429 protein-coding genes and 11 pseudogenes (2 of these 440 cut by a window edge) are annotated in these 453,092 nt (G+C 63.6%); 177 read left to right on the top strand and 263 right to left on the bottom strand.

All coding sequences use genetic code 11. The annotated features are described in order from the left end of the window. Positions 1–561: the 3' end of an MFS transporter gene (locus tag G5S42_RS17420; protein ID WP_217709908.1), read on the top strand. 648 nt of this gene lie to the left of the window's left edge; only the last 561 of its 1,209 coding nucleotides appear in the window; the start codon falls outside the window, past its left edge; the stop codon is at positions 559–561. A 39-nt stretch (positions 562–600) separates the two neighbouring features. Here G5S42_RS17420 and G5S42_RS17415 read toward each other — a convergent pair whose 3' ends face one another. Further along, positions 601–1,857 carry a sensor histidine kinase gene (locus G5S42_RS17415; protein ID WP_176107893.1) on the bottom strand — a complete coding sequence of 419 codons (1,257 nt, stop codon included), beginning with the start codon at positions 1,855–1,857 and terminating at the stop codon, positions 601–603. Between the two features lie 202 nt (positions 1,858–2,059). Here G5S42_RS17415 and G5S42_RS17410 point away from each other — a divergent pair, with 202 nt between their 5' ends. The 7 genes from G5S42_RS17410 (at position 2,060) to G5S42_RS17380 (ending at position 8,195) form a co-directional block, all read left to right on the top strand. Next, complete coding sequence (locus G5S42_RS17410; protein ID WP_176107892.1) at positions 2,060–2,440, top strand: response regulator transcription factor; 381 nt, start codon at positions 2,060–2,062, stop codon at positions 2,438–2,440. Between the two features lie 177 nt (positions 2,441–2,617). Then, entirely contained in the window at positions 2,618–3,640 is a 1,023-nt protein-coding gene (locus tag G5S42_RS17405; protein ID WP_176107891.1) for a LysR family transcriptional regulator, read from the top strand. Positions 3,641–3,679: 39 nt separating this feature from the next. Further along, positions 3,680–4,105 carry a DUF3331 domain-containing protein gene (locus tag G5S42_RS45755; protein WP_176107890.1) on the top strand — a complete coding sequence of 142 codons (426 nt, stop codon included), beginning with the start codon at positions 3,680–3,682 and terminating at the stop codon, positions 4,103–4,105. A 113-nt stretch (positions 4,106–4,218) separates the two neighbouring features. Further along, entirely contained in the window at positions 4,219–5,190 is a 972-nt protein-coding gene (locus G5S42_RS17395) for an alpha/beta hydrolase (protein ID WP_176110553.1), read from the top strand. Between the two features lie 94 nt (positions 5,191–5,284). Further along, positions 5,285–5,821 carry a carboxymuconolactone decarboxylase family protein gene (locus tag G5S42_RS17390; RefSeq protein ID WP_176107889.1) on the top strand — a complete coding sequence of 179 codons (537 nt, stop codon included), beginning with the start codon at positions 5,285–5,287 and terminating at the stop codon, positions 5,819–5,821. Between the two features lie 247 nt (positions 5,822–6,068). Continuing rightward, the gene (locus G5S42_RS17385; RefSeq protein WP_176107888.1) at positions 6,069–6,719 is read left to right on the top strand and encodes a response regulator transcription factor; all 651 of its coding nucleotides are present in this window, start codon (positions 6,069–6,071) and stop codon (positions 6,717–6,719) included. Between the two features lie 150 nt (positions 6,720–6,869). Further along, on the top strand, positions 6,870–8,195 hold the full coding sequence (locus G5S42_RS17380; RefSeq protein WP_176107887.1) for an MFS transporter: 1,326 nt from the start codon (positions 6,870–6,872) through the stop codon (positions 8,193–8,195). Here G5S42_RS17380 and G5S42_RS17375 read toward each other — a convergent pair. From G5S42_RS17375 to G5S42_RS17330, 12 genes are all read right to left on the bottom strand, one after another. Continuing rightward, the gene (locus tag G5S42_RS17375; RefSeq protein ID WP_176107886.1) at positions 8,185–8,931 is read right to left on the bottom strand and encodes a response regulator transcription factor; all 747 of its coding nucleotides are present in this window, start codon (positions 8,929–8,931) and stop codon (positions 8,185–8,187) included. The two genes, G5S42_RS17380 and G5S42_RS17375, sit on opposite strands and share 11 nt — an antisense overlap. Then, on the bottom strand, positions 8,928–10,805 hold the full coding sequence (locus tag G5S42_RS17370) for a PAS domain-containing sensor histidine kinase (RefSeq protein WP_176110552.1): 1,878 nt from the start codon (positions 10,803–10,805) through the stop codon (positions 8,928–8,930). The genes G5S42_RS17375 and G5S42_RS17370 overlap by 4 nt, the downstream gene beginning before the upstream one ends. A 38-nt stretch (positions 10,806–10,843) precedes the next feature. After that, positions 10,844–11,218: a response regulator transcription factor gene (locus tag G5S42_RS17365; protein WP_176107885.1), complete on the bottom strand. Its 375-nt coding sequence runs from the start codon at positions 11,216–11,218 to the stop codon at positions 10,844–10,846. A gap of 162 nt (positions 11,219–11,380) precedes the next feature. Continuing rightward, a complete protein-coding gene (locus G5S42_RS17360; protein ID WP_176107884.1) occupies positions 11,381–12,415 on the bottom strand; it encodes a LysR family transcriptional regulator in 1,035 nt (344 codons plus the stop codon). A 590-nt stretch (positions 12,416–13,005) separates the two neighbouring features. Then, positions 13,006–13,770, bottom strand: coding sequence for an SDR family NAD(P)-dependent oxidoreductase (locus G5S42_RS17355; protein WP_246392020.1), 765 nt, complete (start codon positions 13,768–13,770; stop codon positions 13,006–13,008). Positions 13,771–13,863: 93 nt separating this feature from the next. Continuing rightward, positions 13,864–14,064 (bottom strand): hypothetical protein, encoded by a 201-nt coding sequence (locus tag G5S42_RS43825; protein ID WP_217709905.1) that lies wholly within the window; start codon positions 14,062–14,064, stop codon positions 13,864–13,866. Positions 14,065–14,080: 16 nt separating this feature from the next. Further along, complete coding sequence (locus G5S42_RS17350; RefSeq protein WP_176107883.1) at positions 14,081–14,296, bottom strand: hypothetical protein; 216 nt, start codon at positions 14,294–14,296, stop codon at positions 14,081–14,083. 18 nt (positions 14,297–14,314) lie between these two features. Further along, on the bottom strand, positions 14,315–14,461 hold the full coding sequence (locus G5S42_RS43820) for a hypothetical protein (RefSeq protein WP_217709904.1): 147 nt from the start codon (positions 14,459–14,461) through the stop codon (positions 14,315–14,317). Positions 14,462–14,954: 493 nt separating this feature from the next. After that, positions 14,955–15,314 (bottom strand): hypothetical protein, encoded by a 360-nt coding sequence (locus G5S42_RS17345; protein ID WP_176107882.1) that lies wholly within the window; start codon positions 15,312–15,314, stop codon positions 14,955–14,957. A gap of 132 nt (positions 15,315–15,446) precedes the next feature. Beyond that, on the bottom strand, positions 15,447–15,887 hold the full coding sequence (locus tag G5S42_RS17340) for a hypothetical protein (protein ID WP_176107881.1): 441 nt from the start codon (positions 15,885–15,887) through the stop codon (positions 15,447–15,449). Positions 15,888–16,187: 300 nt separating this feature from the next. After that, positions 16,188–16,973, bottom strand: a complete 786-nt coding sequence (locus tag G5S42_RS17335) for a DUF1828 domain-containing protein (RefSeq protein ID WP_176107880.1) — start codon at positions 16,971–16,973, stop codon at positions 16,188–16,190. Positions 16,974–16,975: 2 nt separating this feature from the next. Further along, on the bottom strand, positions 16,976–17,467 hold the full coding sequence (locus G5S42_RS17330; RefSeq protein WP_176107879.1) for a hypothetical protein: 492 nt from the start codon (positions 17,465–17,467) through the stop codon (positions 16,976–16,978). Between the two features lie 824 nt (positions 17,468–18,291). On the opposite strand from G5S42_RS17330, the gene G5S42_RS17325 reads away from it, so the two are divergent. Next, complete coding sequence (locus G5S42_RS17325) at positions 18,292–19,245, top strand: DNA-binding protein (RefSeq protein WP_176107878.1); 954 nt, start codon at positions 18,292–18,294, stop codon at positions 19,243–19,245. Further along, positions 19,242–20,720 (top strand): tyrosine-type recombinase/integrase, encoded by a 1,479-nt coding sequence (locus tag G5S42_RS17320; protein WP_176107877.1) that lies wholly within the window; start codon positions 19,242–19,244, stop codon positions 20,718–20,720. Before G5S42_RS17325 ends, G5S42_RS17320 begins: the two co-directional genes overlap by 4 nt. Positions 20,721–20,907: 187 nt before the next feature. On the opposite strand, the gene G5S42_RS17315 is transcribed toward G5S42_RS17320, so the two are convergent. Both G5S42_RS17315 and G5S42_RS17310 read right to left on the bottom strand, forming a co-directional pair. After that, on the bottom strand, positions 20,908–21,618 hold the full coding sequence (locus G5S42_RS17315) for a hypothetical protein (RefSeq protein ID WP_176107876.1): 711 nt from the start codon (positions 21,616–21,618) through the stop codon (positions 20,908–20,910). 141 nt (positions 21,619–21,759) lie between these two features. Continuing rightward, positions 21,760–22,245, bottom strand: a pseudogene (locus tag G5S42_RS17310) (ATP-binding protein); the annotation flags it as partial. A 30-nt stretch (positions 22,246–22,275) separates the two neighbouring features. Here G5S42_RS17310 and G5S42_RS17305 point away from each other — a divergent pair. After that, a pseudogene (locus G5S42_RS17305) lies at positions 22,276–22,710 on the top strand (aldehyde dehydrogenase family protein); the annotation flags it as partial. A gap of 395 nt (positions 22,711–23,105) precedes the next feature. On the opposite strand, the gene phoU reads toward G5S42_RS17305, so the two are convergent. Continuing rightward, complete coding sequence (gene phoU / locus G5S42_RS17300) at positions 23,106–23,813, bottom strand: phosphate signaling complex protein PhoU (RefSeq protein WP_176107875.1); 708 nt, start codon at positions 23,811–23,813, stop codon at positions 23,106–23,108. A 281-nt stretch (positions 23,814–24,094) separates the two neighbouring features. On the opposite strand from phoU, the gene G5S42_RS44345 reads away from it, so the two are divergent. After that, the gene (locus G5S42_RS44345) at positions 24,095–24,304 is read left to right on the top strand and encodes a hypothetical protein (RefSeq protein WP_246392019.1); all 210 of its coding nucleotides are present in this window, start codon (positions 24,095–24,097) and stop codon (positions 24,302–24,304) included. A 543-nt stretch (positions 24,305–24,847) separates the two neighbouring features. Here G5S42_RS44345 and G5S42_RS17290 read toward each other — a convergent pair. The 7 genes from G5S42_RS17290 to G5S42_RS17260 all read right to left on the bottom strand — a co-directional run bounded on the left by G5S42_RS17290 (position 24,848) and on the right by G5S42_RS17260 (position 30,899). After that, a complete protein-coding gene (locus G5S42_RS17290; protein WP_176110550.1) occupies positions 24,848–25,165 on the bottom strand; it encodes a BON domain-containing protein in 318 nt (105 codons plus the stop codon). A 272-nt stretch (positions 25,166–25,437) separates the two neighbouring features. Next, on the bottom strand, positions 25,438–26,199 hold the full coding sequence (locus G5S42_RS17285; RefSeq protein WP_176107873.1) for an alpha/beta hydrolase family protein: 762 nt from the start codon (positions 26,197–26,199) through the stop codon (positions 25,438–25,440). Between the two features lie 112 nt (positions 26,200–26,311). Further along, positions 26,312–27,169 carry an enoyl-CoA hydratase/isomerase family protein gene (locus tag G5S42_RS17280; protein WP_176107872.1) on the bottom strand — a complete coding sequence of 286 codons (858 nt, stop codon included), beginning with the start codon at positions 27,167–27,169 and terminating at the stop codon, positions 26,312–26,314. 102 nt (positions 27,170–27,271) lie between these two features. After that, positions 27,272–28,651: an FAD-containing oxidoreductase gene (locus tag G5S42_RS17275; RefSeq protein WP_176107871.1), complete on the bottom strand. Its 1,380-nt coding sequence runs from the start codon at positions 28,649–28,651 to the stop codon at positions 27,272–27,274. 119 nt (positions 28,652–28,770) lie between these two features. Further along, positions 28,771–29,448 carry a VOC family protein gene (locus tag G5S42_RS17270; RefSeq protein WP_176107870.1) on the bottom strand — a complete coding sequence of 226 codons (678 nt, stop codon included), beginning with the start codon at positions 29,446–29,448 and terminating at the stop codon, positions 28,771–28,773. Between the two features lie 486 nt (positions 29,449–29,934). Next, entirely contained in the window at positions 29,935–30,381 is a 447-nt protein-coding gene (locus tag G5S42_RS17265; RefSeq protein ID WP_176107869.1) for an OsmC family protein, read from the bottom strand. Positions 30,382–30,452: 71 nt separating this feature from the next. Further along, entirely contained in the window at positions 30,453–30,899 is a 447-nt protein-coding gene (locus tag G5S42_RS17260) for an Ohr family peroxiredoxin (RefSeq protein ID WP_176107868.1), read from the bottom strand. Between the two features lie 490 nt (positions 30,900–31,389). Here G5S42_RS17260 and G5S42_RS17255 point away from each other — a divergent pair, with 490 nt between their 5' ends. The 4 genes from G5S42_RS17255 (at position 31,390) to G5S42_RS17240 (ending at position 35,441) form a co-directional block, all read left to right on the top strand. Continuing rightward, the gene (locus G5S42_RS17255) at positions 31,390–32,013 is read left to right on the top strand and encodes a cysteine hydrolase family protein (protein WP_176107867.1); all 624 of its coding nucleotides are present in this window, start codon (positions 31,390–31,392) and stop codon (positions 32,011–32,013) included. A gap of 15 nt (positions 32,014–32,028) precedes the next feature. Next, positions 32,029–33,606 (top strand): aldehyde dehydrogenase (NADP(+)), encoded by a 1,578-nt coding sequence (locus tag G5S42_RS17250; protein WP_176107866.1) that lies wholly within the window; start codon positions 32,029–32,031, stop codon positions 33,604–33,606. Positions 33,607–33,751: 145 nt separating this feature from the next. Further along, complete coding sequence (locus tag G5S42_RS17245; protein ID WP_176107865.1) at positions 33,752–34,258, top strand: winged helix-turn-helix transcriptional regulator; 507 nt, start codon at positions 33,752–33,754, stop codon at positions 34,256–34,258. 673 nt (positions 34,259–34,931) lie between these two features. After that, complete coding sequence (locus tag G5S42_RS17240) at positions 34,932–35,441, top strand: hypothetical protein (protein ID WP_176107864.1); 510 nt, start codon at positions 34,932–34,934, stop codon at positions 35,439–35,441. Between the two features lie 261 nt (positions 35,442–35,702). Here the strand turns inward: G5S42_RS17240 and G5S42_RS17235 are convergent, their stop codons facing one another. The 5 genes from G5S42_RS17235 to G5S42_RS17215 form a co-directional block, all read right to left on the bottom strand. Then, positions 35,703–36,161, bottom strand: a complete 459-nt coding sequence (locus G5S42_RS17235) for a MarR family winged helix-turn-helix transcriptional regulator (RefSeq protein ID WP_176107863.1) — start codon at positions 36,159–36,161, stop codon at positions 35,703–35,705. Positions 36,162–36,358: 197 nt separating this feature from the next. After that, positions 36,359–36,751 carry a VOC family protein gene (locus G5S42_RS17230; protein WP_176107862.1) on the bottom strand — a complete coding sequence of 131 codons (393 nt, stop codon included), beginning with the start codon at positions 36,749–36,751 and terminating at the stop codon, positions 36,359–36,361. 104 nt (positions 36,752–36,855) lie between these two features. Continuing rightward, positions 36,856–37,128 (bottom strand): hypothetical protein, encoded by a 273-nt coding sequence (locus G5S42_RS17225; protein ID WP_176107861.1) that lies wholly within the window; start codon positions 37,126–37,128, stop codon positions 36,856–36,858. Positions 37,129–37,193: 65 nt separating this feature from the next. After that, entirely contained in the window at positions 37,194–37,640 is a 447-nt protein-coding gene (locus tag G5S42_RS17220; protein ID WP_176107860.1) for an Ohr family peroxiredoxin, read from the bottom strand. 74 nt (positions 37,641–37,714) lie between these two features. Then, the gene (locus tag G5S42_RS17215; protein WP_176107859.1) at positions 37,715–38,161 is read right to left on the bottom strand and encodes an Ohr family peroxiredoxin; all 447 of its coding nucleotides are present in this window, start codon (positions 38,159–38,161) and stop codon (positions 37,715–37,717) included. Positions 38,162–38,840: 679 nt separating this feature from the next. On the opposite strand from G5S42_RS17215, the gene G5S42_RS17210 reads away from it, so the two are divergent. From G5S42_RS17210 to G5S42_RS17180, 6 genes and pseudogenes are all read left to right on the top strand, one after another. After that, positions 38,841–39,545 (top strand): SDR family oxidoreductase, encoded by a 705-nt coding sequence (locus tag G5S42_RS17210; RefSeq protein ID WP_176107858.1) that lies wholly within the window; start codon positions 38,841–38,843, stop codon positions 39,543–39,545. A gap of 173 nt (positions 39,546–39,718) precedes the next feature. Continuing rightward, positions 39,719–40,657 (top strand): annotated as a pseudogene (locus G5S42_RS17205) (oxidoreductase); the annotation flags it as partial. Between the two features lie 423 nt (positions 40,658–41,080). After that, entirely contained in the window at positions 41,081–41,464 is a 384-nt protein-coding gene (locus G5S42_RS17195; protein ID WP_176110549.1) for a BON domain-containing protein, read from the top strand. Between the two features lie 113 nt (positions 41,465–41,577). Further along, positions 41,578–42,078, top strand: a complete 501-nt coding sequence (gene msrA / locus G5S42_RS17190) for a peptide-methionine (S)-S-oxide reductase MsrA (protein WP_176107856.1) — start codon at positions 41,578–41,580, stop codon at positions 42,076–42,078. 377 nt (positions 42,079–42,455) lie between these two features. Beyond that, the gene (locus G5S42_RS17185) at positions 42,456–42,938 is read left to right on the top strand and encodes a MarR family winged helix-turn-helix transcriptional regulator (RefSeq protein ID WP_246392018.1); all 483 of its coding nucleotides are present in this window, start codon (positions 42,456–42,458) and stop codon (positions 42,936–42,938) included. A 134-nt stretch (positions 42,939–43,072) separates the two neighbouring features. Beyond that, positions 43,073–43,465: a VOC family protein gene (locus G5S42_RS17180; protein WP_176107855.1), complete on the top strand. Its 393-nt coding sequence runs from the start codon at positions 43,073–43,075 to the stop codon at positions 43,463–43,465. A gap of 269 nt (positions 43,466–43,734) precedes the next feature. On the opposite strand, the gene G5S42_RS17175 is transcribed toward G5S42_RS17180, so the two are convergent. Further along, positions 43,735–44,187, bottom strand: coding sequence for a MarR family winged helix-turn-helix transcriptional regulator (locus G5S42_RS17175; RefSeq protein ID WP_176107854.1), 453 nt, complete (start codon positions 44,185–44,187; stop codon positions 43,735–43,737). Between the two features lie 1,372 nt (positions 44,188–45,559). Between G5S42_RS17175 and G5S42_RS17170 the strand changes: the two genes are divergently transcribed. Further along, entirely contained in the window at positions 45,560–45,862 is a 303-nt protein-coding gene (locus G5S42_RS17170; RefSeq protein WP_176107853.1) for an ArsR/SmtB family transcription factor, read from the top strand. A gap of 83 nt (positions 45,863–45,945) precedes the next feature. Beyond that, positions 45,946–47,004: an alkene reductase gene (locus G5S42_RS17165; RefSeq protein WP_176107852.1), complete on the top strand. Its 1,059-nt coding sequence runs from the start codon at positions 45,946–45,948 to the stop codon at positions 47,002–47,004. 93 nt (positions 47,005–47,097) lie between these two features. Here G5S42_RS17165 and G5S42_RS17160 read toward each other — a convergent pair whose 3' ends face one another. Further along, on the bottom strand, positions 47,098–47,625 hold the full coding sequence (locus G5S42_RS17160; RefSeq protein WP_176107851.1) for a GNAT family N-acetyltransferase: 528 nt from the start codon (positions 47,623–47,625) through the stop codon (positions 47,098–47,100). 151 nt (positions 47,626–47,776) lie between these two features. Between G5S42_RS17160 and G5S42_RS17155 the strand changes: the two genes are divergently transcribed. The 4 genes from G5S42_RS17155 to G5S42_RS17140 all read left to right on the top strand — a co-directional run bounded on the left by G5S42_RS17155 (position 47,777) and on the right by G5S42_RS17140 (position 51,023). After that, a complete protein-coding gene (locus tag G5S42_RS17155) occupies positions 47,777–48,424 on the top strand; it encodes a VTT domain-containing protein (protein ID WP_176107850.1) in 648 nt (215 codons plus the stop codon). 121 nt (positions 48,425–48,545) lie between these two features. Further along, the gene (locus tag G5S42_RS17150; RefSeq protein WP_176107849.1) at positions 48,546–48,998 is read left to right on the top strand and encodes a MarR family winged helix-turn-helix transcriptional regulator; all 453 of its coding nucleotides are present in this window, start codon (positions 48,546–48,548) and stop codon (positions 48,996–48,998) included. Between the two features lie 45 nt (positions 48,999–49,043). Next, positions 49,044–49,610, top strand: coding sequence for an isochorismatase family protein (locus G5S42_RS17145; protein ID WP_176107848.1), 567 nt, complete (start codon positions 49,044–49,046; stop codon positions 49,608–49,610). Between the two features lie 63 nt (positions 49,611–49,673). Then, positions 49,674–51,023 carry an MFS transporter gene (locus tag G5S42_RS17140; RefSeq protein WP_176107847.1) on the top strand — a complete coding sequence of 450 codons (1,350 nt, stop codon included), beginning with the start codon at positions 49,674–49,676 and terminating at the stop codon, positions 51,021–51,023. A gap of 39 nt (positions 51,024–51,062) precedes the next feature. Here the strand turns inward: G5S42_RS17140 and G5S42_RS17135 are convergent, their stop codons facing one another. Next, positions 51,063–52,019: a LysR family transcriptional regulator gene (locus tag G5S42_RS17135; protein WP_176107846.1), complete on the bottom strand. Its 957-nt coding sequence runs from the start codon at positions 52,017–52,019 to the stop codon at positions 51,063–51,065. Between the two features lie 283 nt (positions 52,020–52,302). Here G5S42_RS17135 and G5S42_RS17130 point away from each other — a divergent pair, with 283 nt between their 5' ends. The 3 genes from G5S42_RS17130 to aroQ are packed head-to-tail and all read left to right on the top strand — an operon-like array spanning position 52,303 to position 55,317. After that, positions 52,303–53,706 carry an MFS transporter gene (locus G5S42_RS17130; RefSeq protein ID WP_176107845.1) on the top strand — a complete coding sequence of 468 codons (1,404 nt, stop codon included), beginning with the start codon at positions 52,303–52,305 and terminating at the stop codon, positions 53,704–53,706. A 50-nt stretch (positions 53,707–53,756) separates the two neighbouring features. Beyond that, a complete protein-coding gene (locus tag G5S42_RS17125) occupies positions 53,757–54,827 on the top strand; it encodes a Gfo/Idh/MocA family protein (protein WP_176107844.1) in 1,071 nt (356 codons plus the stop codon). Positions 54,828–54,879: 52 nt separating this feature from the next. Continuing rightward, positions 54,880–55,317, top strand: coding sequence for a type II 3-dehydroquinate dehydratase (gene aroQ, locus G5S42_RS17120; RefSeq protein WP_013091411.1), 438 nt, complete (start codon positions 54,880–54,882; stop codon positions 55,315–55,317). On the opposite strand, the gene G5S42_RS17115 is transcribed toward aroQ, so the two are convergent. Then, positions 55,314–56,393: a hypothetical protein gene (locus G5S42_RS17115; RefSeq protein WP_176107843.1), complete on the bottom strand. Its 1,080-nt coding sequence runs from the start codon at positions 56,391–56,393 to the stop codon at positions 55,314–55,316. The two genes, aroQ and G5S42_RS17115, sit on opposite strands and share 4 nt — an antisense overlap. A 117-nt stretch (positions 56,394–56,510) precedes the next feature. Between G5S42_RS17115 and G5S42_RS17110 the strand changes: the two genes are divergently transcribed. The 3 genes from G5S42_RS17110 (at position 56,511) to G5S42_RS17100 (ending at position 59,374) form a co-directional block, all read left to right on the top strand. Then, positions 56,511–57,416: a LysR family transcriptional regulator gene (locus G5S42_RS17110; protein ID WP_176107842.1), complete on the top strand. Its 906-nt coding sequence runs from the start codon at positions 56,511–56,513 to the stop codon at positions 57,414–57,416. 100 nt (positions 57,417–57,516) lie between these two features. Further along, the gene (locus G5S42_RS17105; protein WP_176107841.1) at positions 57,517–58,191 is read left to right on the top strand and encodes an HAD-IA family hydrolase; all 675 of its coding nucleotides are present in this window, start codon (positions 57,517–57,519) and stop codon (positions 58,189–58,191) included. A 34-nt stretch (positions 58,192–58,225) separates the two neighbouring features. Continuing rightward, positions 58,226–59,374, top strand: a complete 1,149-nt coding sequence (locus G5S42_RS17100; RefSeq protein WP_176107840.1) for a DSD1 family PLP-dependent enzyme — start codon at positions 58,226–58,228, stop codon at positions 59,372–59,374. A gap of 9 nt (positions 59,375–59,383) precedes the next feature. On the opposite strand, the gene hpaR is transcribed toward G5S42_RS17100, so the two are convergent. Next, positions 59,384–59,791: a homoprotocatechuate degradation operon regulator HpaR gene (gene hpaR, locus G5S42_RS17095; protein WP_176107839.1), complete on the bottom strand. Its 408-nt coding sequence runs from the start codon at positions 59,789–59,791 to the stop codon at positions 59,384–59,386. 201 nt (positions 59,792–59,992) lie between these two features. Here hpaR and G5S42_RS17090 point away from each other — a divergent pair, with 201 nt between their 5' ends. Genes G5S42_RS17090 through hpaI form a run of 7 tightly spaced genes read left to right on the top strand, consistent with a single transcriptional unit; the run spans position 59,993 to position 65,956 of the window. Beyond that, positions 59,993–60,766 (top strand): fumarylacetoacetate hydrolase family protein, encoded by a 774-nt coding sequence (locus G5S42_RS17090; RefSeq protein ID WP_176107838.1) that lies wholly within the window; start codon positions 59,993–59,995, stop codon positions 60,764–60,766. Continuing rightward, entirely contained in the window at positions 60,763–61,521 is a 759-nt protein-coding gene (locus G5S42_RS17085; RefSeq protein ID WP_176107837.1) for a fumarylacetoacetate hydrolase family protein, read from the top strand. The genes G5S42_RS17090 and G5S42_RS17085 overlap by 4 nt, the downstream gene beginning before the upstream one ends. Before the next feature lie 40 nt (positions 61,522–61,561). Beyond that, positions 61,562–63,019 (top strand): 5-carboxymethyl-2-hydroxymuconate semialdehyde dehydrogenase, encoded by a 1,458-nt coding sequence (gene hpaE, locus G5S42_RS17080; RefSeq protein WP_176107836.1) that lies wholly within the window; start codon positions 61,562–61,564, stop codon positions 63,017–63,019. A gap of 31 nt (positions 63,020–63,050) precedes the next feature. Then, positions 63,051–63,914: a 3,4-dihydroxyphenylacetate 2,3-dioxygenase gene (gene hpaD, locus G5S42_RS17075; RefSeq protein ID WP_176107835.1), complete on the top strand. Its 864-nt coding sequence runs from the start codon at positions 63,051–63,053 to the stop codon at positions 63,912–63,914. A 19-nt stretch (positions 63,915–63,933) separates the two neighbouring features. After that, entirely contained in the window at positions 63,934–64,332 is a 399-nt protein-coding gene (locus G5S42_RS17070; protein WP_176107834.1) for a 5-carboxymethyl-2-hydroxymuconate Delta-isomerase, read from the top strand. 6 nt (positions 64,333–64,338) lie between these two features. Continuing rightward, positions 64,339–65,142 carry a 2-oxo-hept-4-ene-1,7-dioate hydratase gene (gene hpaH, locus G5S42_RS17065; protein WP_176107833.1) on the top strand — a complete coding sequence of 268 codons (804 nt, stop codon included), beginning with the start codon at positions 64,339–64,341 and terminating at the stop codon, positions 65,140–65,142. A gap of 10 nt (positions 65,143–65,152) precedes the next feature. Then, positions 65,153–65,956: a 4-hydroxy-2-oxoheptanedioate aldolase gene (hpaI, locus tag G5S42_RS17060; RefSeq protein ID WP_176107832.1), complete on the top strand. Its 804-nt coding sequence runs from the start codon at positions 65,153–65,155 to the stop codon at positions 65,954–65,956. Positions 65,957–66,013: 57 nt separating this feature from the next. On the opposite strand, the gene G5S42_RS17055 is transcribed toward hpaI, so the two are convergent. Beyond that, on the bottom strand, positions 66,014–68,329 hold the full coding sequence (locus tag G5S42_RS17055; protein ID WP_176107831.1) for a bifunctional diguanylate cyclase/phosphodiesterase: 2,316 nt from the start codon (positions 68,327–68,329) through the stop codon (positions 66,014–66,016). A 495-nt stretch (positions 68,330–68,824) separates the two neighbouring features. Between G5S42_RS17055 and bcsD the strand changes: the two genes are divergently transcribed. The 8 genes from bcsD (at position 68,825) to G5S42_RS17015 (ending at position 84,652) form a co-directional block, all read left to right on the top strand. Further along, the gene (bcsD, locus tag G5S42_RS17050; protein ID WP_176107830.1) at positions 68,825–69,280 is read left to right on the top strand and encodes a cellulose biosynthesis protein BcsD; all 456 of its coding nucleotides are present in this window, start codon (positions 68,825–68,827) and stop codon (positions 69,278–69,280) included. A 174-nt stretch (positions 69,281–69,454) separates the two neighbouring features. Beyond that, positions 69,455–70,312 carry a cellulose biosynthesis protein BcsP gene (bcsP, locus tag G5S42_RS17045; RefSeq protein WP_176107829.1) on the top strand — a complete coding sequence of 286 codons (858 nt, stop codon included), beginning with the start codon at positions 69,455–69,457 and terminating at the stop codon, positions 70,310–70,312. Next, complete coding sequence (bcsQ, locus tag G5S42_RS17040; protein WP_176107828.1) at positions 70,309–71,097, top strand: cellulose biosynthesis protein BcsQ; 789 nt, start codon at positions 70,309–70,311, stop codon at positions 71,095–71,097. The genes bcsP and bcsQ overlap by 4 nt, the downstream gene beginning before the upstream one ends. Continuing rightward, complete coding sequence (bcsA, locus tag G5S42_RS17035; protein ID WP_176107827.1) at positions 71,094–73,301, top strand: UDP-forming cellulose synthase catalytic subunit; 2,208 nt, start codon at positions 71,094–71,096, stop codon at positions 73,299–73,301. Before bcsQ ends, bcsA begins: the two co-directional genes overlap by 4 nt. Positions 73,302–73,304: 3 nt before the next feature. Then, positions 73,305–75,833 carry a cellulose biosynthesis cyclic di-GMP-binding regulatory protein BcsB gene (bcsB, locus tag G5S42_RS17030; RefSeq protein WP_176107826.1) on the top strand — a complete coding sequence of 843 codons (2,529 nt, stop codon included), beginning with the start codon at positions 73,305–73,307 and terminating at the stop codon, positions 75,831–75,833. Between the two features lie 20 nt (positions 75,834–75,853). After that, the gene (gene bcsZ, locus G5S42_RS17025; protein WP_176107825.1) at positions 75,854–77,041 is read left to right on the top strand and encodes a cellulose synthase complex periplasmic endoglucanase BcsZ; all 1,188 of its coding nucleotides are present in this window, start codon (positions 75,854–75,856) and stop codon (positions 77,039–77,041) included. Further along, the gene (locus G5S42_RS17020) at positions 77,032–81,687 is read left to right on the top strand and encodes a cellulose synthase subunit BcsC-related outer membrane protein (protein WP_176107824.1); all 4,656 of its coding nucleotides are present in this window, start codon (positions 77,032–77,034) and stop codon (positions 81,685–81,687) included. Before bcsZ ends, G5S42_RS17020 begins: the two co-directional genes overlap by 10 nt. A 319-nt stretch (positions 81,688–82,006) precedes the next feature. Then, positions 82,007–84,652 carry a hybrid sensor histidine kinase/response regulator gene (locus tag G5S42_RS17015; RefSeq protein WP_176107823.1) on the top strand — a complete coding sequence of 882 codons (2,646 nt, stop codon included), beginning with the start codon at positions 82,007–82,009 and terminating at the stop codon, positions 84,650–84,652. 63 nt (positions 84,653–84,715) lie between these two features. On the opposite strand, the gene G5S42_RS17010 is transcribed toward G5S42_RS17015, so the two are convergent. Next, positions 84,716–84,919 carry a hypothetical protein gene (locus tag G5S42_RS17010; protein WP_176107822.1) on the bottom strand — a complete coding sequence of 68 codons (204 nt, stop codon included), beginning with the start codon at positions 84,917–84,919 and terminating at the stop codon, positions 84,716–84,718. Between G5S42_RS17010 and G5S42_RS17005 the strand changes: the two genes are divergently transcribed. Further along, the gene (locus G5S42_RS17005) at positions 84,918–85,184 is read left to right on the top strand and encodes a hypothetical protein (RefSeq protein ID WP_176107821.1); all 267 of its coding nucleotides are present in this window, start codon (positions 84,918–84,920) and stop codon (positions 85,182–85,184) included. The genes G5S42_RS17010 and G5S42_RS17005 overlap by 2 nt on opposite strands. A gap of 36 nt (positions 85,185–85,220) precedes the next feature. Here G5S42_RS17005 and G5S42_RS17000 read toward each other — a convergent pair whose 3' ends face one another. The 3 genes from G5S42_RS17000 to G5S42_RS16990 are packed head-to-tail and all read right to left on the bottom strand — an operon-like array spanning position 85,221 to position 87,622. Continuing rightward, the gene (locus tag G5S42_RS17000; RefSeq protein ID WP_176107820.1) at positions 85,221–86,591 is read right to left on the bottom strand and encodes an ATP-binding protein; all 1,371 of its coding nucleotides are present in this window, start codon (positions 86,589–86,591) and stop codon (positions 85,221–85,223) included. Next, on the bottom strand, positions 86,588–87,301 hold the full coding sequence (locus G5S42_RS16995) for a response regulator (RefSeq protein WP_176107819.1): 714 nt from the start codon (positions 87,299–87,301) through the stop codon (positions 86,588–86,590). The genes G5S42_RS17000 and G5S42_RS16995 overlap by 4 nt, the downstream gene beginning before the upstream one ends. A 27-nt stretch (positions 87,302–87,328) precedes the next feature. Continuing rightward, the gene (locus G5S42_RS16990; RefSeq protein ID WP_176107818.1) at positions 87,329–87,622 is read right to left on the bottom strand and encodes an EF-hand domain-containing protein; all 294 of its coding nucleotides are present in this window, start codon (positions 87,620–87,622) and stop codon (positions 87,329–87,331) included. 247 nt (positions 87,623–87,869) lie between these two features. Between G5S42_RS16990 and G5S42_RS16985 the strand changes: the two genes are divergently transcribed. Beyond that, positions 87,870–88,208: a hypothetical protein gene (locus G5S42_RS16985; protein WP_176107817.1), complete on the top strand. Its 339-nt coding sequence runs from the start codon at positions 87,870–87,872 to the stop codon at positions 88,206–88,208. Between the two features lie 316 nt (positions 88,209–88,524). Next, on the top strand, positions 88,525–88,803 hold the full coding sequence (locus G5S42_RS16980; RefSeq protein WP_176107816.1) for a hypothetical protein: 279 nt from the start codon (positions 88,525–88,527) through the stop codon (positions 88,801–88,803). Here G5S42_RS16980 and G5S42_RS16975 read toward each other — a convergent pair. Beyond that, the gene (locus G5S42_RS16975; protein ID WP_176107815.1) at positions 88,792–90,042 is read right to left on the bottom strand and encodes an arsenic transporter; all 1,251 of its coding nucleotides are present in this window, start codon (positions 90,040–90,042) and stop codon (positions 88,792–88,794) included. The genes G5S42_RS16980 and G5S42_RS16975 overlap by 12 nt on opposite strands. A 262-nt stretch (positions 90,043–90,304) precedes the next feature. On the opposite strand from G5S42_RS16975, the gene G5S42_RS16970 reads away from it, so the two are divergent. The 3 genes from G5S42_RS16970 to G5S42_RS16960 all read left to right on the top strand — a co-directional run bounded on the left by G5S42_RS16970 (position 90,305) and on the right by G5S42_RS16960 (position 92,190). Beyond that, positions 90,305–90,868, top strand: coding sequence for a cytochrome b (locus tag G5S42_RS16970; protein WP_176107814.1), 564 nt, complete (start codon positions 90,305–90,307; stop codon positions 90,866–90,868). A 116-nt stretch (positions 90,869–90,984) separates the two neighbouring features. Further along, a complete protein-coding gene (locus G5S42_RS16965) occupies positions 90,985–91,560 on the top strand; it encodes a YceI family protein (RefSeq protein ID WP_176107813.1) in 576 nt (191 codons plus the stop codon). Between the two features lie 48 nt (positions 91,561–91,608). Continuing rightward, positions 91,609–92,190, top strand: a complete 582-nt coding sequence (locus G5S42_RS16960; RefSeq protein WP_176107812.1) for a YceI family protein — start codon at positions 91,609–91,611, stop codon at positions 92,188–92,190. Between the two features lie 32 nt (positions 92,191–92,222). Here G5S42_RS16960 and G5S42_RS16955 read toward each other — a convergent pair whose 3' ends face one another. After that, entirely contained in the window at positions 92,223–93,803 is a 1,581-nt protein-coding gene (locus tag G5S42_RS16955; protein WP_246392017.1) for an EAL domain-containing protein, read from the bottom strand. A 277-nt stretch (positions 93,804–94,080) separates the two neighbouring features. Between G5S42_RS16955 and dinB the strand changes: the two genes are divergently transcribed. Beyond that, complete coding sequence (dinB, locus tag G5S42_RS16950; RefSeq protein WP_176107810.1) at positions 94,081–95,247, top strand: DNA polymerase IV; 1,167 nt, start codon at positions 94,081–94,083, stop codon at positions 95,245–95,247. Here dinB and G5S42_RS16945 read toward each other — a convergent pair. The 6 genes from G5S42_RS16945 to G5S42_RS16920 all read right to left on the bottom strand — a co-directional run bounded on the left by G5S42_RS16945 (position 95,214) and on the right by G5S42_RS16920 (position 104,431). Further along, positions 95,214–96,704, bottom strand: a complete 1,491-nt coding sequence (locus G5S42_RS16945) for a heavy metal sensor histidine kinase (protein ID WP_176107809.1) — start codon at positions 96,702–96,704, stop codon at positions 95,214–95,216. The genes dinB and G5S42_RS16945 overlap by 34 nt on opposite strands. Further along, positions 96,701–97,387: a heavy metal response regulator transcription factor gene (locus G5S42_RS16940; RefSeq protein WP_013091374.1), complete on the bottom strand. Its 687-nt coding sequence runs from the start codon at positions 97,385–97,387 to the stop codon at positions 96,701–96,703. The genes G5S42_RS16945 and G5S42_RS16940 overlap by 4 nt, the downstream gene beginning before the upstream one ends. Before the next feature lie 103 nt (positions 97,388–97,490). Continuing rightward, on the bottom strand, positions 97,491–99,056 hold the full coding sequence (locus tag G5S42_RS16935) for an efflux transporter outer membrane subunit (RefSeq protein ID WP_176107808.1): 1,566 nt from the start codon (positions 99,054–99,056) through the stop codon (positions 97,491–97,493). Next, positions 99,056–100,282, bottom strand: a complete 1,227-nt coding sequence (locus G5S42_RS16930; RefSeq protein WP_176107807.1) for an efflux RND transporter periplasmic adaptor subunit — start codon at positions 100,280–100,282, stop codon at positions 99,056–99,058. The genes G5S42_RS16935 and G5S42_RS16930 overlap by 1 nt, the downstream gene beginning before the upstream one ends. Before the next feature lie 23 nt (positions 100,283–100,305). After that, complete coding sequence (locus G5S42_RS16925) at positions 100,306–103,584, bottom strand: efflux RND transporter permease subunit (RefSeq protein WP_176107806.1); 3,279 nt, start codon at positions 103,582–103,584, stop codon at positions 100,306–100,308. A 412-nt stretch (positions 103,585–103,996) separates the two neighbouring features. Continuing rightward, entirely contained in the window at positions 103,997–104,431 is a 435-nt protein-coding gene (locus G5S42_RS16920) for a VOC family protein (RefSeq protein WP_176107805.1), read from the bottom strand. Between the two features lie 160 nt (positions 104,432–104,591). On the opposite strand from G5S42_RS16920, the gene G5S42_RS16915 reads away from it, so the two are divergent. From G5S42_RS16915 to G5S42_RS16885, 7 genes are all read left to right on the top strand, one after another. Beyond that, positions 104,592–105,467: a LysR family transcriptional regulator gene (locus G5S42_RS16915; RefSeq protein ID WP_176107804.1), complete on the top strand. Its 876-nt coding sequence runs from the start codon at positions 104,592–104,594 to the stop codon at positions 105,465–105,467. Between the two features lie 187 nt (positions 105,468–105,654). Continuing rightward, positions 105,655–106,293, top strand: coding sequence for a LysE family translocator (locus tag G5S42_RS16910; protein ID WP_176107803.1), 639 nt, complete (start codon positions 105,655–105,657; stop codon positions 106,291–106,293). Between the two features lie 98 nt (positions 106,294–106,391). Beyond that, complete coding sequence (locus tag G5S42_RS16905; RefSeq protein ID WP_176107802.1) at positions 106,392–106,742, top strand: hypothetical protein; 351 nt, start codon at positions 106,392–106,394, stop codon at positions 106,740–106,742. 306 nt (positions 106,743–107,048) lie between these two features. Beyond that, on the top strand, positions 107,049–108,683 hold the full coding sequence (locus G5S42_RS16900) for an L-lactate permease (RefSeq protein ID WP_176107801.1): 1,635 nt from the start codon (positions 107,049–107,051) through the stop codon (positions 108,681–108,683). A 10-nt stretch (positions 108,684–108,693) separates the two neighbouring features. Continuing rightward, on the top strand, positions 108,694–108,912 hold the full coding sequence (locus G5S42_RS16895; protein ID WP_013091366.1) for a hypothetical protein: 219 nt from the start codon (positions 108,694–108,696) through the stop codon (positions 108,910–108,912). 112 nt (positions 108,913–109,024) lie between these two features. Further along, positions 109,025–110,686, top strand: coding sequence for a gamma-glutamyltransferase (gene ggt / locus G5S42_RS16890; RefSeq protein WP_176107800.1), 1,662 nt, complete (start codon positions 109,025–109,027; stop codon positions 110,684–110,686). Positions 110,687–110,795: 109 nt separating this feature from the next. Then, positions 110,796–112,604: an SLC13 family permease gene (locus G5S42_RS16885; RefSeq protein WP_176107799.1), complete on the top strand. Its 1,809-nt coding sequence runs from the start codon at positions 110,796–110,798 to the stop codon at positions 112,602–112,604. Between the two features lie 23 nt (positions 112,605–112,627). On the opposite strand, the gene G5S42_RS16880 is transcribed toward G5S42_RS16885, so the two are convergent. The 6 genes from G5S42_RS16880 to G5S42_RS16855 all read right to left on the bottom strand — a co-directional run bounded on the left by G5S42_RS16880 (position 112,628) and on the right by G5S42_RS16855 (position 119,200). Continuing rightward, positions 112,628–113,872 (bottom strand): complex I 51 kDa subunit family protein, encoded by a 1,245-nt coding sequence (locus G5S42_RS16880; protein ID WP_176107798.1) that lies wholly within the window; start codon positions 113,870–113,872, stop codon positions 112,628–112,630. Between the two features lie 20 nt (positions 113,873–113,892). Further along, complete coding sequence (locus G5S42_RS16875) at positions 113,893–115,542, bottom strand: FAD-binding protein (RefSeq protein ID WP_176107797.1); 1,650 nt, start codon at positions 115,540–115,542, stop codon at positions 113,893–113,895. A 15-nt stretch (positions 115,543–115,557) separates the two neighbouring features. After that, entirely contained in the window at positions 115,558–116,196 is a 639-nt protein-coding gene (locus G5S42_RS16870) for a 4Fe-4S dicluster domain-containing protein (RefSeq protein ID WP_176107796.1), read from the bottom strand. A 92-nt stretch (positions 116,197–116,288) separates the two neighbouring features. Next, positions 116,289–117,794 (bottom strand): type I glutamate--ammonia ligase, encoded by a 1,506-nt coding sequence (gene glnA, locus G5S42_RS16865; RefSeq protein WP_176107795.1) that lies wholly within the window; start codon positions 117,792–117,794, stop codon positions 116,289–116,291. Between the two features lie 94 nt (positions 117,795–117,888). Then, positions 117,889–118,092, bottom strand: coding sequence for a hypothetical protein (locus G5S42_RS16860; protein ID WP_013091358.1), 204 nt, complete (start codon positions 118,090–118,092; stop codon positions 117,889–117,891). A gap of 196 nt (positions 118,093–118,288) precedes the next feature. Next, a complete protein-coding gene (locus G5S42_RS16855) occupies positions 118,289–119,200 on the bottom strand; it encodes an alpha/beta fold hydrolase (protein WP_176107794.1) in 912 nt (303 codons plus the stop codon). Positions 119,201–119,301: 101 nt separating this feature from the next. Between G5S42_RS16855 and G5S42_RS16850 the strand changes: the two are divergent. Beyond that, positions 119,302–119,424: pseudogene (locus tag G5S42_RS16850) on the top strand (MerR family transcriptional regulator); the annotation flags it as partial. Between the two features lie 28 nt (positions 119,425–119,452). Here the strand turns inward: G5S42_RS16850 and G5S42_RS16845 are convergent. The 13 genes from G5S42_RS16845 to G5S42_RS16785 form a co-directional block, all read right to left on the bottom strand. Then, positions 119,453–120,619 (bottom strand): radical SAM protein, encoded by a 1,167-nt coding sequence (locus G5S42_RS16845; RefSeq protein ID WP_176107793.1) that lies wholly within the window; start codon positions 120,617–120,619, stop codon positions 119,453–119,455. A 77-nt stretch (positions 120,620–120,696) separates the two neighbouring features. Next, positions 120,697–121,944, bottom strand: coding sequence for an MFS transporter (locus G5S42_RS16840; RefSeq protein WP_176107792.1), 1,248 nt, complete (start codon positions 121,942–121,944; stop codon positions 120,697–120,699). 240 nt (positions 121,945–122,184) lie between these two features. Further along, the gene (locus tag G5S42_RS16835; RefSeq protein ID WP_217709903.1) at positions 122,185–122,805 is read right to left on the bottom strand and encodes a hypothetical protein; all 621 of its coding nucleotides are present in this window, start codon (positions 122,803–122,805) and stop codon (positions 122,185–122,187) included. Positions 122,806–123,281: 476 nt separating this feature from the next. Next, the gene (locus G5S42_RS16830) at positions 123,282–123,446 is read right to left on the bottom strand and encodes an FmdB family zinc ribbon protein (RefSeq protein ID WP_018433560.1); all 165 of its coding nucleotides are present in this window, start codon (positions 123,444–123,446) and stop codon (positions 123,282–123,284) included. Between the two features lie 117 nt (positions 123,447–123,563). Then, positions 123,564–125,165, bottom strand: a complete 1,602-nt coding sequence (locus G5S42_RS16825) for a methyl-accepting chemotaxis protein (RefSeq protein WP_176107790.1) — start codon at positions 125,163–125,165, stop codon at positions 123,564–123,566. A 141-nt stretch (positions 125,166–125,306) separates the two neighbouring features. Then, positions 125,307–125,999: a phosphatase PAP2 family protein gene (locus G5S42_RS16820; protein ID WP_176107789.1), complete on the bottom strand. Its 693-nt coding sequence runs from the start codon at positions 125,997–125,999 to the stop codon at positions 125,307–125,309. Positions 126,000–126,129: 130 nt separating this feature from the next. Beyond that, positions 126,130–127,842, bottom strand: a complete 1,713-nt coding sequence (locus G5S42_RS16815) for a SulP family inorganic anion transporter (protein WP_176107788.1) — start codon at positions 127,840–127,842, stop codon at positions 126,130–126,132. 661 nt (positions 127,843–128,503) lie between these two features. Then, entirely contained in the window at positions 128,504–129,556 is a 1,053-nt protein-coding gene (locus G5S42_RS16810) for a LacI family DNA-binding transcriptional regulator (protein WP_176107787.1), read from the bottom strand. 45 nt (positions 129,557–129,601) lie between these two features. Further along, on the bottom strand, positions 129,602–130,762 hold the full coding sequence (locus G5S42_RS16805) for an ABC transporter ATP-binding protein (protein WP_176107786.1): 1,161 nt from the start codon (positions 130,760–130,762) through the stop codon (positions 129,602–129,604). Positions 130,763–130,765: 3 nt separating this feature from the next. Then, positions 130,766–131,683 carry a carbohydrate ABC transporter permease gene (locus G5S42_RS16800; RefSeq protein WP_176107785.1) on the bottom strand — a complete coding sequence of 306 codons (918 nt, stop codon included), beginning with the start codon at positions 131,681–131,683 and terminating at the stop codon, positions 130,766–130,768. Then, the gene (locus G5S42_RS16795; RefSeq protein ID WP_176107784.1) at positions 131,680–132,636 is read right to left on the bottom strand and encodes a carbohydrate ABC transporter permease; all 957 of its coding nucleotides are present in this window, start codon (positions 132,634–132,636) and stop codon (positions 131,680–131,682) included. The genes G5S42_RS16800 and G5S42_RS16795 overlap by 4 nt, the downstream gene beginning before the upstream one ends. Positions 132,637–132,644: 8 nt before the next feature. Beyond that, the gene (locus tag G5S42_RS16790; protein WP_176107783.1) at positions 132,645–133,883 is read right to left on the bottom strand and encodes an ABC transporter substrate-binding protein; all 1,239 of its coding nucleotides are present in this window, start codon (positions 133,881–133,883) and stop codon (positions 132,645–132,647) included. Positions 133,884–133,977: 94 nt separating this feature from the next. Further along, positions 133,978–135,396 (bottom strand): GH1 family beta-glucosidase, encoded by a 1,419-nt coding sequence (locus G5S42_RS16785; protein ID WP_176107782.1) that lies wholly within the window; start codon positions 135,394–135,396, stop codon positions 133,978–133,980. A gap of 320 nt (positions 135,397–135,716) precedes the next feature. Between G5S42_RS16785 and G5S42_RS16780 the strand changes: the two genes are divergently transcribed. Beyond that, positions 135,717–136,103, top strand: a complete 387-nt coding sequence (locus tag G5S42_RS16780) for an ester cyclase (RefSeq protein ID WP_176107781.1) — start codon at positions 135,717–135,719, stop codon at positions 136,101–136,103. A 120-nt stretch (positions 136,104–136,223) separates the two neighbouring features. Here the strand turns inward: G5S42_RS16780 and G5S42_RS16775 are convergent, their stop codons facing one another. Both G5S42_RS16775 and G5S42_RS16770 read right to left on the bottom strand, forming a co-directional pair. Beyond that, the gene (locus tag G5S42_RS16775; protein WP_176107780.1) at positions 136,224–136,379 is read right to left on the bottom strand and encodes a hypothetical protein; all 156 of its coding nucleotides are present in this window, start codon (positions 136,377–136,379) and stop codon (positions 136,224–136,226) included. An 82-nt stretch (positions 136,380–136,461) separates the two neighbouring features. Next, positions 136,462–137,706 carry a DUF1479 domain-containing protein gene (locus G5S42_RS16770; RefSeq protein ID WP_176107779.1) on the bottom strand — a complete coding sequence of 415 codons (1,245 nt, stop codon included), beginning with the start codon at positions 137,704–137,706 and terminating at the stop codon, positions 136,462–136,464. Between the two features lie 95 nt (positions 137,707–137,801). Between G5S42_RS16770 and G5S42_RS16765 the strand changes: the two genes are divergently transcribed. From G5S42_RS16765 to G5S42_RS16755, 3 genes are all read left to right on the top strand, one after another. Next, positions 137,802–138,767 (top strand): helix-turn-helix domain-containing protein, encoded by a 966-nt coding sequence (locus G5S42_RS16765; RefSeq protein ID WP_176107778.1) that lies wholly within the window; start codon positions 137,802–137,804, stop codon positions 138,765–138,767. 65 nt (positions 138,768–138,832) lie between these two features. Continuing rightward, entirely contained in the window at positions 138,833–139,780 is a 948-nt protein-coding gene (locus G5S42_RS16760) for a lactate/malate family dehydrogenase (protein ID WP_176107777.1), read from the top strand. Between the two features lie 52 nt (positions 139,781–139,832). Then, on the top strand, positions 139,833–141,311 hold the full coding sequence (locus G5S42_RS16755) for a DASS family sodium-coupled anion symporter (protein WP_176107776.1): 1,479 nt from the start codon (positions 139,833–139,835) through the stop codon (positions 141,309–141,311). Between the two features lie 188 nt (positions 141,312–141,499). Here G5S42_RS16755 and G5S42_RS16750 read toward each other — a convergent pair whose 3' ends face one another. The 3 genes from G5S42_RS16750 to ftrA all read right to left on the bottom strand — a co-directional run bounded on the left by G5S42_RS16750 (position 141,500) and on the right by ftrA (position 143,925). Continuing rightward, positions 141,500–142,717 carry a DUF2252 domain-containing protein gene (locus G5S42_RS16750; RefSeq protein ID WP_176107775.1) on the bottom strand — a complete coding sequence of 406 codons (1,218 nt, stop codon included), beginning with the start codon at positions 142,715–142,717 and terminating at the stop codon, positions 141,500–141,502. Between the two features lie 75 nt (positions 142,718–142,792). Continuing rightward, positions 142,793–142,969, bottom strand: a complete 177-nt coding sequence (locus G5S42_RS16745) for a hypothetical protein (RefSeq protein ID WP_176107774.1) — start codon at positions 142,967–142,969, stop codon at positions 142,793–142,795. Beyond that, positions 142,966–143,925 (bottom strand): transcriptional regulator FtrA, encoded by a 960-nt coding sequence (gene ftrA, locus G5S42_RS16740; protein WP_176107773.1) that lies wholly within the window; start codon positions 143,923–143,925, stop codon positions 142,966–142,968. The genes G5S42_RS16745 and ftrA overlap by 4 nt, the downstream gene beginning before the upstream one ends. Before the next feature lie 108 nt (positions 143,926–144,033). Between ftrA and G5S42_RS16735 the strand changes: the two genes are divergently transcribed. Together G5S42_RS16735 and G5S42_RS16730 are read left to right on the top strand one after the other, a co-directional pair. Then, positions 144,034–144,489, top strand: coding sequence for a rhodanese-like domain-containing protein (locus G5S42_RS16735; protein ID WP_176107772.1), 456 nt, complete (start codon positions 144,034–144,036; stop codon positions 144,487–144,489). Positions 144,490–144,641: 152 nt separating this feature from the next. Further along, positions 144,642–146,726 (top strand): putative bifunctional diguanylate cyclase/phosphodiesterase, encoded by a 2,085-nt coding sequence (locus tag G5S42_RS16730; protein WP_176107771.1) that lies wholly within the window; start codon positions 144,642–144,644, stop codon positions 146,724–146,726. Here the strand turns inward: G5S42_RS16730 and dapA are convergent. After that, on the bottom strand, positions 146,719–147,627 hold the full coding sequence (dapA, locus tag G5S42_RS16725) for a 4-hydroxy-tetrahydrodipicolinate synthase (RefSeq protein WP_176107770.1): 909 nt from the start codon (positions 147,625–147,627) through the stop codon (positions 146,719–146,721). The two genes, G5S42_RS16730 and dapA, sit on opposite strands and share 8 nt — an antisense overlap. Before the next feature lie 438 nt (positions 147,628–148,065). Here dapA and G5S42_RS16720 point away from each other — a divergent pair, with 438 nt between their 5' ends. Then, entirely contained in the window at positions 148,066–149,358 is a 1,293-nt protein-coding gene (locus tag G5S42_RS16720; RefSeq protein ID WP_176107769.1) for an aspartate carbamoyltransferase, read from the top strand. 22 nt (positions 149,359–149,380) lie between these two features. Here the strand turns inward: G5S42_RS16720 and G5S42_RS16715 are convergent, their stop codons facing one another. Both G5S42_RS16715 and G5S42_RS16710 read right to left on the bottom strand, forming a co-directional pair. Next, positions 149,381–150,241, bottom strand: a complete 861-nt coding sequence (locus G5S42_RS16715) for an alpha/beta hydrolase (RefSeq protein WP_176107768.1) — start codon at positions 150,239–150,241, stop codon at positions 149,381–149,383. A 156-nt stretch (positions 150,242–150,397) separates the two neighbouring features. Continuing rightward, positions 150,398–151,222, bottom strand: a complete 825-nt coding sequence (locus G5S42_RS16710; protein WP_176107767.1) for an NAD(P)H-dependent oxidoreductase — start codon at positions 151,220–151,222, stop codon at positions 150,398–150,400. 70 nt (positions 151,223–151,292) lie between these two features. On the opposite strand from G5S42_RS16710, the gene G5S42_RS16705 reads away from it, so the two are divergent. After that, positions 151,293–152,201, top strand: a complete 909-nt coding sequence (locus G5S42_RS16705; RefSeq protein WP_176107766.1) for a LysR family transcriptional regulator — start codon at positions 151,293–151,295, stop codon at positions 152,199–152,201. Between the two features lie 37 nt (positions 152,202–152,238). Here G5S42_RS16705 and G5S42_RS16700 read toward each other — a convergent pair whose 3' ends face one another. Then, positions 152,239–153,243, bottom strand: coding sequence for an aldo/keto reductase (locus G5S42_RS16700; RefSeq protein ID WP_176107765.1), 1,005 nt, complete (start codon positions 153,241–153,243; stop codon positions 152,239–152,241). A gap of 3 nt (positions 153,244–153,246) precedes the next feature. Further along, positions 153,247–153,621: a carboxymuconolactone decarboxylase family protein gene (locus G5S42_RS16695; protein WP_176107764.1), complete on the bottom strand. Its 375-nt coding sequence runs from the start codon at positions 153,619–153,621 to the stop codon at positions 153,247–153,249. Positions 153,622–153,728: 107 nt separating this feature from the next. Here G5S42_RS16695 and G5S42_RS16690 point away from each other — a divergent pair, with 107 nt between their 5' ends. Next, positions 153,729–154,622 carry a LysR family transcriptional regulator gene (locus G5S42_RS16690; protein WP_176107763.1) on the top strand — a complete coding sequence of 298 codons (894 nt, stop codon included), beginning with the start codon at positions 153,729–153,731 and terminating at the stop codon, positions 154,620–154,622. Positions 154,623–154,716: 94 nt separating this feature from the next. Here the strand turns inward: G5S42_RS16690 and G5S42_RS16685 are convergent, their stop codons facing one another. Next, positions 154,717–155,592, bottom strand: a complete 876-nt coding sequence (locus G5S42_RS16685; protein ID WP_176107762.1) for an aldo/keto reductase family oxidoreductase — start codon at positions 155,590–155,592, stop codon at positions 154,717–154,719. Positions 155,593–155,699: 107 nt separating this feature from the next. Between G5S42_RS16685 and G5S42_RS16680 the strand changes: the two genes are divergently transcribed. Beyond that, positions 155,700–156,626, top strand: a complete 927-nt coding sequence (locus G5S42_RS16680) for a LysR family transcriptional regulator (RefSeq protein ID WP_176107761.1) — start codon at positions 155,700–155,702, stop codon at positions 156,624–156,626. Between the two features lie 39 nt (positions 156,627–156,665). Here the strand turns inward: G5S42_RS16680 and G5S42_RS44340 are convergent, their stop codons facing one another. Next, positions 156,666–157,397, bottom strand: coding sequence for a response regulator (locus tag G5S42_RS44340; protein WP_246392016.1), 732 nt, complete (start codon positions 157,395–157,397; stop codon positions 156,666–156,668). Between G5S42_RS44340 and G5S42_RS16670 the strand changes: the two genes are divergently transcribed. Together G5S42_RS16670 and G5S42_RS16665 are read left to right on the top strand one after the other, a co-directional pair. After that, on the top strand, positions 157,326–158,453 hold the full coding sequence (locus tag G5S42_RS16670) for a sensor histidine kinase (protein WP_246392015.1): 1,128 nt from the start codon (positions 157,326–157,328) through the stop codon (positions 158,451–158,453). The genes G5S42_RS44340 and G5S42_RS16670 overlap by 72 nt on opposite strands. 13 nt (positions 158,454–158,466) lie before the next feature. After that, positions 158,467–158,964: a GNAT family N-acetyltransferase gene (locus tag G5S42_RS16665; protein ID WP_176107758.1), complete on the top strand. Its 498-nt coding sequence runs from the start codon at positions 158,467–158,469 to the stop codon at positions 158,962–158,964. On the opposite strand, the gene G5S42_RS16660 is transcribed toward G5S42_RS16665, so the two are convergent. The 10 genes from G5S42_RS16660 to G5S42_RS16615 all read right to left on the bottom strand — a co-directional run bounded on the left by G5S42_RS16660 (position 158,956) and on the right by G5S42_RS16615 (position 168,433). Then, positions 158,956–159,195 (bottom strand): hypothetical protein, encoded by a 240-nt coding sequence (locus G5S42_RS16660; RefSeq protein WP_246392014.1) that lies wholly within the window; start codon positions 159,193–159,195, stop codon positions 158,956–158,958. The two genes, G5S42_RS16665 and G5S42_RS16660, sit on opposite strands and share 9 nt — an antisense overlap. A gap of 56 nt (positions 159,196–159,251) precedes the next feature. Next, the gene (locus G5S42_RS16655) at positions 159,252–160,199 is read right to left on the bottom strand and encodes a hypothetical protein (protein ID WP_176110547.1); all 948 of its coding nucleotides are present in this window, start codon (positions 160,197–160,199) and stop codon (positions 159,252–159,254) included. Positions 160,200–160,471: 272 nt separating this feature from the next. Continuing rightward, complete coding sequence (locus G5S42_RS16650; protein ID WP_176107756.1) at positions 160,472–161,050, bottom strand: hypothetical protein; 579 nt, start codon at positions 161,048–161,050, stop codon at positions 160,472–160,474. A gap of 255 nt (positions 161,051–161,305) precedes the next feature. Then, on the bottom strand, positions 161,306–162,508 hold the full coding sequence (gene pcaF, locus G5S42_RS16645; RefSeq protein WP_176107755.1) for a 3-oxoadipyl-CoA thiolase: 1,203 nt from the start codon (positions 162,506–162,508) through the stop codon (positions 161,306–161,308). Between the two features lie 363 nt (positions 162,509–162,871). Further along, a complete protein-coding gene (denD, locus tag G5S42_RS16640) occupies positions 162,872–163,852 on the bottom strand; it encodes a D-erythronate dehydrogenase (RefSeq protein WP_176107754.1) in 981 nt (326 codons plus the stop codon). A gap of 33 nt (positions 163,853–163,885) precedes the next feature. Continuing rightward, positions 163,886–164,686, bottom strand: coding sequence for a 2-oxo-tetronate isomerase (gene otnI / locus G5S42_RS16635; protein WP_176107753.1), 801 nt, complete (start codon positions 164,684–164,686; stop codon positions 163,886–163,888). A gap of 61 nt (positions 164,687–164,747) precedes the next feature. Further along, a complete protein-coding gene (gene otnC, locus G5S42_RS16630) occupies positions 164,748–165,410 on the bottom strand; it encodes a 3-oxo-tetronate 4-phosphate decarboxylase (RefSeq protein WP_176107752.1) in 663 nt (220 codons plus the stop codon). After that, positions 165,407–166,750 (bottom strand): 3-oxo-tetronate kinase, encoded by a 1,344-nt coding sequence (otnK, locus tag G5S42_RS16625; RefSeq protein WP_176107751.1) that lies wholly within the window; start codon positions 166,748–166,750, stop codon positions 165,407–165,409. Before otnK ends, otnC begins: the two co-directional genes overlap by 4 nt. Before the next feature lie 15 nt (positions 166,751–166,765). Then, positions 166,766–167,656: an L-threonate dehydrogenase gene (gene ltnD, locus G5S42_RS16620; RefSeq protein WP_176107750.1), complete on the bottom strand. Its 891-nt coding sequence runs from the start codon at positions 167,654–167,656 to the stop codon at positions 166,766–166,768. 72 nt (positions 167,657–167,728) lie between these two features. After that, positions 167,729–168,433, bottom strand: coding sequence for a FadR/GntR family transcriptional regulator (locus G5S42_RS16615; protein ID WP_176107749.1), 705 nt, complete (start codon positions 168,431–168,433; stop codon positions 167,729–167,731). A gap of 249 nt (positions 168,434–168,682) precedes the next feature. Here G5S42_RS16615 and G5S42_RS16610 point away from each other — a divergent pair, with 249 nt between their 5' ends. Continuing rightward, on the top strand, positions 168,683–169,507 hold the full coding sequence (locus G5S42_RS16610) for an IclR family transcriptional regulator (RefSeq protein ID WP_176107748.1): 825 nt from the start codon (positions 168,683–168,685) through the stop codon (positions 169,505–169,507). Between the two features lie 59 nt (positions 169,508–169,566). On the opposite strand, the gene G5S42_RS16605 is transcribed toward G5S42_RS16610, so the two are convergent. Further along, complete coding sequence (locus tag G5S42_RS16605; protein ID WP_176107747.1) at positions 169,567–170,757, bottom strand: M20 aminoacylase family protein; 1,191 nt, start codon at positions 170,755–170,757, stop codon at positions 169,567–169,569. Between the two features lie 111 nt (positions 170,758–170,868). Between G5S42_RS16605 and G5S42_RS16600 the strand changes: the two genes are divergently transcribed. Further along, on the top strand, positions 170,869–171,777 hold the full coding sequence (locus G5S42_RS16600; RefSeq protein ID WP_176107746.1) for a LysR family transcriptional regulator: 909 nt from the start codon (positions 170,869–170,871) through the stop codon (positions 171,775–171,777). A 15-nt stretch (positions 171,778–171,792) separates the two neighbouring features. Here the strand turns inward: G5S42_RS16600 and phnN are convergent, their stop codons facing one another. Genes phnN through phnF form a run of 3 tightly spaced genes read right to left on the bottom strand, consistent with a single transcriptional unit; the run spans position 171,793 to position 173,860 of the window. Then, positions 171,793–172,344 carry a phosphonate metabolism protein/1,5-bisphosphokinase (PRPP-forming) PhnN gene (gene phnN, locus G5S42_RS16595; RefSeq protein WP_176107745.1) on the bottom strand — a complete coding sequence of 184 codons (552 nt, stop codon included), beginning with the start codon at positions 172,342–172,344 and terminating at the stop codon, positions 171,793–171,795. Next, complete coding sequence (locus G5S42_RS16590; protein ID WP_176107744.1) at positions 172,341–173,105, bottom strand: DUF1045 domain-containing protein; 765 nt, start codon at positions 173,103–173,105, stop codon at positions 172,341–172,343. Before G5S42_RS16590 ends, phnN begins: the two co-directional genes overlap by 4 nt. Then, a complete protein-coding gene (gene phnF / locus G5S42_RS16585) occupies positions 173,102–173,860 on the bottom strand; it encodes a phosphonate metabolism transcriptional regulator PhnF (RefSeq protein WP_176107743.1) in 759 nt (252 codons plus the stop codon). Before phnF ends, G5S42_RS16590 begins: the two co-directional genes overlap by 4 nt. A 180-nt stretch (positions 173,861–174,040) precedes the next feature. On the opposite strand from phnF, the gene phnG reads away from it, so the two are divergent. From phnG to G5S42_RS16550, 7 genes are read left to right on the top strand one after another with little or no spacing between them, the layout of a single operon-like run. Further along, complete coding sequence (gene phnG, locus G5S42_RS16580; protein ID WP_176107742.1) at positions 174,041–174,547, top strand: phosphonate C-P lyase system protein PhnG; 507 nt, start codon at positions 174,041–174,043, stop codon at positions 174,545–174,547. Continuing rightward, positions 174,547–175,158 (top strand): phosphonate C-P lyase system protein PhnH, encoded by a 612-nt coding sequence (gene phnH, locus G5S42_RS16575; RefSeq protein WP_176107741.1) that lies wholly within the window; start codon positions 174,547–174,549, stop codon positions 175,156–175,158. The genes phnG and phnH overlap by 1 nt, the downstream gene beginning before the upstream one ends. After that, positions 175,158–176,294 carry a carbon-phosphorus lyase complex subunit gene (locus tag G5S42_RS16570; protein ID WP_176107740.1) on the top strand — a complete coding sequence of 379 codons (1,137 nt, stop codon included), beginning with the start codon at positions 175,158–175,160 and terminating at the stop codon, positions 176,292–176,294. The genes phnH and G5S42_RS16570 overlap by 1 nt, the downstream gene beginning before the upstream one ends. Further along, a complete protein-coding gene (locus G5S42_RS16565) occupies positions 176,291–177,223 on the top strand; it encodes an alpha-D-ribose 1-methylphosphonate 5-phosphate C-P-lyase PhnJ (RefSeq protein ID WP_176107739.1) in 933 nt (310 codons plus the stop codon). Before G5S42_RS16570 ends, G5S42_RS16565 begins: the two co-directional genes overlap by 4 nt. Continuing rightward, the gene (phnK, locus tag G5S42_RS16560) at positions 177,220–177,990 is read left to right on the top strand and encodes a phosphonate C-P lyase system protein PhnK (protein ID WP_176107738.1); all 771 of its coding nucleotides are present in this window, start codon (positions 177,220–177,222) and stop codon (positions 177,988–177,990) included. Before G5S42_RS16565 ends, phnK begins: the two co-directional genes overlap by 4 nt. Positions 177,991–177,998: 8 nt before the next feature. Further along, positions 177,999–178,775 carry a phosphonate C-P lyase system protein PhnL gene (gene phnL, locus G5S42_RS16555; protein ID WP_176107737.1) on the top strand — a complete coding sequence of 259 codons (777 nt, stop codon included), beginning with the start codon at positions 177,999–178,001 and terminating at the stop codon, positions 178,773–178,775. A gap of 36 nt (positions 178,776–178,811) precedes the next feature. Further along, a complete protein-coding gene (locus G5S42_RS16550) occupies positions 178,812–179,945 on the top strand; it encodes an alpha-D-ribose 1-methylphosphonate 5-triphosphate diphosphatase (RefSeq protein ID WP_176107736.1) in 1,134 nt (377 codons plus the stop codon). Positions 179,946–179,971: 26 nt separating this feature from the next. On the opposite strand, the gene G5S42_RS16545 is transcribed toward G5S42_RS16550, so the two are convergent. From G5S42_RS16545 to manD, 5 genes are all read right to left on the bottom strand, one after another. Continuing rightward, positions 179,972–180,802, bottom strand: coding sequence for a GntR family transcriptional regulator (locus G5S42_RS16545; RefSeq protein ID WP_217709902.1), 831 nt, complete (start codon positions 180,800–180,802; stop codon positions 179,972–179,974). Positions 180,803–180,856: 54 nt separating this feature from the next. Continuing rightward, positions 180,857–182,155 carry an MFS transporter gene (locus G5S42_RS16540; protein ID WP_176107735.1) on the bottom strand — a complete coding sequence of 433 codons (1,299 nt, stop codon included), beginning with the start codon at positions 182,153–182,155 and terminating at the stop codon, positions 180,857–180,859. An 87-nt stretch (positions 182,156–182,242) separates the two neighbouring features. Then, the gene (locus tag G5S42_RS16535; RefSeq protein ID WP_176107734.1) at positions 182,243–183,289 is read right to left on the bottom strand and encodes an L-idonate 5-dehydrogenase; all 1,047 of its coding nucleotides are present in this window, start codon (positions 183,287–183,289) and stop codon (positions 182,243–182,245) included. A gap of 32 nt (positions 183,290–183,321) precedes the next feature. Further along, on the bottom strand, positions 183,322–184,731 hold the full coding sequence (locus G5S42_RS16530) for an MFS transporter (RefSeq protein ID WP_246392012.1): 1,410 nt from the start codon (positions 184,729–184,731) through the stop codon (positions 183,322–183,324). 53 nt (positions 184,732–184,784) lie between these two features. Continuing rightward, positions 184,785–185,993, bottom strand: a complete 1,209-nt coding sequence (gene manD / locus G5S42_RS16525) for a D-mannonate dehydratase ManD (protein ID WP_176107733.1) — start codon at positions 185,991–185,993, stop codon at positions 184,785–184,787. 163 nt (positions 185,994–186,156) lie between these two features. Between manD and G5S42_RS16520 the strand changes: the two genes are divergently transcribed. Further along, positions 186,157–187,656: a mannitol dehydrogenase family protein gene (locus G5S42_RS16520; RefSeq protein WP_176107732.1), complete on the top strand. Its 1,500-nt coding sequence runs from the start codon at positions 186,157–186,159 to the stop codon at positions 187,654–187,656. 30 nt (positions 187,657–187,686) lie between these two features. Here the strand turns inward: G5S42_RS16520 and G5S42_RS16515 are convergent, their stop codons facing one another. Continuing rightward, on the bottom strand, positions 187,687–189,525 hold the full coding sequence (locus tag G5S42_RS16515) for a diguanylate cyclase domain-containing protein (protein ID WP_176107731.1): 1,839 nt from the start codon (positions 189,523–189,525) through the stop codon (positions 187,687–187,689). Continuing rightward, complete coding sequence (locus G5S42_RS16510) at positions 189,525–190,754, bottom strand: extracellular solute-binding protein (RefSeq protein ID WP_376776880.1); 1,230 nt, start codon at positions 190,752–190,754, stop codon at positions 189,525–189,527. Before G5S42_RS16510 ends, G5S42_RS16515 begins: the two co-directional genes overlap by 1 nt. Before the next feature lie 652 nt (positions 190,755–191,406). Here G5S42_RS16510 and G5S42_RS16505 point away from each other — a divergent pair. The 5 genes from G5S42_RS16505 (at position 191,407) to G5S42_RS16485 (ending at position 197,774) form a co-directional block, all read left to right on the top strand. After that, complete coding sequence (locus G5S42_RS16505; protein WP_176107730.1) at positions 191,407–192,189, top strand: ABC transporter substrate-binding protein; 783 nt, start codon at positions 191,407–191,409, stop codon at positions 192,187–192,189. Positions 192,190–192,455: 266 nt separating this feature from the next. Next, positions 192,456–193,571 (top strand): succinylglutamate desuccinylase/aspartoacylase family protein, encoded by a 1,116-nt coding sequence (locus tag G5S42_RS16500; RefSeq protein ID WP_176107729.1) that lies wholly within the window; start codon positions 192,456–192,458, stop codon positions 193,569–193,571. Between the two features lie 329 nt (positions 193,572–193,900). After that, on the top strand, positions 193,901–195,082 hold the full coding sequence (locus G5S42_RS16495) for a porin (protein WP_176110543.1): 1,182 nt from the start codon (positions 193,901–193,903) through the stop codon (positions 195,080–195,082). Positions 195,083–195,386: 304 nt separating this feature from the next. Further along, on the top strand, positions 195,387–196,679 hold the full coding sequence (locus G5S42_RS16490; RefSeq protein WP_176107728.1) for an MFS transporter: 1,293 nt from the start codon (positions 195,387–195,389) through the stop codon (positions 196,677–196,679). 42 nt (positions 196,680–196,721) lie between these two features. Continuing rightward, the gene (locus G5S42_RS16485; protein ID WP_176107727.1) at positions 196,722–197,774 is read left to right on the top strand and encodes a serine hydrolase domain-containing protein; all 1,053 of its coding nucleotides are present in this window, start codon (positions 196,722–196,724) and stop codon (positions 197,772–197,774) included. A gap of 95 nt (positions 197,775–197,869) precedes the next feature. On the opposite strand, the gene G5S42_RS16480 is transcribed toward G5S42_RS16485, so the two are convergent. The 4 genes from G5S42_RS16480 to G5S42_RS16465 form a co-directional block, all read right to left on the bottom strand. After that, positions 197,870–199,603: an IlvD/Edd family dehydratase gene (locus G5S42_RS16480; RefSeq protein WP_176107726.1), complete on the bottom strand. Its 1,734-nt coding sequence runs from the start codon at positions 199,601–199,603 to the stop codon at positions 197,870–197,872. A 221-nt stretch (positions 199,604–199,824) separates the two neighbouring features. Beyond that, entirely contained in the window at positions 199,825–200,250 is a 426-nt protein-coding gene (locus G5S42_RS16475) for a DUF1801 domain-containing protein (protein WP_176107725.1), read from the bottom strand. A gap of 121 nt (positions 200,251–200,371) precedes the next feature. Further along, entirely contained in the window at positions 200,372–201,226 is an 855-nt protein-coding gene (locus G5S42_RS16470; RefSeq protein ID WP_176107724.1) for a CPBP family intramembrane glutamic endopeptidase, read from the bottom strand. Between the two features lie 142 nt (positions 201,227–201,368). After that, the gene (locus G5S42_RS16465) at positions 201,369–202,160 is read right to left on the bottom strand and encodes a DUF899 domain-containing protein (protein ID WP_176107723.1); all 792 of its coding nucleotides are present in this window, start codon (positions 202,158–202,160) and stop codon (positions 201,369–201,371) included. Positions 202,161–202,397: 237 nt separating this feature from the next. Here G5S42_RS16465 and G5S42_RS16460 point away from each other — a divergent pair, with 237 nt between their 5' ends. Then, complete coding sequence (locus G5S42_RS16460) at positions 202,398–202,841, top strand: VOC family protein (protein ID WP_176107722.1); 444 nt, start codon at positions 202,398–202,400, stop codon at positions 202,839–202,841. Positions 202,842–202,896: 55 nt separating this feature from the next. Here G5S42_RS16460 and G5S42_RS16455 read toward each other — a convergent pair whose 3' ends face one another. From G5S42_RS16455 to G5S42_RS16415, 9 genes are all read right to left on the bottom strand, one after another. After that, positions 202,897–203,274, bottom strand: coding sequence for a BON domain-containing protein (locus tag G5S42_RS16455; protein ID WP_176107721.1), 378 nt, complete (start codon positions 203,272–203,274; stop codon positions 202,897–202,899). Between the two features lie 30 nt (positions 203,275–203,304). Further along, on the bottom strand, positions 203,305–204,444 hold the full coding sequence (locus tag G5S42_RS16450) for a porin (RefSeq protein ID WP_176107720.1): 1,140 nt from the start codon (positions 204,442–204,444) through the stop codon (positions 203,305–203,307). Positions 204,445–204,583: 139 nt separating this feature from the next. Further along, on the bottom strand, positions 204,584–206,209 hold the full coding sequence (locus tag G5S42_RS16445) for a 3-(methylthio)propionyl-CoA ligase (protein WP_176107719.1): 1,626 nt from the start codon (positions 206,207–206,209) through the stop codon (positions 204,584–204,586). Then, positions 206,197–206,574, bottom strand: a complete 378-nt coding sequence (locus G5S42_RS16440; protein ID WP_176110542.1) for a Rieske (2Fe-2S) protein — start codon at positions 206,572–206,574, stop codon at positions 206,197–206,199. Before G5S42_RS16440 ends, G5S42_RS16445 begins: the two co-directional genes overlap by 13 nt. A gap of 32 nt (positions 206,575–206,606) precedes the next feature. Continuing rightward, positions 206,607–207,173, bottom strand: a complete 567-nt coding sequence (locus G5S42_RS16435) for an RBBP9/YdeN family alpha/beta hydrolase (protein ID WP_176107718.1) — start codon at positions 207,171–207,173, stop codon at positions 206,607–206,609. An 18-nt stretch (positions 207,174–207,191) separates the two neighbouring features. Beyond that, entirely contained in the window at positions 207,192–208,040 is an 849-nt protein-coding gene (locus G5S42_RS16430; RefSeq protein WP_176107717.1) for a TauD/TfdA dioxygenase family protein, read from the bottom strand. A 10-nt stretch (positions 208,041–208,050) separates the two neighbouring features. Next, complete coding sequence (locus tag G5S42_RS16425; protein WP_176107716.1) at positions 208,051–209,031, bottom strand: quinone oxidoreductase family protein; 981 nt, start codon at positions 209,029–209,031, stop codon at positions 208,051–208,053. A 106-nt stretch (positions 209,032–209,137) separates the two neighbouring features. Beyond that, entirely contained in the window at positions 209,138–210,460 is a 1,323-nt protein-coding gene (locus G5S42_RS16420; protein WP_176107715.1) for an MFS transporter, read from the bottom strand. Between the two features lie 154 nt (positions 210,461–210,614). After that, positions 210,615–211,670, bottom strand: a complete 1,056-nt coding sequence (locus G5S42_RS16415) for a beta-keto acid cleavage family enzyme (protein ID WP_176107714.1) — start codon at positions 211,668–211,670, stop codon at positions 210,615–210,617. 241 nt (positions 211,671–211,911) lie between these two features. Here G5S42_RS16415 and G5S42_RS16410 point away from each other — a divergent pair, with 241 nt between their 5' ends. Beyond that, entirely contained in the window at positions 211,912–212,913 is a 1,002-nt protein-coding gene (locus tag G5S42_RS16410; protein ID WP_176107713.1) for an AraC family transcriptional regulator, read from the top strand. Positions 212,914–212,986: 73 nt separating this feature from the next. Here the strand turns inward: G5S42_RS16410 and phaC are convergent, their stop codons facing one another. The 9 genes from phaC to gltS all read right to left on the bottom strand — a co-directional run bounded on the left by phaC (position 212,987) and on the right by gltS (position 222,785). Next, on the bottom strand, positions 212,987–214,729 hold the full coding sequence (phaC, locus tag G5S42_RS16405) for a class I poly(R)-hydroxyalkanoic acid synthase (RefSeq protein ID WP_176107712.1): 1,743 nt from the start codon (positions 214,727–214,729) through the stop codon (positions 212,987–212,989). Between the two features lie 14 nt (positions 214,730–214,743). Continuing rightward, a complete protein-coding gene (locus G5S42_RS16400) occupies positions 214,744–215,214 on the bottom strand; it encodes a MaoC family dehydratase (protein ID WP_176107711.1) in 471 nt (156 codons plus the stop codon). A 24-nt stretch (positions 215,215–215,238) separates the two neighbouring features. Beyond that, on the bottom strand, positions 215,239–216,174 hold the full coding sequence (locus tag G5S42_RS16395; RefSeq protein WP_176110541.1) for an electron transfer flavoprotein subunit alpha/FixB family protein: 936 nt from the start codon (positions 216,172–216,174) through the stop codon (positions 215,239–215,241). Between the two features lie 22 nt (positions 216,175–216,196). Then, positions 216,197–216,946: an electron transfer flavoprotein subunit beta/FixA family protein gene (locus G5S42_RS16390; protein ID WP_176107710.1), complete on the bottom strand. Its 750-nt coding sequence runs from the start codon at positions 216,944–216,946 to the stop codon at positions 216,197–216,199. A gap of 69 nt (positions 216,947–217,015) precedes the next feature. After that, positions 217,016–218,818, bottom strand: coding sequence for an acyl-CoA dehydrogenase (locus G5S42_RS16385; protein WP_176107709.1), 1,803 nt, complete (start codon positions 218,816–218,818; stop codon positions 217,016–217,018). Between the two features lie 212 nt (positions 218,819–219,030). Continuing rightward, positions 219,031–220,035, bottom strand: coding sequence for an AraC family transcriptional regulator (locus G5S42_RS16380; protein WP_176107708.1), 1,005 nt, complete (start codon positions 220,033–220,035; stop codon positions 219,031–219,033). 123 nt (positions 220,036–220,158) lie between these two features. Then, complete coding sequence (locus G5S42_RS16375; RefSeq protein WP_176107707.1) at positions 220,159–220,623, bottom strand: hypothetical protein; 465 nt, start codon at positions 220,621–220,623, stop codon at positions 220,159–220,161. 83 nt (positions 220,624–220,706) lie between these two features. Then, the gene (locus tag G5S42_RS16370; protein WP_176107706.1) at positions 220,707–221,567 is read right to left on the bottom strand and encodes a class I SAM-dependent methyltransferase; all 861 of its coding nucleotides are present in this window, start codon (positions 221,565–221,567) and stop codon (positions 220,707–220,709) included. Between the two features lie 15 nt (positions 221,568–221,582). Next, on the bottom strand, positions 221,583–222,785 hold the full coding sequence (gene gltS / locus G5S42_RS16365; RefSeq protein WP_176107705.1) for a sodium/glutamate symporter: 1,203 nt from the start codon (positions 222,783–222,785) through the stop codon (positions 221,583–221,585). A gap of 155 nt (positions 222,786–222,940) precedes the next feature. On the opposite strand from gltS, the gene G5S42_RS16360 reads away from it, so the two are divergent. Beyond that, positions 222,941–223,330 (top strand): DUF6232 family protein, encoded by a 390-nt coding sequence (locus tag G5S42_RS16360; RefSeq protein ID WP_176107704.1) that lies wholly within the window; start codon positions 222,941–222,943, stop codon positions 223,328–223,330. A gap of 72 nt (positions 223,331–223,402) precedes the next feature. On the opposite strand, the gene G5S42_RS16355 is transcribed toward G5S42_RS16360, so the two are convergent. Beyond that, positions 223,403–225,856 (bottom strand): glycogen/starch/alpha-glucan phosphorylase, encoded by a 2,454-nt coding sequence (locus G5S42_RS16355; RefSeq protein WP_176107703.1) that lies wholly within the window; start codon positions 225,854–225,856, stop codon positions 223,403–223,405. A 670-nt stretch (positions 225,857–226,526) separates the two neighbouring features. Here G5S42_RS16355 and G5S42_RS16350 point away from each other — a divergent pair. Continuing rightward, positions 226,527–227,897: an MFS transporter gene (locus G5S42_RS16350; RefSeq protein ID WP_176110540.1), complete on the top strand. Its 1,371-nt coding sequence runs from the start codon at positions 226,527–226,529 to the stop codon at positions 227,895–227,897. 142 nt (positions 227,898–228,039) lie between these two features. On the opposite strand, the gene ltaE is transcribed toward G5S42_RS16350, so the two are convergent. The 3 genes from ltaE to G5S42_RS16335 form a co-directional block, all read right to left on the bottom strand. Continuing rightward, positions 228,040–229,047 carry a low-specificity L-threonine aldolase gene (gene ltaE / locus G5S42_RS16345; RefSeq protein ID WP_176107702.1) on the bottom strand — a complete coding sequence of 336 codons (1,008 nt, stop codon included), beginning with the start codon at positions 229,045–229,047 and terminating at the stop codon, positions 228,040–228,042. A 203-nt stretch (positions 229,048–229,250) separates the two neighbouring features. Next, positions 229,251–230,054, bottom strand: a complete 804-nt coding sequence (locus G5S42_RS16340) for a peptidoglycan DD-metalloendopeptidase family protein (RefSeq protein WP_176107701.1) — start codon at positions 230,052–230,054, stop codon at positions 229,251–229,253. A gap of 164 nt (positions 230,055–230,218) precedes the next feature. Beyond that, positions 230,219–230,530, bottom strand: coding sequence for a cupin domain-containing protein (locus G5S42_RS16335; protein ID WP_176107700.1), 312 nt, complete (start codon positions 230,528–230,530; stop codon positions 230,219–230,221). Positions 230,531–230,760: 230 nt separating this feature from the next. Here G5S42_RS16335 and G5S42_RS16330 point away from each other — a divergent pair, with 230 nt between their 5' ends. Then, complete coding sequence (locus G5S42_RS16330) at positions 230,761–231,081, top strand: hypothetical protein (RefSeq protein ID WP_013091261.1); 321 nt, start codon at positions 230,761–230,763, stop codon at positions 231,079–231,081. A 154-nt stretch (positions 231,082–231,235) separates the two neighbouring features. On the opposite strand, the gene G5S42_RS16325 is transcribed toward G5S42_RS16330, so the two are convergent. The 7 genes from G5S42_RS16325 to G5S42_RS16295 all read right to left on the bottom strand — a co-directional run bounded on the left by G5S42_RS16325 (position 231,236) and on the right by G5S42_RS16295 (position 236,877). After that, positions 231,236–231,571, bottom strand: a complete 336-nt coding sequence (locus G5S42_RS16325; RefSeq protein ID WP_176107699.1) for a DUF4148 domain-containing protein — start codon at positions 231,569–231,571, stop codon at positions 231,236–231,238. A 273-nt stretch (positions 231,572–231,844) separates the two neighbouring features. Next, complete coding sequence (gene gnd / locus G5S42_RS16320) at positions 231,845–233,254, bottom strand: NADP-dependent phosphogluconate dehydrogenase (protein ID WP_176107698.1); 1,410 nt, start codon at positions 233,252–233,254, stop codon at positions 231,845–231,847. Between the two features lie 285 nt (positions 233,255–233,539). Then, the gene (locus G5S42_RS16315; RefSeq protein ID WP_176107697.1) at positions 233,540–234,148 is read right to left on the bottom strand and encodes a DUF938 domain-containing protein; all 609 of its coding nucleotides are present in this window, start codon (positions 234,146–234,148) and stop codon (positions 233,540–233,542) included. A gap of 33 nt (positions 234,149–234,181) precedes the next feature. Then, a complete protein-coding gene (locus G5S42_RS16310; protein ID WP_176107696.1) occupies positions 234,182–234,799 on the bottom strand; it encodes a pyridoxamine 5'-phosphate oxidase family protein in 618 nt (205 codons plus the stop codon). A 46-nt stretch (positions 234,800–234,845) separates the two neighbouring features. Next, positions 234,846–235,715: an NAD-dependent protein deacetylase gene (locus tag G5S42_RS16305; RefSeq protein WP_176107695.1), complete on the bottom strand. Its 870-nt coding sequence runs from the start codon at positions 235,713–235,715 to the stop codon at positions 234,846–234,848. Positions 235,716–235,743: 28 nt separating this feature from the next. Further along, a complete protein-coding gene (locus G5S42_RS16300) occupies positions 235,744–236,019 on the bottom strand; it encodes an oxidoreductase-like domain-containing protein (protein WP_176107694.1) in 276 nt (91 codons plus the stop codon). Positions 236,020–236,112: 93 nt separating this feature from the next. Next, complete coding sequence (locus G5S42_RS16295; protein ID WP_176107693.1) at positions 236,113–236,877, bottom strand: SDR family oxidoreductase; 765 nt, start codon at positions 236,875–236,877, stop codon at positions 236,113–236,115. 274 nt (positions 236,878–237,151) lie between these two features. Between G5S42_RS16295 and G5S42_RS16290 the strand changes: the two genes are divergently transcribed. After that, positions 237,152–237,985: a polysaccharide deacetylase family protein gene (locus tag G5S42_RS16290; protein ID WP_176107692.1), complete on the top strand. Its 834-nt coding sequence runs from the start codon at positions 237,152–237,154 to the stop codon at positions 237,983–237,985. 35 nt (positions 237,986–238,020) lie between these two features. Here G5S42_RS16290 and G5S42_RS16285 read toward each other — a convergent pair whose 3' ends face one another. Further along, on the bottom strand, positions 238,021–239,433 hold the full coding sequence (locus tag G5S42_RS16285) for a DUF2252 domain-containing protein (RefSeq protein WP_176107691.1): 1,413 nt from the start codon (positions 239,431–239,433) through the stop codon (positions 238,021–238,023). A gap of 243 nt (positions 239,434–239,676) precedes the next feature. Here G5S42_RS16285 and G5S42_RS16280 point away from each other — a divergent pair, with 243 nt between their 5' ends. Together G5S42_RS16280 and G5S42_RS16275 are read left to right on the top strand one after the other, a co-directional pair. Next, on the top strand, positions 239,677–240,360 hold the full coding sequence (locus G5S42_RS16280) for a Pr6Pr family membrane protein (protein ID WP_176107690.1): 684 nt from the start codon (positions 239,677–239,679) through the stop codon (positions 240,358–240,360). A gap of 181 nt (positions 240,361–240,541) precedes the next feature. After that, positions 240,542–240,808, top strand: coding sequence for a CsbD family protein (locus G5S42_RS16275; RefSeq protein ID WP_176107689.1), 267 nt, complete (start codon positions 240,542–240,544; stop codon positions 240,806–240,808). A 113-nt stretch (positions 240,809–240,921) separates the two neighbouring features. Here the strand turns inward: G5S42_RS16275 and xth are convergent, their stop codons facing one another. Then, positions 240,922–241,731 (bottom strand): exodeoxyribonuclease III, encoded by an 810-nt coding sequence (xth, locus tag G5S42_RS16270; protein ID WP_176107688.1) that lies wholly within the window; start codon positions 241,729–241,731, stop codon positions 240,922–240,924. 301 nt (positions 241,732–242,032) lie between these two features. Here xth and G5S42_RS16265 point away from each other — a divergent pair, with 301 nt between their 5' ends. Then, positions 242,033–242,377, top strand: coding sequence for a zinc ribbon domain-containing protein YjdM (locus tag G5S42_RS16265; RefSeq protein ID WP_176107687.1), 345 nt, complete (start codon positions 242,033–242,035; stop codon positions 242,375–242,377). Between the two features lie 89 nt (positions 242,378–242,466). Next, positions 242,467–243,303, top strand: a complete 837-nt coding sequence (locus tag G5S42_RS16260; RefSeq protein ID WP_176107686.1) for a spermine/spermidine synthase domain-containing protein — start codon at positions 242,467–242,469, stop codon at positions 243,301–243,303. A 25-nt stretch (positions 243,304–243,328) separates the two neighbouring features. Here G5S42_RS16260 and G5S42_RS16255 read toward each other — a convergent pair whose 3' ends face one another. Both G5S42_RS16255 and G5S42_RS16250 read right to left on the bottom strand, forming a co-directional pair. After that, entirely contained in the window at positions 243,329–243,514 is a 186-nt protein-coding gene (locus tag G5S42_RS16255) for a ribbon-helix-helix protein (RefSeq protein WP_090809355.1), read from the bottom strand. A gap of 108 nt (positions 243,515–243,622) precedes the next feature. Continuing rightward, complete coding sequence (locus G5S42_RS16250) at positions 243,623–244,216, bottom strand: YoaK family protein (RefSeq protein ID WP_176107685.1); 594 nt, start codon at positions 244,214–244,216, stop codon at positions 243,623–243,625. A 261-nt stretch (positions 244,217–244,477) separates the two neighbouring features. On the opposite strand from G5S42_RS16250, the pseudogene G5S42_RS16245 reads away from it, so the two are divergent. The 15 genes and pseudogenes from G5S42_RS16245 to G5S42_RS16175 form a co-directional block, all read left to right on the top strand. Continuing rightward, a pseudogene (locus G5S42_RS16245) lies at positions 244,478–245,395 on the top strand (proton-conducting transporter transmembrane domain-containing protein); the annotation flags it as partial. Next, the gene (locus G5S42_RS16240; protein ID WP_176107684.1) at positions 245,389–246,339 is read left to right on the top strand and encodes a respiratory chain complex I subunit 1 family protein; all 951 of its coding nucleotides are present in this window, start codon (positions 245,389–245,391) and stop codon (positions 246,337–246,339) included. The pseudogene G5S42_RS16245 and the gene G5S42_RS16240, both read left to right, overlap by 7 nt. Further along, positions 246,340–246,999 carry a formate hydrogenlyase gene (locus tag G5S42_RS16235; RefSeq protein ID WP_176107683.1) on the top strand — a complete coding sequence of 220 codons (660 nt, stop codon included), beginning with the start codon at positions 246,340–246,342 and terminating at the stop codon, positions 246,997–246,999. Further along, positions 246,992–248,455, top strand: a complete 1,464-nt coding sequence (locus G5S42_RS16230; protein WP_176107682.1) for a hydrogenase 4 subunit F — start codon at positions 246,992–246,994, stop codon at positions 248,453–248,455. The genes G5S42_RS16235 and G5S42_RS16230 overlap by 8 nt, the downstream gene beginning before the upstream one ends. A 3-nt stretch (positions 248,456–248,458) precedes the next feature. Continuing rightward, the gene (locus G5S42_RS16225) at positions 248,459–250,021 is read left to right on the top strand and encodes a hydrogenase large subunit (protein ID WP_176107681.1); all 1,563 of its coding nucleotides are present in this window, start codon (positions 248,459–248,461) and stop codon (positions 250,019–250,021) included. Next, the gene (locus tag G5S42_RS16220) at positions 250,021–250,530 is read left to right on the top strand and encodes an NADH-quinone oxidoreductase subunit B family protein (protein ID WP_176107680.1); all 510 of its coding nucleotides are present in this window, start codon (positions 250,021–250,023) and stop codon (positions 250,528–250,530) included. The genes G5S42_RS16225 and G5S42_RS16220 overlap by 1 nt, the downstream gene beginning before the upstream one ends. Before the next feature lie 265 nt (positions 250,531–250,795). Then, positions 250,796–251,512, top strand: coding sequence for a (2Fe-2S)-binding protein (locus G5S42_RS16215; RefSeq protein WP_176107679.1), 717 nt, complete (start codon positions 250,796–250,798; stop codon positions 251,510–251,512). Between the two features lie 11 nt (positions 251,513–251,523). Next, a complete protein-coding gene (locus G5S42_RS16210) occupies positions 251,524–252,525 on the top strand; it encodes an FAD binding domain-containing protein (protein ID WP_176107678.1) in 1,002 nt (333 codons plus the stop codon). After that, on the top strand, positions 252,522–254,735 hold the full coding sequence (locus G5S42_RS16205) for a xanthine dehydrogenase family protein molybdopterin-binding subunit (protein WP_176107677.1): 2,214 nt from the start codon (positions 252,522–252,524) through the stop codon (positions 254,733–254,735). Before G5S42_RS16210 ends, G5S42_RS16205 begins: the two co-directional genes overlap by 4 nt. A gap of 138 nt (positions 254,736–254,873) precedes the next feature. Further along, on the top strand, positions 254,874–255,461 hold the full coding sequence (locus G5S42_RS16200) for a nucleotidyltransferase family protein (RefSeq protein ID WP_176107676.1): 588 nt from the start codon (positions 254,874–254,876) through the stop codon (positions 255,459–255,461). A gap of 107 nt (positions 255,462–255,568) precedes the next feature. After that, complete coding sequence (locus tag G5S42_RS16195; RefSeq protein ID WP_176107675.1) at positions 255,569–256,336, top strand: class II aldolase/adducin family protein; 768 nt, start codon at positions 255,569–255,571, stop codon at positions 256,334–256,336. An 87-nt stretch (positions 256,337–256,423) separates the two neighbouring features. Further along, positions 256,424–256,555 (top strand): annotated as a pseudogene (locus tag G5S42_RS45200) (2-dehydropantoate 2-reductase N-terminal domain-containing protein); the annotation flags it as partial. Between the two features lie 41 nt (positions 256,556–256,596). Beyond that, positions 256,597–257,520, top strand: coding sequence for a LysR family transcriptional regulator (locus G5S42_RS16185; protein ID WP_176107674.1), 924 nt, complete (start codon positions 256,597–256,599; stop codon positions 257,518–257,520). Positions 257,521–257,754: 234 nt separating this feature from the next. After that, positions 257,755–258,390: an alpha/beta fold hydrolase gene (locus G5S42_RS16180; protein ID WP_217709901.1), complete on the top strand. Its 636-nt coding sequence runs from the start codon at positions 257,755–257,757 to the stop codon at positions 258,388–258,390. A 63-nt stretch (positions 258,391–258,453) separates the two neighbouring features. Beyond that, a complete protein-coding gene (locus tag G5S42_RS16175) occupies positions 258,454–259,458 on the top strand; it encodes a LuxR C-terminal-related transcriptional regulator (protein ID WP_312883575.1) in 1,005 nt (334 codons plus the stop codon). Positions 259,459–259,508: 50 nt separating this feature from the next. Here the strand turns inward: G5S42_RS16175 and G5S42_RS16170 are convergent. Together G5S42_RS16170 and G5S42_RS16165 are read right to left on the bottom strand one after the other, a co-directional pair. Further along, positions 259,509–259,814 (bottom strand): annotated as a pseudogene (locus tag G5S42_RS16170) (AMP-binding enzyme); the annotation flags it as partial. Further along, on the bottom strand, positions 259,772–260,047 hold the full coding sequence (locus tag G5S42_RS16165) for a hypothetical protein (RefSeq protein WP_176107672.1): 276 nt from the start codon (positions 260,045–260,047) through the stop codon (positions 259,772–259,774). The pseudogene G5S42_RS16170 and the gene G5S42_RS16165, both read right to left, overlap by 43 nt. Before the next feature lie 437 nt (positions 260,048–260,484). Between G5S42_RS16165 and G5S42_RS16160 the strand changes: the two genes are divergently transcribed. Both G5S42_RS16160 and G5S42_RS16155 read left to right on the top strand, forming a co-directional pair. Continuing rightward, on the top strand, positions 260,485–261,192 hold the full coding sequence (locus tag G5S42_RS16160) for a PIG-L family deacetylase (RefSeq protein ID WP_013091233.1): 708 nt from the start codon (positions 260,485–260,487) through the stop codon (positions 261,190–261,192). Between the two features lie 128 nt (positions 261,193–261,320). Beyond that, positions 261,321–261,473, top strand: a complete 153-nt coding sequence (locus tag G5S42_RS16155) for a hypothetical protein (RefSeq protein ID WP_008921009.1) — start codon at positions 261,321–261,323, stop codon at positions 261,471–261,473. A 23-nt stretch (positions 261,474–261,496) separates the two neighbouring features. Here G5S42_RS16155 and G5S42_RS16150 read toward each other — a convergent pair whose 3' ends face one another. Genes G5S42_RS16150 through aepX form a run of 3 tightly spaced genes read right to left on the bottom strand, consistent with a single transcriptional unit; the run spans position 261,497 to position 265,488 of the window. Next, on the bottom strand, positions 261,497–262,564 hold the full coding sequence (locus G5S42_RS16150; RefSeq protein ID WP_176107671.1) for a 2-aminoethylphosphonate aminotransferase: 1,068 nt from the start codon (positions 262,562–262,564) through the stop codon (positions 261,497–261,499). 24 nt (positions 262,565–262,588) lie between these two features. Beyond that, a complete protein-coding gene (gene aepY, locus G5S42_RS16145; protein WP_176107670.1) occupies positions 262,589–263,764 on the bottom strand; it encodes a phosphonopyruvate decarboxylase in 1,176 nt (391 codons plus the stop codon). Then, entirely contained in the window at positions 263,761–265,488 is a 1,728-nt protein-coding gene (gene aepX, locus G5S42_RS16140; RefSeq protein WP_176107669.1) for a phosphoenolpyruvate mutase, read from the bottom strand. Before aepX ends, aepY begins: the two co-directional genes overlap by 4 nt. 542 nt (positions 265,489–266,030) lie before the next feature. On the opposite strand from aepX, the gene G5S42_RS16135 reads away from it, so the two are divergent. Both G5S42_RS16135 and G5S42_RS16130 read left to right on the top strand, forming a co-directional pair. Further along, complete coding sequence (locus G5S42_RS16135; RefSeq protein WP_176107668.1) at positions 266,031–267,572, top strand: methyl-accepting chemotaxis protein; 1,542 nt, start codon at positions 266,031–266,033, stop codon at positions 267,570–267,572. 323 nt (positions 267,573–267,895) lie between these two features. Continuing rightward, the gene (locus tag G5S42_RS16130) at positions 267,896–269,635 is read left to right on the top strand and encodes a peptidoglycan D,D-transpeptidase FtsI family protein (protein ID WP_176107667.1); all 1,740 of its coding nucleotides are present in this window, start codon (positions 267,896–267,898) and stop codon (positions 269,633–269,635) included. A 33-nt stretch (positions 269,636–269,668) separates the two neighbouring features. Here the strand turns inward: G5S42_RS16130 and G5S42_RS16125 are convergent, their stop codons facing one another. Further along, positions 269,669–270,784, bottom strand: a complete 1,116-nt coding sequence (locus G5S42_RS16125) for a GGDEF domain-containing protein (RefSeq protein WP_176107666.1) — start codon at positions 270,782–270,784, stop codon at positions 269,669–269,671. A 344-nt stretch (positions 270,785–271,128) separates the two neighbouring features. Between G5S42_RS16125 and G5S42_RS16120 the strand changes: the two genes are divergently transcribed. Further along, entirely contained in the window at positions 271,129–271,383 is a 255-nt protein-coding gene (locus tag G5S42_RS16120; protein ID WP_013091226.1) for a DUF2866 domain-containing protein, read from the top strand. 16 nt (positions 271,384–271,399) lie between these two features. Here G5S42_RS16120 and G5S42_RS16115 read toward each other — a convergent pair whose 3' ends face one another. After that, positions 271,400–272,029, bottom strand: a complete 630-nt coding sequence (locus G5S42_RS16115) for a 2-hydroxychromene-2-carboxylate isomerase (RefSeq protein ID WP_176107665.1) — start codon at positions 272,027–272,029, stop codon at positions 271,400–271,402. 41 nt (positions 272,030–272,070) lie between these two features. Further along, positions 272,071–272,697, bottom strand: coding sequence for a LysE family translocator (locus tag G5S42_RS16110; RefSeq protein ID WP_013091224.1), 627 nt, complete (start codon positions 272,695–272,697; stop codon positions 272,071–272,073). A 171-nt stretch (positions 272,698–272,868) separates the two neighbouring features. On the opposite strand from G5S42_RS16110, the gene G5S42_RS16105 reads away from it, so the two are divergent. The 4 genes from G5S42_RS16105 to G5S42_RS16090 all read left to right on the top strand — a co-directional run bounded on the left by G5S42_RS16105 (position 272,869) and on the right by G5S42_RS16090 (position 276,075). After that, a complete protein-coding gene (locus G5S42_RS16105; RefSeq protein WP_512884442.1) occupies positions 272,869–273,453 on the top strand; it encodes an IMPACT family protein in 585 nt (194 codons plus the stop codon). A gap of 177 nt (positions 273,454–273,630) precedes the next feature. Then, positions 273,631–274,212, top strand: a complete 582-nt coding sequence (locus tag G5S42_RS16100; protein WP_176107663.1) for a hypothetical protein — start codon at positions 273,631–273,633, stop codon at positions 274,210–274,212. Between the two features lie 108 nt (positions 274,213–274,320). After that, positions 274,321–274,941, top strand: a complete 621-nt coding sequence (locus G5S42_RS16095; protein ID WP_176107662.1) for a LysE family translocator — start codon at positions 274,321–274,323, stop codon at positions 274,939–274,941. Between the two features lie 156 nt (positions 274,942–275,097). Beyond that, positions 275,098–276,075, top strand: a complete 978-nt coding sequence (locus G5S42_RS16090) for a 2-dehydropantoate 2-reductase (RefSeq protein WP_176107661.1) — start codon at positions 275,098–275,100, stop codon at positions 276,073–276,075. Positions 276,076–276,152: 77 nt separating this feature from the next. On the opposite strand, the gene G5S42_RS16085 is transcribed toward G5S42_RS16090, so the two are convergent. The 3 genes from G5S42_RS16085 to oxlT form a co-directional block, all read right to left on the bottom strand. Continuing rightward, positions 276,153–277,604: an aldehyde dehydrogenase family protein gene (locus G5S42_RS16085; RefSeq protein ID WP_176107660.1), complete on the bottom strand. Its 1,452-nt coding sequence runs from the start codon at positions 277,602–277,604 to the stop codon at positions 276,153–276,155. A gap of 92 nt (positions 277,605–277,696) precedes the next feature. Beyond that, entirely contained in the window at positions 277,697–278,686 is a 990-nt protein-coding gene (locus G5S42_RS16080) for a LysR family transcriptional regulator (protein ID WP_176107659.1), read from the bottom strand. Between the two features lie 30 nt (positions 278,687–278,716). Beyond that, a complete protein-coding gene (gene oxlT / locus G5S42_RS16075; RefSeq protein WP_176107658.1) occupies positions 278,717–280,066 on the bottom strand; it encodes an oxalate/formate MFS antiporter in 1,350 nt (449 codons plus the stop codon). A 376-nt stretch (positions 280,067–280,442) separates the two neighbouring features. Between oxlT and G5S42_RS16070 the strand changes: the two genes are divergently transcribed. Both G5S42_RS16070 and G5S42_RS16065 read left to right on the top strand, forming a co-directional pair. Next, positions 280,443–281,390, top strand: coding sequence for a LysR family transcriptional regulator (locus tag G5S42_RS16070; RefSeq protein ID WP_176107657.1), 948 nt, complete (start codon positions 280,443–280,445; stop codon positions 281,388–281,390). 96 nt (positions 281,391–281,486) lie between these two features. Then, positions 281,487–281,807, top strand: coding sequence for an HAD family hydrolase (locus G5S42_RS16065; RefSeq protein ID WP_176107656.1), 321 nt, complete (start codon positions 281,487–281,489; stop codon positions 281,805–281,807). 90 nt (positions 281,808–281,897) lie between these two features. Here G5S42_RS16065 and G5S42_RS16060 read toward each other — a convergent pair whose 3' ends face one another. The 6 genes from G5S42_RS16060 to G5S42_RS16035 all read right to left on the bottom strand — a co-directional run bounded on the left by G5S42_RS16060 (position 281,898) and on the right by G5S42_RS16035 (position 287,988). Beyond that, the gene (locus G5S42_RS16060; RefSeq protein ID WP_176107655.1) at positions 281,898–282,743 is read right to left on the bottom strand and encodes an NAD(P)(+) transhydrogenase (Re/Si-specific) subunit beta; all 846 of its coding nucleotides are present in this window, start codon (positions 282,741–282,743) and stop codon (positions 281,898–281,900) included. Between the two features lie 54 nt (positions 282,744–282,797). Continuing rightward, positions 282,798–283,613, bottom strand: coding sequence for a fumarylacetoacetate hydrolase family protein (locus tag G5S42_RS16055; protein WP_176107654.1), 816 nt, complete (start codon positions 283,611–283,613; stop codon positions 282,798–282,800). Positions 283,614–283,622: 9 nt separating this feature from the next. Further along, entirely contained in the window at positions 283,623–284,870 is a 1,248-nt protein-coding gene (frc, locus tag G5S42_RS16050) for a formyl-CoA transferase (protein WP_176107653.1), read from the bottom strand. Between the two features lie 24 nt (positions 284,871–284,894). Beyond that, positions 284,895–286,658 (bottom strand): thiamine pyrophosphate-binding protein, encoded by a 1,764-nt coding sequence (locus G5S42_RS16045; RefSeq protein ID WP_176107652.1) that lies wholly within the window; start codon positions 286,656–286,658, stop codon positions 284,895–284,897. 414 nt (positions 286,659–287,072) lie between these two features. Then, complete coding sequence (locus G5S42_RS16040) at positions 287,073–287,792, bottom strand: GntR family transcriptional regulator (protein ID WP_013091210.1); 720 nt, start codon at positions 287,790–287,792, stop codon at positions 287,073–287,075. Continuing rightward, entirely contained in the window at positions 287,770–287,988 is a 219-nt protein-coding gene (locus G5S42_RS16035; RefSeq protein ID WP_176107651.1) for a hypothetical protein, read from the bottom strand. Before G5S42_RS16035 ends, G5S42_RS16040 begins: the two co-directional genes overlap by 23 nt. Positions 287,989–288,355: 367 nt before the next feature. Between G5S42_RS16035 and shiA the strand changes: the two genes are divergently transcribed. The 3 genes from shiA (at position 288,356) to G5S42_RS16020 (ending at position 291,632) form a co-directional block, all read left to right on the top strand. Next, complete coding sequence (shiA, locus tag G5S42_RS16030; RefSeq protein WP_176107650.1) at positions 288,356–289,675, top strand: shikimate transporter; 1,320 nt, start codon at positions 288,356–288,358, stop codon at positions 289,673–289,675. 414 nt (positions 289,676–290,089) lie between these two features. After that, positions 290,090–291,493 (top strand): L-lactate MFS transporter, encoded by a 1,404-nt coding sequence (locus G5S42_RS16025; protein ID WP_176107649.1) that lies wholly within the window; start codon positions 290,090–290,092, stop codon positions 291,491–291,493. Positions 291,494–291,503: 10 nt separating this feature from the next. Next, a complete protein-coding gene (locus G5S42_RS16020; protein WP_176107648.1) occupies positions 291,504–291,632 on the top strand; it encodes an MFS transporter small subunit in 129 nt (42 codons plus the stop codon). Positions 291,633–291,707: 75 nt separating this feature from the next. Here G5S42_RS16020 and G5S42_RS16015 read toward each other — a convergent pair whose 3' ends face one another. From G5S42_RS16015 to G5S42_RS16005, 3 genes are all read right to left on the bottom strand, one after another. Continuing rightward, complete coding sequence (locus tag G5S42_RS16015) at positions 291,708–292,742, bottom strand: SGNH/GDSL hydrolase family protein (protein WP_176107647.1); 1,035 nt, start codon at positions 292,740–292,742, stop codon at positions 291,708–291,710. Positions 292,743–292,863: 121 nt separating this feature from the next. Further along, positions 292,864–293,289 carry a DUF3830 family protein gene (locus G5S42_RS16010; protein WP_176107646.1) on the bottom strand — a complete coding sequence of 142 codons (426 nt, stop codon included), beginning with the start codon at positions 293,287–293,289 and terminating at the stop codon, positions 292,864–292,866. A 280-nt stretch (positions 293,290–293,569) separates the two neighbouring features. Further along, positions 293,570–294,481, bottom strand: coding sequence for a helix-turn-helix domain-containing protein (locus G5S42_RS16005; RefSeq protein ID WP_176107645.1), 912 nt, complete (start codon positions 294,479–294,481; stop codon positions 293,570–293,572). 182 nt (positions 294,482–294,663) lie between these two features. On the opposite strand from G5S42_RS16005, the gene G5S42_RS16000 reads away from it, so the two are divergent. Further along, on the top strand, positions 294,664–295,665 hold the full coding sequence (locus G5S42_RS16000) for a helix-turn-helix transcriptional regulator (RefSeq protein ID WP_176107644.1): 1,002 nt from the start codon (positions 294,664–294,666) through the stop codon (positions 295,663–295,665). Between the two features lie 85 nt (positions 295,666–295,750). On the opposite strand, the gene G5S42_RS15995 is transcribed toward G5S42_RS16000, so the two are convergent. The 4 genes from G5S42_RS15995 to G5S42_RS15980 all read right to left on the bottom strand — a co-directional run bounded on the left by G5S42_RS15995 (position 295,751) and on the right by G5S42_RS15980 (position 299,868). Further along, positions 295,751–296,512, bottom strand: a complete 762-nt coding sequence (locus tag G5S42_RS15995; RefSeq protein WP_176107643.1) for an ABC transporter permease — start codon at positions 296,510–296,512, stop codon at positions 295,751–295,753. Further along, entirely contained in the window at positions 296,509–297,435 is a 927-nt protein-coding gene (locus tag G5S42_RS15990) for an ABC transporter ATP-binding protein (protein WP_176107642.1), read from the bottom strand. The genes G5S42_RS15995 and G5S42_RS15990 overlap by 4 nt, the downstream gene beginning before the upstream one ends. A 220-nt stretch (positions 297,436–297,655) precedes the next feature. Continuing rightward, positions 297,656–299,587 carry a hybrid sensor histidine kinase/response regulator gene (locus G5S42_RS15985; RefSeq protein WP_176107641.1) on the bottom strand — a complete coding sequence of 644 codons (1,932 nt, stop codon included), beginning with the start codon at positions 299,585–299,587 and terminating at the stop codon, positions 297,656–297,658. Continuing rightward, complete coding sequence (locus G5S42_RS15980; RefSeq protein WP_176107640.1) at positions 299,584–299,868, bottom strand: ATP-binding protein; 285 nt, start codon at positions 299,866–299,868, stop codon at positions 299,584–299,586. The genes G5S42_RS15985 and G5S42_RS15980 overlap by 4 nt, the downstream gene beginning before the upstream one ends. A 71-nt stretch (positions 299,869–299,939) precedes the next feature. On the opposite strand from G5S42_RS15980, the gene G5S42_RS15975 reads away from it, so the two are divergent. Further along, positions 299,940–300,410 (top strand): hypothetical protein, encoded by a 471-nt coding sequence (locus G5S42_RS15975; protein ID WP_176107639.1) that lies wholly within the window; start codon positions 299,940–299,942, stop codon positions 300,408–300,410. A gap of 100 nt (positions 300,411–300,510) precedes the next feature. Here the strand turns inward: G5S42_RS15975 and G5S42_RS15970 are convergent, their stop codons facing one another. Beyond that, a complete protein-coding gene (locus G5S42_RS15970) occupies positions 300,511–302,205 on the bottom strand; it encodes a tannase/feruloyl esterase family alpha/beta hydrolase (protein ID WP_176107638.1) in 1,695 nt (564 codons plus the stop codon). After that, positions 302,202–303,317 (bottom strand): OpgC domain-containing protein, encoded by a 1,116-nt coding sequence (locus G5S42_RS15965; protein WP_176107637.1) that lies wholly within the window; start codon positions 303,315–303,317, stop codon positions 302,202–302,204. The genes G5S42_RS15970 and G5S42_RS15965 overlap by 4 nt, the downstream gene beginning before the upstream one ends. Positions 303,318–303,647: 330 nt before the next feature. Here G5S42_RS15965 and G5S42_RS15960 point away from each other — a divergent pair, with 330 nt between their 5' ends. Next, positions 303,648–304,796 (top strand): acyltransferase family protein, encoded by a 1,149-nt coding sequence (locus tag G5S42_RS15960; RefSeq protein WP_176107636.1) that lies wholly within the window; start codon positions 303,648–303,650, stop codon positions 304,794–304,796. An 85-nt stretch (positions 304,797–304,881) separates the two neighbouring features. Continuing rightward, complete coding sequence (locus G5S42_RS44335; RefSeq protein WP_312883639.1) at positions 304,882–305,142, top strand: hypothetical protein; 261 nt, start codon at positions 304,882–304,884, stop codon at positions 305,140–305,142. Between the two features lie 16 nt (positions 305,143–305,158). On the opposite strand, the gene G5S42_RS15955 is transcribed toward G5S42_RS44335, so the two are convergent. The 7 genes from G5S42_RS15955 to G5S42_RS15925 form a co-directional block, all read right to left on the bottom strand. Further along, positions 305,159–307,057: an ATP-dependent metallopeptidase FtsH/Yme1/Tma family protein gene (locus G5S42_RS15955; RefSeq protein ID WP_176107635.1), complete on the bottom strand. Its 1,899-nt coding sequence runs from the start codon at positions 307,055–307,057 to the stop codon at positions 305,159–305,161. A 677-nt stretch (positions 307,058–307,734) separates the two neighbouring features. After that, a complete protein-coding gene (locus G5S42_RS15950; RefSeq protein ID WP_176120688.1) occupies positions 307,735–307,977 on the bottom strand; it encodes a hypothetical protein in 243 nt (80 codons plus the stop codon). A 295-nt stretch (positions 307,978–308,272) separates the two neighbouring features. After that, positions 308,273–309,127: an IclR family transcriptional regulator gene (locus G5S42_RS15945; RefSeq protein ID WP_176107633.1), complete on the bottom strand. Its 855-nt coding sequence runs from the start codon at positions 309,125–309,127 to the stop codon at positions 308,273–308,275. Positions 309,128–309,257: 130 nt separating this feature from the next. Continuing rightward, positions 309,258–310,109 (bottom strand): sugar phosphate isomerase/epimerase family protein, encoded by an 852-nt coding sequence (locus tag G5S42_RS15940; RefSeq protein ID WP_176107632.1) that lies wholly within the window; start codon positions 310,107–310,109, stop codon positions 309,258–309,260. Between the two features lie 15 nt (positions 310,110–310,124). Then, positions 310,125–310,736 (bottom strand): NIPSNAP family protein, encoded by a 612-nt coding sequence (locus G5S42_RS15935; RefSeq protein WP_176107631.1) that lies wholly within the window; start codon positions 310,734–310,736, stop codon positions 310,125–310,127. Next, positions 310,736–312,520 (bottom strand): FAD-dependent oxidoreductase, encoded by a 1,785-nt coding sequence (locus tag G5S42_RS15930; RefSeq protein ID WP_176107630.1) that lies wholly within the window; start codon positions 312,518–312,520, stop codon positions 310,736–310,738. Before G5S42_RS15930 ends, G5S42_RS15935 begins: the two co-directional genes overlap by 1 nt. 99 nt (positions 312,521–312,619) lie before the next feature. Further along, positions 312,620–314,407, bottom strand: a complete 1,788-nt coding sequence (locus G5S42_RS15925) for an FAD-dependent oxidoreductase (RefSeq protein WP_176107629.1) — start codon at positions 314,405–314,407, stop codon at positions 312,620–312,622. Between the two features lie 166 nt (positions 314,408–314,573). On the opposite strand from G5S42_RS15925, the gene G5S42_RS15920 reads away from it, so the two are divergent. Then, positions 314,574–315,422 carry a shikimate dehydrogenase family protein gene (locus G5S42_RS15920; protein ID WP_176107628.1) on the top strand — a complete coding sequence of 283 codons (849 nt, stop codon included), beginning with the start codon at positions 314,574–314,576 and terminating at the stop codon, positions 315,420–315,422. Between the two features lie 106 nt (positions 315,423–315,528). Next, positions 315,529–316,152, top strand: coding sequence for an ABC transporter ATP-binding protein (locus G5S42_RS15915; protein ID WP_176107627.1), 624 nt, complete (start codon positions 315,529–315,531; stop codon positions 316,150–316,152). Positions 316,153–316,202: 50 nt separating this feature from the next. Here G5S42_RS15915 and G5S42_RS15910 read toward each other — a convergent pair whose 3' ends face one another. Next, positions 316,203–317,210, bottom strand: coding sequence for a zinc-dependent alcohol dehydrogenase family protein (locus G5S42_RS15910; RefSeq protein ID WP_176107626.1), 1,008 nt, complete (start codon positions 317,208–317,210; stop codon positions 316,203–316,205). 73 nt (positions 317,211–317,283) lie between these two features. Next, positions 317,284–317,598 carry a heme-degrading protein HmuQ gene (gene hmuQ / locus G5S42_RS15905; RefSeq protein ID WP_176107625.1) on the bottom strand — a complete coding sequence of 105 codons (315 nt, stop codon included), beginning with the start codon at positions 317,596–317,598 and terminating at the stop codon, positions 317,284–317,286. Positions 317,599–317,788: 190 nt separating this feature from the next. On the opposite strand from hmuQ, the gene copM reads away from it, so the two are divergent. Next, complete coding sequence (copM, locus tag G5S42_RS15900; RefSeq protein ID WP_176107624.1) at positions 317,789–318,184, top strand: CopM family metallochaperone; 396 nt, start codon at positions 317,789–317,791, stop codon at positions 318,182–318,184. Between the two features lie 13 nt (positions 318,185–318,197). Here copM and G5S42_RS15895 read toward each other — a convergent pair whose 3' ends face one another. The 4 genes from G5S42_RS15895 to prpC all read right to left on the bottom strand — a co-directional run bounded on the left by G5S42_RS15895 (position 318,198) and on the right by prpC (position 324,787). Then, a complete protein-coding gene (locus tag G5S42_RS15895) occupies positions 318,198–319,439 on the bottom strand; it encodes an MFS transporter (protein ID WP_176107623.1) in 1,242 nt (413 codons plus the stop codon). A 90-nt stretch (positions 319,440–319,529) separates the two neighbouring features. Beyond that, positions 319,530–320,726 carry a 2-methylaconitate cis-trans isomerase PrpF gene (gene prpF, locus G5S42_RS15890; RefSeq protein ID WP_176107622.1) on the bottom strand — a complete coding sequence of 399 codons (1,197 nt, stop codon included), beginning with the start codon at positions 320,724–320,726 and terminating at the stop codon, positions 319,530–319,532. Positions 320,727–320,835: 109 nt separating this feature from the next. Continuing rightward, the gene (gene acnD, locus G5S42_RS15885; protein WP_176107621.1) at positions 320,836–323,433 is read right to left on the bottom strand and encodes a Fe/S-dependent 2-methylisocitrate dehydratase AcnD; all 2,598 of its coding nucleotides are present in this window, start codon (positions 323,431–323,433) and stop codon (positions 320,836–320,838) included. Between the two features lie 184 nt (positions 323,434–323,617). After that, positions 323,618–324,787, bottom strand: coding sequence for a bifunctional 2-methylcitrate synthase/citrate synthase (prpC, locus tag G5S42_RS15880; RefSeq protein WP_176107620.1), 1,170 nt, complete (start codon positions 324,785–324,787; stop codon positions 323,618–323,620). 244 nt (positions 324,788–325,031) lie between these two features. Here prpC and prpR point away from each other — a divergent pair, with 244 nt between their 5' ends. After that, positions 325,032–326,990: a propionate catabolism operon regulatory protein PrpR gene (gene prpR / locus G5S42_RS15875; RefSeq protein WP_176107619.1), complete on the top strand. Its 1,959-nt coding sequence runs from the start codon at positions 325,032–325,034 to the stop codon at positions 326,988–326,990. Positions 326,991–327,023: 33 nt separating this feature from the next. Here the strand turns inward: prpR and G5S42_RS15870 are convergent, their stop codons facing one another. From G5S42_RS15870 to G5S42_RS15845, 8 genes are all read right to left on the bottom strand, one after another. Then, positions 327,024–327,452: a hypothetical protein gene (locus G5S42_RS15870; protein WP_312883574.1), complete on the bottom strand. Its 429-nt coding sequence runs from the start codon at positions 327,450–327,452 to the stop codon at positions 327,024–327,026. Next, positions 327,449–327,835: a glycoside hydrolase family protein gene (locus tag G5S42_RS45750; RefSeq protein ID WP_376776879.1), complete on the bottom strand. Its 387-nt coding sequence runs from the start codon at positions 327,833–327,835 to the stop codon at positions 327,449–327,451. Before G5S42_RS45750 ends, G5S42_RS15870 begins: the two co-directional genes overlap by 4 nt. A 373-nt stretch (positions 327,836–328,208) precedes the next feature. Beyond that, on the bottom strand, positions 328,209–328,562 hold the full coding sequence (locus G5S42_RS15865; RefSeq protein WP_176107618.1) for a hypothetical protein: 354 nt from the start codon (positions 328,560–328,562) through the stop codon (positions 328,209–328,211). A gap of 215 nt (positions 328,563–328,777) precedes the next feature. After that, positions 328,778–329,053: a hypothetical protein gene (locus G5S42_RS15860; RefSeq protein ID WP_176107617.1), complete on the bottom strand. Its 276-nt coding sequence runs from the start codon at positions 329,051–329,053 to the stop codon at positions 328,778–328,780. Between the two features lie 293 nt (positions 329,054–329,346). Next, positions 329,347–329,829 (bottom strand): hypothetical protein, encoded by a 483-nt coding sequence (locus G5S42_RS15855; protein WP_176107616.1) that lies wholly within the window; start codon positions 329,827–329,829, stop codon positions 329,347–329,349. Positions 329,830–330,154: 325 nt separating this feature from the next. Continuing rightward, positions 330,155–330,463 (bottom strand): hypothetical protein, encoded by a 309-nt coding sequence (locus tag G5S42_RS15850; protein WP_176107615.1) that lies wholly within the window; start codon positions 330,461–330,463, stop codon positions 330,155–330,157. A gap of 1 nt (position 330,464) precedes the next feature. Then, positions 330,465–330,767 (bottom strand): hypothetical protein, encoded by a 303-nt coding sequence (locus tag G5S42_RS44325; RefSeq protein WP_246392010.1) that lies wholly within the window; start codon positions 330,765–330,767, stop codon positions 330,465–330,467. An 83-nt stretch (positions 330,768–330,850) separates the two neighbouring features. Continuing rightward, positions 330,851–331,216: a hypothetical protein gene (locus G5S42_RS15845; protein WP_246392009.1), complete on the bottom strand. Its 366-nt coding sequence runs from the start codon at positions 331,214–331,216 to the stop codon at positions 330,851–330,853. 243 nt (positions 331,217–331,459) lie between these two features. Between G5S42_RS15845 and G5S42_RS15840 the strand changes: the two genes are divergently transcribed. From G5S42_RS15840 to G5S42_RS15825, 4 genes are all read left to right on the top strand, one after another. Beyond that, entirely contained in the window at positions 331,460–332,542 is a 1,083-nt protein-coding gene (locus G5S42_RS15840) for a tartrate dehydrogenase (RefSeq protein ID WP_176107614.1), read from the top strand. A 305-nt stretch (positions 332,543–332,847) separates the two neighbouring features. Then, a complete protein-coding gene (locus G5S42_RS45195; RefSeq protein WP_281375011.1) occupies positions 332,848–332,970 on the top strand; it encodes a hypothetical protein in 123 nt (40 codons plus the stop codon). 168 nt (positions 332,971–333,138) lie between these two features. Continuing rightward, the gene (locus tag G5S42_RS15830; protein ID WP_176107612.1) at positions 333,139–334,125 is read left to right on the top strand and encodes a M14 family metallopeptidase; all 987 of its coding nucleotides are present in this window, start codon (positions 333,139–333,141) and stop codon (positions 334,123–334,125) included. A 372-nt stretch (positions 334,126–334,497) separates the two neighbouring features. Then, positions 334,498–335,856 carry an MFS transporter gene (locus G5S42_RS15825; RefSeq protein ID WP_176107611.1) on the top strand — a complete coding sequence of 453 codons (1,359 nt, stop codon included), beginning with the start codon at positions 334,498–334,500 and terminating at the stop codon, positions 335,854–335,856. Between the two features lie 120 nt (positions 335,857–335,976). Here G5S42_RS15825 and G5S42_RS15820 read toward each other — a convergent pair whose 3' ends face one another. After that, positions 335,977–336,552 (bottom strand): LysE family translocator, encoded by a 576-nt coding sequence (locus G5S42_RS15820; protein WP_312883573.1) that lies wholly within the window; start codon positions 336,550–336,552, stop codon positions 335,977–335,979. Between G5S42_RS15820 and G5S42_RS44320 the strand changes: the two genes are divergently transcribed. Both G5S42_RS44320 and G5S42_RS15810 read left to right on the top strand, forming a co-directional pair. Next, complete coding sequence (locus G5S42_RS44320; RefSeq protein ID WP_246392007.1) at positions 336,470–337,168, top strand: Lrp/AsnC family transcriptional regulator; 699 nt, start codon at positions 336,470–336,472, stop codon at positions 337,166–337,168. The genes G5S42_RS15820 and G5S42_RS44320 overlap by 83 nt on opposite strands. A 162-nt stretch (positions 337,169–337,330) precedes the next feature. Then, complete coding sequence (locus G5S42_RS15810; RefSeq protein WP_176107609.1) at positions 337,331–337,639, top strand: hypothetical protein; 309 nt, start codon at positions 337,331–337,333, stop codon at positions 337,637–337,639. A 103-nt stretch (positions 337,640–337,742) separates the two neighbouring features. On the opposite strand, the pseudogene G5S42_RS15805 reads toward G5S42_RS15810, so the two are convergent. The 6 genes and pseudogenes from G5S42_RS15805 to G5S42_RS15780 all read right to left on the bottom strand — a co-directional run. Next, positions 337,743–337,910, bottom strand: a pseudogene (locus tag G5S42_RS15805) (glycosyl hydrolase 53 family protein); the annotation flags it as partial. 40 nt (positions 337,911–337,950) lie between these two features. Beyond that, positions 337,951–339,915, bottom strand: a complete 1,965-nt coding sequence (locus G5S42_RS15800) for a beta-galactosidase (RefSeq protein ID WP_176107608.1) — start codon at positions 339,913–339,915, stop codon at positions 337,951–337,953. Positions 339,916–339,975: 60 nt separating this feature from the next. Then, on the bottom strand, positions 339,976–340,827 hold the full coding sequence (locus G5S42_RS15795) for a carbohydrate ABC transporter permease (RefSeq protein WP_176107607.1): 852 nt from the start codon (positions 340,825–340,827) through the stop codon (positions 339,976–339,978). A 27-nt stretch (positions 340,828–340,854) separates the two neighbouring features. Further along, complete coding sequence (locus G5S42_RS15790) at positions 340,855–341,760, bottom strand: carbohydrate ABC transporter permease (RefSeq protein ID WP_176107606.1); 906 nt, start codon at positions 341,758–341,760, stop codon at positions 340,855–340,857. A gap of 102 nt (positions 341,761–341,862) precedes the next feature. Further along, a complete protein-coding gene (locus G5S42_RS15785) occupies positions 341,863–343,116 on the bottom strand; it encodes an ABC transporter substrate-binding protein (RefSeq protein ID WP_176107605.1) in 1,254 nt (417 codons plus the stop codon). A 77-nt stretch (positions 343,117–343,193) separates the two neighbouring features. Then, positions 343,194–344,333, bottom strand: a complete 1,140-nt coding sequence (locus G5S42_RS15780; protein ID WP_176107604.1) for an ABC transporter ATP-binding protein — start codon at positions 344,331–344,333, stop codon at positions 343,194–343,196. A gap of 205 nt (positions 344,334–344,538) precedes the next feature. On the opposite strand from G5S42_RS15780, the gene G5S42_RS15775 reads away from it, so the two are divergent. After that, entirely contained in the window at positions 344,539–345,555 is a 1,017-nt protein-coding gene (locus G5S42_RS15775) for a LacI family DNA-binding transcriptional regulator (RefSeq protein ID WP_176107603.1), read from the top strand. A 63-nt stretch (positions 345,556–345,618) separates the two neighbouring features. On the opposite strand, the gene G5S42_RS15770 is transcribed toward G5S42_RS15775, so the two are convergent. Further along, entirely contained in the window at positions 345,619–346,794 is a 1,176-nt protein-coding gene (locus tag G5S42_RS15770; protein WP_176107602.1) for an L-rhamnonate dehydratase, read from the bottom strand. A gap of 31 nt (positions 346,795–346,825) precedes the next feature. Then, a complete protein-coding gene (locus G5S42_RS15765) occupies positions 346,826–348,169 on the bottom strand; it encodes an MFS transporter (protein WP_176107601.1) in 1,344 nt (447 codons plus the stop codon). Positions 348,170–348,305: 136 nt separating this feature from the next. Here G5S42_RS15765 and G5S42_RS15760 point away from each other — a divergent pair, with 136 nt between their 5' ends. Next, the gene (locus G5S42_RS15760) at positions 348,306–349,241 is read left to right on the top strand and encodes a LysR family transcriptional regulator (protein WP_176107600.1); all 936 of its coding nucleotides are present in this window, start codon (positions 348,306–348,308) and stop codon (positions 349,239–349,241) included. Positions 349,242–349,345: 104 nt separating this feature from the next. On the opposite strand, the gene G5S42_RS15755 is transcribed toward G5S42_RS15760, so the two are convergent. The 3 genes from G5S42_RS15755 to G5S42_RS15745 all read right to left on the bottom strand — a co-directional run bounded on the left by G5S42_RS15755 (position 349,346) and on the right by G5S42_RS15745 (position 351,229). Next, on the bottom strand, positions 349,346–349,798 hold the full coding sequence (locus tag G5S42_RS15755) for a hypothetical protein (protein WP_176107599.1): 453 nt from the start codon (positions 349,796–349,798) through the stop codon (positions 349,346–349,348). Beyond that, complete coding sequence (locus tag G5S42_RS15750; RefSeq protein WP_176107598.1) at positions 349,782–350,345, bottom strand: lysozyme; 564 nt, start codon at positions 350,343–350,345, stop codon at positions 349,782–349,784. Before G5S42_RS15750 ends, G5S42_RS15755 begins: the two co-directional genes overlap by 17 nt. 72 nt (positions 350,346–350,417) lie before the next feature. Next, a protein-coding gene (locus G5S42_RS15745; protein WP_176107597.1) for an IS5 family transposase occupies positions 350,418–351,229 on the bottom strand; the annotation gives its coding sequence in 2 pieces (ribosomal slippage) (positions 350,418–350,881 and positions 350,881–351,229; 813 coding nt in all). A gap of 681 nt (positions 351,230–351,910) precedes the next feature. Here G5S42_RS15745 and G5S42_RS44310 point away from each other — a divergent pair. Further along, positions 351,911–352,012, top strand: a pseudogene (locus G5S42_RS44310) (RraA family protein); the annotation flags it as partial. A gap of 59 nt (positions 352,013–352,071) precedes the next feature. Then, entirely contained in the window at positions 352,072–352,485 is a 414-nt protein-coding gene (locus G5S42_RS15740) for a hypothetical protein (protein WP_176107596.1), read from the top strand. A gap of 22 nt (positions 352,486–352,507) precedes the next feature. Here G5S42_RS15740 and G5S42_RS15735 read toward each other — a convergent pair whose 3' ends face one another. Genes G5S42_RS15735 through G5S42_RS15720 form a run of 4 tightly spaced genes read right to left on the bottom strand, consistent with a single transcriptional unit; the run spans position 352,508 to position 356,911 of the window. Beyond that, a complete protein-coding gene (locus G5S42_RS15735; protein WP_176107595.1) occupies positions 352,508–352,843 on the bottom strand; it encodes a hypothetical protein in 336 nt (111 codons plus the stop codon). Between the two features lie 35 nt (positions 352,844–352,878). Further along, on the bottom strand, positions 352,879–353,964 hold the full coding sequence (locus G5S42_RS15730) for a sugar-transfer associated ATP-grasp domain-containing protein (protein ID WP_176107594.1): 1,086 nt from the start codon (positions 353,962–353,964) through the stop codon (positions 352,879–352,881). A 2-nt stretch (positions 353,965–353,966) separates the two neighbouring features. Further along, entirely contained in the window at positions 353,967–355,349 is a 1,383-nt protein-coding gene (locus G5S42_RS15725; protein WP_176107593.1) for an undecaprenyl-phosphate glucose phosphotransferase, read from the bottom strand. 41 nt (positions 355,350–355,390) lie between these two features. Beyond that, positions 355,391–356,911 carry a mannose-1-phosphate guanylyltransferase/mannose-6-phosphate isomerase gene (locus tag G5S42_RS15720; RefSeq protein WP_176107592.1) on the bottom strand — a complete coding sequence of 507 codons (1,521 nt, stop codon included), beginning with the start codon at positions 356,909–356,911 and terminating at the stop codon, positions 355,391–355,393. Positions 356,912–357,546: 635 nt separating this feature from the next. On the opposite strand from G5S42_RS15720, the gene G5S42_RS15715 reads away from it, so the two are divergent. Beyond that, complete coding sequence (locus tag G5S42_RS15715) at positions 357,547–358,854, top strand: O-antigen ligase family protein (RefSeq protein ID WP_176107591.1); 1,308 nt, start codon at positions 357,547–357,549, stop codon at positions 358,852–358,854. Here G5S42_RS15715 and G5S42_RS15710 read toward each other — a convergent pair. From G5S42_RS15710 to G5S42_RS15685, 6 genes are all read right to left on the bottom strand, one after another. After that, positions 358,830–360,020 (bottom strand): glycosyltransferase family 4 protein, encoded by a 1,191-nt coding sequence (locus G5S42_RS15710; protein ID WP_176107590.1) that lies wholly within the window; start codon positions 360,018–360,020, stop codon positions 358,830–358,832. The two genes, G5S42_RS15715 and G5S42_RS15710, sit on opposite strands and share 25 nt — an antisense overlap. Positions 360,021–360,071: 51 nt before the next feature. Continuing rightward, on the bottom strand, positions 360,072–361,388 hold the full coding sequence (locus G5S42_RS15705; protein ID WP_176107589.1) for a lipopolysaccharide biosynthesis protein: 1,317 nt from the start codon (positions 361,386–361,388) through the stop codon (positions 360,072–360,074). Positions 361,389–361,403: 15 nt separating this feature from the next. Beyond that, positions 361,404–362,414 carry a glycosyltransferase family A protein gene (locus G5S42_RS15700; protein ID WP_176107588.1) on the bottom strand — a complete coding sequence of 337 codons (1,011 nt, stop codon included), beginning with the start codon at positions 362,412–362,414 and terminating at the stop codon, positions 361,404–361,406. A 69-nt stretch (positions 362,415–362,483) separates the two neighbouring features. Further along, positions 362,484–363,941 carry a hypothetical protein gene (locus G5S42_RS15695; protein WP_176107587.1) on the bottom strand — a complete coding sequence of 486 codons (1,458 nt, stop codon included), beginning with the start codon at positions 363,939–363,941 and terminating at the stop codon, positions 362,484–362,486. A gap of 2 nt (positions 363,942–363,943) precedes the next feature. Then, positions 363,944–365,059 carry a glycosyltransferase family 4 protein gene (locus G5S42_RS15690; protein WP_176107586.1) on the bottom strand — a complete coding sequence of 372 codons (1,116 nt, stop codon included), beginning with the start codon at positions 365,057–365,059 and terminating at the stop codon, positions 363,944–363,946. A gap of 59 nt (positions 365,060–365,118) precedes the next feature. Next, entirely contained in the window at positions 365,119–367,440 is a 2,322-nt protein-coding gene (locus G5S42_RS15685; protein ID WP_176107585.1) for a polysaccharide biosynthesis tyrosine autokinase, read from the bottom strand. An 809-nt stretch (positions 367,441–368,249) separates the two neighbouring features. On the opposite strand from G5S42_RS15685, the gene G5S42_RS15680 reads away from it, so the two are divergent. Together G5S42_RS15680 and G5S42_RS15675 are read left to right on the top strand one after the other, a co-directional pair. Then, complete coding sequence (locus G5S42_RS15680; protein ID WP_176107584.1) at positions 368,250–369,182, top strand: helix-turn-helix domain-containing protein; 933 nt, start codon at positions 368,250–368,252, stop codon at positions 369,180–369,182. A 60-nt stretch (positions 369,183–369,242) separates the two neighbouring features. Beyond that, the gene (locus tag G5S42_RS15675; protein WP_176107583.1) at positions 369,243–370,259 is read left to right on the top strand and encodes an ATP-grasp fold amidoligase family protein; all 1,017 of its coding nucleotides are present in this window, start codon (positions 369,243–369,245) and stop codon (positions 370,257–370,259) included. 64 nt (positions 370,260–370,323) lie between these two features. On the opposite strand, the gene G5S42_RS15670 is transcribed toward G5S42_RS15675, so the two are convergent. The 5 genes from G5S42_RS15670 to G5S42_RS15650 form a co-directional block, all read right to left on the bottom strand. After that, positions 370,324–371,040, bottom strand: a complete 717-nt coding sequence (locus G5S42_RS15670) for a substrate-binding domain-containing protein (protein WP_176107582.1) — start codon at positions 371,038–371,040, stop codon at positions 370,324–370,326. Between the two features lie 5 nt (positions 371,041–371,045). Then, positions 371,046–371,729, bottom strand: a complete 684-nt coding sequence (gene ligK / locus G5S42_RS15665) for a 4-carboxy-4-hydroxy-2-oxoadipate aldolase/oxaloacetate decarboxylase (RefSeq protein WP_176107581.1) — start codon at positions 371,727–371,729, stop codon at positions 371,046–371,048. Between the two features lie 2 nt (positions 371,730–371,731). Beyond that, positions 371,732–372,757 (bottom strand): amidohydrolase family protein, encoded by a 1,026-nt coding sequence (locus G5S42_RS15660; RefSeq protein ID WP_176107580.1) that lies wholly within the window; start codon positions 372,755–372,757, stop codon positions 371,732–371,734. 71 nt (positions 372,758–372,828) lie between these two features. Beyond that, complete coding sequence (locus tag G5S42_RS15655; protein WP_176107579.1) at positions 372,829–374,184, bottom strand: MFS transporter; 1,356 nt, start codon at positions 374,182–374,184, stop codon at positions 372,829–372,831. A gap of 536 nt (positions 374,185–374,720) precedes the next feature. Further along, positions 374,721–376,487: a tannase/feruloyl esterase family alpha/beta hydrolase gene (locus tag G5S42_RS15650; RefSeq protein WP_176107578.1), complete on the bottom strand. Its 1,767-nt coding sequence runs from the start codon at positions 376,485–376,487 to the stop codon at positions 374,721–374,723. Between the two features lie 845 nt (positions 376,488–377,332). On the opposite strand from G5S42_RS15650, the gene G5S42_RS15645 reads away from it, so the two are divergent. The 4 genes and pseudogenes from G5S42_RS15645 (at position 377,333) to G5S42_RS15630 (ending at position 379,333) form a co-directional block, all read left to right on the top strand. Further along, on the top strand, positions 377,333–377,650 hold the full coding sequence (locus G5S42_RS15645; protein WP_312883572.1) for a porin: 318 nt from the start codon (positions 377,333–377,335) through the stop codon (positions 377,648–377,650). Between the two features lie 20 nt (positions 377,651–377,670). Then, a complete protein-coding gene (locus G5S42_RS15640) occupies positions 377,671–377,961 on the top strand; it encodes a hypothetical protein (RefSeq protein WP_246392005.1) in 291 nt (96 codons plus the stop codon). 114 nt (positions 377,962–378,075) lie between these two features. After that, a pseudogene (locus G5S42_RS15635) lies at positions 378,076–378,478 on the top strand (DUF3597 domain-containing protein). 42 nt (positions 378,479–378,520) lie between these two features. Further along, complete coding sequence (locus tag G5S42_RS15630; RefSeq protein WP_176107577.1) at positions 378,521–379,333, top strand: IS5 family transposase; 813 nt, start codon at positions 378,521–378,523, stop codon at positions 379,331–379,333. A gap of 237 nt (positions 379,334–379,570) precedes the next feature. Here the strand turns inward: G5S42_RS15630 and G5S42_RS15625 are convergent, their stop codons facing one another. Together G5S42_RS15625 and G5S42_RS15620 are read right to left on the bottom strand one after the other, a co-directional pair. Beyond that, positions 379,571–379,843 (bottom strand): hypothetical protein, encoded by a 273-nt coding sequence (locus G5S42_RS15625; RefSeq protein WP_013091148.1) that lies wholly within the window; start codon positions 379,841–379,843, stop codon positions 379,571–379,573. A gap of 273 nt (positions 379,844–380,116) precedes the next feature. Beyond that, on the bottom strand, positions 380,117–381,808 hold the full coding sequence (locus tag G5S42_RS15620; RefSeq protein WP_176107576.1) for a Na/Pi cotransporter family protein: 1,692 nt from the start codon (positions 381,806–381,808) through the stop codon (positions 380,117–380,119). Positions 381,809–382,186: 378 nt separating this feature from the next. Here G5S42_RS15620 and G5S42_RS15615 point away from each other — a divergent pair, with 378 nt between their 5' ends. Together G5S42_RS15615 and G5S42_RS15610 are read left to right on the top strand one after the other, a co-directional pair. Continuing rightward, positions 382,187–382,927 (top strand): 3-ketoacyl-ACP reductase, encoded by a 741-nt coding sequence (locus tag G5S42_RS15615; protein ID WP_176107575.1) that lies wholly within the window; start codon positions 382,187–382,189, stop codon positions 382,925–382,927. Between the two features lie 108 nt (positions 382,928–383,035). Next, positions 383,036–383,509: a Fis family transcriptional regulator gene (locus G5S42_RS15610; protein WP_246392004.1), complete on the top strand. Its 474-nt coding sequence runs from the start codon at positions 383,036–383,038 to the stop codon at positions 383,507–383,509. 16 nt (positions 383,510–383,525) lie between these two features. On the opposite strand, the gene G5S42_RS15605 is transcribed toward G5S42_RS15610, so the two are convergent. The 5 genes from G5S42_RS15605 to coxB are packed head-to-tail and all read right to left on the bottom strand — an operon-like array spanning position 383,526 to position 388,988. Beyond that, complete coding sequence (locus tag G5S42_RS15605; RefSeq protein ID WP_176107574.1) at positions 383,526–384,884, bottom strand: c-type cytochrome; 1,359 nt, start codon at positions 384,882–384,884, stop codon at positions 383,526–383,528. Beyond that, positions 384,884–385,300: a hypothetical protein gene (locus G5S42_RS15600; RefSeq protein WP_176107573.1), complete on the bottom strand. Its 417-nt coding sequence runs from the start codon at positions 385,298–385,300 to the stop codon at positions 384,884–384,886. The genes G5S42_RS15605 and G5S42_RS15600 overlap by 1 nt, the downstream gene beginning before the upstream one ends. Then, positions 385,297–385,938 carry a cytochrome c oxidase subunit 3 gene (locus G5S42_RS15595; RefSeq protein ID WP_176107572.1) on the bottom strand — a complete coding sequence of 214 codons (642 nt, stop codon included), beginning with the start codon at positions 385,936–385,938 and terminating at the stop codon, positions 385,297–385,299. Before G5S42_RS15595 ends, G5S42_RS15600 begins: the two co-directional genes overlap by 4 nt. Position 385,939: 1 nt before the next feature. Then, the gene (gene ctaD / locus G5S42_RS15590; RefSeq protein WP_176107571.1) at positions 385,940–387,937 is read right to left on the bottom strand and encodes a cytochrome c oxidase subunit I; all 1,998 of its coding nucleotides are present in this window, start codon (positions 387,935–387,937) and stop codon (positions 385,940–385,942) included. 28 nt (positions 387,938–387,965) lie between these two features. Next, on the bottom strand, positions 387,966–388,988 hold the full coding sequence (gene coxB / locus G5S42_RS15585) for a cytochrome c oxidase subunit II (protein WP_176110536.1): 1,023 nt from the start codon (positions 388,986–388,988) through the stop codon (positions 387,966–387,968). A 256-nt stretch (positions 388,989–389,244) separates the two neighbouring features. On the opposite strand from coxB, the gene G5S42_RS15580 reads away from it, so the two are divergent. The 3 genes from G5S42_RS15580 (at position 389,245) to G5S42_RS15570 (ending at position 392,623) form a co-directional block, all read left to right on the top strand. Beyond that, positions 389,245–389,718 carry a DUF2778 domain-containing protein gene (locus tag G5S42_RS15580; RefSeq protein WP_176107570.1) on the top strand — a complete coding sequence of 158 codons (474 nt, stop codon included), beginning with the start codon at positions 389,245–389,247 and terminating at the stop codon, positions 389,716–389,718. Continuing rightward, positions 389,715–389,990: a hypothetical protein gene (locus G5S42_RS15575; RefSeq protein WP_176107569.1), complete on the top strand. Its 276-nt coding sequence runs from the start codon at positions 389,715–389,717 to the stop codon at positions 389,988–389,990. The genes G5S42_RS15580 and G5S42_RS15575 overlap by 4 nt, the downstream gene beginning before the upstream one ends. Before the next feature lie 176 nt (positions 389,991–390,166). Further along, the gene (locus tag G5S42_RS15570) at positions 390,167–392,623 is read left to right on the top strand and encodes a penicillin acylase family protein (RefSeq protein WP_176107568.1); all 2,457 of its coding nucleotides are present in this window, start codon (positions 390,167–390,169) and stop codon (positions 392,621–392,623) included. Between the two features lie 38 nt (positions 392,624–392,661). Here the strand turns inward: G5S42_RS15570 and G5S42_RS15565 are convergent, their stop codons facing one another. Continuing rightward, positions 392,662–393,627 carry a PDR/VanB family oxidoreductase gene (locus G5S42_RS15565; protein ID WP_176107567.1) on the bottom strand — a complete coding sequence of 322 codons (966 nt, stop codon included), beginning with the start codon at positions 393,625–393,627 and terminating at the stop codon, positions 392,662–392,664. Further along, positions 393,624–394,739, bottom strand: coding sequence for a Rieske 2Fe-2S domain-containing protein (locus G5S42_RS15560; protein WP_176107566.1), 1,116 nt, complete (start codon positions 394,737–394,739; stop codon positions 393,624–393,626). Before G5S42_RS15560 ends, G5S42_RS15565 begins: the two co-directional genes overlap by 4 nt. A gap of 187 nt (positions 394,740–394,926) precedes the next feature. On the opposite strand from G5S42_RS15560, the gene G5S42_RS15555 reads away from it, so the two are divergent. After that, positions 394,927–395,427: a MarR family winged helix-turn-helix transcriptional regulator gene (locus G5S42_RS15555; protein WP_176107565.1), complete on the top strand. Its 501-nt coding sequence runs from the start codon at positions 394,927–394,929 to the stop codon at positions 395,425–395,427. 28 nt (positions 395,428–395,455) lie between these two features. Here the strand turns inward: G5S42_RS15555 and G5S42_RS15550 are convergent, their stop codons facing one another. Beyond that, positions 395,456–396,394, bottom strand: coding sequence for an NADP-dependent oxidoreductase (locus G5S42_RS15550; RefSeq protein WP_176107564.1), 939 nt, complete (start codon positions 396,392–396,394; stop codon positions 395,456–395,458). Between the two features lie 156 nt (positions 396,395–396,550). Here G5S42_RS15550 and G5S42_RS15545 point away from each other — a divergent pair, with 156 nt between their 5' ends. Then, a complete protein-coding gene (locus G5S42_RS15545; protein ID WP_176107563.1) occupies positions 396,551–396,784 on the top strand; it encodes a DUF2795 domain-containing protein in 234 nt (77 codons plus the stop codon). Beyond that, on the top strand, positions 396,781–397,719 hold the full coding sequence (locus G5S42_RS15540) for a DUF72 domain-containing protein (RefSeq protein ID WP_176107562.1): 939 nt from the start codon (positions 396,781–396,783) through the stop codon (positions 397,717–397,719). Before G5S42_RS15545 ends, G5S42_RS15540 begins: the two co-directional genes overlap by 4 nt. Here G5S42_RS15540 and G5S42_RS15535 read toward each other — a convergent pair. The 24 genes from G5S42_RS15535 to tauA form a co-directional block, all read right to left on the bottom strand. Continuing rightward, the gene (locus G5S42_RS15535) at positions 397,711–398,373 is read right to left on the bottom strand and encodes a UdgX family uracil-DNA binding protein (RefSeq protein ID WP_176107561.1); all 663 of its coding nucleotides are present in this window, start codon (positions 398,371–398,373) and stop codon (positions 397,711–397,713) included. The two genes, G5S42_RS15540 and G5S42_RS15535, sit on opposite strands and share 9 nt — an antisense overlap. Before the next feature lie 27 nt (positions 398,374–398,400). Then, positions 398,401–398,553, bottom strand: coding sequence for a DUF6496 domain-containing protein (locus tag G5S42_RS15530; RefSeq protein ID WP_176107560.1), 153 nt, complete (start codon positions 398,551–398,553; stop codon positions 398,401–398,403). A gap of 107 nt (positions 398,554–398,660) precedes the next feature. Continuing rightward, positions 398,661–399,344, bottom strand: coding sequence for a hypothetical protein (locus G5S42_RS15525; protein ID WP_176107559.1), 684 nt, complete (start codon positions 399,342–399,344; stop codon positions 398,661–398,663). Beyond that, positions 399,341–400,747 carry a selenium-binding protein SBP56-related protein gene (locus G5S42_RS15520; protein ID WP_176107558.1) on the bottom strand — a complete coding sequence of 469 codons (1,407 nt, stop codon included), beginning with the start codon at positions 400,745–400,747 and terminating at the stop codon, positions 399,341–399,343. Before G5S42_RS15520 ends, G5S42_RS15525 begins: the two co-directional genes overlap by 4 nt. A 217-nt stretch (positions 400,748–400,964) precedes the next feature. Beyond that, positions 400,965–401,843 carry an ABC transporter permease gene (locus G5S42_RS15515; protein WP_176107557.1) on the bottom strand — a complete coding sequence of 293 codons (879 nt, stop codon included), beginning with the start codon at positions 401,841–401,843 and terminating at the stop codon, positions 400,965–400,967. After that, positions 401,840–402,670, bottom strand: coding sequence for an ABC transporter ATP-binding protein (locus tag G5S42_RS15510; protein WP_176107556.1), 831 nt, complete (start codon positions 402,668–402,670; stop codon positions 401,840–401,842). The genes G5S42_RS15515 and G5S42_RS15510 overlap by 4 nt, the downstream gene beginning before the upstream one ends. Before the next feature lie 85 nt (positions 402,671–402,755). Further along, positions 402,756–403,799 (bottom strand): ABC transporter substrate-binding protein, encoded by a 1,044-nt coding sequence (locus G5S42_RS15505; protein WP_176107555.1) that lies wholly within the window; start codon positions 403,797–403,799, stop codon positions 402,756–402,758. A gap of 54 nt (positions 403,800–403,853) precedes the next feature. Next, positions 403,854–404,750, bottom strand: a complete 897-nt coding sequence (locus tag G5S42_RS15500) for a TauD/TfdA dioxygenase family protein (RefSeq protein ID WP_176107554.1) — start codon at positions 404,748–404,750, stop codon at positions 403,854–403,856. A gap of 152 nt (positions 404,751–404,902) precedes the next feature. Next, positions 404,903–405,856, bottom strand: a complete 954-nt coding sequence (locus tag G5S42_RS15495) for an ABC transporter substrate-binding protein (protein WP_176107553.1) — start codon at positions 405,854–405,856, stop codon at positions 404,903–404,905. Positions 405,857–405,876: 20 nt separating this feature from the next. Next, positions 405,877–407,679 (bottom strand): amino acid ABC transporter permease/ATP-binding protein, encoded by a 1,803-nt coding sequence (locus tag G5S42_RS45190; protein WP_176107552.1) that lies wholly within the window; start codon positions 407,677–407,679, stop codon positions 405,877–405,879. Between the two features lie 19 nt (positions 407,680–407,698). Next, positions 407,699–409,069 carry an LLM class flavin-dependent oxidoreductase gene (locus tag G5S42_RS15485; protein ID WP_176107551.1) on the bottom strand — a complete coding sequence of 457 codons (1,371 nt, stop codon included), beginning with the start codon at positions 409,067–409,069 and terminating at the stop codon, positions 407,699–407,701. Between the two features lie 38 nt (positions 409,070–409,107). Beyond that, positions 409,108–410,109 (bottom strand): MsnO8 family LLM class oxidoreductase, encoded by a 1,002-nt coding sequence (locus G5S42_RS15480; RefSeq protein ID WP_176107550.1) that lies wholly within the window; start codon positions 410,107–410,109, stop codon positions 409,108–409,110. 43 nt (positions 410,110–410,152) lie between these two features. Next, a complete protein-coding gene (locus tag G5S42_RS15475) occupies positions 410,153–411,082 on the bottom strand; it encodes an ABC transporter substrate-binding protein (protein WP_176107549.1) in 930 nt (309 codons plus the stop codon). A gap of 40 nt (positions 411,083–411,122) precedes the next feature. Then, on the bottom strand, positions 411,123–411,674 hold the full coding sequence (locus G5S42_RS15470) for a GNAT family N-acetyltransferase (protein ID WP_176107548.1): 552 nt from the start codon (positions 411,672–411,674) through the stop codon (positions 411,123–411,125). Between the two features lie 661 nt (positions 411,675–412,335). After that, the gene (locus tag G5S42_RS15465) at positions 412,336–412,593 is read right to left on the bottom strand and encodes a hypothetical protein (RefSeq protein ID WP_176107547.1); all 258 of its coding nucleotides are present in this window, start codon (positions 412,591–412,593) and stop codon (positions 412,336–412,338) included. Next, the gene (locus tag G5S42_RS15460) at positions 412,574–413,092 is read right to left on the bottom strand and encodes a DUF2778 domain-containing protein (protein WP_176107546.1); all 519 of its coding nucleotides are present in this window, start codon (positions 413,090–413,092) and stop codon (positions 412,574–412,576) included. The genes G5S42_RS15465 and G5S42_RS15460 overlap by 20 nt, the downstream gene beginning before the upstream one ends. 636 nt (positions 413,093–413,728) lie before the next feature. Continuing rightward, positions 413,729–414,043: a DUF4148 domain-containing protein gene (locus G5S42_RS15455; RefSeq protein ID WP_176107545.1), complete on the bottom strand. Its 315-nt coding sequence runs from the start codon at positions 414,041–414,043 to the stop codon at positions 413,729–413,731. A gap of 289 nt (positions 414,044–414,332) precedes the next feature. Then, on the bottom strand, positions 414,333–415,352 hold the full coding sequence (locus G5S42_RS15450; protein ID WP_176107544.1) for a succinylglutamate desuccinylase/aspartoacylase family protein: 1,020 nt from the start codon (positions 415,350–415,352) through the stop codon (positions 414,333–414,335). Positions 415,353–415,392: 40 nt separating this feature from the next. Next, entirely contained in the window at positions 415,393–416,130 is a 738-nt protein-coding gene (locus G5S42_RS15445; protein WP_176107543.1) for an amino acid ABC transporter permease, read from the bottom strand. Continuing rightward, the gene (locus G5S42_RS15440) at positions 416,130–416,858 is read right to left on the bottom strand and encodes an amino acid ABC transporter permease (RefSeq protein ID WP_176107542.1); all 729 of its coding nucleotides are present in this window, start codon (positions 416,856–416,858) and stop codon (positions 416,130–416,132) included. Before G5S42_RS15440 ends, G5S42_RS15445 begins: the two co-directional genes overlap by 1 nt. An 89-nt stretch (positions 416,859–416,947) precedes the next feature. Then, positions 416,948–417,766 (bottom strand): ABC transporter substrate-binding protein, encoded by an 819-nt coding sequence (locus G5S42_RS15435; RefSeq protein WP_176107541.1) that lies wholly within the window; start codon positions 417,764–417,766, stop codon positions 416,948–416,950. 148 nt (positions 417,767–417,914) lie between these two features. Beyond that, the gene (locus G5S42_RS15430; protein WP_176107540.1) at positions 417,915–418,799 is read right to left on the bottom strand and encodes an ABC transporter permease subunit; all 885 of its coding nucleotides are present in this window, start codon (positions 418,797–418,799) and stop codon (positions 417,915–417,917) included. After that, positions 418,799–419,578 carry a taurine ABC transporter ATP-binding protein gene (locus G5S42_RS15425; protein WP_176107539.1) on the bottom strand — a complete coding sequence of 260 codons (780 nt, stop codon included), beginning with the start codon at positions 419,576–419,578 and terminating at the stop codon, positions 418,799–418,801. Before G5S42_RS15425 ends, G5S42_RS15430 begins: the two co-directional genes overlap by 1 nt. Further along, positions 419,575–420,624, bottom strand: a complete 1,050-nt coding sequence (gene tauA, locus G5S42_RS15420) for a taurine ABC transporter substrate-binding protein (RefSeq protein ID WP_176107538.1) — start codon at positions 420,622–420,624, stop codon at positions 419,575–419,577. The genes G5S42_RS15425 and tauA overlap by 4 nt, the downstream gene beginning before the upstream one ends. 234 nt (positions 420,625–420,858) lie before the next feature. On the opposite strand from tauA, the gene G5S42_RS15415 reads away from it, so the two are divergent. From G5S42_RS15415 to G5S42_RS15405, 3 genes are read left to right on the top strand one after another with little or no spacing between them, the layout of a single operon-like run. Beyond that, positions 420,859–421,929 (top strand): aliphatic sulfonate ABC transporter substrate-binding protein, encoded by a 1,071-nt coding sequence (locus G5S42_RS15415; RefSeq protein ID WP_176107537.1) that lies wholly within the window; start codon positions 420,859–420,861, stop codon positions 421,927–421,929. 28 nt (positions 421,930–421,957) lie between these two features. Continuing rightward, positions 421,958–422,824: an ABC transporter permease gene (locus G5S42_RS15410; RefSeq protein WP_176107536.1), complete on the top strand. Its 867-nt coding sequence runs from the start codon at positions 421,958–421,960 to the stop codon at positions 422,822–422,824. Further along, on the top strand, positions 422,821–423,558 hold the full coding sequence (locus tag G5S42_RS15405; RefSeq protein WP_176107535.1) for an ABC transporter ATP-binding protein: 738 nt from the start codon (positions 422,821–422,823) through the stop codon (positions 423,556–423,558). The genes G5S42_RS15410 and G5S42_RS15405 overlap by 4 nt, the downstream gene beginning before the upstream one ends. A 19-nt stretch (positions 423,559–423,577) precedes the next feature. Here G5S42_RS15405 and G5S42_RS15400 read toward each other — a convergent pair whose 3' ends face one another. The 7 genes and pseudogenes from G5S42_RS15400 to G5S42_RS15370 all read right to left on the bottom strand — a co-directional run bounded on the left by G5S42_RS15400 (position 423,578) and on the right by G5S42_RS15370 (position 429,051). Further along, positions 423,578–424,018, bottom strand: a complete 441-nt coding sequence (locus tag G5S42_RS15400) for a zinc-finger-containing protein (RefSeq protein ID WP_176107534.1) — start codon at positions 424,016–424,018, stop codon at positions 423,578–423,580. 108 nt (positions 424,019–424,126) lie between these two features. Next, positions 424,127–424,804, bottom strand: coding sequence for a DJ-1/PfpI family protein (locus G5S42_RS15395; protein WP_176107533.1), 678 nt, complete (start codon positions 424,802–424,804; stop codon positions 424,127–424,129). A gap of 429 nt (positions 424,805–425,233) precedes the next feature. Then, positions 425,234–425,719 (bottom strand): hypothetical protein, encoded by a 486-nt coding sequence (locus G5S42_RS15390; RefSeq protein ID WP_176107532.1) that lies wholly within the window; start codon positions 425,717–425,719, stop codon positions 425,234–425,236. A gap of 28 nt (positions 425,720–425,747) precedes the next feature. After that, a complete protein-coding gene (locus G5S42_RS44295; protein WP_246392003.1) occupies positions 425,748–426,245 on the bottom strand; it encodes a hypothetical protein in 498 nt (165 codons plus the stop codon). A gap of 1,142 nt (positions 426,246–427,387) precedes the next feature. Further along, positions 427,388–427,858, bottom strand: a complete 471-nt coding sequence (locus tag G5S42_RS15380; RefSeq protein WP_176107531.1) for an OmpA family protein — start codon at positions 427,856–427,858, stop codon at positions 427,388–427,390. Positions 427,859–427,862: 4 nt separating this feature from the next. Then, a complete protein-coding gene (locus G5S42_RS15375) occupies positions 427,863–428,591 on the bottom strand; it encodes a M35 family metalloendopeptidase (RefSeq protein ID WP_176110535.1) in 729 nt (242 codons plus the stop codon). A 4-nt stretch (positions 428,592–428,595) separates the two neighbouring features. Continuing rightward, positions 428,596–429,051: pseudogene (locus G5S42_RS15370) on the bottom strand (hypothetical protein). A gap of 510 nt (positions 429,052–429,561) precedes the next feature. Between G5S42_RS15370 and G5S42_RS15365 the strand changes: the two are divergent. After that, a complete protein-coding gene (locus G5S42_RS15365; RefSeq protein WP_176107530.1) occupies positions 429,562–430,536 on the top strand; it encodes a GlxA family transcriptional regulator in 975 nt (324 codons plus the stop codon). Positions 430,537–430,568: 32 nt separating this feature from the next. Here the strand turns inward: G5S42_RS15365 and G5S42_RS15360 are convergent, their stop codons facing one another. The 12 genes from G5S42_RS15360 to G5S42_RS15305 all read right to left on the bottom strand — a co-directional run bounded on the left by G5S42_RS15360 (position 430,569) and on the right by G5S42_RS15305 (position 442,198). Then, positions 430,569–431,099, bottom strand: coding sequence for a hypothetical protein (locus tag G5S42_RS15360; protein WP_312883571.1), 531 nt, complete (start codon positions 431,097–431,099; stop codon positions 430,569–430,571). A 322-nt stretch (positions 431,100–431,421) separates the two neighbouring features. Further along, the gene (locus tag G5S42_RS15355; protein ID WP_176107528.1) at positions 431,422–432,417 is read right to left on the bottom strand and encodes a vWA domain-containing protein; all 996 of its coding nucleotides are present in this window, start codon (positions 432,415–432,417) and stop codon (positions 431,422–431,424) included. Continuing rightward, positions 432,414–432,959 (bottom strand): tetratricopeptide repeat protein, encoded by a 546-nt coding sequence (locus G5S42_RS15350; protein WP_176107527.1) that lies wholly within the window; start codon positions 432,957–432,959, stop codon positions 432,414–432,416. The genes G5S42_RS15355 and G5S42_RS15350 overlap by 4 nt, the downstream gene beginning before the upstream one ends. After that, positions 432,956–433,942: a vWA domain-containing protein gene (locus tag G5S42_RS15345; RefSeq protein WP_176107526.1), complete on the bottom strand. Its 987-nt coding sequence runs from the start codon at positions 433,940–433,942 to the stop codon at positions 432,956–432,958. The genes G5S42_RS15350 and G5S42_RS15345 overlap by 4 nt, the downstream gene beginning before the upstream one ends. Next, entirely contained in the window at positions 433,939–434,865 is a 927-nt protein-coding gene (locus G5S42_RS15340) for a calcium incorporation protein MxaA (RefSeq protein WP_176107525.1), read from the bottom strand. The genes G5S42_RS15345 and G5S42_RS15340 overlap by 4 nt, the downstream gene beginning before the upstream one ends. After that, complete coding sequence (locus G5S42_RS15335) at positions 434,862–435,761, bottom strand: DUF58 domain-containing protein (RefSeq protein WP_176107524.1); 900 nt, start codon at positions 435,759–435,761, stop codon at positions 434,862–434,864. Before G5S42_RS15335 ends, G5S42_RS15340 begins: the two co-directional genes overlap by 4 nt. 19 nt (positions 435,762–435,780) lie before the next feature. Next, positions 435,781–436,803 carry an AAA family ATPase gene (locus G5S42_RS15330; RefSeq protein WP_176107523.1) on the bottom strand — a complete coding sequence of 341 codons (1,023 nt, stop codon included), beginning with the start codon at positions 436,801–436,803 and terminating at the stop codon, positions 435,781–435,783. 265 nt (positions 436,804–437,068) lie between these two features. After that, positions 437,069–438,073 (bottom strand): LysR family transcriptional regulator, encoded by a 1,005-nt coding sequence (locus G5S42_RS15325; RefSeq protein ID WP_176107522.1) that lies wholly within the window; start codon positions 438,071–438,073, stop codon positions 437,069–437,071. 7 nt (positions 438,074–438,080) lie between these two features. Next, on the bottom strand, positions 438,081–438,857 hold the full coding sequence (locus G5S42_RS15320) for a hypothetical protein (protein ID WP_176107521.1): 777 nt from the start codon (positions 438,855–438,857) through the stop codon (positions 438,081–438,083). Next, positions 438,854–439,765, bottom strand: a complete 912-nt coding sequence (locus tag G5S42_RS15315; protein ID WP_176107520.1) for a substrate-binding domain-containing protein — start codon at positions 439,763–439,765, stop codon at positions 438,854–438,856. Before G5S42_RS15315 ends, G5S42_RS15320 begins: the two co-directional genes overlap by 4 nt. A gap of 31 nt (positions 439,766–439,796) precedes the next feature. Beyond that, on the bottom strand, positions 439,797–440,216 hold the full coding sequence (locus tag G5S42_RS15310; RefSeq protein ID WP_013091077.1) for a c-type cytochrome: 420 nt from the start codon (positions 440,214–440,216) through the stop codon (positions 439,797–439,799). Positions 440,217–440,380: 164 nt separating this feature from the next. Beyond that, positions 440,381–442,198, bottom strand: coding sequence for a methanol/ethanol family PQQ-dependent dehydrogenase (locus G5S42_RS15305; RefSeq protein WP_176107519.1), 1,818 nt, complete (start codon positions 442,196–442,198; stop codon positions 440,381–440,383). Between the two features lie 417 nt (positions 442,199–442,615). On the opposite strand from G5S42_RS15305, the gene G5S42_RS15300 reads away from it, so the two are divergent. From G5S42_RS15300 to G5S42_RS15260, 9 genes are all read left to right on the top strand, one after another. Next, complete coding sequence (locus G5S42_RS15300) at positions 442,616–443,014, top strand: 4a-hydroxytetrahydrobiopterin dehydratase (protein ID WP_176107517.1); 399 nt, start codon at positions 442,616–442,618, stop codon at positions 443,012–443,014. Positions 443,015–443,297: 283 nt separating this feature from the next. After that, positions 443,298–444,323, top strand: coding sequence for a beta-ribofuranosylaminobenzene 5'-phosphate synthase family protein (locus tag G5S42_RS15295; RefSeq protein WP_176107516.1), 1,026 nt, complete (start codon positions 443,298–443,300; stop codon positions 444,321–444,323). Positions 444,324–444,437: 114 nt separating this feature from the next. Beyond that, positions 444,438–445,364: an NAD(P)-dependent methylenetetrahydromethanopterin dehydrogenase gene (locus G5S42_RS15290; protein ID WP_176107514.1), complete on the top strand. Its 927-nt coding sequence runs from the start codon at positions 444,438–444,440 to the stop codon at positions 445,362–445,364. 11 nt (positions 445,365–445,375) lie between these two features. Continuing rightward, positions 445,376–446,596 carry an ATP-grasp domain-containing protein gene (locus G5S42_RS15285; RefSeq protein ID WP_176107513.1) on the top strand — a complete coding sequence of 407 codons (1,221 nt, stop codon included), beginning with the start codon at positions 445,376–445,378 and terminating at the stop codon, positions 446,594–446,596. Then, positions 446,574–447,599: a methenyltetrahydromethanopterin cyclohydrolase gene (gene mch, locus G5S42_RS15280; protein WP_246392002.1), complete on the top strand. Its 1,026-nt coding sequence runs from the start codon at positions 446,574–446,576 to the stop codon at positions 447,597–447,599. The genes G5S42_RS15285 and mch overlap by 23 nt, the downstream gene beginning before the upstream one ends. Then, entirely contained in the window at positions 447,596–448,594 is a 999-nt protein-coding gene (locus G5S42_RS15275) for an ATP-grasp domain-containing protein (protein ID WP_176107511.1), read from the top strand. The genes mch and G5S42_RS15275 overlap by 4 nt, the downstream gene beginning before the upstream one ends. 5 nt (positions 448,595–448,599) lie before the next feature. After that, entirely contained in the window at positions 448,600–449,502 is a 903-nt protein-coding gene (locus G5S42_RS15270; RefSeq protein WP_176107510.1) for a triphosphoribosyl-dephospho-CoA synthase, read from the top strand. A gap of 185 nt (positions 449,503–449,687) precedes the next feature. Continuing rightward, a complete protein-coding gene (gene fae / locus G5S42_RS15265; protein ID WP_176107508.1) occupies positions 449,688–450,197 on the top strand; it encodes a formaldehyde-activating enzyme in 510 nt (169 codons plus the stop codon). Positions 450,198–450,332: 135 nt separating this feature from the next. Next, positions 450,333–450,710: a hypothetical protein gene (locus tag G5S42_RS15260; protein WP_176107507.1), complete on the top strand. Its 378-nt coding sequence runs from the start codon at positions 450,333–450,335 to the stop codon at positions 450,708–450,710. Between the two features lie 47 nt (positions 450,711–450,757). Here the strand turns inward: G5S42_RS15260 and G5S42_RS15255 are convergent, their stop codons facing one another. Continuing rightward, positions 450,758–451,264 carry a dihydroneopterin aldolase gene (locus tag G5S42_RS15255; protein ID WP_176107505.1) on the bottom strand — a complete coding sequence of 169 codons (507 nt, stop codon included), beginning with the start codon at positions 451,262–451,264 and terminating at the stop codon, positions 450,758–450,760. Positions 451,265–451,629: 365 nt separating this feature from the next. Between G5S42_RS15255 and G5S42_RS15250 the strand changes: the two genes are divergently transcribed. After that, a protein-coding gene (locus tag G5S42_RS15250) for a sigma-54-dependent Fis family transcriptional regulator (RefSeq protein WP_176107503.1) crosses the window boundary here: on the top strand, positions 451,630–453,092 show its 5' portion. 601 nt of this gene lie beyond the right edge of the window; the window shows 1,463 of its 2,064 coding nt (coding positions 1–1,463); the start codon lies at positions 451,630–451,632; its stop codon lies off the right edge, out of view.

Genomic DNA, 453,092 nt, shown 5'->3' with positions numbered 1-453,092 from the left:
TGCGCAATCGGCATGATCTTCGGTGGCACCGTTCCGACCTATGTCGTAGTCTATGTTGCCGCTTTCGGCGTCTCGGGAGGACCGCCTTCGCCCTCGGCATCGTTTGCGACTGCCTCGGCAGTAGGCCTGGCGACGATGTTGGCGGGGCTGATCGGTGGTGCGATAGCAGACAAAATCGGCATAGGCAAAGTGATTGTCGCCGCGCGAATCGCGACGGCACTCACCGTTTACCCGGTTTTCGCGCTGCTTTCGGCGTACCATTCGCCCATCGTTAGCGCAGCGATGATTTCGCTCGTTGCGGCGTTGTCAGCGCTCGGCGGCGGCCCGACTATCGCATTCATTCTTCGCAAGTTCCCCGCTCGCCACAGGGCAACGGGCCTCGCATTTTCGTACGCAACCGGTGTCGCGTTATTTGGTGGGACAGCCCCGTTAATTGCGGCCGCGATTGCGCGTGCCACCGGCTCCGGCAGGGCAACGGCCTTGTATGTGATTCTCGCCGCCCTGGTTGCGCTCATTGCACAAGCTCGGTTGGAGCGCTCTCCCGACCACGCGATGCGCTAAACGTGGCGAAGGCGCCGCGACTGCGGCGGGGGAGCCTGGCTAGTTGCCCGATTCAGAAGCGTCGGACACAGGAAGCGTAAAGAAAAAGCTCGTTCCGAGTTGCGTCGCACTTTCCGCCCAGATGCGCCCACCGTGCGCTTCGACGATGGATCGTGCTACCACCAGACCCATCCCCATGCCGTTCACCTTAGTTGTAAAGAATGGCTGGAACAGCGACGCCAGAGTTTCGCCCGACATGCCCGCGCCAGTGTCTCGCACCTCGAATAGCGCTTCGCCGGAATCCGCTTTTCGGGCGAAAACTGTCAAATTCCGCTCCGCACCGTCGCGCGCGTCGATTGCGTGGATGCCGTTTAACAGTAAGTTGGCGAGAACCTGCTGAATCTGCACAGGGTCAGCAAAAATCGCGAGGTTCTCGTCCAGATGGCTTTCGATGACAATCCCTTTCGAATTCGCTTCCGGTGAAACCAGGAAAAATGCCGCGTCAACGGCGTCATTCACCGACGACGAAACCGAACGGACCGGCACCTTGCCGAGAAAGCCGCGAATCCTCCTGCAAATCTCCGTCGCGTCACGAGCCCAGCGTGCTGCGTCCCGGATAGATTCGGTCGCTTCTGCAATATGCGGCGTGTCATTGCCAAGCCATCGCAACGCCGCGTCCGCGGACGTGCGCGTGGCGGAAAGCGGCTGGCTGATTTCGTGGAGAATCGAGGCCGCCACTTCGCCAAATAGCGAGACCCGGGCTGAACGGGCCATCTCGGCGCGCATGGCCTGCATGCGGTCGTTGCTCTCCTTTTGCTCCGTCACGTCGAATCCATAGAAGCAAAGCCTGCGATACCCGTCCGCATGACCAGGTAGCGAACAGCGCCACACGATAGGAACCCGCTTACCAGAGAAAGTGACCAGCGTGCGCTCGCCCTGGCAGGCATTACGGCCCTCGAACATTGCGCGGTAAACGGCGATATTGCTCGTCCTGTCGGCTGGCAGAAGTTGCTTCGCGCGCTCGAAAAATGCGGCTTTGCTTCCCGCCTCGAATAGCTCGACAACGGCGTTGTTGGCCTCCACGAATGAATGCAGCATTCTCAGTTCAGCGACCGCGAACGGGTGCGCATCGAACCAGGCATCAATATCGGTTATGCCCTTGGCTCGCAGGTCCATGATGGCCGCATAGACCCTCGACCAGTCCTCGATCATGATAGGAATGGGCGCCGAAAGAAAAAGCTGGTTGCTTGAGACGTCCAGTGGCTGTGATCGCCCCTCCTGAAAGCGCTCGTCGTCTCGTGCGGGATGAAAACTCATTATTTTGGGAATCCGGTAATTAAGAATCCAGTCATGAGGCCGGGGTAAGCACGGTTGCCTAAAACACTGCCGGACGCACTTCTAAATCCTGCTCCAAAGCACAACCAGAACTATACCTTAGGATAGTGTTGCCTCGCACGCGAGCACGTTAGTCTGCTCAAGATGCAGCCACGCCCCTGATTCCGACCGCGAGCCGGGCGTTATGCGAGAGAAATCTGTGCGGACCAAAACTGTTTGCGTAATCGATGACGAACTGGCAATTAGGCAGTCGACAATGGCAATGGCCCGCTCCCTGGGCTATCACGCTTACGCATTCGCCTGCGCCGAAGACTTTCTCACCTCCGGCGTTCCCGAAAGAATCGACTGTCTAGTTTGCGACATCCAGATGAGTGGGATGTCCGGGACGGCGTTGCTCTCCCATATGCGGACGCTGGGAGAAGTGGTCCCGTTCATCTTCGTATCGGGCCACGTGACGGCCCATGACCACTTGGTCATCTCACGCTACGATGCTCCGCTTCTGGAAAAGCCCATCGAGCCCGACGAGCTCGCTGCTTTACTCGTTACGATTCTAGGGACACCGTAATCACCGCGCCCCTGCCAGCGAACATCGCTGACTACTCAATAGCAACGACTATCTTTTCAATCGTGCCAATATATACAAAGGTATAGATCAATATCGTCCACCGTCCAATGGAGTCAGGGAATTGCCGGAAATAGAATACGCCAGAGCAATTCGGATTGACCTTTGGCGGAGTCCAAAATGGATCGGTTTCTACACGCGATGTCGGTTTTCGCTTATGTAGCGAGATTGGGAACTTTCACCGCAGCGGCCGATGCGCTCGGAGTTGCCACGGGTTCGGTCAGCACTACCATTCGGCAGCTCGAGTCCTATCTCAATGTCACGCTGCTGCAGCGTTCGACTCGGGCAATGCGTTTGACCGCTGAGGGTGCCCAATATTACGAGCATTGCATCGGAGTTCTAGGCGAAATCGAAGCGATGACTCAAACGATGAGAAACACGGAGAACGTCGCAAGAGGACGTCTTTGTGTCGACATCGACCGTGAAGTGGCGAGTGTTCTGCTCCCTTCGATTTCCGAATTTAGAACCGCCTATCCGGATGTCCAACTCAAAATCGCCATTGGCGGAGACGCCGACGGGCTCATCGACAACGGGGTCGATTGCGCCGTGGTCGTGGGAAACCTGTCCGACTCCTCTCTCAAGAGTCGCCACCTAGGCGTCTTTCAGTCTGTCACCGTCGCAAGTCGCGACTACCTATCCAGACACGGTATCCCATCCGAACCAGAATCACTGCAAGAACACGTCGTTGTTCATTACATACCCAAGCGCTTCGGCAACGCAAGACACCTGCGGTTCCGCGCGGAGGGCGAAGATGTCGTTGTCAAAATGCCTGAGCGGGTTTGCGTCAACGATGCAGCGGCCGTGCTGCAGTGTGTGATCGACGGGACCGGAGTGGCACAGGTCTGCTACCTGATGGCACTCCCGCATTTGCGCTCTGGGCGCCTCAAGGAAGTCTTGGCGCATCGACGTCCATCGCCATTGCCAATCTCTGGCGTGTACGCCAACCATCGCCGCGCGCCGATGGCTCAGCGCGCTTTCATGGATTGGGCCGCCGATAAGCTGGAAGCTCACAGGCGACGTAGCGAAACCATCCATGTGCCACTTATCAGCGAAGCGCCACTGCGTGCCTGCCACATAGTGCCAACAGAGTGCCCCACCTATCTCTCCGCATTCGTCGTCGCAGTCGGCGAAGCGGCTGCCTGAAATGGCGTTACCACTAGTTCGCTACGGGAGGAATGGAAGATGCAAGAGACGCAAGAACATATCGTTCAGCGCGCATTGGTGAATCTGCTGTCACCGAGCGCCGTCAACGCCTCCAACGACGCCTACGAACGGGAGCTCACGATACGCGTGAGGCGGCGCGCGGGCGCCGCGCAACGCGTCGCTGCCGCGCCATGTCAACCTCCACCGCGACGTGTTTCCATTCTCGAGCAGCCATCCGCGCACGCGCTGACCGTTCTATGGAGCGACGCGTGTTCGGGTCACTACGCCGAACAGACGTGGCGCCTCACGTACGCGAAGCGGGACTCCAGGTGCGCGCTCAGCGGCGATCCCATATTCAAGGGCGACGAGATATTTCGCCCACGTGTCAAGCGGAACGCTCTCCCCTCAAATTGGGATCGAATGATACTCGCGAGCAAAGTCTGTTTTCGCGAATATGCCGTGTAATCCCACGCTTCAGTTTCGTAATATGGACTCGAATCAATTTGGTTACCAAAGGAACGATAAAAGTGAAAAGAATCTTGATTGCATTGTTACTGCTCTCCTCGTTTGCACGAGCGATGTTATCCACCAACGCGTGGGCCGGTCCGGTTCTAGAACAGGGAACTGGGGAATTTATCGACGCTCTGACGGCGAAGGGGGGGCCGCCCATCTACACGCTGTCGCCCGACGACGCACGCAAGGTTCTGATGGAAGCACAAAGCGCTCCGGTTAACAAGCTACCCGCTCGTGTCGAGGACCGAACCCTCGCAGTCGGTCCGACCGGCGAAGTCAAAATCCGCGTCGTGAAGCCGCGCAATTCGACAGGTACTCTGCCCGTAATCATGTATTTCCACGGCGGCGGTTGGGTGCTGGGCGACGCGACGACGCACGATCGGCTCGTAAGGGAACTCGCTAACGGATCCAATGCCGCAGTCGTCTTCGTCGAATACGATCGCGCTCCGGAGGCCCGCTACCCCACCGCCATCGAACAGGCCTATGCCGCCACCGTGTATGTCTCACAACACGGAAAAGAGTTTGGCGTAGATGCCACGCACATGGCGCTTGCCGGCGACAGCGTGGGCGGCAACATGGTCGCCGCGGTGAGCATTCTCGCGAAGGAGCGTCATGGGCCCAACCTGCGTTTCCAGGTACTGTTCTATCCGGTCACCGACGCGAATTTTGCAGACGGCTCCTACAACGAATTCGCGCAAGGGCCGTGGCTGACAAAGAACGCCATGAAGTGGTTTTGGGATGCCTATCTGCCCGACGTCGCGCGGCGCAAAGAAATCACCGCGTCGCCGTTGCAGGCGACGCCAGAAGATCTCAAGGGGCTGCCGCCGGCTCTCGTGATTACGGATGAAAACGATGTCCTGCGTGATGAAGGCGAAGCCTATGCAACCAAGCTGATGCAGGCCGGCGTTAGCGTCACGGCGGTTCGCTACCTGGGAAGTGTTCACGATTTCGTGATGCTTAACGCGTTGGCGAATACGCCCGCCACCCGCGCGGCGATTGACCAGGCGAATGCAATGCTACGGCGGGAGCTTCATTAACAACGCTGCGTGATTTGCCGGCAGCAGCATCCGTAGCGACCGATTCTGACGCCGGCTTTCGTGGCCGGCGCACGACACCACCTTGGAGAATTCGATGACACGACTCACCACACTCAAGCCCACTGACGCCACTGGCGAAATCGCTGCAGTGTTCGACCAAATCAAGGGAGCACTCGGCAAGGTGCCGAACGCCTACGCGACGATCGGCACGCACAGCCCTAGCGGGCTCGCTGCAATGCTGAACGTGGACGCGGTCATCGCGGCAAGTTCACTCGAGAAGGCCGACATTGAAGCGGTACGGTTGGCTGTTAGCGCATTGGCCGGTTGTGACTATTGCCTGGCCGCACACACAATGCTCGGCAAACTGGCGGGACTGTCCCCTGATGTCATGAAGAATATCCGGGCGGGCGGCGTCTCGGGAAATAGCCGTCGTGATGCCTTACTCACTTTCGTGCGAACGGTCGTTACGACCCGTGATACGGTCCCCCCGCACGTGTTGGAGGCGATCCTCGAAGCCGGCTATAGCGAGCGCCAGATAATCGAGGTCATTTTGGTCATCACGTCGATTGCTTTTACCAATCTGGTGAATCGCGTCAACGATACGACACTTGATTTTCCCAAGGTCGATTAAGTCTCGCATCGGGAATCCAGACCGCGCCGCCCGCGAGGATATGGACGGCGCAGTTTGACCGAAAATACGCCCCTTTTCGTCCTGTGCAGACGCATGCCTCCCCGACCTGACGAACTTCGATTCGTGTAACATCGGCTGGCCGTGGAACCGGCAACTGGCAAGCTCTTCCGCAGCATGCGCCCTGCACGCGTGAGCTCCCTCGACCGCGTTCCGCGATCTTTAAGAACACGTCTGTGGAGTGTGCGCAATGGTAGTCGGTCCGGCAGGGGGGGCAGGCGCCCCTATCGTCTATGTGGTTGACGACGACGACGCGATCCGGCGCTCGCTTTCGAACCTTTTGCTTTCTGTCGGGCTGCGCGTGCAGTCTTTCGGCAGCACTGGGGAATTTCGCGCGGCGCAATTGGCCAACGCTCCCAGTTGCCTTTTACTGGACGTCAGGCTGCGCGGTGAAAGTGGTCTGGCATTTCAGCAACAAGTTTCCGAGCGACCCGATATTCCCATCATTTTCATTACAGGCTTTGCAGACGTCGATATCTGCAAACGCGCAATGAAAGGCGGTGCGGTCGATTTTCTCGTGAAGCCTTTCGCCGACCAGGATGTTATCGATGCGGTAAATGGAGCACTCGCCGCGGACCAAAAGCGGCGTGAAAAGGTTCAGGCTCAAGCGGTCCTAACGCGCGCCTATGAACAGCTGACTCGCCGCGAACGCGAGGTGTTGGCCTTCGTCGTAAGCGGTGCATTGAACAAGCAAATTGCTGGGTGGCTCGGAGTCACCGTAATCACGGTGAAATTGCATCGCGCAGCGGTGATGAGGAAAATGGATGCCTCGTCGCTTGCGGACCTCGTGAGAAAGTCCGAGGCGCTCGGCATCGAAGCGCCTGCGGTGCCCCAAAATTGATCGCAATACCGCGTCGTGACAAGCGCTCTCTCGCGACATCTCACTTATTCTGAACGTCGGCAGCAAAATAATGCTCAAAACAAATGGCTGCGCGGATCCCGCGGCACGCCCAGAATGGATTGCTCCGCCGCTAACTACCGGGGAAACGTCGTGGAAATGAACGCGACGAGCTCACGAGGTGACATTGAATTCGGATTAACGACCGGCGAAGGTCAAGGGAACCGCATAGCTAGGAAACTTGCGCTTCGCGTCCTCCCCGTCTTCATGTTCGCGTACGTGGCGGCATATGTGGATCGTATCAACGTGAGCTTTGCGAAGCTCCAGATGGGACACGACCTCGGCTTCACTGACGCTGTGTTCGGATTCGGCGCGGGTACTTTCGCATTGGGTTACGTCGTCTTCGAAGTTCCGAGCAACATGATCTTGCAGCGTGTGGGTGCCAAACGATGGCTCACGCGCATCATCTTGACGTGGGCCATTGTTTCGGCGTTAACGACATTCATCTCCACGCCTAAGCAGTTCTACGTGATGCGCTACCTCCTCGGGCTAGCAGAAGCCGGCCTCGTTCCCGGGATTGTCTATTATATTTCCCAGTCATTTCCTCGCTACCACCGCGCAAGAACGTTATCCGCTTTTTATGCAGCGCTGCCTCTGGCCGGCCTGATTGGGTCGCCATTGAGCGGATTCATCATGGAATACTTTGATGGATTGGCGACGCTGCCCGGCTGGAAATGGATGCTTCTGGTCGAAGCCTTGCCTGCGTTCGGGGCGGCCATTCTTTGCTGGAGATACCTGGAAGACGACGTCACCCAGAGTCGTCACCACACCGACGTGGAAAAGGAATATCTCGCAAGCACCCTTGCTGAAGATCGCGCGATCGCGGCCTCCACGAACCACAGCGAAATGTTTACGAACTGGCTCTTTTGGACCTTTGGGCTGATTTACTTTCTCGATGTCTTTGGCATCTATGGCTATACGCTTTGGGTGCCCACCATGATCCATTCGCTGGGTGTCAAAGGGGATTTTCTAGTCGGTCTGATTGCGGCTTTACCCAACGCTGTGGCCGTTGTCGTCATGGTGATGGTCGGACGCAACGCCGACCGGTCCCGGGAACGACGGCTGCATACCGCTGCGTTGCTGCTGGTCGCAGCCGCAGGTCTCGGATTCGCATTGCTTTGGCACGACGATCTTTGGCTTACGGTCGCGGCGCTTTGTGTGGCCAATGCTGGGTTGCTTTCCGTTCCACCAGTTTTTTGGGGAATGCCATCTGCCGTACTCGGTCCTGGTACCGCGGCGAGCGGGATTGCCTGGATTAGTGCGATCGGGAACATTGGCGCGTTCTTCGGGCCCTATGTCGTTGGCTTGCTAAGACAGTCCTCCGGCAGCTTTGCACTTCCGGTATCCTGCATGATCGCGTGCCTTCTCGTCGGATTCTGTCTCACCCTGATGCTACCGAAACATATCGTCAACCGGTAAGCGGAGTCATCGTTGCGTCCAGCGTCGCATGATTGGGACGCTCGGTCGCGAATAACACGTGAGACCGGGCACGAAGGCGTGCTCGAAAGATTATTCCCCCCGCGGGGTGCAGTCCAAGCGAATTCGCGTCTAGCACGAGTTCTGGAAGCGAACGAGCGCCCATCTTTCGCATCGCTTGACCTCGATGAATCTTCACGGTGATCTCACTTACGCCCATCTCGCCAGCAATCTGCTTGTTCAGTAATCCGCGGACCACGTATGTCATTACCTCGCGCTCGCGAGGCGTTAGTGTTTCATAGCGACGACGAATATCAGCGGTCCGGCTGCGAGACCTCCGGCGGACCTCATCCCTCAATAGCGCATTTTGCACCGCGTCAAGCATCTCTTGATCGCGAAATGGCTTCGACAAGAAGTCGAAAGCTCCATTCTTCATCGCCTTTACAGACATAGCGACATCGCCGTGTGCCGTAATGAAAATAATCGGCAACTCCATGTCGCCGGCGATGACTTGCTCCTGTAACACGAGACCGCTTTGGCCTTTAAGCCGGACATCGAGAATCAGGCAACTCGGCACATCCGGGCGACTGAAAGCGAGGAATTCCTGCGCGGAGGCGAATAGTTCAACCCGCAAACCTACCGAACGAAACAACATACCGAGTGCGGCACGCATAGAATCGTCGTCGTCGACGACATAGGCGATGGAGCGCTTCGCAATGGAATCAGCATCATGAGTCATTCGACGGACTCCTTATTCAGCGGTAGCACGAACTGTATCAAAGCGCCTTTGCCCTCGTGTGACTCTGCCCAGATGCGACCTCCATGTCCCTCGACGATCGAGCGGCAGATCGAGAGACCCATTCCCACGCCTTCTTTTCGAGTGGTAAAAAACGGTGTGAAGAGAGAACCGGTGTTCGCTTCGCTAATGCCATGACCTGAATCTTCGATAGCGACTTTCGCACGTCCATTATCCAATTGCTGGGTCGAAACGATCAGGCATCGCGCGCGATGGGTAACGTCAGACATTGCCTGAACGGCATTCATGAGTAGATTGATGACGACCTGCTGTAACTGTACACGGTCTCCGCATACCGACAGTGACGGTGCATACGACTGTAAAACCTCTACATCGTTAGTTTTCAGATCCCGGCGCATGAGGTCAATCGACTGCTCGATGATGGCATTGAGATCCACCGGCAGTGAGTCCGGGTCGCGGCGTTTGGCCATCGCTCTGATCTGCCGGATGATTTCCGTCGCCCGTCTGGCGTCGTGGGTCATTTGCTCTACACTGTAACGCACTTCCTCAAGATCGGGCGTATCGCGGTTCAGCCAGCGCATGCCGGCTTCTCCCGCCGTCACGATCGCGGCCAGCGGCTGTGTGACTTCATGAGCGATGGAAGTGGCAAGCTCGCCGAGCATCGTGATCCGCGTGACGTGCGCGAGCTCCGCCCTCGATCGCTCAAGTGCCTGCTCGGCCCGTCGACGCTCCTCGATGTCCGTATTAACGCCATACCAGCGACGGATTCTCCCATCGCCGTCGCGCAACGGCGCTGCACCGATAATCATGCAGCGGTATCCGTCGACGCCAAGGCGGACTCTCGCTGTGACTTCGAAGCTGCTACCCGTCGATATTGCATTGCGCCATGCAGCTTCGAAACCGTTGATATCTTCGGGATGCACGATTTCGCGCCACACATTCTTCTCGTCTCCAATGCTGACGCCGCAATCGGACCAACGGCGATTGAGATACACGAGTCGGCCGGTGTCAGATGTGCTCCAAACCATCGCCGGAATGGCGTCGATCGTTGCAACGAGCTCCTCCTTTTGACGCCGCAATTCGGCTTCGAGAGACTTTGCCTGGGTGATATCACTGTCCGTCGACAGTATCGCGACAGGTTGTCCCCACTTGTCGCGGGAAACATTCCAACGACTGGAAATCACCACACCCGTTCCGCTCCTCGTCGTACGCGTGAGCTCGCCCCGCCAGTCGCCGTTCTCTAGTGCCATTTTGACCAGATCGGCAATCGGGAGCGCGGAATTCGTTTGGGTCAACCCGTGAATTTCCTTGCCCAAAGCTTCCGCCTGGCGCCATCCATACAATCGCTCGGCACCCTGGCTCCAGAAGCTGATACGACCATCAAGGCCGTACACGACGATTGCGTCATGGGTAAGATTCAGCAGGTCAATTTGCTTTTGCAGCATCACCCTGCTGCTTTGATTGCGCAATGCCAGCGCGGAAACGGTAACGATTGCGATAACGCTCACCACGCATCGGGCGAGTGACGCTACCGCGGTCTGGTCGCTTTGGGCCAGCAGAAATCCGAGTACCGTGAGGCAGACACACGCCCAAGCTGCGGCGACCGTGACGATTCGTGACGCAACCGACGAAACGAGCAGTACGACGACGGCATAGAGAACCGCAACCGCGACATCAACCGGCGCGAAGGCGTCAACCAGGAATATGACGACGCCGAGCACGATTGCGACCGCATATACTGCCCGTTGGCTTGCCAGCGGATTGCTCTCTGTATCGGCGCGCGGTATCGCGCCCAACGGCGCTTCGGGCGTCATATTCGCGCCGGGGTCGCGGCTTCGCTGAAGATCAGCATCCATACGTTGAACCTGAATGAAGAGCGAATTGTTGCGCGCTTTCACGCGTCTGCTGAGCCAATTTCTTCCAGACGCTGCTGGATTTGGGCGGGATCTATCGGTTTGCTGAAAACGCAGATCGCACCGAGCGTCATCGCCTGCTTAAGCGTTGCATCTGACGGAAACGCTGTGATGAAGATGATAGGTGGCGCGGAACCCAGCTGGAGTAGTGTCTCGTACATTTCCAAGCCAGTAATTCCAGCCATCTGAATGTCCGAAATGATGCAGGCGACGTCCGCGAACGAACTATCCTCCAAAAATGCCTCTCCGGACTCGTAAACTCTGACTTCCCATCCCAGAGAACGCACCAGACTTCTGGTTGCATTGCGCACAGAACGGTCATCGTCAACTATCGAAACAATACCCTGGTTAGACATGCAAGCGGGGTCCTTGGCCTTCAGTTCAGTTGCAGGATGGCGGGCGCACGAAGGCTCGAGGCCGAGACCCGAGCGCATCGTATGCCCCTGCGGGGAGCGCGAAAACTATACTTTTGTATAAGTTCCTTTATGCTGGCCAGCCGTTTGCGTCGCACGTACACCTCACGCAGTCGCTGCCGAAGCACCCATGCGCTCGAAACCTCGCGGTGAGATTGGCAAAGCCGACTGAAAGCCATCTATGTTCCAATATGAGTTCACTCCACTCGACATCGCTAGCGTAGGCTCGGCCAGGATGCCGGGCTGCTCATTTTGAGCAAGCTGGCTCTGAATCCAGTCAATGAAAGCGCGGATCGACATTGGGACTTGCCGCCGATCGGCATACAGCACCGAAATGGGCAAGGGCGGCGGACTGAATTCGCCGAGAATACTGACGAGTCGCCCCGCCGCGACATGTTCCGCCACCATCCTCTCGCATACCTGCGCGATTCCGACGCCTTCCACTGCGTATCGAACGGCCGAACGCGCATCATTGACAGAGATCCGCTCGGCGAGCTTGACCCGAGCCTCCGCGCCGCCCACCGAATAGCGGAATTCGCGTCCGGGACCGAAGCGACGCGGGTTGTAGTGAATGACATCGAGCCGATGCAGATCCTCCGGGTTGCGCGGTATTCCGCTTGCAGCCAGGTAAGAGGGACTGGCCACAGTCACCGCGCGGAAATCGCCGACGCGTCGGCTGCGCAGCGACGAATCGGTGAGTTTCCCCACCACGACGGCGCAATCGACCCCATTGACTATAAGGCCCTCTGCGTCGCCCCCAACATCGACTCGCAAGCCGACATCCGGATAGGTCGCCCGGAAGGACGGTAGGACCGGTAGGATCGCATGCGCAACTTCCTGGTCGACATCCACCGCGAGGCGACCCCTAGCGACTTTCCCAGCGCCGCTCAGATGCTGTTCCATATCTTCGATCTCGCCGAGAATTCGATCGCAGAGCTGCTGATACTGCTCCCCTTCCAATGTCGGTCGAACGCAACGCGTTGAACGCTGAAGAAGCGTCACACCTAGATGTCCTTCCAACTGACGAACGAGCGTACTCGCGGAAGCGGCGCTGATGCCCAGCGTCTCTGCCGCAGCAGTGAAGCTGCCAGCTCGTGCGACGTGGCTGAACACCGTCATTGCGTGCAGGGTGCGGTCCATGCTGTTCTCCGGAATTGTTGCTTGAGGAAATGGTAGGAGCAGTCTAGTAGACCGTCGTGCCGCGCAAAATCAGCTCCTCGGAAACGGCGCCTTATACGATGGTTTTAGAAGACGCAACACCGCTTGCGAGTCACCTCTGGGCAGTGGAGTCTCGAGTCGGCCCAAACAGAACCGATCGCCGGCGCTGCGGCAGTGTCAATTACGGGTGGTGTGGCGTTTTTCCGCTGCGTGTCACTTGCGACAAGGATGCACTTTGCTGGGTGCTTCTCGCTCGAAGCCGTGTTTTCATCATTACACGAGATGGCAGCAGTATCGGCAGACAGAGCAGCCGGAAGAGGTACCGGGCATTCAATCGTCAGTCATGGTGCGGCGACGGGCAAAGTACGACGACCACGCAGGGTCAAATGGATTGGCCCGGCCACGTACCTTCACGTGGCGAGCAATCGGAACCGTCGCAGCCCGAAACAGCCGGGTTACTCCGTGGACATGGGACCGGGCAGTAACTTGAACTTCTCTACTTTCCGTCCTCTGGGGCGAGTCTATGCGCGACCTGCTAGAAGGCGAAATTTCCGGGGAACATCACTACAGCCCTATACGACAGAGCTTGCCCCGTCGATCAAAATCGTTTGCCCGCTGATAAACGCTCCGGCAGGTGAAGCTAGCAGTACAGCTGCGCCCACCACGTCCTCGGGATCCGCCATTCTTCCCGCCGGAATCTTGGCGATGACCGCACGCTCCCGGTCCGGATCGTTCCATACCGCACGGGAGAAGTTTGTTCGCACGAAAGATGGCGCGATGGCGTTCGCTCTCACGTTGAACGGGCCCACTTCCACCGCTAGGCTACGGACAAGACTATTTAGTGCGGCTTTCGCCGCACCATAGCCTCCAAGGAGCGGAAGTGCGCGGACGGACCCAATGCTCGACATGAAGACGATACTCCCGTCCTTGCGTCTCACCATATCGGGGATGAACTGCTGAGCGACGGCGAGAGTGCCGCTGATAGTTTGATCAACAAACACTCCAAGCGCCGAACCATCGAGCGCCGTTGTCGGTCCAGAGGGAGGGGGCGGTGAGGTAAGGCAAAAGAGAATATCGACGTGACCATAGGCACTTCTTGCCTTGTCGCCGAACGTTTTGATTTCTTCGAGATCGAGTACGTCGCATCGCACACCCTTGACGTCGAGCCCGGACGCCGTGAGTTTTGCAACCGCTGATTCGACGTCCTCTTCGCGGTTGCTTGAAACAATTACCCGGGCCCCATGTTCGGCCAGCCCGCGAGCTATTGCGAATCCCATTCCACCGGTAGAACCGGTTAGCGCGGCAACTTTTCCAGTCAAGTCAAATCTGTTAAACATGACCAAATCTCCCATGCATTTGTAGATATCATGCACTCGTACGCGCTCCGTCCCCGCGTAGCGACCGCTAATCTGGGTTGTGCGCCGCATCCGCTACCAGGAACATAGTCGCCGTCCTTGCTCATTCAACGGGCATTTGGACAGATACCGCGGCCGCTCGAAAGCATCGCGCATCGCCTCGTAGGCGCGGCGTTCAATATCAGACATTGTCAGTTCCAGTTCCCTTTGCATCTGCATGTTCGAAATTCCCGTTTGGTCTTCGTCACGGCTTCCGGCCGGCAGCGGGGCGCTCACGCGCCGATTAGATTTCCTATCCGTTGCGTACTGCGTTGATGCAATCGCTGATGCCAACAGTGTCAGAAGGGGCGAAGCCAAGACGGGCCAATGCTGCAATCGCAATGTCCCGCGACCGATCCATCACCGCCGATTCGTCGGCGCTCGTTGCGCCGCCCGAGTCGGCGTGAGCGGCCATCGCAAGGCCATAGAATCGCCCCGCTTTGTCGATTTGCTTCTTCGTCAGCGCCATCACAATCTTCCGTTGTCGTTATGCACGCACTACGCGCTTCGCGTGGTCCGCAAGGCGACCGTAGCTTTGCGCTGCGCCTTTGGCCTTGCCCTCGGTAAAGAAGGAACGCAGGCGAGCGTCCTCCCACTCACCAGACAGCCACGAAAGAAACTCAACTTTCCACATGATCTTTTTCCTGGTCAAATTGGCCCGCGTGCTGCCTGCAATACAAAACCGGCTGGAACCGCCGCGCATCAACCCGACTATAGCGACGATTTCGCTTTGACAGTACTAGGGGTCCGGAACGTCCCACACCGCTTTGAATTCAACTCTACGGGCAGTTGTCCGACACAACGTCGGGGCCCTGTCGGGACGGCCACGCTTCGGGTAATTCGAATAGCCCGCCTAAGCTGACTCCTCTGTGTTCAACAAGTGGACCGTCCTCGACCGTCGCAAACGGAAAACGAAGTGCACTCTGTGCCAGCGATCGGGCAGCGAAGGGATTGACATAGAGCAAATTAGATCCCCGGGCTATAAAATGCCAGCAGTCGAATCGCCGGAAGAGCCAGACGCCGCTCAACCGCGTGCATTGCGGCCCGCGTGACCCGTTCCAGACCCCCTTCGGCATACGGACCGGCCGTACGTCCCCCTGACCGTCACGCGGAAACCAAAACTGTAGCTAACCGAAAAGTGCGTCGCGCTCCTGCGTCACGTCCGCGAACTCTTCTTGGACATTGATTGCGACGACAAGAGGCAGGTCGATCTCTCCATATCTTGATGCCTTGGATTTCGCGGCATGGCGGACGCTGTCAACGATGCTGACTGTGCGAACGCCGAGGCCTCGCACGCCGATGGTACGTCCCGACGTACCGTCTGTCGTCCACCTGCGCGGAATGGCCCGAAAGCGCAGCGTCCAGCCATCGTGTTCGTATAGCATCTCCTGCCGAGGCTCGCCCGCAAGCAGCTGTGCTTCAACCTCCGTGCGGTCCAGCGAATCAAGCCAGCGTCGTAGTTGTCTTTTAATGTTTCTCTGCGGCATGCTTGTCCCGACTCACGGAACCGTCGGACCAGCTCTGCACGATGTGGCGCCGGATAGGCACCCAGGCAATCCTCAAGGAACTGGCGGACTTCCGCTGCCTCATGACGGCCTGAAGCGTTCAGATACTCGAAGTCACCCTCGTCTTCCCGCTTGCCATCCTGCCTTATTCTTTCCAGCTCGCTCGGCGCCAAATCGGTAGCGAATCTCGTCTCCTGCGACCCAAGCATCCATACATGCTGCCTCCTCCTTCCAGACCGCGCGCGCATCGTCGAGCTGCTGTGTCCGGACAAAGGGTTCATCCAGCGAACGGATTTGGTCATATTGCGGCGTCGGAACAAGGGTTCCTGAGCGGTCGTAGAGTAGCGGACCAATCACAAATTGATACAGCTGCGCCAAGATTCGCAAGGATGATTCGATATCGTTGACCGTTGGCCTCGGTTTGGGGTCGTCTTCACGTGCCTTGTTGTCCGCATGAGCCGCAAACTTGTTCACAAACCGCTTCGTCCTTGTGATTTCCGGTGATTCCAGTTCCCTTAGCAACCGCTCCAGTAATTCATCCGCGACATCGCTCATTTGGTATCTCTCGTTGTTAGCGTTATTTTTTGATGCGGGCCCTTCGGATATCGCTGGAATTGAACCGCCTAGTATTCGTTGATAAATTCGACGGCCGTGATCGAGGGTGACATGAGGACGCCGCGGTCGTGCACACGCGAGCCCGCGCAAGTTGAGAGTGGGACGCCACGCACGGTATACCCGCGCCTCGTTACTTCAGATTGTGGCCCCGAACGTATCACCTCATCCTGATGCAGGAACGCCGGGTAGTGCCGGCTTTTGTTGAACTGGGACACAGTTTTGATTGTGTGAGCACTTCGGTCAGGCCGCCACCCGGTGTCTGATTTTCCGTTCTAGAGCATCCTTCGCATCTATCGAATCCACCATGTCGTTGGCGGCGTTCATTAAGCGCCGCAGGTCGGCGGTACCGATCTCGCTTGCGTTTTGAAACACCACGATCGAGTTGAAATTCGTCAAGTGCTGCTGCAGGTGCTGCAACACAATTGTCGCGAGCCGTGCGCGGTCCTTCGACGGCACGCCAAAGACGAAAAGCGGCTCTGGGGTACCGCTGATTGAAAAATCAACCCGATAGTCATCAGATGACGGGATGTTCGGCACACTGTAGTCGGCCATCACACGATCTGCGCCAACGATCTCGATCAGTCTCGAACGCAGGTCGTCGTAAAAAGTCGACGCGACCCGGGTCTTAGACCACGTCCGAATCTCATTCGCGCGTAACAAGGCCTGCCCATAGCGAAGCAGCGAGTGACCGAGATCTGGCTCTACAGCCTCGGAGATGACCTGTCCCGAATCGTCGAGGCGCGCACCGTACTCCACTAGCATCTTGTCGAGCATCACCTTACGTGGTCCGCGAAGGAGGCCCGAAACGTCCGTATCGTATGACAGGCGCATCAAGGTCGAGCCGGCGTCCTCGAGTTTCCAGCCGCCCAAAGTCTTACGGAGCCAGACAGTAACGTAGTCGCCATCTGGTTCGGTGAGCGGCATGGACAGGCGTAATGTGTCACCGTCCTCGACCACGTCAAGTTCGGAGCACCACGACTCGCATAGAAGTTTTTTGACGGCTTCAGACGTCTGATCGCCCAGCACGATTAAAAGAGATCTCCCTGTCGCTGAACTTCGGGTGGAGCGCTCTCTTCACCGGCAATTCCACAGTGCCGGGACAGAATTTCGAAAGCGCCTTCCACGGTATTGTAGCCCTCTATCGGCTCGGCAAATCCATCGGGATCCAACCCCGCCTGAATGTAACGCTGCGTCGCAAGGTGCCGGTGGCAAATTGCGGGGACCTTGGTTCGCTCCAACACGTTCCGGTGTGGGTGATAGCCGCCGTTGTAGCGGGCGAGCACGAGGGAACGATCGGCATCAAAAACCCGAACGAGGCCCGCTGAGAATACAGAAGGATTGTGTTCGGACACGCGAACAAACACGCGATATTTTTCATCGATGTCCCGCAACGCAACGAGCTGGAAATTCTTCTCTCGATGGCTACCCTTCGTGACCCACCTTGCTGCCGGGTTGACGATAGTCTTCAGCGTCGCGCGCATGTCATCTAGTTGCGCGTCAGTGATTGCCCCGAAATCCATCGCTCTCCGCTGCATTGTGGTTTGTTGGGTCGCTATCATAATACGCGGCGGCCCTCCGGTGGACCCTGCTGGCCGCGCTCGACGAGCCCGGCTGCCGATGGCCAGCCATCCTCTACTTTTGACCCGCACCGTCAGAGCTTGAGCGGGCGCGCGTCCGCAGGCGCACCGGGTGCTGACTCATCGGTGAATCGCCTGGCGCCATCGGGTCAGCCGCTTTGCCGGCAAGGCTGACGCGGTGATCGTCAAGCCGCTCGATAGCGGCGCGCTACTCGCAGCGCTCGACCGGCTACCGGGTGTGGGCCGCCCCAACTGAGCCGGTCAACCGCCCGCAGGGCCCTGTCATTTCTTCACATCGCTGGCACCAGCGCGCCGACACGGTCGTGCCGCGCGGCCGATAGAGCTCGCGTCATCCAGCGGCCCAGGCAAGGTGCCGTGCTCCGCCTTTTTCCATGCTTTCCGTCTCCAACGCGTCAACCACGCCTAAATCGCACGGTCGTGCCATTCTTGCGCTTCCCGAATGTCCAGAAACGAAGGGTCGGATAGCCCCAACTATCCGACCCTTCGTTTCAGACCGCTCGTGTTTGAAGGTGCACAAAACCGCAGCGTCGCGACGCGTCTGCCGCCGCCCGACGACGCCACATCCGGTCGCTGCTGGCCGTGATAAGGGCGTTTATCACGGCAACGGCTTTTTTAATCGCGCGAAACTGGGTTGTCTTGCGTTAGATCCGTGCGTAATCCACACTGGACATCCCGCCCTGCGCTTCGCGCGGCCGGCTTTTCCCGACCTCCCCGCCTCGCGCCGGACTCCGCTGCCGGAGGTCGTCATGTCGCGCCCCGCCGCCGTCACCCCCGATGCGATCCGCGCCACCGTCCTCGCCCTGCTCGCCGAGGCCGGCGACCCCGTTCCCGCGTCCGATACCCGGTTCCGGAAGATCGTTTCGGTGAGGAAGCTCCGGGCGCGCCTGGGCGCCGGTGACCCCGCCACGCTCTCGCGCCACCTGAACGCCATCGAGGCCGAAGTCGTCCACGCAGGTCTCGCCGGCTTTGCCATCCCGGACGTGCCGCCCGCGATCGCTGCGCAGATGCGCGCGCTGTGGGAAGCCGCAGTCGCGACGCAACTCGACGGCATTGTCCAGTTGCGCCGCGAGACCGAAGCTGTGGTGGAAAGCGCCACCGAGGCGCAGCGCAACGCCGGGCTGAAGGTCGAACTGCTGCGGGTCGAACTCACTGACGTGCGCAGCCAGCTCAGTGCGCGCGACGCGGAACTGGCCGTCGCCCGCGCCGCGTTCGAGGCGGCCGAGAAACGTGCCGCTGTTGTCGAGAACACCCTGGGACAGCTGCAGACGCAGCTGAAGAACGCTGAGACAGCGACGGCCGAGTCCGCCCGTCGGCATGCCAGCGAACTGGCTGCCGAACGCGCGCGCTACGAGGGCCTCTCGAAACAGCTGCTGCGGGAAACGGCGCACCAGCGCGAAACGTTCCAGACCGAACGCGTGCGCCTTGAAGCGGAGCTCGCGCGCGCGGCCGAGCGCCTCGCGGCCTTGGAATCGCTGCGGGACCGGCTGCTCGCCGAACTCGCGGAGGAGCGAAATTCGCGGCAGCACGCCGCGGCGGAGGCGGCCGCACTCGGCACCGTGGTGGAGCAGCAGCGGCAGACGCTGGCGCTCGTCGGCACAGCGACGGCTAAGAAGCAAGCGGTCGGCGGCCGGCGGCCGGCGCGCAGCGCGACCCGAACGACCACGGCGGCCGCCAGCACATCGCCGAGGAGAGCGCGATGAATCCGTCCGACTGGCTCGATACCGGCTGCCGTCCCCCACAGCGTCTGCCCGATTCCGTCGAGGCCGCGCTCGCGTACCTCGCGCACGCACTCGGCCACCCGCTCTATCTCCGCTGGAGCCTCACCGCCCTCAAGCGGGGCTGCCCGTCGCTGGCCGACGCGAAGCGCGAGCACCCCGCCGTGTTCGCGCTGCTGCTCAAGTACGACACCGCGATCGAGTACTGGGAGCGCGGGCGCCTCAAGGTCGTGCCCGAAGCCGCGGCGCCTTCCGCTACGGTGGTGCTCGAACGCGTCCTGCGGCAGCAACGGCGGCGCTTCCGCCCGGCCGTGGCAGACGCGGCGCCGGACGGCGCGCGGCTCCCCACTGTCATCACGCCGGACGCAGCACTGCTGCCTGGCGGCGTCGAGGCGGCGTGGCTCGCCCGCGCGGGCCGCTTCGCCAATCCGGTCGCGCTGACCAACACGCTCGGGGTCGCCGATGACGCGCAGGCGGTGCGGCTGTTTCTGCGCGAGCGGGCTTCGCACTCGCCGCACACGCTGCGCGCCTACGTGACGGAGTTGCGACGGCTCGCGGCCTGGTGCACACGCGAACGCCTGGGACCGTTTTCCGATCTGACGCGTCAGGACCTGATGGCGTACCGCGACGTGCTGCAGGCGCCGCATGCCGATGCAGCCGGGAACGTACGGCGCGCAGCCCCGGCGACTGTCTCCCGGGCCCTCGCCGCCATCTCGAGCCTGTTCGCCTGGTGGCACCGCACGGGCTATCTCACCGTCAATCCGGCCGAGGGACTGGCCGCCGGACGCCGCGCACGCATGACGTGGACCCCGGTGCGGTTCCTGCCCGCCACCGCGCTCGCCCACTGCGACGCGGTCGCGGCCGGCGACGCACCACCGGACGTGCCGTCCACGGTCTGGGCGCGACGCTGGGCCATCTGGGCGCTGTACCGCTTCGCCGGTGTGCGGCTCGCGGAACTGGTGTGGCATGAGGAACTGGCGCTGCCGCACATTGAAGTCGACGAGGCCCGGCAGTGGACCCTGCACGTGCTGGGCAAGGGCGACCGGCCCCGCGCCATTCCGCTGCCGGCCGCCTGCCTGCCGGCGCTGCGTGCGTACCGGCGCGCCGTGGGACTGCCAGCCGATCCGCCCGCAGACGAACGCCTGCCGCTGATTCACAGTGAGCGCGGTCGCGCGCTCGGCGCGAGTGGTCTTTACGACGAGGTGCGGGCCGTGTTTGCGTTGGCCGCGATGCGCGCACCGATGGAGGACGGCGCGATGCGCGCGGCCCTGGAGGCGGCCTCGACGCACTGGCTGCGCCATGGCTATGCGCGCACGCTCGTGGTCGACCACCGCGTGCCGCTGCCGGTGGCCCAGGCGCTGCTGGGCCACGCGTCTGTGCAGACGACGGCGGCCTATGCGCGGACCGACACCACGCAGCTCAGGGAATTTGTCGAGGGGAGTTTTCCGGAAAAAGCTTAGCCCTCGTTGAAGGGACCTAACAACATGTCCCAGCACGCACCGTTGAACGTCATATGCGGCTCATCGAGTAGGGAGAATGGCGGCAGTTTCGACTTCAGGTAAACCACACCCAGCGCCCTCGGTGCAGTTAGGGGCATCATGCGAAAGCCCTCTATCAGCTAGTCTTCCCGGTTCGACTGCCATCCATTCACGCGGGGTTGACTGCATCGACAGTCCCGGTGTTCCCCGCAGCGCCTGCTCCTCCGGCCACCTCCTTTTCTGCTCCCTTCGCCTTGTCGACGGCCTGCTTAGCCTCGTTCCTGAACCGGGTCACTAGCTCAGGGGCAATGCGAATGGCTTCCTTCATCAGTTTGGAGTTCGCAAGCTCATGCCAAGGGCTGCCGTGTGTCTCATTCTCAACAAACCGAAGGGGTTGCTCATCCAACCGTGTGAGTGCGGAAGCAAAGAGTCGCTTCTGAAAGTCCTCGTCAAGCTCAAGGGCCTCCCTGCGATACCCTTCGTACGCTTTCGAAACCGACGCCTTGTACGCGTAATCTTCAGCAAGTCTAAACCGCTGCCCAATTTGCTTGGTCGACAGCCACGCAAACCATATCGGAGCTCCGACCGACAGCATCGAAACTGCCAAGCGGGTCCACACAATCATCGGTGATGTCGAGGATTGGATTGCCTCAGCCAAGCTGTGCAGTTGGAATCCGCCAACGGTCGCGCCCGCAATCAGAGCAACAATGAGTCCCCAAACCCATGGCGTCATCGACTTTCGCAGGTCCTCCGCCCGGTCGTGGAAAGCGACAGCCAAACCGACTGCCGTTGATGAGCGCATGGCATCCTCCGACCACTCAAGGACTTGCTTTGCTTTCGCTGCAATTTCGTCAAGTTTTTCGTTAGCGACCTGTCCCATGTCCGCGTACCTCTGAACTTCCGCGTTTGCGACGGTCGCGGTCTCCTGAAGCTTGCTTATTTCTCGACGTGGATAGCGTCAAGCGGCATGGCCGGTTTACCGACAACCATCTTGGCCGGTCGACCGGGTAAGTGTCGTTCGCTATTCGGTCATGATTGTCGCTCCTTCGTGATTGTCGCTGGATGATTGTCGGCGCCGACTGGTCTGTTTGTCGCTGGCAGTTCGCCGACGATAGCTCTCGACGTTCATCTCGAAGATCGTAGAGTGATGCACGAGTCGGTCGATGGCGGCCACCGTCATCGACGGATCGGGGAACACGTCCTTCCAGCCCGAGAACGGTTGATTGGCCGTTATCAGGAGACTTTTGCGCTCATACCTCTCGGAGATCAATTCGAACAACACACTGGTTTCGGCTTGGTCCTTTCGGACGTACGACAGGTCGTCCAGGATGATCAGGTCGAAGCGGTCGAGCTTCGTGAGCATCGAAGGCAATTGCAGGTTCTGGCGGGCGGCCTGCAGCTTCTGTACGAGCTCGCCGGTGCGCGTGAGTAGCACGCGGTAGCCGGCGTCAATCAGAGCATGTCCGATCGCGGAGCCTAGATGACTTTTTCCGGCACCCGGCCGTCCGACAGGTTGGTCGGGGTTCGCGAGGATCGAATGCCGTGGGAACTGGGTGTGTCGATTACCCCGCTCCCGGGCATGCATCGAACCGCTTACATGACGCAGGCGATTGATGACGCGAAAGCGAAAGGCGAAGAGATTGTCAACGAGGGCGGTGCCGTATTCTGCAAAACCCTGTTCTATCCGGCCGTGGTGTACCCGGTTAAGGAAGGGATGATGCTCTATCGAGAGGAACAGTTCGGGCCGATTATCCCGGTCATGGCGTTCGATGACATCGAAACACCCCTTGAGTACGTCATCACGTCAGAGCATGGGCAGCAGGTCAGCATTTTCGGCACCGACCCGGCCCAGATTGGCTCGCTGGTCGACCCCCTCGTCAATCAGGTGTGCAGCGTCAATCTCAATAGCCAGTGCCAGCGAGGTCCCGACGTCTTTCCGTTTGCGGGTCGCAAAGATTCCGCGGAAGGTACGCGCTAACGCGCTTACCTCGATGAGCCCTGGCGTGTGCTGCCCCGGCTGCCGACTGCGGAACTATCGATGTCTGTGCCTGATTTCCAGGCCGGCATAGACAGCCAGAAAGGCGCCGACAAGCATTGCAGCCATCGCGAGCGATTCATCAAGGGAATTGCCGGGTTCCGATGATTTCACATAGATCCCAGATGCCGATCCCAGCCACCATCAGGAAAATCCCCGTAATCAGCCCCCAAACCGGCCCGGCCGAATCGGACTGCATTCTTTGAGACATTTTCATAGCACTACCTGCCCGACACACTGACTGTCCACCGCGCGAACTTCATGAAGCTCACAACTGGATGCCGCACGTGCGGACGCGGCTGTCGGGACTTCGCGCCACTGCTGTGCGCTTCTCAACCATCGAGGGCTTCGTGCTCAAGTCGGTCGCGCGAAATGTGACGGACATCCTTACCCTTGGCAACATAGATTACAAGTTCTGCCAGGTTCTTTGCATGGTCACCGATCCGCTCGATGGCCGACGCGATGGACACGTAGTCGAGCGCGGAAGTGATGATGCGGGGATTCTCCCCCATGAATGTTGGCAGCTTGCGCACGAATGCGCGGTACTGCTCATCGATCGCCTCATCCTCACTGATGATCCGGGCTGCCTCAACCGAATCTAGCCGCGCGAATGCAGCGAGCGCGTTGTGAAAGATGGTTCCCGCCATATGACCGGACGACCGGATTTCTGCGATATTCATGCTTCTGCCCGCAGTGTCATTCGCGATTCTGCGCGTCCGCTTTGCGATCTTGCGCGCTTCGTCGCCTGCGCGCTCGAGATTGCTGATCCCCTTTGAGAAGGCCAACAGTCGGCGTAGATCCGACGCGATGGGCTGGCGCCGGGCAATGATGTTGCTGCACTCGGCATCGATCTCGACTTCCATCGCATTGAGTCGACGCTCCTCGTCAACCACCTTCTCGACCAGACCCATGTCAAAGCGGTTGAGCGCCTCCATCGCATTGGCCAATTGGGACTCAACCAGCCCACCCATTTCGAAAAATCTCGACGACAGGTGTTCAAGGTCAGCATCGAATTGCCTGGAAATGTGCTTGTCTGACATAGAAAACTCCCTCTTTCCAGACTGACGATAAACTGTTTGTACGGTTTGTCAAACCTGAAAAAACCATGAAGCCAAAGGCCACCAGGAACAGGAGCGGCAAGCGGGCGCATGCATCCCCGGACAACGGTGCCAACGAGGCAGTGGCCGGCGCGAAGTCAGTCCAAACTGCGCAAGCCCGACGTGTGGCGGCCAAGCCACGGTCCCACAAGGCGATGCCTGTTGAAGCGTCTTCTGCGCGCGCGGTCCGGCATCGCAGGGAGCCTGTCAAACAGGAAAAGGTCGTGCGCGACACCTTCACGATGCCGAGGAAGGACTACGAGCAGCTCGCGGTACTCAAGCAGCGGTGCCTCGATGCTGGCATGGCCGTGAAGAAGAGCGAGCTCGTCCGTGCAGGGCTGCTCCTGCTGGCATCTGAGCCGACGAAACGTCTTCTTGCGGCCGTCAAGGCGGTCGAACCGGTCAAGACCGGCCGGCCACCGAAATCGAAGTAAACCGCGCTCGCGGCCAAACAGGAAGCGCCCCTATGCTGGCTCTCCTGTGCCCGCCTGCCTGCGAAGGAATCGAACAGGTAACGGTCAGGTCTTGACCAGACAAATCAGTGCCGGTCATGGCAGAACAGATCATCGACGAGTTTGCACGCGGCGCTGTATCCACCCCTGAGCGCGTCGGCGTCTGTTGCGAAAGGACGGCCGCGCGCTTCGCCGAAGCGCAAGGGTGAGAACATGGCTACCGTACTCGCTGCCTGAAATATCCTGACGATAGCAATGTAACCCTCGCCGCGTTGGCTCGCGCCTGTTCGGTCCGATGCTGGAATCGGACTCGACAGAGATATCGAGCATGAAGCCTTCATAGTCGTAGCTTCGGGTGATGACTGTCTCTCTGCCTTATTTCTCGCGTCGACATTCACGCACGCCCGACATGGCTTCGAGGCGCGTGCATATCGTCGAGAACTCGCCCGCGTTCACCCGCGACAGGGCAATCTGCACATCGTCGAGAGGGGCGTCAACCTCCGACTGCTTCGCCAAAGGCCAGCCTTACTGACCCGCTTCCTTGATGGTCAATGCATTCTTGACAGAGGTCACGCCGGCAACGCCTTGAGCGACCTGAGTGGCCTTGTCGACCTGCGAGGAATCCGGAACGGTGTCTTCCAGCGTTACCGCGCCACCGCGAGCGCGAATCACAATATTTTCCGGCCTGATGTCCTTCGCGTGATCCAGCGCGGCACGCACTTTCTTTGCCAATGCGTAGTTGGCCTGCTTCGACGATTGCGAAGTGGCAGGCGCCGTGTCCGTATCGGTGCGCTTCGCCCATGCGCTGACCGAAACGGCGACGAACAGAGTGCCACCGGCCAGCCTGATTGCCTGAATAGCCTTTTCACTTGCTCCTTTTCAGCGTTGTGACGAATCCGAACGGTGATCTCGCAATTCCACAACCGGAACGTTGGGCGAACTGTGACTACCTGTACGCAGTGGTCAATGCTAAAGACATTGGGGTGTGGGACCGATTTCGCGAAGCCTAAGTCACAACACAACTTCCCCCGGCTGCCTGCGGGCAGGCAATGCGTTTCCAATTCTGGCTGGTCACCGCCCAAACTGCTGCACTGCTGGATTAAAGTTATTACCGCCTATCGTGAAGGGATATATGGCGACACCCACGCGGCGATACAACGTGCCACATACTCTGCATCTTTACCGCCGCTGAGTAGATGGTCAGCCTGATCCAGCGATATGAAACTCTTTGGATGTTTCGCCGCAAGGAAAATCTTTTGCGCTTGTTCAATGCTAACGGTATCGTCCAGAGGAGAATGGAAGACGAGTAATGCCCTCTTCAGCCTCGCGACTTTCTCTTCCAGCCGGTGCTCGTTAACGTCCTCAAGGAATTGACGCTTGATTGTGAAGTCCCTACCGGCAAGCTGTACCGTCATGGTGCCGAGCCTTTCGATTGATTCGATGCTGTCCTTGAACAAGTGCTTAATATGCCGCACGTCGCCAGGAGCCCCGATCGTAACGACCGCTTTTGATTCCGGTATGTCGGAAGCCGACGCTAAAACTGCAGCCCCACCCAGACTATGACCGATCAGTAAGGTTGGTGCCTGATGTGCCCTCCTGAGGAAATCCGCTGCCGCCAACAGGTCGCTGATGTTGGAGGAAAAGTTACTGTTGGAGAAATCGCCGTCACTGTTACCAAGCCCTGTAAAGTCGAAGCGAAGTACGGCAATCGACTGCTCAGTCAGCGCCCGTGCGATCTTCGACGCGGACTTCAAGTCCTTACCGCAAGTAAAGCAATGCGCGAACAGCGCATATGCGACAGGTTTGTCAGGAAGCTCAAGGAGTCCGGCCAGCAATTCACCCCGATCGTTCTCGAAAGAAACCTTCTGCTTCATCATCGCCGTCGTCTCCTGATCGCGACATCTCGGATGTCCGAGACGAAGTCTGAGGCTAGGGAAAAACCTGCGACGCACCGCGTCGACGGGCGCCGCGCGAATTGCAGGAGGAGGCTCAGCCCTTTGCCGCGCCGGCGACCGGCGCGCCCGTGTCATCGTCGCCCGCCTGCCCTAGCGCGGGCAGGTACCTGCCGAAGTTCAATTCGAAATCGCTCGGAACTCCGTAGGCCAGGGTCCGGAGCTTGGCGCGGCGGGCCTGCCCACTTGGCGAGGCCAGCGCTGGAAAGAACATGTCAATGCTCGACTGGATTTCGCTAGCCGCCGGCATTCCGCAACGATTGATCTGAGCTTTCGCCGCGCCGAGTGTTTCACGGTCGAAAGAGGCCAGGCGATGGGCCAGCGTATCGACAAAGGCGTCGAGAGCGTCATCTTCCAACGTGCGGTTTACCCAGCCGTAGCATTCGGCTATGTCGGCGTCGAAGTCGTCGGCGCTGAGAACAAACTCAAGTGCCCGCGACCGACCGACCAGGCGCGGGAGCCATTCCAGTGCTCCGCCTCCCGGAACCAGACCAACCCCGACCTCGGGGTTGCCAAATATGGCACTCTGCCTGCTGGCAAAGCGCATATCGCAGGCCAGAACAAACTCGTTCCCGATGCCGCGCGTGCGGCCGCGAATCTTTGCAATGCTTACCACTGGCGATGACGCGAGTCGCAGTACGAAGTCGCGCCAAAGACCCAACACATCTGGCCGTTCGGCCGCCTTAGCTACATCAAGATGGGCGACGAAAAAATCGGGATTCGCCGACTGGAAGACAACGACCTTCACGGACGGGTCCGAGTCGAGGTCGGCCATTACTGTTCCCAATTCGACGATCGTCGCAGGAACAAACATGTTGATCGGCGGGTTGTTGAAGGTGATCGTCCACCGGCCCGGACTGCTGAGGTCGATGTCGAACTGTGAGGCGTCAGGCATGGTGCTTCTCCTACGGGGATGGGTAGACCAGCGTTTCGCTCAAGGGAATCTCAGGTCGCGGCGGCATACACGTCGGGAACCCCTACTGCGCAGAAAGCCGGCTCAAGAAACCGCCCTCATCTCTCCAAGCACGGTCGGGATGAGTTCAGATACGGTCGGGTGTATCGGGACTGCGTGCTGGAGGGCCGCATACGGGATGCCTGCGTTTATCACGTCGAGGAGACCGTGGATTGCCTCGTCGCCGCCGGTACCCAGGATAGCCGCACCGAGGATTCTTGACGTCTGCGCATCAACGACCACCTTCATGAAGCCCTTTGTCTCGCCCTTCTCCACGGCGCGCCCGACACGGGTCATAGGCCGGTGCCCGACCAGCAGCGGTCGGCCGCTCGCCCGCGCCTCGGTCTCGGTCATGCCGACGCGGCCCAAGGGCGGATCGATAAACAGGGCGTAGGCCTGGATCCGTTGGCTCACTCGGCGCGCCTCCCCATCAAGCTCGTTGGCCGCAACGATCTCGAAGTCGTTGTAGGCCGCATGTGTGAAGGCCCCCCGGCCGTTGCAATCACCGAGCGCCCAGATACCGGGCACGCTGGTCGCGAGCTGATCGTCGACGCGGATGTAGCCGCGCGCGTCGGTCGCGACTCCGGCCTTGTCGAGCCCGAGGTCGTCCGTGTTGGGCCGACGCCCCACGGCCAGGAGGACGTGGCTGCCCACGATCTCCGGTTCGCCGTCCGTGCAGTTGACCCCGACGGCAACGCCTGCCGCGTGCGGGGCGAAACGAATGCATTGGGCACCGGCCCGCACGGTGATGCCCTCGCACTCGATAATCTCCCTGATCGCAACCGAGACCTCTTCGTCTTCACGCATAACGAGGCGCGGCGATTGCTCCACGACGGTCACCCGTGCGCCGAACCGGCGGTACATCTGAGCGAACTCCAGTCCGATATAACTTCCGCCGATTACGACCAGATGCTCGGGCACGCGGTCGAGCGCCAGCATTGACGTATTGGTCAGAGTGCTTACCTGATCGATGCCCGGCAGATTCGGGACAATCGCGCGCCCGCCGACATTGACGTAAATGCGCGGCGCGCGGAGGTATTCGTCACCCACCACAACCGTGTCCGGCGACTCGAAGCGAGCGGAGCCCTGTAGCACCGTACACCCCTTCATGCCGCGCAGCCAGCGCTCGACGCCCGTGCGCGCGTTGCGCGAGACTTCGTCGGCACGCGCCTTCACCCGCACCATGTCGATCCGGACGGGACCATCCAGCACGACACCATATTCAGCGCCGCGCCGCGCCAGGTGCGCGGCATAGGCACTGGCCACGAGTGTCTTGGTCGGCATGCAGCCGGTGTTCACGCAGGTTCCCCCGAAGAGTTTGCGCTCGACGAGCGCGACGATCATTCCGGCATCGGTCAGCCGGCCCGCGAGGGATGGACCGGCCTGCCCGGCCCCGATGATGATTGCGTCGAAATCGCTCGTCATTGGCGACCTTCCGTTGAGAAGCTATGCGCAGTAGTGACAGGTCCTGGACCTTTTCAAGCAACCGCGTCCGCGAGGTTTCGCCCCTCCGCGTTACGAAAGCGTTCGTCGCAGGTGCCTGCTCACAAAGGCAATTCCTTGCCTGCCTGCTCACTAACCATGTACTGCGCGTACCACTCGGGCCAATTCTCATCGCGTTGGCCTCCGGTCCGCTTCTCGTGCTCGCCATGCGCCGCCTCCGCCCGTCGGAACGCCGCCGCGAGATCCGCAGTTGAGGTGAAGGTGATGGCGTCTGTGTCCACCCGACCGGCCGCTCGGTGAGTGAGTTCCTGAAGCAGCCAGCCATTGCCGTCTGGATCGCTGAACGAGGCGAACGAGCGGTAGCTCCGACGCTCGGGGTCTGGGCCGCTAACCCGGACCCGCCCGAACAGATAGGGCTCATCGGAGCCGGCGTACACGCCAGCGGCGTCGTGGAACACTTCGCTCGTCGCCACCCCGCGAGCCAGCAGTTCCTCGCGAGCCGCCTCGACGTCGGAGACGATCAAGTACAGTCCCTGGGCGGAGCCAGGTGTTGCCGCGGTGACGTTCTTGCCGAAGATGACCGAACACCCGGAACCGGGGGACGTGAACTGGATTACGCCGAAGTTGCCGTCGTCGGAGGCATAGTCGGCATCAAGCCTCCATCCCAGGCGACCATAAAACCGCTTGGCGCGCTCGACGTCCGAAACCGGGACGACAATGACCTCGAGCTTCATGTCCACACCACGCACATTTTGAGTCTCAAATACGGCACTGCTCATGTGAACCTCCGATTGCCCGCACTGCAACGCGGCCTTTGAGATTGAGGACAGCAACTCTCGGCGATGAGGGCTGGATGGAATTTGGGCAGGATCGACTGCGGCGAATCATCGCTTAAATCGGTGTTCAGCGCGGGCGCGGTCGGCTCGACCCTCAGGCCTGGACATCTGCATCTAGCCGTCGACGATCGGGCCTGGCATTCGGTTGACGCCAGCATCGACGCACACGCAAAGCCCCCTGCGCTGGCAACACCCGCCGTCGCAGGCCTGAGTGCTATCGTAGGTCAGCACAATTACGAAAACCTATCAGCATGACCCTACCCGTCAGATCTTGCTCCTCGACAGGCTACGGTCAAAAGCCCCATGACTCTCGATGGCAGCGCGCGGAAGATGAGACGTTTGCTATCGCAGCATGCTTTCGAAGAATCAGCCTCAAGGGTGTTCAGTGAAGGGCACGCGCCCCCGCAAAGAGACACGTGCCCATGCGGATCACGCCGCGACGATGTTCGTGCTGATCTCGATGTTGGCGCGCACAGCCTTCGAGTACGGGCAGATCTGATGGGCCAGGTGCGCGATCTTCTCGACGATTTCCTTTTCCACACCCGGCACGTGGATGTCGAACTGGGCGCCGAGGAACCACGCAGCACCGGTCTGCCCGATGTTCACCCGGATGTCCACGGAATAGTCGGGCGGCAGCGTGACCTTCCTCAGCTGGGCCGCCATCCCGAACACGGTGGTGTAACAGGCCGACCAGGCGCCAGCAAACAGCTGCTCGGCTCGCGGGTGCGGCTCGGTGCCGATGTAATCGAGATCCTCAACGCCGGGTGCTGTCAGCTTGAGGTCATAGACGCCATACTCGCCGCTCTGGGCATCGGGGTCGCGATTGACCGTGGCGTGGGAGTTGCCTGCAGCGAGGACTTTTTCGATCTTTTCCATGATGGATTCCTGTGTATAAGGTAATAAAACGGTTTATCTCGCGTCCGATGTAATCGTATGCGATTTACGTATCAAGCCGTGACGACGTTCAGGCCAACCTCGATGTTACCGTGCACGGCCTTCGAGTACGGGCAGATCTGATGGGCGCGGTTCGCAAGTGCCTCGACGACTTCCGCTGCCAGACCCGGCGCGCGGATGGTGAACTGGGCGCCGAGACTAAACCCGTTACCGACCGTGCCGATACTGACCTGGATGTCCACGGAATAGTCGGACGGCAGCGCGACCTTCCTCATCGAGGCCGCAATCTCGAACGCGCTGATGTAACAGGCCGACCACGCGCCCGCAAACATCTGCTCGGCTCGCGGATGCAGTTCGGTGGCGATGAAATCCCGGCTTTCGCCGTTGGGCGCTGACAGCTTGAGGTCGAGCACGCCGTGCTCACCGCGCTGGGCATCGGGGTCGTGATTGACCGTGGCGTGGGAGTTGCCTGAGAAGAGGACTTGGTCGATCTTGGTCATGGGGTTCCTGTTTGGTTAAAGGTGTCAAGCACCGTAGATCGCATGCGATGTAATCGCTTGCGTCGAATAATGGAGAAAGACGAGCCCGATGTCAATCGAAAAAGATTTAATCGCATACGCCTCGTCGATAGCATGAATGTGGATCCGCTGCTGGCCAGCCCGATGCCGCCTGTCTGGTGCGGCTTCGTACGGGCCGCGCGCTTTCTTGTCCGCCACCGGAGAGCAGGTCAATTCTGGCGCGTCGCCGGGGTCAATGACGCGCCCACCCGGCACGCTCTGCGGTTCGCTGGACAGCGTACCGAAGAAGGGTCAGCTTCCGGTGGATCGTCCGAAAAGCCGTGTCTCCCTTGACGATATGATTATCATAGTTATATTCTTCCCGCACCATCTTCGATGCGTGAGGCGTCACGAATCGTCCAACAAACGCAACCCGGCGCCGACTGTGCAACGCGAATGCTTCATTCGCACACTGACCTAATGGAGTATTGAAATGTCCAACCCTGCATACGACGCGGACCGCACCGGACTGTTGCTGGTCGATCCGTACAACGATTTTCTCTCCGATGGCGGCAAGCTCTTTCCGATGCTGCGTGATATCGCCGCCGAAGTCCGGCTGCTCGACAATCTCCGTGCTGCTGTCGCTAGCGCGCGAAAAGCAGATATCCAGGTTTTCTATGTGCCGCATCGCCGCTGGCAACCTGGTGATTACGAAAACTGGAACCATCCGAACCCAACTCAACGCCTCGTGCAGAAGCGCCAAACGTTCGCCAAGGGCACGTGGGGTGGTGAGTGGCATCCTGACTTTGTGCCGCAGGAAGGCGACATCATCACTCACGAGCACTGGGGCCAAAGCGGCTTTGCTAACACCGACCTCGACTTCCAGCTCAAACAGCAAGGGATCACGCACGTGATCGTGGTCGGCCTGCTGGCGAATACCTGTATTGAGTCAACGAGCCGCTTTGCAATGGAACTGGGTTATCACGTCACACTCGTTCGAGACGCTACAGCGGCTTTCACCAGGGAAATGATGCGCGCCGCGCACGAACTGAATGGTCCCACGTTCGCCCATGAAATCCTGACGACGGCAGAGCTGGTTGCTGCACTTCCCGCCTGATCGAAAGGAACTCTCATGAAACTCACCGGTAATCTACTAATTGGTGCGCAGGAAGTCGCGGGGACGTCCGGCAGCATGAAGGCACTTGATCCGACATTGAATGTCGAGATTGAACCGACCTTCGCATTCGGCGGAATTGAAGAGATTGATCGCGCAGCACAACTCGCCGACGAGGCGTTCGATAGCTACAGTCACACCAGCCTTATCGATCGCGCCGAATTCCTTGAGCGAATCGCCGAGGGCCTCGACGTCGTGACGCCGGAACTCGCGCGACGCGCGTCGCTCGAAACCGGCTTGCCGGTGGCGCAACTCGAAGGAGAGGCCGCGAAGTCTGCACTCCAGTTTCGTCAGTTCTCGACCGTCGTCCGTCAGGGGCGCTTCCGCCAGGCGACGATCGACCGTGCTCAACCGGAACGTCAGCCGCGCGCACGAATGGACCATCGGATGCAAAAAATCGGACTCGGCCCGGTCGCGATTTTTGGTGCGAGCAATTTCCCGATTTCCTATTCGGTCGCGGGCGGGGACACTGCGTCGGCGCTGGCTGCCGGCTGCACTGTCATCGTGAAGGCCCACAACGGGCACCCAGGCGCGTCTGAAATGATGGGTCGGGTGATCCAGCAAGCCGTGAAGGATTCGGGCTTCCATGAAGGCGTGTTTTCTCTGGTCCGCGGCGGTGGGAACGAAATCGGCGAGGCGTTGGTCGACCATCCGCTCATCAGGGGAGTCACCTTCACAGGGTCGGAAGGCGGTGGAATGGCACTGTTCCGGCGCGCCCAGCAGCGTCCAGACCCAATACCGGTCTTTACCGAAATGACGAGTGTGAATCCGACTTTCGTAATGCCAGCTGCGCTCGCTGCCAGGGGTGGCGTCATTGGCGATGGTTTCGCCGAACGCATGCTCGTTACCGTCGGTCAGGCATGCCTGAAGCCCGCCATCCTGCTCGCCATTGACGGGCCGGGTTACCTTGAACTGAAGGCGGCGATGATCTCCCGCGTCGAAGCAATGCAGGCGCGCACGATGTTGACGCCAGGCATTTTCACGGCTTATCGGAAGAACGTCGAACGCCAGAGCAACGCCGGGGCGAGGCGAATCGCAGCGGGCGGAGAACCACAGGGTGCGTGGGACGGTCAATCGATTCTCTTCGAAATCGACGGGGCCCGGATGCTGGAGAATCCGGCTTTGTCGGAAGAGGTTTTCGGACCCGCGGCACTACTGGTGCGGGTGAGGGACCTCGAGCAACTGACCGCCATCGCCAAGCAGTTTCGGGGCCAGCTCTCGGCAACGATGCACATCGATCCCGCTGATCACACACTCGCCGCGCGCCTGCTGCCCCTTCTCGAACGTCGTACGGGACGGATCGTCGTCAATGCGTTTGCGCATCCACAAGAGGTGTCATATGCGTCGATCCACGGTGGCCCCTTCCCGGCAACTTCGGATAGCCGCTTTACCTCTGTCGGCATGACTGCGATCGAGCGCTTCCTGCGGCCTGTCTGCTACCAGGGATTTCCGGATGACCTGCTACCGGAAGCTTTGCGGCATAGCAACCCGTGCGGCATCTGGCGTCTGACTGACGGCGAGTTGTCCAAGGCCTGAACGGCCGCCTGCTTGAACGTAGCGTGGCAGCAGCGCGTAATCCGCACAGACTGCGAAGTCACGAGTTCGCGGCGTACGCGCGCGCGGCGAACCCGTGATATCATAGATATGATTATCATACTTATCATCGTTTATGAGGTCTTGCATGCCTGCGTTGTCCAAGAGTAGCGATACGCTGTGCCCGGTCGCGCGGTCTCAGGATGTCATCGGCGACCGCTGGACTGTCTTGGTCTTGCGCGAGCTGTTCATGGGCAACCGAAGGTTCGACGGCCTGTTGGCGCAGTCGCAGGCAACACCGCAGATGCTCTCGTCCCGCCTCAAACGACTTGAAGCAAACGGCATGATCGAGCGCAAGCGTTACATGAAAAAGCCCACTCGCTACGAATACGAGCTCACGGAGATGGGTCGGGCGTTCTACCCGGTCATCCTTGCGCTCCGCGAATGGGGGGAGACATGGCACAAGTCCCCGAACGAGGACGTCGCAGTCCTCTATACGCACCTAACCTGTGGCCACGATGCCGGGATTGGCACAGTCTGCCAAGCCTGTGGTGAACCATTGCGACGGGAAGATCTAAAGGCTGAATTTAGCCCTTCCTACGCGCAGGAGCGCGCGGCGCGACAGGACGCAGTGAAGACCGCTAAGTCCGCGTGATTCATACGCGCCGCTAGGTCGACGCAATAAGAGAGGACCGCGGGAGAAGCCATAGCTGTGGCAGCTGTAGCGCAGGGGGGCCCTCTCGAGCAACACTGAAAGTCGATGAAACAGGCTCACCTACGCTTTGGGAATTGACATTTCTTCGTCACCATTTATCGCATGCAATAAATTGAGTGATTCAACGCGACAGAACACTTTCCTGGAGTCTGCGCCACGAAAACATACCGGATCATCGCACTGCTCGTCGCATTCCCCGACTCTGCCAAGGGCTCTCCGTTCGTAGCAGCTGTGTGATGAACTAACGCTGTTCAACGGGCGAACGCAGCATTGAAGTTGTTCGACAACGGATCTGACAAGGAAAAGTGACCACTGACGATTGCACATCAACTCAACAGCAAGGACTACAAAGACCTCCGTGTTCAGCTATTGCTGGATTCGGGACAAGTACCAGGGATCAGCGTACAGCGCGAGCCGCTCGCACAAACGTACAAGCAGCAGACGGAGACTCCATCGTCGCCCCCCGGGAATCCGCTGGTGCAAGCGATCGTTCAGGCGTTTTCTCAACCGGGACTCGCTCTCCCGTTCGGCCAAACCGGTACGCCTGCATCCGGAGGAGCCCAAGGCATTGGCACCACCTCGCATGCGGGGTCGCTATCCGGAGCAGGTGTTGATGCGACATTTGAGCAGTTTATCGGGCCAGATCCTTCAGGTCGCCCCAGGCCTGCAATACGGCACCGCCTCGCAGCGCAATTCTGGTGATCAGGGGAACGTTGCATCAACCACGGCTTACTCGAATCCGCTTGCTGCAGGGCTTGAATCGCTCGCACGGGCCGTTGGCGCGGAAAGCAGCCAGACCGGAGAAGCCAGCGGAAGCAGCGATACGGGTTCGACGACTTCAGTGAACGACGTGGTGTCGAAGTTGGAGCAGGATTTCACCACCTTGTTTGGCTCATCGGGCGCAGACAACGGTACATCGCTGCAGACGTTTCTACAAACGTTCGCCAGCAACGTTGCAGAACTGTCGGCCTCCAGATCCGCGGCACTTTTGTGCAGACATCTGCCTGAACCGGGCGATGCAGCATTGCAAGCCGGTTGTGACGACGTCGTAGAGCGGCCGGCGCCACGCATGAGTCATCGCATCATTCCCATCAACCAGGAATCTGCGGCAATACAAACATAAATTGAGACGTACGTCTGCAGATGCACGAACCGATGGCATAGTCGGCGCGCGACGGTCGACTACGCCATGGCGCCCAGATGTCGGCCGTCCCATCGTCGCACCCGCACGGCTGCTCCCAACGTGTCTCTTCGCAGAAGTCCGATTAGCTTCGGACGCTTTTCTCCGAAAGTAGCTCGCCCTTCAGATCGTCGTGCACGAAGAGCCAACGCGCCGGTTGAATGTCCGTAAAAAGGACGCCGCTGCAATACCGCCGGTAAGCGTTTATTCGCCGTTCTGGACTGACTTGATAAGGTTGTTTCGCAACGTCACGACCGCCGTTTGAACTTTTGCGAAATCGTCGGGCGCGAGGCCCGTCTCGACAAGGTCCATCTTCAGCGCTTTTTCGCGCAGTCGCCGGCCAGTCTTTGTGAGACTGATCCGCACCTGGCGTTCATCACCGGGATCGCGTTGCCTTTCCAGATAGCCCATCGCCTCGAGCTTCTTCAGCATCGGAGTAAGCGTGTTGGATTCGAGAAAGAGCTTCGCGCCCAGACCGCTGACCGTCTGGTTGTCTTCCTCCCACAGCGCAATGATCGCTATGAATTGCGGGTAGGTAAGTCCGAGTTCCTCGAGGATGGGCTTGTACGCCTTGCCAAAAGCCAGGTTCGCGGAGTAGACCGCAAAGCACAGGTAGTCGGAAAGCATCAGGTTTTCGGGTGCCAGTTGATCCCTGGATTTCATGTGTATCCTCCTTGGCAGGAGCCTGACGTATCACAAAATATATATCGCATGCGATTGTATCGCAACATACCATGCGCCGCATCCCTGCCGTAGGGAGTACAACTCCTCGTTATTTGCTGGGCCGCCTGTCGCACATCCCGGAGGTTGCGCGGCGCCGTCCCGCCCTGCGGCGATTGTCTCCGCTTCCCGAGCACGCCTCATACCGGCATCCGGTACACGGCGCAGAGCTTGTTGCCGTCCGGATCGCGCATATAGGCGAGGTAGAGGCGACCGACCCTGGACTCACGCACGCCGGGCGGCGCCTCAACTGATTCTCCACCGTTGGCAACACCGGCGGCATGCCATCGGTCGACCTGTTCGATCGACTGGCAGTTAAATCCCACGGTCCCACCATTCGCGCTGGTCGCCGGTTGGCCATTGAGCGGCTGGGTGATAAAGAAAAAACCCGTATCTGCGGGGTAGACATAACGCCGACGCAGTTCGTTGTCGTCGTTAAGACCGCCGCAATAGTGGAGAACACTCAGCACGCTATCGTAAAACCGTTTTGCTTTTTCCAGGTCGTTGGTGCCGACCGTTACATGACTGAACATTGCTTGCTTCAATTCCGGTGAATAGGTTATGGACCGCCCGATGCTGTGGCCGGCGCGCAGGAATAACGAAGATGCGCGACGGCTCAGCGATCGGAATGCACGATTTAGTGATGCGACAGGAAGTTATCGCGCGGCGTTGCCGCGACCTGGCTCCCCGCTTGTGATACACCGGAAACTACGCCGCCGTACGAATTCTCGGTGCTGGCTGCGTCCTCGCGTTCCGCGGCGACGGTTCGCAGGCTCTGACCGCTTTGAGATGCCGGCGCGCCGACTGAGGGCTTGTAGAAAGGAGCCGGTCCATAGCCGCTGGCGAACGCGGGTGCGGTGACGGACGCGGAAACTGCGACGAGCAGTGCAACGATTAGCTTGGTCTTCATGATGAGATTCCGTAAAGGTGTTCAGTGGAGGGCACGTGTCCCAAAGAAGCGCGTGCCCAGGCGGATTACGCCGCGACGATGTTCGTGCTGACTTCGATGTTGCCGCGCACAGCCTTCGAGTACGGGCAGATCTGATGGGCCAGGTGCGCGATCTTCTCGACGACTTCTTTTTCCACACCCGGCACGCTGATGTTGAACTCGGCGCCGAGGAACCAAGCGGCACCGGTCTGGCCGATGTTCACCTTGATGTCCACGGAATAGTCAGCCGGCAGCGTGACCTTCTTCGACTGGGCAGCCATTCCGAACACGGTGGTGTAACAGGCCGACCAGGCACCAGCAAACAGCTGCTCGGCGCGCGGGTGCGGCTCCGTGCCGATGTACTCGACGTCTTCGATGAAAGGCGCGGTCAGCTTCAGGTCGTAGGCGCCGAACTCGCCGCGATGGGTGTTGGGATCGCGGTTAACCGTGGCGTGGGAGTTGCCTGCAGCGAGGACTTGTTCGATCTTTTCCATGATGGATTCCTGGGTATATAAAGGTAATAAAACTAATTACATCTTGTCCGATGTGCTCGTGTGCGATCTATTTGTCACGCAGCGACGACGTTCAGGCCGACTTCGATGTTGCCGTGAACGGCCTTCGAGTACGGGCAGATTTCGTGGGCGCGCTTCGCGATTGCCTCGATAACTTCGGTTGCCAGACCCGGTGCACGGATGGTGAACTCGGCGCCAAGACAGAATCCGTTACCGACCGTTCCGATACTGACCTTGATGTCCACGGAATAGTCGGTCGGCAGCGTGACCTTCTTCAGCGAAGCAGCAATTTCGAACGCGCTGATGTAGCAAGCCGACCAGGCACCAGAAAACAGCTGTTCGGCGCGCGGGTGCAGCTCGGTGGCAATGAAGTTGCGGCCTTCGCTGTTAAGAGCCGAAAGCTTGAGGTCGAGCACGCCGTGCTCACCACGCTGGACATCGGGGTCATGGTTGACCGTGGCGTGGGAGTTGCCTGAGAAGAGGACTTGATCGATCTTGGTCATGATGGGTTCCTGTGTAAGTAAGGGGGCAAGCTATTAGATCGCATGCGATGTAATCGCTTGCGTCGAATAATGGAGAAAGACACGGCCGATGTCAATCGCAAACTTTTTAATCGAATTCACTTGTTCGATAGCTTGAGTACCGATCTCACTGTTGGCCAGTAGGGTGACGCCGGTCTTTCAATGTGTAAGCAAGCAACCACCGCGTGGCCGACCTGGGGCCGGCGAATGATGTGCATTGCGGCGCCTGTCAAGAGTAGGTGTGCACACGTCTAACCGGTGCCCCTGTCAGGCGGCGACGGCGCGCAGCACGTTACGACTGAGGCAACCACTGTTACGGGGATGCCAGGACGATTGCGCCGCCTATCCGGCACGTTCGCGATGAGGTGAACTGCATTGCCACGGCACTTGCCGGCTCCGCAGGAAATCGTCCGGGAAACTCACGCCGCACTTGACGATATGATTTTCATAGTTATATCCTTCGCCATCGTCGTCTGCGGTGCGTGAAAGGTCACAAATCGTCCGACGAAAGCAAGCCGGCGCCGGGTGCGCGCCGTGATTAGCTGCTGCGCGGGAAGTCACGGCGCAACGTTTCGGTAAGCGAATGCAGCCTTGTTTCCAACAGATCCCACGCGCACGGCGAGCCGACGCGCATGCGATTCAACATGCGAAAGGAATGACTATGAAGATCGAAGATGCTGTCGTTTTTGTAACGGGCGCGAACCGCGGGCTTGGCCTCGAGTTCGCAAAACAGGCGCTAGAAAGAGGCGCGTGGAAGGTATATGCAGCTGCACGCGATCCGGGCAGCGTGACGTTACCGGGAGTCATTCCCGTCAAGCTCGACGTGACCGATCCGGCAGCCGTAGCCGCGGCCGCGGACGCAGCGCGAGATGTCACTTTACTCATCAACAACGCGGGTATCGCGCGACTCGGGAGCCTGACCGACGACAGCGCAATCGAGGCGCTGCGCGATCACTTCGAGACCAATGTGGTCGGGATGCTCGCGACGTCGCGAGCGTTTGCAGGGAACCTTGCCGCCAACGGCGGTGGCGCAATTCTGAACGTGCTATCAGTCGCGAGCTGGGTGAACCGGCCAATTCTTTCTGCCTACGGCGTGTCGAAGTCGGCCGCGTGGGCGTTGACTAACGGCCTGCGCCAGTCGCTGCGGGAACAGCGCACGCAGGTTGTCGGGCTGCATGCTGGCTTTATCGATACGGATCTGGTGCGCGGACTGGAAGTTCCGAAAGCAACCCCGGCCGACGTCGTGCGCCAGGCGTACGAAGCTATCGAGGCCGGCGCGGAGGAAGTGTCGACAGACGCCATCAGTCGGCAAATAAAGGCCGGGCTGTCTGAGGGCATCTACTTGAAAGACGCGGCGCAACGCTAACGCCGAAACGGTCCCGTGGCGTGACGCCCGGGACCCTCACGCCTGGGTTTCGTCGATGCGCGTCAAAACCTTTCGTGAACAGATGCTGGCAGGAAAGCTGGACCTTTTCAGCTCCCGCATCGCGCTGGTTTCATCGCCGCGGACGATATGTCGGTCAGGAAAAGCAAACTGTTATGCCGACTCTTTTTGACCCTCTCCAGGTTGGCGACTTCACGTTGCCTAATTGCATCATCATGGCCCCGCTAACCCGCGAGCCCGCTGGTGATGAATGCGTGCTTAACTCACTGATGGCTAAGTATTACGCTGAGCGCGCGTCTGCCGGACTGATCATCATGGAAGCCACGTCCGTCACGCCGCAAGGTGTCGGCTACGCCGGGACGCCGGGCATCTGGTCGCAGGAAGAGGTCTCACGGTGGAAGCTCGTTACCGAAGCCGTCCACGCCGCTGGCGGCAGGATGTTTCTGCAACTTTGGCATGTCTGTCAGGATCCAATCTTCCTGAACGGTGATCTGGCGGTGGCGCCAAGCGCAATCGCACCACGTGCGGGCGCCAGGAATGCCAAGGCCGCGGGTTTGATAGCATCGAAGTGCACAGTGCGAACGGCTGTCTGCTCGACCAGTTCCTGCAGGACGCACAACCCATCGTACCGACGCGTATGGCGGTTCAATCGAAAATCGCGGCCGCCTCCTTCTCGAAGTAACCGACGCCTGCATCGACGTATGGGGCGGTAACCGTGTTGGCGTGTACCTCGCGCCGCGAGGGGACGTGGGTATGATGGGTGATTCCGACCCAGCGGCTGCATTCGGCTAAGGTCGGTCACGAGCTCGGCAAGCGCAGGATCGCGTTCATCGCCGTCCGGGAATTGCTCGGCGAGAACCCTCTTGGTCCAAAACTGAAAGCCGCAGTCGGCGGACCGTACATGGCGAACGAGAAGTTAATGCAGGCATCGGCTCAGCAGGCGCTCGAAGCGGATGCCATCGCGTGGGGCAGCTCTTTATAGCTAAGCCCACCCGCCGCGTCGCTTCAATCTCGACGCTTTGTTGAACCCGCCCAATCCAAACACTTACTACGCCGAAGCGGAAACCCGTTACACGGACTACCCGGCGCTGCAAATGTCCAATTCATCGCTCGGCGTTGACACTGGAGCTACTCGTCTGCTCCGTCATGAGGCAGAAGTCGCCCTATCCAAACCGCGTCACTTTGAGGTCGTTGCTACGGCAACAGATAGACGATCACGGTCGCTGCTTTTGCGGCTGCTGGTGCTTAGGTTCGCTAAGGTTATATGGTTCGACCCGGGACCAATTGAACCACTGACAAGTTCACGCGGCATGTCAAACGGGGCCGTCCGCGAGGCCTCTCTAAGAGGGCCCCGCTTTCACCAGCTTCGCACAAATCGCATGCGATTAGATAGCATGGTATTGACATTGGCGACTCTTTGTCGCATCCTTATACGCACGCGACTACATCGCATACGAACTATAAACCCGCCCCGGAATGACTGGGCCATGTACCGAGGAGATCTTGTCGTGAATGTCATGCTCATCCACACAACGAATACCAAATTGCGAGTCACTCGCGCCGTCAAATCCGCTGTCACTGCTTTCGCGTTGACGCTTGGCCTTGGTGCACATGCGCAAGACGCAACGTCACCACCGGCTCAGACAAATGCTGCGGTGCTGACGTCACCCAAAACTGCAAAGGCCGCAAACCGCGCGCTCGCGAAGAAGGTTCGTCATGTGCTCTCGCGCACCAAGGGATTGAGTCCCGCGAATATCTACGTCAACGCCGTCGACGGCATGGTCACGTTAACCGGCAGTTGCATCAGCGACGATCAGATCACCCTTGCTGGCAATGCGGCCGGGAAAGTAGAGGGCGTGACCTCTGTGAACAACCGGCTTGGCATCAGAACGCCTCGGTAATTGCTTTGCCACTGTCATGTCAGGCAGTTTGCATTCCGCCTGACGATCACGAGTCAAGCAGGACTTCGATTGGATGCCAGCCAGGCATCCATTGACTATGAAAAAGGAATGAAATGACGACGGAAACCGAAACTGCCATTTTGGCTGGTGGGTGCTTCTGGGGAATGGAAGCGCTATTGCGTCGCTTTCCCGGCGTAATCTCAACGCGCGTAGGCTACACCGGTGGCTCCACGCCTAACGCCACCTATCTCGATCATGGCACACACGCAGAAGCCGTTGAGGTCGTATTCGACAAGCGAACGATAAGTTATCGCCAGCTCCTGGCGTTCTTCTTCCAGATACATGATTCGACGACTGTTGACCGACAAGGCAATGATATCGGACCGAGTTACCGGTCAGCAATCTTCTACCTCAGCGAAGAGCAAAAAGCGGTAGCCGGTAACACGGTGGCCGAAATCGATGCGTCCGACCTCTGGCCTGGTAGGGTTGTCACCGAGATTGCGCCAGCGCGGGAATTCTGGGAAGCGGAGCCGGAGCATCAAGGATATCTGCAACGCAATCCCGACGGATACACCTGCCATTTCGTTCGGCAGGAATGGAAGGTAGACAGGTGAGCCGAGCCGAACCGCCAATATGGCTGCAGATGCTTACGTATCGGGTTGCAAGATCCACACGCCACAAGGCATCCAACTCGCCAAGACGTTGCTGATATTGCTCGAGACTACAACGACTAGCCTTGATTCCAATGGTGTCACGATACCGGTTGCCGTATGAACTCCATCAGACTCCGCGGAGTTCGGCGGAACGAGAGTGTTCCGAACTGCTCCACTTCAACAAGCTCGACAGAGTCAGCCGTCCCGTCGCCTGGCGCTACGTCGTGTTTTATCTGCTCCACAGCAGCCTGGAGGCGCATGCAGGTAGAAGTCGTTCGTGACCCCGAGTTTTCCAGGTCACCATACGAGAGTCTCATTGGATTCCTACGTTTTTCAAGATGATGCAGACGAGATCTAAAGACCACCTGTTCGTGGCATCCGTAAAGCTTTCTGAATCGCTCTGTTTCGCGATCTACTCAGCAAACCTTGCCTTCGTCAAAGCCTATCGTCCGATCCTCGACGAACTGGGGCTCACCTATCCGCAATACGTCACAATCATTGCGCTCTGGGAGCGTTCACCTCAGGCCGTCGGCGAGCTAGGAGCGAAGCTGCTTTTAAAGAACAACGCGCTAACGCCAATATTAAAACGGCTGCAACTCATGGGCTATCTGGATAGACAGCGCGATCCCGAGAATAAACGTCGCGTATTGATCAGCCTCACAGAAAACGGTCGGCAGCTTCGCGAGAAAGCACTGAGCGCCGATTCCGCCAGGAAGATGGGTCTGGGGCTTGGCGAGGTTCTGCATATACAGGAGGTCATTTCGAAGCTGCGGACCAACCTCGAGCGCCCTCGACAACTGACGTCACGAATGAGGGACTGAATCTCTTCGCGCTTTCCACATATGTCGCGTCAGACTAAACACGGCGCGGCTGACAACTGCTCAACATCAGCAAAAGCCAGTCCGCGGCAGGCACACTCGGATCTAATCACCATTCGAACAGGAGATTGCCAGTAATGTTCAGTCACATTGCGGTAGGTACGAACGACCTCGAAAAGGCCAAGCGATTTTACGATGCCGTACTGGGCGCACTCGGCTATGAGCAAGGCATCAAAGATGACAATGTCCACCGTCGACGCTATGTGTATCGCAACAACACGGGAATATTCATCATTACCGAGCCACTCGATCGGCGACCGGCCACATACGCCAACGGCGGAACGGTCGGCTTCGAGTGCTCGTCGGCCGCGCAGGTGGATCTCTGGCACGCGGCTGGTCTTGCTAACCACGGTACGTCGATTGAAGCGCCCCCGGGTGTGCGCGAAGCACCTGGTGGTCAGCTGTATCTCGCTTACCTACGCGATCCGGATGGCAACAAGATATGCGGGTTGTACCGCATTCGCAGTTAGCTCCGCTTCCTGAGCCAGTTGCACGAGCTGGGATCAGCTTAAGCTCTCTTTCGCTGGGGGCGCGCGGACTTCGGGCCGCGCGTCGTCGAAAGATTGCGCTCAACCAGCGCGGGACGAAACATGACGCGCGGAGTTCACCCGTTAGCCAAATCGTACTCCGACTGACGGACACGTAAGAGCGAGAACTGATGTTGTCACTCGCGCCGGAAGTAATATCGCTCTGAGAGAAGTCGATCCGTGTCGGCTACCCTGCTTCCAGAGAAAGCGCGTCAGAGTGAGTTGATCAAATTACCGCGCAACGTCACGATCGCTTTTTGCAACTCCTGGAACTCGTCCGGACTGAGTCCAGTTGCATCGGTAAGGTCTGCAATTTTCAGGCCTTTTTCGCGCAACCGCCGACCGGTTTTCGTCAAGCTGACGCGCACCTGGCGCTCATCCTCGGGATCACGCTTGCGCTCCACGTAGCCCATCACTTCGAGCTTCTTCAGCAGTGGCGTAAGCGTGTTCGACTCCAGGAATAACTTCTCCCCCAACCCGCTCACTGTCTGATTGTCTTGCTCCCAGAGCGCTATGATCGTGATGAATTGAGGATACGTGAGGCCAAGTACATCGAGGATGGGCTTGTAAGCCTTGCCGAACGCCAGATTCGTGGAGTACACAGCAAAGCAAAGATAGTCCGCAAGCGGCACGGGTGCCGGTACTGGCAGTTCAGTAGGTTTCATGTACATCCTCCTCGAACGATGGTCAATGACTCGCTGTTTCGATATATCGCTTGCGATTATATCGCAAGACGGTCTAAACAGGTGGGCCGCATTTCACGGTAGTCACATGGCTACCCATCACGCGCAGCCTGGGTGGCCCCGCGAAAATCGAATCGCTACCGGACGCGTGCGAAGGACGGAGCAGCCACGAAAGGCGAATGTGCGACGAGCACTGCTGTGAACCGGATCTCGGTGATCGAATGGGATGGGTTTAATGACATCCCAGGCTGGTCCCGGAAAAGCGGATCGGGTACTTGAGCGGATCTGTCTGGTTTTCGCGCGTTCTTTGAACGCTTGTAGTCTGTCATTAAGGCACAAACGTTAGCCCATGACGTGGCTAAGAGCGGAGGTGAGGGTCGTGATGCTGGCCGCGCAGCGGTGGATGCGCTAGGACGCTAGCAAGCGCACTTGCGAGTTCGCCTGCACCTCGCAAGAAACAAAAATGCGCGACCCCACAGGCCGCGCATCTTCACGAGTTTCCGGTCTGACCACCGAGCCGAAGGCAGTGGCGCCCATCCCGTTGACTCTCAGAACCATCCCCCTGGCGCGTCGTTGCTTGAGCGCCTGCGCAACGAAGCTCCTCTTAAGCGACCCAATACGAACGCAACGCTCCGCCAAGCGCCTGGCCGCCAGCGGACACGTAGGCTGTAAGCCGACGCGTCGAATCCGCGAGCCTGTCGACTTGAATATTCCCCTAAATTTTTAGGCCAACGAAGATGCGCCCCGTGCTCCGATGTGCGCTAAATCTGCGTGTCATTGCTAACAAGATCAGCTCTCGATAGCAGAGAGCGAAAATTGTGTGCTGCACACCGAATTTCGCGATTCCCGCGCACCTTGTTGTTCTCGAAACGCAATTTTAGCGTTCCCGCACACTTTGTTGTGCGCCGATACTAGCGTAGACAGCCAAAACGCCTGCACCTACCAAACTCATCAGACAAAATCGAAAGGATATTGAAATAGTCGCCCAAAAGCTTGCGAATACTGACAAGTGCGCTCTTTTATTTCGGAATCCAAATCTACTTGGGCCGGCAAATCAATCGTTTGAGCCGGAATCAGCACGCCAGATGACCAATCGCTTCTTGAAAATACCTCAATCAAAACATCGATCTATAGACGTTTTTCACGGTATGAGACGAAAGGTGCGCTCTTTTTTGTGTGCGGAGCGCGGCGGCGAAAAAGTGCGCGCTTTTTTGTGTGTCGATACCTATCGCCCCATTTGCAGTAGTGCCTTCACCCATATCGCTAAATTACGATATATGATTCGTACTGTAGCGATGCAATTGCGCGCACGCCAACCAGCGTGCCGCTTGTCGAACCCCCTGAAACCATCCACATGACGCCCGATTTCGATGCGATCCACAAAGCGCTGGCCAACCCGGTCCGCCGGGAGATTCTCGGCTGGCTGCGCGAACCGCAAGCGCATTTCGCCGATCAGGAGCTGCCGCTCGACCACGGCGTGTGCGCAGGCAAGATCGACGCGCGCTGCGGCCTGTCGCAGTCCACCGTGTCGGCGCACCTCGCCGCATTGCAGCGCGCGGGGCTCGTCACGTCGAAACGGGTCGGTCAATGGGTGTTTTTCAAACGCAACGAGCCCGTCATCCAGGCGTTCCTCGAATACATGAACACCACGCTCTGAGCACCGCACTCGCATCGCCGCGTTTCCTTTTTCACGCAGTTTTATGAGGCTCGGGCCCTGCCCGCCGCCAAAGGTGAACTCTCATGCCGACTCTTTTCGATCCCCTGCAAATTGGCGATATCACGCTGCCGAACCGCATTATCATGGCGCCGCTCACGCGTCAGCGCGCCGAGGAAATTCGCGTGCCGAACGCGCTGATGGCGCGCTATTACGCCGAACGCGCGAGCGCCGGCCTGATCCTCAGCGAAGCGACGTCGGTCACGCCGCAGGGCGTCGGCTACGCGGACACGCCGGGCATCTGGTCGCAGGAGCAGGTCGAAGGCTGGAAGCTCGTCACGCAGGCCGTGCACGACGCGGGCGGCAAGATCTTCCTGCAGTTGTGGCACGTCGGCCGTATTTCGGATCCGGTGTTCCTGAACGGCGAGCTGCCGGTCGCGCCGAGCGCGATCGCGGCCGGCGGTCACGTGAGCCTCGTGCGTCCCGAGCGTCCGTTCGTGACGCCGCGCGCGCTCGAGCTCGATGAAATCGCCGGTGTCGTCGAAGCATTCCGCAAGGGCGCGGAAAACGCCAAGGCCGCAGGCTTCGACGGCGTAGAAGTGCACGGCGCGAACGGCTATCTGCTCGACCAGTTCCTGCAGGACAGCACCAACAAGCGCACCGATGCCTACGGCGGCCCGATCGAAAACCGCGCGCGTCTGCTGCTCGAAGTCACCGACGCGTGCATCAGCGTGTGGGGTGCAAACCGCGTCGGCGTGCATCTCGCGCCGCGCCGCGACGCGCATACGATGGGCGACTCCGATCCGGCCGCAACGTTCGGCTATGTCGCGCGCGAACTCGGCAAGCGCAAGATCGCGTTTATCGCGGCGCGTGAAGCGCTCGGCGACGACCGCCTCGGCCCGCAGCTGAAGGAAGCGTTCGGCGGCCCGTACATCGTGAACGAGAAGTTCACGAAGGAAACCGCGCAGCAGGTGCTCGACGCCGGTGAAGCGGATGCGGTGGCCTGGGGTCAGCTGTACATCGCGAATCCGGATCTGGTGCGCCGCTTCGCTGAAGATGCGCCGCTGAACAAGCCGGTTCCGGCGACGTTCTATGCGCGTGGTGAAATCGGCTACACCGATTATCCGGCGCTGGAAGCGGTGTAATCGGCAGTGACAGCGGGCTCATGTCCGCTGTATGAAATGATGAAGCGGCGGGCGCGACTGAATTTCAGCCACGGCCGCCGCTTTTTTTGCGCGCTAGACCAGATCGCGCTGCATGAACACCCGTTTCGACTCATCGAGCCCGCGCGCGATATGCGCGTCGCGCCGCGCGAGCAATGCCGCGTCGAGCTCAACTGTGGCGAGGTCGCGAAAGCCGAGCCGCCTGTAGTACGGCGCGTTCCACGGCACGTCGCGATACGTCGACAGCACGAGTTGCGTCAATTTCCGCGCGCGCGCGATTCGCGCGACCTCTTCGATCAACGCCGCGCCGATGCGTCTGCCCGCGTGCGAGGTCAGTACATCGAGCTCCTGAACGTAGATGCGCGTCGGCTGCGGCTCGAACATCACGAAGCCTATACAAATCTCCTGCTGATCGAGCGCGACGATGATCTCGCGCGCTTCGATCTTGCGCTCGACGACCTCCCGCACCATCGGCGGTGCGTCGGCGATGCCCGTCATGCCGACGCTGACGAAACGCAGGCCCGCTTCGAATTCGATGGCACGAATCGATTCCGCTTCGTGCGGCGCGGCAAAACGGAAGGTGATGACGGAGTCGCGCGACATGGCCTTGCATCTGATGAAGACGACCCGAGTTTGACATCGGCGCGGCAACATCGACAAGCGTCAAACGACATAAACTCGCGCAAGCACCCTGCACCCACGCTCGCGGGACTACACTCATCAGATCCGAACGCCACCTGAGGCTCATGCCGACATGAACCTGATGAATGTGCTGCAGATCGCGCTGCACCTCGACCAGCACCTGAGTACGCTGATCGTGCAATTCGGCACGGCAATCTACGCACTGCTGTTCGTCGTCGTGTTCGTCGAATACGGTTTTCTGCCGCTGTTCTTTCTGCCCGGCGATCCGCTGATATTCATCTGCGGCGCGCTCGCGGCCACCGGTGCATTGAACGTGTGGATCATCGCGCCCGTGCTGTTCGTCGCGACGGTGGCCGGCAGCATCGTCGGGTATGCGATCGGCCACGCGGTCGGCGACAAGGTATACACCCGCAACTACTACTGGCTGAACCGCAATGCGCTGAGCCGCGCCCACGCGTTCAGCGAGGCGCGCGGCCGCCTGACCTTTCTGCTTTCACCCTACATCGCCGTGGTGCGCACGTTCGCGCCATTCGCCGCGGGCGTGTCGCAAATGATGTTCTCGCGGTTCGTCACGTTCGTCACCGCCGGCGCGGCGCTGTGGATCGTGTCGCTGATCGCGGCCGGCTATCTGTTCGGCAACGTCCCGGTGGTGCGCGAGCATCTGAGTTCGCTGGTGTTGCTGGGCCTCGCGCTCGGCGGTGCGATGCTGGCCGGCGCCGCGGCATGGCGCTTTTTCAACCGGCGGATGCGGGCGCGTTGAGCGCGATCGTCGCGCCGCCCTCGCGTACGGCGTCCCGTCACATCAAATCTTGACCCGAGCGAAATACGAAGGTAGCCTTAGCAGGATACCTTCAGATCATGTCATCGCGCGAGCTCATCGCATGAGCAAGTCCCCTCTCCCCGTTACGCAGGAAGAACTCCATACGCTGGCCGAAGACCTGCGCGTGCTGGTGGGCAAGCTACGCCGGCGTCTGCGCGAAGAGTCGCACGTCGGCGACTTCACGCCGTCGCAGGTGCAGGTGCTGAATTTGCTGGAACGCGAAGGCCCGGCCACGGTCACCGCGCTCGCGCGCGCGCACGGCATGCGTCCGCAGTCGATGGGAGAAACGCTCGCGGCATTGAAAGCCGCGGGGCTCGTCAACGGCGCGCCCGATCCCAACGATGGACGGCAGACGGTTCTATCGCTGACTCCGTCCTTTCGCAAGAAGGTCAAGGCGAGCCGCGCGGCGCGCGAAGACTGGCTGTACCGCACGATTCAAACCCGCTTCACGCAAGCCGAACAGCAACAGCTCGCGACGGGCGTCGATCTGCTGAAACGCCTCGTCGATTTGTAACTCGCGATGCGCGCACGCGCGTCTCGCCACTCGCAGGAGCACCTCATGGCACTCACTACCCTCGATGCCAAAACCGCACTGGTCGTCGTCGATCTGCAGCGCGGCGTCATCGCGTTGCCCACCGCGCCCCATCCGGCCGGCGAGATCGTCGAACGCTCGGTTACGCTGCTCGACGCGTTCCGCCGCCACGGCCTGCCGGTCGTGCTCGTGAACGTCACCGCCGGCGCACCGGGCCGCACCGACCAAGGTCGCCACTCCGCCGACTTCCCGGCCGGTTTCGCCGATCTGCTGCCCGAACTGAAACAGCAGCCGTCGGACCATCTGGTCACGAAGCGCACGTGGGGCGCCTTCACCAACACCGATCTGGCCTCGTATCTGCAACAACAAGGCGTCACGCAAGTGGTGCTCGTCGGTATCGCGACCAGCATCGGCGTCGAATCGACCGCGCGTTTCGCGATCGAGGCCGGCCTGAACGTCACGCTCGTCGTCGACGCGATGACCGATCTGAACGCCGACGCGCACAACAACAGCATCACGCGCATCTTCCCGCGCCTCGGCGAAACCGGCACGACGCAGGAAGTGCTCGATCTGCTCGAACGCTCGCGTGCTTAAAGCCCGAATTGAAGCGAGTCACTACCCGCATGCCGTCCACCCCGCGTTGAGGACACCCCTGCCGTGAGCACCACGTTCCGTTCGCTGCGCATATTCAACTATCGTGTCTGGGCGAGCGGCGCGCTCGTCTCGAACATCGGCACGTGGATGCAGCGCACGGCACAGGACTGGCTCGTGCTCACCGAGCTTACGCATCACAACGCGACGGCGGTGGGCATCGTGATGTCGCTGCAATTCGGCCCGCAGATGCTGTTGCTGCCGCTCACCGGCTACGCGGCCGATCACTTCGATCGCCGCAAACTGCTGTTCGCGACGCAGACGGCGATGGGCACGCTGGCACTGGCGCTCGGTCTGCTCACGGTCACGGGGCTCGTGCAGCTATGGCAGGTCTACGTGTTCGCGGGGCTGCTCGGCTGCGTGACCGCGTTCGATTCCCCCGCGCGTCAGACCTTCGTATCCGACCTCGTCGGCGAACGCGATCTCGCCAACGCGGTCGGGCTGAACTCCACGTCGTTCAACGCCGCGCGTATGCTCGGCCCGGCGGTCGCGGGTCTGCTGATCGCGTCGGTGGGCAGCGGCTGGGTGTTTCTCATCAATGCGCTGTCGTTCGTCGCGGTGCTCGGCGCGCTGCGCATGCTGCGGCTCGACCAGTTGCATATCAAGCCGCGCAATGTGCGCTCGCGCGGCAGCTTCGTCGAAGGCTTCAAATATGTGTGGACGCGTCCCGATCTGAAGGCGGCGCTCCTGATGCTGTTCCTGATCGGCACCTTCGGCCTGAACTTCCCGATCTTCATCTCGACGATGTCCGTCACCGCGTTCCGTGCCGGCGCCAGCGAGTACGGCCTGCTCAGTTCGACGATGGCGATCGGCTCGGTCACCGGCGCACTGCTCGCCGCGCGCCGCGCGCGGCCCACCATCGGGCTGCTGCTCGGCGCGGGCGCGATATTCGGCATCGGCTGCACGACAGCCGCGCTGATGCCGAACTACGTGCTGTTCGGCATCGTGCTGGTCGTGATCGGCGTGTCGACGCAGACCTTCACCACCTCGACCAATAGCCTCGTGCAACTGACCACCGAGCCCGCGATGCGCGGCCGCGTCATCGCGATCCTGCTCGCAATCGCGCTCGGCACCACACCGCTCGGCGCGCCGGTGGTCGGCTGGGTCGCCGACCGTTTCGGCCCGCGCTGGGCGCTCGGCGTCGGCGCGGCATCGGGCTTCGGCGCGGCGCTCGCCGGTCTTGTCTATCTGATGCGGTACCGGCAGTTGCGCTTCTATCGTGAAGGCTGGCGCCTGCGTTATAGCATCGAAGACCCGCGGCCCGTCACGGCCGCCACGGTGTTTCCCGACTCCGTCACGACGCTTCAGCGCAGCGAGCTCGACGCGGCGGAAGAGGATACGGCATCGAGCGTGTAAGCACGCAAGCGGTGAGCGCCGGACCCAGGCAGGCGCAGTTCAGAGTCCGCCCACGCCGCGCGTCACCAGTGCATACGGTCCGTGTGTCAGCTGCTCCCTGAGAAACTCGATGCACACCTGAATCCGCGCCGACGACGACAAGCGCTCGGCCGTCACCGCCCACACATCGGCGGATTGCTGATAGTCGGGCAGCACGCGCACCAGTTCGCCCGCGCGCAGGCTCTCGGCCACGTCCCAGACCGACACCATCACGATCCCGTAGCCCTGCTTCGCCCACTGCACGACGATGTCGCTCAGATTCGACGCGACCGTGCCCGTCACCTTCACGCTCTTTTCGCCGTGCGGCCCACTGAGACGCCAGACTCCGAAGCGGTCGTCGCGGCCGCGAAACAGCAGGCAATCGTGGCCGGTCAGATCGTTGAGTTCGACCGGCGCACCGTGCTGCTCGAGATAAGCCGGTGACGCGCACAGAATGCGCGCGCTCTCCACCATCTTGTGCGCGATCAGATGCGGCTCCTGCACTTCGCCCACGCGCACGTCGATATCGAAGTTCTCGCCGACCACATCCGCGCGCCGATCAAGCAGTTCGAGCCAGATTTCGAGGTTCGGGTGACGCTCGCGCAGCATCGCGAGAATCGGCGACACGTGCTTGCGGCCGAGCCGCAAACTCGTGCTGATGCGCAATAGGCCGCTCAGCTCGGTGCGGCGATCGGCGAACGCGTCGGCCATGCCCTGCACGTCATCGAGGATTTTTTGCGCCCATTGCAGCGCGGCTTCGCCGTCGCTCGTTACGCTGACGCGGCGCGTGGTCCGCTGAAAGAGCTTCACGCCCAGACCGGTTTCGAGCATTGCGATGCGCTTGCTCACATGCGACGGCGACAGCCCCATCTCCGTCGAGGCCGCGACAAAACTGCCGCGCCGCGCGATATGACAGAACAGCTGCAGATCGCGCAGGAAAGATTCATTCGTGGCTGTGAGCGCATTCTGATTTTGCATCTGGACGCATTGTGTCGGCGCATAACGCTATTAACCTAGCTCCAACGGATTGGTTGGGCAAGGGCCGGTCGTTTGAATGCCGGTCTGAATGCAATGCCCCGCGCGCTGAGACATGGTTAACCCGCAGTGCGCCGCGGCGGCGCATGACATGCGTCGACCATGCCGTTGTGCTGCACCGCGGCAAGGAGATCAGGAAAATCCTGGCTTGCGCGGTGCCCGTTTAAAAGCGCCAATGATTCAGCCGTAGAAGCTGACAAAAAACATTTCCCATTCAGGAGACGACATGCAAACGAACGCATCGGCAAGTAGCGGGCATAGCTCGCAGGCGCGCAAGGCAACCGCCAGCGGCTGGATCGGCTCGGCACTCGAGTACTACGACTTCTTCATCTATGCGCAGGCCGCCGCGCTCATCTTTCCTCAACTGTTCTTCCCTTCCGGCAACCCCAAGATCGCGATCGTCGCATCGCTCGCAACCTACGGCGTCGGCTACGTCGCGCGGCCGATCGGCGCAATCGTGCTCGGGCACTGGGGCGATACACACGGCCGCAAGAACGTACTGCTGCTCTGCATGTTCCTGATGGGCCTATCGACGATGGCGGTCGGTTTGCTGCCGACTTATCACCAGATCGGCTTTCTTGCGCCGGTGCTGCTCGTCGTGCTGCGGCTGATCCAGGGCTTCGCGGTCGCTGGTGAAATCTCGGGCGCCAGCTCGATGATCCTCGAGCACGCGCCATTCGGACGACGCGGCTATTACGCGAGCTTCACGCTGCAAGGCGTGCAGGCAGGCCAGATTCTCGCCGCCGCGGTATTCCTGCCGCTCGCGTATTACATGGACGACGCCTCGTTCAACTCGTGGGGCTGGCGCATTCCGTTCCTGCTCAGCGCGATCGTGCTGATCGCCGGCTACATCATCCGCCGCGAAGTCCACGAAACGCCGGCGTTCGAGAAGGAAGGCGCGAGCGGCGGTGTGCCGCGCTCGCCGATCGTCGAAGCGTTCAAGTACAACTGGCGCGACATGCTGCGCGTCGTGCTGTGCTCGCTGATGAACGTGATCCCGGTCGTCGCGACGATTTTCGGCGCGGCCTACGCGGTGCAGCCATCGTACGGGATCGGCTTTTCGAAGAGCCTGTATCTGTGGATTCCGGTGATCGGCAACATCGTCGCGGTGCTGGTGATTCCGTACGTGGGCAATCTGTCCGACCGGATCGGGCGGCGTCTGCCGATCATCGTCGGCTCGCTCGGCGCCGGGCTGCTTTCCTTCGCGTATCTGTACGCGATCAGCATTCACAACGTGCCGCTCGCGATGGTGATGTCGATCCTGATGTGGGGCGTCATCTATCAAGGCTACAACGCGATCTTCCCGAGCTTCTACCCGGAACTGTTCCCGACGCGTTCGCGCGTCTCCGCGATGGCGATCGGCCAGAACATCGGCACGACGATCACCGCGCTGCTGCCGGCTCTGTTCGCGTACGTCGCGCCGCCGGGATCGCACAACGTGCCGCTGACGATCGGCGCGATCACGTTCGGCATTACGATCGTCTGCGCGATCGCCGCATGGAGCGCGCGCGAGAACTTCCGTGTGCGGCTCAGCGACCTCGGCGAAAAGAACGTCGTGCCGATGGACAAGCTCAGCTACGAAACGATGCGCGCGCAAAGCATGGCCGCGGGAAAAAAGGCCGTTGCTTGAGCCCGCTTGCCGGTTAGCGCGTCTAATCAGTACTTTCAGGGAACCCGCTCATGACCAGCACCCGGATCGCCGTCGCCGGCGCGGGCTACATCGGCCGCGCTCATATGGCGGTCGCGCAGCAAAGCGACGCGTGCACGCTGTCGGCGATCGTCGATCCGTCGCCCGCGGCCGCCGCGCTCGCGGCCGAGGCGGGCGTGCCGCTGTTCCGCACGCTCGACGAGCTGCTCGAACGCGATCGCCCCGACGGCGTGATTCTCGCAACGCCGAACCAGCTGCACGTCGAACACGCGTCGCGTTGCCTCGCGGCGCGCGTGCCGACGCTGCTCGAAAAGCCGATCGCGCCGAGCGTCGACGAAGCGGAAACGCTCGCCGCCGACGCCGAGCGCAGCGGCGTGCCGCTGCTGATCGGCCATCATCGCGCGCACAGTCCGATCATGGCGCGCGCGCGGCAGCTGATCGACGAGGGACGGCTCGGCAAGCTCGTCGCGGTGATGGGCAGCGCGGTGTTCTTCAAACCCGACGAGTACTTCGCCGACGCCGAGTGGCGGCGCCAGCCCGGCGGCGGTCCGATCCTGCTGAACATGATTCACGAGGTGCACAACCTGCGCATGCTGTGCGGCGACATCGTCGCCGTGCAGGCCTTCTCGTCGCATGCCACGCGCGGCTTTCCGGTCGAGGATACGGTCGCGATCAACCTGCGCTTCGCGAACGGCGCGCTCGGCAGCTTCATGCTGTCCGATACCGCCGCGAGCGCGCGCAGCTGGGAGCAAACATCACAAGAGAACAAGGCCTATCCGTCGTATCCGGACGAAGACTGCTACGTGATCGCGGGCACCTTCGGCTCGCTCGCGGTACCGACGATGCGTCTGAAGACTTATGCTAAAGCCGCGGACCGCTCGTGGTGGAAGCCGTTCGACGTCAGCGTCGCCGACATGACGCGCGACGATCCGCTAAAGCTGCAGCTCGAGCATTTCGTGCGCGTGATTCACGGCAAGGAGCCGCCGCTCGTCAGCGCGCAGGACGGTTTGCAGAATCTGCGTATCACCGAGGCGATCGTCGAAGCGGCGAGGACCGGCGCGGTCGTCGATACGACCCGCGCTGTCGCGGCGGCGGTCCACTAAAACAAGCTGAAGTCGCGTCGATACTACTCAGTTGATCACTCAGGATGGCTATATGAAAACATTCGTGATGCTGCACGGCATCAACCACAACATGTTCGGTAAGCGCGATCCCGCGCAATACGGCACCATCACGCTCGAAGAAATCGACGCACGGCTGCGCGCGCTCGGCGACGAGCTCGGCGTGCGGGTCGACAGCTTTCAGACCAATAGCGAAGCGGCGATGTGCGAGCGCATTCACCAGGCGTTCACCGACAACGCCGACGGCGTGCTGATCAATGCCGGCGCATGGACGCACTACAGCTATGGCATTCGCGATGCACTCGCGATCCTGACCGTCCCGGTGGTCGAGATCCACATGTCGAACATTCACGCGCGCGAAGCGTTCCGGCATCAGTCGGTGTTCGCGGAGATCGTCAAAGGGCAGATTTGCGGCTTCGGCGTGGACAGCTATCTGCTCGGACTGCGCGCGGCGGTGTCGGCGGCGGGCTAGCGCCACGTTTCGGTCAGCTCGTTGGCCAGCACCATTTTGTGGCGGACCACCTCGACGAAGGCCGGGTCGACACCCGGCTGCGCCTTCAGAAATTTCAGCGCGGCGGAGTGCACGGCGCGCAACGCGCCGCCGTCGATGCCCGTCATGCGCGCCGCGCTGCGCCGCGTTTCAACGACCAGATCGCGCGCGCTCGTGAAGTCGGGTGCCAAGCCGCATTGCGCGTCGAACGCGGCGCTCAGACTGGTCGCGTAGTCGCGTGACTCGCCGAGCCGCTCCATATCGATCAGCAGATCGACGCCCTCACCCATGCGCAGCGCGCAGAGAATCCACAACGCGATGAACGCGCGATACGCGTTGTCGCTGTCCACCGTGCGCGCGAACTGCTCGCACGCGACCGCATAGGCGTCATCAGGCATCGGCGGCAGCGGCGGCAGGCGCACGCCGCACACGCCGATCGCCTCGCTCACCAGCGGATCGATCTGATTCAGTCCGAGCACGCGAAACGGCGCGGCGACAAAAAACGCATTGCTCCATTGCTGCCGCAGCAGCCAACCCGACGCGAACTGCGACGCGGGATTGCGCAGCACACCCACGTGCAGCGCCCCGGCAAACGCGCGCTTCAGCCACGGCAGACGACCGCCCGTGCGGCAAAACTTGAACACGGGCACGCGGCCCTGCTCGATCGTGTGTGCGCTCAGCGCGCGCAAATAGGCCTGCAGTGACGGGAATGTCGCATCGGGCTCGCGCGTAAAGCGATCGATGCTGAAGCGCCGGTCGTAACCCGCGACGCCGCGCGCGTCTTCGCGCAAAAACGGCCGGTATTCGTCGAAGTATGGCGCGGCGAGCGGCGGGTGCCCCGAGGTCAAGGTCGGCCGCGAGGCGGGCACGTCGGCGAGCTTGAGATCGGCGAGCACGTTGCTGAGCGGCTCGTAGAAACCGGCCGCGCCTTGGAGCTCGCGCAGCCGCGACCACACCCACGTGCCCGCGCTGCGCCAGCCCGTATGCAGAAAAACCGCCTGTTTCAGCGGAGTATTGGGCGCTGCGCCGTTCGCGGACGACTCATGAGGCAACGACATGGGACTTCTCTTCCAATGATTGAATCGATAGACCGGAAGCGCCACTTTACCCTGTGATCGATCGGGACGCATTATGCTGCTGGATTCCACGCTCCGCCATTGCACCCACCTCCCCTCATGAACGATTCGGCCGATATCCGCTTCCTGCTCACACTGCGCGCGAGCGGCAGCCTGATCGCCGCCGCGCGGCGGCTCGCGCTGTCGCCGTCGGCGGTCACGCAGCGTCTGCAGCAACTCGAAAGGAAGCTCGGCGCGCAGCTCGTGAACCGCAGCGCGCGACGACTGCAATTCACCGACGAAGGCCTGCTGCTGTGCGAGCGCGGCGCCGAGCTGATCGCGCAGTTCGATGCGTTGTTCGACGATCTGCAAACTCGCCGCGGCGGCCTCGTCGGCACGCTGAAGATCAATGCGCCGCTCGGTTTCGGACGACGCCATCTGGCGCCGCTGATCGGCGAGTTCCAGCGCCAGAACCCCGATATCGTCGTCGCGCTGACGCTGTCCGACCGGCCGTTGACCGAAACGCTCGATCGCTTCGATATCGTCGTGCATATCGGCGAACTGCCGCTGTCGAACCTGATCGGCTATACGATCGCGCCGAACGCGCGTTTCGTCTGCGCGGCGCCCGCGCTCGTCAAGCGAATCGGCCAAGCCGAATCGCCGGAAGCGTTGAGCCGGCTGCCTTGCATCGTGCTGCGCGAAAACAACGAGGACGTGTCGCTGTGGCAGTTCAGCAAGGGCCGCACGCGCCGCAGCGTGCGCGTGTCCGCGCATCTGAGCTGCAACGACGGTGACGTGATCCGCCAATGGGCCTGCGAGGGACGCGGCGTGATTCTGCGCTCCGAATGGGACGTCGCAGACGACCTTGCGAAGGGCAAACTCGTGCGTCTGCTGCCGGGCTGGAAAGCGCCGGATGCGAACGTGATCGCCCTCACGCATCAGCGCACGGGGCTGCCGGCGCGCACGCGCCATTTCATGCAGTATCTGCAAAGCCGCTTCAGGCCGCTGCCACCGTGGCGACGGTGATTCAGTTCGTCTGAATCTAAGAGTCATGCCATCTGAACGCTGACGACCTGTCGAAAAACCTATAATCGACTCATCCTCAACAGCCGGCCCACATGCAATCATGACTGCTGCCGCCCACGCCACCGACACCCCCGCCTACCCCGACGCGGTGCTGTTCGACCTGCTCACCGCCCTGCTCGACTCGTGGACCTCGTGGAACCGCGCGGCAGGCTCCGACGAAGCGGGCCGCGCATGGCGTGCCGCCTATCTGCGGCTGACGTACGGCTGCGGCCGGTACGTTCCCTACGAACAACTGGTGCGGGAGGCCGCCTCGCAAGTCGGTTTGTCCGAGGCGGCCGCGAACGCGCTCGAAACGGACTGGCTGAACCTGAAGCCGTGGCCTGGCGCGCTCGATGCATTGCGCGCGCTCGCGCCGCACTGCAAGCTCGCGGTCGTCACCAACTGCTCGACGCGGCTCGGCTTGCAGGCGGCCGCGCTGTTGCCTGTGCGGTGGGACGCGATCGTGACCGCCGAGGAAGCCGGCGTCTACAAGCCGGACCCGTTCCCGTACCGCCTCGCGCTCGACGAGCTCGGCGTCGAACCGCGGCGCGCCGCCTTCGTCGCCGGGTCGAGCTACGACATGTTCGGCACCGCGGCCGTGGGTCTGCGGACCTACTGGCACAACCACGTCGGCCTGCCGCTCGTTGCGGGTGCGCAAGCGCCCGAGGTCGAAGCGGCATCGCTCGACGGGCTCGTGCCGTGGCTCGCAAGCTTTGGCCGCGATCGTCGTCATTGACCCTGGAACCTCACCTCGTTCCTCAGGTGCAAACATGAAACTCGAACAGATAGAAACCCCGGCCGCGTTGATCGACGTCGCGCGGATGCAGAAGAACATCGCTCGGATGCAAGGGCGGATGAATGCGCTCGGCGTCGCGTTCCGGCCGCATGTGAAGACCACCAAGTGCATCGACGTCGTGCGCGCGCAGATCGCCGCCGGCGCGCGCGGCATCACGGTTTCGACGCTGAAGGAAGCGGAAGCGTTCTTCGCGGCCGGCGTCGACGACATCCTGTACGCCGTCAGCATGGTTCCGTCGAAGTTGCCGCGCGCGCTCGCGCTGCGTCGTCAGGGCTGCGATCTGAAGCTGGTGGTCGACAACCCGACCGCCGCCGCGGCGATTGCCGGGTTCGGCGACCAGCACGGCGAAACGTTCGAGGTCTGGATCGAGGTCGATACGGACGGCCATCGCTCCGGAATCCAGCCTGAACAGCAGACGCTGCTCGACGTCGGGCGGATTCTGCACGAGAACGGTGTGAAAGTCGGCGGAGTGATGACCCATGCGGGTTCGAGCTATGAGTTGAATACGCGTGAAGCGCTCGCCGCGCTCGCGGAGCAGGAACGCGCCGGCTGCGTGCGCGCCGCCGAGCGGCTGCGCGAAGCGGGCATCGCGTGTCCGGCGGTCAGCGTCGGTTCGACGCCGACCGCGCTCGCCGCACGCAATCTCGAAGGCGTCACCGAGGTGCGGGCCGGCGTCTACGTGCTGTTCGATCTGGTCATGCACAACGTGGGCGTTTGCACGCTCGATGACATCGCGCTCAGCGTACTCACGACCGTGATCGGTCATCAGGAAGACAAAGGCTGGGCGATTCTCGACGCGGGCTGGATGGCGCTAAGCCGCGATCGCGGCACCTCGCGGCAGTCGCACGATTTCGGCTATGGGCAGCCGTGTTTGCTCAATGGCACGTTGCTGCCGGGCTATGTCGTGAGCGGCGCCAACCAGGAGCACGGGATTCTTGCGGCGGCTCAGGCCGATCCGCACGCCGATGCACAGAGCGACGACATCGCGCAGCGCTTTCCGATCGGTATGAAACTGCGCATCATGCCAAACCACGCGTGCGCGACCGGCGCACAGTTTCCCGAATATCACGCGGTCGCACCGGACGGCAGCAGCGTCGCGTGGCAGAGGTTTTACGGCTGGTAAGCCGCCGCGTCACTCATCCTCTTCCGACAACCCCGCCAGCAAATCGTCGACCGCGCGATACACGCGCTCGACGATCTCCGGTCCCACCTTGCGCTCGAGTTCGCGATAGTGCGCCTCGAGATCCTTCGAAATCACCCGCACCAGTTTGACGCTCGTATCGGTCAGCGACACGAGTACGCGTCGCTGATCCTCCGCGAAACGTTCCTTCGTCACGAGCTCCATGCTCTCCATGCGCGCGAGCACGCCGGCCATGCTCGGGCTCGAAATCGTGCAGATGTCGGAGATCTGGCGCGGCTCCATCGGGCCGTGCTCGTTGAGCGCACGAATCACTCGCCATTGCTGCTCGGTGAGTCCGTGCGCGGTGATCAACGGACGAAAACGCTCCATCATTTTTTCGCGAGCGCGTAACAACAGCATCGGCAGGTTGCGGTGCAAAACTCGGGTGGACGCAGCGGACATGTTGGCAAGGAATCGGAAAGAAAAGCTGTCGAAGCTTACGGGAAAACCCGCAATCAACCGACAGCCTATTGACCGTCAATCATATCAAGCCGGATACTACTAACATCTTAGTGTTTTCGCCGAACTTTCGCTGAAATTTCGTCACGAGGCTGCGCACTTATGTTTGCCCTTGCCGATCATCTATTGCATCCCGAAGGCGACGCGCTGCCTCGCGACGTGGACGCGCACACCGCGGCCGCGTTGCTCGCGCGGGGAGTCGCGTGTCGCGCGCCGGTCAGCGGCGCCGTGTATGGAGTCCTGCTTAACGATCGCGCCGCCTTGAACGCGCTGGGCGACGCAATGCATGCGGCACCATACAAGGCGCCGCCGAAAGCGCCGGTTCTGTATCTGAAGCCGCGCAATACGCTGGCCGGGCATCGGGCGCGCGTGGTCGTGCCGGATGACACGCTCGGCGTCGAGGTCGGCGCGTCGCTCGGCATCGTGATCGGTCGCACCGCGACGCGTGCCGGCGTCGAGTGCGCGGCGGACTATATCGCTGGCTATACGCTGGTCGGGGATCTGAGCGTGCCGCATGCCAACGTGTATCGCCCGAACGTACGGCTGCGCGCACGCGACCGGTTCTGCGTGATCGGACCCGCGCTCGTCGCCGCGCGCCATGTCGCCGCGCCGGATCGGCTCGACATCGCTGTCTCCCTGAACGGTGGCGAACCGTTTATGGCGAGCACCGCATCGTCGGTGCGCAACGTCGCGCAATTACTCGCCGACGTCACCGACTTCATGACGCTGAACGCGGGCGACGTGCTCACGCTCGGCGTGCGGCACGGCTCGCCGGTCGCGCATGTCGGCGATACCGCCACGCTGTCGATCGGTACGCTGCCGCCCTTGACCGTCTCGTTCGTGGGCGTCGCTCAACACCCCGGAGGACAATCATGATGCGCGGCCGCGTTGCCTATGCGGGAGCGATTCACGAAGCGTATCCGCACGCGCAGGGTGTCCGTCTCGCCGACGGCCGCGTGTGTCGCGAGGACGAAGTGGTCTGGCTCGCGCCGATCGAAGTCGGCACTATCTTCGCGCTCGGCCTGAACTACGCCGAGCACGCGAAGGAACTGCAGTTCAGCAAGCAGGAAGAGCCGCTGGTATTTCTAAAGGGACCGGGCACGGTACTCGGCCATCGCGGCGTTACGCGCCGCCCTGCCGACGTCACGTTCATGCACTACGAGTGCGAGCTCGCGGTCGTGATCGGGCGAACCGCGCAAAACGTCGCGCGTGAAGACGCGATGCAGCACGTGGCCGGCTACATGATCGCGAACGACTACGCGATTCGCGACTACCTCGAAAACTACTATCGCCCGAATCTGCGCGTGAAGAATCGCGACGGCGGCACGGTGCTCGGCCCCTGGTTCGTCGACGCCGCCGACATCGCCGACGTCACGCAGCTCGAGCTGCGCACGTTCGTCAACGGCACGCGTCAGCAGTGCGGCAATACGCGCGATCTCGTTACCGACATCCCCGCGCTGATCGAATACCTGAGCGGCTTCATGACGCTCGCGCCCGGCGACGTGATCCTGACCGGCACGCCCGAAGGCATCGTCAACGTCAACGCGGGCGATGAAGTCGTCTGCGAGATCGACGGCCTCGGCCGCCTGGTCAACACGATCGCATCGGACGCGGACTTCGGCCGCGCCTGATGGACAGCAAAAACCCAGCGAACAGCAAAAGGACAAGGCAATGCCGATCGACCATCTGATCAACGGCGAGATGTGCACCTCGAGTGACTACTTCGAAACCGTCAATCCAGCCACGCAGGAAGTGCTCGCCGAAGTCGCGCGCGGCGGTGCGAAAGAAGTCGATGCGGCCGTGCAAGCGGCCAGAGGCGCGTTCCCCGCCTGGGCCGCGAAACCCGCTGCGGATCGCGCGAAGCTGATCCGCAGACTCGGCGAGCTGATCACGAAGCACGTACCGGAAATCTCGGAGACCGAAACGAAAGACACCGGTCAGACGATCTCGCAGACGCGCAAGCAACTGGTGCCGCGCGCGGCCGACAACTTCAGCTATTTCGCCGAGATGTGCACGCGCGTCGACGGCCACACGTACCCGACCGACTCGCATCTGAACTACACGCTGTTTCATCCGGTCGGGGTGTGCGCGCTGATCTCGCCGTGGAACGTGCCGTTCATGACGGCAACCTGGAAGGTCGCGCCCTGCCTCGCGTTCGGCAACACCGCCGTGCTGAAGATGAGCGAACTGTCGCCGCTGACCGCGTCGATGCTCGGCAAGCTCGCGCTCGAAGCGGGCATTCCGGCGGGCGTGCTGAACGTCGTGCACGGCTACGGCAAGGAAGCGGGCGAACCGCTCGTCGCGCATCGCGACGTGCACGCGGTATCGTTCACCGGATCGACCGCGACCGGCAATCGCATCGTGCAAGCCGCGGGCCTGAAGAAGTTCTCGATGGAGCTTGGCGGCAAGTCGCCGTTCGTGATCTTCGACGATGCCGACTTCGAACGCGCGCTCGATGCCGCGGTGTTCATGATCTTCTCGAACAATGGCGAGCGCTGCACCGCGGGCTCGCGCATTCTCGTGCAGCGCTCCATTTACGCGCGCTTCGCCGAGCGCTTCATCGAGCGCGCGAAGCGTCTGACGGTCGGCGATCCGCTCGCGGACAGCACGATCGTCGGCCCGATGATCAGCCAGGGGCATCTCGCGAAGGTACGCAGCTATATCGAACTCGGCCCGAAGGAAGGCGCGACGCTCGCGTGCGGCGGCCTCGATACGCCCGAGTTGCCCGACGCCTTGCGTCACGGCAACTTCGTCACGCCGACCGTGTTCGTCGGCGTCGACAACCGCATGCGCATCGCGCAGGAAGAGATCTTCGGACCGGTCGCATGCCTGATTCCGTTCGACGATGAAGCCGAGGCGATCCGTCTCGCCAACGATATTTCGTATGGTCTGTCGAGCTATATCTGGACCGAGAACACGGGCCGCGCGTTGCGCGTGGCGGCCGCCGTCGAAGCCGGCATGTGCTTCGTGAACAGCCAGAACGTGCGCGATCTGCGTCAGCCGTTCGGCGGCACGAAAGCGTCGGGCGTGGGCCGCGAAGGCGGCACGTGGAGCTATGAAGTATTCCTCGAACCGAAGAACGTCTGTGTGTCGCTCGGCTCGCATCATATTCCGCGCTGGGGCGTCTAACCGCGACATCGAAAAAAACTGGGAGACCGCGATGGGCAAACTCGCGCTGGCAGCAAAAGTCACACACGTGCCGTCGTTGTACTTATCCGAGCTCGACGGTCCGCACAAGGGTTGCCGTCAGGCCGCGATCGACGGACACCACGAAATCGGCCGACGCTGTCGCGAACTCGGCGTCGATACGATCGTCGTGTTCGACGTGCACTGGCTCGTGAATAGCGAATACCACATCAATTGCGCGCCGAAATTCCAAGGCGTGTATACGAGCAACGAACTGCCGCATTTCATCAGGAACATGCCATACGCGTACCCGGGCAATGTCGGGCTCGGTGAGCTGATCGCGGAAGTCGCCAACGAAATGGGCGTGAAAAGCCGCGCGCACAGCGAGACCACGCTCGAACTCGAATACGGCACGCTGGTGCCGATGCGCTATATGAACGGCGATCAGCACTTCAAGACGGTGTCGGTGGCGGGCTGGTGCATGTGGCACGACCTCGCAACCAGCGCCCGCTTCGGCCTCGCGGTGCGCAAGGCCATCGAAGAACGCTACGACGGTACCGTGGCCATTCTCGCGAGCGGCTCGCTGTCGCATCACTTCGCGAACAACGGCACCGCCGATCAGTTCTTGCACAAAGTCTGGAGCCCGTTCCTCGAACAGATGGATCGCAGCGTGGTGCGCATGTGGGAAGCCGGCGACTGGAAGACCTTCTGCGACATGCTGCCGCTCTACAACGAGAAATGCTGGGGCGAAGGTGGCATGCACGATACCGCGATGCTGCTCGGTGCGCTCGGCTGGGATCGTTACGACGGCAAGGTCGAAGTCATCACGCCTTATTTCGGCAGTTCGGGCACCGGTCAGATCAACGCGATTTTCCCGGTCAAACCGCTACCCGTCTGACTCTCGCGAGGAAATCGCCATGCCTCACTTGACACTCGAATACAGCGCCAACCTCGCGGATGCTCAACAGCTCGGCGAACTCTGCAAAGACCTCGCGCAGTGCCTCGACGCGCAGCGCGACAACGGCGAGCGCGTCTATCCTCTCGGCGGCGTTCGCGTGCGCGCGCTGCGCTGCGAACAGTACTGCATCGCCGATGGGCGTCCCGACGCCGCGTTCCTGCACGCAAACCTGAAGATCGGCGCGGGTCGGTCGGAGGCCGTCAAGAAGGCGACCGGCGACGCGCTGTTCGCGCTGATCAAGCAGTGCTTCGCCACTGAGTTCGAACGGCAGGGGCTCGCGTTGTCGCTCGAAATCAACGAGTTCAGCGAAGCGGGCACCTGGAAACACAACAATCTGCATGCGCGGCTCAAGGGCTGACACATCATGCTAGACGAACAAACCCTTCGCGACCTCGCCGCGCAACTCGATCACGCGGAAAAGACCCGCACGCAGCTGCGCCATTTTTCCGCGCAGTATCCGCAGATGACCGTACAGGACGGCTACGCGATTCAACGCGAGTGGGTCAAGCTGAAACTCGCCGAAGGCCATGTCATCAAGGGCAGGAAGATCGGCCTGACGTCGCGCGCGATGCAGCGCTCGTCGCAGATCGACGAACCCGACTACGCGCCGCTGCTCGACAGCATGTTCATCGACAGCGGCCAGGACATTCGCGCGGATCGTTTCATCGCGCCGCGCGTCGAAGTGGAACTCGCGTTCGTGCTGAACAAACCGTTGAAGGGGCCACGCGTCACGCTGTTCGATGTGCTCGACGCGACCGCCTATGTAACGCCGGCCATCGAAATCATCGACGCCCGCATCGAGCAGTTCGATCGCGAAACGCGCGCGCCGCGCAAGGTCTACGACACGATCTCCGACTTCGCCGCCAACGCGGGCGTCGTGCTCGGCGGCAGGCCCGTGCGTCCGCTCGACGTCGACCTGCGCTGGGTCGGCGCGCTGCTGTACAAGAACGGCGCGGTCGAGGAAAGCGGGCTCGCGGCGGCGGTGCTCAACCATCCGGCCACCGGCGTCGCGTGGCTCGCCAACAAGATTGCTCCGTACGACGAATCATTGAACGCGGGCGACGTCATCCTGAGCGGCTCATTCACGAGCCCGATTCCGGCCCGCGCGGGCGACACGTTCCACGTCGACTATGGCCCGCTGGGCGGCATCGGTTTGAATTTCATCTGAGAGCAACGACATGTCCTTGCCGACCAACCCCTTCAAACGCGCACTCGCTGACGGCAGGCCGCAGTTCGGCTTGTGGGCCGCGCTCGCCGACGCCTATGTGACCGAACTGCTCGCCACCGCCGGTTTCGACTGGCTGCTGATCGACAACGAGCACGCGCCGAACGACGTACGCAGCACGCTGTCGCAGTTGCAGGCGGTCGCCGCGTATCCGTCGCATCCGGTCGTGCGGCCGGTGAAGAGCGACGCCGCGCTGATCAAGCAGTTGCTCGACATCGGCGCGCAAACGCTGCTGCTGCCGATGATCGACACGGCCGCGCAGGCGCTCGATGCGGTCGCGGCCACGCGCTATCCGCCGCTGGGCATTCGCGGCGTCGGCAGCGCACTCGCGCGCGCGTCGCGCTGGAATCGTGTGCCCGACTATCTGAACACCGCCGCCGACGAACTGTGCGTGATCGTGCAGGCGGAAACCGTGCAGAGCCTCGACAGTCTCGCGGAGATCGCGCGCGTGGATGGCGTCGATGGCGTGTTTTTCGGGCCGTCGGACCTGAGCGCGTCGATGGGATTGCTGGGCAAACCGGGCGACGCACGCGTGCGCGACGCGATTCGCCGCGGCATCGATACCGTGCGCGGCGCTGGCAAGGCCGCGGGCGTGCTCGCACCCGATCCCGCGCTGGCGGCTGAATATCTGGCAGCGGGCGCGAGCTTCGTCGCGGTCGGCACGGACACCGGCTTGCTGAGTCGCGCAGCCGCGGACCTCGCCGCGTCGTACAAAAACACGGCGGCGATGGCACCGCAGGTCAAAGGCGGGTATTAGCGCAAAAGCGGACGCAAAAGCCGCGGGCCGCCCCCCATCCGCGCTCGCGGCCTTCCCCTACTCCCCCGCCGGCCAGGGCAAGCCTCGCGCCGACCAATCCAGCTCGACCCCCATCACACAGCGCCCGTTCGCCAATTGCACGGCCAGTGTCACCGCGATGCACGGCCGCCCGCTCGCGAGCGACAGATACGGATTACTGGTGATCGCCTCGCCGGGCAGCAGCACCGCATTGCGGAAGTACGGCCGATGATCCCAGCGCGCATCGCGCGGATTCGCGACCGGCTGCAGCGACGCGGCGTCCTTGCACCATGCCGGCCCGCGCACCTCATGACCGATCTGGCGGCCGGTATCGTCGAGAAGGAAGCAGCTGATGCAGCGCTTGAAGGTCGCGAGCAGCGCGAACGCGTCGTCCATCGTGACGCCGGCGCGCAAGCCGTCGGCCGCGCGCCGCAGTTCGACCCGGTACGGCTCCAGCTCGGATTCGAACAACGCATACTGATGCGCGCGGCCCTGCGCGATCACGTCGAATGCATCGTCGATCTGGCGATGCACCGACTCGGGCGGCGCGATCTCGACAGCGGGCCGCCCGAGCAGATAGCCCTGCGCGAAATCGACATTCGACTCGACCGCGAGAATCAGCTCGTCGGTCGTCTCGACACCTTCGACGACCACCAGCATCCCCGCCTGATGCAGCAGCGAGACCAGCTTCGGCAGGATCGGCTGCTGCGTGCCGTGCGTGGTCGCGCGAATCAGCTCGCCGTCGAGCTTCACGATGTCCGGCCGAATCCGCAGCAGCCGGTCGAGGTTCGACTGGCCCGCGCCGAAGTCGTCGACGGCGATCAGGAAGCCGTGCTGGCGATAGCGCGCCGCCGCGCGCGACATCTCGTCGACGCTGCCGCCATGCGATTCGAGGATCTCCAGAATCACGCGCTCGGGTTCGAGCCCCGCGGCGCGCACGATCTTCGTCAACTGGTCGGCATAGCCGTCGGCGACGAAGGTGGACGGCAGGATGTTCAGGAACAGCCACGCATCGCCGGGCAGCGCGCGGCGCGCGTTGCCGAGATGCACCGCGTGGCTCGCGCGGTCGAGCGCGCCTTCGTCGCTCGACGGCTTCGGCGCGAACATCACGACCGGCGGCACCAGCGTGCCGTCGTCGTGCTCACCGCGCAGCAGCGCCTCGAAACCGACCTGCTTCTGATGCGACAGGCTGTAGAGCGGCTGGAAGTGCGAGATCAGATAGAAGTCTTCCCAGCGGTAACGCGGCGCAAGCACGTCGTCGAACGGCAGCTGCAGCGCGTCGAACGGTAGCGCGCGCTCCGCGCAGACACGGTTGCGGCCCGTCTGCTTCGCCCGCAGCAACGCTTCGTCCGCGCGATCGAGCAGCACCATGAAGCTTTCGCCGCGCCGGTGCTCGGCCACGCCGAAGCTCGCGGTGAGATTGCCGTCCGGCCGTTCGATCGCGGAGATGTCGAGGCGCAGCCGCTCGGCGAATTGCAGCGCGCCGGTGAGGTCGTCGTCGATCAGCAGCGCGAACTCTTCGCCGCCGATGCGGCTCACGCTGTGGTAAAGCGCGACCGCGTCCTTCAGCACCTGCGCGACCTGAAACAGCGCATGGTCGCCGACCGCATGGCCGAAGCGGTCGTTGAGCGACTTGAAGCTGTCGATGTCGAGGAAGATCGCGCTGATCTGCGCGCCCGGCGCCAGCGTCTCAAGTCGTGCCTCCGCGTGCTTGACGAACGAGCGGCGGTTTTGCAGGCCCGTCAGAGAATCGGTCGCGGCGAGCTGCGCGAGCTGGCTTTCGAGCAGAAAGTGATTGCGCCGGAAATGGTAGAAGGCGAAATGGAACACCGCCGTCGTCGGCGCGCCGATTGCGATGACCCACGTCCACACGGCCACGTCGACCTCGGGCGCCTGAGATTTGCCGCGCAGCAACGCGATCGCCACCGCGTAGAACAGCGCGCTGCCGGTGGCGAAATGCGCGGGCGTGAGCCATATCGGCGCCGCGCAGATCGGTATCACGACGAACGCCGGCAAGAGCCACGGCAACGGCTGTGCCAGGCCTTGCGCATTCAGCACGAGCCCGCCGATCAGCACCAGCTCGTATGCGACGCAGATTGCGCCGAACAGCGCCGTCGATTTCGTGGATGGGATCGCCAGTACCAGCAGCGCAAGCACGAACGCGCACAGTAGCCGGTATCCGAGCGGCGCGGCCGGCGCGCCGACCAGTTCGCGCGCCGCCACCATCGACAGGAACGCAAGCACCGTGAAGCCCAGCTTCACGAGGGCAAGCGGCCGCTGATGCTCGAGCGAGCGCCGGTGAAAGCGCTCACGCATACTCGGCTGGGACAGGTGCTGCGTTGGGATGGCAGACATAGAGGCTGATCAGGCTGGGTTTCCGGTCACTCCGCCAATGGTTATCGGCAAACGTTCGATAAACATTTATGGCTAACGTTCGCCGCGTACCCATTACGAATTGTTTTGAATCGGAGATCGTTCTCGGCCCTGCCGGCAAGCGACGATAACTTTCATTACGATTTCAGGCAATGCCGCAATTCGATTCGCGCGAATTACCACTCGCCGAATGCATGATTTCTATGTTGCGCAAGTCTTTTTGCATGAAGCGAAGGCAAACGTTTCAATTTAGTTTGAATCAGCAAAAATTACGTAATTCATGTGTCTCGAATGCGCATCAATGGAAATTGGCTAAAAGTCACTGTCTTAAGTAGACTTCTGACGAGTGTGCCGGACACGCTAGACATTCCGGTAGAAATGACGTAATGGCGCGGCGTGCGATTGCCGAACGACTCCGCTGCTCAATTGGGCAAACGTTTGCGAATGTGCAACAGGCAGCGACCACTTCCGAAAAACATGGTCCCAATCCTCCAATATCTGCTCGAACGCCAGATCTCACCGCAGTGGCGCGGCATGCTGAGCGCACTGGCGAGCGAGTTCGAAGCGCAAATCGGCCGCGACGAATTGCGTCAGCTGATGCATCGCGTCGGCAATCGTTTCGCGCTCGCGCATCCGCTGCCCGCCTGCTCATCGACGGCCGAGCTCGAGCAGGTGTTGAACGCTCACTGGGAACAGATGGATTGGGGTTATGTCGCACTCGCCGATGAGGCGGAGTCGCTGCGCATCATTCACTATTGCGCGCCGCTGCTGGCCTTCGGCGATTCGGCGCTTGCCTGGACGCCGGCGTTTCTCGAAGGCGCCTATCAGACGTGGTTGAGCGCGTTGGGCGCGCAGGGTTTGTCGGTCGTGCAGACGAGCGCATTCGGCGAGGACAGCTCGCTCGAATTCCGCCTCGGCCGTCATCCCGCCTGAGCATCAGCGGCTCTGCGGAACGACATACCAGGTTCAAGACAGTGCGGTAGTAGCGCAAAAAATGTGCGACGTCGATACAGCCGACGCGTGGAAGCAGGAAAGGCAGTTCAAATAAAACAGCGCTCCGAGACATCGGCTCGGGGCAATGCACGGTATGTACCAGACGACGGCATCATGAGTTCATCGAGCGACATCGAAAAACTGTTCGAGCAATTCGGCGGCGACGCCAACGCGTACCAGGAGATCGGTCGCGAAAACGACGCGCGCGCCGCGCGCACCCGTTGGCCGCTGCTCGTCACGCTCGAACTGACGCAGCCGGCCATTCCGGCGATCGGCCAGCTTCGCGACCCGAAACAGCAGCCGCCGGCGAGCGTGGCGCCACGGCCCGTCGCCGTCCATGAGGACACGACACCGAAGGACATGGCATCGGTGACGCGCGCGAAGGCGCCGCTGTTCACGCGCCCTCACCGGCGTGACATTCCACCGGTGCCGGCGACTCCCGCGCAGCCGGCGGCGCCGAGTGGCGCGTCGCGCTTCAGAACCGCTGATGAACCCGACGAGGCTGCCGCGCGCGCGGCGGCGGGCGTCGCGTCATCGGGCATCGCTGCCGCGCCGGGCGTGCCGGCTGCTGCCCCACCCGCGCCTATCGCGCCTATCGCGCCGATCCCGCCGGTATCCGCACCGGCTCCGGCAGCGTCGCAAGCTTCGGTTCCACCGACCGCGCCCGCATGGGTCGCACCTAGCGTCAGCGCCGCACCGGCAGCGCCGATGCAACCGTTACAGGCCACGCAACCTACCTACGCTGTCCCGCCCGCGCAACCGGCCCAACCACCGTCGATCCTCGGCAAGATGTTTGCCGCGCAGAACCCATCCGCGCCGCCGCAAGCTGCCGTGCCCGCGCCCCAAACCACGTCGCTGAACTCGCTCTTCGACCGTCTGCGCGGCACGCCCGTGCAAAGCGCCCAGCCATCCGGCGGTCCCGCGCGCGGCGGCTTCCCGTCCTGGCTCAGCAACGGTTCGCGTCGGCCATGAAAGTCATTGCCGTGGTATCCGCCAAAGGCGGGGTCGGCAAGACCACCCTCGCCGCCAATCTCGCCTCCGTGCTCGCCAACAGCGGCCGGCGCGTGATCGCGCTCGATCTCGATCCGCAGAACGCCTTGCGTCTGCACTTCGGCGTGCCGCTCGACAGCATCGACGGCGTGTCGCGCGCAACGCTCTCCGGCAACCCGTGGCAAACGGTGATGTTCGACGGCATCGACGGCGTGACGGTGCTGCCCTATGGCGCGCTGCTGGAAGATGATCGCCGCCGCCTCGAGGCGCATATCGACCAGCATCCGCAATGGCTCGCGCAGTCGCTGCAGAGCCTGCGGCTCGATGCGTCCGACATCGTCATCATCGACACGCCGCCCGGCTCGTCGGTCTACGTGCGAACCGCGCTGAGCGCGGCCACCTTCGCGCTGAACATCGTGCTCGCCGACGCCGCGTCGTACGCTGCGATCCCGCACATGGAGCGGCTGATCGAAACCTACGCGGCGCCGCGCGCGGACTTCGGCGGCGTCGGCTACGTGGTCAACCAGATCGACCAGTCGCGCCAGCTGACCAAGGACGTGCTGAAGGTGTTGCGCCAGATGCTCGCCGGCAAGGTGTTCCCCGGCGTGATTCATCTCGACGAAGGCGTCAGCGAAGCGCTCGCCTGCGACACGACGCTGATTCACTACGATCCACTGAGCCAGGCCGCCGCCGATTTGCGCGCGTGCGGCGCGTGGCTCTTGGCGGCGCTCGACGCGATCGCCGCCCAGCCGAGGAACGTCGCATGAGCAGCCCAGCCTCCTCCCGCGAACCCGAGGGCGGCGAGCCTTCGCGGTTCGAACGCTTCATCGAAGCGAACTTCTGGAACAGCCGCATCGTCACCGGGCTCGTCACGCTGCTCGCGCTGTACATGCTGTACTTCGTGTTCACGGTGCCGCTCGAGTTCTATCAGCAGCTGACCTTCGCGACGCTGTGCTTCGTGCTCGCGCTGATGTTTCGGCGTCTGCCCGGCCGCTACGCGACGATGGTGATGATCATGCTGTCGATCGTCGCGTCGGGCCGCTACATGTACTGGCGTCTGACCGAAACGACCGGCTGGGAGCAGCCGCTCGACGCCGCCTGGGGTTTGCTGCTCGTCTCCGCCGAGGTTTACGCGACGCTCGTGCTGATGCTCGGCTACTTCCAGACCGCGTGGCCGCTCAAGCGCAAGCCGATGCCGCTGCCCGCCAATCGCGACGAATGGCCGACCGTCGACGTGTTCATCCCGACCTACAACGAGCCGCTCGCCGTCGTGAAGCCGACCGTCTACGCGGCGCTCGCGCTCGACTACCCGGCCGACAAGATGTCGATCCACGTGCTCGACGACGGCCGCCGCCCCGAGTTCAAGGCGTTCTGCGAGGAAGTCGGCGTGAACTGGACGATCCGCACGCACAACCGTCACGCGAAGGCCGGCAACATCAACGAGGCGATGAAGATCACGAGCGGCGAGTACCTCGCGATCTTCGACTGCGATCACATTCCGACCCGCTCGTTCCTGCAGATCGGCCTCGGCTGGTTCCTGCGCGACAAGCTGCTGTCGATGCTGCAAACGCCGCACCACTTCTTCTCCGCCGACCCGTTCGAGCGCAACCTCGGCACCTTCCGCAAGGTGCCGAACGAAGGCGAGCTGTTCTACGGCCTCGTGCAGGACGGCAACGATCTGTGGAACGCGACGTTCTTCTGCGGCTCGTGCGCGCTGTTGCGCCGGAGCATGGTCGAAGAGATCGGCGGCATTGCGGTGGAAACCGTGACCGAAGACGCGCACACCGCACTGAAGCTGCACCGCCTCGGCTACACCACCGCGTATCTGGCGATTCCGCAGGCCGCCGGCCTCGCGACCGAAAGCCTGTCGGGTCACATCGGCCAGCGCATCCGCTGGGCGCGCGGCATGACGCAGATCTTCCGGATCGACAATCCGCTCACCGGCAAGGGGCTGAAGATCGGCCAGCGGCTCTGTTATCTGAACGCGATGATGCACTTCTTCTACGGCGTGCCGCGTCTCGTGTTCCTGACCGCGCCGCTGTCGTACCTGTTCTTCGGCGCGCATGTGATCGAAGCGGCGGCCAGCACGATCGCGATCTACGCGCTGCCGCACATGATGCACGCGAGCATCACGAACTCGCGGATGCAGCGGATGTTCCGCCATTCGTTCTGGGCCGAGGTGTACGAGTCGGTGCTCGCGTCGTACATCACCGCGCCGACGCTGCTCGCGCTGATCAATCCGAAGCTCGGCAAGTTCAACGTGACGGCCAAGGGCGGCGTGATCGAGAAGAGCTACTTCGACTGGTCGATCTCGCGGCCGTATCTGTTCCTGCTGCTCCTGAACCTGCTCGGCTTCCTCGCGGGTCTCGTGCACATCTATCTGAACTGGCACGTGCGCAGCATCGTCGAGACCACGCTGCTCAATCTCGCGTGGACCAGCTACAACATGCTGATCCTCGGCGCGAGCGTGGCCGCCGCGAGCGAGCGTCGCCAGATCCGCGCGGTGCCCCGCGTCGCGATGAAGATGCCGGTGATGCTGAAGTTCTCGACCGGCCGCACGCTCGCATGCGAAACGATCGACTACTCGGAAGGCGGTGTCGGTGTCGCGCTGCCCAGCATGATCGAAGTGCCGATGCAGGAGCCCGTGACCGTGTCGCTATTCCGCGGCGACGAAGAGTACGCGTTTCCCGCCACCGTCAGTTTTACCGGGCCGGGCCGCGTGGGCCTGCGCTTTTCGTCGTTGTCGCCCGAACAGGAGTACGAGTTCGTGAAGACCACCTTCGCCCGCGCGGATGCGTGGACCGGCTGGGCCGAGGGACGCGAGACGGACACGCCGCTGCGCGGCCTGTCGCATGTGCTGAGGGTCGGCGTGCGCGGCATCGCAGGTCTGTTCGAACATCTGTACGACGACTTGCGCAGTTCGATCAAAAGCCGTCCCGCGGACGTCAAGAAGCTAAAAACGAAAGACTGATCTATGGGCTACCGGATGCCGAACGACAAGACCGAACACCCGGCTCACGGGCGCAACAGCACGGAACCCCAATCGCGTCTGTTCGCCCTCCACGGCTCGCGACACTCGCGGCGAATCATGTGCGGCGTCGCCTGCTGGCTTGCGCTGCAGACCGCGCTGGCGTCGTTCGTGCCGCTCGCTGAAGCGGCTGCTCCGGCAGCCGCCGCCGCGGCGCAAACCCCGCAAGTCGCGACCGGTGTCGGCAACGTGCCCGCGCCGAGCGCGGCGGTACCGTTCGATCCGAACGCAATCGCTCAGGACCAGCTCGCCGCGCCGACGCCCGCGCTCGCGGCGTCGTCGGTGAAGGCGCTCGGCATGCGCACGCCGACTACCGCCGAGCCCGGCACGCTGGTGCCCGGAGGCCGTCGTCAAACGCTAACGTTTGCCGACTTCGGCGCGCTCGACCCGCTGCAACTGCGCGGCGTCGACGGCCAGAACGGCATCGCGTTCTCGGTGCGCGGCGACGAGGTCGTGACCGGCGCGACGCTGCATCTGATCTACAGCTACTCGCCCGCGCTGCTGGCGAACCTGTCGCAACTGAAGGTGCTGATCAACGGCGAGGTCGCCGCGACACTGCCGCTGCCGCACGAGCAGGCCGGCATGCTGGTCGCGCGCGACATCACGATCGATCCGCGCTTCATCACCGAGTTCAACCACCTGAACCTGCAACTGATCGGCCATTACACGACCGCCTGCGAAGACCCCGCGAACTCGTCGCTGTGGGCGACGATCAGCAACGCGAGCTCGCTCGACCTGACCTACTCGTCGCTCGCGACGAAGGCGGAACTGGCCGCTCTGCCGCAGCCGTTCTTCGACCGCCGCGACGTGCGCCGCCTCGAACTGCCGTTCGTGTTCGCGCAGAAACCCGGCAACGGCACGCTCGAAGCGGCCGGCATCGTCGCGTCATGGTTCGGCTCGCTCGCCGGCTATCGCGGCGCGCTGTTTCCGACCCAGCTCGACAACCCGCCGCTGTCAGGCAACGCGGTCGTGTTCGCGACCAGCGACCAGCATCCGGCCGGCGTGACGATTCCCGAGATCACCGGGCCGACCATCGCGGTGGTCGAGCGCGATGCGAACGCGCGCGGCAAGCTGCTGCTCGTGCTCGGCCGCGACGAGGCCGAGCTGAAGACCGCCGCGAAGTCGCTCGGCATCGGCCATAGCACGCTGTCCGGCGCGAGCGCGACGATCACGTCGCTGAACGCGATCACGCCGCGCGTGCCGTACGACGCTCCGAACTGGCTGGCGACCGACCGCGCGGTGCGCTTCGGCGAACTCGCCGATCCGAAGGACCTGACCGTGTTCGGCTACGACGCCGACGCGGTGCGCATCAACATGCGTGTAGCGCCCGATCTGTTCATGTGGCACACGCGCGGCGCGCCGATCGCTCTGCGCTACCGCTACACGGTGCGACCCAAGCGCGACCGCTCGTCGCTGAACATCAGCGTGAACAACGGCTTCGTGCAGGCGCTGCCGATTCCGGCACGCTCTACGTCGGTGTTCGAGCTGAGCCGCTACTTCAACCTGATCATGCCCGACGGCACCGCCGACGCGCGCCGCAACATCCGCATCCCGCCGCTCCTGATGACGCCGCGCACACAGCTGCGCCTGCACTTCTACTACGACATCCCGAACACCGGCGAATGCGCGGGCCGCCTGCTGCAGAACGTGGTCGGCGCGATCGATCCGAACTCGACGATCGATCTGTCGTCGTTCCCGCACTACATGGCGCTGCCCGACCTGGCCGCGTTCGCCAACAGCGGCTTCCCGTTCACGCGGATGGCGGATCTCTCCGAGACCGCCGTCGTGCTGCCGGACGACCCGGACGCGAGCGACTACAGCCTGTATCTGCTGACGATGGGCCGGATGGGCGAATCGACCGGCTTTCCGGTCGCCGGTGTGACCGTCACCCATGCGGCCGAGGTCGACCACTTCGCCGACAAGGACCTGCTGGTGTTCGGCGCGCCCGGCAAGCAGCCGCTGTTGCAGCGCTGGTCGAAGTCGATGCCGTTCTCCAGTAACGGCGACGCGCACACGTTCCAGCTCACCGACCTCGTGTTCAAGATGCGCGACTGGTGGCACGGCGAGCGCGGCGTCGAGCGCACACCCGCGCGCGCCGATCTGACGATGGTCAGCTCGAACGGCGCGGCGCTCTTGACCGGCTTCGAGTCGCCGCTGCAGAGCGGCCGCAGCGCGGTTGCGCTGATCAGCGCGGCCGGTCCGTCGGACGCCGACCTGTCCGCCGCGCTGCTCGACGCCGACGTGCTGCCGAAGATTCAAGGCGCGATGGCCGTGATCCATGGCCGCGACGTCACCATCACGTCGAACGGCTCCGCATACTATGTCGGCCATTTGTCGCCGCAGGAGTATCTGCGCTGGGCGCTGTCGTCGCATCCGCTGCTGCTGTTGTTCGGCGGCGTGCTCGCCGCGCTGATCATCGCTGGCCTGTGCTACCGGACGCTGCGCGCGCTTGCCGCGCGTCGACTGAAGGACTGATGGAAAGGGATATGACTCGTATGCGGTTTAGGATCGACAGAAGAAGCTCTTTTGCGCTGGCGCTCGGGATCGGCATCGCGGCGTCGGCGAGTCTTGCGGCTTCGAGCGGCCCCGCTCAGGCCGCGCAGAACGGCGCCGCCTGCGGCGACTGGAGCGCCTGGCGAACCTTCGTGCAACGCTTCGTGCAGGCCGACGGCCGCGTGATCGACTACTCGACGCCGACCCAGCAGACCACCTCGGAAGGCCAGTCCTACGCGCTCTTTTTCGCGCTGGTCGCCAACGACCGGGCGACCTTCGACAAGCTGCTCGGCTGGACCCGCGCGAATCTCGCGGGCAACCAGTTCGACCCGCAGAGCCTGCGGCTGCCCGCGTGGCAATGGGGCAAAAAGCCGGACGGCTCGTACGGTGTGCTCGATCCGAATTCGGCATCGGATTCCGACCTCTGGATCGCCTACGATCTGTTGCAGGCGGGCCGTCTGTGGCACAACCCCGCCTACACGCAGCTCGGTCAGGCGCTGGCCGAGCGCATCGCGCACGACGAAGTCGCGAATCTGTCCGGCCTCGGGCCGATGCTGCTGCCGGGCGCGCAGGGTTTCAGGAACGGCAGCGTCACGCGTCTGAACCCGAGCTATCTGCCGCTGCCGGTGCTGCGCGCGCTCGCGCACGAGGTGCCGGACGGCCCGTGGGCCAAGCTCGCCGACAACGCCTACCAGTTCGTCAAAACCGTGTCGCCGCAAGGCTTCGCGCCCGACTGGGCGGCGTGGCAGAACGGCCGGTTCGTCGTCGATCCGAAGAATGGCGACGTCGGCAGCTACGACGCGATCCGCGTCTATCTGTGGGCCGGCCTCGCGTCGCCGGCCGATCCGCTCGCGAAGCCGTGGCTCGGCGCGCTCGGCGGCATGCGCGCGAAGGTCGCGCAGAACGGCTTCCCGCCGGAGAAGGTGTCGTCAACCACTGGCGCGTCGAGCGGCGAAGGCCCGCTCAGCTACTGGGGCGCGCTCGCGCCGTACTTCAAGACGCTGGGCGACGAGCACGGCCTCGGCCTCGCGCGCACGCGGCTCGCCGCGCTCGACGCGAGCGTGCCGGGCCGCGAACCGGTCTACTACGATCGTGTGCTGGGTCTGTTCGGCACGGGGTTCATCGATGGCCGCTTCCGCTTCGATGAAGCCGGCAGTCTCGTGCCCGCGTGGAGGGCCGCATGCGATTGAACGCTCTGGCCGCGTCGCTGCGCATCGCGCTGTCCGTCGGCGCGGTGCTCTGCGCGGCCGCGACCGCGCCCGATGCGCTCGCGCAGGCGACCCAGGATCCGCTCACCGTGCTGATCGATCAGGGCAAGTACTGGCAGTCGCATCAGCGCGGCGATCTCGCCGAGCAGGCCTGGCAGAAGGTGCTCAGCATCGATCCGAAGCAGCCCGACGCGCTGTTCGGCATGGGCATGGTGCTGGCCGACCGCAAGGACGGCGCCGGCGCGCAGCAGTACCTCGCGCGGCTGAAGGCGGCCGCGCCGAACTATCCGAATCTCGATGAGCTCGGCCGCCGGCTGGGCCAGACCAGCCCGCGCGATCAGACGATCAACGAAGCGCGCCGGCTCGCGCAAGCCGGTCAGAGCGCGAGTGCGGTGCAGGAGTATCAGCGCGCGCTGACCGGCAAACCCGCCACGCCGCAATTGCAACTCGAGTACTACCAGGCGCTGTCGGCGACGCCGCAGGGCTGGGACGAAGCGCGCCGGGGCCTCGAACAGCTCGCGCACGACAACCCGAACGACCCGCGCTTCGCACTCGCGTACGCGCAGCATCTGACCTATCGCGACGTCACGCGACGCGACGGTATCGCGCGGCTGCAGAAGCTCGCGGGCGACACCTCGGTCGGCACGGCGGCGAAAAAGAGCTGGCGCCAGGCGCTGCTGTGGCTCGATGCGCGGCCCTCCGACGCCGCGCTGTACGAGTCGTTTTTCCAGACCGCCGGTGAAGATCCCGCGGTGAAGGCGCGCTTCGACTCGATGGTGCAGCAGGACAGCGCGGCGCGCGCCCGCGCGCAGCAAAACGCCGCCGCCGACGCGCGCGGCCGCGTGATCGCCGAGGGCTTCGCCGCGCTCGACCGCGACGACATCGTGACCGCGCGCGCCAGGTTCTCGTCGGTGCTCGCAAACAGTCCTAACGATACCGACGCGCTCGGCGGCATGGGCATCGCCGCGCTGAAGCAGGAGCATTTCGCCGACGCGCGCAACTACCTGGAGCGCGCCTCGCGCGGCCCCAATCCGGCGCGCTGGAAAACCGCGCTCGACAGCGCGACCTACTGGACCTACACGAGCGAAGCGATCGGCGCGCGCAGCAACGGCGAGTTCGCGAAGGCGAAGGCGCTGTTCGAGCGCGCAATCGCGCTGAATCCTTCGGACGTGACCGCGCAGGTGCAGCTCGGCGAAATGCTGCTTCAGACCGGCGACCCGGCCGGCGCCGAGCAGGCGTACCGGATGGCGCTGCGCCGCCAGGCCGACAACCCCGACGCGATTCGCGGCCTCGTCGGCGCGCTCGCCGCCCAGGGCCGCGCCGACGAGGCGCTGCAGTTCGCCAATCAGCTGAACGCGGAGCAACAGGCGAAGGTCGGCGGCATCGACCGTTTGCGCGGCGATGCGCAGGCGGCGCAGGCACGCGCGGCCGAAGCGCGCGGCGATCTGGGCACCGCGCGCAGCCTGTTCGAGGACGCGCTGCTGAACAAGCCCGACGATCCGTGGCTGCGGCTCGACCTCGCGCGCATCTACGTGCGCCAGGGCGCGGTCGCGAATGCGCGCAGCATGATGGACGGCCTGCTCGCCACCCATCCGGACATGACCGATGCGCTGTACGCGAGCGCGCTGCTGTCGGCGGAAACCCAGGACTGGTCGACCGGTCTCGCGCAGCTCGACCGCATTGCGCCCGCGCAGCGCACCGACGCGATGACGACGCTGCAGCATCGGCTGTGGGTGCATCAGCAGGCCGATCTCGCGACGCGCATGGCGAAGAACGGCCAGACGCAGCAGGCCATCGCCACCTTGCGCGCCGCCGAGCCGGTGGCCGGCAACAACCCCGAGCTGATCGGCGTGATCGCCGGCGCGTACCAGCAGGCCGGCGATCCGAGCCGTGCGCTGAGTCTCGTGCGCGCCGCGATGAGTGCGGCGCCGGGCAACACCGATCTGCTGCTGCAATACGCGGGCATTCTGTCCGCGGCCAACCAGCAGGTCGAGCTCGGCAACGTGATGCGCCAGTTGCAGAGCATGCAACTGACGCCGCAACAGCGCACCGACTTCGACAACCTGAATCTCGGCATCGTCGTCCGGCAGGCTGAAGCGGTACGTCTGCGCGGCGATCTCGCGAGCGCCTACGAGGTGATCGCGCCGTGGCTCGCCGCGATGCCCGACAACCCCGACCTGCAGGCCGCGCTCGGCCGCATGTACGCGAGCGCGGGCGACGACCGCAACGCGCTCACGAGCTTCCGCGTCGCGCTGCAGCGCCGCCCCGACGACCTGAGCCTGCTGCAGGCGGCGATTTCGGCCGCGGCCGGCTCGAAGCAGTTCAGCTACGCCGAAACGCTCGCGAACCTGGCGCTCGCCCTCGCACCGAACGATCCGGGCGTGCTCGCGACCGTGGGCCGCATGTATCGCGCCCAGGGCAAGCTGTCGCTCGCGTCGACCTATCTGCAACGCTCGCTGGTCGCGGCCAATACGCCGCTGGTCGCGAACGCGCCCCGTACCGCAGGCGGCAACGTGCCGCGCGGCTGGGAAGCGGCGATGAGCCAGATCGGCGCGACGCCGCTGCCGGGCACCAATCCATTCGAAGGCAAGACGGCGATCGCGACTTCGAGCGACGCCGACCATGCCGCGCGTCCCGCGCTTCCGTTCCTGAATACGCAGTCTTCCTCGCCGACGCAGACCGTGCCGAACTATCCGCCGCCCCCTCCGCCCGCGCCGTATGTCGCGCCTTATACGGCGCCCGCCGCGGCGCCTTATAACGCGCCTGCCGCGCCGCCCGCACCCGTCGCCGCCCCGTATGGAGCGCCCCGCTCCGCCGCCGAAGTCGGCGGCTACGGCCAGGAATCCTACGGCTCGAGCCAGTCGGGCGCGCCGTTGCAGCCTTATCCGGGGCAAGGCCCAGCGCCCATGCAGCCGATGCCGCAGCAGCAGTACAACGCGGGTTATCCGCAGCCGCAGCCTTATGCGCAGCAGCCGGCGTATCCGCAGCAGCCCTACGGCGCGCAGGACGGCTATGCGGCCACACCATGGCCGATGTCGCCGGCCGCGCGCGAAGCGCAGGCCAACGCCGCGTCGACGACGCCGCTGCCGTACGGATCGACACGCGCCAGCGCAAAGAAGAACACGAAGAAGAGCACCGCTAAAACGAGCCAACCCGCGCCGGTCTACGCGCAGCAACCGCCGCCGTATCCGCAGCAGCAGGGCTACGCGCAGCCGTATCAGCCATATCAGCCGTACCAGCCGTACCCACAGCAGCAGCCCTATCAACCGCAGCCGCCATACCCGAATCAGGGCTACTACGCGCAGCAGCCGTACATTCCGCAACCGCCGGCCGGCTACGCGCAGCCGTACTACCCGCCCGGCGGCGGCGCACAGAACAACCCGCAGACGAACGCCGCGAACGCGCAGACGCTCGGCGTCGCCGAAGAGCTCGCGCAGATCAATCGCGAGCAGTCGAGCACCGTGTCGGGCGGCCTGATCTTCCGCAATCGCGTCGGCGAGGACGGCCTGTCGTCGCTCACCGACATCGAGGCGCCGATCCAGGGGCGCATCAAGGCGGGCAACGGCCACGTGGTCGTGAGCGCGACCCCGGTCACGCTCGACGCCGGCACCGCGTCGAACAGCACCTCGACGCTCGCGCGCTTCGGCGCGGGGCTTTCGACCAACTCGTCAAAGAACGCCGCGCAAAACGGCACCAACAACTACGGCAGCCAGACCGCGAGCGGTGTGGGCCTGTCGGTCGGCTACGACAGCCGCAGCATCAGCGGCGATATCGGCGTGACGCCGATCGGCTTCCGCGAGACCAACATCGTCGGCGGCGCGCAATACAACGGCGGCATCACCGACAAGGTGTCGTACTCGATCGCGGTCGCGCGGCGCGCGGTGACGGACAGCCTGCTGTCGTACGCGGGCGCGCGCGATGCGGCCGCCGGCCTCGAATGGGGCGGCGTCACATCGACCGGCGCGCGCGCCAGCCTCACGTGGGACGACGACACGAGCGGCCTGTACGTGAACGCGTCGTATCAGCACTACATGGGCACCAACGTGCCGAGCAACAACGCGGTCAAGGGCGGCGGCGGCGTCTACACGCGTCTGCTGAAAGACGCCGACCAGACGCTGACGGTCGGCGTGAACACGACGATCATGGGCTACAACCGCAATCTGTCGTTCTTCACATACGGCCAGGGCGGCTACTTCAGTCCGCAGCAGTACGTGATCCTGAATCTGCCGGTCGAATGGTCGGGCCGCGCAGGCCTGTTTACGTACGACGTGAAAGGCTCGATCGGCGTGCAGCATTATCGCGAGGACGCGTCGAACTACTTCCCGCTGAACGACGGCTCGTCGCGCCAGGGCGACGCGGCCGCCGCCGCGCAATCCCTCGGCAACGGTCTGACCGCCGTCTACCCGGGGCAGAGCAAGACCGGTGTGTCGTATTCGATCAGCGGCGTCGGCGAATATCAGCTCGCGCCGCAGCTCGCGGTCGGCGCAACCGCGTCGTTCGGCAACGCTTATGAGTATCGCGAGTGGCTTGCGGCCGTGTACGTGCGCTATAGCTTCAACAAGCAGACCGGTTTGCAGCCGTTCCCGCCAGTGCCGTTGACTTCGCAGTATCTGTCGTTGTCCAACTGACGCCTCAGTTTCATTCGCATCCCTCGCATAGCGCGTACGGCGCGTATCGATCCACGCCGGAAATGCGGGCGCTTCTTCCGCTTTCGCTGTGCAGCAAACGCACTTCGCGGTAAATGTTGCCCGTGCATCGAACCACGTGCCGAATCGGTACGTTTTCGGACATGGCTGCTTACCCGGCAAAACCCCGAATAGCGTCCGCGAAGCATCAACGGTATGGCGATGTGCCATACAATAATTGCAGCTCGCGAGGCTGCGCGAAGCCTGCGAAGCTTCGGTCCCGAGCCGACCATTTTCGACGTGAATTCAGGTGGAGCGCTGCATGCCTTTTCCGGCACAAGACTACGGCTGCGCCGGCTGGCGCGGCGAGATGGCGCGACGCATCAGCGAATTCGACTGGCGCGCGACCAGCCTCGGCGCGATCGAAAACTGGCAGCGCAGTCTGACCTCGACGGTCCTGACGATGCTCGCGTCGCCGATGCCGCTCGTGCTGTTGTGGGACGAGCCCGGCTACATGATTTACAACGACGCCTATGCGGTCTTCGCGAGCGGCCGGCATCCGTATCTGCTCGGCCGTCCAGTCGAAGACGGCTGGCCCGAAGTCGCCGAGTTCAATCGTCACGTAATGGCCACCTGTCTCGCTGGCGGCACGCTGTCGTATCGCGACAAGGCGCTCGTGCTGCTGCGCGACGGCAAGCCGGAAGACGTGTGGATGGATCTGTACTACAGCCCGGTCGCGGGCGATAGCGGCGCGCCGGCCGGTGTGCTCTCGATGGTCGTCGAAACCACCGGGCGCGTGCTCACCGAGCGCCTGCGCCAGCAAGCCGAAACCGAACTGCACGAGACCAACGAACGCCTGCAACTTGCACTGAACACCGGCGCGGTGCTCGGCACCTGGGTGCTCGACGTGCGCACGGGCGAGGTTACCGGCGACGAACGCTTCGCGCGCACCTTTTCATTTGGGCGCGATACAGCGTCGAAAGGCGTCACGCGCGATGCGTCCACGCAGATCATCCATCCCGACGACCGGGAGCTCAACGACCGCCTGACCGCCGAAGCGATCCGCAGCGGCGAGCCGTTTCGCGCCGAGTACCGGATCCGGCGTCCCGGCGGCGGCTATATGTGGGTGCAGGCGAACGGCCGCTGCCAGTTCGACGAACACGGCGAACCAACGCGCTTTCCGGGCGTGCTGATCGACATTCACGAGCGCAAGATCGCCGAACAGCAGCTTCTTCAGCTGACCGAAACACTCGAACAGCGCGTCGCCGATTCGATCGCGGCGCGCGCGCTCGCCGAGGAGCAGCTGCGCCAGGCGCAGAAGATGGAAGCGATCGGCAGCCTGACGGGCGGCGTCGCGCACGACTTCAACAACGTGCTGCAGGTGATCAACGGCAATCTGCAGATGCTCGCCGCCGACGCCGACGACAACCCCGTCACACAGCGGCGTCTATCCGCCGCGACCGATGCCGTCAGACGCGGCGCGAAGCTCGCCGCGCATCTGCTCGCGTTCGCGCGGCGTCAGCCGCTGTCGCCGACCGTGCTGAATCCGCGCCGCCTGCTGACCGGCATGAGCGAGATGCTGCACCGCGCGCTCGGCGAAACGGTGCGGATCGACACGGTGCTCAGCGACGATCTGTGGAACGTGCAGGTCGATCGCAATCAGCTCGAAAACGCGCTGCTCAATCTCGCGATCAATGCACGCGACGCGATGCGCACCGACGGCGTGCTCACCGTGCGCGCGACCAACCGCACGCTCGACGCCGCGTTCTGCCGCGGCAAACCCGACCTGTCGCCCGGCGAATACGTGGAGTTCTCGGTTGCCGACACCGGTTCGGGGATGCCGCCCGAAGTCCTGCAACACGTGTTCGAACCGTTCTTCACGACCAAGCCCGACGGCCACGGCACCGGCCTTGGCCTGTCCATGGTGTTCGGCTTCGCGCGACAAAGCGGCGGACAGGTGTCGATCGAAAGCGAAGTGGGACGCGGCACGACCGTGTCGCTGTTGTTTCCGCGCTGCTGCGAGGCGGAGACGCCGGAGACCGTCGACGGCACCGCGGCGTCGGTTGGCGGCGGCGAAACGATACTCGTCGTCGAGGACGATGCCGACGTGCGGCTGACCGCGGTCGAAATGCTCGCGCAGCTCGGCTACAAGGTGCTGACCGCGTCGAATGGCGACGCGGCGCTCGAGTTCATCGACAGCGACATGCCGATCGATCTGTTGTTCACCGACGTCGTGATGCCCGGCAAGCTGAAGAGCGTCGAACTCGCGCAACGCGCGGCCGCGCGCACGCCGCCGCTGCCCACGCTGTTCACATCGGGCTATACGCGCGACGAAATCGTCCACCACGGCAAGCTCGACGCGGGCATCACGCTGCTGTCGAAGCCGTACCGGCGCGACGATCTCGCCCGTCTGGTGCGTACCGTTCTACGCGCGGGCGCCACCCGCGCGGACCGCGCGGCCGAGATGCGAGAAGCGCGTATCGCCGCATGCGTTCCGCCCGCGGCGTACGAAACCGTCAACACGTATGGCGCGACGAAGGCGCCGCAGAAAACGTCGAAAAAAGAGCCGAAGAAAAGGCCGCAAAAGGCGGCCCAGGAAGCCGCACGCGTGCTGTTCGTCGAGGACGACACCGAATCGCGCGAGGCGCTTGGCGAACTGCTCGGCGCGCTAGGTCTCGCGTGCACCGCGGTCGCGAGCGCGGAAGCAGCGCTGCCGCTCGCGAACACGCAACACTACGACGTGCTGTTGACCGACCTCACGCTGCCCGGTATGTCCGGCGATGAACTCGCGCGCGCCGTGCGGCAAGTGCAGCCCGCAATCCGCGTGCTGCTAGTGTCGGGCTACGGTCGCAGCGCGGAGATCGGGGCGGCGATTCCGGGTGCGCGGCTCCTCGGCAAGCCGCTCGATATCGCGCAGTTGCGGCACGAGTTCGCGCAATGGCTCGATCACACCGAAGCGACGTCCTAGTCCAGATACCGAACCTCTGCCGCCGTGGCGTAGGTGTCTTCATGATGCTTCAGACGTGCTACATCAGATGGCTGCAATGGCGCTTCCCGCGAGGTCGCAAGCCGACGCCTGAAATCGCAGACTGGAATGGCATATATTGTTGGTAAGGATGAGTACCCGCAACGGCGCGGACAACCGCATCAGCCGTGCGCGCGCGGGTATGATGCCGGGCGCGGTATCCACCGCGGCCGCTTCCGATGCCGCATCTTTTGCCACGAGAACCATCATGCCTGCCCAACACGACGAAGCACCCGGCGCTCACGACACGAACGACAAGCCGAAGCGCAAGACGCTGTCCCTGTCCGTGCGCAATCTCCTGATGGTCGCCATTGGCGTGGTGATGTTCGCGATCGTGTCGGGCGTCGTGCTGTACAACCCGATCATGTACGGCGACGAGATCCCGAACTTCGGCATCATCCTGATGCTGACCGTGCCGGTGATCGCGGGCGTCGCGTTTCGAGTCGGGCTCGACGCGTGGCTCGATCGCGAGTGAGCGGCAACAACACCGCGCCCTCCTCCCGTTTCACGGTTATGCCGCCTTGACCGGCAATACGACCCACACTTCGAGGCCGCCCCCTTCGCGCGGATGAAACTGCAGGCCGCCGCCGTGCAGCCGTGCGATCCGCTCGACGATCGACAGACCCAGCCCCGTGCCGCCGCTGTGCGCACGCGCATTGCGGCCACGCTGGAACGGCGCCTTCAGCTTTTCCAACTCCTGCGCCGTCAAACCTTTGCCGCGATCGCAGACCGCGACCGTCACCGTGTCCTGCGTCGCCCACGTGCGCACCGCGAGCCCGCTGCCGCCGTAGACGATCGCGTTCTGCATCAGGTTCATCAGCAGCCGCATCATGCTGATCGGCCGATATGGAACGGCCGGCAAACTGCCCAACGAAAGTTCGAACTCATGCCCGAGCCCAGAGAAGTCGCCCGCGAGCCGTTCGATCAGCGCGTTCAGATCGCCGGGCTGCGCTTCCTCGCGCTCGCCGCTGCCCGCGTAGTCCATGAACTGCTGCAGGATCGTCTCGATCTGGTCCAGATACGATTCGGCGGCGATCACGAAGCTGCTGTCGGCCCCCTGCGGCATCGCCATCGCCATCGACAGGCGCAGCTTCGTCAACGGCGTGCGGATGTCGTGCGAAATGCCCGCGAGCATCAACGCACGCGTCGCTTCGGCGTCCTGTAACGCGCGCGTCATCTGATTGAATGCGCTGCCCACGGCGGCAATTTCGGCGGGGCCGTCGGTCGGCAGCGGTGCGGGCAGATCGCCGGCGCTTACGCGGCGCGCCGCTTGCGTGAGCTCGTGCAAGGGTTCGTTCAGATGCAGCTGGATCGCGTAGCCGGCGAGCGCGGCAAGCACGCCGAGACCCAACGACAGGAAGATCGCCGCTTCGAGGCCGCTGCCCTGCGCGTCGTCGGGAACCGGCAGCGCAATCCAGTATGGCGCGCTCGCCAAGCCCGCCGCGTTGCCGGCGCCGGCAAGCGACCCATGCATGCGAATCCACAGCCGCTGTGCGCCCTCGGTCTGCCAGCGCGCGGGCATATCCGCGGGCAGGTGCTTCTGCAGACTGTCGATGAACACGCCGCGCTGATAGGTGCGATACGCGTGCAACAGATCGTGCGGCGGCGTGTCAGTCGCTTCGGGGGGCAATTGCTCGCGTGCGTCGAGTCGTGCGCTCAGCGCCGCGCGCGAGGCGGGCGGAGTGGCCGCGAGCAGGTTGTCGAGCGTCGTCACGTAGGTCGCGAACACGGCCGCCGCGCGCTCGACGCGTGGCCGCTGCACGTAATGCAGCAGCACGACGATCGAGCAGATCTGGCTCAGCATCACGAGCGCGATCAATAGCGCGATGTTGCGCGCGAGCAGCGTGCGCGGCAGCAGCCTGCGTGACAGCGAGCGCATCATGATTCGACATCGGCGACGAGCATATAGCCGACGCCCCAGACGGTACGAATGAAACGCGGCTTCGACGGGTCGTCCTCGACGATCTGCCGCAGCCGCAGCACCTGCACGTCGATGCTGCGATCGAGCGCATCATGGTCGCGCCCTCGCGCACGCGCGAGCAGGTTGTCGCGGCTCACCGCGCGATTCGGCGACGACGCGAGCGCGACCAGCAGCAGCATCTGCGCGGAATGAATCTCGAGCGGCTCGCCCGCGCGCGATAGCTCCTGTTTGCCGACATCGAGCGTGAAGTTGCCGAAACGCACGCGCTGCGACGTCACCGTGACGTCGCCGGCGGCCATCTTCTGGCGGCGCAGCAGCGCATTGATTCGCGCCACCAGCTCGCGTGGCAGGAACGGCTTCGCGAGGTAGTCGTCGGCACCGGTTTCGAGGCCGGTCACGCGATCGAGCGGATCGCCCTTCGCGGTCAGCATCAGGATCGGCAAGGTCTGCCCTTGCGCGCGCAGCTTCGCGCAAATCTCGAGGCCGTCCTCTTCGCCGATCATCAGATCGAGTATCAGCAGATCGAACGGCTCTCGCTCCAGGTAGCGGTTCAGACGCTTGCCGTCCTCGGCCGCGCGCACGTCGAAACCCTGGCCGCGCAGGAAGCGCAGCAGCATGTTGCGCAACTCGGCTTCGTCGTCGAGCACGATGATCCTGGCGGGGCGTTCCATCCGAAAGCTCCTCGATGTCCGAGCCGCTCAGTGTGCGGCGCCGCGTTCCTGCATGAACGCCTCGATCTGCGGCAGCGTGATGTAGCCGGCCTTCTGCGTGTCGATCTCATCGAAATGACGCGCGAGCATCGGCATGCCGGCCGCCGCCTGGTCGCGGGTCAGCTTGCCGTCGTGCGTGGTGTTCGCGGTTGAAAAGCGCGTCTGCAACTGCTGCTCCATGCGCTCCATGCGCTGCTGGCTGATACCTTGCGGCGCGGCGGCCTGAGCGAACGTGACGGTGGACGCGCAGCACAGCAGTACGGTGGCGAGCAACTTCTTCATGACTGACTCCTTCGGTTGGAACATCGACCGTCGCCTGGCTGGGTGCCGCGATCCGTTTCGATGACAGGCCGAATTCTTGGTCAGACGCCGCGCGATCGCAATTCAAGAATCATGTCGAATCATGTCACGGCGCCCAGTGCCGGTGCGGCGTGACATCGAATGAAATGAGTTTGCGGTTTCGCTTCGCGGGCCTGCTGCGTATCGTTCCGTCTGCCGTCTGTCGGCTTTCACGCATCAGGAGTCCCAAATGAGTATCCGTCTCGCCTGTGCTTCGACTTTCACCGCCATCGGTCTCGCCTGTTCTTCCGCTGCCTACGCGAGAGTCGTCGTGTATCTGCCCGCCGCCGTGGTCTACGCGCCGCCGCCACGGCCGGTCTACTACCCGGTGCCGATCAATCCCGTGTACGTATCTGCGCCGCCTGTCGCCGTTCCGGTGGCGGCCGCGACCATCGTCGCGGCGCCGCCCGTACAGCCGGCGAACTCTTCCGCCACCGCCGCCGCGGTCGCGCCGCCCGCGCCCAACTATGCGGTGGTGCCCGCGCCGACCGTCAGCTATGCGCAACCGCTGGTGATCGTGCCGCATTGAAAGCGCGTTGCGGGCCCCCGCGCGGGCGGTTTTCGATCGCACACGGCCGGGCCACGCCGTTGACTCAGCATAGGACACGCGCCTGGCGCGCACGCCTGGTGAATTCCCGTTGTCTGGTTGAAAGGTGGAGCGCCGCCAGTAAAGCTTGCATGGACTTTGCCGCTTCTTACCATCGCGCAGCGCGCGAGGCGCGCTCACATGTGGCGCTTTGCGCCGTCACGGCTGATTTTGACTACATAAAGGCGGGATGGAACGGAGCTTGCTGTCCCATTCAGGTTCGCGCGCCCTATCCCCACATCTTTCCTGGACCTTTGTGATGAGTTACCAAGATATCGACAGGGAAATTGCCCACCTCGAAGTCGTTTTCAATGCACTTTCAGCGCGCGACCGTTTTCCGCTGTCGTACTGGCATCGCCGGCTGCATGCGTTGAACCGGTCGTCGATGGTGCCCGCGCAACGTCAGCGCGTCGCTCACCTCGAAGCGAGGCTGCGCTCGGTCGGCGCGCAACTGGACCAGCTCGCCGGCGCCGCACGCCGCGGGTCCCGCGCAAGCCCGCGGAGCAAGGACCGGTCAGCCGTCCGTTCAGCCCGTTAGAATCCGTGCCCCAAGCGCCAGCACGAGCGCGGGCACCATCACCAGCACACCGACCTTCAGGAATTTCATGAAGCCGACGTCTTCGCCTTCGCGGCGAATCGCGTTGAGCCACAGGATGGTCGCGAGCGAGCCGCTGATCGACAGGTTCGGCCCCAGGTCGACGCCGATCAGGAACGCGTCGATCACGCGCTCGGGGCTCTGCGCCTGCATCACGGTCGAACTCGCGATCAGTCCGGACGGCAGGTTGTTGATCAGATTGCTGAGCGCCGCGATGCTCGTGCCGGCCCACGCGGCCGCTTCCATTTCGTTGTGCTCGGTCGCGCGCCGCAGCGCACCCGCGAACGTGCTGATCACGCCGGTGTGATCGAGCATCTCGACCAGCACGAACAGCCCAGCGACGAGCGGCAGTACATTCCACGAAATTTCGCGGATCATCGGCAGCGGTGATTTGCGTTCCTTGATCAGCACGACGAGCGCGGTCAGCGCGCCGAGGATCGCGGTCGGCATGCCGAGCTGGATGTCGTACGCGGAGACCGTCAGCAGCGCGCCGGCCGTCACCGCGATGCCCGCGAGCGCGACCCGGCCGCTCGCCGACAGCTCGACCGCGTCGAGATTCGCCTCGCAGACGCCAGCCAGCGCGTCGCGTTGCGTCCAGCGCAGCATCACGAAGGTCGCGCCGATCGACAGCACCGACGGCAGCGCGAAGCGCAGCATCCACGGTCCCAGCGGCGGCGTGTGATTGCCGTACAGCACGATGTTGGCCGGATTCGAGATCGGCAGCACGAAGCTCGCCGCATTGGCGACGAACGCGCAGACGAACAGCAGCGGCAGCGGCGGCGTCTTCGCTTTCTTCGCCGCCGCGAACACGGCGGGCGTCAGCACCACGGCGGTGGCGTCGTTGGAAAGAAACGCGGTGATCACCACGCCGAATAGATACACGAGTACGAACAGCTTGCGCGGCGAACTGCGCGCATGATTGACCGCGAGCACCGCGACCCAGTCGAACAGTCCTTCGCGGCGGCCGACTTCGGATAGCAGCATCATGCCGATCAGGAACAGATAGACGTCGGTGCCCTTGCCGATCGCTTCGATCGCCAGATGCAAGGGCAACAGGCCGAGCACGACGAGCAGCACCGCGCCCGCGACGGCCCACACGGCTTCGGGCCATTTGAACGGCCGTGTGATCACACCGGCGGTGGCGGCCGCGGCAATGCCCCAGGAAAGAAAAACGGAATTCACAGCTTAAAGCCCGGATATTGGGTTATGTCGGTGGCTGCGCAAAGCGCGCGCAACCTTGTTGTTCGGGGCCACAAGTTACCACAGCGGTTGCCGCAGCGACCGGTCCACGGCAGTCGGCGTGCCTTGTCACGCGCATGCCTTTCAACACAATTAACGTCAACGAAGAAACAATCTGTTCCCGCGCACCCCCTATTCAGTTTCTCTTGGCCTCCCTACTATCCGCATTCCCACGCGGCTTATCGCGAGCAACGGATAGAAAACGATGCAAACCCAGGCTTCCGCTCCCACGCGCTACCACGGCGCCGCAATCGCGCTGCACTGGCTGATCGCCACGCTGATGATCTGCGGCTTCTACATCGGCTGGATCATGACGGATATCCCGGGCTTCACGCCGACGAAGCTCAAATACTTCTCGTGGCACAAATGGATCGGCGTGACCGTGTTCGCGCTCGCGCTGCTGCGCGTGCTGTGGCGCGCGACGCACCGCGCGCCCGCGCTCGATGCCGCAACGCCCGCATGGCAGAAGGCCGCCGCGCATCTGGTGCACGGCCTGCTGTATCTGCTGATGCTCGCGATTCCGCTGTCCGGTTACTTCTACAGCTCGGCGGCCGGCATCCAGGTCGTGTATCTGGGCGTCGTGCCGCTACCGACCATCATCGGTCCCGATCAGGCGCTGAAGGCCACGCTGCGCACTGTGCACGTGCTGCTCAATTACACGCTGCTCGCACTGGTGCTGATGCACGTGCTCGCGGCGCTCAAGCATCAGTTCGTCGATCGTGACGGCCTGCTCGCGCGCATGGTGCCGTTTCTGAAGACCCATGCATAACGACATGACAGCTTGAAGAAAGGCACAATGCCTGTCGATTGGTTACGACTGGTTGGCAATCAAATTCCTCGCGGTGTGCAATCACGCCGCGAAGCTCGGATAGGATGCGTACCATCATGAAGACACCCTTTTATCTCTCCGCTCATCGCGCGGCGCTCGCTTCTTTCGCGGCGCTTGCGCTCATCGGCGCGAACCTCGCGCACGCCGACGTCGACCTCGCGAAAAGCAGCGTGATCGCGACGACCAAACAGATGAACGTGCCCGTCGACGGCAAGTTCCGGAAGTTCTCCGCGCAGCTGAACTTCGATCCGGCGAAGCCGGCCGCGGGCAGTGCGAACGTGTCGATCGACACCGCGAGCTACGACCTCGGCGCCGACGACTACAACAAGCAGGCGCAAGGCAAGGAATGGTTCGACAGCGGCGCCTTCCCTAGCGCGACCTTCGTGTCGAGCTCGATCGCGCCGACCGGCGGCAACCAGTACAAGGTGACCGGCAAGCTGACGATCAAGGGCAAATCGCAAACGGTCGTCGTGCCCGTCGTGATCGCGAGCCAGGGCGCCACACAAACCTTCGACGGCTCGCTGCCGATCAAGCGCACGCAGTTCGACGTCGGCACCGGCGAATGGAAAGACACGTCAGTGGTCGCCGACGAAGTCGTCATCAAATTTCATCTGGTCGCGGCAAACAAATAACGTTCAACACAGCAGCACTGCATTACCTTTAGACCCCTGGAGTCCAACTTGAAGAAATCCTTCCTGCTCGCCGCCGGCGCGCTCGCCGCCGCATGCTCGTTCAACGCGATGGCTGCCGCCGAGACCTATCTGCTCGATCCGACGCACACATCGCCGAGCTTCGAGACCGACCACTTCGGCGGCCTGTCGATCTGGCGCGGCAAGTTCCAGAAAGCCAACGGCACCGTCGTGCTCGATCGCGCGGCGAAGACCGGCACGGTCGAGGCGACGATCGATCTGAGCTCGGTCGGCATCGGCAACGACAAGCTCAACGAGGAGCTGGTCGGCGACAAGTTCTTCGACACCGCGAAGTTCCCGACCGCGACCTACAAGGGCACGCAGATCCGCTTCGACGGCGACAAGCCGGTCGAAGTGATCGGCACGCTGACGCTGCACGGCGTGACCAAGCCGGTCAACCTGAAGATCGAATCGTTCAAGTGCATCCAGCACCCGATGCTGAAGCGCGAAGTGTGCGGCACGGAATCGGTCGCGACGTTCAATCGCGACGATTTCGGCATCGACTTCGGCAAGGCGTACGGCTTCAACATGAAGACCACGCTGCATATCCAGGCCGAAGGCATCAAGCAGTAAGCGCATCGCGCCCGGCCAGGCCGGGCGCTGAACTACTGGATCGCGGGCTGCGCCGGCGCATGCGACGCGCGGCGCGCCTCGAGCCATGCGACCAGTTCCTCGCGACGCATCGCCTTCGCGAACAGCCAGCCCTGTCCATACTGAACGCCCCGGCGCACCAGATACTCGACCTGCTCGCTGCGCTCGATCCCCTCCGCGACGATTTCCACCCCCAATTCGTGCGCCATCTCGATGATATGCGGCGCGACGATGCTCGACGCCGCGTCCTGGGCGATCGTGTCCACGAACGATTTGTCGATCTTCAGCACGTCGATCATGAAGGTTTGCAAATAGGCGAGGCTCGAATAGCCGGTGCCGAAATCGTCGATATAAACCGGGTGGCCGGCGCTTCTGAAGGCAGCGATCGTCTGCCGGGTCACATCGGCGTTCAGAAAACTGCGCTCCGTCGCTTCGATCCTGATCTGCGCGGGACGCAGGCCGGTTCCGGCGAGCCTCGCGTTGATCAGGTTCAGAAAGCGCGGCGTGCGCAGATCCTCGCCGCTAACGTTGACCGACACGTAGAACGACGGCCGCGAACGCAATAGCTCTGCCAGATCTTGCAGCGCTTGATCGAACACGAGGTCGGTCAACGACTGGATCAGGCCATGCTGCTCGGCCAATGCGATGAAGATATTCGGCGAGATATCGCGTCCGTTCAGATTCCATCTGGCCAGCGCTTCGACGCCGACGCATTCGCTGGTCGCGAGATTCACGATCGGTTGATAGACGACGTCGATGGTTTTGTGGGAGATCGCCCATTCGAGCGAGGCCTGGAACGACACCTGCCGCGAGATCCGTTTGAACGCGAACCAGCCGAACGCGGCGCCCATCGCGACGCCGATCGATAGCCACGTCGCCAGCAGCCCGGGCCAGTCCCTGAGCAGGCTGGTGCGCCGGCCTTTGACGACGACACCGAGGGCGCGCGTCTCCGAGCGTGCCACCGCGTAGTTCCATTCATCGCTATCGACGCGCCCCGCCTGCTTCCATGCATGGAGCATCTCGTCGGGGTCCGCGCCGGACGACAGTGCAACGATCGAATTGATCTCCGTGTTGATCGTAGCGATCGCCCTTCCCGCTGGATCCATCACATCGACATATGACTGGGGATCGATCGACACGTATTCGCCGTTGCGCCCGATCTGGATATCCTCGCGCAAGTCGCTGAGCGGATTCTTTTGCTGAAACCAGACCAGGTAGCCGTCGTTGCTGCGCCAGCGCGGCGGCGGCAGTTCGACATCCTGGGTCCGAACCTGGCCCAGAAGAGGCGAGCAAAGATAGCGCCCGTCGCCGTACGCGCCCGCGTCCCGCACGTAGCGGTAGTTGAAGATCACATGGGCAGCCCGTTTCAGGTATTCCGGCGAGCACGGCTCGGCGTGCTCGGCCTGCAGGTCCGCGATCGCGGCAAAGCCCTGATATGTGACCAGTTCCGTGCGCATCATGGCCTTCTCCGCGTAAAGGCTCAGATCTCGCTGCTCGCGGCGGGCGACGTCTTCGTTCGCGATATAGATGCTGATCAGGACCGGCAGCACCGTTGCGGCGCAGCCGAGTGCGATATACGCCGAAATCAGCGACATGCGCTTGATCATCTGTCGAGCCCGGTGGTGGACGGTCGCGGCGAATTCGGCTGCAGCGGTTGCGGCCCCGCCTGGACCCGCCACGCAACCTGCGGATTTCAGTGTGAAGAATAGTTACTGGAGCCGCTTTTGCAACATTGCGTTGAATGCCACGCATGCGGCCAGCCGCGGCGACCCTGACCGGTGGCGCGCCCGGCGAGGTACCATTACGGCCTACCGGCGTCGCGACGCGCGCCGTCACCGCTTTCGTTCATTCCCATCGCCCGCTTCAATTTCCATGAATTCGCCATCCCGCCGCATCGCGCACCTCGATATGGACGCGTTTTACGCGTCCGTCGAACTGCTGCGCTATCCGGAACTGCGCGGCCGCGCGGTGGTGATCGGCGGCGGCCGCAACAGCGCGCCGCAACTGCTCGAAGACGGCAGCAAGCGCTTCGCGAAGCTGCGCGATTACGCGGGCCGCGGCGTCGTCACCACCTCGACGTACGAGGCGCGCGCGCTCGGCGTGTTTTCGGCAATGGGCATGATGAAGGCCGCCGCGCTCGCGCCCGACGCGATCCTGCTGCCGACCGATTTCGATTCGTATCGCCACTACTCGCGCCTCTTCAAGGCGGCCGTCAGGACGTTCACGGACCGCATCGAGGATCGCGGCATCGACGAGATCTATATCGACCTGACCGAGCTGCCGGGCGAACCGGCCGACATCGGGCGGCGCATCAAGGAGGCCGTTCATCAGGCCACCGGTCTCACGTGTTCGATCTGCGTCGCGCCGAACAAGCTGCTCGCGAAGATCGGCTCCGAACTCGACAAGCCCGACGGCCTGACGATCCTCACGCCAGCCGACATACCGCTGCGCGTGTGGCCGCTGCCGGTGCGCAAGGTCAACGGCATCGGCCCGAAGGCGGCGGAGAAGCTGAGCGCGCTCGGCCTCGCGACGGTCGGCGATCTGGCCGCCGCCGACGCCGGGCTGTTGCAGGACAATTTCGGGCGCAGCTATTCCGCGTGGCTGATGGAAGTTGCGCAGGGTCACGACGAGCGGCCGGTGGTGGTCGAATCGGAGCCGAAGTCGATCAGCCGCGAGACCACCTTCGAACGCGATCTGCATCCGCGTCACGATCGGCCGGCGTTATCTAACGCGTTTACGGGGCTGTGCGTGCGTGTCGCCGACGATCTCGTACGCAAGGGCTACGTGGGCCGCACGATCGGCATCAAGCTGCGTTACGCCGATTTCCGCACCGTCACACGCGACCTGACGCTCGATGAACCGACCGCCGACGCGACCGAAATCCGCCGCGCGGCGACCGAATGTTTGCGACGCGTGCAGTTGAACCGCAAGCTGCGGCTATTGGGCGTGCGCATCAGCACGCTGAGCTCGGCCAGCGAACAGGCGCTGAAGCCGCGCCTGCCGGTTCAGGCCGACTTGCCTTTCGCGAGCGACGAATAGGATGTATCGGCGGCGACGCCGGCCGCATTCGCATTGGCATTCGCGCTCGCACGCGCGGCCGGTATATCGCCCGAAGTGGACATCACCGACGCCGCCATCGAAAACGAAAACGTGTTGATGCCGTTCGCGCTGTGCGCGGATACGGTGCCACGATGCATCTCGGCGATCGCCTTCACGATCGCGAGTCCGAGCCCGTGGTTTTCGCGGCTATTGGTGCGCGAGACTTCCGCGCGATAGAAACGGTCGAACAGATGTTCGAGGACGTCCGGCGCGATCGGCTCGCCCGGATTCGCCACCGCGACGCGCACCTGGTCGCGCATCGCACCTTCCCCGCGCGCGATCGTCACGCTGATCGTCGCGCCCGGCTCGCAGTGCTGGATCGCGTTCATCAGCAGGTTCGTGCACGCGCGGCCGAACAGCGAGCGGTTCACGCGCGCGAACGCATCGCCCTGCAACTTCGCATGCACGCGCGCCTCTTCGAGCGGAATCTCCAGAAATTCCAGCGTATGCGCGACTTCGGCCGCGAGCGACACCTCGATCAACCCCGTCGCGCGTTCGCCCTGGTCGGCACGCGCGAGGAACAGCATGTCGTTGATGATCGCGCGCATCCGCTCGAATTCTTCGAGGTTCGATTGCAGCGTGTGACGCAGATCGTCGACCGAGCGGTTGCGCGTCAGCGCGACCTCCGTCTGGCCGATCAGGATCGTGACCGGCGTGCGCAGTTCATGCGCGACGTCCGCGTTGAACGATTCGAGGCGGCCGTAGGCGCCGTCGAGCCGTTCGAGCGCACCGTTGAACGAGTTGGCGAGATCGTTCAGTTCGAGCGGCAAGGACGCGGTATTGAGCCGCTGCGAGCGGTTGTTCGGGCTGACCGCGGATGCGTCGCGCGTCAGACGCGTGAGCGGTGCGAGGCCGATGCGCGTGACCGAGTAGCTGAGCAGCAGCACCGCGAGAGTGCCGAGTGCGGACAGCGCCGCGAGTGCCGAGCCGAACACGCGCATTGTGCGCAGGTTCGGCGAATAGCTCGCCGCGACCTGCAACTGCACCGCAGGCCGCGCGCCATTGGCCGGCAAGATCACCGTCGAGGTCAGCATGTCGGGGCCGCCGCCCTCCGGCGCGATGCGCGCGTAGCCGCCGGGCCAGCTCTTCGTGACCGTTCCCTGCACCGGCGTGCCGAAGTGGAAGTTCGACTCCGCGCTCGTCACCGAGTACATGGTGCTGCGGTCGTGCGGCGTCATGTCGGTGAGTTTTTCGCGGGCCATCCGCCATTTTTCTGGCGTCACCGCGTGAGAGACGATGATGCGCGCGATTTGCGTGCGATCGTCGAGCGACTCGCGCAGATGATGTTCGAGCTGCGAGCGCAGCACCAGAAAGAGCCCGCTGCCGACGAGCGTAAACACGAACAGCGCCACCAGCGCGAACATCGACGCAAGGCGGCGGGCAATCGAGCGGTTCATGATGACTCGGCCTCTTCGCGCACTTCGAGCACGTAGCCCATGCCACGCACCGTGTGCAGCAGCTTCGACGGGAATGGGCCGTCGAGTTTCGCGCGCAGCCGCTTGATCGCGGTTTCGACGACGTTCGTGTGGCTGTCGAAATTGACGTCCCATACGAGCTCGGTGATCGCGGTCTTCGACAGAATGTCGCCCTGGCGGCGCGCGAGCACGCTGAGCAGTTGAAACTCTTTCGCGGTCAGGTCGAGGCGCACGCCGTCCCGAGTCGCGCGGCGGCCGATCAGATCGACGAACAGATCGCCGACCGAAATCAGCGTGGACTCCTGCGAACGCGTGCGGCGCGCAAGCGCATGCAGACGCTCGACGAGTTCGAGGAACGAGAACGGTTTGGTCAGGTAATCGTCGGCGCCTTCGCGCAGGCCGCGCACGCGATCGTTCACGTGGTCGCGCGCGGTCAGCATGATGACCGGCGTCGACTTGCGCATGCGCAGCGCCTTCAGCACGCTGAAGCCGTCGCGCTTGGGCAGCATCACGTCGAGGACGATCACGTCGTAATCGAATTCGGTGGCCAGGTGCGTGCCCTCCTCGCCGTCGAGCGCGACGTCGACGACCCAGCCCTGCTCTGTCAAACCGGAGCGCAGGTAGTCCACTACCTTGTGCTCGTCTTCAACAATCAGCAATTTCATCCGTGTCCCCGCCACTAGTGGCTGTCAACCTTGCATTATACGAATGCCCTCGATTCTTCGCGCCGATCCCACTGCGTCGGCATGGAAGCTCGGCCGCGGCGATTCAGCGTGCAGGAGCCGGCATGTCTTTCTGCTGCGCGTCGCCGACGGGCGCTTGTTGCGGCATCGCCGCAGCGTCGGTTGCATGTGCCTCGTTCGCGGCCATCGCACTGCCTTGCGCGCCGCCATCCCAACCGCCGCCGAGCGCCTTCACCAGCGCCACCGACAGCGTCAACTGCTGCCCATGGATCTGCACATCCGTGCGCTCGCTCGTGAGCAGCGATTCCTGCGCGTCGATCACGTTCAGATACGCGACGAGCCCGCCCGAATAACGATCGTTCGCGAGCGACAGCAGCCGCTGCGCATCCTCGACCGCTTCACGCGACTGCTTCGCCGCGCCATCGAGCACCGACAGTCCGGTGATGCCGTCCTGCACCTGCTGGAACGCGCTTAGCACCGTCTGCCGATAGTTCGCCTCGGTCGCCTTGTAGCCCTCGCTCGCAAACTTGACGTTGGCCGCGCGCCGCCCGCCGTCGAAGATCACCTGGCCGACCGCCGCGCCGAGCGTCCACATCAGCGTGGGCGCGCTCAGCAGATTGGCGAACTCGGTGCTCTCCCAGCCGATGCCCGGCGTTAGCGTCAGGCTCGGGAAGAACGCGGCCTTGGCCACGCCGATCTGCGCGTTGGCGGCCGCCATCGCGCGTTCCGCCGATGCGACGTCGGGCCGCCGCTGCAGCACGTCGCTCGGCACGCCGAGCGGCACCGTCGGCGGCCTGATGTCGAGCACCTTCGGCTCGATCGCGAACTGCGGCGCCGGCACCCCGACCAGCGCGGCGATCGCATGCTCGAATTGCGCGCGCTGATTCAGCAGCAGTTGCGCCTGCACGCGCGTCGCATCGAGCTGCGATTTCTGCTGCAGCACGTCGAGGCCCGATACCGAACCGAGATCGTGCTCGGTGTTCACGTAGTCGAGCGCCTTCTGCTGCAGCTTCACCGACTGGTTCAGCACGTCGATCTCGTTGTCGAGCTCGCGCAGCGAGAAGTAGTCGGTGGCGAGATCGGTCGTCAGCACGAGCCGTGCGTTCGCGAGATCGTCCGCCGACTGTTCGGCCGACGCCTGCGCGCCCTCGACCTCACGACGGATGCGGCCGAACAGATCGGTGTCGTAGCTGAGCGTGGGTCCGAGCTGGATGTTGTTCTGTACCGTCGATTGGGTCGGCGTCGCGTAGTTGGTCAGCGGCCGGTCGTGCGAAATGCGAAAGCGCGAGGCCTGGGCCGAGAAATTGACTTCCGGCACGCGCTGCGCGCTGGTGTTCGCGAGTGTCGCCTTGGCCTGCTCGTAGTGCGCGCTCGCCGCGGCGAGCGTCTGGTTCTGCGCGAGCGCCTGGGTTTCGAGCGTCGCGAGCGTCGGATCGGCGAAGCCTGTCCACCAGTCCGGCGCAATCGGCGCATGCGACGGCGCGGCGACGCGCCAGAACGAATCGGTGTGCCATTCGGGCGGCACCTCGGCTTGCGGACGCTGATAGTCGGGACCCACCGTGCAGGCGGCGAGCAAGGCCGCGCCGGCGCAAGCGCCCAGCGCGGTGAACGCGGTGCAGCGTGGGCGCGCCCGGCGGGAAGCCGCGAACATCAAGACGCCTCCTTGCCGTTCTTCGGCAGCGGCTGCACCTGAACGTGGTCGCCGTCGGCAATCGAGTCGCTCGGATTGATGATGATGCGATCGGTCGGCGAGATACCGCTTTCGATTTCGAGCTGCTGTCCGAGGTCCACCGCGATCACGACCTTGTGCAGGCTCACGTCGCCCTTCGCATCGACGACCGCGAGGCGCGGACCCTCCGCGCGAAACAGCAATGCGTTGCCCGGTACCGTCAGGCGCTCGTGCGCGGCGGCCGGCACCTCGACCTGCACGTAGGCGCCGGGGCGCAGCCTGGCGTCGGGATTCGGCAGCGTCACTTCGATCTGCAACGAACGCGTGGGCACGTCGATCGCGCCTGACATATGCGTGATCGTGCCGTTGAACTGCTGGCCCGGCAGCTCGGCCTGCGTGACCACGACCTTCTGCCCGACCGCGACGTTCTGCGCGTAGGCCTGCGGCAACTGCACATAGACGCGCAACGGGTCCGACTGCGCGAGCGCAAACAGGGCCCGGCTCGTGCCGCTGCCCGCGTCGATCAGATCGCCGACGTCGACGTTGCGCTGCGTGACCACGCCGGCAAACGGCGCGATGATCCGCTTGAACGATTCGAGCTGCTGCAGACGCTTGACGTTCGCATCGGCAGCGGCGAGATTCGCGAGGTCCTGCGTGTAGGTGCTTTGCCGTTCGTCGAGTTCCTGTTGCGACACCGCATCGCGCTGGCGCAGCTGCTGCCAGCGCTCCAGCGAGCTCTTCGCGAGCGCGAGGCTCGAATTGATCTGCTGACGCTGCGCCAGCGCCTGTGCAAGTTCCTGGTCTATTTCCGGCGTATCGAGCTCGGCAAGCAATTGCCCCTGCTTCACGCGGGCGCCGATATCGACGTACCAGTGCAGCAGATAGCCGGTCGCGCGCGCATAGATCGGCGATTCGACATAGCCGCGCAACGTGCCCGGCAGCAGCGTGTTGCCGCCGCCGTCGGTCTGCTGTGGCGTGACGACGTTCACGTACTGCGTGGCGTTCTGCTGCGCGGTCGCCGTGACTTCGCGGTTTTGCATCACGTTCGCGATCACCGTGCGCAGCGTGCCTATCGCGAGCAGCACGAACACGCTCAGGATCGCGATCTTCGCGTGCCTCCATTCGCGATGGCGCGGCGGCAGCAGGTGCTCCCCCTGTTCGGTTTCCCGCGTGGGGATCGCTAGCGATGCATGAGTTTTTTCGGTCATCTCAGTCAACCATCGTTTAACTTTTACGCGGGCGTCGCCGCACTGCTGTGTTCCGGCGCGGGGCTGTCGCTATGGCCACTGCTTCGACCGCCATCACCGCCTGTTCCACCGCCATTGCCGCCTGTTCCACCGCCATCGCCGCCGTTGTCGCCGCCGCCGTTGCGATGACGGCGCGCAAGCCACGTGTGAATGCCCGCGAACACGAGCGGCACGAAAAACAGCGTCGATACGGTCGCGAACAGCAAGCCGCCGATCACCGCGCGGCCGAGCGGCGCATTCTGCTCGGCGCCCTCGCCGAGACCAAGCGCCATCGGAATCATGCCGATGATCATCGCGAACGCGGTCATCAACACCGGACGGATCCGGCTCGCGCCGGCTTCGAGCGCGGCCGCGAGCGGCGGCGCGCCGGCCGAGAGCCGCTGGCGCGCGAACGCGACCATCAGAATACTGTTCGCGGTCGCGACGCCCATCGTCATGATCGCGCCGGTCAGCGCCGGCACGCTCAAGTGGGTGCCGGTCAGGAACAGCATCCACATGATGCCCGCGAGCGCCGCCGGCAACGCGCTGACGATGATCAGCGGATCGACCCACGACTGGAAGTTCACGACGATCAGCAGATACACGAGCACGATCGCCATCGCGACGCCGATGCCGAGCCCAAAGAACGAACTGCGCATGGTCTGTACCTGGCCGCGCACGGTGATCGTGCTGCCGCGCGGCAGCGTACCGCGCACCTCGTTGACGATCCTGTCGACCTGATTCGCCACGCTGCCCAGATCGCGCTTTTCAACGCTCACAAAAAGATCGATCACCGGCCGGATGTTGTAATGCGTGACTTCCGCGAACTGGCTCTTCGGCGACACCTGCACGAGGTTGCCGAGCAGTTGCGTCGGCCCGTTCATCGTGGCCGACACCGGGGTGCGCAGCAGCTCGTCGATCGACGACACCTGGTACTGCGGCGTTTGCACCTGGACCCTGTATTCGACGCCGTTCCTGTTGTTGACCCAGAAGCCCGGCGACGTCTGCGAGCTGCCCGATAGCGAAACGAGCACGTTCTGCGCGACGTCGTTCGCGGTCAGGTTCAGTTGTTGCAGGCGGGTACGGTCCATGTTCAGACCGAGTACCGGTTCGTCGAGCTTTTGCTGGATATGCGTGTCGACGGTGCCGGGAATCAGGCGCACCTGCTTCAACAGCTTGCGCGCGACATCGAGGTTGCCCTGCTGATTCGCGCCGGCAATCTGCACGTCCACCGCGGCGGGCAGGCCGAAGTTCAGGATCTGCGTGACGATATCGGCGGGCTGAAAGAAGAACTCGACGCCCGGGAAACGCTGCGGCAGGATCGTGCGCAGCTTGTCCATGTAGATCTGCGACGGCTCGTGGCCTTCGTTCAACGCGATCTGGATCTCGCCGTCGAGCGTGCCCATCGTGCCCGCATTGCTGTACGACAGGTTGATGCCGCTATACGGCAGGCCGAGGTTGTCGAGAATCGTGCCCAACTCTTTGGGCGGCACGACTTCGCGGATCACCTTCTCGACCTCGTCGGCCAGCCGCGCGGTTTCCTCGATCCGCGTGCCGGTCGGCGCGCGCATGTGCAGACGGATGTCGCCCGCGTCGACGCTCGGGAAGAAGTCTTCGCCGAGCGCAAAAAACAGACCCATCGACAGCACGCAGAAACCGAGGAACAGCGTGCCGAACATCTTGCGGCGCACGAGCAGGCTGCTCAGGATCATGATGTAGGCCGCGCGCATGCGCTCGAAGCCGGCGTCGAAGCGGTGATACAGACGCGTGAACAGACCCGGCTTCGCGCCCGCCTTCGGCTTGTGCGCGTGGCCCATCAGCAGCATCGCGAGCGTCGGCACCAGCGTACGCGACAGGATGTACGACGCGAGCATCGCGAACACCACCGCTTCCGCGAGCGGCACGAACAGATAGCGCGCGACGCCGGTCAGGAAGAACATCGGCACGAACACGATACAGATACACAGCGTCGACACCAGCGCCGGCACCGCGATTTCGCCGGCGCCGTCGAGAATCGCGTCGTGCAGATTGGTGCCCATGTGCAGGTGCCGCTCGATGTTCTCGATCGTCACGGTCGCGTCGTCCACCAGGATACCGACCGCGAGCGCGAGGCCGCCCAGCGTCATGATGTTGATGGTCTGCCCGAGCGCGTGCAGCACGATCAGCGACGACAGGATGGACAGCGGAATCGAGATCGCGATGATGCAGGTGCTGCGCCAGTTGCCGAGGAACAGCAGGATCATCGCGGCGGTCAGCGCGGCCGCGACCAGCGCCTCGCGCACCACGCCCTGCACCGCCGCCTTCACGAACACCGACTGGTCGAACAGCGCGGTGATCTGCAGATCCGGCGGCAGCGCGGCGCGCGCGGCCGGCAACAGGCCTTTCAACGTATCGACGATCGACAGCGTCGACGCGTTGCCGTTCTTCAGCACCGACATCAGCACGCCGCGATGGCCGTTCTGCCGCACGATGTTGGTCTGCGGCGAGTAGCCGTCGCGCACATGCGCGACTTCACGCAGATAGGTCGTCGCGCCGTTGACGGTACGCACCGGAATATCGTTGAGGCCTTCCAGCGTCGGCGGCGAACCGTTCATGTCGATCGTGTATTCCTTCGGCCCGATCTTGGCCGTGCCGGTGGGCAGAATCAGGTTTTGCGCGTTGAACGCGTTGACCACATCGGCCGGCGTCAGGCCCTTGGCCAGCATCGCGCGCGTATCGAGGTCGACCGAGATCAGCCGCGATTTGCCGCCATACGGGTACGGCACGGCCGCGCCCGGAATCGTCACGAGTTGCGGACGCAGGAAGTTCAGCGCGGTGTCGTTCAGGTCCTGCTCCGAGAGCTTCGGACTCGACAGACCGAGTTGGATCACCGGAATACTGGAAGCCGAGTAGCTGATGACGAGCGGCGCGGTGGCGCCCGGCGGCATCTGCTTCAACTGCGCCTGCTCGACGGCGACCGTCTGCGCGATGGCCGTCTGGATGTTCGCGTTCGGCTGCAGAAACACCTTCAGGATCGCGATGCCGGGCAGCGACTGCGATTCGATATGTTCGATGTCGTTGACCGTCGTGGTCAGACTCCGCTCGTTGACCGACGTGATGCGGGTGGCCATGTCCTCGGCCGACAGCCCGGTGTACGTCCAGATGATGCTGACGACCGGAATGTTGATTTCCGGCAGCACGTCGACGGGCGTGGTGAACAGCACGAAGGGCGTCGCCAGCACGATCAGAATCGCCATCACGATGAACGTGTATGGCCGCTTAAGCGCTACGTTGACGATCCACATTGAAACGGGCCAGAGAAAATGCGGGTGGAGGGAGGGATTGAATCTCCGCTTATGCTAGATCGGTAGCACCAACGCCTGCATGGCGCGAGAATGGCGAAATTGTCAGGAAGCTTGTTGAAAGCAAATGCGCCATTTTTGAAGGCGAAAAGCAATTGCCGGATTTGCAGCTAGTTAGGCGCCAGGCAAACGTTTGTTGAATAAATTTACGCGCAGTTAATGGAACGTTTGCTGATTCACAGCAGGGCCGTCGTTCGAAATATTGTGAAACATGCTTTCAGTTTTATTCGCAACACGAGTCGATTTTGCTTCGCGCGGTCATTCCCCTTCAACGGAAAAGGCCGGTCAAACCTGAATGGTCGACCGGCCTTCTCATTTGCAGCTATCCGTGTGCCGGCGTCAACGCCAGCGACGCTTATTTGGCGAACAGTGACGACATATCGGCGAACGCCTTGAACTCGAGCGCATTGCCCGACGGATCGAGGAAGAACATCGTCGCCTGCTCGCCCACCTCGCCCTTGAAGCGCACATGCGGTTCGATGATGAATTCGACGCCGGCCTTCTGCAGTTTATCCGCGGCGGCCTGCCATTGCTCCATCGACAGCACCGCGCCGAAGTGGCGCACCGGCACCGCGTCGCCATCCACGGCACTGGTATGACGGTGACCGACTTCGTCGGGCGCCAGATGCGCGACGATCTGATGACCGTAGAAATTGAAATCGACCCACGCGTCCGAGCTGCGCCCCTCCGGGCAGCCGAGCAATTCGCCGTAAAACTCGCGCGCGGCGGCGAGGCTATGAACAGGAAACGCCAGATGGAACGGCGGCAAAGCGGTTTCGGCAACGCTCATGATAGGAAGACTCGCTGGGTGGGTGTGAGGATTGGGTTACGACTGGCACGACTCGCACGGCAGCGAATCGGCTCAGATGAGGCAAAGTCTAACCATGAATAAAAATGTTGAGAAACGATATATATTTGACCTGACCATCACCAAAATCGATTGATCGATCATGCTCAGCGAGTTGAAAACCTTCATCGCCGTCAGCCAGTACGGCACGTTTTCCGGCGCGGGCGCGCGCATCGGGCTCACGCAATCGGCGGTCAGCGCGCAGATGCAGCGGCTCGAGCAGGAACTCGGCTTCCCGCTGTTCGACCGCACCGGCCGCTCGGCGACGCTCAACGAGGCGGGCCGCGAAACGCTCGCGCTCGCCGAGGAAATGATGACGCTCTACGCGCGGCTCTCCGAGCGCAGCGGCGGCGCCGCCGAAAGCGGCATGCTGCGGGTCGGCGCGATCGCGTCCGCGCAGGTGGCGCTGCTGGCCGACGCGCTCGCGCGCTTTCGCGTCGACCGTCCCGGCTGGCGGATTCGCGTGGTGCCGGGCGTGTCGCTGGGGCTGCTCGGCCAGGTCGATTCGGGCGAGCTCGATCTGGCCGTCATCATCAAGCCGCCGTTCGCGCTGCCGTCGGAGCTCGAATGGCGCACGCTCGTCGCCGAACCGTTCGTGCTGCTCGCGCCGAAAAAGCTCGTGCGCGGCGGCCGCTCGTGGCGTGAACTGCTGCGCAGCGAGCCGTTCATCCGCTACGACCGCGCGTCGTTCGGCGGGCGGCTAGTCGATCGTTTTCTGCGGCGCGCGCGCCTTGGGGTGCGCGATGCGGTCGAGCTCGACGAGTTGCAGGCGATCGTGCAACTGGTCGCGCGCGGCATGGGTGTCGCGCTGATTCCGAATACGGCCGGGCTCGGCAAATGGCCGGCGGGCGTCGTCGCACTCGAACTCGGCGATGCGACTTTCGAGCGTGAGATCGGACTCGTGCTGCGGCCGCGGCACAGTCGGCCGGCTGTCGCCGATGCGTTGGCGGAGTGTATTGCGAGCGCGGCGCACGGTTGAGCGCTTGGCGCACCGCGTTCAACGCACGTTCGATTCGGCTTCGAATCGAGTGTGCTGCCATACGTACGCGCAACTGTATCTGTGAGCGGCGCGCGACGGCGCGCAGAATCGTTGCTTCATTCAACCGGCCGTGTGGTGCGTTGCATGGCATTGCCGAACACGCACCCCGCCCTTACATCTACCCGCCATGATCGCCAGCCCTGTGCTCACCGCCGATGTCCTGATCGCCTACAGCGCCTATTTCGTCGGCACCGCGAGCCCTGGGCCGAGCAATCTCGCGATCATGTCGCTCGCGATGAGCGCGGGCCGGCGCGCGGCATTGGCGTTCGCGCTCGGGGTGGTATCGGGCTCGTTCTCATGGGCGCTGCTCGCGTCGCTCGGGCTGTCGGCGGTGCTCGCCACCTACTCGGAATGCCTCGTGGCGATCCGGATCGCGGGCGGGCTGTATCTGCTGTGGCTCGGCTTCAAGTCCGCGCGCTCGGCGTTGAGCGCCGGCAAGCCGGCCGCGAGCGCGGCGCGCGTCGACGAACCGCTCGGGCGGCTCTATCTGCGCGGCCTTTTGCTGCATCTGACCAATCCCAAGGCGGTGCTCGTGTGGCTGTCGATCGTGTCGCTCGCGATGTCGCCGGTACACGGCGCCGCGCACGTGATGCCGGTCGTGCTTGGCTGCATGGTGATCGGCGCGACGGTGTTCAGCAGCTACGCGATGCTGTTTTCGACGGCGTCCGCGCGGCGCGTCTATACGGCGATCCGGCGCTGGCTCGACGGCTCGCTCGCGGTGATGTTCGGGATTGCCGGGATCAAGCTGCTGACGTCGAAGAACTAGATGGGTTGAGCGCGTCCGCCTGGCCCCAGGCTGCGCTCTGCGATACTGGCGGTTCGGCTCCATCATTGACGGCTGCCAAGGCGCCCACCCACGAAACGATGAACGGCAACGATCACGACGCACCTTCCTCCACTCATCGCTCGCCGCTGCAGAAGCGGCTCTATTTCACCGGCGCGGCGATCCTCGTCGTCAGTCTGATCGCCGCGCTGCTCATTTACGTCAGCGTGCCGCCGCCGGATAACGCGGTCGCGATGTACAGCATGGTCGATCCGCGCTATCAGATCGAGCTACAGCAAATCGGCGGCAATGCGGCGGTGCTGATGGCGCAGTTGCATCAATGGTTCGATAGCTTGTGGCATGGCTCCAGGCTTGCCTATACGGTCGCGGTACTGGGCGCTGCGCTTGCGGCTGGCTGTTTCTTCATCGGTCATTTTTTCGCGGACGAGTGAGTGTCCCGGTGCCCGCATCCATTCCCGTCATCGATTTGTGCGCGCTGATTCGATCGCGCGCCAATTTTTTCAAAAGGCGTTCGCCACGCCGATTTAAAAACGTTAATTATCGTTTATTCAAATTCGCACATCGCCTTTGCAGACGAAAACCCGCCGCGCTAAAACATCAATTTCCGCAGCGCAATAAAATCCCTGTTTCCGCTCCTAGCTTGCGGCATTAAGAAAACGAACTATTATTAGCTCGGGCCATACAGAAAAGTGCCCCCTCACAGCATTCGAGGCGTATCAACTGCGAGAGGGAGAGCGATGAATGACATAACCCTTCCAGTCGATCTAATTCACTGGATTCTGGCAACACTTTCCATCATTGCCTTGCTTGTCTTTCTCGTGCCACTGCGTTGGCGGGCGCCCGAGGCGGGCCCTGGCGCAATGTTCGTCGCCGGCCTGATTGCCGTACTCGCATTCCGCACTCCGATCACGACTTTGGCTGTCGCGAGTGGCAAAGGCGTATGGGACGCCATATTCATTCTCTATGTAATGTGGCCGGCGCTTCTGCTTTATCAGATCACCAAACAGGCCGGTGGCTACGACGCACTTCGACACGGCATTTCCCGTTTCAGCCGAAATGACTTATTCGTCATTCTCGGGCTCGGCTGGGTGTTTTCATCTTTTCTTCAAGGCATTGCGGGTTTCGGCGCGCCGATTGCTGTCGTCGCCCCCCTTTTGCTCGCGATCGGTGTGAGACCGGTCCATGCCGCCACCATCTCGATCATCGCGCACGCATGGGCACGCTTCTTCGGCACACTCGGTGTCGGCTGGCTCGCAACGTTGCAGGTGGCCGACATCCAGGACGTGGGACGCGCCGCTTTCGAATCGTGCCTGCTGCTGCTCATTCCGACGTACTTCGGCGGCCTGCTGATTGTGTGGCTATACGGGCGCTGGGCAGCGGTGCGTCACGGATGGCCGCTGGTCCTGATCCTCGGCACGATCCTCGGCTTCGGCCAGTTGATCTTCGCGTTCCTGAGCCCTGAACTGTCGACGTTCCTCGCCGCAACCGTTGCGATGGTCGCCCTGTATCCGCTTTCGCGCTGGCGTCGGTTCAGGGAGCCGGTTCCCGCCGCCGAAGTCCCGGATCGCCCCGCGATGGACCCGGCCGCCGTCGGCATGCAGACCGAAACCGAAGAGCCGGTGATGAGTCTCGGCATGGCATTCCTGCCCTATGTCGTGCTGACGGTCGTTACCTTGGGCATTCTGCTGATTGGCCCATTGAACGATGCGATGCGGCAATTCCGCATCGGCCTGCCGTTTCCCGAAGTGACCACGGGCTTTGGCGTGCGAAACGCGGCCGTCGAGCGTTACGCGCCGTTCTCGCCGTTCACCCACCCGGGGACGATGCTGCTGATCTCCGCGATCGTCGTGTGGATCGTGTACCGCGTGAACGGCTTCTACGGCGCGTGGCAATCGCGGCATGGCGGCGAGAATCTGGGGCGCTCGCTGATCGTCGACGGCGTGCCCGCATCGCTGCCGGTCATCGCTTTCCTCGTTACGAGCCGGGTGCTCGACCATAGCGGCCAGACCCAGGTGCTCGCGCACGGTATCGCCGATGTGTCGCCGCCGCTCGTCTATGCGGGCATCGCGAGCGTGATCGGCGCGTTGGGCGCCTTCATGACGTCGAGCAGCACCGCGTCGAACGTGCTGTTCGGCGGCTTGCAGAGCGACGTCGCGCAACTTCATTCGCTGCCGACCGAAGCGATCATCGCCGCGCAGGCCGCCGGCAGTGCGTATGGCAACGCGATCGGCCCGGCGAACATCGTGCTGGGCACCAGCATCTCCGGCATCAAGGGCCAGGAGGGCGCGGTGATGAAGCTGGCCCTTCCGTGGACGGTCATCGTCGCCATCCTGACCGGCATCGGCACGATCCTTCTCGTGATATTCGCGTGAGGTAACCCGTATGGACAAGCTCGTTGCGGAAACCCTGGCGCTGCTCCTGATGTTCGCGGGCTTTCCGCTCACCAGCAGGGGTTCGGTCACCGGCAACATGCTGCTGTTGGGGCTGGGGCTGCTCTGCGTGATCGCCGGTGGAGCATTGCCGATCATCACGCGGTTCATGGATCACTCCAACGACAAAGTCAGAGACGCGGGCGTCGAGTTCGACGATCGGGCTTCCTGATCGAAGCGGCGCGCGCGTTCCTTCGCCGCAGTTGCTTTGCCGTCGCACACTCCCGGCAAGCATCAGGCGCCTGGGCCATTGCGGCGGCTCATCCTCAGGGGAGCTTTTCACCATGAGTCATCCTAATGGGCCTCGTACCGGTCGCCCACCCACGCGCGCACCGCATGGCATGGTCGCCACACCGCACTATCTGGCCAGTCAGGCCGGTGTCGAGATGCTGCAACGCGGTGGAACTGCGGTCGATGCCGCGATTGCCGCGAACGCGGTGCTGTGCGTCGCCTATCCGCACATGGCCGGGCTCGGCGGCGACGGCTTCTGGCTGATCGCCGACGGCAACAGCGAACAGATTCACGCGATCAATGCGAGCGGACCGGCGGCGCAAGGCGCGACGCTAGCGCACTATCGCGGCATCGCCATCGACAACGAAATCGCGGCGCGCGGCCCGCAGGCGGTGCTGACCGTGCCGGGCGCGATCGACGGCTGGCGTCTCGCTCACGAGCGCTTCGGGCGCCTGAACTGGGCGGAACTGTTTGCGGCGGCAATCGGCTATGCGCGCGACGGCGTGCCGGTCTCCCGCTCGCTCGCGGACTGGACCGTGCAGGACGTGCCGATCCTCACGCGCTACCCGCAAACGGCCGCGATCTTCATGCCGGGCGGTCGCGTGCCCGCCGACGGCGAGAAGCTCGTGCAATCCGCGCTATCGCAATCGTTGCAGCAACTCGCCGATCAGGGCCCGCGCGCCGGCTTCTACGAAGGCGATCTCGCGGCGCGTATCTGCGACGGCGTCGGCGCCGCCGGCTCGCCGCTGCAACCGGTCGACTTCGCCGCGTACCGTGCGGAATGGGTCACGCCGATCAGCACGACGTATCGCGGTCATACGGTCTACGAGCTACCGCCGAACACGCAGGGCTTTACGCCCTTGCAGATCCTGAACCTGATCGAAGGCTACGACGTGACCGCGTGGGGCGAAGGCACCGCGGACTACTATCACCACCTGGCCGAGGCGGTGAAGATCGCGTTCGCGGATCGCGAAGAGTGGTTGACGGACCCGCGCTTCGTCACGATTCCGGTCGACCAGTTGATCACGAAGGCCTACTGCGACGAACGCCGCAAGCTGCTCGACCCCGAACGCGCGCTCGACGTCTCGACGGTCCCGCCCGGCATCGCCTATCAGTACCCGCACGACCGCCGCGCGCCGGACGGCGACACCTGCTACTTCTGCGCGGCCGACAAGGACGGCATGGTGGTGTCGCTGATCCAGTCCATCTATCACGACTTCGGCAGCGGCGTGCTCGGCGGGGACACCGGCATCATCATGCAGAACCGCGGCGCGTTTTTCTCGCTCGACGAACACCACCCGAACTGCCTTCAACCGGGCAAGCGCACTTTCCACACGCTGATTCCGGCACTGATGACCCGCGACGGCAAGCCTTGCCTCGCGTTCGGCTCGATGGGCGGCGAAGGTCAGCCGCAAACCCAGGCCGCGCTCGTCACCCGCATCGTCGACTTCGGCTACGACGTGCAGCAGGCGATCGAGGCGCCGCGCTGGCTGATGGGCCGCACGTGGGGTACCAAGTCGCGCAACATGTCGCTCGAGGGGCGCATCTCCGACGAGGTCGTGCGCGAATTGAAGCGCCGCGGCCAGCCGGTGCAGATGGTCACCGACTGGAACGACAACATGGGACATGCGCACGCGATCGGTGTCGACCGCGAACAGGGCTTTTACGAAGGCGGCGCCGATCCGCGCGGCGACGGTGCCGCGCTCGGGTATTGAGGAGCGGCACCGGCTCCCGCATTGGCCGGCAGGCGAGGCTGCCGCGCTCTCGCACCGGGCGCGAAACAGCCGGCCGCGACGCGCAGCTCCATACGACGGGAAAAAACAGATGAACCCGATGATCGTGACCTCGCTGGTCCTCGCCGTGACGATGGCGCTGTTCATCTGGAACAAGGTGCCGGCCGCCGTCGTCGCGGTGATGTCGCTGATCGCGCTGTACCTGACCGGCGTGCTGACGATGCGCGAGGCGTTGAGCGGCTTCGGCGATCCGCTGATCGTGTTCATCGCGGCGCTGCTCGGCATCGGCATCGGCCTCGAAACGACCGGTGTCGGCACATGGGCGGGACAGTGGCTGATTCGCCATTCGGGCAGCAGCCGCAAGCGACTGATCGCGTCGCTGCTGATCCTGTCCGCGGTATCCACTGCGCTGATCGGCATGAACGGCGCCGTCGTCGCAATGCTGCCGATCGCGGTCATCATCTGCGTGCAGACGCAGCTCGCGCCGTCGCAGCTGATGATGCCCGTGTCGATCGCGTGCCTGACCGGCGCGAAGCTCACGTTGCTCGGCAGTCCGGTCAACGTGATCGCATCGAGCGCGGCCGATACGCTCGGTGGCGCGCCGATCCGCTTCTTCGAATGGTCGGTCGTGGGTCTGCCGCTGTTCGCCGGCACCCTTGCGATCATTCTGATACTCGGCCCGCTGTTGTTGCCCAGGCGCAGCTCGAATTCGCTGCCGGCCGATTTCAGCCAGCACGCGCACACGCTGGTCGAGCAATACCGGCTCGCGGACGGCGTGTTCCGGCTGCGCGTGCGCGCGGGCTCGCCGTTGATCGGCAAGACGCTCGACGGCATCGATCTGTCGCCATACCCCGGCGTCAGCGTGCTCGGCCTGACCGACGATGAAGGCGCCGAACTCGCGCAGAAAGAAGCGAGCGAGGGCCATCACCTGCTGGTGCGCGGCGACGCGCAAGGCGTCGCCCGGCTCGCGAACGACTTGCATCTCGCGATTCGCGAGCCGCTCGCCGAAGCGCAGGCGGTCACGAATGCGCTGTTCAATCGCTCTTCGGGTCTCGCCGAAGTCGTGATACCACCGCGCTCGGGGCTGATCGGACAAACCGTGTTTCCGGGCATGGCGACGCACGAAGGCGATCTGATCGTGCTCGCGATACAGCGCGGCGGCAACAACATGCCCGAGCCGTCGACCACGCTGCTCGCGGGCGACCATCTGCTGTTCAGGGGAACATGGGAAGCGCTCGACAAGCACTTCTCCGACCCGCAGATACTGATGGTCGATTCTCCGCAGATGGTACGGCGCCAGACCATCGCACTGAGTCGTGGCGCGCGCGAGGCGCTCGTGATCCTCGCGGTGCTGGTCATCCTGCTCGCGACGAACGCGGTACCGCCCGCGGTGGCGACGCTGATTTGCGTGACCGCGATGGTATTGACGCGCGTGATCACACTGAACCAGCTGTACACGATCGACTGGAATACCTGCGTGCTGGTCGGTGCGCTGATTCCTCTCGCCACCGCGATGTCGAACACCGGACTCGCGTATCAGATCGGTGATTACGTGATCCAGGCGGTCGGCTCGGGCGGTCCGCGCGCGGTGCTGGCGGGACTCTTCTGCGTGGCCGCGGTGCTGACCCAGGTGATCTCGAACAACTCGGCGGCGCTCGTGACGGTGCCGATCGCGGTCGCCACCTCGCAGGAACTCGGCGTGTCGGCGACGCCGTTCCTGGTCGCTGTCGCGCTCGGTGCGGGCGCGGCGCACATGACGCCGATGAGCACGCCGGTCAACCTCGTCACGTACGGCCCGGGCGCGTATGAGTTCGGCGACTACTGGAAGATCGGCCTGCTGATCGTGTTGTGGTCGATGGCGGTGGTCGTGTTCATTGCGCCGTTGTATTGGCCGTTCTAGCCGCGCTATCGGCCGCCCTGCCCCTACGCCATCAACAGCGCTTCATATTCCGCGCGGAATTGATCGATGGAACTCTCCACCACCGTCACCGCGCCATCGATCAAACCGCAACGCCCGCTGCCGGGAAGAACGCGGCACAGATTCTCCAGTGCATCCAGATCGGCACGCACGCCGCGGCCCGTGTCGAGCCGGTTCAGAAGCCGCATCATCTGAAACGTTCCGCCCTTGCAAGGCGGGCACTGCCCGCACGAACCCTGGGCGAAGAAGCTCACGTAGTCCGCGACCTTGCGCACGATGCTGGTGCCTTCCGACACTACGATCATCGCGCCCGTCCCCAGTCGCGAACGGCGTTGACGCACCGAATCGAAGTCCAGTGCCACGTCGAGATCGCGCTTGGTCAGCAGCGTGTTCGATGGGCCGCCCGTGAAGACCGCCTTGAACTCCTTGCCCTGCAGCATGCCGCCGCCGTGCTGGAACACCAGCGTCTCGAGGCTCGTGCCCATTGGCAGTTCGTACAGGCCGGGACGCAGCACGTCGCCGGAAAGAGAATAGAGCTTGGTTCCGGCCGCGCTCCCCGCTCCGAGGTCGCGATACCACTGCGCGCCGTGGCGCAGAATCCCGGGCACGTGCGCCAGCGTCTCGACGTTGTTGACGATGGTCGGCGCGCCGTGCACGCCCTGCTCGGCCGGGAAAGGCGGTTTGCGCCGAGGAAACGGAAAGCCGCCTTCGACGCTCGCGATCACCGCCGTTTCCTCTCCGCCGATGTACAACCCCGAACTAGGCACGACGCCAAGCGACACGGGTGCGCCGATCCAACGCTCGACAGCGGCGAATTGCGGGTGCCCCGACCACTCCTTGACCGCCTCGCGAGTCGCGGCGAGCGAGCCCGTCTGATGCGGATTCACGTACAAGACGACATGGTTGGCCCGCGTCGCCACCGCGGCGATCAGCGCGCCCTCGATCACCTGATGCGGTGTGTGTTCGAGCAGAAAGCGATCCTTGAAGGTGCCCGGTTCGTCTTCGTTGCCATTGCAAACGACGTACTTGTCGCCGTCAGGGGCGGCCGCAACCGGCGCCCATTTTCGATGCGTGGGGAAGCCAGCGCCGCCCATACCACGCAAGTCGGCCTGGGCGAGCTCGGCGATGATCGCCTGCGGGTCGTCGAGCGCTTTGGCGAGTCCCTCGCCGCCGCCGCGCGCGAACCATGCATCGAGGTCGGCGCCGACACGGAAATCGTCCCTCATCAAGCACTGATTCAGCGTTTGCATCGCGTGCTCCGTGGTTCCCGTCACCGGATGCCGCCGATCACGCGACCCCGCGCGCTCGCGCGCAATCCCGCATCGACTCGCAGATCGAAATGGGCATAGGCGGGAAAGAGCTGCGGCGCCTTCACGTGAAGCGGCAGTCCCGCCAGCGTCAGCTCTCTCTGCCACGCGTGCACATGACCGATTCCGGCGCGGTTCGTCATCACCCAATCCCTCGATTGCGCGGCCTTCGCGCCGGCACGGCGGCCGATGCTCAGAATGTCGAGCAGCGCGTTGCCCATCAGACGGTTGCGGCCGTGGATGCCGCCCGTCATCTCGCCGACGCAGAAAAGGCCGGGGACGTTGGTGGCGCCATTTTTGTCGATCGCGACGCCGCCGTTCTGGTAGTGGAGCGTGGGATAAACGAGGAAGGGCTCCTGCGCCGCATCGATGCCGCACTTGTCTGCAAGATGGCGAAGCGTGATCAGGCGTTTGGCCAGAATGCCCGGGTGCTCGAGTTCGAGTGTCGGCGTATCGAGGAACACCCCGAGCTGGCCGTCGCGCTCGATCCCGCGGCCTAATGCGCACTCACGCAGGATCGCCGACGCGACCACGTCGCGCGGCTTGAGTTCGTCGACGAAACGTTCACCTGCGCCGTTCAGCAGTCTCGCTCCCGCGGAGCGCGCCGCCTCGGAAATCAGGCCGCCCGCCAGATGGTGCGGATAGGCGATGCCGGTCGGATGGTACTGGAACGAGTCGAGCTCGCGCAGGCGCGCGCCGATCCGATAGGCGAGCACGAGGCCGTCGGCGGTGGCGCCGTAGTGGTTCGAGGTCGGAAACGAATTCAGGTGCAGTCGCCCCGCGCCGCCGGTGGCGAGGATCACCGCGCGCGCGCGCACCAGCACGAAGCTACGCCATTCGAGGTTGTAGATCACCGCGCCGGCGCAGCCGCCGTGCTCGTCGGACAGCAGCTCTACCACCGGGCAGCGGTTCCACAACTCGATGCCCGGGTCGAGGTCCACCGCCTCGCGCAGCACGCGCATCATTTCGAGGCCCGTATAGTCCCGATACGACAGAATGCGCGCCGCCGACGCGCCCCCGGGTTTCTTGCGCAGCAGATTGCCGCCAAGCGGCTGGTCCTCTTCCAGATCGAACATCATGCCGAGCTGGATCAGCCAGCGAATCACGTCGGGGCCGTCCATCACCATCTGGGCCACGAGTTCGGGCTCGCCGCAGAAGTGTCCGGCGCGAAGCGTGTCCTCGAAGTGCAGTTGGGGACTGTCGTCCTCGCCGATGGCCGCCTGGATTCCGCCTTCGGCCATCACGGTGTTGCTGTCGCCAAGACGCAGCTTGGTGGCGAGGATCACACGCGCGCCCTGCTTCGCCGCAGTGAGCGCCGCGGCGCAGCCGCCACCACCGCCGCCGATTACCAGCACGTCGGTCGTCATCAGCTGCGCGCCGGCGATATCGACATCGTCGATCAGCGCGTTGGCCTGCAGATGCCGCGCGAGATCGGGCTGACACGGCTCGCCGCGATTGACCCCGACACTCAGCGCGACCCGCGCATGCGGCCCATGATCGGGGTGATAAGCCTTCAGCAGTTCATCGACCGGAACGTCGTCGCCGCGGAGCGTGGCCGCCATCCCGGGGCGGTAGCGCTGCCGCGCGGTTTCGTATGGTATGCCGGCGGACATGACGATTCGCTCCGCTCAGCGCGGCGGTTGAGCGCCAGGCGCATCGAAGTCGATCTTCAGCTCGCCGCTCTCGATCTGCTGCAGCCGTCGCATCAGATTGGCCGGACGCAGCGAAAGCGACGCGATCATCCGGCGCACGAACACACCCAGATGGTTGGGCCGGATATGCTCGGGGCATGCGAGCGTGCACAGGTTGCACATCACGCATTCGTCGAACACCTGGCTCGATGCGGGCAGATTGCCCTCGACCGCCAGGTTCACGCCGCGCTGCACGTCCAGCCCCTTCGGACAGGCGCGATCGCAGCCGCTGCAATGACGGCAATGCGCCGCTTCGGGGAAGATCTCGGCGATCTTGCCGAGCGCCTGCCAGCTGTCGCTGATCTCTTCCATTCGATACAGGTGACGTTCCGACTCGGTGAAGTAATCGAGGAAGGCGACCTGCATGCCCTCTTCGACGAGGGTCTCGCAGGCGAGCGCGGTTTTGACTTCCTGCTCGCCGCTACGCCGCACCATTACACGGCACGAGCCGCACACGCCCTGGGACATGCAGCCGACACCCTCGACGAGAGTCTGCCCCGCATGCCCCATGGCCTGCAGAATCGAGCAATTGCCCGGCGCCTGAATCTCGCGCCCTTCGATACTCACGCGAACCATGGCCTCGTACTCTCCTTGCATGCCGCGAGTACTCCGCGGTATTTCTACTGATTTGCGCGCCGATCCTGCTTTGAGGTTTGAGGCCTGTTCTTCTAGATATCGAAGTACAGATAAAACTCCCATGGATGCGGGCGCAATTTGATCGTGTCGATCTCGCGGCTGCGCTTGTAGTCGATCCATGTCTGAATCACGTCGTCGGTAAAGACATCGCCTTTGCGCAGGAACGTGTTGTCGGTTTCGAGCGCCGCCAGCGCCGCTTCGAGGGAACCCGGCACCTGCCGTATGTTGCGCGCTTCTTCGGGCGGCAGATCATAGATGTTGCGATCGAGCGGCTCGCCAGGATCGGTCTTGTTTTCGATGCCGTCGAGGCCGGCCATCAGCATCGCCGCGAAAGCCAGGTACGCATTGGCCGACGGGTCCGGACAGCGGAACTCGACGCGCCGCGCGTTCGGCGAATCCGAATACATCGGAATGCGCGCCGCGGCCGAGCGGTTACGCTGCGACATCGCCAGATTGACGGGCGCCTCGTATCCCGGCACGAGGCGCTTGTACGAATTGGTCGTCGGCGCGCAAAAGGCCATCAGCGCGGGCGCGTGCTGGAGCAATCCGCCGATGTACCAGCGGCACATGTCGGAAGTCAGCGCCCAGCCGCCCGCGTCGTAGAAAAGGTTCTGCTCGTCTTTCCACAGGCTCTGGTGACAATGCATGCCGCTCGCGTTGTCGGCGAACAGCGGCTTCGGCATGAAGGTTGCAACCTTGCCGTGCCGACGCGCGACGTTCTTGCAGATGTACTTGTAGATCATCACGTTGTCGGCCATGCGGGTCAGCGTTGCAAAGCGCATGTCGATCTCGTTCTGTCCGGCGGTCGCGACTTCATGGTGATGCACTTCGATCTGCACGCCGGCCTGCTGCAGCGTCAGCGCGATTTCCGAGCGGATCTCCTGCAGCGTGTCATGAGGAGGCACCGGAAAATAGCCCTCCTTATAGTGCTGCTTGTAGCCGAGGTTGCCGCCGCCGTAGGCGCCCTCGTCGCGGCCGGTGGTCCAGTCGCCCTCGGCCGACTCGACGTAGTAATAGCCGCAGTGCTGATCCTGGCCGAAGCGGATCGAGTCGAAGATGAAGAATTCGAGCTCCGGCCCGAAATAACACGTCGTCGCGATGCCCGTCTGGCGCAGATAGTTCTCTGCCTTTTTCGCCACGTAGCGCGGATCGCGCGAATACGGTAGTCGCAGCACTGGATCGACTACGTCGCAAATGATCGACAGCGTCGGCGTGCCGCAAGCCGGGTCCACGAAGGCGGTTGCCGGGTCGGGCCGCAGCAGCATGTCCGATTCGTGGATCTCCTGAAAGCCGCGGATCGATGAACCGTCGAAACCGATGCCGGCGCTGAACAGGTCGTCGTGAACTTCGGGGAGCGTGATCGAGAAATGCTGCCAGAGGCCGGGCAGATCGGTGAATTTCAGATCGACGATCTGAATATCGCGCTTTTGCAGCAGGTCGATCACATCGCTTGCGTTCTGCGGTCGCGTGACGCGATAGCTGCCCGCTTCGACGGACGCCGCAAACGGCGATCCGGTGCTTCCTTGGGTACTGGCCATGAGCTTTGCCCTCTTGCGCCCCCGTTACCGCCGGTTTACTTATAGACCAACGTTAGTACTTCCGTGGCCGAAAACAAGGCGGCGGTGAGTGGGCCTAGCGGTCTTGCTCCAAGCCCTTCAAATGGGCCTGCCCCGCATCTCTGGCAGCGGCGGCGGTCGCATATGTCTCGTCCGAAACGAGCGAGCGTCTGACCTCACGGGCCGCGAAGTCGACCAGCGTGATTACCCAGACATGCTCGCCACCCTGCTCCGCCGTTTGCACGAAAGCGCGCACGTCGCCCTTGTCGTCTGATTTCATCGTGACCTCCTTGTGGAAAAGTCGCGCGCGGGAAACGGCTGCGCGACGATTGAGACGCTCGCGAGCCACGGTGCATTCCTCGCGGAGCGCGTAACTTGATCTTAGGCAATCGAATCGGTCCTTTGACGGATTTCTCGCTTCCGATGACGAGCACAGCCGCTGGGTCCGGCCGCAAAAGCGCGGTGCCAGCAGCCAGTTAAAGCCGTTCGATCAGGAAATCTTGCAGGGAGTTCAACACCTCGTTCGGCGCGTCCTCGGGCAGCAGATGGCCACCGGGCAGACCCCTGCCGGTCACGTTTTCTGCCCACCTGGACCACGTGTCTGTGGGTGAAGCCTTCCTCGCCCTCTGCTCTTTCTCGCTCCACAGCACCAGCACCGGACAGGCAAGCTTTCGGCCCGCCGCTGCGTCGCTCGCGTCGTGTTCCAGATCCTCTGAAGCAGCGGCACGATAGTCTTCGCAAATCGCGTGCCGTACGCTGGGATTCCGGAATGCGGCTCGATAGGCAGCGAGCGCCCGAGGATCGATTCGCTCGAGTCCTCCGGCCATCTTCGCAAGCGCGGCGTCGATGAAAGCGTCAGGATCGGCCGCCAGCATTCGCTCTGGAAGGTCCGCGGGCTGCGCCAGAAAAAACCAGTGCCAGGCGTCGAGCGCAAAGGTCTTATCGACAGTCGCGAAAGCATCGAGCGTGGGCACGACGCACAGCGATGCATAAGCAGTGACGCGCCGAGGGTGGTCGAGCGCGAGCCGGTATCCGGCGCGAGCGCCTCGATCGTGCCCGACTACGGCGAATCGTTCGTGCCCGAGCCGCGCCATCAATGCGACGAGCGCACTGGCCATACGGCGTTTGGTCCATCGCCGCTGATCGTTGCGGCTCCGGCTGGCACCGTATCCCGGCAGGTCGGGCACGACGAGGGTGTGAGATTTCGCGAGCGTCGGAGCAATCAATCGCCATGCAACGTGGGTCTGCGGATAGCCGTGCAGCAGCAGCACCGGCGATCCGGTTCCGCCGATGACGCCTCGAAACGCGACGTCGTCAGTTTCGATGTCGAGCCTCGCAAAGCCAGCAAAGAAGTCCTCCGCAGCAACTCTTTCGATTTCGGGTGCCATGATTACGTCCTCATGAAAGCGCGCGTCAGCGTCGCGGGCGTGTCGACGAGAGCGTCGCGGCCGCCATAGATAAACAGCAGCGGCACCGGACGATGATTGAAACGCAGTCCGATATTCGCGGTTTTCCGGACTGCATGCTTCTGATCGAAGGCGCACGTTCGTGCGACCAGATCACCGACGTGATCAAGACCTTGTCGGAAGGCGCGATTGCGCCGCTCGAGTAACGCGGACCAGCGTTCGAATGGGCGAGCCCTATCCACTTTGCGGCGTGAAACGGCGTCCGCCAGTCCGTCTTGCGAACGACATAAGCGACGCTCGAGGCAATTCCTCGACCGAAAGCGCCCACAGCGAATACGCGACACTGCGCCGGAACAACAAGCTGACAGCAGCGCGAAGCTGCCCCCGGCCCAGCGCGTACACCGAATCGGTCACGGCGATCGCGCCGTGCATCAGAATGCTGGCATGCCGGTAGCATCCCATCATGCAGGCATTGCAGGGCTCCCGTTGATCGGGCAGACGGTCGAGGTCGAACACGGAGCCCATCGGCTCAGGCCATGCCTCGCAACGCCAGACATCGAGGTTCCAGTCGATATAAAAGTACTTGCTGCCGCCGATACATGGAACCAGTTGCGGTTCACCGCGCACGAAGCGCGCGACCTCGTCCAGCGCGGCGCTCGGGTCCATCACACGGAAGTGCTTCTTCAGGCGCGCGATCGCGCTCAACGCTTCGAGTAGTTCGTCGGTGTTCAGGTCGACGAGTTTCGAGTCTTCGTCGTACACGAGCGATGTCGATCCAAACGCCTCGCGCCGCGGATAGGAAAAAACGACCGCATCGAAGCCAAGCCGCTCGAGCGTCTCGGGAAGCAATTCGTAATTGACCAGACGGCTCACCGTAATCGATGCGCACACCTCGATGCCGAAGCGATGGGCCTGAGTGATGCCCTCGCGGATGCGGGCCTCGAGACCGCGCAGGCCGCGATTACGCTCATGCTCGCGCATGTCCGCGCTATCGATGGAAATCAGCAGACGCTTGAGGCCGGCCTCCGCTAGTTGCTTGATGTGGCGCGGCAGAAACCAGCCGTTCGTGATCACCCCGCACTGAATGCCGGCCCTGGTGGCCGAAGCCACCAGCGATGCGATCTGGGGATGAACCAGCGGCTCGCCGCCTTGCAGCGTCATGTAACGAATCCGGCGTCTGCGCAGGATCGGCAGTGCGCGCGCGAATTCCTCAGGATCGAGATAGCGACGCGGCCCCGCCAGATTCTTCTCGCGAGAGAACCCGCAGAAGTCGCATGCGGCGTTGCAAACGTTCGTCACCGATACGTCGCACACCGCGGGCAGCGGGTTGCGCGGTTCGCTGACGGCGCCGTCTACATGCCGCAGACCGCGCCACTTGATGATTCGCTCTGTCGTATCCATGAGACCCTCACGACCTGCCGACGAATTCGTCAGGAGGCTTCATAGAATACGCTCAACCTGCTGAGCGTGATGCATTGTTACGCCTGCCGTCGGGTTTCGGTGCGTGCCGTCAATGCGAGTCCGATCACGGCAATACCAGCGAACAGCGCTGGCAGCAGGAACACATTCGGCAGGCCCAGCATTTTTACCCCGAGACCGCCGGCGACCCCGCCTAGCGCCGACGCGAGGGCCGTCGAGCTCATGAAAATCGCCGATGCGGTCGCCACCGCGCTGGGAAGCAGGCGTTGAGCAACGAGGATGCCCAGCACCATAAAGATGCCCCATACACCCCCCATCAGAACCTGTCCGGCGAACATGCCCGTTGCGGACGGCCACAGCGCAAAGCAAAGGTTGGCAAACACTCCCAAGGCGGCCGCGATGCACATCAACCACACGTTGCCGAGCCGGCGGCCCAGTCCGATGCTGAAGGGCATGATGAGTAGCTCGATGAAGGGCTGCACACCGATGACCGCTCCCCGTACGGCCGGACTCAGATTCAGGTGCTCTTCCATATAGATCAGCAGGAATCCGTACTTCACCGGCTCCCCCGCGTAGACCAGCACGAAGAGTCCAGTGAACGCCAGCAGAGGAAGCATGGCTCGCAGGCTGGCGTGGTGATGCACGGGCTCGCTCGCCGACTCGGTCTTCAGCCTTGCAACGGGGTTCAGCGTTCCGAGAGGTGCGATCTGAAGAAGCATGCAGATGGCGGTCATCCACAGCATGGGGCGCAGGCCATAGGCCGCCGCCGCCCACGCTCCCAACATAGGACCGACGATCCAGCCGCCGGTAAGCGCCATGCGGATGATGGCAACGACACGCTCGTTTGCGTCGTCGGGATTGCGGCTCAGTTCATCGTGGACAGCCGCGAAAATCTGCGACGCGGTCGCACCGGACACGGCCAGCAAGGCAACGGCGATGAAGAACGGCATCCAGACCGAAGTAGAGAGGGCAAGCCCCGCCCAGCCTGCAAATCCCGCGGCAGCACACAGGCGGAAAAGACCGAGGCGATTACCGGTGCGATCCGAGTACCGGCCGACGAAATACCCCGCCACCGGAGCTGCAAGGCTCGTCAAGTAATAGAGTCCGGCCAACGGCAGCGAGGCGCCGAGTTCCTTCACCAGGAAAAGAACGATCTGTGGCGCGGCCGCTGACGTGCCGAGTCCCGACAGAAACATGGCGAGCGTCGAGCCGCGAAACAGCCTCGACGTTGCAACTTGACGCAATGCGGATTCACTAGCGGATTGATTTGAAATCGTGAGAGCTTCGCTACCGGCTTGGTCAGGCATCGTGAAATGAACTCCCTCGTGACAGCAACAAAGATGACGTCCCGAACTTGTTCGGCGGAATTCCCCGGTCTGTCCGGCGCGCACGCTGCAGATTATCGCGAGCGCTTCTCGATTGCCATGGTCAAGTCGAAGTGGTCACTTCGTCGCTGCCGAAATCGCGAAGCCGATGCCTAAAACTGGACCCGCTGATCGCAGCAAACCACACGAAACGCCTGACTGAATCCGTGCTTGCCAAGCGCGCTATGAATCATGCCGACCATAGGCCAATATCGGGGGCGCAAGAACAGCGCTATCGTCGAGCCGGGAGGAATCAATCAGTTGGCAGAAACACTCGAGCATCTGCTTTGGCGATGCGCCACGGTCGATGACCGCATCGACTCCCGGCCACTCTGCGAAAGGAGACAGCGTACTGGACAGAACCGCGACGCGGCATTGCGGGCAGTGCCTGTTGATCAACTCGATCGCTTTTAACTTCGATGCAAGATGGCAGTCGCCGTCAAGCACCGTCAGTTGCGCGTCGCTCACGATTTGCCCCCGTACCGCATCAGCGCACGTCTCAAGCGTGGAAACGAAGCCTCGCACCCGGGCGATCACGAAGATGGATTCGGCAATCGGCTCATGTCCTCTGCGGAGGACGAGCAGGCGCCGTCCCTTACCAACGTTTGGCATCATGGCTCGCGCTCCATTGGCAGCCAGCAACGCGTAAATTGACTTCCACCTGAGAATCGTAATGCGATACCGCTCGCACGCCTCGGTGTAAGCGAGTGAATCCTCGCCCGAGGTGGCACGGGCTAGTTCCAAGGCCTCGAACGCCGAATCGACTTCGCTTAGCGATATATCGAACGCATCTCGCGTATCCATGGCGAGTATTAGAGTCGAGTCACATGGATTTCCAGCATACGTCGGCCCAGCCCCCTGCAGAAGGTCGGGGGTGGGAAAGTGATTTCTCTTCGTCCGTTGGGCTTTCGTGCAGAACTCTTTTCTGCCCTCGCGGCAATTCGAGGGCTATTTCAACGGTTCGTCGGATTTGAAGCACTGCTCCCGCTTTGCGGCTCTGGGGCGGCCACCACGGTGGTGCGGCTTGAGCGGTAAGCAGATACTGTGGCTGCAATGTCTGGGATCAATTCATAGCAAGTTCTGCCGGGCGGCCGCTACGGGCCTCCATGCGATCGGCGGCACGATACTTGCGCGCTTACATCGCAGCCTGTTGCCAGATTTGCACGCTCCGAGCCAGGTCCCCCAATCTCCACGAGGCGACGGCGAGAATCGGCGAGCGAAGATCCGTCGTTAGGCGAGAACCCACGTTCGAACGTCATTGAGAACCGCGAAGACAGATTTCAGCTCTTTCGGGACGTTTTCGGCACAAATGGCGTGGGTATGTGCTGGACCTTCTCGCTTCCGCACTTCGGGCAAGCGGGATGAGCGTTTTCATGTTCAGCAAGATGCTCGGCATGTTCGAACATCTCACCGCACTTCTCGCACCTGTACCGGTAAGTCGGCATGGCATTCCTCCAACGAGAATCCTGCACGTCGTGCTGACCAGATACGTTACGACGTCGGCAATAACCCATTCTAGTGCAGGAAAGTGCGGGCGCTGCTTGCGGCACTGACCGCGATGATCAGTTTGGCCCGTCACCTACCAGCCGAAAAACCTGCACGGCATCCTCCAACGTGGACGCCTGTTCCTGCATGCTGGCCGCCGCGGCTGCCACCTGCTCCACCAGAGCAACGTTTTGCTGGGTCATCTCGTCCATGTGTCCGATCGCGCGATTGATTTCGCCGATGCCGGTACTTTGCTCGTTGCTCGCGTGGGTGATCTCACCCATCAAGGTGACCACACTATCGACCGCCGTAACGATTTCGGTCATGTCCCGGCCAGCCTGGTCGACCAGTTCTCCGCCTGCGTTGACGTTGCCGACCGAGTCGGTGATCAGCGCCTTGATTTCCTTGGCGGCCGTCGCGCTGCGTTGGGCCAGGCTGCGCACTTCGGCGGCGACGACCGCAAAGCCGCGCCCCTGGTCGCCGGCGCGCGCCGCCTCGACGGCCGCGTTCAAAGCCAGGATATTGGTTTGAAAGGCGATCGAATCGATCATGCTGATGATGTCGACGATCTTGTGTGAACTGCCGCGGATCAGCGACATGGTGGTGACCACATGGCCCACCACGGTGCCGCCTTTGACCGCGAGATCGGAGGCCGACGCGATGTGCTGGTTGGCGTGCGAAGCGCGTTCGGCATTGGCGCGGACCATCGCAGTCAATTGCTCCATCGTCGAAGCGGTTTGCTCGAGCGAGCCGGCCTGCGCCTCGGTGCGGGACGACAGCTCCGCGTTGCCGGCGGCAATCTCGCGCGCGCCCAGCGCGATCATATCGGACGCGCGTCGCACGTTGCCGACTACCGAGGCGAGGCCGACACTGATGCCGTTCATCGCCTGCATCAACTGGCCCAGTTCGTCGCGCCGGCTGACATGCACTTGCGCGGTCAAGTCGCCGGCCGCCAATTTTTCCGCGGCGGCCTTCGCTTCGAGCAGTTGCATGCCGAGACCGCGCCGGGTCGTCACGTAGACCAGCGCGCTGACCAGCAGCGCGCCGAGCAGCCCGAAGCCGATCACCGCGGTTGGCAGGAAAGGCGGCGACGCCCCGACGGGGCTCCTCGCCTGGTCCGGGAGGATCACTGCCTGCAGCAGCCGACCATAGCCCAGCAGGAGTACGGTATTCGCGGCGAGGGTCAGCAGCGCGAGCCTGGCTCCGATCGACAGGTTCCACACCTCGCTGACATCGAGGCCGACGTATAGCGCGCCGATTACGTCGCCGGAACTGTCCCGGATCGGCTCGTACCGTGTCATGTATTGCTTGCCGAATAGCGTCGCGTAACCGGTGTAGGGCTGCCCGCTGCGCAGCATCCGATAGCCGGGGTGCGAGCGGTCGAGTACCGTGCCCACGGCCCGCTCGCCGGTTTGCCTTTTGACCGAAGTGGCGACGCGCACGAAGTCGTCGCCTATCGCGACGAACAAGGTGCCCGTCGCGCGGGTTTTGTCGGTGAAGCGGTCAACTTCGCCATAGTTGAGGTTCAGCAGCGTGGTCCCGTTCAGCAGCCTCGGCGTCATCACACCGAGGATGTCGACACCGCTTGATTCGTCGCGTGTAAATGGAGCTGGAAAATACCCGGCGAGCGTTCGCGCGTGACGACACACCTGGGCCTTGAGCGGCAGCAGAGAGTACATGAAGTGAACCCCCGTCGACTGTGTCAGCGATTCGAATGAATCGGACGTTTTATTCTGATTTCATTAGACAGAATATTGCATGAGATGGCAATAGAGGGTGCTCGCTAATCTCAGCTCACTGAAAGCGAGGCGCCGGGCGGGTCATAGATGCTTGAACACGCCGCTCGCCAGAGCACGCAACTCTTCGAACTGCGTGACGAGTTGAAGGCAGAGAAGGAAGGCGAGTATTGCCGAAGGTCCCCGATAGCGTTCGATCCATCGCAGCACCGGGGTCGCGTAGCGCTTGCGAATCGCATCGCGCGTCAGGATCAACGTGATCCCGATTCCCAGCGCGGCGCCCACCAGCAAATCGGTCGGATAGTGAAAGCCGAGATAGGCGCGCGGAAGGCAAATGAACAGCGCGGTATAGAGAAGCGCCAGCACGCCGATGCCCCGCCACACGAGGAAGATGCCGGTGGCGATAGCCATCCATAGCATCGCGTGATCGCTCGGGAACGAACTCCAATCCGACAACTGCGCAGCCTTGGTCGCGCCGCGTGCGAACTGCAGATGAAGTTCGGGGTTATAGATGGGACGCACTCTAAATGGCAACCAGTGCGACAGCAGCCTTCCGACGAAGAGCGCCACGACACCGCTGAGAAGCGTCGCGAGCACGATTTCGCGCCGCCATTGGGCGCGTTCGTCCCGTTGAAACCAGATCCACCAAAGCACCGGAATCAATACCAAGCCTTTAAAGGAGTACAGGTCGGCGATGGCTTGTATCGATTGGGTCGTGAAATGACCGAAGCGTATGCTGGACAGATATGTTTCGATGGTCGAGTCGAAGCTGTTCATGTTTTTGTAATTAATATCTGCTAATCGCAGCGAAAGATCAGCCTAATCCAGCCAGGCGACAAAAAATGAGGCGCAGACAACGTTTGCTACCAACTTTTTGCTCGTTCCGATACCGCACGCGCCCTCCCCGTTATGGCGCTCCCTTCACCTGCTCATGCGGCTTCTCCACCCCCGCCATGCTCAGCGCCTCATGCAGCGTGCCGAAAATGCAGCGCTCCTCGACGATCGGCGTGATGCCATGCCGATCCATATCCGAGCGCAAATAACGATTCACGCGCGCAAAGACCACTTCGATCCGATCGCGCTTGAGCGCCGCGCACAACTCGCCCACCGAGCGCGCCGCCGAATAATCGACATCCGTAATCGCGCTCGCATCGACGACGAACCAGCGCACGGCGTTCGGTGCGTGCTCGATCAGGCGGCGCGCATCGTCGACGAAAAAATGATCGTTCGCGTAGAACAGGTCGGCGCCGAAGCGATAGACGATCAGCCCCGGCGCGGTCTCGATGCCGGGCACCGCCGGCACCGGCACCCACATGCCGTCGCCATTGGGCGCGAGCATCATCGTGTGCGGGCGGTAGCTGTGTCGCACGTGACGCAGCAACGACAACGCGACCGCAACCAGAATGCCGTGCTCGACGCCGATCAGCACGACCGCCGCCGCCGTGAACAACGCTAGCGCGAATTCGCCGGGACTTTCGCGGCGAATCGAAAAGAGCGACTGCACGTTGATCAGGCCGACCGCAATCGTAAACACGATGCTCGCGAGAATGCAGTGGGGCAAATACTGCAGATAGCGGCTGAAAAACAGCAGCACGATCACCACGACCGCAGCGAACACGAGCTGCGCGAACTGGCTGCGTGTGCCGGCTCGATCGGCCATCGCGGTCTGCGTCGGGCTGCCGTTGACGACGAACGCGCCGGAAAACGCCGCCGCCGCGTTGGCGGCCGCGATGCCGAGCAGGTCCGCGTTGGTATCGACCACCTCGTGATAGCGCTCGGCGAACACCCGGCTCGCGGCGGCGCTTTGCGCGACGATCATCACGAAGCACGACGCCGCGACCGGCACGAGATCGAGCGTCTGCTGCCACGTCACCGACGGAACTCGCAGCGGCGGCAAGCCGCCCTCCACCGGACCGAGAATCGAGATGCCGTGCGCGGCGAATCCGAACAGGTCGCTCGCGGCAATGCCTCCGACGACCGCGATCAACGGCACCGGCAGGCGCGGCCAGAAACGCTTGCAGACGAGAATCGCAGCCACCACGAAGAGCGAGATCGCCAGCGTCGGCCGATTGATCTGCGCGGCCTTGCTCACGACGAGCAGCAGTTGGTCCACACTGCGCGTCGCATGTCCGGGCACGCCGAGCATGTCTGCGAGCATCGCGATGCCGACCTGCACGCCGACGCCGGCGAGAAAGCCGACCAGCACGGTGCGCGACAGGAAGTCGGCGAGAAAACCGAGCTTGAAGATGCGCGCGACGAGCAACAACCCGGCCGTCAGCAGCGCGACCATCGCCGCGAGCGCCGCGTATTCGGCGCTCGACGCGGCTGCCATCGTCTCGAGACGGCTCGCGAAGATCGTCGCCGTGGCCGAATCGGCAGCGACGACCAGATGCCGCGACGCGCCGAAAAACGCGAACGCGACGAGCGGCAGGAATACCGTATAAAGCCCGGTGACGGCCGGCATGCCGGCAATGCGCGCATAGCCGAGCACCTGCGGTATATCCATCGACGCAAGCTGCACACCGGCCAGCGCATCACGCGCCGCCGCGATCCGGCTCAAAGGAAGAACGCCCTTCAGCACGCTCGCACGTGCCGCCATTTTCTGCAGAGAATCTCGCATATGCGATGCCGACCCAAATCGAAGGTAATCGCGCATCGTGCCGCGAACCCGCACGCCAAGGCAAGACTTGCTGAAAGGTAAAACGGGCTATTGACGAAAACGAAAACGAGAAAGCAAATCGAAAGGATGCAAACGGTTGCCCCTTTCAAATTGACGACGAACCAACGAATGCGAATCGCAATGCGAAAATTTCCACGGCACGGCCGCGGAAAAAAACGCGCGAAAAAAATCTACCGTTTGAAACGTCCGGTCTGCGGATCCACATGGCGCGCAAAGCTAAACAGCGCAGCGATGCCGATCGGACAGGCGATCAGAAAGATGGCCAGCATCACACTCACCCCGTAACAACTTGTTACAGCGGAGTTTAAAGAAATCTGACGCAAGTTTAATGAGGGAAAACCGCAAAGCAGTCTTGCGAAGAATTACGACGACCTTTAAAAGACCGTCACATCCGTAAGTGAAAACGCGAATAAGCGCGCGACGGCTCGCGTCAAAAAACTCGAAGAAAAATCCGTTGGACTACGAGAAAAGCCTCGCCGCGTATAGCTGGTAGCCGCGTCCCCGTTTAGTTCGCAAGTTTGAAACGGCGCCGGCATAAGACAGCCGGGACGGCGCGCGTCCGCGCGCCACACATCACACCGCCACGATTAGGCAAATCCTTCTACCGGGTTGCGCCACGCGTAATTTTCTTCTGCATCGGCGCTGGCCCGACCGATTCGCGCATCGTCACGCTGACCGGAAACTCGCGGAAGATCTCCCACGTGGTGCCGTAACACTGGTTGATCAGCCAGCGCACCGCGTTTTGCGTCAGGTCTCCGGTCGGAATATGCACCGACGTGAGCCCGGGCGCCGCGTACGCGGCCGAGTAGTCGTCGTCGTAGCTGATCACGGAAATGTCGTTCGGCACCGAAATGCCCGCCTGGTGAAAACGCGCGAGCACGGCCACAGCCATCGTGTCGTTCGCGCAGAACAGGCCGGTCACGCGCCGCTGCGTCTCGAGCAGCTTCTGCGCGGCCGCGTAGCCGCCTTCGGGCGAGAAGTCGGATTCGATCAGCAGGACGTCGTCGCGCGCAATGCCTGCTCGCGCGAGTTCGGCGAAAAAGCCGTCGATCCGCATCACGTTGTCCGACGCGGTAGCGGGCCCGGAAATCACCGCGATGTCGCGATGCCCGTGATCGAGCAGCGTGCGCGCCGCGAGTTCGCCGCCGCGCCGATGATCCGCGCTGAACGACGCTTCCGGCAACTGCTCGAACGCGCGATTCAGGAACACCATCTTCGGATGCATGCCATGCAGCATGATCAGGTCTTCGTCGTGCAGATCGTGGCTGATCACGACCACGCCATCGCAATCGCGGCCGATCAGAAAGCGCACTGCCTCGATTGCCTGCTCGCGCGGCGACACCTCGCCGCAACCGGTCGCGACCACGACATGCCGGCCGACCGCGCGCAACTCGGTGTCGGTCTGCTTCAGGATCGTGCCGTAGTACGGACCAAAGAAGGTCGGCACGAAGATGCCTATGATGCCTAGCTGCTGCGTCGCCATTGCCCGGCCGATCGACGACGGGCGGAAGTTCAGCGCCTCGATCGCCGCCTTCACGCGCGCCGCGGCATCGGCGGAAATCGGTCCCTTGCCGGAAATCGCTCGTGAGGCGGTCGACATGCCGACGCCGGCCAGTTGCGCGACGTCCTTGAGTGTTGCCACGCGGTTCTCCATCAAACCTGTCTCGACGAGCCGCTTCGCGCGTGACGCGGCGCGGCGTTATAAGCGCGCGCCGCTCGCTTCGTCGAATAGCGAGACATGCGCGGCGTCGAACGAGAACGCCACGGCGTCATCCTCCGCAATCGGCGCTTTTGTTTGATCGATCGACGCGATCTGTTCGCCATGATAGTCGAGCCAGATCACGCGGTGGTTGCCCATCGGCTCCATCAGCGAAACTTTTCCGCGCTCGCTGCCGCCTGCCGTGATATGCACGTCTTCGGCGCGCACACCGAGTACGCACGGCACACCGTGCGCGGGTGCCTGCGTGAATTCGTATGTCGACACGTCGATCTGCGCATTCCCGGAGCAGAAGTGGAGCACGCCGTCGCGCGTTTCGAGCATGCCCTTCAGCAGATTCATCGCCGGCGAGCCGAGGAAGGTCGCGACGAACAGGTTGTTCGGCCGCGCATAGACCTCGGCCGGCGTGCCGAACTGCTGGATCACGCCGCCGCGCATCACGGCCATCCGTGTCGCGAGCGTCATCGCCTCGACCTGGTCGTGCGTCACATAGATCATCGTCGCGCCGAGGCTGTGGTGCAGTTGCTTCAGCTCACGGCGCAGCTCGGTGCGCAGCTTCGCGTCGAGGTTCGACAGCGGTTCGTCGAACAGGAACACATCGGCTTCGCGCACGATCGCGCGGCCGATCGCGACGCGCTGCCGCTGTCCGCCCGACAGCTGCGACGGCTTGCGCTTGAGCAGCGGCCCCAGTTGCAGCATCTCCGACGCGCGTGCGACACGCCTTGCGATTTCCGCCTTCGGCGTGCCGTTGATGCGCAGCGCGAACGACAGGTTGCGCTCGACGCTCATGGTCGGATAGAGCGCGTACGACTGGAACACCAGCGCGATGCGGCGATCTTTCGGATCGGCCCACGTCATGTCCTCGCCGGCGATCTCGATGCTGCCGTCGCTGACGTCGATCAATCCGGCGATGCTGTGCAGCAGCGTGGACTTGCCGCAGCCCGACGGCCCCAGCAGCACGACGAACTCGCCGGCGAGCACGTCGAGATCGAGGTTCTCGATCACCGTGTTCGCGCCGAGCCGAATCGTCAGATTGCGGACCGCCACATTGGCCGGATGCGTGAGCGCCGCGGCGTCGGAGGCAGCGCCCGCGCTTGCACCCGGCACGGCGGCCGCATCGATCGTATTAGCCATGTCTGTCATGCCTTACCCCTTGACGGCGCCCGACGCAATGCCGCGCACGAACCAGCGGCCCGAGATGAAATAAACCGCGAGCGGCACCATCGACGTCAGAATGGTCGCCGCCATATTGACGTTGTAGAGCCGCTCACCGGTCGTCGTGTTGATGATGTTGTTCAGTTGCACCGTCATCGGCAGATTCTTCGTGCCGGCGAACACGAGACCCAGAATGTAGTCGTTCCAGATGTTCGTGACCTGCATGATCAGCGCGACGACGATGATCGGTGTCGACATCGGCAGCATCAGCTGAAAGAAGATGCGCCAGAAACTGCCGCCGTCGATGCGCGCGGCCTTGAACAGCTCCTGCGGAATCGACGCGTAGTAGTTGCGGAACAGCAGCGTCATCACCGGCATGCCGAACATCGTGTGAATCAGCACGATGCCGGGCAGCGAGCTGAACAGATGCACGCTCGCGAGCACCCGCACGAGCGGATAGATCATCACCTGCACCGGAATGAACGCGCCGACCAGCAGCACGCCGAACAGCAGGCCCGCGCCGCGCGGCCGCCAGAACGACAGCGCGTAGCCGTTCACCGCGCCGACCATGATCGACAGCACCGTGCTCGGCGCGACGATGCGCACCGAGTTCCAGAAGCCGACCCGAATGCCGTTGCAATCGAGCCCGGTACAGGCCGACTGCCATGCGGCAACCCACGCGTCCAGCGTGAAATGCATCGGAAACCCAAGCAGATTGCCGAGGCGGATTTCGCTCATCGGTTTGACCGACGTGACCAGCATCACGTAGAGCGGCAACAGAAAAAACACCGCGGCGGTCAGCAGGAACGCGTAGATGCCGAGGCGCGCCGGCGAGAACACCGAACGGCGAGGCCGCGTGCGCGCGCGCTGCGGCAGGCCGCCTTTGAGCGTGGAATCGAGCGTGTTCATCCTCTCTCCCCGCGCAGCGCCGCACGGCTGCGTGCATAGAAGAATGGCGCGAGAACCGCGAGCACCGTCGCGAGCAGCACAATCGATGCTGCCGACGCAAGGCCGATATTCGCGCGTCCGAACAGATAGTCCATGATGAATTTGGCCGGCACTTCGCTGGCGGTGCCGGGGCCGCCCTGGGTCATCGCGACGACAGCGTCGTACAGCTTCACGACCATCACGAACAGCAACACGAACGCGGTCGAGATCGACGGTCCGAGCATCGGCACCACGATGCTCGCATACACGCGCCAGCGTGGAATGCCGTCGATGCGCGCGGCTTTCCACAACTCTTCGTCGATGCCGCGCAAGCCCGCGAGCAGCAGCGCCATCACGAGGCCCGAAGCCTGCCAGACGGTCGCGATCACGATCGTGTAGATGACCCAGTCCTGATCGACGATCCAGTCGAAGCGCGCATGCGGGAAGCCGAGGTTGCGCAGCACCTGCTGCGCCCCGAGCGAGGGATTCAGAATCCACTGCCACACGAGCCCGGTCGCAACGAACGACATCGCGTACGGATACAGAAACACCGTGCGCAACGCGCCTTCCGCAACCACCCGTTGATCGATGAAGATCGCCAGCAGCAAACCGATCACCATGCACGCGACGATGAAGCACGCGCCATAGATCACGATGTTCTGCAGCGACATCAGCCAGCGGTCGTTGTGGAACAGCCGTACGTACTGCGTGAGGCCCGCGAAGTCGTTCGACGGAAACGTGTGCGAATTGCTGAACGACACGCGTGCGGTCCAGACCATCGTGCCCAGATACGTGAACACGACGGTCAGGAGCATCGGCAGCAAGGCCAGCCAGACCGCGATCGAAAACCGCCGGTTCAGCGGCTTGTTTCGCGGCCTGGGTTGCGACTTGCCCGGTGGGTTCGAACCCTCGGCTGGCAGCTTGAGCGCGTGCATGGCGAGGCCTAGCCCTTCAGTGCGCTGGCGAACGCTTTCTGCGCGTCGTCGACGGACTCGTTCTTGTTCCAGAAGTTCGTCACGACGTCAGTCAGCGCACCCTGCGTATCGGGCGACAGCAGCATTTCCGGGTTCGGCAACTGGCGCGACTTGTCCTTCATGATCGCGATGCCCTCCTTCGCGCAGATGTCGAGGCTGCTTTCATCCACGTCACCCCGAATCGGAATCGAGCCCTTCTTCGCGCTGAACGCCACCTGCGCGGTCGGTGAGGTCATCACCGTGGCGAGCAGATTCTGCGCCTTGATCGCCGACGCGCTGTCGGTCTTCGGGAACACGAACACGTCGCCCGCAACCAGGTACGGCGAACGCGGACCGAAGCCCGGGAAGCAGCCGAAGTCCTTGCCCGCGGTCTGATTCGCCGCGACGAACTCGCCCTTTGCCCAGTCGCCCATGATCTGAATGCCGGCCTTGCCCGAAGTCACGAGCGCGGTCGCGTCGTTCCAGTTGCGGCCAGGCGAGCCCGGGTCGACGAAATCGTGCAGCTTCTTGAACGACACGAGCACCTTCTTGAACGCCTCGGAATTCACCGCGTTCTGATCGTGATCGCGATAGACCTTCAGATACAGGTCCGGGCCGCCCACATCGGCGAGCACCGCGTCGAACGTGATCTTCTCCTGCCACGGCTGGCCGCCGAACGCGAGCGGAATCACGCCCGCGCTCTTCAGCTTGCCGAGATCGGCGATGAATTCGTCGTAGCTTTTGGGCTCGCTCGCGATGCCCGCTTTCTGGAACACCGGCTTCGAGTAGAAGAACCACGCCGGCATATGGATGTCGACCGGCGCCGCGTAGAAATGGCCCTTCACGCGGATGCTGTCGAGAATCGATTGCGGAAAAATGCCGTTCCAGTTTTCTTTCGCGGCGACGTCGTCGACGTTATTCAGGAGTCCCTGATCGATCAGATCATGGAACTGCTTTGACGTATTGAACTGTGCGGCTGTGGGTGGATCGCCGCCGACGATGCGGTTGATCGCGGTGGCGCGCGCCTGGTCCCCGCCGGCGACCGCGTTGTCGACCCATTGGCCGCCGGCCTTGTCGTACGCGACGGCAAACTGACGAATTGCGGCCGACTCGCCGCCCGAGGTCCACCAGTGAATCACGTTAGCCTTGAGCGGCTCCGCGTGCGCGACGACGCCATACAGCGCCAGTGCCGCAACTACGCCTCGCAAGACCATTCTGTTGCTGTTCATTCCGTCTCCTCCAGGCTCCGCGCCCGTGTGTCAAGTCGAAATACCAACCAGCTCCACCCGGTTTTACATCGTTGCTGCGTCGTTTTGATTGTGTTTATTGCGCCTGCGCCTTGCGATCTTCGAGGAATTTCGACACCAGCTCCGCGCTGCGTTTAATCGTGCGCTTCTGCGTCTGGTAGTCGACGTGCACGATGCCGAAGCGCCGCTCATAGCCGAAAGCCCACTCGAAGTTGTCCATCAGCGACCACAGGAAATAGCCGCGCACGTCGACGCCCGCCTTGATCGCCTGATCGACCGCGGCGAGATGGCGCTTCAGGAACGAGATGCGCTGCGTGTCCTCGACGCGGCCGTCGATGACCTTGTCGTCCGATGCCATGCCGTTCTCGGTGATGTAGATCGGCGGCAGATTGGCATAGGTGTCCTTGAAGCCGGTCAGCAGATCGCGAAGACCCTCGGGGTAAACCTCCCATCCCATCTGCGTACGCTCGACATCTGCAAGCGGCACGTCCTTGAATCCATGACCGCCGTCGCTCGCCACGTTGGTGCGGAAATAATAGTTGATGCCGAGGAAATCGAGCGGCGTATTGATCGTCTGCAGATCACCTTCGAGCACCAGCGGCTCGCTGCCCGGCCACAGCTCGACCAGGTCCTGCGGATACTCGCCCTTGAACAGCGGATCGAGAATCCACGCGTTGTGCTGAACTTCGAACAGTTCGGCCGCGCGACGGTCGGCGGCGCTGTCGCTATTCGGCGTGCCGCGCCCGACGTTCGCGACGATGCCCTTGTGCGAACGCGGATCGTTCGCGCGCAGCACCGGAATCGCGAGACCGTGCGCGAGCAGCAGATGATGCATGGCCTGCGCGGCGAAACGCAGGTTCGAGAGTCCCGGTGCGTGATGACCGTTGCCGTAGCCGAGATACGCCGAACACCACGGTTCGTTGAGCGTCGCCCACGCATCGACGAAGCCGTGCAGTTCGCGGCTCATCAGATCCGCGTAATCGACGAAACGGTACGCGGTTTCGCGATTGAGCCAGCCGCCGCGATCTTCGAGATGCTGAGGCAGATCCCAGTGATACAGCGTGACGAAAGTCGTGATGTTCTTCTCTTTTAGCCGCCCGAGCAGGCGCTTGTAGAAGTCGAGTCCCTTGTGGTTCGGCGCGCCGTTTTCGTCCATCACACGCGGCCATGCGGTCGACAGCCGGTACGCTTCGAGGCCGAGGCCCGCGAGCAGATCGACGTCCTGTTCCCAGCGATGATAGTGATCGCATGCGACGGCGCCGGTGTCCCCCGCGAGCACCTTGCCCGGTGTGGCCGAGAACGTGTCCCAGATCGACGGCAGGCGGCCGTCTTCATTGACCGCGCCTTCGATCTGATACGACGCGGTGGCCGCGCCGAGCAGGAAATCCTGGCGCCATAGCGACGAATCGGCGGGCGGTGTGAATGGATCGGAATGCGGGTCGCCGTGAGCGCTTGGTTGTTCGGCGTCGACGACTGCGGATGCGTTGTTTACCACGGATTCTCTCCTGCGATGAGGTCGTTGAACCGGGTGTGGCGGAACTCGATGCGCTCTCGTTCGAACTTACTGGGAACGCTTAAGTGGAAGCGCTTCCACACTGTCGAGTGAACGATAACAGTGGCGAAATCGGAGCAGCAATCCGGGTTTGTCTGGAGAGGGTTTCTCGCATCCGTGCGAGGGTGATGCGGGGTGCATCGAGGTCGTTCGACTGCAGCGGATGGTTGCGGCTTCAGACGAAGATCCCGAGCCGCCATTCAACGCTAAATCCCAGATCGCCGACAATCTGCTTATCTACCTAGGCATGGAAGACGATTGCGATGAGCGAATTCAATCTGTCGAAACTCTACCGCGGCTATATCGCCTGTCTGAACACGCAGGACTGGTCAAAGCTGCGGGACTTCGTTGGTGAAGAGGTGAAGTACAACGGACAACGAATCGGTTTGCCCGGCTATCGCGAGATGCTGGAAAGAGATTTCCGCGAAATTCCGGACCTGCACTTCGAGATTCAGATGCTGGTTTGCGAGCCGCCGCATATCGCAAGCCGATTGCATTTCGATTGCACGCCCATCGGCATGTTTCTCGGGCTTCCCGTGCAAGGCAAACGCGTCGAGTTCTGCGAGAACGTCTTCTACGAGTTCGGTGACGGCAAGATCCAGCAAGTCTGGTCGGTCATCGACAAAGCCGCGATCGAGAGTCAGTTGTAGCGGCGCAGGGACACGCCGCGCTCACGCGCTGCGCCGTGGCATCAGCCCGTCGCCACGATTGACGCCGCACTGAACCGCCCAGCGGCACATCTATTTTATTTATCGAGCGAATGCGCTCGTCTACGGCTTGTCGTCTTCGCGATCGGGGTCGATGTCGGGATCGAGCGGCGGCGCGTCCGGATCCTGCGATGGACCGATGTCGGGCAGATCCGTCTGCACGACGTCGGACTCATCCGGCCGGAGCGGGTTTTCGTCCTTGTTCGGTGTGGTGGCCATGGCCGGTCCTCCTTGGGTCGTTGCCATGCTGAAATGGCAGCAAGTTCCGCTCCCGGTCCAGAGGCAGCCATGTCCTTTCCGCTCACGAATCGAAGCCCATCTGCGCACGGCCAAGCTCGGTGAGATCGTCCGCCGTCGCGCGGCCGACGAAATCGACTTCGAAGTTATCGGCCGGAAAATCCGGCGCGCTCCTGCCTTCGAGAAAGCTCGGCAGTTGCCGCTTCAGGTACGCATCGTTTTTCGCGCAGGCCGGCAGCGAAGCGATATACATCACGTTGCTATAACCGTTGCCGCGATGCTCGTCCTCGACCGCGTGAATGACGTCGCTATGCCAGAACACGGTGTCGCCCGCCTGCATCAACGGAATCGACGACAGCGCATGAAACAGCGGCGCGTGATACTCGGACTTGATCGACAGCGCGCGCCCCGGCATCGCTCCGCACAGATCGTCTTCGGCAACATCATCCTGAAGCGCGCGCAACAGGATGTAGACCATCGAGTTCGCCATCGGCACCAATTGCAGTGTGCCGTCGCCCGGACCTTGCGGCGTCAGCGCGGTCCAGCCCTGGAACGTGCGGAACATCGAACAGACGGCCGGCGAAGCGATCTCCTCGACTTCGGTGCGCCACGCGGCATCGAACGGATCGTAGTCGCGCCAGTGGCCAGAGAACACATGGCGATAGACATTGCGGAAATTCGGCTCGATCCAGCGCTCGACCGAACCACCGTCGCAATGGGCGGACAATCCGAGCGATTCCGATCCGGGCGGCCGGCGACGCAGGCGGTCCGCATACACCGGCACATGGTTCGGATCGAAATGCACGCGCCCTTCGCTCTCGGTGCGCCACAGCCGGTTCAGGAACACGCGGGCCTGGGTGAGCGCGCTCGACTGGCGCGCGAGCACCTGCGGCTTCGACCAGTACACGCCGTAGATTTGCGGCTTGCTCGAAGCGAGCTGGCCGAAGTACTTGTCTTCCGCGCGATTCAGCAGCTTGGCGTCGAGGTCGTTGCGCTCGACGTATTCCGCGATGTCCTGATCCCATTGCTCGACGAGCGACCGGTCGAACACCCTGCGGATCACGCAGGCGCCGCGAGCTTTGACGAGCGCGATCTGCTCGTCGGTGACGCGGTTCGCGACGATGTCGGCGAACTGGATTTCCGGAATCACCGGCTCGCCGCGCTCACGCAGCGTTGCGATTCGCTCGGCCTCCTTCGTCATCGCCGCTGCGACGTCGGCGAACACTTCACGGTAGTTCGGCAGCATTGCGCGCAGTTCGCGCTTCGCTTGACGGCTGGCTGCCGGCAGATCGTCGATTTGCAAGGCCATTGCATCGTCTCCATGGGGTTTCTGATGCTTGAAGCGTACGCGAACGAGAAGTGCGCGCGTGATACTATCCGGTCAAAGATTTGACGATTTCGGACATGAAAGCCGCTTTCGAACATGTGGATTTTGGCCGGGACTGTTCGGTCAGGGTTTATCACCGCCGGCTGCCCCGCATCCCTTTCGAATGGCACCACCATCCCGAGTACGAGCTGACGTTGACGATGAACAGTCAGGGCAAGCGGTACATCGGCGACTCGGTCGCGACCTACGGCGCGGACGATCTGGTGCTGGTGCCGCCGAATCTGCCGCACACCTGGGCCTCGAACCGCTCGATCGACGCGGCGCACCCGCAGGTCGCGATCGTCGTCTGGTTCGACGGCGCGTGGTTGCGGCGACTCGCCGATGTCTGCCCCGAATACAACAGCCTCTGCGACCTGTTGCGCAGAGCGGCCTGCGGCCTCGCATTCGAAGAGGGTGCCGGCACGCGCATGCGCGAGCACCTGGACCGCCTGCTGTCCGACAAACCGCGCGAACGCTTGCAGGCGGCGCTCGACGTGCTGGATCTGCTGTCGACGCTTCCCGCCACGCCGCTCGCATCCCCAAGCGCATTCGCTGCGCGGACCGGCGCAGCCACTGGCCACGAATCCGATCAGCTCAATCGCGCGCTCGCATTGATCGAGACACAGTTCGCGCATCCGCTGCGGCTTTCCGCGCTTGCCAAGGCGTCGGGGCTGTCCGAGCGCTCTTTGACGCGGCATTTCACGCAGCATCTTGGCGAGAGCGTCGGGCGCTACGTGACGCGTGTGCGAATCGGCCACGCGTGCCGGATGTTGACGGACACGCAAGCGCCGATTTCCGTCATTGCGACACGCTCCGGGTTTGCAAACGTGGCGAATTTCAACCGGCAATTCAAAGCCGCCAAGGCCATGACACCGGTTGAATTCAGGCACCAGTTCGCAGGCGCGCGGCGTGCCGGGCAACCGATGTCGCCGCAACTCACCGAGCGCTCGCCTTCTCTCCAGAGGCGGAAAAACGTGCGGCCGCCGTGTAGGACTAAGGTCTGATTGATGACAAACGCGCGCGTGCGACTATGCTTCGGGGGTGAAACCCGAACTTGACGAGGTTCGCGATGCGGCAGGCCAAGATCGTTATAGTCGGCGCGGGACTGGTTGGGGGATCGGCAGCCCTGTTCGTGGCGTTGGCCATTCCGAGCGCGAAAGTCGTCATCATCGACGTCGCGCGGGTGCGCGCTGAAGGGCAGGCTCTGGATCTCGCCCATGCAGCGGCATTCTGGGGGCACAGCCGGTTCCGCGCAGGGGACTACGAAGACGCGCGCGACGCCGACATCGTCGTGATCACGGCCGGCGCCGGGGTAAAACCCGGTGAGACGCGCCTGCACCTCGCCAGAACCAATGCGGAGATCGCGACCGAAATCGTCGGGCGCATTGCACCGCTCGCGCCCGAGGCCATCTACCTGATCGCAACCAACCCGTGCGACGTTCTGACCGGCGCCGTGTACGACCAGCTGCGTGGCGAGCGCGAGCGCGTCATCAGCACCGGCACCTCGCTCGACACCGGGCGGCTGCGCTCCCTGCTGTCCGAACGGCTCGGCGTGGTGGCCTCCGCGATTCACGCCTATGTGCTCGGCGAGCATGGCGAATCGGCGGTGATCCAGTGGTCCGCCGCGACCGTCTGCGGCATGCCCCTCGAAACCTTCCTGACGAGGAACGGCAAGGAGCTGGGCCCCGCCAGCAGGGATCTGATCCTGCGCTCCGTTCACGAGGCGGCCAAGCTCATCAAGGAAGGCAAAGGCGCCACCCATTACGGCATCGCCAGCGCGATAGGCAGGATCTGCGAGGCCATCGTGCACGACATGGATCTGATCCTGACGGTCGGCATCGTCCAGCCCGAAGTGGAAGGCGTACCGGACGTGTGCGTGTCGCTGCCGATGGTCGTCAATGGCGCGGGCGCGCGCCTGATCGCCTATCCTGAACTTGACCCTATCGAGCGCGAGGCCTTGCTGGGCAGCGCGCGCATCGTCAAGGAGGCGACGCAAAGCGTGCTTCACGAGCGGTGACGCTTTCTCGCGCACTCCGAAAAGACCCAGCAACGCCGGCACGAGGTCCATCATGGCTCCCACACCTGCCAAGGTTTCACAGCCCACCAGCTCCCCGCCCGCCACGCCGAAGCCCTCGGTCGGACTGCCGGCGGGCATCTGGAAATATCTGGTGCCGGTCGCGGTCGGCCTCGTGCTGTGGTTTCTGCCCGCGCCCGCCGGCCTGCAGCCGAAGGCTTGGCATATGTTCGCCGTGTTCGTCGCGACCATTGCGGGCATCATGACCGCCCCGCTGCCGATGTCGGTGGTTGCCATCATCGGCTCGACCATCGGCGTGCTGGTCGGCGTCCTGACGTTCGCCGACGTCACCCGATCCACCGGCACCGACCTCGTCTGGCTCGTGATGCTCGCGTTTTTCATTTCACGCGGCGTGATCAAGACCGGCCTTGGCCGCCGGATCGCGCTCCTGTTCATGCGATTGCTGGGAAAGCGCACGACGGGGCTCGGCTACGGGCTCGTGCTGACCGAACTCGTGATCTCCCCCGCGATGCCGAGCATCACCGCGCGCGCGGGCGGCGTGATGTTGCCTATCACGCGAGCGATTTCCGAAGTGCTAGGCAGCCACGCCGACGATCCGGAGTCACGCGCGAAGGTGGGACGCTATCTGATCCTCTGCGCCTTTCACGCGAACATCATCACGGCGGGTATGTTCATCACGGCCATGGCGGGCAACCCGCTGGCGGTCAAGCTGGCCGCGGACCAAGGCGTGTCGATCAGCTGGCTCGACTGGGCGCTGGCGGCGTCCATCCCCGGTCTGCTGTGCCTCGCCGTGATTCCGATCGCGATGCTGTGGATCGCCCCGCCGCATGTCAGACGCACCCCCGATGCGACCGACCTCGCGCAACGGGAGCTCGCGACGATGGGCTCCATCTCGGTCAAAGAAATCATCATGGCGTGCATCTTCGTCGGCTTGCTGGTGCTGTGGGTGTTTGGCGACGATCTCGGCATCGGCGCGACACTCGCGGCGGCAATCGGCGTGTCGTTGCTGTTCATCAGCGGCGTGCTGACCTGGCAGGACGCGCTGAACGAGAAGTCCGCCTGGGACACGATGATCTGGATCGGCCTGCTCATCATGCTGGCCTCCAAGCTCAACGAATATGGCATGGTGGCCTGGTTCGGCAAGGAATTCGGCGCGCATCTCGCGGGCTTTCCGATGCTGGCCGTCTATATGCTGGTGGCGGCGATCTATGTTTACATTCACTACTTTTTCGCCAGCGCCACCGCGCATATCAGCGCGCTGTTTCCACTTTCGATGGCGCTGATGGTCGCCGCCGGCGTCCCGCCCTTCGTCGCCGCGGTCTCGCTCGGCATTCTCAGCAATGTGAACGGTTGCCTGACGCAATATGGCATCGGCTCCGGTCCGGTGATGTTCGGCGCGGGCTACGTGACCCAGGGTGAATGGTGGAAGGCGGGCTTTCTGATGAGCCTGTTTTACATGGTCGCCTGGCTGGTGGTTGGGCCGCTTTGGTGGAAGTTGCTGGGGCACATATGAGACAACGCGACTTTCGACGCGCGGACCGGACGGCCCGCGCGCACGTGATTCTGCTGCGCTTCCCGCTTCGTCAATCGCGAGCGGGCCTGACTCGCGCAACTTCCCAGCTCGTCATCGAGCGGCGCCGATCACCGCGACGCCGTCAGCGGCGCTAAAACGCTCTCGCAGGCTGGCGAGACGAAGCTCGTCTACTGGCCCGCGCCGCTCGCCTCGAAACTCCCCCGGTCATAAGCCTCGCAATAAGCCTTCCAATCCGCCGCGACCTGTGCCTCGCACTGCGTGGCCAGATCGATCAACGGCAGTTGCCAATCGCGCCGACTGCCAAACGCGATCAGATCGTCCGCGATCGCCGACTTCTGCCGTCCTCCGCTGCGCAGATGCGCCCACGCGCTCAACTCGGCCATGCTGTTGATCACCGCTTCGAGCCGCGGCAGCTTACCGTCCCAGTCGGCAAGGGCGACGCGATCTTCCGATGGCTGCAAACCGCGCAGCACATAGGAGCGCTGATTGAATTCGACCGCGTGCAAAAAGGCCTGCGAGACCGCCTGATTGCGCCGCTGCACCTCGACGACACGCTGCGCCTCGGTCTGCCACTTCGGCTGCGTTGCGCTCACGTGAGCACTGACCGACGATGACAGCGCCTCTTTCAGATCGATCAGGTAGTTGCCGTCGGGCGAGCCCTTGCCCTCGACCAGAATCACGTAGCGATCGACACCGAGGCTGCCCGTGCCCGCGATGCGTCGCGCGACATCGAGCGTGCGGTAGAAGTCGGGATTCGGCTCCGTCGCCGCGTACCGCTGCATGAACTGCACGACCGCCGCGCGCCGCTCATCGCTGACCGGCAGCGCTTTCTTGCCGTCGACCTTCAGCATGCGCGTCTTGCCCTTGAGCACCGTGCGCCGGTCCAGATGCGCGGCGCGCGTGCGGCTCGCGAGCGCGACGAACAGATCGCGCACCATGCCGACCGCGGTCTCCGCTTCGATCCAGCGCGACTTGCCGTACGCGAGCGCGGCGCCGTAGGCATCGAGCGCGGTGTGGCATAGCGCGAGCGCTTCAGCGCGGCTCAGCTTCAGGTCGGCCGCGCCGACCAGCACGCTCGTCAACAGACGCACCAGCTCGTACGGAGCCGGTGCGAGACAGGCTTCGTCGAAGTCGTTGTTGTCGAAGTAGACGAGGCGATTGTCGCCCTTGTAGCTGCCGAAATTTTCGAGGTGCATGTCGCCGCAGATCCACACGTGCGGCGCGTCGTCGAGGACGTTCGCGCGCGGCAGTCGCTGATAGAACAGATGACAGGTGCCGCGCAAAAACACGAACGGCGAGCCGCGCATGGCTTTGTATTTCATCGCGAGCCGTTCGGGGTCGCGCCCGGCGTTGAAGCTGGCGATGATCTTTGCGATGTCGGACATAGCGGGTTCCGTTGAATGAGCAAGCTCGACGTGAGCTGCGTGCCTGCTGCTGTGACCTCGGCGCTTGCCGCGAATTCAATGCCGGGTTCGGCGCGGATTCAGCGAACCCTGCGCGCTGCGCACTTCGTTGATCGAGGTCGCGACGAGCGCCGTGATCGGCGCCGGCTGGGCGGCCGCCGCATTCCTGAGCGCCGTCCACGTTTCCTGCCGCAGGCGCCGCCGCCGATGCGGCCGCGCTCCGCGCGCGCTCACCCCTCCCCGCTAAACCTGCGCCGATACGCCCCGGGACTCGTCAACGCGATCCGCCGAAAATGCCGCCGCAACGACTCCTCCGAGCCGAACCCCGCCAGCTCGGCGACGCGCGCCATCGGCAGCGGCGTGGCGGCTTCGAGCAACTCACGGGCAAGCGCGACGCGCTCCCTGACGAGCCATTCATAGGGCGCCGTGCCGGTCGCGTCGCGGAACTGCCGTTGCAGCGTGCGCGTGCTCATTGCCGCCCGCCCGGCCAGCGAACTCAGCGTATGCGGCTCGGCCGCATGGCCGCGCATCCAGTCCATCAGCTTCGCGATGCGTCCGCTTTCGTCGTGCGGCATCGGACGCGGCACGAACTGCGCCTGGCCACCCTCGCGATGCGGCGGCACTACGAGCCGTTGCGCGACCCGATTCGCGACCGCGCTGCCATGATCGCGCCGCACCAGATGCAGCAGCATGTCGAGCCCGGCCGCCGATCCCGCCGACGTGATCACCTGCCCTTCATCGACATACAGCGCGTCGGCCCGCACGCGCAGTTGCGGATAGCGCTGCTGCAACTTGTCCGCGTAGCGCCAGTGGGTCGTCACGGTCTTGCCGTCGAGCACGCCGGCCGCCGCGAGCACGAACACCCCCGAGCAGATCGAGCACAGCCGCGCACCGCGCTCGTAGGCCGCGCGGAGCCTGCGCAGCAGCGCGGCCGGCGGCACTTCGTCGGCATCGCGCCAACCCGGAATCACGATCGTGTCGGCGCTCGCGAGCAGCTTCAGCGTGTACGGCGCGGCCAGCGTGATGCCGCCCGCCGCACGGATGGGACCGGGCTCGCCCGCGCAGACCGCGAAGCGATACCACGGCACGCCGAGCTCGGGACGCTCGAGCGCGAACAGTTCCGTCACGCAACCGAATTCGAAGGTGCAGAGCCGGTCGTAGGCCAGCGCGACGACGAGATGATTGTGCATGGCGCGATGTTACCGAAGATTGACGATCACGCCACTTACCGGGTGACCCGCCGCTCGTCACAATCGACTCGGCCACCAGACCACCCGATCAACTCCTCGTTCCTTGCCATGACTCACGACAACCTCACCACCGCTCCGAACGCCGTCACCGCGATTCCCGCCGCCGACAGCGCCGCCGCGATCGCACACTTCCACGCGTCGCTGCGCTTCGAAACCGATTGCGCCGACGTCCACGCCGCGCTCGCGAGCGGCGCGCCCGGCTTCGTGCTGCTCGACGTGCGTAGTCCCGCGCTGTTCGCGCAGGGCCACGTGCCAGGCGCGCTGAATCTGCCGCACGGCAAGATCGTCGCGACGAAGCTCGCGGCCTATGCGCCGGACACGCTGTTCGTCACCTACTGCGCGGGCCCGCACTGCAACGGCGCGGCGCGCGGCGCACTGCGGCTCGCCCGGCTTGGGCGGCCCGTCAAGCTGATGGCGGGCGGCGTCACCGGCTGGCTCGACGAGGGCTTCGCGCTCAGCCGTCAGGACGCCAATCCGTCGTCCGACCCGCGCTCCGCCGCATAGCGCGGCCCGCCCTCGGACAAGCCTTCCAGTGCGGCTCCGCCTTCGTCCGCGAGCCCGTTTTGGCCCCTGTTGGAAAGGCGCAAATAAGTTAAACAAAATGCTAAGAGTGCCGATAAGATGTCAAGCCGCATTCCTCGCGCGGCGAACCCAACATGCAGAGTTCCTACAATTTATGGCTCGTGGCGATTTCGTTCGCGGTCGCCACACTCGCGTCGTACACCGCGCTCGATCTGACGGGCCGCATCTTCCTGCTCGCCTCGGCGCGCCGGCGGCATGCCTGGCGGCTCGGCGGCGCGTTCGCGCTCGGCGTCGGCATCTGGTCGATGCACTTCGTCGCGATGCTCGCGTTCTCGCTGCCGATCCCGCTCGGCTACGACATCGCGATGACCGCCTGTTCGCTGGCGCTCGCGATCGGCGCTTCGTATCTGGCGCTCTTCCTGACGACCCAGCAACGCCTGACGCCTGCCCGGCTGCTGGCGGGCGGCGTGGTGATGGGAATCGGTATCGCCGGCATGCACTACACCGGGATGGCGGCGCTGCGCATGGCGCCCGCCATCCACTATCAGCCTGTATGGTTCGCGGCCTCGATCGCGATCGCGATCGGCGCATCGAGCGCCGCGCTGTGGATGGCGCGCGCGCTCAGCAATGAACACGAGCGTCATATCGCGCGCAAACGTCTGGCCGCGGCGCTGGTGATGGGCGTCGCGATCAGCGGCATGCACTATACGGCGATGGGCGCCGCGGATTTCGCGCCCGGTGCGATCTGCGGCGCGGCCAACGACATGGACGCGCAATGGCTCGCCACCGCGGTGATCCTGCTCACGTTCGCGGTGCTGATCGTCACGCTGATGCTGTCGCGCTTCGACGTGCGCACCACCTTCCTGCTCGGCGCGGTGTCGAAGCTGAACGGCCAGATCGTGCGGCTCGCGACGCTTGACGTGCTGACGGGCCTGCCGAACCGCGCGACACTGACCGAGCGGATCGAGCGCGCGATTAGCGTCGCGCGCCGCCAGCGCTCGTCGTTCGCGGTGCTGTTCATGGATCTCGACGGCTTCAAGACGATCAACGATTCGCTCGGTCACTCGGCCGGCGACGCGGTGCTGTCCGCCTTCGCGCAACGTCTGCAGCAATGCGTGCGTTCGAGCGACACCGTCGCGCGGCTCGGCGGCGACGAGTTCGTCGTGCTCGCGGAACATCTTACCTGCGGCGAAGACGCGGCCGCGCTCGCCGACGGCGTGCTCGAGCGGATGCGCCAGGGCACGTGGAGCGACGAACAACCGCTGCAGGTGATGCCAAGCATCGGCATTGCGCTCTATCCGCGCGATGGCGAGAGCGTCGAGACGCTGCTCCAGCACGCGGACGCCGCGATGTACGAAGCGAAGCGCGCCGGCCGCGGCACCTACCGCTTCTTCGAGCGCAGCATGAACGAGGCCGCCACGCGCACGCTGCAGATCCAGCAAGTGCTGCACGACGCCTTCGCGAACGAGCGTTTTTCGCTGCTGTTCCAGCCGAAGTTTCAGCACGGCGGCGACGCGCTCGCGGGCGCCGAGGCGCTGATCCGCCTGCACGATCCGGAGCTGGGCGCGCTGACGCCGGCCGAATTCATCCCGGTCGCCGAGCGCTCCGGGCAGATCGTGCAGATCGGCTACTGGGTCGTGCGCGAGACCTGCCGGCGCATTCGCGGCTGGATCGAACAGGGCCTGCCGGCGATGAAGGTGGCGATCAATCTGTCGCCGCGTCAGTTGCTGCAGCCGGACCTCGTCGAGACGATCCAGGAGATCGTCAGGAACGAGGGTGTCGCCTGCGAGCAGATCATGTTCGAGATCACCGAGAGCGTCGCGATGCAGGACGCCGCGCGCACCGTCGAAGTGATCCGCGCGTTTCAGGCGAGCGGCTTCGACATCTCGATCGACGACTTCGGCACCGGCTATTCGAGCCTCGCCTATCTGCAGCGCTTTCAGGTGAAGCAGCTGAAGATCGACCGCTTCTTCACCCACGGTCTCGACGCGAACGGCGCGGCGGGCAGCGCGATCGTGTCGGCGATCATCGCGCTCGCGCACTCACTCGAAATGGACGTGGTCGCCGAGGGCGTCGAGACTCAATCGCAGCTCGACAAGCTGCGCTCGATGATGTGCGACGAAATGCAGGGCTACCTGCTCGGCAAGCCAGTCAGCGCCGACGACTTCGGCGCCATGCTACGCAGCAGAACGATGGGCGCGAGCGGAGTGGCTATCTAGGCAGCGTCTCTCCCAACGCCGCGAGCCGTTCGGTCAACGCCGCGCTCGCGCGCGTCATCGGCAAGCGCAGTTCGTTGCGCACCCACCCCGTCGCCGCGAGCAGCGCCTTCATCGGCGCGGGATTCGGTTCCGCGAACGCGAACTGGATCTGCGGCACGAGCGCGTGAAAAATGCGCCGTCCTTCGTCGAGCTTGCCCTCCGTCAACGCGCGGTACAGCGCGACGAAGCGCTCGGGCCGCCAATGCGCGGATGCCGCGATCGCTCCACTGCCACCCGCGCACACCGTCGAGAAGACCTCGAGGTCGTTGCCCGCGAGCACCTGCAGACGGCCGTCGCGAATCAGCGCGAGCGTCGTGTCGAGCGAACCGGCGCAATCCTTGATCGCCTGAATTCGCGGATGCGCGGCGAGCGTCAGCAGCGTGTCGAGTTCGAGCCACACGCCGGTGCGCTGCGGAATGTCGTAGAGCACGACCGGATGCGCGCTCGCGTCGGCCAGCGCGCTGAAATGCGCGACGATGCCGTCCTGCGCGGGCCGCGTGTAATACGGCGCGGCGATCAGCACGCCGGCAATCGGCAACGGATTCAACTGCTCTATCCGCGCGAGCATGCTCGCCGTGTGATTGCCCGAGACGCCGACCAGCACAGGCAACGGACGCCGCTGCGCGTCGGTGGCGTCGGTGGCGTCGGCGTCGGCCTGCGCGGCGTCGAGAATCGTCGCGAGCACGGCGTCCTGTTCGGCGGCGTCGAGCGTGGCGGGCTCGCCGGTCGTGCCGAGCGCGACGAGCCCAGCCACGCCAGTGTCCGCATAGCGGCGCACCAGCGCGCGCAACGCGGCGTGATCGACGGCGCCGTCGGCGAACGGCGTAATCAGCGGAATCCAGATACCCGAGAAATCAGACATGTTTTCTACCTCGATGACGACCGTATCGAATCCGGGTCAGCGGTGCGAGGGAGAACACAGGAGAAAGCCGCAGGCGGGCGGTCGACCGGTCGTTCCGTCGCACATCTGACGACGGAACTGCGCGCTCCGGTCAGATGAGCGGCTGTTTTTTGGCTTTGGCGCCGACGTTACGCGAAACACCGTTCGCGCGTGCAACCGCCGCGCTCGCCAAAGTGGCGCGGGCGAAGGTCGACGAACGGAGCGGGAACATAGGGCCGGAGTGCATGAGCCGCAGTGTAACCGCGAAACCCGCGCCACGGGGCCTTCGGCGCGTCATGAAGCAGCTCGCGCAGGAAAACGCTTGACATCTACGCGCCGGCAACTAATATACGCACCGCGTACATCAACGCGTTTTGCTGTCTGACTCCCGCCGACCCCACACTTGCGACAGGTGCCCTCATGAGCGTTCCGCAACAAGCCTTCCTACGCGATGCGATGCGTCGCCTGAACATGACGCGCGATACGTTCGCTAACCGCATCGGCGTGTCGCGCCGGGCGCTGGATACGTGGCTGCTGCCGGACGACTCGCAGGAATCGCGGGCGATGCCGGAAATCGTCGAGCGCTTCGTGTCGGAGATCGTCGCCAATACGGAGCCGGGCGAAGGATATACGCAAAGCGTAGACTCGCAATCGCTTGCAAGCCAGATGCTGTTCGAGGGCAAGCCGCAGTTGCTGTCGGTCGATCAGTTTTCGCGCGACTCGGTCGAGGCGCTCTTTCGCGTCGCCGACATCATGCAGCCGATCGCGCGGCGCCGCAAAATCTCGCGCGTGCTCGAAGGCGCGGTGCTCGGCAATCTGTTCTTCGAGGCGAGCACCCGTACCCGCGTGAGCTTCGGCGCGGCGTTCTGCCGGCTCGGCGGCTCGGTGTGCGACACCACCGGCTTCACGTTTTCTTCGATGGCGAAGGGCGAATCGATCTACGACACGAGCCGCGTGATGAGCGGCTATGTCGACGCGCTGGTGATCCGCCACCCGGAGCAAGGCTCGGTCGCCGAATTCGCGCGCGCGACCAACGTGCCGGTGATCAACGGCGGCGACGGTCCCGGCGAGCATCCGAGCCAGGCGCTGCTCGATCTGTACACGATCCAGCGTGAGTTCTCGCGCCTGGGCAAGATCGTCGACGGCGCGCATATCGCGCTGGTCGGCGACCTCAAGTACGGACGTACCGTGCATTCGCTCGTGAAGCTGCTGGCGCTGTATCGCGGCATCAAGTTCACGCTGATTTCGCCGCCGATGCTCGAAATGCCGGGCTATATCGTCGAGCAGATTTCGCGCAATGGTCACGTGATCGAACAGACGCATGACCTGCGCACCGGTCTGCGCGGCGCCGACGTCGTGTATGCGACGCGCATCCAGAAGGAGCGCTTCGCCGACGAATCGTTCGAAGGCTACACGCCCGACTTCCAGATCAACCAGGCGCTCGTCGATAGCGTGTGCGGCGCCGACACGCTGATCATGCATCCGCTGCCGCGCGACAGCCGCCCCGGCGCGAACGATCTGAGCACCGACCTCAACCACGATTCACGGCTCGCGATTTTCCGGCAGACCGACAACGGCATTCCGGTGCGAATGGCGATTTTCGCGGTACTGCTCGGCGTTGACAAACAGGTCCAGCATTCGATGCGCGATGCCACATGGCGCCCGCCCGTCTACCTGGGACCGGACGACGCGGTATTTCACGGAATCGATTGACGCGGACAGCCGCGTGCGCCGCTCAAGCCGCGGCCGCGGCGCGTGCGTCACGCACTTCGCGCGCCGCCTGCCTGAACGTGCCGGCAAAGAACAGCACCTGGTATTTGACCGCGTTCGACCAGTACTTCCATGTATGGCCGCCGGGCCGCTCCGCGTAATCGTGCGGCACGCCGAGTTCGACGAGCCGCTCGTGCAGCAGACGGTTCGACTGCACGAGCGAGTCGTTCATGCCGCAATCGATCGTCAGTGCGATATGGTCGCGGCCGAAATCCTCCGCGCTGGCGACGATCGCTTCGCTATCCCAGAAGTCCGCATGTTGGGATGGGTCGCCGAACACCCGTGCGATGCCGGGCTCGTCCTCGCTGCTGCGCGGGTCCACCGCACCGCTGATGCTGCCCGCCGCGCCGAACGCATCGGGCATGTCGAGCGCGATGCGTAGCGCGCCGAATCCACCCATGCTCAAGCCCGTGATCGCGCGCGCCTGCCTCGTCGCGATCGTGCGGAAATGGCTGTCGATATAGCCCACCACTTCGGTGCCCACGTAGGTTTCATAGCGACTGCGCGGATCGACGGGACTATCGATGTACCAGCTATCGCGGCCGCCGTCGGGCATCACGAGGATCACGTGATAGCGATCGGCGAGCTTGCCGATATGCGAATTCGCGGTCCAGTCCGTGTAGTCGCCGCCTGAGCCGTGCAGCACATAGACGACCGGAAAGCGCGCGGCCTGGTTGCCGCGCGCGTACTGATCGGGCAGCACGACGGTGGCGTCGAACGTACGATGCATCGCCGCGCTCGGGATCGTGACGACGCGCGACTGGAACGCCCACGCCGGCGATGCGATCAGCATCAAAATGAGCCAGAACCTACGAACTGGATTCATGGTGGGTCGCCCTTCCGCTCGATTCAGCTACGTTCCGGCTGCTTACCTTCGTCAGGCATCCAGAATAAAGCCGTCCTGGCATGCTTCTGCCTGTGTCCGCCGACGACTCTAGCAATGGCGACTTACAACCAAATTTCAGCGAAACATACGATCCAGTCAGGCTTCAGCCGCTTGGTTCGCTTGCGATGCGCTCGCCGCGCCGACATCTTCGACGTGCACGGCAAACCCAACCTGCCCCGGCGCCAGATCGTCCCGCAATGTGAGCGCCGGAATCTCATACGCACCGCCGTTTTGCGGCCGGAACGCGATCGGCGCGCTCGTCCACAGCGTGTCGAGCCGTCGCCCGAGCGCCGCGCTGACCTCGGCATACTTCGCGTCGTCGACACGGCTCGTGCGATAGACGACGAACGGCGGCAATACGTCGAAGCCCGGGTAATACAGCACGCCGTGCTGGATCGGGAACAGCACGTCGTCGATCGGACCGTTGATGCCACGCGCGCTGTAGTGCGACTCCCACCCGCCCGTCGTGACGACCAGCATCGCGCGCTTGCCCGCGAAACGGCCCTCGCCGTAACGCTCGCCCCAGCGCGCATCGGAATGTTCGCCGACGCCGTACGCAAGACCGTACGCATAGACGCGCTCCACCCAGCCCTTCATGATCGCCGGCATCGAGAACCACCACAGCGGAAACTGCAGGATCACCGCATCGGCCCACTTCAGTTTGTCCTGCTCGCGCGCGATGTCCTCGCGCTGCAAGCCGTTCTCGAACGCATGCTTCGATTCGAGCGACGCGAAAAAGCGCTCGGCGCTATGACGCTCGCTGGTGTCGTGTGCATCGAGCGACGCTTTCCAGTTCATCGCGTACAGATCGGACACCTGCACCGTATGGCCGGCCCGCTCGAGATGACGGACTGCGAAGTCCTTCAGCGAACCGTTCAACGATTTCGGTTCGGGATGCGCATAGATGATAAGAACGTTCATGACGAGACCTTCGTGGCTGAAAACAGTCACGATAGTCATCGCCGAGGTATATTGGAAATGAATTCCGAACATGTCAGGTATTGCCGTGGTTAATCCCAGAAGACTCGACCTGAACCTGCTGGTCACGCTCGATGTGCTGCTCGAAGAGCACAACGTGACTCGCGCCGCCGAACGGCTGAACTTCTCGCAGCCGTCGGTCAGCGTGCATCTGGCGAAACTGCGCGACGTATTCGGCGATCCGCTGCTATTGCCCGGACCGCGCGGCATGCGGCCCACCGCGAAAGCGCAGGCACTGCGCGAGCCGCTACGCGAAGCGCTCGAAACACTGCAGCGCGCGGTCGCGCCAACCAGCCCGTTCGATCCGGCCGCGGCGACGCAAACCTGGCGCATCGCCGCAACGGACTACGCGGAGTCGACGATCATCCTGCCGATGCTGGCGGGCTTGCGCGCGGCGGCACCCGGCACGCGTCTCGCGATCGTCGAGGCGGTGCCGCCGCGGCTCGCTCGCCAGGCCGAACAGGGCGACATCGATATCGGCTTTCATACCAGCGAAGGCGCGCCCGAAGGCTTGCGCCGTCGCGTGCTGTTTGCCGAGCGCTACGTGCTGGTCGGCCGCGCGGGTCATCCGAAGCTGAAGCGCCGGCCCACTCTGGCGCAGTTCTGCAAGCTCGAACACGTGATCGTATCGCCCGATGGCGGCGGCTTTTTCGGCGTCACCGACGAGACACTCGCTAAGCTGGGGCTCGCGCGCAAGGTCGTGCTGTCGGTGCCGCACTTTCTGTTCATGCAGTCGGTGCTCGCGAGCACCGATCTCGTGGGGATGCTGCCCGCGCGTCTCGTGCGCGGCTCGGACACATTGCGGATGGTCGAGCCGCCGGTCGAGGTGCCGGGCTACGAGATGGCGATGCTCTGGCATGAGCGTGTGCATCGCGATCCCGCGCATCAATGGTTGCGCGAGTTTATTGCGGCGTCGGTGTGAACGGCGTGCAATCGCTCCGTGCACCCCGGCGCGCGCTTCACGCAACGCGCCGCCCTTTGACCGGATAGCCGGGGTCCGTATAACCATGCGTGGATGCATGCCCCGGCGCAACCAGACTGTCGACGAGTTGTTCATCGTCGGGACCGAGTTGAAATTGCAAAGCTTCCATGTAGCTGTCCCAGTGCGCCTCGGTACGCGGCCCGGCAATCGTGCTGGTGACGAGGCGGTTGTGCAGCACCCATGCCAGCGCAAACGCTATCGACGTCGTGCCGCGCCGTGCCGCATGTTCGGCGATGGTCCGCGCGATCTTCAGCGACTCGGGACGCCACTCCGTTTGCTGGATGCGCTTGTCGCCGCGGCCGGCGCGCGAGTCGGCAGGCGGCGGCACATCTTGCGAGTATTTGCCGCTGAGCACGCCGCGCGCGAGCGGGCTATACGATACGACGCCGAGCCCGTAGTGTTGCGCGGCCGGTAATTGCTCGACTTCGGCGCTGCGGTCGACCAGGTTGTACAGCGGCTCGCTCGCGACGGGCCTGTCGATCCCGCATTGATCGGCCAGATGTGCGATCTCGGCGATGCGCCAGCCGCGAAAATTCGACACGCCGAAATAACGAACCTTGCCCTCGCGGATCAAATCCGCGATCGCGCGCACGCCCTCTTCGAGTGGTGCATCGTCGAGCGCGCGGTGAAAGTACAGGATGTCGAGATAGTCGGTGCCGAGCCGCTTCAGGCTCGCCTCGACCGACTGCATGATCCACTTGCGCGACTGCCCCTGCCGGTTCGGCCCAGACGCGGCTGGAAAGCCGAACTTGGTCGCGACGACCCAGTCGTCGCGACGTCCCGCGATCGCACGGCCGACGATTTCCTCGGAGCGGCCCGCGTGATAGACGTCGGCCGTGTCGATGAAATTGACGCCCTGATCGTAGGCCTTGTCGATGATGCGCGCCGATGTCGCCTCGTCGGTCTCGCCGCCGAACATCATCGCGCCAAGACATAGCGGCGACACATTGAGGGCGCTGCGGCCCAGATAGTGGTAATCCATCCGTCAGTCTCCTTTACGCACCCCGGCGTCGCGGCTTGCGAAAACCTGCCGTGCCACCGCAAGCGCGGTGCTCGCGGTCGGCCAGCCCGAATAAAATGCGAGGTGCGTGATCAGCTCGATCAGCTCATCGCGCGTAACGCCGTTATCGAGCGCCTTGCCGATATGAAACGGCAGTTCGTTGCTGCGATAGAGCGCAACAAGGCTCGCCACCGTAATCAAGCTGCGCTCGCGTGGCGACAGCCCCGGACGCTCCCACACCTCGCCGAAGAGAATCCGGTCGGTGTAGTCCGCCAGTGCCGGTGCGACATCGCCGAATGCATTGCGAGCCGTGCTGGGCTGCGCTTCCGATTTCGATTTCGTCTCTGCGTGATTCGTCATTGCCTGAGCTCCTGCTCGATCTACCTGCGTAGCTTCCAAATCTAATCGCTGCGCGCAGATGCGACTAGCCGGTAGAATCGGCAAAACCTCATGAACGGGATTCATGAATGCCGCGCGAAAACTTCAACGACCTGCTCGCGTTCATCGCGGTCGCCCGCGAACGCAGCTTCACCAAAGCGGCCGCCAAACTCGGCGTGTCGCAATCGGCGCTGAGCCATACGATGCGCGGCCTCGAAGCGCGGCTCGGCATTCGTCTGCTCACGCGCACCACGCGCAGCGTCTCGCCTACGCCCGCTGGCGAGCGACTGTTGAACAGCGTCGCACCGCGTTTCATCGAGATCGAGGAAGAACTCGCGGCGCTGGGCGAACTGCGCGACAAACCCGCCGGCACGATCCGCATCACGACCGACGAGCATGCGGCGAACACGATCCTGCAGCCGAAACTCGCGCAACTGCTGCCGGAGTACCCCGACATCAAGGTGGAAGTCGTCATCGATTTCGGGCTGACCGATATCGTCGCGCAACGCTACGACGTCGGCATCCGTCTCGGCGATCAGGTCGCGAAAGACATGATCGCGGTGCGCATCGCGCCGGACCTGCGCATGGCGGTGGTCGGCGCGCCCGGCTACTTCGCGAAGCACAAGCGCCCGCGAAAACCGCAGGACCTGACCGAACACAATTGCATCAATCTGCGCCTGCCGACTTACGGCGGTCTGTTCGCGTGGGAGTTCGAGAAGGATGGACACGAACTGAAGGTGCGCGTCGAAGGTCAGCTCGTGTTCAACGGCACCGGACAGATGCTGAGCGCAGCGCTCGCCGGAGGCGGCCTCGCTTATGTGCCGGAAGATCTGGCACGGCCGTATGTCGCCGCTGGGCAACTAAAGCAGGTCCTCAAGGATTGGTGCCCGACGTTTCAGGGCTATCACCTGTATTACCCGAGCCGCCGGCAATCGTCGAGAGCGCTCGTGATGTTGATCGACGCGCTGCGGTATCGGCCGTAGAGCGCCGCCGTGCCGTCAACGCGATTCGGGCGGGCGACGGCAGATCCGGACCGCCGTCGCCCGTTGCAAACGACGCATGGTGCAAAGCCGACCTTCAGCCCTTTTCAGCGCCGATCGCATCCAGTTGATCGAGCACTTCGTCGCTGAGCTTCAACTTCGCCGACTGCAGGTTTTCGCGCAGATGTGCCACCGAAGACGTGCCCGGAATCAGCAGAATGTTAGGCGCCCGATGCAATAGCCAGGCAAGCGCGACCTGCATCGGTGTCGCCTCGAGCTTGCGCGCAAGCTCCGACAGCTCCGACGATTGAATCGGCGTAAAGCCACCCAGCGGAAAAAACGGCACGTAGGCAATGCCCTGCTCCGCGAGCGCATCGATCAATGCATCGTCGTCGCGATGCACGAGGTTGTAATGGTTCTGGACGCACACGACCTTCGTGATGCGCTGCGCTTCGGCAATCTGCGCGGCCGTCACGTTGCTCAGGCCGATATGACGCACGAGCCCGCGCTGCCGCAGTTCGGCGAGCGCCGTGACCTGCTTTTCGATCGAGCCCTCGCTCGGCTCGTGCACGTTGCCCATCACGCGCATGTTGACCACGTCGAGCGCATCGAGCCCGAGGTTGCGAAGATTGTCGTGCACCGCGCGCTCGAGATCGGCGGGCTCCTGCGCCGGCAGCCAGGCGCCGGCGCTGTCGCGCACCGCGCCGACCTTCGTGACGATCGTCAGATCGCGCGGGTACGGGTGCAGCGCCTCGCGGATCACCTGGTTGGTCACGTGCGGCCCGTAAAAATCGCTGGTATCGATGTGGTCGACGCCCGACGCGACCGCCTCGCGCAGCACCGCGAGCGCTGCGTCGCGGTCTTTCGGCGGCCCGAATACGCCGGGGCCGGCCAGCTGCATCGCGCCGTAGCCCATGCGCCGCACCGCACGGCCGGCTAGCACGAAAGTGTCGATGGAGCTGAAGTTCGGCATCACGATCTCCTTGTGAAGTGATGAGCGGCAGTATCGCCGGAATTGCGTTGTTGAATAAACGGGTCTAACTTGTACGGGTTGTTCAAAATTCTGCACAATCAATCGTCATGGAACTGAATGATCTGGCCGCCTTCGTGTCGGTTTGCCGCGCGGGCGGCTTTCGCGACGCGGCGCGCGTGAGCGGCGTGTCGGCGTCGAGTCTGAGCGTCGCGGTGCGGCGTCTTGAAACGAAACTCGGGCTGCGCCTGTTGAACCGCACCACGCGCAGCGTCGCGCCGACCGAAGCCGGGCTGCGTCTGATCGAGAAGCTGACGCCGCTGTTCGGCGAAATGGAAGCGGCGCTCGATGTGCTGAACGGCTTTCGCGACAAGCCGACCGGCACGCTGAAGCTCAATGTGCCGTCGAGCGTCGCGCGCATCGTGCTGCCCGACGTGCTCGCGCGCTTTTTGAAGCAGTACCCGGACATTCGCGTCGAGGTCGTCGTGGAGGATGGTTTCGTCGATGTGCTGTCGATCGGTTGCGATGCGGGCATTCGCTACGACGAGCGCCTCGAGCAGGACATGATCGCGGTGCCGATCGGCGCACGCGTGCAGCGCTTCGCGACCGCCGCGTCGCCTGCGTATCTCGACGCGAACGGCCGTCCGGAGCATCCCAGCGAACTGCTCGCGCATGCCTGTCTGCGCGGCCAGTTCGCGAGCGGAGCGATGCCGACCTGGTACTTCGAGCGCGATGGCGAGCTGCTGCAATTGAATCCGACCGGACCGCTGCTGGTGCGGCCTGGCGCCGCGATCGACCTCGCGGTCAGCGGCGCGGTCGCGGGTCTCGGGATCATTCACCTGTTCGAAGACATGCTGCGCCCGCATCTGGACAGCGGCGCGCTCGAAGCGATTCTCGAACCGTGGTGGCAGCGGTTTTCAGGGCCCTTCCTGTACTATCCGGGCCATCGTCATGTGCCCGCGCCGCTGCGCGCGTTCGTCGATTTCCTGAAGGCCGACTCAACCGATGTGCTGAACGACGACGTGGCACGCGCTTGACTTGCTCACACCACGGCAATCGCGGCGAATCGTGCCGTATCAACACCGTGGCGCGCAGAGTTGCGCGATCGTGGTCAGAAAGAGATCCGCCCCGATCGGCTTCAGCAAACATGCGCTGCAGTACTGCGCTTCGCTGTCCGACGGCGGCACCGCGGTATGGACCAGAATCGGTACGTTGACGGATAGCGGCATCGATTTCAAACGGCGGCACAACTCCGCGCCGTCCATGATCGGCATCATCCAGTCCGTAACGATCAGGTCGGGAACGTGAGCGACGACGCAGGCGAGCGCTTCGGCGCCGTTGCTCGCGCAACTCACCTCATACCCTTCGCTTTCCAGAATCAGCCGCCATGCGGCTAGAATTTCCGGTTCGTCGTCCACCAGCAATATCGAATACATCATGGTTTGCTGACGAAACTTGCTTCTTTGTCTGATGAGAGTCTCGCAAGAGGTGTTCCACACGCGGCAATTGCGCGGATAATGACCCGGGTTGCGGGCGCGCATCGGATGCCTGGCCGATTGCCGGCGCAAATAGGCCTGCGCTGCCCGCGCCAAATCGAGGCGTTCGGAACTGTTCGCGTGTTTGTATGTTGTAGAAACTCCATTCCGGTATCCATCATGACCGACAGACGCGTGAGCCCGCTGCGCAATTTCGCCAACTTCATCCGTGCGGAACGGGGCCGTCTGACGCGTCAATGGATGGATGCCGTCGCCATCGACGCCGATCTCGTCGAAGCGGACAAGCTCACGTATCAACAGCTGGCCGACCATTTGCCGGAAATCCTCGACCAGCTGTGCATGGCGCTCGATGCGGAAGATCTCGAACGCGCCGAAACATCGATCGAGCGCGACGCGAAGAAGCACGGCAATGTCCGTTTGCAGCAAGGCTACCGGATCGAAGAACTGGTGCGCGAACTGGACCTCTTTCAGCAGGTGCTCGTCGAAGCGCTCGAAGAATTCGTCGAACGCGACCGGACGTGCTCGCGCCGTCACGAGAGCCGCGCGCGGCATCTGCTCGCCGAAGCGTTCAGCGTGGTCAGGTATGCGTCGATCAAGGAAGTGGTCGGCGAGCGCGATCGCAAGATCGACGAATACACAAGCCGGCTCGAACGCGCGAATGCCGAATTGACGCTCAAGCAACGGCTGGTCGGCGATCTGTATGATTCACGCATGCAGATTACGCGCAGCGTTGCGCACGATCTGCGCAATTTCCTCAACGCGTTTTCGGTCGCGCTGCAACTGATCGAGCGAGCGCCGTCGCAAGCCGATGCCGCGCTGACACTCGCGAACCGTCAGGCCGCCGACATGAAGCAACTGGTCGACCAGATGGTCGAGTACTCGGTCATACTCGGCGACACGGCGACACTCGTGTTCGAAGACGTCGATTTGCGTGAACTATTCGACGAACTCATCGCTTCCACACAGCCGTCGATCGACGCGAAAGGACTCTCGCTGCGCAGCGAGTTCGACGCGGCGCTGCCGGTCGTCACGTCGAATCGGCTGAAGCTCAAGCAGATCGCGGTCAATCTGTTGTCCAACGCGATCAAGTACACGAAGTCGGGACAAGTCGAATTCCGCTTCGCGATGCATGGCCCCGAACACTGGACGATTCGCGTGTCCGACACCGGCGTCGGCATTGCGCCCGCCGATGCCGAGCGCGTTTTCGACGAGTTCGAGCGCGCGGCCGGCGAAGAAATCCCGGGCGCGGGTCTCGGGCTCGCGATCGTCAAGGAGCTATGCCGCGTGCTCGATGGACAGATCGAGTTTGCGTCGCGCGAGGGCGTGGGGACCACCTTCGAGATCCGATTTCCGCTGCATGTTCAATGACCCGACCCATCGCATGATCCATCTGCATACTGCCCGCTTCCCCGAGCAGATCGAGGCTGTACGGACCGTCTTTCGCGAGTACGCGGAGAGTCTCGGCTTCGATCTCTGCTTTCAGCAATTCGACGACGAACTCGCCAGTCTGCCGGGCAAATTCGCAGCGCCACGCGGCCGCGTGCTGCTCGCGAGCGACGGCACGGGCGACGATCCTGACGATATCGTCGGCTGTGTCGCGATGCGTCCGATCGACGACACGATCTGCGAAATGAAGCGCCTGTATGTGCGTCCGGCGGGACGCGGTCTGCATGTGGGGCGGCAACTCGCCACGCGTATCCTGGCGGCCGCGAAAGAAGCGGGCTATAGCCGCATGCGTCTCGACACGCTGCCCACTATGCAAGCGGCACTCGGGCTCTATGCATCGCTGGGTTTCGAGCCGATCGACGCTTACGTATTCAATCCGATCCCCGGCGCGATTTTTCTGGAATGCAATCTGACGCGGCCGCGTTCAATGTAATCGCGGTGCAGGCCTGACCCAGCCTGCGGGTAGGCACTCGCTCATCGCGCCGTTCTGCTGTCTCAATCCACGCACGACCACCTCGGACGATTTGCCGTCACGCCGCGCGAGTTCGGCCAGATCGAGCAACGCGGCGTAGCGCGCGGAACAGTCTCTCGTCACGCGGGCGGCGGGATTCGCGCGACGGTCGTCGTTGGCGTCGCTGGTGTCGATGACTGCGTGGATTGCCAACAACGTCGCCACGACGGTCGTCGCAAGGGCAGCCGTTATGCGGAGCGCGCCCATCGTCAAGCCCAATGCGCCGGCACCCATACGCGCCCGACCCAATGGCCCGGCACCCACACCGCAGGCCGCGGCGCGACGTACACGGGACGCGGCGCGACGTAGACGGCCGGCGGCGGCACGTACACCACCGGGGCCGGCGGAACATAGGCCGGCGGCGGCGTCACCACGACGGGCTTCGGCGGTACGTACACGACCGGCGGCGGCACGACGACCGGCGGAGGCGGCGGCGCGACCACCACCGGCTTCGGCGCGACGACCACGGTCGTGCCGGTCGTCGTCGTGGTCCCACCTGCGACCACCACGCCGCCTGTGACCACCGTACCGCCCGACGTCACCGTGTGACCCTGCGTGCCGGTCACGCTCGTCGATGTCGTCACGACGCCGGGCGCGACCCGCGTCGCGGTGCCCGAGTGATAGACGCTGTTGTTGTCCGGCCCCGTCACCGTGCCCGAGCGCGCGCAGGTCGAACCCGCGCAATTGGCCGACGCCGAATGATTGACCGTATTGCCGTTCGACCCGGTGATCGAGCCCGACGACGAATACTGGCCCGGCGCGGTGCGCGTCACGTCGCCGGACGTCGTCGCCGTTTTGTCGTCGGGGCCAGTCATCGTGCCGGTATGCGAGCAGGTACCGCCTGCGCAGTTGGTGTCGCCCGAGTGCTGCACCGTGTTGCCGTAGCGGCCCGTTGCGGTACCCGAGTTCGAGAACTGGCCGGGCGCCGTGCGCGTTACCGTGCCGGTGTTGCTCGCGAAGCCGCCATAGGGGCCAGCCACGCTACCCGCATGCGAACAGCTACCGCCGCCGCACGAGCCGTAGTGCGCGCCGTTATAGACGCCGCGCGACGTGTACGCGGTGCCATGACCCGACCACGCGAACGCCGATGCGCTGCCAAGCGTGAACACGGCGGCGGCCGCGCCGAACACCGCCTTGCGCAGCACGCCTCGCGCGATGCTGGCGCAGACCTTGTCGGAACCTGCGAATAAACGATTTTTCACGGTATGTCCTTGCTGGATTCGGGCCACTTGCGTCATTGCCGCGTGGCGACGAACGGACTATAGAAGGACACACCGTGGAAATCATCACGGAAGATATGTCGCGCTGTTTCACCGCGACTCAGGCCCGGCAGGCAAGGCTTTGCGGGCGTTCGTCGGGCGGCGCGACATTTTTCGACATAGTTTGAGAAACATTCCCGGCGGCTGGAATTGGCCGCGATCCCGGCCGCTCACTGGCCCACTGGCGTCACCTGCACGGCGGCGGCCGACACGAACACCGCATGCAAGGTATCGCCGACCTTCACGTCGCTCAGGTCGACGTTGGGCGCGGCCTCGAACGTCTGTGTCTGATAGGCGCCGCGCAGCGTCACGAGGCGCTGTTTATGATCGATCTTCAGTACGGTCGCGAGCACCTCGGTCTGGCGCGCCGCTTCGTAACCGCCTGAGGCCGGCGCATAGCTCTGCTTGTCGGCCCGCTCGCGAATCCCCTTGCCCGCGCCGCTGACCTTTTCCGCCTTCGTGAGCAGCGCATTCTTGTAGAGCACGTCGACGCGATCGCCGATCTTCAGTTGATCGAAACCAGCGACCTGCTGACTGACGAGCACGATCGCGACGTTGCCGCCCGAGCCCTTCAGCGTCAGCGAGCGGTTGCCCGCATCGATGCCGACGATCTCGGCCGTCATATGCACCGGCTGCGCCGCGCTGAGCACCGCCTGGGCCGCGCTCGCCATGTCGTTCTGCGCGCGCGCCGGCTGGGGTGTGGCCGCGGCCGCCAGCATCAACGCTGCGCCTATCGTCGTTGTCTTCATTCGCGTTCTCCTCGACAGGGGTTTCGATCCGGCGTGACGGTCATGATGAGCGCCGCGTATGACTTCGCGCTACGCAGTGTTCGTGCCCGCCGCCATGAACTCCACATCCTCAGGACAACTACTGCAAACGATACGACGCGAACGATTGTACGCGCGAGGCCGCGCGCAAAAGCAAACAGCCCCATCGCAGGAACGATGGGGCTGTTACATGAACGGTCGCAAACCGCTTGCGATGTTCGTCGCGTTACACGTGCATCACACGCGCTCGATCGCGATTGCAATACCCTGGCCGACGCCGATACACATCGTGCACAGCGCGAAGCGGCCCTGCGTGCGTTGCAGCTGATACGTCGCGGTCGTGACCAGACGCGCGCCGCTCATGCCGAGCGGGTGGCCGAGCGCGATCGCGCCGCCGTTCGGGTTCACGCGGGGATCGTCGTCGGCGACGCCCAGCGCGCGCAGCACGGCGATGCCTTGCGAGGCGAACGCTTCGTTCAGTTCGATCACGTCGAACTGGTCGATCTTCATGCCCAGACGCGCGAGCAGCTTCTGCGTGGCCGGCGCAGGGCCGATGCCCATTACGCGCGGCTCCACGCCCGCCGTCGCCACGCCGAGCACGCGGGCGCGCGGCGTCAGGCCGAAGCGCTTCGAGGTTTCTTCGTTGGCGAGCAGCAACGCGGCCGCGCCGTCGTTCACGCCCGATGCGTTACCGGCCGTGACCGTGCCATCAGGACGCACGACGCCCTTCAGCTTCGCGAGCGTTTCGAGGCTCGTTTCGCGCGGATGCTCGTCCTGCGTGACCGTGATCGGATCGCCCTTCTTCTGCGCGATCGTCACGCCGACGATTTCCTGCGCGAGCGTGCCATCGCGTTGCGCGCGCGCGGCCTTCTGCTGGCTGCGCAGCGCGAATGCGTCCTGGTCGGCGCGGCTGATGTTGTAGTCGGTCGCGACGTTTTCGCCGGTTTCCGGCATCGAGTCGACGCCGTACAGCTTCTTCATCAGCGGGTTCACGAAACGCCAGCCGATCGTCGTGTCGTAGACCTCGTTCTGACGCGAGAACGCGCTAGTTGCCTTGGGCATCACGAACGGCGCGCGGCTCATGCTTTCGACGCCGCCGGCGATCATCAGCGCGGCTTCGCCCGACTTGATCGCGCGCGCGGCGATGCCGATCGCATCCATGCCCGAGCCGCACAGACGGTTGACCGTCGAGCCCGGCACGTCCTTCGGCAGACCCGCGAGCAGCAGCGACATGCGCGCGACGTTGCGGTTGTCGTCACCGGCCTGGTTCGCGCAGCCGTAGATCACGTCGTCGATCGCGGTCCAGTCGACGTTCTTGTTGCGCTCCATCAGCGCCTTGAGCGGCACCGCGCCCAGGTCGTCGGCGCGCACCGATGACAGCGAACCCGCATAGCGGCCAATGGGGGTGCGAATCGCGTCGCACAGGAATGCTTCGGTCATGGGATGTCTCCAGTTGAGATGCTGCGTGCGCTGCGCCGCGGCCGGCCTTGCACCGATGACGCCGGTTCGTTGCGCCGAGGCATCGGCCCGGGGGCCAACGGCCGCGCGCGGGAAGCTGCAAAACTGCAGCGGCGTGGCGGCCGATACGTCAAAGCAGCTTAGCGCAGGATCGTGAACGATGGGCTTGGGAGTGACGACCGATACGGTTTTTGCGTCTTCCATGCCCGCCCTCGTGTTCTATATACGAACACAAGGTCATATATCGAACAAAACAGGCTCGATAATAGGCGCCGGCGCGAAAGCGTGTCAAGCACGGCCGCAGCCGTGCCAAACGACACCAGGGAATACGCGGAGGAGTGATCTTCAGCGAACTTCGATTCCTTCATCGGCGATGTAGCCGCGAATCACATCCGCGAAGTTGTGCTCGGCGACAAGCCCGAGCCGTTCGGCGCGCGATGTATCCCACGCGCCGGGCCAGCTGCCGACGATCTTCTCGATGCGCTCGTCCGGCTGCCGCACGATGCGGCTCGCGACCGCCTCGCCCGCGACCTCGCGCAGTGCCGCGATCATTTCGTCGACGCTGACCGACAGGCCCGGCAGATTCAGCACGCGCTGCTTGCCAAGCGCGGCGCCATCGAGTTCGAGGCCGGCAATCAGGCTGTCGATCGCCTTGCGCGGCGACAGCAGCCACAGCCGCGTCGAACCGGCGACCGGGCACACGGCCTCCTCGCCATTCAAAGGCTCGCGAATGATGCCGCTCGCGAACGACGACGCCGCCGCATTCGGCCGCCCCGGCCGCACGCTGATGGTCGGCAGCCGCAGCACGCGGCCGTCGACGAAACCGCGCCGCGAATAATCGTTGAGCAGCAGCTCGGCGATTGCCTTTTGCGCGCCATACGACGACTGCGGATTCAGCGCGGTGTCGTCCTGTACGACCGTGGGCAGATCGCCACCATAGACCGCGACCGAACTGGTGAACACGACGCGCGGCTGGTGCCGGCGCTGGCGGCAGACTTCGAGCAGCAGCCGCGACGCATCGAGATTGATGCGCATGCCGAGATCGAAGTCCGCCTCGGCCTGCCCGCTGACGATCGCAGCGAGATGAAAGATCGCCGAGGTCTGATCGTCGATCACGCGTTCGAGCACGCTGCGCTCCGCGATATCGCCGACATCGGCACGCACGCGCGCATCGCCGAAATCATGAGCGCGCACGATGTCGAGCAGCACCAGCCCGGTAATCGCTCGCGGTGTGCCGTGCGCATCTTTCAACTCGCCGCGTGCGAGCAGTTCGCGCGCGAGACGCTGGCCGAGAAAACCGGCGCCGCCGGTGATCAGTACTTTCATGGTTACGGGTCCGTCAGTGGTTGTCGGAGAGAGTCAGCGCCGGGCGTCGAGATAAGGCTTCAGCCAGCCAAGCCCCGCCGAGGTCCCCGCGCGCGGCCGGTATTCGCAGCCGATGTAACCGTCGTAGTCGAGCTCATCGATCAGATCGAACAGGTACGGGTAGTTCAGCTCGCCGATGTCGGGCTCGTGCCGCTCGGGCACACCCGCAACCTGGATGTGACCGATGCCGGCCATATCGCGCTTGAGCTTCATCGCGAGATCGCCCTCGACGATCTGGCAGTGATAGCAATCGAACTGCACCTTCAGATTCGGCGCGCCGACTTCGGCGCAGATCGCTTGGGCGTCGTCCTGTCGATTGAGGAAATAGCCGGGCATGTCGCGCGTATTGATCGGTTCGATGACGACCGTGATCTGTTCCCCTTGCGCGGCCCGCGCCGCATAGGCGAGGTTGTTCAGATACACGTCGCGTTGTGTTTTGCGCTGCGTTTCGCCCGCCTGATCGCCGGCGATCAGCCCCGCCATCACATGCAGCTTGCGATTGCCGAGCACGCGCGCGTACTCGAGTGCCGTATCGATGCTGCGGCGGAACTCGTCCTCGCGCCCCGGCAGCGACGCAAGACCGCGCTCGCCGCCGCTCCAGTCGCCCGGAGGCGCATTGAACAGCGCCTGCGTGAGACCGTGCGCGTCGAGCCGCGACTTCAGCTCGCCCGCGCGGAACTCGTAGGGAAACAGGTATTCGACCGCGTTGAAACCGTCGCGCGCGGCGGCGGCGAAGCGATCGAGGAACGCGTGCTCGTTGTACATCATCGACAGATTGGCGGCGAAGCGAGGCATGGCGACAGCTCCTTCAAGACAGTGCGATACGGTGCGTGGCGTACATCGGCAATGCGCGCTGCTACCAGCGCGCGCCGAACGCGGCACGGAGTTCTTCGATCGCGGCGGCGTCGAGCGGCGCGGGCCGCGGATTCGTCATCAGCCACAAGCGCGCGGTTTCCTCGAGTTCTTCGAGCGCATACGACGCGTGCGCGACCGAGCGCTCCCACACCACCGGCCCCAGACGTTCGAGCAGCACCGCCCGTACGCGGTCGGCCAGGTCGGCGATCCGCGCGGCCACTTGCGGATCGCCCGGGCGTTGATAGCGAATCAACGGTACGTGGCCCACTTTCATCACGTAGTACGGCGTGATCGGCGGCAACACGTCCGCTTCGCTCCACACGCCCGCAAGCGTCAATGCGACCAGATGCGTCGAATGGGTATGGATGATGCCGCGCGCCTCGCCGTTGCGCGCATAGATACCGCGATGCAGCGCGAGCGTTTTCGACGGCTTGCCGCCCGACATCGCGTGGCCGTTTGCGTCGACCTTCGCGATATCGGCGGGATCGAGGCGGCCGAGACAGGCGTCGGTCGGTGTGATCAGCCAGCCATCGTCGAGCCGCGCGCTGATGTTGCCGGCGCTGCCGACCGTATAGCCGCGCTGATACAGACTCGCGCCGACCGCGCAGATTTCCTCGCGCACGCGCGCTTCGGCGGAGACCTGAAGTGCCGGTGCGCCGCTCATTGCGCGGCTCCGTCGAGATGACGCAGCGCCTTGTCGAAGAAGTCCGTAGCGCCGAAATTGCCGGACTTCAGCGCGAGTGCGAGCGGTTCCGCTTCGGTCGTCGCGGTGGCCGGCACGCCCGGATCGATCTGCGCGCCGATGCGCAGCATGCGCACGTCGAGCGCTTGCACGACCGCGCCCGAGGTCTCCCCGCCCGCGACGACGAACTTGCGCACGCCGCGCTCGCGCAGGCCGCGCGCGATCGATGCCAACGTCTTCTCGACCAGATGCCCGGCCTCGTTGACGCCGAGTTCGCGCTGCACCGCCTGCACTTCGTCGGGCGATGCAGTCGCATAGATCAGCACCGGCTCGGCGTGCACGAAGCGCTGTTGCGCGAACTCGAGCGCTTCGCCGACGACGTCCTCGCCGCGCGCCGCCGCGAGCGGATCGATGCGGAACGCGGGCCGCGTCGCGCACCAGGCGGCGACCTGCGCGTTGGTCGCTTTCGACGCACTGCCCGCGAGCACCGCCGACAAACCTTCTACGCGCGGCAATTGCGCGGCATGGGTTTGCTCGCCGAGCAGGCCCGCGCGCCGGAAGTTGGCCGGCAAGCCGACCGCGACGCCGGAGCCGCCGGTGATCAGCGCGAGGTCCGCGCAGGCCGCGCCGAGCGTGTGCAGATCGGCGTCGGACACCGCATCGGCAATCGCGATGCGCACGCCGTCGGCGCGCAGCGCTTCGAATGCGGCGCGCACGGCCGTGTCGCCTTGCGCGACCCGGTCGTAACGCACGAGCCCGACCTTCGACTGCGTTTGCCGCTGCAGCACGCGCACGAGATTCGCATCGCGCATCGGCGTCAGCGGATGGTTCTCCATGCCCGACTCGTCGAGCAGCGCATCGCCGACGAACAGATGGCCGCGGAAAATCGTGCGGCCGTTCTCGGGAAACGCGGGACACGCGATCGTGAACGATGCGCGCTCGGCGAACTCGGCGGACAGCGCGTTCAGCAACGCATCGGTCACCGGGCCGATGTTGCCTGCATCGGTCGAATCGAAGGTCGAGCAGTACTTGAAGAAGAATTGCCGGCACCCCTGCGCGCGCAGCCAGGCGAGCGCGGCGAGCGATTGCGCGACCGCGTCGGCGGCGGGGATCGTGCGCGACTTCAGCGCGACGACGAGTGCATCGGCGTCGAGCGCAGCGGCGCCCGGCGCATCGGCGCCCGGCGCTTCGTTGGAGGTGGGCACGCCGATCGTCTGCACCGTGCGCATGCCGCCGCGCACGAGCATGTTGGCGAGATCGGTGGCGCCGGTGAAGTCGTCGGCGATGCAGCCGAGCAGCGCGGGTTTCGTTCGAGCCGTCATGAGCACTGTCCTCGCTTATCGCTTTGCCGGCAATTCGATGCCGGGAAAAATCTTCACGACCGCCGAGTCGTCCTCTCCGCCGTGGCCCGCCGTCGACGCCATCATGAACATCTGATGCGCGGCCGCCGACAGCGGCAACGGAAACTTCGTGCGACGCGCGGTATCGAGCACGAGGCCCAGGTCCTTCACGAAGATATCGACCGCCGACAGCGGCGTGTAGTCGCCCGCGAGAATATGCGGCACGCGGTTTTCGAACATCCACGAATTGCCCGCGCTGTGCGTGATCACGTCGTACAGCGCGTCCGGATCGACGCCTTCGCGCAGGCCGAGCGACATTGCCTCGGCGGCCACCGCGATATGCACGCCGGCCAGCAGCTGGTTGATGATCTTCACCTTCGAGCCCGCGCCATGCGCGGCGCCGAGCCGATACACGTTGCCGGCGATCGCGGCGAGCACGTCCTCGCATGCGGCGTAAGCGGCCGCGGGACCGGACGTCATCATCGTCATCTGGCCCGACGCGGCGCGCGCCGCGCCGCCCGACACCGGCGCATCGAGCATGTGCAGACCAGCCGCCTCGACGCGCTTGCCGAGATCGCTGGCGAATTCCGGCGCGACCGTGGCACTCGCGATCACGACGCCGCCCGGCTTCATCGCCGTGAGCGCGCCGTGCTCACCGAACAGCACGGCCTCGGTTTGCGCGGCATTGACGACCAGCGTAATCACGACCTCGCACTGCGCGCCGAGCTCCGCGGGCGTCGCACAGCCGACGCCGCCTTCAGCGACGAACGCCTGCAACACGTCGCGCCGCAAGTCGCACGCGTGGACCTTGAAGCCCGCGCGCAATAGCGAACGCGCGACGCCAAGCCCCATCGCTCCCAGACCGATGACACCGACATTTCTCGACATGCGTGACCTCTATGGATTGGTGCTGCATTGGTGCGTTCGCGCGCAGCGGGATCGCCGCGCGCCTTCCGCGCGTCAGGCGATGCCCGCCTCGGCAAGCCGCCGCGCCGCGTTGTACAGATGGGTCTGCGCGGCATTGCGGGCCGCCATCGGATCGCCGGCGCGAATCGCCGCGGCGATCGCCGCGTGCTCCTCGCGCACCTGCCGCGAGAAGTCCTCGCGCAGCGCCTCGTTGCGGCGCGTGACGACCGTGCCCGCTTCGAGATACTGATTGAGGAACGTCAGCGTCTTCAGGAAATACGGATTGCCCGTCGCAGCCGCGATCGCGCGATGAAACGCGACGTCTTCGGCGACGCCGTCTTCGCCATTGGCGACCGCGCGCTCGATCTGAGCGAGCGCGGCGTCGATCGCGGCCATGTCGGCATCGCTGCGACGCATCGCGGCTTCGGACGCGACCTCCGCCTCGATCGCGCGGCGCAGCGCGAGGATCTGCACGACCGAGCCCGGCTCGACGGCTTCCGCGTAGTCGATCCGCAGCGGGCGGATCGTGCCGTGCCCGGCGACGAACACGCCACTGCCCTGGCGCGGTTCGACCACCCCCTCGTTCTTTAGCCGCGACAACGCCTCGCGAATCACCGTGCGGCTCACGCCGAACTGTTCCGCGAGCACGGCTTCGGTCGGCAGCTTGGCGCCGCGCGCGAAGCTGCCTTTGTCGATCTGCTTCAGCAGTTGCTGCGCGACGGTGTCGCTCAAAGCGCGCGAGGGAATCTTGTCGAACATGGCGGATCGGTTGGGTTGGATCGGGTGCCGCGAACTGGTCATGTCATCGGGTCATCATACAAATTTTGAGACGCGATCGCATCCACGCAAACCCTGGGTTTTTTGCACGAATCGGCGTTATTTGGCGAAATAGAAGGCTTAAGCTATCGTCTCGCCTTTGCGCCGCAACGCAAAACGCGGCGCCGCATCGAAACGAACGCGCGTCGCGTGTCCTCCGCGCGCACACTTTTGCAACCACGATCAAGGTCCATGAGCAAAGCCCTGCCGCCGTCTTCCGTCGCGCCCGCCAACGTCGAACCGGCCCCGGAGAAACCGGGCGACTCGTACGTGCAGTCGTTTGCGCGCGGCCTCGCGGTCATCCGCGCATTCGACGCGACGCGCCCCGAACAGACGCTCACCGACGTCGCCGCGGCGACCGGCCTCACGCGCGCCGGCGCGCGCCGGATTCTGCTGACGCTGCAAACGCTGGGCTACGTGGAAGCCGAGGGACGCCTGTTTCGTCTGACGCCGAAGATTCTCGACCTCGGCTTCGCGTACCTGACCTCGATGCCGTTCTGGAATCTCGCCGAACCGGTGATGGAAAGCCTGTCGGCGCAGGTGCACGAAAGCTGCTCGGCGGCGGTGCTCGATCGCACCGAGATCGTCTACGTGCTGCGCGTGCCGACTCACAAGATCATGACGATCAATCTGTCGATCGGCAGCCGCCTGCCTGCGTACTGCACGTCGATGGGCCGCGTGCTGCTCGCCTCGCTCGACGAGGAAACGCTCGACGCGACGCTGAACTCGTCGCCGCTCTACGCGCACACGCCGCGCACCGTCACCGACAAGGAAGAACTGAAGAAGGTGATCGAGCAGGTGCGTCGCCAGGGGTGGGCGATCGTCGATCAGGAACTCGAAGGCGGTTTGATTTCGCTATCCGCGCCGATTCGCAATCGCCAGGGCCGCGTGATCGCCGCGATGAACATCAGCGGCAACGCGCAGCGCAATTCGGCCAAACAGATGGTGAAGGCGTTTCTGGAACCGCTGAAGCAAGCCGCGCAGACGGTCTCGGAGATGGTCGCGCGGCGCGGCTGACGCACGCGGCTACCGGGGAACGCGCGTTTGCTGCGCGCCCCGGCATTTGCTCTTGTCGCTCACTGCGCGAGATAGCGCTCCGCCAGCCGCGCCCAAAACGCCGCGCCGATCGGCAGACTGCGGTCGTTGAAGTCGTAATGCGGGTTGTGCACCATGCAACCATCCTCGCCGACGCCGTTGCCGATGCGCAGAAACGTGCCCGGCCGCTTCTGCAGCATGAACGCGAAGTCCTCGCTGCCCATCAGGATGTCGGTCTGCTCGACTACCTTGTCGTCGCCGACCAGCTCGCGCGCGACCTGCGCCGCGAACTCCGTTTCGGCGTCCGTATTGATGACGACCGGATAACCTTCGATGTACTCGACGCGCGCCTTGCCGCCATAGCTCGCCGCCTGCGACTCGGCCAGCTCGGTGATGCGCTTCTTCAGCAACTCACGCACCTCGGGGCTGAATGAGCGCACGCTCAGTTCGAGCCGCGCGCTGCTCGAAATCACGTTGTTCGCGGTGCCCGCGTGCATCGAGCCCACCGTCACTACGGCCGGCTGCGACGGATCGACGTTGCGCGCGACGATCGTCTGCAGCGCCATCACGATGCTCGCGGCGACCACGACCGGATCGACGGTCAGATGCGGACGCGCCGCATGGCCGCCGACGCCTTCGATCGTGATGGTCGCCTTGTCCCCCGCCGACATGAACGGCCCCTTGCGGAACAGCAGCGTGCCCGGCTCCGCGCCAGGATGATTGTGCAGGCCGAACACGGCGTCGCACGGGAAGCGCTCGAACAGGCCGTCGTTGATCATCTTCAGCGCGCCGCTGTCGATGCCGCTTTCCTCGGCCGGCTGGAAGTACAGATGCACGGTGCCCGAGAAATTACGCGTGGCCGCGAGACGTTGCGCGGCGCCGAGCAGGATCGTCGTGTGACCGTCGTGGCCACACGCGTGCATCTTGCCGTGGGTGCCGCTCGCGTACGGCAGGCCGGTCTGTTCGATGATCGGCAGCGCGTCCATGTCCGCGCGAATGCCGATGCTGCGCTTGCCGTCGCCTACCTTCATTGTGCCGACCACGCCGGTCTTGCCGACCCCGCGTGTGACCTGCCAGCCCCACTGTTCGAGTTTTTCCGCGACGAGCGCCGCGGTCCGCACTTCCTCGTACGCGAGTTCAGGATGGTGATGAATGTGATGGCGAATCTCGCGCAGGCTCGCGGCGGCGGGTTCCAGATCGGACACTTCGGTCAAACGCGGGGTCTCGTTCATCGTTTGCATCGCTCCAGTGAGTAGCCTCGCACTATATCCATGCCGTTTCGTTCGAATAAGATGCTATTTTTTTCACCCTGATTAACAGCTCTTATATACGGGGTTACCCTGATGAAACTGCAGCAGTTGCAGGCCTTCGTCGCCGCCGCGCATCACCGCAGCCTGCGCGCCGCCGCGCGTGAGCTCGGCGTTACGCAACCGGCCGTCACGCATACGATTCGCGAGCTGGAAAGCGCGCTCAATGCGGAGCTGATGGTGCGCAGCGTGCGCGGCATCGAGCTGACCGCGTGCGGGCTCGCGCTGTTACCGCGCGCCGAGCAGTTGCTGGGCGACATGCGCCGCACCGTCGAGGCCGTCGAGCAGGTGAAAGGAGAACTGGCCGGCAAGGTCAGCGTCGGCACGATGCCATCGCTCGCGCTGACGGTGCTGCCGCATGCGGTGTCGAGCTTTCGCGCGAAGATGCCGCTCGTGAGTCTGCATCTGGAGGAAGTGACGGTGCCCGATGCGCTCGCGCGTTTGCGCAACGGCACACTCGATCTCGCGGCGATCCATCACGTTCAGGCATTGGATAACGATCTGGTGCAGGTGCCGCTGTACTCGACGCAGTTCGTCGTCACGATGCGCGCCGGGCATCCGCTTGCGAACGTCACGCGTCTGTCCGAGCTGCTCGACGCCGAGTGGATCGTCACGGTCGGCGCCGATCACTTCCCGCACAGCGTGATGATGGCGATGTTCAGCGCGCATGCTCTGCCGCTGCCGAAGCGGCTGCTGCGCGCGCCGTCGTCGTTTGCGGTGACGCTCGGGCTCGTATCGCAGACCGACGTGATCAGCTGCTTCACGCGGCCGCTCGCGCAGCGGGTCGCGCCGCTCGGCATTCGCGTCGCGCAGATCGAAGACGCGCTGCCGAACTACGATCTGAGCATCATCTCGCGACGCGATCTGCTGCCGACGCCGGCCGTACAGCAGTTCGTCGCGTGTTTGCGGCAGGTCACGCGGGAGCGGATGGGGGACGTGCAATAAGGCCGCGTGACTGCGTTACGCGCTCACCTGCTCCTTGAGCACCGTGATCAACGCGTGCCCCGCTTCTTCGAGCGTGCCGGAGTTGTCGATCGTCGTGCAGCGCACGCCGGCCGGCATCGCAAACGGCGCGCGCCGCGCGAGCCGCGCCGCGACCTGCTCCGACGATTCGCGCGCCCGCGCGCCGAGCCGCGCTTCGAGAATATGCGGCGCGGCGCTCACGTGCACCACTTCCGCGCGTGGATAGCGCGCGAGCGCATGCTGCAGGTACTGCCGCGAGCCATTGACGACCACCGTGCAGCGACGCGCGAGCCACGCATCGAGTTCGATGCCGATGCCATAGCGCAGCGAATGGCTCGACCATTCGAGCGCGAACAGGCCCAGCACCGAGCGCGCGGCGAACTCCTCGACGCTCAGTGCGACATGCACTTCCCCATTGCCGCTCGGCCGCGTGATGTAACGATGCGCGAACACGACCGGCTCGCCGGCGAGCCGCGTGCGCGCGAATTGCAGCAGCGAATCCTTGCCCGCGCCAGACGGCCCCATCACATAGATCAAACGCCCGTTCATTGGCTGCTCACCTCGTCTTGCTGCTCGTCCTTGCGATCGCCGTGTCTCGCGCCGTCGCTGAACGGCAGTGGCTGCCACAGCACGAACGGCTCGCCCGGCGCCGGCTCGACGAACAACGCGGCCTGATCGACCGCGAGCGGCCCGAGCGCGGGCGTGCGCTCACGCCACCATGCGAGCAGCGTCGCGCGCTCGTCGGGATCGGCGAGCGAACTGGACAGCGTCATATGAAAACGGAACTCGTCGAACACGTACGGATAGCCCCATTGCAGCAGCAACGCACGTTGGCGTTCGGTGAGCGGTGCGGCGAGCCGGCGCTCGAGATCGGCCGCAGACGGCCGCGCGCGCAGCCCGTCTAGCGACTCCAGCGCGTTCGACGCAAGCTCGCGAATGCGCGTCTCGCCATCTGCATCGGCCGGTCGCAATGCGACGAAGTCGCCCAACGTGGCCGCTTCCACCGGCAACGCGAACGGCTGCCGCCCTAGCGCCCACGCCCGCGCAGCCGCAAGCACGTCGTGCTGCGTGACACCGGCGCCGAGCCGGAACGGGGCGACCAGCGTGCCATGCCAGCCATAGCGGCGCGGCGAGTCGGTCAACGCGGCGAGCGGGCGCGCGAGGCCAGGCGGCTGCGGCTGCGCGCGGCGCTCGCCGCTTTGCGCATCGCGGCCGAGCCATGTCGAGCCCGCCTGCCACCACGCCGATTCACACGACGGCGCGTAGTACAGCGCAAAGCGCGCTTCGGCACTCCATGCGGGGCCGCTCACAGGTCATGCTCCACGAGCAGTTGCACGCGGTCGGCCGCAAAATGCGTGAAGCCGTATTTGACCGGCGTGCCTTGCAAATCGACGTCGACGTTCTCGACCCACAGCACCGGCTGCTGACGGTTGATGTTGAGCCGCCGGGCGACCTCCGGCTCGGGCAGCACGCTGCCGATGCGGCTCCACTTGCGCAGATAATCGTCCACGCCGAATTCGGCCAGCGCCTTCGTCGTGCCGCCGAGGCGTTGCACGACCTCCGGCAGCTCCGGAAAACGCGCGGCCGGATACCAGCTGCGCGCGAACGTAAGCGGCACGCCGTCGGACTCGTTCAGCGATTCGATCCGATAGACCGCCGCGCCCGCGCGCAGACCCAACGCCTTCGCGACGCTGGGCTCGGCTTTCACGCGCGCGCCCGAGAGCATCGTGCCGCCGGGCGAGTGATGTTGTTGACGCAGGTTCTCGGTGAAACGCGTACGGCGGCCGATCGAATAGTCGATCGCGCCGGGCTGCACGAACGTGCCGCGCCCCTGCTCCACACTGACGAGGCCGAGCGCTGCGAGGCCGAGCATCGCGCGACGCACCGTGTGACGGTTGACGTCGAAGCGCTTCGCCAGCTCACCCTCGCTCGGCAACCGCCCTTCTTCCCCAAACCCGCTTGCCGCGATCTCGGCGGCGAGAATCTGTTCGATCTGTCTCCAGACGGCCACGCCCGCGCCGCGTTCGAGCATCGTGGCCGGCGCCGCGCTGTCGTTCGATGTCATGGTGCTGTCATTCCCTTCGGTTCAAATGATCGCCATGACGTTCATTGTAGTGCGCAAGCCGTGATGGAAATATGAAACGTCCGCCTCGCACCACAGTCCAGACAACTACGCCTGTAAACGTCTAGACGTTTAGATGAATAGATGCTCCAATGTCCACTCGCAGGATCGACAGGAAATCCGATGAGCCCGAGTTCCGTTCCGCCCTCTGCGCCGTTGCCCGCCGTGTCTTCGGCGGCGCGGCGCGCCTGGATGGCCGTGCTGGCCCGCACGCCGCGCGCCGACCTCGAAGCCGCGCTGCAGCGCGCGCTGCAAGGCCAGCCTATCCCCGCCTTCGACTGGCTGCGCCCCCCTGAAATCGGCCTCGCGATGGTGCGCGGGCGCATCGGCGGCAGCGGCGATCCGTTCAATCTCGGCGAAGCGACGGTCACGCGCGCCACGCTGCGTCTGCATGCCAGCGGCGACGCCGAGGCCACCGTCGGCGTCGCCTGTCATCTGGGACGTGACCGCCGTCGCGCCGAACTTGCGGCGCTCGCCGACGCCTTGCTACAGATGCCCGAGCATCACGACAGCCTGCATCGTCAATTGATCGAGCCGTTCGCCGCGCAACAGAAGGCACGGCGCGCGCAACAGCAGCAGGACGCCGCGGCGACGCGCGTCGAATTCTTCACGATGGTGCGAGGCGACTGATGGAACATTCACCGATTGCGTTGTCCACGCTGACGCCGGGTTTCGCGGACCCGGTCCACGCTACCCAGGCCGTGTTTCGCACACTGCTCGACGCGTTGTCGCGCCCCGGCACGATCGGGGTGATTGGTGACGTGCTGCCCGAGTTGCGCAACACGCCGGTCGAACCCGCCGCATTCGCTGCGCTGCTGACGCTCTGCGACTACGCGACACCGGTTTGGCTCGCGCAGCCTGATACCGCGCTCGCGTCGGCGTTGCGTTTTCACACCGGCGCGCCGCTCGTCGATGCGCCCGGCGACGCCGCATTCGTCTATCTGCACGAGGCCGACGCGTTGCCGTCGCTCGAAAGCTTTGCGCCCGGCAGCGCCGAGTCGCCCGAACAATCGGCCACGCTGCTGATCCGCGTCGCCGCGCTGACGGGCGGCGCACCGGTCACGCTGAGCGGCCCCGGCATTCTGGATACCCAAACGATTTCGCCGGTTGGTCTTCCCCCACGGTTCTGGCAAGAGCGCGCGATGCTCGCGCCGCTGTTTCCGTGCGGCATCGACTGTTATCTGGTTTGCGGCCCGCGCGTGATCGGCCTGCCGCGCACAACTGAAGCGAAGGTGAACTGATGTACGTTGCCGTCAAAGGTGGAGAACGCGCGATCGAAGCGTCGTGGCGCCTGCTCGACAAAGCGCGCCGCGGCGATCCGCAGATCGCCGAACTGAGCGTCGCGCAGATTCGCGAGCAGTTGCGGCTCGCGGTCGCGCGCGTGATGACCGAAGGCTCGGTCTACGACGAGGAGCTTGCCGCGCTCGCAATCAAGCAGGCGGCCGGCGATCTGGTCGAAGCGATCTTCCTGCTGCGCGCATATCGCACCACGTTGCCGCGCTTCGGCTATACGCGCGCCATCGAGACCGAATCGATGCGGGTCGAGCGGCGCATCTCGGCGACCTTCAAGGACTTGCCCGGTGGCCAGTTGCTCGGCGCGACCTACGACTACACGCAGCGCCTGCTCGATTTCGCGTTGCTCGCCGATGGCGACGACGCGCGGCAGCACGTGACGCAAGGCAATGCGCCGGTTTCGCAAGAACCGCCCGCGCCGGAAGCGATGCCGCGCGTCGTGTCGCTGCTCGACAAGGAAGGCCTGATCGAACAGGAGCGTCCGACACCGGATGGCGCGGAACCCGGCGATCTGTCGCGCGAACCGCTCGCGTTTCCAGCGAGCCGCGCGACGCGTCTGCAGAACCTCGCGCGCGGCGACGAAGGCTTTCTGCTCGCAATGGGCTATGCGACACAACGCGGCTACGCGCACTCGCATCCGTTCGCGGGCGAGATCCGTTTCGGCACGATCGCGGTCGAAATGGACCTCGACGAACTCGGCGAAGCGGTCGACATCGGCGATATCGACATCACCGAATGCCAGATGATCAACCAGTTCGCTGGCAGCAGCGCGGTGCCGCCCACCTTCACGCAGGGCTACGGGCTCGCGTTCGGCCACTCGGAGCGCAAGGCGATGGCGATGGCGCTGGTCGATCGCGCGCTGCGCGCCGAAGAACTCGGCGAGACGCTCTCGTCGCCGACGCAGGACATCGAATTCATGCTGTCGCATAGCGATAACGTCGAGGCGTCGGGCTTCGTGCAGCACCTGAAGCTGCCGCATTACGTCGACTTCCAGGCGGAGCTGGAACTGGTGCGGCGCTTGCGCGCGCAGCATCACGGCAACGATGAATCAGGCCACGCCACCGATAAGGAGCAAGCAGCATGAACGCGCCCGACACCGCTGTTGCAAACACCTCATACGACAGCGCCGCGCACGGCTACAACTTCGCGTATCTCGACGAGCAGACCAAACGCATGCTGCGCCGCGCGTTGCTGAAGGCAGTCGCCGTGCCGGGCTACCAGGTGCCGTTCGCATCACGAGAAATGCCTCTGCCGTATGGCTGGGGCACCGGCGGCATCCAGGTGACGGCCGCGATCATCGGCAAGACGGACACGCTGAAGGTCATCGATCAGGGCTCCGACGAAACCACCAACGCCGTCAACATTCGCCGCTTCTTCGCACGCACCACGGGTGTGGCGACCACGCGGCACACCAGCGAGGCGACGATCATCCAGACGCGGCACCGGATTCCGGAAACGCCGCTAACCGAACGCCAGATCCTCGTCTATCAGGTGCCGATGCCCGAGCCGCTGTTCCGGCTCGAACCGCGCGTCGCCGAATGCAAGAAGCTGCATGCGCTCGCCGATTACGGGCTGATCAGCGTGAAGCTGTACGAGGACATCGTGCATCACGGCAGCATCGCAACCACGTACGACTACCCGGTGATCGTCAATCATCGCTATCTGACATCGCCGTCGCCGATCCCGAAGTTCGACAATCCGAAGATGCATATGAACGCCGCGCTGCAACTGTTCGGCGCGGGCCGCGAGCGCCGCATTCACGCGATCCCGCCTTATACGCCGGTGCGCAGCCTCGACTTCGACGATCACCCGTTCGAGGTGCAGAAGTGGCAGCACGCGTGCGCGTTGTGCGGATCGAAGGAAAGCTTTCTCGACGAGATGATCGTCGACGACGCCGGCACGCGCATGTTCGTGTGCTCGGATAGCGACTACTGTCACGAGCGGCGCGGCGACGGAGAGATCGAACCGCAAGCACCACTGCCCCACGCCGCGCGCGAAGGAGAATCCGCATGACGCCGCTTCTGAGCGCCCGCGCGCTCACCAAACAGTATGGCGGCCGCAACGGTTGCCGCAACGTGAGCTTCGATCTGTATCCGGGCGAGGTGCTGTGCATCGTCGGCGAATCGGGTTCGGGCAAGACCACGCTGCTCAATACGCTGGCGCTGAAGGCCGAGGCCGATAGCGGCTCGCTGCACTACGCCGCGTCGCATGGCGACCTGCTCGATCTGCGCGCGCTGTCGGAGCCGCGCCGCCGTCTGCTGATGCGCACCGAATGGGGCTTCGTGCAGCAGAATCCGCGCGACGGCCTGCGCAGCGGCGTCTCGGCCGGCGCCAACATCGGCGAGCCATTGATGGCTGTCGGCGCGCGACACTACGGCGAGATTCGCCGCACGGCCACGCAATGGATGGAGCGGGTCGAACTCGACCCAACGCGCATCGACGAATTCCCCGCCGCCTTTTCGGGCGGTATGCAGCAACGTCTGCAGATTGCGCGCAATCTCGTCACCGGTCCGCGTCTGGTGTTCATGGACGAACCGACCGCCGGTCTCGACGTGTCCGTGCAGGCGCGTCTGCTCGATCTGCTGCGCACGCTGACCTCGACGCTGCATCTGTCGGTGCTGATCGTCACGCACGATATCGGCGTCGCGCGTCTGCTCGCACATAGGCTGATGGTGATGCAGGCAGGCGAAGTCGTCGAAGCGGGTCTAACGGATCAGGTGCTCGACGATCCGCAGCACCCTTATACGCAAACGCTGGTTTCCTCGGTTCTGCCGGTTTGAGGCTCACAATGCAATCCACTGAGGTAGTAATTGACGCGGGCAGCGTGGCACGTCACGGCGAGCGCGCTTTCGCCGACAACGCGGCGCTGATGCTGCGCGCCACCGGCATCGGCAAGACTTTCACGCTGCACGGCCAGGGCGGTGTGCGAATCGACGCGCTCGCGAACGTATCGCTCGAAGTCGAGCGCGGTGAATGCGTGGTGCTGGTCGGGCCGTCGGGCGCGGGCAAAAGCACATTGCTGCGCTGTCTGTACGGCAACTATCTGGCGAGCACCGGCTCGATCGCGATTCGCGACACCAGCGATCAGGGCCGGCCCGTCACGATCACCGGTGCCGAACCGCGTGACGTGCTGCGTCTGCGACGTAGCGTGGTCGGCTATGTGAGCCAGTTTTTGCGCGTGATTCCGCGCGTGCCGACGCTCGCGCTCGTCGCCGAGCCGCTCATGCTGCACGGCGTCGCAGAACCCGAAGCAAACGCGCGCGCCGCTGAATTGCTCGCGCGGCTCAACGTGCCGGAACGTCTGTGGTCGCTCGCGCCCGCGACGTTTTCGGGTGGCGAGCAGCAGCGCGTGAACATCGCGCGAGGTTTGATCGCCGAACATCCGCTGTTGCTGCTCGACGAACCGACCGCTTCGCTCGATGCCGAAAACCGCGACGTTGTGGCCGATCTGATCGTCGAGGCGCGTGAGCGCGGCGCGGCGATCGTTGGTATCTTTCACGACGAAGAGACTCGCAACAAGGTCGCGACGCGCCGCCTGGAACTGCGGCCGCCGCTGCGGCATTAAATTGACACCAGTCCCGACTGACTACGGAGCAAGTCGATGTTGATCAGCAACGCTCGCATCGTGACGCGAGATGAAGAATTCATTGGCACCGTGCGCGTGGAAGACGGCGTGATTCGCGACGTCGAACGCGGCGCGAGTTCGGCGCGCAACGCCGAAGACTGGGACGGCGATTATCTGCTGCCCGGTCTGATCGAACTGCATACGGACAATCTCGAGAAGCACCTCGTGCCGCGTCCCGGCGTCGAATGGAATACCGACGCGGCTTTCGTGATCCACGACGCGCAGGTCGCCGCGGCCGGCATCACGACGGTGTTCGACGCGCTCGCGATCGGCTCGCGCTCGAGCGTTGGGCTGCGTAACCGTCACGTGCAAACGCAATGCGCGGAGTCGCTGCTGCGGCTGTCCACGCGTCGGCTGCTGCGCGCCGAGCACTTTCTGCATCTGCGCTGCGAGATCGCGACCGCCGACGTGCTCGAGGTGTTCGATTCGCTGTGCGCGCATCCGCTGTTGCGGCTCGCGTCGGTGATGGACCATACACCGGGACAGCGCCAATGGCACGATCGCGAGCAATGGCGCCGCTTCCAGGAGCGCAACGGCAAGATGAGCGACGAGCGTGTCGCGAGCACGCTCGCAGAACTCGCGGTCGAACAGGAGCGTTACGCGGATGAGCATCGCCGCGAGATCGTCGCGCGGTGCCGGCGGCTCGGCATTCCGGTCGCGAGCCACGACGACACGTTGATCGAGCACGTCGAACAGGCGAAGGCCGAGGGCATCGTGCTGGCCGAATTTCCGACCTCGCGCATCGCCGCGCAAGCCGCGCGCGAGCACGGCATCGCGACGATCATGGGCGCGCCGAACATCGTGCGCGGCGGCTCGCATTCGGGCAACGTGTCGGCGCTCGAACTCGCGCGCGCGGATCTGCTCGATATTCTGTCGTCGGATTACGTGCCGTCGAGCTTGCTGACCGCGGTGTTCGATCTCGTCGAAAAAGCGGGCTGGTCGCTGCCGCGCGCGATGGCAACGGTCTCGGCCGAACCGGCGCGCACCGCCGGTCTCACGGACCGCGGCGCGATCGAGCCGGGCTTGCGCGCGGATCTCGTGCGCGTGACGATGCTCGACAAGCTGCCAGTGCCGCGCGCGACTTATCGCGGCGGGGTGCGAATTGTTTGAGTGGGCTGTTTGAGCGGGCTCGAGCGTTAGGTCGACAGCGGCACACGCTCCGGCTCGTCGGCCTCGAACCAGGCGGGGTTGCGCTCGGCGATCGGGCCGAGCGACACGAGAATTTCACGCAGATGGTGGCGCATCGCGTCTTCGGCGGCGCTCGGGTCGTGCGCGCGCAGTCCCGCCAGAATTTTCGCGTGCTGCCGGATCAGCAGATCCAGCGGCGATACCTCGGGCAGGCTCAAATAGCGCACGCGGTCCATCTGCGCCTTGATGTCCTGGATCGTTTCCCACGCGGCCGTGCAGTCGATCGCCTGCGCGATCGCGTAATGGAACGCTTCGTCGAGCGCGAGAAACGCGGCCGTGTCGTTCGCTTTCGCTGCGAGTTTCTGCTCGCGCAGATTGTCCGCGAGCGCCTGCAACTGTTCGTCGGTAATCGAAACCGCCGCCTTGCGCACCACCGCGGTTTCGATCGCCTCGCGAATGAAGCGTCCTTCGCGCACCTGGCGCGGAGAGATCCGCTTCACGAAGGTGCCGCGCTGCGGCAGCACCTGCAACACGCCCGCCTCGACCAGTTTGATGAACGCCTCCCGTACAGGCTGGCGCGACACCTGAAACATGTCCGACACTTCCTTCTCCGACAGCGGCGTGCCCGGCGCCATCTGCCCGACGAAAATCGCCTCGCGCAGCGCGCGGAAAATCTGTTTGCCGATCGGCTCGTGAGAATCGAACGACAGGTTGGCGGTCAAGTCGGGCAGCGCGGCGCGCGCGCCACCTTGCGCGGCGGCGCGGCCGCGCTTGCGCGGCGTACTCGACGCGGCGGCGGGAGAAGACGGGACGTCGGCGAGATGAGTGCTGGTGGGCATTGGCGAAGCAACGGATAGCGGCGGATCGGAAGCGGATAAAAGCGTCGCACCATACTACCATGCGCGCTCGACCGCCAAAGTGCCCGTGCGTGGCTCACGCACCCACAACAGCGAACAAACGGCGCCAAGCACCGCAATCGCGCCCGCCAACACGAAGGCGCTTCCGTACGCCCCATGCGTCGCCTCGACGATAAAGCCCGTCACCGCCGGCCCGATTATGCCGGCCAGGTTCGCCAGCAGATGCACGAAGCCGCCGACGCCGCCCACGTGTTCACGCGGCACGGTGTCCTGAATCACGGCCCAATATACGGCGCCCGTCGCATACAGGAAAAAGATCGACACCGACATCAGCGCGACCGCACCCTCCATGCTGGCGACGCGCCCGGCCAAGGCCACGCAGACCGCCGCCGCGCCGAGACAGGTGCCGAGCACGAGCTTGCGTGACAACAGCGGCTTGCCGGTGATGCGCAGAATCAGGTCCGAGATGAAGCCGCCGGCCGCGAGACCGATGCTGCCGAGTAGCCAGGGAATCACGGTCGCGATGCTCATGTCGTGCAAGCTCAGGTGATGCGCCTCGGTCAGATAGCTCGGGAACCACGACAGAAAAAAGAACAGCACGTAGTTGTATGAGAAGAACGCGAACGCGGTCGCGAGAATGATCGGCTTGCGCAGGAAATGGCCGAGCCCCGGCTTGCCCTGCTCGCTGCCGTCCGCTTGTGCCAATGCTGGCTCGACCGCCTGGCCGGCGCGGATCAGGTCGAGTTCGGCCGGTGTGATGCGAGTCTGCTCGTGCGGATGCTCGGTCGTCGTCAGCGACCACAGCACGAGCCACGCGAGCCCGAACAGCATGATCGCGACGAATGCCCAGCGCCAGCCGAACTGCACGGCCATGAAACCGACCACAGGGCCTGCCAGCGCGCCGCCTAGCGGCGTGCCCGAACTGATCACGCCGATTGCGCTCGCCACCTCGCGGCGCGGGAACCAGTTGTTGACCATCTTGCTCGTCGACGAACTGAACGGCCCTTCTCCCATGCCGAACAGCACCCGCAGCACGATCAGCGAACCGATGCCGCTCGCGAGCGCGGTTGCGCCGCAGAACACCGACCACACGCCCATCGCCGTGCCGAACACGCGTTTCGCGCCGACCTTGTCGGACGCGAGACCGCCGACGAAATTGAACAGCGCATAACCGATGAAGAAGCTGCTGAACACGACGCCCATCTGCGCGTGCGAAAAATTGAGGTCCTTCTGGATCAACGGCGCGGCGATCGACAGCGCCGCGCGATCCAGATAGTTGATGACGCCCGCCAGAAACAGCAGCGCGACGACGAACCAGCGTTGACTTTTGATCATCGGATGTCTCCTTCCGGGGCGCCTCTTGATGGGCGCTCGGCGTTGCTTCCGGGTTTGGGTTTGGTTTGCGTTGGCGGATGACGCTCTTTAATCGAACGTCAGGTGGACCTTCATCGACTGCGAGCGGTCCAGCGCTACTTCGAACGCATGGTTCGCGTCGCGCATCGCGAACGCGTGTGTCATCAGCGGACGCAGGTCGAGCTTGCCGGCGGCGATTTCATCAGCGGCCACCGCGTATTCGTCGGTGAAGCGGAACGAGCCGCGATAGCACAGCTCTTTCGCCATCACGAGATTCGCCGCGACCGGCGACTGCCCCGCGGGCAGATTGCCGACCTGAATCACCGTGCCGCCCGCGCGCGCCGAACGCAACGCGGTGTCGAGCCCCGCGGGACTGCCCGATGCTTCGATGACGACATCGAACGTGCCGCGCCTGTCGGACCACGCGGCGATCGTCGCGGTATCGGCGGCATTCACGGTTTGATCCGCGCCGAGTTGCCGCGCGACCTGTAGCGCGCGCTCCGACAGATCGACCGCGATCACGCGATGCGCGCCCGCGCGCCGCGCCACGCTGAGCAGAATGCAGCCGATCGGACCGCAGCCGACCAGCAGCACGCGCGCGCCGACCAGCGAGCCCGCCTGCTTCACCGCATGCAACGCGACGGCGAGCGGTTCGGCCATCGACGCCTGCGCGAAATCGACGCCGTCCGACACCGGCACGCATTGCCGTGCCGCCACGACGATGTACTGGCGGAACATGCCCTGGGTATGCGGAAACGTCGACGCACTGCCCATGAAGCGCATGTTCAGGCAATGATTGGGCATCCCGGCGATGCAGAAGCGGCAGGTACCGCACGCGAGACCCGGATTGACGGCGACGCGTTGCCCGCGCGCCAGCCCCTGCTCCGCGCCGACGCCCTCGCCGGGCAGGTCGATTTCGCCGGCCACTTCGTGACCGAGCACGAACGGCTCGCGCACCGCGAAGTCACCGCTCTTGCCTTTGAAGTAGTACGACAGATCCGAGCCGCAGATGCCGCCCGCGCGCACCCGAACCCGCACCTGCCCCGGACCTGGTTCGGGTGGCTCGAGTTCGTCGATGCGGATCAGTTTCGGTTCATGAAGTACGGCTGCAAGCATGATGGACTCCGGGGTTGGCGTCGCGTGCGCGTTCAACGGCGCGCAAGCGAAGAAGACTGCGATGACGTTGCGAAGGCGGCCGCCGTGTCATGTGCGGTGTCAGCGACGGTGGCGCCGCCCCAGTCGTGAAGATCGCCACCGCGCCGCCGCGGGGCGGTCTCCGGCAACGCGTACAGCGACACGGCCGATACGAGGCCGAGCACGACCACATAGAGGATCAGCGCGAGCGAGTTGCCGTGCGTCGCCTGAATCAGCTTGACCGCGACGAGGCCGAGCACGCCGCTGCCGAGCAGCGAGCCGATCTGCCAGATCAGCGCGATGCCGCTGCAACGCACGCGCGCCGGAAACAGCTCGGGGAACAGCGCGGCTTGCGGCGCATAGCAGAGGCTGTGGCCGACGCTAATCGCGAGAATCGTCACGAGCTGCATCGCGCCGCGCTGGCCGCTGTCGACCGCGAGAAAGAACGGCACCGCGAGCGCGACGTGCCACAGCGCCCCGGCGATAAACGTCGCGCGCCGGCCGATGCGATCGGACAAGGCGCCCGCGAGTGGAATGGTCACGAGTTCGAGCGCCACCGCGACGATCACCGTTTGCAGCAACATGCCCTGTGCGATGCCGTGTGCCTTGCCGTATGCGAGCACGATCATCGTGTACATCGCGAACGTGCAGGCCTCGATCAGCTTCGCGCCGACGCCCTTCACGATAGTCGGGCCGAACTGCCTGAGCACCTCGACGACGGGCCGCGACGCGACCGCCTTGGTGCGCTGGATCGTCGCGAAGATCGGCGATTCCTCGGTACGCAGGCGGATATACAGGCCGAGCGCAACCAGCAACGCGCTCGCCAGAAACGGAATGCGCCAGCCCCAGTCGAGCAGTTGCGCGGGCGTCAACGTCGCCGACAACAACGCGAACAGGCCGGACGGAATCAGAAAGCCGGCGGGTGCGCCGAGTTGCACGAGACTCGCAAAGAAACCGCGCCGCACGGGCGGCGCATATTCGGCGGTAAGCAGCACCGCGCCGGCCTGCTCGCCGCCCACGCCGAAACCTTGCAACACGCGGATCACGATCAGCGCGACCGGCGCCCACACGCCGATGGTTTCGTAGTCGGGCAGCAAGCCGATCGCGAAGGTGCCGAGGCCGACGATCAGGATCGTCACGATCAGCGCTTTCTTGCGGCCGACGCGATCGCCGAAATGACCGAACACGATGCCGCCGAGCGGCCGCGCAAGAAAGCCGACCGCATAGGTTGCGAAAGCGGCGAGCGTGCCGATCAGCGGATCGGAAGCCGGAAAGAACTTCTGGCCGAACACCAGCACGGCCGCCGTGCCGTAGACGAAGAAGTCGTAGTATTCCGCGGCGGTGCCGATGGTCGACGCGAAGGCCACGCGGCGCAGCATCGCGGTGCTGGCTGGCGCGTTGCCCTGAGGGCGCGTTGTGTTCAAGGCTGTCTCCGTGATGCTGTATTAGTGAGCGGGAACGTTGGGCGTCTGGACGCTCACCAGTTCCACAACGTGCCGTCTTCGAGACGCGCGACCGGCAGGTAAGCGGGATCGTACGGATAACGCGCGGCCGCCGCTTCGTCGATGTCGACGCCATGGCCCGGCGCTTCACCGGGATGCATCATGCCTTTGTCGAAGCTCCACGCATGCGGGAACACGTCGAGCGCTTCGGCCGGAAAGCCCATGTATTCCTGAACCCCGAAATTCGGCACCCACAGATCGAAATGCAGCGCGGCACCCATGCAGACCGGCGACAGATCCGACGGACCATGACAGCCCGTTCTCACCTGGTAGAGCGAAGCAAAATCCGCGATACGTCGCAGATGCGTAATGCCGCCCGCGTGCGTAAGCGTGGCGCGGATATAGTCGATCAACTGTTCTTCAATCAGCTGCTTGCAGTCCCAGATGCTGTTGAACACCTCACCGACCGCAATCGGCGTGACGGTGTGCTCGCGAATCAGCCTGAAACCGGCCTGGTTTTCCGCGGGCGTCGGGTCTTCCATCCAGAACAGCCGATACGGTTCGACGGCTTTGCCGAGCCGCGCCGCTTCGATCGGCGTCAAACGGTGGTGCACGTCGTGCAGCAGATGCGTGTCGAAACCGAAGCGCTCGCGCACGGCCTCGAACAGTTTCGGCACGAAGTCCAGATACTTTTCCGACGACCAGCTCTGCTCCTCCACCGCGCCCTTGGTGGCGGGCTCGTACATGCCGTTGCCTTTGGCGACGCCATACACCGAGCGCATGTTGGGCACGCCGCATTGAATGCGGATGGCCTGGTAGCCGGCCTCGATATGTTCGGCGTAACGGTCGAGCGCCTCGGGAATATCGCGGCCCGTCGCATGGCCGTACACCATCACGCCTTCGCGCGACGCGCCGCCGAGCAGCTTGTAAAGCGGCATGCCGGTTACCTTGCCGAGGATGTCCCACAACGCCATGTCGACCGCGGCGATCGCCGTCATCGTGACGGGACCGCGCCGCCAGTACGCGCCTTTGTAGAGGAATTGCCAGGTGTCTTCGATACGCGCGGGATCGCGGCCGATCAGCAGCGGGCACACGTGGTCCTTCAGATACGACGCGACCGCCAGTTCGCGGCCGTTCAGCGTGGCATCGCCGATGCCGTGTACGCCCTCGTCGGTGACGATTTTCAGGGTGACGAAATTGCGGCCCGGGCACGTGACGATGACGTCGGCGCGAACGATTTTCATGAATGGATCCTGGCAGAAAACGGGGAACCGCGACGACGGACGAAGCCGACATGGCGGCATAAAAACACTGGTCAGCCTGTCTCAAGCTGTTGGATCGATGCTACCATACAAGTATAGCTAATCGTCAAATCAGGGTTTCCCCGCCCCACCAGGACCATTTCCGATGACCGCCGCGACCACCGCCTTGCCGCCAAACCGCCTGTCCCGTGATGCACTGCCCACACTGCAAGCCCATCTGCTGTCGCCGCAATGGCGCGAGCCGCGCATCGGCATCGTGCATCTGGGGATCGGCAATTTTCATCGCGCGCATCAGGCGCTCTATACCGAAGAAGCGATGCTGGCCGCCGGCGGCGACTGGGGCATTTGCGGCGTGACACTGCAAGGCGACGTCGGCAAACGCGACGCGTTGATGGAACAACAGGGGTTGTACAGTCTCGTCGAACGCGGGCCCGACGGTGCGAAGGTGACGGTCATCCGCGCGCTGCGCGAAGTGCTGGCGATGCCCGCCGACGCCAGCGCGTTATTCGCGCGTCTCGCGGACCCCGTGGTGCGGATCGTCTCGCTGACCGTCACCGAAAAAGGCTATTGCCGCGATCCGAAGACCGGCGAAGTCGATCTCGACGACCCCGCGATCCAGCGCGATCTCGCTGACCCGCTCGCGCCGCGCACGGTGCCGGGCATCCTCGCCGCGGCATTGCGCGCGCGGCGCGACGCCACGAACGGACAGCCCTTCACGGTGCTGTCGTGCGACAACCTCTCGCACAACGGCGCAGCGCTGCGTCAGGTGGTGTGCTCGTTCGCCCGGCAACTCGACGCCGCGCTCGCCGACTGGATCGCGGCCGAAGTTGCGTTTCCATCGACGATGGTCGATCGCATCGTCCCCGCCACCACCGACGCCGAACGCATCACCGCAGCCAAACAGCTCGGCTACCGCGACGCCGCGCCGGTGCCATGCGAACCGTTCAGGCAATGGGTGATCGAAGATCGCTTTGCGCAGGGACGTCCCGCGTGGGATGCGGTCGGCGCACAACTCGTCGACGATGTGATGCCGTTCGAGCTCGCGAAGCTGCGCATGCTGAACGGTACGCATTCGACGCTCGCGTACCTGTCGATGCTCGCCGGCTTCGACACGATCGACGCGGCGATCGCCGAGCCCGCGCTGCGCCATCTGATTCACGCGATGATGACCGACGAAATCGCGCCGACGCTGAGGGTGCCCGCATCGTTCGACCTTGCCGGCTATCGCGACGCCTTGCTCGCGCGTTACGCGAACCCGGCGCTCAAGCACCGTTGCGCACAGATCGCGATGGACGGCAGCCAGAAGCTGCCGCCGCGATTGCTCGCAACCATCGCGGCGCGCATCGACGCGGGCCAACCGTATCGTCGGCTCGCACTCGCCGTCGCTGCGTGGATGACGTTCCTGCGCGGCCACGCGGATGACGGCACGCGCTACGCAATCAACGACCCGCTCGCGGAAAGGCTGACGACGCTGGCGGCGTCCGCGCAAGGCGACCCGCAGGCGTTGATGAACGCGCTACTCGGCGTACGCGAAGTGTTCGATGCGAAGCTCGCGAATCATGCGGCATTCAGAACGACGCTCGACGACGCATTGCGTTTGTTGCAGCAAAAAGGCGCACGCGGCGCAATCGCGGCGTGGCAATAGAAAACGCTCGGCGGCGCGGATCAAGCCGCGTCACGCGGTGGGCTCCTCCTCGCGCCCCTCGGTCGCATCGCGCGCGGCGTGCGCCTGGGCGAGTTGCGCGTGGGCAAGCCGCGCCTGCTCGGCCTGTTCGTGGAGCCGCATGGCGAGCAGATCCTGATAGCGCAGATACGCGCAACGGCCACCCGATTTCGCCGCATACATCGCCGCATCGGCGTTCAGCAGCAGTTCCTCGGCATTGCCGCTGTCGTGCGGAAACTCGCTGATGCCAATGCTCGCGCCGACCGTCATGCTATTGCCGTCGACGCTCAGCGTTTCGTTCAGCGCATCCATGATGCGCTCGGCGATTTCGGGCGTGACCTCCGCCGCGCGCTGCCCTTCGATCAGCACGATGAATTCGTCGCCGCCGAGCCGCGCGACGACGTCCCCGGCGCACAGTACCTCCTTCAGACGGCGCGCGACCGCGACCAGCACCTTGTCGCCAACGGAGTGACCGAACTGATCGTTGATCTGCTTGAAGCGGTCGAGGTCGACGAACAGCACCGCGAGGCCTTCGCGGCGGAAGCTTGCCTCCTCGATCGCGTTCTCGAGCTTCTGCATGAACAGCATACGGTTCGGCAAGCCGGTCAGCACGTCGTGCGAGGCCAGATGCACGAGCTCGCTCTGCTTGCTGTGCAGCGCATCCATCTGCGCGCGGATTTCACGGCGCAAACGCTCGAAGCAGCGCGCGAGCACGCCGATTTCGTCGGTGCGTTTGAGCGGCAAGGTGTGCATCGCGTGCTCGGCGAACAGATGCGTCGCCGCATGCGCGAGCTGATGAAGCGGCTTGGTCAGCGCTCGCGCGAACAGAATGGCCAGCAGTACCGACAAAGCGCTGAACACCAGCACCATGCGAATGATCCGCGTGCCGAGCTGATTCGCGCCGCTCAACACGTCCTCGAGCGGCTTCGCGAGACCGAGCACGATGAAGCGATTGCCTTCCGAATCGCCGAACGGCCGCCGCACGAACGCGAGCACCCGCCCGTGCGCGTCATCGGGCCGCGCAAGACCGTTGACGAGCACTTCGCTGCGCCGCTGCTCGAACAGCTGCTTCGTGACCGGGAAGCTGTCCTGCATCAGGACGCGCCGGCCGCGGTCGAAACCGAAGGTCTTCGACGCGTCGGGATGAACCAGGAAGTCGCCCCACTCGTTCGCCAGATAGACCTGGTAGTCGCTCGGCAGATCGCTCTGCAAACGCCGCAGCATGCCGGCCAGATCGACGTCGAGCACGACGACGCCGACCACCGTGCCGCGCGCATCCGCGATCGGCGTGCCGAGACGCAGCGTCGGCCTGCCTTGCGCCGCATGCGTGCCGTATTCGTGATTGATCGAAATCGGCGAGGTGTAGATGCGTCCCGGCGAAAACGCGAGCGTTTCGAATACGTAGGGAAACTGAGCTTTTTCCTGCAGATCGCCACCCTGTACACGCACGAGGCCGTCGCTGTCGCGATCGAAACGGATCAGCTCGAGCCCGTGATGCTGCCGCGTGATCAGCCGCACCTGCAGATACTCCGGGTGGTGCAGCATGAAGCTCGAATACACCTGCGCGAGCCGCTCGCGGCCGAGGTTCGGGCCGATGCCGTCGTCGGTCTGCGTGACGCTCACCGATGACGGCATCGTCGCCAGCACCAGCGCGTCCGCCGCGACGTCGTCGATCGATACGGCGATGCGCTGGCCGAGCAGCTCCGTCGAAGTCTGCAGGCTGCGCTCCGCTTCGTTGACCAGCATCGTGCAATTCGCGCGATACGCGTAATAGCCGGTCGCGCCCGACGCCAGCACGCCGATGCACGCGAGCAGCACGGACAGCTTGAAGGTCAGGCCGCGATGCAGCATCAGAAGCGCTCCGAACGGTCGCCCGACACGATGCGCGTCCACAATTGCTCGCGGCGGTCGATATCCTCGACCGGACTGATCCAGACGATGTGCGCGTTGGGGTTGCCTTCGGCCGGCTCGGTCAGCGTATTCGCGAGCCCCTGGCGCTGTGTCAGCAGCGCGCTCACGCTCGGCTCGAGCATGTAGTTGATCCACGCGAGCGCGAGCGGCTGGTCGCTCGCCGCGCGCGTCATCGACCAGCAGTCGAGCCACGCGAGCGCGCCTTCGTCCGGAATCACATAGCCGACGTCGGCGCCCGCGCGCCGCAGCAACTGCACCTGCTGCGTGCCGTAATTGCCGAACATCAGTGCGACCTTGTGCTGGATGAAGAACGCGGTCGCCTCCTCGGGCAGCGTGTAGTAGGTCAGCAGATTGCGGCGCAGCTCGACGAGCTTGTGCGCGATCGTGCGCATCTGCGCGGGGTCCAGTTGAAACGGATGCGGATAGCCGAGCGCGAGCGCGGTGAACGAGAAGTTGTGCTGCGCGCTATTGAAGTCGAGCACCTTGCCACGATAGCGCGGGTTCCACAGTTCGAGCATCGAATGCGGCGCCACCGGAATCTGCTTGCGATCGTAGATGAGGCCCATCGACGAATAGGTGAACGGAATCGCGTAGACCTTGCCCGCCGACGTCAGGCCGCCGATCGAGCCGAGCGCCTGGAAACGCGGCAACTGCTTCTTCGTATTGGGCAGACTCGCGAGATCGAGCGGCGCAAGCAGATTAGCCTGCGCATAACGGCGAATTTCGGCTGTGTTGGCGGCGAGTACGTCGAAAGGCGGCTCGCCCTTGCTATGCATCTGCGCCCACAGCGCCTCGTCGGAATCGACCAGCGTAACCTCGACCTTCGCGCCGTAGCGCGCTTCGAACGCCTTGACGACATCCGGGTCCGCGTAGCCGGGCCATGCGAGTACGTGCAGCACCTTGTCGGCAGCCGCGGCTGGCGTGGCCACGGCGAAACTCGCGCACAGCAGTGCGCCTGTCAGAACGCGCAACGCGCGGGGCAAAACGTCGCACCGAAATCCCGATACGCCAATCGATGTAAATCCCGATGTAATTCTCGACAAAAAGCCGATAAAAAAACGGCGCTGCAATAATGCCGCGCGAACCCACGCGCCGACGCTCGCGATTTGTCGCTTAAAAGTCGGTTTACAAGAGCCTGTTTGATCCGCCGTGAACGACATCGTGCGCATGAATAAACACCGTTGAGCAGAAAGGCCTTTTGATCTAGCGCAAATGCGCGGCATTTGAATCTTGACGGCTGTCCGACGATTTGCTTCGGTGCGATCCGCGCCCGCGCGGGCGGTCGGCGTCCTACGCATGGAGCATCGATGATAGCGCCAAAAGCCGTGGTTTTCGCACAGGTTCGAAACGGCCGCGCAAAAATATCGGCGCTGGTAATACCGTGTAAGCCAATGGTCTCGAGGCCGCTGTTAATTAACGGCAAATTCGGCCACGAGCTTTAACGATATCCACGTTTCAAACCCGCGTTTCGAACCGCTTTTCGGCGAATTCGCAAAGAATGCCTCCGCATATTCCGGTCGATCACGCTCGCCGGCTCACCGTATTACCCCTCGTGCATTACACCCGTGTTACGCAAACACCACCAACAGTGTACGATCCGGTCACATCGGCTTGGGCGCACGCGTCGCTCCAGAGGGCCTCCTCCTGCGCCATCCGGTGTTTTACTAGCTTCCCAATATTTTTGAACTGATAAGCTTGGCGCGCGTTGCAGGCCACCCCGGCTTGCATCCTGACCAGAAGCCCGTTTGCGAGTCGCGCCGGGCGTCCCAAGGCGGCACAACCGTCGAGGGCGAAATTGAACTACACCCAGGAGTAAAAACAGTGAAAAAACTGCTAGCGGCTTTGACGGTTGCCTTGATTGCCACCGTCTCCATTGGCGCACACGCTAAAGATTGGTCGACGATCCGTTTTGGCGTTGATGCCAGCTATCCCCCGTTCGAGTCGAAAGGCGCAGACGGCAAGCTCGTTGGCTTCGATATCGATCTCGGCAACGAAATCTGCAAGCGCGTCGGTGCGAAGTGCGTGTGGGTGGAAAACGACTTCGACGGCATGATCCCGGCACTGAAGGCGAAGAAGTTCGACGGCGTGCTGTCGTCGATGTCGATGACGCCGCAACGCGCCGAACAGATCGCCTTCTCGTCGAAGCTGTTCAACACGCCGACGCGCCTCGTCGCGAAGCAGGGCTCGGGCATCCTGCCGACCGCTGAATCGCTGAAGGGCAAGACGGTGGGCGTCGAACAGGGCACGATCCAGGAAACCTACGCGAAGACGTACTGGGAACCGGCGGGCGCGAAAGTCGTGCCGTATCAGAACCAGGACCAGGTCTACGCCGACCTGATCTCGGGCCGTCTGGACGCAGCGCTGCAGGACGCGGTGCAGGCTGACCAAGGCTTCCTGAAGACGCCGCGCGGCAAGGGCTTCGTGTTCGTCGGTCAGGACCTCAACGATCCGAAGATCCTCGGCAGCGGCGCCGGCATCGGCATGCGCAAGGAAGACACCGATCTGAAGGCGAAGGTCGACAAGGCGATCGCCGACATGATCAAGGACGGCACCTACAAGAAGATCGAGAAGAAGTACTTCGACTTCGACGTGTACGGCAGCTAAATCGCCGACGCGCGCCGCACGGCGCGCCGGCAGCTTGTCCGAAACGGGCTCCGCGATGCGGAGCCCGTTTTGTTTTGCGGCTCCACATCCAGCCACATGAAGCCACATCGTGGGGCATATCGGCTAAGATCGTGCAACGCGCGGTCGCCGGGAGACGGGTGACCGCAGTTCGCGCACGCGGACCTCGCGCGCAGCCGGCGCGCACCTTTCCCCTTGCAATCAACAACCTAGCGCGGCCGCTACGAACGGGCCGCGAAGTCAAAACCATGCAAACCCAGACCCATCCGCTGATTGCCCCGTCGCTTGGCACCGCCCGTGAACTGACGAGTTTCCACTACGGTCCCGGCGGCGGACAGAAAATCTATATCCAGTCGTCGCTGCACGCGGACGAGCTGCCCGGCATGCTGGTGTCGTGGTCGCTGCGCCGCAAGCTGGCCGCGCTCGAGGCCGCGGGCAAGCTGCGCGGCGAAGTCGTGGTGGTGCCGGTGCCGAATCCGATCGGCCTGAACCAGCATCTGCTCGGCCAGATGCTCGGGCGCTTCGAAACCGGCAGCGCGCAGAACTTCAACCGCAACTTCTACGACCTCGCGGAACTCGTGCTGCCGACCATCGAGTCGCGTCTGACCGGCGACATAGATGAGAACCGCGCCGCCATTCGCGCGGCGATGCGCGAAGCGCTCGACGCGCAGAAGCCGACCACCGAACTCGGCTCGCAACGCCTCGCGCTGCAAAAACTCTCGTACGACGCCGACGTCGTGCTCGATCTGCATTGCGACTGGGAAGCCGCGATGCACCTGTATACCAATCCGGACCTGTGGCCCGAAGTCGAACCGCTCGCGCGCTACATCGATGCGAAGGCGTCGCTGCTCGCGCTGAACTCGGTCGGCAATCCGTTCGACGAGATCCACAGCTTCTGCTGGTCGGATCTGCGCGGCCGTTTCGGCGAGCGCTTCCCGATCCCGAACGGCGGCATCTCGGTCACGATCGAACTGCGCGGCCAGCGCGACGTGTCGTACGAGTACGCGGAAAAAGACGCGCAGGCGATCATCGAGTATCTGACCCTGCGCGGCGTGGTCGACGGCGAACCGGCGCCGCTGCCGCCGCTCGAATTCGCGGCGACGCCGCTCGCGGGCGCCGAGCCGCTCGTCGCGCCGATCAGCGGCGTGCTCGTGTATCGCTGCGAGGTCGGCACGTGGATCGACGTGGGTCAGGAAATCGCCGACATCATCGATCCGTTGACGGACCGCGTCGTCACGATCAAGAACACCGTGGCCGGCGTGCTGTACGCGCGGCATCTGGCGCGTTTTGCGACGGCCGGCCTCGAATTCGCGCGCATCGCCGGCGTGACGCCGTTCCGCAGCGGCTCGTTGCTGAGCAACTGACGCCACAGCCGCTGCGACCGCCGATGCCGTCGCAGCCGGCCATGTAACTAAATTTTCATGCAGCAGCCGAAGTAACCGATCGCCCGCCGCCTGGCGGGCGATCCGCTGCCGCACGCCCCGCTTCGCTCCAGGGTAAATCGACCCGCCCCGCCACCGACACACCCGCCCCCGGTGCCCACGCAAAGTGTCGCGCCGACACGACACCGTGGAAAAAATTTTTTCCTGTCACATACCTTACTCAGCGTTCCCTTAAATTGCCGGCCATCGCGCGACGTTGCCGCAGAGCAGCGCGTCGCGATCGCCAAAATTCGCTAACTCGGAGAAGTATGTTGAACAAGAAAATCCTGACCGCCGCTACGTTTGCCGTCTTCGCCTCCGCCGCTCACGCACAAAGCAGCGTCACGCTGTACGGCCTGATCGATGCCGGTATCAGCTACGTGAACAACTCGAAAACGTCCACCGGCCATAGCAGCCTGACCAAGTACGACGACGGCGTCGCGCAAGGCAGCCGTTGGGGTCTGCGTGGCACGGAAGACCTCGGCAACGGCCTGAAGGCACTGTTCGTGTTGGAAAACGGCTTCAACAGCGGTAACGGCACCGCCGGCCAGGGCGGCGCGATGTTCGGTCGCCAGGCCTATGTCGGTGTGTCGCAGAACAACATCGGCTCGCTGACGTTCGGCCGCCAGTACTCGTTCTCGACCGACTACCTCGGCTCGAACTACTCGACCGGCGGCCTGACCGTCGCGGGCAACTACGCTTACCACATCAACGACGTCGACCAGCTCACCTCGAGCCGTATCAACAACTCGGTCAAGTTCAGCAGCGCGAACTTCTCGGGCCTGACCTTCGGCGCGATGTACGGCTTCTCGAACACGGCAGGCGGCTTTGCCGGCACGCCGGGTACGGGCACGTCGGCTGCACCGGTTGCGGGTTCGTCGCGCGCTTACAGCTTCGGCGCGAACTATGCGAACGGCCCGTTCGGTATCGGCGCAGCGTACACGGATATCCGTTACCCGGGCCAGGCATCGCCGGCCTTCTCGACTTCGCTGGCTAACGTGAGCTTCCCGACGCTCGGCACCGGCCAGATCCAGGATCTGCGCTCGTTCGGCGTTGGCGGCCGCTACGCATTCGGCCCGGCGACGCTGTGGGCCCTGTACACGAACACGCGCCTCGCCCCGATCTCGGGTGGCTCGACCACGTTCGCAGCCTACGAAGCGGGCGCGAAGTACGCGGTCACGCCGGCTATCACGGCAGGCGCGGGCTACACGTACATGCACCTGAGCGGCGCGAACGTCGGTCACTGGAACCAGGTTAACCTGAGCGGCGACTACGCGCTGTCGAAGCGCACGGACGTCTACGTGCTGGGCATCTATCAGATCGCATCGGGCCACAACGCCGCAAGTGGCGACCTGCAGGCACAGATCGGTTCGAGCACGAGCTACTTCAACACGTCGGGCGTCGGCGCCGACAACCAGCTCGCGTTCCGCGTCGGTATGCGTCACAAGTTCTAAGCAGACGGTTCGCGGTGGGGAACACCTGTTCCCTGCCAGGCTGAATCGATTGGAAAGCGCCCTACAGGGCGCTTTTTCTTTTCTGCGGCGCGAAATCGCTCAAGCAACGCCGGATTCCCAATCGCGCCCGTCAGGAATTCGACGCGGGCTGCGCTTTGCCGTTTCGGCAACGATATCTGCCAAATATTGTAATTGTCTATAAATATCGGCCACCCCAACATCGGGTCACACGCTTCGATCCCGCGCCCGCGCCGCTCACGCGACACTGCCGGCGCACCTCCCAATGCCGCCCGAGGACTTCGACATGAGCATGGACTCCGCCACCACCGCCGACGCGCTCGCGCGGCACACCTCGCGCTCGGGCGTATCGCGGCTGATTCTCGCGACCTCGATCGGCAACGCGCTGGAGTTCTACGATCTGGTCGTGTACGGCTACTTCGCGGCCGTGCTGTCGCGTACGTTTTTTCCGGTGCACGACCGCACCGTGTCGCTGCTGCTTACGCTCGGCACCTTCGCGCTGTCGTATCTCGCGCGACCGATCGGCGCGCTCGCACTCGGCTCGTTCAGCGACCGCAAAGGCCGCAAGGCATCGCTGACGCTATCGATTGCAATGATGACGCTCGGCACCGGCATGATCGCGCTGATGCCGTCGTATGCGGCGATCGGCGTGCTCGCGCCGATCGGCGTATTCGCGTCGCGGCTGTTGCAGGGATTCTCGGCGGGCGGCGAGTTCGGCAGCTCGACCGCGTTTCTGATCGAACATGCGCCCGAGCGCAAGGGCTTCATGGCGAGCTGGCAGTTCTCGAGCCAGGGCGCGAGCACGCTGCTCGCGTCGCTGTTCGGCGCGGTGTTGACAAGCACGCTGAGTACCGCGCAACTCGAAGGCTGGGGCTGGCGCATTCCATTCCTGTTCGGCCTGCTGATCGGTCCGGTCGGGCTGTACATTCGCCGCCGCATCGACGAAACGCCGGAATTCGAGCGCGCGGAGAAATCCGCCGCGCCGGTGCGCGAACTGCTCGCGACGCAAAAGGAACAGGTGCTCGTGTCGATCGGCGCGCTCGTGCTGACCACCACGGCCAACTACATGCTGCTCTACATGCCGACCTATGCGGCGCGGCAACTCGGGCTCGCGCCGTCGTCGGGCTTCATCGCGACGCTCGCGGCCGGTTTGATCATGATGGTGCTCACGCCGATCGTCGGTCATCTGTCCGACAAGGTGGGCCGCGTGCGCATCATGCTCTGCGCCGGTGCGCTGTTCTTCGCGACCGTCTATCCGGCCTTCATGCTGATGAACGCGCATCCGTCGCTCGGCTCGTTGCTGGCCGCGGTCACATGGGTCGCGATGCTGAAGGCGACCTACTTCGCGCCGATTCCGGCCATGATGTCCGAGCTGTTTCCGACCCGTACGCGAACGACCGGCATGGCGTTCGGCTACAACATCGGCACCACCGTGTTCGGCGGCTTCACGCCGCTCGCGGTCGCCGCGCTGATCGCGGCAACCGGCAATAACCTCGCACCCGGCCTCTATCTGATGCTCGCGGCCGTGCTCAGCCTTTTCACCGTGATGTGGGCACGCGTGCGACTGCACGCACGCTGAGTCTTGCCTAGCGAGCTTCGTCGAACCGACAGGACCTTTTCCATGCAAGACCGTTTGCAACAAGCCGTGCAGTTCGCGGTGGATCATGAATCGCTTTGGGACCGCCACGTGGGTGGCGCGTGGGGTGTGCACGTGAACGACCCGCCGCCGTGGAACAAGCTGCTCGGTCCCGTGCATGATCGCGGGCCGGTATCGGGTGCGATCGCCGTCGACGGCCGCGTGCTGACGAGCTGGGGCGAACCGGATCGCGCGGATCTGACCTTCAGCGTCGCAAAGATGTACCTCGCGCTGCTCGCCGGCGTCGCGTACGATCGCGGCCTGTTGCCCGACGTCGATGAGCCGGTGCGCGTGCGCGTGCCCAACATCGGCTTCGACGACGAACACAACGCGCCGATCAGCTGGGCGCATCTGCTGCAGCAAACCAGCGAATGGCGCGGCACCTACTTCGGTTTGTCGGATCAGGCGGATCACTACCGCGCGGTCAATTTCGCCGCGCCGCCCGATGGCAAGAAAGGCGACCCGCGTCCGCTGCAACGGCCGGGCAGCTACTGGGAATACAACGACGTCCGCATCAACCAGTTCTCGCTCGCACTGCTGCATCTGTTCCGTCAGCCGCTGCCCGAGGTGTTTCGCGAAGCGATCATGCGGCCAACTGGCGCGAGCGAAAACTGGCAATGGGTCGGCTACGACGACGCGTGGGTCGAAATCGACGGGCGACGCATGCAGTCGGTGCCGGGCGGCACGCACTGGGGCGGCGGCATGTCGGTGAGCGCGAACGATCAGTTGAAGGTCGCGCAGATGCTGCTCGATGACGGCGTCGCGAACGGCCAGCGCGTGCTGTCGTCCGAATGGATCGCGCGCATGCGTACGCCGTGCGCGATCGCGCCGTTCTATGGCTACCTCGTGTGGCTCAACACCGGGCGCAAGGTGTTCTCGAACGTGCCGGAGTCGAGCTACTTCGGCATCGGCGCGGGAAGTTCGTTCACGTGGGTCGAACCGGAGCGGCGCATGACGGTGGTCGTGCGCTGGCTGAATCCGGCCGCGGCCAACGAGTTCTTCGGGCTTGTGCTCGACGCGGTCGATAACCTCGGCTGATAGCCACTAATCAAAAAAAATGCGGGCGATGCACGAATGCATCGCCCGCATGGTCATGGGTCGAGCCGTTGCCGCTGCAACGGCAGATCAGCGCGTCAGTGCGAATGCCGCGGCACCGCGGAGCCTCGACACCCAACGAGGAAGTCGAGGTCGCAGCCCTCATCGGCCTGCAACACGTGATCGATATACAGGCGCCGGTAGCCGCCACCTTCCGGTGGCTCGGGCGGCACATGCTTCGCGAGACGGCGCTCGAGCTCCGCGTCGCTGATATCGAGGTGCAGCGTGCCCGCGTCACAGTCGAGCTCGATCCAGTCGCCGTCCTGCACCGCGGCGAGCGGGCCGCCGGCCGCCGCTTCCGGCGTCACGTGCAGCACCACGGTACCGTACGCGGTGCCGCTCATGCGCGCATCGGAAATCCGCACCATGTCCTTCACGCCCTGCTTCAGCAGCTTCGGCGGCAGGCCCATGTTGCCGACTTCGGCCATGCCCGGATAACCCTTCGGCCCGCAGTTCTTCATCACCAGCACCGAGTTCGCATCGACCTCGAGCGTTTCGTCGACGATGCGCGACTTGTAGTGCTCGAAGTTCTCGAACACGACCGCGCGTCCGCGATGCTTGAGCAACTCGGGCGTCGCCGCCGACGGCTTCAGCACCGCGCCGCGCGGCGCGAGATTGCCGCGCAGCACGCGAATGCCGCCATCAGCGACGAGCGGCTTGTCGAGCGGACGGATCACTTCGTCGTTGGTGTTGGGCGCATCCTTCACGTTGTCCCACAGCGTCTTGCCGTTGACCGTCAACGCATCCGGATGCGGCAGCAGGTTCGCTTCGCCGAGCCGGCGCAGCACGGCCGGCAGACCGCCCGCGTAATAAAACTCTTCCATCAGGAAACGGCCCGACGGCATCAGATCGACGATCGTCGGCGTGTCGCGGCCGATGCGCACCCAGTCGTCGAGTTCGAGATCGACACCGATGCGCCCCGCGATCGCCTTCAGATGAATCACCGCATTGGTCGAGCCGCCGATTGCCGCATTGACGCGAATCGCGTTGGTGAACGCCTCGCGCGTGAGGATCTTCGACAGCTTCAGGTCTTCGAGCGCCATCTCGACGATGCGGATGCCCGACATATGCGCGAGCACGTAGCGGCGCGAATCGACCGCGGGAATCGCCGCATTGTGCGGCAGCGACGTGCCGAGCGCCTCGGCCATGCAGGCCATCGTCGACGCGGTGCCCATCGTGTTGCAGGTGCCCGCCGAGCGCGACATGCCCGCCTCGGCCGACAGAAACTGATGCAGATCGATCTCGCCGGCTTTCAGCGATTCGTGCAGCTGCCACACCGCGGTGCCCGAGCCGATGTTCTTGCCGTCGAGCTTGCCGTTCAGCATCGGGCCGCCGGTCACGACGATCGCCGGCACGTCGCAGCTCGCCGCGCCCATCAAGAGCGCGGGGGTCGTCTTGTCGCAGCCGGTCAGCAGCACCACCGCGTCGATCGGATTGCCGCGGATCGCTTCCTCGACGTCCATCGCCGCGAGATTGCGCGTGAGCATCGCGGTCGGACGCAGATTCGATTCGCCGTTCGAAAACACCGGGAACTCGACCGGGAAGCCGCCCGCTTCGTAGATGCCGCGCTTCACATGCTCGGCGAGCTTGCGAAAGTGCGCGTTGCACGGTGTCAGCTCGGACCACGTGTTGCAAATACCGATCACAGGGCGCCCGTCGAACTCATGATCCGGGATGCCCTGATTCTTCATCCAGCTTCGATACATGAAGCCGTTCTTGTCAGCCGTGCCGAACCATTCGGCCGAGCGCAATTTCCGCTTTTTTTCCGACATGCTAGGTCCTTGATGCATGCGCCGGGACCCTCACCGGCATATTTGACTGAAGCGGCCCACCCGGCGCCACGGCGCAAGGCTTGCCGCTCAATGTCCAGGGATGGTGAAGTGTACGGAGCGGGTTGATATCTTTCCAATTATATTTTGGGCGATATCGATATCAGTTCTGGTATCAATCCGCCGGCCCTGGCGGCGCGGCCGGCGAGCAGACCGTGCCGGCTTCAGGCGTCGCCGGGCGCCGGCTTACGGCGGGCTTTCGGTAGTGCGCCGCGCATGTTCTTCTTCAGATGACTCTGGTTATAGTCGATCGCGGCGCGGATCAGCGCTTTCAGTGCGCGCTCGTCGACTTTGTCGCTCTCGAAGAAGTCGATCGCGCGCCGCGCGTTGCCTTCGAGGCCCGCGTTGAACAAGCCGTGCGGGTCGGCCAGGCCCGCCCCATGCGCGAAGGTCAGCTTGACCTTACCCTTGTGCGCGTTGGCGACTGCGATCATGCCGTCGCGCGACCAGACCGGACTACCCATCCACTTGAATTCCTCGACGATCGCCGGGTCCGCCGCCAGCACGCATTGACGGATGCGAGCGAAGGTCGCGCCGCGCCAGTCGGTGAGTCCTGCGATCAGTTCGTCGATACGTTCGGATGCGTTCATCGGCGTGTGGCCCTCGTAAGCGGAGAAACGTAGTGGTTGAACCGTCGGGATGCCGCAACGATCCAGTCATTGGTAATCTTCGCCTGGATTCGCGGCCAGCGCACGGCCGATCCACGTCGTTTCACAGTTTGCTCGCGGGCTGCAGCATCGGATACGTGAAGAAGAAAAAGTGGACCACGTTCAGCCCGAAATGTGCGAGCACCGCCGCAGATAATCCGCCGAAGCGATACGCCAGCCCATAGCCGATGCCCGCCACACTTCCGAGCACGATCCACTGCCATCCGCCCGCGCGATGTGCGAGGCCGAACAGCGCGGCCGCCACGCATAGCGCGAGCAGGTCCGCCCTTTTCCAGCGCGCGAACAGTCGCGTCAGACCGCCTTGCAGATAGCCGCGAAACAACGCCTCTTCGGTAAGCGTGACGAGAAAGAGATTGTTCACCAACCACAGCACGCTGTCGGTGGGCCGCTTCGGCGCCCATCCGACGATCCCCAGCGACAACGCAACGGCCATGCAGGCCGCGACCGTGATCAGCCAACCGGCGACGCCGGCGACTAACCACGTGCTCAGCGCGTGCGGCGGCCGAATCCACGGCAAGGCGAGCAGCAGCCAGAAGCCGATCAGCGGCTTGTCGAAATTGAGGTACATCGTGAAGGGCACGGCATCCGGCGTGAAATGCACGGGGCCGATCACGCGTGGGTTATGAAAGCCCGGTAGCCAATGCAGGCTGAGCCCGATCGCGAGCGCGACGAACAGCAGATGACCAGCGTATCGAACGTAGCGCTGGCGAGCCGGCGACACCGCGTACGCGGCCACGCCGAGCAGCGCAATGGCGACGCTCGCGAAAGGGCCGAGCTGCCCGGTCGCCAACGCCGTGCCGTATCCGATCACGAGCAGGCCGACGCCCAGCCAGCGAAACGTGCTGGCCCACGTCGCCGGCGCGGCGAGGAAAATCGCGATCCACGGTAGTGCGAACATAGATAGATTCGAAGTCAGGCTTGCAGTGATTGCTGTCTTTGCGCGCGAGCGTGACTCTAGCATTCAAATACCGCTGGACCGCGAGAACGGCCGTCCCGTACGTTGGCGAACGTCGTTTCTCCGAGTGACGATTCGTCAGGCGCTACTCGTCGTGCTTCCGAAATGCGGCCTCGCCGGCATCCGACACCTCGACCCACTTCGGATCGGGAGCCGCGCCGGGGACGTAAGTGTCGTTCCAGTTCCACCATTTGTACGGCCGGCTCTGTGGGTAGCCCTCCGGCGAATCCTCCCACGTCTCCTGCCGCCCGAGCGCCGTCATGTCGAGGTAGCTCCAGACCGTGCCCATCGCCTCGTCGCCACGCCCGTTAATGAAGTACGTTCGGAACACTCGCTCGCCGTCCCGGATGAACGCGTTGTGGCCGTGCCATTCGTCCACGCCGAAGTCGGCGTCGAAGCTGTCGGTGATCGTGTACCAGGGAATCATCTCCCAGCCCATCCGGGCCTTCAGCCGCGCAATATCGGCTTGCGGTGCGCGGGAAGCGTATACGAGGGTCGTGTCGCGAGCGTGCAAATGCGCAAGGTGGGAGACCTGATCGGCCCCCAGGGAACAGCCAATGCACGCGTGCTCTGGCCATCCGTGCACGCCGGGCTCGAAAAAGGCGCGATAGATGACCAGCTGACGGCGGCCTTCGAAGAGATCGAGCAGGCTCACTCTGCCTTGCGGCCCGTCGAACGCATACGCTTTTTCCACTGCAAGCCATGGCATCCGACGCCGCTCGGCGGCCAGCGCGTCGCGGGCACGTGTCAAGGCTTTCTCCTTGACGAGCAACTGCTCGCGCGCGGCCTCCCACTCTTGCCGCGACACGACCGGCGGTGTCTTCATCGCAGGCTGTCCATCTTTCCCACTCTTCTCAGGTGACTTGTTCGTCGTCATCGCAACCTCCGGGTTAGAGCGATGTCCTGTGCGTTCGGGTCGGAAGGCGATTCACTCGCCTTGCATCGCTCGCTGTTGATGAAGGTTCAGTTTACGCCGCCGGTCATCGAGTGATGGGAGTGACAAATGTGGCGCGATTCCGGATTCATGGTCGGCCAAACCGGGCTGTTTCTAATGTAATCTGCCGCAACGACCATGACGTCCCAGGAATCATTCGCCCACCACCTGGAGGTGACGATGAGCGCGATCCATGAGGTCTACCCCTATCTGCGTGTGCGCAATGCCGTGCAGGCGATTGAGTTCTACGCACAGGCATTCGGCGGCATCGAACAGTTTCGCCTGACCGAGCCAGGCGGCCGCATCGGTCATGCCGAAGTGAAGATCGGTCCCGCGATCGTGATGCTGTCCGACGAATATCCCGAGCACGACATGCTCGGCCCGAGCGGCGAGAGCCGGCCGGGTGTGCTGTTACATATCCACTGCGACGACGTCGACCAGCTATTCGCGCAAGCGGTCAAAGCGGGCGCAACCGTGGTCCTCCCGCTAACCGATCATTTTTATGGCGAGCGCTCGGCGACCGTGCGCGATCCGTTCGGACACGAATGGCAGCTCGGCGCCCAGATCGAAGCGCTCACGCCTGAAGAGATGCAGCGCCGTTACACGGCGCTGTTCGACAGCTAGTGAGTTATTGCAGTGAGCTCCTCGCGCTTTGATTCCCCCGATGCGTGAGCTCTTTTTACTGCCCGCCGAACGGCTTTTGCACGGTGAGCTTGTTGGTCACCGAAGTCACCCCCGGAACGCCCTTCGCGATCTCCGCGACCTGATTGATCTGCGAAGCGTCGGTGACCGTGCCGCTCAGCGTCACCGCGCCGCCTTTTGCGATGACGCTGATATTGCCGGCGCTGATCTCCTTGTGCTTGCCGATCGCGGCATACACCTGCCGACGCAGCGCGCGATTCGCTTGCCTCGGGCTGGCGGGAGCGGCCGCGCTACCTGACATCGCGGGCGCGCCCGAAGCTGCGCTGGACGTCTGACCCGACTGCGACCATGCGCTGCCCGACGCGGCCAGAATCAATGCGGCAATCGCCAGCGCGCGTGCCTGAATGCTTTTCATCGAATACTCCAGTTGTTATAGGTGACGTAATCAGAAGTTATGGCGGATGCCGACCATGGCCGCCGTGGTGGACACGCCGGGCGCAACCGGGGCGCCATAGATGATGGTCTGGTTCATGGTCCCCTTGTTGGCCACATAACCCACCTGCGCGTAAGCCTTGGTGCGCTGAGACAGGTTGTATTCCGCGCCCACCGCGAATTCGCTCGAATGGTTCGCCGAGTTGTTCTTGTCTTTCAGGTAGTAGTACCCGGACGTGACCTTGAAACGCGGATTGACCTGGTAGCCAAGCCCCCCCGAAATCATTTCGAAGTTCGCGGTGTTGCTATGCGCCGGGTTCTTGCCGGCGCCATACGAGGCCGACACCGAAAATCCGGCGATCGTGTACATCGCACCGAAATAGTAGAAACGGTTGTTCGCCAGCCCGGTCGCAGGGATGGCGGGTGCCGCCGGGTACGTGATCGGGAACGGGTTAGTATCGTGGCCGTTGTAATACACCGCGGACAGATTCAAACCGTAGTTCGAATACCTGGCCACGGCCGACTCGCGCGTGCCGCCCTGGAAATGACCGGCGACGCCGCCCGGTGCGTACTCCAGCGCAAGTGACGCGCCGTGGAATTTCGGCGAGTTATAGACGAGCGCGTTGCTGTCGTACAGCGCGCCGATCGGCGCGTTCGTGCTCGTACCCGTCCAGCCGGCCGCCTGATTGATGCCCAGCCACGCGGTCAGAATACTGCCGAAATACTGCGCGCCGCGCACGTCGGTTTCCGCCATCGCGTAGATCATCGGAATGATCTGCCGGCCGGCGTCGAAGGTGCCGAAGGGTCCGGACACGCCGATCGTCGCGAACTGGTTGAAGATCGCGGTGGTGCCCGGCGTATCGGACAGGCCGAACTTGCCGTTCGTGGAGTTGAATACGCCCTGCAGCTTGAAATTGATCTTGTAGCCGCCGCCGATGTCTTCGCTGCCTTTCAAACCCCAGAAGCTCGCATAGATGCCGCCGTCCTTCAGCTGATAAATCTTGCCCGTGTTCGGCGCGTGCGGCAGGGCCGCCGAAGTGCTCTGATACAGGAAACCCGTATCGATCACGCCATAGAGCGTCACTGACGACTGCGCGTGAGCTGCGGTGGCGAAAATGGCCAACACGATAGCGCTGCTTGACTTCAACTTCATTGCGTCTCCTTCGCGTACCGGCGGTGGCGCAAAAGCCCATGCTGCGGTCGCTTCAAATGATTGGTGATTTTGTGTGTGCCCGGGCGTGACCGGCCGCGTTGTTGCGTGAATCGAACCGCGTCGCTGCGCAAGCCGTGCGTCAGGGCAAGTAGTAATTCCCGTATTGATCGCGTAACTGGTTCTTCAGCACCTTGCCGGTTGCGCCGATAGGCACCATGTCGACGAACACCACGGCATCGGGGGTCCACCAGCGCGCGACCCGGCCGTTGAAGAAGGACAGCAGTTCGTCGCCGGCCAGCTCGCTGCCCGGCTTTTTGACGACCAGCAGCAGCGGCCGTTCGTCCCACTTCGGATGCCGCGCGGCGATACATACTGCAGTCGAGACTTCCGGATGCAGATACGCGACGTTTTCGATGGCCGCCGAACTGATCCATTCGCCGCCCGACTTGATCACGTCCTTGCTGCGATCGGTGATCTGCATGAAGCCGAGCCGATCGATCGTCGCGATGTCGCCGGTCGGAAACCAGCCGTCGCACAGCGGCGACTCGACGTCGGCGCCGAAGTACTGTTGCGTGACCCAGTGGCCGCGCACCTGCAGATCGCCAGCGCTCTCGCCGTCCCACGGCAATTCATTGCCGTGCGAGCCGACGATCCGCATGTCGATGCCGAACAGCGCACGTCCCTGCTTCGCCTGCACCCTGTATTGCTCGTCCATCGGCAGCGACTGCTGATGCGCCTTGAAGCTGCAGACCGTGCCGATCGGGCTCAATTCGGTCATGCCCCACGCGTGCAGCACCTCGACCCGATGGCGCTTCTGGAACGCCTCGGTCATCGCGGTTGGACACGGCGCGCCGCCGATCACCGTGCGCCGCATCGACGAGAAGGTGCCGCCCATCGCATCGACATGCGCGAGGAGTCCCTGCCACACGGTCGGCACGCCGGCCGACAGCGTCACGTGTTCCGTCTCGATCAGTTCATAGAGCGACTTGCCGTCGAGCGCGGGCCCCGGAAACACCAGCTTCGCGCCGACCATGCAGGCGATGTAGGGCAGTCCCCACGCGTTCACATGGAACATCGGTACGACCGGCAGAATCACGTCGCGCGCGGAACAGTTCAGCGCATCGGGCAGCGCTGCCGCGTAGGTGTGCAGCACGGTAGAGCGATGGCTGTACAGCACGCCCTTCGGATTGCCGGTGGTGCCCGACGTGTAGCACAGCGACGACGCGCTGTTTTCGTCGAGCAGCGGCCATTCGAAGACGTCGTCGTGCAGCTCCAGCAGATCTTCGTAGCACATCAGCATGCCGTCCAGCTCGTTCGCTTTCGGCATGTGCGCGCGATCGGTCAACGCCACGAATACCTTCGGGCTCTTCACCCGGGGCGCGACGCTCTCGATCAGCGGCAGAAACGTCAGGTCGAAGAACACCACACGATCTTGCGCATGCTCGATGATGTATTCGAGCTGGTCGACGTGCAGTCGCGGGTTCAGCGTATGCAGCACGGACCCGGAGCCCGATACCGCGAAATACAGCTCCATGTGGCGATAGCCGTTCCACGCGAGCGTCGCGACGCGCTCGCCCTGGCCGACGCCGAGCGTTGCCAGTGCGTTGGCCATGCGGCGCGCGCGCTGCGCGAGGTGCCGATACGAATAACGATGGACGTCTCCTTCCACGCGTCGCGACACGATTTCCTGTTCGCCGTGATGGCGCTCCGCGTGCGTGAGCAGCGCGGACACCAGCAGCGACTGCTGCATCATCAAGCCTTGCATCTTTCCGTCTCCTGACTGGTTGTGGCGTCTCGCTCATGCGAGGGCGTCGCATTCGGCTCGTCGAGACTCACCACCACCTTTGAATTCATTATTTCGACCGGGAAGGTCGTCACACTCAATCCGCCTGTTCCCGCCATGCAGCCCGTGCGCACGTCGAAGCGCAGACCGTGCGCCGGACAGCGCAACATGCAACCTTCCAGCTGGCCGCTCGAAAGCGCGGCCCCGTTGTGCGGACAGGTGTTGTCGATGGCGTGAAGCGTGCCTGCGATGTTGAACAGCACGATGCTGCGGCCATCGATGAAGGCCAGCTTGCGCTGGCCCGGCGCGAGTTCGCCGGCGACCCCCACCACGATCCGACGCGACATTTCAGGCTCCTGCTGATCCGACGCTAGCCGCGTCACATCAGCACCAGCCGGCGAATCAATGTCTCCGCCATCGGCCATTCGCCAAAGCCCGAAGCGGGATTGAGGTGCCCGACTTCGCCGAGATCGACGAGACGGCTGCCCCAGTCCTGCGCCATGTCCTGCACCCGCTCGAACCGTGCGAGCGGATCGTTGCGGCTCGCGCCGACGATGCTCGGAAACGGCAGACGCTTGCGCGGAATCGGCAGCCAGCCGTTCTGCTCGAGCGTATCCAGCTCCGGATAGCCCGCCGGCATCGGCGTCTCGAGGTCCGCGGGCGCCGCGAGCAGCGCGCCGTGAATCTCGCGCTTGTGCTGCGCCGCCCAATGCACGGTGATCATCACGCCCGCGCTATGCGCGACCAGAATGACCGGGCCGTCGATTCTCGCGAGCGCGGCATCGAGCGCCGCAACCCGTGCCGCGCAACTGAGCTTGTCGTGTTCGAGCGGCGGCACCGACAGCGCTTTCGGCAGCCGTTGCTGCAACAGGGTTTGCCAATGCTCGGCGACGTGGTCGCGCAGACCCGGGACCATCAGGATGGTCGGTTTCAATTCGTAATTCATGGGAAGCTACTTGCTGGTTCAGTACGGCTTGTCGCCGATGATGCCGGCGCGTTCCATCTTGCGATGACACGGCGGGTAGTCCATCACCGCATAGTGCTGCGTGCTGCGGTTGTCCCAGATCGCGATGCTGTTCTTCTGCCAGCGCCAGCGCACCTGGTACTCGGGGATGTACGCCTGGCTGATCAGATAGCGCAGCAGATCGCCCGCGCCAGGATTCGCGTCCTGACCGAAGCGCACCCGCTCCGGCGTATGAAAGTTCGTGAAATGGCTCGTGAAAGCGCTCACGAACAGCACCTTCTCTTCCGTTTCCGGATGCGTGCGCACGACCGGATGCTCCGCGTCCGGAAACTGCGCCTTCAGCGCCAGGCGCTTTTCGATCGGCATCGCGGCACCGAAGCTCGCCTCGATGCTGTGGCGCGCGCGCAGGTCCGCGATCTGCGCCTTCACGTACGCCGGCAGATTTTCGTAGGCGAGGACCATGTTCGCCCACATCGTGTCGCCGCCGACGGGCGGACACTCGACACAGCGCAGCACCGCACCGAACTGCGGCTTTTCGCGCCACGTGGCATCGGCATGCCAAGCGTTTTCGTAACGGTCGTTGGGCTGGTCCGGGGTCTTGTAGATACGCACGAGGCCCGGATTTTGCGGATCGCTGCCCGCGACCGGATGGTCTTCCAGTTCGCCGAAGCGGCGCGCGAACGCCACGTGTTCGGCGCGCGTGATGTCCTGGTCGCGCAGGAACAGCACCCGGTGCTTCAGCAGCGCGGAGCGGATCTGGGCAAACAGGCCATCGTCGTAGATGGCGTGGGCAAGATTCACCCCGGTCAGCTCGGCGCCGATCGAGTACGTCAGTTGTTCGACTCGCATGGCTCGCTCCTTAGATAACGAAGACCGACGAACCCGTCGTCTTGCGCGATTCCAGATCACGATGCGCTTGCGCCGCGTCCTCGAGCGCATAGCGCTGATTCAACTCGATCTTGATGCGGCCCGAGGCGATGAGCCCGAAGATGTCCCGGGCCAGCTCGTCCTTCTCGGCTGGATCGGCGATGTAGTCAGCCAGAGCCGGGCGGGTCAGATACAGCGAGCCTTTCATTGCCAGCAACTGCGGATTGAACGGCGGGATCGGGCCGGAGGCCGTGCCGACGCAAACCAGCAGACCGCGACGTTTCAGCGAGTCGAGCGAAGCCGCGAAGGTGTCCTTGCCGACGCTGTCGAACACGACATTCACGCCGACGCCATCGGTCAGTTCGCGTACACGCTTCGCGACATCTTCGCGGCTGTAGTTGATGATGTGATCGCAGCCGTGCGCACGGGCCACCTCGCCCTTGGCCTCGCTCGACACCGTGCCGATCACGGTGAGACCCAGCAGCTTCGCCCACTGCGAAACGATCAGGCCGACACCGCCGGCGGCGGCATGCAGAAGGATAGTGTCGCCCACCTTGAAGGCGTGAATGCGGCGCATCAGGTACGCGGCGGTCAGGCCGCGCATGGTCATGCCGGCAGCCGTTTCGCAGTCGATCGCATCGGGCAGCCGGATCAGCGGCGCGGCCGGAATCAGGCGTTCGGTGCTGTACGCGCCGAGCGTGTTGATGAAGCCCGTGTAGGTCACACGATCACCCACCGCGACGTTCGTGACGTCGGGGCCCACGGCCTCGACCACGCCCGCGGCCTCCACGCCCATTCCCGCGGGCAGCGGCACCGGATACAGGCCGCTGCGAAAGTACGTATCGGCGAAATTGAGTCCCACGGCCTGATGGCGCAGGCGAACCTGACCGGGACCCGGGTTGCCCACTTCGACGTCCTCGTAGCGCAGGACCTCGGGACCACCGGTTTCATGAAAGCGCACTGCCTTTGCCATGTTGACTCTCCAATTCTTTACTTGATCTGCACTTCGCAGAGTTCGTTGCGCCCGAGGCGCATCACAGGTTCTGTTGTCCGCGCCGTCCGCGCGGCACCATCCGATGTCAGCGTGCGGCTTGCTCGCGCAGCGTGTTGAGCCGATCGAGATCGCCGGAGTAGTTCCGTTTGCCGATCATGAATGCGGCGGCTGCGACGAGCGGTGCGAACGGCACCAGTTGCAACGCGCCCAGCAGACCGATCCGGTCGGCGATGATTCCCGTCAGAACAGCCGCCGGCGCGAGGCCCAGCAGGTTGTTCGCGAGCGTCAGCGTCGCAAACGCCGAGGCGTGAATGGTCGGCGGCGTCAGGTTCGCCACCATCGCACCCGACGGGCCGCTCGCACCGGCGCAGAAGAACATGCCGGCGCCGATCACGACCAGCTGCCACCGCCCCGCCGGCATGTGGAAGCCGATCGCGAGCAGGACGAAACAGGCAAGGCAGAAGGCGATCGCGGCGCTCCACTTACGTTCGCGCACGTTCTTGCTGAGCCGGTCGGCGAGATTTCCGCACACCACCATGCCCACCCCGGTCACCAGCACGAATACCGCCGCGCACATCGCAGCCTTGCCGGTGGCCATGCCGTAGTAGCGATTCAGGAAGCTCGGCATCCACGCCCACACAGCGGCGGGAACCATCAGATGCAGACCGCTGCCCACATAGGCGCACACCACGGACTTCGTCGAAAACAAGCCCTTCATCAGCTCGCGCAGGCTCATGCGCATGCCGCGCGTTTGCGTCTGCTTCGTCACGCTCGCCGGCTGCAGCGGCGCAAGACGCTTTTCGGTGACGACGAGGCGGTAGATCACGACCAGCACGATCCCCATCGCGGCCATCGCGCCGAATGCCGAACGCCAGCCCAGGTGAGCCGCCACCGCGCCGCCCAGCGCCATGCCCAGCACCGAGCCGAACGCGCCGCCCGCCATGAAGGTGCCGGTCAGCGTGGAGCGCAGCCGCACCGGGAAGATGCTCAGGACAACTGCGATACCGACACTGCCATAAGCCGCTTCGCCGATCCCGACGAAGGCACGCGCCAGCAGCAACTGCCCATAGTTGGCCGAGATCGCGCAGCCCACCGTCGCGAGACTCCACATCGCCGCCATCAGCACGATGCTCTTCACGCGGCCCCAGCGGTCGGCCAGCACCGAGAGCGGGAACGTGAGCACACCGACCATCAGCGCGACCACGCTGCTGAGCGAACCCAGCTGCGCATCGGACAAATTCCATGCCGCTTTGAGCGGCGGAAACACGGCATTCAACACCTGCCGCGACATATAGTCGGAAAGCAGCAATCCGACCGTCAACGCAAACACCACCCACGCATAAGCGCGCACATCCGTCTGAGCTGCCGAAACTTCGCCCGTCGTGGGCGCTGCATGCTGAACGAGCATGGTTAGTCTCCTTCCACGCTGACTCCGTGGCGGCCGCCTTGCCCGCCTGGGCCGACGACCTGTTATGGATTCAGCTATCTGCTCCCGCGATGCAGCGGGAGCGTTACCCATGAAGCCCGGCCTCGGCCAACGCGTCGGCCCGGACTTCTGGCATTCACGCCGCGCGAAGCGGCAGGTTCCTGACGCCGGCCTGGCGGTTCGGCGCCATCCCGTTGGCGCTGAGCGTTTCTTCGACCGTCTCGTACTGCACACCAATACGATAGATCTCGCGCGCTTCTTTACCAGTGGCGATTTCGCGGCCCAGTTCGCGCGCGACGCGCACGCACTGCTCGATCTGCTGCACCGACGTGAAGCGCTTACCGTGCTGATCGATGATCGTGTCCTCGATGCCGCAGCGCGGATGCAGGCCCATCGACATCGCCATCATGTTGAACGGCAGCACGTTCTTCAGCAGCGACTCGGCGGTGACCGTGGAGCCATCCGGCGCGCGATGCACGAAGTTGAAGAAGTTGAACGGGTTGGGGCCGTCGAAGCCGCCACCGATGCCGATCCACGTCAGGTTCAGCGGGCCCTTGTAGACGCCCTTGCGCACGAGGCGCTCGAGCGTTTCGAGCGCGTGAATGCCGGTGAGCTGAAAGTGCGGCTGGATGCCCGAAGCCTGCAGGCGGCGCAGATGCTCCTCGACCCATGCGGGACCGGCCGGAACCGTCATTTCGCTGTAGGCGGCCATGAACGCGGGGTTGGAAAGCGAGGTTCCCGCCAGATACTCGGGATAGAGCAACTCCATGATGTTCATCTGCGTGGTATTGATCGCGACCGTCACCTGATCGGGCTTCGGATCGAGCTCGGCCAGCATATGGCGCGTATCGTCGGACAGCCACTTCGCGGCCTGTCCGTCGTCTTCCGGTGCGAACGAGATCGAGCCGCCGACCTGAATGATCATGTCGGGCACAGCGGTACGCACACCCGCGATCAGTTCATTGAACTTCGACAGCCGCTTCGAGCCCTTGCCGTCCAGTTCGCGCACGTGCAGGTGCAGTACCGTGGCGCCGGCGTTGTAGCAATCGACGGCCTTCTGGATCTGCTGGTCCATCGTCACGGGGATGTCTTCCGGGAAGTCCGCGGGCATCCATTCCGGGCCGTACGGCGCAGTGGTGATGACTACCTTGTCCTGATTCTCGGGGTGCAGCGAATCGTCGAGAAATTGCATTTGATTGCCTCCATCCAGTTGTGAGTGACGGTGTTCCGCTATCGCGAGGTCGCATGAAAATTCGCTGGAACACATCGAACGACATGTGCACACGATACGGGAATCAAGCGCTACACTTTTATGATTGGACGCCATCCTTTTAGCGATTCGTGCCACTGCGCGTTAACACCAATAATTGCGCGAAGCAAGCGTTTAATGACCAGAAAAAGACTCAGCGTTTGAATCGTCCGGAGAAACTACGATGGAAACGATGGTGACGTCGGTAGCCATGAGCGGTTATTTCGAGGTGGCGCGACGGCTTGGACTGAACCCGGTCGAACTCGCGAAACAGGCCGGCATCGATGCCGGCGCGCTCGCGAATCCGGACGATCGCGTATCGGCCACCGCCTGTTGCCGGCTGCTCGAAATGACGGCCGAGAAGGCGTCGTGCCCGACCCTCGCGCTGCAAATGGCGGAAACGCGGCAGACCTTCGGCAGCGGCGTGATCAATGTCCTGCTCGCGCACAAGCGCACGCTGCGCGAAGTGTTGCTGGCCGCGGCCGAATACCGTCATCTGCTCAACGAAGCGCTGGCGGTGTACGTCGAGGACGCGGACAAGACGGTCACCATTCGGGAGGAACTCGTCGTCGCACCGGGTACCCCGACGAAGCAGGCGATCGAACTGGCACTCGGCGTCCTCGCGCGGCACTCCAGCGCTCTGCTCGGCAAGTTCTGGAAACCGCGAGAGCTCCATTTCACACACGCCGCCCCCGCGGACCTGACGTTTCATCGGCGCTTCTTCGGTTGTCCGCTGCAGTTCGGCAGCGACTTCAACGGCTTCGTCTGCGCGAGCGCCGATCTCGACTACCCGAATCCGCTGGCCGATCCTGAACTCGTGCGCTATGCGGAGAGCCTCGCCTCGCCCAAGAACGCGAGCGCCGCAGAATCGGCCGCACTGGAAGTGCGCAAGGCGATCTACCTGCTGCTGCCGCTCGAGCAGGCGAACGCCGAGCTGGTTGCACGTTATTTGCATCTGAGCGTGCGCACCATGCAACGGCAGCTGAGTTCGGCCGGCACCAGCTTTTCGGATCAGGTCGAGGAAGTCCGCGGCGAACTCGCGGTGCGCTACATGAGCAATCCCACCTATCCGATCGGACGCGTCTCGGCACTGCTCGGCTACGCGCAACAGGGATCGTTCACGAACTGGTTCGTGTCGCGCTTCCACATGACGCCGCGCGACTGGCGCGCGAGCCATGCGAAGTGACGACGAAAAAAAACGGAGTGCGATGCACTAAACATCACACTCCGTCGTTGCCGCACACGCTATCACCGTCCGCTCATGCGGCGCGAACTTTCACGTAGCGGCCCGGTGCGCTCTCGATAGCCTTGTACTTCCTATTGCCGAGCTTGGTGCGCGCTTCGACCTGCTCTCCGGAATGCTGCTTGACCCATTCCATCCAGTGATTCCACCAGCTGCCGCGCTGCTGAACCGACGTCGCGAGCCACTCGTCGGCGTTCTCGTTGCAGGTATCGTTGGTCCGGTAGCTGCGCTTGTTCTTCGACGCCGGATTGATCACACCCGCGATATGGCCGCTCGCCCCGAGCACGAACTCGGTTTGACCACCCAGTAGCTGCGTCGACTGATAGGCGGATCGCCACGGCACGATGTGATCTTCCTCGGCCGCCATCAGATAGCTTGGGATATCGACGTTGCCGAGATCCACCGGCGTGTTGCAGAACGTCAGTTTGTTCGGCACGCGCAGACTGTTTTCGAGGTACATGTTGCGCAGATAGAAGCTGTACATCGGACCGGGCAGATTGGTCGTGTCCGCGTTCCAGTACAGCAGATCGAACGCGGTTGGGGTTTTGCCTTTCAGGTAGTTGTTCACGACGTACGGCCAGATCAGATCGTTGGCACGCAGCGCCTGAAATACGAAGCCGAGTTCGCGGCCCGGGTAAAGGCCGCCGCGGCCGATCGTATGCTCGCGCATCGCCACGCCCTGCTCGTCGATGAACACGCCGAGATCGCCCGGATCGGTGAAGTCGAGCAGTGCCGTCAATAGTGTCAGGCTCGCCACCGAGTCGTCGCCGTTCGCACGCATGACCGCCAGCGCCGACGACAGCATCGTGCCGCCCACGCACCAGCCCAATGCATTGACCTGGTCGGCCCGGCTAATCTCACGCGCCACCTTGAGCGCCTGCATCACGCCGTCCTCGAGGTAGGCGTCCCACGTGGTCTGCGCCATGTCCTGCTGCGGGTTGCGCCACGACACGACGAACACCGTCAGGCCCTGCTCGCAGGCGAAGCGCACAAACGAATTCTCGGGCTGCAGATCCAGAATGTAGAACTTGTTGATGCACGGCGGAACGATCACGAGCGGCCGCGCGGCGACCTTCGAAGTCAGCGGATCGTACTGGATCAGCTGAAACAGATCGTTTTCATAAACCACCGCGCCACTGGACGTGGCGACGCTACGGCCCACTTCGAACGCGCTTCGGTCGGTGATCGAAATCGAGCCGCTGCCCAGATCGTCGAGCAGATGCGTGACGCCCGACAGCACGCTCGAGCCGCCCGATTCCACTGCCTCCCGGAGGACCTCGGGATTCGTCGCGAGGAAATTCGCGGGGCTGGCGAAGTCGATGAACTGGCGCATGAAAAAGCGCAGCTTGTGCTTGCCCTTTTCGTCGAGCGCGCTTGCCTCGACGAAGTCCGCGAGCGTCCTGGCGTTGATCAGATAGCTCTGTTTCAGAAGGCTGTACCAGCCGTTGCTGGACCAGTCGTCGGCGTGAAAGCGCCGGTCTCCCTGCTCGGGCTCGGCGACCGCCTTCAACTCCGTGCGCCCGCCGATCAATCCGGCGACGGCATCGCTCCACAGTTGCGCCTGCTGTTGCAGGTAGTGGGCGCTCGTGTGGGTCACGGAGCCTCGCGAGAACGGCCCGTCGAAATCGAAGTCCGAGCCGTCGGTGTCATGCACCGACGCATCGAATTCATCCTTGAGCGGCGAAAACCGCCAGAAATCGAAGCCGGCCTTGACCCAGCCCGTAGAAAACTCTTGTGGCATGCTGAATGGCATTCTCATGGCGGGGCTCGCTATCATGCGTCGCTGACGGCGCAAGCCGCGTCCTCGACGGCACGGTCGCGGCAGCTTGTCGGCATCACCGTGGCGTCGCCTTCGACCACCACCTTGCCGCCGACCGTGCAAACGGTGGACAGCACCACGCGGCGCTTGTCGTGAATCAGTTCCTTGACGGTCACTTCGGCCTGCACGGTGTCGCCGGGCCGGACCGGCGCCTTGAAGCGCAGGTTCTGACCGAGGTAGATCGTGCCCGGGCCGGGCAGTTGCCCCGCGAGCGCCGCGGAGATGATGCTGGCAGTCAGCATGCCGTGAGCGATGCGCCCCTTGAAGGGTGTGGTTTGCGCAAACTGCTCGTTGATGTGAACCGCGTTCATGTCTCCCGACGCGCTCGCGAAGAACAGAATGTCCGCCTCCGTGATGGTCTTGGCGAACCGGGCACTCATACCCGGTTGCAGGTCTTCGAAATCGTATCCGTTCAGCTCGTTCATGATTATTCCGCTTGCTGGGGGCGGTTAACCGAGCGCCTGCTCGAGTTCCGGCACGATGGTGAACAGATCGCCGACGAGGCCGTAGTCGGCCACGCTGAAGATCGGCGCTTCTTCGTCCTTGTTGATCGCGACGATTACCTTACTGTCCTTCATGCCCGCGAGGTGCTGGATCGCACCCGAGATGCCGACCGCGACATACAGTTGCGGCGCGACGATCTTGCCGGTCTGGCCGACCTGATAGTCGTTCGGCACGAAGCCCGCGTCGACGGCTGCGCGCGATGCGCCCAGTGCCGCGCCGAGCTTGTCGGCCAGCGGTTCCAGAACCTTCGTGTAGTTCTCGCCATTGCCCAGACCCCGGCCACCGGACACGATGATCTTCGCGCTCGTCAGTTCCGGACGATCGAGCTTCGTCACTTCGCGGCTCACGAATTGCGAGATGCCTGCGTCGGCTGCGGCTTCGATCTTTTCGACCGCTGCGCTGCCGCCTTCGGCTGCGACGGCGTCGAAACCGGTCGAGCGCACGGTGATGACCTTGATCGGGTCAGCCGATTGCACGATCGCAATGGCGTTGCCCGCGTAGATCGGACGCTCGAACGTGTCGGCGCTATCCACCGCGGTGATGTCGCTGATCTGCGCGACGTCGAGCTTTGCGGCGATACGCGGCGCGATGTTCTTGCCGTAAGCGGTAGCCGGCGCGAGGATGTGCGAGTAGTTCCTGGCGATGGTCAGCACCGTCGCTTCGACGTTTTCCGCGAGGCCTTCGGCGAGTTGCGGCGCGTCGGCGAGCAGCACCTTGGCGACGCCGGCGATCTTCGCCGCGGCATCCGCCGCGGCCTGCGCGTTATGCCCCGCGACCAGCACGTGAATATCACCGCCAATCTTCTGTGCCGCTGCGATCGTATTCAGCGTCGCGGCCTTGATCGACGCACCGTCGTGTTCTGCTACTACCAGATTAACCAGATTCGTCATTTCTTGCGTCTCCTCACAGCACCTTGGCTTCGGTCTTCAGCTTCTCGACCAGCGTCTTCACGTCCGGCACCTTCACACCGGCGGAGCGCTTCGGAGGCTCGGCGACCATCAGCGTCTTCAGACGCGGCGTGACATCGACGCCGAGGTCTTCGGGCTTCACCGTTTCCAGCGGCTTTTTCTTGGCCTTCATGATGTTCGGCAGCGTCACGTAGCGCGGCTCGTTCAGGCGCAGATCGGTCGTGATCACGGCCGGCAGCGTCAGCGACAGCGTTTCCGCGCCGCCATCCACTTCACGCGACACCGTTGCCTTGCCATCCGCCACGACCACTTTCGACGCGAATGTCGCCTGCGGCAGGTTCGCCAGCGCGGCGAGCATCTGGCCGGTCTGGTTGGAGTCGTCGTCGATCGCCTGCTTGCCCAGAATGACGAGCGAAGGCTGTTCCTTGTCGACCAGCGCCTTCAGCAGCTTTGCAACGGCCAGCGGCTGCAGATCTTCGTTCGATTCGATCAGGATCGCGCGATCCGCGCCGATCGCGAGCGCGGTGCGCAGCGTTTCCTGCGACTGCGTCACACCGGCCGACACCGCGATCACTTCGGTCGCGACACCCGCTTCCTTCAGACGCACGGCTTCTTCAACCGCGATTTCGTCGAACGGATTCATCGACATTTTCACGTTCGCAATATCGACGCCCGTGCCGTCCGACTTCGCGCGGACCTTCACGTTGTAGTCGACCACTCGTTTGACTGATACAAGAACTCTCACAACTCTCTCCTTCCCACACCGATAGGGCCGGGCCCTATCGTTTTGAATGACATTACGTCCTTTGGTCGATCAGAACTGGTCTTCGCGCAGCGCCAGCGCGCCTTCGCCATCGCGAGCGCCGCGGATCGTCGCTTCGAGCGCGATCGCACGGGGCAATATCTGCGTCGCGTAGGTGTGCGCGGTCGCGATCTTCGCGTCGTAGAAGCCCGGGTCTTCATCGCGCTTGTCGGCAGCGAGCACCAGCGAGCGGGCGACTTGCCAACCCGCGAGCACGACGCCCGCAAGCATCAGATAAGAGACACTGCCCGCGAACACCGCATTCGGATCGCTCTTGACGTTCTCGACCACGTAGCGCACCGCGCTGTGCAACGCGTCGCGGCCGGCGGACAGATGACGGTGCATCGCCTGGAAAGCCGCGTTCGTACCATACGAGGGGTGCTCTTGCACCGCGTCCAGCGTCGCGTCGATCTGGGCGAGCAGCATCCCGGCCACCTCGCCGTTGTCGCGCATGGTCTTGCGGCCGACGAGGTCGTTCGCCTGAATCGCCGTCGTGCCTTCGTAGATCGGCAGAATGCGCGCGTCGCGGTAGTACTGCGCGGCGCCGGTTTCCTCGATGAAGCCCATGCCGCCGTGCACCTGCACGCCGAGACTCGTCACCTCCAGCGACATCTCCGTGCTCCAGCCCTTTACGATCGGCACCAGGTATTCATAGATCGCCTGATGATTCGCACGCGTCGCGCCGTCCGGATGACGATGCGCGAGATCGCAGTGCGACGCCGACACATAGGCCAGCGCGCGTGCGCCTTCGGTCAGTGCGCGCATCGTCGACAGCATGCGGCGCACGTCCGGGTGCTGGATGATCGCGACCGACTGCTTCGCGGAGCCATCCACCGGACGGCTCTGCACGCGCTCCTTCGCATACGCGACGGCCTGCTGGTACGCGCGATCCGAGATCGCCACGCCTTGCACGCCCACCGCGAAGCGCGCGGCATTCATCATGATGAACATGTACTCCAGACCGCGGTTCTCCTCGCCGACAAGCTGCCCGATCGCGCCGCCGTGATCGCCGAACTGCAGCACTGCCGTCGGGCTCGCCTTGATGCCGAGCTTGTGTTCGATCGACACGCAATGCACGTCGTTGCGCTCGCCGAGCGAGCCGTCTTCATTGACGAGGAACTTCGGCACGACGAACAGCGAAATGCCTTTCACACCTTCCGGTGCGTTCGGCGTACGTGCGAGCACCAGATGCACGATGTTTTCCGTCATATCGTGCTCGCCCCATGTGATGAAAATCTTCGTGCCGAAGATCCGGTACGAGCCGTCGCCCTGCGGCTCGGCGCGGGTGCGCACCAGCGACAGGTCGGAGCCCGCCTGCGGCTCGGTCAGGTTCATCGTGCCGGTCCACTCGCCGGAAATCATCTTCGTCACGTAGCGCTGCTTCAGTTCTTCGCTACCCGCCGTCAGCAGCGCTTCGATGGCGCCGTCGGTCAAGAGCGGGCACAGCCCCAGCGACAGGTTGGCGGCGTTGAGCATTTCGATGCAGGGCGTCGACAGAAGCTTGGGCAAGTCCTGACCGCCGTATTCAGACGGATGTTGCAAACCCTGCCAGCCGCCTTCGGTGAATTGACGAAACGCGCCCCTGAAACCGGCCGTGGCGCTCACCGTGCCGTCCTTCCACGTGCTCGGGTTGCGGTCGCCGTCCACGTTCAGCGGCGCGAGCACGCCTTCGTGCAGGCGCGCGGCTTCTTCGAGCACCGCGCGAGCGGTATCGGCGCTCGCGTCCTCGCAGCCGGGCAAGCCCGCCAGTTGGTCGATTCCAGCCAGTTCCGTGATTGCAAACAGCATGTCTTTGAGAGGCGCGACGTAGCTCATTACCATTCTTCCGATCAGATAGTCCGTAGGGAAAGTCACCCGTCTGGCACCGATGCGGCCGGGGTAACGTATGGCTGAATCGTAGCGTCGGAGAGGCCCTGCCCGGTTGTCCAAACCGGACGATCTATTGACATCTCTGGCCACGTCGGAGGAAGTAAGCGCCCCGTGGGAACTGCGTCGGCACGGGTTACCGACGCTTTGATGTGACGAGATCAGCCACCCCGGCGATAGGCCGCCGGGGTGCTGCCGGTCCAGTGACGGAACGCCCTGTGGAATGCGGTGGGGTCGCCGAAGCCGACGTCGCCGGCGATGATGGCGATGGGCTCGTGCGTGCCGGTCAGGCGCTGGATCGCGATGTCGCGGCGCAGTTCGTCCTTGAGCACCTGGAACGCCGTGCCCTCGGCGGCAAGATGACGGCACAGCGTTCTGACCGAACAGTGCAGGCCTTCCGCCGCCTCTTCGATGGATGGGACGTCGGGCAGCCGGGACGCGAGATGTTCCCGCACGCGATGACTGAACAGCTGCTCGTTGAACGACACGAAGATCCAGTCTTCCGGCGCACGAGCGAGAAACCTGCGCAGGTTCGCCTTGCGCTGGCGCACGGGCAGGTCGAAATAGCTACTGCTGAACTGCATCGAGGTCTGATTGCAGTCGAACTTCGCCGGTCCGGGAAACAGATAGAGGTACTCGAGCGCGTGAGCAGGACGAGGAAAGGCGAACTGCACCTGGAGCAACGCAATGCGCTGGCCGATCAGCCAGGACGCGATCCCATGCGCGAGCTTCAGCATCAGCTCCTGGCCCAGCATGCCCGGTTGCGCTCCCGTGCTTCCCGGATGCAAGGCCAGCGTCGCAACGAGGTCGCCGCGGCGCGACTCGAAATGGAAGTCGTCGAGCACCAGATGGAAGAACTGGCCGAACCGATGCATCGCGGTTTCGAGATTCGGCGCATCCAGCAGGCTCAGACACAGAAACTTGAGCGCGCCGCTGCGCAGCGGGCGCGAAAAAATGCCGGGCATCTCATCGTCGAGTTCGATCGCGAGCGAGCGGTAGAGCGTCGAGAACTGTTCCTCGGTGACGCGCGCGCCAGGCTGGTCCAGCAGCGCGCGCGGGATGTTCGCGCCGGACAGGTGCCGGTCGACGATATCCGGCCGCGTCCCGACGCTGCCGAGGAACCCATTGACGAGCGAGATCGGTACGGTGGCGCCAGGAGCTTGCATGACGGGGTTCCGCGAGGCCAAGACGCATCAGCATAGCGCCTCCCGCCGCATCGTGGCGAGGGTTCAGCGAATCGCTGCGCGAGCGCCGAGTTTGCGGCCCCGCGCTTTCCGGTAGCGGCTCGCCTATTGCGCCGATGCGTGCGAGCGCAGATACGGCACGTAGCCGTTCTGAGTCTTCAGGATCTTCTCGGCGCACTCGTCGTAGTCGTCGCCCTTCGCGCTGTCGGGCCCATACATGCCGCGGCACTGCGCAAACAGCGACAACGTCGCGCCGCCCGTGCTCTTGTTCGCGCGGGTCGCTGAAAAAGCGGCCTTGCCCGAATCGTCGGGCACGTCGGTATCGATCGCGACCGCGTCCGCGCGGATCACGTGCGTGTCGGAATGCTGCTCGATATAGCGTTTCGTCGCCGCCCACGCGGCATCGCAATTCGCCGGCGTGCAGTCGATCACCGCGTCGCGTTGCGCGGCGCGGAGGTTCGGCTCGCTATGAAGGATTTCCTGCTGGGCGCGCTGCGCCTGCTTTTCCGGGGACGACGAGCAGGCGGCGAGTGCGCATGCGACGAGTGCGAAGGCTGCGATCTTTTTCATGAGTAGACTTCGAAGGCCATGTTCGAGCGCGATTATAGCCGCGTGAGGAACGCGATCGCGCATTCAACCCACCGCAACGGCCGCTAAGTATTCGCCACCAGCAGTTCCTCCGCATTGGCCGGCGGGCGCAGTCCATCCGTGCGAGCCGCGAAGTAGCGCTGCGTCAGATCGGCCGCGGACACATGCCGCGCGTCGTCAAAGCCCGCTTCACGCGCCATGGCGATCATCTGCTGCGGCATGAAGAAGCTGATGAACGGTGTACCGCTCGCACGCGCGCCCTTCTCCGCCATTTCGAGTCCGGGGCGCACATCCGGGTCCGCCATCTCCAGCGGCAACAGGAACGTCATCGCGAACGTCGAACCGCGCGCGAGCCCGGCCACTTCGCGCAGCGTCGCCGCATTCGCCTCTGTGGTCAGATACATGCTGACGCCGGTCGACACGACGACGGCCGGCCTGCTTTCGTCGAAGCCTTCGGCGACGAGACGCTGCCGCCAGCTATCGCCCGCTTCGAAGTCGACCGGCACGAAACGCAGCCAGTCCGGCAGGCCGTAACCCAATTCGCTGAGCCGCTCACGCTTCCACGTTTGCGGTCCCGGCGGATCGACCTCGAACACGGTGAGCCGCGACGCGATGTCGGGCCGGCGTTGCGCGAAGCTGTCGAGACCGGCCCCCAGGATCACGTATTGATCGACACCGCGGCCGGCCTGCTCGACGACCAGATCCTCGATAAAGCGTGCGCGCGCGACGATCGACGCGCGAAACGGCCGCGTGAACCGCGGGTCCATGTCGCCGCGGCTGCGCCAATCCTCGGCGGGAGCCAGCAATTGCAAGCCGACTTCGTCTTCGAGCACGTGCGGCGGCGCGTCGGCCTGCACGTGCAGCGCACGCCATAGCGCGACGCGCGCGGCGGTGCTGTCGGGTGCGATGTGTGGTTGGTTGCTCATGGTATTCGCCCGGGCTCAATGGAAAAACGGCAGCGTGAGAAACAGTTTGATCACGATCGCGTTGACGATGTCCATGAAAAACGCGCCCGTCATCGGCACGATCAGGAACGCGATATGGGAATGGCCGAAGCGGTTCGTGATCGCCTGCATGTTCGCGATCGCGGTCGGCGTCGCGCCAAGTCCGAGCCCGCATTGCGCCGCGCACAACACGACCGCGTCGTAGTTGCGGCCCATCGCGGGAAACGTGATGAAGATCGCATAGAGCGCCATCAGCAGCGTCTGCGCCGCGAGGATCGAGATGATCGGCAACGCGAGCGCGGCAAGCTCCCATAGGTCGAGGCGCATCAGCGCCATCGCGAGAAAAAGCGCGAGCGCGACGTTGCCGACCAGCGCGACCGCGTGCTGGTCGATCCGCACACGCATGAGCGCGAGCACGTTGTTCAGGATCACGCCGATGAACAGCGTGCAGACGAACGTCGGCAATTCGAACACGGTGTCCGCGATCCAGTCGGCAAACACTTCGCCGCCCGCGAGGCAGATCGAGATCAGCGCGAGCGTCGTGATGATCGCGGCGGGCGTGGTGGCCTGCTCCGCCTTCGGTTCTTCGAAGACCAGCGTTTCGTCCGCTAGCTGCTGGACGCGCAGCAATTCGTCGGCGCTGATCCGCCGCATCAGCAGACGCGCGACCGGACCGCCGAGCACGCCGCCCATCACGAGGCCAAAGGTCGCACAGCCGATCGCGATTTCGGTCGCCGACTCCAGCCCGTGACGTTCGGTGAAGACCTGGCTCCACGCGGCGCCGGTGCCGTGCCCGCCCGACATCGTGACGGAGCCGCCGAGAATGCCGAGCAGCGGATCGACGCCGAGCGCGAACGCGAGCAGGATGCCGATCACGTTCTGCAGGATCAGCAGCCCGCTGACCAGCGCGAGAAAGCGGATCAACACCGGCCCGCCCGCCTTCAGATTCGACAGATGCGCATTCAGGCCGATCGTCGAGAAGAACGCGAGCATCAGCGGCGCCTGCAGCGTCGAATCGAACCTGACCTGCACGTGGATGGTGATGCGTGCGATCAGCACGCAGATCGCGACGATGAGCCCGCCTGCCACCGGCGCCGGAATCGAATAGGTTCGGAGCACGCCGATCCATTGCACGAGCTTTTCGCCGAGCAGCAGCACGAGAGACGTCGCGACCAGCGTGGCATATACGCCGACAGTCATGAATGGCCTCCGAGCGCGAACCTGCGACATCTTAGCCAATCCGTCCAGGCTAAGTATGATTTTCCTTGACGCAATGCAATCGGCCCATGACGTCGCGCCACTGGCCGTGACGAAGTCTGCTACGCTGCGCGCTTCACCACCCTTGCATTGAAACGATGGAAATCCCATTCAACGATCGCGGCGTGTCGGTCACGCGCAACGCCCTCTCGGCCGCGGGTCAGGTCTTCCCGCTGCGCGATATCGTCGACGTGCGGGTCATGACCGTGCAGAAGAACAAGGTCGTGCCGCTCGTGATCTCGGCGGCGGGGCTGATCGGCGCGATCGTCGGCGGTGTGCTGCAGTCGGCTTCGGGACTCGTATCCGGGGCGATGCTGGTCGTGGTCGGCTGGCTGACCTGGGTGACTCAGGACGTCACGCATCGGTTGATGGTCAAGACGGCCGACGGTGAGCGCGAGGCGCTGATGAGCACGGATCGCGAGTTCGTCGAACGCGTCGGCGAGGCCGTGCATTGGGCGAAGGCCGCGGCCGCCGCGCCGAAGACATGACGCGGCGCGTCGATCGAACATGAAAGAGCCGTGCGCGACTGATCGACGCCAGCCCCGCACGGCTTCTCCGGCTCAGTCCAGACTGAGCGGATTCACGCGCCAGATATTGCGCGCATACTCGCCGATCGTGCGATCCGACGAGAACAGCCCCATCCCCGCGACGTTCTCGATCGCGCTTTCGGCCCACGCGTGCTTGTTGACGAAACGCGCATCCACTGCGTTCTGCGCCTTCGCGAACGCATCGAAATCGGCGAGCACCATATAGTGATCGCCCCAATCGACCAGTGTGTGAAAGATATCGGAGAAGCGCAGCGGATCGTCCGGCGAGAAGAAGCCCGTGCGAATCTGATCGAGCGCGGTGCGTAATGCTTCGTTTTCCTCGTAAATCCGCCGCGGCCTGTAGCCGCTTGCGCGCAGATCGTCCACCTCGTCGGCGCTGTGGCCGAAGATGAAGATGTTCTCGCGCCCCACCGCGTCGCAGATTTCGATGTTCGCGCCGTCCATCGTGCCGATCGTCAATGCGCCATTGAGCGCGAGCTTCATGTTGCCGGTGCCCGACGCCTCGGTGCCGGCCATCGAAATCTGCTCCGACAGATCGGCCGCCGGAATGATCAGCTCGGCCACGCTCACGCCGTAGTTCGGCACGAACACGACCTTCAGCCTGTTGCCGATCAGCGGATCGTGATTGACCTTCTCGCTGACGTCGCCGATCAGCTTGATGATCGTCTTGGCCATCCGGTACGCGGACGCGGCCTTGCCCGCGAACAGCACGACGCGCGGCACCCAGTCGCGCTCCGGATTCGCGCGAATCTCGTTGTAGCGCACGATCACGTGCAGCACGTTGAGCAACTGGCGCTTGTATTCGTGAATGCGCTTGACCTGCAGATCGAACAGCGCGTTCGGATCGAAGTGCAGCTTGGTGTGCTGCGCGAGCCGGTGCACGAGCCGCAGCTTGGCCTGTCGTTTGGCCTCACGGAACGCGTCGACGAACTCGTCGTCCTTGCGCAGATTGCGCAGCTGCTCGAGCTCGAACAGATTGCTGCGCCAATGCGTACCGATGCGCGCATCGATCAGCGACGACAGCGACGGACTCGCCTGCGCGAGCCAGCGGCGCGGCGTGATGCCGTTGGTCACGTTGGTGAAGCGGTCGGGATAGAGGCGCGCGAAGTCGGAGAAGATGTCGCGCGTCATCAGCTGCGAATGCAGCTTCGACACCCCGTTGACCTTGTGGCTCGCGACGATCGCCAGATAGGCCATGCGCACGCGCCGCTGCCCGTATTCGTCGACGAGCGAAATGCGGCGGATCATATCGACGTCATGACCCGACTGTTCGCTGACATGCTTCAGAAACTGCGCATTGATTTCGAAGATGATCTCGAGATGGCGCGGCAGCAGGCGCGACAGCATTTCGACATCCCATGTTTCGAGCGCCTCGGGCATCAGCGTGTGATTCGTGTACGAGAAGATCTGCGTCACGTGTTTCCACGCCTTGTCCCACGGCAGGTTATGCACGTCGACGAGCAGGCGCATCAGCTCGGGAATCGCGAGCACCGGGTGCGTGTCGTTCAGATGCACCGCGACCTTCTCCGAGAAGCGTCCGAACGTGCTGTGCGTGCGCTGATAGCGGCGGATCAGATCCTGCATCGTCGCCGATACGAAGAAGTACTCCTGGCGCAGCCGCAACTCGCGGCCGGCCGGCGTCGAGTCGTCCGGATAGAGCAGCCGCGACACGTTCTCCGACATGTTCTTGGTGTCGACCGCGTTGCGGTAGTCGCCGCGATTGAATGCGCCGAGGTCGAGCTCCTCGGTCGCGCGCGCGGACCACAGGCGCAGCGTGTTGGTCGCGTCGGTCGCGTAGCCGGGGATCACGGTGTCGTACGCGGTCGCGTTCACGTGCTCGGTGTCGATCCATTCGGTCTTCTCGCCGCGCTGCACGGTACGGCCGCCGAAGTGCACCATGTACTTGATCTCGGGCCGCGGAAATTCCCAGGGGTTACCGGCGCGCAGCCAGTAGTCGGGCGCCTCGACCTGCTCGCCGTTGACGATTTCCTGACGGAACATGCCGTACTGGTAACGGATGCCGTAGCCGAAGCCCGGAATGCCGAGCGTCGCCATCGAGTCGAGAAAGCACGCGGCGAGCCGGCCGAGGCCGCCGTTGCCGAGCGCGGCGTCGGGTTCGATATCGATCAGCGCGTCCATGTCGACGCCGAGGCTCGCGAGCGCCTCCTTCATCTGATCGTGAATACCGAGCGCGAGCAGCGCGTTGGTAAAGGTCCTGCCGATCAGAAACTCCATCGACAGGTAGTAGACCCGCTTCACGTCCTGCTCGTATTGCAGGCGCGTGGTCTTCATCCAGCGCGCGACGAGCCGGTCGCGCACGGCCAGCGCGGCCGCATGCAGCCAATCGTGCGGGTGAGCGGTGATGGCGTCCTTGCCGACGCCATACATCATGCGATTCGAAATTGAGCGCCGTAGCGCGTCGACGGTACTGTGGAGCTGGTCGAATTCCAGATCGACGGTCGTCATCGAAGCCTCCGGGAAGTTCGACACGGCAGACGCGAACCGCACGGAAGACGGACGGGAGGCGCGTGCCTGTCGGAACGGTTAAAAAAACAGAGTAGGACATTTTGGGGATCTCGCACATCGCTGCGCGAGCGGAAGATGACGCATATGCCGTGCCCGCTGAACCCGCCAGTTGCCGCGCAATCGCACGCGGCCGATGCACGGATGCAGTGCAAAACCGCACATCGATTATTTTTTCGATGCATGACGGGCGAATGAAGCCGCGAATTCCCTAACTGTGTGATCGCATCGGGCCCCCCGTTCTGCCGGACGGTTCGAGCGTACGCGTGGGGGATTCGATGTGGGGCCTTGGCCGATTTGGAGATGTCGGGCGGGGTTGACGGTTAGTTGCGTTGCCGTCAGATCCAAGCGCCTGTTCTTCGCCAGCCTGCCCGCCTCCCTGCACGATCGTGCCGTCTCTGCAACAATCGCGACGTTGCGCCGCCCCAGCCGCCACGCTCATCCGCCGTGGTCCGGACAGCGCGCCACCTCGCCCACAACAAAACCGCCGTGCGCGCGTCGCCTCTCTGGAAGCGGCCGACGCTGGCATGCCCAACCCGACGAGCACGCCTTGTCCGATAAGCTCAGCCCTACCGTCGGCGTCTCCACGCCGGCTCTCCCCGCCGACGGCCCGATGTCGGCCGCCAATCGCCGCGCGATGGCCGCGATCATGCTCGCCGTCGCGCTCGCCACGCTCGATACCGCGATCGCCAACACCGCGCTGCCCGCGATCGCCGGCGACCTGCACGCGGCGCCGGCCGCGTCGGTCTGGATCATCAACGCGTATCAGCTCGCGATGGTCGCGACGCTGCTGCCGCTCGCCGCGCTCGGCGATATCGTCGGGCATCGGCGTATCTATATCGGCGGCATCGCGCTGTTCACGCTGAGTTCGCTCGGCTGCGCTCTGGCGCCGACGCTGCCGCTGCTCGCCGCCGCGCGCATCGTGCAGGGCCTGGGCGCCAGCGCGATCATGAGCGTCAACACCGCGCTGATCCGCTATCTGTACCCGCCGCATCGGCTCGGTCGCGGGCTCGGCACCAATGCGCTGATCGTCGGCGTGTCGTTCGCGGTCGGGCCGACGGTGGCGTCGCTGATTCTGTCGGTCGCAACGTGGCCGTGGCTGTTCGCGGTCAACGTGCCGCTCGGCGTCCTCGCGCTGAGCTTTGCGATGCCGGCGCTGCCGCATACCGCGCAGGGCCGGCATCAGTTCGATCCGCTGGCGGCGCTGCTCAACGTGGTCACGTTCGCCGCGCTGATCTTCGCGCTCGGCGAGGCGGCGCAACGCGCGTCGATGCAGATCGTGCTCAGCGCCGCGGCGGTCGCCGTCGCGTTCGGGCTGCTACTGATTCGCCGCGAGGCGGGTCACTCCGCGCCGATGCTGCCCGTCGATCTGTTCAAGCGGCCGGTGTTCGCGCTGTCGGCGGTGACGGCCGTCTGCTCGTTCGCCGCGCAGAGCCTCGCATTCGTGTCGCTGCCGTTCTATTTCGAGGACGTGCTGCTGCGCAGCCAGGTCGAAACCGGCTTCCTGATGACGCCGTGGCCCGTCGTGGTCGCGCTTGCCGCGCCGCTCGCGGGCGGCCTGTCGGACCGCTATCCGCCGGGGCTGCTCGGCGCGGTCGGGCTCGCGGTGCTGTCGGCGGGGATGGCCTCGCTGGCGATGCTGCCCGCCCATCCGCACGTGCTCGACATCGGCATCCGCATGGCGATCTGCGGCGCGGGCTTCGGCTTTTTCCAGTCGCCGAACCTGAAGGCGCTGATGGCGAGCGCGCCGCCGGAGCGCAGCGGCGGCGCCAGCGGCATCGTCGCGACCGCGCGGCTAATCGGCCAGGCGACCGGTGCCGCGCTGGTCGCGCTGTGCTTCGGCATCGCCGGACGCCAGCATGGGCCGACGCTCGCGCTCGGCCTCGGCGCATTCTTTGCCGGCGCGGCGAGCCTCGCGAGCGGCTTGCGGCTCTTCGCGCCATCGCATCGCGCGGGCGTGCAGGCGAAGGCGGCGGTCAAGTGAAATGTGCGCCGGACGGCGCGTGAGACGAGGATAAAGCTTGCAGGAAGCGCGGCTCGAACGAACCGCGCATGAGTTGAAGCCGGTGCGGGAAGACGAGGCGGCAACTACGCAAGCCGCCTCGCTTCCGACCAATGCAGCGCGATCAACGTGCCGCGAAGAACCCCTTAACCGCACCAATGAACGTGTCGATATCGTCGCGCGACACATCCATGTGCGTGACGAAGCGCGATGCATACAGCATCTGCGTGAGGATGCCGCGCTCCTTGAGCCATGCCTCGAGCGGCGCGCAATGCTGCTGCGGAAACTGCGCGAACACCATGTTCGTTGCGACCGACTGCACCTTCACCTGCTCGATGGTCTCCAGCCCCGCCGCCAGATGCGCGGCGTTCGCGTGATCGTCGGCAAGACGCTCGACGTTGTGATCGAGCGCATACAGGCAGGCGGCCGCGAGCACCCCAGCCTGGCGCATGCCGCCGCCGAGCACCTTGCGCCAGCGATGCGCGACGTCGATCAGCGCGCGGCTGCCGACCAGCACCGAGCCGACCGGCGCGCCCAGTCCCTTCGAAAAGCAGATCGACACCGAATCGAACGGCTCGGCGAGCGCCGCGACCGGCTTGCCCGACGCGACCGCCGCGTTGAACACGCGCGCGCCGTCGAGGTGGGTCGCGAGGCCGCGCTCGCGCGCGAGCTGCGTCGCGTCGGCGACGTACTGAGCCGGCAGCACCTTGCCGCCGATCGTGTTTTCTAGCGCGAGCAGCCGCGTGCGCGCGAAGTGATCGTCGATCGGCTTGATCGCGGCGGAGATCTTGTCGAGCGGGATCGAGCCGTCGGCGGCGTTTTCGAGCGGCTGCGGCTGGATGCTGCCGAGCACGGCCGCGCCACCGCCCTCGTATTTGTAGGTGTGCGCAAGCTGGCCGACGATGTATTCGTCGCCGCGCGCGCAGTGCGCCATCAACGCGGCGAGGTTGCTTTGCGTGCCGCTCGGGAAGAACAGCCCCGCTTCCTTGCCGGTGCGCTCGGCCAGCGTGGCCTGCAGACGCAGTACGGTGGGGTCGTCGCCCCAGACGTCGTCGCCGACTTCGGCCGCCGACATCGCCGCGAGCATCGGCGGAGTCGGGCGGGTAACGGTATCGCTGCGCAAATCGATCATTGTGTGTCCCTGTGCGTCCATGGATGACAACCTACGGCAGCCGGCCGCGCGTGCACTCCGGGAGGAACGCGTACGCGCCGGCAAACGAGCCATACAGTGTATTCAATTCAGGCGACGCTGAAAATCGGCGCGTCCCCGCAAGGCGCGCCGATCCGACTGCGAGGAGTCGATAGACACTGAATCGATAGACGCGACGGGGACGCTCAGCCGCCCGGCTTGGGCAGCCACTGCAGCGGATCGACCGGCTGGCCGTTCTGGCGCACTTCGAACTGGATCGACGCGGCACCGCGGCTATCGACCCCGACCTCGCCGATCGTCTGCCCTTGCGCGACCGCGTCGCCTTCCTTGACGAGCAATTGGCTGTTCTGGCCGTACGCGGTGATCAGCGAGTCGTTGTGCTTGATGATGATGAGCGGGCCGTAGGCTTCGATGCCGGTGCCCGCGTACACCACGCGGCCGGTCGCCGCGGCCTTGACCGGATCGCCGGGTTGCCCGCCGATCACGATGCCACTGGATTTGCCCGGCGTGAACGCGCGCAGGATCGGCCCGCGCAACGGCCATTGCAGCACGCCCTGCTGGGGCCCGGCCGCGGGGGCCGCCGTACCGGGAACGGCGCCCGGCGGTACGTTCGCCGTCGCGCCCGGCGTGGCCGGCGCACCCGGCGCCACCGCAACCGGCGGCGTGACCACGCTGCCCGAGGGCATCGGCGGAGAAACGCGCAGCACCTGGCCGGGGGCGACCGCCGCGTTGACCGGCAAGCCGTTCCAGGCCGCGATTTCCTGCGGCTTGCGTCCATATGCCGAGGCGATGCCGGCCAGCGTGTCGCCCGGATTGACGCGGTAGAAGCCGGCGGGCACCGGGACGGTCGCGAGACTGGTCGCGCTCGACGGCGCGTTGTTGTAGAACGGCGTGCTTTCCCACGGCATCGTCGTGCAGCCGGCGATCGCCAGGCCGAGCGCCGCCGCGATCAGCAGGCGGATGGCCGTCGGTTGCCATTGTTGTGTCATCTGATTTTCCTCGACGTGTGTCTCGTTCCGATTCAATCGACGCCGCTGCAATTGCCGTGCCGCCACGCTTGCGTAAAGTCGCGGCTGTCTGTTGCCGCGTGGATATTATGCGCGAGCCCCATGCGCGCGCCGCGCTGGCGCGCGCCGTCAAACTGCCGTGTTCTTCAGACGCTTCCCTGCGTTTCGACGACCAGCACCCGTGCCGCGCCGAGCGGATGCGCAACATGCTCGGTGCCGACCGTCGCGTGGAACACGTCGCCGGTTTCGAGCACCGTCGAACGTTCGACGCCGTCTTCGCGATAGCGCATCTCGACGCGCCCGTCGAGCACGGCGAACACTTCCTCGCCGTCGTTCACGTGCCACTTGTACGGCTGGTCGGTCCAATGCAGACGCGTGGTGATGCCGTTCATGTTCGCGATGTCGAGCGCGCCCCAGGCGCGCGGCGCGGTAAAGCTTTTGCTGCGGATGATCTTCATGGTCGATGAGCAATTGGCAAGCGCGCAAACCCCGCGGGCGGCGCCGTTCGCCCACGGCGACGGCGCTTGCGCGGCTGGCCCTATTATAGGTCGCATGGCCCGCGCGTCTCGGCGAGCAAGCCGCCACGGCCGATTCGTCAGATTGTTGCGGGCAATCGGCCATCGCCTATACTCAGTCAAGCCGCGCGGAGCAGTTCACGACAACCTTGGGATTCTGGGAGGAATCGAGGATGAACAAAGCCACCTTTCTGGCCGTGCAACTCAACGTCGACGATGTGGCGGCGTCTGCCGGCCTCGTCGAACTGCTGAACACCCACCTGATTTTCGCCGCCGACGTCGCCGAGGCCGCCGATGCGCTCGTGCAACTGGCGAGCGTCGCGAGGCTGTCGAGCGGGGTCGAGGCGAGCGTCGAGCTGCCCGCGGTGGCGATCGAGCGTCTGCGCGAGGCGCTCGACAATCTGAGCGGCTACGACGAATCGTGGCTTCTCGCGCTGGAGCCGAGCCGCGCGCTGTTCGATGACATCGGCCGGCGGCAGCGAACCCTGCATTGACCGATCCCGCCGCAGCACGGCGCCGTAAACGACAAAACGCCATCCGATCGAACTGGATGGCGTTTTTTCTTGCCCGCCGCGCTCGCGCTATTCCACGAAGCGGCGTCTACAACGGACTACGACTACCCACTACACCTGCACACTTCTACTGCGATCAGCTGCCGAAGTACACCGAGTTACGGTTGGCCTTCGCCGGAACGACGGCGTGGCCTGCTTGCGACGTGCCGGCAGCCGGAGCGCCGTAGCCGCTGGTGTCCGCGCGGTTGGCTGCGACGGCCGTGCCGCGCTGCGCATCGACGCGTGCTTGCGCTGCCTGGAGGTCGGCCGGGTAGTTGACGTCGTTGGCGGACGGGTTGTAGCCGGCCTGTTCGAGTTGGATCAGTTGAGCGCGAACCTCAGCGCGCGTCACCGGCTGGCTGGCTTGAGCGAACGAAGCGACCGGAACAACGAGGGCGGCGGCGATTGCAACTGCGGAAATCAGGGTCTTCATGATTAACCTCCAAAGGACTTGTTGTGGTGCGCTTCGGGGTTCCTGCTTTTCCCTCAGCGATTGAAAACAAGTTTAGAGGCGTCAGGATCTAGGGTAAACCCTCAAACCGGCGAAACTCTATTCCTACCAGCGCAATAATCATTTCGCATTTGCTTAGGCTTACAGCTAACCATCGATAATTTTGGCAATAATGCGGCGCCTGCTTGCCGATCCAAACGGAACAATGGCCCGGCGCGCTGTCACCATCGCGCGCCGGGCCGTTTTTTCAACCGCTTAGCTCCACTGTGCGTGGAAGCTGCCTGGCTTATCGATGCGTTCGAACGTATGCGCGCCGAAGAAGTCGCGCTGCGCCTGCACGAGGTTGGCGGGCAGACGCTCCGAGCGGTAAGCGTCGAAATACGCGATCGCCGACGCGAACGCCGGTACCGGCACGCCCGCATTGACCGCGGCCACCACGACTTCGCGCAGCGCCGCCTGGTAGTTCTTCGCGATGTCGCGGAAGTACGGATCGAGCAGCAGGTTCGCGAGCGCCTTGTCCTTCGTGTAGGCGTCGGTGATTTTCTGCAGGAAGCGCGCGCGGATGATGCAGCCCGCGCGGAAGATCTTCGCGATCGTGCCGTAGTCGAGATCCCACTTGTACTCTTCCGACGCTGCGCGCAACTGCGCGAAGCCCTGCGCGTACGAGATCACCTTGCTGAAGTACAGCGCGCGGCGCACCGATTCGATGAACGCCTCTTTCGCGCCTTCGAGCGGCTTGGCCCGCGGCCCTTCGAGCACCTTGCTCGCGGCCACGCGCTGCGTCTTCAGCGACGACAGCACGCGCGCGAACACCGCCTCGGTGATCAGCGGCAGCGGCGCGCCGAGGTCGAGCGCGTTCTGGCTGGTCCACTTGCCAGTGCCCTTCTGCGCGGCACGGTCGAGGATCACGTCGACGAGGTCCTTGCCGGTTTCGTCGTCCTTCTTGCTGAAGATCTTCGAGGTGATTTCGATCAGATAGCTGTCGAGCTCGCCCTGGTTCCACTCGGTATAGACCTTGCCGAGTTCCTCGTTCGACAAGCCGACGACCTGCTTCAACACCGCATAACTCTCGGCGATCAGCTGCATGTCGCCGTACTCGATGCCGTTGTGCACCATCTTCACGAAGTGGCCCGCGCCGTCCGGTCCCATGTATGCCACGCAGGGCTCGCCGTCCGGCGCCTTCGCGGCGATCTCGGTGAGGATCGGCGCGACGAGGTCGTACGCGTCGCGCGGGCCGCCCGGCATGATCGACGGGCCTTTCAGCGCGCCTTCCTCGCCGCCCGACACGCCGGTGCCGATGAAATGCAGACCCGCCTTCGCGAGTTCCTGGTTGCGGCGGATCGTGTCGGTGAAAGGCGTGTTGCCGCCATCGATCAGGATGTCGCCTTTTTCGAGCAGCGGCTTGAGCGAGGCAATGGTTGCGTCGGTCGGCTCGCCGGCCTTGACCATCATCAGAATGCGGCGCGGCTTTTCGAGCGAGTCGACGAACTCTTCCAGCGTGAAAGCCGGCACCAGTTTGCGGTCCGGAAATTCGGCGATGAGTTCGTCGGTTTTCGCGCGGCTACGGTTGTAGACCGACACCGCGTGGCCGCGGCTCTCGATGTTGAGCGCCAGATTGCGGCCCATCACCGCCAGACCCACCACGCCGATTGCCTGTTTGCTCATTTGAATTCTCCAGAGTCCAATAAATGTCGTGGCGCCGCGCTGCAAAAACACCGGCGCGGCGTCGAGGGTGAAAGGATAAAAGAAATGCGCGCCTGCCGCTTGATGGCAGGCAAGCACGCCGGTTGCTCGTGCTCCTGCGGTGCTCCTGCCGTGCTCCAACTTGCGCGTAACGCCGGGTAGACAGGTATTGTGCGCGCGTCGGCGCTTGCGCGGAGGGTTCGGCTTGGGATCGGACTGAGGTTTGGCGGACGACACGAACGAATGCACGACCCGTCGATCTTCCCGCTACCCTGCCCGCTTCCTGAACACCAGACTGAAGTTGTTCGCGGGCATCGCGACCACCCGTTCGCACGTGAGCCCCGCCGCGTCACCGAGCGCAACGACCGCTTCCATATCGCGCACGCCCCATTCGGGATTGCGACTCTTCAGCCACTGCTCGAACGCTTCGTTGCTCGGTGCCGTATGCGCGCCGCCGCGGCGGTAAGGACCATATAGATAGAGCACGCCGCCGTCGACGAGCCGCCGCCCCGCGCCGTCGATGAGTGCCTGCGCCGCGCTCCACGGCGAGATGTGGATCATGTTGATGCAGACCACCGCGTCGAGCGCATCGACGCCCCAGTCCGGCTGATGCACGTCGAGCGCGAGCGGCGCGCGCACGTTCGCGAGCCCCGCGTGCGCGGTCCACGCGGCAATCGACTCGCGTGCTTCTTCGTCCGCATCGCTCGGCTGCCAGTCGAGACCGGGCAGCGCGTCGGCGAACCAGATCGCGTGCTCACCGGTGCCGCTCGCGATTTCGAGCACGCGGCCGCGCGCCGGCAGCGCATCGCGCAGCACGGCGAGGATCGGTTCGCGATTGCGTTCGGCGGATGGCGAATGTTGCCGGGCATCGGTCATGGTCGGCCTTGCGTTTCGGTTTTGCGATTTACGTTAGTACAGCGTGGCGCGCACGCGTTCGGGAAGCTCGCGATCGTAGGCGGCCGCGTCGAACTTTTCGCCATCGTTCGCGGCGAAGATGTGTTGCAGGATCGCGCCCGTGCTCGGCAGTTGCGAGCGCTCGATATGCCGCGCCGGGTCCCACAGCCGCGAGCGCACGATCGCCTTCGAGCAATGAAAGTACACGGACTCGACGTCGATCAGCAGCACGGTGCGCGGCAGTTTACCGTCGACGGCGAAACTGTCCAGCAGCGCCGCGTCGTTCGAGATTCGGCCGCGGCCGTTCACTCGCAAGGTCTCGCCGACACCGGGGATCACGAACAGCAGCGCGAGGCGCGGATCGCCGATGACGTTGCGCAAGCTGTCGAGCCGGTTGTTGCCGGGGCGGTCCGGCAGCGCGAGCGTGCGTGCGTCGACGACCCGCACGAAGCCCGGCGCATCGCCGCGCGGCGAGCAGTCGAGACCGGCGGGGCCGCTCGTCGCGAGCACCGCGAACGGCGCGGCCGCGATGAACGCGCGGTAGTCGTCGTTGACATAGGGGATCTCTTTGCGCAGCGAGCGCTCGGCTGGCTGTGCGTAGAGGGCTTCGAGTTGTTCGATCGTCGTCAGCATGCAGTTTCCTCGGGTTTTAATTGTGATTCGCGCAACGTACTCGTTTTCAATCGCCCGCCAGCAACCCGGCGAGCGCGCTCAAGGTGTCGCCGCACGGCGCGGCCATCTTCAGAGACAACAGCGGATCGGCGCGGGTGCGGCCCAGATTGATCGCCGCGATCGGCTTGCCCTGGCGCTGCGCCCACACGCAGAAGCGGTAGCCGGAATACACCATCAGCGACGAGCCGGCCACCAGCACCGCGTCGGCCGCATCGAGCGCATGCGACGCCGCAACGACCCGCGCCTTCGGCACGTTCTCGCCGAAGAACACCACCGACGGCTTCAGCAGCCCGCCGCAGTTCGAGCATGCCGGCACGCGAAAACCGCCGAGATCGTGCCACTCGAGATGCGCGTCGCCATCGGCGGCGGCTTCGGCCGTGACGTCGAGCAGCGCGGGGTTATCGGCTTCGAGCGTCTGCTGGATCGCCGCGCGCGAATGCTGCATGCCGCAGTCGAGACAATTGACGCCGTCGATGCCGCCATGCAGTTCGATCACGTCGCGGCTGCCCGCGCGCTGATGCAAGCCGTCGACGTTCTGCGTGACCAGCGTCGGCACGTGACCGGCCGCTTCGAGCCGTGCAAGCGCGACATGCGCGGCATTCGGTTGCGCGCGCGCGACCAGCGGCCAGCCGACCATGCTGCGCGCCCAGTAGCGCTGACGCATCGCCAGCGTGCCGAGGAACTCCTGCAGCGTGATCGGGGGCGAGCGCTTCCATGCGCCGTTGTCGTCGCGATAGCCGGGGATGCCGGAGTCGGTGCTGATGCCCGCGCCGGTCAGCACGAACAGGCGCGGATGACGCTGCACGAAACGATGCAGATCGTCGAGCGTGTGCGGGTCGGCGAGGGATTCGGTCGGCGTGAGCTGAAGGTCGGTCATGACGGGGACGTGGAGTTGCTTACGCGCATCAGCGGTGTGGGTTCGGTTTGCCGCGCCGGGCTGTCGAGCGACGCGCGTCCGCTTGCGGCTTCGACTTCGCGCCTTGCGTGTCCGGTCGCCGCGCTGGCCGCGCTTTCTGCGCCTGCCGCTTCTGCCACGCAGCCAGCGCGATCTCGTAGCGCTCCAGTGCTTCGTCGTAGAGATCGAACACGCACTGCGTGCAGCCGCTGTGACAGCAGTCGTCGAGATCGGGCCGCACGGGCGGCTGCGGCGGCGGGTCGTCGCTGGGTTTGGCGCGGGGCACGGCGCTTGGTTTGCCTGGAGAGACGGCGGAGCGCCCAGTATAAGTTGAACCCGCGCGCGCCGCTCCCGCTTGCGAGACGGTGCTGCGCGCCGCTCAGCCGCGCCCGACGAACGGCATTTTGCTCGCCATGATCGTCATGAACTGCACGTTCGCCGACAGCGGCAGGCTCGCCATATGCAGCACCGCGTCGGCGACATGCTGCACGTCCATCAGCGGCTCGACCGCGATCTCGCCGTTCGCTTGCGGCACGCCGCGCGCCATCCGCGCGGCCATCTCGGTTCCCGCGTTGCCGATGTCGATCTGCCCGCACACGATGTCGTATTTGCGGCCGTCGAGCGACACCGCTTTCGTGAGCCCGGTGATCGCGTGTTTAGTCGCCGTGTAGGCGGCGCTGTTCGGACGCGGCGCGTGCGCGGAAATCGAGCCGTTGTTGATGATGCGGCCACCGCGCGGGTTTTGCGTCTTCATCAGCCCGAACGCCGCGCGCGTGCACAGGAATACGCCGTTCAGGTTGGTGTCGACGATCGAGCGCCATTCGTCGATGCTCACTTCGTCGAGATCGACCGGCGAGCCGTTGCGTCCCGCGTTGTTGAACAGCACGTCGAGCCGGCCGAAGCGCGCGCGGATCGTGTCGAATAGCGCGGCGACGCTGTCGGCGTCGGTCACGTCGCACGACACCGCGAGCGCTTCGCCGTGCTGCGCTTGCGCTTCCTGCGCGACCGCATCGAGCGCGGCCTGGCGGCGTCCGGCGAGCACCACGCTATAGCCGTGCTTCGCAAGCGTCAGGGCGCACGCGCGGCCGATGCCGCTGCCCGCGCCTGTCACCAGCGCCACTTTGCCGTTTCCTGTTTGCCACATCGCGCATCTCCTGTCGTATTGGGTCGCGACGCGCGCTTTTTCCGGAATCGGTCCGATCGCCATCGACATGCGCGCCGCTTTTCGCTCCGCACCATACAACAGCGAATCGGCGATCGCAAACCGCGGGAGTCTTTCAGCGCGCTTTCGCCGGGTACGTGGCCGCCGAGCGCGGCACGTCGGCGCGCGCAACAGTGGTATCGTTCGCGGTTGCGCATCGCGCGCAAGATTCACAGCCTTCCCTGGACGGACGAAGGCGTACTGGAAGCACGTTTCGATGAATGAATGCCCGAACCCGCCGCGCCGCTGGCCGCGTAGCCGCAACTCCGCACTGCTGAACGGCACGATCGGCTGGCACGTGATCGTGCTGATCGGCGTGGCTGTTGCACCAGCCGCGTGGCCATGGTGGCTCGCCTCGATCATCGCGAATCACGCGCTGTTTACGATCACCGGACTGTTGCCGCGCACGACGCTGCTCGGACCGAACTGGACCCGACTGCCCGCGAGCCCGCGCAACGCGGATGCGATCGCGCTGACCATCGACGACGGCCCCGATCCCGTCGTCACGCCGCAAGTGCTCGATCTGCTCGACGCGTTCGACGTGCGGGCGACGTTCTTCTGCATCGGCTCGAAGGTCGAGCGCTATCCGCAACTCGCGCGTGAGATCGTCGCGCGTGGACATGCGCTCGAAAATCATTCGCAGGTGCACGTGCATACGTTTTCGGTCACGTTTCCGCACGCGTTGACGCGCGAGATCGCCGCGGCGCAACGCACGCTCGAATCCGTCAGCGGCGCGCGGCCGATGTTCTTCCGCGCGCCCGCCGGACTGCGCAATCTCTTTCTGGAGCCGGTGCTGCGCAAGCTCGATCTGCGTCTCGCCGCGTGGACACGGCGCGGCTACGATACGCGCGAGCGCAACCCGCACGTGGTCGCGCGGCGGCTGCTCGATGGCCTCGCCGCGCGCGACATCCTGTTGCTGCACGATGGCAACGCCGCGCTGACCATCGAAGGCCAGCCGCTGATTCTCGCGGTGCTGCCGAGCGTGATCGAAGCAGCGCGCGAGCGGCATCTGCGGTTCGTCACGCTGCGCGAAGCGCGCGTCGATGCGTGACGACAGGCGTGAAGCGACACTCGGCGCGAACAGCGCTACACGCGAAAATCCGCCGCCATCTCTTCATCGGTACGCGCTTCGAGCTTGCCGGCGCGACACGCTTTGATGAACCCCTCGTAGTCGCGCTCGACCTGATCCGCGTAGGCACTCGCGTAGCCGCTCAGCGCTTCGGCGAACTGATCGCTGCGGCCGATGTACGCGCTGATCTCGATCGCCTGCCCGCTCGCCTTCGCATGCGCGCGCGCCATGATCCAGCCGCATAGCCGCGCGTAGCCGTCGAGCAGATCGCTGTCGAACAGCTCGATATTCGCGGACAGCTTCATGTCGCGCAGTTGGCGGAAATAGAACTGCCGCCCGTGCGGCCCCGTCCCCCAGCCGAGGAACACGTCGCTCGCGGTTTGCAGCAGCCGCTGACCTTGCACGACGCGCTCGCCCTGATGCTTGACCGTCGGCGACTTGTAGAACTGCGCGATGACCGATGGCCGCGCCTCCTTCATCTGGAGGAACAACGGCTCGCCCATGTGATCGACGAGCAGCACGACCAGACAACGCGTGCCGACGCTGCCGACGCCAGCCACCTTGAACACGACGTCGTGCCTCGTGAAGTGATCGAGCAGATCGCGCCTATCGTGCGACATCGACTTGCGGTACTCGTCCCACACCAGCTCGATCATCTTTTCGATGTTGCCGGTCCGGTAGGTTTCGGTTTCCTCGGCTGTGAACAGCGTGTTCGCACCGAGCACGTGAAACAGCGCGGGCGGCGTGTCGTGGATGGTCCAACGATTGCCGTCGAACGATGCCATTTTTCCCAGCAGGCTTTGATGCGTGCGGCTCGCGGCCTTTTCCATGGCACGCCGCACCGTGCGCCGGCGCTCGGGCGTCAGTGCGATCTCGGCCATGCGGTCGAACGTGATGCGGTCGTACCACAGGTCGAGCGCGCCGAACTGCGCGTATTGCGCGACGCGATCGCGATACGAACCGACCGCGGTCATCACGAGACTCTCGGCGGTGCCGCGGCTCAGGCGCATCTGCCGCGCGGCCACGACGAGGCTCGCGCACAGGCGTTTCAGGTCCCATTCGAACGGGCCGATCGAGACTTCATCGAAATCGTTCAGGTCGAAGACCAGTTGCCGCTCGGGTGTCGCGAATCCGCCGAAATTCATCAGATGGCCGTCGCCGCAGATCGGCATGCTAAGACCGCTGTCGTGCACCTTGCTCAGATCGTGCGCTTGCAGAATCGCACTGCCGCGATGAAACGCAAGCGGCGAGGCTGCCATGCGCCCATAGCGCAGCGGCACCAGATTCTCGACGCGCTCCGCGCTGCTTCGCTTCAGCAGCTCGATCGGATCGCGGTGCAACTCGCCGACCGCCCGATGGCTCGAGCGTTTCGAATGCTCGCGTGCGGCGCGGCCGCGCGCTTCCCGTTCGGCAATGGTGCTGGCTTTCATGCTTTCTCTCCGCTTCTTTGCGATTCTTCAACCGGCGACGATAGAGACTGCTTGCCGCGCGTGGCGCTGTTAATAGCTAGGGCTGCAGTCGCGATCATAACGGGTCGGAACACAACACGGTTAAGCGCGTTCGTCGTCATCTATCCGACCTCCGTAGTACCCCGTAGTATTTTCGCAACCGCCGGCTCGCATGCGCGAGAAAGCACATGCGAGCGAGCGCCCACCGCGCGTAGAATCGAGCGCATGCGCCCTACCCTCGTTCCGCAGCGCGAGTCCGAGCTGCCGCTGCATACGCCCAGTGTGTCGTCGCTGACGTTGGCGGCGGTGATTGCGCTGATCGCGTGGATGGCGATCCTCGCGCAAGCCGACCTGGCCATCGATCGCACGCTCGCGCGCGGTCTCACCGTGTTCGACGCGCTCGCGCGCATGAGCAGCTACCTCACCAATCTGACGGTGCTCGCCAGCGCCTTCTGCTTCACCAGCGTCGCGCTGTGGAAGCACCGCTCGCCGCTCGTGCGCTTTTTCCGCCAGCCGACCGTCGTGACCGCGGTGGTCGCGTACATGGTGTTCGTCGGCATCGCGTACAACGTGCTGTTGCGCGGAATGTGGCCGCTGTCGCCCTACCGGCGCATGCTCAATGAGTCGCTGCACAGCGCGCTGCCATTGCTCGCCGCGCTCTACTGGGTGCTGTTCGTGCCGCGCTTCCATCTGCGCTTGCGTCACTGCCTGCTATGGCTCGTCTATCCGCTCGCCTATCTCGGCATCACGTTCTGGCGCGGCAGCTTGTCGGATTTCTATCCGTATCCGTTCATCGACGTCGAATCGCTCGGGCTGCGCCAGGTGCTGGTCAATTCCGCGCTGCTGTTCGGCGGTTTTCTAATGCTGCTGGCCGTGTTCGTCGGCATCAATTCCAGGCGCCGACGATGATGTTCCAGCACATTCCATCTAGCCGGATGCATAGCGCCGCGTTTCCAGGCGCATTTCTTGCACCCCTTTCGTCACTGACGCAGGCTGACGCCGCACCGGCGCGGCTTGCGCGGCGCCCTTGTGCGGGCGCGTTGCAATTGCAGCGCGCCCGCACGTAAATATGACAACAGGAGCGATGCATATGGACACGAATTCAGCGGCAGGCGCGGTAAAGGAAGTCGCCGGCAAGGTGCAGAGCGCAGTCGGCGACGCAGTCGGCGACACCAGCGCGCAGGTGGCGGGCAAGGCGCGCGAATTGAGCGGCAAGGCGCAGCAGTTATGCGCGAACACGACGAGCCTCTTGCGCGACACGACGGCCGAAAGCCCGTTCACGACGCTGGCCGTCGTCGCACTCGCCGGGTTCGTGATGGGCGCGCTGTGGTCGCGCGGCGGTCGCGACTACGACTAATGCAGGCGCGGCGCCGGATCGTAGGCGCCGAACGATAGTGCGAAGCAGTCGCACCAAAGCGGGCGATTCGCGTCAAGCGGATCGCCCGCTGCTTTACTAGCCGCTCTGCTTTACTAGCCGCTCTTCTTCTTGCGGCCGGCGCCCATCTCCAGTTCGATCCACGCGGGCGCATGATCGCTCGCATGCGGTTCGCCGCGCACCCACCGGTCGACGCCCGCGTCTCGCAGACGCGGCGCGAGATCGGCGCTCAGCAGCAGATGATCGATGCGCAACCCCGAATTCGTGTCCCAATGACGGCGGAAATAATCCCAGAACGTGTACACACGTTCGTCGCCGAAATGCGTGCGCAGCGCGTCGGTCCAGCCTTGCGCGAGCAGCTTTCGATAGCGCTCGCGGCTCTCCGGCTGCAACAGCGCATCCTTTAGCCACGAGCGCGGGTTGTAGATGTCTTCGTCGGTCGGCACGACGTTGAAGTCGCCGGCGATCACGACCGGGTGGCCGCTCTCGTAGAGCTGCGCCGCATGCGCGATCAGATGATCGAACCACGCGAGCTTGTAGTCGAACTTGGGGCCCGGCTGCGGATTGCCGTTCGGCAGGTACAGACACACGATCAGCACGCCGCCGACCGCGGCCTCGATGTAGCGGCTATGCGTGTCGTCTTCGAAACCGGGCAGACCGCGCCGCCGCTCGAGCGGCGCTTCGCCTTTGGCCAGAATCGCCACGCCATTCCATGCGCTCTGGCCTTGCCAGACGGCGCCATAACCGGCTTCGCGCAAGGCGTCGACGGGAAACGCGCTATCCACCGCCTTCAGTTCCTGCAGACACACGACGTCCGGCGCCTCGCGCTCGAGCCATTGAAAAAGCGCCGCCTGGCGCGAGCGGATTCCGTTGATGTTGAACGTCGCAATGCGCAGCTTCGCCATGATCGTCCCTCCGTCGCCTGTGGCACCGCGAGCACCGACCCCATTTTGGCCCGGTTGGCCCGTTCCAAATTTATCACCCGCAACTTTCCATCCAGCTCGAAGCTGTCGACATCCGCAGCGAAGCTACCCGCAAGTCTGATGAATGGCACCGGAAGCAGATGCTAATTGGAAGGTAAGAGGATGTGTATTGCATTATAATTTTGTGCGCCCATGAGCCGCCGGCACGATGCCGACTCTGGCGAGGCGGGTTGCCCGCCTGTTTTTTACTGACTGTCCTCAAGTCGTTTCAATGGAAGCTGCAATGAACGCTGCCCCCGCCTGCCCGCAATGCGCGATGGAAAATACCTACCCTGACGGCACGCTGTACGTGTGTGCGGACTGCGGTCACGAATGGTCGGCAAACGCTGGCGCCGATGCGAACGATGAACCCGCCGGTAGCGTCGTCAAGGATGCGAACGGCAACGCGCTGGCCGACGGGGATTCGGTCGTGCTGATCAAGGATTTGCGCGTCAAGGGTTCGTCGATCACGCTGAAGATGGGCACCAAGGTGAAGAGCATCCGGATCGTCGGCGGCGATCACGAAATCGACTGCAAGACCGACGCCGGCAGCTTCATGCTCAAGGCCTGCTTTCTGAAGAAGGTCTGACGGGCCGTTCGCCGTTGGCGGCCCCGCTCCGAAGCGCGGTTCGCACTGCATGATTCAATCGACTGGTTGGCTACCCGAGCATACCGAGAATGGCTGAGGATCGAACCTCGTACGACGCGTTCGTCAAATTTCTGTCCACGCCAATCAGTGACGGGCAACCGTTCGTGCTGGAGACGCAGCACGCGGTGTCGCTACACTTCGATCACTTCTCCACTCAGAGCTTCATGTCGCTCAGCAACCCGGAGAAGCTCACGCTCGGCTATACGCGCGCGATGATGGGATTTCTGTTGCTGCAGCCCGCCCCCACGCACATCTGCATGATCGGACTAGGTGGGGGTTCGCTGGCGAAATATTGCTATCGGCATCTGCCCGAGGTCACGATCGAAGCGGTCGAGATCAGCCCCGAGGTGATCGCGCTGCGTGAAGTATTCAGGATTCCGGCGGACGACGCGCGGTTCAAGGTGGTTTGCGCCGATGGCGCGGACTACCTGATGCAGGATGACATCCGCACGGACGTGATCCTGCTCGATGCGTTCGTCGCGGAAGGGATCGCGAGCCGCTGTGCGAACCTCGCATTCTTCGCCGCGTGTCGCGAGCGACTGACCGAGACGGGCGTCCTCGTCATCAACTTCACGGACGATGATCCAGCCATACCGCAGCACCTCGAGTGGCTGAAATCCGCATTTGGCGTTTGCTATGCGCTCGTTCGGTGCGGCGACGACAGCAACTTCGTCGCGTTTGCCTGGAAAAGCGGGCATCGTTTGCCGCCCAGACAAGTGCTATTCGAGCGTGCCCTCTCGTTTGCCTTTGCAGACGAACTCAAACTATCCGTCACTGCGCGCCGCCTGAAAGAGGGAGAGCGCCTCGATCCGAAGCGGCTGATCTGGCGTGAGCAAGGACAGGGGCACTGGGAAATCGGCGGTTGACCGGCGCGAGGCGTCAACCCGGGCGTTACTTTCCGCGCTTGGCAAGCGGGCTCTTGGTCTTGTAGGTCACGCCGTGACGCTCGAGATACTCGCGGATCAGTTGGCGGACGACTTGTGACGGCGTCAGATCCTGCGCCGAGCAGAGCATTTCGAATGCCTCTTTCTTGGCGGGGTCGATCAGGACGGTCAGGCGTGCGGTTTTCGTTTCCATTGCGAGGACGAGTCGGCAAATATGCTAACCAAATTATAATGCATTTGCTTTGGACGGCACGACCAGAACCGGCATTTCACGCCAGCATTCCCCCGTCCTCGCGTGAGCTCAGTGCCTGCGCTCGAACCGGCAGAGACAGGTCAACAGATCATCGACGACAGGCACGATCGCCAGCGTGACGAGTGCGCCAGCGAGCGGCACGGTCGACACGTAGCCCACATGCTTGAAACCGATTGCGCCGTCCGCACCCGACAACTTGGTGATCATCGCATTCTGCAGCCCCATGATGAAGCACAGCAGGATCACGGTCAGGGGGACGAAGAATGCTTCGCCTAGCGCGAGGTGGCTGCCGAGCAGACCGAACAGCAGCAGCATCGCGGCCTCAACCACCAACGGCAGCACGTACTGGCTTTGCAGGCTGCGGCGGCGCCCCCAGTTGACGAGCACCGCCGAGCACCCCGCTCCGACCAGAAACGACGCCAGCGAACCAATGCCAGCCAGCACGAGCCGGAGGTCGCCGAGCGCCGCCTGATCCGCGATCGCCGACACGATGCCGCTCATGTGCGACGTGTATTGCCTGACCGCGAGAAAGCCGCCCGCATTGGTGGCGCCGGCGACGAAGGCAAGAGAAAACCCGAGCTGACGATTCGCGCTCGTGCTGCGGTGTTTTCCCGTCAGGCTTCGAAAGTACTGCGCAGGCATAGGATCACTCAATCGCTTGGAGCAACGGCAAAGACGTGGCAAAGACGTGGCGAATATGTGGCTCACATGATAATGGCATTATCATATCCTGTTATCCAGATTGGTTTCTGATGTCATAATGCGATTCGAGTGAGGCCGGCAAGCCGGAGCTCATTCCATGCTCCTCGTCCAAACCGAGCGTACTGGAGACATTCCGGATGGCACCTTTCCCGGTCGTCCATTTCGTCCTGCTGGTCGCAGCCGCCTGGCTCGCGATCGGCAGTCGGTCTGTATGGCCTGATCCGCACCGTGTTCGACCTGCTGCACGTGCAGATCGCCTGGTGGGGCGCGCTGCTGCTCGTGCTGGGCATCGGCACCGCGCTGCTCGGCGTGGTGTTTAGTACGATCCAGGTCGACATGAAGCGTCTGCTCGCGTATTCGTCGATCGACAACGTCGGCCTGATGATCGTCGCGCTCGGGCTCGCGGTGCTGTTTCGCGCGTACGGCATGCGGGAGCTGTCCGCGCTTGCGCTGACCGCGATGCTCTACCAGATCGTCTTCCTCGGGCAGCCGAGAGAAACGAAACTGAGTCGCGCACACGACGCGAACAGTTGGGAACGGCTCGCGTTCTGCTGGTTCGCGGTGGCCGGTGTGCTGCTCGGACTGATGCCCACGCAGTTCGTCAAGGTGCTGGACCGGGTCACGCGCGTGCTCGTCGGCGCCGGAATCGGCGCGGAGAATCATGGCTGGCTGATCTTCGTGCCGGTATCGACCGCGCGGGCGAGCTACATGCCCGTCGTGTTCATGCTGTTTTTCGTCGCCTGCTGCGGCCTTGCGTGGGTGCTGATGCGGCGCTTCTACCACGGTCGGCTGCGACGGGCCGCGCCGTGGAGTTGCGGCTTCCCGTTCACGACCGCGCGGATGCAGGACACGGCGGAAGGCTTCGGGCAACCGATCCGCGAAATTTTCGCGCCGCTGCTGCGCATCGAGCGGCAATTGCCGTCGCCGTTCGACGCGCAGCCGGCCTACCGGGTCTCGGTCGCCGACCGCACGTGGTCGATTCTGTACGAGCGTATCGCGGCACTCACGCAACGCGCGGCGGAATGGGCGGGTCGGCTGCAGACGGGCCGGATCGCCGTGTACCTGACCTACAGCTTCGCCGTGCTGATCCTCCTGCTGATGCTGGTGAGACGATGGTGACTGTATCCGGCGTGCTGTCGCAAAGCCTCGAGATCATCGTGGCGCTTGCCGCGGCGCCACTGCTCACGGGCTGGGTCAACCAGTGCCGCGCGTGGCTGCAGAACCGGCGCGCGCCCAGCATCTGGCAGCCGTACCGGATGCTCCACAAGCTGTTCAACAAGGAGTCGGTCGTCGCTCGTGGCGCGAGTCCGGTGTTCCGTGGCGCGCCCTATGTCGTGTGGGCCGCGATGACGCTCGCCTGCGCAGTCGTGCCGACGCTGTCGACCGAATTGCCGCTGTCGCCCGCCGCGGATGCGATCGCGCTCGTCGGCCTGTTCGCGTTCGCGCGCGTCGCGCTGTCGCTGGCGGCAATGGATGTCGGCACGGCATTCGGCACGCTCGGCGCGCGCCGCGAGATGCTGGTCGGTTTCCTCGCGGAACCGGCCCTGCTGATGGTGCTGCTGTCGGCCTCGCTGATCACGCAGTCGACCCTGCTCACGAGCATCGTCGCGACGCTCGGCCACAGCGAGCTGACCATCTACCCGAGCCTGGCATTCGCCGGCATCGCGTTCACTCTGGTGTCGCTCGCCGAGAATGCGCGGCTGCCCGTCGACAATCCGACCACTCACCTCGAGCTGACGATGATCCACGAGGCGCTGACCCTCGAATATTCGGGGCGGCACCTCGCGCTGATGGAATGGGCGGCCAGCCTCAAACTGTTCGCCTACTCGTGCATCGGTATTGCGCTGTTCATGCCGTGGGGGATCGCCGCGGCGGGTAATCCGCTCGCGCTGCTGTTCGCGGTGCCGGCACTGTTCGTCAAGCTGATGGTCGGCGGCGCCGCGCTGGCGGTGGTCGAGACCGCCAACGCGAAGATGCGGATTTTCCGGGTTCCGGAGTTCCTTGCGACCGCCTTCCTGCTCGCCGTGATCGGCATGCTCGTCCATCTGCTGCTGGGAGCCTGAATGCACGCCTACGCGACGCAACTGATCAATTTCCTCGCTGCCGTGCTGCTGATGCTGTCGTTCGCGATGCTGAGCCAGCGCCGCATCCTGTCGCTGATCCATCTCTATACGTTGCAGGGTGTGGCGCTGGTGGTGGCAATCCTGATCCTCGGTTTCGTGACGGATGATGCGCATCTGTACGTGTCGGCCGGACTGACGCTCGTGCTGAAGGTCGGCGTGATTCCGTGGATTCTGTATCGGCTCGTGCGCAGGCTCGACATTCAGGCCGACGTCGAACCGCTGATCAACATTCCGGCCACGCTGCTGATCGGCATCGTGCTCGTGATCATCGCGTTCAACGTCGCGTCGCCGATCAGCCAGCTCGCGACGTCGGCCGCGCGCGGCACGCTCGGGATCGCGCTTGCGTGCGTGCTGTTGTCGTTCATGGCGATGATCACGCGCGCGAAGGCGGTTCCCCAGGTGATCGGCTTCCTGTCGATGGAAAACGGGCTGTTCTTTGCCGCCACGGCCGCGACCAACGGCATGCCGATGATCGTGGAACTCGGCATCGCACTCGACGTGCTGGTCGGGATTCTGATTCTGGGCGTCTTCATGTTCCAGATTCGCGAGCAGTTCGACAGCCTGGACATCCATCACCTCGAGAAACTCAAAGATGAATGACGCCCACGTCGTGCTCGCCGTGCTCGGCATTCCGCTCGTGGCGGCCGCATGTCTCGCGGGCGTGCGCCCCGCTCCGGTCGCGCGCAACCTGAACGCCGGCTTCAGCTTCGTGACGTTCGCGGCGACGCTGGTGCTCGCCGCGCGCACCGTCGAACGCGGACCGTCGTTCGCGTTCGATCGTGCATTCTTCGTCGATCCCCTGAACGTGTACCTCGTCGCGCTGACTGCATTCGTCGGCTGGACGACGTCGCTGTTCTCGCGGCCGTACATGCAGATCGAAGAGGCGCGCGGGCGGATGACGGCGACGCGGATGCGCCTCTATCACAGTATGTACCAGTTGTTCATGTTCGCGATGCTGCTCGCGCTGCTGACCAATAACCTCGGCGTGCTATGGGTCGCGATGGAGGGCGCGACGCTCGCGACCGTGCTGCTCGTCAGCGTGTATCGGACCGCCGCGAGTCTCGAGGCCGCCTGGAAGTACTTCATCCTGTGCGGTGTCGGCATCGCGCAGGCCTTGTTCGGCACGATCCTGCTGTACCTCGCCGCGAGCCGGCAACTGAGCGACGGCGACGCGCTGCTGTGGACGAGCCTTGCAGCCGTCAAGACGCACCTGGACCCGTCCATCGTGTCGATCGCCTTCGTGTTCCTGCTGGTCGGCTACGGCACGAAGGTCGGACTCGTGCCGATGCACAACTGGCTGCCGGACGCGCATGCCGAAGGCCCGACACCGATCTCAGCGGTGCTGTCCGGGCTGCTGCTGAACGTCGCGCTGTACGCGGTGCTGCGCTGCAAGGTGCTGGCGGACGGCGCGCTCGGCAATGGCCTGCCCGGACGATTGCTGGTCGGATTCGGGCTCGTGTCGGTGCTGATCGCGTCGTTCTCGCTGTTTCGGCAGAAGGACGTCAAGCGGCTGTTTTCGTATTCGTCGATCGAGCACATGGGACTGATGACGTTCGCGTTCGGCCTCGGCGGCCCGGTCGCGACGTTCGCCGGTCTGCTGCATATGACCGTCCATTCCCTCGTCAAGTCGGCGATCTTCTTTGCGGTCGGCCACGCGACGCAAAAGGCGGGTACCCAGGCGATCGATGGCATTCGCGGGCTGCTGCAGGTCAGCCCGACGGTCGGCTGGGGCATGATGCTCGGCGCGCTCGCGATTCTCGGACTGCCGCCGTTCGGCGTGTTCGCAAGCGAATTTCTGATTCTGACGACCGCGATGAACACGCTACCGTGGACAGCGCCGCTGTTGCTGCTGGGCCTCGCCGTTGCGTTCGCGGCGATCTTCGCGCGCGTGCAGCGAATGGTGTTCGGCGAAACGACGACGGCCAAGCCGCTCGAGCATCGCCCCGCACCGCTGCCGGTATTCGTGCATCTGGGTTTGGGGCTGATGCTTGGGCTCTATGTGCCACCGTATCTGGCAACGTGGTATCGCCAGGCCGCAACGATGTTGGCGGGCTGACGGATGCGACTCGAATCGATGCAACTTGCCGCCACCCGCCTCACACATCGTGCGGGCCAGATTCCAGCAGCAGTGGTGAGTGCTGATGAATCAGCGTGGCTCGAGCTTGCGCGCACCGCGCGAGCGGAGCAGCGGCGCCTCGTTGCAATGTGGGGCAGCGAAGCAGTCGAAGACGGTTTCTCGGTGAACGCCGCGTACGAATGCGATGACGGCATAGCGTGGGTGCGCCTGCCGATCGGGCGTCAGCAGAATGCCGGTGGAGACTATCCCGATCTCGCCACCGTTTTCCCGTGCGCGACTCGCATGCAACGAGCGATCTTCGATCTGATCGGCCTGCGCGCGCGTGGCGCCCAGGACACGCGCGCGTGGCTCAATCACGGCAACTGGCCCGATGATTATTTCCCGCTGCAAAGGCAGGCGACGGGTGTCGAAGCCTTCGAATCGAGCGAGGCGGACTACCCGTTCGTGCAGGTTGCGGGCGATGGCGTACACGAGATCGCTGTCGGGCCGATTCATGCCGGCACCATCGAGCCGGGGCATTTCCGCTTCTCGGTCGTCGGCGAGAAGGTGCTGCGCCTCGAAGAACGTCTCGGCTATGCGCACCGCGGCGTCGAGCGTCTGTTTGAACGTACTCCCGCATCGCACGGTCATCGGGTTGCCGCGAGGATTGCGGGCGACTCGACCGTCGCGTTCTCGTGGGCCTTTTGCATGGCGCTCGAGCAAGCCAGCGGCACGCAACTGTCGAAGCGCGCACTGTATCTGCGTGCGCTTCTGCTCGAACGCGAACGCGTGGCCAACCACCTCGGCGACCTCGGCGCACTGGGCAACGACGCCGGGTTCGGCTTCGCACTCGCGCAATTCTCGCGGCTCAAGGAGGACTGGATACGCACGAACGCCCGCCTGTTCGGACATCGGTACCTGATGGATCGGATCGTGCCGGGCGGTGTATCGGTCGATGTTCGCCCCGACGACGCGGCGGTGCTGACCGAGCAATGCGAACGGATCGAACGCGAGGTTCACGTGATGCGCAAAGTCTACGAAGACCAGTCCGGGCTGCAGGATCGGTTCCTCGGCACGGGACGATTGACGCCCGCTGTCGTCGAGCATTTCGGCGTGCGTGGCATGGCCGCCCGCGCCAGCGGCCGAACCTTCGACGTTCGCGCGAACTTGCGCGCTGCTCCGTATGACGACATGGCGGTCAATGCGGTCAGCGATGCGCGCGGCGACGTTGCCGCACGCGTCGCGGTGCGCTTCGCCGAAATCGATGAATCCCTGCGCCTGATCCGCACGCTGCTCACCAATCTTCCCGATGACGGTCCCGCGGTCGTCGCCATGACGCCTGCAACGGCGCACGCGCAAGGCGTAGGCTGGGTGGAAGGCTGGCGAGGGGACGTATTCGTCGCCCTCGATCTCGCCCCGGGCGACGTCATCGGCCGATGCCATTGCCACGATCCGTCATGGCAGAACTGGCCGGCGCTCGAACACGCGATCATCGGCAACATCGTTCCCGATTTCCCGCTGATCAACAAGTCGTTCAACCTGAACTACGCGGGGCACGATCTCTGATGTGGCAACTGATCCGGCAATTCGCGCGCACCGATTTCCCCGACGAACCCGCGCCGGCGGCGGAAGACGCATGGCTTCACGAGGAGCGACGCATTCGCGGGGACATACTCGATCTGCTTGGGCGGGCGCTGTGCATCCGGCAGATCGATGCGGGTTCATGCAACGGTTGCGAGTTGGAGATTCACGCGCTGAACAACCCGTACTACAACATCGAAGGGCTTGGCATCAAATTCGTCGCGAGTCCGCGGCATGCGGACCTGCTGCTCGTGACCGGGCCGGTGACGCTGAATATGCGCACGGCCCTGCTCGCCGCGTACGACGCGACCCCCGCTCCGAAACTCGTCGTTGCCGCCGGCGAGTGCGCATGCACGGGCGGCATTTTTGCCAATAGTTACGCGGTGTGCGGCCCGGTTTCGTCGATCTTGCCGGTGGACGTGACGATCCCCGGATGTCCGCCGCCGCCGCTCGATTTGCTGCGAGGCATCCTCACAGCCTGCCGGGCGCGTTGAGCCGCAGGTCGTTTTCCCCAGTGCAAAACGTGCAACTTTGCCCGTTTTGCATGACTCCACACGGGCTCCATCCCGATCATTGCGCATATTGGCCTGCCTTTATTGCGCGGATCGGCTTTGCGTTTGCAGCGAGTCTTTAATACCGTTGTAGCTGCACCCGCAACGGCACTTAAATTGCTGCTCAATGGTTTGTGTCAACGCGATGCGTTGGACATCGACGCGTCGTCAGCCTGCATTGACCTTTCAATGGAGTCAACAGATCGTCATGACCACGCCTACAGAATGTCAGCATTGCGGGGACACCCCCGCTTCAGAGTCGGCCGCCGAGCAAACCACCACACCTTCCCAACCGTCACGCCGCCGCTTCCTGCAATCGGCGGCGGCCGCCGCGACGATCGGCGCGGCGCCGCATCTGCGCGCGCAAGCGCAGGCACCCGCCGCACCCGCGCCGCAAAGCAACCCCGTGGTGCCGCCGCGCCCCGTTACATTGACCGTCAACGGCCGCGCATACGCGCTACAGCTCGAACCGCGCGTGACGCTGCTCGACGCGTTGCGCGAATACGCCGGTCTGATGGGCACGAAGAAAGGCTGCGACCGTGGTCAATGCGGCGCCTGCACGGTGCTCGCCGACGGCCGCCGCATCAACTCGTGCCTGACGCTCGCGGTCATGCATGAAGGCGAGAACATCACGACCGTCGAAGGACTCGCGAGCAACGGCACGTTGAGTCCTGTGCAGGCCGCGTTCATCGAACACGATGCGTTCCAGTGCGGCTACTGTACGCCCGGGCAGTTGTGCTCGGCGACCGCCCTGCTCGGCGAATTCCGCAGCGGCACGGCGAGCACCGTGACCGCCGACGTGCGCGCGCGTCCCGCCGCGCTCACCGACGACGAAATCCGCGAACGCATGAGCGGCAACATCTGCCGCTGCGGCGCGTACGTGAACATCGTCGCCGCGGTGCGCGCCGCGCACGAGCACGCCTGACGGAGACCGACATGGATGCGATTTCCTACGACCGCGCCAGCGACGTCGCCAGCGCGGTACGCGCCGCGCAACAGCCCGGCGCGGTGTTCATCGGCGGCGGCACGAATCTGCTCGATCTGATGAAGGGCGGCGTCGCGCGGCCGGTGCGGCTCATCGATATCACACACATCGGCGGCCTCGACTCGGTGACGACGCTGCCCGGCGGCGGCCTGCGCATCGGCGCGCTGGTGCGCAATAGCGACGCGGCCAATCACGCGCTGGTGCGCGAGCAGTACCCGCTGCTGTCGCAAGCGCTGCTCGCGGGCGCGTCGCCGCAGTTGCGCAACATGGCGACGGTCGGCGGCAATCTGCTGCAACGCACCCGCTGCGGCTACTTCTACGACACCGCTTTCACGCATTGCAACAAGCGCCTGCCCGGCAGCGGCTGCGCGGCGCTCGACGGCCATAACCGCGGACACGCGATCCTCGGCGCGAGCCCGCAATGCATCGCGGTCAACCCATCGGACATGAGCGTCGCGCTGGCCGCGCTCGATGCGCTGGTGCGCGTGAGCGGCCCCGGCGGCGAGCGCACGATCGCGTTCGCCGACTTCCATCGCCTGCCCGGCGACCGGCCCGACGTCGATACCACGTTGCAGCCCGGCGAGCTGATCACCGCGGTCGATCTGCCGCCGCCGCTGTTCAGCGCGCATTCGCACTATCTGAAGGTGCGTGACCGCGCGAGCTATGCGTTCGCGCTCGTATCGGTCGCGGCCGCGTTGCAGATGGACGGCGAGCGCGTGCAGAGCGCGCGTATCGCGCTCGGCGGCGTCGCGCACAAACCGTGGCGCGCGAACGTGGCCGAACACATGCTGAGCGGCCAGCCGCTCAGCCAGGCCACGTTGAAAAACGCCGCCGCGGCCGCGTTGAGCGGCGCGCAGCCGCGTCACGACAACGCCTTCAAGGTCCAGCTCGCGCAGCGCGCGATCGTGCGCGCGGTCAACCAGGCCGCCGGCAATGCGGGAGGTGTCGCATGAATCTGATCGGACAACCGCTCGATCGCGTCGACGGTCTGCTGAAGGTGACCGGCGACGCGCGTTATGCAGCCGAATTCCCCGGGGCGCGCCTCGGGCATGGGGTGCTCGTGACGAGCACGATCCCGGCCGGCACGATTTCGTCGATCGATGCGAGTCGCGCCGAGGCCGTGCCCGGCGTGCTGCTCGTGATGACCTACCAGAACGCGCCGCGTCTGCCGAACGGAGGCAAGTCCGCGTTCTCGCCTCCGGCCGGCCGGCACCTGTCGCTTCTGCAAGACAACCAGGTGCACTACAGCAACGAGCCGGTCGCGGTAGTCGTCGCCGATACGCTCGAACATGCAACCGATGCCGCGCGCCAGCTGCGCATCGTCTATCAGCCGGACACCGCGGCGCTCGACTTCGAGCAGGCGAAAGCGCACGCGCATGCGCCGGACAAGCCGCAGGGCCGGCAGACCGATACGCAGCGCGGCAGCTTCGAAGACGGCATGCAAAGCGGCGACGTGCATATCGAGGCCACCTACACGACGCCGATCGAGCATCACAACCCGATGGAGCCGCACGCGACGATGGCGCACTGGGACGGCCCGCAGCTGACGGTCTACGACTCGACCCAGGGCGTGAGCGGCACCGCGCAGGTGCTCGCGAAGACGTTCGCGATCCCCGTGTCCGACGTGCGCGTGATTTCGCCGCTGATCGGCGGCGGCTTCGGCTGCAAGGGCTCGTCGTGGTCGCACGTGTCGCTGTGCGCGATGGCCGCGCGGCAAACCGGGCGGCCCGTGCGGCTCGCGCTCGAACGGCCGCAGATGTTCGGCCCGGTCGGCGCGCGGCCGCGCACCGAGCAGCACTTCGTGATCGCCGCGCGGCATGACGGCACCCTGACCGCGATGCGCCACGACAGCATCTCGAACACGTCGATGATCGAAGACTGGACCGAGACCTGCTGCATGGTCACGCGCATGCTGTATGCGGTGCCCAACCAGGTGACGACGCACCGGCTCGTGCAGCTCAATGTCGGCACGCCGACCTTCATGCGCGCGCCGGGCGAGACCACCGGCTCGTTCGCGCTCGAATCGGCGATGGACGAACTCGCGGTCGCGCTGAAGATGGACCCGCTCGCGCTGCGCCTGAAAAACTACGCGGAAAGCGATCCGCAGGAGCACAAGCCGTGGTCCGGCAAGTCGCTGCGCGAGTGCTATCAGATCGGCGCCGAGAAGTTCGGCTGGTCGCGCCGCTCGCACACGCCACGTTCGATGCGCAATGGCAACACGCTGATCGGCATGGGCATGGCGACCGCGACGTATCCGGCCAACCGCAGCGAGGCGTCGGCGCTCGCACAGATTCTGCCGGACGGCACCGCGGTGGTCGCCTCGGGCACGCAGGACATCGGCACCGGCACCTACACGGTGATGACCCAGGTCGCCGCCGATGCGCTCGGCTTCACGCCCGAGCAGGTCCACTTCGCGCTCGGTGATTCGTCGCTGCCGCGCGCGCCGGTGTCGGGCGGCTCGCAGTCGGCGGCCAGCGTGTCGCCCGCGGTGCGCGACGCGGCGAGCCAGGCGCGCAGCCAGCTGATCGCGCTGGCGCTCGCCGATGCGGCCTCGCCCGTGCATGGCTTGCCGCTCGACGACGTCACCGTCGCAAGCGGCTGGGTCGTGAGCCGCTCGCAACCCGACAAGCGTGATCCGGCCGCGGCGATCATCGCGCGCGCGGGCGGCAAGCCGATCGAGGCGACCGCCACCGTGAAGCCAGGCGACGAGAAGCAGAAGTACTCGTTTCACTCGTTCGGCGCGGTGTTCGTCGAGGTCCACGTCGATGCCGAGTTGGGCACGATCCGCGTGCCGCGCGTGGTCGCGGTGTACGACGTCGGCCGCGTGCTGAATCAGAAGACCGCGCGCAGCCAGATGATGGGCGGCATCGTGTGGGGCATCGGCGCGGCGATGCAGGAAGAGAGCACGCTCGATGAGCGCTTCGGACGCTTCACCAACGCGAACCTCGCCGAGTATCACGTGCCGGTGAACGCCGATATCGGCACGATCGACATTGCGTTCATCGACCGGCCCGATCCGTACATCAACTCGCTCGGCGTGCGCGGGATCGGCGAGATCGGCATCACGGCCGTGGTGGCCGCGATCGCGAACGCGGTGTACAACGCGACCGGCGTACGGGTGCGCGATCTGCCGATCACGCTGGACAAGGTGGTGCGGACCTGAACCGGCGGCCGCGGCGGAAACGATGCAACAGCGAAAGCCGGAGCGGCGGGCGGCTGGCATCGGGCTTGTCCTGCCGCGCTTGCCTCCCGCCCCGTTGCATCGCACAATCGGGGCACTCCTCTCTACCGGTATCCGCCGATGGCCTATGCCTCGCTCGCCACTGGCGTGTTGCTCGCCGCCGGTTCCGGCTCGCGCTTCGATCCGCGCGGACTGCACAACAAACTGCTCGCACGCATGCCCGACGGCACCCTGGTCGCGCATGAAGCCGCGCATCGGCTGCTGCAGGTCGTCACGCGGGTGCTCGCCGTGGTGCGGCCGGGCTCCGACGCGCTCGCCCGCGTGCTGAACGATGCCGGCTGTGATGTCGTGTTTGCGGCGAGCGCCGAGCGCGGCATGGGCGCGAGCCTCGCCGCCGGCATCGAAGCGAGCGACGACGCCGAGGGCTGGATCGTCGCGCTCGCCGACATGCCGCGCATTGCAATTCCGACCATCGAAGCGGTAGCCCGCGCGCTCGACAACGGCGCGCCGCTCGTCGCGCCGTTCTACGACGGCCAGCGCGGCCATCCGGTCGGCTTCGGCAGCGAGCACCGCGACGCGCTGCTCGCGCTCGACGGCGACACCGGCGCGAAGGCGCTGCTCAAGTCCCGGGCGCTGACGCGCCTCGATGTCGACGATCCCGGCATTCTGCGCGACGTGGATACGCCGGATGATTTGCGCACGCTCTAGCGGCTAAGCTCAGCGTCGCCGAGACGCGACCTTTCGTGTATCTGACAGATTTTTGGCGGCTCCGAGTACATCATGTGAACTCGCATCTTCAAACGAGGAGTATCGACGTGAGCTCATCCGCCATCAGACTGAAGAACGACGTCTCCCCGGCCGAGTGGGACGCACGCGTCAATCTCGCGGCCGCCTACCGTCTCACCGCGCTATTCGGCTGGGACGACCTCGTGTTTACCCACATCTCGGCGCGCGTGCCGGGCCCCGAGCATCATTTCCTGATCAACCCGTACGGCATGATGTTCGATGAGATCACCGCGTCATCGCTGGTCAAGATCGACCTCGACGGCCGCAAGGTCAGCGAATCGCCGTACGACATCAATCCGGCCGGCTTCACGATCCATAGCGCGATTCATGCGGCACGCGAAGACGCGCTTTGCGTGATGCACACGCACTCGATCAACGGCGTGGCCGTGTCGGCTCAGGCGGAGGGCTTGTTGCCGCTGTCGCAGCAGTCGCTGGGTGTGCTCGCGTCGCTCGGCTATCACGACTACGAGGGCATCGCGCTCAATGAAGCCGAAAAGCCGCGCCTCGTTCAGGACCTCGGACACAACACGAATCTGATGCTGCGCAACCACGGCCTGCTGACGGTCGGCAGGACGCCGGCGGATGCGTTCGTCGCGATGTATTTCTTCGAGGCGGCCTGCATGATCCAGGTACGCGCGCAGGCGGGCGGCGGCAAGCTTCTCCCCATCGCGCCGCCGATTCTCGACAACATCAAGGAGCAGATCAAGCTCGTGACGAGGGGCGCGACGCCAGGCGCGCTCGTGTGGCCGGGGCTGCTGCGCCGGCTCGATCGTCGTAACCCCGGCTTTGCGGACTAGAGGCCTGGGCGTCACGCAAAGTGTGATGGACCGAGTTGCCGATGCGACGCAACGGGGGTGTGACCGGTAGGCGATCTGAGAATCTGCATGGCAAAAATCTGTATCTACGGCGCCGGCTCGATTGGTTGCTATGTCGGCGGACGGCTGCTGACTGGTGGCAGCGACCCGCGTGTGCTTGGCATACCGGATGCACTGTTCGAACGGCTCGGCCGCGCGATGCTGACGATCTTGCCGGACAAGGAAAGGGACACTGATACCGCATGAAGCCCCTGGATCTGACGCGATTCGATCTCAACCTTCTGGTCGTACTCGAGGCACTTTGGGCCGAGAGGCACGTCGGCCGCGCCGCCGAACGACTGCATTTGTCCCAGTCCGCAACCAGCCACGCTTTATCGAGGCTGCGTACTGCTTTTGCTGATCAGCTTTTCATTCGTCACCCTCGCGGGATCGAGCCAACGCCGCTGGCCATCGAGTTGATGCCGCGCGTGGCGGCGGTGCTGGAGTCGGTCAGGCTCGTCGCCAGTCCACGTGGCCCATTCGATCCAGGTCGCGTGCAAGCGACACTGTCGGTGGCAGCCACCGATCACGCCATCTTGACCGTCATCGCCCCTGTTCTGCACAGCATCCAGGCCGCTGCGCCGGGTGTCGTGCTGAGGCTCGGGCCAGCCGATAGCGAATCCGCTCTGCGCATGTTGGACCGTGGCGATTTCGACATCGTGCTAGGGTCCGGCTCTTTCGCCCAGATTCCGCAGCGTTTTGATTGCCAGCTTGTTCATACGGAGCGTTTCGTCGGCATTGCGCGCAAGGGGCACCCGGCCCTCGTCAAGCGAGGCAAGAAGCTGCACATGGAACTGGATGACTTCGCTCGGCTGCCGCACATCCTGGTCTCGCCGCGCGGAGATACACGAGGCGCCGTCGACGATGCGCTGGAGGCCGTCGGTCGAACCCGGGTGGTGAGCGCCACCTGCCCCAGCTTTCTGGCTGCTCCGTTCATGGTCGGTGCTTCGGAAGCGATTGCCGTTATCGCGGAGCGGGTCGCACTGCGGATGCAGGACACTGCGCAACTGAGCCTTTTCGAACTGCCGTTGGCGTTACCGACCTGGGAGGTGCTCGTTATTCGAGCCCGAGGGCGCGCCAACGAACCGGCCGTTCAGTGGCTTACCAACATGATGATCGCCCACTGAACATCGGCAGGGACTTGCTGCCGTCGCAGCGACAAGGGCGCCATGAATCTCGTGCATCGACATGCTGTGCAAATGCCATTGGATCGAATACCTCGGGCCTCATAGAGTTCGGTTGCCGATTATTCAACCTGCTCGGAGTGCCCCATGAGGACATCCCCCACCTTGGTCATGATCCCTTGCTTCGCAGGCGCTCCGTGGCAGCTTGACCAGTTGACCCACTTGCGGAGTCGCCCCATGCGTACACTTCGTTTACCGGACGACGTATGCAAACTGGAAACGTTGGCCGACTTCATCGCTGATCAGTTGAAGGATCTCGACAGCTACGTGTTGGTTGGTGATTCGTACGGCGCGGTCTCCTCGATCGCGGTTGCGACGCGGCAGCCGAAGGGCCTGAAGGGCCTGGTGCTCTCGGGTGGATTTGCCAGGAGTCCGATCACCTCGCCCTTGCTCAAGATGCTGGCGGCGCTTGCACCGTTCTTCCCCGGGCCCTTTTATCGACAGTTGACTCTTTCATTCCATGCAATGCAGTTGGCTTCGTCGTTCGACAAGGAGGGGGAGATACCCTGGTCCATCGGAAAGAGCCGCGACTTCTTCATCAGGGAAACGTCGCATAAGGCCTACGTCAACCGCATACGCTCGATCGGGAAGACGGACTATACGGCTCTGCTGAAGAACATCGACGTCCCCACGCTGATCCTGACTCCGGAGGAAGACAAGCTGATCGGCAAAGAAGCCGCGGGGGTCCTGGTGAACGGCATCAAGGGGGCGCAGGAAGTAGTCATGCCGCGCACGGGTCACATGTTCAGGTTTTCACACCCTGGTGCGTACTCTCTCGAGATCAGAAAGTTTCTGGAGCGAGCGTCGCTATAAGGACTCTGATGCAAATAGACGTGCCGTCAAGATGGCGACGGCTCGGCAAACGCGTGTCCTCCGGTGTCCGCCGCGCTGTGCGCGCCGATGCTCGCGCAGATCCGCTACGAGCAGGGCCGCCTCGACGAGGCCGAAGCGCTCCTGCTCGATCTGATGCCGATCGTCGATGCGGCCGTGCTGCTCGATAGCGTGCTGATTGCGTATCGAGTGCTGATCCGGATCGCGATGGCGCGCTCGAACGCCTCGCACGCGTATGCGCTGCTCGACCACGCGCAAGACCTCGGCCATCGGCGCGGTTGGCAGCGTCTGGTCGCCGCGGGGTTCGTCGAGCGCACTCGGCTGCATATCGCCGAAGGAAGAATGACCGAAGCCGCCGCATGTGTGCACCAACTCGACGGACTCCCGGCGCGCGACCCGCAATCGTCGACGCCCGTGTCGGCGGAAATCGACAACTATCGCGCACTCGCCGCGGGCTGCCTGGCGATGGCGCGGGGCCGCACGAGCGAGGCCGTCGACCACCTGAACACCGCGCGGCGAAGCGCGGAAAGCCGTCACGGCGACTACCTGGCGTTGCACTTGCGCACCACGCTCGCGCTCGCGTGGATGAGCGCGGGCCAGTTGAGCGAGGCGATCGAGGTGTTCGGCCGGGTCGTCGAAGTCGCCGCGCCCGCCGGCATCTATCAGTCGATTCTCGACCAGGGCGCCGGCATCGGATCGCTGCTGCAGGCGATGCGCGACGATACCCGCAGCGTCGCGGGGAAGCCGGCGCGAACGAAGGACGCGGCGAATTACATCGACCGTCTTTGCGACGGCTGGCGTGCGCTTTATCAGCCCGGCAGCCACGCGCAGCGCGATGGCGAACGCGAAGCGCTGAGCGCGCGCGAAAGCGAAATCGTCGGGCTGATCGCGCAGGGTCAGTCGAACAAGGAAATCGCGCGCAGTCTCGGCATTGCGCCCGAGACGGTCAAATCGCACGTGAAGAGTATTTTCGTGAAGCTCGAGGTCGACAAGCGCGCGCATGCGGTGTCGCGCGCGCAAGCGCTGGGTCTGCTGCGCAACGGCGAGTGAGGCGCTATCGCGCCAGCCATTGCGCCAAGCCTTCGAAGCGTTGTGATTTCTCAGGCGAACTGCGCGCGCCGCCACTTCTTGTTAAGCTTGCCGACGCTGGTCTTTTCGAGCGCGTCGACGAACCTGACGATCTGCGGCACCGCATACTTCGAGATCCGTCCCAACTCACTGAACGTCAGCACGTGACGCTTGATGTCGTCCTCGCTCACCGCGGCGCCTTCGCCGAGCACCACCAACGCGACCGGCCGCTCACCCCATTTCTCATCGCCGATGCCGATGACCGCCACCTCCGATACGCCCGGGTACAGTGAAATCAGGCTCTCGATTTCCAGCGATGAAATCCATTCGCCACCCGATGACTGTCCCAGTCCATCACCGCGACGGTGCCGCCGTGCCACGCGCCCAACCGGGAAAGTCCATTGGCGAGCCGCGCGATGCGCTCGCGCAGCGTCGTATAGGTCATGCGGAGCTGGCCGCGATACACGATCTCCGGGTCCGCCGCCTGAACGAACGGCGTGTGCAGCAACTGCTTGATCAGCAATGGATAGGCGTAGGCCGAGGGCGCGGCGGCCGTGGCGTTGTCGCGCATCTGAATCTCCTAGAGCACTGAACTGGATGGATGGCGGGCGCACACGGCTTCATTGCTGCGTGGCTGACAGCCTCGTCCCGCGGTGAGTTCCCGATAGGCAAATCATCTGCGCGGTTGCGCGGGGGGACTATCCCCTGAACGGGGGAGGCCGGAGAGAGGGTTTGGAGAATTCGCGAACTACACAAAACACGGGCGCTTCAACGCCATGACAGCGACGCGCGACGAGCCGAAAAGCCGCGACCGTCGCCTGATGGACAGATCGAGACCCCGATCCGCGGTCATTCAGGCATGTAATTTGCGCACGGCAAGTTTCGCGCGCAAGCCGTGCCGATTACGCCTAAGCTGAGGTGACGCCACGTTTTTTCACATGCGGCGCCTTGACGACCGACGGCCTCGACGCCTCATCCGCCCCGCCTCGAACCCCCAGACGCAAGCCCATGAGCGAAACCACTCCACGCCTTTTCATCGTCTCGCCCCATTTCGACGACGCCGTGTTCAGTTGCGGCGCCTTGCTCGCCGCCCATCCCGACGCTGCCGTCTGCACCGTGTTCGCCGCGCCGCCCGAACACGACATGCATACGGAGTGGGACCAGAAAGCGGGCTTCGCGAACGCTCATGAAGCGGTCCGCGAACGCACGGTCGAAGACAACCGCGCGCTCGAAGTGCTCGACGCGATTCCGCTGCGCATGCCGTTTCGCGACAGCCAGTACGCCGACTCGCCGTCGATCAGCCAGATGGCGGCGGCGCTGGAGGAAACGATTTACCGCACGACCGCCAACACGCTGCTGATGCCGCTCGGCCTGCATCACGAGGATCATGCGCGGGTATTCGAAGCGTGCTGCGAAATCCTGCCGCGCCTCACGCATCTGGACTGGTTCGGTTATGAGGAAGCGATTCACCGGCTCACGCCGGGCGCGGTGCAGGCGCGGCTCGCCGATCTCGCGCAGCGCGGCATCGTCGCGACGCCGGCAACGCCGAGCGCGGGCCACACGATCGACGTGCAGCGCCGCGCGCATCTGAAACGCGAAGCGGTCAACGCCTACGCGAGCCAGTTGCGGGCGTTCGGCCCCGGCAATTATGAAGACGTGTTCGCGACCGAGCGCTACTGGCAGCTCAGCGTCGGCCGCAAACGCGCGAGAAAATAGCAAAAAAGGAGCGAGCAGGAAGCGCGGCGAGCGCCTACGCTTGAAGACAGATAACCGACGCGGCGGCGGGCATCGACGGCAACAACCGCCCCGCCGGACCCGCGCATTTCAACCGCAAGGGTGACGCAATGAGCTACGACATGCACACCAGCCCGATTCCCGACCCGAACGCCGATCCGAACCGCGACCCGGAAGCCGACCCGCTGGTGCCGCCGTCGCCGGGGCATCATGTCGAGGAGCCGCAGCGGCCTGACGGGCCGCCGGACAAGGACCCGGTGTAAAGGGAGCCGCGCTCGACACGGCGTCAGCCTGTCAAGTCGCTGAAGCCCTGCAGCAGGCGGTCGATATCGGCCGCGTGAATGTTGCCCATCGTCGAGATGCGGAACAGCTCCGCCGACAGCCCGCCCTGCCCCGCATAGATCACGAAGCCGCGCGCCTTCAACGCGTCGTGCAGTTGCGGATACGCGATACCGTTGGGCAAGCGGTACGCGCGCAACACCACCGACGACTCCCCAGCCGGCAACACACTGCCGATGCCGCGCGCGGCCAGGCCCGCGCGCACCTGCCCGGCAAGCGCCGCATAGCGCGCATGACGAGCGCGCCAGCCGCCTTCGTCGGCGAGTTCACGCAGGGCCTCGACCAGCGCGTAATACGCGTGTACCGACGGCGTAAACGGCGTGTTGCGCTGATCCTGCAAACGCGCGAGCCGCGCGAGATCGAGGTAGTACGTGCGGCTCGCCGCGCGTGCGAGCGCCGCGCGCCGCACCAGTACGAACGACGCGCCCGGCACGCCATGCAGGCACTTGTTGGCGGTCGCCGCGAGCGCGTCGAGGCTCGCGTCCGCGAAATCGATCGCTTCGGCGCCGAAGCTGCTGACACCGTCCACCAGCAGACGCAGGCCGCGCTCGCGGCACAATGCGCCGAGCGCCGCGATGTCGTTCAGACGGCCCGTGGTCGTTTCGTGATGAATCACCGCGACGTGCGTGAACGACTTGTCGGCGTCGAGCCGTTCGGCGATCTTCGCGAGATTGGGCGCGTCCATCCAGTCGTGCTTCAGCGCTTCGTGCGCGATGCCGTATTGCGCGGCGATCTGCGCGATGCGCTCGCCATACACGCCGTTTTCGACGACGAGCAGCTTGCCGTTCTGCGGCACCAGCGCGGCCGTCATGCTTTCGACGGCGGCCGTTCCGGAACCGGTCATCAGCACTGCCTGCCATTCGTTCGGATCGATCCCGTACACGTCGACGAGACGCGTGCGCGCCTCTTCCTGCAGGTCGAAAAATTCGCTCTCGCGATGGCACAAGTCCGTCTGCAACAGGCTGTTGCGGACACGTTCGGTGAGCGTCACCGGGCCGGGATTGAGCAGCAGCATGGTCGCTCCTGTTGGCATTAGGGTTCAGATCGCGCCGATGTGGCGCATCAGGCGCGTCTTCACATCGGGCGGCGTAATGGTCGGGCGCGGCAGGCCGTCGGGCGTGCCGCGGCGGATCGTCAGGCGTGCGAAGCGCGGCCCGTCGAGCGGCGGCGCCGCGAACAGTTCGTCGATGACTGCCGGATCGTCGCTCTCGACCGCCGACGCGTAACCGCACGCGGCCGCGACACCCGCGAACGACACTTGCGGCGACACTGTCGCCTGGCCGCCGGTCGAATCGTGCGCGCCGTTATCGAGCAGTACGTGCGTGAGGTTCGACGGACCGTACGCGCCGAGCGTCGCGAACGCGCCCATGCGCATCAGCGCGGCGCCGTCGCCGTCGAGCGCGACCACGCGCAGGTCCGGGCGCGCGAGCGCGAGGCCGAGCGCGAACGGCGTCACGCAGCCCATCGAGCCGACCATGTATAGCTGGTTCGCGCGATCGTCGATCGCATAGAGTTCGCGGCCGCAAAAACCGGTCGACGCGAGCACCACCGTCGAGTCGAGCGGCGTATGCGCGATGACCTTTTGCAGCGCGTCGTGGCGCGTTGCGAGTTCGTTCGCGGCGATATCGCGGAACTGCGCGCGGAACTGCGCATGCGGCTCGACCGGCGTGCGCCGCGCGGGCGCGCCGCCGTCCTTCAGTTCATACGGTGCGACGCTGCCCTTCTGCATCACGAGCGCGTACGGACGGCCGGTGGCGTCCATATGCGCGATCGCGCGATCGAGCGCCGGGCCGATCGCGTCGGCCTCGGTCGGGAACGTCTCCCACGGAATTTCCATCGTGTCGAGGATCGCCGGCGTGATCGGGCCCATCAGCGCGTGTTGCGGCTCGTCGGCAACCCCCGGCTGGCCGCGCCACGTGACGATCAGCAGTTGCGGCAGGCGAAAAGTCCAGGTCAGCGAGGTCAGCGGGCTGACCGCATTGCCGAGCCCGGAGTTCTGCATCATCGTGATGCCGCGCCGGCCGTTCTTCGCGCCGAGCGTGACGCCGGCGATCAGCGCGACCGCGTCGCCCTCGTTGGCCGCCGACACGTAGTGCAGCGATTCGTCCTGCAGCACGTAGTTGATGAACGGCGTCAGATACGAGCACGGCACGCCCGCATACCAGTCGAAACCGCGCTCGCGCGCCGCCTCGACGAACTGTGCTGCTTCGATCATTGCGCACCTCCGTGTGCATCGTGCGCCGTTGCGCCGCAGACGGCCGACGCGAACGGAGCCTGCGCGTGCGCGAAGTCGCCCGCGCGGCGGAAATCGTCGAGATCGTTGACGCCGCGCCAGTGCCCGTGCACGTATTGCACCTCGATCGACTCGCCCGCTTCGATCAGCGCGTTCAGCAGCGCGGGCATGTCGAGCGACGCGAAATCGTCGCGCGTCCGCAACCCGCGCATCACCGCTTGCAGGCGTTCAAGGCCCGCGCCGCGCACGTTCAGCAGCCCCACCCAGCGGCCATGCGGCACCTGCGCGGCGCTCGCCGTCGACGACTGGTGCCGCCCGCTCGCGACATGTCGCAGCACGACCTTGTTGCCGAACAGACCGCGGTCGTCGGCGGCCGAGCACCAAGCGAAATCGCGCACGCTCGCGTTCTCCGTATCGGTCAGCGACGAATCGACGACCACGCTGAAGGCGGCCTCGCTTTCCACCAGATCGCGCAGGATGTAGCTGCGAAACAGCAGGTCGCCGTACGAAATGACGGTGTCGCCGCTCAGTTTATCGAGTGCGCATGCGAGCGACGCGAGTTCACCGGTCTGCGCATGCTGCTCGTTCACGACGAGGCGAATGCCCGCGGTATCGATCGCGTCGGCGCGATAGCCGCCGACCACGGTGATGTCGTTGACGCCCTGCTTCTTGAACGCGTCGACGAGCCAGCGCAGCAGCGGTTTGCCGGCGATCGGCAGCATCACCTTCGGACGCTCTCCGGTCACCGCTTCAAGGCCCTTGCCGCGGCTCGCGGCGAGCACGACGGCCGAGCCGGCCGCGCGGCCGCCCGACAGATAGCGGTCTTCGGCCTCCGAATATTCGTCGGCGTCCTGCAAACGGAAGATTTCGTTGACCGCCGCGATGCTGTCCTCGACATTGACGAGCGTCTCGCTCGCATGGATTTCCTTCGCGACCGCCTGCATCGCCGAGGTCGCCGCGCGGATCAGATGGTTCGCCCAGATCACGGTGCTGATGCCCGCTTCGCGGAACACCTCGGTCGGCGTGCTGTAGTACTTGGTCGGCACGATCACGAGCGGCGCGCGGCCGGCCCATTCGCGCGCGAATTCGAGAATCTCGTCGGGGCGCGACAGCTTGCTGTGAATCAGGATCGCATCGGCGCCTGCCCGTCGATACGCTTCCGCGCGGCGCAGCGCTTCGTCCATGCCCCAGCCCGCGATCAGCGCCTCCACGCGCGCGACGATCGAGAAATGCTCGTCGTTCTGCGAGTCCTTGCCGGCCTTGATCTTGCCGCAGAATTCGTCGATCTCGGCAAGCGGCTGCGCCTCGCCCTTGATGAAGCTGTTGGTCTTCGGAAACTGCTTGTCCTCGATGCACACGCCGGCAATGCCGCGCTGTTCGAGCTTGCGCACGAGGCGGCGCACATTGTTGAAGTTGCCGTAGCCGGTGTCGCCGTCGAGCAGGATCGGCAGATCGCTCGCGTCGGCCATGAATTCCAGCGTATCGACCACCTGCGTCCAGCTCGCCTCGTTGTTGTCGCGCACGCCGAACTGCGCGGAGATCGCGAGGCCCGAGCCCCAGATCGCCTTGAACCCGGCTTCGCGAACGATGCGCGCGGACAGGCCGTTATGCGCCTCCATCATGAAATCGAGTTCACTGCGGACGAGCATCTGGCGCAGGCGCGCACTGCGGGACTGGGAAACGAAAGCGGGTTCGCGTGCATTCATTCTTCGGGACTCCTGGTGGCGGGCGGATTGACGTTCTTCTATGCCCGGCTGGCAATCGGAAAAAGGGCGACTATAGCGGAATTTTTTATGGCGAGTCTTTTGAATGCCGCAGCGATTTTTCGTGGTTGCTCTTAAGTGGAAAAATGTGTCGTTTTTTGGATACTCTATCATTTAATGGGATATTGGCGTTTTGTGGAATGTTGATGCGAACCTTGCAGGGTTTGGCTCGGCGGTTTATTCGGCCCTTCGTGCTGGCCGTTTTTATGTCGATTTTCGTGCGCATTTTTCAATGCCCTGCGCTTTATCGCAAATCGCCAGTCAATTCAGATTCGCGAATACTTCGCAAATGCCTTTTTTTCGAATTGCGCGCATACCAGCGCCGCTAAAACGCTCAATAAATCCGCTTATCAATCAGATGAATGGCGATGTAAACAGCGGGTTTCCCCTGCCTCGACCAACACCATTTCCCGCCGTTAACACAGCGAGCGGCATCCGACCGCAAACCACTAGACCCTAAGGCCAGAAATCCCATTCCCCTCGCTATGACTCTGAACCGAAAACTGACGTCGATGATCGCCGTGCTGTGGGTTGGCCTGATCCTGATCGGCGCGTTCGGCGCGTGGCAGAACCGCGCGTCGATGATCTCGGACCGACGCGAGCAATTGCGCTCGCTGATCGAAGAGGCCAACCACGTCACCGCCCATTACTACGCGCTCGCGCAGCAGCATGCGCTGTCCGAGGACGACGCGAAAAAACAGGCGCTCGCGACGCTCGGCGCGATGCGCTACGGCAAGGACGGCTACCTGTCCATCAACGACTCTCAGCCGGTCATGCTGATGCATCCGTTCAAGCCCGAACTGATCGGCAAGAACCTCGCACAGTTCGCCGATCCGGCCGGCAATCATCTGTTCGTCGATATCGTCAACGCAGGCAATCACGACGGCGGCGGCTTCGTCGACTATCTGTGGGCCAAACCGGGCAGCGAACAGCCCGTTGCGAAGACCAGCTACTCGATGCACTTCGCGCCATGGGACTGGTACCTCGTGACCGGCATGTATATGGACGACGTGCAAAGCGCGTTCTACCGCAACCTGCTGCGCTGGCTGGCGATCACGGTCGCACTCGGCGCGCTCTCCACGGTCGTGATGCTCATCGTGCTGCGCAGCATCCGCCGCTCGCTCGGCGGCGAACTCGAAGCGGCGGTCAAGCATGCGCGGCTGATGGCGCAAGGCAATCTCGCGACGCCGGTGTCGATCGCGCCGCACGACAACAGCAGCCTGCTGCATGCGCTGCGCACGATGCAGGCAGGACTCGTCGACACGGTCTCGCGCGTGCGCCAGGGCACCGAGAACATCAACGTCGGCGCGAACGAAATCGCCGCGGGCAACACCAACCTGTCGCAGCGCACCGAGGAGCAGGCGGCGGCGCTCGTGCAAACCGCGTCGAGCATGGATCAGATGACGGTCAACGTGAAGCAGAACGCGGACAGCGCGAGCCAGGCCGCGCAACTCGCGAGCGACGCCGCGAACGTCGCGACGCGCGGCAGCCGCGTGGTCGACGACGTGGTGCGCACGATGGGCGAGATTACCGCAAGCTCGCGGCAGATCGGCGACATCATCGGCGTGATCGACGGCATTGCGTTCCAGACCAATATCCTCGCGCTGAACGCGGCCGTCGAAGCGGCCCGCGCCGGCGAACAGGGCCGCGGCTTCGCGGTGGTCGCGGCCGAAGTGCGCAGCCTCGCGCAGCGCTCGGCGACGGCCGCCAAGGAGATCAAGGCGCTGATCGAAACCTCGACCGATACCGTCGAGACCGGCGCGTCGCTGGTCGCCAACGCGGGCGCGACGATGGGCGAGATCGTGCAGTCGGTGCGGCGCGTCAACGAAATTCTCGAAGAGATCAGCCACGCGTCGCGCGAGCAGAGCGCGGGCATCGAGCAGGTCAATCGCGCGGTCGGCGAGATGGACCAGGTCACGCAGCAGAATGCGGCACTGGTCGAAGAGGCCGCGGCCGCCGCGCATTCGCTGAAGGACCAGGTCGGCGTGTTGCGCGACGCGATTGCGAGTTTCGCGTTGCCGGCTTGACGCTTCTGCGCCGCGCCCGCGACGGGCGCGCATAAAAAGAAGGCGCTCCACAGGCAGGGAGCGCCTCATCAACACGCCGCGTCGGAGTCGACGCATCAATCGAACGAATCAGCCGCGCGGATTTTGCAAGTCCGCGCGGCTTTTCGTTTTTGAGCTTCGGCCCGGCTAGCGGTTGCTCGAAGACAATCACTTCGTCTTTCACATTCCTCGCATTTGAATTACGTTTTGTTTACACTCGGCCCAGCGAAAGTCCTTGCCGCCAGGCCACGTGGTTTTGGCGGCCCTGTTCAATCGAAGGTACGTAACGTCCGCTGCCCGCCGCCATGATCCGCCAGAAAAAACCTCCGTCGCCCGATCCCTATGCGTTAGCCGCGAAGAACCCGCTGCTCGACGCCCGGCTGCCCGCGTGGCGCTCGAAGTTCATCGTGCTGCTCGTGTTCGCCGCGTTCGCGACGCTCGCCGCCCGTGCGTTCTGGGTGCAGGTCGTGAATCAGGACTTCTACGTCGACCAGGGGCAGAAGCGCTATCAGCGCCTGCTCGAACTCGACGCGACGCGCGGCCGGATCGTCGATCGCAATGGTTCGATGCTCGCGGTCAGTCTCGCGACGTACGAAATCTGGGCCACGCCGAAGCTCGTCGACGAAAGCGCGTTCGCGCCGCTCGCCAGGCTGCTCGATCTGCCGCCCGCGGAACTGCGCAGGCGTCTGAACCGCGAGCGCAGCTTCGTGCTGCTCAAGCGCCAGCTCGATGCCGACACCGCCGAGCATCTGTCCCGACTCGGGCTCGCCGGCATCACGCAGGTCGCCGACACCAAACGCTTTTATCCCGAGGGCGAGTCGGCCGCGCACGTGGTCGGCTTTACCGACATCGAGGACAACGGCCAGGAAGGCGTCGAGCTCGCCGCCAACGCGCAGCTGCAAGGTGTGCCGGGCCAGCGCGAGGTGATTCGCGACCGGCTCGGCCGCGTGATCTCGGAGACGCGGCCGCTCGTGCCCGCGCGCAACGGCGCGACCATCCAGCTGACGATCGACCGGCGCATCCAGCAACTCGCGTACACGCAACTCAAAGCCGCGATCGCGCAGCACCGCGCCGAAGCGGGCAGCGTGGTCGTGCTCGATGCGCGCAACGGCGAGATCCTCGCGCTCGCCAACTACCCGAGCTTCGATCCGAACGACCGCACGCACCTGTCCGGCCGGCAACTGCGCAACCGCGCGGTGATCGACACGTTCGAGCCGGGCTCGACGATTAAGCCGCTCGTCGTCGCGCTATCGATCGACGAAGGCAAGGTGCGGCCGCAAAGCATCATCGATACCGCGCCAGGCTGGTATCGGATCGGCCCGGCCGTGATTCACGACACGTCGAATCACGGCGCGATGACAGTCGCCGAGGCGGTGCAGAAGTCGAGCAATATCGCGCTCGCGAAACTCGCGCTGAACCTGCCGGCCGAAACGATCTGGACCAAGTACCAGCAATACGGGCTCGGCATGAAGCCCGAGCTGCCCTTCCCCGGCGTGGCCGCCGGCAAGCTGCGGCCATATGGCCGCTGGCGCCCGATCGAGCAGGCCACGATGGCGTATGGCTACGGGCTGTCGGTATCGCTGCTGCAAATCGCGCAGGTCTACACCGCCTATGCCGGCGACGGCACGCTGCGGCGCGTGAGCCTGCTGCGCGAGCCGCGCGATGCGGACGAGCCGACGTCGTTCGCCGCTCGCAGCGAACCGGTCACGACACCCGGCACCGCGCGCGCGATCCGCAACATGCTCGAAATGGCAACGGGCGATGGCGGCACCGGACGCGCCGCGAGCGTGGCGGGTTATCGCGTCGGAGGCAAGACCGGCACCGCGCGCAAGCAGATCGGCGCGGGCTACGCGCCGAATCGCTACCGCGCGCTGTTCGTCGGTATGGCGCCGATGAGCGATCCGCACCTGATCGTCGCCGTGATGATCGACGACCCGGCCGGCAGGGCGTTCTATGGCGGTACGGTCGCCGGACCGGTGTTCAGCGGTGTGATGGGCGGCGCATTGCAGCTGCTCGGGGTGCCGCCGGATGCGGCCGGAGTGTGACGCGCAGTTAGTGTTGGTGTTGGCGCCGCTCGATCAGCCCTGCTCATCGAGCGCATCGGCGTGCGTCTCGATGCGATTGCGGCCGTTGCGCTTGGCCTGATACATCGCGCGATCGGCCTCGTCCATCATCGTCTGACCGAGCGACATCGCGTCGGCCGGGCTGCCCGCGACCACGCGCGCGGCCACGCCGATCGACACCGACAACGCGATGCGCTCGCCGTGCACGTCGCGCACGTCGAGATTCTCGACTGCCCGCCGCACGCGCTCGGCGACGGCCAGCGCGTCGCTGCGATCGCCTTGCAGCAGCGCGGCGAACTCCTCGCCGCCATAGCGCGCGACGGTGTCGCCAAGGCGCACCTGCTGTCGCACGCAGGCCGCCACCGCCGCGAGCGCGCGGTCGCCGATCTGATGGCCGTGGCTATCGTTGATGCGTTTGAAACCGTCGATATCGATGAACAGACACGCGACCGGCGCGCGATAACGGACCGCGCGCATCAACTCCTCGCGCAGCCGCTCGTCGAAATAGCGGCGATTCGCGAGGCCGGTCAGCGCATCGGTCATGCCGAGTTGCTTGAGCCGCTCGCGATGCGCGACGTTGTCGAGACTCGCGGTGACGATGCTCGCGAAGCGCTCCAGGATGTCGGTGGCCATGCCCGCGCCGAAGCGCGCGGGGTCGTCGCTGCCGAGGCATAGATAGCCGCTGACGTTCTTGCCCGCGGCGAGCGGCAGCAGGATCGCGCTGGCCGGCACTTGGGCCGGCACGGCGCCAAAGAACGCGCGGCGCGCGTCGCCGTCGAGCTCGTCAGGGCGGCCGAGCCACGGCCGATCGTCCTCGCACAAAGACCGCGCGATGAGACCACCCTCGCGCGAGGTCTTCAGCTGTGCATGGTCGAGCGCTTGCAGATTGTCCGGCTCGAGCAGTTCGAGCAGCATCGGCGCGCGGTCGTCGAGCCACAGCACCACGTTCGCGAGAGCGAACTCGCGCGGCAGATGGCTGAACAAGGTATCGAGAAACGACGCGAAATCCTGCGCGCCGATCAAATGCAACTCGACGTTCTGGAAGCGCCGCAACGTGCGCTCGTTGTGCTGCACGGTGTCGACGAGCGAGCGAAGGCGCTCGGAAAGCGGCGTTTGGGCGAGTTTCGTCACGGTATCGGCAAGGCGGCCCTGAAGGCGAACGGGGTCGACGCCCCAACTCTACTGATAACGGCCGATCCGCCGGGGTCTTGAGGGCAGGCTCGCGACGCGTCGGCCGGCATGCGGGCGTGCGCGCCCGCCGTTGTCAACGCTCGTTTGCATTCGCTTGCACTCGCTTACACGCTGCGAGATCCGTTTGCGTAATGATTGCGGTTCTTAAGTTTCGCTTAATTGTTCGCTGCAAGTATGTACTTCATCCCCTGTTGAGCCGCCAGAACATCGGCGGCGTTTTTTCTTGAAGGGTGCCGACAACGCGGCCGAGCATGGTCCCGCGCACAAGAAGAAGGAGGTAAATCATGGTTGAAGAGATGGTAGTCGAACACCTGCGTGCGATGCCCGGCCATCAATGGACTCGCCAGATTCATTCCTGCAAGGTCTCCGATCCGCTGCAACAGCCTTGGGGCCGTTCATACCGCCTCGTCGAATGGACGATGAAGCACGAGCCCGAATCGAGCCGCCGCGTCGTTCCCGCCGAAAGTACTCCACTCGAAATCGCTCAGGCCGTGGTCTCTCATGTCCCGGGCCGGCGCTTCTGTCAGCAGGCTGATTGAGCGCTCCGTTCGACGTTCATTGGCGCGCCGCGATCGTGTCGCAGTAGTCCAACGCGTCCTCCAGCCTGTCATTTCCCCAGAACATCTCGCCGCCGACAAAAAACGTCGGCGCACCGAAGATGCCCTTGCTGATGGCCCGTTCGGTCTGCTCGCGCAAACGGAGCTTGTTCGCGTCGCTTTGCGCGGCGTCGATCACGCTCTGCACGGGTAAGCCAAGCGAGTCGAGCGCTTCGCTGACGACGTCGATCGAGCCGATGTCGCGGTCGCCGACGAAATTCAACTGCATGATCTGGCGGCACCAGGCGCCGATCCACGCCTCGTTCGCACCCAGCAGCGCGATGCGCATCGCGAGAAGCGCCGCGCGCGGAAACGTGCTGGGACGCGTGAGCGCAAGGCCGTATTTGCGGCATTGACGCTCCATGTCTTTCCACACGTATGCGCCTTTTTCTTTCTGCAATACGAAGGGCGAGTTCTCGAACCCAAGCTGGCGAAATACCGGGCCGAGCAGAAACGGCCGCCAGACGATCGTCACGTTGCGCGCGGCCGCCAACGCTTCGACCCGCATCATGCTCAGATAGCTGTAGTTGCTGCCGAAGTCGAACCAGAACTCGAGCGCGCGCGCCGTCGAGGTTGAGCCTTCATTCATCGCGGTCTCCTGAATCGCGCGTGCCAGTCGCGCATCGACCCTCAGCGTGTTTGCACCGCCACGCGCAGGCCAAGCGAAATGAACAGCACGCCGATGAGCTTGTTCTGCCAGCGCGTCAACCACGTCAAACGCTTCACGAGTTTGCCCAATGGCCGCATCGTCAGGACGATCAGCGTCGTGTAAAGCGCGCTCATGGCAACGAAAATCAGCCCGAGCGTCGCGAACTGCAGGAACGTCGAGCCATGCTCGGGCCGTACGAATTGCGGCAGAAACGCGAGGAAAAACAGCGCGGTCTTCGGGTTCAGCACTTCGGCGGGAATCGCCTGCAAAAACGCCTTCGAACCCGACACCGGCGCGACGACCGGCAGATGCGCACTCGCCTGCTTTTCGCGCAACGCGCGAATGCCCAGATAGACGAGATACGCGGCACCGACGAATTTCACCGCATTGAACGCGAGCGCGGACGTCATCAGCAGCGCGGAGAGGCCAACCGCGGCGCCCAGCGTATGCACGAAGTCGCCGGCTGCGATGCCGAGACCGGTCAGAATGCCGGCCTTGCGTCCACCGTGCATGGTGCGCGTCAAAACCAGCAGCACGGCCGGGCCAGGAATCAGAAAGAGCCCGAGCACGACGGCAACGAAAGTCCCCAACGTGGATAGGTCAAGCATGTCGTCTCCTCGCGATGCGCAGCATCGAAATGATGGGCGCGCGTTCAGCGGACCATTGTAGTCGAACCCGCGAACCTGCCCTCGGCGCCTCGCTCGCGTGGACGATCCGTTACCATGTCCGACATCGCGGCGCGTACCGCATGCTTTCTTTCATCCACCGACGTTTCCGCCTTGCCCACCTATACCCTGCCCGCGCCGCTGAGCGCGGAACTCGAGATTCGCAAGAGCCGCTTCATCGCGTATGCGCTCCCGGTCGCCGATCGCGATGCCGCGATGGCCGAATTGCAGCGTCTGCGCGACGAACATCCGGCCGCGACGCATGTGTGCTGGGCGCTGCTCGCGGGCGGCCAATCCGGCATGTCCGACGACGGCGAACCGTCCGGCACCGCCGGTCGGCCGATTCTCGAAGTGCTGCGGCATCACGATCTGGATGGCGTGCTCGCGGCCGTCGTGCGCTATTACGGTGGTGTGAAGCTCGGCGCGGGCGGTCTGGTGCGGGCGTACACCGATGCGATCGCGTCCGCGCTGCTCGACGCGCCGCGCGTCGAGAGGATTGCCCAGGTTTCGCTGGGCGTCGAAGTCAGTTATGCCGACGAAGCCAAAGTCCGTCGTTGGATGGACGCCGAAGGCTATGCACTGGTGGACAGCGCCTACGGCATGCTGGTGAAGATGACGATGCGCGTGCCCGTCAATGCGCTCGACGGCGCCAAGGCAACGTTGACCGATATCACGCAGGGAAAGGCGGGCTTTTTCTGAGCGGCTGCGGTCGAACGCCCTTCGGGCGTTGTCCGGATGTCCATCGCTATTGCGGCCCGTTATGATGGCCGGGCTAGCCAGCCAGACGCAAGGTTCGCTGCTACCATGCTGTTCTTCACCGGGCTGACTCCACTTAAAAGGGCAACTCCTCTGACTTCGACCGCCGCTTTCTCCCGCATGGCTGCTGCGCGTTCGCCGTTGAGATCCGTCGTGCTCAAGGGCTGCGGCGCCGTGCTGCTGCCCACGCTGTTGTCCGCGTGCTCGTGGTCATGGTTCGGCCTGAACAGCAGCGCCAGCGCGACGCACCCGAAGACCCACGGCACGGGCTCGCTCAGCGTCGCCCCTGCAAGCGACTTCGCGTATCTGCCCGCGCACGACGGTCATGTCTCCCCGAACCGCATCGAAAACACCGGGATGACCGGGCTCGTCTTGAAGGACGAGGTCAGCCTGGTCGTGCGCAATGGCGTCGCGAACAGTCTGCGAGTGGCCGGTTTCCGTATCGACGACAACAAGCGCGTGCTCAGCGGCAGCATCGAAGCCTTCACGGTGGACGATAAGCGCTCGCCGGCGCTGTGGACGCTGAAGATGCACTACGTGGTCGTCGATGCGGCGACCCAGAAAGTCATGTACACGACCACGCGCACCGTGAAGCAGAAGTCGCCGAAATTCACCAGCAACACGATCGCGATCGAAGACACGGTCAAGCTCAGCGTCGATACATTGATCGGCGACCCTGGCTTTATCAAGGCGGTGAACTGAACACCCGACCGGCGGAAGCGCGGCGCGGTTTCGCTACAATCCCGGTAACGCATCGCGCGCGATCCTCCGCGCGATGCATCATGATCTCCCGTTCGGAATGCAGCCGTCATGTCCCTTACCGCCTGGCTATTCTTCTTGCCCGCCTGCTTTGCCATCAACCTCGCACCCGGGCCCAATAACCTGCTTTCGATCAACGTCGCCGCACGGCATGGCTTCATCAAGGCATTCGTCGGCGGCAGCGGCCGGCTGCTCGCCTTCGCGATGATGCTGGCGCTCGCCGCGACCGGTCTCGCCGTCGTGCTGCATGCGTCCGAGTGGATCTTTCTGACGATCAAACTCGCGGGCGCCGCTTATCTGATCTGGCTCGCGGTCCAGCTGTGGCGCAGCGACGCGCCCGCCATCGATACATCGCAACCCCAGGAAGCCGCGCTCACGCGTATTGCGCGGCACGAGTTCTTCGTCGCGGCCGGCAATCCGAAGGCAATTCTGGTTTTTACCGCGTTTCTGCCGCAATTCGTCGACGTCGCGCAACCGATACTGCCGCAATTCGCCGCGCTCGGCGCGAGCTTCCTGGTACTCGAATGGGTCGCGATCGCCCTGTATTCGTGGGCCGGTATGTATCTCGGCAAGTGGCTGATGCGCGCGAAGATCCGCCGCTGGTTCAATCGCTGCTGCGGCGGCTTTCTCGCTGCGATCGGCGTGAGTTTTCTGCTGGTTCGGCGTGCCTGAGGTGAGGCCGTTTCATAACGAATAGCTAATACATCGACGGAGAAACTTTAACTATCGGCTTTCGTTGCTCCACCTTATGCTCGAACCGTGACCGGCCGCGAAGTGGTGCAATGCGGCATTGGGCGAACGGCTTTTTCATCGTCACGGAGCGACATCATGAAGATCTGCATCTTCGGAGCGGGAGCGATTGGCGGTTTAATGGGCGTGCAATTGGCGCGCGCCGGCGCGGACGTCAGCTTCATTGCGCGCGGCCCGCATCTGGCGGCCATGCGTGAGCACGGCGCGCGCCTCATCATGGATGGCGAAACATTCAGCGCGCCGGTGCGCTGTACTTCAGACCCAAGCGAACTCGGCGTTCAGGACGTCGTCATCGTCACGCTGAAGGCGCATTCGCTGCCCGGCGTGGTCGATTCGATGCAGCCACTGCTCGGCAAGCACACAGCGATCGTTACCGGCGTCAACGGCATTCCGTATTGGTACTTCTATCAGCATGGCGGACGCTTTGCCGGTACTCGCCTTGCGAGCGTCGACCCCGACGGTTCGCAGTGGACCAAGCTCGGTCCCGAGCGCGCGATTGGCTGCGTACTCTATCCGGCGGCGGAAATCGTCGAACCGGGGGTGATCAAACACGTGTACGGCAAGAAGTTCCCGATCGGCGAACCGAGTGGCGAACGCACCCCGCGCATTCAGCAATTGCACGAGATCATGCAGGCAGCCGGCTTCGAAGCGCCGATTCGCGACAACATTCGCGACGAGATCTGGCTCAAGCTGTGGGGCAACCTGTGCTTCAACCCGATTAGCGCATTGACGCATGCAACGCTCGATGTCCTCACGAGCGACCCGGGCACGCGGGCGGTTTCACGCACGATGATGCTCGAAGCGAAGCGAATCGCGGAACAGTTCGGCGTGCACTTTCGTGTGGACGTGGAAAGGCGTATTGATGGCGCGGGCGCGGTCGGTGCGCACAAGACGTCGACGCTCGTCGATCTCGAGAACCGCAGGCCGATGGAAATCGATCCTTTGCTGACCGTCGTGCAGGAAATGGGCCGACTCGTTGCCGAACCGACACCCACCATCGACGTCGTGCTCGCACTGATCAAATTGCGCGAGAAGATGGCTTTACAGGGTAATTGACCAGATAGTCCTTTTCGTTTTGCACCACGACCGAAAGGATCGGATGCCATGCATCCGATCCTTTTTCACATCCGCCGCTATTGATCGATCGCCACCCACACCGCTTTCGGTTCAGTGAAGTTCTCGATCGCGACATCGCCATGCTCGCGACCGAAGCCCGAATCGCCAGCACCACCCCACGGCAAACGCACATCCGTATAGCCGTAAGTATTGATCCACACCGTGCCCGCCTTCAGGTCGCGCGCCACGCGATGCACGCGGCTCAGGTCAGCGCTCCATACGCCGGCCGCGAGACTATACGATGTGCCATTGGCGATGCGGACCGCGTCCGCTTCGTCATCGAACCGAATCACGCTTGCCACGGGCCCGAAGATTTCTTCCTGCGAAATGCGCATCTCGTGCTCGACATTCGCGAACACGGTGGGCTCGACGAAAAAGCCGCGATTGCCGACGCGCGCGCCACCCGTCACGAGCGACGCGCCTTCCGAGCGACCTGTGTCGACATAGCTCAACACGGTTTTCATCTGCGCGGCCGAAATCAGCGGTCCCATCGACGTTTCGCGCAGCGACGGATCGCCGACCTTGATCGACTTCGCGCGCGTAGCCAGACGCTCGACCACTTCGTCATACACGTCACGATGCGCGAGTATCCGCGACCCAGCGGAGCACACTTGCCCCGTATTGAAGAACACGCCCGACGCCGCGGCGCGCACCGCATTGTCGAGATTCGCATCGGCAAAGATCACGTTGGCCGACTTGCCGCCGAGCTCCAGCGTCACGCGTTTGAAGTTGCCCGCCGCGCCCTGCAGGATGCCTCGTCCGACCGAAGGCGAACCGGTGAACGTGACCTTGTCGATACCGGGATGCGACACCAGCGCGTCACCCACCACACTACCCTTGCCGGTGACGATATTGAGCACGCCCGGCGGCACACCCGCTTCGAGCGCCAGCTCGCCGATGCGCAACGCGGTGAGCGGCGTGATCTCGGCAGGCTTGACGATCAGCGTGCAACCGCATGCGAGCGCGGGCGCGATCTTCCACATGCCGATCATCAGCGGAAAATTCCACGGCACGATTGCAGCGACCACGCCGACCGGTTCGCGCAGCGTATAGGTCAATGCATCGGGACGCGTCGGCACCACCTGGCCGTTGATCTTGTCGCACCAGCCTGCGTAGTATTCGACGGTATCGATCGCGGCGGGCACGTCCTGACGCATCACCGCGGCAATCGGCTTGCCGCAGTCGAGACTTTCGAGCGCGCTGAGTTCTTCCATGTTCTCGCGCATCAGACCCGCGAGCCGTTGCAGGATCCGGCCGCGTTCGGCGGCGCGAATCGAATTCCATACCTTCAAAGCGCTGCGCGCCGCGCGCACCGCGGCATCGACGTCGGCGGCGCTGCCTTGCGCGACCAGCGCGATCGGATCTTCGGTCGCGGGGTTGATATCGACGGAATATTCGCCGGTGCCTGGCGGCATGCGCTTGCCGTCGATCAACAGATCATGTTGCCTGAGGTCGGACTGGATATCCATCATGAAGCTCCTTGAGTAGGACGTTATGTGGCTGACTGGCGGCGCATCGATCGAATGGCGCGCATCGCGCGAGCTTTTCGGTCGGCCCTTATCTAAGGTTCCGGCAACAGGCTTTGCCGCACGGACTGCCAGCTGAAGCTTTGCGTTGCGGCAGCGGCTGCGGCAGGCACTTCGTCCGCGATCCGCGCATGACCGGTCGTCGATGCGACGAACTGCGCCCACGCAGCAGCCGCATTGGGACGAAGCGAGCGGTTTCTGCGGTGCATGAGTACCGTCGTCAATGTCGTTTCGGGAACCAGCGGACGACTCACCAACGAAGCGCCCGGCGAAGGCCAATGCGCATCGACAGGCAATACGCCGACACCCAGTCCCAATTCGACCATGCGCGCTACCGCCGCGACGTGTCCGAGTTCCTGCATCGGCCGGCGCTTCAATTCGTTCGCGGCGAGTACGCGTTCGAGCGCGGCACGCACGCCGGTATCGGCATTCAGCGTGATCAGCGGACAATCGCGCAACGCGTGCCATTCGATGCTGTCGTTCTGGGCTAGCGGATGTATGGATGGAAGCACCGCATGCAGTGGCGTAGTGAAAAGTACCTGAGCATGTAAGAGAGGACTATCGACGGGTGCGGTCACGCAGACCGCGCCGAAATCCACTTCACCCTGCTCGACACTGGACATTACGCTGCATTGAGGCTGATCCTTGACCGACACGACGAGTTCGGCATAAACCGACGCGCACTGCGCCAAAGCCCGCGGCACCCAGCCCGACGACAACACCGGATTACTCGCGAATAACACGACGCCCGTGTGTCCGTCGTAAGCAGCGCGCTCTTCGAGCAGCGTCAATTCGATTTCGTCGAGCAGCCGGCCGATTCTTCTCTCGAGACTCGCACCCGCATTCGTCAGTTCGACCTGGCGTGTCGTGCGATCGAACAGCTTCAATTCAACCGCGTCTTCCAGTTCACGCACACAACGGCTGATGGCCGACTGCGTCAGATCGAACTCGCGCGCCGCGCGCGTGAAACTGCGCTCGCGCGCGACCGCGACGAATACCTTGAGCTGCTGCAACGAAACATTCATGGCGTCGGTTCCGGGCGCGCGACGCTCACGTTATTCGCCGGACTGTTCCGGCCAGTGACTCATTCTCGACGCATTGCCATTGCCATGACCCGCGACGGCCAGCGCGCCCTGAGGTTCATCGTGCGATTCGATCCAGCGCGTGCGCATCGGCTCGAGGATGAACTTCGCGGAAATGCCCGCTGCGATCGTGATGATGGCGGAAACGATGAAGACGAGGTTCCAGCCGCCCGTCGCGGCGAGTACCGACGCGATCGGCACCAGCAACGAGGCCGTACCCTTCGCGGTGTACAACGTGCCTGCATTGGCGGCCGCATACTTGCTGCCGAACGTATCCGCGCAAGTCGCCGGGAAGATCGAGAAGATCTCGCCCCAGAACAGGAAGATCAACGCGGCAAAGGCCATGAACGCATACGGATTGCTGCCGAACTGCATCATGCCGAGCAATGCGAGCCCTTCGCCGATGAAGATCACGAACATCGTGTTTTCACGGCCGATCTTGTCGGAGATGAAGCCGCACAGCGGACGCGTCAAGCCGTTGAAGATATTGTCGATCGACAGCGTGAGAGTCAGCAGCGGCAACGTCGCGCCGAAGACCGACATCGGAATGCGCGCTATGCCCCAGTCTTTCGCGATCGGGCCGATCTGCGCGGTCGCCATCAAACCACCCGCCGCGACCGCGACGAAGGACGCGTAGATCACCCAGAACACTGGCGTTTTGATCATCTGTCGCGACGTGAAATCGACTTTCGACACCGCGAAGCGGCTCTTGCGTACCCCTGCCTGACGCAAGATCGGCCGCGTCAGGAGCATCGCGAGCAGCAGAATGCTGACGCCTTGCACGATGCCGAAGAACAGGAACGTCTCTTCATAGCCGCGGCGCGTAATCATGTTTGCAATCGGAATCACCGTCAGCGCCGCACCCGCGCCAAAGCCCGCGGCCGTCAAACCAGCGGCGAGACCGCGCCGGTCGGGAAACCATTTGAGCGCATTGCCGACACATGTTCCGTACACGCCGCCCGCGCCTATGCCCCCAATCACCGCGGCGAAATACAACATGCCGAGCGTCGTTGCATACGAATTGAGAATCCAGGACAAACCCGCGCATAGCGCGCCGCCTGCCACCACCGGGCGCGGCCCGAATCGATCGACGAGCCAGCCCTCGAACGGCACGAGCCACGTCTCGGTCAGAATGAAGATCGAGAACGCGAGCTGGATCGACGCCTCGCTCCAGTTATGCCGCGCATGCATCGGAGCCACGAATAACGTCCACGCATATTGCAGATTCGCCACCAGCGCCATGCATATCATGCCGATGACCAATTGCGACCATCGGTTACGCCATGACATACCCGTCGTCGATTGCTGGGTGATATTGTCCATGAGCCTTGTCTCCACTATTTATTTAGTGCAGCCGGCTTACGCGCCGCGCTGGATGCGTCCCGCCTTATCGTTATGGCCCGAGAACTTCGCTATTCGGGAAATCTCGAAGTCGATGCTTTCATGCTTTTCCGCAAATCCCCCGACCCCGCGTTTCGATGATAGTTCTTGCTTTATTCCGACGAGAACCACGCTTCGTGCCGGTAAGCATTGCAGCTTATTCCCCGCTATTGAGTCCGCCGCACCACATATCTATGCGTTAACCCGCGTATTACGGTGGCTATTCGGCTTGTTATGGGTTTCATGCTAGGGTCATCGCTGAATTACTCATAATTAAAGTTTGTTATTATGTCGATTCACGTTTCCTTATACATCGACCATGACGATGCGCAATGCAACTCTGCGGCAACTGAAGGTCTTTGAAACGGTGGCGCGCCACCTGAGTTTTTCGCGCGCCGCGGAAGAATTGCATCTGACTCAGCCAGCCGTTTCCACCCAGGTCCGGCAACTCGAAGAACATGCGGGGCTGCCTCTGTTCGAGCAACTCGGCAAAAAGATTTATCTGACGCCGGCCGGCACCGAAATGCTTCACTACAGTCGCGCGATCATGCAGCAGTTCCATGAAGTCGACGAAGCGATGAGCCAGTTGAAGGGCGTCTCCGGCGGCAAGCTGAATGTCGCCGTGATCAGCGCCGGCGACTATTTCTTTCCGCGCCTTCTCGCCGAATTCACGCGTCGCTATTCGGGTGTCGATCTGAATCTCGCGGTGCACAACCGCGAAGAACTGCTGCATCAACTGGCGACCAATCAGACCGACCTCGCGGTGATGGTGCGTCCGCCGCACGAAACCGACGCGACCAATGAACCGTTCGCGCCGCATCCGTACGTGATCGTCGCGGCGCCCACTCATCCGCTTGCGCACAAGCGCAATATCCGCTTCAGTCAACTCGCGAACGAAGCGTTCATCGTGCGCGAACGCGGCTCCGATACATGGAATTCGATGGAAGAGGGTTTTGCCGGCCGACTGTCCAATCTGAAGATCGCGATGGAGATCAAGAGCACCGAGACGATCAAGCAGGCGGTCATTGCCGGAATGGGCATCGCGTTTCTGTCCGCCCATACGATCAGCCTCGAATTGCAATTGGGTCATCTGGTCGTGCTCGACGTCGAGAGCTTTCCGGTCATGCTCAATTGGTACGTCGTGCATCGGAAGAACAAACGTCTGCCGCCGGTCGCCGTTGCCTTCAAACGCTTCCTGATGGAGGAAGGCGCCAATCTGATCGAAAAGATCACGCGCGTGAAGGAACTGAGCGTGCATAAGCCTTAAGCTATGGAAAGCCAATAAAACTTTAACTATTGCAAATCGATCGCGGCTTCTATGCTGCAAGCGAGTTCTTTCACTTGCGAGCCGAGGAGGCCGATCATGAACCACACTCCGGTTGAATCCCGTATTAGTACGCGCAACGCTCGCACAGCGGCGGCGGATCACCAGGACCATCCCGACGATGCGCATCTGAGCGCCTACAATGCCGCGTTCAGCGATCTCGGGCTGCGGTTTCGCTGGGACCGCGCGACGCTCGACATGCTGAAAGAGTTCAATGGCGAGTTGGCGCGAATCACCGCTTATATCGAGCGCTATCACAGCCATCTGCATCGCGCGTACGATGCCGACTTTCTCGCGCAACTCATTCTGCACAGGAAGACGCAGTACTACAGCGAATTCGCCGCGGCGGTTGGTGACTAGAAGCATTGAACAAGACTCGGGCGGCGGGATCATCATCCCGCCGTCTTCGCGATTGGCAATCAGGTTTGTCAGGGGCGTATGCATCGTCGATTAGCGGCGCGTAGTGAAATGAACCGGCCGCTTGTGTGTACATTTGCGCGAACCGTCGCGCTGGCGCCCATTGCTTCGTCTACCGTCACGCGCATTCCGACGATCAGCCCAGGCGCTCAAGCGCATCATCGCCGGCGCGACATCGCGAAGCGCCCACGTCTGCTCTTCTCCACCATGCCACTCGAGGTTCGCGAGCAGGCCCGGCTTGCCGATCGCCAGGCCCTCGCTGCGCGCAGCGACCGCACGCATGCGCGGTGCGCAACCGTCGTGATGCGCCGCGTGAGCGGGGTCGGACGAGTACTCGCGGCTCAGCATCAGATGCACGCCCATCGCCATTGCCAGCGCGCCCGTCGCGAGCAATGCCGCGAGTCCGAATGGCTGTTCCTGTTCGGTGACGAAGCTGTAACCGAGCCAGCCGCATAACAGCAGCGCAAACAGATTGACGACGTGATGGCCCGGCAGCGCGGCCGCCTCGAGTTGCAATACGCCGCGCAGTTTGCAGAACGCGATCGCACAGGTCGCGAAGATCAGCGCGCCGATCAATACGGCTGAAAATAGTTCGATGCGTTCGGTGTTCTCGTGCGCCGCGGCCAACAGGTAACCCATCAAGCCTATCGACGCGACCGCCAAACCCATGCCGCTGCCGAGCAATGCGAGCATCCGGGCCCTGTGTTTTGGATCTCGTTCGCGCACGCATGTGTGCCGATGCGCCGAACGCCCCCCGAACTGTCGTCGCGTGAGCGCGGTCACTGCGACCGTCAGCACGGCGACCAACGCCATCGCGACGGCCACCGCAAGCAGCAGCAACAGGTCCGTCAACACGGCACTCCCACAGGCTTGCGGCATGCGTGATCCTCCGTGATGCGATGAAAAGGCAAGAGCCCGAGGTCCCTGCCCTCGTCAACCGGCGTTCGCGGTATCGCCCAATCGCCGTGGCTCGTCGCGCGGCGCCGCGCTCAAGGTATTGCTCAGCGTGCCGATCCCATCGATCGTGATCGACACCGTTGCACCGTCCTTGATCGAACCCACGCCCACCGAAGTGCCGCACGCGATCACGTCGCCGGGTTCGAGCGTCAGATCCTGTGAAATCAGACTCACCTGCTCGGCCGGCGAAAAGACCATATCGGCGAGCGGATAGTTCTGACGCTCGACGCCGTCGAGTGTCGTCAGCAGGCGCGCGGCCCGCCAGTCGAAACCGGAGACGATGGCCGGACCCAGACAACAGAACGTATCGAAGCTTTTCGCGCGGCACCACTGCGGAAAATGCGGATTCTCGTTGAGCAGATCGGCGGCGGTGACGTCGTTGACGAGCGTGAAGCCGAAAATCGCCGCCTCCGCCTGCTGCACATCCAGATCGCGGCAACGCTGGCCGATCACGATACCGAGCTCGCCCTCGTAGACGATCTTGCCCGCGTAATGCCGCGGCCGGCGGATCGGCTCGCCCGTGCCGATTACCGACGCCGCCGGCTTCATCAGAAACAGCGGATGGGTAGGCACGGGTTTGTCGAGCTTCGCCGCGAGCGCGTGATAGTTATTCCACAGTGCGACGATCTTGCCCGGCGCGCACGGCGCCAGCGGCGTCAGTGCGCGCAGCGACAGAACCGCGCCGGTCGGCACCGGCTGTGCGAGACTTTCGTACTCGTGCAGGTAGGCGCCTTCGACACGACCGAACACGATGCCGCCGTCGCCCGACATGAACCGCATCCACGTCTGCATGCCTCGCTCCTAGATCGCGCCAGCCGTGCGCAGCGCCATGATCTGCTCGGCCGAATAACCGAGCTCGGCCATCACTTCATCGGTATGTTCGCCAAGCAGCGGCGAGCGTTTGACGTCGGTCGGGCTGTCGGACAGCTTGATCGGATTGCCGACGGTCAGATACTTGCCGCGCTGTGGATGATCGACTTCGACGATCGTGCCGGTTTTGCGCAGCGACGGCTCCTCGGCAATTTCCTTCATCGACAGGATCGGCCCGCACGGAATGTCGTATTTGTTCAGGATCTGCATCGCCTCGAACTTGGTCTTCGTCATCGTCCAGCGTTCGATTTCGGCGAAGATCTCCTTCAGTCGCGGCAGGCGCGCGGGCGCTGTCGCGTAGTCGGGGTCCGTGGCCCACTCTTCCTTGCCGATCACGTTGCAGATCTTCGCCCACACGGGCGCCTGCGTGATGAAGTAGATATATGCGTTGGGGTCCGTCTCCCACCCCTTGCACTTCAGAATCCAGCCCGGCTGCCCGCCGCCCGACGCATTGCCCGCGCGCGGCACCGCGTCGCCGAACGTGCCGTTCGGATATTGCGGATACTCTTTCATCACGCCGGTGCGATCGAGCCGCTGCTGATCGCGCAGTTTGACGCGGCACAGATTGAGCACGCCGTCCTGCATCGCGGCGAGCACGCGCTGGCCGCGTCCGGTATGCGTGCGTTGATAGAGCGCGGTGACGATGCCGAGCGCGAGATGCAGCCCCGTGCCGCTATCGCCGATCTGCGCGCCGGTCACGACCGGCGGGCCGTCGTCGAAGCCGGTGGTCGACGCCGCCCCGCCCGCGCATTGCGCGACGTTCTCATAGACTTTGCAGTCCTCGTAAGGACCGGGACCGAAGCCCTTCACCGATGCGACGATCATGCGCGGATTCAATTCTTGAATCCGCTCCCACGTGAAGCCCATCCGGTCGAGTGCGCCCGGTGCGAAGTTTTCGACCAGTACGTCGCATTTCTGGATCAGCGCTTCGAGCACCTGCTTGCCTTCCGGATGCTTGGTGTCGATCGTGACCGAGCGCTTGTTGTGATTGAGCATCGTGAAGTAGAGGCTATCCACGTCGGGAATATCACGCAGTTGCTCGCGCGTGATGTCGCCCGCGCCTGCCCGTTCCACCTTGATCACGTCCGCGCCGAACCATGCGAGCAATTGCGTGCAGGTCGGTCCCGATTGCACATGCGTGAAATCGAGGATGCGCACACCGTCGAGTGCCTTGGCCATGTCGTGTCTCCTGAACGATGAAGGTTATTTGTACATGGTCTGGTTCTTCGTGCCCGGTGCGTATTCACGCGGGTCGACCCAGATGTTGACCACCGCCGAGCGGCCGGTGCGATGAATCGCTTCGCGCGCACGCTGTAGCGCGCTCGCGATCTGCGCGGGATCGCGCACTTCCTCGCCATAGCCGCCGAGCATTTCGGCGAATTTGTTGAACGGCACGTCGCCGAGCAGATTGCCGACGTTGCCGCGTTCCTCGCCGTACTTGGCAAGCTGGCCGTAGCGGATCTGGTTCATCGCCGAGTTGTTGCCAACCACCGCGAGATACGGCGCGCCGAAGCGATTCGCGGTTTCCATGTCGAACGCGGTCATGCCGAACGAGCCGTCGCCGTAATAGCAGAGCACTTCCTTTTGCGGATGCGCGAGCTTCGCCGCGAGCGCGAAGCCGGTGCCGACGCCGAGCGAGCCGAGCGCGCCGGGGTCCATCCACTGCCCCGGTCGGCGCGGCCGCACCGCTTGCGCGGAGATCGTCACCACGTCGCCGCCATCGCCGATATACACGGTGTCGTCGGACAGGAATTCGTTGAGTTCGTACGCGACGCGGTACGGATGAATCGGCGTGCTATTCGAGCGGAACAGTGGCAGCAGTTTTTCGGTCGCGGTCGCTTCGGCGTCGCGCAACTGCGCCATCCATTTGCGGCGCGCCTGACGCCTGTCGTCCTTGATACGACCGCTCGCGGCTTGCAGCACGGCAGCGAGAATCGCGCCCGGATCGCCGACGAGGCCCAGATCGATATCGCGATTCTTGCCGACGGTTCGGTAGTCCATATCGATCTGCACCAGCGTCAATTCCTTGCTGATGCGTCGGCCGTAGCCCATGCGGAAATCGAACGGCGTGCCGACCACGATCAGCACGTCGGCATTCGCAAACGCCTGCGAACGCGTGCGATCGAAGTGATGCGGATCGCCGGGCGGCAGCAGCCCGCGGCTCGCGCCGTTGAAGTAGCCGGGAATCTCGATGCCGCGAAGCAGCGCGATCGCTTCCTCGTGACCGCGCGCGGTCCACACCTGCTGACCGTACAGGATCGCGGGGCGTTCGGCGTTGACGAGGATATCGGCGAGTTTTTCGATGTCGCGCGGATCGCCGATCGATTTCGTCGACGCGCGATAGCGGCCCGGCCGCGGCACGATCGCGCGCGTCGCGTCGACTTCGCGGTCGAGCACGTCGCGCGGAATTTCCAGGTAGGCGGGACCGGGCGCGCCGTTGAAGCATTCGCGAGCGGCCATCGAGATCATGTCGGCGACGCGCTCGGTGCTCGATACGCTCGCGGCGAACTTCGTGATCGGCGCCATGATGTCGACGTGCGGCAGGTCTTGCAGCGAACCCATCTTGTGCTGGGTCAGCGCGCCCTGCCCGCCGATGTGCAGGATCGGGCTTTCCGAGCGGAACGCGGTGGCGATGCCGGTCACCGCGTTCGTGCAGCCGGGGCCGGCGGTGGTCACCACGCAGCCGAGCTTGCCGGTCTGGCGCGCGTAGCCGTCGGCCGCGTGCGCGGCGACCTGCTCGTGGCGCACGTCGATGATGCGGATGCCTTCGTCGACGCAGCCGTCGTAGATATCGATGATGTGGCCGCCGCACAGCGTGAAGATCGTGTCGATTCCCTCGTTTTTCAGCGCCTTCGCAACCAGATGGCCGCCCGACACGATGCCCGCGTCGCGGGTCTTCTGCTTGAGCGTGTCGTCGGCGGTCGTGGTGGCCGTGGCCGGACTCAGGGATGAAACAACTGCAGACATGGTCATCTCCTCATCTATCGGATGTGCAACGGTTATCGACGGACGCGTCCGCTTCGATATACGTCCGGCTGCACCGACGTCTCACGGCTTCGAAGATACCGTATGTGATATATCACATTGGTTCAAGCCAAATTTCGAGACAGAAACGGCGCGAGGTTCGTGCTGCTCAAGCTTGCCAGCCGTCGCTTTGCGCTGAATCTGCAAGGCTTTGCGGCGTTTGTTTCAAGGGAAAACACCGAGTCGCGAATGGTGGCTGTCGTTGTTGATATATCACATACCATATTTTTAAGACCGTCAAGCACGGTTTATCCCGCAGCGGGGTGCTCGCTCGAAGCGCGCGAACGCAAAAAGCCCGCGGTGCTTGCACACCGCGGGCTTTCGACATCAGAAGGCAATCAGGCGTCTACGCCGCCATCAATCGAGAAAATCGCAATTGGCTTCGACGAACGCCGCGAGATCGAGCGAATGCTGACGCGTGAGCCGCTCGGCCAGTTCGGTATCACGCTTCTCCAGCGCCTCGATGATGCGCAGATGATCGACGATCGAGCGCGCGGCCCGGTCGCTCTGCGAGATGGTCATGCGCCGGATCGCGCGCACGTGGATGAAGATGTTTTTGATGGTGTCGAGAATGATCTGCGACTTCGACAACTCGACGATCGCCTGGTGAAACGCGATGTTCGCGTCCGAATACTCGGCGATATGCTCGGCCGGCGTCGTGTCGCGGAAATTGTCGAACATATGACGCAGGCGGCCGATTTCCTCGTCGGTCGCATGCAGCGTGGCAAGACGCGCGGCCATGCTTTCGAGCGCGGCCCACATCTGGATCATCTCGACGATTTCGCGCTTGCTCTTGCGCACGATGTAGATGCCGCGCCGCGGCACCATGCGCAGAAAGCCCTCCTGCTCGAGCAGTGTCATCGCCTCGCGCACCGGCGTGCGGCTCACGCCGAGCGATTCGCTGAGCACGCGCTCGTCGAGACGGATCTCTTCGCGATTCTGGTAGATATCCGCGTCGGCGATTGCCTGACGCAGCATCGCATACGCCTGATCGCGCAAGCTCGCGCTCGCGCCGATAGGCTGCAACGACAGGGTCAACGGGGTGGCCACTGTTTCAGTTGGAAGTTCTGACGACATTCATCGCCTCTGCTTGAACACGCGCGCGATTCGGCGCCGCCGCTTTGCCGCGCTGCTCGCCGAGCCCCACGAAGCGGCCATGCTGCGATGCACGCGCTCCGATCGAGTCGGGAATCCAGTCGGTCAGCAAAACGGTGGCGGCACAGCCCAACCCTGCGACAGCGACGGCGAACAGCGCGAGAGGTACGAATTCCACGTGCAACTCCGAAGATTGAGAAAGATGATTCCTCAATCATATGCTGCAACGCCGCATTTTTCAATATTCGGTATGTAGTATATCAACACTGTTGTTTTTAAGATGCCTCACGTTAGCACGCCATAGGCTCCGTGGCTCGCCCACATCATTGCCCGCGATGGGCTCCTTGGCGCTTGGTGTAAACACGCAAAATGCGCGCTATTCGCGCAGCCGCGTGCGATCATCGCGCATTTTTACCATTGCGCGGATTGTGGATTCCGGGTCGCGTCATTAACCTTCCGGACATCCTGCCGCGCAGCGATCGCATCGAATGCCCTCCCGGCGCGGCGCGATCGACTCAAGCCCATGTCACGTTGAAGGAGACTCGATGAGCACCACCCACCCGCAGGCCGCAGTGGCCACGCACCGCAAAGCGCGCAATCAGGCTCGCAAGGCCGCGCTCGGCAGCTTTGTCGGCGCCGTGGTCGACTGGTACGACTTCCTGCTGTACGGCATCGTCGCCGCGCTCGTGTTCAACGCCGAGTTCTTCCCGAACGTCGGCCCGGCGATGGGCACGCTCGCCGCGTTCGCGACCTTCGGCGTCGGGTTCCTGTTCCGCCCGCTCGGCGGCTTCGTGTTCGGCCACTACGGCGACCGGCTCGGACGCAAGCGGATGCTGGTGCTCACCGTGATGATGATGGGTCTGTCGACAGCCGCGATCGGTCTGCTGCCGGCGTTTTCGACGATCGGCTGGCTGGCGCCGGTACTGCTCGTCACGCTGCGCGCGATCCAGGGCTTCGCGGTCGGCGGCGAATGGGGCGGCGCGGCGCTGATGGCCGTCGAAAGCGCGCCCGAGAAAAAGAAGGCCTTCTACAGCAGCGGCGTGCAGGTCGGCTACGGCGTCGGGCTCGTGCTGTCGACGGGTCTCGTCGCGCTGATCAGCCGCTCGATGGACAACGCCGCGTTCCTCAGCTGGGGTTGGCGTCTGCCGTTCCTGTTCAGCGTCGTGCTGGTGCTGATCGCGTTGTGGATCCGCTCGAGCATGGAGGAGTCGCAGGAGTTCGTCGAGAAAGTCGGGCAGCATGGCGAGCGCCGCGTGCGCCTGCCGATCGTCGAAGCGCTGCTGCGCCATCCGAAGGCCTTTCTGCTGATCATCGCGCTGCGGCTCGCCGAGCTGTTCACGATGTACATCGTCACCGCGTTCGCGCTCAGCTACTCGACCACGAACCTGCACATGCCGCGCGAATTCTTCCTGACGATCGGCTTCGTCGTCGGCGCGCTCAGCTGTGTGACGATTCCGTGCTTCGCGTGGCTCGCGGATCGCTTCGGGCGCCGTCGCATCTATATGATCGGCGCGCTGGTCGGCGTGTTCAGCGCGGTGCCGTTCTTCCTCGCGCTCGAAGCGCGCTCGACCATATGGATCGTCGTGTTCGCGGTGATGCTTGCCAACATCGCGCACGATATGGTCGTCAGCGTGCAGCAGCCGATGTTCACCGAGCTGTTCGGCACCGAGTACCGCTATAGCGGCGCGGGTGTCGGCTATCAGGTGGCGAGCGTGGTCGGCGGCGGCTTCACGCCGTTCATCGCGGTCGCGCTGGTCAGCTTCGCGGGCGGCTCGTGGCATCCAGTGGCCGCATATCTGGCGATCGGCTGTCTGATTTCGGTACTCGTTGCAGCGCGCATGAAGACCGGCCGCAGGGTCGATTGATACCGGCGAAACTCGCCGCCGATACACGACGGGCCGACGTGGCAAAGAAGCAGCGCCGGCCCGTTTCTTTTTCGTGCCGGGCGACCTGCGCGGCTCGCTTGTCGCGCACTTTGCATAGTGCCTCTAGTCGAAAGTTCGGGGCGACCCGTTCGGCGCGTCCCACGATTTGCAGAATCGCGTGAAGAGTCGTCGCGTTTGACCAGGATCACACCTTATGTCCGCGCGCTTCATATTGCGAAGCCATCGTCCACGTCCTATTGTCGACCCAGGCATGATTTTCGGGTGTGTTGGACCGGTCATATGAAATAAAAGTACATATAGCGATGACGGGGCCGCCCGCGCAAGTTACACTCCGCCGCCTCAGGTAATTGCACGAAACGCCGATAAACAGAACAACTGTAAGGAGACCCACTTATGAGTAGCATCAGCGAGCCGGGCAGCCAACAAGGTTCAGCCCCATTCTTTTCGAAACAGGCCACCATCGCGCAGCCCGGTTTCTCGCGCTGGATGGTGCCTCCCGCCGCTCTGGCCGTGCATCTGTGCATCGGCCAGGCCTACGCGTTCTCGGTCTTCAACGGACCGCTGACCAAGGTGGTCGGCATCACGCAGTCCGCGCCCGATGACTGGTCGCTGACCGCGCTCGGCTGGATCTTTTCGCTTGCGATCGTGTTCCTCGGTTTGTCGGCGGCGTTCGCCGGCAAATGGCTCGAACACGTCGGTCCGCGCCGCACGATGTTCACGGCCGCTTGCTGTTTCGGCGGCGGCTTCCTCGTGTCCGCGCTCGGCGTGTACCTGCATCAGATCGTGCTGCTGTATCTCGGCTACGGCGTGATCGGCGGGATCGGGCTGGGGCTCGGTTATGTGTCGCCGGTGTCGACGCTGATCCGCTGGTTTCCGGACCGCCGCGGCATGGCGACCGGCATGGCGATCATGGGCTTCGGCGGCGGCGCGATGATCGCGGCGCCGTTGTCGGTCGCGCTGATGAAGCACTTTCAAAGCGCGACGAGCATCGGCGTCGCGGAGACCTTCATCGTGCTCGGCATCGTCTATTTCATCTCGATGACGATCGGCGCGCTTGCGATCCGCGTGCCGCCGGCGGACTGGAAGCCGGCCGGCTGGACGCCGCCCGCAGCGACGCAGCACCGGCTGATCACGAGCAATCACGTGCATATCGACCAGGCGCTGAAGACACCGCAGTTCTATCTGATCTGGCTCGTGCTGTTCCTGAACGTGACGGCTGGCATCGGCATTCTCGGCCAGGCCTCGGTGATGATCCAGGAGAGCTTCAAGAACACGGTGACGGCTGCCGCGGCGGCCGGCTTCGTCGGGCTCCTGTCGCTGTTCAACATGGGTGGGCGTTTCGTGTGGGCGTCGGCGTCGGACTGGATCGGCCGCAAGAACACCTACTACATCTTCTTCGCGCTCGGCGCGGTGCTCTACTACCTCGTACCGAGCTTCGCCGCGAACGGACAGATCGCGCTGTTCGTGCTGACGTACTGCATCATCCTGTCGATGTACGGCGGCGGCTTCGCAACGGTGCCGGCCTATCTCGCCGACATGTTCGGCACGACGTTCGTCGGCGGCATTCATGGACGTCTGTTGACCGCGTGGGCCGCGGCCGGCGTTGCGGGTCCGGTGCTCGTCAACTACATCCGCGCGTATGAAGTCGCGAACGGCGTAGCGAAAGCGGACGCGTACACGATGACCGTACACATCATGGCCGTGCTGCTCGTGATCGGCTTTATCTGCAACCTGCTGGTCAAGCGTGTGGACGAGAAGCACCACATGACCGATGCACAAGTCGCCAAAGGCGCGTGAGGAGATCCGTATGTCGACCGTTCAAACCGTACATCCGACCAACAAGGTGATGCTCGCGGTGTTCTGGCTGTATGTGATGGTGCCGCTTGCGTGGGGAGTCATCAATACGCTGACGCAGGCGACGAAGTTGTTCAAGTGACGATGTGATGTGGCGCGCACCCCGGCCTGGTTGAAGGACGGGGTGCCGAAAACAGGCCACGCCGCGGTGCACCTCTCACCGCCCCAACCCGCTATGCGCGATCTGCTGCTCGACGAACTGCGCAAACAATGCATGCATATGCGTGGTCGGATGCAGATCATCGGCGAACATGTAAGTCCGATCCGCGTTGGCGCTCACATAGGTCGCCGGCGAGCATAGCAGCGAGGTGTCATCGGGCGTTTTCTTCGGGTCGCAGGCCTGCCCCGTATTCGACACGGTAAAGCCGTTCGCCTGAAAGTTTCCGATCACCTGATTCGTCCACGTGTACGAATCGATCTCGATCACCTTCGATTGCAGCCCATCGGTTTGCAGCGCGCTATTCAACGTAGCGTTGAATAGCTGCGACAACTGCGTGAGGTTCGCGCCACCATCGGCCGAAGCGAGCCCCTTCGGCGACAGCCCGATATTCGGCACATTGATCACCACCACATGCACGCCGCCGTTCTGCACGATCTGCCCGACGAGCTGGGCGAGCGTGGTGGCCGCCGCCTGCACGACCGGCGCAGCGGCGGGCAGGTTGCCGGCGCGCAGCACATCGTTCGAGCCCGCCCACACGAGCACCAGCTGATTGGCGTTGAAGCTGCCGTGAGCGCCCAGATAGCTCGACAGTTGCTGATTGACCGGCATTTCGATGTTGCCGATGACGTCGCTCAGGTAGTCGTACTGGTTCGCCGGTGTCGCCACGGTCGAGCCGCCTTCCGCATAACCGAGGCCGCTCTGCGCACTCAGCCTGTGCGTGAGATCGATCGTGAACGCGGCGCTCAGCGTATCGCCGTAGTATTGCGCGACGTTCTGGGCCCATACCTGGCCGGGGTTGGTGGTGAAACGGCCGCCGCCCACCGCACTCGCGAGGGGCGCATAGGTCCCGACGTCCGACAGGCTGTCGCCGAACGACACCACCTGCAGCTTGACGCCGCCGGCCGGCTCGGTCGCCGTGCCGCCGCCGCTACTCGAGCCGCCGCTGCCGCTGCCGCCCCCGCCGCAAGCCGACAGCAGCACGATCGACATGGCAAAAACTACAGCGCGGACCTTGTCATTTATGCCTCGCATTTGCTCCTCCTCGCCGGGCGGGCCAGACGGTGCCGCGTGCCTGACGTGCGCGGCCGGTACCCGACCGCACGCGGCTCTTCAACCAAGCATCGCGTATGCCCAGCAAGGAAGTGCGGCCCGCTCAAAACCTCTCGAACACCACCTCCTGCGCACCCTCCCACAGCACCTTCGTGCCGAGTTCGCGCAGTTTCTCCCGGCCTTCGACGATCGTCAGAAAATGATTGCCCGCGAGTTGCCCCATCTTGCTCGCGAAGCAGCACGAGCCATAGGCGAGGATGATCTCGGTCTCGCTATAGCCGCCCGGATAGAACAGGATGTCGCCGACCGACGGATGGCTCGTGTGATTCTCGAAGCCGACCGCGACCCCGTCGTTCTCGAGCTTGAATTCGCCGAGCGGCACCCAGCAGCCCTCGCCGCTCCAGCGCACGTGGATCAGCTTCTGCCGGTACGGCAGCAGCTTCAGGAACGCGGCCACGGTCTGCGGCGCATCGGGATGCGTTTCGGCGATGAAGGGGTGGCCGCAGGCGGTCATCTTGAGTCGGGTCATGGCGCGTTATCCGGTGTATGAAATTGAAAGGCGCTTCGATTCTGTCGTCCGATGCAAGGTTTCGACAGGTACACTTGTGCGCGTCGCGGTCAGTCCAGTTAGACCAGATACGATCGCAGGTGGCGGGCCGAGCCGCAAAGCCTTGCGCGACGTGCGATGCCAGTTTGCAGCGCGCGCAGCCACGAATGTTCGTAGTTTGCAAGCCGCGCAATGCAACGCACACTGCGCAGGTGCGTGATTCCGACTGGAGAAAAAAACAAGCCGTTGCGGCTCGTCCATCTCAACCGCGCAGCCGGTAGGCGAGCGGCGTCGCGCCATAGCCACGCTTGAATTGCACGGAGAAGTGACCGGCATTCTCGAAGCCGACTTCGAGCGCGATTTGCAGCACGGTTCGATCCGTGGCGCGCAGCAGCCTCGCCGCTTCCTCGAGCCGTAAGCGCGTGACGAACTGGTGTGGCGTCTCCCCGGTCTCGCGGCGAAACACCCGGGCAAAATGAAAACTGCTTAGGCCGGCCTGCTCGGCCAGTTCGGCGATTGCCAGATCTTCGGCGAGATTGGCGCGGATGTAGTCGGTCACCCGGCGGATGCGGCGCGGCACCAGCCGTTCGGGCCTCGTCGCGCTGCCGCGGCGCGCGCCGTTGCCGCTCGAATAGTGCTGCAGCAGGTGCGCGGCGAGCGCGTGAACCAGCGTATCGACATACAGACGCGAATCGGCGGGATCGCGGGCGGCGCGATGCAGTGCGGCAAGCATCGCGGCGATCAGCGGATCGTTGAAGCGCATCGCGTCGCCGAGCGACAGTTCACGCGACGCGTCGAGCCCCATCTGTTGCGCGACGCTGTCGAGCAAATCGCGCTCGATGTGCACGTGCAAGGTAGACAACGGCTCGTCGCTGATCGAATGCCAGCGCCACGAGATCGGCGTGGGCGGCACGAACCACAGGTCGTTCACGCGCATATCGGCGCTTTCCCAAGTTCCGCCGAGGTTGCGTTCGAGATGCTCGGCGCCGCTCGCGAGCGTCATCAGCGTGAAGTCGCGCAAACCGGGCGCTTCGAGCAGGTCTTGCCGCACCGGTTCGAGATACGAGCGCAGCACCAGATGCCGCCACTCGCGATCCACGCTCGACACGAGCCGCTGGCCGGCCATATAGCGGTCGTAGGCGAGCGTCGTCGTGAGCTTGGGAATTCGTGCCATCACATCCCTTCGAAGGAGGTGCCGTATGGAAGGAGAAGCGCCGCCGTACCCGTATTGCCGGTCCACTGTCAGCGCAAGATCACAAAAATGATAGCAAGGAACCGGCTACCGACATTTCACGAAATCGCTAATCATTGAGGTTGTCGAATTTCACGCGTTTAGAACGCCGGAGCTACCGTTTCATGGAACATGAATGCGATACGCTGCCGCAATGGCTGAACGGCTCGCCGCAAGGCGAAGCCGGGCACGCGTCGGCAGCACACCCGAGAGCGGCATCCGCCCAACCGGCTTACCCGGCCGGCGCGCGGCACGCCGCGAAATCAGCCCACGCGGCTGAAACAGTGAAGATGTCTCCCCGTACCGTGAATGGCGCGGGGCGCAGTGGCTTTCTGACTCTGTTTACCGAGGAGGAGATCGGCACGCCGTCGCCCGCGGCGCGCCGCGCCGCGCCGCTGATCAGTCCGCTCGGACGGTTCGGCAGCGCGCAGGACCGCATGGAGTTCGTGCGTCAGCGCATCAGGCAGCTGGGCTTCGACTCGTTCAGCTATACCGCCACGCGCACGTCGTCGCATCACAAGACGATGTTCGTATTGACGAGTTACGAGTCGCAGGCATGGCTCACGCGCTATTTCCGAGAGCGCTATTTCGAGCTCGATCCGCGCGTCGCGCACGCGTCGCCGACCGGCATGCCGTTTCTGTGGAATACCGCCGATCTGCGCGCCGATCTGCCGCGCGCGCAGTTGCGCAGCGAGCGGCTCGGCGCTTTGATCGACATGCTGGAAGCGGCCGGGCGCAAGAGCGGCATTCTCACGCAGATGCCGCTGCCGGAGCCGGAACTGAGCGCGAGCCTGTGCTTCAACTCGGCGATCGGCAACCCGCGCTGGATGACCGAATCGATCGTCGCGGAAACGCTGATGTTCGCGCACTCGATTCACGAGTTCATCTGGACGCACGCGAAAAGCGTGATCGGCATCGCGCCCGCGCAGCAGCAGCGCATCGCGCTGAGCAAGCTGCAGCATGCGGTGCTGAAGGCGGTCGTGCAGGGGCAGCGGGACAAGGAGATCGCGTATTTCCTCGGCCTGTCGCCGCATAACGTCGACTATCATCTGCGGCGCTTGCGGCAGTTGTTCAACGTGCGCAACCGCGTGCAGTTGATCAATGTCGCGCAGGCGTATCTGTCGTAGTCGGCGTCACCGCGTATCGATGAAGAGGGCGCGACGGCTTTTTTTCGCCGTCGCGCCCTCTCCTCATTTCAGTGTCGCATGTCTATCAACTTTTCAACCGATAGCCGGTCCTGAAGATCCAGCCGACGATCACGAGGAACACCGCGAGAAACAGCAGCGTCATGCCCAGACTCAGGCCGACGCCGACGTCGCCCAACTCGAAGAAACTCCAGCGAAACCCGCTGACCAGATAGACGATCGGATTGAACAGCGTGACGGCATGCCAGAACGGCGGCAGCATGTCCACCGAATAAAAGGCGCCGCCTAAGAACGTGAGCGGCGTGACGATCAACAGCGGCACCAGTTGCAGCTTCTCGAAGCTGTCCGCCCAGATGCCGATGATGAAGCCGAGCAGACTGAACGTGACCGCCGTCAGAACCAGAAACAGCACCATCCAGAACGGATGCATGATCTGCAACGGCACGAACAGCGCGGCGGTCGCGAGAATGATGAGTCCGAGCAGGATCGACTTGGTGGCCGCCGCGCCCACATAGCTGACGACGATCTCCAGATACGATACGGGCGCCGACAGCAGCTCGTAGATCGTGCCGGTGAAACGTGGAAAGTAAATCCCGAACGACGCGTTCGCGATGCTTTGCGACAGCAGCGACAGCATGATCAGCCCCGGCACGATGAACGCGCCATAGCTGATGCCCTCCACTTCCTTGATGCGCGACCCGATCGCCGAGCCGAACACGACGAAGTACAGCGAAGTGGAAATGACCGGCGCGATGATGCTTTGCATCAGCGTGCGCCACGTGCGCGCCATTTCGAACTTGTAGATCGCGCGCATTGCGTAGATGTTCATGGGTTCCCCCGCAGCAGACTGACGAAAATGTCTTCGAGCGAACTCTGCGTGGTGTGCAGGTCCTTGAAGCGGATGCCGGCATCGTCGAGCGACTTCAGCAGCGCGATGATGTCGGTGCGGCCGCCCTCGCCTTCATAGGTATAGATCAGCTCGTTGCCGCCGTTCGCGACCGCCAGCCCATAGCCGGCGAGCGCAGCCGGCACATCGTCGAGCGGGTACTCCAGTTGCAGCGTCAACTGCTTGGTGCCGAGCTTGCGCATCAGCTCGGTCTTCTCTTCGACCAGCATGATCTCGCCCGCATTGATCACGCCGATGCGATCGGCCATCTCTTCGGCTTCGTCGATGTAATGCGTGGTCAGGATGATCGTCACGCCGCTCGCCGCGAGCGAGCGCACGAGCTTCCACATGTCGCGCCGCAGCTCGACGTCGACGCCGGCGGTCGGTTCGTCGAGGAACAGCACGCGCGGCTCGTGCGACAGCGCCTTGGCGATCAGCACACGCCGCTTCATGCCGCCCGACAGCGTGATGATCTTGTTGTTGCGCTTCTCCCAGAGCGACAGGTCGCGCAGCACTTTCTCGATGTAAGCGGGGTTCTTCGCCTTGCCGAACAGGCCGCGGCTGAACGACACGGTGGCCCAGACGGTTTCGAACGCGTCGGTGGTCAGCTCCTGCGGCACGAGGCCGATCAGCGAGCGGGCCGCGCGATAGTTGGCGCCGATGTCGTGACCGTCCACCGTCACGCTGCCTTCGCTCGCGTTGACGATACCGCAGACGATGCTGATCAGCGTGGTCTTGCCCGCGCCGTTCGGCCCGAGCAGCGCGAAGATTTCTCCACGGTGGATTGCCAGATTGATGTTCTTCAGTGCCCGAAAACCGCTGGCATAGGTTTTCGACAGATTCGTGACCGAAACGATAGGCTGCATGGACTCGATAATGGCGACACCGCTGTTGAATGAGGGAAACCGGCGTGAACGGACGCGCCGCATCCGCAATGTAATGGAAAGTGCGAAAGCCTGCAGAGCACGGAACCACGCGGCCGCGGATTCGCCGCGGCGCGAGATAGTTCGGCTTACTGATGGGTTCGGATGCAGACCGAGGCCCGGCGCGGCCATCCGGGCGAGCGCGACGCGTGCCGGCAGCCTTTTACGCCGACGCGCTGTGGTGCGCGCCCGGAAAGCGGCTTGCGATCACGTTCTGGATTTCCTCGACCGACACCGGCTTCACCAGATGATGATCGAAGCCGGCCTCGCGCGAGCGCTGCCGGTCGGTGGCCTGGCCATAGCCGGTCACTGCGATCAGCAGCGCGTCGACGGTGACCGGACGGCGGCGCATCTCCTGCGCGAGCTCGAAGCCATCCATGCCGGGCAGGCCGAGGTCGAGCAGCACGATCTGCGGCTGGAAGTGCGCGGCCAGTTCGAGCGCAGTGTTGGCCTCGTGCCCGACGCGCACCTCGTACCCGTCCGCCTGCAGCACCAGCGACAACGCGAGCGCCGCATCGACGCTGTCGTCGACGAGCAGCACGCGCAGCGCCTGGCCGCCGTGATTCGGCACGGCTTGGGGCGCCGCCGTCGACGCTTGCTCGGCGTCGGCAAGCCGCGTCAGCGGCAAACGCACGACGAACTCGCTACCGCGCCCCAGTCCCGCCGAAAACGCCTCGATCCCGCCGCCGTGCAACTCGACCAGCGTACGCGCGAGCGGCAGGCCGATGCCGAGGCCGCCTTCGGAGCGTTCGATCGAGATTTCCGATTGCACGAACAGATCGAAAATATGCGGGATCGTTTCGGCGCCGATGCCCACGCCGTTGTCGCGTACGCTGATCAGCACGTCATCGCCCGCTTCGCGGACTTCGATGCGGATGTCGCCGCGCTGCGGCGTGTACTTCGCCGCATTCGACAGGACATTGCCGAGCACCTGCGCGATCCGCACGCCGTCGCCGACGACGAACAACGGCTCGCCGGGCAGATCGGTGGTGAGCGTATGGCCCTTGCGATTCAACGCGGGCCGCACGGTTTCGATCGCGGCTTCGAGCGCGGCGGCCAGCTCGACGATCTCGTGGCGCAGCGTAATCTTGCCCTGCCTGATGCGCGCGACGTCCAGCAGATCGTCGACGAGCCGGCTCAGATGCTTGACCTGGCGCCCGATCACCGCGCGCATCGCCTCGAAGCTTTGCTGCGAGGGCGCACGGCTCGGGTCGAGCAGTTCGATCGCGTTGCGGATCGGCGCGAGCGGATTGCGCAGCTCGTGCGCGAGCATCGCGAGGAACTCGTCCTTGCGGCGATCGGCGTCGCGCAACGCCATCTCGTTGGCCTTGCGATCCGAAATATCGTTGACGATGCCGGCGAGCCGGTAGATGCGCCCGCGCGCGTCGCGCACCGGAAAGCCGCGCTCGACGGCCCAGCGCGACTCGCCGTCGGGCCGCACGATCCGGTATTCGATCTCGTACGCGACACCGGTCGCGAGCGCGCGATATGCGGCCTCGACCGCGGCCTCGTCCTGCGGATGAATGTGGTTGGCCCAGTGTCGCCCGCTCGGCGTCGGCTCGTGCGCCGCGTCGCCCCACAGACGCCGATACGCGGGGCTCACATACAGCAGTTGCGCACTCGACGGGTCGAGCATCCAGAACACGTCGTCGATGTTCTCGGCCATCTGCCGGAAGCGTTCTTCGCTCTCGCGCAACGCGCCCTCCGCGCGGCGAACGCGCAGCAGCGCGCGCACCTGCGCGATCAGCTCGGCCGGCTCGACCGGCTCGGTCAAATAGCTGTCCGCGCCGCCTTCGAGGCCGCGCACCCGGTCCATGCTCTGCACCGCGGCCGCCGACGTGTGGATCACGAGCACGCCCGAGGTCTCGGGCGCGGCTTTGATGCGGCGGCACACTTCGAAGCCGTTCAGATCGGGCAGATTGACGTCGAGCAGCACGAGGTCCGGCTGCGAAATGCGCGCGCGCTCGATCGCCTGCGCGCCGTTGCCGGCCTCGATCACGATGAAGCCCGCGCGCGACAGGATGCGCGTTTTCGCGTAACGAGCGCCTTCGTTATCGTCGACGTTGAGGATCAGATTCGCGTTCGCATCGGTCATGAAAAGGCGTGTCCGTAGGAGAATGCCCGCGCGCCGCCCAGACCCACGCCCAATCCGTTGCGGCTCGTGAAACCGTCGGTCAACGCCTCCTGAAGATCAGCAATTCCCGGACCTTGTTCGATGAAGGCGAGCCGCGGACCGGTGCGGCCTTTGCGTTGCACCGTGCAGGAGTAGACGTCGCCGCCGCGGCCATACGTCAGCGTGTCGCGCGCGAGTTCGCTCGCCGGGCTCACCGCTTCAGCGTCGAGCACGCGCGCCATCGCGGCGCTCTCGTCGATCATCGGCCGATGAACCCCGAGGCACACCCCTTGCGAGGTTCACATGACACCAAACCTTTTCGTGGAGGTGAATCATGAAACGCATGACCAGGACGATCTTTGCTTCCGCGCTCGTGATGGCGTTGTCGGGTGGCATATACGCGCAGGCGGGCGGTGCTGGCGGCGCGGGCGGCGGCGGTAGTGCAGGAGGCGCGGGCGGCGGTGCTGCCGGCGGCACGAGCGGCGGCGGTGGTGGCGCGGGTGGCACCGGCATCGGCGCCGGTGGCGGCACGACGGGCGGCGCGGGCGGTACGGCCACTCCGGGTGTTGGCCCGGGCTCGGTCCGCACGCCGGGCAACACCGGCTCCGGCTACGGTTCGCCGGGTGTGACGGGCACCGGCGGCGGGATGGGCACCGGTACCGGCGCGAGCCCGAATAGCCCGGCGACCGGCGGTTCGACAGGCGGCATGGGCAACAACATGAACAACGGCATGCGCAGCGGAACCGGCAACAACATGAACAACGATAACGACATGAACAACGGCAGGATGCAGAACGGGCAGTAACGGCCATCGAGCTTCAGCGGGCGACGCGGCGTCGAGTTGCCGCGTCGCCGTTTTCCTGTGCGGCCCGCTCGTCGGCACAGGCGCTGCGACGACTCATACCTCAAGGCTGCGCACAGACAAAACTACTCGCCAGATTTACATTGCCTTTGCCGATATAACGCGGAAACCCGGGATAGCGGCACAGCGGCCGCGAACGTCCATTCGTCGCCGCGGCGAGATCGGTGGCCGTCAGCGTTTCCGGCGCGACGCCGCGCGTGACCCACGCGTCGAGCGCGCCGAGCAGATCGACCGAGGGAATGAACACGCCGTTGCCATGCTGGAACCCCGGCACCATGTAGAGCCGCATGAAACGATCGACCTCGTCCTTGCCGAAACGCGCGATCAGCGCGTCGTGATACGCGGTCGTCTGGTTCGGGCTGATCACTTCGTCGGCGAGACCTTGCAGCGTGATCAGCTTGCCGCCGCGCGCGATATAGCGTGACAGGTCCGGGTTCATCGAGCCGATCGTGGCCGACAGCGCGATCAGCTGCGAGAGATATTTTCCGGGCCGTTGCGGATCGAACGTCAAGGAATCGAACTGCGCGTCGCGCGCGACGAAGTAGCGCAGATAGCCGTCGCCTTGCGCGAACAGATATCCGTTCGCACGGAACGTCGGCACCGGCTGACGCCGCGGTTGATGCACGAGCCCGAGTGCGCCGGTCAGTTGCGTGCCCTGGAACACGTTGTAGCCGCGATAGCCGCTCACGCCCCACGCGAGCCGATACGGCAGCGACAGTCCATCTTGCATCACCAGCAAGGTGGCCAATTGCGCGTCGGTCAGACACGCATCGTGCGATGAAGGGCGCAGCGCGCAGCGCAGCGAATCGATAATCTGCGCCTGGTGCGCGCGGCACGCTTCGACGTCACTGACGATGCCGTCCTCCGTGCCGTCGAGCCGGTCGCATACCTCGAGCGTGCGTTGATGGACGGCTTCGAGCAGCGCCGGTGGCACGAAGCCACCCGGCGTGCCATATTCGGCTTGGCCGAGCTTCACGCCGAGCAGCCGCACGCCGGAAAAATTCAGCGCGGGCGAATTGGCGATCACGCCGTCGTAGTCGTCGGGAAAGCGCTGCATCACCGTGTAGCCTTCGCGGCCACCCGTCGAGCCGCCGGCAAAATACATGCGCTGCGGCGGCCTGCCGTACGCGTTCGCGATCAGCGCGAGCGCGACGTCGTGGGTTTTCTTCAGATGCGCGTAGCCGAAGTTCGTCACCGCTTCATCGACGAGACCGAACTCCGCGAGCGACGAATCGCCGACATGCCCCGAGTCGTCGCCGAACGTCGCATAGCCTTGCGCGAGCGGCGCGCGATCCGGCGAGAACGGCATCACGCCAATGCCGCTGACGACCACGCCGTTGTACCCGCCACCGCCGATCTGCAACGCGCGGCCATTCCAGCGGCGCGGCAGATTCAGATCGAAGCGGATGTCGGGTGTGGTCGGATTCAGTGCCTTGATGCGGCCCGTGATGCGGCAATACTCGCCGCCTTGCTGATTGCCCTGCGCGGTCGCGCCGATCATCGCCGCACTTTCGATCAGCGCGCCGGCCGTTGGCATCTCGATCAGTTCGGGCGACAGCACCGCGCCCGCGAACTCCGCGCAGTGCATCGCGAACGGTGTTTCTTTGGCCTGTGCGGCCGTGCGATGTATCGCAAGCCACGCGAGCACCACGACGCTCATCACGGTTGCGAGTCCAACTAGCTTGCGCGTGGTGCGCATCGTAGTCGTGACGCGCCCACGGCGCTCGCGTCGTGTCATCCGCAACCCGCGCCTTTCGCGTGCGCGCGCGGCTGCTGCCCCTTCCAGCCGCTCCACCCGCGCGCGATCATCAGCAGCGCGCCGATCGCCGCGAGGTCGCCGCCGAGCCCGACCAGCACCGCGCGAAAACCATGAAAGGTGTGCGGTGTCGCCGTGTCGATCATCAACGACACCAGCGTGCCGGTGACGAAGCACACGAGCCCGGCGCGCCCGACCGTCACCACGACGGGCAGCCGCCTCGCGAGCCACGCGATGCTGCCCAGCCGCACGAACTGGGCGGCGAGCCAGGCGATGACGATGAAATTGATCACACGTTCCACTGAAAGATTCTGTTTGTGCGTGCCGGGCAAAGGCTGCGTCAGCACGAAAAGTTTGACGATCGCGAAGGCAAGCACCGCAACGACCGCGACGCGCGTGAGCCACCGGGCGGCGCAGCTCGCATGAAAACGTTCGCTGATCGGCTGCATACGACACAGCATGCCGAGCACGAACATCAGTTGCCACGCAAATGGATTAAAAGCCCAGCCGGCGACATCGTCAATGCTGAATAACGCGGCAAGCGGCCGCGCGACGGCCCACAGCGCGAGGCTCACGGCAAGCGCAAGCGATACCGAGCGGCGCGCGAGCGGCACCATCACCGGCACACATAGCGCGAACAGCACATACATCGGCAGCACGCTGGACAGATACGGCTGCCGTCGTAACAGCGCGATATCGAATGCCTCACGCCACGGCTGCAACGCAAAGGGTGGCCAGCCGGTCATTTCTACCATCGCCCGATTCAGATCGAGCCGCGCGAGAACCGCGCCGGACACGAGCATCAGCATCGCCGTCAATAGATACGCGCGATAGATTTCCCAGCAGCGTTTGACGAAACGCAGCTGCGCCGCGTGTTCGCCGCGATGCGCAAGCACCGCCGTATACGCCGCCGCCGATGCATAGCCGCCGAGAAACACGAACACCTCGGCTGAATCGCACAACGCGTACGCGTGCAGCATCAGATGCGATAGCGTGCTGCCGGGAATGTGATCGAGCACGATGACGATCAGCACGATACCGCGAAAGAAATCGACTTCGACCGATCGTCCACGACCACGGCCAGATGTTTCCATTCGTCTTCTCGAAGAATGCGCGCGCCGACTGCACGCAAGAACGTGAATGGCCACGCGTCAGCGGCCAATGCCGTGCGAACTGCAAAACGCTAATTCGTTCCCCGCATCGCCTATCTGAAATCGAGTCGTTGGCGACTGGTAATACTCGGTGCGTCTTGAACGAACGCGCGGAAAGTTTTGCGGCTTTTGATGCACGAAACAGGGACGCCCGCATTGACGGGCGGATACAAGCCTCGAAAAAAAATCATCGAACGCGCGCGGCGATTTTTTTCGCATTTTTTCCCCGTACGATGTTTTCGTGCTTTTCAGCCGCTTTGCGAATAGAGGTTTATGAAAAACAGAATTGCCGGATTCGATGGGTTGCGCGCGATCGCCGTGCTAATGGTGTTTCTGCAGCATCGTCTATTCGGCGACATCGGCGAGATCGGGCATCTCGGCGTGTGGATCTTCTTCGCGCTGAGCGGCTTTCTGATCATCGGCCTCCTGTCGTCGCAACGCGCGCGCATCGAATCGGGCGACAGCCGTTTCGGTGTCGAACTCGCACGCTTTCTGTTTCGTCGTACGGTGCGCATCTTTCCGATCTATTACCTGATGCTCGTCGTGATGTGCGGGTTGATGGCATTCGGCCTCGCGAATCCGGAGCTCGCGAGCGGCATGCCGTTTCACTTTGCGTATCTGTCTAACTTCTGGATCGGCTCGGTGCTGCGCTACTGGCCGGGCCGCTATTCGCACTTGTGGAGCCTCGCGATCGAGGAGCAGTTCTATCTCGTGGTTGCGCCGCTTTTGCTGCTGCTTGCCGCGCGGCGACATCGAGCGGCATGTTGGGCGATCGTGGCCCTCGGCCTTGCTGGGTTGTTCGCGATGCGTGCCGCGCATTGGGATGAGATCGCGATCTATACGCACCTGTTGAGCAATGTCTGGCTGCTCGCGTTAGGTGGTATCGGTGGCTTGGTGATCGCGGACGATCGCGGCCGCGTGCGTGCCTGGCTCGGTCATGGCCTGACGCTGTTCGCGCTGAGTCTCGTCGTGATCGGTTTGTGCGCGGCCGAGCCGAGATGGAGCACGCTAGACGATCCGTTGCTGTTTACCGCGATCAGCGCAATGTACGGGATCGGTATCGCGGCGCTAGTGGCTTCGATTGCGTGTTGCCGCAATGCTGCCGTGATGGGTCTGTTGCAGACGCGTTGGCTCGCCGGTCTTGGGCGCATCAGTTACGGCTTTTATCTGTATCACAACCTGATCCCCGATCTGACGCGCAACCGTCACGCCGAAGCGTTGTTCGGCGGCACCGTGCCGATGTGGGCACATATGCTTGGCATCGTCGCATCGTTTGCGATTTCGCTAGGCATCGCGTTCCTGTCGTGGCGGCTGATCGAGGCGCCGATTTTGCGGCTACACGGATCACGCCATCGTTCGGCCTCACCATCCGGCCGCCCCTCACCTGAGGCACTGCGCGGGACCGAACCGGCCAAACGATAGAAGCGCGCCTGCTTCAAACATCCGCCACGGGACCGTGGCACGCGCATTGCTGTCCGAGGCTTATCTTCAACAACTGGAGAGCATCGTGTCGAACACAGCGAACTCCCCGAGCGAGCCTGATCGGCCGGCGGACGACGATCCCGGCAGTCCACCCGCCGAGGTCTCGAAGCCCATCGGCGATGCACTCCCCACTCCGGTCGAACCGGGCCTCGACCAGCCTCTGCCGAAAAAAGGCGAAACCCCCGAACCCGACCCGAACAAATCAGGCCCAGGGGGCGGCGACCCGTCAGGTGATACCGATGCGCCGCCGGGTGTGCCCAATCCGGGACCGTCCCGGTTCGCGTAGCACTTCGAAGCGACCGTCAAGCCGCCGCGGGCTCATGCACGATCTTCAACGTGCTCTTGTGCTCGGCAATGAGCCGATAGACGGTATCGCCGGGCACGGTCTCATGCTCGAGCAACTGCTCTGAAATGTCGCGCAGTACCGGCTCGTACGCGTGCAACAGCCCGTAGCAAAGTTCGTTGAGCTCCTTGAGCAGCACGTTCGCATGCTCGATTGCGCTCTTCATTTGCAGGCCCGCGTACTGCGACGGCAGCGCCGCGAGACTGAATAGATCGCCGTCGCTGTTGAAGCCGAACTTCGACACCATGTCGAGGCTGATACGCGAGGCCTCCTGCAAGTCCGATGCGGCGCCGCTCGATGCTTCGGAGAACATCAGAATCTCCGCGTTGCGTCCGCCGAGCAGCACCTGGATTTCATTGCGGATCTCCGTTTCGCGGTACAGGTGCTTGTCCTGCGCTTTCGTGATCAGCGCGACGCCGAGCGCGCCGCCGCGCGGCAGGATCGTCACTTCCTCGAGCACGCCGGTGCCCAGCAGCGCGGCGACCAGACCGTGACCCGCCTCATGCACCGCGATGCGCTTGCGCTCGTCCTCGGTGAGCGCGCGCTCGGCGCCGCTCACGTCGCCGATGCGCGCGATCTTGATCGCTTCCATGAAGTGCTTCGCGGCGATTTCGTTATCGCCCGCCTTGCGCGCGATCAGCCCCGCCTGATTCACGACCATCGCGACGGTGGCCGGCGACAGTCCAGTCGTCAAACGCGCGAGCTGGTCGTAGTCGATATCCGCCGCTTTCGACTTCAGCCGCTGCGCGTAGAAACGGAAAATCTTCGCGCGGTCTTCGCGGTCGGGCAGACGCACCTGCACCGTGCGATCGAAACGGCCGGGGCGGCGCAACGCTTCGTCGAGATTGTCGGGATGGTTGGTCGCGGCCACCACGATCACGCCCTCGTTCGATTCGAAGCCGTCCATCTCCGCGAGCAGCTGGTTGATGATCCGGTTGCTTTCGGCTTCGACCGGGCCACCGCCGGTATCAGTGCGCTTCGCGAGACCGTCCGCTTCGTCGATGAAGATGACAGTCGGCGCGTTCTTGCGCGCGAGTTCGAACAGGTGCCGCACCTTCTGGATGCCGACGCCGTAGTACTTCGCGCTGAAATAGCTGCCGGTGATCGAAATGAAGTTCGCGCCGCATTCGCCGGCCAGCGCCTGAGCGAGCCGCGTCTTGCCGACGCCGGGCGCACCCACCATCAGGATGCCGCACGGCGCGCGCACGCCCAGCGACGAGAACTGCTTCGGATCGGAAAGGTAACCACGGATGTCGGCGAGAGCGGCCTTCGCTTCGTTCGCGCCGATCACGTCGTCGAAACGCAGCGTTGGCGTTTCGCTGAGCAGCGTCGCGCCGCCCTTCATTTCGCGCCGCATGAACCACGCCATGCCGCCGATCAGCGCGAGCGGCAGCAATACGCTCAGCACGTCGCGCAACTGCTCGAACAGTTGCGTCCAGCGCGCGCCATCGCTGTGGATGTCGACGTCGGGCAGCCACACGAGCTGATACGCGGCGGCGTCGGAGCGCTCGCCCAGCAGCAGCGCGTGCGAGAAGGTGGCGTTGTGATCGGTGACGAAGTACTTCGAGCCGTCGCGCAGCGACACCAGAATCGCGTTGGGACTCACGCCGATCGCCGCGACGTTCGCGTCGTGAATGTCGCGCAGCATCGTCGACGCGTCTTTCTCTTGATGCGTCCACGCGGATGCATCGTGACGCATCTGGCTCGCAATGCCGTTCAGCGCCGGGGCCTGCGGCACGGCGCGATGCTGGAAATACCAGCCGCCCCAACCGACCAGCACCGCGATCAGCACCGCCACAGCGCCCAACGCAATTTTGCGTGCGCGCTTTTTCCTAAGCGAATTATTTCCCGGCTTCATGAGTCATTTCCAAAATGAGGACTTGAACAAGCCCTTACTGAATCAAGCTGTCTGTCAAAATTACCTGTCGAAAGCGCAAGGTGGAGTCTGCGGAAAATCGGCTGAGGCGAAGCGCCACACGGGCGCGTGGCTTAAAGGACAATCCATAAGGACGACGAGAAGTGCGTCCCGGTGAGCCGCGGTTGCCGAAGGCAGTATGCCCGGGTTACGCGTCTGTCAAATTCGCGGAAAAGGCCTATTTGTACCGTCTATCCGGCCGTCGACACGCCGGAAGGGGAATGCGGCGAGGGCGCGAAAGGCGTCGCCGCATTGGCTCCGGCGCACAGTTTATCAGTGTAAAAAGCGGCGCGTGTTTCAATGTCTATATCTAACCGCACCCCAATTAAGATCAGTCAGAATTACTGGGAAAAGCGCGATTTTAGAAAGACATAATTGATCTGAAAAAACAGCTCGCGATTATGTCAGGATGTTGGAATCCGGCGGCCATATCGGGCGGATGCGCGACGGGCCTCTGCGGGCCCGTTCGCGTCATCGCCGCTTTTCTCTCAGGTTCTGCTTTTTTGACGTCGGCGCCGAGCGGCGTCGACGGTACTCTCCTCCACTGCACTACTTCGGTCCTCGCGGACCACCCCGACATCTCAGGCCGCCGTGCGCCGCGCGACGCTGGCCTGCGCCTGCTAGCGCAACATGCCGCGCAGCTTCGCAATGCGCGAGCGCTGGCTCTCGACAAGATGATGCGTATCCTCGAGCGCGCGGATGCGCCGCTCCCAATAGACGTGGTCGAGTTCACCGGATTGCGTCGCGCGCTTGCGCGTCGCGTAGCCGAGCACACTCTCGAGATGCTGCAAATGGCTATCCGCGAACCTCGCCGGTAGCCGCCCGCCGCGTTGCGCGGCTGTTTGCCTGCTCGTAAGGCTCATCTTCGCTCCCCTCGCGTCCTGCCTGTTGGCCCGATGACCCCGCCGCATCGATTGCTCAAACCGAAAGCAATCTGCAATCTACGCGTGTGACGTTAGCGCAGTTTTGGGGCACGGCTTGACCGTGCGTCTCAAAATTGGGCGCTTGCGTCAGAAATGCCGACTGGTATGGCCGTCTTTGCATGCGCAAACGGCTCGGCGCACGGGATTGCCCGGCTTGGCGAAGCGGCGGACGAGCTGGTGCGCTGCCCGCTGCTTCAGATCGCGGAACTCGCGAATGGATTCGGATGGTCGGCGCTCAAGCCGCGCGCGGCCGGCCCCTGCGCTTCGGCTCGACCGGCCGCACGACCGCCACTGGCCGCGCGACGCGCGGCGTGCGCTTGAAATACGGCGAGCTGAGGGTGGCCGCGCTCATGTCCGACGCGGCTTCGAGCAGCGCCGGCGCGAGTTCTTTCAGCCGCGCGTCCGGCAGGCGGCTGGTCGGCCCTGCGAGGCTGACGGTGCCGACCACCAGCCCGGTCACCGGATGGCGAATCGCGGCCGCCATCGACGTCATGCCCGCCTCGTAGGTTTCGCTCGCGATGCCGTAGCCGCGCTTGCGCGCGCCGGCCAGGTCCTGCAGAAACTGCTGGATCGTCTTCGGTGCCTTCGGCCCGCGCGGGCCCGCCTTGCCGATGCCGCCCTGGCGCGACACGAGTTCGAGCGCTTCCTCGTCGCTCATGGTCGCGAGCCACGCCTGGCCGCTCGCGGTGCAATGCAGCGGCGGACTGCTGCCCATGTCCGGGTCGTAGCGCAGCCCGGAGCGCGCGCCCTGCGCCTTGCCGACGAACGTAATGTGATCGTCCTCGATCACGCCCAGGCGCGCGAGTTCGCCGGACGCGCTCGCGAGCCGATCCAGCACGGGCTGCGAAATATCGAGCACGCCGGCCGTGGACAGCCACATCAGCCCGAGCGACACCAACTTCAGCGCAAGCACGTACTCGCCGTGCTCATCCTGACGCACGTAGCCTTCGTCGCTCAGCTCCGCGAGCAGCCGATGCGTGCCGCTGCGCGGGATGTTCAGCGTGTCGGCGATCGCGGCCAGCTGCATGCTGCCGCCCTGCTTCGCCAGCAATTCGATGATGGCCAGCGCCCGCTCGAGATTCCCCGCCATGATCCACTCTCATTCGATTCGAATCCCACATGAGAACATGATTCCACATTGGAATTCAAGGGCACGGCGGGCGTCGGTTCCGGCTTTCGTGAAGGGACCAGCCGGGGTTGAACTGCGGTTTGCGGTTACATCATAACGTGATGGATGACGGCGTCGCCATATAAGTCCGTTCGAGCAGAGCGAGTGTCGCCTCGCGCAGCCTGCGTGCGCGTTCGAGCGCGGAGGCGGTTTTCGCCCATTGCTGCATCGGCACTTCGAGGCTGATCGGCAGATGGTCGGGCAGCGCGCGCAGAATGCCGGCGAGATCGAGGCCGCCCTCGCCCGGAATCATGCGCTCGCAACGTGCCTGATGCAGCAACGTGTCGAGATCGGCTGGCCGTTCGGCCGGCGCGTCGCAGAACTGCACGTAGCCGAAGTACTCGCGCGGCAACGCGCGCAACGTATCCGTCGGCGTCCCCGCGCGATCGAAGTGGATCGGATCGACGATCAGCCCGGTATTGGGTCGCGCGGCCGCCTTCACGATGCGCGCACCTTGCGTGACGTCCTTCACGTCGGTCCACGGCATCGGTTCGAGCGACGGCGCGAGGCCGCGCGGTTCGGCCAGCTCGCACAATCGTGCAAGCCGCTCGGCGGTGCGCGCTTCGTCGGGATCGTTGCCCGCGACCAGCACGTAGCGTGCGCCGAGTTCGGCGGCGGTGTCGAGCATCGGCAGAAATGCGTTTACGTCGGTGTCGGGCTTCAGGCGCAGAATTTCGACGTCGAGCACCTTGACACCGGTGTCGCGCACACGCGCGAGCGTTTCGCGCTTCAATGCGCCTGGGCTAATGATGTCGTGGTGCACTTCGTGATCGGTGGCGGGCACGAGGCGCAGGCCGACGCAGTCGTAGCCGGCCTGCGCGGCGCACTCGACCATCTGCGGCGGGCTCAGTTCGAGCACGGTCAACGCCGACAGCGACAGCTCGCGCGAGTTGGGCGGGGTCATGTCGTTTCCTCGAGTTCAGCGCAACGGCGAGAACGGCGCCGGCACGCAGATCGTCGACTCCATCGTCGTCAGATGGGCCGGGCCGCCCTTCGGCGGCCAGATGCCGTCCTTCACCGCTTCGGCGCGAATCCGCGAACGTTCGTCGACGCCCGCATACGGCCAGATGTTCAGGAAGCGCGGCACGGCGCCATCGAGCGCGTACATCGCGCCGACGAGCGGCGAGCGCCGCGCTCGCTCGGGCACCGCCTTTTCCCATGCGTCGATCGTGTGCTGCAGGCTCGCGAGCCTGGTGCCGTACACGCGCATCTCGTAGATGCCGCCATGCACGGCCGGCTCGATCGGCGGCAGAAAGGGGAACAGCGCATAGCTGTCGATCTTCACGTCGGTAATGAATTCGCCGCAGCCGAACGGATTACCTTCGAGCAGCATACGCTTGCGCTCGGCGATCAGCGACGCTTCGGAATCGAAGCCGCGCAGCACCAGCACCTGCCCGAGCGTGCCGATATCGGAGTACCAGCAGCCGAGCAGCTTCGAGCCCGGTGCGTCGCCGTGGGCCTGGATGTTTTCGAACACCTGTGCGTTGGTGCCGATCTTGACGGTGAGCGTAACGAGGTCGTAGAGAGTCATCAGATGCGTCCTTGTGACGGGATGGAGGAATTCGGAGTGGGTTCGGTGCGCGCGGCACGGGCCGTACCATCGGCCTGCGCCGCGCCGGCGAGCGACAGCCCCGCCAGATACCCGAAAGTCATCGCGGGTCCGAGCGTGATGCCGCCGCTTGGATAGCAGCCGCCCATCATGCTCGCGCTGTCGTTGCCGACCGCGTACAGACCCAGCACCGGCTGGCCTGCGTCGTCGAGCACGCGCGCGGCGGCATCGGTCGCGAGACCGGCGAACGTGCCGAGGCTGCCGGGCAGCAGCTTCACCGCATAGAACGGACCGTGTTCGAGCGGCGCGTTGCAGGGGTTCGGCTGGTGGCGTACATCGCCCTGCACGCGGTTGTATGGCGTCGAGCCTTTGTGAAACTGCGGATCGAAGCCGTCTTTCGCGTAGACGTTGTAGGCGGCGACCGTCGTTTGAAGTCCTTGGGGATCGATGCCGCACTGGCTTGCGAGTTCGGCGAGGCTGTGCGCGCGCCGCAGATAACCGGAGCGGCGATATGGCGCGGTCGGGAATGGAAACGGCTTCGAAAAGCCGAGCCCGTAACGGCGCTGGAAGCGGTGATCGCAGATCAGCCATGCGCAGACTTCCTCGCCCTTCGGCGTCGTGCCGATCAGCGCATTGATGAAGTCGTGATACGACGACGCCTCGTTGACGAAGCGCCGACCCGCGCGCGTGACCGCGATCACGCCCGGCTTCGCGCGCTCGATCAGATGCGGAAACGCGACGGCCTCGCCGCTCTTGCGCGGCACCAGCGACACCGGTGCCCACGCCGCCGGCGTTTCCAGCGATGCGTCGAAATGCGCGTCGACCGCTTCGCCGAGACGAATGCCGTCGCCGGTATTGGTCAGTGGTGCGGCGGACCAGTGCTCGCGACCCGACGGCGTATAAGCGAAGGTTTGCGCGCGCCGCGCGACGTCATGCGGATAACCGCCGCATGCGAGCACGACGCCGCGCGCGGCGCGCACCTCGTGAGCGACACCGCCGATCTCGACGCGCGCTCCAGTGACGCGCCCGCCCCCGGCCCCGCCTTCGCGCAGCAAAGCAACCGCTTTCGCGCCGGTACGCAAATCGACCGCGCGGTCATGCGCCGATTTCAGCAGACGCGCGACCAGCGCATTGCCGTTGACCAGATGCATCGAGCGGCCATAGCGCAACTTGTCTCTCGCGAACGCGGCGAGCCGGCGCAGCACATGCACGGCCGAACGCGGCGAGCGCGTCGCATTGAAGAAATGCGCGAGGTCCTGGCCCGACGCGATCGCCATGCCCTTCAGCGTCACCACGTCGAGCGCGGGACGCAAGCGCTCGATCAGCGAACCGAGCTCGCGGCCATCGAACGGCATCGCGCAGACAGATCGGCCACCTGTCATTGCACCCGGCGTCGTATGAAAGTCGGGAATACGATTGCCGTCGATAAAACGCACCGCCGTCTCGCGCTCGAAAAACTCGATCATTTCCGGACCGCGATCAAGCAGCGCGTCGACCTTGTCGGGATCGTAGTGGGCGCCGAGTTCGTTGCGCAGATAGGTGCGCGATGCTTCGGATTCTTCGACGATGCCCGCGCGCGTCGCGAGCGGATTACGCGGAATCCACATCCAGCCACCCGACCATGCGCTCGTGCCGCCGAACACGTCGGCCTTCTCGGCCACCATCACGCGCAGACCTTGCGTGGCTGCCGTCACCGCGGCAGACAGTCCCGCCGCGCCGGAACCCAGCACCAGTACATCGCATTCGAGGATCGGTTCGCGCTTCATCGCCATTCGCTTCGTCGGTTGGGAAAATCCTTGGTGCTGCATTTGTTGAATACTATTCCACTTCTTAACCTGGTTCGAACCAGGCGTGCCCCTGGTTCGTCAGACGATCTTTTCGTTGGCGGTCTCGGTCGTGCCGCGCGCAACGAACGACGCCGCATCGCCCCGCGCGGCTTTGGCGCGCATCGCCGCATCGCGCGCCGCCAGATACGCGAACGCGAGCCCCGGTCCAAGCGTGATGCCGGGTGCCGGGTAGACACCGCCCATCACCGATTGCAGGTCGTTGCCGCACGCGTACAGGCCGCCGATCGGCTGATCGTCGCGATTCAGCACGCGAGCCTTGTCGTCGCCGACGAGGCCGGTCGCGGCGCCGATATCGCCGGGATAAAGCCGCACCGCGTAAAACGGCGCGCGCACGATCGGGCCGAGGCACGGATTCGGGCCGGGCCAGTTCGCGTCGCCGTTGGCGCGCTGATAGTCGGTCGTGCCGCGCTGGAATTCCGGGTCGACGCCGGTTTTCGCGTAGTGGTTGATCCGCGCGACGTTGTCGGCGAGACCGGCCGCGTCGATGCCGAGCTTGGCAGCGAGTTCGTCGAGCGTCGCGGCTTGCGTCAGATAGCCGTCCGCGAGAAACGGCGCCAGGCCCTTGCCGCCCGGCCGCACCATGCCGAGACCGTATTTGCACAGGCCGTCCGCGTCGGTGACGAGGTAGGCAGGCACCGATGGGGTCTTGCAATGTGCTTCCTGCATCGCGATGCCGAACAGGTGATACGACGTGTTTTCGTTCAGGAAGCGCCGCCCCTGCTGATTGACGACGATCATGCCGGGCTTGCCGCGATCCATGATGAAGTGTGGGAACACCGCGGTCGTGCCGTCCGCGCGCTGGCGTATCGACACCGGCGCCCAGAACGCGTTGCTGAGCGCGCCCTCGCCGTAGCGCGCGCCCGCCGCGAGCGCGAGATCCTGCGCGCTGCCGGTATGGCCCGGCGCGCCCGGGCACCACGTGAGGTCCGCATCCGGCAGCATCGCGCGGCGCCGTTGCGGATGCCGGTTGAAACCGCCGCTCGCGAGAATCACACCACCTGTGACCGAGATTTGCCGGCGCTGCCCGTTCTGACTCAGCGTGATGCCGTCGATCGCGCCGCTCGCGTTCGTGCGCAACGCTTCGAGCTTCGTGCTCACGAGCACTGTGACGTCGCGCGCGAGCAGCGAAGAGAGCAGCCGGCCGATCAGTGCATTGCCCATCACGAGACGCGTGCCGCGCGGCCAGCTGATGCGGTCGCGCGCATGCCGTACAAGCAGTTTCACCGCGTGGCGCAGCGACCGGAACGACTTCGTCATATTGAGCAAATGCCCGACGTCGTCGCGATCGACCATCATGCCGCCGAGCACCGTGAACTCGGGGATCGGCGGACGGATCAGCGCGAAGTGACGGCCGAGCTTGCGGCCGTCGAACGCGAGCGGTTCGAGCGCGCGGCCGCGCAGCGTCGAGCCTTCGAGCTCCGAAAGATAGTCCGGATGAAACGGCCGCGCCCGATACTTGACGTCCGAATTCGCCTCGATATGCGCGACCGCCTGCGGCCCCGCCCGTAGGAACGCACGACGCAACGCTTCGCTGCTGTGCTCGCCGACCGCGCGGCGTAAAAAGCCCTCGGCGTTGGCGCTGCTGTCGTCGGGATTGATCGACGGGCCGTGCGGCGAGTTCGGTATCCAGGTGGTGCCGGCCGAGTACGCGGTCGTGCCGCCCACGTATTCGGTGCTTTCGACCAGCAGCACGCGCGCGCCGTCGATCGCCGCGAACAGCGCCGCCGACATGCCCGCTCCTCCCGCACCGATCACCACGACGTCGAAGGCTTCGTTCTGCTGCAAATCGCTCAATGTCTCCCCCATCTGCTGCTCCTTGTGTGCTCATAATATCTAGAATTTGCTTTTTTATTGGAATACTATTCCGGTATTGAGAAAAAGCAAAGTTTTCTGAACCCACTCGACAACAGCAACACATCGAACCCCGCATCGGGCACGATGCGAACGGGCACCCATCTGAGGAGATTCGACTATGCAGCAGGCTGGAAAGTCTTCGTTCGCGGCGTCGCTCGACGCGGGTCTGAGCGGCGCGACGCGGGTGTATTTCATCGTCGGCGATCCGATTGCGCAGGTGCGTTCGCCGTCCGGTGTGACCGCCGCGTTGCGTTCGGCCGGCCGGGATGCGCTGGTGGTGCCCGCGCACGTCGCGCCCGCCGATCTGCCCGCGTTTTTCGCGGGCATCGCGCCGATGCGCAACGTCGACGGCGTGATCATCACGGTGCCGCACAAATTCAGCGCCGTCAGCTATTGCGCGACGCTCGCCGAAGAAGCCGCGTTCCTCGGCGCGGTCAACACGCTGCGCCGCAACGCCGACGGCGGCTGGCATGGCGGCATGTTCGACGGCACCGGCTTCGTCGCGGCGCTCGCCGCCGCGGGCTGCGAGTTGCCGGGCAAACGCGCGCTGCTGGTCGGCGCGGGCGGCGCGGGCTCGGCGATCGGCCATGCGCTGATTCAGAGCGGCGTCGGCTCGCTCGACGTGCGCGACAACGACGTCGAACGCACCGGCTCGCTGACCGCGCGGCTCGACGCGCTCGGCCGCGGCACGGCGCGTGGCGCGGCGGCCGAACTGGAATTGACCAGGTACGACGTGGTCGTCAACGCGTCGCCGCTCGGCATGCGCGCGGACGATCCATTGCCGATCGACGTCGCCCGCTTGCCGGCCACGACTTTCGTCGGCGATGTCGTAACGAAACCGCCGCTCACGCCGCTGATCGAAGCGGCACGCGCGCGCGGCTGCCCGACCGTGACGGGCACACAGATGTTCGAACGCGTATGCGATCGGATGGTGGAGTTTTTGCTGGAGACATCGCCGGCTGCGTAACGGCGCAAAAGAAGCAGGTGCACGCTGCTACACTGGCGCGAAATTACCCGCACGAAATGCGGCGCAATCCTGCGCCGCGTTCACATCGCCCTTTGGGCGCCAACCCATGCTTCGATTCGACAACCTCAGCAAGCGCTACAGCGACCGAGTCCTGTTCGAAGGACTGCACTTCGACACGACGTCCGGCTGCGTCGCGTTAAACGATGAATCCGGCAGCGGCAAATCGACGTTGCTCGCCATCCTCGCCGGCGCGCTCGAAGCCGATAGCGGCGACGTATGGCTCGGCGGCCATTCGCTGCGTACCGCGCAGCATGCCGCGCAAGCGCTGCTCACGTACGTGCCGGAAGACAGCATGAACTGGCCCGATCAGACCGGCCGCGATTATCTGCGGCAGATCGCGTCGGCGCGACACACCGCGCTGACCGACGACGTGCTCGCGCTCGCCGAACGCTTCGGCCTCGCGCCGCATCTGGACAAACGCTTCGAGCAGATGTCGTATGGCAGCCGCAAAAAAGTGTTTCTGACGGCGGCCGCGCTCGGCGACACCCGAGTGCTGATCGCCGACGAACCTGCCGGCGGACTCGACGCGTCCGCGCGCACGGTGCTCGCGGAGCTGTTCGGAACGCTCGGCACGACGCGCACGGTGTTTTTCACGAGTTACGACGAAGGGTTCACGCAGGCCTGCGAGGCGACGCGTGTCTGTTTCGCGGACCTCGCGAGGCACTCTTGAGCTAGAACGGTCGCGCGCGCCATGCCGGGCCGCGCGCGAGCATTCCATTCTCAGATCGCCACGCAAATCTTGCCGAAGTGCGCACCCGATGCCTCGTGCCGGAACGCGTCGGCGAGCTTGTCCAGCTCGAACGTGCTGTCGATCACCGGTTTGATGCCGGTCGTCTCCAGCGCGCGCACCATGTCGATCTGATCCTGCCGGCTGCCGACGATCAGCCCTTGCAGACGCTGTTGCCGCACCATCAGATGCGCGGTCGGCACCGGGCCCGAGCGGCCGGTCAGCACGCCGATCAATGCAATATGCCCGCCGATGCGGCATGCGGTGATCGACTGCGGCAGCGTGCCTGGACCGCCCACTTCGATCACGTGATCGACGCCGCGCCCGTTGGTGATGTGACGCACCTCTTTGCCCCACTCGGGATTGTCGCGATAGTTGATCGCATGGTCGGCACCGAGTTCGCGCAGCTTCGCGAGCTTCGCATTCGACGACGACGTTGCGATCACCGAAGCTCCCATCGCCTTCGCCATCTGCAAGCCAAAGATCGACACGCCGCCGGTGCCAAGCACCAGCACACTGCTGCCCGCCTTCAACTGACCATCGACGACCAGCGCACGCCACGCGGTCAGCCCCGCCGTGGTCAGCGTCGCCGCTTCGGCGTGGCTATAGCCGGCCGGCGCGTGCGTGAAGTAGTGGCTCGGCAGCACGACGGCTTCGCGCGCGTAACCGTCGACGCCGTCGCCTGGGGTCGTCGAAAAATCGCCGAGTGCGGGCGAGCCGTTTTCCCAGTGCGGGAAGAAGCACGACACGACATGATCGCCGGGCTTGAATTCGCGCACGCCCGCGCCGACCGCTTCGACGACGCCCGCGCCATCGGCCATCGGAATGCGGCCCGCCTCGGCCTGCAGATTGCCGCAGACGACGCCGTAGTCGTGGTAGTTCAACGAGCTCGCGCGAATGCGCACGCGAATCTGCCCGGCCCCGGGCTGACCGGGATCGGGCAGATCGACGACCTGCAGGCTATCGACGGTGGCGGGCGAACCGATTCTGACGGCTTTCATGTTGTTCGTTCCTCGATGAGTGATGCGTGATAGGTGTCGGACGCGCATGCACCATGTCCGCGCGAGCGCTGCGCTATTTGACGGTCTGGATGACCTCGAAGCCTTCGAATTCCGGGTGGCCGAGATACAGTACGCGGCTTTCGTTACCGGCACTGCGATGCGCGGCGCGAAACGCATCGGACCTGGTCCATGCCTCGAACGACGCCTGGTCGCGCCAGATCGTATGGCTCGAATAGAGCACGTGATCGTCCTTGCGCGGTCCCTTCAGCAAATGGAATTCCACGAAGCCCGGCACCTCTTTCAGATGGGTGTCGCGCGTGGTCCACAGATGTTCGAAGGCGTCCTCGGAGCCCGGCGCCACTTTGAAGCGGTTCATCGCGATGTACATACGTTCAGCCTCGTCGAGTGAGTGATGCTGCCAATGATGCTGGATTGGTGATCCGGTGGCATTTCATTATAGGCGTGCATTGCTTTGCCTTCGCTTGACCCTACCACGGTGGGAAGCCCCACGATGTCCGACGTGACCGCTAGAATCGCGCGGATCACGTCGCCACTCTCTTCAACAACGGAAATCGAATATGAAAAATCTTCGCGCGGCGCGCGCTCTCTGTGTGTTCGGCGGTTTGGCATTCGCGGCGGCGGTTCTGCCCGCTCACGCGCAACATCAGGGCATGCCCGGCATGAATATGCAGGATTCGGCGCATGCGGACGCGGGCGCATCGACGCAAGCCTTCAAGGCCGCCGATGATCGCATGATGCATGACATGAGCGCCCCCGAATACACAGGCGACGCGGATCGGGATTTCGTCGCGCACATGATTCCGCATCACCAGGGCGCAATCGAGATGGCGCAGGCGGAGTTGAAATACGGCAAGGACCCCGAGATCAAGAAACTCGCGCGCGACATCATCAAGGCGCAGCATGACGAGATCGCGTTCATGCGGCGCTGGCAGGAAAAGCACGGCGGCAAGTAACGCGCCGCGAGCGTCACCAGCGTGGGTGCTTGCGCAGCAGCGGCGACATCGCGATCAGACCGATGATCGGCCCCGGCAGCAGCAGCCACGCGACGCGCACGTCGAGCGCGTGAAACACGCTCGTCGACCACAGGATCGAGCATGCGGACAGGAAAAAGCCGAAGCTGTTCTGCAGCGTCAGCGCGCCGCCGATCTTGTCGGCGGGACAGGCCTTCACGGACAGCGCAGAAAACTGCGGCGAATCGGCGATCACGCTGATGCCCCACACGAGTAGCAGCGCAAGCTGCGCGGCGGTGCCGAGGCCGGTGGTCAGCGGATAAATCGCGCACAGCGTGCCCGATATCGTCAGCGCAAGCGCGGCGGTGCGCGCGCTGCCGATCGCCTGGCTGAGCCTGCCCCCGAACAGGCAGCCGAGCGCGCCGATCGCGATGATCAGGAACGACCACAACGCGACGGTGCCCGGTGCCGCCGGCGCGCCGCTCGCGAACGCGCGCTGCACGAGCAGCGGCGTCAGCGTCCAGAACGCGTACAACTCCCACATGTGACCGAAATAGCCGAGCGCGGCCGAGCGAAACTCGCTGATGCGCACGACCTGTCCGACGCCCGCCGACAAACCGAAGCGCCGGATGCCCGCGCGCCGCGCGTGCGGCCCCTCGCCGAGCACGAACACCAGCAGCGCGCCGATCACCGCGAGCCCTGACGAAGTGAGCACCACGGTTTGCCACGGCACGCCCGACAGCAACGCGCGAATCGCATGCACCGACGCCGTGCCGAGCGTCAGCATCGCGACGAGCAACGCGAGGGTCTGCGCGGCGCGGCGCGGGTCCCACGTCACGAGCAGTTTCATGCCGAGCGGATAGATGCCCGCGAGCGCGACGCCCACGCCGAAGCGAAACACGAGCGCCGACGCGAGCCCGCTGCTGCAAAGCGCGAATAGCGCATTCAGGGTCGCGCCGAGCACGCCGCAGACGGCGAACACCTTGCTCGCCGACAGGCGATCCGCGAGTCCGGTGGTCGCCGACAGCAAGGTCCCGACGATAAAGCCGGCCTGCACCGCATTCGTCAGCCAGCCGATCCCGGACGCGCTCAGTTGCCACGCGATCTGCAAATCGCGCATCGCGCCGTTCGCGCTGAACCACAAGGAGGTGCCGAGCAATTGGGCAATCGCGATCACGAGCACCGCGCGTTTGGCACGCACGTTATCGCGCGCCGCGTCGGCGGAATTCGTTGCGTCGGCGTCCAGCCTGTTCTGCATCGTGCCTCCTCTGCGTCGGGTCTGAGCCGGCCGCTGGGAGTCGTTGTGGGAGCGGCCGTCTCGAGCGGCCATTGTAGATGACGCGTCGGTTCACAGCGGCGGATGCGACGGCTGCGGCAGCCGCACACAACCCTCCATCAACACGCGCGCGCTGCGGCTCATCATCGCCTTCGTGACGACCCACTCGCCGTCCTTCAGGCTCGCCTGCGCGCCGACGCGCAACGTGCCCGACGGATGCCCGAAGCGCACCGACTCGCGCTCGCCGCCGCCCGCCGCCTGATTGACGAGCGTGCCGGCGATCGCCGCCGCAGTGCCGATCGCGACCGCCGCCGTGCCCATCATCGCGTGATGCAGCTTGCCCATCGACATCGCGCGCACCAGCAGATCGACGTCGCCCGCGCGCACCGGCTTGCCGCTCGACGCCACGTAGTCGACCGGCTTAGCGACGAACGCGATCTTCGGCGTGTGCTGGCGCGTCGCGATCTCGTCGAGATTCTTGATGAGCCCCATGCGCAGCGCGCCGTGCGCGCGGATCGTCTCGAACATCGCGAGCGCCTTCGCATCGCTATTGATCGCGTCCTGCAACTCGGTGCCCTTGTAGCCGATCGCTTCGGCGTCGACGAAAATCGTCGGGATGCCCGCGTTGATCATCGTCGCCTTCAGCGTGCCGACGCCGGGCACTTCCAGGTCGTCGACGAGGTTGCCGGTCGGGAACATCGCGCCGCCCGCGCCTTCTTCGTCGGCGGCCGGGTCGATGAATTCGAGCGGCACTTCGGCGGCCGGGAAGGTCACGCCGTCGAGCTCGAAGTCGCCGGTTTCCTGCACCGCGCCATCGGTCATCGGCACGTGCGCGATGATCGTCTTGCCGATATTGGCCTGCCAGATCCGCACGATCGCGACGCCGTCACGCGGCACGCGGCTCGCATCGACGAGGCCCGCGCTGATCGCGAACGGTCCCACCGCGGCCGACAGGTTGCCGCAATTGCCGCTCCAATCGACGAACGCCTTGTCGATCGAGACCTGACCGAACAGATAGTCGACGTCGTGATCGGGCCGGCTGCTGCGCGAGATGATCACGGTCTTGCTGGTGCTCGACGTCGCGCCGCCCATGCCGTCGATCTGCTTGCCGTACGGATCGGGACTGCCGATCACGCGCATCAGCAGCGCGTCGCGCGCGGCGCCCGGCCGTTGCGCGGCCTCGGGCAGATCCTGCAGACGGAAAAACACGCCCTTGCTGGTGCCGCCGCGCATGTAGGTGGCCGGAATCCTGATCTGTGGTGAGTGCATGAAAGTGTCCTGATGTGACCTGTTCTTTGATGAGGAAGGGCGATGCGGCGTATCAAGCCGCATCGCCCTCTTCTGCTGTGACGTTCAGTGCAAAACTCGCTTCAAACCATCAAGCCGCCGCCCTGGCCGACTCGAGAAAGTCCTGCGCGAAACGCTGCAGCACGCCGCCGGCTTCGTAGATCGAAACTTCTTCGGCCGTATCGAGCCGGCACGTCACCGGCACTTCGACACGCTCGCCGTTGCGGCGATGAATCACCAGCGTCAGATCGGCGAGCGGCTTGCGCTCGCCGATCACGTCGAACGTCTCGGTGCCGTCGATGCCGAGCGTCAGGCGATTCACACCCGGTTTGAATTCGAGCGGCAACACGCCCATGCCGACGAGGTTCGTGCGGTGAATCCGCTCGAAGCCTTCCGCGACGATCGCTTCGGTGCCCGCGAGCCGCACGCCCTTCGCGGCCCAGTCGCGCGACGAACCCTGGCCGTAGTCGGCACCCGCGATCACGATCAGCGGCTGCTTGCGCTCCATGTACGTTTCGATCGCTTCCCACATGCGCGTGACCCTGCCCTCGGGCTCGATGCGCGCGAGCGAACCGGCCTTCACCTGGCCGTTCTCGATCACCATCTCGTTCTTCAGCGTCGGGTTCGCGAAGGTCGCGCGCTGCGCGGTCAGGTGATCGCCGCGGTGCGTCGCGTACGAGTTGAAGTCTTCTTCGGGCAGGCCCATCTTCGTCAGGTACTCGCCGGCCGCGCTGTCGGGCAGAATCGCGTTCGACGGCGACAGGTGGTCCGTCGTGATGTTATCGCCGAGCACGGCCAACGCGCGCATGCCCTTGAGCGTGCGCTCGCCGGCGAGCGCGCCTTCCCAGTACGGCGGACGGCGAATGTAAGTGCTTTGCGCGCGCCAGTCGTACAGCGGGTCGGCCTTCGCGCCGGTGTCGGCGGACAGCGCGAACATCGGTTCATACACCTTGCGGAATTGCTCCGGCTTCACGCTCGCCGCGACGATCGCATCGATCTCCGCATCCGACGGCCACAAATCTTTCAGCGTGACCGCATGACCGTCCGCATCGACGCCGAGCACCTCCTTTTCGATGTCGAAGCGGATCGTGCCCGCGATCGCATAAGCGACCACCAGCGGCGGCGACGCGAGAAACGCCTGCTTCGCAAACGGATGGATGCGGCCGTCGAAGTTGCGGTTGCCCGACAGCACGGCGGTCGCGTACAGGTCGCGCTCGATCACTTCCTTCTGGATCACCGGGTCCAACGCGCCGGACATGCCGTTGCACGACGTGCACGCATACGCGACCACGCCGAAGCCGAGTTGTTCGAGTTCCGGCAGCAGCCCTGCCTCTTCCAGATACAGCGTGACCGCCTTCGAGCCAGGCGCGAGCGAGCTCTTGACCCACGGCTTGCGCACGAGTCCGCGCCGGTTCGCATTGCGCGCGACGAGGCCCGCGGCGATCATGTTGCGCGGATTGTTCGTGTTGGTGCAGCTCGTAATCGCGGCGATGATCACCGCGCCGTCCGGCATCAGACCGGGCTCGTTGTCGACCTTGCCGCTGACGCCGCGCGCGGCCAGCTCCGACACCGGCAAGCGGCGATGCGGATTCGACGGCCCCGCGAGCGTGCGCACCACGGTCGACAAATCGAACTTCAGCACGCGCTCGTACTCGGCATGCTTCAGCGTATCGGCCCACAAGCCGGTGTGTTTCGCGTACGTTTCGACGAGTTTGACGAGTTCGTCGTCGCGGCCGGTCAGCTTCAGATAGCGAATGGTCTGCTCGTCGATGTAGAACATCGCGGCGGTCGCGCCGAACTCGGGCGCCATGTTCGCGATCGTCGCGCGATCGCCCAGCGTCAGGTTCGCCGCGCCTTCGCCATAGAACTCCAGGTACGCGCCGACCACCTTCTGCTTGCGCAGGAATTCGGTCAACGAAAGCACCACGTCGGTCGCGGTGATGCCCTCGCCCGGCTTGCCGCTCAGCTCCACGCCGACGATATCGGGCAGCCGCATGTACGACGCACGGCCGAGCATCACGCTCTCCGCTTCGAGGCCGCCGACGCCGATCGCGATCACGCCGAGCGCATCGACCATCGGCGTATGCGAGTCGGTGCCGACCAGCGTGTCGGGAAACGCGACGCCGTCCTTCACCTGCACGACCGGGCTCATCCGTTCGAGGTTGATCTGATGCAGGATGCCGTTGCCGGGCGGAATCACATCGACGTTGCGGAACGCGCGCTTGGTCCAGTTGATGAAGTCGAAGCGGTCTTCGTTGCGGCGGTCTTCGATCGCGCGATTCTTCGCGAATGCGTCCGGATCGAAACCCCCGCACTCGACGGCGAGCGAGTGATCGACGACCAGCTGCGTCGGCACCACCGGATTCACGAGCGACGGATCACCGCCTTGCGCGGCGATCGCATCGCGCAGGCCCGCCAGGTCGACGAGCGCGGTCTGGCCCAGAATGTCGTGGCACACGACGCGCGCCGGGAACCACGGAAAATCGAGCTCGCGTTTGCGTTCGATGATCTGTTTGAGCGAAGCGGTCAGCGTCACCGGATCGCAGCGGCGCACCAGGTTTTCGGCGAGCACACGCGACGTGTAGGGCAGCTTGTCGTAGGCGCCGGGTTCGATCGCGTCGACCGCGGCACGCGTATCGAAGAAGTCGAGTTCGGTGCCCGGAAGGCGTTTGCGGTTGGCAGTATTCATGACGTAGGGACAGGACGGTTATCGGCCGCCGGACGGTGTGCCGGCGGCCTCCGGGAGCGCGTCGCTCGCGCGGCCGGGCGGGCAGTGCAGGTAGTTTAGCTCGCTGCCGACGGGTTGCTGATTTGCGATTGTTCGATGCTTCCAGCGGAGCGGCCGCGCGATGCGTGCCGCTCCCAAGCTCACGTCAAACGCGCTTCGCCAGCGGCACGAACGGCAGGTCGTCCGGTCCGGTGTAGTTCGCGCTCGGCCGGATGATCTTGTTGTCGACGCGCTGTTCGATGATGTGCGCGCTCCAGCCGGCCGTACGCGAGATCACGAACAGCGGCGTGAACATCGCGGTCGGCACGCCCATCATGTGATAAGACACCGCGCTGAACCAGTCGAGGTTCGGGAACATCTTCTTCGCTTCCCACATCACCGATTCGAGGCGCTCGGCGATCGAGAACAGCTTCATGTTGCCCGCTTCCTTCGACAGCTTCTTCGCGACTTCCTTGATGACCTTGTTGCGCGGGTCCGAGATCGTGTACACCGGATGGCCGAAGCCGATCACGACTTCCTTGTTCTCGACGCGGCGGCGGATGTCGGCTTCGGCTTCGTCGGGTGTCTGGTAGCGCGACTGGATTTCGAACGCTGCTTCGTTGGCGCCGCCGTGCTTCGGGCCGCGCAGCGCGCCGATCGCGCCGGTGATCGCCGAATACATGTCCGAGCCGGTGCCCGCGATCACGCGGCCCGTGAACGTCGACGCATTGAACTCGTGCTCCGCGTACAGGTTCAGCGACACGTGCATCGCCTCGACCCACGCCTTCGACGGCTCGACGCCATGCAGCAGATGCAGGAAATGGCCGCCGATCGAATCGTCGTCGGTTTCGACCTCGATGCGCTTGCCGTTGTGCGAGTAGTGATACCAGTACAGCAGCATCGAGCCGAGCGAGGCCATCAGCTTGTCGGCGATGTCGCGCGCGCCGGGCAGGTTGTGATCGTCCTTCTCCGGCAGCACCGTGCCGAGCACCGACACGCCGGTGCGCATCACGTCCATCGGATGCGCGGCGGCCGGAATCCATTCGAGCGCGGCCTTCACGTTGGCGGGCAGACCGCGCATCGACTTCAGCTTCGTCTTGTAGGCGGTCAGTTCGGCCTGCGTGGGCAGCTTGCCGTGGACCAGCAGGTAAGCGATCTCCTCGAATTCGCACGCGCCTGCGATATCGAGAATGTCGTAGCCGCGATAGTGCAGATCGTTGCCGGTCTTGCCGACCGTGCACAGCGCGGTGTTGCCCGCGGTCACGCCCGACAGCGCGACGGATTTTTTCGGCTTGAAAGCGCCTGTGTTCGGCGTGCTGTTGTCTGCTTCGCTCATTTGGATTGTCTCCGGGAAAGGATTGGAATTTGGCGCATTGCCTTGACTGGGCTGCCTAGAACGCAAGGAACGGGCCAGGCCGGACGCCGCCTGCTAAGTGCCTGATTTGACGCAAGTGTGGCGAACCAATCACGCGGGCTCGCCATACACTCGATTTCATTAATGAAACTACGAATTTCAAATTGGGAACGAATGCTCGCATAATGGAGCCTCCGAACCAACCCGCCGTCGCGAGCCGCCCACCTTGAGCACCTCTCTTTACGAACCGCCGCAGCGTCCGCGCGTCTGGGCGCTGAGCATCAGCCGCCTGCGCGATCTGTTCTTCGACATCGCCGGCGAATACGTGGATCGCGCGGATGTCCGCATCGTGTCGCACGCGTTCGAAGACGCAGTGCGCGAAATCGAGGGCGCGGGCGCCGCGCGTCCCGATGTCGTGCTAGCGGGCGGCTCGAACGGCGCGTATCTGAAGACGCGCGTGTCGGTGCCGGTCGTGCGCATCAGTCCGACCGGCTACGACGTGATGCATGCGCTCGCGCGCGCGCGTCGCGAAGGCGCGCGCGTCGCGCTCGTCACGCACGGCGACACCCCCGACGAAGTCCGCCGTTTCACCGCCGCGTACGCGCTCGACGTCACGTTCGCGTCGTATCAGTCCGCGCAGGACGCCGAGAGCGTCGTGCTCGATCTCAGCGATCGCGGCATCGACGTCGTGGTCGGCCCGGGCATGGTCACCGATCTCGCCGCCAACGCGGGCATGGACGCGGTGTTTCTGTACTCGCGCGCGTCGGTGCGGGCCGGCTTCGATACCGCGCTCGAAGTCGCGCAAGCGACGCGCCGCGAAACCGTGCGGCGTCAGCGGCTCGACACGTTGCTGCAGCATCTGCGCGACGGCGTCGTCGCGCTCGATGCGCAAGGCCGCGTCGAACTGATGAACCAGCGTCTCGCGAGCGTGCTCGGCATCGATGCCGCGAAGGCCGTCGGCCGCGCGCTGCTCGAACTCGCGCCCGACCTCGCGGGCAGTCTGCCCGACGCGGAGGGCGACAGCTTCTGCACGGTACGCGGCGCGAGCTATGTCGTGCATCGCGGGCCGCTCGCGAGCAGCGGCGCGGCGCCGGGCACCGTGCTGACGTTTCAGGAATCGCGCGCGGTCGAGCGGCTCGATCGCACGTTGCGCGCGCGGCAACGTGTGCAGCAGTTCACCGCGCGCTACCGGCTCGACGACATCGTCGGCGCGTCGGAATCGATCGAACGGGTGCGCGCGCTGGTCGCGCGCTATGCGAGGTCGGACGCGACCGTGCTGATTCTCGGCGAGAGCGGCACCGGCAAGGAGATGGTCGCGCAGAGCATGCATCAGTTGAGCGTACGGCGCGACTTCGCCTTCGTCGCGATCAATTGCGGCGCGTTTCCGGAGGCGCTGCTCGAAAGCGAGCTGTTCGGCTACGAGGAAGGCGCGTTCACCGGCGCGCGCAAGGGCGGCAAGGCGGGGCTGATCGAGGTCGCGCATCGCGGCACGCTGTTTCTCGACGAGATCGGCGAGATGCCGTTGCCGTTGCAGAGCCGCCTGTTGCGCGTGTTGCAGGAGCGCGAGGTGGTGCGGCTCGGATCGACGGAGCCGATGCGCGTCGATATCCGCGTGGTCGCGGCGACGCATCGCGCGCTGACCGACGCCGTCGCGGCCGGCAGTTTCCGCGCCGATCTGTACTACCGGCTCAACATCCTGAGCATCGCGCTACCGCCGCTGCGCGAGCGGCCGAACGACTTGCTGCCGCTCGCCGCCGAACTGTTGCGCCAGGCGGCCGCGCGCGAGCCGAGGTTGGCCGCGCGCGTGCCCGACGCGCAGACCGCCGCGCGCATGCTCGAGGGGTTGGGTGGGGCGCTGCGGCGCTATGCGTGGCCGGGTAATGTGCGCGAGTTGCAGAACGTGATCGAGCGGATCGTGGTTGAACTCGCCGATAACGACGCGGGCACGGATGCCAGCGCGGCGCTCGTCACGCGCGACATGCTGCGCGTGATCGCGCCGGAAGTCGTCGAGCCCATCGCGCGCGCGAAGCCGGCGGCGCTGACGCTGCGCGAGCGCAGCCGTCATGTCGAGGCCGATGAAATCCGCGCGGTGCTCGCGTCTCACGAAGGCGATCGCGATGCTGCTTGCGCCGCGTTGGGCATCAGCAAGACGACCTTGTGGCGCAAGTTGAATGCGGGGCGGTAGGTGTGGGGCATGGTTGCGAACGGTGCGCCGGAGCTACGGCTGCACTGCCCGAACGATCACGCCGTTCCAGCCGAATACGACGCGATGCGCATCCATGCGGAATACAGCCGCGCAATTGTCGCTGTCCAGCAGTAGGGTCTTTTGGGGCAAGCCCGTATCGTCGAGGTTGATACCGTAATAGTCCTTGAGCTTCGGCGCGGTATCGACGGTGCGGACACTGAAACCGCCGTGCGGACGACAGCGCTCGCCGGCGAATTCGATCTGATCGGTCGATATGCTCAGCACCTTGCCGAGCAGTCTTTTTGCCTCGGGTATGCCACCGGAAACGTCGCTGTATCCGACCACATCGGTAACGGTCCATTTTCCGTTGAATGATGACGGGGTGGTCGTGGGCCCGGCCGCGAAGCAGGTGGTGGCAGTCAGGCAAATTGCTAACGCCAGGTACAGTGGTTTGAGCGTCACGGCCGCTGCTTCCTGAAGTGCGCCGATTCCCGCACTCGTCGATTCGCAAGTCCCTGGCTCCTGCGCGGCGAGCCAATCGGGCGCCCCCGCCGATCGCGTGGGGTTACCACCACATTGAGAGACATATGCTGCGCAACCGCTTCCATATCGCCCCGATTTGCAGGGTCCAACGCCTCTCGTGTATTCCGATTCGTCGAGTTGTATGCGAAAGAGACTGCCGCGTCGAACTGCGCTTGAGTCAGTGCGTATTCTGTGACCGTGGCCCTAACGAGCCGCTCGGCGTCGTGAACGCGCGCCGTGAAGATAGCGTTCACCTGCTCAGGTAAGACCGCGCGCTGCAACTCTGCAGGTGTGCAGGGTCCGAAGTGCGCCAGTGTTCCCACGCCCCATGTGCAGATTCCGTTGATGGGGCATCGTTGTAATAGCGCATGACCACGCCCTCGTTGACCCTCAGTGCAGCGTAACCTTCTGGGCTCATCTTCATTGCGTCGTTTGCGCGCGGCGTATCTGCTGCCATGTCATCTCCCTGAAAAACGAATGCACAAGTGAGCGCGGTGGACAATGTGCTCGCCGCCCGCAAGAGGAAGGAGAATCTACCACTGCTTTCCGTGTTTGAGGCGCGACGCACTTCATTTTGGGCCGTCGCCTATCGTGGCTTCATCTCTCGCGCAATCGGCTGCCCGAACATCATGCGGCCTCCTTGATGCATCACGCATTGCGCTTTTTGACGCCTTGCGTTGGCATCGCACGAATCGCCTACCCAGCGTCGATCTCGAGCGTCTCGAATTCCACAGCCAGCTCAGCGCCGGCAGTTGCGAGGACTAGTGCTACTTGCGACCCGGGTGTCTTCGAAAATCGCTCGCTTTTAGAAAGCATGGTGCGCGCGAGATCGTAATTCGTGTCCCCCGGCGTGAGAATCCTTATCTCAAAGACAATGTTATTGGCCACGCTGAAATGTTCGACGGTGCAGCGACTAGTTCCGCTAAAAGTTGCCGTTGCTCGCTTCCCTTCATCTTCCAACATAACAATAAGTTTATGCCTATCCCGAACCACGAGAGCGTTGATATACCAGTCGTGGAAATGGCCGAAGTCCTTGAGCCTGTCTATCATTTTTCGTTGCGGCAATAAGGCATCACAATGATTCAACGTTCATGAAGTCAAACTCCACTTCAGTCCCTCCGCTGGAATACACGTTGGCTACGTGCCCGGCACGGCTCGGGCCGTGAGCTAATCGTTCCTGACGCGCGCGCCGGACGCGCAGCAGCAGGTTTGATAGTTCGCGACTGCCCGCTTCTCGCACAGCGCGTGAATCCGTGGGCGGCAGGCTACGTCTGTGAAGGCTTGTCGATCGGCTCCTGCGTAACCGACATGTACTGCTTGATGTCAGGCTGGCCAAGCGCAATCACGTTGAGTATTGCAACGCCGAGCCTGCGCGCAAATTCGTCGTCGAGTTTGAAATCGTACTTATCGAGAAAGATCGGCATTTCGATTTTACCGGCCAGCAGAGGAGCTAGCCTGGCGGGGTCAACGGTTTGCACTGTGAGCCGTTGACGGTCCTCTGTATAGGTTAAAACCACGGAATACGGCGGATGAGTAGCCATCAATATCCTCTGCACTGTTGATAGTTCTGGAATGCCTGCGTTTTGCAAAGCGAGATGCCGCGTGTACCGCCCATTGTGCCAGCCAAGGCGTTGCACAGGTCTATGTCCCGTTCGTACTGCGCGAAGCATTCGGCCTCGTGAATTTCGATCACGAAGTTCTGCGCGCACCGTCCTCGAGCGACCGTAGGGGTTCCGCCTTCGCTGAGTCAGTACGGGCTACGACTATCCTTGGCATCGCGCTACCACCGACGCGCGAGCCGCCGAACGACCTGCTGCCGCTCGCCGCCGAGTCACTACAAGGACGAGGGATCGACCTTGCCGCCTTCGATCACAAAGTGCTTCGCATCGGGATTCGACGGGAATAGGCGCCAGTCTTCATCGTCTGGTATCGCATCCGCAAGAATTACTAGACGCATACCTCTCGCCAGCAAAATGACGGCATCACCGCCCTCGCCCGCCTCGATATCCAAAACAACTATTGGGCCTTGAGTCACAAGGAGATCGCGGATTCGTTGTGTTGTTCTTCTCGTACTCTCTTCTGCTGCTGCAAAGTCCGAGTAAGACGCAACGATCGCGCTTCCTTGCTCGATGCGCCAGTCACACTGAATATGTAGCGCCCAATCGCCCAGATGCTTGATGGTGCCTCTATTGGTCTTTACTTCCCGAAGCGGTCCGAACTGTAGCGTGAGCATGTCAGCCGCGTGCGCCACTCCGCTAACGTCAAGCCCGATCAAAGTGGAAAGGTGACGAGCTACCTGCTCTTTCGTATCGATCATTCCGATTTTTCTCCAAACAAATCCAGGGCGCGCTCCATCATGCCGTGTTACTCAAGATCGTCCTTCTGGATATCGCAACGAAGGCGGCGTGTCTGATCCGTGTTCAGTCCAAGTGAGGGCAAGTGAAGTCATCGTGCCTCACAGCCAATGAAGGAGGCCTGATTGTGCAACAAGACACCATCCCAAAAAATCCGCCTCAAACGAGGCGGCAATGGCCATAGCACTAGCTAGAACAGCCAGTCATCGAAGCAACAGGCCGATCAACATACGGACCGGCGCCGCATTGTGCATCGGATCGTTCTGATTTGCGTTTGCGTTGGTAGCACTAGTCTGCAGATGGCTTCTGCTTATCCCAATTGACTGGCTCTGCGGTCGTGATTTGGAGTCGCTCACGAAGTTCTACATGCACCCCTGCCTGCATGAGTATTGCCATCGCACCAAGCTTACGGGCGTCTTCATCCCCGATTGGCTCCGTCCCATACTCCTCTGCCCCGGGCGGAATGGTCATACCGCCGCTTCTGGCTATTTCACGGTCAATGACGGTCTGCACTTCTCTCCTGAATACCGTGCACATTTTCAATTGCTGTGTTTGTTCGTCGTAGAAAATGATAGTTGCGCGTGGGGGCTTCGACATCTCAGTATCCTCGACAGCTTTGATAGTTGAAAAAAGCGCGCTGGGTGCATAGGGCGTATGTGCGCGGATCCTGATATATCGCCCGCGCGACATTGCATTGCTCGATGTCCCGATCATAGAGTGCATAACATTCAGCCTCGTGGGCCTCACTGACGCCGCGCGCCGCAATGGTCTGCACATCGTCGCTTAACGCGTCCGGTGTGTACTCAAACGGCTTTGCGTTGCCAAGATTCTGCGGCACGCGCGGGCGGTTCCCGTAGATCGACCTTAGCATGTCCACGTCGCTCGATTGCTGCTCGCGCACGGAGCCCGACCGGGACGCCCTTTCCCGCTGCTCCCGTATCGCCTGCACGCACTCGCGCATCTCGTCCCGCTCAGGGACAAAGATCAGACTACCGCGCTTCCCTCGCTGTACAGGGCTTTGGCAACCTCATCGTCTCTCATCCTGTACATATGAAAGCGGTTGTGACTCCGGCCGAGCATATCGCGCAACTCGTACGACTGGTGCGACAGCAGCATGGATGGGCTATATCGCAGCCACGCTGCGCGCGCTTCCTCCATGCCCTGCACGATGTCGTCGTGCGACTCGCGGGGTACGCTTGCCGGCAACGCAAAATGGAACCACCGGTCGACGTCAAACAGCCACGAAGATTCGATGTGAAGGTTGAACGATCTGTAAAGGCTGATCGAGAAGAAATGTCCGTGCCGCCTTTCACGGACCTCATGGAAAGAACCGAGGGAAAGTGAAGTCATCGTGCCTCACAGTCAGTCAAGGAGGCCCGATTGTGCAACAAGACACCATCCCCAAAAACCCCTCGTTCAGCCTCCCATGAGATGCGTGCCGCGCCTTCCTCGTCGCGCAGACTCTCAAGTCATCGGATCAATATGCACATCCATCCCCGCCTCCGCCCTAACGACAAACCGCACGAACGAACGCACCACGAATAGAATAACCGTCACCGAATCCCCAACCCATTCCCCAAGGAGGAGACCAGCATGTCGAACAAATACCGGATTGCCGTCATCCCCGGCGACGGCATCGGCGTCGAAGTGATGCCCGAAGCGCTGCGCGTACTCGAGGTCGCGACGCAACGCTTCGGTATCGAACTCGAGTATCAGCACATCGAGTGGGCGAGCTGCGACTACTACGCGAAGCACGGCAAGATGATGCCGGACGATTGGAAAGCGCAACTTAAATCGGCCGATGCGATCCTGTTCGGCGCGGTCGGTTGGCCCGACACCGTGCCCGATCACATCTCGCTGTGGGGGTCGCTGCTGAAGTTTCGCCGAGAGTTCGACCAGTACGTGAACCTGCGTCCGGCGCGCCTATTTGCAGGCGTGCCGTCGCCGCTCGCGGGACGCAAGGCCGGCGACATCGACTTCTGGATCGTGCGCGAGAACACCGAGGGCGAGTATTCGTCGGTGGGCGGCGTGATGTTCGAAGGCACCGAACGCGAGTTCGTGCTGCAGGAGTCCGTGTTCACACGGCACGGCAGCGAGCGCGTGCTGAAGTTCGCGTTCGATCTCGCGCAGCGCCGCGCGCGCAAGAAAATCACGGTCGCGACGAAGAGCAACGGCATCGCGATCAGCATGCCGTGGTGGGACAAATGCGCGGCCGGCATCGCCGCGCAGTATCCGGACGTCACGTGGGACAAGCAGCACATCGACATCCTGTGCGCGCGCTTCGTGCTTAACCCGGACCGTTTCGACGTGGTCGTCGCGACCAATCTGTTCGGCGACATCCTGTCCGATCTCGGCCCCGCGTGCACGGGTACGATCGGCCTCGCGCCATCGGGCAACCTGAATCCGGACCGCAAGTTTCCGTCGCTGTTCGAGCCGGTGCACGGGTCGGCACCCGACATCGCCGGCAAGCACATCGCGAATCCGATCGCGATGATCTGGTCGGCCGCGATGATGCTCGACTTCCTCGGTCATTCCAGCGGCAAGGAACGCGAGGCGCACGACGCGATCCTGAAAGCGATCGAGGCGACGCTGATCGACGGTCCGCACACCGGCGATCTCGGCGGCAACGCAAGCACGAGCGAAGTCGGCAAGGCGATTGCTGCGAAACTCGCGTGATATGAAGCAAAGACGGCGCAGCGCGCAGATGCGCCGTCATCGACAGTTGTGCCGCTCACAGAGCGACCATTCGCCATTGTGCGTCACCAAGGCGCCGCGAATCAGCGCGACGAGCGGCAAATACACGGCCGCGCTTTTGTTCAAGCCCCACACGTAGACGGGCAGCGACAGCACCCGCTGCAAGTCGAAGCCCCATTTGAATACGTCTACGCCGGACGGCGCGAGCGCGAGTACCTTGCGGAGAAGGTCTTTTTGAACGGCACGAAGCCGACGCCTACCGCCATCGCGAGCAGAAACACGAGCCGATGGTTTCAGTGTTGCATTTCACGCACGCGCCCTACCTCGCGCAACTGTGCGGCATTCCCGTCTATGTGATCGCGGGCTTTCTCGGCAACCGGTATTGGGCGATGCGCGAACGCGCACGCTGAAAATGCGCATCGTATCCACACCTCATTGATATCTGTTCACGATTTTGTCGAGGTCGCGGGATACGGTGAGCACATATCGGAAGAACATTTACTGTCTTTTGCGCAAGGCGCCGAACATAGCGACGTCTTACGGAAAGATTACCCATGCCATTCACCAGGGACGCCGCTATGAGCCGAGAAGCCTATCCGATCGAAGTCGAATTCCCCGATATTGCGCAGCACGAGCAGTCATCGTCGGGCATCGCATACGTTCACACGTTCGATTCGGGCGTGCCCGGCCCGCACGTGATGATCAACACGCTCACACATGGCAACGAAGTGTGCGGCGCGATCGTCGTCGATGAGTTGCTGCGCCGCGCGCTGCGGCCGCGACGCGGGCGGCTCACGCTGTCGTTCGCGAACGTCGCCGCGTACCGGCGTTTCGATCCCGCGAATCCGGACGCCGCGCGCTTCGTCGATCAGGACTTGAACCGCGTGTGGACGGCGGCGGTGCTCGACGACAGGTCGCGCACGTCGAGCGAACTTAAGCGCGCGCGTGCGATGCGCCCGGTGATCGACACGGTCGACGCGCTGCTCGACCTGCATTCGATGCACGAGCGGTGCAAGCCGCTGATCGTCGCGGGACCGCTGCAAAAAGGCATCGACCTCGCGGTGCGGCTCGGTACGCCCGCCACGGTGATCTGCGACGAAGGGCATCCCGAAGGCCGCCGCATGCGCGACTACGAAGGGTTCGGCGATGCCGCGAGCCCGAAGAACGCGCTGCTGATCGAATGCGGCCAGCATTGGGAGCGCGGTGCGGTGGCGGTCGCACGCGACGCGACCGCGCGTTTCCTGTTGCTGGCCGGCGTGGTGGACGAGACGGATCTGCCGCCGGGGTGGCTCGCGCCGTTGCCGCCCGAGCAGAGCATCGTGCGCGTGACACAGCCGGTCGTCGCGACCAGCATGGACTTCAGCTTCGCGGCGGCGTACACCGGCCTCGAGGTTTTCGCCAAGGCGGGCGCCGTGATCGGCTGGTCCAACGGCGAAGAGGTGCGCACCCCCTACGACAACTGCATGCTCGTGATGCCGTCGCTGCGGCAGTTGCGCCCCGGTGTGACCGTCGTGCGGCTGGGACGAATCGAGCGGACGGTGGCTCATCCCGCGGTGACGAGCTGACCGGCGGGTGTCTCGAAGCCGTTTGCCGCTTGTTTCGGCGCGCTAAGCTTGGCGCGCCTGGCCCTTTCTCCGGCGCGTTTGCAGCGCGCCGCCCTGCCACGCATCGACAGCGCGAAAACTCGGGTATTCCCCCGTTGACCGGATTGATTTCATTCCTTACAGTGGCGCGCGTTCGCGTAGAGAATCACCGTTCTGTATACGAACAACATTCCTCGCCCGGCGCGATTCCGTCAAGCCGATCCGTCCGGGTATGATTCATTGCCGATGCATGGCCAATTCGGCCGCTGCAGGCAGCGTGCGCCGTTGCCAGACGGCGTACAGTTTGAGAAGAATCGCTCGTCGTGTCGGGCCTTTCGCTGTCAGGAGACCATCATGAACCGCAGCCCCGCTGTGAACGTTCAAACCTTCATTAACGAGCATCCGTTTTCGCCGTTCCAGTGGCTGATCTTTTTCATGTGCTTCATCATCGTCCTGCTGGACGGTTTTGACACTGCTGCGATCGGCTTCATCGCGCCTTCGCTGGTCACCGAATGGGGCATCGAGAAACCCGCGCTCGCGCCGGTGCTGAGCGCCGCGCTGTTCGGCCTCGCGTGCGGCGCGCTCGGCTCGGGCCCGCTGTCCGACCGCCTCGGGCGTCGCTCGATGCTGGTAGGCTCGGTGCTGCTGTTCGGCCTTGCCTGTCTCGCGTCGGCGTTCTCGACCAGCATCGACCAGCTGACCGTGCTGCGCTTCATCACCGGCGTCGGCCTCGGCGCCGCGATGCCGAACGCGGTCACGATGATGGGCGAATACTGTCCGGACAACCGCCGCGCCACCGTGATCAACCTGATGTTCTGCGGCTTCCCGCTCGGCGCCGCGTTCGGCGGTTTCCTCGCCGCGTGGATGATTCCGCATCTGGGCTGGCGCAGCGTGCTGATCCTCGGCGGCGTCACGCCGCTGCTCCTGTTGGTGCTGCTGCTCGCCAAGATGCCGGAGTCGGTCCGCTACATGGTCGCGAACAACAAGCCGGCCGACCGGATTCGCGCGGCGCTTGCTCGCATTTCCGGCGACGCGGTGCAGGCCGTCGGCTTCACGATGACCGAAACCGCGCCGCAAACCGGCGGCAAGGGTCTCGGCGTCGTGCTGTCGCGCTCGTACATCGTCGGCTCGGTGATGCTGTGGCTCGCGTACTTCATGGGCCTCGTGATCTTCTACGCGTCGATCAACTGGATGCCGATCCTGCTGAAGGACGCCGGCCTCACGCCGCAACGCGCAACGCTGATCTCCGCGCTGTTCCCGCTCGGCGGCGTCGGCGCGGTGGTGGCCGGCGTGCTGATGGACCGCTTCAACGCGAACCGCGTCATCGCGGTCTGCTATGCGCTGACCGCCATTAGCGTGTACTTCATCGGTCAGGCGGCCGGCAACGTCGGCGCGCTCGTGCTGATCGTATTCATCGCCGGCGTGCTGATGAACACCGCGCAATCGTCGATGCCGGCGCTCGCCGCCGCGTTCTACCCGACCGCGGGCCGCGGCACGGGCGTCGCGTGGATGCTCGGCGTCGGCCGCTTCGGCGGCATCGCGGGCTCGTTCCTCGTGGCCGAGCTGACGCGCCGCCACTTCTCGTTCGGCGGCATCTTCACGACGATCGCGGCCGCGGGTGCGCTGTCGTGCGTCGCGCTGCTGATCAAGCAGGCGGCACGCCCGCATACGTCGGAAGCGGGTGCGTCGAAGACGCAATCGTTCGGCCATTGAGCGTGCAATGAAATGTGTCCGCTAGCGGACCGGTAACGGTTCGATCGAGTGGTGACCCAGAAGCCGCCCTGCGATTCGCAGGGCGGCTTTTTATTTGGCTGAACGCATGGCATCTCGCGCCTATTTGAACGCGAGGAGCTGCTCGACACATAGCAGCACGGCAATCAGAACCATCGCCGCACCCGAAACCTGGCTAACCCTGCGCGCGACGCTCGGACGCGTGCGCAAAACCACCTTCGAGCCGAGTCCGACGACCGAATAAACCACCGCGCAATTGGCCATGTGCAGCAGGCCCAACGCGCCGATCTGCACCGGAATCGACCACGCGTCGGTCGCACGCGTGAATTGCGGCAGCAGCGCGAGAAACAGCAGCAGCGCTTTCGGATTGAGGCCGCTCACCGCGAAGCCGCGGACGGACCAGTCCAACGCCGCGCCGGGTGCGCGCTCGGCCGCTACCGTCGGCACCGCGGGGCGAGCAAGAATATTGCCGCCGACCCACAGCAGATAGCCCGCCCCGACGAACGTCAACACGGCCAGCACCGCTGGCGCCTTGGCGACCAGCGCGCCGACACCGGCCGCCACCACCACGGTGATCGCCAGATAGCCGGACAACATGCCGGCGATGGCGGGCGCAATCGCCCGCTCGCGCAATCCAGCCGAGATCGCGTACGCCCAGTCCGCGCCGGGTACCAGCACCAACGAAAAAGACACGAGCCAAAAGGCCGTCAACAAGCTCACTTCCACAGCCTTCTTCTCCCCGACGAGCATGATTTGGACGGAGGAAATGTTACGGTTTTGGCTGTCGAAGGTGCTCCCTCTTTCTTGCCGCCACAAAGCGGTCTGCGCTAGAATTTTTCATATGGACGAAATTGACCGCAAGATTCTTGCTGAATTGCAGCAAGATGGACGACTCACCGTCACTGAACTCAGTGAGCGGATCGGTCTGAGTCTTTCGCCGTGCCAGCGGCGCCTGCGGGCTTTGGAGAAAGCCCGGGTCATCAGCGGCTATCGCGCGGTTATCGATCCGGCAACGATCGGTTTGAACTTCTCGGCAATCGTGTTCGCGACGTTACGGGAAGGCAGTAGCCAAAACATCGAGTCTTTCGAACGCGCGCTGTCGGACATCCCGGAGATCACCCGGGCGGAGCGCCTGTTTGGCGATCCGGATTACATGCTGCACGTCGTCACCCGCGATCTGAAGGCGTTCCAGGTGCTTTACGACCGCTATCTGTTGACGCTGCCCTGCGTGCTGCGACTGTCGTCGACGCTGGTCATGAAGAGCATTTTCGAGGATCGGCCGCTGCCGTTGTGACGCAACGACGTCACGCCCGTTCGCCTGCGGCGTTGTGATCCACCGCGGCAAAAAGCGCCCCAGCCCACTTCCCGATACACTACGCAACAATTTTTCCGCGCGCGGCCCGGCGCGGCGGGCACCGCCGCTTCCGCGCCGCCGTCTCATCTCAGGATTCCGGTAATGAAACGCGTTGTCGTATCCGCGCTCGTCGCGCTGTGCGTCGCGCAGCCGGCCACTCAGGCCGTTGCGCAGACCGTCAGCAATCAATGTTTCGCGCTCGGCGATATCGCCGGCCAGGTCGCGTCGTGGCGCGCCCACAAGAAGACCAAAGCTCAGGCGCTCGACCAGGCCGCCCGCTACTACAAGGACCCGTCCGACCGCGCGGCCGTCGATGCGATCATCGAAAAGATCTACCGCCCCGACGCGCCCCACATGACGCCCGATCAGGCGAGCATGGCGATCACGTCGGAGTGCGTGAACCAGCACTAGGGGCAGGCAGCGCCGGCACAGTAATGCCTGTGTGTCGCCCGCGATGCGCTAACGCCGCCGGAACGCCTCCAGCGACGACAACGCATTGCCGTGGAAATCGAACAGCGGTCCTCCACGGATACGCGGTCTCGACGACGATCACGTCCTTGTCGTAGCGCGTCGCGAGATCGTTCACATTGCCCTGCAGGTCGCTGAACGAGCCCTGCCACTGCGGGTAGTACGACAGGCCGATCACGTCGAACGTGACGCCGCGCTGCGTCATGCTGTCGAACCTGGTTGACTCTCTGACATGACGTCACATCCGCACCACGTCACGCGTCTTTCCACACGCAAACGTCGCAGGAATTCAGGCGCGGCTCGCCGAGCACGAACGTCGCATGGCGCGGCGCCGGCACCTGCACCGGTTGCGCGCCGAAATTGAATGCGAAGGTCAGGCCGCCACGGCGGCGCAGCCGCAGTCCGTCGGCGAGCATCTGCGTATCGAGTCCCGCGTCGCGCGCCGCCTGCCGCGACACCGTGCGATGCAGTTCATGCGACAGCCAGCCGGCCACGTAGCGAACGTTGCCGTGCATCAGCAGCGCGGGCCACGCATCGTCGAAGCGCGCGGCAATGCGTGTCTCGCCATTGGCGCGCACATGCTCGCGCCAGTGCAGCGCGTGACCCGTCGTGCCGTCGAGCGACAGCGCGGGCGCGAGCGTCGGGCGCAGTGTTTCCACTTCGAGCACCTGGATCGGCAGCACGCGCTGCAATGCGCCGGGCGGCAGATTGCCCGGAATCGCGAACGCGTCGGTTTTCGAGCCGCTGCGCGGGCCGAACACCCATTGCGCGTTCGAACGCGCGATCTGCTCGAGGAGTGCGGCGTCGACCACCGCGAGACTCGGCACCACGACTAGCTGGTAGCCTGAAAGATCTGCCCGGCCCGACACGATATCGACATCGAGCCCGAGTTCGCGCAGCGACTCGTAGTAGTCGAAAGCGAGCGTCTGATAGTCGAAGCCCTTGCCGTGACGCTGGATGTCGAATATCCACTGCGTCTCGTAGTCGAATACCAGCGCGGTGGCCGCTCGTGCGGGCGCGGCGAGCGTCGACAGCGCCGTACTGCCCGCGATTTCACGCGCGGCCCGTTGCACCTCGAGACCGCCCGGCGACAGTTCGTTGTTCGGCAGGTTGAGCCCGGAATGCATCTGCTCCTGCGCATATGGGCACTGGCGCCAACGGAAATACGACACCAGCTCCGCGCCATGCGCGAACGCCTCGTAAGCCCACAGCCGCACCATGCCCGACGCCGGCACCGGATTCCACGACGCCCAGTTCACCGGACCGGCCTGCTGCTCCATCACCCAGAAGCGCCCGCCGCCAATGCCGCGGTAGCGGTCGTGATCGAACGCGGACACGTCGGGATGTCCGGTACGCGCGAAGCGCGCCTTCTGCTCCTCCGGCAATGCGATCGATTCGGTGCGCGCGATCGGATAACTATCCCATGCGGCGATGTCGATCGCGTTGTCGGCGGCGAAGCGATAGTGATCGAAGGTCGTGAAAAAGCCCATGAAGTTGTGCAGCAGATCCGCGTTCGGCGCATGCTCGCGCAACACGTCGATCTGTTCGCGATGGAAGCTCGCGACCTCGTCGGACATGAAGCGGCGGAAGTCGAGCAGATGGATCGGATTGGCGTCGGTAGGCGTCAGCGTCGGCAGACCGATCGCGTCGAACGACGGGTACTCCATGCTCCAGAACACGTTGCCCCACGCGTCGTTCAACGCGCCGATCGTTGCATAGCGCCGTTGCAGCCACGCGTGAAAGCGCTGCAAAGCCGCGGCCGAATAGCTCGGCACCGTGTCGTGGCAGCCGAGTTCGTTATCGGTCTGCCACGCAATGATCGACGGATGCCGTCCGTAGCGCTGCGCCATCGCGGTGACGATGCGTACGCATTCGCGCCGGTACGTGTCGCTCGAAATATCGTAGTGACGCCGCGAGCCGAAATTCCAGCGCGTGCCGTCCGCGCGCACCGGCAGCACGTCCGGATGCGCGTCGACGAGCCATTTCGGCGGCGAAGCGGTCGGCGTGCCGAGCACGAGTTGCAGGCCCGCTTTGGCCAGCGTGTCGACGGCTTCGTCGAGCCATTGCCAGTCGTATTCGCCGGCGCGCGGCTCCATGCGGCTCCACGCGAATTCGGCGATCCGCGCATGCGTGATGCCGAGTTCGACCATACGTTGCGCGTCGTCGGCCCACATCGCGCGTGGCCATTGTTCCGGGTAGTAGCAGACACCAAGTTGCATGTGAAAGTCTCGTGGTGAGTTGACGTCGAGCCGTCGTTTCAATCGTGTTTCAGGCGCCGGTTAGCCCTTGCTCGCGCCGAACGTGAGTCCGGCGACGAAATGCCTTTGCATCCCGAAGAACATCAGCACCGAAGGCAATGCGGCCAGCACCGAGCCCGCCGCGACCAGGTTCCACGCGGTCGTCCATTGCCCTTTCAACGCGGCGACGCCGACTGTGATCGGCGCGGCGTCGTCGCCTTGCGTGAGACACAGCGCCCAGAAGTAGTCGTTCCACACGAACGTGAACACGAGGATCGCGAGCGCGGCGAGCGCGGGGCGGATCAAAGGCAGCACGATGCGCAGATAGATCGTCCACTCGCTCGCCCCTTCGACGCGCGCGGCCTCGATCATCTCGAACGGCAGCTGCTTGATGAAATTGCGCAGAAACAAGGTGCAAAAGCCGGTCTGGAACGACACATGAAAGATCACCAGCGCCCACACGGTGTTGAACAGGCCGAACTTCAGCGCCATGTCGCGCACTGGAATCATCAGGATCTGGATCGGCACGAAATTGCCGGCGACGAACGCTAACAGCACGGCCGTGTTGCCCGGAAAGCGATAAGTCGCCAACGCGAAGCCCGCCATCGACGCGAGCACGATCGCGCCGATCACCGAAGGCACCGTGATCAGCACGCTATTGGCGAAGTAATGCAGCATCGGCGTTTGCGTGAGCGCGGTGCCGTAGTTCTCCAGCAGCGCGAAGTGTTTCGGCCACGTCCAGTAGTCGCCCTGCGACAACTCGTCCGTCGAGCGGATCGAGGTCAGCAAAACGGCGAGCATCGGCAGCAGCCAGATAAACAGCGCAAGCGGCAGCGAGGCCTTGTAAAGCGTGCGATTCAGCGGTTTCCAGCGTTCGACGGGAAGCGGATACATGAGCTGGTACTCCTGACGTTCAGAGAATCAGCGTTCCTCGCGCAGCATGCGACGCAAATGGAACACGATATAGACGAGCATGATCGCGAACAGCACGACCGCAATCGCGGCGGAATAGCCTTCGCGGTAATACTTGATCGCCTCGTCGTACATGAAATAGGCGAGCACGGTGGAACTGTCGAACGGGCCGCCGCCGCTCATCACCGCGATCAGATCGAAGCTGCGCAGTGCGCCGATCACAGTCAGCACCACCGCCATGAAGGTGGCGGGCCGCAGTTGCGGCAGGATCACGTGCCACAGCAGTCGCAGCCCTTTCGCGCCTTCCATGCGCGCCGCCTCGACCACCTCGGGATTGATGCCGGTGAGTCCGGTCAGATACAGGATCATGCAGAACGGTGCCTGCGGCCACAGCGCGGCGAAGATGATGCCGAACGTGACCGTGTGCGGATCGCCGAGCACCGGAATGCCGCGACCGACGATCAACCGCAGCAGCCCGAACGTCGGATCGTAGAACCAGCTGAACACAAGGCCAACTACGACGCCCGACAGCACGAACGGCGCGAAAAACAGCGATTTCACGACGCGCATGCCGCGCACATGCTGGTTCAGATACAGCGCGAACAGCAGACCGAGAGGCGGCGCGAGCAGAAACAGCGCAAGCCAGATCAGGTTGTTCTTCAGCGCCGTGTAGAACGTATCGGACTGGAACAGCTCTACGTAGTTGGCAAGACCCGCGAAGGTCTTCGGCGTCATGCCGTCCCAGTTGTACAAGCTCAGCGAAATACTGCTGATGATCGGATAGATCACGCACAGCGTGAACAACGCACAGCCGGGCAGCAGAAAGAAAAACGCGGCGCGATGCTGATGACGGCGCGTCGTCGAGACGCGACGGTGCCGCGCCGCGGGCAGGCGGCGCGCTGCGGTATGAGACATGGAACGGCCTCGTCGGAAATCGAAGGCGGACTTGATCCGGAAGCAGGACCCAGAAGCGGGACCCGCAAGCCGGCCGCACTCACGCGGCCGGCGCCGTGGGACTCACTTCTGGTAGATGCGCTTGCGGGTCGCTTCGAGATGAGCGAGCACGCTGTCGAGTTGCGACGGATCGCTGTAGAACTGCTGCATGGCCTTCATGCCTTCGTCGGCCATTTCCTTCTGCATGTCGCGATCGTAGAACTGCGCGATGCCGCCCTTCGTGTTCGCGAGCGTCTGGAAGCCGACCTTCGAGATCGCGTCTTCAGGCGGAGCGGCCTGGCTGTTCGACGGCAACTGTCCCCAGCCCTTCGCGAGTTCCGCGTTGATCTTCGGCGTCTCCATGAACGCGAGCAGCTTGCGCGCGTCGGCCTTGTTCTTGGCCTTCGCCGGAATCAGCAGCACGTTGACGGGACCGTCTTCTGCCATCGGCACGTTTGCGTCGATCACCGGGAAGCGGAAGAAGCCGATCTGATCCTTGATCGACGGCGGGAAGCTCGCCGAGAAGAACGTGCCCATCAGCATCATCGCGGCCTTGCCGTTGTTCAGGATCGGGCCGATCGAATCGACGTCGTACGACAGCGCGTTGTCGATGAAGTCTTTGTTGTCGAGCAGCGTCTTCCACGTCGTGTAGACCTTCTTCACGCGCGGATCGGTGTACGGAATTTCGCCGGCCATCAGCTTCTGATGGAACTCGTTGCCGTTGATGCGCAGATCCAGATAGTCGAACCACGCGGCCAGCGTCCAGCTATCACGTGCGGCCACCGCGATCGGCGCGACACCGATCGCCTTCAACTTCCTGTTGGCTTCGAGCAGTTCGTCCCACGTTTTCGGCTCGCTCTTGATGCCGGCCTTCTCGAACAGATCCTTGCGATAGAAGAAGCCGTACGCGTCATAGCCGAGCGGCGCCGCATACTGCTTGCCCTTGTACGTCGATGCGTCCTTGACCGACGCATACTGCTGCGACCAGCCGTTCTTCGCCCAGTCCGAGCTCAGATCTTCGAGCAGACCACGTTGCGCGTAATAGGCCATCCGCTCGCCGTCGTGCCACGACACGACATCGGGCGGATCGGTCGCGAGCCAGCCGCCCATCTGCACCTTGTACGCTTCCTCGGTCACATAGGTGATTTTCAGGTCGATGTCGGGATTGGCTTTCTTGAACTGATCGAATGCGTCCTGCCAGGTCGAGCGCTGATTACCGCGCGCCGATACGTTGACGTTCAGCGTAGCCGCGTCGACCCCGGCACTGCCGAGCGCGCCGGCTAGCACGGCGGCGGCGATCGATACCTGGGCAAGACGGCGAAGGCGAAGAGCAATCATCTGTGTCTCCTTGTCTACCTTGTTGACCGGCTACGCAGCGTGGCCGGCGATGTAACCCGCTCTATGGCGGAATTCGGTCAGGCGGCCGCGCGTTCCGGTTCGAACGTGCTACGCCGCAGCGCGAGCCCCTGTTCGTCGAACAGATGGCAAGCAGCGGGCGGCACGTGAACGCGGATGCGTTCGCCAGCGACGAGCGGCGTATCGCCGGGCGCTTTCGCGATCAGCGTGCCGCCTGCATGGTCCGCGTGGATATAGCTGTGCTCGCCGAGCCGCTCCGACAGCACGGTCGCGCACTGAATGAACTGTTCATCGCCGTCGAGCCGCAGATGCTCCGGGCGCACGCCGAGCGTGACGCGCTGGCCGCGTTGCAGTCGTTCTCCATCTACGTCCGCGACGAGCTTTTGCGCGCCCGCCGCCAGCGCCACCGTCACGCGGCCCGGCTCGATCGATTCGACCGCTGCATCGATGAAGTTCATGCGCGGCGAGCCGATAAAGCCCGCGACGAAGCGCGACTTCGGGTGGTGATACAGCTCGAGCGGCGCACCGCTCTGCGCGATGCTGCCGAAGCGCTCGGCATCCGCGCCCGCATGCAGCAGCACGATGCGATCGGCGAGCGTCATCGCTTCGACCTGATCGTGCGTGACGTACACCACGCTCGCGTTCGCGAACCTCTGATGCAGACGCGCGATCTCGACGCGCGTCTGACCGCGCAGCGCGGCATCGAGATTCGACAGCGGCTCGTCGAACAGAAACACGCCCGGCTCGCGCACGATCGCGCGGCCGATCGCGACGCGCTGCCGCTGGCCGCCCGACAGCGCTTTGGGATGCCGGTTGAGCAGGCCGTCCAGTTGCAGAATCCGCGCGGCTTCACGCACCTTGCGCTCGATCACGTCCTTCGGCTGCTTCGCGAGCTTCAATCCGAACGCCATGTTGTCGAACACGGTCATGTGCGGAAACAGCGCATAGCTTTGGAACACCATCGCGACGCCGCGCTCGGCGGCCGGCACGTCGTTGACGAGTCGCCCGCCGATATGCAGCTCGCCCCCGCTGAGGTCCTCGAGACCGGCGATCATCCGTAGTAAGGTTGACTTGCCGCAGCCCGACGGGCCCAGGAACACGCAGAACTCATGCTGCGCGATCTCCAGATTCACGCGCCGGATCACCGGCGGATGGTCGCCGTAGGCCTTTTGCACATCGCTCAAACGAATCGTCGCCATGCTGTCTCCGTCTTGATTTAACCGCTTAAATTTTCGCCGAAATAAAACGCCCGGGCCTTGTGCGGGCGGCATTTAATCGCTTAAATTCGAGTTCGACGGAAAAAGTCATGGCAGGGTGTCTCCGTTACGTTTTTGAGAAAGTTAGCAATCTCGCGGGTCGTTTGCAACACTTGAATTGACCTCCCTAAATCTGGGATAACCCAACATGGTCACGTTGTCCGAAGTCGCGAAACGCGCGCAGGTTACCGCCGCCACCGTCTCCAACGTGCTGCGCAATCGCGAGAAAGTCCGCCCTGAAACGGCTGAGCGCGTGCTGCAGGCGATAGCCGAACTCGGCTATCGGCCGAACCTGAATGCGCGAGCGCTCGCCGAAGGCCGCTCGTCGACGCTCGCACTGATGCTGTCGAACATCTCGAACCCGTTCTATCCGGAGTTCGTGCTCGCCGCCGAGCGCGCGGCGCGCAAGACCGGCCACTTCCTGATGGTTTGCAATACCGACGACGACGCCGAAATCGGCCGCGCGTATCTGAATCAGATCGCCGGCACGCTCGCCGACGGCGTGCTCGTGATGAACACGGACATCACGATCAACGATCTGTGCGCATCGGCGACACATAGCGCGCCGATTCTGCTTGCGATGTGGGAGCACCCAGAGTCGCCGCCCGCGCTACCGTGCATCGCGGTCGACTTCGCGCGCGCGGGCGAATTGGCCGCGCGGCATCTGCTCGGACTCGGCCATCGCGAGATCGGCTTGCTGATCGGCGACGGCTGCGGCGGCTTGCAGGACGCGCGCTCGAACGGTTTTCGGGCGGCGATGCGCGCGGCCGGCATCGAAGCCGACGCGGCCGCAGTGCTGCAAATTCGCGACTCGATCGACGCCGGCTTCGCCGCCTGCATGGAGCTGATGGCGAACCGCCCGCAACTGAGCGCGATCTTCGCGACCAACGACCTGCTCGCGATCGGCGCGATCCAGGCGTTGATCACGCTCGGCCGCTCGGTTCCCGGCGACGTGTCGGTGATCGGCATCACCGACATTCAGCTCGCGCATCAGGTGCATCCGGCGCTGACCACGGTCGCGATTCAAACCGCGGCTGTCGCGGAGTTGTCGATCCAGAGTCTGATCCGTTTGATCCAGACGCCGGAGCGGCAGCCGTCGATGGTGCTCGGGCCGCCGCCCGAGCTGGTGGTGCGTGCTTCGACCGGGCCGCGCAGGAAACGCTGACGCGCCTTAGCTAGCTCGCTCCACCGCCATCAGCGTGACGATACTTTCCTCGGGTCTGTCGATTCATTCGACGATGTTGAAATCGGCAAGATACTTGTCGCTCAACTGGATGCCCAGGCCCGGCACGTCGTCCGACAGTTGCAGATAGCCATTTTCCGGTTGCGGCTCGCCTTCGAAGATGTAGTAGAACAATTCGTTGCCCACTTCGACGTCGAACACAGGGAAGAACTCCGACATCGGACTCGCGGTGCTCGACATCGTCAGGTGATAGTTGTGCATCTGCCCCGCGTGAGGGATAACCGGCACCGACCACGCTTCGGCCATCGCATTGATCTTGCGCGCCGCCGTGATGCCGCCCACGCGATTCGTGTCGTACTGGATCACGTCGATCGCGCGGCGTTCGAGCAGATCCTTGAAGCCGTAGCTCGTGAACTCGTGCTCGCCGCCCGACACCGGCATCAGGTTCATCTTCTTCAGCTCCTGATAGCCTTCGATGTCGTCGCCGATCACCGGCTCCTCGATCCAGCGCGGATTGAATTCTGCGAGGCGCGGCAGCATTCTGCGCGCGTATTCGAGCGTCCAGCCCATATAGCATTCGAGCATGATGTCGACTTCGTCGCCGGCGAGTTCACGCAACAGGCGCACCTGTTCGACATTTTTCGCCATGCCTTTCGGGCCGTCTTTCGGGCCGTAGCCGAAGCGCATCTTCATCGCGGTGAAGCCGCTGTCCAGGTAGCCTTGTGCTTCGCCGAGGAACGCATCGCGGTCGTCGTTGTTGTAGAGCTTCGACGCGTAACACCAGATCTTTTCTTTCGTGCGGCCGCCGAGCAGCTTGAACACCGGCTTTTTCACGGCCTTGCCCATGATGTCCCACAGCGCGATATCGATCGCGGAGATCGCCGCCATGCCGATGCCTTTGCGGCCCCAGGCGAGCGTGCGGCGATACATCTTCTGCCAGATGTACTCGTTGTCGAACGGATCTTCGCCGATCGCGATCGGCGCAAGGTATTCGTCGATGATCTGCTTCGCGATGCGCGGCGCGAGCGCGCAATTGCCGATGCCCACCGTGCCGTCGTCGCATTCGACTTCGACGACGAGCCAGCCGTGAAAGCGGAATGAACCCATCGCGTCGCCGCGCTCGTACAGAATATCGACCGCGTTCGTGCAGAAATGCGCTTGCGGCGGGACGACTTTGCCTTTCCACTCGAAAACACGCGTACGGATATGCTTGATCTTCATGTTCGACGATTTCCTTCTGAGAGTCGGTGAGTCAGTGGCCCGTGCGTTCGCTGAGCGGGCTATTGCGATGAGAGACGGAACTGTAAGCGGCAGCGGACGTGAAGCGGAACGTCAGCAGCAGCAACGCGCCGATCAGGCCGACCACCGCGAGCGAGAACATCCCCGCCTGCGACGAGCCGATCGCGCGCTCGGCCAGCCCCTTCAGGTTCGGTGCGACGAAGCCGCCGAGATTGCCGATCGAATTGATCAACGCGATGCCGCCCGCGGCCGCGGCGCCGCCCAGGTAACCGGTGGGTAGCGTCCAGAACAGCGGCTGCACGCAGACGAAACCGATCGCGGCGAAACAGAACGCGGCAATCGCCAGCGTCACCGACGACGTCATCGCCGATGCGGCAATGCCGAACGCCGCGAGCGCGAGCATCGCCGCGGCCCAGATACGGTGATGACCGTGACGGTCGGCGTAGCGCGTCACGCAGAACGTCCCGATGATCGCGGCGATCCACGGAATCGCGGTCAGCAGTCCGACCTCGACGCCGACGTGGCCACCGCTCGCAAGCCCGGCGATGCGCGTCGGCAGATAGAACACGACACCGTACACGCTCATCTGCACCGCAAAGTAGATCAGGCCGCAGAACAGCACGCGCGAATCGCGCAGCGCCGCCAGCACCGAAGCCGGACCATGCTCGAGCTTCTGGCGGTCTTCCTGGCGCAATGCGTGATCGAGCGCATCACGCTCATCGGCATGGAGCCAGCGCGCCTCGACGGGCCGGTCGGTCAGATAGAAGTAAGCGACGACACCCACCACCGACGCCGCGAGCCCCTCGACGACAAAGAGCCACTGCCACGGATGCATGCCAAAGGGATTGCCCGCATCGAGCAGCAGACCCGATATCGGGCTGCCGAGCAACAGCGCGAGCGGGAAGCCAAAATAGAACATCCCCATCGTCTGCGAGCGCGTTTTCGCGGGAAACCAGTTCGACAGGAACAGGATGATGCCGGGGAAGAAACCGGCTTCGGCGATGCCGAGCAGCGTGCGCAGCACATAGAAGCTCGTGGCGCTGTCGACGATGGCGGTGCACGCGGACACGATGCCCCACGTGACCATGATGCGGCTCATCCAGACGCGAGCGCCGAAGCGGTACATCAGCAGATTGCTCGGCACTTCGAACACCGCATAGCCGACGAAGAAAATGCCGGCGCCGAAGGCGAACGCCGCGTCGCTCAAGCCGGTGTCGGCCTGTAGCACGTTCTTCGCGAAGCCGACGTTCGCGCGGTCGATGAACGCCAGTACGTACATCAGGATCAGAAAAGGCAGCAGCCTCGTGCGCGCTTTGGTAATCGCGCTGTCGAGCGCGGGGCTCGCGGTCATCGTCATGCGTCGTCTCCAGTTTGGTCTTGTCAACGCGAAAGGCGTCGCGATTGCCGTTCGGCGATAAGCGCTAGTGTGCGAAACTATCCGATAACTGACCACTGAATAATTCGTATCGGCCGATTCCTTAAAGTTATCGCTCATGATCCCGCCCGCCTCCACCATCCGCAAGCGTCTGCGCCTACGTCATCTGCAACTGATGGTCGCGCTGTCGGAAACCGAATCGCTGCGGCGCGCCGCGGACGATCTCGCGATGACCCAGCCCGCAGCGACCAAGGCCTTGCAGGATCTCGAAGACACGCTCGGTGTATCGCTGTTCGTGCGACATGCGCGCGGCATGGAGCCGACGATCTTCGGCGAGGCCGTGATGCGCTATGCGCGTGTCGTGTTCGAGGATCTCGACGAGCTGCGCGAGGAGTTGGCCGGCATCGAGGCCGGCGACATCGGCAAGGTACGCATCGGCGCGGTGATGGCGCCGTCGCCCGAACTGCTGACGCACACGATCGTCAAGCTGAAGGAGGCGCATCCGCGCCTGCAGATGGCGGTCACGATCGACACCAGCGACGTGCTGGTGCAGTCGCTGCAACAGGATCAGCTCGATATAGTGATCGGTCGGATTCCCGATGGTTTTCCGGCACTCGACCTGAGCTTCGAGACGTTGGCGGAAGAGGCGCTGTCGATCGTCGTGCGGCCCGATCATCCCGCCGTGAAAGCAGGCAAACAAGCTCAGACGCGGCCGAAGCTCGCGGACCTTGCGCGCTATCCGTGGATCATCCAGCCGCATCCGAGCCCGATGCGCCAGGTCATCGATCAAACGTTTCGCGAGTCGCGCGTCGCGCCGCCGGTCAGCACGGTCGAGACGTCGTCGATTCTGACCACGCTGTCGTTGCTGCGCGATTCGGACATGCTCGCCGTGCTGCCGAGTTCGGTCGCGCAGTACTACGTCGCGCTCGATGCGATTGCCGCGGTCGCGACGCCGTTGCGCGGCCGGCTCGCACCATATGGGCTGATTCTGCGCAGAAACCGGCGCGTCACGCCGGCGATGCAACTGGTCATCGATTCGATTCGTGCGGCGTGAGGGCTTCTGTGAAGCGCTGCTATTCGACGTCTCGGAGGAGAAGAACTATTTCATCGTCCTGTTCACAGTCGGCACAAATTCATCGCGTCCCTCTCCAATCCTTGTTACCGACCTCTTCGAAGTAACCGATTGACTGCAGCACATTTTGGAATTTTTGACGTTTCCATATCTTCGGGACAAGACAGCCACTTATAGAACTCCAGTTCCTGCGAAGCGATATTTAAGCGGCATTCCGCAACCTGAAAACCCGTATCGGGAGCATAGCGATCACTCCACTCGTTAAACGAATAAGCAATCAATGTACAGTCCGATGACATTCTTTCATTCCAGATTCCAAAATTCTTGTCGAGAGCAATCTGCTTATCTCCAGTCGTACCTTTCCTGATGCCTCGATACAGCTTCTCTGCGTTCGCAAGAATTTTTTCTGTGTCGGCGTTGGTGCAGGCAAGAAAATCGTTTCGCGTTTTTGCCTTCTCTTCACATGCCGTATCCGCCAACGCTGAAATAGACGCCGATATCATCAGTACCGCCCCGATGGTTTTAACGGTTGTGGTCATAATTTCCTTCTTTGAAAAGATTGCCTTCTGAGCGACGACGCTTGATCAGTCCACGCGGCCGCACACCGCCAGCCATCGTGTAATCCAAAAATTTGGCCGGTACGCGGTCATAGTGACCCGAGTTAACAAGACTCAACAAGCCAGCGTTACCACTTGGAAGGTTATATACAAAGCAAACGAGCGCATCGTACTCGTACTGATATAGTGGAACGCGAATCTTTCTATTTAGAATGTGCTCAGGGTAATCAAGGTCAAGCAGCAACAATTCTCGGGCCTCGGCAATTGTTATGCCATTACGAAATTGCGCTTCAGACACCGCTCCTGATATTGGCCCCATATGAACCAGATGTCCATACCCAATAGTTGCATTACCTCCTTTACCTGCACCGTCGTTGTCGTACATATGTGGCTTGAAAGCTTCCCAGCCTGCAATGAAAGTTATCCCTTGCTGCGATATCTTCCATGGCTTGCAGAGTCTGCCCGAATGGACAGTCACGCATGAATTCGGATTGGTATTCGTTATCGCTGTTCCAAGTGCGTCGGGCATTACGCGTCCTCTCGGTGACCAAGATAAATAGATATGGATTGAGCGCCGTTCGTTTTGTAGCGTTTAGAAGCGTTAACAAAATGAGTTCTTCAGTCTTCGCCAGCAGATGATGCAGCATGCGATTTTCATGAAGGCTTCATGGATGGAGGCAAGACGTTCGAAGCGGATACGCAGTCGTCGAAAGTTATGGAGCCATGAAATGGTGCGCTCGACAACCCAGCGTGTTTTGCCCAGTCCGCTGCCATGTGGCTCGCCGCGTCGGGCGATTTCAGTCGCGATGCCGGCTGCGTGTAGCGGACGTCGGTATTTGTCGTGATCGTAGCCTCGGTCGCCCTGAACAATATGGGGCTTCGAAAGTGGCCGGCCGCGCTTGCCAGCAATGGGCGCGATGGCGTCAACCAGTGGGCGAAGCTGGGTAACGTCGTTACGGTTGGCGCCTGTGAGGATTACCGCGAGCGGGATGCCCTGCGCCTCGGTGATGAGATGGTGCTTTGAACCGGGTCGCGCGCGATCCGTGGGATTCGGTCCCGTTTTTGACCTGCGCCCACTGCGCGGATCGAGGAGGAATCGACGATGACACGGGACCAGTCAATCTGGTCAGCCGCACGCAGCTTTGCTAGCAGGACTTCATGCAGTCGGTCCCAAACGCCGGCAGCCTGCCAGTCCCGCAGACGGCGCCAGCAACTCATGCCGCTGCCGCAGCCCATCTCGCGTGGCAGCAGGTCCCAGCGCAGGCCTGTCTGCAGGATGAACAGGATGCCCATGAGGAGCGCACGATCATCAAGCGGTTTGCGCCCAGGATAACGGCTTCGCCTTGGTTTGGGAGGGGGCAGCAACGGTTCGATCAGTGCCCAAAGTTCGTCGTCGAGTATAGGTTTAGCCATGTCCTTTTCGTCGTCGAAACAATGAAAAGGTTAACAGGATTCATCGAGAGTAAACAGCCCCCCTCGTTCATTTTGTTAAGGGTTCTTAGTGCGCCCCAAACCATCTGTAACGCCGTGTACGAGCGAACCAGACGGCAGACGAACCGTGTAATACGTGTCGCGCATAGTCCGGCCGCCAGCATCTTTGAGTGTGTATTGCTCGTCGTGAGTCCGATCGTTCGACGTTAGCGCTGACTCTGCCTTGCGTTCGCGACAATTGCACGTCCATGCATATCCCAGGGCCTCGGCCATGGCGTAACCGGTTGGAAGCGAGCGGAGCTTATCGAATGCAAAGAACTCCCCAGTCTCGGCGTTCAAGGCCATTGCGGATGGCATTGGGGGAAAATTGGAATATATCGAATAGGTAATGCGGCAAACCCCGCATACTTCCTCCTCAACGCTCCAAGTGTTCTGCTGTCTCTGTTGCTCCATTGAAGTCCTCATCAGGTTTCGGGGTGATGCCCCGAGAATTGACACCTGAAACGGACCACGGTCAACCGTTTTAAATTGGGATAAGCCGTTTTTGACAACTATTTACAATGGTGTCGCGTTTCTTATTTTTATTGCATATCCTGCTTAGGCGGCGTGACTAGAAAAAGGCGGCATTGAGCCGCCCCCTGATCGTCAGGAATTGACGGCCCCGGCACCGCATTGACGACCCATACACGCCCCGGCGACAATCTCGCGATTCATCGCGCGTTCGAATTCTGCCGCACCGGCGACCTGCTCGTGATCAATGATGCGACTCGCGACGCAGCGCAACCGGATGATGAACGGCTCATGAACCCCTTGCTACTAGCCACATGGCGCACTACCTGAACACTGCAACCCTTCTCGACCTCGCGCGCGCGGCGCAGCGGCGCCTGGAACAACAACGCGCCGCCGCGCCTTGCGAATGCACGCGCACTCCCCTCGACGGCTGGCAATCGCAACCGCTTTCACTCGACAAAACCTTGTTGGAGGAGATCGGCACGCTGATGCCGGAAGACGATCCCGAGCCGACCTTCAGCGAATATCTGCCCAATAAGACGAGCTACTGGTCGGCCGATGCGCCGATCGCGCCGCGCTATTTCCCGTACAACCGCTGCGGCGTATGGCAATGCTCGACGTGCGGGCGACTGTACTTGCGCTACGTCGAAGGCGGCGGTTACTTTGTCGACCGCAGGATTCGCGCGGTGAACGCGGATCTGATCGAGGAGGTGCCGCTGCCCGCGTAACGCGGTTTGCCATCGCCACGGTTCAGGCATCGTCCCTGTCCGCGCGCGCGACACCCAGCAGTTCCTTGACGCGCCGCGCGAGATTCGACAGCACGCTGTCGGGGCGCGCCGCAGCCTGCTGTCTATGCGGCATATGCTGCAGATCGTGCCAGTCGGTATCCAGCGCTCTGGCGTGACCGTCGGCGCTGAACGGCCATTCGAGCACCACCGCGCGCAAACGCGCGGCACGCGAGCTTCTGTCGGCGCGATCGATATACGCATTGATCGCCGACGCCTCGTGCCGCGCCGATTCCTCAGAATCGACGGCAATGAAGTCGTTCAGCCCTTCGATGTGGACGCACCATAACTGTTCGCTCACGTCGCGTCTCCCGCTGCGTTTATTGTCCTGCCCGGTCAGACCGGTGGCAGCCGTCCAAAGTCAGGTTCGGCCCTGAGCCGTTCCCAGTTCAGATCCGCGAAGCACGGGCCTTGCGTCGCCTCGCTGAATTTGACGTCGTTGTGCTTGCCGTTCCACTCCATCAACTTGACCTGGTCGTTCGCGTCGACCGTGAGATCCCAGCCGATGCAGCGCGCAAACGGAATCTTCCTGTGCAGGCGCAGCACGGTCGCCATGCATTTGTCGAAACACGGAATCTTCACGCCCGCAAAGTGCACGCCCGAGTCCGGATGCGCCTCCACCGCGCCCCAGTCGCTCATATACCCAAAGTCGCACAGTTCGCCCGTCTCGAGATTGACCGACACGCATATTTCGCGATTCGCCAGCACATGCGTATCTTCGGCTCTGCCGAGCCGCAAGTAGCAGGCTCGAACGGAAATGCGGCCGGCGTCGTCCACCACGGTCGTGAAGCGCAACGTCGCCACCGGTTTCGAAGCAAACGCAGTGAACAAACTGTGCTGGTCGATGAAAGTCTGAATCACGCCATTGCCGAGCGACCTGATGACCGCGGGGTCGAAGTTGGCACGGTCGAAGAAGTAGACACCATTGCCCTGTCCGGAACCGTCGAGCTTGAAGGCGACGCGCTCGGTATGTTCGAACACGACGTCCTTCACGTCGCGCTCGGGTACCACGACGCTTTTGTCCGTAAAGAACAGCCCGTTGGCAAAGTACGCCAGGTCCGGCAATTCGTCGCCGTCGAAAATCAGCCGTGAAATCGGCTTAAGGCTCGAAATCTTGCCGTACCAGCCTTTCAGATGCGGCACGACGACGATCCCATAGTAGTTGTCCGGAATCCAGCCTTCCTTGAATGTGCCGCAAAACGCGGTATAAACGCGCAGCCAGGGCGCGTAGACCGGGTCACCGAACACGTCCCGCGCATAGGCGTCCGCGAGCCGCAGGTTGTTCGGGTCGGCCTTGCCATATCTGCTTTCCAGTCGCTCCAATATTCTTCTCGCCTGCATGCCGTGATCGTGGTGAAAGCGGTAAAGCGAGACCCGCTTTGCTGATCGTCTCACTACGTTTTCAACTCCGGATAGCATCATGCTTAGTACGCGTTTGGATGATGAAGCCCCTTGAAAATCGTGGCCAGAATGATCTTCATGTCGAGCCAGAATGACCAGTTGCGCAGGTAGTACAGATCGTGTGCAACACGGCCTTCCATTTTTTCGAGGCGATCGGTCTCGCCGCGATATCCGTTGATCTGCGCCCAGCCGGTAATGCCGGGTTTGATCCGATAACGCTGAATATAGCCCGACACGATGTTCTGATAGAGATCGTCATGTTCGAGCGCATGCGGACGCGGCCCTACCACCGACATATCGCCGCGCAGCACGTTGAAGAACTGCGGCAGTTCGTCGAGACTCGTGCGGCGCAGGAACGCACCGACGCTGGTGATGCGTGGATCGCCGCGCGTCGCCTGTTCGAGAATGCCCGGCTTCTGCTCGTGCATGCGCATCGTGCGGAACTTGTAGATCGTAAATACGCGGCCGTCGGCGCCTTTGCGGCGCTGCTTGAAGAACACCGGCCCGCGCGAACTCAGTTTGACGGCTATCGCGCAGCCCAGCAGGATCGGCGAGATCGCGATCAAAGCGACGAGCGCGAACAGACGGTCGAACAGGTCTTTCTGCACCAACGCCTTGGGCGGCAGCGGCGACGCGGCGAGATTGATCGTCGGCAAGCCGAGCAACTCGGTCATGCTGCCTTCGAACAGCGCAAGCGAGCGCACGTCGGGCATGAAGCGCACATTGATCAGGTCGTTGCGAAACTCCGCCACCAGCTTGAGAATCGCGCGCTCCTCGGTGAGCGGCAGTGCCAGCCACACTTCGCCGATCTGCTGCTCGCGCACGTAGCGAGCGAACGCGGACTGTTCTTCGAACACCTGCACCGACGGGTGCGGCGGCACGCAACACTCGGGGTGCAGGTTATACAACGCATTCGCGCGAAAGCCGGCAGCGGGCGAGGTCTCGATCTTGCGAATGATCTCGTCGCAATGATCGCCGCACGCCGCCACCGCGACCTGCTGCAAGTTCATCCCCGCATGGCGCATGCGGCCGAGCAGCGCATGCGTGACCAGCCGGCCGGACATCATCGCGGCGCCCGAAATGCCGGTCCAGTACACGAACCAGAGCCGCGACACGATGTCGATCCGGTGCAGCGAGAACATCAGCACCATCGCGCACGCCTGCACGACGAGCCAGCCGAGCGCCACCTGGCTCGCCAGCACTCTTTTCGAGCGGCCCCGCCAGGACTCGTATACGCCGAGCGCCGGAAAGACCGCGAGAGCAAACGCCGCGGCAAAAGCGACGAACGCGAAATAGAAGCTCCGTTGCGAGCCGCCGTCGAAGCGCACCTGTGAGGCCGCGAAGGCCCCAGCCACGATCATCGCGACGTCGAACGCTCTCGCCAGCAGACCAGTCAGCAATCGCATCACAGCCCCCTCATAGGACGTATCAGGTCGACTTCGTCGCATCAGCCACAACGCCCGTACTTGTCGTCGAAACGCACGATGTCGTCTTCGCCGAGATAAGTGCCGGACTGTACTTCGATGATCTGCAGCGGTACGCGGCCCGGATTTTCGAGCCGATGGCGAACACCTAGCGGGATGTAGGTCGATTCGTTTTCGCCGAGGAGAAACTGCTCTTCTCCACGCGTGACGAGCGCGGTGCCGCACACCACCACCCAATGCTCGGCGCGATGATGATGCATCTGCAACGACAGACGGCCGCCCGGCATCACGACGATGCGCTTCACCTGAAAGCGCTCGCCATGATCGATCGAGTCATAGAAACCCCACGGGCGGCGGACTTTTCTGTGAGCATCGGCTTCCGGTGACTTCTCGGCCCTGATCCGCGACACGAGTCCCTTGATGTCCTGCACATGCGAGCGATCCGCGACGAGCACCGCGTCGTCGGTTTCGATCACGATCATGTTGTCGGTGCCGACGCAAGCGAGAAGCCTGCCTCCTTGCGAGCGTGCGTAGGTCGCGGTGGCTCCTTCGAACAGCACGCGGCCGCTGGCCGCGTTACCGCACTCGTCCTTCTCCATCGCTTGCCACACGGCATCCCACGAGCCGAGATCGGACCACCCCGCTTCGAGCGGCACCACCACGCCCGAAAACGCCGACTCAGGTTTGCCTAGCTGTTCCATCACCGCATAGTCGATCGAGTCGGACGGCGAACCGAGAAACCCGTCGGCGTCCGGCATGATGCATTCTTCAGTCTTCTTCGCGTCGCGATACGCCTGAATGCAGGCCGTGTGCATGTCCGGCTGAAACTGCTGGATGACCGAGAGCCACACCGACGCCCGCACGACGAAGATGCCGCTATTCCACCAATAATTGCCCGACGCGACGTACTGGGCCGCGAGTTCCGCCGCGGGCTTCTCCACGAAGCGCTCGATGCGACGCGCGCCGTCGGGCAATGCATCGCCGAGCCGGATATAACCGAAGCCCGTATCGGCCCGTTCGGGCGGCACGCCTAGCGTGACGATCGCGCCGTTGCGCGCATGCGTTGCGGCGATGTGGAGCGAGTGATGCAGCGCTTCCAGATTCGCGATCGCATGGTCGGCTGGCATCGCGACGAGGATCGCGTCTTCGTCTTCCGTGCATGCCGTCAGCGCGGCAAGCGTCAGTGCCGGCGCCGTATCGCGACGCGCGGGCTCGACCACGATCCGCGCGTTCACGCCGATCTCGCGCGCCTGTTCGTAAGTGGCGAAATAATGCTCGGTGCCGCAGACGATCACCGGATCGGCCGCGACGTTCCATGCGGCATCGAAGCCCGCCATGCGCCCCATGGTCGCTTGCAGCAAAGTCTGCTTACCGATCACGTCGATCAGTTGCTTGGGAAACTGTTCGCGCGACACCGGCCACAACCGGGTGCCGGAACCACCGGCGAGAATCACCTGCACGAGCGTCGGGAAATCCGACTCGGCGGCATCCTGTCGTATCGTTTCGACATCCACTGCGGCGGCTGCCGCGGTAACCTTACCCATCGCAAACTCCTTCGCATTGAAACCGGCTCGGGAACGCGTCTTCCTGGACGACACCGAACGACGCGGTGTGCCGCGATCCACGCAAATACCGTCTGATGTGATTTATCGACAGGGCGTCCGCGTCAAACGGACCAGACCAGTAGTTCAGTTCACAGTGATAGAGGCACGCGCCGACGGCAAATCCGGCGCGAGCTGGAAGTACAGAAACTGACTGGCCGAATCGCAGTGGTCTGCTCGACAACGACGACCGGAAAACGATTTGAAAACGAAAGAACGAATGTGGCAACGACGTACATCGGATCTGGTCGACGTCGTGCCCCGATGGATTCATCATAGTGAGAGCGCCTTGCGACACAGGTCATCTGGCGCGAAGCGCGGAAGTTTTGGCGGCGCTCGCGGACCGGATTTCGCAAGCTTGCGAACGAGCTTGCACTTCTATTGCAGTGCGCACGATGGAAATAAGCAGCGACACGTGCTACCGTTTAATGAACGTCCCGTGGCATTCCTGTCAAAGACAAACAGCGGTGTGATCCCGCACGGCCACGCTGTAAGTCTTTCGCTGTTCCCAATCTCGCCATCATCCAGCGCATGGGCACAACCCCAACCGGCGCGCCATCCGTTTTTCTGGAGCTGCAATGGCCTATCTTTCGCTACTCGCACTGTTCATGACGGTCACGAACTTCGTGCCCCTCAGTGCGATCGGCTTCGTCCCGCTGCTATTGCTGGCATGGCGCTTTTACGGCCGCACCTATCCCGCGTTCATCACGCCGCTTACCGCTTTCACGGTGCTCGCGATCATCTCGACGTTGCTCTATGATCCGCAGTCGTTCCTCGAATTCGAGTTCTATCGGCGCGACGGCAATTTCTTCATCTCCTATCTGCCCATTTTTGCCGGTTGCGTGTATGCGCACCGCTGGGATATGAACAAGGTGCTGCGTTCGTTGTTCATCTTCGCAGTCGTCATCAATCTGCCGATGTACGCGTACTACATCGCCACGAACGGGCTGTTCAGCATCTTCATTCACCCTAACGACACCTTCGGCAGCTACTTCATTGCCCGTAACGCGGCCGGCGGCTTCCTCGCGATGCTGTTCTGTCTGGGTGTGGCGTGCTACCTGCAAAAGCGCAGCAAGCTGATAATCGCGCTGCTGTTCTGCACTACGCTGATGCTGTTTTCGACCTACAGCCGCGGCTCGCTGCTCGGCGCGGTGGCCGTTCTCCCCTACCTGTACTTTGGCCGCAAGCGCTGGATTCTCGGTACGCTGATCGCCGTGCTGCTGCTCGCCTCGGCCGCCATCGCGATCTACCATACGCAGCCGAACGTCGACTACATGGGCTATACGTTCGCGATTCACGCCAACGACGCCAAGGTCAACAACCTCAACATCCGCTACGAGTGGCTATGGCCACGAGCGCTCGCGTATTTCGTGCAAAGCCCGCTCGTCGGTCTCGGCTTCGGCTCGTTCGACGACCATATCGGCAGCCTCACCTCGTACTTCCATCTGTTCGCGGTACCGTCCGACATCGTGATCGAGCACAGCGACTCGCACGCTCACAACTCGTACCTGAATATCCTCGCCGAGCTCGGCGTCGTGGGCTTGACGCTGATCCTCGCGTTCTTCTGGAAACTGGTGGAATGGAGCAAGCAGGGGGCGGCGTATGCCGCGTTGGTCGAGGGGGGCCGCCACTTCGCGGCGTTCCGCTTCGTCGAGATTTCGTCGGTATGCCTGCTGGTGATGTCGGCAACCGAGCATCGGCTGGTCACGCCGTCGAATGTATTGATTCTTTCTCTTGTAATCTCGCTGCTGCTAGCCGCGCGTCCGCTCGCGGCCACCGCATTCAGGCCCGGCCCGCGCGGTGCGCGCAAGGCGGGCGTGGTGGGTGCGCGAGCTACACAGCCCGTGCCCCGGCGCCCGACTCACGGCGCAACGTCGGCAAGATGACGTTCTTCGGCCGGCAGCGACTGACTCGGCGCATAGGGAAGGAACTGCTCGACGCACGCATAGGGGAGCCGGGCATCGACGAAGCCCATCAGCGCCTTCTTGAAGTTCTCAGACGAAAAACGCTCGGCATTCTTGCGGCACACGCGTGCATCGAATAAGGCGGCGTTGCTCTCGAAACGGCTAACGGCTTCGAGCAAGGAAGCGGTGCTTTGCTCGCCGAAGAAGACCCCGGTGGGCCGCTCGAGCGGCAATCCCACCACCGATTCAAGCGCGCCGCCGCGGCCGAAGGCAATCACCGGTGTACCGCATGCCTGCGCTTCGACCACGGAAATGCCGAAATCCTCTTCCGCCGCGAACACAAATGCACGCGCGCGCCGCAAATGATCGACCAGCACGTCGGACGGCTGATGCCCGAGGATCTTGACGTTGTCGCCGGCCACCGCTTTGATTTTCTTCATATCGGGACCGTCGCCGATCACGACCAGCTTGCGCTCGGGCGTCTGAGAAAAAGCCTGAACGATCAGATCAATACGCTTATAAGGCACCATCCGCGACGCCGTCACGTAGAAATCCTCTTTCTCCGTACCAATGGACATATTCGCCAGATCGACTGGCGGATAGATCACGGTCGCTTCACGCTGATAGGCCTTTCTGATTCGCCGTGCAATGAACTGGGAATTAGCAACGAGATGATCGACGCCGTTCGCAGAACGCGAATCCCAGCCGCGAATGTAATGAAGCAGCACTCGCGCCAACGCGGAGCGCAGTCCCCTGTCGAGGTGGGATTCGCGCAGGTACTGATGTTGCAGATCCCACGCATAGCGGATCGGCGAATGAATGTAGCTGATGTGCACCTGGTTCGGCCCGGTCAACACGCCTTTGGCAACCGCGTGGGAGCTCGAAATGACGAGATCGTAGCCGGACAGATCCACCTGCTCGATAGCAATCGGCATCAACGGCAAATAGGCGCGGTATCGTCTTCGCGCAAATGGCATCTTCTGGATGAAGGACGTATTGACGGACTTCCCCTTCACGCAATCGCGGTCTTCGAGAAAATCGACAATCGAAAAGACGTCCGCATCCGGGAAGCACTCGATGATGTTCTTCAATACTTTCTCGGCGCCGCCGGACACTACCAGCCAATCGTGAACAATAGCGACTTTCACTTCGACCTCCTGTGACAATCCACCCAAACTCCCGCACACCCACGCGCCACTTCAATCGTCTTTTGCGCCGCCCGCCTGCGTACGAAGCCCACACACCACCCGCACCCGCGCGAGCGCCCGCTCGGCGCCGGGCAACAGCCCGACCAGCTCGAGGCGAATCAGCACGCTGAGCAGCGTGACCGAGAGCGCTGCTTCGCCGATCACCCGAGCAGAGGCCATGCCAATCGCGCCGAAAGGCGGCGCGAGAACGAGCGCCGCCGCGAGATTGACCAGCGCCGAGGCGACGCCCGCAATCGCGAGTACCCGGTCATTCCTCCGCGGTACGAATACATAGAACGCGACGAACTCATTGAAGGCCGCGAACGGGAACATCCATGCAAATACCTGCAATACGTGCACACTCGGCTCGAACGCGGCGCCGAGAATCAGCGGCAACACGAAAGGCGAAAGCGTCAATGCGCCGCACAGCACGAGCACGCCATAGCCGAGCAGCAACAAGGCGCCGCGCCGCGTCGTTACATGCGCGCCCGCCTTGTCGCCCTGCGCGAGTTGCCTGGTTATCGTCGGAATAAAGACTTGCGCCGCGGGGGCCATCAGGCTCAGACCGATCGTCGCGAAACGCTCGGCCGCGCCGAAATAGCCGACCTCCGCGGGCGTCGAGAACAAGGTCAGCAAATACGTCGACGATGCCGTCAGCACGACCGAGCCGGACGAAAAGCAGAACAGCATCGTCGACCTGCGCACGAGCGGCAGGACGCCGGAAAACGCCAGACGCGGCCAACCGAGTTGCCACGTCGTCAAACCATACGCAATGACCAGCGACGCGACGCCCGCAATCAGCAGGCTCGCCAACACCCATACGGCGTCGTTCGGACCTTTGACGAGCGCCAGCACCAGCACGAGACTCAGCGCGAAGCCGAACACTTCGATCATGATCGGCGTGCGAATCTGCTGCCGCCCCTGAAACAGCCAGCCGAGATTGCACGCCGACACGATCCCTAGCAGGGTTGCGAGCATGCCGATCAGAGGCTGCTCCGCCAACAACGGTGAGCAGAACGTCGCAACGATGCCTATGCCCGCGCCAATCACGGCGAGTGTCAGCCGCGCGCTGACATGCAGCGAATAGATCGCATTGCATTCCTGAGTCGACTGCGCTTTCGCCACCTCGCGCATGCCGACGAAGGTGAAGCCGAAGCCGACGAACATCCATATCACGTTCATCAGCGACATCGACGCGAGTACCCGCCCGTATTCGGCCACGCCAAGCACCCTGCCATAGAACGGCACCACGATCATGAGGTACACATACCTCATGAAATAGCCGGCGTACACAAATACGATCAGGTTGGTGCTCGTTCGTCTATCCATGCCGTCCTCCTTCGCCTAGCGTCCTGCGACGCGACGCCGCGCAAGCGGGTTCGCGATATAACGCACCGCGAAATCCGACAGCGGCGAGTACGGCACGAGACACAGGCTCGACAGTACGAGCGTGCCGAGCTTCTTCTTCAGGCTCCAGAACGGATTTGCAATGATCGTGTGCAGATAGTTGCGCGAATCGCGGAGCATCCAGTGCCAACGCCTGAAAAACGTCGCGCGATAAACGGAAGAGCAGAATGTCGCTTTCTCGTGTGAAAAGTCGAGAAATGTGGCCGGTAATTCAATGTCGAGGCGGTCTTTTGCAATATTGCGCAGAATGGCCCAGCGCATGTTGAACGCGCGCGGCGCTTTCGTCAGTTGTTCCGAGTTTGCGAACGACACCGTTTCACTGCCCGCGTTATGCACACGGTAGCCGCCTAGCGACTTCGACAAAGTCGCGATCGGTCCAGCCAGCGCGACGCCATAGATCGCGTAAAAGTCCGCGCCATAGCGATTCACGCCCTCTTCGGGGACCGGGAAGATCTGCTTGAGCGCACTCACCCGGTAAGCGTTGCCAGACGCGGGCGGCGACGGATAGAGCCAACCGCCGCGCAGCAGACTGCTGCAGTCGGGGGGCGGCTCGCTATTCGGCACGTAGGCACCCGTCAATTCTCCATTGCTGTCCATCACGTCGAGGCGGAATTGCACCTTCGCCCACTCGCCGTGCTCGAAAAAGCGCATGACCTCGGTGACTGCGGATGGGTACAGCACGTCATCCGAATCGAGAAAGATCACAAACTCGGTGGTGAGCGACGCGATTGCATAGTTGTAGGCGGACACCTGTCCGCCATTTTTCTTGTACACCGACACGACGCGGTCGCCGTAGCCTTCGATGATCGCGCGTGACCCGTCGGTCGATCCATCGTCGACGATCATGACCGTGGTCGCCGGATAGTCCTGCGCGAGCGCCGAGTCGATCGCCGCCGCCAGATAGTGCTCGTAGTTGTAATTGCAAATCGCAATGGTGACCTGTTTCATGATGTGTCAACGCTATCCATCAGGTTCGGTCCGCCGGCTCCCGGCGGCCGCAAAGTTCGCGAAATCTCGCTATGCCACTGCCTGCGCCGCACTCCGTACCACCAGATAAGCCAGATGTTTGGGCGGATTGTTACCAGCACCATTCACCTTGTCGGGTACCTTGAATCGCACGTTCATCAAATCGTTGTCCCAACTCAATGCGACATTGTCCGGTGCGCTCGCCTCGCCATTCACCGCGTCGATGAAATCGGCCTTTACCGCATGCGAGCGCAGCGCCTGCAGCCCGCCGATGGAAATGTTCTGCCAGCCCGCGCTGCTGCTCACCTGCATCACCAGGTCGTTGCCGGAAACCAAAGCATTTGCAGCAACACCCGGACCGCATTGCAGCGGCTTCGAAAAACTCGCCAGATGCCCACCCACGGTTTGTCGCAACACGACCAAGCTTCGACCGGAAACGTTGTAGGTTCGTTCGGGCGGACCGGGATGCGTGAGACGATACGGTTCATAGCCCTCCCAGTGATAGATCATCGACAGGTACTTGTTCGGATCGTCCCAGTTCCTGCCCAGCGCCCACACCGCGAAGTCGAAGAAATAGCGCGGCAAATAGTGCGGGTCTTTCATGTACTCGTTGCCGATCTCGGTTTGCCAGATGCCGCGTGCGGGACCGTTCTTCACGTACCTCTGGTACAGCGGTTCCATGTCGGCGACCGGCAAATAGTGCGTGTCGATGTAGTCGACCCAATCGAGCATGCGCTCTTTCAATGCGGGACTGCGATATTCGAGCCAGCGGTAGAAGTTATCGAGGCCGCCCTGGTCGGGCCAGCCGCCATACACCACGAACGCGTGATGACTGCGAATGATGCGGGCGGCCGGAATATGAACCCGCTCGACGTAATCCTGCATCGCGCTCTCGTACGGTTTCGAGCGTTTTTCGTCCTTGCTGAACCCCGGGCCGCGCCAGAACACCGACTGCTGCAAGCCGCCGGACAATTTTCCAGCCGCCTCGTTCCAGATCTGGAAATAGCGCAGGTTATAAGGCGGCGCGGAATACTTGCGGACCACCGCGTCGACGTACTGCTTCCATGCATCCACGTCGACGGGTGCCGAATTGTTTTCGCCCGGCACGCTCGCATTCCATCTCGGCGTAAAGCCGAGCATCAGCAGCGAACCGATTCCATTGCGTTCATTTCGCAACAGTCTGGACGGCAGGTCGACATCGTACGCCGAGCTGGTTTTGTCGATGCGCATCGGCTCGCCGCGCCGATCAGGTTGGCCCGGGCCGACCGTGTCGCGCCCCCAGCTGATGCCCATCGCTCGCCACATCTCGATGTCGGCAACCGATCCGGCCCAGCCGTTCACGCCGATCAGATCGCTCATCATGCGGCCGCGCGCGCGCGCGGGCGCAGGGTCCTGTACCAACGCGAGAGCGGGCCTGATATCCGACAATGGCGTGGCCGCCCCCGCCGCCAACGCGGCGAGTGTGCGCAACGCACGTCTTCTGCCAGCACCGGTCTTGACGCGATCCATCGCTAGCTCGCTGACGCGCGCGGTGCCAGTTCAGGCAGCCGCTCGCCGGTCTTTACATCGAGGATTTCGAGCACTTGTTGCGCCGCGCGCTCCCAGCGAAACTCGCGCGCATGCAGCAGCCCAGCGCTGCGGTATTGTTGACGCAGATCGGCGTCGCTCATCATCTGCTCGATCTTTGCGGCGATGTCGTCCGCGGAGGCCGCGTCGCAGTACATCGCGGCATCCCCGCACGCTTCCGGTATCGACGTACGCGTCGACGCGATCACCGGACAGCCGCAATACATCGCTTCCAGAGGCGGCAGGCCGAAGCCTTCGTACAACGACGGAAACACGAGGCATCCAGCGTTCTGGTAGAGCCCCTTCAGCTCCTCGTCGGACACGAATCCGGCCCACACCACCTGCCGCGACTGCAGCGGATGCTCAACGCCCGCACTGCTGAAGATGCGCGGATACTGTTTTCCCACGATGACGAATTTCACGTCGCGCAGATGCCCGAGCCGCGCAATTGCGTCCAGCACGCCGCGCAGATTCTTGCGCGGGTCGAGACTGCCGACGATCACGCAATACGCGTCCTTGTTCAACTCGAGCCGTTGCAGCACCGACGGGTCGGCCACGATCCGGTCGAGATGATCCGCGCCGGGCGCCACCACTTTCACACGCGATTCGTCGATCTTCAGGTGATGGCAGATCCGCATTTTCGAATACGTCGACACCGTCAGAACGATTGGATGCGTGCGCGGCAATAGCGTGAAGACGATGCGATACCAGAGCCGGAATTTCCTCGAAAAGCCTTGCGGCACGTCGAAGACGGCCATGTCGTGAACCATCACGACCTGACTGTGCTTGAACAGCGGATTCGTATTGCACAGACTGAGCAGTGTGATCCCGCGAGCAGCGATCGGCAGCGTGATCTGCTCCCACAACGTGCCACGCAGCCACGGAAAGCGCCGTTGCGGTCTGAGCAGCGCCCCGGGCTCGACTGCGTTTTGTGGCACGAACAATTCCGGTTCGTCACCGGGCGCGGCGCGCATCTGCATGGCCCTCGTCAGCTCATACGCCACGCGTTGAACCCCCGTGATGGACTGCGAAGTAAACTTTCCGTTGATTGCAAAGGCCATCTGGTTCTCCGTTTTACGCCATCGCGAACGCGCGTTGCCGCGTTGAGGCCTCCACACGCTCAGGCGCCTCGCGGCGCTTGCTGGCCGGCGTCGTTTTCGCCGAAATCGCTGGCATAGTTCGTTTCGTAGCCGTAATTCTTCGTGCTTCGACGCAGCGGTATGCCGTTGAACACCGCGCCCGCGATGCGCCCTTCCGCGCGTTCCACCTTTCTGATCGTGTCGGCGATCTCCTCCTCGCTCTGCATACCAGAGCGCAGCACGAGCAGGGATGCGCCCGCCTCGTTCGCGACGATCGAGGCGTCGGTGACCGCGAGGAAAGGCGGCGTATCGATGATCACCAGATCGAACTGGCTCGACAGCCGCTCAAGAACATCCTTCAGGCGCGGCTTCATCAGCAGCGCGGCGGGATTCTCCGGGCGCACGCCGCACGACAGGAACGTCAATCCGTCGATGCGGGTGGAGCGCAACGCATTGCGCAACGGCAAGCGTTCGGACAGCACTTCGGATAGGCCTCCACGATTGCTCTCGTTGAATAGCGAGGCGAGATGGCCACGCCGCATATCGGCATCGATCAGCACCACACGCTGACCGACTTCCGCGTGCAGGATCGCCAGATTCGCCGCGACGAAGCTCTTGCCGGCGGACGGCGTGGGGCCGATGACCATGACGATGTTGTTGCGTGCATGCGCGAGATCGCGCGTGACGGCGGTCCGTACGCTGCGCAGCGCTTCGACCGACGCGTCGTGTGGAAAGCGCGCGGCGAGAATCCTGTTCGGAATGCCCTTATCGAGCTGAATCTCGTGCAGACTCTTCTGCAGCGGCGGATGGGCACGCCCGGTCGCTGGCGGCAGAGATTTTCGGCCTGCGGTCGCATCGCGATCGAGCAGCACTTGCTGATGGCTGAACAGAATCTCGCCAAACACCGGCACGCTCATCTGGCGCTCGACGTAGCGCGGGTCAGTCACGCCGATCATCACGTGGCGGCGCATGAAGACCAACACGACGCCGGACACGATACCGAGCATCAATCCGCCGCCGAGCACGAGAATCGGTTGCGGCATGACCGGCATATGCGGTCTCATCGCCGGATCGAGAATATGCGCACCGCCCGTCGTGCTGGCGCGGCGCACCTGCAATTGCTCAGCCTTCTGGACCATGCCGAGATACACCGTTTCAGCCACCTTCTGCGCGCGGATCAGATCGACGCTCTCGCGCTCCGACGCCGGCATGCCGTTGAAATGGTCGGAGAATTTCGCTTTCGCTTCTTTCAATTGCGCCAGTTGCTCGTCGATGTTCTGCACCCAGCGGCTCTGCGGCGTATAGCGCTCGAGCATTTGCGTGCGCTGCAATTGCAACGTCGCGATCTGCTTGTCGAGATCGAGGCCGCCCTGCAAATAGGCTTGCGCCTCGTTGGTCGGCTGCATCGATTGCGAGTTCGAGCGGAAGCTCTTCAGCGCTTCCTCGGCTTTTCGCAGATCGGCGAGTAGACGCGGGAGTTCGCCGTTAATGAACGCGAGCGTCTGCGTGTCGTTCGATTGTCGGCTCGCCACCGCGGAGGCGAGGTATTGCTGTCCCAATGCATTGGCGACGGCAGCGGCTTTGTCCGGACTCTTGTCGCGGTACTGGATTTGCAGCAACCCCGAGTCTTTCACCTTGTCGCCGATCTTGATCAGACTCTCGAAGCGCTTGATCGCATCGAGCTCATTCCAGCGGATCACTTCGAATTTCGTGCCGGGCCGCGCAGCGAGTTCCTTCACGAGCATCGACACGCCGTTCTGCTTGAGCGGCATGCCGACCGTGCCACTCGCCAGCAACTCGCCGGACGGGCCATGCAATTCGAAGCCGCCATTGTCGAGCGCGGTCAAGGTCAGCTTCTCTTCCTCGAGTTCGCGCGGCACGTCGAGCGCCGCGATCTGCACGCGCTCACCGCCCCATGCATACGATTTCAGGCCGAGCCACGGCGCCGCAGGCTGTCCCGGTGTAGCAAATTTTTCGGCGATGTCGCCGAGCACCGGAAGCTTGTGCGGCTTTACCGAAATGTCGAAACGGAACTGGTCGATCACCGGCTGCAAAACCGACCGGCTTTCCATCACCGCCATTTCCGTTACCGACGACGGCGTCGGAGGCGGCAACAGGTCCTGGTTCTGCAACGCAAGTCCGAGCGCATTCGGCTCGGGCGGGTCCACCCGAACGATTACGTCGGCGGAATAGATGGGGGTGGTAATCAGAAGATACGCGACCGCGAGCGTGAGGACGACGACCGTCGTCACCACGATCTCCCAGATGTGGTCACGCATTAGCGTAAGCATCCCGCTGGCACTGAGTTGTCTGCGCTCGGTATCAACAGCGGGATAGAGCGAGTTTTGCGGATAGTAATCCACCGGTCTGATCCTTGCAGGTTGATGAAACAAAGCGATCGGCGATCGCTTTGCGTCGCCACGTCGCTATTTATGCCGCCGGCCGGATAGACCCTGGATTGGCTGGCAGCACGGCGAAGCGACGTGCTGTGTCGGGTTAGGTCGGGGAGCCGTGTTCGGGACCTCTCGAAGCACGGAAGGCTACACACCTATTGCTTATCCACCGCGGCATTGCCGATTGTTCTTCTCACGAATCAGCGAATGCGGTGCCCGCCATTCACGTAATCCGCGATTGACAATTTCTCTCTCGATGTTGCGGTGAAGCATAGTCCGCAAAGGATCGGGGCATTCGCCGGCGGCCCAAAGTAGGGTGCTATTGGCCGATAATGCGGAGCCTTTTACAAATGAAACAGAAGCTGGAAAGCCTTGTTGCGATCTGCAATTGCTGTAACAGAGTTATACGATAGGCGCCGTACATCGCGACAGAACGCCAAATGGGCGGTTCCTGTGCAAAGAATGCCGTTGATATCCCACAAATCGTGCCGATTCCACGCCACTCGGCGCATTCCGCCGATGCCTTGGCTTTTCCCCTGCAAAAATCGCGCTAATCGAGCTGGAAAAAAATTCCGCGCAACGTTAATTAGTAGCACGCAGTTTAGCGAATAGTGAGGTAAGAATTTCTCGAATCTTGACGATTACGCCAAAACACCCGCGCATGCCGGCCAAGCTCGTCTGACAGAAATCGATGCGCTAATCTCAATGCGTAGATTTTCCTGTCTGGAGAAGCTGGCGTGATGAAGCATATTGGTCTATTCGTCTTTCAGGATTGTTCGATGGCAAGTACCGGCGCGATCGGCGACGCGTTCCGGCTTGCCAATGAGTTCAAGAGAACGGCTGGCGAAGAGGCGCCATACCGGTTTACCGTGGTATCCGATGGCGGTGGTCTGGTGACCAGTTCTTCCGGCATATCGATCTGGACGCAAGGCCTCGAACGCTATTGCCTCGCGGATTTCCACGCGTTCTTCGTGGCCTGCCGCGACGTCACCGAAGTGGCGGAATCCAACGATCGGTTTCTGTCGTGGATCTCACTGCAAGGATCGATCGCATCTTTCGGCATGCAACAGGGTGCGAATCTCGCGGTCGTCTGCAACGATCCGCTGCAATCGATCGTGCCGATTTTTCTGTTCGACGACAGCGGTGATGCCGCGCGCACGCAGAGCAATGTGACGCCGACGGATCTCGCGCTCGCGCAGATCGAACGCGACATCAATACCGACACGGCCCGCAAAATCGGCCGCATCCTGCAAACCGGCTACGCCGAGAAGAGCCGTTCGGAGCTCGACGACGTCAATATCACGACGACGACCGAGAAGATTCGCGAATCGGCGCGCTGGATCAAGGAGAACTACAGCAAGGCTATTTCGGTTGCCCAGGCGGCCGAGTCGGTGGCGATGAGCAAGCGCAATTTTCAGCGCCGTTTCAAATGCGAGTTCGGCATGACGCCACTCGAATATCTGCTGCGCACACGCTTCGAGATCGTTCGCTCGATGCTGAAGAACACCGATTTGCCGGTCGATAAGATCGCGCGTCGCTGCGGAATGGGCGACGGTAATCGGCTCGGGCGGCTATTCAAGGAGCGCTATGGCATGTCGCCGACGCAATTCCGCGCGCAACAGCATGTGGACGCGGAAGAACGCTGGCTGACACCGGAGGAAAGCTGGAGTGCCGCGACCGAGATGTTGCGGCAAGCGCCGCTGACGCTTTGATTTCAATTCCCTATTACTCCGAGCACGACTCGTCGGCTCGACCGCAAAAGGGATAAGAACATGACGATCATCAAAACCGCCGAACTGGCCGCGGAGGACGCGGCCGTCGCGACGGAAAACATGGCCTCCCTACAATCCGTTGACAGTGCCGTGGCTGCGCCCTGTGAGATGCCGGGCCTGCGCGCAGGCGCGCATTTCGCGCAAGGGCAAGCGCCATCTACCGTGAGAAAGATCAAGGAAGTGGCGAAGACCTTATTGCCGGATGCCCTTTTCCTAAGCCTGTTACATCACAAATGCACTGGCCGTTATCCGAATCTGATTCGTCCAGTGACGTTCAATGAGAAGATCCTGCAGCGCAATCTTCACCCTGATCCTCGCTATATCGAGCTGACCGACAAGCTGCTGGTGCGGGACTATATTGCCCGGAAGATCGGTGACAAGCATTTGATACCGCTGATCGCAGCGCCCGCTGTATTCACGCCCGAAGTGTTCGACGCGCTGCCCGATGCTTTCGTAATGAAAGCCAATCACGGCAGCAGCTTCGTCGAAGTGGTGAGAAACAAATCGGAGACCTCGTTCGACAAGCTGAAGAAGCTTGCCGACCAGTGGCTGCGCACCGAATTCTATTACGTTGGGCGCGAACGGCACTATCGGTCGATCGAGCCTCGCGTCTTCTTCGAGAAGCTGCTGCTCGATCAGCGCGGCCAGATTCCGGCGGATCTCAAGATGCACTGCTTCGGCGGTCGGCCTGGGGGGCCGATCATCTATATCCTCGTGATCTCCGACCGGTTCGGCACCGCGACGCACGGCGACGTGTACGACGTCGACTGGAATCACCTCGATATCGCAATCGGCGACTACAAGCGCAGTGCGGCACCAGGTCCGCGCCCGCCGAATCTGGATGCCGTGCTCGATATCGCGGTCCGTCTGTGCGAAGACTTCGACTATGTGCGAGTGGACCTGTATGCACCGGACGACCGCGTTTATTTCGGCGAACTGACATTTACGCCCGGTGCAGGCGTGCTGCCCTTCACGCCGGACAGTATCGATTACGAGTGGGGCAAGCTGATGGCTTGAATCCGCTTTCATTCGCGGCGTTTGGATTCCGCCATCGAGCCGGGGCGGCGAACGCCGCCCCCCTTCAAGCCGGCGACATGCCGTTTTGCAGCTTTGCGCCGTCGGCCTCGCGCGAGACCAGAAACGTCAGTAACGCCTGCGCCGCTTCGCGGTGGCGCGCCGCCGTGCAGATCGCGGCGGTGAAAGTCGTGGTGGACTGGATGGCGGCAGGAAGCTCGCCGAGCACGTCGATACCGGGCACGTGAATCAATTCGCTCATCTGCTGAAAGCCGAGCGCGACTTCTCCGCGCGCGACGAGCGTGCCGACCGGCACACCCGGCGGCGCCTTCACGGTACGCGAAGCGATCTGCCCGGCAATGCCCCAGCGTTCGAACAGCTTCAGTAGATGCGTGCCGCTCGGCCCCGTCGAGTAACCGATGCTGCGCGCACCGAGAATCGCGTCGCGCAGCGCCGCTTCGGTCGCGATGTCCGGGTGTGTCGCTCCGGCCGCGACCGCGACCGCGATGCCCGAGCGCGCGAGCCCGACGCGGCTCGCCGCTTCGACGCAACCCGTCACCACGAGCCGCTCGATCGCGTCTGCTGCGAGCACGACGATATCGAAGACTTCGTCATCCTCGACCCGGCGCGCCGCATCGACGCCGCCGACCGATTCGATCGTGACGCCCTGCCCGGTGCGCCGCTCGTACGACGCGGCGAGTTCGGCGAGCACCTGGCGCGTGGCCATCGACGAAATGCCGGTGATCGGCGCGCGCACGGCTTGACCCTTGATCTCTGCGACCACGCCTGTCAGTCCTTGTAACGCAGTCCAGCCTGCTCGAGCGGCCCGCGCATGTTGTACATATCGAGGCCCAGCACACCGGAGGCGAGTTTCGCGCGCTTCTCGGCTTCGTTCGCCTCGCGCGCTGCGGCCTTGTCGAGCACCGCTTGCGCGGCGGCCGCCGGCACCACGGCCACGCCGTCGTCATCGGCAACGACGACGTCGCCCGGCGTGACCAGTGCGCCCGCACACACGACCGGAATGTTCACCGAGCCGAGCGTCGCCTTGACCGTGCCCTTCGCGGAAATCGCCTTGCTCCAGACCGGAAAGTTCATTTCGGTCAGCACGCCGACGTCGCGCACACCGGCGTCGATGATCAGCGCATGCGCGCCGCGCGCCTGGAAGCTGGTTGCGAGCAGATCGCCGAAGTAGCCGTCGGTGCTCTCCGCGGTGACACCCGCGACGACGACGTCGCCCGGCCGGATCTGTTCGGCCGCGACGTGCAGCATCCAGTTGTCGCCCGGTTGCAGCAGCACCGTGACGGCCGTGCCGCTCGCGCGCGCGCCGGTATAGATCGGACGCATATACGGCTGGAGCAAGCCCGTGCGGCCCATGGCTTCATGCACGGTGGCCGAACCCAGCGCGCCGAGTTTCGCGGCCACGTCCGCGTCCGCGCGCTGGATGTTGCGATACACGACTCCGATTTCATACATGATTACAGCCCCTTCGTTTTCAGCAAGGCATCGAGACGCGGATAGACGCGCCGCGCGTTACCTTCGTAGATCTTGTAGCGCTGCTCCGGGTTCATATCCGCGGCTTCAACGTAGCGCTTCGTGTCATCGAAATAGTGGCCGGTTTCGGGATCGATGCCGCGCACCGCGCCGATCATCTCGCTCGCGAACAGGATGTTGTCCACGGGAATCACCCGCGTGAGCAGATCGATGCCCGGCTGATGATAGACACAGGTGTCGAAAAACACGTTGTTCAGCAGATGGTCCTTCAGCAACGGCTTCTTCATTTCCTGCGCGAGGCCGCGGAAACGCCCCCAGTGATACGGCACCGCGCCGCCGCCGTGCGGAATCACGAACCGCAGCGTCGGGAAATCACGGAACAGGTCCGAGGTCAGGCATTGCATGAACGCGGTGGTATCCGCATTCAGGTAGTGCGAACCGGTGGTGTGGAAGCACGCATTGCAGCTCGTGCTCACGTGAATCATCGCGGGAATGTCGTACTCGACCATTTTCTCGTAGATCGGGTACCACGAGCGGTCCGACAGCGGCGGGCTGGTCCAGTGGCCGCCCGATGGATCGGGATTCAGGTTGATCGCGACATTGCCGTACTGCTCGACGCATTTGACGAGTTCAGGAATACAGGTGACCGGATCGACACCCGGACTTTGCGGCAGCATCGCGGCCGGCACGAAGTTCGCAGGAAACAGCTGGCTCACGCGATAGCACAGTTCATTGCAGATCGCGGTCCACGTGCTGGAGACTTCGAAGTCACCGATGTGATGCGCCATGAAGCTCGCACGCGGACTGAAGATCGTCAGATCGAGGCCGCGCTCGCGCATCAGTTTCAACTGGTTGTTTTCGATCGACTCGCGCAGCTCGTCGTCGCTGATCTGCAATTCCGACACCGCCGGCATCTCGGACGGACTCTTGATGCCTGCGATCTGGCGGTTACGCCACGCCTCCAACGCTTTGGGCGCGGTGGTGTAGTGGCCGTGAATGTCGATGATCACCGTGATTCCTCAGTAGATGAATTTAACCAGCGGCGCGCGCGAACCGCACGCGCGCCACGTACCTGCGTGCGTCAATGCGCGGTATTCGGCTGCGCCGCCGTACCGGTGCCGCCCGCGCGCTGGCTCACCAGGATGGCGATCGCGGCGAGCGTAGCGGGGATCGCAAGCATGGCGAGGATCGCGCCGAACTGCCAGCCGAAGCCGAGCAGCGCGCCGCCGATCGCCGAGCCGAAGATGCTGCCGAAGCGGCCCATGCCGAGCATCCAGCTCACACCGGTCGCACGCGCAACGGTCGGGTAGCGGCCGGGCGCAAATGCGTTCAGACCGGTTTGCGCGCCGCTCATGCAGAAGCCAGCGGCAAACACCAGCAATGCGAGCGACGACGACATCGCGCCGATGTAGCCGAGCCCGAGCACGCACACTGCGCCGCCGATATACGCGGCGCTGATGACCGGCGCCGGACGCGCCTTGTCCATGACCCAGCCGACCAGCACCGCGCCGATCGTGCCGCCGATCTGGAACATCGCCGTGATGTTGGCCGCGGTGGTGACCGACAGACCCGCATCCTTCATCAGCGTCGGCAGCCAGCCGGTCAGCAGATAGATCACGAGCAGGCCCATGAAATACGTGACCCACAGCGCGATCGTCATCGAGCCATAGCCTTGCGAGAACAGCACGCCGATCGGCTTGCGCGTCGGCAGCGGCGGTTCGTTCGACACGAACACTTCATTGCCGGCGAAACGCACGCCGCACACGCGGCCGAGCACCTTGCCGATACGCTGCGCAGGCGCGCCGCGCACCGCGAGCAGACGGGCCGACTCAGGCAGCAGCCAGATCTGGAACGGGATCAGCACGAGCGGCAGCGCGCCGCCGAAAATCAGCACCGAGCGCCAGCCGTGAACCGGAATCAGCCAGCCGGCCGCGAAGCCGATCAATGCCGAGCCGAGATTGAAGCCCGTGAACATCACGGTGATCAGCAGCGCGCGCTTGCGTTGCGGTGCGTACTCGGACAGCAGCGTCGTCGAGTTCGGCATCGCCGCGCCGAGGCCGACACCGCTCAACAGACGCAGCGCCGCCATCGAAAACGGCGATTGCGTGAACGCAGTCGCGATCGTGAACACGCCGAACAGAAACACCGACGTAATCAGCACCCACTTGCGGCCGATGCGGTCCGATGCCGGACCCGCGAACAATGCGCCAATCACCAGACCGATCGGCGCCGCGCTCATCACGAGACCGAATTGGGGACGCGAAATACCCCAATCATGAATGATGGACGGTGCGACGAAACCCATGATCGCGACGTCCATGCCATCGGCGGTCACGATCAGAAAACACAGCACTACCAGCAGCCATTGGTAGGGCGAGATCGGCCGTTCATCGATGAACTTCTTGATATCAATTCTGTTACCGCTGGTAGTACTCATCAAAACTCTCCTGTCTCCTTCAATGGCCTCATCGCGCGCTCGACGCGGGTTGCTTCGCAAAGTGCGTCGTAACCATCGTGGCGATGGGGCCCCTGCACGCCCTGCTCAAACAACTGGCGTGACGGTACGTTTCGTCCTTCGCGGGCCAAAGCGCGGGTTAACCATATGGTCGAAGCGAGTATCCGCATTTTCAGCGTTCCGCATAGCATCTTCGAAGTCTGTCCGATTCGCGCAAAGCGGCGCCGGACCGGGGTTCGACCTAGGCCCACCGGCCTTCGAAGCAGCGTTGCCGAACGCCAGTTGGCACACCAACTGATAAACAAAACAGATGACGCGGGAACGAACTCGCATAGAACGGCAGCGAGACGCCCCGCTTTTGCGATCGACGTGAATGCGCCGCGCTGGCAGCGGATTTTCCCCACGAAAAAAGGGCTCAAAAGAAAAAGCGGATGACCGTGTCACGGCCATGCCGCTTCGGGATGAGCCGGCGTCGCGGACCGGCTCGTACTCAGTTAGCGCTCTGTGCGAGACCCGGTTCAGGGCGCCGCGACACCGCGCGTCGCCGGCGCATAAGGCGTGTAGAAGCTCGAACCGGCCCACGTACGCGAGGCTGCCGCGTAGAGCGGTGTGCCTTGCGTGTAGTTCGCGCCGTCGTGCCAGTCGCCCGAACCGGTGTACTTCGCGACCGCCGGGTACGGATAGACCGGACGCGAGGCCGTCACGTTGTTCGACGAATCGGTCTGATACGTCATCACGGAAGTCGGCACCCTGGATTCTTCGACCCAGTTGGTGATCTTCGACACGAGGTCGATATTCGGGTTGCCTTCGCCGCCACCACAGTGACCGACGCCCGGCACCAGATAAAGACGCGCGAACTGGTCCACGCTCGACGTGCCCATCGTGTTCTGCATCGCCTCGTAGTACTGGATCGTGAACAGCGGCGAGATGTGCTGGTCCGCCCAGCCGTGCCACAGGATCAGCTTGCCGCCGGCAGCATTGAACGCGGACAGGTCCGGGCTCGTCGCGTCGATGAACGGATGGTTCGCCTTCAGATAAGTCGGGTAGAAGCTGGCGTCCTGGTAGCCGAAGGTGTCGATGCTCGGCATCGTCGGCGAGCCCGTGAAGATCAGGTTGTACGCGCCCGTCACGATCGAATAGCTGAACAGCTTCGTCACGGAAACCGGTGCATCCGTCGAGTTCGACGTCGGCACTTCGACGCCAACCCAGTTCGCTTCCGAACCATACTGCGGCGAACCCGCCAGCATGTACTCGCCGGTCGTCGCATCGGTCGGACCGCTGTAAATGGCCTTCGCTGTCGTGACTTCAGCCGCGGTCAGGCAGTTGCTGGTGCTCGTCGCGCCGCTCGCGCACTGGATCGTCGCGGGGTCGAAATGGCAGGTACGCGGATCGGCGATCAGGCCGTCGGCCGCGCCGCTGCCGCCGCCGCATGCCGCCGCGACGGCTTTATGCAGCAGCGTCGCCTTGTCGGCATACAGAATCGCATTGCCTGCGCTGGTGCCGGTCGTGCTTTGCGACTTCACGCTCCAGCCGTGATACAGCGAGTTCTGGATCTGGAAGTGCGCAGCCGGCGCACCCGCGACGATACCGTTGTAGTCGGTCGGATAACGTTGCGCGGCCATCAGCGCTTCGCGGCCGCCGTCCGAGCAGCCGATGAAGTACGAATACTTCTGCGTCTGTCCGTAGTAAGCCTTGATCAGCTTTTTCGCGGCGAGCGTCGTGATGTGCTGTCCGCGATACGCGAAGTCAGCCTGCTTTTGCGGGTCCGTGGTCCAGCTCGAATCCTGGCCCGAGTGACCCATGTCGGTCGCCGCCGTTACGAAGCCGCCTTGTTGCACGAGCGGGCACTGGTACGAGAAGCTGAACGAGCTTTGCTTGGTCGGGTCGCTCAGATTGCCGCACAAACCACCGCAACCGAGTTCCGCGAAACGCTGAGTCCATGTGCTGACCGGCAGCGCGACTTCGAACGTGTTCGACGGAGCGAGTGTGCCCTTCACCGTGCAGAACGCGACCGTCGCGCCGTTGACCGTTGCGTTGGTCACGGTCGCCGAGGTAATCGAACTACCGGCGCCGCCGATGTCGGTAATATCGATTGAAGCGAGCTTCGAGCAATCGACGACCGGTTGCACGGCTGCCAATGGCGTGTACGTGAGCGTGCCGCCACCGCTACCGCCACCGCATGCGGCGACGATCGCGGCCGTCGTGCAAACGCCGACGAACGTCAGCAGTGAAACGCCGCGCGCCTTGATGCGCGACAGCAACTTGAGGGGTTGCAGTCTTCTCATACTTGTTCTCCTGCGCGGTTGTCACGGTCCACTATTGGGCCCGTGCGTGTGTTCGCGGTGCGCATCACGCATCCGCGATGCGTGACGCATGTCTTCTTCACCTTCATCGATTCACATCTCCTCTTTTGGTACTTCGGCTTTTAGAAACGTCCTCGTTCTTCCGGTCGCGGCGGTGCGGTCGCACGGGCTTGCCGGGTTGACGCGACGTTAGCCAGACGGTGAATGACAGGAAATCGCGGGTTAACCACAGGGATCAGCGATATCGGCGGCTCTCCGATGCGCTCGCACGCCGAACTCGATGACGCTCGACACCACGCTCGAGCCGATGGCACAAGGAATGACAAGCGGCGCCGCAAACCGATTCGAGCGTGCACCGCCAACTCCCACGGTCGCACCCAATAATTTTTTTAGATGCGAAAAGAAACAAATTGAAATCAGTAGTCGGTAGCACTACGAGTCGCGAATGACTTCCACGAAGTAATGAGGAAGAAAGCCGAAACGCTATTTCCAATCGCGTTGCGAATCTACGCGAAAAGCTTTCTGTTTTGTTTATTGATGCGTTTGTCGTGACATTTCAGCCTCTTACACCTTCCATTCGTCTGCTTTACGGCAAGCAAAACATCTTGTTGCCGCGATGCAAACGCAAAGCTTTTATTGCAATGAACTGCCACACATAGTCGGAGATGAAATAGTCGGAGCGCCGCCTCGCGAGTTCGCGTAAACCCCGCGATGTCTGACAGCCCGCCAATACCACCATAGCCATACGACTTCGCTTGGCATGACGAAATATAGAAAGGAGATCAAATCAATCAAGAAGACGCAGATCGCGCTCGCCATTCTCACGGGTGCACAACTCGGCGAATGGCGGCTCGGTCTATGAAGCCTCGGTCGGCGTGCTGTACCGGTTCACACCGGCACTCGCCACCGGCGCGTCGTATATGTACATGAAGGGCAATTCGGTCGTCGACAATAATCACGCGCACCAGGTCGCGGCGATTGTCGACTACTCGCTGTCGAAGCGCACGAGCGTCTACGTGATGGGCCTGTACCAGCGCGCAAGCTCGGGCGGCTTCGCGCAGATCAACGGCATGAACAGCGCGGACGGCGCATCGAGCGGCCAGACCCAGGCTATCGCACGAGTCGGCTTGCATATGCACTTCTGATACCGGAAACGGTCGACGAGTTGGAGACGATCGCACGCACGTTCGATATGCCGCTGCTCGTGAACATCGTCGAAGGCGGCCGCACGCCGCAACTGATGCCCGCTGAATTGCAGAAGCTCGGTTTTTCGATTGCGATTTATCCGGCATCGGGCTTTCTCGCGGTCGCGATAGCACTGCAAGATGTCTACGACCAGATCGAGGCGCAGCGCGCCACCACGCAGGTGGAAGACACCATGTACCCGTTCTCCGGAATGTGCAAATCGATGGGCTTCCCAGCGGTATGGCAGTTCGACCGTGAGCACGCCGAATGACGACCGGCTGACAAAATATTACGTTTTTCAGCGTGCTAGACGCGTAGCATATCGGGGGCATGTCCCGCGAGCGCCCCCACTCGCATTCGTCATTCAACCGCGGAGATTTCGGAAATGAGTATTTTTGGTGACATCGTGCACAAGCTGTTCGGCAAAGCGAAGCCGGACCAACCTCCCCCCGCGACGGAAGCCACCCCTCGACCCGGCCGCCGCGCAAGCCGCGACGCCCAACGCGCCCGCCGCACCCGCACCGCTGACCGACGTCGACGTGGCCGCCGTGATGGATCAACTCGTCAGCGAAAGCGGACAGACGTTGAACTGGCGTACGTCGATTGTCGACACGATGAAGGCGCTCGGCGTCGACAGCAGTCTCGAACACCGCAAGCAGCTTGCGCAGGAATTGAAGTACAGCGGGGATATGAACGACTCAGCGAGCATGAACATCTGGCTGCACAAGCAGGTGATGCAGGCGCTCGCTGCAAACGGCGGCAAGCTGCCGCCCGATCTGGCAAGCTAGAGCGTGTTAGGAACTTCGATTGAGACCTGGTATCCTGGCGGGATGAAAACAACTGACCGCAAAGGGTATCCGACTGATGTGTCGGATGAGGAATGGAGTTTCGCGGCGCCGTATCTGACGCTGATGGACGTTGACGCGCCCCAGCGCAAATACGAACTGCGCGACATGTTTGATGCATTGCGCTGGATGGCTCGTGCCGGCGCGCCGTGGAGGATGCTGCCCAATGATTTCCCGCCGTGGGAGTTGGTGTATCAGCAGACTCAACGCTGGTTGCAGGCTGGCTGCTTTGAGAGCATGGTGAGTGACCTGCGCTCGGTGATACGCGTGGCACAGGGCCGTCGGGGACAGCCCAGCGCGGTCATCCTCGATGGCCGCACGATACAGTCGACCTGCGAGAGCGGCCCGCGTGCGGGTTATGACGGTTATAAGCGCAAGCGCGGTAGTAAGGTACATATTGCAGTAGACACGTTGGGACAGTTGCTGGCGGTGCACGTGACCCCAGCCAATGAACAGGAGCGCGCACAGGTAGCGGAGCTTGCGCGGCAGGTCCAGCAGGTAACGGGACGAACGGTCAAGGTGGCATTTGCCGATCAGGGATACACGGGCAAAGAGCCAGCGCAGGCTGCGTTCGACGAGGGCATTGACCTTCAGGTGATCAAACTCGAAGAAACGAAAAAGGGTTTCGTTCTGCTCCCCCGCCGGTGGGTGGTCGAGCGCAGCTTTGGCTGGCTCAACCGTTTCCGGCGTCTCGCACGTGACTATGAACGGCTCCCCGAAACTCTCGCTGGGCTTCATTTCGTCGTCTTCGCAATGCTCATGCTTGTCCACGCCGTGTCAGTACTTCAAAGTTCCTAACACGCTCTAGGCACGACAAAGCAGGCGTTTACCCGCAGTAAAAATCAATCGCTCAAACGAAGTTGCCCGGTCGAAGCACTGAACCGGGCAACTCGAACCTTCTCGGCGCGGCAATCAATGCTCGCACAATCGGCTGGCAAAAAACGCGCATTGCACGCGCCCTGGACAGCACGATTGCCGTCAGCCCACGTATTCAAACGCGGCTGACCGAACGGATTGCGATGGGAATATACGCGGCTATTGTGCCGCGGTGAGCTTGAGTCCCGGCCGGAGTGGCTGGGGAGGCTCCAGAGGAGCCTTGCGTTCGTCCGATACCTGTTCGATTCCCTTTCTCGTGACTTCTTCGAGGAAGGTCAAGCGAGCCCGATAGTAATCGGCACGCAGCTGTGCGTCGAGCACCAGCTGTTCGGCCTGAAACAGTTCCATGCGCAAGTTGTTCAGCGCGCGTTCGGCCTGTTTCTCGGGAGTAGGAGCATGTTGTGAAGCCCAGTTAGCAAGCCACCTTATCATGGTGAATCCCTCCTTGAGTTCAATGCTCTGCTGCGACAAAGGCTATCAAATAATGGACGCGGCGTGTGTTAAATCGTTACAGGCGTTGCAAGCTTCACTACTGATACCACAACCCGCGCGACAAGAAAAAAGCCCGCACAGCAAAGGCGGGCAATCCCACTCTCTTTGAAAGCGTGTCACGAGGATGACACGCCACAAGTTTAACCGTCATGCAACCCGCACCTACGTGTGCTGGCGATCAGTTCCGCACGAATATATCGATCGCCATTGAATCTATTGAAGCGCCGCCACGTTTTTCGCAATGGCCCGCGCAAACTGCGCGATCTGCCGGCCCTGCTCGATCAGATCCATCGCCAGCCGGAATGTGACGACGTCCGTCTTGTCGGCCAACTGAAGCTTCGCGAGCACGACCTGACGCGCGGTCGCGGCGAGCTTCTCGATGCCGGCTTTCGCGTCGATGACCTTCGCGACTTCCTCCGGAGCGGGCGCCTCGATCGTGCGGATCGCCTGCTCGAGATTGCGGATCACCGCCTCGGAAAACTGCGTGGTCGCCGCATCGCGCAGGCGCAACAGGTCGATCTGCTGCGTCATTCGCTGCTGCGCGACGCTGAGCAGCGTCGTGCCGACGATGCCGCTGATGCTTTCGAGGTGGCTCGTGACCTGCGTATAGCCGACCATCTGCTGACCTTCCTCCTCCGAGTGCTCCCCCTTCGACAGGCGACCGATATATTGAAGAATCTCGAAGGAGAGCCGATCGCTCTCCTTGTCCTTATCGAGCATCTGATTGATCTCTTCCATCGTGCCCGTCGACACCATCTGGGAGCCGCGTTGCACGACCTCGAGCACCTGCATGCCGAGCCGGGTCAGCTCGATGCGCACGCGCTGCAATCCAAGCGCCGGCACCGTCAATACCGACTCGTCGAGATACTGCGGATCGCCCGCGGGTTTGGCGGGCTTCGCACGCTGCGGCACGACCAGTTGCGCGAACCGCGCGATAGGACCGGTAAACCAGATCAGCAGCAGCGTGTTCGCCACGCTGAACAGCGTATGCACATTGGCTACCTGGCGCGGCGCCTCGGCCGCGAGGCGTTCGAGGCCCTGCAGGTCCGGATGCGCCGGCGAGATCCAGCGTACGAATTCCGCCATCTGAGGAATCAGGAAGAGCGCGATCACGACGCCGAGCACATTGAACACCAGATGCACGACGCCCACCTGCACCGCCTCCGGCGGCTTGCCGATCGAAGCGAGCAAGGCCGTGCCGCAGGTGCCGACATTCGCGCCGAGAATCAGCGTGATGGCGGCCTCGAGCGGCATCAGGCCCTGCCCGCTCAGCGCAATTACGACCGCGAGCGTCGCCGCCGAGCTTTGCACGATCGCGGTGAAGACCGCCCCCACGATGACGCCGACGAGCGGATTGCGCATGTCCTGCATCGCGTCGATGAACGGCTGGTACGTGCGCAACGGATGCGTGGACTCGCCCATCAGCTGGATGCCCATGAACAGCAGCCCCAGCCCCATCACGACGCCGCCGATCTGCCGCAGCAGCTCGCGCGGAGCAAACGCGTGCAGCACGAAGCCGATCGAGAGCATGTAGGGCGTCAGGCGCGAAACGTCGAAGGCGATGATCTGCGCGGTGATGGTCGAGCCGATGTTCGCGCCCATGATCATCGGCACCGACTGGGCAAGTGTCATCAGCCCGGCGGACACGAAGCCGACCATCAGCACCGTCGTGATGGTCGACGAGTTCAGCAGCGCGGTCACGATGGCACCCGCCAACACGCCGCGAAACCGGTTCGCGGTCAGCACGCCGATCAACGACTGCAACTTCGATCCCGCGATCGCCTTGAGCCCGCCGGTCAAGAACTCCAGCCCGAGAAGAAACAGCGCGAGGCCGCCGATCAACAGCCCGAAGATCCCAAGGATGTTCAACTTGTCGGGATCGATGTCAGCAAGATAATCAGTCATCCTGATGTGCCTCTGATGATCACACGAATAGATGCGGGAGCAAGGGACGGCTTCGCTCCCCGGGATCGACGACCGTGCCGGCGGTCTGCCGCGCTGTGTCCGGGGCAGCTACTTAAGGCTAACGCTAAGGGTATGAGGAAGACGGCGCGCAGGCAAGGACAGGAAAGCGGCCGGCGGCATCGGGACCGCGGAGTTCGCAAAGCATTCAACCGTCAATCAAGATAATTAATTGCCTCGTCAAACAACGATTCCGGCATCCGAATTGGCAGTTAACCCGTAGGTGAAAATGCCCATCGTCCCGGCCGTTTGCCGCTGCCAATAATAGGTCCATCCTCCAATCAAGCTTGCTCAACTCACCCCAAACAAGAAGGAGGACTTATGGCAAATCGTGTTGCATACGTAACCGGCGGCATGGGTGGTATCGGAACCGCCATCTGCCAGCGCTTGCACAAAGAGAACTACACCGTCATTGCGGGCTGCGGACCGAACTCGACGCGCAAAGCCCGATGGCTGGAAGATCAGAAGGCGCTCGGCTTTAACTTCATCGCCTCGGAAGGCAACGTCGCGGATTGGGAGTCCACCGCGAAAGCGTTCGAGAAGGTCAGGACGGAAGTGGGCGAAGTCGACGTGCTCGTCAACAACGCGGGCATCACGCGCGACGGCATGTTCCGCAAGATGACCTACGAAGACTGGCAAGCGGTGATCGACACCAATCTCACGAGTCTGTTCAACGTGACCAAACAGGTCATCGAGAGCATGGTCGGCCGGGGCTTTGGACGCATCATCAACATCTCGTCCGTCAACGGCCAGAAAGGCCAATTCGGGCAGACCAACTACTCCACCGCCAAGGCCGGCATTCACGGCTTCACGATGGCGCTCGCGCAGGAAGTGGCCACCAAGAACGTGACGGTCAACACCGTGTCGCCCGGCTATATCGGCACCGACATGGTCAAGGCCATCCGTCCGGAGGTGCTGGAAAAAATCGTCGCGACGATTCCGGTACGGCGTCTCGGTACGCCGGAAGAGATTGCGTCGATCGTCGCGTGGATCGCGTCGGATGAAGCGGGCTTTGCGACCGGAGCGGATTTCTCGCTGAACGGCGGTCTGCATATGGGCTAACGGGAACGGCGCCGCGTGTGACGCGGCGCAGCCGTGTTCCGTTATCGACGTTGTCAGGTTCCGTGATGGTTTAGCGGCCCGGCGCAAGCCGGCCGCCTCAGTGAGCATATGACCAGAAAAGCGAGCCCTACTCGCGCCGCATCCGCGAAGTCGCCGCGCACCCGCCCGAAGGCGATGCTGCGCCCGATCGTGCCTGCCAAAGCAGGCGAAATCTCGCTCGACTATCACATGACGCTCGAAGCATTACGCAGCGGCGTCGCCAATCAATATCACGTCGGCAGCATGGCGCAGGCCATTTACATGGCGATGCTGCTGAATCAGCGCGGCTATGGTTCGGCCGTACCCGAGCTGTTTCGCGACGCGGAGGGCGTGATTCTGCGCTGCCGCCAGGCGGGACTCGACACCGGCATCTGCGTGGTCGATCACGACGCCTACGCGCTGCTCGGTCAGGTCCTCACGCTCTTCGATCAGCAACTCGCGGTGACGCCAGTGGGAGAGTTGATCGCGGTCAACGCGAAGCTGAAGACCCTGTTCAGCGCCGCCAATGGCCACGGTGACGTCGACAGCGAGAACACCGCATAACGACGCGTATTGGCATTTACTTTTGCAATGCGCCGCGCACATCAGATACATCGTTTCGCGTGACCGGTCCGGCCGCATTTCCCCATGTGGTTCGAACAAAGGTGAGCACACGGGCCATTTCCGTGTCCGTGAGCTTGCCGGCGAAAGACGGCATCTTGTGCGGCTCCGGTCCCGACTCGGTATGCGGACTGCCGCCGCCCTCGACCAGCAACCGCACCAGTGACGCGCTCGATGCCGACAGCACCGCGGGGTTGCCCGCGAGGCGCGGGTACTTATGCGGCACCCCGGCCCCGTCCATCTGATGACAGCGCGCGCAATACGACGCATAGATGCCCGCGCCGGGTCTTTCCACATCGCCGGTTTTCAGCGCCTGCACGGTTTGCTGCGCGGCGCTGGAGCATGCGTTGAAATTGCCGCTCGGCGCGTGCGACGGCAGGCTCTTCAGATACGCGGCGATCGCCGCGAGATCGTCGTCGTTCAGGTACTGCGTGCTGTCTTCGACGACCTGCACCATGCTGCCGAACGTGATGAGTCCGCCGCCGTGACCGTGTCGCAGGAAGTCGACGATGTCGGCCGCGGAACTTCGGCCGAGCCCCGAACCTGGGTCGGCGCTCAGGTTCGGCGCAAACCAGTGGTCGTTGGTGCCACCCGTCAGATAGGCCGATGCCGATTCGTCATAGCCGCGCTCTTCGTAGGCGGGTCCGCGCGGCGTGTGGCAGGCGCCGCAATGGCCAAGCGATTGCACCAGATACGCACCGCGATTCCACTGCGCGTCATGTTTCGCATCGGCCTTGAACTGGCCTTTCGGTACGAACACCCAGTCCCAGAACATCAACACCCAGCGCTGATTGAAGGGAAACGGCAAGCGCGTTTGCGGGGCCGGCACCGCGACCGGTTGCACGCCGTGCATGAAGTAGGCGTAGAGCGCGTGCATGTCGTCGTCGGTGATCTTCGCGAACGACGGGTACGGCATCGCCGGATAAAGCCGCTTGCCCCCGGGCGCGATGCCCTCGCGCAACGCGCGCGCGAAGTCGTCATAGCTATAACGGCCGATGCCGTATTGCGGGTCCGGCGTGATGTTCGACGTATAGATCGTGCCGAACGGCGATCCCATGCCGAGGCCGCCGGCAAACGGCGGCGTAGCTTCAGGCGCCGCGCCCGGATGCGGGACGCGCGGCGCGGCGGTGTGGCAACCGGCGCAATCGGCGGCTTTGGCGAGATATGCGCCGCGGGCGATCTGCGCGGCGTCGGTCGAGGGGCTGGCGGCGTTTGCCGTCGCGTCGGCCACGCTGGCGGCGTGTGCCGCCGCTGCTATCGTCAGTGCGCATGCGGCCACGATGCCGTATCTAACCGTGTCGAGAACGTCGCGCTTCATCACCACCACCTGCACGGCGACACGATCGCGACCGCGACATCCGTTGCGATCAATGCGAACAGAAATAGCATGCTGGTCATCACCGCGACGTGCGTCAGAAACCAGTCGAGTTCGGCGCGCGTGCGACGCTCGCCGTTCAGCCCACCGAGTTTCAGCGGCGCGACGCGGCGCAGATTGCGCCATGCGACCCACGTGCCGAACGCGCCCGCGACCAGACACACCGTGCCGAGCGCGACGATCGCCGGACGCATCCACGACACGAGCGGCGCGCCGAGCGGATGGTTGTGCGGATAGCAGGCCTGCGCGGCGAGCGTTTCCGCGAGCATCATCTGCAACAGCCACGCGAACGGCGCCGCGAGCAGACCGATCAGCACGTAGCGCATCGAGATGTGGGAGTCTCGGGGCACCGTCGTCATGACCACTCCCGGAACAGATACGGCGTCAGATACAGCGTGCTGAAAATGAACAGCCACACGACATCGACGAAGTGCCAATACAGTCCGCCGATCGACAGCGCCGCGCAGCGCTTGTCGTCGAAATAGCCGAGCGCGGTCCAGATCGCCAGCAAGGTCAGCACGACGATGCCGACCAGCACGTGCGCCATGTGAAAGCCGGTAATCGTGAAGTACAGCGAGCCATAGAGGTGCGAGGTCAGACCATAGGGGTGGTTGTGCCATTCGCGCAACTGAATGCCCATGAAGATGCAGCCCAGCACGATGCCCACCGCCATCGACGCGACACCCAGCCGCAACCGCCGCCGGCGCACGCAGCGCTCGCAGAACCAGACGAACACGCTGCTCGACAGCAGAATGACCGTATTCGCGCCGCCGAGCCCGAGCTCCGGCAAGCCCTCGGGCGGCCAATGCTGCTGGCTCTGCGACGCCAGATACAGATACGAGAAGATCAGATAGCCGAACAGCGCGCCTTCGGTCGCGATCAGCGTGAAGCAGCCCCACCAGCCGCTCGATCGCTCGCCCGCGCTGCCAACCGGCAATGCTCGCGCGGCCTGGTCCGGTTCGCTCGATGCGCGATTGAAATTCAGTGCATCGCTCACGTCAGCCTCCCGCGTCCTCGACCGCGACCGGCTCGCGCTGGAGCAGCGCGCGCTCGGGCCACAGCCACGTGATGATCGACACCGCGCAACCGGCCAGCATCGCGCCCACGAAAACCCACGCGGTCAACGCGAGCCCCGCGAACAGTAGCGCGGCGAAGACCGCGAGCCAGAACGGCGCGTATGAATCTTCGGGCATCTTCAGGATCACGTCGGGACTCGCCTCCAGTGCGGTCGTGCCCAACGCTTCGCGACCTTGCGCGAGCAGATAGCCTTCGTCGAGTTGCGAGCGCGCTTGAACCGCCTCCCCCGGCTCTTCGACGCGTCCTTCCCACAATGGATGCCGGCTCGCGAGCGTCGGCACCACTGCGAAGTTGTACGGCGGCGGCGGCGAGCTGACCGACCATTCGAGCGTCGGCGCATCCCACGGATTGTTGCCGGCGAGCTTGCCGCGCTTCAGGCTCACCGCGATATCGATCAGAAACAGCAGCACGCCGGCCGCAAACAGGAACGAACCGAGCGACGTGACGAGGTTCACCGTATTCCAGCCCATGTCGGCGGGATACGTGTACATGCGGCGCGGCATGCCGAGCAGTCCCGCGATATGCATCGGAAAGAACGCGACGTTGAAGCCGATGAACAGCACCCAGAACGCGAGCTTGCCGAGACGCTCGTTCGTCATCCTGCCGGTGAACTTCGGAAACCAGAAGTAGATGCCGCCGATCACCGGAAACACGTTGATGCCGAGCAGCACGTAGTGCAGATGCGCGACGACGAAGTAGGTGTCGGTGAGTTGCCAGTCGAACGGCACCGCGGCCGTCATCACGCCGGAGACACCGCCGATCACGAACAGCAGCACGAAGCCCGCGAAAAACAGGAACGGCACGCGATACACGGGGCGGCCGGTCCAGATCGTCGCGACCCACGCGAACGTCGCGACCGCGCTCGGCACCGCGATGACCATGCTGGCCGAGCCGAAGAACGACAGCGCGAGCGCGGGAATGCCGGTCGCGAACATATGGTGGATCCACACGGCAAAGCCGAGCACCATCGTCGCGACCGTCGCCAACGCGACCGGCCCATAGCCGACCAGCGGCCGGCGGCAAAAGACCGGCAGCGCATCCGACACGATGCCCATCGCCGGCAGCACGACCACATAGACCCACGGGTGCGCGAAGATCCAGAACAGGTGCTGCCATAGCAACGGACGCCCGCCATTGAGCACGTCGAAGAAATGCGTGCCGATGCGGCGGTCCATCCACAGCATCAGAAACGCGAGGCTCACCGAAGGCACCGCCAACAGATTGCCGCCCGACGCGGTCAGCGTGCCCCACACGAGCACCGGCACGCGATCGAGCGACATGCCCGGCGCGCGCATTCTCAGCAGCGTGACGACGAAGTTCATCGAGCCGACCGTCGTCGAAATACCGAGCAGGACCATGCCGAGCGCATACACGTCGATGTTCGGGCCGTTGCTGTATTCGAGGCCGGACAGCGGCACGTAGTTGAACCAGCCTGCGTCGGGGGCCTGGCCGGTCGGAAAACTCGCATACAGGAAGATGCCGGCGAACAGGAACACCCAATACGACAGCGCGTTCAGGCGCGGAAAGGCCATGTCGCGCGCGCCGAGCACGAGCGGCCAGATGTAGTTCGAGAAGCCGGACAGAACGGGCAGCGCGTACAGAAAGATCATCGTCAGTCCGTGCATCGTGAACAGCTGGTTGTACTGTTCGGACGTGAGCACCGTTGCGTTGGGACGCGCCAGTTGAACGCGCATGATCAGCGCTTCGACACCGCCCATCAGCAGGAAGACGAATGCGGTCACCAGGTAGCGCAGGCCGATGGTCTTGTGATCGACTGTCGAGAACCAGCCCCGCCAGCCGGGCCGCGACTCCCAGATTTCGCGCAGCCGCTTTTCCTGCTCGCTGCCGGGTTCGACGCGGCCGCGCTGCGGCGTGCGGGTCAGTGCGGGCAGTGAAGCGGAAGCGGGATGATCGGACATTGAACGGGCTCCTCGCGTGCGATGCGCTTCAATGCAGCGTCGCCAGATACGCCGACATCGCGGCGGCCTCGCTGGTGGTCAGCGCGATACTGGGCATCAATCCATCGGGTTTGATTCGCTGCGCGTGCTCGATCCAGTCGAGCAGATGGTCGGGCGTGTTGCTGAGCGCGCCCGCCGCGATCATCCGGCGCGAGCCGAGATGCGTCAGATCGGGGGCCTGCACGCCGGTGGCCTTGGTGCCGCGAATCGTGTGGCAGCCCGCGCAGCGCTCTTCGAACAGATGCTGGCCGGCCGCGACCGCCGCATCGCCGGTGGGCACGCTGGCCGCGCGTCCCTGCGCGTCGCGCCACGCGTTGAAGGCGGCAGCGTCCTGCGCGATCACCTCGAACGCCATATGCGCGTGCTGCGCGCCGCAGAACTGCGAGCACTGCCCACGATAAATGCCGGGACGGTCCGCCTGAATCCACTGCTCGTTGGTTTGCCCCGGAATCGTCTGCGTCTTGCCCGCCAGTTGCGGTACCCAGAACGCGTGCACGACGTCCGCGCTTTTGAGCTGGATCTTCACGGGTTCACCGACCGGAATGTGAATCTCGTTCGCGGTACTGAAGTTGCGGGCCGGGTTCGGATCGTCACTGTAATCGGCCTTCCACCACCAGTCGTAAGCGGTCACGGTGATCGTCAATTGCGGATACGACGCGGGCGACGCCACCGATTCGAGCGTGATCAGGGCATAGACCAGCATCGCCAGCAGCACGACCGACGACACCGCGGTACCGATGAACACCCAGCGGATGCCGCCGGGCTCGGCGCTGAGCGCATCCGGTTGCGCCGCGGGACGCTTGCGGACCATCGCGCCGATCAACAGACCGGCGACGATCAGCGTGACCAGCGTCACGATCGCGGTGAAAACCCAGCCGAGGTAAAGCGTCGGACGGGCCGCCGGGCCCGCTGCGTGCAGGAAGTAGTTCAGCGGTGCTACCGGGTAGGCGTGCGCGGAGTTTGCGGACGCGCTAGCCAGCGCCGCTAACGACGTGACGCTGCCCCGCCTGATGCGCCGTCCTGACGTTCCGGATGCTTGCGCTGCTGCCACTGGGACCCCGCTGGTGATGAGCTTTCAACACGCATCGCCCCCTGCGAACGAGACGACGCCCAAGCAGGTCAGCAAAAATCAGGCCGCGCACGCCGAGCTGTTGCCGTGAACAATTTAGTTTAATAGTTGCCGTCTCAAAAAAAATCGCCTCTAGAATGCCGCTCTGCATAACTTAATTATTTACGAGTTCACTGTTATCGGACAATCCGGAGGACAGGTGTTTCAATGCACGTTCGAATTGAATGGTAAGCCAATGAGCGAATTTCGGATTGGCGCTCTATCGTTTCCTGCATACTCTGGGCAGGGGAGTTATATCAACAAGGCGGCTGGAATGTGCACGCCGAAGATCGGCGCCATTCCCGTCGGCAGATATTATATTTTTGACCGTAGATCCGGAGGCATTCTGGGACCATTGAAAGATCGGCTTAACCTGAATGGCAATAATAAGAGCGAATGGTTCGCGCTCTACGCTATCGACGCTAATATCGACGACGATAAAGTCTTATGCGAAGGTATCATTCGTGGCCAGTTCCGATTGCATCCGAAGGGCCGATTGGGGAGAAGCGAGGGCTGCATAACTATCGACCGACTCGCAGACTGGCATCATATTCGTTCGATATTTACCAACACGCCGAAAGTATCTGTGCCTGGATCGGAACTTAAAGCGTACGGTGAAGTGATTGTGAGATGAAAAAAGTCCTAACTTTTCTCGCGGTCGGTTTCGCCTTACTGCTCGCAATCTTTGCCAATGCGCTGTGGTGGATGATGAATCCAGAAGCGCCCTTGAACTTTTCGAATCCGATATGGAAATTGGCGGTTCGTATGTACGGGGTCAAGACGGCATATCAGGAATCCGACCTGGCCTTCCTCATGTCGTCGGCCGCAATCGTGCTAGGTTTCGCCGCAGCAGTTCTGCTTGTGTGGCGAAGCAAGAAGCGTGGTCAGCGAAAGCTCGACGACTAGCCATCTCGCGGTGGAAACAATCGCTGCACTCGCATTAAAAGTTGCGCCGGAAGCCCGCCGACCAGCGGGCTTTGTCGTTTTTGGGCTTCACCACGGTGACCCGCCTTCAACTACCCGCTAAGCTCGCGAGAGCGCCACGCGCATCACCAATCAACGTCCGCCCGACCGAAAAAGCCATGCGTTCGAACGTCTCGCTGCTCCGCCGCCTCGCCGGCCTGCTGGTCGCTCTGCCCCTCGCCGCCGCTCTGCAAGGCTGCGCGAGTCCGGACACCGACAACGTCGCGCATACCGGCCCCTATCGCGCCGATATCCGCCGCACCGCGCTCGGCATTCCGCACATCAAAGCCGACGACTGGGGCAGCCTCGGCTACGGGTACGGCTACGCGCAGGCCCAGGACAATCTGTGCACGATGACCGAAAGCTTCGTCACCTATCGCGGCGAACGTTCGCGCTTCTTCGGCGCCGACGCGCGCCCCGCGTCAGGCGCGACGTTCGGCCAGCCCGACAACCTCGACTCGGATTTCTTCTTCCGTTTCATCGTCGACGATGTGACCGTCGCGCGCTACCGCAAAAGCCAGACCGAGGACATGCGCGCGCTGATCGACGGCTTCGTCGCCGGCTATAACCGCTACGTGGCCGATCTGGCGCACGGCGACTTTCCGGGCGCGCATGCGGCCTGCCGCGCGGCGCCGTGGCTCGGCAAGATCAGCAACGCGGACGTCTACCGGCGTCAGATCGCGGCGAATCTGGCCGGTGGCGAGGCCCGCTTCATCAATGCGATCGCGACCGCGCAACCGCCACAGGCAATGCCGAGCGCGCCGCAAAGCGGGTTGCAGGGTGACGCCGCCGTCGCTGCACCGCTCGCCGACTTCGGCGGCCATGCTGGCATCGGCAGCAACGCCCTCGCGTTCGGCGCAGACGCGACGCACACCGGCAGCGCGCTGCTGCTCGGCAATCCGCACTGGTTCTGGACCGGCCCCGATCGCTTCTACCAGGCTCAACTCACTATTCCCGGAAAGCTGAACGTCAGCGGCGTGTCGTTTCTCGGCGTGCCGCTGATCGTGATCGGCTTCAACGACAACGTCGCGTGGACGCATACCGTGTCCACCGCGAAGCGCTTCGGCCTGTTCAAGCTGACGCTCGAACCCGGCGCGCCGACCCGGTATCAGGTCGACGGCAACAGCGTAGCGATGACGCCGACGCGCGTGAACGTCGCAGTGCGCGCCGCCGACGGTTCGCTGCATACCGTGTCGCGCACGCTGTATCGCTCGCGCTTCGGACCGCTCGTCAACCTCCGCGCGATGTCGCCCGCGCTAGCGTGGAATGCGCAGCAGGCCTTCGCGCTGCGCGATATCAATACCGACAATTTCCGCACGTTCGAAAACTTCCTCGAATGGAATCAGGCGACCTCGCTCGACGATTTCATCCGCATCCAGAAGAAGAACGCGGCGGTGCCGTGGGTCAACACGCTCGCGATCGGCCGCGACGATCCGCGCGTGTGGTACGCGGACATCGGCGCGACCCCGGACGTGCCCGACGAGCTGGCGCAACGTTGCACGCCGCCGGTCGGCCGGGCACTGGCGCAGATCATGCCCGGCGTGCCGGTCCTCGACGGCTCGCGCAGCGACTGCGACTGGCGCGACGAGCCTGGCGCGGTACAGCACCGTGCGTTGCCGGTCGCGCGGATGCCGTCGCTGCTTCGGCGCGACTATGTCGGCAACTTCAACGACAGCTACTGGCTCACCAACCCGGCCGCACCAATGACGGGCTACGCGAAGATCATCGGCGCGACCGACACGCCGCAGACGCTGCGCACACGGCTCGGCCATACGAGCGCCGCGCAATTGCAGAACGACCCGCATGGGGTTTCCGCCGATGCACTCGGCCGCGCGGCGCTCGACAGTCGCTCGATGTCGGCGTTGCTGTTCAAGCAGCCCGTGCTCGACCGTCTGTGCAACAGCAGCGCGCTCGCGGCCCTGCCCGCCGACCCGAACCCGGAGCAACAGCGCGCGGCGTGCAAAGTACTGGTCGCATGGGACGATACGGCCGCGGCTGGCGCAGCGGGTGCAACCTTGTGGGACGAACTGTGGCGACGTCTGCTGACGGTTCCGCCCGCGCAGTTATACGCGGTGCCGTTCGATCCCGCGAAGCCGTTGACCACGCCCGCGGGCATCGCCGCCGATCCGGCGAAGCTCGCCGCCGCGCTGCATGATGCGCTCGCGGCACTGCAACGCGCTGGCATCGCGATCGATGCGCCGCGTAGCGCCGCCCTCTACGTGCAACGCAATGACGAGCGCATTCCGCTATTCGGCGGTTGCGACGCCGGTGGCTATTTCACCTCCGCGTGTGCCGCGCATCCATTCGACGCGAGCGGCTATTCGATGAACGTCAAGCCGATGGGCGACACGTATCTGCAGATCGTGTGGTTCTCGGACGATCAGGTGATCGCCCGCACGCTGCTCGCGCCGTCTGAATCCGACGATCCGGCGTCGCCGCACTATGCCGACGGCACGCGCGATTACGCGGCCCAGCGCTGGACGATTTTTCCGTTCTCCGAAGAAGCGATTGCGCGCGACCCGGCGTTGAATGTGCGCACGGTTAGTTCGTCGGACTCCGAAGGGAAAGGGCAATAAGCGGTATGACGGGCGACCCGCCCGTCGTCCGCAGAAGATCACAGATCGAGCACCAGCAGCGGCGATCTGGCGCGCGAGCAGCACGGCAGGAACTGATCGTTCGCCGCGCGCTCCTCGTCGGTCAGATAAGAATCTTGGTGATCCGGCTCGCCAGACAGCACTCGCGTCAAACAGGTGCCGCACACACCCATCTCGCACGACGTGATCACTTCGACGCCATGCGCGGCCAGCGCCTGAACCACCGTGCATTCGGGCGGCACGTCGATCGTCGCGCCGCTGCTCGCGATGCGCACCTGGAAGCTGCCGCCCGTCGCCGGCTGATTCGCGGCCGCGCCGAAAAACTCGTAGTGCAGCCTGTTTTCCGGCCAGCCCTTTGCGCGCGCGGTCTCGAGCACGAAATCCATGAAGCCGCGCGGACCGCACACATACAGATGCGTGCCGGGCGGTGCATCGCTTAGCGTCTGTTCGATATCGAACGTCGAGCCGCCAGGATGGTCATCGTGATGAAGCTGGACCGACTTCGCGAAGCCAGCTTGTGCAAGACGCTCGACGAACGCCGTGCGTTCCTTCGAGCGCGTGCAATAGTGCATGTCGAACGAAGCGCCCGTGGCGGCAAGCCGCTCGGCCATGCAAAGAATCGGCGTGACACCGATGCCGCCCGCGAGCAGCAGATGATGTGCCGCATCGTCAGCGAGCGCGAAATGATTGCGCGGCGCGCTGATCTGCAGGCGATCGCCCTCGCGAAGCAAATCGTGCACCGCTTTCGATCCGCCGCGTCCCGCTTCGTCGCGCAGCACAGCGATCAGATAGCGATGCGTTTCGCGCGGATCGTTGCACAGCGAGTACTGACGCACGAGCCCGTTCGGCAAATGCACGTCGACGTGCGAGCCGGCGTCGAAAGCGGGCAACGCCTGACCGTTTTCGCTCGCAAGTTCGAAGCTCGCGATACCGGGCGCTTCGTCGCGCCGGCGCGCGACCACCACATTCAGCACGGGATGATTCATGTCGCCGTCCGCACCGGAATGACGCGCGTCACTTCAGCCCGGGGCGCGTCAGCCCGGGGCGCGTCAGCCTGCGGTGCGCCCGTCTCCGCGCGCTCCTGCGCGACGAGCCGATCGATCACGCGACGCGACATCACACCGCCCGCATCGATATTGAGTTTCAGCAGATTGCGCTCGGGCCAGCGCAGCAGGTTCTGCTGCTGACGTTCGAGCATCTCCAGATCTTCGCTGAAGATCTTGCCCTGCCCTTCGCGGATGCTGGCGGTCAGCGCGGCATCGTCGGGACGGAAATTGCGCGCCATGCCCCAGAAATACCAGATCGATGTTTCGGTTTCAGGCGTGATGAAATCCACCACGATCGACGACGCCTTCTTGTCAGCGGGCGCGTGATAGCCGCCATGCCCGGCATGCGCGACCCCCACCTCGATCAGCACGTGACTCGGCGGCGTGAAGTGGCAGATCTGCCAACGGTCGACGGGCACGTCGTCGGCGAGACCATTGCCGCGCAACGCCATCTTCCAGAACGGCGGCGCCGCGACGTTTTCCATGAAACGGCTCGTGCGCACGGTATCGCCTTCGGCCACGGTTTTCGGCGCGGCTTCGTCGATTTCCTTTTGCCCGATGCTGTTCGCGTGCACATAGGTCTCGTGCGTCAGATCCATCAGGTTGTCGATCATCAGCCGGTAATCGCAGCGAATGTGATAAAGACCACCGCCATATGCCCATTCGGCACTCTCGGCCCATTCCAGATGATGCAGTTTGGCGGCATCGGCCTGCGTCGCATCGCCGGGCCATACCCAGACGAAGCCATAGCGCTCGATCACGGGATAGCTGCGAATCGACGGAAAGCCGTTGACGCGTTGGCCCGGCATGCCGGTCGCCTTGCCCTGACAGCCCATTTCGAGTCCGTGATAGCCGCACACGAGCGTGCCGTCGCGCACGAAACCGAGCGACAGCGGCGCGCCGCGATGCGGACAGAAGTCTTCGAGCGCCACTACGGCGCCTTCCGCGTTGCGATAGAGAACCATCGGCTCGCCGCAGATCTGCCGGCCGAGCGGCTTGTCCGCGACTTCATCGGGCATGCATGCGACGTACCACGCGTTCTTGGGAAACATGTCAGTCTCACTCCTTGTTGTTAGTTCGCGCACTTCATTCAGTCCACTCATTGAGATTCAGTGTACTCAATGTGCCTTTAATGATTAAATGAAGGTTTTCCCCTACACGAACTTTCAATCAGGTAACACGAAGATCAATTTGCCATTTCCATTCGCGACGAAAAGGCACGAGGTTTTCAGAACTAATATGGTCACTTCAACCGATACCAGCACTTCCGCGATCAGCATCGATCTGTACGACCAGCCCGGCCATCTGATCCGACGCGCGCATCAGATTTCCGTGTCCATGTTTCATGATCTGATCGGGCGCGAGGTGACGCCCGTGCAATATGCGGTGCTCAGAATGCTGCAGGAATTGCCCGGACTCGATCAGGTCACGCTCGCGCAGCGAGTCGGTCTCGACACGTCGACCACCGCCGATATCGCGGTGCGGCTCGAAGCGAAAGGCTGGATCGTGCGCGAAGTTCTGCCGCGCCGCCAGCGTCGTCTGTTACTGACGCCGGCAGGAGAGCAGTTGCTCGATGAATTGATCCCCGGCGTCAACGCGCTCAATCACGGCCTGCTCGACGGCATGGGCGACGAGGATGCGCGAGAGCTATTGAGGCTATTGAGAAAGTTCGTGCATCTGAATAACGACCAGAGCCGCGCGCCGCTGCGCAGTGCGAGCGACGACGCGACTCCGGACTAGCCCGCTGGCATCCTGCGCGCGGTCCGTGCTACGGCGCGATGTCCACCACGATCTTGCCGCGCACGTGGCCTTTCGCGAGCCGTTCCAGCGCCCTGGCCGTGGCATCGAACGAAAACCGTTCGGCGACCACGACTCGCACGCTGCCGTTATTGATCAACGACGCGATCTCGGTCAATTGCCGCCCGTCGGGCCGCGCGGTGTAACGCGCGGCCCGCGCGCCATGACTCGACGCCTCGGTCTGCGACGGCTCGTTGAGCGTCGAGATCAGCGCGCCGCCGGTCGCGACCGCCGACCACGAGCGGCGCTGCGTATCGCCGCCGACCAGATCGAACACGAGGTCCATATCTCGCGCGACGTCTTCGAAACGCTGCGCGTGATAGTCGATCACGCGATCCGCGCCGAGCGAGCGCACGAACTCGATGCCGTCGCCGGACGCCGTCGCGTACACTTGCGCGCCCTTCTGCCTCGCGAACTGCACGGCGAAATGTCCAACGCCGCCCGCGCCCGCGTGAATCAGCACGCGGCAGCCCGCTTCGAGGCAGCCGTGCTCGAACAGGCCCTGCCACGCGGTCAACGCGGCGAGCGGCACGGCGCCCGCGGTCCCCGCGTCCAGTTTTTCGGGCGCATGCGCTAGCGCACTCGCGGGCACGACGACGAATTCCGCGTACGCACCCTGCCCCTGGCCAACGAAGCCATACACCTGCTCGCCCGCGCGCCATTGCGCGGCGCCCTCGCCGACCCGTTCGACCACACCGGAAAAATCGCGCCCCAACGTATAGGGGAGCTGTTCTTCGCGGATCAACGGGTACTGGCCCGCGCGTGTCTTCAGGTCGACCGGATTGGCGCCGGCCGCGCGCACGCGCACCAGCACCTGGCCGGCGCCTGGCTCGGGAATCTCGATCTCCTCGGCCTTGAACACCTCGGGACCGCCGAAGCTGTGAATGCGATAAGCGAGCATCGTGCTCATGATGAGCCTTCTCCTTGAAAGGTCGTGTGTCAGCGGCGCTGCGTTTTCCGGCTGATCGCAAGCCGCGTTCCTCAACGAGCCCCCGAGTTGCGGCACGACATATGCGGCACGTAACGATAGGCGCGCAGTCGTGATGTACTCATTCAAGGAGGAACCATGTCACAGCACCCCGCTCATTCCCAGGATCATCGTCATCCCGGCCAGCCGAATCCCGCTGACATCGAAAAGGCACTCAGTGGCGTGAATTACCCGACCACGCGCGAAAAGCTGGTCGCGCAGGCGCGCAAGAATCACGCGAATACCGACATCGTCGATCTGGTCGACCGTCTGCCCGATCACAATTTCGACAGCCCGGCCTCGGTCGCGAAGGAAATCGCGCGTATTCAATGACGCACGCCACACTCGACGCGCGAACGAAGAAGGCCGGCGATGTGCATATCGGCATTTCCGGCTGGCGCTATCAAGGTTGGCGCGGCAGCTTTTACCCCGAGGATCTGAAACATGCATCGGAATTGCAGTACGCGTCGGCGCGATTCGGCACGATAGAAATCAACGGCACGCATTACAGCCTCCAATCGCTCGGTAGCTGGCAGCGCTGGTATGCGCAAACGCCTGACGGCTTCGTGTTTGGCATCAAAGGCGCGCGCTATCTGACTCATATGCTGCGGTTTCGCGATGCGAGCGCGCGCGTCGGCATCGCGAACTTCTTCGCGCAGGGCCTGCTCGCGTTGAAGGAAAAGCTCGGCCCGATCCTGTGGCAATTTCCGCCGTCCTTCCGATTCGAGCCCGACGCAATGGAGCGCTTTCTGCACGAGTTGCCGCCCGACACCGCGAGTGCATCGGCGCTCGCCAGTCAACACGATAAGCGGGTCAAGACGCCCTACGTCGACATCGATCGCAAGCGGGTGCTGCGTCACGCGGTCGAAGTGCGCCACGCGAGCTTCGTCGATCCGGCGTTCGTGGCCTTGCTGCGGCAATACGGCGTCGGGCTCGTCGTTTCCGATTCCACCGAACCATGGCCCGTCGCCGAAGATCTGACGGCGGACTTTGTCTACATCCGCCTGCACGGCAGCGAAGCCAAATACTCGGGTTCATATGGGGACGAAGCTCTGCAACGATGGGCCGAGCGAATCGATGCATGGCGCGGCGGCTCACAACCGGCCGACGCGCGATTGATCGCGCCGCAACTCGCGCCGCGCCGGCGGGCCACGCGAGACGTCTACTGCTACTTCGACAATGACGTAAAAGCGCGGGCGCCGTTCGACGCGCAACGATTGATGAAAAACCTCGGAATGCAAGCGACGAAAGCGCCAGCATTACCCTGATCGCTTGCCGCCGTGGGCCAGCTTCTGCGCGGTGCGCAGCGCCGCGACGATGCGCTCGTACACCTCGCGACGGGTTTCAGGGTCCGGCGCGCGCAGTGCATACGACGGATGGTACGTCGCGACCACACGCTTCTCGCCGCGTTCGAGCGTTTTGTCGAACGCGTCCTGCAAACGCGCGTGCGGATCGTCGACAACCGCTTTCAACGCGGTCGCCCCGAGTGCGACGACCACGCGCACATCCGGCATGTCGAGTTCCTGTTCGAGCCAGTAGCTGCATGCTTCGACTTCGCGCTGAGCGGGCGTTTTATGCAAACGACGCTTGCCGCGAGCAATCCACTTGAAATGCTTGACCGCGTTGGTCACGTATACGTCGTTACGCTTGACGCCGGCTTCTTCGAGCGCTCTGTCCAGCAACGCCCCGGCCGGCCCGACGAAGGGCTTGCCCTGCAGGTCTTCCATATCGCCGGGCTGCTCGCCGACCAGCACGATCGACGCATGCCGCTGCCCTTCGCCGGGCACGGCCTGAGTCGCGTTGCGCCATAGCGCGCAGCGGCGGCAATCGCCGAGCTTCGCCGGATGCTGATCGGGTTCGACATCCGCTGGCTCCGATTGCGCGTCGCCATGCGCGCGCTTTTTCTGCGGCTTGTCGGTCATGGGTACGACCGCGCGTGCCGAAGCAGCCTATTTCTCGCTCTTCTTCGGAATCTTCGCGCCCGACTTGCGCGCCTGATTCAATGCGATCGCGACAGCCTGCTTGTGCGGCTTGCCATGCTTCGTCTCGGTCTTGATGTTGTGCGACACGGTCTCTTTCGATGTACCTTTCTTCAGCGGCATGATCTTCTCCGGGTGTAGATGACGAAAGGAAAAATCAGGACCCGCACGCAATGGCGTTCCTGCACCGAAACTGCGCAGCATACGCTGTGCCCGCGAGTCCGCCGAAATCACCTGGAAACACCCGTTGCCGACGCATTCAACGCCAGCGACACGCCCCCCACCAGAATCAGACTCGACGCCCACACCGCATCGAGATTGAACCAGCTGCGCGACACGAACCTGAGTCCGAGATAGCGATAAACGAGCCACGCGAGCACGCCGCCGGCGATCGTCATCGTCGCCGCATGCACCGCGGAGACCGACAGCGCCATGCGCAGACTCGTTTCGATCAGCGCCTGGGCGGCTTGGTGCGCGCTGTCCATCGCGTCGGCGCGGCACAGACCGAGATAGATTGGCACCAGCATCAAGCCGGCCCCGTGCGCGATCGCCACCGCGAACGACCATAGCGCGAGCCGAGATGGCGGAATTCTCGCCAGCACGCGCGGATGACGGCGGCGCATCAGCAACACCAGACCGAAGCCGATCACCAGCAAACTCGCGCCGATCTGCATCTGACGCTGCCACGCAAGCAAGCTCGCAAGCATCGCGAACGGCAGCATCATCAGCAGTATCGCGAGCGCGTGCCCGGCCGCGAGGTAAAGAAGCGCGACGACCAGCGCTTGCGAGCGCCTCTGCATCAGCGCGTTCGACACCGCGAGCGGCCACCCCATTGCCGGATTGAGCCCGTGGTACACGCCGCTCGCGACGACGGCGAGCCACAGTGCCGCTTGCGGCGACACCGAGCCGCTCAAACGCCCACCGACGGATAGCAGAAAGAATCGGTAGAACAGTCGCCGCCTTCGAGTCGGATCTGGTGCGCGCGATAGCCGGCGGGAAATTCGACGAAGTAATCTTCGGCGAGTTTGAGACCGCCATTCGGATCGGCAAGCGCCATCACTTGCACGCCGGGCACACCGTCCGGATAGAACTGGTCGTCCCACGTCGAATAGAGCGAGTTGGTCCAGTAGACGCGCTTGCCATCGCGACTGATCTCGACCATCTGCGGACCGCCGGCGAAAGCCTTGCCGTTCGGATGCGGCGTGCAACGTTCGATGCCGCCAATGCGCACCGAGCCCGTCAATTTCGGCTTGCGCGGTTCGGTCACGTCGTATTGGCGCATCTCGCCGGTGCCCCAGCACGAGACGTAGAGGAATTTGTCGTCGATCGAAAGATCGATATCGGTGACGAGCGGCGGCACCGCGCCGAAACCTTGCAGCAACGGCGGCAACTCGTCGGCGTGCGCGGGCTCCGGCGGAATGGTCGCGGTCTTTTCGATGTGGAAGTGGCCGCCTTCGCGCCACCAGGTCCAGATCGACCCTTCCAGATTCGTGGTATCGACCACGACGCCGATAAATCCGTACTCGCGGCTCGGATCGTGCGCGGGCCGCACTTCGAGCGCCATCTGATGGTTCGCGCCGAGATCGAGCGTCTGCACGTTGCGTCTTGCGCGCAGATCCCAGAAGTGCACGCGGTGGCCGTATTTGTTCGAAAGCAGGTCTTCAGGCACGATGCCGTTTTCGAATTGCGGCGGCAGCGCCCATTCGGTCGACACCATGTAGTCGCGCGGCAGATTCCACCAGAAGTCGTAGTGCTTTTCCTGCGCGCCGCGCTCGATTTCCCAGCGTCCCAACACCTCGAACGTTTGGCAATCCATGATGAAGATTCCGGGCGGCCCGTCGGTGCCGTCCTTGCCGCCACCGCCGAGCGTGCTCACGTAGATGCCCTCCGGTCCGCAATGCACGGTGTGCGGACGCGAATAGCCGGTCTTGCGGAAGATTTCCTCTGGCTCGATGATCTTGTGAATCTTCGCCTGGGTCGGATGCGGTTTCGTATCGACGATATAGATGCGCGACGAGCGCATGCCCGGAATGATCAGATAGCGTCGCTCGAGAAATGCGTGGCCCGTCAATGGCGACAACGCGGACGAACACGCGTTCCAGCCGAAGTGATGGAATTCGTCGCCCTTGTTCGGCACCGGCACCGTGTGGACCACCTGGCCATAGGTCGGAGAACCGGCCTTCACGTCGATCACGGCGAGCGCGTCGGGCTGCGAGGAATCCGGACTTAGCAGCACCGTGTATGCGTATTCTTCCGCCGGCGCATCCATCGCAAGCTTCGGCGATGCATGAAAGGTAGGATCGGGGCGCATTCCCATGACGGCACTCTCCCTGTCGTTCTGAACGGTTCTGAACGGAAGCCTGACCCGCCAAAAATCGAGCCAGCGCGTAACCTTACATTTGTAGTTCACGACAGCGACGGACGCAACCGGATATTTGCACCCGAACGCAGGGTGCGATCCGACGGCCAGGCGAACCGCGCCGCAAGCGCCCGCGCCGACGCCGCGAAGCGCGAATTCGAGCCGACGCAACGCGTTACTGCTGCACGCCCCAGCGCCTCACGGTCACGCGTTCGAGCGTATCGAACACGAGATGCTCGACCAGCAGACCGATCACGATCACGGCCGCGAGCCCCGCGAAAACGCGATCCGTATACAGCTCGTTGCGATTCTGAAAGATGTACCAGCCCAGCCCGCCGCTGCCCGAACTCGCGCCGAACACGAGTTCCGCGGCGATCAGCGTGCGCCATGCAAACGCCCAGCCCACGCGCAGGCCGGCCAGGATCGACGGCAGCGCCGCCGGCACGAGGATCAGCAACACATGACGCAGGCCCGTCAGACCGTAATTGCGTCCGGTCATCCTCAGCGTCGCGGGAACCGACTGAAAGCCAGAAAAGGTATTGAGCGCGAGCGGCCACAGCACCGCATGCACGAGCACGAACAGCAGGCTGCCGGTGCCTAGCCCGAACCACAGCAACGCGAGCGGCAGCAACGCGATGGACGGCAGCGGGTTGAACATCGCGGTCAGCATCGACAGCAGATCGCGGCCCACGCGCGTCGACACCGCGAGCGATGTCAGCACGAACGCAAACGCGGCGCCGAGCAGATAGCCGCGCAGCAGTATGGACATCGATACCGCCGTCTTCGCGAGCAGTTCGCCGGACCACACGCCTTGCACGAACGCGCTCAGGGTCGCGCCGAAGGTCGGCAGCAGCAGATCGTTGTTGATCACGCGCGCGGCGATTTCCCACGCGGCGATCAGCACGAGTGCGATCAGTGTCTTGCGCAGCCAGCCGTGCGCGAAGATCCGCCTCGTCGCTGGCAACGGCGCTTCGATCGCGAGGTCGCCGGGTGCTTCGACCGGACGTTCGTATTCGTCGCGCACGGGCGGCAGCAACGTGACAGGGGTACTCATTGCACTGTCTCCGTATGTTCGAACAGCAGTTGATGAATCCGCGCGACGCTGCGCTGAAAATCGGCGCGGCCGAAGCTGTCCTGCGAATATTGATGGCTGTTCAGTTCCGCGCGCACGCGGCCCGGATGCGGCGACAGCAGCAGAATCCGGTTGCCGACCACCAGCGCCTCTTCGATCGAATGCGTGACGAACAGCAGCGTGAAGTTCACCTCTTCCCATAGCCGCAGCAGTTCTTCCTGCATCTTGCGGCGCGTCAGCGCGTCGAGCGCGGCGAACGGTTCGTCCATCAGCAGCACGCGCGGCTGCATCGCGAGCGCACGCGCGATCGCGACGCGCTGTTTCATGCCGCCCGACAACGTGTGCGGATACGCGTGCGCGAACGCCGCGAGCCCTACCTTGTCGAGGTAATGCAGCGCGCGTTCACGAGCTTCGGCCTTCGACAGTTTCTTCGCGACTCGGAGCGGAAACGCGACGTTCTGCACGACCGTCTTCCACGGCGGCAACTGGTCGAACTCCTGAAACACGACGATGCGATCGGCGCCCGGTCCGCGCACGCGCTGACCGTCGAGCGAAATGCTGCCCGCGCTCGGCTCGATGAAACCGGCCACCGCCTTCAGCAGCGTCGACTTGCCGCAACCGGACGGCCCGAGCAGCACGAAGCGGTCGCCGCCGTAGACGTCGAAGCTGACGTCGTGCGTCGCGCGCACGATCCGCTCGCGCGTGCGGTACTCGAGGTTGACGTTCTCGACCGCGAGCAGTTTGCCGCTGGTTGCCGCGGCTTTCCGTGCGGCGTCGTCGGGAAACAGAAGCGTGGGATTGGCCACCATCAAAGCGCTCCCTGTGAGTGAACCGGATCGACCGGCGAGTGTCGCCGCGTACCGCGCAGCGCCACGAAAACGCGCAACGCCATGCTCAGCTCCCCGCCGCCGTCGCCGGATCGTCGAAGAAATAGTCCTTCCACGACGACGGCTCGTTCCTGATCGCGCCGATGCGATACATGAACTGCGCGAGCCCGAAGGTGTTCTGCGGCACGATCTTGAACTGCACCTGCGGGTTCGTGATGACTTTCACGAGCAGGTCGCGATCGATCTTCGACTGATTGGTGCGGATATAGATATCGGCCGCGCCCTGCGGATTCGCGTTGATGTACTTCGCCGCATCGGCGAGCGCATCGACGAACGCGCGATACGTCTTCGGGTTGTCATGGCGGAATTTTTCGGTCGCATAGAGGACCGTCGCCGAGCTCGGGCCGCCGAGTACATCGTACGAATTGAGCACGATATGCGCCTTCGGATTGCCGGCCAGTTCCTGCTCCTGGAACGGCGGATTGCCGAAATGCCCGGTGATTTCAGTGCCACCCGCGATGATCGCCGCGGCCGCGTCCGGATGCGGCAACGCCTGCGTGTATTTGTCGAGCCGGTTGTATTCCTTGTCGCCCCAGCGCTTCGCCGCCGCGTATTGCAGCACGCGCGATTGCACCGACACGTTGACCGCCGGCAGCGCGATGCGGTCCTTCTGCGTGAAGTCAGCGATCGTCTTCACGTCGGGATTGTTGCTGACCAGGTAGTACGGCAGATTGCCGAGCGACGCGACGCCCTTCACGTTCTGCTTGCCGTGCGTGCGATCCCAGATCGTCAGCAGCGGCCCGACGCCCGCGCCGGCGATATCGACCGCGCCCGACAGCAACGCATCGTTGACCGCCGCGCCGCCCGACAGCTTGACCCAATCGACCTTGATGTCGAGGCCCTGCTTGCGCCCTTCGCTTTCGATGAAATGCTGATCGCGCGCCACGTTCAGCAGCAGATACACGATGCCGAACTGCTCGGCCACGCGAATCTCGCCCTCGGCATGCGCGGGAGCGCTGACGACGGCGCCCATCGACAGACTCAGCAGTAGTGCCGTCAAACGGCGGACAAACGACGGCCGTGCGGCGGTCGGGTGAAATCGGCTCAGCATTGAAACTCCAGTCGGCGTGCGGTGTGACGGTGTCGTTGTGATGGAAAGCGTCGCTCAGCGTGGCACGTCGCCCTCGATCGTCGTGCGATACAGCTTGCGGCGCAGGTGGTCGGGCGTGCCGGCGGCGAGGTGCATCAACGAGCGGTTGTCCCAGAACACCATGTCGTGCTCGGCCCATCGATGCCGATACAGATGCTCGGGCCGCACGCTGTGCGCGAACAGTTCGTCGAGCAAGGCGCGGCTCTCGTCTTCCGGCAGCCCGATCACGCGCGTCGTGAAGTGCTCGCTGACGAACAGCGCCTTGCGTGCCGTCTCCGGATGCGTACGCACGATCGGATGCACGACCGGCTTCACCTGCGCGATCTGCTCGGCGGAAAGATTCGGCCGCCACGGGCTGCGCTTCTGCAACTCCGCGTATTTGGCCAGGTACGTGTGCTCCGCGCTGCGTCCTTCCACTGCGCTGCGCAGATGCGCGGGCAACGTATCCCACGCCAGGTGCATGTTCGCGAACAGCGTATCGCCGCCTTCGGCCGGCAGCTCCTGCGCGTGCAGCAACGAGCCGAGGCTCGGCTTTTCCTTGTACGACAGGTCGGAGTGCCAGTAGTGGCCGGCGTCGCCGAGACCGACCGGCTTGCCGTTCTCGATCACGTTCGATACGACCAGCACCTCGGGATAACCTGCGAGGCCAAACTGATGCAGCACGTGAATCTGCAGCGGGCCAAAGCGGCGGCTGAACGCGATCTGCTGCTCCGGCGTGATGCGCTGGTCGCGAAACACGAGAACGTGGTGGTCCAGATGCGCGCGGTGGATGCGCGCGAAATCGTCGTCGCCGAGCGGCTGGCCGAGATCGAGGCCGAGCACTTCGGCGCCGAGCGGCGCATCGAATGCGCGAATCTCGAAGGATTGCGTCGCAGTAGCGGAAGCGGTAAAAGCAGCGGCGGTAGTCGTCACAGGCGTCTCTTCGTCGAAACTATTCAGCGGGCGCCTAACGGCGCGGTCAGTGCGACGAATGTACCGGCCCGCGCGCGCGATGCCAACGAAGCAAATCCGATACGGTTATCTGCTGGAGTGATAAACCCGATGCTGCAATGTCTTTCGGCGCATCAGAACTTCGGCAGACCCGGTGGATTGCTTTCGGAGCGCGCCAACGCTTCCGACTCGATGCCCCAGTGCGCGAGCGAGCGCCGATAGGCGCCATTCGCGATCAGTCCGTTCGTCGCGACCGTCAGCGCATCCATCAAGCCGCTGCCCTTGCGAGTGGCGATCGCCACATCCGCGCGCGCCGGCCAGCCGGCGTTCAGCGTACCCACCTCGCGGATCGCGCCGGTAGTGGCCGCATCGTAGGCAAGCGGCGCGTTCGGATTGAATACGACGTCGGCGCGGCCCGATAGCAACGCAATGCGGCTCGCGGCGTCATCGTCGAAGTACTGGAACTCGACCGGCTTCAAACCCTTCGCGACGTTCTGCCGGTTCCATTCGAGGATGATCTTTTCCTGGTTCGTGCCCGAGGTCGTAATAAGGCGGAGGCCCGCTATATCCTGCGGCTGAGCGATCTTCCTGATCGGACTCGCGGTTTTCACGTAGAAGCCGTGCAGTCCTTGCCGGTACGTCGTGAAATCGAACTTCTCCTTGCGCTGCTCGGTGACGCCGACGTTCGAAATCACCGCGTCGTATTTGCCCGAGGTGAGGCCGAGCGGCCAGTCGGCCCATGCGATCGGCACGAGGTTCAGCTTCAATCCGAGCGAATCGGCGATCAGTTGCGCGTAGTCGGCATCGGAACCGACGACGGTACGCGCATCGGTCGCATAGGTCGCGGTCGGCGGCAGGTGCGGCGAAATCGCGACCGTGAAGTTGCCGTCGTTCGCGAAGCGGTAATGGTTGCCGATAGCCGCGATCGCTGCCGGATTCTTCGGCACGCGAACACGGCCTGGCTGCTCGGGGCTCAGGTCCACCGTGCCGTGCGGCGCCTGCGCCGCGTGTGCTACGTCGAGCGCATTGCGCACGAGCAGCGCGCCGAGCGCCGTACCGGCCAGAATGAATTGACGTCGATGGGTCATTGATAGGGATCAGTCTGCAATCACAGGACGCGCGACAGAAACTCGCGCGTGCGCGCATGGCGCGGTTCGTTCAATACTTGCGCGGGCGGGCCCGACTCGATCACGCGTCCGCGATCCATGAACACGATCGTGTCGGCCACTTCGCGCGCAAAGCCGATCTCGTGCGTGACGATCAGCATCGTCGTGCCGGAACGCGCGAGCGCCTTGATCACGTCGAGCACCTCGTTGACGAGTTCGGGATCGAGCGCCGAAGTCGGCTCGTCGAACAGCAGCACCTTCGGTTTCAGCGCCAGCGCGCGCGCAATCGCCACGCGCTGCTGCTGCCCGCCCGACAACTGACGCGGCCACGCATGCGCCTTCGCTTCGAGACCGACACGCGCGAGCAGACTCAGCGCAAGACTCTCCGCTTCCGCGCGCGACAAACGTCCCAACGCGACCGGCGCCTCGATGATGTTTTCCAGCACGGTCAGATGCGGGAACAGATTGAAGCTCTGAAACACCATGCCGACCTCGACGCGGCGTCGCAGGATCTCTGACTCCTTGAGCTCATACAACGTATCGCCATCGCGTCGATAGCCGATCAGCTCGCCGTCGATGTCGATCAGTCCGCCGTCCACGCGCTCCAGATGATTGATCGTGCGCAGCAGTGTCGATTTGCCCGAGCCCGATTGGCCGAGAATCACGGTGACACTGCCGGGGCGCATCGTCAGCGACACGTTGTCGAGCACCTTCAGCGTGCCGAAACTCTTCGATACCTGCTGGATCGCGATGCGTGCGCCGTCGCGTTGATCGGCCCAGCGTTGATCCAGGCAGGCGCCTGCACGTGCATTGTCTTTTGCTTCTCCATGCGGCTCGGCGGGCGCAACGCCGCCACCGCGCGCAATACCCAGGCTTTTCAGCAGCGCGCCGAAAGCGGACGGCACCGCGCTACGCCTGACGCCGCGCGAGAAATACCGCTCCACATAAACCTGTATCGCCGACAACACGGTCAGAATGATCAGATACCAGACCGTCGCGACCATCAGCAGCGGAATCACTTCGAGATTGCGTCGATAGATGATCTGCACGGTGTAGAACAACTCCGGCATCGCGAGCACATAGACCATCGACGAGCCCTTCGCGAGCGCGATCAGATCGTTGAACGCGGTGGGCAGGATCGCGCGCATCGCCTGCGGCAGCACGATGCGCCCGGCCTGGCGCTCGCGCGGCAAGCCGAGCGCAGCGGCAGCTTCGAGCTGACCGTGGTCCACCGACTGAATGCCGCCGCGAATCACTTCCGCCGAAAACGCCGCGTGATTGAGCGTCAGGCCGAGCACCGCGGCGAGAAACGGGCTGATCAGCTCGGTGGTCGGCACATCGAGAACGACGAGGCTCGTGAACGGCACGCCTAGATGTACCGTCTCGTACAGATAGCCGAGATTGTTCAGGATCAACAGCAGCACGATCAGCGGAATCGAGCGGAACAGCCACACGAACGCCCATGCGCAGCCCGCGAGCAGCGGCGAACGCGATACGCGCGCGAGCGCGATCGGAATGCCGAGCGCGAAGCCGAACACCGCGCCGAGCGCGGTCAATAGCAGCGTGCGGCCGAGCCCGGACAATACCGGCTCGGACAGAAACCATTGGGCGAAGACATTCCACCCCCAGCGCGGATTGCCCAAGACCGATTCGAGCACGATGCCGATCAGCGCCACGGCCGCCACGGTGCCGGCGAGGCGTGCGCGGTTTTTCGCGGGCACGATGCGATAGTCGGCGCGCTCGCGCAACGTGTCGGCGTGCGCGGCGGCGAGTTGCGGATTCGCGAGTTCAGCGGTGTCGTTCATCGTCGTCTGCTCCGCGCTTTCAGGCCACGGCAGCCGCGTTGGCCGTGTCGGCCGGGTCTGCCGGGTTTGCCAACCCTGCCGCCACCACATAGCGGCTCGCCTTGCGCGGCAAGCCGAGATGATCGCGCAGCGTCGATCCCGTCAACGTGCGCTCATAGCGCCCGCGTCGTTCGAGCTCGGGGACTACGTAGCGCACGAAATCGGCGAGGCCCTGCGCCTGCACCGCGAAGCCGAGGATGAAACCGTCGGCTGCGCCGGCGTCGAGCCAGCGGATCAGCTCGTCCGCGATCTGCGCGGGCGTGCCGAGAAAATGCGTGCGCGGCGTGGCGACTTCGAGCGCGACCTCGCGCAATGTCGAACCCTTGCTGCGCGCTTCGGCCTTGATGCGGTCGGTGGTCGAACGGAAACTGTTGCGGCCGATCTCTCCTAGCTCGGGAAACGGTTGGTCGAGCGGATACTGCGTGAAGTCGTGATGATCGAAATAACGGCCGAGATACGCGAGCGCTTCGTCGATCGTCAATAGCTCGCGAATCGCACGATATTTCGCTTCCGCTTCCTCGTGTGTCGCGCCGACGATCGGGCTGATGCCGGGGAAGATCTTCACGTCGTCGCGGCTTCTGCCATGTCCGACCGCGCTGTCTTTCACGCGCTGCGCGAACGCGCGCGTTTCTTCGATCGACACCGAATGCGTGAACACCGCGTCCGCGTATTTGCCGGCAAGCGCGATGCCGGCATCCGACGAGCCCGCCTGGAAAATCACCGGCTGACCCTGCGCCGAGCGCTGAATATTGAGCGGCCCCGCCACCTGGAAGAACTTGCCCTCGTGATCGAGCGTGTGCAGCCGGTCGCGTTCGAAGAACACGCCGCGCTCGCGGTCGCGCACGAACGCGTCGTCGTCCCAGCTATCCCACAGGCCTTGCGCGACGCTCAGGTATTCGTCGGCGATCTCGTAGCGCAGCGCATGCTCGGGGTGCGAGCCGCCGTAGTTCTTCGCGGTGCCTTCGAGCGGCGTCGTGACGACGTTCCAGCCCGCGCGCCCGCCGCTGATCAGATCGAGCGACGCGAACTGGCGCGCGACGGTGAACGGATCGCTATACGACGTCGATACGGTGCCCGCAAGCCCGATCTTCGACGTGACCGTCGCGAGCGCCGACAGGATCGAGATCGGTTCGAAGCGGTTCAGAAAGTGCGGAATCGATTTCTCGTTGATGTACAGACCATCGGCGACGAACGCGAACGCGATGCCGTGTGCCTCGGCTTTGCGCACCGTATCGACGAAGAAGTTCAGGTTCACGCTCGCATCGGCGGGCCCGGCCGGATGCTTCCACGAATTCATATGGCTGCCGGCGCCCTGCAGCATGATGCCGAAATTGAGTTTGCGATGGCTCATCGGATAGTCCGCCAATCGTTGAGTGTTCGTTGGAGAGATCACGCGTAGGCCGGCTCGATCGCGCTGCCGAGCAGTTCGACCGAGCGCAGGCGCGCCGGATAGTGTTGCAACGGCGAATCGATGACGAATTCGTCGATGCCGTAGCGGCGGCTCAAGGCGTCGAGCTGGTCGCGTACATCGTCGGCCGTGCCCTTGACGACGTGCGGATGGCGCTCTTCGATCGTGTAGCCGCTTGCGCCCGCCTGGCGCGCGTATTCTTCCGCGGCTTCGGCCGTCGCCAGATTCAGGCTTTGGCCGCTGGCCAGTTGCAGCCTGAAGATGCGCAGCGGCCCGGTGAGCCGCTCGGCTTCGTCGCGCGTCGCCGCGGCGACCGCGTACAGTGCGAGCAACGGCGCACGGCCGCTCGCATCGCGGTACGTCTGCACGGTGCGCTCGATGTTCGCCTCGTCGCCGTTGAAGTGTCCGGCGTAGCAGAACTGCCAGCCCTGCTTTGCCGCGAGCGCCGCGCTATCCGGAGTGCCACCGAGCAGAATGCGCTCAGGCAGCGTCGGCGGAGAAGGAAACGCGAGCGCGCCGGCGAGCGCATGGTCCGGTTCGACGCCCGCGCCGAGAAACGCATCGAGTTGCGCGAGCTGCGTGTTGAAGCCGGGCTTGCTCTTCTTGTCGTGCAGCCATTGCAGCGCGCGGGTGGTCTGCGGCAGTCCGCCGGGCGCCTTGCCGATGCCGAGATCGACGCGCCCGGGGGCGAGCGCCGCGAGCAGCCTGAAGGTCTCCGCGACCTTGAACGGGCTGTAGTGCTGCAACATCACACCGCCCGAGCCGACGCGAATCCGCGACGTATGCGCGAGCACATGCGAGACGACGATCTCCGGCGCCGAACTCGCGAGGTTGGGCGCGCCGTGATGCTCGGCGATCCAGAAGCGCTTGAACCCGAGCGCTTCGGCGCGCTTCGCGAGCGACACCGTGAAGCGCAACGCCTCGGCGGCGCTCGCACCCGCGGCAATCGGGCTTTTATCCAGCAGCGATAGCGAAAAGGTCATGGGATGGCAGATCGACGAAGAAAGAGAAAAAGCGCTGACGCACTCAGGATTTCGGCAATCCCGGCGGATTGGTCGCGGCCTTGTCGATCGCTTCGGAGCCGAGATTCCAGCGCTCGAGCACCGCGCGATACTGGCCTTTGCCGATCAGATCGTTCAGCGCGATCGTTACCGGCGCGGCGAGACCGCTGCCGCGGCGCGTCGTTACCGCGACTTCGGCGGTACGCGGCCAACCGCCGCTGACGGTGCCCACCTGGCGCGTCTTGCCATGCGTGGCCGAGTCGTACAGCAGCGCCGCGTTGACGCTGAAGATCGCGTCGGCACGCCCCGATTGCAGCGCCACCGATTTGACCGCATCGTCGTCGTAGTACTGCACCTGGATCGGCTTCAATCCATGCGCGACGTTCTGCTTGTCCCATTCGAGCAGGATCTTTTCCTGGTTCGTGCCGGCGTCGGTAATCACGCGCAGGCCCGCGACATCCTTGGGTTCGCGGATCGATCTGATCGGGCTGTCGGTCTTCACGAAGAAGCCGACCTCGTCGCGCCGGTAGGTCGAGAAGTCGAACTTTGCCTTGCGCTCCTCGGTCACGGTCACGTTCGAAATCACCGCGTCGACCTTGCCGGAAGCGAGCGCGAGCGGCCAGTCCGGCCACGCGAGGATCACGACATTGAGCTTGCGGCCGAGGCTGTCCGCGACGAGTTGCGCGAGATCGGGATCGAAGCCGACCACGGTCTTCGCATCGGTGGCATAGGTGCTGATCGGCGGATGCGCGACGACGATGCCGACGGTCAGTTCGTCTTTCGCGACGAACGGGAAGTTCGCCGGCACCGCCTTGGCCGCGGCTGCATCCTGTTCGGCGCGCACGCGGCCGTGCTGGTCGGGACTCAGATCGAAGCCCGTCGCGGCGAACGCGTTGCCGCTGACATAGAACATGGCCGCCAATACGAGCGACGACAACTGCAGACCTGTTTTCATGAGATATCCGTCGAAGTGTGAGGAGATAGGAGTGCCGCGATTAGCGGACGGCCAGATCGGCGTCTTTCGCGCGCAGGTCGTCGAGCGTGTCGATGCGTAGCGGCGCGAGCAGGTTCTTGCCGAAGCGAAGATGCACGTGCACTTCGGGAGGCAACGCGGTATCGAACAGCTTCGTATAGCCGGTGCGTTCGTAAAGCGCCCATGCTTCGGGCTGCTTGAAACCGGTAGTCAGATAGATGCGCGAGTAGCCCTGCGCGAGCGCACGCGCTTCCAGTTCCCGCACGACCTGTCGCGCGAGTCCCTGGCGGCGCAGATCGTCGCGCGTCCAGATGCGTTTGAGTTCCGCGGTACGCGCGTCGTAGCGCTTGAACGCGCCGCCCCCGATCGTCTCGCCGTCGCGAATCAGCAGAATGAATGCGCCGTGCGGCGGTGCGAACAGGTCGGCCGGATAGCGCGCCATCTCCTGCGCGGCGGCCGCGCCGCCGTCCTTTCGATAATCTTCGTAGCGGGTCGCGTATTCGTGCAGCAGCGCGTCGAGCAGCGGTTGCGCGCGGGGATCGAGTGGCGTGGTGTCAACGACGAGAGTGCTCATGAACGATCGACACGAGGTCGTCGGATAGTCAGGAGCTCATACGATAGCGTGCAGCCGCGTTGACGCTAACGAAGCAATTTCTCTATCTTTATCTGGTCTCGCGATTGGCTGCGATAGCGGCAAACGCGCTGCAATTGCGTAGTGCAACGCCCATGTCACGCCGAGATGCTCCGGTCGAAACACGGTGACAACAGCTTGCCGGAAATATAACAAGCTGCTGTCAAATACTTTTTCATAGTCATTCCATAAAGTAACGCGTCAATCCGGCGCGCCATGGTCATCCCGATCCTGAGTCCCCGGTACACCCCACAACAAGGCCGGAAGTGACCGTGCACCCTGACGGCACGGGTACGGTAAAGAAGCATTACTGCCTCGGCCGCATTTCGCATGAGCTGATTCAGGTGCCACGCTCGATCCGCTCGTACGCGCGAACTACCGGAACCGCTTCGGCTCGGCGGTCGGTTATCTGACCGCCGACCCGACATCGATCAAGCTGGGGTGACAGCAAGGTTCACGGGGATTCCCCTCAAGTTTCGTTGCGAGGACCATTGGTGGCGTTTCGAGCCAGTAAAAAGGCACGCATTGCAAGCGGTTCATCGTCCCCTCTTCTGTGGGGCTTTTTTTGGTTCGGGGTAAAGAAGCTTCCGTGAAGGAGCTTCATCTAATTCGTGCGATACCACCGCCATATCTTGATAATTGCCAGATAGGCCAGCGCCGCCACGATCAGTTCGATCGTCACCCACACCACGTAATAGAGGTCATCAGGGTCACGGATGCCAAGTGATTGCGAGCAATACAGCCATGCACGCGCCTCGCTATCTGTCCACTCGTAGGGATACGGGCGGACATAAAGAACTGATAGAACGAACAGTGCCAGAAACAACGTGAACTTAAACAGTCTACGGGCAAGTGCTGCCATATGTGATGACCTCAATTGTTCCATAGGCGCGCAGGCCCGAAGTGCGCGCGGGAATTTTCACGGTGTGCAGCAGCGCGTTGCGGATTATCATGAAATCCGTAAGGCTCGGCAGGGTGATGCAGCCGAGGGAGGTGCCGTGCCCGCCGGCCGGATGCAACCGGAACTGCCCACGCTTGACACCATTGACCCACGTAAAGTCATCAATGCTGCCGTCATCCCGATACAGGGCGAACCAGTCACCGTGATTCGACGGATGGCCGGAAACGGCATTCAACACGTCTTTTCCAAATGCGTAAGCCTGTGAACGGATGCCACCTGTGGGGCGGTCCACGATCCAGTATGTACCGGCGGGAAGCGGGCCGTTCTCGAGAACTGCCGTGCACCCGCCGCGATTGCGATATCGGTCATTGCCTGAATAGGCGTTGAACGTGCCGACGCCAAAAAAGGTGAGTGGTGAAAGAGGCTCGTTATTCACCAGAAATTTTCCCGTATAGGCCATGTGTCACGCCTCCTGACTGCGCTGGCTGTAGGTCATTGCATCCTTCATAGGTTCCTCGAGTTGGTGAGCCTTGACCGTAAGCGCGCGTGCCACTGGCGCGCTACAGGTCGATTCCGGATTGGCCGCTGCTTTCGCCGGGGCAAAAAAGACGCGCCACAGGGGCGCGCAAAAAATTTGCATCACAGATAGAAGAGCCAAAAGAACCGCCACCTCAGCGGGAACGACATACCGCGAGGCGACAGTTCAATACTAGGTGCATGTGCCGAGTGCAGGTTTCAGACGACTCCGAAAAGCCCGGGGCGTGGGTGATGGTCGTCAACTCTCCTGGGCGAATAAAGGTTCGTCGCAGGAAAATCGTGAAGCTCTGGGGAGCAATTGCGAAGGTCTGGAGGCAGACGATTGAACTGATCGTGGCGGCGCTGTCTTATGCGGCGATCATGAAGCTATCGCAGTGATATTGCGCGAGGCAGTAAATGCAAGGACCCGTTGCCGCCGTTTCTTTAGCGTGTGTGAGCGCCAATGATCGCGGAATACAGACGTTAAACCCGACTCCGACAACGCAGAGCGCGGAAGGGCCGTGCGAAATCCGGAATCGCGCACATGCGCACATGCGCACATGCGCTCAACACCGTCAAGTTACGGGTGGTTGTACATCGCGTTCCAGTCAGCCTTCGACACCGCCGGACGACCTTCGTCCGACGAACCACTTGCGGCACCGCCGTAACCACCGTTTGTTGCAACTTGCTGCGCGGCGACCTTCGCTTCTGCGGCTTGGATCGCGTCTGGATAGTGCGCTTGATCGCCATCACCACCGCGATAACCCGCCTTCTGAAGCTGAACAAGTTCCGCGCGCACCTGGGCGCGGGTAACCGGGCCGTTCGACTGGGCGAACGAGGCAACCGGCACTACGACTGCAACGGCAACTGCAACGGCTTGGATGAGGGACTTCATGATGCTCCATCGACTTTTGTTAGCGGTGCGACAACGTGTCTGCACCGACAGCGAAAGTCTAGGAGCCTTCCGCCCAAGGGTTAACCCCTAGTATTCGAAGGCATTGTTCCAATTGGCAGCAGAATGCTGGCATCTTCGCGCGAATGCCCTTCCGGCGACGCGAAGCGGCCTTGGTGAGGGCAACTGGCTATCGCACGAACGCCAAGCGCGTGCCGCGCTGGCAGGTGCCGGCGTCTCGCGGACGTCGGTCGAGACAGCGTCAAGCGATCCAAATGCGCCCCCACCCGCTTCAGCGGACCACTTCTTCAGCGAGATGAAATAGGCAATCCCCTCGCCTGACAAGCGCGGGCACCCGCTTGCATACGACTTCGCCATCGCTCGCGAAATGACAGGTCACCGGCTCTTTGAGCGGCGTGTCCGGGAAATGAATGCGCGCCGCGGGCTGCCCTGCGACCACCCGCTCGCCGAGTTCAACCAGCGGCTCGAACAGACCGTTGTCGTATGCGTACACATAGTGACGCGCGCCCGCGACGCGCAGGAAGCGCGTGTCGGCCGGCGGCGCATCGGGCACGAGCGGGCCGCTCAATGCGCCGATCGCGCCGAGAAAGTGCAGCAGGCCGTGGCGCGCTTCGCGAAGCAGCGCGGCATCGACTGTCCCGCCACCGCCCAGCTCAGCCGTGATCGACAGCGCCCCTTGCCGGCGCGCGGCAGTCGCCGCATGCACCGGGTTCTCCGCATGCAAAAACGCGTTCGGCAACCCGAAAGCGCGTAATGCGCGTTGCAGCCGCTCATTCTCTGCGTCGTCGCGCGGATCGATCGCGAGCATGTTGTTGCCGCGATAAAGCAGCGAGCTGCCGCCGGAATGAAGATCGATCAGATAGTCCGCGCGCGCGAGCAGAACATGCTCGATGTAATGCGCGATCACCTGCGTCGGAGAACCTTGCGGATCGCCCGGAAACGTGCGGTTGAGATTGCCGTCGTCGAGCGGTGACGTGCGAAGGCCCGCCTCGGCCGCTGGCGCATTCGCTTGCGGCAACAGGATCAGTTGACCGGCAACCTGGGCCGCGTCGGTTTCGCGAATCAGCGTCGACACGAGGATCTGTCCTTCGTACTCGTCGCCATGATTGCCGGCCATGATCAGCACGACCGGACCCGTGCCATTGCGTATCGAAGCGATCGGAATCGGCAGCCAGCCATACGCGGACCGATGCACGGAATGCGGCAGCCGCAGATAGCCCGCATGCTTGCCCTGAGCATCCAGATCGAGTTCACTGCGAATCGGATTGCTCGGCGTAAGGGTTGAACTCATTGCTTCGCTCGCGCAAGTAACGGCCTTCTAGCCGTTGCAGCTAGACGCCGAATGGAAACTGCCATTTGAACTTCGTTTCGCCGTTCGCCGCCGCATGGCCCGAACGAAAGCGGCGCTTCAGCAGCCACGTCGCACCGTACTGCAGCGTCGAACACAGCAGCAGATAAACGATGCCGACGAACAGAAAGATCTGCACCGGATACACCATCAGCCGATTATTGACCTGATTGGCGAGAAACGTAAACTCGGGCACGCCGACGATATAAGCGAGCGATGTGTCCTTGATCAGCGTGACCCACTGATTGACGAACGACGGCATCATGATCCGTATCGCCTGCGGCAGTTGCACGTATCGCAGCGTCTGCCAGCGCGTCATGCCGAGCGACGCGGCCGCTTGCGCCTGCCCCGCGCCGACCGCGGCGATGCCTGCCTGCACCGAATGCGACAGATATGCGCCGCCGATCAGCGCGAGCGCGCAAACCACGGTGGCGAGGCCGGGCACGTCGATGTGCAGCAGCATTGGCATCAGGAAGAAGGTCCAGAAGATCAGCATCAGCACCGGGATCGCGCGAAAGAAGCCGACCAGCGCAGTGAGCGCCAGATGCGCGGCGCCGCGCGTCATCGACAATGCAATGCCGCCGGCGAGACCGACCAAAGCCGACAGCAACGCCGAGACGATCGACATCACGATCGTCAGCGCCGCGCCGCCGAGCGGCCCATCGGGGAACGTGCCGAGCAGCAGATAACGCAGCGACGGCAGCCATTCGAGCGCGCTCATCAATGCCCTCCTTGCCAGAGCCGCAGGGCGCCACGTTTCCACATCAGCAACACCGCTTCGATAACCGCGATGATCGCGATATAGAGCACCGTCGCCGCGCCGAATGCCTGAAACGTCTTGAAGGTTTCCGTATCGACCTGCCGCGATACATACGACAGTTCCGCGAGCCCGATCGTCATCGCAAGCGACGAGTTCTTCACGAGGTTCATGTACTGCCCAGCAAGAGGCGGCGTCGAGATCCGGATCGCCTGCGGCAGGATCACGTAACGGAACGCCGCGAGCGGCGTAAGGCCCAGCGCCGCGGCGGCCTGATGCTGCGCGTCCTTGACGCCGCGCATACCCGCGCGAAATTCCTCGCCGACAAACGCGGTCGTATAGCACGTAAGCCCGACCCAGCCCGCGACGAATTCGAACGACGGCCACGCAATCGTCCAGCCAAATAGCGAGACCGTGTGCGACGCATTGAGCCATTCCATCCACGGCTGCGGCAACAGCGTCGCAGCCCCGAAATACCAGAACAGCAATTGCACGAGCAACGGCGAGTTGCGAAACGCCAGTATGTATAGCGCGGCCGCGCGCGCGAGCATGCCGTTGCGCGCATTACGCGCGAGCGCGAGCCCGAAACCGGCGAACGTCGCCGCCGCGCCCGCGCAGGCCGACAACACCAGCGTCATCAGAAAGCCATGCGCGATCCACCCGAGGTACTTCGGTTCCAGCCAGCCGTTCATTCTGCTCTTCTGCTCGAGCGCTTTCGTTGCGCCATGAAAAGCGGCCCGCCGTTTTCACACGGCAGGCCGGCTCCAAAACTTCCGTCGGATCAGCTCTTCTGCGGATCGCCGATCCTGAACAGACGCGGCAACGGCGCGCGGCTCTGCGGTCCGAACCAGTGGTCGTAGATCTTCGCGGCGCTGCCGTCCGCTTCGAGGCCCTTCAGCGTATCGTCGACGACGTTCAACAGACGCGCCTCGCCCTTCGGCACGCCGACACCTTCATAGTCGTTCGAGATCGTGAACGGCGGGATCTCGTAGTTCGCCTTATCGGGCACGTTCGCGAGCAGCGCGACGAGCTTCGGGCCGTCCTGCGTGATCGCCTGCACGTTGCCGGCGCGCAGCGCGGCGAACGCGAACGGCGTGTCGTCGTAGGCGACGATCGTCGCGTTGGGGAATTGCGCGCGCACCTGCTGTTCGTTGGTCGTGCCCTTGTCGGCACCCACGCGCAGGCCGTTCACCTGCTGCGGCGACGTCAGTACGCCCTTCCTCGCGATGAACTGCGTACCCGAGGCGAAGTACGGCGTGCTGAAATCGACTTCCTTCTTGCGCTCGTCGGTAATCGTGAAGTTCGCGAACACGAGGTCGACCTTGCCCGACTTCAGGAAAGCGATGCGGTTCGCCGGATTGGTCGGCTGGATTTCGAGCTTCACGCCGAGCTTGTTCGCGACCGCACGCGCATAGTCGACGTCGAGCCCGACGATCTGATTGGTCGTCGGATCGACGAAACCGAAAGGAGCGTTGCTGTCGAAGGTGGCGACGCGCAGCACGCCCGCCTTCTTGATGTCGTCGAGACGATCGGCGTGCGCTGCGCCGGAAATCGCGAGCAGCAACCCCATCACTGCTGCGCCAACGAATTTGATTTTCATGGTTAGGCCTTTGTATTGGATGTTTTATGTACGACGTGATTCACGACTGCCTCACGACAACGACGCACAGACTGTAACAACGCGCATCGCAATGGCGAACCAACTAAACGTCACGAGCTAAGCGGCGATTCAGATATGCGGCAGGTGCCTACTGCTTGCCTTTCCACGGCACCAGCCTGCGTTCGAGCCCGCGCATGCCGAGATCGAACAGCCACGCGATCAGGCCGATCAGCACGATCCCCATCACGACCACGTCGGTGCGCAGGAAGCTCGACGCGTTGAGCACCATCTGACCGAGCCCGGCAGTGGCGGCGACCATTTCGGCCGCGACCAGCGTGGTCCAGCCGAAGCCGATCGCGATGCGCAGGCCAGTCAGGATTTCGGGCAACGCCGCAGGCAACACCACGTGCAAAACCACCTGGCGGAAATTCGCGCCCAGCGACCACGCCGCGTTGATCTGCTCGACGCTCGCGCTGCGCACGCCGGCACGCGCGGCCATCGCGATCGGCGCGAAACACGCGAGCCAGATCACGACGATCTTCGCAGTCTCGTCGATGCCGAACCAGATCACCACGAGCGGCAGATACGCGAGCGGCGGCAGCGGCCGGTAGAACTCCAGCGGCGGATCGAGCAGTCCACGCGCGACACGGCTCACGCCCATCAGAATGCCGACCGGTATCGCGGTGATGCTCGCGAGCGCGAACGCGCCGAACACGCGGATCGCGCTCCACAGCAGATGCTCGGACAACGGCAAGCCGCCCTGAATGCGGCCGTGCCATGCATCGACGAACGCATGCCAGACCGCGTCCGGTGCGGGTAGGAACAGCGGTGGTATCCAGTGCAGATGAGTCGCGGTCCACCACAGCAGCGCAAACAACGCGACGCAGATCACACTGAGCCACGCGGTCGGGCCTTCACCCGGCATGCCGCGATAAGGTCTGCGGCCGTGCGCCGCGCTGCGTAGCCGGGTCGAGTTGCGCGCTGTGTCCGGACGTGTCGGCGCGTGTTGTTGCGACGAATCGATCACGCTCATCAGGCGGCCTCACGCAATGTATCGTGCAGCCGCCGCGTCAGGCGCTCGCGCCACTCGATGAAAGCCGGCGACGACTTGACCGCGCGTGCATCGCGAGTCGCCAGATATTCGCGCGCGAATGGCAGTGCGTGGACTTCGGCGATGCGTCCGGGCCCCGGTGTCATCAGTACCAAACGCGTCGCGAGAAACAGCGCTTCCTCGACGCTGTGCGTGATGAAGAACACGGTCTTGTGCGTGCGCGTCCACACGTCGAGCACGAGTTCCTGCACCGTCTCGCGCGTCAACGCATCGAGCGCACCCATCGGCTCGTCCATCAGCAATATCTGCGGATCGCTCGCCAACGCGCGCGCAATACCCACGCGCTGCTGCATGCCGCCCGACAGTGCATGGATCTTCGCGTTCGCATGCCGTTCGAGCCCGACGAGCGCCAGGGTATGCCGCGCGATCTCGTGTCGCTGCGCACGCGCGATGCCGCGAAACCGCAAGCCGAGCGCGACGTTGTCGAGCACGTCGAGCCACGGCATCAGCGCATGCTTCTGGAACACGACGCCGCGCTCGGCACCGGGTCCGTCGATGGGCGTGCCGTTGAGCCGCACCTCGCCTTCGCTCGGATCGACGAAGCCGGCGATGCAGTTCAGCAACGTGGTCTTACCGCAACCCGACGCCCCGAGCGCGACCACGAACTCGCCGCGCTCGATGCGCAGATCGACACCCGCGAGCGCGGGCTCGCTTGCACCGGCGTAGGTCACGCGCAGTCCGCGGATGTCGAGCATGCTCATCGCGCGGCCTGCTGCGCGAAGCGCGGATTCACGGCCGCGGAGTAGTCGGGCAACACGTTCTGGATCGTGCCCTGCGTCTTCAGGAACGCCGCCGTGGCCGCGAGCGATTGCGCCGCGCCCGACTGCTTGCCGCCGCCGAGCCAGGTCGGCGACGCCTGCTCCGCGGCGCTCGGGAACGCGTACAGCGCGAGGCTCGCGGGCACGTCGGCCGGTGCCGCGCCCGACTCCTGCGCAACCGCCTGCACCTGCTGCGAAGCCGCGGTCCAGTCGGCCTTGTGATCGCGGTACAGCGCGTCCGTATCGGCGAGCACCTTGACGAGACCCGCCATGAAGGCCGCGTTGTCGCGCTCGAACTGCCGCGACGCGACAAAGCCGTCGAAGGTTGCCTTGCCGCTTCCCTTCGCGACTTCGCCCGACGTGATCAGCACCTTGCCGTTCTGCTTGACCTTCGCGAGCACGGGGTCCCAGATGTAGGTCGCATCGATATTGCCGCGCTGCCAGGCGGCGGCGACCTCTGGCGGACGCAGGTTCAGGATCTTCACCGACGACGGATCGACACCCGCCTGCTGCAACGCGACCAGCGCATGAAAATGCGACGTCGACACATACGGCACGCCGATCGTCTTGCCCTTCAGGTCAGCGATCTTCGTCACGCCCGAACCGTCGCGGGCGACCAGCGCTTCCGCGTCGTTGATGTTGTCGAGAATCCAGAACAGCGACAGGTCGACGCCTTGCGACAGGCCCGCCGCGATCGGGCTCGATCCCGCCTCACCCAGCTGGATCGAACCTGACGCCAGTGCGCGAACCACATCCGCGCCGCTGCCGAGCTTGCGATACGTGACCTTGTAGCCGGTCGCTTTTTCGACGGCGCCGGTGGCTTGCGCGTAACGCCACGGCACGACCATGTCCTGATAGCCGATCACGACTTCCCGGCTTTGCGCGTGCGCGGATGAAGCGAACGGCGAAAACGCGGCAATGCCGGCCGACGCCGCGACGAAGGCAGCGGCGCGCAACGCACGCCGCAGCTGACGGAGAGTGTGATTCATCGGAAGCCTTCGGGTTGGTCTGGATACGAAGAAGGTTCCGACTATAGGCATTTTCGACCGGCGCGGTTCCAACGAATCATGCATAGCTAATCACTGGAACGCAGCATTGCTTTTGCGTCGCGACTATCCGCCATAGCGCCAAAACTGCTTTGATTCTGAGCATTTGTTGGTTCGCTCGCGCCACCGTCCTGGTTACATTGGGGCGACCGCCACACACGACCATAAGGACAATCGATGACACCGGCCCGGGGATTTTCATTCTTCACTACAGCGCGCAACGCAATCGCCACCGTCGGCGAGCGCAACCGCAGCCGACGCGGTTGGCTGAAGACCGCCGCGGCCGCGCTCGCACTCGGCGTCTTCGGCGCAGCCCACACCGCCCACGCCGCGCCTCTCGACGAGCTGAAACTCGACTATGCGTACTATTCGCCGGAAAGCCTCGTGATCAAGCGCAACGGCTGGCTCGAACAGGAGTTCGCCGCCGACCACACGCAAGTGAAGTGGGTGCTGAGCCTCGGCAGCAACCGCGCGCTCGAATACCTGAACAGCGGCGCGATCGACATCGGCTCGACGGCGGGCCTCGCCGCCGTGCTCGGCAAGGCGAACGGCAATCCGATTCGCGCGGTGTACATCTATTCGCGGCCCGAGTGGACCGCCCTCGTCGTGCGCAAGGACTCGCCGATCAAAACCGTCGCCGATCTGAAGGGCAAGAAGATCGCGGCCACCAAGGGCACCGATCCGTTCCTGTTCACGTTGCGCGCACTGCATACGGCGGGGCTGTCGCGCGACGACGTCGAGATCGTCAACCTGCAGCATCCCGATGGCCGCACCGCGCTCGCCAATGGCCAGGTGGACGCGTGGGCCGGGCTCGATCCGCACATGGCGGCCGCGCAGATCGACGATGGCGCGCGGCTGCTGTATCGCAACGTCGACTTCAACACCTGGGGCTTCCTGAATGCGCGCGAAGACTTCATCCGCGACCATCAGGACGCGCTCGCGCGCGTGCTGAAGGTCTATGAAAAAGCCCGCGTCTGGATCGCCGCTCACCCTGACGACACCGCCAGGATCGTCGCGGAGGAATCCAAGGTTTCGCTGCCGGTCGCGAAACTGCAGTTGAGCCGCAACGACTTCAGCCAGCCTCAGCCTGGCGCCCGGCAGATTGCCGCGCTCAAAGCCGCTGCGCCGATCCTGGTCGACGAGCAACTCGTGAAGGGCGGCACCGATCTGAACGCGATCATCGATGCACTGGTCGACGCTAAAGTCGCGCAGCCCGTGATCGCGACGGCGAGCAATGGCTCTAAATGAAGCACACGCACCAGACCCGAGCCCACCGATGAGCACCGCGAAGAACTTTTTCACGCTCGCACGGAGGGATACGTCCTGTCCGTCGTGTAGCGAACTCGCGCATCCGCCGCGCGCGATCGACCCGTTACGACTGTGGCGCTATGCCGGTCTCGCGCTGCCGGTCGTGTTCCTGGCTGTCATCGAGCTGCTGGTGCGCGCGTCGATCCTGCCGATGCATCTGGTCCCCGCGCCCAGCGCGATTGCGCAGACGCTATGGGATCTCGGCGCGGCGCGGCTCGCGCGCCATATCGGCGCGAGCGTGATCCGCGTGTACGGCGGCTTTGCGATCGGCGCCGTGCTCGCGCTGCTGATCGGCGCGGCGATGGGCCTCAGCCGGCGCGTCGATGCGTTGCTCGACCCCGCGTTTCAGGCCTTGCGCGCGATTCCGTCGCTTGCGTGGGTGCCGATCCTGCTGCTATGGATGGGCATCGACGAAGCGCCGAAGATCACGCTGATCGCGATCGGCGCGTTTTTCCCGGTGCAGTTGAGCGTGGTGGCGGGCATTCGCGGCGTCGACCGCAAGCTGATCGAATTCGGCGAGTTGAACCGGCTGAGCCGGCGCGCGCTGTTCACGCGCATACTGCTGCCCGCGTCGATGCCGCAGATTTTCACCGGACTGCGCACCGGACTGAGCCTCGCGTGGATGTTCATGGTCGCCGCCGAACTGATCGCGGCGACGCGCGGGCTCGGCTATCTGCTCAGCGATGGCCGCGAAACCGGCCGCCCGGATCTGGTGTTCGGCGCGATCCTGTTGCTCGCGCTACTCGGTAAACTGAGCGACGGCATGCTGAAAGCGATCGAGGTACGCGCGCTGTCGTGGCGCGATGCGCACCGGGTGTCGGAGGCCGCGCGATGAATCGGGCACCTCCTTCGTTACTCGAAGTACGTGGACTGACGCGGCGCTTTGGTGAGCGCAGTGTGTTCGAGAAGGTATCGTTCGCGCTGTCGCGCGGCGAGATCGTCAGTTTGGTCGGTCCTAGCGGCTGCGGTAAAAGCACACTGCTGCGCGCGGTGGCGGGACTCGATCGCGCAGCCACGGGTGCCGTGCTGATCGACGGCGTGCCCTTGCTCGCGCCGTCGCCGCGCGTCGGCATGATCTTTCAGGAACCGCGCCTGCTGCCGTGGCTCAGCGTGGCCGACAACATCGCGTTTGCCGCGGGGCCGCACGCGGGAGACGATCCGCGCGTCGATGCGCTGCTCGCCGAGGTGGGTCTCGCTGGCGTGCGCGACGCGCTGCCGAAGCAACTATCCGGTGGCATGGCGCAGCGCGTCGCGCTCGCGCGAGGTCTGTTCGACGAGCCGGAACTGCTGCTGCTCGATGAACCATTCAGCGCCGTCGATGCGATCACGCGCGCGCGACTGCAGCAGTTGCTGCTCGCGTTGAAACACGCGCGCGGCACAACGGTGCTGCTCGTCACGCACGATCTCGACGAAGCACTGAGTCTGTCCGATCGCGTGCTGCTGTTGTCCCCGGCGGGCGTTGGCAGCCCGAGCCGCATCGCGCGCGAACTGCCGATTGCGTTACAGCGGCCGAGGAATCCGCGCGATGCGTCGTTGAATGCGCTGCGCGAGGTTTTGCTGGAGATGTAGCCGGCTGCGGAAAATCGCGCTATCTGGTACGCCGGGCTTCGACAAACGCCTCGACATAATGCAGCGCCTGTTCGCACTGCTCGGGCGTGAACGCGTGAATGCTCGCAGGAACCGGATCGAAGCCAAGCTCGGTCGCGACCCACCGGATCGCTTTCGCGCGGGCTTCGAATGCGTTGACGCCGTCGCGGCGCACCTTCGCGGCGACGAGCGGTTCGAGCGCGTCGTGCAGCTTGCTCTTCGACTCGCGCAATGTCGCGTCGGCTAGGCGGCCGAGCGGCAGGTTGTGCTTGCTGCGCGAATACACGCCGATCCACGCCTGACAGGCGGTGCAGATCCACAGCGGGCCTTGATCGCTGCGATACGGGTAGGACTCGTCGCCGTAACGCGCGAGCAAAGCGCGGTTGCCGCAGTAGTCGCATGACGGCTGCGGCAGTGCCTTGACGGGCTTGCCTACACGCATGGGGAGTGCCCCCGGGAGAATTCGCGGTACTTCATCGCATCGATCCGACTGGCGGAAAACGGGTGGAGCCTCACAGTTTAATGGAAGGCCCGCACCCGCAAGCAAGACCTAGCTTCTCTCTGCGATCTCCATCACGACGCGACGCCGCGCCGCCAAACCTTCCGCCGACCTCTGCTGGACCAGTTCCACCACCGCTTGCGGCGCCAGCGCCGGATCGCCCGCGTCGAACGGCGGCGCTGGCGCGTATTCGAGTTCGAGCTGGATCGCCTGCGCCTCTTCGACGCCCGCCAGTTCGGCAGCCACGGTCAGCCCGAAATCGATGCCCGCCGTGACGCCGCCGCCGGTAATCAGATTGCCGTCGCGGACCACACGCGCATGCGTCGGAATCGCGCCGAGCGGTTCCAGCAGCGAGTGAAACGCCCAGTGAGTCGTCGCGCGCCGCCCGCGCAGCAGACCGGCCGCACCCAGCAGCAACGCGCCGGTGCAGACCGACGTCACATAGCGCGCGCTCGCGGCCTGCTGGCGAACGAAGTCGATCGTCTGCTCGTCTTGCAACAGCGCGGTCACGCCGCTTCCGCCTGGCACACAGATCACGTCGAGCGGCGGGCAGCTTTCGTACGTGGCGCTCGGCGTCAGCACGAGACCGTTGCTCGACACCACCGGCTCCCGCGTCTTCCAGACCAGATGCATCGTGGCGCCCGGCACCGATGCGAGCACGTCATGCGGGCCGGTCAGATCGAGTTGCTGTAGTTTCGGAAACACCAGAAAACCGATTTGGAGGGTCATGGGGATACCTTATCGAAGGAGAAATCGAAACGCGCCATCTGTCATTTCTTCCAGCTGGACGGATCGATTCTATGTGCGTAGTGTTTGGCAAGACTGCCATTATTCCCTTGATTTCTGCCACGCCTTGTCGCATGTTCAGCGCTCCGCGTTCTATCGTGCTGCTCGCCTGCCGAAAAGCAACGCATATATATATCCACGCTTGACTAGCTGGCCCCAGTAAGCCTCGATCCGTCCAGAGCGCCGCTTAACGGAAGCCTTTCCCATTTTCGACCGAAGCGATAAGGCTACGGATGCCCTTGCCGCAGCGCCTACGCCTTTTCGCAGAACGACGGTCGCCACATGGAGTTAACGGCAGTCCTGATCCGTTGACCGGTGGCAGTCGCGGACAAAGGTCGCGACAAGGTTGTCGAGCATGGAAAGCATTTCGTGTCAGTCAAATGATTCCGGAGCGACTGTGCCACCTTTGATCACCAAGTGCGCTGCATCCACGCCGGGCGCGAAGAAACGCCAGTCTTCCTCGTCCACTCTCCCGTCCGGTATGACCGTAAGGCAAAAACCGCGCGACAGGGAGAGCTTCACCCCGCCGGCCTCGTCCGCTGTCACTGCCTCAACTGCTGCAAGGCCATTCGCAAGCAAGACCCCCTGGAGACGATGGGTGCTCGCGTGCGCCTTCTCATCCGGCCCGCGAAGATCATCCTCTGTTGCCACGACGCAGCCCACTTTCTCAAGTCGCCACACACATTGGATGTGGAGCGCCCACGCACCCACATATTTCACCGTCCCTTTAAAGTTAGTAACTTGCCGCAACGGACCAAAGCTCAGCGTCAGCATGTCAGCGGCATGGTTCATTCCGCTCAGTTCCAAGCCTCGTAGCACTGACAGACGCCGCTCAATTTCGCTTCGAGTATCAATCATCGAATCATCCCTTCCTATACGGCGTGCGTTACCACAGGTTGAACATGTCTTTTGCCCGCTCCATGATTTCATGGAAGCCGAGGCCTTGGCCTGAAATTTCATCGTGGAGCTGCCGGGATTGACCGGGAGTTAAGCGCAAGATTCTGGCGACATCATCGGTCTGTCTATTTTGCGCCTGATTGTTGCGTGGCGTTCCCTGGCTGCCCGCCAGTTCTACCACGTCACCATTTTTCGCATGCGGTGTGTACTCGAACGCTTGCGCATTATCCAGGTTTTGCGGCGGGGTTTGTGAGCGTCCGCGGCATTCGCACGCCCATGCGTAACCCAGGGCTTCGGCCATGGCGTAGCCGGATTTCATCTTACGAACTCTGTCAAACGGAAAGAACTCGCCGGTTTCGGCGTTCAGGGCCTGTGCGTGAGGCATCGGCGGGAAGTTTGAGTAGATCGAATAGGTGATACGGCAAAGGTCGCATTCTTCCTCGATTGTCCAATCCGTCCCACTGCTTTGCTGATTCATTTTCTCCATTGGACTCCTCATGATTGTTCAGGCGACACGACGCACTGCCCAAATGACGCCCCGCCGAAGCGGGGGTAGTTAGTTCTCTATTGTTAATCTTTGTAGTCGGTGTCACGCGCGGATCGTCACATAGTCGTTCGCACCCGCCTTCACATACGGGGACAAGCGTTACTGATATCTGATCGAGCGTCGCGTTGCCTTTGTCATCAATATCGGGTTCCTTGATGAGTCTCGTATCAACCCAGATATTTCCCTCCTTTATGCCAAGTTGAACCAGATAGCTTTTAAGGACCGCTGCTCGCTTTTCTGCTATATCCTTCGGGCTGCTCTCCTTCACATACCCGTCCGCGTAGACAATTCCTCTAATTTCGACGTTCGGCCATTGCCTCGCAACAAGCACCAAGTTCACAATCTTAATACGATCTATATTTGAAATTTCCGTCGAATTGAGAGGCAAGCTACTTGTCATATCCTCTGAAATGGTGCAGGCATTTGCGCTACCTGCGGTGGAAACAATGTAAAACGCCAGCAGATAGCAGACTCTCAGGAAGTGAAAATTCTTTTGTAGCACGAAATGTTCTTAGTCCAATGGTGACACCGTACATATCATCGGTTGAATCGAACACATCAGTGAAATGGGTGCATTCGTGAATCAGCGTCAAGACTTGGCAACCGTGCCACAGTTGCGAACGTGGCGAAGTGCAAAAATGTGGGTATATCGCAATGATGCGTCTTGCTGAGTCGGGCTTACAGACCGAAGCATCGGTTGCGCCGTTATCTGGAAAGATGGTACAAGTGATGTTACGATATTTTTGCTTGTCCCAGCGAACGATATTTTCTGGCTTTAAATTCTGCATAACTTGAAGAAGCCCTGGCAACCCTGCTTGCAATATGCCATACGTTCGCCGTCAACGACGATCCTCTAGTCGTAACTCCGCGAGCGAGCGACGTAACGCCGCCGTGGAAGTGCGGTCCCCATCCGCCACGAGTCGATCAAACATATTCACCTCCTATTCAATGGACCACCTCAAGCCTCAACGCTTGGCTATGTCCAGCGCTTCATCGTGCTGCTCGCCTTGACAAAAAACAACTGCGCACGATCTGCTGCGCCGACGCGCCGAAGTTAAAACCCCGCCGAAGCGGGCGAATTTCTATTCGATGGCCTTGCTCGTCGGCGTTATGCGGGGATCGTCGCATAGTCGTTCGCAGCCGCCCTTGCAAAGCGGCATGAGACCAACGCTTAGCTGTAGGTATCCATTGAATCCGCTGTTGTCTTGCGGATAGGGCGCCCCTTCCAGATGGGTGTCGACATATATATATTGCGACTTCACTCCAATTTGAATTAGGAATTCTTTTAGCTGTTGACCCCTCGACTTTGCTAATTCTTCTGCGTTCTTTTCGCCGACGTAAGCGTTTGTGACGATTTGAGCTTGAATTTCAACATCGGGCCACCGGCGCGCATTTGATACCAAGTCCACCATTTTAAGACGATAGGAATTAGGAATTCCTTGATAGTTAAGTGGAACACTTTCTGTCAAATCTTCCGAAATAGTACATGCAGCCGCCTGCTGAGAAGCGGCGAACCAAAAAGCCGAAAGGACGGCGAAAGCGAATTTCTTCATGGAATCACCAAATCTTCTTTTGATTGAACTCGATTTGCGTATCGAAGTGCGCGATGTAACATGCGATGCTATCTGCGTTCCTGCAAGCCCCCTCGGGATCGTTCTGAGCCCAGTAACCGACGCCCGGACCAAAACCATACATCACATCGTCTGAATTGAATGTATCGACATAGTGCGTGCACTCGTGGATGATTACCTTCAATTGGCAATTTGTTGAGACTGCAACGGGTGGCAGCGTGCAAAAATGGGGATAAATTGCAATATATCGCCTTTTCGAATCTGGCTTGCATACAGCAGCATCGTTCGTGCCCCTATCGGGAACTATCGCACAGGAAAGCTGTACAACCTTCTGTTCGTCCCAACGAATTATTTTCTCAGGTTGCAGTTCTCTCATCACAGCTGCAAGCCTTGGCAGACCGATATTCAATTTATCGCGGATATATTGATCGCTGCGGCCAAACCAGAATTTTGCACGATCCTGTGCTGACATATCCCAACTTGCAACATCTGCAATGCGCTCCTTTATGAGAGTTAACGCTGCATCTCGTAAACGCATTATCAATCCTCTAAATTCTTTATTGCTCATATTTGGACAGATAGGCGTTGTATTGATTACGACATTGGATATTGACCCAGGAGTGATATTGGTAATGGCTGTGCCGACCTCCGTCCATTCTTCATTCTCGTCGGTCTTGAAGTATTGGCTATTCTTGGTCAGAAATTCATTTGTCATGTGTTCACCAGAGATAGAAGACTTGCCTGAGTCCATTGCTATTGCCCGGCAACTCGATGGAAATCTGGTTTGCGCTATCTGTCGAAACACGCTGGGTCTGCCCTTGGGAATCGGTGACACCTTTCGCGATGACCCTCGAACCGACGCGAATCCTGTAACGCACCCCCGCCTGTCGCTTGCCAGTGGAGTCTCTTAGCTCGAACTGCTCATTGAACCGTTTGGGGGCACGCCCGCGACAATTGCACGCCCATGCGTAACCCAGCGCTTCGGCCATGGCGTAGCCGGATTTCATCTTACGAACCCTGTCAAACGGAAAGAACTCGCCGGTTTCGGCGTTCAGGGCCTGTGCGTGCGGCATCGGCGGGAAGTTTGAGTAGATCGAATAGGTGATACGGCAAAGGTCGCATTCTTCCTCGACTGTCTAATCCTTTCCGCTGCTTTGCTGTCTCAGTTGCTCCATTACACTCCTCAAGAGTTTTCAGGCGATACCTCGCGAATTAATCATCGAAACGGATCACGGTCAATCGCTTTAATTTGGGATAAGCCCGTTTTGAACAACTATTTACGGTGGCGTCGGTTATCCCAATTTCTTTTGCATATTCCTGCTGGCGCAGGACAAAAAAAGGCGGCATTGAGCCGCCTTTATCGTCAGGGATCGAAACTGGTTAGTGTTGGGTCCATGAAGCATCCATAGCCGCCAGTTTCGCGTTCACGCCTTCCGTGACGTCAGCGAGAATCGCTGACGCGTCTTCCCGTGACAGTTGGCGCTGGCGTAGCCCCTTGCGTCGAGCGCAAGCACCGCGAACAGTTCCTGATCGCAGCGGTTACTAGACCTTGCGACTCCGGCCCCGTGGGTCGTTGTCAATTGCGATCAGACGCAGGACTTCCAGCTGGACGGATCGATTCTATGCGGGTAGCCTTTGGCAAGACTTCCATTCTTCCCTTGATTTCTGCCAAGCTTTTTGCTCACATGTCCAGCGCTCCCCGCTCCATCGTGCTGCTCGCTTTCCCCAACATGCAACTGCTCGACATCAGCGGTCCGCTGCAGGTATTTGCGTCGGCCAATGAACTCGTCGCGCAGCGCGGGCTCGGCAAGCTCTACGCACCCCGCGTCGTGGCGGCCGAAGCCGGGCCCGTCACATCGTCGTCGGGACTCGCGGTGCTTGCCGCCTCACTGCGCTCGCTGAAGACGCCGCTCGATACACTGATCGTTCCCGGCGGCTGGGGCATTCGCGAGGCATCGGCCGATCAACGCCTGATCCGCTGGACGCAACGCCACGCGCCGCATTGCAGACGCGTCGCGTCGGTCTGCTCGGGCGCGTTCCTGCTCGCCGAGGCGGGCTTGCTCGACGGCCGGCGCGTCGCCACGCATTGGGCGCGTTGCGACGAACTCGCGCAGGCCTATCCGCAACTGCAAGTCGAAGCGGATCCGATCTTCATTCGCGACGGCGATATCTGGACATCGGCGGGCGTCACCGCCGGCATCGACCTCGCGCTAGCGATGCTCGAAGACGATCACGGGCGCGCGTTGGCGCTCGACGTCGCGCGCGAACTCGTCGTGTTTCTGAAGCGCCCGGGTGGTCAGTCGCAATTCAGCGCTGCGCTGTCGCTGCAACATGCCGACGACCGTTTCGGCGAATTGCATGCATGGATGACGTCGCACCTCGCATCCGACCTGTCGGTGCCCGCGCTCGCGCAACGGCTGCATATGAGCGAGCGCAGCTTCATGCGCCACTACAAGGCGCAAACCGGCCGCACGCCCGCGCGCGCGGTCGAGCAGCTACGCATCGAAGCGGCACAACGCTTGCTGAGCGAAACATCCTGGTCGATCAAACGGATCGCGGCGCGATGCGGATTCGGTAGCGAGGAAACGATGCGCTGCAGCTTCGTGCGTCAGCTGCGCGTGGCGCCGCAGGTGTATCGCGAGCGCTTTTCGTCGACGTGACATGCACGGGCGGCGCAGCCGCTCGACATCACTCAGTAGCGGCGTTTGACGATCAGCGTCGCGCCCGTATCGTGAGAATGCAGAATCGCGACGCGCGCGGTGCCGGAGAACACCCAGTTGTCGACCGTCAAGGACAAGCGCCGCTGCGGTGACTGGCCAATCGACAACACTGAACTGTTCATCTGAACGATGGATATTTGCGGTGCGGTAGATGGACCCATACGTAGAGCATTCGAAGCACTCTGCGCGGCGGCATTTGCGCCCGGTTCGGACACCGGTGCGAACTGCGGTCCGGACGACACCAAGGCCTTCTTGGTGCCGAGCTGGGTATCGCGCGCAAGGTCCACGCTATAGTAATTCTCCATTTGCGCGTAGAACGGCTGGCCCCGATCCCCCTGATACTCCATCGCATAGCGCTGCTGCTCGAAGTAGCGCCGAGGCTCGGGAATGGGCGGCACGACTTCGACGGGCGACGCGACGATGTTGGCGACCATCATCGCTTGCGGCACATCGCCGAAGGGGCCTCCCGCAAACGCGTAGCCGCTCATCAAGACGAGTACCACTCCGACAATCCTCTCGTTTTGGCACGTCATCGGCATGCCTCCATGAAGGAATTGAAACGTCACATGACACGGCGCGTCACTCGAACCGCGCGCCTCGCAGCGTCGCTTGCATTCAGACATTGTAGTCAGTGATTTGCGGACCGGTAGGTCAATGTGTGAGGTATCTCGCGAGTGTGGCGAAGACCGGCAAAAGCTTCTGGTCCAAGCGTCGCGAATCGAACGATCCCCGGCAACTCTTGCGAGGGTTCCCAGGCAACTGCGCGGTCAGATCGGGTACCTGCATCTTCAACCGTTGCAGCGTCAACGGTCGCGCTCGCGGTAGTCAGTCGGCGCGTGTTGGCCGGCCATTGAATGCCGGCGCGATGCGCAAAGCCATCGTTTGAAAACGCTTTCGCCAGGCGCGCGGCCATGCGAGAACGGCGTCGGGCATGAAGCGCGCGACGAGCAGCAGCAACGCGAGCAGCGCGGGACACCAGCGCAGATCGGTCGGCACGGGTTCGCGGCGGGCGAAGCGTGCTTCGAGCAGCGCATCGCCGAACGACGTCACGTTCAGCAGACGCCGGTAGTCGAGGCCCGTCTGCCGAGCCACCGAAGCGAGGTACTCACCGCGCAATTCGGACAATTCCTCGTGCGTTTGCGCCGCTACACCGGAGCCGGGCGTAGGCGGCACCTGGATCACGTCGTCGGCCTGCCAGACGCCGATCCGGTTGCCATTGGCATCGGTCTTCGGAATGGCCGCGGGCTGGTCGCCGCCGACGCCGATCAGCCAGCCCCTGGTCCTCGCCGCATTGATGCCTTCCATCAGCGGGCGTGACGCCAACAGCGGCGGCGCCTCCTGCCCATCGGTGACGAACGCGATGGCCGCGCCGCCGCCGACATCCTTCGCGACGCGCACGGCCGAATACACACCGCCTTCGGCAATGCGGCTCCAGTTGGTCCAGCGCATGCGCCCGTCGATGCCGTCGAGCGACACCAGCAGCGCGTCGTAGTTGCCGCAGACTTCGACCGGCGCCATCAGCAGCAACACCCGCTGCCCGGTGAACACGCTCCAGCCGACCTTCGAGCCGCACGGCAAACGTTCGAGCGCGTCGCGCATCGCGGCCTGCGCGAACTTGAGCCGGCTGACCGGGGCGCCGCCGAGCACCACATCCTCGACGTCCATGCTTTGCGTGATGTCGAACGTGACGATGTAGTCAAACGTGTTGCGCGGCAACGTGACGTCCGGCATCGCGACCGCCGCGATCAACGCGACGAGCGCGAGCGGCGTCAACGCATGACGCCATTTTGCGAAGCCACGCTCGCGCCGAACGCCGCTCATGGCAGGTCCTGGCTGCGCGCGTCGCGCACTGTGACGTTGTGCTGCTCTTTTACATCGGGTCCGGCGAGCGCGGACGGCGTTTCCGGCGCGAGCCACAGCGCGCGCTCGAGGTTGTAGCGCGCGTCCCAATCGTCGGGCGCCGCGCGCAGCGCGAGCCGGTAGCGCGCCTTGGCCTCGCCGATCATCGCCAGAGACCTGACCGTCTGCGCGTTGTCGCCGCTGCCTTCGCGCAAGTACAGATTGCCGAGATCGAACAGCGCCGCGCGGCCGACTTCATCAGGCGGGCTGCCCTCGGCGAGCAGACCGTTATAGAGTCGCGCCGCCGCGTCGTAGGAGCCCGCTTTCGATAGCGCTATCGCACGGGCCAGCTGAACCTCGCGCGCGTCGCCGCCGGCTTGCTGGTCACGCGCGGCGGCGTTCGTCGCGACGATGGCCTGATTGACCCGCTCCGCGTGCTGCAGACGAACGAAGCCATACGCGGCCCACGCGGCGCAACAGATCGTCACGGTGCCGAACAGCGTGTGGATCAGCGCGCGCTTCATGCCCAGCTCCTGACCTGCAACTGGTGCAACAGCACCAGCAGCGCCGCACAGAACAGCGCGAGCGCGAAACAGTACGGACTCAGATCCTGGCGAGGCAGATGCTCGACGAACGTCGTCGTTGCGTTCTGCTGCCGGTTGATCTCCGCGATCGCCGCCATCATCGCCTTCGGGTCTTCGGCCTGAAACAGCCTGTAAGGCGTCTTCAGCGTCAGAAAGAAGCGATGCAGCTGCGCTTCGGCCGAGCTTCCGCTGGCGGGCTGCGTCGCGTTCAGATCGGGACTGAAGACGCTGCTGCGCAGGTAGATGAAGTACAGCGCGATCCGGTTGCGTCGCAGTCCCTCCTCGATGCGCCGTCGCATCGTTTCGTCGAGCAACGCGCCGCCATCGGAGACGAGCACGATCGCGCGGCGGCCCGACGACAAGCGCTCGTCGAACTGCGCGATCGCCGCCAGCATGCCGCGATCGAGCTCGGTGTCCGGCATGCCGCGGCCAATCGCCGTGGCCGCGACCGCGGCCTCGATCACGCGATGGTTGTAGGTGAACGGCATCGCCAGCACCGGGTTGGTGCCGAACATCATGAACGCGAGGCGGTCGTTCGGCCGCTGCTCGACGAGGCGCGTCAGCGCCGCGCGCGCCACGTGGTTCTTGGAGTCGCCGCGCGGCGCCTCGACGCCCTTGCTGCCTATCGGCTCGTCCATGCTCTGGCTGCGGTCCATCAGAATCAGGATCTGTGCGCCGCTGCCGGTGCGCAGCACCTGCAACTGCGAGCGCCCCGGCCCCGCCAGCCCGACGACGATCGCCGCGATCGCCAGCGCCGCGCCGCCGCGGACGAGCCAGCCCGCCACGCGCCCGAGGTCGTCAGCGGGCAGCCATGCGACGCTCGAAAACACCAGCGTGTCGCTGCGCCGCCGCAGCAGCGGCAGCGCGGCGAGCGGCAGCAGCACCAGCATCCACGGAAGGGCGAAATCCAGGCTCATGGTCATCGCTGATGGCGCCTCTCCGCTCGATACAACGCACGGCACAGCGCGTGCAGCGAAAGCTCGCCGGCATTCTCGACGGCATGCGGCGCCGGCCCGAAAAAGCGCTCGGCCGAGGCCAGATAGAAACGTTCGAGCTGCGCGCGCAGCGGTTGCAGATACGGCGCACGCGCCAGCAACGCGGATAGCGAAGCCGCATGCACGACCTGGCCGGCGGTTTCGTTCAGCGCGCGATGCAGGCAGACCCACGCATCGTTCGATGAAGCGGCGGGCGCCTCCGGCAGCCGTTGCATCTGCCGCCACGCCCGCGCGAACGGCAGCCGCGCCGCCTCGCGCCGATTGCGCGCCCACCACCAGCTCGCCCACACGAGCAGCGTCGCGAGCAACAGGCCGAGCGCCCACGCGATCTGCCGGCGCCAGCCGGCCGTGCCCACCATCGGCGCCTGCCGGTCGGGCCGCAGCGGCTGCAAGTCCCCCGCGGCGAACGCGGTTTGCGGCGTCAGCGGTCCGATGCTCGCCGGCCATTCGGCGACCTGCAACTGCGTGCCCGCCGCCGACGTCAGCGTCAACGCGGGCAACGTGATCTGCGTGAGCGTCTGCGGCGCATTGACGACCTGATAGCCGATCACCATCCACTTGTGGCCGTTGGCATCGGTTTCGAGCGTCACGGGCCGGCGTTCGAGCCAGACGCCCGTGCGTCCGACCGAAGGCGGCGTGACCGCACCGAGGTCGCGACCGTTGGCCTCCAGCAGCACGCGCTGCGTCAGCACATCGCCGAGCACATAGCCGAACGCGCGCGGCTCCTGAACGAGCGCGGCCACCTCGGCGGCACTGGCCATCGCGCAGGCGGCGCCGCCGCATAGCGACGCGATCAGCACGCGCAGCGCCGCCCGACGCGCGCAGCCGCCGCGCACCCCGCGCGCGCTCATACCGTCAGCTCCAGAAAGTAGCGCGACATCGCTTCCGGATCGAACGCGCCTTCGACGAAGAACGGCTGGATGCCGCGTGCGCCGAACACCGCGGCGAGTTCGTCGCGACGTCGCGCGACGCCTTCGCGCCAGCGCTCGCGCACGCCGCGCGAGAGCCACACGCGACGCTCCTCGCCGGACTCCGCATCGTTGACGGCCAGCAGCGACGCGTGCTGCGGCGGCGTGGTCTCGGCCGCGTCCCATACGACCATCGGCACCACGCACGCATGCACCAGCATGTCGAGCACCGGCGACAGTCGCGCGAGCGGCCAGTGGAAATCGGACACCACGAACACCAGCGCCTGACGACCGGCGATACGGATCGCGCAACGCCGCAATCCTTCGGCGGCCCCGCGTTCAGCGTGACGTTCGGCGTGACCATTCGCCTGACGGTCAGCGCTATCAGTGACGCCTTCGCGCAGCATGCTCGCGAGCAGCGAGCCGGTGCCCCGTCCCGTGCGCGCCGGCATGAACAGATCGTCGCGTTCGCCGCTATCGAAGGCCAGCATGCCGAGCCGGTCGCCGACCCGGAACGCGCTATGGCCGAGCGCTTCGACAAAATCAGCGACGACCTGCAGCTTCGTTTTATGCGTGCCGAATCGCATCGACGCCGACACGTCGACGATCACGAACACGGAAACCGCGACGCGCTGCAAATGCACGCGCACGAGCCACTCGTCGCGCGCCGCGCGCAAGCTCGCGCGCAGATCGAGGCGGCGCGGGTCCGGATAGTCGAACAGCCGGCCGTGCATCGCGAACTGCTGGCCCGAGCCGAAACTCGAGCCCGGATGCGAGCCGGGCCGCGCACCGGCCGCGCGCATCGGCAGACGATAGTGGAATTCAGCGATGCCGTTCATCGTGTAAGCGCGTCGGCGTTCAGCGAGGCACGGCGACGTTCGCGACGATCCGCGCGATCAGCGCCTCGGCCAGCTCCTGGCGGCGCAGTTCGTAGATCGGCGTGAAAAACACGCGATGACCCAGCGCCGGCAGCAGCACCTCGTGGATGTCCTCCGGCAGCAGATGCGTGCGTCCCGCGAGCCACGCGACCACGCGCGCGGCCCGCACCAGTGCGCTCATGCCGCGCGGACTCGCGCCCGCGAGAATCAGCTGCTCCATGTCGACGCCGTCGAGCGTGATGCCGAAGCGCGCCGGCGCTTCCGTCGCCTGCCAGATGTCGTGCACGTAGCGCTCGATCGTCTCGCTCGCCTGCACGCCCTGCTGGATCGCCGCGCCGATCCGGTTCAACTGTTCCCACGCCACGATCGACGGCGTCAGTTGCGCGAGCAGGCCGTCGACGTCATGGAACCTCGTGTCGAACACGAGGCTGCGCCGCGCCTCCTCGTCGGTCGGGGTCGGCATGTTCAGCTCGAACAGGAAACGGTCGCGCGCCGCCGAAGCGAGCTCGAAGGTCTCTTCCTTCTCGACCTTGTTGCGGTCGGCGTACACGGTCATGTGCGGAAAGCGATGCTCGCGGCCGAACGCCCACACGGAACGCTCGGCCATCGCGCGCAGCAGCAGCGATTGCACCTGCGGGCGCGCGCGATTGATCTCGTTGAAGAAGAAGGTGGTCAGCTGCTCGCCGTGGCGCAGCAACGGGCCGGGCTCGATACGCGGCTTGCCGTCGGCGTCGACATAGGTGTGATAGACGAGGTCGCCCGGCATCAGATCGATCGTGCCTTCGACGCGCTCGAAATCGCCGCCGACCACGCGCGCGAACGCCCGCAACACGGTCGTCTTGCCGACCCCGACGCCGCCTTCGAGCAGCACGTGGCCGCGTGCGAACAGCGCGACGTTGATGAGCCTCAGCGTTTGCTGCTGACCGACGACGACTCTCGCCACTTCGTTTTCGATCTGCTGGGCGTGAAAACGCCAGTCCTGAAGCTGCTCGCCAGAAACCATCGCTGCGATCCCCTTCCGTGGTGGCTGGCGTTTATTTGCGCGACGCCCGAACGTCGACGCGCTTCAAGACTCGCCAGCCTCCGTTCAAGCACGGTTTATGCCGATCGCAGAGGAGGGACGCAAGAGTTAAATCGAATGCGAAAAGTTGGCAGCCTGTCACGACAGACGGGTACAGACTGTGCCATCGATGCCGCCTATCACGCACCGTTCATCAGCAAGCCGACGAGCGCGCTTGCGCCGCGCCGCACGCAACGCACGCATCGCGCTACCGCTGCGCCCCGACCGGCCGTTTCGCAAACACCCCCGCAAACTGCGCATATTCCTGCTCCAGATGCACCGCCGCATGTTCGAGCAGGAACTGCCGGAACATCACGCTGGTCGGCGAAAGCTGCTTGGTGCGCAGATGCACGATCTGCCACGTTCGTACGATCGGCGTGCCGTTCACGTCGAGCAGCGCGATCTCGCCGGTGCGCAACTCCAGCTGCAGCGTATGCAGCGAGATCAGGCTCACGCCCATGCCCGCCATCACCGCCTGCTTGATCGTTTCGTTGCTGCCGAGCGTGACGGTTTTCGCGGGAGTGAACAGATGCTGACGGAACATCGCCTCGGCGGCCATGCGCGTCCCTGAGCCCGGCTCGCGCAGCAGAAAGGTGTCGTTGCTCAACTCCTGCAGATCGAAGCGGCGCGCGCCGCACAACGGATGTTGCACCGGCGCGATCACCACCTGAGGATGGCTCGCGAGCGGCTCGGCCGTCGTATCGAGTTCGGGCGGCGGGCGGCCCATGATCGCGAGATCGATCGCGTTGTCCTGCAACATGCGCAGCAGCGCGTCGCGATTGCCGACCGAGAAATGCACGTCGACCTTCGGGTACAGATGCGAGTACATCGCCAGCAGTTTCGGCGCGAAGTAGGTCGCCGAACTGACGATGCCGACGTTGATCGAGCCGCTGTCGGCCTGCTTCAGCGACATCATCGCGTCTTCGGTGTCCTTGATTTCGCCGAGAATGCGGCTCGCGTGACGGGTCAGCACCTCGCCCGCTTCGGTCAGCGTGAGCTTGCGCGCGACGCGCTCGAACAGCCGCAGGCCGATCGCCTCCTCGAGCTGATGAATCTGCATCGACACGGCCGGCTGCGTCAGATGCAGCTCTTCGGCCGCGCGCGCGAAACTCGTATAACGGCTCGCGACGACGAAGATCTGCAACTGCCGCAGGGTCAGCGTGCGAACGAAGTTCAGCTTGACCCGGTGCGTCGCGAAACTCGCGTTCTGCATCGAAGACTCAACGGCTCGCCCGCGGCGCATTCGACGGCTTCGCCGGCTCCTTGCCCGATGGCAACTTGTTCAGTGCGGATTGAAAGCTCAACGACTCCGAATGCGCCGGATGCGCAAAGTCGTTGTTGGGGCCCGGCACGTCGGTGCGAATCTGCAGGACCTGGCCCGGCACGCCGTCGGCGAGCACGAACGTGTAGCGCTTGCCCGTGTACTGCGCGAAGCGCGCCCCGTTCGGATCGTTCAGATAAGGCTGCACGACGATGCGCCGCGCGCTGACCGGCTTGCCGCCGAGCTCGCCCGGCACACTCTCGATCTGCGGCCCCGCGGCGAGCGCGAGACGCAGACGCTGCTGGAAATAGCGGCGCTGCCCGCCGGTGAGACCCTGCATCTCCGCGATGTCGCGTTCGAGGAAATAAATGATCGCCGGATTGCACTGCAGGCCGCCGATCGGCAGGTTCACGCTGCCGGTATGGTCGGTCACCTGTGCGTCGCCCTTCGCGTTGTTCTCGCTGACCACCAGCACCTTGACGACATCGGTGCTGCGCGACGGCTGCTCCGAATCGATCAGCGCGTAGTCGAGCTCGGTCTGCGCGGCGACGCCGTGCAGATGATCGGTCAGAAAAATCAGCCGCTCCGCCGGCGTGATATCGTCGCCGCCCGGCGCCGACGCGGCGCTCGCCGGGCTTGCCGCACGGCTCGCGGCCGGCGCGAGGCACAGCAAGCACAGCGTCCCCATCAGCGCGGCGCGTGCCGCGCGCAGCCAGGCGCCGCGCGCGCGCGTCATTGCGATGCGTCGCCGGGCTTGCCCGCCGGCGCGTCGACCGGTTTGAGCATCGGCACCTGGTAGGTCGCGAGGATGCTGTCGATCTTGTCGTGATTCGCGGCGATCCATTGATCCACCTTGTCCTTCCAGTCTTTCTCGCCGTAGCGCACACCCATCGAAATCGTGTAGTCGAAGCGGATGCCGGGCTGCGGCGGGAACGGCACGAGCCTGACCGAATCACCGGCGCGCTTGGCGAAGTAGCCGGCGATCGGCCCCCAGAGGAAGACCACGTCGACGTTGCCCGCGGCCAGGTCGTGTTCGATCATCTGGCCGGGATATACGCCCGGATCGCCGCTTTGCACCTGGTACGACACCGCCTGGTCGATCAGGTTGTGGCCGAGCAGCCAGTCCACCGCCGGAGTTTGCGAAAAGATCCCGAAACGCAGCTTGTGCAGCTGATCGGGCGGCAGTTTCAGCAGGTCGTCGGGCGTCTTGATGCTCGCGAATTCGGGGCGGTTCGGCAGCACCATCGCGTAGGTCGAGCGCAGATACGGCTGCGTCGTCGATGTCATGTCATAGCCCTTCGGCACGCCGATGATCAGATCGCAGCGATAACGCTCGCTGCCCTCCGCCTTCTCGCGCAACGTGTGGCGCACGAAGCCCATGCGCTGCGGAAAGTACGTGTATTCGAGTTTGTAGCCGAAGTCGCTCGCCATCTGGGCGGCGATGCGGTTCTCATAGCCCTCGCCCTTGTCGTTCGACAACGGCATGTTGTTCGGGTCCGCGCATACCCTGAGCACGCCGTCCGCGCCGTCGTTGTTCGGCAGCGCGGGGCCATCCGCCCGGACCGCGGCGCTCGCGAGCGCGGCCCCACACAACGCGGCCGCGAGCACGCTGACATGCACGGACATGCTTCTCTTATCACGCATCGTGAGCCTCCGGAACAATGACGGCGCGGCGTTAATTCGAGTCGATGGCATGCAGATCGCCCGGCTTGATCTGTCCATCGGAGCGTCCTTTCAGATACGCATAGAGATTCTCCCAGTTCTTCTGCATCATCTGGCTCGCGCTGAAATCGGGCATACCCTTATCGACCCGGCCGCCGAACACCGTGCGATGAAACTCGTTCTTGTCCAGCGTCTTGAACGCGTCGATCAGCGACGGCCCGACCATGCCCTGCTGCTGCGCGCCGTGACAGCGTTCGCAAGCGAGCGCGCGCCACGTCTTCCAGCCCTGCAGCGTATTGCTGTCGACCTTGTTACCGTCGACTACCTTGTACGCGACCTGCGCAATCGAAGGATTGTTCTGCGCGTATCCGACGGGCAGCATGACGAGTGCTACGGGCAACGCGGTGAGCAACAGGATAGATCGGCCTTTCATGCACATGTCTCCATCTGGGAAAAAGCCGCGCCCCGATGCGTTTCAGCGACGCATCCACCAACGGGCGCGATTTGGGGGTAATTCAATGCTTGCGCGAGGCTGACGGGGCGGCCGTGCCTGTTCAAGCCGCCCCGCTCGTTCAGCCTTTCATTTCAGCCGTTCGTTCAGCTCTTTTCGTTGGGGATCGCGAACACGAACAGCGTGCCGCCGAGCGCGGTGTACTTCGCGAGATCCTTGTAGCCGCCGACCGCGCCCAGACCTTCGGTCGGCTTCTCGAGACCCGCCGCCATGCCGATGCCGGCCCAGCCGCCGATGCCCGAGTACACGCCGACGTACTGCTTGCCCTGATACTCATACGTGAAGACGTTGCCGATGATTCCCGACGGCGTCTTGAAGCGCCACAGTTCCTTGCCGTCCGAGATGCGAACCGCCTTCAGGTAGCCTTCCAGCGTGCCGTAGAACGCGATGCCGCCGCCGGTCGCCAGCACACCCGACCATACCGAGAACCTCTCCGGCTTCGAGTAGATGATCTTGCCCTTGCTCGCATCCCACGCGATGAAGTTGCCCATCGCGTTGCCCTCGTTCGGGCCCGGATACATCGACAGCGTGGCGCCCACATACGGCTGCCCCGACACGTAGTCGACATCGAACGGCTCGTAGTCCATACAGACGTGGTTGGTCGGCACGAGGAACAGACTCGTCTTCGGATCGAACGCCGCCGGTTGCTGGTCCTTCGAACCGAGTGCCGCCGGGCAGATGCCCTTCACGTTGTGGTCGGACCCGGCCGCCTGCGTCGAGTACGCCGCGTTGCGAATCGGCAGGCCGCTTTGCAGATCGACACGATCGGCCCAGTTCACCGCCGGGTCGTACTTCTGCGCGACCAGCAGTTGTCCGGTTTCGCGGTTCAGCGTGTAGCCGAAGCCGTTACGGTCGAAGTGCACGATCGCGGGCACCTTCTTGCCGTTGATCGTCAGGTCGGACAGGATCATTTCGTTGACGCCGTCATAGTCCCATTCGTCGTGGGGCGTCATCTGGTAGACCCATTTGGCCGTGCCGGTATTCAGGTCGCGCGCGAAGATCGACATCGACCATTTGTTGTCGCCCGGACGTTGCGTCGGGTTCCATGTGCCCGGATTGCCAGTACCGTAGTAAACAAGGTTGAGTTTCGGGTCCCACGCATACCAGCCCCACGTGGTGCCGCCGCCGAGCTTCCACTGATCGCCCTTCCAGGACTTCACCGACGAATCCGCGCCCACCGGCACCATCTGCCCGTTCGAGTACGTCATCGTCTTTTCCGGGTCGAGCAGCATTTCGTTGTCAGGGCCCGTGCTGTACGCAGTCCAGACCGGCTTGCCGGTCTTGATGTCGTACGCGATCAGACGCCCGCGCACGCCGAACTCGCCGCCCGAAATACCGGTCAGCACTTTGTCGCCGAATACGTGCGGCGCGTTGGTGTTGGTTTCACCGGCTTTCGGATTGCCGTTCTGCGCGGTCCAGACCACCTCGCCCGTCTTTGCATTCAGCGCGACGAGCTTGGTGTCGGCCTGCTGCAGGAAGATCTTGCCGTCGCCATATGCGAGACCGCGATTGACGGTGTCGCAGCACATCACGGAGACGACCTGTTCATCCTGCTTCGGCTGATACTGCCAGAGGAACGTCTGATCCTTCAGGTTGACTGCAATGACTTTGTTCGGAAACGGGGAGTGGATATACATCGTGTCGCCGATCACGAGCGGCGCGCCTTCATGGCCGCGTAGCACGCCGGTCGACATGGTCCATGCGACCTGCAGTTTGCCGACGTTGTTCTCGTTGATCTGTTTGAGCGGGCTGTAGCGGTGATTCGCATAATCGCCCGCCTGGGCCGCCCAGTTGGAAGGGTTTTTCATCAGTCCGTCGAGCTGCGAATCGGCCTGCGCAGCCAGAGAGCTAAAGGCTGCGGATGCGAGGATCGCGAGCCCAAGAACTACAGTGCGTAAGTTCATGTCTCCTCCAGAATTGTCCTGCTGTTCAACTCACGAATGACCCACGCTACCTCATCGCATCGTGCGCGCCTTCTCGATTGCAGGTAACGATTAACGCGCTATCCCGATTCGATGTCGGGCTTCGCAACGCATGAACGGCCAACGCATATTCCATGCCGGAATAGCGGCAACGCTGCCGCTCTTGCGTGCGGTGGCCCGCCGACCCGGCACGCGCGACCTGTCGCGGCACTCGGGCGTTGCACGCCGATGCTTGCATGGCGGTAAGCTGAAGGGGTTGCGTCACGCGATGCGGCACATACTGTGTCACTTGCGTGATACGAATCGTGTCCTTTGCGAATCATGCGCCGCAGCACGGGCCTGTCACTGCAACGAAGCTTCGTTCGGCGAACGATTCGCGCATTCGAGGAGCTAACCGCCATGGCAAACACCGAGCATGTCTATACCGACGAAGAGATCCAGCAACGCCTCGTCGGTCCGCTGCAGCACTGGTATCTGGAAGATGGCTGGCTGCGGCGCAAATACCGCACCGAGGGCTGGAAGGGAACGCTGATGGTGGTCAACGCCGTGGGGCACCTCGCGGAAGCCGCGTGGCATCACCCCGATCTGACGGTCTCGTATGCGTTCGTGATCGTGAAGCTCAAAACGCACACCGCCAAGGGCATCACCGACAAGGACTTCGCGCTCGCGACGAAGATCGAATCGGTGGTCCACTGGCAGCCCGGCCACGAGGAGGGCCCGTTAGAAGGCACGCCGTCCGACGATCAGCGCTTCCGCTATATCAAGTACGACGCGCCGAAAACCGCGCAAGGCAGTTGACGCGCGCGCCTGCCGCCGGATGAAACAGCGCGTGACACAGTGCGCCTTCGGCGTCACACAGCGTCCATGCAGCGGCGAAACCGGGTGGCGCGCGGCGCGCCCGTTCAGAGGTTCCCGTGGGCCGGATCCGCTGCGGTGGCCGTTGCGCGCGCCTGGTACGGCTTTCGCTTGACGTCGCCGGGCGCACTGTCGCTGGAACCCGCGACGCGATACGACGCGTTGCGCACACCCCGCCGCCGAACCCGGTTTCGCGCACCCGCAAGGACACCTGAGGACACTCGAGATGCCGCTTCAGCTCCGCCGCCTGCCGCCACGCGCGCCCATCACGATCGATGCGCCCGCTCGGCTGCATCTGGGCTTTCTCGATCCGAACGCGTCGCTCGGGCGCGCGTTCGGCAGCCTGGGGCTCGTCATCGATACGCACGGCACGCGGATCCGGGCGCGGCTCGCCGAACGCGAGCAGATCGGCGGGGTGGCGAGCGAGGCCGAGCGCGAACGGATCGCGCTGAGTCTCGCGCGGCTGCAGGCCGCCTACGGGCCGGCGACCCTCGCGATCGACGTGCTGGAAGCGCCACGCGCCCATACCGGCCTCGGTTCCGGCACGCAGCTGGCGCTCGCCGTGGGCACCGCGTTCACGCGTCTCGTCGGCCAGCCGGCGACGAGCGCCGAGCTCGCCAGTCTGCTCGGACGCGGCGCGCGCTCGGGGATCGGCATACTCGGCTTCGAGTGCGGCGGCCTGCTGCTCGATGGCGGCCCGCCCGGCGATCTGCGCCAGAGCATGCCGCCGCTGCTGTCGCGCCAGCCGTTTCCGCAGCCGTGGCGCGTGCTGCTCGTCAGCGACAGCAGCCGCGAGGGCTTGCACGGCGCCGAGGAACGCAGCGCGCTCGCATCGCTCGCACCGTTTCCGCAGCGGCTCGCCGCGCATCTGTGCCATCTGGTGCTGATGCAGATCCTGCCCGGCGCCGCCGAACATAACTTCGCGCCGTTCGCGCACGGCCTCACCGAACTGCAGCAGACCATCGGCGAATACTTCGCGAGCGCGCAAGGCGGCGTGTTCGCGAGTCCCGACGTCGAGCGCGTGCTGCGCGCGGTCGCCGCCGAGCGCACCGCCGGCATCGGCCAGACCTCGTGGGGCCCGACGGGCTTCGCGGTGCTCGCGAACGCGCGCGAGGCCGAACGCGCGCTCGCAACCGCGCGCGCCGTCGCAAGCGCGCTGCCGCATATCGAATGCAGCGTCGTCGCGGGCCGCAATAGCGGCGCGGCGATCAGCGGCGCCGAGGTGCGCGCGCCGCACATCGACGCCGCATGATGCGCGGCCCCGCTCAGGTCGCCGCTCAGGCCGCCGCTCACCTGACGCGCTGCCACGCGCGGCGCGGCGTTGCCCCGCGCCTTCCCGAGACTGCCACTACAACGAGCCCCTGCCATGTCAGAAACCATTGAAAGGCCCTACATCCTGCACATGTTCACGGCCACGCCGCAGATGAGTCCGTTCGACGTCAATATGGCCGCCGACGCCGGCTACCAGGTCATCGTGCCGTATTGCAACGTCGAAGCCGGCATGGTCGCGAACCTCACGCAGGACGCGATCTTCTCGCGCGGCCCGAAGGGGGTGTCGCGCACCGGCATCTTCATCGGCGGACGCGACGTGATGCAGGCCGTCGCCATGCTCGACACCGCGCGCCGCGCGATGGTCCCGCCGTTCGAGGTCTCCGTGTTCGCCGATCCGAGCGGTTCGTACACGACCGCGGCCGCGCTCGTCGCGCTGGTCGAGCGGCATCTGGGCAAGCAGCACGGCGTGGAGCTCGGCGGCAAGCGCGTGCTGATTCTCGGCGGAGCCGGCGCGGTCGGGCGCATCGCGGCGGCGATCGCCGCGTCGCGCGGCGCCGACGTGACGATCGCGAGCCACACCCACCGCAGTCGCGCGCTCGCCGCATCGGCCGAACTGAACGAGCGCTTCGGCATCGTCACCAACGGCATCGGCACCACGACGTCCGACGAGCTGCGCGGCGCCCTCGCCGAAGCGGAAATCGCGATTGCCACTGCTGTCGCGGGCGTGCAGGTGGTCGGCCGCGACGACCTCGCGCATGCAAAACGCCTGCTCGTCGCCGCCGACGTCAACGCGGTGCCGCCCGAAGGCATCGCCGGCGTGAACGTGATGAACGATGGCAAGCCGATCGACGGCGTGCCGAACGCGGGCGCGGTCGGCATCGGCGCGCTGGCGATCGGCAACGTCAAGTATCAGGTCGAGCATCGCCTGTTCATGCGCATGCGCACGGGCGGCAAGCCGGTCTACCTGGGCTTCCCGGAAGCCTACGACGAGGCCCGCGCGGTCGCGGCCGGTCTCGGCTGAGAGCGGCCGTCATGAAGCCGCACCGGCCGCTCATGCATGCGCCCATCGTCGCGGTCGTCGGGCAGTCCGCGCGCCTGCTCGCGCAGTCCGCGGCGCGCGCCGGCCTGCATGTCGCCGCGCTCGATATCTTCGGCGACTGCGACACGCGCGAGGCCGCCGAACTGTGGTTCGACATCGGCGGCGGTGATGGCGCGCTCGGGATCGACCGGGCGCGGCTCGTCGATGCGCTTGCGCGCGTCGCGCGGTTGCCAGGATTGCTTGGCTGGATCGGCGGCAGCGGGCTCGAACCTTTGATGCCTGACTTGTGCCGGGAGCCCGGCTTGCCGCGCTTTCTCGGCAACGATGCCGAGGCGATCGCGGCCGTACGCGAGCCGCGGCGTTTCTTCGCGCTGCTCGACGCGTTGCGCATCGGGCATCCGGCTGTGTCGTTCGAGCGGCCCACGACAGCCGAGGGCTGGCTATTCAAGCAGGCAGATGGCTGTGGCGGCACGCATATCCAGCCCGCCGACTCGTTCGACTCCACGAGCGCCTCCGCGCACGGTTACTTCCAGCGCCTTGGCCAGGGCCGCTCGCTGTCGGCGCTGTTCATCGGCGCGCACGGCCGCGCGCATCTGATCGGTTTCGCCGAGCAGCTCACCTGCGCGATCGGCGATCTGCGCTTCGTGCATGCGGGCTCGATCGGGCCGATCGACTTGCCGCCGGCGTTCGTTGCGCTGGTGCAGCAAGCGCTCGACGCGCTATGCGCAAGCGCCGGCCTCGTCGGCATCAACAGCTGCGATTTTCTGTCGGACGGCACCTCGTTCGACGTGCTCGAAATCAACCCGCGCCCTTCGTCGACGATGGCGCTCTACGAAACCGCGTCGCCCGATGCGTGGCCAGCCGGCCTGCTCGCCTGCCACCTCGACGCGTGCCGCCACGGCCGCGCGCCGTCGGCCGCGAGCCTCGCACGGGCCCGCGCGCCGCGCTGGCGCGCCGGCCAGCGGGTGCTGTTCGCGCAGCGGCCGTTCAACGTCTCCGCGGCGTTCTCCGACGCCTGCCTGCGCGATCCGCAATGCCGCGACGTGCCGATGCCGGGCACCCGCATCGACGTCGGGCAGCCGGTCTGCACGCTGCTCGTGCGAGCGGCGTCGACGGACGCGGTGCGCACCGCGCTCGATGCGCAGCACGAACGCGTCGTCCAACGAATCGAAACCTGCAATGAGCCCGACCATGCCTGCCTCCACGCCCATTGAGACATCCCCGCCCACCGCGCCGCCGAGCGTGAATGCGCTGTCAGAGCGCCTCGTCGCCCGGCTCGTCGATCAGGCGGCACATCTCGGCGTCGCGCTCACTCGCACACCCGCCGGCACCGTGATCGCCGATGCCGGCGTCGACGCCCGCGGCAGTCTCGACGCCGGCGTGCTGATCGCGCGCATCTGCATGGGCGGTCTCGGCCGCGTCGCGGTACGCGCTAATTTCGACGCCGCGCCGCTGTGGCCGACGATGCTCGAGGTCAGCACCTCGTCGCCGGTGCTCGCCTGTCTCGGCAGCCAGTACGCGGGCTGGAGCCTCGCGGCGACCAAGGAGCAGACCGGCGGCAAAAAGTTCTTTTCGCTCGGCTCAGGGCCCGCGCGCGCGCTCGCGGTCAAGGAACCGCTATTCGACGAACTCGGCTATCGAGACCGCCACGAACGCGGCGCGCTGGTGCTCGAAGTGGACCGTCTGCCGCCGCAGGTCGTGATCGACAAGGTGCTGCACGACTGCGGCCTCGCGCCCGACCACCTGACGCTGATCGTCACGCCGACACACTCTGTCGCGGGAACGGTACAGGTCGTGGCCCGCGTCGTCGAAGTGGCGCTGCACAAGGTGCACGTGCTCGGCGTGCCGCTCGACGAGATCGTCGCCGGCACGGGCTCGGCGCCGCTGCCGCCGCCCGCGCCCGACGGCATTCAGGCGATGGGCCGCACCAACGACGCGATCCTGTACGGCGGCCGCGTGCATCTGACGGTCCGGCACGACGAGATCGCGCGACGTCTCGCAGACACGCTGCCCTCCGCCAATTCGCGCGACTACGGCCGGCCGTTCGCGGACGTCTTCACGGCTGTCAACTTCGACTTCTATCAGATCGACCCCGCACTGTTCGCCCCCGCCGAGGTGTGGGTCAGCAGCCTCGAAAGCGGCGTGACCTATCATGGCGGCCGGCTCGACGGCGGCCTGCTGCGCAAACAGTGGGGCGGCGAGCCGGTCGCGCGATGACGATCACAGCGGGCCTGCGCATCGCGATCATGAGCGACGAAACCGGCTGGCACACCGGCCGGTTGAAAAAGGCGTTCCGCGCGCGCGGCGCCGAAGCGCGTTGCGTCGATCTCGCGGATTGCCGCATCGACACCACGTGGCTGCCGCACGGCCTCGTGATCCCGGGCTTCGGCCGCACGCTGCCGGATGCGGTGTTCGTGCGCGGCATCGCCGGCGGCACTTTCGAGCAGGTGACGCTGCGCCTGGGCATCCTGCACGCGCTGCGCGAGTCGGGCGTGCCGGTCTACAACGACGCCCGTGCGATCGAGCGCAGCGTCGACAAATCGATGACGAGCTTCCTGCTGCATCGCGCGGGCGTGCCGACACCGGCCACCTGGGCCGGCGAGTCCGCCGCGTTCGCGCAACGCGTCCTGATGCGCGAAGCGGCCGCCGGCCGCCAGGTCGTGCTCAAGCCGCTGTTCGGCTCGCAAGGCCACGGGCTCAAACGGCTCGGCGCGCGTGGCGGGCTGCTCGCGCCGCTGCCGTCGCTCGCGCGTTATCGGCAGGTCGCTTATCTGCAGCGCTTCGTTGCCGGCGCCCGGCCCGGTTTCGACTGGCGCGTGCTCGTGATCGGCGGCAAAGCGGTCGCGGCGATGCGGCGCAGCGGCGGCAAGGGCTGGATTCACAACGTCGCGCAAGGCGCGCGCTGCGAGGCCGCGGAGTTGACGGTCCCGCTCGCGCAGAGTGCCGTGCGCGCCACCGTCGCGCTCGGGCTCGACTACGCGGGCGTGGACCTGATCCCGAATCCCGACGACGCCGCGCTGCCGCTCGTGCTCGAAGTCAACGGCGTGGCCGCGTGGCGCGGTTTGCAGTCGGTCGTGCCGCTCGATGTCGCCGCGGCGCTGGTCGACGATCTGCTCGATCGCAAACTTGCGGCGCAACGGCGCGCGAACGAGCAAGCCGAGCAAGCCGCTAGCGCCGGGGTGCCCGTGCAGTCTCCGCAGCGCCGGGCTTGAGCGTCATGCCCATCCCTCATGCAATCTCCGTCGAGCATGCGCGCGCAGCCTTCCTCGCGGCCTGCACGCTCGACGTCATCACGCCGAAACCCGGCAACGTCAGCAACCAGAGCCCCGGCCACGGCATGAACGCGGCGCAGTTCCTCGCCAGCGCGGACGCATCGCTCGACGCGCTGTTCGCGCGCGGCGCCCGCGTCGGACAGCGCATTCTCGACGCGGTCACACGGACGCGCGCGGCCGTCGGCTGCAATACGAATCTCGGCATCGTGCTGCTGATCGCGCCGCTCGCCGCGGCTCTCGACGAAACCGGCGAACGGCCGCTGACGGCGCCAGCGTGGCGCGCGGCCGTCGGCGACGTGCTGAGCCGGCTCGACGTCGAAGATGCGCGGCTCGCCTATCGCGCGATCGCGCTCGCCAAGCCCGGCGGCCTCGGCGACGCGCCCGAGCAATCGGTCCACGCAGCGCCGACGATCGGCCTGCGCGACGCGATGCGGCTCGCCAGCGAGCGCGACAGCATCGCGCGGCAGTACGCGAACGGTTTCGCGGACCTGTTCGACACCGGCCTCACCGCCTGCTTCGAAGCCTCGACGCCAACGTCCGAACCCGCGCCCGTCGATCCAGGCGAAATCGCGATGCTCAACGTGTTTCTCGCGTTCCTCGCCGGCTGGCCCGACTCTCACATTGTGCGCAAGCACGGCCTGGCGCTGGCGCAGAGTGTCACGCTCGCGGCACGCGAACAGCACGCGCGCTGGCGCCAAACGCGACCCGCCGCGCGCCGCTCGGCAAGCGATCCGCAACTCGATGCCTGGGACGCCGAATTGAAGGCCCGCGCGATCAATCCCGGCACCAGCGCGGACCTCGCGGTGGCTACGCTGTTCGTTGCGCGCTGCGTCGAAGGGCGCGGTTAACCCTGAATCGTCTGCACTGAACACGCCCCGAACAGGCGCGTCAGCATGCCGGGTGCCACAACTGGCACGGAACCTGTTAGTTAGTACCGCCGTGCAATCCCGCACCGCTCTCGCGATGCTGATCTGGACACGATCGCGGGCGGCGCCTCGTCAGCAGGTCCATACCTACTCATTGGAGGAACAGAATGGCCAAGATCAACCGCGTCATGATCGGGGAGTCGCTAGTCGGCGACGGCAACGAGGTCGCGCATATCGACTTGCTGATCGGACCGCGAGGTTCGGCTGCGGAAACCGCGTTCTGCAACGCGCTCACCAACAACAAGGACGGCTTCACGTCGCTGCTCGCCGTCGTCGCGCCGAATCTCATCACGAAGCCCAATACGATCCTGTTCAACAAGGTGACGATCAAAGGCGCCAAGCAGGCCGTGCAGATGTTCGGCCCAGCGCAGCACGCGGTCGCGCTAGCAGTGGCCGACAGCGTCGAGGACGGCACGATCCCGCAGGAAGAAGCCGACGATCTGTTCCTCTGCGTCGGCGTCTTCATCCACTGGCAGGCGGAGGACGACAAGAAAATCCAGCAGTTCAACTATCAGGCGACGCGCGAGGCCATCAAGCGCGCGGTCAGCGGCGAGCCGAGCGCGGCTGAAGTAGTATCCAAGAAGGGCACCGTCGCGCATCCGTTCGCGCCGAACTGACGGTGCATGGCAGCGCAGGAGACGCGGCGCTTCGCGGCCCCGCCTCCTCGCGCATCCCGTCGCCTCGCGGCCGCAAGGCATGGACCTCGCGCAGCGGTTCGCGAAGCGGGTTCAATGCTCTCGCAGAGGCATTCAATGACTAATAGATGTCGCGCGCTTCTCGCATTTTCCTCGCTCATGCTCGCCGCACCGCTCGCGTGGGCGGGCGGCTACAACTATCCGACCGAGGGCCGCGTCGAATACGTGCTCAGCTGCATGGACGATAACGGCCACGATTTCGCGAACGTCTACAAGTGCTCGTGCGTGATCGACAAGATGGCCGCGTCGTTGCCGTACGACGAATTCGTCGACCAGTCGACCTTCTCGAAGTACGCGACGCTCGGCGGCGAAGGCGGCGCGGAATTCCGCGTCGATCACGCCAAGGCTCAAACCAGGAAATTCCGCGCGCTGCAAACGAGCGCGTATCAGGCGTGCGGACTCGGTCCGCAGAAAACGTCGACCGTGGCGAAATGACGACGGTTCGAGGCGCGCCGGGCGTCGGGCGCGCCCCGCTCTCCCCGTCAATTCGGCACCAGCCCCGCGCCCAGCGACGCGTAACACGCGAGACCCACGGCGGCCGCCGGGCCATCGCCGCGACGCCGCTCGATCTGCACGCCGACGGCCGCGAGGTCGGCGAACTTGGCAGGCTTCGCGAGCGACACCCGCACCCAGTGCGCGCCGAAGTCGGCAATCAACAGTTGCGCGATCGTCTCGGCGAGCGCCTCCAGCAGCCGCACGCGATGCGACGCGAATAGCTCCAGCAGCGCCTCGCGCACGGCCGCATAGTTGACCGTATCTTCGATCCGGTCCGTCGCGCACGCACGGATCGCGGGCACGCCGATCGCCAGATTCACGCGCACCGGTTGCGCAACATGCAACTCGCTGCTGTCGATACCGATGACCGTCTGGCCGATGAAGTTCTCGATGAAGACGATGTCGAGGCGCTCGGGCAACGCGCCGGCTTGCGAGCCGGGATTGGCGCCGAGGCTGGAAAATGCGGCAAGGCGAACAGTATCGATACGATCCATGATGGTCTCCGCCGCGGCGCGGCCCAAGGTTGAACAGATGCAACAGTAGAACGATAGAACTGAGCGACGCGCGGCACACTCTGTGTCGAAGCTGCGACAGGCATGCAACCTGCAAAACGTTTAACGCATCGCGCATCGAGAAAAGCAAATTCCGGGCACGGTGAGGTAAACCCACAGTCACTTTCTGTTGAACCTGTCTTGCATCGAGCGTACAGTTTTAAATACCCGCCTCGTAGCAGGGCCGGTCGCGAGGGAGCAGGCGGACCCAGAACCCGCCGCACCAAGGGCAGACAGGCTTGATAAAGCGGCATTCGCAGCGTGCAATGCAGGCATGCTTGCGAAATGACGCAACGGAGACGAATCCCATGTCGTTGCTCGCTGACAGCAGTACGCACGTCCGGGAAGTTCTGAACGTGGTCAACCATCAGTTGACCACGCGCCCGACAAGCGAACCCGTGGCTCAGTCGTGGACGCGCTGCATCAACGAATTCCAGCTGGACCCCGCGCGTTTCGTGCCGCCGCCGGTGCTCACCGAATACGAACTCAGCGCGCGCCGTGAGGCGCTCGGCGATCTGATCGCGTGTTCGAAGCTCGAGATGACGACGCTCTATCAGCAGCTCGCCGACCCCGAGCTCGCGGTCGTGCTCGTCGATTCGGGCGGCGTGATCGTGCATCAGGTGTCGTCCGTGCCGTTCGCCGAGGCGGTCGCCGCCGACGGCTTTCGCGTCGGCGCGCTGTGGAGCGAACGCGAAGCCGGCACCAACGGCATGGGCACCTGTCTCGCGGAGCGCGACTGCATCGCCGTCTGTCAGCACGAGCATTTCTATCCGCGCTATACGTCGCTCACGTGCTCGGCCGCGCCGATCTTCGACGACGGCGGCGAAATCGCCGGCGTGCTCGACGTCACCAGCCGCTCGAAGCTGCTGCAGCAGCACTCGCTGGTACTGGTCGGCATGTCGCGGCAGATGATCGAAAACCGTCTGCTCGATGCGCGCTACCGGCACGCCAACATGATCCATTTCCACAGCCGCCCGGAATTCGTCGGCACGCTGCACGGCGGCAAGCTCGCGGTCGGGGACGACAGCACGGTGCTCGCCGCGAACCGCAGCGCGCTGTTCCAGCTCGGCTTCCGCTCGCTCGCCGAGCTGCGCGGCCGGCGCATCGAGGAAGCGTTCAACGCGTCGCTCGAAGACATGATCGCGCGCAGCATTCGCGGCTCGTTCCATCCGGTCACCGTCTACAGCGCGAATGCGACGAACCGCTTTTTCCTCGTCGCGCAGACGCCGCAGAACGGCACCGGGCGCGTGACGCGGGTGATCGTCACCGACTCCGCGATCCGCAGCAGCGCCCCGGAAAAACACGAGAAGCACGACAAGCACGCGCCGGTGCCGAAGCTCGAAGAGATTGCGCACCTCGAATTCGGCGACCCGCGCATGGCCTCGCAGATCCAGCTGGCCGCACGCGTGATCCAGCGCAAGATTCCGATCGTGCTGCGCGGCCAGACCGGCACCGGCAAGGAAGTCTTCGCGCAGGCGCTGCACAGCATCAGCCCGCACGCCGACGGTCCGTTCGTGCCGGTGAACTGCGCGTCGCTGCCGGAGAACCTGATCGAGAGCGAGCTGTTCGGCTATCGCGCCGGTGCGTTTACCGGCGCGCAGCGTGAAGGTCGGCGCGGCAAGATCGTGCAGGCCAACGGCGGCACGCTGTTCCTCGACGAGATCGGCGACATGCCGCTCGTGCTGCAGGCTCGGCTGCTGCGCGTGATCGAGGAACACGAGGTCACGCCGCTCGGCGCCGAGACCACCGTCAAGGTCAATTTCCAGCTGAT

This window comes from Paraburkholderia youngii (assembly GCF_013366925.1).
GTDB lineage: Bacteria > Pseudomonadota > Gammaproteobacteria > Burkholderiales > Burkholderiaceae > Paraburkholderia > Paraburkholderia youngii.
This window is presented reverse-complemented; position numbering and strand designations above follow the sequence as displayed.

What these genes read in the sequence shown, in the direction of transcription:
- G5S42_RS17245 (WP_176107865.1), top strand. Translation starts at nt 33,752, where the DNA reads ATGCCTGCGTTGTCCAAGAGTAGCGATACGCTGTGCCCGGTCGCGCGG.
- G5S42_RS17265 (WP_176107869.1), bottom strand. Translation starts at nt 30,381, where the DNA reads ATGGAAAAGATCGAAAAAGTCCTCGCTGCAGGCAACTCCCACGCCACG.
- G5S42_RS17150 (WP_176107849.1), top strand. Translation starts at nt 48,546, where the DNA reads ATGAGCAAGTCCCCTCTCCCCGTTACGCAGGAAGAACTCCATACGCTG.
- G5S42_RS15655 (WP_176107579.1), bottom strand. Translation starts at nt 374,184, where the DNA reads ATGAGTACTACCAGCGGTAACAGAATTGATATCAAGAAGTTCATCGAT.
- fae (WP_176107508.1), top strand. Translation starts at nt 449,688, where the DNA reads ATGGCCAAGATCAACCGCGTCATGATCGGGGAGTCGCTAGTCGGCGAC.
- G5S42_RS16335 (WP_176107700.1), bottom strand. Translation starts at nt 230,530, where the DNA reads ATGAAGATCATCCGCAGCAAAAGCTTTACCGCGCCGCGCGCCTGGGGC.
- G5S42_RS15350 (WP_176107527.1), bottom strand. Translation starts at nt 432,959, where the DNA reads ATGAAGCGCGCGCTGATCCACACGCTGTTCGGCACCGTGACGATCTGT.
- G5S42_RS15340 (WP_176107525.1), bottom strand. Translation starts at nt 434,865, where the DNA reads ATGAGCGCGCGCGGGGTGCGCGGCGGCTGCGCGCGTCGGGCGGCGCTG.
- G5S42_RS17005 (WP_176107821.1), top strand. Translation starts at nt 84,918, where the DNA reads ATGCCTGCCCAACACGACGAAGCACCCGGCGCTCACGACACGAACGAC.
- G5S42_RS15840 (WP_176107614.1), top strand. Translation starts at nt 331,460, where the DNA reads ATGTCGAACAAATACCGGATTGCCGTCATCCCCGGCGACGGCATCGGC.
- G5S42_RS17270 (WP_176107870.1), bottom strand. Translation starts at nt 29,448, where the DNA reads ATGAGCAGTGCCGTATTTGAGACTCAAAATGTGCGTGGTGTGGACATG.
- G5S42_RS17255 (WP_176107867.1), top strand. Translation starts at nt 31,390, where the DNA reads ATGTCCAACCCTGCATACGACGCGGACCGCACCGGACTGTTGCTGGTC.
- G5S42_RS15290 (WP_176107514.1), top strand. Translation starts at nt 444,438, where the DNA reads ATGTCAGAAACCATTGAAAGGCCCTACATCCTGCACATGTTCACGGCC.
- G5S42_RS16570 (WP_176107740.1), top strand. Translation starts at nt 175,158, where the DNA reads ATGTACGTTGCCGTCAAAGGTGGAGAACGCGCGATCGAAGCGTCGTGG.
- G5S42_RS16765 (WP_176107778.1), top strand. Translation starts at nt 137,802, where the DNA reads ATGAAAGCCGCTTTCGAACATGTGGATTTTGGCCGGGACTGTTCGGTC.
- phnG (WP_176107742.1), top strand. Translation starts at nt 174,041, where the DNA reads ATGAGCCCGAGTTCCGTTCCGCCCTCTGCGCCGTTGCCCGCCGTGTCT.
- G5S42_RS16835 (WP_217709903.1), bottom strand. Translation starts at nt 122,805, where the DNA reads ATGGATACGCGAGATGCGTTCGATATATCGCTAAGCGAAGTCGATTCG.
- G5S42_RS16470 (WP_176107724.1), bottom strand. Translation starts at nt 201,226, where the DNA reads ATGTTCGCACTACCGTGGATCGCGATTTTCCTCGCCGCGCCGGCGACG.
- G5S42_RS16545 (WP_217709902.1), bottom strand. Translation starts at nt 180,802, where the DNA reads ATGCCCACCAGCACTCATCTCGCCGACGTCCCGTCTTCTCCCGCCGCC.
- G5S42_RS16690 (WP_176107763.1), top strand. Translation starts at nt 153,729, where the DNA reads ATGCCGCGCGAAAACTTCAACGACCTGCTCGCGTTCATCGCGGTCGCC.
- G5S42_RS16485 (WP_176107727.1), top strand. Translation starts at nt 196,722, where the DNA reads ATGCAAGACCGTTTGCAACAAGCCGTGCAGTTCGCGGTGGATCATGAA.
- G5S42_RS15260 (WP_176107507.1), top strand. Translation starts at nt 450,333, where the DNA reads ATGACTAATAGATGTCGCGCGCTTCTCGCATTTTCCTCGCTCATGCTC.
- G5S42_RS15305 (WP_176107519.1), bottom strand. Translation starts at nt 442,198, where the DNA reads ATGAACTTACGCACTGTAGTTCTTGGGCTCGCGATCCTCGCATCCGCA.
- G5S42_RS15910 (WP_176107626.1), bottom strand. Translation starts at nt 317,210, where the DNA reads ATGAAAGCCGTCAGAATCGGTTCGCCCGCCACCGTCGATAGCCTGCAG.
- G5S42_RS15425 (WP_176107539.1), bottom strand. Translation starts at nt 419,578, where the DNA reads ATGAGCATGCTCGACATCCGCGGACTGCGCGTGACCTACGCCGGTGCA.
- G5S42_RS16290 (WP_176107692.1), top strand. Translation starts at nt 237,152, where the DNA reads ATGAATGAATGCCCGAACCCGCCGCGCCGCTGGCCGCGTAGCCGCAAC.
- G5S42_RS16490 (WP_176107728.1), top strand. Translation starts at nt 195,387, where the DNA reads ATGAGCATGGACTCCGCCACCACCGCCGACGCGCTCGCGCGGCACACC.
- G5S42_RS16015 (WP_176107647.1), bottom strand. Translation starts at nt 292,742, where the DNA reads ATGCGAGGCATAAATGACAAGGTCCGCGCTGTAGTTTTTGCCATGTCG.
- G5S42_RS45195 (WP_281375011.1), top strand. Translation starts at nt 332,848, where the DNA reads ATGGTTTCAGTGTTGCATTTCACGCACGCGCCCTACCTCGCGCAACTG.
- G5S42_RS15620 (WP_176107576.1), bottom strand. Translation starts at nt 381,808, where the DNA reads ATGACTGATTATCTTGCTGACATCGATCCCGACAAGTTGAACATCCTT.
- G5S42_RS15275 (WP_176107511.1), top strand. Translation starts at nt 447,596, where the DNA reads ATGACGATCACAGCGGGCCTGCGCATCGCGATCATGAGCGACGAAACC.
- G5S42_RS15680 (WP_176107584.1), top strand. Translation starts at nt 368,250, where the DNA reads ATGGCAAGTACCGGCGCGATCGGCGACGCGTTCCGGCTTGCCAATGAG.
- hpaH (WP_176107833.1), top strand. Translation starts at nt 64,339, where the DNA reads ATGCTAGACGAACAAACCCTTCGCGACCTCGCCGCGCAACTCGATCAC.
- G5S42_RS17195 (WP_176110549.1), top strand. Translation starts at nt 41,081, where the DNA reads ATGCTCATCCACACAACGAATACCAAATTGCGAGTCACTCGCGCCGTC.
- G5S42_RS15400 (WP_176107534.1), bottom strand. Translation starts at nt 424,018, where the DNA reads ATGCGTGTAGGCAAGCCCGTCAAGGCACTGCCGCAGCCGTCATGCGAC.
- G5S42_RS16200 (WP_176107676.1), top strand. Translation starts at nt 254,874, where the DNA reads ATGGCCTATGCCTCGCTCGCCACTGGCGTGTTGCTCGCCGCCGGTTCC.
- G5S42_RS16110 (WP_013091224.1), bottom strand. Translation starts at nt 272,697, where the DNA reads ATGCTTGACCTATCCACGTTGGGGACTTTCGTTGCCGTCGTGCTCGGG.
- G5S42_RS15960 (WP_176107636.1), top strand. Translation starts at nt 303,648, where the DNA reads ATGAAAAACAGAATTGCCGGATTCGATGGGTTGCGCGCGATCGCCGTG.
- G5S42_RS16210 (WP_176107678.1), top strand. Translation starts at nt 251,524, where the DNA reads ATGGATGCGATTTCCTACGACCGCGCCAGCGACGTCGCCAGCGCGGTA.
- glnA (WP_176107795.1), bottom strand. Translation starts at nt 117,794, where the DNA reads ATGGCCAGTACCCAAGGAAGCACCGGATCGCCGTTTGCGGCGTCCGTC.
- G5S42_RS15825 (WP_176107611.1), top strand. Translation starts at nt 334,498, where the DNA reads ATGAACCGCAGCCCCGCTGTGAACGTTCAAACCTTCATTAACGAGCAT.
- G5S42_RS16350 (WP_176110540.1), top strand. Translation starts at nt 226,527, where the DNA reads ATGTCGGCCGCCAATCGCCGCGCGATGGCCGCGATCATGCTCGCCGTC.
- G5S42_RS16810 (WP_176107787.1), bottom strand. Translation starts at nt 129,556, where the DNA reads ATGGAGAACCGCGTGGCAACACTCAAGGACGTCGCGCAACTGGCCGGC.
- G5S42_RS15515 (WP_176107557.1), bottom strand. Translation starts at nt 401,843, where the DNA reads ATGAGTACCCCTGTCACGTTGCTGCCGCCCGTGCGCGACGAATACGAA.
- G5S42_RS15480 (WP_176107550.1), bottom strand. Translation starts at nt 410,109, where the DNA reads ATGACCTTTTCGCTATCGCTGCTGGATAAAAGCCCGATTGCCGCGGGT.
- bcsP (WP_176107829.1), top strand. Translation starts at nt 69,455, where the DNA reads ATGAGTTCATCGAGCGACATCGAAAAACTGTTCGAGCAATTCGGCGGC.
- G5S42_RS15505 (WP_176107555.1), bottom strand. Translation starts at nt 403,799, where the DNA reads ATGCTGAGCCGATTTCACCCGACCGCCGCACGGCCGTCGTTTGTCCGC.
- G5S42_RS15450 (WP_176107544.1), bottom strand. Translation starts at nt 415,352, where the DNA reads ATGAGTTCAACCCTTACGCCGAGCAATCCGATTCGCAGTGAACTCGAT.
- G5S42_RS15510 (WP_176107556.1), bottom strand. Translation starts at nt 402,670, where the DNA reads ATGGTGGCCAATCCCACGCTTCTGTTTCCCGACGACGCCGCACGGAAA.
- G5S42_RS17115 (WP_176107843.1), bottom strand. Translation starts at nt 56,393, where the DNA reads ATGTCGTTGCCTCATGAGTCGTCCGCGAACGGCGCAGCGCCCAATACT.
- G5S42_RS16425 (WP_176107716.1), bottom strand. Translation starts at nt 209,031, where the DNA reads ATGGCAAAGGCAGTGCGCTTTCATGAAACCGGTGGTCCCGAGGTCCTG.
- G5S42_RS16730 (WP_176107771.1), top strand. Translation starts at nt 144,642, where the DNA reads ATGCAGAGTTCCTACAATTTATGGCTCGTGGCGATTTCGTTCGCGGTC.
- G5S42_RS16060 (WP_176107655.1), bottom strand. Translation starts at nt 282,743, where the DNA reads ATGCCGCAAGCCTGTGGGAGTGCCGTGTTGACGGACCTGTTGCTGCTG.
- G5S42_RS15485 (WP_176107551.1), bottom strand. Translation starts at nt 409,069, where the DNA reads ATGAGCCATCGCAAACTCAATTTCGGCATCATGCTGCAGGGCGCCGGC.
- G5S42_RS16480 (WP_176107726.1), bottom strand. Translation starts at nt 199,603, where the DNA reads ATGTCGGAAAAAAAGCGGAAATTGCGCTCGGCCGAATGGTTCGGCACG.
- G5S42_RS17325 (WP_176107878.1), top strand. Translation starts at nt 18,292, where the DNA reads ATGTCGCGCCCCGCCGCCGTCACCCCCGATGCGATCCGCGCCACCGTC.
- G5S42_RS16905 (WP_176107802.1), top strand. Translation starts at nt 106,392, where the DNA reads ATGAACGGCAACGATCACGACGCACCTTCCTCCACTCATCGCTCGCCG.
- G5S42_RS15755 (WP_176107599.1), bottom strand. Translation starts at nt 349,798, where the DNA reads ATGACCACAACCGTTAAAACCATCGGGGCGGTACTGATGATATCGGCG.
- G5S42_RS16615 (WP_176107749.1), bottom strand. Translation starts at nt 168,433, where the DNA reads ATGTTCGACAAGATTCCCTCGCGCGCTTTGAGCGACACCGTCGCGCAG.
- G5S42_RS15705 (WP_176107589.1), bottom strand. Translation starts at nt 361,388, where the DNA reads ATGGATAGACGAACGAGCACCAACCTGATCGTATTTGTGTACGCCGGC.
- G5S42_RS16310 (WP_176107696.1), bottom strand. Translation starts at nt 234,799, where the DNA reads ATGCTGACGACGATCGAACAACTCGAAGCCCTCTACGCACAGCCAGCC.
- G5S42_RS17220 (WP_176107860.1), bottom strand. Translation starts at nt 37,640, where the DNA reads ATGGAAAAGATCGAACAAGTCCTCGCTGCAGGCAACTCCCACGCCACG.
- G5S42_RS15720 (WP_176107592.1), bottom strand. Translation starts at nt 356,911, where the DNA reads ATGGGTAAGGTTACCGCGGCAGCCGCCGCAGTGGATGTCGAAACGATA.
- G5S42_RS15965 (WP_176107637.1), bottom strand. Translation starts at nt 303,317, where the DNA reads ATGGAAACATCTGGCCGTGGTCGTGGACGATCGGTCGAAGTCGATTTC.
- G5S42_RS15375 (WP_176110535.1), bottom strand. Translation starts at nt 428,591, where the DNA reads ATGACAAATGAATTTCTGACCAAGAATAGCCAATACTTCAAGACCGAC.
- G5S42_RS15750 (WP_176107598.1), bottom strand. Translation starts at nt 350,345, where the DNA reads ATGCCCGACGCACTTGGAACAGCGATAACGAATACCAATCCGAATTCA.
- G5S42_RS16895 (WP_013091366.1), top strand. Translation starts at nt 108,694, where the DNA reads ATGGACAAGCTCGTTGCGGAAACCCTGGCGCTGCTCCTGATGTTCGCG.
- G5S42_RS15630 (WP_176107577.1), top strand. Translation starts at nt 378,521, where the DNA reads ATGAAAACAACTGACCGCAAAGGGTATCCGACTGATGTGTCGGATGAG.
- G5S42_RS15990 (WP_176107642.1), bottom strand. Translation starts at nt 297,435, where the DNA reads ATGCAGCCTATCGTTTCGGTCACGAATCTGTCGAAAACCTATGCCAGC.
- G5S42_RS16435 (WP_176107718.1), bottom strand. Translation starts at nt 207,173, where the DNA reads ATGAATTACGAATTGAAACCGACCATCCTGATGGTCCCGGGTCTGCGC.
- G5S42_RS16830 (WP_018433560.1), bottom strand. Translation starts at nt 123,446, where the DNA reads ATGCCGACTTACCGGTACAGGTGCGAGAAGTGCGGTGAGATGTTCGAA.
- aroQ (WP_013091411.1), top strand. Translation starts at nt 54,880, where the DNA reads ATGAAAACATTCGTGATGCTGCACGGCATCAACCACAACATGTTCGGT.
- G5S42_RS16185 (WP_176107674.1), top strand. Translation starts at nt 256,597, where the DNA reads ATGAAGCCCCTGGATCTGACGCGATTCGATCTCAACCTTCTGGTCGTA.
- G5S42_RS15270 (WP_176107510.1), top strand. Translation starts at nt 448,600, where the DNA reads ATGCCCATCCCTCATGCAATCTCCGTCGAGCATGCGCGCGCAGCCTTC.
- G5S42_RS17320 (WP_176107877.1), top strand. Translation starts at nt 19,242, where the DNA reads ATGAATCCGTCCGACTGGCTCGATACCGGCTGCCGTCCCCCACAGCGT.
- G5S42_RS17360 (WP_176107884.1), bottom strand. Translation starts at nt 12,415, where the DNA reads ATGGACCGCACCCTGCACGCAATGACGGTGTTCAGCCACGTCGCACGA.
- G5S42_RS16680 (WP_176107761.1), top strand. Translation starts at nt 155,700, where the DNA reads ATGGAACTGAATGATCTGGCCGCCTTCGTGTCGGTTTGCCGCGCGGGC.
- G5S42_RS15435 (WP_176107541.1), bottom strand. Translation starts at nt 417,766, where the DNA reads ATGAAAATCAAATTCGTTGGCGCAGCAGTGATGGGGTTGCTGCTCGCG.
- G5S42_RS17410 (WP_176107892.1), top strand. Translation starts at nt 2,060, where the DNA reads ATGCGAGAGAAATCTGTGCGGACCAAAACTGTTTGCGTAATCGATGAC.
- G5S42_RS16845 (WP_176107793.1), bottom strand. Translation starts at nt 120,619, where the DNA reads ATGGATACGACAGAGCGAATCATCAAGTGGCGCGGTCTGCGGCATGTA.
- dapA (WP_176107770.1), bottom strand. Translation starts at nt 147,627, where the DNA reads ATGTCTGATTTCTCGGGTATCTGGATTCCGCTGATTACGCCGTTCGCC.
- G5S42_RS16450 (WP_176107720.1), bottom strand. Translation starts at nt 204,444, where the DNA reads ATGAAGTTGAAGTCAAGCAGCGCTATCGTGTTGGCCATTTTCGCCACC.
- manD (WP_176107733.1), bottom strand. Translation starts at nt 185,993, where the DNA reads ATGAAAATCGTTCGCGCCGACGTCATCGTCACGTGCCCGGGCCGCAAT.
- G5S42_RS15860 (WP_176107617.1), bottom strand. Translation starts at nt 329,053, where the DNA reads ATGGCTACTCATCCGCCGTATTCCGTGGTTTTAACCTATACAGAGGAC.
- G5S42_RS17155 (WP_176107850.1), top strand. Translation starts at nt 47,777, where the DNA reads ATGAACCTGATGAATGTGCTGCAGATCGCGCTGCACCTCGACCAGCAC.
- G5S42_RS16915 (WP_176107804.1), top strand. Translation starts at nt 104,592, where the DNA reads ATGCTCAGCGAGTTGAAAACCTTCATCGCCGTCAGCCAGTACGGCACG.
- otnC (WP_176107752.1), bottom strand. Translation starts at nt 165,410, where the DNA reads ATGAGCGGCGCACCGGCACTTCAGGTCTCCGCCGAAGCGCGCGTGCGC.
- G5S42_RS17130 (WP_176107845.1), top strand. Translation starts at nt 52,303, where the DNA reads ATGCAAACGAACGCATCGGCAAGTAGCGGGCATAGCTCGCAGGCGCGC.
- G5S42_RS16430 (WP_176107717.1), bottom strand. Translation starts at nt 208,040, where the DNA reads ATGCGAGTCGAACAACTGACGTACTCGATCGGCGCCGAGCTGACCGGG.
- G5S42_RS15555 (WP_176107565.1), top strand. Translation starts at nt 394,927, where the DNA reads ATGGTCACTTCAACCGATACCAGCACTTCCGCGATCAGCATCGATCTG.
- G5S42_RS15730 (WP_176107594.1), bottom strand. Translation starts at nt 353,964, where the DNA reads ATGATGCTATCCGGAGTTGAAAACGTAGTGAGACGATCAGCAAAGCGG.
- G5S42_RS17355 (WP_246392020.1), bottom strand. Translation starts at nt 13,770, where the DNA reads ATGTTTAACAGATTTGACTTGACTGGAAAAGTTGCCGCGCTAACCGGT.
- G5S42_RS15380 (WP_176107531.1), bottom strand. Translation starts at nt 427,858, where the DNA reads ATGAAGAAATTCGCTTTCGCCGTCCTTTCGGCTTTTTGGTTCGCCGCT.
- xth (WP_176107688.1), bottom strand. Translation starts at nt 241,731, where the DNA reads ATGGCGAAGCTGCGCATTGCGACGTTCAACATCAACGGAATCCGCTCG.
- G5S42_RS16695 (WP_176107764.1), bottom strand. Translation starts at nt 153,621, where the DNA reads ATGACGAATCACGCAGAGACGAAATCGAAATCGGAAGCGCAGCCCAGC.
- G5S42_RS15845 (WP_246392009.1), bottom strand. Translation starts at nt 331,216, where the DNA reads ATGACTTCACTTTCCCTCGGTTCTTTCCATGAGGTCCGTGAAAGGCGG.
- G5S42_RS15725 (WP_176107593.1), bottom strand. Translation starts at nt 355,349, where the DNA reads ATGCGATTGCTGACTGGTCTGCTGGCGAGAGCGTTCGACGTCGCGATG.
- G5S42_RS15325 (WP_176107522.1), bottom strand. Translation starts at nt 438,073, where the DNA reads ATGCAGAACGCGAGTTTCGCGACGCACCGGGTCAAGCTGAACTTCGTT.
- G5S42_RS16920 (WP_176107805.1), bottom strand. Translation starts at nt 104,431, where the DNA reads ATGAGCGTTGCCGAAACCGCTTTGCCGCCGTTCCATCTGGCGTTTCCT.
- aepX (WP_176107669.1), bottom strand. Translation starts at nt 265,488, where the DNA reads ATGAATGCACGCGAACCCGCTTTCGTTTCCCAGTCCCGCAGTGCGCGC.
- G5S42_RS17415 (WP_176107893.1), bottom strand. Translation starts at nt 1,857, where the DNA reads ATGAGTTTTCATCCCGCACGAGACGACGAGCGCTTTCAGGAGGGGCGA.
- G5S42_RS16445 (WP_176107719.1), bottom strand. Translation starts at nt 206,209, where the DNA reads ATGCAAGGCTTGATGATGCAGCAGTCGCTGCTGGTGTCCGCGCTGCTC.
- G5S42_RS17185 (WP_246392018.1), top strand. Translation starts at nt 42,456, where the DNA reads ATGATGCAGACGAGATCTAAAGACCACCTGTTCGTGGCATCCGTAAAG.
- G5S42_RS15925 (WP_176107629.1), bottom strand. Translation starts at nt 314,407, where the DNA reads ATGGGGGAGACATTGAGCGATTTGCAGCAGAACGAAGCCTTCGACGTC.
- G5S42_RS17015 (WP_176107823.1), top strand. Translation starts at nt 82,007, where the DNA reads ATGCCTTTTCCGGCACAAGACTACGGCTGCGCCGGCTGGCGCGGCGAG.
- G5S42_RS16325 (WP_176107699.1), bottom strand. Translation starts at nt 231,571, where the DNA reads ATGAAGACCCTGATTTCCGCAGTTGCAATCGCCGCCGCCCTCGTTGTT.
- G5S42_RS15715 (WP_176107591.1), top strand. Translation starts at nt 357,547, where the DNA reads ATGGCCTATCTTTCGCTACTCGCACTGTTCATGACGGTCACGAACTTC.
- G5S42_RS17090 (WP_176107838.1), top strand. Translation starts at nt 59,993, where the DNA reads ATGTTTGCCCTTGCCGATCATCTATTGCATCCCGAAGGCGACGCGCTG.
- G5S42_RS16115 (WP_176107665.1), bottom strand. Translation starts at nt 272,029, where the DNA reads ATGAATGAAGGCTCAACCTCGACGGCGCGCGCGCTCGAGTTCTGGTTC.
- G5S42_RS15775 (WP_176107603.1), top strand. Translation starts at nt 344,539, where the DNA reads ATGGTCACGTTGTCCGAAGTCGCGAAACGCGCGCAGGTTACCGCCGCC.
- G5S42_RS17160 (WP_176107851.1), bottom strand. Translation starts at nt 47,625, where the DNA reads ATGTCGCGCGACTCCGTCATCACCTTCCGTTTTGCCGCGCCGCACGAA.
- G5S42_RS16165 (WP_176107672.1), bottom strand. Translation starts at nt 260,047, where the DNA reads ATGCGCGACAACGCCACGGCCGCCGCGCCCTCGGCCTACGCCTATCCA.
- G5S42_RS16460 (WP_176107722.1), top strand. Translation starts at nt 202,398, where the DNA reads ATGAGCGCGATCCATGAGGTCTACCCCTATCTGCGTGTGCGCAATGCC.
- G5S42_RS15675 (WP_176107583.1), top strand. Translation starts at nt 369,243, where the DNA reads ATGACGATCATCAAAACCGCCGAACTGGCCGCGGAGGACGCGGCCGTC.
- G5S42_RS16925 (WP_176107806.1), bottom strand. Translation starts at nt 103,584, where the DNA reads ATGTGGATCGTCAACGTAGCGCTTAAGCGGCCATACACGTTCATCGTG.
- G5S42_RS17230 (WP_176107862.1), bottom strand. Translation starts at nt 36,751, where the DNA reads ATGTTCAGTCATGTAACGGTCGGCACCAACGACCTGGAAAAAGCAAAA.
- G5S42_RS17370 (WP_176110552.1), bottom strand. Translation starts at nt 10,805, where the DNA reads ATGGATGCTGATCTTCAGCGAAGCCGCGACCCCGGCGCGAATATGACG.
- G5S42_RS16055 (WP_176107654.1), bottom strand. Translation starts at nt 283,613, where the DNA reads ATGCAGACGTGGATGCGGTTCATGTCGGGCGACGGCGGCATCGTGTTC.
- G5S42_RS16085 (WP_176107660.1), bottom strand. Translation starts at nt 277,604, where the DNA reads ATGGATATCCAGTCCGACCTCAGGCAACATGATCTGTTGATCGACGGC.
- G5S42_RS16900 (WP_176107801.1), top strand. Translation starts at nt 107,049, where the DNA reads ATGAATGACATAACCCTTCCAGTCGATCTAATTCACTGGATTCTGGCA.
- G5S42_RS16340 (WP_176107701.1), bottom strand. Translation starts at nt 230,054, where the DNA reads ATGACACAACAATGGCAACCGACGGCCATCCGCCTGCTGATCGCGGCG.
- G5S42_RS16205 (WP_176107677.1), top strand. Translation starts at nt 252,522, where the DNA reads ATGAATCTGATCGGACAACCGCTCGATCGCGTCGACGGTCTGCTGAAG.
- G5S42_RS15920 (WP_176107628.1), top strand. Translation starts at nt 314,574, where the DNA reads ATGCAGCAGGCTGGAAAGTCTTCGTTCGCGGCGTCGCTCGACGCGGGT.
- G5S42_RS16535 (WP_176107734.1), bottom strand. Translation starts at nt 183,289, where the DNA reads ATGCTTGCAGCCGTACTTCATGAACCGAAACTGATCCGCATCGACGAA.
- G5S42_RS15935 (WP_176107631.1), bottom strand. Translation starts at nt 310,736, where the DNA reads ATGACTCTCTACGACCTCGTTACGCTCACCGTCAAGATCGGCACCAAC.
- G5S42_RS16240 (WP_176107684.1), top strand. Translation starts at nt 245,389, where the DNA reads ATGGTGACTGTATCCGGCGTGCTGTCGCAAAGCCTCGAGATCATCGTG.
- G5S42_RS16420 (WP_176107715.1), bottom strand. Translation starts at nt 210,460, where the DNA reads ATGCTCGTTCAGCATGCAGCGCCCACGACGGGCGAAGTTTCGGCAGCT.
- G5S42_RS15530 (WP_176107560.1), bottom strand. Translation starts at nt 398,553, where the DNA reads ATGCCGCTGAAGAAAGGTACATCGAAAGAGACCGTGTCGCACAACATC.
- G5S42_RS16250 (WP_176107685.1), bottom strand. Translation starts at nt 244,216, where the DNA reads ATGCCTGCGCAGTACTTTCGAAGCCTGACGGGAAAACACCGCAGCACG.
- G5S42_RS15535 (WP_176107561.1), bottom strand. Translation starts at nt 398,373, where the DNA reads ATGACCGACAAGCCGCAGAAAAAGCGCGCGCATGGCGACGCGCAATCG.
- phnN (WP_176107745.1), bottom strand. Translation starts at nt 172,344, where the DNA reads ATGAACGGGCGTTTGATCTATGTGATGGGGCCGTCTGGCGCGGGCAAG.
- G5S42_RS15455 (WP_176107545.1), bottom strand. Translation starts at nt 414,043, where the DNA reads ATGAAGTCCCTCATCCAAGCCGTTGCAGTTGCCGTTGCAGTCGTAGTG.
- G5S42_RS16605 (WP_176107747.1), bottom strand. Translation starts at nt 170,757, where the DNA reads ATGAACGAGACCCCGCGTTTGACCGAAGTGTCCGATCTGGAACCCGCC.
- G5S42_RS17260 (WP_176107868.1), bottom strand. Translation starts at nt 30,899, where the DNA reads ATGACCAAGATCGACCAAGTCCTCTTCTCAGGCAACTCCCACGCCACG.
- msrA (WP_176107856.1), top strand. Translation starts at nt 41,578, where the DNA reads ATGACGACGGAAACCGAAACTGCCATTTTGGCTGGTGGGTGCTTCTGG.
- G5S42_RS17125 (WP_176107844.1), top strand. Translation starts at nt 53,757, where the DNA reads ATGACCAGCACCCGGATCGCCGTCGCCGGCGCGGGCTACATCGGCCGC.
- G5S42_RS17250 (WP_176107866.1), top strand. Translation starts at nt 32,029, where the DNA reads ATGAAACTCACCGGTAATCTACTAATTGGTGCGCAGGAAGTCGCGGGG.
- G5S42_RS17165 (WP_176107852.1), top strand. Translation starts at nt 45,946, where the DNA reads ATGCCGACTCTTTTCGATCCCCTGCAAATTGGCGATATCACGCTGCCG.
- G5S42_RS15310 (WP_013091077.1), bottom strand. Translation starts at nt 440,216, where the DNA reads ATGAAAGGCCGATCTATCCTGTTGCTCACCGCGTTGCCCGTAGCACTC.
- G5S42_RS16970 (WP_176107814.1), top strand. Translation starts at nt 90,305, where the DNA reads ATGCAAACCCAGGCTTCCGCTCCCACGCGCTACCACGGCGCCGCAATC.
- G5S42_RS17170 (WP_176107853.1), top strand. Translation starts at nt 45,560, where the DNA reads ATGACGCCCGATTTCGATGCGATCCACAAAGCGCTGGCCAACCCGGTC.
- G5S42_RS16515 (WP_176107731.1), bottom strand. Translation starts at nt 189,525, where the DNA reads ATGCTGCATCGCGGCCTGACCTTCAAGCTGTCCGTGCTGCTCGCGTGC.
- G5S42_RS17375 (WP_176107886.1), bottom strand. Translation starts at nt 8,931, where the DNA reads ATGACTCATGATGCTGATTCCATTGCGAAGCGCTCCATCGCCTATGTC.
- G5S42_RS15300 (WP_176107517.1), top strand. Translation starts at nt 442,616, where the DNA reads ATGGCAAACACCGAGCATGTCTATACCGACGAAGAGATCCAGCAACGC.
- G5S42_RS15415 (WP_176107537.1), top strand. Translation starts at nt 420,859, where the DNA reads ATGACACCGGCCCGGGGATTTTCATTCTTCACTACAGCGCGCAACGCA.
- G5S42_RS15970 (WP_176107638.1), bottom strand. Translation starts at nt 302,205, where the DNA reads ATGACACGACGCGAGCGCCGTGGGCGCGTCACGACTACGATGCGCACC.
- G5S42_RS17350 (WP_176107883.1), bottom strand. Translation starts at nt 14,296, where the DNA reads ATGGCGCTGACGAAGAAGCAAATCGACAAAGCGGGGCGATTCTATGGC.
- mch (WP_246392002.1), top strand. Translation starts at nt 446,574, where the DNA reads ATGCCTGCCTCCACGCCCATTGAGACATCCCCGCCCACCGCGCCGCCG.
- G5S42_RS17070 (WP_176107834.1), top strand. Translation starts at nt 63,934, where the DNA reads ATGCCTCACTTGACACTCGAATACAGCGCCAACCTCGCGGATGCTCAA.
- G5S42_RS17235 (WP_176107863.1), bottom strand. Translation starts at nt 36,161, where the DNA reads ATGAAATCCAGGGATCAACTGGCACCCGAAAACCTGATGCTTTCCGAC.
- G5S42_RS15855 (WP_176107616.1), bottom strand. Translation starts at nt 329,829, where the DNA reads ATGATCGATACGAAAGAGCAGGTAGCTCGTCACCTTTCCACTTTGATC.
- G5S42_RS15740 (WP_176107596.1), top strand. Translation starts at nt 352,072, where the DNA reads ATGGCGCACTACCTGAACACTGCAACCCTTCTCGACCTCGCGCGCGCG.
- G5S42_RS15810 (WP_176107609.1), top strand. Translation starts at nt 337,331, where the DNA reads ATGAAACGCGTTGTCGTATCCGCGCTCGTCGCGCTGTGCGTCGCGCAG.
- phnK (WP_176107738.1), top strand. Translation starts at nt 177,220, where the DNA reads ATGACGCCGCTTCTGAGCGCCCGCGCGCTCACCAAACAGTATGGCGGC.
- gltS (WP_176107705.1), bottom strand. Translation starts at nt 222,785, where the DNA reads ATGACTGTCGGCGTATATGCCACGCTGGTCGCGACGTCTCTCGTGCTG.
- G5S42_RS16155 (WP_008921009.1), top strand. Translation starts at nt 261,321, where the DNA reads ATGAGCTACGACATGCACACCAGCCCGATTCCCGACCCGAACGCCGAT.
- G5S42_RS16880 (WP_176107798.1), bottom strand. Translation starts at nt 113,872, where the DNA reads ATGCAAACGCTGAATCAGTGCTTGATGAGGGACGATTTCCGTGTCGGC.
- G5S42_RS15470 (WP_176107548.1), bottom strand. Translation starts at nt 411,674, where the DNA reads ATGAGCACTCTCGTCGTTGACACCACGCCACTCGATCCCCGCGCGCAA.
- G5S42_RS15895 (WP_176107623.1), bottom strand. Translation starts at nt 319,439, where the DNA reads ATGCAGAACAGGCTGGACGCCGACGCAACGAATTCCGCCGACGCGGCG.
- G5S42_RS16215 (WP_176107679.1), top strand. Translation starts at nt 250,796, where the DNA reads ATGACCACGCCTACAGAATGTCAGCATTGCGGGGACACCCCCGCTTCA.
- G5S42_RS16150 (WP_176107671.1), bottom strand. Translation starts at nt 262,564, where the DNA reads ATGCTGCTGCTCAATCCCGGCCCGGTGACGCTCACCGAACGTGTCCGC.
- G5S42_RS15315 (WP_176107520.1), bottom strand. Translation starts at nt 439,765, where the DNA reads ATGCGTGATAAGAGAAGCATGTCCGTGCATGTCAGCGTGCTCGCGGCC.
- pcaF (WP_176107755.1), bottom strand. Translation starts at nt 162,508, where the DNA reads ATGACCGAAGCATTCCTGTGCGACGCGATTCGCACCCCCATTGGCCGC.
- G5S42_RS17085 (WP_176107837.1), top strand. Translation starts at nt 60,763, where the DNA reads ATGATGCGCGGCCGCGTTGCCTATGCGGGAGCGATTCACGAAGCGTAT.
- phoU (WP_176107875.1), bottom strand. Translation starts at nt 23,813, where the DNA reads ATGTCAGACAAGCACATTTCCAGGCAATTCGATGCTGACCTTGAACAC.
- G5S42_RS15700 (WP_176107588.1), bottom strand. Translation starts at nt 362,414, where the DNA reads ATGAAACAGGTCACCATTGCGATTTGCAATTACAACTACGAGCACTAT.
- G5S42_RS15345 (WP_176107526.1), bottom strand. Translation starts at nt 433,942, where the DNA reads ATGACCATGAGCCTGGATTTCGCCCTTCCGTGGATGCTGGTGCTGCTG.
- G5S42_RS15335 (WP_176107524.1), bottom strand. Translation starts at nt 435,761, where the DNA reads ATGAACGGCATCGCTGAATTCCACTATCGTCTGCCGATGCGCGCGGCC.
- G5S42_RS15410 (WP_176107536.1), top strand. Translation starts at nt 421,958, where the DNA reads ATGAGCACCGCGAAGAACTTTTTCACGCTCGCACGGAGGGATACGTCC.
- aepY (WP_176107670.1), bottom strand. Translation starts at nt 263,764, where the DNA reads ATGATCGAAGCAGCACAGTTCGTCGAGGCGGCGCGCGAGCGCGGTTTC.
- G5S42_RS16965 (WP_176107813.1), top strand. Translation starts at nt 90,985, where the DNA reads ATGAAGACACCCTTTTATCTCTCCGCTCATCGCGCGGCGCTCGCTTCT.
- G5S42_RS16910 (WP_176107803.1), top strand. Translation starts at nt 105,655, where the DNA reads ATGATCGCCAGCCCTGTGCTCACCGCCGATGTCCTGATCGCCTACAGC.
- G5S42_RS16040 (WP_013091210.1), bottom strand. Translation starts at nt 287,792, where the DNA reads ATGTCGTCAGAACTTCCAACTGAAACAGTGGCCACCCCGTTGACCCTG.
- G5S42_RS17000 (WP_176107820.1), bottom strand. Translation starts at nt 86,591, where the DNA reads ATGATGCGCTCGCTGTCACGCAGGCTGCTGCCGCGCACGCTGCTCGCG.
- G5S42_RS16080 (WP_176107659.1), bottom strand. Translation starts at nt 278,686, where the DNA reads ATGAATGTTTCGTTGCAGCAGCTCAAGGTATTCGTCGCGGTCGCGCGC.
- G5S42_RS15940 (WP_176107632.1), bottom strand. Translation starts at nt 310,109, where the DNA reads ATGACCCCGCCCAACTCGCGCGAGCTGTCGCTGTCGGCGTTGACCGTG.
- G5S42_RS16260 (WP_176107686.1), top strand. Translation starts at nt 242,467, where the DNA reads ATGGCTGAGGATCGAACCTCGTACGACGCGTTCGTCAAATTTCTGTCC.
- G5S42_RS15355 (WP_176107528.1), bottom strand. Translation starts at nt 432,417, where the DNA reads ATGAGCGGCGTTCGGCGCGAGCGTGGCTTCGCAAAATGGCGTCATGCG.
- G5S42_RS16510 (WP_376776880.1), bottom strand. Translation starts at nt 190,754, where the DNA reads ATGCGCACGATGTCGTTCACGGCGGATCAAACAGGCTCTTGTAAACCG.
- gnd (WP_176107698.1), bottom strand. Translation starts at nt 233,254, where the DNA reads ATGAGCAAACAGGCAATCGGCGTGGTGGGTCTGGCGGTGATGGGCCGC.
- G5S42_RS17010 (WP_176107822.1), bottom strand. Translation starts at nt 84,919, where the DNA reads ATGATGGTTCTCGTGGCAAAAGATGCGGCATCGGAAGCGGCCGCGGTG.
- G5S42_RS16780 (WP_176107781.1), top strand. Translation starts at nt 135,717, where the DNA reads ATGAGCGAATTCAATCTGTCGAAACTCTACCGCGGCTATATCGCCTGT.
- G5S42_RS17215 (WP_176107859.1), bottom strand. Translation starts at nt 38,161, where the DNA reads ATGACCAAGATCGATCAAGTCCTCTTCTCAGGCAACTCCCACGCCACG.
- G5S42_RS17180 (WP_176107855.1), top strand. Translation starts at nt 43,073, where the DNA reads ATGTTCAGTCACATTGCGGTAGGTACGAACGACCTCGAAAAGGCCAAG.
- G5S42_RS15850 (WP_176107615.1), bottom strand. Translation starts at nt 330,463, where the DNA reads ATGTCGAAGCCCCCACGCGCAACTATCATTTTCTACGACGAACAAACA.
- G5S42_RS16820 (WP_176107789.1), bottom strand. Translation starts at nt 125,999, where the DNA reads ATGAACAGCTTCGACTCGACCATCGAAACATATCTGTCCAGCATACGC.
- G5S42_RS17225 (WP_176107861.1), bottom strand. Translation starts at nt 37,128, where the DNA reads ATGAAGACCAAGCTAATCGTTGCACTGCTCGTCGCAGTTTCCGCGTCC.
- ltnD (WP_176107750.1), bottom strand. Translation starts at nt 167,656, where the DNA reads ATGTCGAGAAATGTCGGTGTCATCGGTCTGGGAGCGATGGGGCTTGGC.
- G5S42_RS16135 (WP_176107668.1), top strand. Translation starts at nt 266,031, where the DNA reads ATGACTCTGAACCGAAAACTGACGTCGATGATCGCCGTGCTGTGGGTT.
- prpF (WP_176107622.1), bottom strand. Translation starts at nt 320,726, where the DNA reads ATGCACTCACCACAGATCAGGATTCCGGCCACCTACATGCGCGGCGGC.
- G5S42_RS44320 (WP_246392007.1), top strand. Translation starts at nt 336,470, where the DNA reads ATGCCGGCGATGGCGGGCGCAATCGCCCGCTCGCGCAATCCAGCCGAG.
- G5S42_RS17020 (WP_176107824.1), top strand. Translation starts at nt 77,032, where the DNA reads ATGCGATTGAACGCTCTGGCCGCGTCGCTGCGCATCGCGCTGTCCGTC.
- G5S42_RS15795 (WP_176107607.1), bottom strand. Translation starts at nt 340,827, where the DNA reads ATGTATCCGCTTCCCGTCGAACGCTGGAAACCGCTGAATCGCACGCTT.
- shiA (WP_176107650.1), top strand. Translation starts at nt 288,356, where the DNA reads ATGAGCACCACCCACCCGCAGGCCGCAGTGGCCACGCACCGCAAAGCG.
- G5S42_RS16550 (WP_176107736.1), top strand. Translation starts at nt 178,812, where the DNA reads ATGTTGATCAGCAACGCTCGCATCGTGACGCGAGATGAAGAATTCATT.
- G5S42_RS16990 (WP_176107818.1), bottom strand. Translation starts at nt 87,622, where the DNA reads ATGAAGAAGTTGCTCGCCACCGTACTGCTGTGCTGCGCGTCCACCGTC.
- G5S42_RS17315 (WP_176107876.1), bottom strand. Translation starts at nt 21,618, where the DNA reads ATGGGACAGGTCGCTAACGAAAAACTTGACGAAATTGCAGCGAAAGCA.
- phnF (WP_176107743.1), bottom strand. Translation starts at nt 173,860, where the DNA reads ATGACATCGAACGACAGCGCGGCGCCGGCCACGATGCTCGAACGCGGC.
- G5S42_RS16520 (WP_176107732.1), top strand. Translation starts at nt 186,157, where the DNA reads ATGACCGCCGCGACCACCGCCTTGCCGCCAAACCGCCTGTCCCGTGAT.
- G5S42_RS17175 (WP_176107854.1), bottom strand. Translation starts at nt 44,187, where the DNA reads ATGAAACCTACTGAACTGCCAGTACCGGCACCCGTGCCGCTTGCGGAC.
- G5S42_RS15995 (WP_176107643.1), bottom strand. Translation starts at nt 296,512, where the DNA reads ATGAACATCTACGCAATGCGCGCGATCTACAAGTTCGAAATGGCGCGC.
- G5S42_RS16935 (WP_176107808.1), bottom strand. Translation starts at nt 99,056, where the DNA reads ATGTTCGCGGCTTCCCGCCGGGCGCGCCCACGCTGCACCGCGTTCACC.
- G5S42_RS17100 (WP_176107840.1), top strand. Translation starts at nt 58,226, where the DNA reads ATGAAACTCGAACAGATAGAAACCCCGGCCGCGTTGATCGACGTCGCG.
- G5S42_RS16410 (WP_176107713.1), top strand. Translation starts at nt 211,912, where the DNA reads ATGGAAACGATGGTGACGTCGGTAGCCATGAGCGGTTATTTCGAGGTG.
- G5S42_RS15460 (WP_176107546.1), bottom strand. Translation starts at nt 413,092, where the DNA reads ATGGCCTATACGGGAAAATTTCTGGTGAATAACGAGCCTCTTTCACCA.
- G5S42_RS16280 (WP_176107690.1), top strand. Translation starts at nt 239,677, where the DNA reads ATGCGCCCTACCCTCGTTCCGCAGCGCGAGTCCGAGCTGCCGCTGCAT.
- G5S42_RS15495 (WP_176107553.1), bottom strand. Translation starts at nt 405,856, where the DNA reads ATGACCCATCGACGTCAATTCATTCTGGCCGGTACGGCGCTCGGCGCG.
- G5S42_RS16255 (WP_090809355.1), bottom strand. Translation starts at nt 243,514, where the DNA reads ATGGAAACGAAAACCGCACGCCTGACCGTCCTGATCGACCCCGCCAAG.
- otnI (WP_176107753.1), bottom strand. Translation starts at nt 164,686, where the DNA reads ATGCCTCGCTTCGCCGCCAATCTGTCGATGATGTACAACGAGCACGCG.
- G5S42_RS16045 (WP_176107652.1), bottom strand. Translation starts at nt 286,658, where the DNA reads ATGTCTGCAGTTGTTTCATCCCTGAGTCCGGCCACGGCCACCACGACC.
- G5S42_RS43820 (WP_217709904.1), bottom strand. Translation starts at nt 14,461, where the DNA reads ATGTGGAAAGTTGAGTTTCTTTCGTGGCTGTCTGGTGAGTGGGAGGAC.
- G5S42_RS15975 (WP_176107639.1), top strand. Translation starts at nt 299,940, where the DNA reads ATGAAACGCATGACCAGGACGATCTTTGCTTCCGCGCTCGTGATGGCG.
- G5S42_RS16235 (WP_176107683.1), top strand. Translation starts at nt 246,340, where the DNA reads ATGCACGCCTACGCGACGCAACTGATCAATTTCCTCGCTGCCGTGCTG.
- G5S42_RS16760 (WP_176107777.1), top strand. Translation starts at nt 138,833, where the DNA reads ATGCGGCAGGCCAAGATCGTTATAGTCGGCGCGGGACTGGTTGGGGGA.
- G5S42_RS15785 (WP_176107605.1), bottom strand. Translation starts at nt 343,116, where the DNA reads ATGATTGCTCTTCGCCTTCGCCGTCTTGCCCAGGTATCGATCGCCGCC.
- G5S42_RS15930 (WP_176107630.1), bottom strand. Translation starts at nt 312,520, where the DNA reads ATGAAGCGCGAACCGATCCTCGAATGCGATGTACTGGTGCTGGGTTCC.
- G5S42_RS15800 (WP_176107608.1), bottom strand. Translation starts at nt 339,915, where the DNA reads ATGCAACTTGGTGTCTGCTACTACCCGGAACAATGGCCACGCGCGATG.
- G5S42_RS17280 (WP_176107872.1), bottom strand. Translation starts at nt 27,169, where the DNA reads ATGCCTGACGCCTCACAGTTCGACATCGACCTCAGCAGTCCGGGCCGG.
- G5S42_RS44340 (WP_246392016.1), bottom strand. Translation starts at nt 157,397, where the DNA reads ATGGTCGGCCAGCTGTTGATACGTGAGCTTGTCCGCTTCGACGAGATC.
- G5S42_RS16380 (WP_176107708.1), bottom strand. Translation starts at nt 220,035, where the DNA reads ATGCAAGCTCCTGGCGCCACCGTACCGATCTCGCTCGTCAATGGGTTC.
- G5S42_RS16500 (WP_176107729.1), top strand. Translation starts at nt 192,456, where the DNA reads ATGCAAACCCAGACCCATCCGCTGATTGCCCCGTCGCTTGGCACCGCC.
- G5S42_RS16705 (WP_176107766.1), top strand. Translation starts at nt 151,293, where the DNA reads ATGTCAGGTATTGCCGTGGTTAATCCCAGAAGACTCGACCTGAACCTG.
- G5S42_RS16005 (WP_176107645.1), bottom strand. Translation starts at nt 294,481, where the DNA reads ATGGCACGAATTCCCAAGCTCACGACGACGCTCGCCTACGACCGCTAT.
- G5S42_RS17055 (WP_176107831.1), bottom strand. Translation starts at nt 68,329, where the DNA reads ATGTCTGCCATCCCAACGCAGCACCTGTCCCAGCCGAGTATGCGTGAG.
- G5S42_RS16720 (WP_176107769.1), top strand. Translation starts at nt 148,066, where the DNA reads ATGAGCGTTCCGCAACAAGCCTTCCTACGCGATGCGATGCGTCGCCTG.
- G5S42_RS15465 (WP_176107547.1), bottom strand. Translation starts at nt 412,593, where the DNA reads ATGGCAGCACTTGCCCGTAGACTGTTTAAGTTCACGTTGTTTCTGGCA.
- G5S42_RS16805 (WP_176107786.1), bottom strand. Translation starts at nt 130,762, where the DNA reads ATGACAGACATGGCTAATACGATCGATGCGGCCGCCGTGCCGGGTGCA.
- G5S42_RS15625 (WP_013091148.1), bottom strand. Translation starts at nt 379,843, where the DNA reads ATGATAAGGTGGCTTGCTAACTGGGCTTCACAACATGCTCCTACTCCC.
- G5S42_RS16710 (WP_176107767.1), bottom strand. Translation starts at nt 151,222, where the DNA reads ATGAACGTTCTTATCATCTATGCGCATCCCGAACCGAAATCGTTGAAC.
- hpaR (WP_176107839.1), bottom strand. Translation starts at nt 59,791, where the DNA reads ATGCTGTTGTTACGCGCTCGCGAAAAAATGATGGAGCGTTTTCGTCCG.
- G5S42_RS16375 (WP_176107707.1), bottom strand. Translation starts at nt 220,623, where the DNA reads ATGAAAAAGATCGCAGCCTTCGCACTCGTCGCATGCGCACTCGCCGCC.
- G5S42_RS17340 (WP_176107881.1), bottom strand. Translation starts at nt 15,887, where the DNA reads ATGAGCGATGTCGCGGATGAATTACTGGAGCGGTTGCTAAGGGAACTG.
- dinB (WP_176107810.1), top strand. Translation starts at nt 94,081, where the DNA reads ATGAATTCGCCATCCCGCCGCATCGCGCACCTCGATATGGACGCGTTT.
- G5S42_RS15865 (WP_176107618.1), bottom strand. Translation starts at nt 328,562, where the DNA reads ATGATAGACAGGCTCAAGGACTTCGGCCATTTCCACGACTGGTATATC.
- G5S42_RS17330 (WP_176107879.1), bottom strand. Translation starts at nt 17,467, where the DNA reads ATGGATTTCGGGGCAATCACTGACGCGCAACTAGATGACATGCGCGCG.
- G5S42_RS16980 (WP_176107816.1), top strand. Translation starts at nt 88,525, where the DNA reads ATGAGTTACCAAGATATCGACAGGGAAATTGCCCACCTCGAAGTCGTT.
- G5S42_RS15560 (WP_176107566.1), bottom strand. Translation starts at nt 394,739, where the DNA reads ATGTTTCCCAAGAACGCGTGGTACGTCGCATGCATGCCCGATGAAGTC.
- otnK (WP_176107751.1), bottom strand. Translation starts at nt 166,750, where the DNA reads ATGACGGCTCGAACGAAACCCGCGCTGCTCGGCTGCATCGCCGACGAC.
- G5S42_RS15545 (WP_176107563.1), top strand. Translation starts at nt 396,551, where the DNA reads ATGTCACAGCACCCCGCTCATTCCCAGGATCATCGTCATCCCGGCCAG.
- ftrA (WP_176107773.1), bottom strand. Translation starts at nt 143,925, where the DNA reads ATGCACAATCATCTCGTCGTCGCGCTGGCCTACGACCGGCTCTGCACC.
- G5S42_RS16095 (WP_176107662.1), top strand. Translation starts at nt 274,321, where the DNA reads ATGTCCCTTACCGCCTGGCTATTCTTCTTGCCCGCCTGCTTTGCCATC.
- G5S42_RS16875 (WP_176107797.1), bottom strand. Translation starts at nt 115,542, where the DNA reads ATGTCCGCCGGCATACCATACGAAACCGCGCGGCAGCGCTACCGCCCC.
- G5S42_RS15780 (WP_176107604.1), bottom strand. Translation starts at nt 344,333, where the DNA reads ATGGCGACGATTCGTTTGAGCGATGTGCAAAAGGCCTACGGCGACCAT.
- G5S42_RS15945 (WP_176107633.1), bottom strand. Translation starts at nt 309,127, where the DNA reads ATGGCGGGGAATCTCGAGCGGGCGCTGGCCATCATCGAATTGCTGGCG.
- G5S42_RS16860 (WP_013091358.1), bottom strand. Translation starts at nt 118,092, where the DNA reads ATGAAATCAGACGACAAGGGCGACGTGCGCGCTTTCGTGCAAACGGCG.
- G5S42_RS16315 (WP_176107697.1), bottom strand. Translation starts at nt 234,148, where the DNA reads ATGACCGATGCCCGGCAACATTCGCCATCCGCCGAACGCAATCGCGAA.
- G5S42_RS16775 (WP_176107780.1), bottom strand. Translation starts at nt 136,379, where the DNA reads ATGGCCACCACACCGAACAAGGACGAAAACCCGCTCCGGCCGGATGAG.
- acnD (WP_176107621.1), bottom strand. Translation starts at nt 323,433, where the DNA reads ATGAATACTGCCAACCGCAAACGCCTTCCGGGCACCGAACTCGACTTC.
- G5S42_RS15955 (WP_176107635.1), bottom strand. Translation starts at nt 307,057, where the DNA reads ATGAAGCCGGGAAATAATTCGCTTAGGAAAAAGCGCGCACGCAAAATT.
- denD (WP_176107754.1), bottom strand. Translation starts at nt 163,852, where the DNA reads ATGAAAGTACTGATCACCGGCGGCGCCGGTTTTCTCGGCCAGCGTCTC.
- G5S42_RS15760 (WP_176107600.1), top strand. Translation starts at nt 348,306, where the DNA reads ATGATCCCGCCCGCCTCCACCATCCGCAAGCGTCTGCGCCTACGTCAT.
- G5S42_RS17240 (WP_176107864.1), top strand. Translation starts at nt 34,932, where the DNA reads ATGCGACATTTGAGCAGTTTATCGGGCCAGATCCTTCAGGTCGCCCCA.
- G5S42_RS15430 (WP_176107540.1), bottom strand. Translation starts at nt 418,799, where the DNA reads ATGAGCGTGATCGATTCGTCGCAACAACACGCGCCGACACGTCCGGAC.
- G5S42_RS15550 (WP_176107564.1), bottom strand. Translation starts at nt 396,394, where the DNA reads ATGAGCACGATGCTCGCTTATCGCATTCACAGCTTCGGCGGTCCCGAG.
- phnL (WP_176107737.1), top strand. Translation starts at nt 177,999, where the DNA reads ATGCAATCCACTGAGGTAGTAATTGACGCGGGCAGCGTGGCACGTCAC.
- G5S42_RS16225 (WP_176107681.1), top strand. Translation starts at nt 248,459, where the DNA reads ATGCGACTCGAATCGATGCAACTTGCCGCCACCCGCCTCACACATCGT.
- G5S42_RS15610 (WP_246392004.1), top strand. Translation starts at nt 383,036, where the DNA reads ATGACCAGAAAAGCGAGCCCTACTCGCGCCGCATCCGCGAAGTCGCCG.
- bcsB (WP_176107826.1), top strand. Translation starts at nt 73,305, where the DNA reads ATGGGCTACCGGATGCCGAACGACAAGACCGAACACCCGGCTCACGGG.
- G5S42_RS15440 (WP_176107542.1), bottom strand. Translation starts at nt 416,858, where the DNA reads ATGAACGGCTGGCTGGAACCGAAGTACCTCGGGTGGATCGCGCATGGC.
- G5S42_RS16855 (WP_176107794.1), bottom strand. Translation starts at nt 119,200, where the DNA reads ATGGCACCCGAAATCGAAAGAGTTGCTGCGGAGGACTTCTTTGCTGGC.
- G5S42_RS16120 (WP_013091226.1), top strand. Translation starts at nt 271,129, where the DNA reads ATGGTTGAAGAGATGGTAGTCGAACACCTGCGTGCGATGCCCGGCCAT.
- G5S42_RS17365 (WP_176107885.1), bottom strand. Translation starts at nt 11,218, where the DNA reads ATGTCTAACCAGGGTATTGTTTCGATAGTTGACGATGACCGTTCTGTG.
- tauA (WP_176107538.1), bottom strand. Translation starts at nt 420,624, where the DNA reads ATGAATCACACTCTCCGTCAGCTGCGGCGTGCGTTGCGCGCCGCTGCC.
- G5S42_RS15950 (WP_176120688.1), bottom strand. Translation starts at nt 307,977, where the DNA reads ATGAGCCTTACGAGCAGGCAAACAGCCGCGCAACGCGGCGGGCGGCTA.
- oxlT (WP_176107658.1), bottom strand. Translation starts at nt 280,066, where the DNA reads ATGGACAATATCACCCAGCAATCGACGACGGGTATGTCATGGCGTAAC.
- G5S42_RS16230 (WP_176107682.1), top strand. Translation starts at nt 246,992, where the DNA reads ATGAATGACGCCCACGTCGTGCTCGCCGTGCTCGGCATTCCGCTCGTG.
- G5S42_RS17405 (WP_176107891.1), top strand. Translation starts at nt 2,618, where the DNA reads ATGGATCGGTTTCTACACGCGATGTCGGTTTTCGCTTATGTAGCGAGA.
- bcsD (WP_176107830.1), top strand. Translation starts at nt 68,825, where the DNA reads ATGGTCCCAATCCTCCAATATCTGCTCGAACGCCAGATCTCACCGCAG.
- G5S42_RS16180 (WP_217709901.1), top strand. Translation starts at nt 257,755, where the DNA reads ATGCGTACACTTCGTTTACCGGACGACGTATGCAAACTGGAAACGTTG.
- G5S42_RS16440 (WP_176110542.1), bottom strand. Translation starts at nt 206,574, where the DNA reads ATGTCGCGTCGGATCGTGGTGGGGGTCGCCGGCGAACTCGCGCCGGGC.
- G5S42_RS15445 (WP_176107543.1), bottom strand. Translation starts at nt 416,130, where the DNA reads ATGAGCGCGCTCGAATGGCTGCCGTCGCTGCGTTATCTGCTGCTCGGC.
- hpaI (WP_176107832.1), top strand. Translation starts at nt 65,153, where the DNA reads ATGTCCTTGCCGACCAACCCCTTCAAACGCGCACTCGCTGACGGCAGG.
- phnH (WP_176107741.1), top strand. Translation starts at nt 174,547, where the DNA reads ATGGAACATTCACCGATTGCGTTGTCCACGCTGACGCCGGGTTTCGCG.
- G5S42_RS16755 (WP_176107776.1), top strand. Translation starts at nt 139,833, where the DNA reads ATGGCTCCCACACCTGCCAAGGTTTCACAGCCCACCAGCTCCCCGCCC.
- G5S42_RS16010 (WP_176107646.1), bottom strand. Translation starts at nt 293,289, where the DNA reads ATGACCCGACTCAAGATGACCGCCTGCGGCCACCCCTTCATCGCCGAA.
- hmuQ (WP_176107625.1), bottom strand. Translation starts at nt 317,598, where the DNA reads ATGTACATCGCGATGAACCGCTTCAAAGTGGCGCCGGGCTCCGAGGAC.
- G5S42_RS16815 (WP_176107788.1), bottom strand. Translation starts at nt 127,842, where the DNA reads ATGCGAGATTCTCTGCAGAAAATGGCGGCACGTGCGAGCGTGCTGAAG.
- G5S42_RS17210 (WP_176107858.1), top strand. Translation starts at nt 38,841, where the DNA reads ATGAAGATCGAAGATGCTGTCGTTTTTGTAACGGGCGCGAACCGCGGG.
- G5S42_RS15765 (WP_176107601.1), bottom strand. Translation starts at nt 348,169, where the DNA reads ATGACGATGACCGCGAGCCCCGCGCTCGACAGCGCGATTACCAAAGCG.
- phaC (WP_176107712.1), bottom strand. Translation starts at nt 214,729, where the DNA reads ATGAGAATGCCATTCAGCATGCCACAAGAGTTTTCTACGGGCTGGGTC.
- G5S42_RS16285 (WP_176107691.1), bottom strand. Translation starts at nt 239,433, where the DNA reads ATGAAAGCCAGCACCATTGCCGAACGGGAAGCGCGCGGCCGCGCCGCA.
- G5S42_RS16840 (WP_176107792.1), bottom strand. Translation starts at nt 121,944, where the DNA reads ATGCCTGACCAAGCCGGTAGCGAAGCTCTCACGATTTCAAATCAATCC.
- G5S42_RS16770 (WP_176107779.1), bottom strand. Translation starts at nt 137,706, where the DNA reads ATGGCCTTGCAAATCGACGATCTGCCGGCAGCCAGCCGTCAAGCGAAG.
- G5S42_RS16455 (WP_176107721.1), bottom strand. Translation starts at nt 203,274, where the DNA reads ATGAAAAGCATTCAGGCACGCGCGCTGGCGATTGCCGCATTGATTCTG.
- G5S42_RS16295 (WP_176107693.1), bottom strand. Translation starts at nt 236,877, where the DNA reads ATGTGGCAAACAGGAAACGGCAAAGTGGCGCTGGTGACAGGCGCGGGC.
- G5S42_RS16475 (WP_176107725.1), bottom strand. Translation starts at nt 200,250, where the DNA reads ATGAACGCATCCGAACGTATCGACGAACTGATCGCAGGACTCACCGAC.
- G5S42_RS16685 (WP_176107762.1), bottom strand. Translation starts at nt 155,592, where the DNA reads ATGCCGAACTTCAGCTCCATCGACACTTTCGTGCTAGCCGGCCGTGCG.
- G5S42_RS16945 (WP_176107809.1), bottom strand. Translation starts at nt 96,704, where the DNA reads ATGAACCGCTCGATTGCCCGCCGCCTTGCGTCGATGTTCGCGCTGGTG.
- G5S42_RS17145 (WP_176107848.1), top strand. Translation starts at nt 49,044, where the DNA reads ATGGCACTCACTACCCTCGATGCCAAAACCGCACTGGTCGTCGTCGAT.
- G5S42_RS16415 (WP_176107714.1), bottom strand. Translation starts at nt 211,670, where the DNA reads ATGCAATTTCTCGACGATTCGCTGCACCCCGAGAATCAGGACAAGGTA.
- hpaE (WP_176107836.1), top strand. Translation starts at nt 61,562, where the DNA reads ATGCCGATCGACCATCTGATCAACGGCGAGATGTGCACCTCGAGTGAC.
- G5S42_RS15255 (WP_176107505.1), bottom strand. Translation starts at nt 451,264, where the DNA reads ATGGATCGTATCGATACTGTTCGCCTTGCCGCATTTTCCAGCCTCGGC.
- G5S42_RS16100 (WP_176107663.1), top strand. Translation starts at nt 273,631, where the DNA reads ATGGCTGCTGCGCGTTCGCCGTTGAGATCCGTCGTGCTCAAGGGCTGC.
- G5S42_RS15650 (WP_176107578.1), bottom strand. Translation starts at nt 376,487, where the DNA reads ATGAGAAGACTGCAACCCCTCAAGTTGCTGTCGCGCATCAAGGCGCGC.
- G5S42_RS15285 (WP_176107513.1), top strand. Translation starts at nt 445,376, where the DNA reads ATGAAGCCGCACCGGCCGCTCATGCATGCGCCCATCGTCGCGGTCGTC.
- ggt (WP_176107800.1), top strand. Translation starts at nt 109,025, where the DNA reads ATGAGTCATCCTAATGGGCCTCGTACCGGTCGCCCACCCACGCGCGCA.
- frc (WP_176107653.1), bottom strand. Translation starts at nt 284,870, where the DNA reads ATGGCCAAGGCACTCGACGGTGTGCGCATCCTCGATTTCACGCATGTG.
- G5S42_RS16130 (WP_176107667.1), top strand. Translation starts at nt 267,896, where the DNA reads ATGATCCGCCAGAAAAAACCTCCGTCGCCCGATCCCTATGCGTTAGCC.
- G5S42_RS15475 (WP_176107549.1), bottom strand. Translation starts at nt 411,082, where the DNA reads ATGAAAACAGGTCTGCAGTTGTCGTCGCTCGTATTGGCGGCCATGTTC.
- G5S42_RS16930 (WP_176107807.1), bottom strand. Translation starts at nt 100,282, where the DNA reads ATGACCGAAAAAACTCATGCATCGCTAGCGATCCCCACGCGGGAAACC.
- G5S42_RS16000 (WP_176107644.1), top strand. Translation starts at nt 294,664, where the DNA reads ATGGAACATGAATGCGATACGCTGCCGCAATGGCTGAACGGCTCGCCG.
- G5S42_RS16985 (WP_176107817.1), top strand. Translation starts at nt 87,870, where the DNA reads ATGAGTATCCGTCTCGCCTGTGCTTCGACTTTCACCGCCATCGGTCTC.
- ltaE (WP_176107702.1), bottom strand. Translation starts at nt 229,047, where the DNA reads ATGATCGATTTGCGCAGCGATACCGTTACCCGCCCGACTCCGCCGATG.
- G5S42_RS16715 (WP_176107768.1), bottom strand. Translation starts at nt 150,241, where the DNA reads ATGAATCCAGTTCGTAGGTTCTGGCTCATTTTGATGCTGATCGCATCG.
- G5S42_RS16610 (WP_176107748.1), top strand. Translation starts at nt 168,683, where the DNA reads ATGAGCAAAGCCCTGCCGCCGTCTTCCGTCGCGCCCGCCAACGTCGAA.
- G5S42_RS15600 (WP_176107573.1), bottom strand. Translation starts at nt 385,300, where the DNA reads ATGACGACGGTGCCCCGAGACTCCCACATCTCGATGCGCTACGTGCTG.
- G5S42_RS45190 (WP_176107552.1), bottom strand. Translation starts at nt 407,679, where the DNA reads ATGAACGACACCGCTGAACTCGCGAATCCGCAACTCGCCGCCGCGCAC.
- G5S42_RS15770 (WP_176107602.1), bottom strand. Translation starts at nt 346,794, where the DNA reads ATGAAGATCAAGCATATCCGTACGCGTGTTTTCGAGTGGAAAGGCAAA.
- G5S42_RS15295 (WP_176107516.1), top strand. Translation starts at nt 443,298, where the DNA reads ATGCCGCTTCAGCTCCGCCGCCTGCCGCCACGCGCGCCCATCACGATC.
- G5S42_RS17275 (WP_176107871.1), bottom strand. Translation starts at nt 28,651, where the DNA reads ATGACGAGCGATTTCGACGCAATCATCATCGGGGCCGGGCAGGCCGGT.
- G5S42_RS16995 (WP_176107819.1), bottom strand. Translation starts at nt 87,301, where the DNA reads ATGGAACGCCCCGCCAGGATCATCGTGCTCGACGACGAAGCCGAGTTG.
- G5S42_RS15570 (WP_176107568.1), top strand. Translation starts at nt 390,167, where the DNA reads ATGCGTTCGAACGTCTCGCTGCTCCGCCGCCTCGCCGGCCTGCTGGTC.
- G5S42_RS17345 (WP_176107882.1), bottom strand. Translation starts at nt 15,314, where the DNA reads ATGCCGCAGAGAAACATTAAAAGACAACTACGACGCTGGCTTGATTCG.
- G5S42_RS17390 (WP_176107889.1), top strand. Translation starts at nt 5,285, where the DNA reads ATGACACGACTCACCACACTCAAGCCCACTGACGCCACTGGCGAAATC.
- ctaD (WP_176107571.1), bottom strand. Translation starts at nt 387,937, where the DNA reads ATGTCCGATCATCCCGCTTCCGCTTCACTGCCCGCACTGACCCGCACG.
- ligK (WP_176107581.1), bottom strand. Translation starts at nt 371,729, where the DNA reads ATGTATGAAATCGGAGTCGTGTATCGCAACATCCAGCGCGCGGACGCG.
- G5S42_RS17385 (WP_176107888.1), top strand. Translation starts at nt 6,069, where the DNA reads ATGGTAGTCGGTCCGGCAGGGGGGGCAGGCGCCCCTATCGTCTATGTG.
- G5S42_RS15615 (WP_176107575.1), top strand. Translation starts at nt 382,187, where the DNA reads ATGGCAAATCGTGTTGCATACGTAACCGGCGGCATGGGTGGTATCGGA.
- bcsQ (WP_176107828.1), top strand. Translation starts at nt 70,309, where the DNA reads ATGAAAGTCATTGCCGTGGTATCCGCCAAAGGCGGGGTCGGCAAGACC.
- G5S42_RS16790 (WP_176107783.1), bottom strand. Translation starts at nt 133,883, where the DNA reads ATGAACAGCAACAGAATGGTCTTGCGAGGCGTAGTTGCGGCACTGGCG.
- G5S42_RS16955 (WP_246392017.1), bottom strand. Translation starts at nt 93,803, where the DNA reads ATGTCGCTGATTTCGGCGTATATCGCACTCGGCTGCGCCGCAACGGTG.
- G5S42_RS15790 (WP_176107606.1), bottom strand. Translation starts at nt 341,760, where the DNA reads ATGTCTCATACCGCAGCGCGCCGCCTGCCCGCGGCGCGGCACCGTCGC.
- G5S42_RS15605 (WP_176107574.1), bottom strand. Translation starts at nt 384,884, where the DNA reads ATGAAGCGCGACGTTCTCGACACGGTTAGATACGGCATCGTGGCCGCA.
- G5S42_RS16360 (WP_176107704.1), top strand. Translation starts at nt 222,941, where the DNA reads ATGGAAATCCCATTCAACGATCGCGGCGTGTCGGTCACGCGCAACGCC.
- G5S42_RS15520 (WP_176107558.1), bottom strand. Translation starts at nt 400,747, where the DNA reads ATGGGAATGCGCCCCGATCCTACCTTTCATGCATCGCCGAAGCTTGCG.
- G5S42_RS15830 (WP_176107612.1), top strand. Translation starts at nt 333,139, where the DNA reads ATGAGCCGAGAAGCCTATCCGATCGAAGTCGAATTCCCCGATATTGCG.
- G5S42_RS17395 (WP_176110553.1), top strand. Translation starts at nt 4,219, where the DNA reads ATGTTATCCACCAACGCGTGGGCCGGTCCGGTTCTAGAACAGGGAACT.
- G5S42_RS17285 (WP_176107873.1), bottom strand. Translation starts at nt 26,199, where the DNA reads ATGATGAAGCAGAAGGTTTCTTTCGAGAACGATCGGGGTGAATTGCTG.
- G5S42_RS16940 (WP_013091374.1), bottom strand. Translation starts at nt 97,387, where the DNA reads ATGAAATTGCTGATTGTTGAAGACGAGCACAAGGTAGTGGACTACCTG.
- G5S42_RS16800 (WP_176107785.1), bottom strand. Translation starts at nt 131,683, where the DNA reads ATGAACACGCTCGATTCCACGCTCAAAGGCGGCCTGCCGCAGCGCGCG.
- G5S42_RS45755 (WP_176107890.1), top strand. Translation starts at nt 3,680, where the DNA reads ATGCAAGAGACGCAAGAACATATCGTTCAGCGCGCATTGGTGAATCTG.
- prpC (WP_176107620.1), bottom strand. Translation starts at nt 324,787, where the DNA reads ATGAGCGAAGCAGACAACAGCACGCCGAACACAGGCGCTTTCAAGCCG.
- G5S42_RS15575 (WP_176107569.1), top strand. Translation starts at nt 389,715, where the DNA reads ATGAAAAAAGTCCTAACTTTTCTCGCGGTCGGTTTCGCCTTACTGCTC.
- G5S42_RS16385 (WP_176107709.1), bottom strand. Translation starts at nt 218,818, where the DNA reads ATGAGCTACGTCGCGCCTCTCAAAGACATGCTGTTTGCAATCACGGAA.
- G5S42_RS16265 (WP_176107687.1), top strand. Translation starts at nt 242,033, where the DNA reads ATGAACGCTGCCCCCGCCTGCCCGCAATGCGCGATGGAAAATACCTAC.
- G5S42_RS16355 (WP_176107703.1), bottom strand. Translation starts at nt 225,856, where the DNA reads ATGACGACCGTCGATCTGGAATTCGACCAGCTCCACAGTACCGTCGAC.
- G5S42_RS16665 (WP_176107758.1), top strand. Translation starts at nt 158,467, where the DNA reads ATGATCCATCTGCATACTGCCCGCTTCCCCGAGCAGATCGAGGCTGTA.
- G5S42_RS16650 (WP_176107756.1), bottom strand. Translation starts at nt 161,050, where the DNA reads ATGAAGACAACGACGATAGGCGCAGCGTTGATGCTGGCGGCCGCGGCC.
- G5S42_RS15365 (WP_176107530.1), top strand. Translation starts at nt 429,562, where the DNA reads ATGTCCAGCGCTCCCCGCTCCATCGTGCTGCTCGCTTTCCCCAACATG.
- G5S42_RS15320 (WP_176107521.1), bottom strand. Translation starts at nt 438,857, where the DNA reads ATGACGCGCGCGCGCGGCGCCTGGCTGCGCGCGGCACGCGCCGCGCTG.
- copM (WP_176107624.1), top strand. Translation starts at nt 317,789, where the DNA reads ATGAAAAATCTTCGCGCGGCGCGCGCTCTCTGTGTGTTCGGCGGTTTG.
- G5S42_RS16070 (WP_176107657.1), top strand. Translation starts at nt 280,443, where the DNA reads ATGACGATGCGCAATGCAACTCTGCGGCAACTGAAGGTCTTTGAAACG.
- G5S42_RS16370 (WP_176107706.1), bottom strand. Translation starts at nt 221,567, where the DNA reads ATGAGCAACCAACCACACATCGCACCCGACAGCACCGCCGCGCGCGTC.
- G5S42_RS16020 (WP_176107648.1), top strand. Translation starts at nt 291,504, where the DNA reads ATGTCGACCGTTCAAACCGTACATCCGACCAACAAGGTGATGCTCGCG.
- hpaD (WP_176107835.1), top strand. Translation starts at nt 63,051, where the DNA reads ATGGGCAAACTCGCGCTGGCAGCAAAAGTCACACACGTGCCGTCGTTG.
- G5S42_RS15915 (WP_176107627.1), top strand. Translation starts at nt 315,529, where the DNA reads ATGCTTCGATTCGACAACCTCAGCAAGCGCTACAGCGACCGAGTCCTG.
- G5S42_RS16305 (WP_176107695.1), bottom strand. Translation starts at nt 235,715, where the DNA reads ATGACCGACCTTCAGCTCACGCCGACCGAATCCCTCGCCGACCCGCAC.
- G5S42_RS15395 (WP_176107533.1), bottom strand. Translation starts at nt 424,804, where the DNA reads ATGACCCTCCAAATCGGTTTTCTGGTGTTTCCGAAACTACAGCAACTC.
- G5S42_RS15980 (WP_176107640.1), bottom strand. Translation starts at nt 299,868, where the DNA reads ATGATCGACGAGAGCGCCGCGATGGCGCGCGTGCTCGACGCTGAAGCG.
- G5S42_RS16750 (WP_176107775.1), bottom strand. Translation starts at nt 142,717, where the DNA reads ATGTCCGACATCGCAAAGATCATCGCCAGCTTCAACGCCGGGCGCGAC.
- bcsZ (WP_176107825.1), top strand. Translation starts at nt 75,854, where the DNA reads ATGCGGTTTAGGATCGACAGAAGAAGCTCTTTTGCGCTGGCGCTCGGG.
- G5S42_RS16400 (WP_176107711.1), bottom strand. Translation starts at nt 215,214, where the DNA reads ATGAACGAGCTGAACGGATACGATTTCGAAGACCTGCAACCGGGTATG.
- G5S42_RS16735 (WP_176107772.1), top strand. Translation starts at nt 144,034, where the DNA reads ATGACTCACGACAACCTCACCACCGCTCCGAACGCCGTCACCGCGATT.
- G5S42_RS16160 (WP_013091233.1), top strand. Translation starts at nt 260,485, where the DNA reads ATGAGCGAAACCACTCCACGCCTTTTCATCGTCTCGCCCCATTTCGAC.
- G5S42_RS15690 (WP_176107586.1), bottom strand. Translation starts at nt 365,059, where the DNA reads ATGGCCTTTGCAATCAACGGAAAGTTTACTTCGCAGTCCATCACGGGG.
- G5S42_RS15540 (WP_176107562.1), top strand. Translation starts at nt 396,781, where the DNA reads ATGACGCACGCCACACTCGACGCGCGAACGAAGAAGGCCGGCGATGTG.
- G5S42_RS17110 (WP_176107842.1), top strand. Translation starts at nt 56,511, where the DNA reads ATGAACGATTCGGCCGATATCCGCTTCCTGCTCACACTGCGCGCGAGC.
- G5S42_RS15695 (WP_176107587.1), bottom strand. Translation starts at nt 363,941, where the DNA reads ATGGATCGCGTCAAGACCGGTGCTGGCAGAAGACGTGCGTTGCGCACA.
- G5S42_RS15565 (WP_176107567.1), bottom strand. Translation starts at nt 393,627, where the DNA reads ATGAATCATCCCGTGCTGAATGTGGTGGTCGCGCGCCGGCGCGACGAA.
- G5S42_RS16220 (WP_176107680.1), top strand. Translation starts at nt 250,021, where the DNA reads ATGTGGCAACTGATCCGGCAATTCGCGCGCACCGATTTCCCCGACGAA.
- G5S42_RS16700 (WP_176107765.1), bottom strand. Translation starts at nt 153,243, where the DNA reads ATGGATTACCACTATCTGGGCCGCAGCGCCCTCAATGTGTCGCCGCTA.
- G5S42_RS16025 (WP_176107649.1), top strand. Translation starts at nt 290,090, where the DNA reads ATGAGTAGCATCAGCGAGCCGGGCAGCCAACAAGGTTCAGCCCCATTC.
- G5S42_RS16795 (WP_176107784.1), bottom strand. Translation starts at nt 132,636, where the DNA reads ATGCACGCGCTCAAGCTGCCAGCCGAGGGTTCGAACCCACCGGGCAAG.
- G5S42_RS16540 (WP_176107735.1), bottom strand. Translation starts at nt 182,155, where the DNA reads ATGATCAAAAGTCAACGCTGGTTCGTCGTCGCGCTGCTGTTTCTGGCG.
- G5S42_RS15985 (WP_176107641.1), bottom strand. Translation starts at nt 299,587, where the DNA reads ATGACCGATGCGAACGCGAATCTGATCCTCAACGTCGACGATAACGAA.
- G5S42_RS44295 (WP_246392003.1), bottom strand. Translation starts at nt 426,245, where the DNA reads ATGGAGAAAATGAATCAGCAAAGCAGTGGGACGGATTGGACAATCGAG.
- G5S42_RS16275 (WP_176107689.1), top strand. Translation starts at nt 240,542, where the DNA reads ATGGACACGAATTCAGCGGCAGGCGCGGTAAAGGAAGTCGCCGGCAAG.
- G5S42_RS15405 (WP_176107535.1), top strand. Translation starts at nt 422,821, where the DNA reads ATGAATCGGGCACCTCCTTCGTTACTCGAAGTACGTGGACTGACGCGG.
- G5S42_RS15330 (WP_176107523.1), bottom strand. Translation starts at nt 436,803, where the DNA reads ATGGTTTCTGGCGAGCAGCTTCAGGACTGGCGTTTTCACGCCCAGCAG.
- G5S42_RS16885 (WP_176107799.1), top strand. Translation starts at nt 110,796, where the DNA reads ATGAACCCGATGATCGTGACCTCGCTGGTCCTCGCCGTGACGATGGCG.
- G5S42_RS16330 (WP_013091261.1), top strand. Translation starts at nt 230,761, where the DNA reads ATGAACAAAGCCACCTTTCTGGCCGTGCAACTCAACGTCGACGATGTG.
- G5S42_RS16870 (WP_176107796.1), bottom strand. Translation starts at nt 116,196, where the DNA reads ATGGTTCGCGTGAGTATCGAAGGGCGCGAGATTCAGGCGCCGGGCAAT.
- G5S42_RS15390 (WP_176107532.1), bottom strand. Translation starts at nt 425,719, where the DNA reads ATGATTGATACTCGAAGCGAAATTGAGCGGCGTCTGTCAGTGCTACGA.
- G5S42_RS16465 (WP_176107723.1), bottom strand. Translation starts at nt 202,160, where the DNA reads ATGACGACGAACAAGTCACCTGAGAAGAGTGGGAAAGATGGACAGCCT.
- G5S42_RS16090 (WP_176107661.1), top strand. Translation starts at nt 275,098, where the DNA reads ATGAAGATCTGCATCTTCGGAGCGGGAGCGATTGGCGGTTTAATGGGC.
- G5S42_RS16825 (WP_176107790.1), bottom strand. Translation starts at nt 125,165, where the DNA reads ATGTACTCTCTGCTGCCGCTCAAGGCCCAGGTGTGTCGTCACGCGCGA.
- G5S42_RS16600 (WP_176107746.1), top strand. Translation starts at nt 170,869, where the DNA reads ATGAAACTGCAGCAGTTGCAGGCCTTCGTCGCCGCCGCGCATCACCGC.
- bcsA (WP_176107827.1), top strand. Translation starts at nt 71,094, where the DNA reads ATGAGCAGCCCAGCCTCCTCCCGCGAACCCGAGGGCGGCGAGCCTTCG.
- G5S42_RS16670 (WP_246392015.1), top strand. Translation starts at nt 157,326, where the DNA reads ATGGATGCCGTCGCCATCGACGCCGATCTCGTCGAAGCGGACAAGCTC.
- G5S42_RS17135 (WP_176107846.1), bottom strand. Translation starts at nt 52,019, where the DNA reads ATGCAAAATCAGAATGCGCTCACAGCCACGAATGAATCTTTCCTGCGC.
- G5S42_RS16565 (WP_176107739.1), top strand. Translation starts at nt 176,291, where the DNA reads ATGAACGCGCCCGACACCGCTGTTGCAAACACCTCATACGACAGCGCC.
- G5S42_RS17105 (WP_176107841.1), top strand. Translation starts at nt 57,517, where the DNA reads ATGACTGCTGCCGCCCACGCCACCGACACCCCCGCCTACCCCGACGCG.
- G5S42_RS16065 (WP_176107656.1), top strand. Translation starts at nt 281,487, where the DNA reads ATGAACCACACTCCGGTTGAATCCCGTATTAGTACGCGCAACGCTCGC.